Source organism: Rhodoferax sp. GW822-FHT02A01 (genome assembly GCF_038784515.1).
In the GTDB taxonomy this organism is placed as follows: domain Bacteria; phylum Pseudomonadota; class Gammaproteobacteria; order Burkholderiales; family Burkholderiaceae_C; genus Allorhodoferax.
This window is the reverse complement of record NZ_CP152376.1, coordinates 3,592,919-4,043,293: the sequence shown is the minus strand read 5'-3', so window position 1 is coordinate 4,043,293 and position 450,375 is coordinate 3,592,919. Positions and strand designations below refer to the sequence as shown.

472 protein-coding genes, 6 tRNA genes, 2 other RNA genes and 2 riboswitches (2 of these 482 only partly in view) are annotated in these 450,375 nt (G+C 59.0%); of the genes, 197 read left to right on the top strand and 283 right to left on the bottom strand.

Annotated elements, in window-relative coordinates; translation table 11 throughout:
- The 3 genes from AAGF34_RS19240 to uvrB form a co-directional block, all read right to left on the bottom strand.
- On the bottom strand, positions 1 to 87 hold the beginning of the coding sequence (locus tag AAGF34_RS19240; RefSeq protein WP_342617316.1) for an IscS subfamily cysteine desulfurase. It extends 1,134 nt beyond the left edge of the window; 87 of the gene's 1,221 nt are visible here — the first part of the coding sequence; it begins with the start codon at positions 85 to 87; its stop codon lies beyond the left edge, outside the window.
- 50 nt (positions 88 to 137) lie between these two features.
- Positions 138 to 674: a Fe-S cluster assembly transcriptional regulator IscR gene (gene iscR / locus AAGF34_RS19235; protein ID WP_342617315.1), complete on the bottom strand. Its 537-nt coding sequence runs from the start codon at positions 672 to 674 to the stop codon at positions 138 to 140.
- Between the two features lie 100 nt (positions 675 to 774).
- Positions 775 to 2,910, bottom strand: coding sequence for an excinuclease ABC subunit UvrB (uvrB, locus tag AAGF34_RS19230; protein WP_342617314.1), 2,136 nt, complete (start codon positions 2,908 to 2,910; stop codon positions 775 to 777).
- A 130-nt stretch (positions 2,911 to 3,040) separates the two neighbouring features.
- Between uvrB and AAGF34_RS19225 the strand changes: the two genes are divergently transcribed.
- The 4 genes from AAGF34_RS19225 to rsxB are packed head-to-tail and all read left to right on the top strand — an operon-like array spanning position 3,041 to position 7,732.
- Positions 3,041 to 4,237 (top strand): amino acid aminotransferase, encoded by a 1,197-nt coding sequence (locus AAGF34_RS19225; protein ID WP_342617313.1) that lies wholly within the window; start codon positions 3,041 to 3,043, stop codon positions 4,235 to 4,237.
- A gap of 10 nt (positions 4,238 to 4,247) precedes the next feature.
- On the top strand, positions 4,248 to 5,591 hold the full coding sequence (locus tag AAGF34_RS19220) for a hypothetical protein (protein ID WP_342617312.1): 1,344 nt from the start codon (positions 4,248 to 4,250) through the stop codon (positions 5,589 to 5,591).
- Positions 5,592 to 5,643: 52 nt separating this feature from the next.
- Positions 5,644 to 7,059 (top strand): polyhydroxyalkanoate depolymerase, encoded by a 1,416-nt coding sequence (gene phaZ / locus AAGF34_RS19215; RefSeq protein WP_342617311.1) that lies wholly within the window; start codon positions 5,644 to 5,646, stop codon positions 7,057 to 7,059.
- Between the two features lie 13 nt (positions 7,060 to 7,072).
- On the top strand, positions 7,073 to 7,732 hold the full coding sequence (gene rsxB / locus AAGF34_RS19210; RefSeq protein WP_342617310.1) for an electron transport complex subunit RsxB: 660 nt from the start codon (positions 7,073 to 7,075) through the stop codon (positions 7,730 to 7,732).
- Here the strand turns inward: rsxB and AAGF34_RS19205 are convergent.
- From AAGF34_RS19205 to scpA, 5 genes are all read right to left on the bottom strand, one after another.
- Entirely contained in the window at positions 7,729 to 8,217 is a 489-nt protein-coding gene (locus tag AAGF34_RS19205) for a VOC family protein (RefSeq protein WP_342617309.1), read from the bottom strand. The genes rsxB and AAGF34_RS19205 overlap by 4 nt on opposite strands.
- Positions 8,218 to 10,266, bottom strand: coding sequence for an acetyl/propionyl/methylcrotonyl-CoA carboxylase subunit alpha (locus AAGF34_RS19200; RefSeq protein ID WP_342617308.1), 2,049 nt, complete (start codon positions 10,264 to 10,266; stop codon positions 8,218 to 8,220). It lies immediately after the preceding gene.
- Between the two features lie 179 nt (positions 10,267 to 10,445).
- A complete protein-coding gene (locus AAGF34_RS19195) occupies positions 10,446 to 11,978 on the bottom strand; it encodes an acyl-CoA carboxylase subunit beta (protein WP_342617307.1) in 1,533 nt (510 codons plus the stop codon).
- Between the two features lie 24 nt (positions 11,979 to 12,002).
- Positions 12,003 to 13,058, bottom strand: coding sequence for a methylmalonyl Co-A mutase-associated GTPase MeaB (gene meaB / locus AAGF34_RS19190; RefSeq protein ID WP_342617306.1), 1,056 nt, complete (start codon positions 13,056 to 13,058; stop codon positions 12,003 to 12,005).
- Positions 13,059 to 13,081: 23 nt separating this feature from the next.
- On the bottom strand, positions 13,082 to 15,259 hold the full coding sequence (gene scpA, locus AAGF34_RS19185) for a methylmalonyl-CoA mutase (RefSeq protein ID WP_342617305.1): 2,178 nt from the start codon (positions 15,257 to 15,259) through the stop codon (positions 13,082 to 13,084).
- Positions 15,260 to 15,386: 127 nt separating this feature from the next.
- Between scpA and AAGF34_RS19180 the strand changes: the two genes are divergently transcribed.
- From AAGF34_RS19180 to AAGF34_RS19165, 4 genes are all read left to right on the top strand, one after another.
- Entirely contained in the window at positions 15,387 to 16,058 is a 672-nt protein-coding gene (locus tag AAGF34_RS19180; RefSeq protein ID WP_342617304.1) for a GntR family transcriptional regulator, read from the top strand.
- A 618-nt stretch (positions 16,059 to 16,676) separates the two neighbouring features.
- Positions 16,677 to 17,282 (top strand): TetR/AcrR family transcriptional regulator, encoded by a 606-nt coding sequence (locus AAGF34_RS19175; protein ID WP_342617303.1) that lies wholly within the window; start codon positions 16,677 to 16,679, stop codon positions 17,280 to 17,282.
- Between the two features lie 107 nt (positions 17,283 to 17,389).
- A complete protein-coding gene (locus AAGF34_RS19170; protein ID WP_342617302.1) occupies positions 17,390 to 18,247 on the top strand; it encodes an oxidoreductase in 858 nt (285 codons plus the stop codon).
- On the top strand, positions 18,244 to 19,245 hold the full coding sequence (locus AAGF34_RS19165) for an NADP-dependent oxidoreductase (RefSeq protein WP_342617301.1): 1,002 nt from the start codon (positions 18,244 to 18,246) through the stop codon (positions 19,243 to 19,245). The genes AAGF34_RS19170 and AAGF34_RS19165 overlap by 4 nt, the downstream gene beginning before the upstream one ends.
- Before the next feature lie 13 nt (positions 19,246 to 19,258).
- Here AAGF34_RS19165 and AAGF34_RS19160 read toward each other — a convergent pair whose 3' ends face one another.
- The 4 genes from AAGF34_RS19160 to hemN form a co-directional block, all read right to left on the bottom strand.
- Positions 19,259 to 19,429, bottom strand: a complete 171-nt coding sequence (locus AAGF34_RS19160; RefSeq protein ID WP_342617300.1) for a hypothetical protein — start codon at positions 19,427 to 19,429, stop codon at positions 19,259 to 19,261.
- Positions 19,430 to 19,513: 84 nt separating this feature from the next.
- A complete protein-coding gene (gene dusA, locus AAGF34_RS19155) occupies positions 19,514 to 20,518 on the bottom strand; it encodes a tRNA dihydrouridine(20/20a) synthase DusA (protein ID WP_342617299.1) in 1,005 nt (334 codons plus the stop codon).
- A gap of 91 nt (positions 20,519 to 20,609) precedes the next feature.
- Positions 20,610 to 21,299, bottom strand: coding sequence for a sulfite exporter TauE/SafE family protein (locus tag AAGF34_RS19150; RefSeq protein ID WP_342617298.1), 690 nt, complete (start codon positions 21,297 to 21,299; stop codon positions 20,610 to 20,612).
- 9 nt (positions 21,300 to 21,308) lie between these two features.
- Complete coding sequence (gene hemN / locus AAGF34_RS19145) at positions 21,309 to 22,703, bottom strand: oxygen-independent coproporphyrinogen III oxidase (protein ID WP_342617297.1); 1,395 nt, start codon at positions 22,701 to 22,703, stop codon at positions 21,309 to 21,311.
- A gap of 208 nt (positions 22,704 to 22,911) precedes the next feature.
- Here hemN and fnr point away from each other — a divergent pair, with 208 nt between their 5' ends.
- Complete coding sequence (fnr, locus tag AAGF34_RS19140) at positions 22,912 to 23,631, top strand: fumarate/nitrate reduction transcriptional regulator Fnr (RefSeq protein WP_342621140.1); 720 nt, start codon at positions 22,912 to 22,914, stop codon at positions 23,629 to 23,631.
- A 7-nt stretch (positions 23,632 to 23,638) separates the two neighbouring features.
- Here the strand turns inward: fnr and AAGF34_RS19135 are convergent, their stop codons facing one another.
- The 15 genes from AAGF34_RS19135 to AAGF34_RS19065 form a co-directional block, all read right to left on the bottom strand.
- The gene (locus AAGF34_RS19135; RefSeq protein ID WP_342617296.1) at positions 23,639 to 23,914 is read right to left on the bottom strand and encodes a FixH family protein; all 276 of its coding nucleotides are present in this window, start codon (positions 23,912 to 23,914) and stop codon (positions 23,639 to 23,641) included.
- Positions 23,915 to 24,013: 99 nt separating this feature from the next.
- Positions 24,014 to 24,928, bottom strand: coding sequence for a cytochrome-c oxidase, cbb3-type subunit III (gene ccoP / locus AAGF34_RS19130; RefSeq protein ID WP_342617295.1), 915 nt, complete (start codon positions 24,926 to 24,928; stop codon positions 24,014 to 24,016).
- Between the two features lie 21 nt (positions 24,929 to 24,949).
- Positions 24,950 to 25,093, bottom strand: coding sequence for a cbb3-type cytochrome c oxidase subunit 3 (locus tag AAGF34_RS19125; protein ID WP_342617294.1), 144 nt, complete (start codon positions 25,091 to 25,093; stop codon positions 24,950 to 24,952).
- A 17-nt stretch (positions 25,094 to 25,110) separates the two neighbouring features.
- Positions 25,111 to 25,731 (bottom strand): cytochrome-c oxidase, cbb3-type subunit II, encoded by a 621-nt coding sequence (gene ccoO / locus AAGF34_RS19120; RefSeq protein ID WP_342617293.1) that lies wholly within the window; start codon positions 25,729 to 25,731, stop codon positions 25,111 to 25,113.
- Positions 25,732 to 25,744: 13 nt separating this feature from the next.
- Positions 25,745 to 27,181, bottom strand: a complete 1,437-nt coding sequence (gene ccoN / locus AAGF34_RS19115) for a cytochrome-c oxidase, cbb3-type subunit I (RefSeq protein WP_342617292.1) — start codon at positions 27,179 to 27,181, stop codon at positions 25,745 to 25,747.
- A 130-nt stretch (positions 27,182 to 27,311) separates the two neighbouring features.
- Positions 27,312 to 27,449 (bottom strand): cbb3-type cytochrome oxidase assembly protein CcoS, encoded by a 138-nt coding sequence (gene ccoS / locus AAGF34_RS19110; protein WP_342617291.1) that lies wholly within the window; start codon positions 27,447 to 27,449, stop codon positions 27,312 to 27,314.
- Complete coding sequence (locus tag AAGF34_RS19105; RefSeq protein ID WP_342617290.1) at positions 27,449 to 29,812, bottom strand: cation-translocating P-type ATPase; 2,364 nt, start codon at positions 29,810 to 29,812, stop codon at positions 27,449 to 27,451. Before AAGF34_RS19105 ends, ccoS begins: the two co-directional genes overlap by 1 nt.
- Positions 29,813 to 29,888: 76 nt before the next feature.
- Complete coding sequence (locus AAGF34_RS19100) at positions 29,889 to 30,947, bottom strand: HD domain-containing phosphohydrolase (protein WP_342617289.1); 1,059 nt, start codon at positions 30,945 to 30,947, stop codon at positions 29,889 to 29,891.
- Positions 30,948 to 31,012: 65 nt separating this feature from the next.
- Complete coding sequence (locus AAGF34_RS19095) at positions 31,013 to 34,132, bottom strand: PAS domain-containing protein (RefSeq protein WP_342617288.1); 3,120 nt, start codon at positions 34,130 to 34,132, stop codon at positions 31,013 to 31,015.
- Between the two features lie 19 nt (positions 34,133 to 34,151).
- Complete coding sequence (locus tag AAGF34_RS19090) at positions 34,152 to 35,291, bottom strand: FIST N-terminal domain-containing protein (RefSeq protein WP_342617287.1); 1,140 nt, start codon at positions 35,289 to 35,291, stop codon at positions 34,152 to 34,154.
- Positions 35,292 to 35,413: 122 nt separating this feature from the next.
- On the bottom strand, positions 35,414 to 36,958 hold the full coding sequence (locus AAGF34_RS19085) for a malonyl-CoA synthase (protein ID WP_342617286.1): 1,545 nt from the start codon (positions 36,956 to 36,958) through the stop codon (positions 35,414 to 35,416).
- Positions 36,959 to 36,979: 21 nt separating this feature from the next.
- A complete protein-coding gene (locus tag AAGF34_RS19080; protein WP_342617285.1) occupies positions 36,980 to 37,735 on the bottom strand; it encodes an enoyl-CoA hydratase/isomerase family protein in 756 nt (251 codons plus the stop codon).
- A gap of 9 nt (positions 37,736 to 37,744) precedes the next feature.
- Positions 37,745 to 38,557, bottom strand: a complete 813-nt coding sequence (gene lgt / locus AAGF34_RS19075) for a prolipoprotein diacylglyceryl transferase (protein ID WP_342617284.1) — start codon at positions 38,555 to 38,557, stop codon at positions 37,745 to 37,747.
- 75 nt (positions 38,558 to 38,632) lie between these two features.
- Entirely contained in the window at positions 38,633 to 39,982 is a 1,350-nt protein-coding gene (locus AAGF34_RS19070) for a murein transglycosylase domain-containing protein (protein ID WP_342617283.1), read from the bottom strand.
- Between the two features lie 90 nt (positions 39,983 to 40,072).
- Positions 40,073 to 40,321, bottom strand: coding sequence for a TIGR04438 family Trp-rich protein (locus tag AAGF34_RS19065; protein WP_342617282.1), 249 nt, complete (start codon positions 40,319 to 40,321; stop codon positions 40,073 to 40,075).
- 100 nt (positions 40,322 to 40,421) lie between these two features.
- Between AAGF34_RS19065 and AAGF34_RS19060 the strand changes: the two genes are divergently transcribed.
- Positions 40,422 to 40,733, top strand: coding sequence for a c-type cytochrome (locus AAGF34_RS19060; protein ID WP_342617281.1), 312 nt, complete (start codon positions 40,422 to 40,424; stop codon positions 40,731 to 40,733).
- 68 nt (positions 40,734 to 40,801) lie between these two features.
- Here AAGF34_RS19060 and acs read toward each other — a convergent pair whose 3' ends face one another.
- The gene (acs, locus tag AAGF34_RS19055) at positions 40,802 to 42,703 is read right to left on the bottom strand and encodes an acetate--CoA ligase (RefSeq protein WP_342621139.1); all 1,902 of its coding nucleotides are present in this window, start codon (positions 42,701 to 42,703) and stop codon (positions 40,802 to 40,804) included.
- Between the two features lie 246 nt (positions 42,704 to 42,949).
- Here acs and AAGF34_RS19050 point away from each other — a divergent pair, with 246 nt between their 5' ends.
- Together AAGF34_RS19050 and murI are read left to right on the top strand one after the other, a co-directional pair.
- Entirely contained in the window at positions 42,950 to 44,503 is a 1,554-nt protein-coding gene (locus AAGF34_RS19050) for a fumarate hydratase (protein WP_342617280.1), read from the top strand.
- Positions 44,504 to 44,520: 17 nt separating this feature from the next.
- A complete protein-coding gene (murI, locus tag AAGF34_RS19045) occupies positions 44,521 to 45,354 on the top strand; it encodes a glutamate racemase (RefSeq protein WP_342621138.1) in 834 nt (277 codons plus the stop codon).
- A 39-nt stretch (positions 45,355 to 45,393) separates the two neighbouring features.
- On the opposite strand, the gene AAGF34_RS19040 is transcribed toward murI, so the two are convergent.
- From AAGF34_RS19040 to AAGF34_RS19010, 7 genes are all read right to left on the bottom strand, one after another.
- Positions 45,394 to 46,617 carry a winged helix-turn-helix domain-containing protein gene (locus AAGF34_RS19040; RefSeq protein WP_342617279.1) on the bottom strand — a complete coding sequence of 408 codons (1,224 nt, stop codon included), beginning with the start codon at positions 46,615 to 46,617 and terminating at the stop codon, positions 45,394 to 45,396.
- A 478-nt stretch (positions 46,618 to 47,095) separates the two neighbouring features.
- Positions 47,096 to 48,610: an IS66 family transposase gene (locus AAGF34_RS19035; RefSeq protein ID WP_342621033.1), complete on the bottom strand. Its 1,515-nt coding sequence runs from the start codon at positions 48,608 to 48,610 to the stop codon at positions 47,096 to 47,098.
- Between the two features lie 81 nt (positions 48,611 to 48,691).
- Positions 48,692 to 49,024, bottom strand: a complete 333-nt coding sequence (gene tnpB / locus AAGF34_RS19030; RefSeq protein WP_342616766.1) for an IS66 family insertion sequence element accessory protein TnpB — start codon at positions 49,022 to 49,024, stop codon at positions 48,692 to 48,694.
- Positions 49,021 to 49,428: a transposase gene (locus tag AAGF34_RS19025; RefSeq protein ID WP_342616765.1), complete on the bottom strand. Its 408-nt coding sequence runs from the start codon at positions 49,426 to 49,428 to the stop codon at positions 49,021 to 49,023. The genes tnpB and AAGF34_RS19025 overlap by 4 nt, the downstream gene beginning before the upstream one ends.
- Positions 49,429 to 49,614: 186 nt before the next feature.
- Positions 49,615 to 49,691: transfer RNA gene (locus AAGF34_RS19020), tRNA-Arg, on the bottom strand.
- Between the two features lie 85 nt (positions 49,692 to 49,776).
- Positions 49,777 to 51,012, bottom strand: coding sequence for a hypothetical protein (locus AAGF34_RS19015; protein ID WP_342617278.1), 1,236 nt, complete (start codon positions 51,010 to 51,012; stop codon positions 49,777 to 49,779).
- Between the two features lie 382 nt (positions 51,013 to 51,394).
- Positions 51,395 to 51,471: transfer RNA gene (locus AAGF34_RS19010), tRNA-Pro, on the bottom strand.
- Between the two features lie 82 nt (positions 51,472 to 51,553).
- Between AAGF34_RS19010 and aat the strand changes: the two genes are divergently transcribed.
- Genes aat through AAGF34_RS18995 form a run of 3 tightly spaced genes read left to right on the top strand, consistent with a single transcriptional unit; the run spans position 51,554 to position 53,867 of the window.
- Entirely contained in the window at positions 51,554 to 52,300 is a 747-nt protein-coding gene (aat, locus tag AAGF34_RS19005; RefSeq protein ID WP_342617277.1) for a leucyl/phenylalanyl-tRNA--protein transferase, read from the top strand.
- Between the two features lie 10 nt (positions 52,301 to 52,310).
- Positions 52,311 to 53,069, top strand: a complete 759-nt coding sequence (locus AAGF34_RS19000) for an arginyltransferase (RefSeq protein ID WP_342617276.1) — start codon at positions 52,311 to 52,313, stop codon at positions 53,067 to 53,069.
- A gap of 9 nt (positions 53,070 to 53,078) precedes the next feature.
- Positions 53,079 to 53,867, top strand: a complete 789-nt coding sequence (locus AAGF34_RS18995; protein WP_342617275.1) for an IclR family transcriptional regulator — start codon at positions 53,079 to 53,081, stop codon at positions 53,865 to 53,867.
- A 27-nt stretch (positions 53,868 to 53,894) separates the two neighbouring features.
- Here AAGF34_RS18995 and AAGF34_RS18990 read toward each other — a convergent pair whose 3' ends face one another.
- The 6 genes from AAGF34_RS18990 to AAGF34_RS18965 form a co-directional block, all read right to left on the bottom strand.
- On the bottom strand, positions 53,895 to 54,857 hold the full coding sequence (locus tag AAGF34_RS18990) for a serine hydrolase (RefSeq protein WP_342621137.1): 963 nt from the start codon (positions 54,855 to 54,857) through the stop codon (positions 53,895 to 53,897).
- 191 nt (positions 54,858 to 55,048) lie between these two features.
- Positions 55,049 to 56,587 (bottom strand): 2-isopropylmalate synthase, encoded by a 1,539-nt coding sequence (locus AAGF34_RS18985; RefSeq protein WP_342617274.1) that lies wholly within the window; start codon positions 56,585 to 56,587, stop codon positions 55,049 to 55,051.
- A gap of 25 nt (positions 56,588 to 56,612) precedes the next feature.
- Positions 56,613 to 57,425, bottom strand: a complete 813-nt coding sequence (pssA, locus tag AAGF34_RS18980) for a CDP-diacylglycerol--serine O-phosphatidyltransferase (RefSeq protein ID WP_342617273.1) — start codon at positions 57,423 to 57,425, stop codon at positions 56,613 to 56,615.
- Between the two features lie 161 nt (positions 57,426 to 57,586).
- Positions 57,587 to 58,603, bottom strand: a complete 1,017-nt coding sequence (ilvC, locus tag AAGF34_RS18975) for a ketol-acid reductoisomerase (RefSeq protein WP_342617272.1) — start codon at positions 58,601 to 58,603, stop codon at positions 57,587 to 57,589.
- 22 nt (positions 58,604 to 58,625) lie between these two features.
- Entirely contained in the window at positions 58,626 to 59,117 is a 492-nt protein-coding gene (gene ilvN / locus AAGF34_RS18970) for an acetolactate synthase small subunit (protein ID WP_342617271.1), read from the bottom strand.
- Positions 59,118 to 59,216: 99 nt separating this feature from the next.
- A complete protein-coding gene (locus tag AAGF34_RS18965) occupies positions 59,217 to 60,998 on the bottom strand; it encodes an acetolactate synthase 3 catalytic subunit (RefSeq protein WP_342617270.1) in 1,782 nt (593 codons plus the stop codon).
- A gap of 245 nt (positions 60,999 to 61,243) precedes the next feature.
- On the opposite strand from AAGF34_RS18965, the gene AAGF34_RS18960 reads away from it, so the two are divergent.
- From AAGF34_RS18960 to AAGF34_RS18935, 6 genes are read left to right on the top strand one after another with little or no spacing between them, the layout of a single operon-like run.
- Positions 61,244 to 61,810, top strand: coding sequence for an RNA polymerase sigma factor (locus AAGF34_RS18960; protein ID WP_342617269.1), 567 nt, complete (start codon positions 61,244 to 61,246; stop codon positions 61,808 to 61,810).
- Positions 61,807 to 62,241 (top strand): DUF3619 family protein, encoded by a 435-nt coding sequence (locus AAGF34_RS18955; RefSeq protein WP_342617268.1) that lies wholly within the window; start codon positions 61,807 to 61,809, stop codon positions 62,239 to 62,241. The genes AAGF34_RS18960 and AAGF34_RS18955 overlap by 4 nt, the downstream gene beginning before the upstream one ends.
- Positions 62,222 to 62,947, top strand: coding sequence for a DUF3106 domain-containing protein (locus AAGF34_RS18950; protein WP_342617267.1), 726 nt, complete (start codon positions 62,222 to 62,224; stop codon positions 62,945 to 62,947). The genes AAGF34_RS18955 and AAGF34_RS18950 overlap by 20 nt, the downstream gene beginning before the upstream one ends.
- A 23-nt stretch (positions 62,948 to 62,970) precedes the next feature.
- Positions 62,971 to 63,426, top strand: coding sequence for an RDD family protein (locus tag AAGF34_RS18945; protein ID WP_342621136.1), 456 nt, complete (start codon positions 62,971 to 62,973; stop codon positions 63,424 to 63,426).
- A 13-nt stretch (positions 63,427 to 63,439) separates the two neighbouring features.
- Positions 63,440 to 63,835 (top strand): diacylglycerol kinase, encoded by a 396-nt coding sequence (locus AAGF34_RS18940; RefSeq protein WP_342617266.1) that lies wholly within the window; start codon positions 63,440 to 63,442, stop codon positions 63,833 to 63,835.
- Positions 63,832 to 64,419 (top strand): TIGR00730 family Rossman fold protein, encoded by a 588-nt coding sequence (locus tag AAGF34_RS18935; RefSeq protein ID WP_342617265.1) that lies wholly within the window; start codon positions 63,832 to 63,834, stop codon positions 64,417 to 64,419. The genes AAGF34_RS18940 and AAGF34_RS18935 overlap by 4 nt, the downstream gene beginning before the upstream one ends.
- 27 nt (positions 64,420 to 64,446) lie before the next feature.
- Here the strand turns inward: AAGF34_RS18935 and AAGF34_RS18930 are convergent, their stop codons facing one another.
- Together AAGF34_RS18930 and AAGF34_RS18925 are read right to left on the bottom strand one after the other, a co-directional pair.
- Positions 64,447 to 64,785: a P-II family nitrogen regulator gene (locus tag AAGF34_RS18930; protein WP_342617264.1), complete on the bottom strand. Its 339-nt coding sequence runs from the start codon at positions 64,783 to 64,785 to the stop codon at positions 64,447 to 64,449.
- Positions 64,786 to 64,807: 22 nt separating this feature from the next.
- Entirely contained in the window at positions 64,808 to 66,484 is a 1,677-nt protein-coding gene (locus tag AAGF34_RS18925; RefSeq protein ID WP_342617263.1) for an NAD+ synthase, read from the bottom strand.
- A 62-nt stretch (positions 66,485 to 66,546) separates the two neighbouring features.
- Between AAGF34_RS18925 and AAGF34_RS18920 the strand changes: the two genes are divergently transcribed.
- Complete coding sequence (locus tag AAGF34_RS18920) at positions 66,547 to 67,728, top strand: GNAT family N-acetyltransferase (RefSeq protein WP_342617262.1); 1,182 nt, start codon at positions 66,547 to 66,549, stop codon at positions 67,726 to 67,728.
- 30 nt (positions 67,729 to 67,758) lie between these two features.
- Here the strand turns inward: AAGF34_RS18920 and ppa are convergent, their stop codons facing one another.
- Together ppa and AAGF34_RS18910 are read right to left on the bottom strand one after the other, a co-directional pair.
- Positions 67,759 to 68,295: an inorganic diphosphatase gene (gene ppa, locus AAGF34_RS18915; protein ID WP_342617261.1), complete on the bottom strand. Its 537-nt coding sequence runs from the start codon at positions 68,293 to 68,295 to the stop codon at positions 67,759 to 67,761.
- Positions 68,296 to 68,335: 40 nt separating this feature from the next.
- Entirely contained in the window at positions 68,336 to 68,605 is a 270-nt protein-coding gene (locus AAGF34_RS18910) for a helix-turn-helix transcriptional regulator (RefSeq protein WP_342617260.1), read from the bottom strand.
- A gap of 224 nt (positions 68,606 to 68,829) precedes the next feature.
- On the opposite strand from AAGF34_RS18910, the gene istA reads away from it, so the two are divergent.
- The 3 genes from istA to bamE all read left to right on the top strand — a co-directional run bounded on the left by istA (position 68,830) and on the right by bamE (position 71,749).
- Entirely contained in the window at positions 68,830 to 70,353 is a 1,524-nt protein-coding gene (gene istA, locus AAGF34_RS18905; RefSeq protein ID WP_342617259.1) for an IS21 family transposase, read from the top strand.
- Positions 70,346 to 71,161 carry an IS21-like element helper ATPase IstB gene (gene istB / locus AAGF34_RS18900; protein WP_342617258.1) on the top strand — a complete coding sequence of 272 codons (816 nt, stop codon included), beginning with the start codon at positions 70,346 to 70,348 and terminating at the stop codon, positions 71,159 to 71,161. The genes istA and istB overlap by 8 nt, the downstream gene beginning before the upstream one ends.
- A 213-nt stretch (positions 71,162 to 71,374) precedes the next feature.
- Positions 71,375 to 71,749 (top strand): outer membrane protein assembly factor BamE, encoded by a 375-nt coding sequence (gene bamE / locus AAGF34_RS18895; protein ID WP_342617257.1) that lies wholly within the window; start codon positions 71,375 to 71,377, stop codon positions 71,747 to 71,749.
- A 416-nt stretch (positions 71,750 to 72,165) separates the two neighbouring features.
- On the opposite strand, the gene AAGF34_RS18890 is transcribed toward bamE, so the two are convergent.
- From AAGF34_RS18890 to AAGF34_RS18880, 3 genes are all read right to left on the bottom strand, one after another.
- Positions 72,166 to 72,939, bottom strand: a complete 774-nt coding sequence (locus AAGF34_RS18890; protein WP_342617256.1) for a potassium channel family protein — start codon at positions 72,937 to 72,939, stop codon at positions 72,166 to 72,168.
- 392 nt (positions 72,940 to 73,331) lie between these two features.
- The gene (locus AAGF34_RS18885) at positions 73,332 to 74,396 is read right to left on the bottom strand and encodes a hypothetical protein (protein ID WP_342617255.1); all 1,065 of its coding nucleotides are present in this window, start codon (positions 74,394 to 74,396) and stop codon (positions 73,332 to 73,334) included.
- A 508-nt stretch (positions 74,397 to 74,904) separates the two neighbouring features.
- Complete coding sequence (locus tag AAGF34_RS18880) at positions 74,905 to 75,099, bottom strand: efflux RND transporter permease subunit (protein ID WP_342617254.1); 195 nt, start codon at positions 75,097 to 75,099, stop codon at positions 74,905 to 74,907.
- Between the two features lie 939 nt (positions 75,100 to 76,038).
- Here AAGF34_RS18880 and AAGF34_RS18875 point away from each other — a divergent pair.
- The 5 genes from AAGF34_RS18875 (at position 76,039) to glp (ending at position 82,042) form a co-directional block, all read left to right on the top strand.
- Positions 76,039 to 78,102, top strand: a complete 2,064-nt coding sequence (locus AAGF34_RS18875) for a sodium-translocating pyrophosphatase (RefSeq protein ID WP_342617253.1) — start codon at positions 76,039 to 76,041, stop codon at positions 78,100 to 78,102.
- Between the two features lie 142 nt (positions 78,103 to 78,244).
- The gene (locus tag AAGF34_RS18870) at positions 78,245 to 78,880 is read left to right on the top strand and encodes a response regulator transcription factor (protein ID WP_342617252.1); all 636 of its coding nucleotides are present in this window, start codon (positions 78,245 to 78,247) and stop codon (positions 78,878 to 78,880) included.
- Between the two features lie 70 nt (positions 78,881 to 78,950).
- On the top strand, positions 78,951 to 80,114 hold the full coding sequence (gene moaA / locus AAGF34_RS18865) for a GTP 3',8-cyclase MoaA (protein ID WP_342617251.1): 1,164 nt from the start codon (positions 78,951 to 78,953) through the stop codon (positions 80,112 to 80,114).
- Between the two features lie 3 nt (positions 80,115 to 80,117).
- On the top strand, positions 80,118 to 80,768 hold the full coding sequence (mobA, locus tag AAGF34_RS18860; protein WP_342617250.1) for a molybdenum cofactor guanylyltransferase MobA: 651 nt from the start codon (positions 80,118 to 80,120) through the stop codon (positions 80,766 to 80,768).
- The gene (gene glp, locus AAGF34_RS18855; RefSeq protein WP_342617249.1) at positions 80,765 to 82,042 is read left to right on the top strand and encodes a gephyrin-like molybdotransferase Glp; all 1,278 of its coding nucleotides are present in this window, start codon (positions 80,765 to 80,767) and stop codon (positions 82,040 to 82,042) included. The genes mobA and glp overlap by 4 nt, the downstream gene beginning before the upstream one ends.
- Before the next feature lie 17 nt (positions 82,043 to 82,059).
- On the opposite strand, the gene rnhA is transcribed toward glp, so the two are convergent.
- Positions 82,060 to 82,512 (bottom strand): ribonuclease HI, encoded by a 453-nt coding sequence (rnhA, locus tag AAGF34_RS18850; RefSeq protein WP_342617248.1) that lies wholly within the window; start codon positions 82,510 to 82,512, stop codon positions 82,060 to 82,062.
- The gene (locus AAGF34_RS18845; protein WP_342621135.1) at positions 82,509 to 83,279 is read right to left on the bottom strand and encodes a methyltransferase domain-containing protein; all 771 of its coding nucleotides are present in this window, start codon (positions 83,277 to 83,279) and stop codon (positions 82,509 to 82,511) included. Before AAGF34_RS18845 ends, rnhA begins: the two co-directional genes overlap by 4 nt.
- Before the next feature lie 177 nt (positions 83,280 to 83,456).
- On the opposite strand from AAGF34_RS18845, the gene AAGF34_RS18840 reads away from it, so the two are divergent.
- The gene (locus AAGF34_RS18840; RefSeq protein WP_342617247.1) at positions 83,457 to 84,497 is read left to right on the top strand and encodes a site-specific integrase; all 1,041 of its coding nucleotides are present in this window, start codon (positions 83,457 to 83,459) and stop codon (positions 84,495 to 84,497) included.
- A 507-nt stretch (positions 84,498 to 85,004) separates the two neighbouring features.
- Entirely contained in the window at positions 85,005 to 86,012 is a 1,008-nt protein-coding gene (locus tag AAGF34_RS18835; RefSeq protein WP_342617246.1) for a P63C domain-containing protein, read from the top strand.
- Between the two features lie 89 nt (positions 86,013 to 86,101).
- On the opposite strand, the gene AAGF34_RS18830 is transcribed toward AAGF34_RS18835, so the two are convergent.
- From AAGF34_RS18830 to AAGF34_RS18575, 52 genes are all read right to left on the bottom strand, one after another.
- Positions 86,102 to 86,608 (bottom strand): hypothetical protein, encoded by a 507-nt coding sequence (locus tag AAGF34_RS18830; protein WP_342617245.1) that lies wholly within the window; start codon positions 86,606 to 86,608, stop codon positions 86,102 to 86,104.
- Positions 86,605 to 86,865, bottom strand: coding sequence for a hypothetical protein (locus AAGF34_RS18825; protein ID WP_342617244.1), 261 nt, complete (start codon positions 86,863 to 86,865; stop codon positions 86,605 to 86,607). The genes AAGF34_RS18830 and AAGF34_RS18825 overlap by 4 nt, the downstream gene beginning before the upstream one ends.
- Positions 86,862 to 87,245, bottom strand: a complete 384-nt coding sequence (locus AAGF34_RS18820) for a DUF6527 family protein (RefSeq protein ID WP_342617243.1) — start codon at positions 87,243 to 87,245, stop codon at positions 86,862 to 86,864. The genes AAGF34_RS18825 and AAGF34_RS18820 overlap by 4 nt, the downstream gene beginning before the upstream one ends.
- Positions 87,242 to 87,670: a glycoside hydrolase family 104 protein gene (locus AAGF34_RS18815; RefSeq protein WP_342621134.1), complete on the bottom strand. Its 429-nt coding sequence runs from the start codon at positions 87,668 to 87,670 to the stop codon at positions 87,242 to 87,244. The genes AAGF34_RS18820 and AAGF34_RS18815 overlap by 4 nt, the downstream gene beginning before the upstream one ends.
- Before the next feature lie 26 nt (positions 87,671 to 87,696).
- On the bottom strand, positions 87,697 to 87,966 hold the full coding sequence (locus AAGF34_RS18810) for a hypothetical protein (RefSeq protein WP_342617242.1): 270 nt from the start codon (positions 87,964 to 87,966) through the stop codon (positions 87,697 to 87,699).
- Between the two features lie 3 nt (positions 87,967 to 87,969).
- The gene (locus AAGF34_RS18805) at positions 87,970 to 88,332 is read right to left on the bottom strand and encodes a hypothetical protein (RefSeq protein ID WP_342617241.1); all 363 of its coding nucleotides are present in this window, start codon (positions 88,330 to 88,332) and stop codon (positions 87,970 to 87,972) included.
- Entirely contained in the window at positions 88,329 to 89,438 is a 1,110-nt protein-coding gene (locus AAGF34_RS18800; RefSeq protein WP_342617240.1) for a hypothetical protein, read from the bottom strand. Before AAGF34_RS18800 ends, AAGF34_RS18805 begins: the two co-directional genes overlap by 4 nt.
- A gap of 3 nt (positions 89,439 to 89,441) precedes the next feature.
- Positions 89,442 to 92,270: a hypothetical protein gene (locus AAGF34_RS18795; RefSeq protein ID WP_342617239.1), complete on the bottom strand. Its 2,829-nt coding sequence runs from the start codon at positions 92,268 to 92,270 to the stop codon at positions 89,442 to 89,444.
- Entirely contained in the window at positions 92,258 to 92,668 is a 411-nt protein-coding gene (locus AAGF34_RS18790) for a hypothetical protein (protein WP_342617238.1), read from the bottom strand. The genes AAGF34_RS18795 and AAGF34_RS18790 overlap by 13 nt, the downstream gene beginning before the upstream one ends.
- The gene (locus tag AAGF34_RS18785; protein WP_342617237.1) at positions 92,665 to 93,252 is read right to left on the bottom strand and encodes a hypothetical protein; all 588 of its coding nucleotides are present in this window, start codon (positions 93,250 to 93,252) and stop codon (positions 92,665 to 92,667) included. The genes AAGF34_RS18790 and AAGF34_RS18785 overlap by 4 nt, the downstream gene beginning before the upstream one ends.
- Before the next feature lie 3 nt (positions 93,253 to 93,255).
- Complete coding sequence (locus tag AAGF34_RS18780; protein WP_342617236.1) at positions 93,256 to 93,870, bottom strand: hypothetical protein; 615 nt, start codon at positions 93,868 to 93,870, stop codon at positions 93,256 to 93,258.
- Entirely contained in the window at positions 93,867 to 96,053 is a 2,187-nt protein-coding gene (locus AAGF34_RS18775) for a phage tail tape measure C-terminal domain-containing protein (RefSeq protein WP_342617235.1), read from the bottom strand. The genes AAGF34_RS18780 and AAGF34_RS18775 overlap by 4 nt, the downstream gene beginning before the upstream one ends.
- The gene (locus AAGF34_RS18770) at positions 96,050 to 96,283 is read right to left on the bottom strand and encodes a hypothetical protein (RefSeq protein ID WP_342617234.1); all 234 of its coding nucleotides are present in this window, start codon (positions 96,281 to 96,283) and stop codon (positions 96,050 to 96,052) included. Before AAGF34_RS18770 ends, AAGF34_RS18775 begins: the two co-directional genes overlap by 4 nt.
- Positions 96,284 to 96,390: 107 nt before the next feature.
- On the bottom strand, positions 96,391 to 96,786 hold the full coding sequence (locus AAGF34_RS18765; RefSeq protein WP_342617233.1) for a hypothetical protein: 396 nt from the start codon (positions 96,784 to 96,786) through the stop codon (positions 96,391 to 96,393).
- A gap of 93 nt (positions 96,787 to 96,879) precedes the next feature.
- A complete protein-coding gene (locus AAGF34_RS18760) occupies positions 96,880 to 98,094 on the bottom strand; it encodes a phage tail tube protein (protein WP_342617232.1) in 1,215 nt (404 codons plus the stop codon).
- Positions 98,095 to 98,168: 74 nt separating this feature from the next.
- On the bottom strand, positions 98,169 to 98,570 hold the full coding sequence (locus tag AAGF34_RS18755) for a DUF3168 domain-containing protein (protein WP_342617231.1): 402 nt from the start codon (positions 98,568 to 98,570) through the stop codon (positions 98,169 to 98,171).
- A complete protein-coding gene (locus AAGF34_RS18750) occupies positions 98,567 to 99,118 on the bottom strand; it encodes an HK97-gp10 family putative phage morphogenesis protein (protein WP_342617230.1) in 552 nt (183 codons plus the stop codon). The genes AAGF34_RS18755 and AAGF34_RS18750 overlap by 4 nt, the downstream gene beginning before the upstream one ends.
- On the bottom strand, positions 99,108 to 99,467 hold the full coding sequence (locus AAGF34_RS18745) for a phage head closure protein (protein WP_342617229.1): 360 nt from the start codon (positions 99,465 to 99,467) through the stop codon (positions 99,108 to 99,110). Before AAGF34_RS18745 ends, AAGF34_RS18750 begins: the two co-directional genes overlap by 11 nt.
- A 3-nt stretch (positions 99,468 to 99,470) precedes the next feature.
- Positions 99,471 to 99,779, bottom strand: coding sequence for a hypothetical protein (locus tag AAGF34_RS18740; RefSeq protein ID WP_342617228.1), 309 nt, complete (start codon positions 99,777 to 99,779; stop codon positions 99,471 to 99,473).
- The gene (locus AAGF34_RS18735; RefSeq protein ID WP_342617227.1) at positions 99,754 to 101,355 is read right to left on the bottom strand and encodes a LamG-like jellyroll fold domain-containing protein; all 1,602 of its coding nucleotides are present in this window, start codon (positions 101,353 to 101,355) and stop codon (positions 99,754 to 99,756) included. Before AAGF34_RS18735 ends, AAGF34_RS18740 begins: the two co-directional genes overlap by 26 nt.
- Positions 101,356 to 101,358: 3 nt before the next feature.
- Positions 101,359 to 101,883, bottom strand: a complete 525-nt coding sequence (locus tag AAGF34_RS18730) for a hypothetical protein (RefSeq protein ID WP_342617226.1) — start codon at positions 101,881 to 101,883, stop codon at positions 101,359 to 101,361.
- The gene (locus AAGF34_RS18725) at positions 101,884 to 102,291 is read right to left on the bottom strand and encodes a hypothetical protein (RefSeq protein ID WP_342617225.1); all 408 of its coding nucleotides are present in this window, start codon (positions 102,289 to 102,291) and stop codon (positions 101,884 to 101,886) included. It abuts the gene before it with no gap.
- Positions 102,288 to 102,707 carry a hypothetical protein gene (locus tag AAGF34_RS18720; RefSeq protein ID WP_342617224.1) on the bottom strand — a complete coding sequence of 140 codons (420 nt, stop codon included), beginning with the start codon at positions 102,705 to 102,707 and terminating at the stop codon, positions 102,288 to 102,290. The genes AAGF34_RS18725 and AAGF34_RS18720 overlap by 4 nt, the downstream gene beginning before the upstream one ends.
- A 77-nt stretch (positions 102,708 to 102,784) precedes the next feature.
- Positions 102,785 to 102,982: a hypothetical protein gene (locus tag AAGF34_RS18715; protein WP_342617223.1), complete on the bottom strand. Its 198-nt coding sequence runs from the start codon at positions 102,980 to 102,982 to the stop codon at positions 102,785 to 102,787.
- Between the two features lie 11 nt (positions 102,983 to 102,993).
- The gene (locus AAGF34_RS18710) at positions 102,994 to 103,962 is read right to left on the bottom strand and encodes a hypothetical protein (protein ID WP_342617222.1); all 969 of its coding nucleotides are present in this window, start codon (positions 103,960 to 103,962) and stop codon (positions 102,994 to 102,996) included.
- Positions 103,963 to 103,970: 8 nt separating this feature from the next.
- Positions 103,971 to 104,600, bottom strand: coding sequence for a head-tail connector protein (locus tag AAGF34_RS18705; RefSeq protein WP_342617221.1), 630 nt, complete (start codon positions 104,598 to 104,600; stop codon positions 103,971 to 103,973).
- A 3-nt stretch (positions 104,601 to 104,603) separates the two neighbouring features.
- Positions 104,604 to 105,017, bottom strand: coding sequence for a hypothetical protein (locus AAGF34_RS18700; protein ID WP_342617219.1), 414 nt, complete (start codon positions 105,015 to 105,017; stop codon positions 104,604 to 104,606).
- 24 nt (positions 105,018 to 105,041) lie between these two features.
- Positions 105,042 to 105,371: a hypothetical protein gene (locus AAGF34_RS18695; protein ID WP_342617218.1), complete on the bottom strand. Its 330-nt coding sequence runs from the start codon at positions 105,369 to 105,371 to the stop codon at positions 105,042 to 105,044.
- A 63-nt stretch (positions 105,372 to 105,434) separates the two neighbouring features.
- Positions 105,435 to 105,893, bottom strand: a complete 459-nt coding sequence (locus AAGF34_RS18690; RefSeq protein ID WP_342617217.1) for a hypothetical protein — start codon at positions 105,891 to 105,893, stop codon at positions 105,435 to 105,437.
- An 88-nt stretch (positions 105,894 to 105,981) separates the two neighbouring features.
- Positions 105,982 to 107,286 (bottom strand): phage major capsid protein, encoded by a 1,305-nt coding sequence (locus AAGF34_RS18685; protein WP_342617216.1) that lies wholly within the window; start codon positions 107,284 to 107,286, stop codon positions 105,982 to 105,984.
- A 143-nt stretch (positions 107,287 to 107,429) separates the two neighbouring features.
- Entirely contained in the window at positions 107,430 to 108,467 is a 1,038-nt protein-coding gene (locus AAGF34_RS18680) for a S49 family peptidase (protein ID WP_342617215.1), read from the bottom strand.
- Positions 108,464 to 110,053, bottom strand: a complete 1,590-nt coding sequence (locus AAGF34_RS18675) for a phage portal protein (RefSeq protein ID WP_342617214.1) — start codon at positions 110,051 to 110,053, stop codon at positions 108,464 to 108,466. The genes AAGF34_RS18680 and AAGF34_RS18675 overlap by 4 nt, the downstream gene beginning before the upstream one ends.
- The gene (locus tag AAGF34_RS18670) at positions 110,053 to 110,217 is read right to left on the bottom strand and encodes a hypothetical protein (RefSeq protein WP_342617213.1); all 165 of its coding nucleotides are present in this window, start codon (positions 110,215 to 110,217) and stop codon (positions 110,053 to 110,055) included. Before AAGF34_RS18670 ends, AAGF34_RS18675 begins: the two co-directional genes overlap by 1 nt.
- A 4-nt stretch (positions 110,218 to 110,221) precedes the next feature.
- Positions 110,222 to 111,895 carry a terminase large subunit gene (locus AAGF34_RS18665; protein WP_342617212.1) on the bottom strand — a complete coding sequence of 558 codons (1,674 nt, stop codon included), beginning with the start codon at positions 111,893 to 111,895 and terminating at the stop codon, positions 110,222 to 110,224.
- On the bottom strand, positions 111,895 to 112,296 hold the full coding sequence (locus AAGF34_RS18660) for a hypothetical protein (protein WP_342617211.1): 402 nt from the start codon (positions 112,294 to 112,296) through the stop codon (positions 111,895 to 111,897). Before AAGF34_RS18660 ends, AAGF34_RS18665 begins: the two co-directional genes overlap by 1 nt.
- A 57-nt stretch (positions 112,297 to 112,353) precedes the next feature.
- Positions 112,354 to 112,740, bottom strand: a complete 387-nt coding sequence (locus tag AAGF34_RS18655; RefSeq protein ID WP_342617210.1) for an HNH endonuclease signature motif containing protein — start codon at positions 112,738 to 112,740, stop codon at positions 112,354 to 112,356.
- Positions 112,737 to 112,895, bottom strand: coding sequence for a hypothetical protein (locus tag AAGF34_RS18650; protein WP_342617209.1), 159 nt, complete (start codon positions 112,893 to 112,895; stop codon positions 112,737 to 112,739). The genes AAGF34_RS18655 and AAGF34_RS18650 overlap by 4 nt, the downstream gene beginning before the upstream one ends.
- A 330-nt stretch (positions 112,896 to 113,225) precedes the next feature.
- A tRNA-Met gene (locus AAGF34_RS18645) sits at positions 113,226 to 113,302 on the bottom strand.
- Positions 113,303 to 113,506: 204 nt separating this feature from the next.
- Positions 113,507 to 113,649, bottom strand: a tRNA-OTHER gene (locus AAGF34_RS18640).
- A 348-nt stretch (positions 113,650 to 113,997) separates the two neighbouring features.
- A complete protein-coding gene (locus AAGF34_RS18635; RefSeq protein ID WP_342617208.1) occupies positions 113,998 to 114,366 on the bottom strand; it encodes a hypothetical protein in 369 nt (122 codons plus the stop codon).
- A gap of 2 nt (positions 114,367 to 114,368) precedes the next feature.
- The gene (locus tag AAGF34_RS18630; RefSeq protein WP_342617207.1) at positions 114,369 to 114,572 is read right to left on the bottom strand and encodes a hypothetical protein; all 204 of its coding nucleotides are present in this window, start codon (positions 114,570 to 114,572) and stop codon (positions 114,369 to 114,371) included.
- Entirely contained in the window at positions 114,562 to 114,834 is a 273-nt protein-coding gene (locus AAGF34_RS18625) for a hypothetical protein (RefSeq protein ID WP_342617206.1), read from the bottom strand. The genes AAGF34_RS18630 and AAGF34_RS18625 overlap by 11 nt, the downstream gene beginning before the upstream one ends.
- Positions 114,835 to 115,606: 772 nt before the next feature.
- Entirely contained in the window at positions 115,607 to 115,981 is a 375-nt protein-coding gene (locus AAGF34_RS18620; RefSeq protein ID WP_342617205.1) for a hypothetical protein, read from the bottom strand.
- Positions 115,978 to 116,520, bottom strand: coding sequence for a hypothetical protein (locus AAGF34_RS18615; protein ID WP_342617204.1), 543 nt, complete (start codon positions 116,518 to 116,520; stop codon positions 115,978 to 115,980). The genes AAGF34_RS18620 and AAGF34_RS18615 overlap by 4 nt, the downstream gene beginning before the upstream one ends.
- Positions 116,517 to 116,936, bottom strand: coding sequence for a hypothetical protein (locus AAGF34_RS18610; RefSeq protein ID WP_342617203.1), 420 nt, complete (start codon positions 116,934 to 116,936; stop codon positions 116,517 to 116,519). Before AAGF34_RS18610 ends, AAGF34_RS18615 begins: the two co-directional genes overlap by 4 nt.
- 259 nt (positions 116,937 to 117,195) lie before the next feature.
- Complete coding sequence (locus AAGF34_RS18605) at positions 117,196 to 117,837, bottom strand: DUF6475 domain-containing protein (RefSeq protein ID WP_342617202.1); 642 nt, start codon at positions 117,835 to 117,837, stop codon at positions 117,196 to 117,198.
- On the bottom strand, positions 117,824 to 118,756 hold the full coding sequence (locus AAGF34_RS18600; protein ID WP_342617201.1) for a DUF1376 domain-containing protein: 933 nt from the start codon (positions 118,754 to 118,756) through the stop codon (positions 117,824 to 117,826). Before AAGF34_RS18600 ends, AAGF34_RS18605 begins: the two co-directional genes overlap by 14 nt.
- Positions 118,753 to 119,088: a hypothetical protein gene (locus AAGF34_RS18595; protein WP_342617200.1), complete on the bottom strand. Its 336-nt coding sequence runs from the start codon at positions 119,086 to 119,088 to the stop codon at positions 118,753 to 118,755. Before AAGF34_RS18595 ends, AAGF34_RS18600 begins: the two co-directional genes overlap by 4 nt.
- On the bottom strand, positions 119,085 to 119,630 hold the full coding sequence (locus AAGF34_RS18590; RefSeq protein ID WP_342617199.1) for an HNH endonuclease: 546 nt from the start codon (positions 119,628 to 119,630) through the stop codon (positions 119,085 to 119,087). The genes AAGF34_RS18595 and AAGF34_RS18590 overlap by 4 nt, the downstream gene beginning before the upstream one ends.
- On the bottom strand, positions 119,627 to 120,391 hold the full coding sequence (locus AAGF34_RS18585) for a hypothetical protein (RefSeq protein WP_342617198.1): 765 nt from the start codon (positions 120,389 to 120,391) through the stop codon (positions 119,627 to 119,629). Before AAGF34_RS18585 ends, AAGF34_RS18590 begins: the two co-directional genes overlap by 4 nt.
- Positions 120,392 to 120,470: 79 nt before the next feature.
- Entirely contained in the window at positions 120,471 to 120,818 is a 348-nt protein-coding gene (locus AAGF34_RS18580; RefSeq protein WP_342617197.1) for a hypothetical protein, read from the bottom strand.
- A 234-nt stretch (positions 120,819 to 121,052) separates the two neighbouring features.
- Positions 121,053 to 121,223 (bottom strand): hypothetical protein, encoded by a 171-nt coding sequence (locus AAGF34_RS18575; RefSeq protein WP_342617196.1) that lies wholly within the window; start codon positions 121,221 to 121,223, stop codon positions 121,053 to 121,055.
- Between the two features lie 88 nt (positions 121,224 to 121,311).
- On the opposite strand from AAGF34_RS18575, the gene AAGF34_RS18570 reads away from it, so the two are divergent.
- Positions 121,312 to 121,635 (top strand): hypothetical protein, encoded by a 324-nt coding sequence (locus AAGF34_RS18570; protein ID WP_342617195.1) that lies wholly within the window; start codon positions 121,312 to 121,314, stop codon positions 121,633 to 121,635.
- A 149-nt stretch (positions 121,636 to 121,784) separates the two neighbouring features.
- On the opposite strand, the gene AAGF34_RS18565 is transcribed toward AAGF34_RS18570, so the two are convergent.
- Positions 121,785 to 122,027, bottom strand: coding sequence for a hypothetical protein (locus AAGF34_RS18565; protein WP_342617194.1), 243 nt, complete (start codon positions 122,025 to 122,027; stop codon positions 121,785 to 121,787).
- A 73-nt stretch (positions 122,028 to 122,100) separates the two neighbouring features.
- Here AAGF34_RS18565 and AAGF34_RS18560 point away from each other — a divergent pair, with 73 nt between their 5' ends.
- The 36 genes from AAGF34_RS18560 (at position 122,101) to AAGF34_RS18385 (ending at position 141,760) form a co-directional block, all read left to right on the top strand.
- Complete coding sequence (locus AAGF34_RS18560; RefSeq protein ID WP_342617193.1) at positions 122,101 to 122,511, top strand: helix-turn-helix transcriptional regulator; 411 nt, start codon at positions 122,101 to 122,103, stop codon at positions 122,509 to 122,511.
- Between the two features lie 88 nt (positions 122,512 to 122,599).
- Complete coding sequence (locus AAGF34_RS18555; RefSeq protein WP_342617192.1) at positions 122,600 to 123,217, top strand: hypothetical protein; 618 nt, start codon at positions 122,600 to 122,602, stop codon at positions 123,215 to 123,217.
- A 57-nt stretch (positions 123,218 to 123,274) separates the two neighbouring features.
- The gene (locus tag AAGF34_RS18550) at positions 123,275 to 123,511 is read left to right on the top strand and encodes a hypothetical protein (protein ID WP_342617191.1); all 237 of its coding nucleotides are present in this window, start codon (positions 123,275 to 123,277) and stop codon (positions 123,509 to 123,511) included.
- On the top strand, positions 123,508 to 123,924 hold the full coding sequence (locus AAGF34_RS18545) for a hypothetical protein (RefSeq protein WP_342617190.1): 417 nt from the start codon (positions 123,508 to 123,510) through the stop codon (positions 123,922 to 123,924). The genes AAGF34_RS18550 and AAGF34_RS18545 overlap by 4 nt, the downstream gene beginning before the upstream one ends.
- A gap of 498 nt (positions 123,925 to 124,422) precedes the next feature.
- A complete protein-coding gene (locus AAGF34_RS18540) occupies positions 124,423 to 124,821 on the top strand; it encodes a hypothetical protein (protein WP_342617189.1) in 399 nt (132 codons plus the stop codon).
- Positions 124,818 to 125,105, top strand: coding sequence for a hypothetical protein (locus AAGF34_RS18535; protein ID WP_342617188.1), 288 nt, complete (start codon positions 124,818 to 124,820; stop codon positions 125,103 to 125,105). The genes AAGF34_RS18540 and AAGF34_RS18535 overlap by 4 nt, the downstream gene beginning before the upstream one ends.
- Positions 125,102 to 125,302 (top strand): hypothetical protein, encoded by a 201-nt coding sequence (locus AAGF34_RS18530; protein ID WP_342617187.1) that lies wholly within the window; start codon positions 125,102 to 125,104, stop codon positions 125,300 to 125,302. Before AAGF34_RS18535 ends, AAGF34_RS18530 begins: the two co-directional genes overlap by 4 nt.
- Positions 125,299 to 125,751 carry a hypothetical protein gene (locus tag AAGF34_RS18525; protein ID WP_342617186.1) on the top strand — a complete coding sequence of 151 codons (453 nt, stop codon included), beginning with the start codon at positions 125,299 to 125,301 and terminating at the stop codon, positions 125,749 to 125,751. Before AAGF34_RS18530 ends, AAGF34_RS18525 begins: the two co-directional genes overlap by 4 nt.
- Positions 125,748 to 126,089 (top strand): hypothetical protein, encoded by a 342-nt coding sequence (locus tag AAGF34_RS18520; protein WP_342617185.1) that lies wholly within the window; start codon positions 125,748 to 125,750, stop codon positions 126,087 to 126,089. Before AAGF34_RS18525 ends, AAGF34_RS18520 begins: the two co-directional genes overlap by 4 nt.
- 20 nt (positions 126,090 to 126,109) lie before the next feature.
- Positions 126,110 to 126,913, top strand: coding sequence for a hypothetical protein (locus AAGF34_RS18515; RefSeq protein WP_342617184.1), 804 nt, complete (start codon positions 126,110 to 126,112; stop codon positions 126,911 to 126,913).
- Entirely contained in the window at positions 126,906 to 127,736 is an 831-nt protein-coding gene (locus tag AAGF34_RS18510; protein WP_342617183.1) for a hypothetical protein, read from the top strand. The genes AAGF34_RS18515 and AAGF34_RS18510 overlap by 8 nt, the downstream gene beginning before the upstream one ends.
- Positions 127,737 to 127,745: 9 nt before the next feature.
- On the top strand, positions 127,746 to 128,306 hold the full coding sequence (locus tag AAGF34_RS18505) for a hypothetical protein (protein WP_342617182.1): 561 nt from the start codon (positions 127,746 to 127,748) through the stop codon (positions 128,304 to 128,306).
- A gap of 156 nt (positions 128,307 to 128,462) precedes the next feature.
- Positions 128,463 to 128,819: a KTSC domain-containing protein gene (locus tag AAGF34_RS18500; RefSeq protein WP_342617181.1), complete on the top strand. Its 357-nt coding sequence runs from the start codon at positions 128,463 to 128,465 to the stop codon at positions 128,817 to 128,819.
- Positions 128,820 to 128,846: 27 nt separating this feature from the next.
- Positions 128,847 to 129,272 (top strand): hypothetical protein, encoded by a 426-nt coding sequence (locus AAGF34_RS18495; RefSeq protein WP_342617180.1) that lies wholly within the window; start codon positions 128,847 to 128,849, stop codon positions 129,270 to 129,272.
- A gap of 108 nt (positions 129,273 to 129,380) precedes the next feature.
- On the top strand, positions 129,381 to 129,767 hold the full coding sequence (locus tag AAGF34_RS18490) for a hypothetical protein (RefSeq protein ID WP_342617179.1): 387 nt from the start codon (positions 129,381 to 129,383) through the stop codon (positions 129,765 to 129,767).
- A 32-nt stretch (positions 129,768 to 129,799) separates the two neighbouring features.
- Positions 129,800 to 130,246, top strand: coding sequence for a hypothetical protein (locus AAGF34_RS18485; protein ID WP_342617178.1), 447 nt, complete (start codon positions 129,800 to 129,802; stop codon positions 130,244 to 130,246).
- A 41-nt stretch (positions 130,247 to 130,287) separates the two neighbouring features.
- Positions 130,288 to 130,650 (top strand): four helix bundle protein, encoded by a 363-nt coding sequence (locus tag AAGF34_RS18480; RefSeq protein WP_342617177.1) that lies wholly within the window; start codon positions 130,288 to 130,290, stop codon positions 130,648 to 130,650.
- 444 nt (positions 130,651 to 131,094) lie between these two features.
- Entirely contained in the window at positions 131,095 to 131,556 is a 462-nt protein-coding gene (locus tag AAGF34_RS18475; protein ID WP_342617176.1) for a hypothetical protein, read from the top strand.
- Positions 131,557 to 131,698: 142 nt separating this feature from the next.
- Positions 131,699 to 132,850: a recombination-associated protein RdgC gene (gene rdgC, locus AAGF34_RS18470; RefSeq protein WP_342617175.1), complete on the top strand. Its 1,152-nt coding sequence runs from the start codon at positions 131,699 to 131,701 to the stop codon at positions 132,848 to 132,850.
- Entirely contained in the window at positions 132,847 to 133,755 is a 909-nt protein-coding gene (locus tag AAGF34_RS18465; RefSeq protein ID WP_342617174.1) for a DNA cytosine methyltransferase, read from the top strand. The genes rdgC and AAGF34_RS18465 overlap by 4 nt, the downstream gene beginning before the upstream one ends.
- On the top strand, positions 133,752 to 133,988 hold the full coding sequence (locus AAGF34_RS18460) for a hypothetical protein (RefSeq protein ID WP_342617173.1): 237 nt from the start codon (positions 133,752 to 133,754) through the stop codon (positions 133,986 to 133,988). Before AAGF34_RS18465 ends, AAGF34_RS18460 begins: the two co-directional genes overlap by 4 nt.
- Complete coding sequence (locus AAGF34_RS18455) at positions 133,985 to 134,227, top strand: hypothetical protein (protein WP_342617172.1); 243 nt, start codon at positions 133,985 to 133,987, stop codon at positions 134,225 to 134,227. Before AAGF34_RS18460 ends, AAGF34_RS18455 begins: the two co-directional genes overlap by 4 nt.
- Positions 134,203 to 134,691 (top strand): hypothetical protein, encoded by a 489-nt coding sequence (locus tag AAGF34_RS18450; protein WP_342617171.1) that lies wholly within the window; start codon positions 134,203 to 134,205, stop codon positions 134,689 to 134,691. Before AAGF34_RS18455 ends, AAGF34_RS18450 begins: the two co-directional genes overlap by 25 nt.
- A 133-nt stretch (positions 134,692 to 134,824) precedes the next feature.
- Complete coding sequence (locus AAGF34_RS18445; RefSeq protein WP_342617170.1) at positions 134,825 to 135,046, top strand: hypothetical protein; 222 nt, start codon at positions 134,825 to 134,827, stop codon at positions 135,044 to 135,046.
- Positions 135,047 to 135,185: 139 nt separating this feature from the next.
- Positions 135,186 to 135,785 carry a hypothetical protein gene (locus tag AAGF34_RS18440; protein WP_342617169.1) on the top strand — a complete coding sequence of 200 codons (600 nt, stop codon included), beginning with the start codon at positions 135,186 to 135,188 and terminating at the stop codon, positions 135,783 to 135,785.
- Positions 135,775 to 136,038 carry a hypothetical protein gene (locus AAGF34_RS18435; RefSeq protein ID WP_342617168.1) on the top strand — a complete coding sequence of 88 codons (264 nt, stop codon included), beginning with the start codon at positions 135,775 to 135,777 and terminating at the stop codon, positions 136,036 to 136,038. The genes AAGF34_RS18440 and AAGF34_RS18435 overlap by 11 nt, the downstream gene beginning before the upstream one ends.
- Positions 136,035 to 136,403, top strand: coding sequence for a hypothetical protein (locus tag AAGF34_RS18430; protein WP_342617167.1), 369 nt, complete (start codon positions 136,035 to 136,037; stop codon positions 136,401 to 136,403). Before AAGF34_RS18435 ends, AAGF34_RS18430 begins: the two co-directional genes overlap by 4 nt.
- Positions 136,403 to 136,600, top strand: coding sequence for a hypothetical protein (locus AAGF34_RS18425; RefSeq protein ID WP_342617166.1), 198 nt, complete (start codon positions 136,403 to 136,405; stop codon positions 136,598 to 136,600). Before AAGF34_RS18430 ends, AAGF34_RS18425 begins: the two co-directional genes overlap by 1 nt.
- Entirely contained in the window at positions 136,597 to 136,965 is a 369-nt protein-coding gene (locus AAGF34_RS18420) for a hypothetical protein (RefSeq protein WP_342617165.1), read from the top strand. The genes AAGF34_RS18425 and AAGF34_RS18420 overlap by 4 nt, the downstream gene beginning before the upstream one ends.
- Positions 136,958 to 137,473: a hypothetical protein gene (locus AAGF34_RS18415; protein ID WP_342617164.1), complete on the top strand. Its 516-nt coding sequence runs from the start codon at positions 136,958 to 136,960 to the stop codon at positions 137,471 to 137,473. The genes AAGF34_RS18420 and AAGF34_RS18415 overlap by 8 nt, the downstream gene beginning before the upstream one ends.
- Before the next feature lies 1 nt (position 137,474).
- Complete coding sequence (locus AAGF34_RS18410) at positions 137,475 to 138,158, top strand: hypothetical protein (RefSeq protein WP_342617163.1); 684 nt, start codon at positions 137,475 to 137,477, stop codon at positions 138,156 to 138,158.
- Between the two features lie 127 nt (positions 138,159 to 138,285).
- Complete coding sequence (locus AAGF34_RS18405; protein ID WP_342617162.1) at positions 138,286 to 138,918, top strand: DUF551 domain-containing protein; 633 nt, start codon at positions 138,286 to 138,288, stop codon at positions 138,916 to 138,918.
- On the top strand, positions 138,915 to 139,115 hold the full coding sequence (locus AAGF34_RS18400; protein ID WP_342617161.1) for a hypothetical protein: 201 nt from the start codon (positions 138,915 to 138,917) through the stop codon (positions 139,113 to 139,115). Before AAGF34_RS18405 ends, AAGF34_RS18400 begins: the two co-directional genes overlap by 4 nt.
- The gene (locus AAGF34_RS18395) at positions 139,108 to 139,338 is read left to right on the top strand and encodes a hypothetical protein (RefSeq protein WP_342617160.1); all 231 of its coding nucleotides are present in this window, start codon (positions 139,108 to 139,110) and stop codon (positions 139,336 to 139,338) included. The genes AAGF34_RS18400 and AAGF34_RS18395 overlap by 8 nt, the downstream gene beginning before the upstream one ends.
- Positions 139,339 to 139,400: 62 nt before the next feature.
- Positions 139,401 to 140,171 carry a hydroxyacylglutathione hydrolase gene (gene gloB / locus AAGF34_RS18390; RefSeq protein WP_342621133.1) on the top strand — a complete coding sequence of 257 codons (771 nt, stop codon included), beginning with the start codon at positions 139,401 to 139,403 and terminating at the stop codon, positions 140,169 to 140,171.
- A complete protein-coding gene (locus AAGF34_RS18385; protein WP_342617159.1) occupies positions 140,168 to 141,760 on the top strand; it encodes a transglycosylase SLT domain-containing protein in 1,593 nt (530 codons plus the stop codon). Before gloB ends, AAGF34_RS18385 begins: the two co-directional genes overlap by 4 nt.
- 14 nt (positions 141,761 to 141,774) lie before the next feature.
- On the opposite strand, the gene recR is transcribed toward AAGF34_RS18385, so the two are convergent.
- From recR to dnaX, 3 genes are read right to left on the bottom strand one after another with little or no spacing between them, the layout of a single operon-like run.
- Entirely contained in the window at positions 141,775 to 142,365 is a 591-nt protein-coding gene (gene recR, locus AAGF34_RS18380; protein WP_342617158.1) for a recombination mediator RecR, read from the bottom strand.
- An 18-nt stretch (positions 142,366 to 142,383) separates the two neighbouring features.
- On the bottom strand, positions 142,384 to 142,716 hold the full coding sequence (locus tag AAGF34_RS18375) for a YbaB/EbfC family nucleoid-associated protein (protein WP_342617157.1): 333 nt from the start codon (positions 142,714 to 142,716) through the stop codon (positions 142,384 to 142,386).
- Between the two features lie 25 nt (positions 142,717 to 142,741).
- On the bottom strand, positions 142,742 to 144,724 hold the full coding sequence (gene dnaX, locus AAGF34_RS18370) for a DNA polymerase III subunit gamma/tau (RefSeq protein WP_342617156.1): 1,983 nt from the start codon (positions 144,722 to 144,724) through the stop codon (positions 142,742 to 142,744).
- A 65-nt stretch (positions 144,725 to 144,789) separates the two neighbouring features.
- Between dnaX and ffs the strand changes: the two genes are divergently transcribed.
- The 5 genes from ffs to AAGF34_RS18345 all read left to right on the top strand — a co-directional run bounded on the left by ffs (position 144,790) and on the right by AAGF34_RS18345 (position 148,622).
- An RNA gene (gene ffs / locus AAGF34_RS18365) (signal recognition particle sRNA small type) lies at positions 144,790 to 144,885 on the top strand.
- 112 nt (positions 144,886 to 144,997) lie between these two features.
- Positions 144,998 to 145,225 carry a hypothetical protein gene (locus AAGF34_RS18360; RefSeq protein WP_342617155.1) on the top strand — a complete coding sequence of 76 codons (228 nt, stop codon included), beginning with the start codon at positions 144,998 to 145,000 and terminating at the stop codon, positions 145,223 to 145,225.
- Positions 145,226 to 145,236: 11 nt separating this feature from the next.
- Complete coding sequence (locus AAGF34_RS18355; protein WP_342617154.1) at positions 145,237 to 145,830, top strand: flavin reductase family protein; 594 nt, start codon at positions 145,237 to 145,239, stop codon at positions 145,828 to 145,830.
- A gap of 72 nt (positions 145,831 to 145,902) precedes the next feature.
- Positions 145,903 to 146,730 carry a phosphate/phosphite/phosphonate ABC transporter substrate-binding protein gene (locus AAGF34_RS18350; protein WP_342617152.1) on the top strand — a complete coding sequence of 276 codons (828 nt, stop codon included), beginning with the start codon at positions 145,903 to 145,905 and terminating at the stop codon, positions 146,728 to 146,730.
- Complete coding sequence (locus tag AAGF34_RS18345) at positions 146,727 to 148,622, top strand: ATP-binding protein (RefSeq protein WP_342617151.1); 1,896 nt, start codon at positions 146,727 to 146,729, stop codon at positions 148,620 to 148,622. The genes AAGF34_RS18350 and AAGF34_RS18345 overlap by 4 nt, the downstream gene beginning before the upstream one ends.
- Here AAGF34_RS18345 and AAGF34_RS18340 read toward each other — a convergent pair.
- Genes AAGF34_RS18340 through AAGF34_RS18330 form a run of 3 tightly spaced genes read right to left on the bottom strand, consistent with a single transcriptional unit; the run spans position 148,619 to position 155,786 of the window.
- Positions 148,619 to 149,872, bottom strand: coding sequence for a TIGR03862 family flavoprotein (locus AAGF34_RS18340; RefSeq protein WP_342617150.1), 1,254 nt, complete (start codon positions 149,870 to 149,872; stop codon positions 148,619 to 148,621). The two genes, AAGF34_RS18345 and AAGF34_RS18340, sit on opposite strands and share 4 nt — an antisense overlap.
- Positions 149,869 to 153,171, bottom strand: coding sequence for a UvrD-helicase domain-containing protein (locus tag AAGF34_RS18335; protein WP_342617149.1), 3,303 nt, complete (start codon positions 153,169 to 153,171; stop codon positions 149,869 to 149,871). The genes AAGF34_RS18340 and AAGF34_RS18335 overlap by 4 nt, the downstream gene beginning before the upstream one ends.
- A gap of 5 nt (positions 153,172 to 153,176) precedes the next feature.
- A complete protein-coding gene (locus AAGF34_RS18330; RefSeq protein WP_342617148.1) occupies positions 153,177 to 155,786 on the bottom strand; it encodes a PD-(D/E)XK nuclease family protein in 2,610 nt (869 codons plus the stop codon).
- 84 nt (positions 155,787 to 155,870) lie between these two features.
- Here AAGF34_RS18330 and trxA point away from each other — a divergent pair, with 84 nt between their 5' ends.
- The 4 genes from trxA to AAGF34_RS18310 all read left to right on the top strand — a co-directional run bounded on the left by trxA (position 155,871) and on the right by AAGF34_RS18310 (position 159,925).
- The gene (gene trxA, locus AAGF34_RS18325; RefSeq protein ID WP_342617147.1) at positions 155,871 to 156,203 is read left to right on the top strand and encodes a thioredoxin TrxA; all 333 of its coding nucleotides are present in this window, start codon (positions 155,871 to 155,873) and stop codon (positions 156,201 to 156,203) included.
- 218 nt (positions 156,204 to 156,421) lie between these two features.
- A complete protein-coding gene (gene rho, locus AAGF34_RS18320) occupies positions 156,422 to 157,684 on the top strand; it encodes a transcription termination factor Rho (RefSeq protein ID WP_342617146.1) in 1,263 nt (420 codons plus the stop codon).
- Positions 157,685 to 157,867: 183 nt separating this feature from the next.
- Positions 157,868 to 158,125 (top strand): type B 50S ribosomal protein L31, encoded by a 258-nt coding sequence (locus AAGF34_RS18315; RefSeq protein ID WP_138516054.1) that lies wholly within the window; start codon positions 157,868 to 157,870, stop codon positions 158,123 to 158,125.
- Between the two features lie 96 nt (positions 158,126 to 158,221).
- The gene (locus AAGF34_RS18310; RefSeq protein WP_342617145.1) at positions 158,222 to 159,925 is read left to right on the top strand and encodes a hypothetical protein; all 1,704 of its coding nucleotides are present in this window, start codon (positions 158,222 to 158,224) and stop codon (positions 159,923 to 159,925) included.
- An 11-nt stretch (positions 159,926 to 159,936) separates the two neighbouring features.
- Here the strand turns inward: AAGF34_RS18310 and phoR are convergent, their stop codons facing one another.
- The 7 genes from phoR to pstS all read right to left on the bottom strand — a co-directional run bounded on the left by phoR (position 159,937) and on the right by pstS (position 166,526).
- The gene (gene phoR / locus AAGF34_RS18305) at positions 159,937 to 161,277 is read right to left on the bottom strand and encodes a phosphate regulon sensor histidine kinase PhoR (protein WP_342617144.1); all 1,341 of its coding nucleotides are present in this window, start codon (positions 161,275 to 161,277) and stop codon (positions 159,937 to 159,939) included.
- A 17-nt stretch (positions 161,278 to 161,294) separates the two neighbouring features.
- On the bottom strand, positions 161,295 to 162,020 hold the full coding sequence (gene phoB / locus AAGF34_RS18300) for a phosphate regulon transcriptional regulator PhoB (protein ID WP_342617143.1): 726 nt from the start codon (positions 162,018 to 162,020) through the stop codon (positions 161,295 to 161,297).
- Positions 162,017 to 162,718 carry a phosphate signaling complex protein PhoU gene (gene phoU, locus AAGF34_RS18295; RefSeq protein WP_342617142.1) on the bottom strand — a complete coding sequence of 234 codons (702 nt, stop codon included), beginning with the start codon at positions 162,716 to 162,718 and terminating at the stop codon, positions 162,017 to 162,019. Before phoU ends, phoB begins: the two co-directional genes overlap by 4 nt.
- 26 nt (positions 162,719 to 162,744) lie before the next feature.
- Positions 162,745 to 163,524, bottom strand: coding sequence for a phosphate ABC transporter ATP-binding protein PstB (pstB, locus tag AAGF34_RS18290; protein WP_342617141.1), 780 nt, complete (start codon positions 163,522 to 163,524; stop codon positions 162,745 to 162,747).
- Between the two features lie 45 nt (positions 163,525 to 163,569).
- A complete protein-coding gene (gene pstA / locus AAGF34_RS18285) occupies positions 163,570 to 164,430 on the bottom strand; it encodes a phosphate ABC transporter permease PstA (protein WP_342621132.1) in 861 nt (286 codons plus the stop codon).
- Entirely contained in the window at positions 164,430 to 165,395 is a 966-nt protein-coding gene (gene pstC / locus AAGF34_RS18280) for a phosphate ABC transporter permease subunit PstC (RefSeq protein WP_342621131.1), read from the bottom strand. Before pstC ends, pstA begins: the two co-directional genes overlap by 1 nt.
- 87 nt (positions 165,396 to 165,482) lie before the next feature.
- Complete coding sequence (gene pstS / locus AAGF34_RS18275; RefSeq protein ID WP_342617140.1) at positions 165,483 to 166,526, bottom strand: phosphate ABC transporter substrate-binding protein PstS; 1,044 nt, start codon at positions 166,524 to 166,526, stop codon at positions 165,483 to 165,485.
- 189 nt (positions 166,527 to 166,715) lie between these two features.
- Here pstS and AAGF34_RS18270 point away from each other — a divergent pair, with 189 nt between their 5' ends.
- The 5 genes from AAGF34_RS18270 to AAGF34_RS18250 all read left to right on the top strand — a co-directional run bounded on the left by AAGF34_RS18270 (position 166,716) and on the right by AAGF34_RS18250 (position 172,277).
- Entirely contained in the window at positions 166,716 to 167,216 is a 501-nt protein-coding gene (locus AAGF34_RS18270) for a fasciclin domain-containing protein (RefSeq protein WP_342617139.1), read from the top strand.
- A gap of 174 nt (positions 167,217 to 167,390) precedes the next feature.
- Positions 167,391 to 168,899, top strand: a complete 1,509-nt coding sequence (locus AAGF34_RS18265; protein WP_342617138.1) for a Ppx/GppA phosphatase family protein — start codon at positions 167,391 to 167,393, stop codon at positions 168,897 to 168,899.
- 116 nt (positions 168,900 to 169,015) lie between these two features.
- A complete protein-coding gene (locus AAGF34_RS18260) occupies positions 169,016 to 169,594 on the top strand; it encodes a hypothetical protein (protein ID WP_342617137.1) in 579 nt (192 codons plus the stop codon).
- Between the two features lie 40 nt (positions 169,595 to 169,634).
- Positions 169,635 to 171,671: an alkaline phosphatase gene (locus tag AAGF34_RS18255; RefSeq protein WP_342617136.1), complete on the top strand. Its 2,037-nt coding sequence runs from the start codon at positions 169,635 to 169,637 to the stop codon at positions 171,669 to 171,671.
- A gap of 117 nt (positions 171,672 to 171,788) precedes the next feature.
- Positions 171,789 to 172,277: a hypothetical protein gene (locus AAGF34_RS18250; protein WP_342617135.1), complete on the top strand. Its 489-nt coding sequence runs from the start codon at positions 171,789 to 171,791 to the stop codon at positions 172,275 to 172,277.
- 20 nt (positions 172,278 to 172,297) lie between these two features.
- Here the strand turns inward: AAGF34_RS18250 and AAGF34_RS18245 are convergent, their stop codons facing one another.
- Positions 172,298 to 173,044 (bottom strand): alpha/beta hydrolase, encoded by a 747-nt coding sequence (locus AAGF34_RS18245; RefSeq protein ID WP_342617134.1) that lies wholly within the window; start codon positions 173,042 to 173,044, stop codon positions 172,298 to 172,300.
- Between the two features lie 2 nt (positions 173,045 to 173,046).
- Positions 173,047 to 174,081 (bottom strand): M14 family zinc carboxypeptidase, encoded by a 1,035-nt coding sequence (locus AAGF34_RS18240; protein ID WP_342617133.1) that lies wholly within the window; start codon positions 174,079 to 174,081, stop codon positions 173,047 to 173,049.
- A gap of 321 nt (positions 174,082 to 174,402) precedes the next feature.
- On the opposite strand from AAGF34_RS18240, the gene AAGF34_RS18235 reads away from it, so the two are divergent.
- Positions 174,403 to 174,525 carry a hypothetical protein gene (locus tag AAGF34_RS18235; RefSeq protein ID WP_342617132.1) on the top strand — a complete coding sequence of 41 codons (123 nt, stop codon included), beginning with the start codon at positions 174,403 to 174,405 and terminating at the stop codon, positions 174,523 to 174,525.
- Between the two features lie 24 nt (positions 174,526 to 174,549).
- On the top strand, positions 174,550 to 176,163 hold the full coding sequence (locus AAGF34_RS18230; RefSeq protein ID WP_342617131.1) for a methyl-accepting chemotaxis protein: 1,614 nt from the start codon (positions 174,550 to 174,552) through the stop codon (positions 176,161 to 176,163).
- Here AAGF34_RS18230 and AAGF34_RS18225 read toward each other — a convergent pair.
- The 4 genes from AAGF34_RS18225 to AAGF34_RS18210 all read right to left on the bottom strand — a co-directional run bounded on the left by AAGF34_RS18225 (position 176,135) and on the right by AAGF34_RS18210 (position 180,509).
- Positions 176,135 to 176,596 (bottom strand): histidine phosphatase family protein, encoded by a 462-nt coding sequence (locus tag AAGF34_RS18225; RefSeq protein ID WP_342617130.1) that lies wholly within the window; start codon positions 176,594 to 176,596, stop codon positions 176,135 to 176,137. The genes AAGF34_RS18230 and AAGF34_RS18225 overlap by 29 nt on opposite strands.
- Positions 176,597 to 176,611: 15 nt before the next feature.
- Positions 176,612 to 178,708: a polyphosphate kinase 1 gene (gene ppk1, locus AAGF34_RS18220; RefSeq protein WP_342617129.1), complete on the bottom strand. Its 2,097-nt coding sequence runs from the start codon at positions 178,706 to 178,708 to the stop codon at positions 176,612 to 176,614.
- A 115-nt stretch (positions 178,709 to 178,823) separates the two neighbouring features.
- Positions 178,824 to 179,690: a UDP-2,3-diacylglucosamine diphosphatase gene (locus AAGF34_RS18215; protein ID WP_342617128.1), complete on the bottom strand. Its 867-nt coding sequence runs from the start codon at positions 179,688 to 179,690 to the stop codon at positions 178,824 to 178,826.
- A complete protein-coding gene (locus tag AAGF34_RS18210; RefSeq protein WP_342617127.1) occupies positions 179,691 to 180,509 on the bottom strand; it encodes a GNAT family N-acyltransferase in 819 nt (272 codons plus the stop codon).
- A 153-nt stretch (positions 180,510 to 180,662) separates the two neighbouring features.
- On the opposite strand from AAGF34_RS18210, the gene AAGF34_RS18205 reads away from it, so the two are divergent.
- The 3 genes from AAGF34_RS18205 (at position 180,663) to AAGF34_RS18195 (ending at position 183,303) form a co-directional block, all read left to right on the top strand.
- Positions 180,663 to 181,040, top strand: coding sequence for a hypothetical protein (locus AAGF34_RS18205; RefSeq protein ID WP_342617126.1), 378 nt, complete (start codon positions 180,663 to 180,665; stop codon positions 181,038 to 181,040).
- 70 nt (positions 181,041 to 181,110) lie between these two features.
- The gene (locus AAGF34_RS18200) at positions 181,111 to 182,577 is read left to right on the top strand and encodes a CHAD domain-containing protein (protein WP_342617125.1); all 1,467 of its coding nucleotides are present in this window, start codon (positions 181,111 to 181,113) and stop codon (positions 182,575 to 182,577) included.
- A 123-nt stretch (positions 182,578 to 182,700) separates the two neighbouring features.
- Positions 182,701 to 183,303 (top strand): hypothetical protein, encoded by a 603-nt coding sequence (locus tag AAGF34_RS18195; protein WP_342617124.1) that lies wholly within the window; start codon positions 182,701 to 182,703, stop codon positions 183,301 to 183,303.
- Between the two features lie 343 nt (positions 183,304 to 183,646).
- Here the strand turns inward: AAGF34_RS18195 and AAGF34_RS18190 are convergent, their stop codons facing one another.
- The gene (locus AAGF34_RS18190) at positions 183,647 to 184,741 is read right to left on the bottom strand and encodes a 2-aminoethylphosphonate--pyruvate transaminase (protein ID WP_342617123.1); all 1,095 of its coding nucleotides are present in this window, start codon (positions 184,739 to 184,741) and stop codon (positions 183,647 to 183,649) included.
- Positions 184,742 to 184,840: 99 nt separating this feature from the next.
- On the opposite strand from AAGF34_RS18190, the gene phnA reads away from it, so the two are divergent.
- The 6 genes from phnA (at position 184,841) to AAGF34_RS18160 (ending at position 192,382) form a co-directional block, all read left to right on the top strand.
- Positions 184,841 to 186,085: a phosphonoacetate hydrolase gene (gene phnA, locus AAGF34_RS18185; RefSeq protein ID WP_342617122.1), complete on the top strand. Its 1,245-nt coding sequence runs from the start codon at positions 184,841 to 184,843 to the stop codon at positions 186,083 to 186,085.
- A 79-nt stretch (positions 186,086 to 186,164) separates the two neighbouring features.
- Positions 186,165 to 188,159, top strand: a complete 1,995-nt coding sequence (locus AAGF34_RS18180) for an ATP-binding protein (protein WP_342617121.1) — start codon at positions 186,165 to 186,167, stop codon at positions 188,157 to 188,159.
- A gap of 81 nt (positions 188,160 to 188,240) precedes the next feature.
- Positions 188,241 to 188,456 (top strand): hypothetical protein, encoded by a 216-nt coding sequence (locus tag AAGF34_RS18175; protein WP_342617120.1) that lies wholly within the window; start codon positions 188,241 to 188,243, stop codon positions 188,454 to 188,456.
- 189 nt (positions 188,457 to 188,645) lie between these two features.
- The gene (locus tag AAGF34_RS18170) at positions 188,646 to 189,509 is read left to right on the top strand and encodes a TRAP transporter TatT component family protein (RefSeq protein ID WP_342617119.1); all 864 of its coding nucleotides are present in this window, start codon (positions 188,646 to 188,648) and stop codon (positions 189,507 to 189,509) included.
- Between the two features lie 24 nt (positions 189,510 to 189,533).
- Entirely contained in the window at positions 189,534 to 190,544 is a 1,011-nt protein-coding gene (gene dctP, locus AAGF34_RS18165) for a TRAP transporter substrate-binding protein DctP (protein ID WP_342617118.1), read from the top strand.
- On the top strand, positions 190,541 to 192,382 hold the full coding sequence (locus tag AAGF34_RS18160) for a TRAP transporter large permease subunit (protein ID WP_342617117.1): 1,842 nt from the start codon (positions 190,541 to 190,543) through the stop codon (positions 192,380 to 192,382). Before dctP ends, AAGF34_RS18160 begins: the two co-directional genes overlap by 4 nt.
- On the opposite strand, the gene AAGF34_RS18155 is transcribed toward AAGF34_RS18160, so the two are convergent.
- Complete coding sequence (locus AAGF34_RS18155) at positions 192,365 to 193,228, bottom strand: DUF4743 domain-containing protein (protein WP_342617116.1); 864 nt, start codon at positions 193,226 to 193,228, stop codon at positions 192,365 to 192,367. The two genes, AAGF34_RS18160 and AAGF34_RS18155, sit on opposite strands and share 18 nt — an antisense overlap.
- A gap of 129 nt (positions 193,229 to 193,357) precedes the next feature.
- Between AAGF34_RS18155 and AAGF34_RS18150 the strand changes: the two genes are divergently transcribed.
- The gene (locus AAGF34_RS18150) at positions 193,358 to 194,023 is read left to right on the top strand and encodes a response regulator transcription factor (protein ID WP_342617115.1); all 666 of its coding nucleotides are present in this window, start codon (positions 193,358 to 193,360) and stop codon (positions 194,021 to 194,023) included.
- 456 nt (positions 194,024 to 194,479) lie between these two features.
- Here the strand turns inward: AAGF34_RS18150 and AAGF34_RS18145 are convergent, their stop codons facing one another.
- From AAGF34_RS18145 to AAGF34_RS18135, 3 genes are all read right to left on the bottom strand, one after another.
- A complete protein-coding gene (locus AAGF34_RS18145) occupies positions 194,480 to 195,052 on the bottom strand; it encodes a TonB-dependent receptor plug domain-containing protein (RefSeq protein WP_342617114.1) in 573 nt (190 codons plus the stop codon).
- Between the two features lie 326 nt (positions 195,053 to 195,378).
- Entirely contained in the window at positions 195,379 to 198,378 is a 3,000-nt protein-coding gene (locus AAGF34_RS18140) for a DUF6701 domain-containing protein (RefSeq protein ID WP_342617113.1), read from the bottom strand.
- Between the two features lie 164 nt (positions 198,379 to 198,542).
- Positions 198,543 to 199,451: a LysR family transcriptional regulator gene (locus tag AAGF34_RS18135; protein ID WP_342617112.1), complete on the bottom strand. Its 909-nt coding sequence runs from the start codon at positions 199,449 to 199,451 to the stop codon at positions 198,543 to 198,545.
- A 135-nt stretch (positions 199,452 to 199,586) separates the two neighbouring features.
- On the opposite strand from AAGF34_RS18135, the gene AAGF34_RS18130 reads away from it, so the two are divergent.
- The 3 genes from AAGF34_RS18130 to AAGF34_RS18120 all read left to right on the top strand — a co-directional run bounded on the left by AAGF34_RS18130 (position 199,587) and on the right by AAGF34_RS18120 (position 202,497).
- Positions 199,587 to 200,336: an SDR family oxidoreductase gene (locus AAGF34_RS18130; protein ID WP_342617111.1), complete on the top strand. Its 750-nt coding sequence runs from the start codon at positions 199,587 to 199,589 to the stop codon at positions 200,334 to 200,336.
- A 403-nt stretch (positions 200,337 to 200,739) separates the two neighbouring features.
- Complete coding sequence (locus AAGF34_RS18125; RefSeq protein WP_342617110.1) at positions 200,740 to 202,182, top strand: beta-propeller fold lactonase family protein; 1,443 nt, start codon at positions 200,740 to 200,742, stop codon at positions 202,180 to 202,182.
- A 132-nt stretch (positions 202,183 to 202,314) separates the two neighbouring features.
- Positions 202,315 to 202,497, top strand: a complete 183-nt coding sequence (locus AAGF34_RS18120) for a hypothetical protein (protein WP_342617109.1) — start codon at positions 202,315 to 202,317, stop codon at positions 202,495 to 202,497.
- Between the two features lie 170 nt (positions 202,498 to 202,667).
- On the opposite strand, the gene AAGF34_RS18115 is transcribed toward AAGF34_RS18120, so the two are convergent.
- The 7 genes from AAGF34_RS18115 to AAGF34_RS18085 all read right to left on the bottom strand — a co-directional run bounded on the left by AAGF34_RS18115 (position 202,668) and on the right by AAGF34_RS18085 (position 206,871).
- Complete coding sequence (locus AAGF34_RS18115) at positions 202,668 to 203,093, bottom strand: hypothetical protein (protein WP_342617108.1); 426 nt, start codon at positions 203,091 to 203,093, stop codon at positions 202,668 to 202,670.
- Between the two features lie 78 nt (positions 203,094 to 203,171).
- A complete protein-coding gene (locus AAGF34_RS18110) occupies positions 203,172 to 203,510 on the bottom strand; it encodes a hypothetical protein (RefSeq protein WP_342617093.1) in 339 nt (112 codons plus the stop codon).
- A gap of 40 nt (positions 203,511 to 203,550) precedes the next feature.
- A complete protein-coding gene (locus AAGF34_RS18105) occupies positions 203,551 to 203,796 on the bottom strand; it encodes a hypothetical protein (protein WP_342617107.1) in 246 nt (81 codons plus the stop codon).
- Positions 203,797 to 203,975: 179 nt separating this feature from the next.
- On the bottom strand, positions 203,976 to 204,347 hold the full coding sequence (locus AAGF34_RS18100) for a hypothetical protein (RefSeq protein ID WP_342617106.1): 372 nt from the start codon (positions 204,345 to 204,347) through the stop codon (positions 203,976 to 203,978).
- 889 nt (positions 204,348 to 205,236) lie between these two features.
- Complete coding sequence (locus AAGF34_RS18095) at positions 205,237 to 205,614, bottom strand: hypothetical protein (RefSeq protein ID WP_342617105.1); 378 nt, start codon at positions 205,612 to 205,614, stop codon at positions 205,237 to 205,239.
- Positions 205,615 to 205,729: 115 nt separating this feature from the next.
- Positions 205,730 to 206,302: a hypothetical protein gene (locus AAGF34_RS18090; protein ID WP_342617104.1), complete on the bottom strand. Its 573-nt coding sequence runs from the start codon at positions 206,300 to 206,302 to the stop codon at positions 205,730 to 205,732.
- Between the two features lie 5 nt (positions 206,303 to 206,307).
- On the bottom strand, positions 206,308 to 206,871 hold the full coding sequence (locus tag AAGF34_RS18085) for a hypothetical protein (RefSeq protein ID WP_342617103.1): 564 nt from the start codon (positions 206,869 to 206,871) through the stop codon (positions 206,308 to 206,310).
- Between the two features lie 918 nt (positions 206,872 to 207,789).
- Here AAGF34_RS18085 and AAGF34_RS18080 point away from each other — a divergent pair.
- Positions 207,790 to 208,065 carry a hypothetical protein gene (locus AAGF34_RS18080; RefSeq protein ID WP_342617102.1) on the top strand — a complete coding sequence of 92 codons (276 nt, stop codon included), beginning with the start codon at positions 207,790 to 207,792 and terminating at the stop codon, positions 208,063 to 208,065.
- Between the two features lie 364 nt (positions 208,066 to 208,429).
- Here AAGF34_RS18080 and AAGF34_RS18075 read toward each other — a convergent pair whose 3' ends face one another.
- The 12 genes from AAGF34_RS18075 to AAGF34_RS18020 all read right to left on the bottom strand — a co-directional run bounded on the left by AAGF34_RS18075 (position 208,430) and on the right by AAGF34_RS18020 (position 217,365).
- Positions 208,430 to 209,152, bottom strand: coding sequence for a hypothetical protein (locus AAGF34_RS18075; protein ID WP_342617101.1), 723 nt, complete (start codon positions 209,150 to 209,152; stop codon positions 208,430 to 208,432).
- 162 nt (positions 209,153 to 209,314) lie between these two features.
- Positions 209,315 to 209,761, bottom strand: coding sequence for a hypothetical protein (locus AAGF34_RS18070; RefSeq protein ID WP_342617100.1), 447 nt, complete (start codon positions 209,759 to 209,761; stop codon positions 209,315 to 209,317).
- Positions 209,762 to 210,002: 241 nt separating this feature from the next.
- Positions 210,003 to 210,464 carry a hypothetical protein gene (locus AAGF34_RS18065; RefSeq protein ID WP_342617099.1) on the bottom strand — a complete coding sequence of 154 codons (462 nt, stop codon included), beginning with the start codon at positions 210,462 to 210,464 and terminating at the stop codon, positions 210,003 to 210,005.
- A 64-nt stretch (positions 210,465 to 210,528) separates the two neighbouring features.
- On the bottom strand, positions 210,529 to 210,834 hold the full coding sequence (locus tag AAGF34_RS18060; RefSeq protein ID WP_342617098.1) for a hypothetical protein: 306 nt from the start codon (positions 210,832 to 210,834) through the stop codon (positions 210,529 to 210,531).
- 729 nt (positions 210,835 to 211,563) lie between these two features.
- Complete coding sequence (locus tag AAGF34_RS18055) at positions 211,564 to 211,848, bottom strand: Imm27 family immunity protein (RefSeq protein ID WP_342617097.1); 285 nt, start codon at positions 211,846 to 211,848, stop codon at positions 211,564 to 211,566.
- 84 nt (positions 211,849 to 211,932) lie between these two features.
- A complete protein-coding gene (locus tag AAGF34_RS18050) occupies positions 211,933 to 212,787 on the bottom strand; it encodes a hypothetical protein (RefSeq protein ID WP_342617096.1) in 855 nt (284 codons plus the stop codon).
- 451 nt (positions 212,788 to 213,238) lie between these two features.
- Entirely contained in the window at positions 213,239 to 213,601 is a 363-nt protein-coding gene (locus AAGF34_RS18045; protein WP_342617095.1) for a hypothetical protein, read from the bottom strand.
- 353 nt (positions 213,602 to 213,954) lie between these two features.
- Positions 213,955 to 214,488, bottom strand: coding sequence for a hypothetical protein (locus AAGF34_RS18040; RefSeq protein WP_342617094.1), 534 nt, complete (start codon positions 214,486 to 214,488; stop codon positions 213,955 to 213,957).
- Between the two features lie 533 nt (positions 214,489 to 215,021).
- Positions 215,022 to 215,360 carry a hypothetical protein gene (locus AAGF34_RS18035; protein ID WP_342617093.1) on the bottom strand — a complete coding sequence of 113 codons (339 nt, stop codon included), beginning with the start codon at positions 215,358 to 215,360 and terminating at the stop codon, positions 215,022 to 215,024.
- Positions 215,361 to 215,436: 76 nt separating this feature from the next.
- Positions 215,437 to 215,883 (bottom strand): hypothetical protein, encoded by a 447-nt coding sequence (locus tag AAGF34_RS18030; protein WP_342617092.1) that lies wholly within the window; start codon positions 215,881 to 215,883, stop codon positions 215,437 to 215,439.
- A gap of 307 nt (positions 215,884 to 216,190) precedes the next feature.
- Positions 216,191 to 216,601 (bottom strand): hypothetical protein, encoded by a 411-nt coding sequence (locus AAGF34_RS18025; protein ID WP_342617091.1) that lies wholly within the window; start codon positions 216,599 to 216,601, stop codon positions 216,191 to 216,193.
- 173 nt (positions 216,602 to 216,774) lie between these two features.
- Positions 216,775 to 217,365: a hypothetical protein gene (locus AAGF34_RS18020; protein WP_342617090.1), complete on the bottom strand. Its 591-nt coding sequence runs from the start codon at positions 217,363 to 217,365 to the stop codon at positions 216,775 to 216,777.
- A 525-nt stretch (positions 217,366 to 217,890) separates the two neighbouring features.
- Here AAGF34_RS18020 and AAGF34_RS18015 point away from each other — a divergent pair.
- Positions 217,891 to 218,580: a hypothetical protein gene (locus tag AAGF34_RS18015; RefSeq protein ID WP_342617089.1), complete on the top strand. Its 690-nt coding sequence runs from the start codon at positions 217,891 to 217,893 to the stop codon at positions 218,578 to 218,580.
- A gap of 375 nt (positions 218,581 to 218,955) precedes the next feature.
- On the opposite strand, the gene AAGF34_RS18010 is transcribed toward AAGF34_RS18015, so the two are convergent.
- Positions 218,956 to 219,819, bottom strand: a complete 864-nt coding sequence (locus AAGF34_RS18010; RefSeq protein WP_342617088.1) for a methyltransferase domain-containing protein — start codon at positions 219,817 to 219,819, stop codon at positions 218,956 to 218,958.
- Between the two features lie 343 nt (positions 219,820 to 220,162).
- Here AAGF34_RS18010 and AAGF34_RS18005 point away from each other — a divergent pair, with 343 nt between their 5' ends.
- Entirely contained in the window at positions 220,163 to 220,642 is a 480-nt protein-coding gene (locus AAGF34_RS18005) for a VOC family protein (protein WP_342617087.1), read from the top strand.
- A 39-nt stretch (positions 220,643 to 220,681) separates the two neighbouring features.
- On the opposite strand, the gene phnX is transcribed toward AAGF34_RS18005, so the two are convergent.
- From phnX to phnC, 6 genes are read right to left on the bottom strand one after another with little or no spacing between them, the layout of a single operon-like run.
- Entirely contained in the window at positions 220,682 to 221,488 is an 807-nt protein-coding gene (gene phnX / locus AAGF34_RS18000; protein ID WP_342617086.1) for a phosphonoacetaldehyde hydrolase, read from the bottom strand.
- The gene (locus tag AAGF34_RS17995) at positions 221,485 to 222,627 is read right to left on the bottom strand and encodes a TIGR03364 family FAD-dependent oxidoreductase (protein WP_342617085.1); all 1,143 of its coding nucleotides are present in this window, start codon (positions 222,625 to 222,627) and stop codon (positions 221,485 to 221,487) included. The genes phnX and AAGF34_RS17995 overlap by 4 nt, the downstream gene beginning before the upstream one ends.
- The gene (locus AAGF34_RS17990) at positions 222,614 to 223,702 is read right to left on the bottom strand and encodes an iron-containing alcohol dehydrogenase (RefSeq protein ID WP_342617084.1); all 1,089 of its coding nucleotides are present in this window, start codon (positions 223,700 to 223,702) and stop codon (positions 222,614 to 222,616) included. The genes AAGF34_RS17995 and AAGF34_RS17990 overlap by 14 nt, the downstream gene beginning before the upstream one ends.
- On the bottom strand, positions 223,678 to 224,493 hold the full coding sequence (phnE, locus tag AAGF34_RS17985; RefSeq protein WP_342617083.1) for a phosphonate ABC transporter, permease protein PhnE: 816 nt from the start codon (positions 224,491 to 224,493) through the stop codon (positions 223,678 to 223,680). Before phnE ends, AAGF34_RS17990 begins: the two co-directional genes overlap by 25 nt.
- Before the next feature lie 23 nt (positions 224,494 to 224,516).
- Positions 224,517 to 225,464, bottom strand: a complete 948-nt coding sequence (phnD, locus tag AAGF34_RS17980; protein ID WP_342617082.1) for a phosphonate ABC transporter substrate-binding protein — start codon at positions 225,462 to 225,464, stop codon at positions 224,517 to 224,519.
- Positions 225,465 to 225,496: 32 nt separating this feature from the next.
- Complete coding sequence (gene phnC / locus AAGF34_RS17975; protein WP_342617081.1) at positions 225,497 to 226,348, bottom strand: phosphonate ABC transporter ATP-binding protein; 852 nt, start codon at positions 226,346 to 226,348, stop codon at positions 225,497 to 225,499.
- Between the two features lie 128 nt (positions 226,349 to 226,476).
- On the opposite strand from phnC, the gene AAGF34_RS17970 reads away from it, so the two are divergent.
- Positions 226,477 to 227,058, top strand: a complete 582-nt coding sequence (locus AAGF34_RS17970; protein WP_342617080.1) for a phosphohydrolase — start codon at positions 226,477 to 226,479, stop codon at positions 227,056 to 227,058.
- On the opposite strand, the gene AAGF34_RS17965 is transcribed toward AAGF34_RS17970, so the two are convergent.
- Both AAGF34_RS17965 and AAGF34_RS17960 read right to left on the bottom strand, forming a co-directional pair.
- Positions 227,044 to 229,737 (bottom strand): EAL domain-containing protein, encoded by a 2,694-nt coding sequence (locus tag AAGF34_RS17965; RefSeq protein WP_342617079.1) that lies wholly within the window; start codon positions 229,735 to 229,737, stop codon positions 227,044 to 227,046. The genes AAGF34_RS17970 and AAGF34_RS17965 overlap by 15 nt on opposite strands.
- 19 nt (positions 229,738 to 229,756) lie before the next feature.
- The gene (locus AAGF34_RS17960; protein WP_342617078.1) at positions 229,757 to 230,779 is read right to left on the bottom strand and encodes an ABC transporter substrate-binding protein; all 1,023 of its coding nucleotides are present in this window, start codon (positions 230,777 to 230,779) and stop codon (positions 229,757 to 229,759) included.
- Positions 230,780 to 231,000: 221 nt separating this feature from the next.
- On the opposite strand from AAGF34_RS17960, the gene ppk2 reads away from it, so the two are divergent.
- Together ppk2 and AAGF34_RS17950 are read left to right on the top strand one after the other, a co-directional pair.
- Complete coding sequence (gene ppk2, locus AAGF34_RS17955) at positions 231,001 to 231,924, top strand: polyphosphate kinase 2 (RefSeq protein ID WP_342617077.1); 924 nt, start codon at positions 231,001 to 231,003, stop codon at positions 231,922 to 231,924.
- Positions 231,925 to 232,035: 111 nt separating this feature from the next.
- Entirely contained in the window at positions 232,036 to 232,647 is a 612-nt protein-coding gene (locus AAGF34_RS17950; RefSeq protein WP_342617076.1) for a hypothetical protein, read from the top strand.
- Between the two features lie 351 nt (positions 232,648 to 232,998).
- Here AAGF34_RS17950 and AAGF34_RS17945 read toward each other — a convergent pair whose 3' ends face one another.
- On the bottom strand, positions 232,999 to 234,666 hold the full coding sequence (locus tag AAGF34_RS17945) for an aminotransferase class III-fold pyridoxal phosphate-dependent enzyme (protein ID WP_342617075.1): 1,668 nt from the start codon (positions 234,664 to 234,666) through the stop codon (positions 232,999 to 233,001).
- 44 nt (positions 234,667 to 234,710) lie between these two features.
- Here AAGF34_RS17945 and asd (AAGF34_RS17940) point away from each other — a divergent pair, with 44 nt between their 5' ends.
- Positions 234,711 to 235,592, top strand: a complete 882-nt coding sequence (gene asd / locus AAGF34_RS17940) for an archaetidylserine decarboxylase (RefSeq protein WP_342617074.1) — start codon at positions 234,711 to 234,713, stop codon at positions 235,590 to 235,592.
- On the opposite strand, the gene AAGF34_RS17935 is transcribed toward asd (AAGF34_RS17940), so the two are convergent.
- Entirely contained in the window at positions 235,536 to 236,762 is a 1,227-nt protein-coding gene (locus tag AAGF34_RS17935) for a glycosyltransferase family 1 protein (RefSeq protein ID WP_342617073.1), read from the bottom strand. The genes asd (AAGF34_RS17940) and AAGF34_RS17935 overlap by 57 nt on opposite strands.
- A gap of 222 nt (positions 236,763 to 236,984) precedes the next feature.
- On the opposite strand from AAGF34_RS17935, the gene AAGF34_RS17930 reads away from it, so the two are divergent.
- From AAGF34_RS17930 to AAGF34_RS17920, 3 genes are all read left to right on the top strand, one after another.
- The gene (locus AAGF34_RS17930; RefSeq protein WP_342617072.1) at positions 236,985 to 239,525 is read left to right on the top strand and encodes a cation-translocating P-type ATPase; all 2,541 of its coding nucleotides are present in this window, start codon (positions 236,985 to 236,987) and stop codon (positions 239,523 to 239,525) included.
- A 123-nt stretch (positions 239,526 to 239,648) separates the two neighbouring features.
- On the top strand, positions 239,649 to 241,994 hold the full coding sequence (locus AAGF34_RS17925; protein ID WP_342617071.1) for a bifunctional metallophosphatase/5'-nucleotidase: 2,346 nt from the start codon (positions 239,649 to 239,651) through the stop codon (positions 241,992 to 241,994).
- A gap of 67 nt (positions 241,995 to 242,061) precedes the next feature.
- On the top strand, positions 242,062 to 242,553 hold the full coding sequence (locus AAGF34_RS17920) for a hypothetical protein (protein WP_342617070.1): 492 nt from the start codon (positions 242,062 to 242,064) through the stop codon (positions 242,551 to 242,553).
- Between the two features lie 11 nt (positions 242,554 to 242,564).
- Here AAGF34_RS17920 and lplT read toward each other — a convergent pair whose 3' ends face one another.
- A complete protein-coding gene (lplT, locus tag AAGF34_RS17915; protein WP_342617069.1) occupies positions 242,565 to 243,812 on the bottom strand; it encodes a lysophospholipid transporter LplT in 1,248 nt (415 codons plus the stop codon).
- Between the two features lie 105 nt (positions 243,813 to 243,917).
- Here lplT and AAGF34_RS17910 point away from each other — a divergent pair, with 105 nt between their 5' ends.
- On the top strand, positions 243,918 to 244,604 hold the full coding sequence (locus AAGF34_RS17910; protein ID WP_342617068.1) for a glutathione S-transferase: 687 nt from the start codon (positions 243,918 to 243,920) through the stop codon (positions 244,602 to 244,604).
- A gap of 7 nt (positions 244,605 to 244,611) precedes the next feature.
- On the opposite strand, the gene AAGF34_RS17905 is transcribed toward AAGF34_RS17910, so the two are convergent.
- The 6 genes from AAGF34_RS17905 to AAGF34_RS17880 form a co-directional block, all read right to left on the bottom strand.
- The gene (locus tag AAGF34_RS17905; protein ID WP_342617067.1) at positions 244,612 to 245,631 is read right to left on the bottom strand and encodes a transporter; all 1,020 of its coding nucleotides are present in this window, start codon (positions 245,629 to 245,631) and stop codon (positions 244,612 to 244,614) included.
- A 56-nt stretch (positions 245,632 to 245,687) separates the two neighbouring features.
- Positions 245,688 to 246,188, bottom strand: a complete 501-nt coding sequence (locus tag AAGF34_RS17900) for a GNAT family N-acetyltransferase (protein WP_342617066.1) — start codon at positions 246,186 to 246,188, stop codon at positions 245,688 to 245,690.
- A gap of 2 nt (positions 246,189 to 246,190) precedes the next feature.
- The gene (gene glmM / locus AAGF34_RS17895) at positions 246,191 to 247,522 is read right to left on the bottom strand and encodes a phosphoglucosamine mutase (RefSeq protein ID WP_342617065.1); all 1,332 of its coding nucleotides are present in this window, start codon (positions 247,520 to 247,522) and stop codon (positions 246,191 to 246,193) included.
- A gap of 64 nt (positions 247,523 to 247,586) precedes the next feature.
- The gene (folP, locus tag AAGF34_RS17890; protein WP_342617064.1) at positions 247,587 to 248,459 is read right to left on the bottom strand and encodes a dihydropteroate synthase; all 873 of its coding nucleotides are present in this window, start codon (positions 248,457 to 248,459) and stop codon (positions 247,587 to 247,589) included.
- An 87-nt stretch (positions 248,460 to 248,546) separates the two neighbouring features.
- A complete protein-coding gene (ftsH, locus tag AAGF34_RS17885; protein ID WP_342621130.1) occupies positions 248,547 to 250,463 on the bottom strand; it encodes an ATP-dependent zinc metalloprotease FtsH in 1,917 nt (638 codons plus the stop codon).
- A gap of 138 nt (positions 250,464 to 250,601) precedes the next feature.
- Positions 250,602 to 251,255 carry an RlmE family RNA methyltransferase gene (locus AAGF34_RS17880; protein ID WP_342617063.1) on the bottom strand — a complete coding sequence of 218 codons (654 nt, stop codon included), beginning with the start codon at positions 251,253 to 251,255 and terminating at the stop codon, positions 250,602 to 250,604.
- A gap of 64 nt (positions 251,256 to 251,319) precedes the next feature.
- On the opposite strand from AAGF34_RS17880, the gene yhbY reads away from it, so the two are divergent.
- Complete coding sequence (gene yhbY, locus AAGF34_RS17875; RefSeq protein ID WP_342617062.1) at positions 251,320 to 251,796, top strand: ribosome assembly RNA-binding protein YhbY; 477 nt, start codon at positions 251,320 to 251,322, stop codon at positions 251,794 to 251,796.
- Here the strand turns inward: yhbY and AAGF34_RS17870 are convergent.
- The 21 genes from AAGF34_RS17870 to rpsB form a co-directional block, all read right to left on the bottom strand.
- Positions 251,787 to 252,188: a DUF4149 domain-containing protein gene (locus AAGF34_RS17870; RefSeq protein WP_342621129.1), complete on the bottom strand. Its 402-nt coding sequence runs from the start codon at positions 252,186 to 252,188 to the stop codon at positions 251,787 to 251,789. The genes yhbY and AAGF34_RS17870 overlap by 10 nt on opposite strands.
- A gap of 56 nt (positions 252,189 to 252,244) precedes the next feature.
- Positions 252,245 to 252,721: a transcription elongation factor GreA gene (greA, locus tag AAGF34_RS17865; RefSeq protein WP_342617061.1), complete on the bottom strand. Its 477-nt coding sequence runs from the start codon at positions 252,719 to 252,721 to the stop codon at positions 252,245 to 252,247.
- Between the two features lie 36 nt (positions 252,722 to 252,757).
- Positions 252,758 to 256,012 carry a carbamoyl-phosphate synthase large subunit gene (carB, locus tag AAGF34_RS17860; protein ID WP_342617060.1) on the bottom strand — a complete coding sequence of 1,085 codons (3,255 nt, stop codon included), beginning with the start codon at positions 256,010 to 256,012 and terminating at the stop codon, positions 252,758 to 252,760.
- Positions 256,013 to 256,030: 18 nt separating this feature from the next.
- A complete protein-coding gene (gene leuE / locus AAGF34_RS17855; RefSeq protein ID WP_342617059.1) occupies positions 256,031 to 256,687 on the bottom strand; it encodes a leucine efflux protein LeuE in 657 nt (218 codons plus the stop codon).
- Positions 256,684 to 257,850, bottom strand: coding sequence for a glutamine-hydrolyzing carbamoyl-phosphate synthase small subunit (gene carA, locus AAGF34_RS17850; protein WP_342617058.1), 1,167 nt, complete (start codon positions 257,848 to 257,850; stop codon positions 256,684 to 256,686). Before carA ends, leuE begins: the two co-directional genes overlap by 4 nt.
- A gap of 272 nt (positions 257,851 to 258,122) precedes the next feature.
- Entirely contained in the window at positions 258,123 to 258,893 is a 771-nt protein-coding gene (locus AAGF34_RS17845; protein ID WP_342617057.1) for an RNA methyltransferase, read from the bottom strand.
- A 7-nt stretch (positions 258,894 to 258,900) separates the two neighbouring features.
- Positions 258,901 to 259,497, bottom strand: coding sequence for a ribonuclease HII (rnhB, locus tag AAGF34_RS17840; protein WP_342617056.1), 597 nt, complete (start codon positions 259,495 to 259,497; stop codon positions 258,901 to 258,903).
- Positions 259,498 to 259,504: 7 nt separating this feature from the next.
- Positions 259,505 to 260,680, bottom strand: coding sequence for a lipid-A-disaccharide synthase (gene lpxB / locus AAGF34_RS17835; protein ID WP_342617055.1), 1,176 nt, complete (start codon positions 260,678 to 260,680; stop codon positions 259,505 to 259,507).
- A gap of 8 nt (positions 260,681 to 260,688) precedes the next feature.
- Complete coding sequence (gene lpxA / locus AAGF34_RS17830) at positions 260,689 to 261,483, bottom strand: acyl-ACP--UDP-N-acetylglucosamine O-acyltransferase (RefSeq protein ID WP_342617054.1); 795 nt, start codon at positions 261,481 to 261,483, stop codon at positions 260,689 to 260,691.
- Between the two features lie 10 nt (positions 261,484 to 261,493).
- The gene (gene fabZ / locus AAGF34_RS17825) at positions 261,494 to 261,934 is read right to left on the bottom strand and encodes a 3-hydroxyacyl-ACP dehydratase FabZ (protein WP_342617053.1); all 441 of its coding nucleotides are present in this window, start codon (positions 261,932 to 261,934) and stop codon (positions 261,494 to 261,496) included.
- The gene (lpxD, locus tag AAGF34_RS17820; protein WP_342617052.1) at positions 261,931 to 262,905 is read right to left on the bottom strand and encodes a UDP-3-O-(3-hydroxymyristoyl)glucosamine N-acyltransferase; all 975 of its coding nucleotides are present in this window, start codon (positions 262,903 to 262,905) and stop codon (positions 261,931 to 261,933) included. The genes fabZ and lpxD overlap by 4 nt, the downstream gene beginning before the upstream one ends.
- A 25-nt stretch (positions 262,906 to 262,930) precedes the next feature.
- The gene (locus AAGF34_RS17815; RefSeq protein WP_342617051.1) at positions 262,931 to 263,440 is read right to left on the bottom strand and encodes an OmpH family outer membrane protein; all 510 of its coding nucleotides are present in this window, start codon (positions 263,438 to 263,440) and stop codon (positions 262,931 to 262,933) included.
- Entirely contained in the window at positions 263,440 to 265,776 is a 2,337-nt protein-coding gene (gene bamA / locus AAGF34_RS17810) for an outer membrane protein assembly factor BamA (RefSeq protein WP_342617050.1), read from the bottom strand. The genes AAGF34_RS17815 and bamA overlap by 1 nt, the downstream gene beginning before the upstream one ends.
- Positions 265,777 to 265,808: 32 nt before the next feature.
- Positions 265,809 to 267,170: an RIP metalloprotease RseP gene (gene rseP, locus AAGF34_RS17805; protein WP_342617049.1), complete on the bottom strand. Its 1,362-nt coding sequence runs from the start codon at positions 267,168 to 267,170 to the stop codon at positions 265,809 to 265,811.
- A gap of 15 nt (positions 267,171 to 267,185) precedes the next feature.
- Entirely contained in the window at positions 267,186 to 268,376 is a 1,191-nt protein-coding gene (gene dxr / locus AAGF34_RS17800; RefSeq protein ID WP_342617048.1) for a 1-deoxy-D-xylulose-5-phosphate reductoisomerase, read from the bottom strand.
- On the bottom strand, positions 268,373 to 269,227 hold the full coding sequence (locus AAGF34_RS17795; RefSeq protein WP_342617047.1) for a CDP-archaeol synthase: 855 nt from the start codon (positions 269,225 to 269,227) through the stop codon (positions 268,373 to 268,375). The genes dxr and AAGF34_RS17795 overlap by 4 nt, the downstream gene beginning before the upstream one ends.
- Before the next feature lie 11 nt (positions 269,228 to 269,238).
- Entirely contained in the window at positions 269,239 to 269,967 is a 729-nt protein-coding gene (uppS, locus tag AAGF34_RS17790) for a polyprenyl diphosphate synthase (protein ID WP_342617046.1), read from the bottom strand.
- 29 nt (positions 269,968 to 269,996) lie between these two features.
- Complete coding sequence (gene frr / locus AAGF34_RS17785) at positions 269,997 to 270,557, bottom strand: ribosome recycling factor (protein WP_342617045.1); 561 nt, start codon at positions 270,555 to 270,557, stop codon at positions 269,997 to 269,999.
- 46 nt (positions 270,558 to 270,603) lie between these two features.
- Entirely contained in the window at positions 270,604 to 271,326 is a 723-nt protein-coding gene (pyrH, locus tag AAGF34_RS17780) for a UMP kinase (protein WP_342617044.1), read from the bottom strand.
- A 41-nt stretch (positions 271,327 to 271,367) separates the two neighbouring features.
- Positions 271,368 to 272,291, bottom strand: a complete 924-nt coding sequence (gene tsf, locus AAGF34_RS17775; RefSeq protein ID WP_342617042.1) for a translation elongation factor Ts — start codon at positions 272,289 to 272,291, stop codon at positions 271,368 to 271,370.
- Positions 272,292 to 272,376: 85 nt separating this feature from the next.
- A complete protein-coding gene (gene rpsB, locus AAGF34_RS17770) occupies positions 272,377 to 273,123 on the bottom strand; it encodes a 30S ribosomal protein S2 (RefSeq protein WP_342617041.1) in 747 nt (248 codons plus the stop codon).
- Positions 273,124 to 273,348: 225 nt separating this feature from the next.
- Between rpsB and AAGF34_RS17765 the strand changes: the two genes are divergently transcribed.
- The 4 genes from AAGF34_RS17765 to AAGF34_RS17750 are packed head-to-tail and all read left to right on the top strand — an operon-like array spanning position 273,349 to position 277,831.
- Positions 273,349 to 274,593: an FAD-dependent oxidoreductase gene (locus AAGF34_RS17765; protein WP_342617040.1), complete on the top strand. Its 1,245-nt coding sequence runs from the start codon at positions 273,349 to 273,351 to the stop codon at positions 274,591 to 274,593.
- 59 nt (positions 274,594 to 274,652) lie between these two features.
- Positions 274,653 to 275,495, top strand: a complete 843-nt coding sequence (locus tag AAGF34_RS17760) for an HDOD domain-containing protein (RefSeq protein ID WP_342617039.1) — start codon at positions 274,653 to 274,655, stop codon at positions 275,493 to 275,495.
- Between the two features lie 10 nt (positions 275,496 to 275,505).
- Positions 275,506 to 276,393, top strand: a complete 888-nt coding sequence (locus tag AAGF34_RS17755) for an MBL fold metallo-hydrolase (protein WP_342617038.1) — start codon at positions 275,506 to 275,508, stop codon at positions 276,391 to 276,393.
- Positions 276,329 to 277,831, top strand: coding sequence for an NAD(P)H-hydrate dehydratase (locus AAGF34_RS17750; protein WP_342617037.1), 1,503 nt, complete (start codon positions 276,329 to 276,331; stop codon positions 277,829 to 277,831). The genes AAGF34_RS17755 and AAGF34_RS17750 overlap by 65 nt, the downstream gene beginning before the upstream one ends.
- Positions 277,832 to 277,844: 13 nt before the next feature.
- Here the strand turns inward: AAGF34_RS17750 and rnr are convergent, their stop codons facing one another.
- Entirely contained in the window at positions 277,845 to 280,121 is a 2,277-nt protein-coding gene (gene rnr, locus AAGF34_RS17745) for a ribonuclease R (protein ID WP_342621128.1), read from the bottom strand.
- 50 nt (positions 280,122 to 280,171) lie between these two features.
- On the opposite strand from rnr, the gene AAGF34_RS17740 reads away from it, so the two are divergent.
- A tRNA-Leu gene (locus AAGF34_RS17740) sits at positions 280,172 to 280,256 on the top strand.
- A gap of 82 nt (positions 280,257 to 280,338) precedes the next feature.
- Here AAGF34_RS17740 and rimO read toward each other — a convergent pair.
- Entirely contained in the window at positions 280,339 to 281,742 is a 1,404-nt protein-coding gene (gene rimO / locus AAGF34_RS17735; protein WP_342617036.1) for a 30S ribosomal protein S12 methylthiotransferase RimO, read from the bottom strand.
- Positions 281,743 to 281,791: 49 nt separating this feature from the next.
- Positions 281,792 to 282,238, bottom strand: coding sequence for a polyhydroxyalkanoate synthesis repressor PhaR (phaR, locus tag AAGF34_RS17730; RefSeq protein WP_342621127.1), 447 nt, complete (start codon positions 282,236 to 282,238; stop codon positions 281,792 to 281,794).
- Positions 282,239 to 282,396: 158 nt separating this feature from the next.
- Between phaR and AAGF34_RS17725 the strand changes: the two genes are divergently transcribed.
- The 3 genes from AAGF34_RS17725 to AAGF34_RS17715 all read left to right on the top strand — a co-directional run bounded on the left by AAGF34_RS17725 (position 282,397) and on the right by AAGF34_RS17715 (position 284,610).
- Positions 282,397 to 282,813 carry a GFA family protein gene (locus AAGF34_RS17725; RefSeq protein WP_342617034.1) on the top strand — a complete coding sequence of 139 codons (417 nt, stop codon included), beginning with the start codon at positions 282,397 to 282,399 and terminating at the stop codon, positions 282,811 to 282,813.
- 130 nt (positions 282,814 to 282,943) lie between these two features.
- Positions 282,944 to 283,783 (top strand): shikimate dehydrogenase, encoded by an 840-nt coding sequence (locus AAGF34_RS17720; RefSeq protein WP_342617032.1) that lies wholly within the window; start codon positions 282,944 to 282,946, stop codon positions 283,781 to 283,783.
- Between the two features lie 2 nt (positions 283,784 to 283,785).
- Entirely contained in the window at positions 283,786 to 284,610 is an 825-nt protein-coding gene (locus tag AAGF34_RS17715; RefSeq protein ID WP_342617031.1) for an amidohydrolase family protein, read from the top strand.
- A gap of 432 nt (positions 284,611 to 285,042) precedes the next feature.
- On the opposite strand, the gene AAGF34_RS17710 is transcribed toward AAGF34_RS17715, so the two are convergent.
- Positions 285,043 to 285,119, bottom strand: a tRNA-Val gene (locus tag AAGF34_RS17710).
- Between the two features lie 124 nt (positions 285,120 to 285,243).
- Here AAGF34_RS17710 and AAGF34_RS17705 point away from each other — a divergent pair.
- Positions 285,244 to 286,002, top strand: a complete 759-nt coding sequence (locus AAGF34_RS17705) for a 3-hydroxyacyl-CoA dehydrogenase (RefSeq protein WP_342617030.1) — start codon at positions 285,244 to 285,246, stop codon at positions 286,000 to 286,002.
- A 3-nt stretch (positions 286,003 to 286,005) separates the two neighbouring features.
- Here the strand turns inward: AAGF34_RS17705 and AAGF34_RS17700 are convergent, their stop codons facing one another.
- Positions 286,006 to 286,788 carry an SDR family oxidoreductase gene (locus tag AAGF34_RS17700; protein ID WP_342617029.1) on the bottom strand — a complete coding sequence of 261 codons (783 nt, stop codon included), beginning with the start codon at positions 286,786 to 286,788 and terminating at the stop codon, positions 286,006 to 286,008.
- A gap of 102 nt (positions 286,789 to 286,890) precedes the next feature.
- Between AAGF34_RS17700 and AAGF34_RS17695 the strand changes: the two genes are divergently transcribed.
- Positions 286,891 to 288,582: an electron transfer flavoprotein-ubiquinone oxidoreductase gene (locus AAGF34_RS17695; RefSeq protein WP_342617028.1), complete on the top strand. Its 1,692-nt coding sequence runs from the start codon at positions 286,891 to 286,893 to the stop codon at positions 288,580 to 288,582.
- A 44-nt stretch (positions 288,583 to 288,626) separates the two neighbouring features.
- Here the strand turns inward: AAGF34_RS17695 and AAGF34_RS17690 are convergent, their stop codons facing one another.
- Entirely contained in the window at positions 288,627 to 289,091 is a 465-nt protein-coding gene (locus AAGF34_RS17690; RefSeq protein ID WP_342621126.1) for a GNAT family N-acetyltransferase, read from the bottom strand.
- Between the two features lie 2 nt (positions 289,092 to 289,093).
- Entirely contained in the window at positions 289,094 to 289,594 is a 501-nt protein-coding gene (locus tag AAGF34_RS17685; RefSeq protein ID WP_342617027.1) for a carboxymuconolactone decarboxylase family protein, read from the bottom strand.
- Positions 289,595 to 289,673: 79 nt separating this feature from the next.
- Here AAGF34_RS17685 and AAGF34_RS17680 point away from each other — a divergent pair, with 79 nt between their 5' ends.
- From AAGF34_RS17680 to AAGF34_RS17660, 5 genes are all read left to right on the top strand, one after another.
- Positions 289,674 to 290,159 (top strand): MarR family transcriptional regulator, encoded by a 486-nt coding sequence (locus tag AAGF34_RS17680; protein ID WP_342617026.1) that lies wholly within the window; start codon positions 289,674 to 289,676, stop codon positions 290,157 to 290,159.
- 83 nt (positions 290,160 to 290,242) lie between these two features.
- Positions 290,243 to 290,346, top strand: a riboswitch (glycine riboswitch).
- An 18-nt stretch (positions 290,347 to 290,364) separates the two neighbouring features.
- A riboswitch (glycine riboswitch) is annotated at positions 290,365 to 290,477 on the top strand.
- A 49-nt stretch (positions 290,478 to 290,526) separates the two neighbouring features.
- Positions 290,527 to 291,681, top strand: a complete 1,155-nt coding sequence (gene gcvT, locus AAGF34_RS17675) for a glycine cleavage system aminomethyltransferase GcvT (protein ID WP_342617025.1) — start codon at positions 290,527 to 290,529, stop codon at positions 291,679 to 291,681.
- 64 nt (positions 291,682 to 291,745) lie between these two features.
- Complete coding sequence (gcvH, locus tag AAGF34_RS17670; RefSeq protein ID WP_342617024.1) at positions 291,746 to 292,117, top strand: glycine cleavage system protein GcvH; 372 nt, start codon at positions 291,746 to 291,748, stop codon at positions 292,115 to 292,117.
- 20 nt (positions 292,118 to 292,137) lie between these two features.
- Complete coding sequence (gene gcvP, locus AAGF34_RS17665) at positions 292,138 to 295,056, top strand: aminomethyl-transferring glycine dehydrogenase (protein ID WP_342617023.1); 2,919 nt, start codon at positions 292,138 to 292,140, stop codon at positions 295,054 to 295,056.
- Positions 295,057 to 295,112: 56 nt separating this feature from the next.
- The gene (locus AAGF34_RS17660) at positions 295,113 to 297,389 is read left to right on the top strand and encodes a patatin-like phospholipase family protein (protein WP_342617022.1); all 2,277 of its coding nucleotides are present in this window, start codon (positions 295,113 to 295,115) and stop codon (positions 297,387 to 297,389) included.
- A gap of 12 nt (positions 297,390 to 297,401) precedes the next feature.
- On the opposite strand, the gene AAGF34_RS17655 is transcribed toward AAGF34_RS17660, so the two are convergent.
- From AAGF34_RS17655 to AAGF34_RS17625, 7 genes are all read right to left on the bottom strand, one after another.
- Positions 297,402 to 298,331: an AraC family transcriptional regulator gene (locus AAGF34_RS17655; RefSeq protein WP_342621125.1), complete on the bottom strand. Its 930-nt coding sequence runs from the start codon at positions 298,329 to 298,331 to the stop codon at positions 297,402 to 297,404.
- A 27-nt stretch (positions 298,332 to 298,358) separates the two neighbouring features.
- Entirely contained in the window at positions 298,359 to 299,144 is a 786-nt protein-coding gene (locus tag AAGF34_RS17650) for an L-iditol 2-dehydrogenase (RefSeq protein ID WP_342617021.1), read from the bottom strand.
- Complete coding sequence (gene dalD / locus AAGF34_RS17645; protein ID WP_342617020.1) at positions 299,141 to 300,556, bottom strand: D-arabinitol 4-dehydrogenase; 1,416 nt, start codon at positions 300,554 to 300,556, stop codon at positions 299,141 to 299,143. The genes AAGF34_RS17650 and dalD overlap by 4 nt, the downstream gene beginning before the upstream one ends.
- A gap of 2 nt (positions 300,557 to 300,558) precedes the next feature.
- On the bottom strand, positions 300,559 to 301,620 hold the full coding sequence (locus tag AAGF34_RS17640; RefSeq protein WP_342617019.1) for an ABC transporter ATP-binding protein: 1,062 nt from the start codon (positions 301,618 to 301,620) through the stop codon (positions 300,559 to 300,561).
- A 155-nt stretch (positions 301,621 to 301,775) separates the two neighbouring features.
- The gene (locus AAGF34_RS17635) at positions 301,776 to 302,606 is read right to left on the bottom strand and encodes a carbohydrate ABC transporter permease (protein WP_342617018.1); all 831 of its coding nucleotides are present in this window, start codon (positions 302,604 to 302,606) and stop codon (positions 301,776 to 301,778) included.
- A gap of 1 nt (position 302,607) precedes the next feature.
- A complete protein-coding gene (locus AAGF34_RS17630) occupies positions 302,608 to 303,468 on the bottom strand; it encodes a sugar ABC transporter permease (protein ID WP_342617017.1) in 861 nt (286 codons plus the stop codon).
- A gap of 184 nt (positions 303,469 to 303,652) precedes the next feature.
- Positions 303,653 to 304,966, bottom strand: a complete 1,314-nt coding sequence (locus AAGF34_RS17625) for a sugar ABC transporter substrate-binding protein (protein WP_342617015.1) — start codon at positions 304,964 to 304,966, stop codon at positions 303,653 to 303,655.
- A 229-nt stretch (positions 304,967 to 305,195) separates the two neighbouring features.
- Here AAGF34_RS17625 and AAGF34_RS17620 point away from each other — a divergent pair, with 229 nt between their 5' ends.
- Positions 305,196 to 305,447 carry a hypothetical protein gene (locus AAGF34_RS17620; protein ID WP_342617014.1) on the top strand — a complete coding sequence of 84 codons (252 nt, stop codon included), beginning with the start codon at positions 305,196 to 305,198 and terminating at the stop codon, positions 305,445 to 305,447.
- Here AAGF34_RS17620 and aroC read toward each other — a convergent pair.
- Both aroC and AAGF34_RS17610 read right to left on the bottom strand, forming a co-directional pair.
- Positions 305,444 to 306,538 (bottom strand): chorismate synthase, encoded by a 1,095-nt coding sequence (gene aroC / locus AAGF34_RS17615; protein ID WP_342617013.1) that lies wholly within the window; start codon positions 306,536 to 306,538, stop codon positions 305,444 to 305,446. The genes AAGF34_RS17620 and aroC overlap by 4 nt on opposite strands.
- A 48-nt stretch (positions 306,539 to 306,586) precedes the next feature.
- Positions 306,587 to 307,045 (bottom strand): CBS domain-containing protein, encoded by a 459-nt coding sequence (locus AAGF34_RS17610; RefSeq protein WP_342617012.1) that lies wholly within the window; start codon positions 307,043 to 307,045, stop codon positions 306,587 to 306,589.
- Between the two features lie 104 nt (positions 307,046 to 307,149).
- Here AAGF34_RS17610 and AAGF34_RS17605 point away from each other — a divergent pair, with 104 nt between their 5' ends.
- Together AAGF34_RS17605 and AAGF34_RS17600 are read left to right on the top strand one after the other, a co-directional pair.
- On the top strand, positions 307,150 to 308,448 hold the full coding sequence (locus AAGF34_RS17605; protein ID WP_342617011.1) for an O-acetylhomoserine aminocarboxypropyltransferase: 1,299 nt from the start codon (positions 307,150 to 307,152) through the stop codon (positions 308,446 to 308,448).
- A gap of 1 nt (position 308,449) precedes the next feature.
- Positions 308,450 to 309,262, top strand: a complete 813-nt coding sequence (locus AAGF34_RS17600; RefSeq protein WP_342617010.1) for an alpha/beta hydrolase — start codon at positions 308,450 to 308,452, stop codon at positions 309,260 to 309,262.
- Positions 309,263 to 309,271: 9 nt separating this feature from the next.
- Here the strand turns inward: AAGF34_RS17600 and AAGF34_RS17595 are convergent, their stop codons facing one another.
- A complete protein-coding gene (locus tag AAGF34_RS17595) occupies positions 309,272 to 310,489 on the bottom strand; it encodes a YhjD/YihY/BrkB family envelope integrity protein (RefSeq protein ID WP_342617009.1) in 1,218 nt (405 codons plus the stop codon).
- 20 nt (positions 310,490 to 310,509) lie between these two features.
- Here AAGF34_RS17595 and AAGF34_RS17590 point away from each other — a divergent pair, with 20 nt between their 5' ends.
- The 5 genes from AAGF34_RS17590 (at position 310,510) to AAGF34_RS17570 (ending at position 314,498) form a co-directional block, all read left to right on the top strand.
- On the top strand, positions 310,510 to 310,938 hold the full coding sequence (locus tag AAGF34_RS17590; protein WP_342617008.1) for a DUF2069 domain-containing protein: 429 nt from the start codon (positions 310,510 to 310,512) through the stop codon (positions 310,936 to 310,938).
- 14 nt (positions 310,939 to 310,952) lie between these two features.
- A complete protein-coding gene (locus AAGF34_RS17585; RefSeq protein ID WP_342617007.1) occupies positions 310,953 to 312,380 on the top strand; it encodes an FAD-binding oxidoreductase in 1,428 nt (475 codons plus the stop codon).
- Positions 312,381 to 312,555: 175 nt separating this feature from the next.
- Entirely contained in the window at positions 312,556 to 313,401 is an 846-nt protein-coding gene (locus AAGF34_RS17580) for a thymidylate synthase (protein ID WP_342617006.1), read from the top strand.
- Between the two features lie 5 nt (positions 313,402 to 313,406).
- Positions 313,407 to 313,901: a dihydrofolate reductase gene (locus AAGF34_RS17575; RefSeq protein ID WP_342617005.1), complete on the top strand. Its 495-nt coding sequence runs from the start codon at positions 313,407 to 313,409 to the stop codon at positions 313,899 to 313,901.
- Between the two features lie 3 nt (positions 313,902 to 313,904).
- Entirely contained in the window at positions 313,905 to 314,498 is a 594-nt protein-coding gene (locus tag AAGF34_RS17570; protein WP_342617004.1) for a DUF4337 domain-containing protein, read from the top strand.
- Between the two features lie 3 nt (positions 314,499 to 314,501).
- Here AAGF34_RS17570 and AAGF34_RS17565 read toward each other — a convergent pair whose 3' ends face one another.
- A complete protein-coding gene (locus AAGF34_RS17565; protein ID WP_342617003.1) occupies positions 314,502 to 316,346 on the bottom strand; it encodes a bifunctional metallophosphatase/5'-nucleotidase in 1,845 nt (614 codons plus the stop codon).
- An 86-nt stretch (positions 316,347 to 316,432) separates the two neighbouring features.
- Between AAGF34_RS17565 and xth the strand changes: the two genes are divergently transcribed.
- Positions 316,433 to 317,215, top strand: a complete 783-nt coding sequence (xth, locus tag AAGF34_RS17560) for an exodeoxyribonuclease III (RefSeq protein ID WP_342617002.1) — start codon at positions 316,433 to 316,435, stop codon at positions 317,213 to 317,215.
- Here xth and ntrC read toward each other — a convergent pair.
- The 8 genes from ntrC to AAGF34_RS17520 form a co-directional block, all read right to left on the bottom strand.
- On the bottom strand, positions 317,207 to 318,724 hold the full coding sequence (ntrC, locus tag AAGF34_RS17555; RefSeq protein ID WP_342617001.1) for a nitrogen regulation protein NR(I): 1,518 nt from the start codon (positions 318,722 to 318,724) through the stop codon (positions 317,207 to 317,209). The genes xth and ntrC overlap by 9 nt on opposite strands.
- A gap of 26 nt (positions 318,725 to 318,750) precedes the next feature.
- Complete coding sequence (glnL, locus tag AAGF34_RS17550) at positions 318,751 to 319,800, bottom strand: nitrogen regulation protein NR(II) (RefSeq protein ID WP_342617000.1); 1,050 nt, start codon at positions 319,798 to 319,800, stop codon at positions 318,751 to 318,753.
- A gap of 56 nt (positions 319,801 to 319,856) precedes the next feature.
- Positions 319,857 to 320,357: a hypothetical protein gene (locus tag AAGF34_RS17545; RefSeq protein WP_342616999.1), complete on the bottom strand. Its 501-nt coding sequence runs from the start codon at positions 320,355 to 320,357 to the stop codon at positions 319,857 to 319,859.
- A gap of 188 nt (positions 320,358 to 320,545) precedes the next feature.
- Positions 320,546 to 321,961: a type I glutamate--ammonia ligase gene (gene glnA / locus AAGF34_RS17540; RefSeq protein ID WP_342616998.1), complete on the bottom strand. Its 1,416-nt coding sequence runs from the start codon at positions 321,959 to 321,961 to the stop codon at positions 320,546 to 320,548.
- Positions 321,962 to 322,171: 210 nt separating this feature from the next.
- Complete coding sequence (locus tag AAGF34_RS17535; RefSeq protein ID WP_342616997.1) at positions 322,172 to 322,981, bottom strand: molybdopterin-binding protein; 810 nt, start codon at positions 322,979 to 322,981, stop codon at positions 322,172 to 322,174.
- Positions 322,982 to 322,992: 11 nt separating this feature from the next.
- Positions 322,993 to 323,889, bottom strand: coding sequence for an EI24 domain-containing protein (locus tag AAGF34_RS17530; protein WP_342616996.1), 897 nt, complete (start codon positions 323,887 to 323,889; stop codon positions 322,993 to 322,995).
- Between the two features lie 32 nt (positions 323,890 to 323,921).
- Positions 323,922 to 324,713, bottom strand: coding sequence for a polysaccharide deacetylase family protein (locus tag AAGF34_RS17525; RefSeq protein ID WP_342616995.1), 792 nt, complete (start codon positions 324,711 to 324,713; stop codon positions 323,922 to 323,924).
- A complete protein-coding gene (locus AAGF34_RS17520; protein ID WP_342616994.1) occupies positions 324,710 to 325,456 on the bottom strand; it encodes a 16S rRNA pseudouridine(516) synthase in 747 nt (248 codons plus the stop codon). Before AAGF34_RS17520 ends, AAGF34_RS17525 begins: the two co-directional genes overlap by 4 nt.
- On the opposite strand from AAGF34_RS17520, the gene AAGF34_RS17515 reads away from it, so the two are divergent.
- The gene (locus AAGF34_RS17515) at positions 325,440 to 325,775 is read left to right on the top strand and encodes a ferredoxin family protein (RefSeq protein ID WP_342616993.1); all 336 of its coding nucleotides are present in this window, start codon (positions 325,440 to 325,442) and stop codon (positions 325,773 to 325,775) included. The genes AAGF34_RS17520 and AAGF34_RS17515 overlap by 17 nt on opposite strands.
- Here the strand turns inward: AAGF34_RS17515 and AAGF34_RS17510 are convergent.
- On the bottom strand, positions 325,758 to 326,510 hold the full coding sequence (locus AAGF34_RS17510; protein ID WP_342616992.1) for a FliA/WhiG family RNA polymerase sigma factor: 753 nt from the start codon (positions 326,508 to 326,510) through the stop codon (positions 325,758 to 325,760). The genes AAGF34_RS17515 and AAGF34_RS17510 overlap by 18 nt on opposite strands.
- Before the next feature lie 68 nt (positions 326,511 to 326,578).
- Between AAGF34_RS17510 and AAGF34_RS17505 the strand changes: the two genes are divergently transcribed.
- The 5 genes from AAGF34_RS17505 (at position 326,579) to AAGF34_RS17485 (ending at position 330,511) form a co-directional block, all read left to right on the top strand.
- The gene (locus AAGF34_RS17505) at positions 326,579 to 327,181 is read left to right on the top strand and encodes a lytic transglycosylase domain-containing protein (protein WP_342616991.1); all 603 of its coding nucleotides are present in this window, start codon (positions 326,579 to 326,581) and stop codon (positions 327,179 to 327,181) included.
- A 141-nt stretch (positions 327,182 to 327,322) separates the two neighbouring features.
- Positions 327,323 to 327,601, top strand: a complete 279-nt coding sequence (locus tag AAGF34_RS17500) for a hypothetical protein (RefSeq protein ID WP_342616990.1) — start codon at positions 327,323 to 327,325, stop codon at positions 327,599 to 327,601.
- A 102-nt stretch (positions 327,602 to 327,703) separates the two neighbouring features.
- Entirely contained in the window at positions 327,704 to 328,036 is a 333-nt protein-coding gene (locus AAGF34_RS17495) for a hypothetical protein (protein ID WP_342616989.1), read from the top strand.
- 451 nt (positions 328,037 to 328,487) lie between these two features.
- A complete protein-coding gene (locus AAGF34_RS17490) occupies positions 328,488 to 329,189 on the top strand; it encodes a hypothetical protein (RefSeq protein WP_342616988.1) in 702 nt (233 codons plus the stop codon).
- A 230-nt stretch (positions 329,190 to 329,419) separates the two neighbouring features.
- Complete coding sequence (locus AAGF34_RS17485; RefSeq protein WP_342616987.1) at positions 329,420 to 330,511, top strand: DUF2806 domain-containing protein; 1,092 nt, start codon at positions 329,420 to 329,422, stop codon at positions 330,509 to 330,511.
- Between the two features lie 548 nt (positions 330,512 to 331,059).
- On the opposite strand, the gene AAGF34_RS17480 is transcribed toward AAGF34_RS17485, so the two are convergent.
- Positions 331,060 to 331,332 (bottom strand): hypothetical protein, encoded by a 273-nt coding sequence (locus AAGF34_RS17480; RefSeq protein ID WP_342616986.1) that lies wholly within the window; start codon positions 331,330 to 331,332, stop codon positions 331,060 to 331,062.
- The gene (locus AAGF34_RS17475; protein WP_342616985.1) at positions 331,329 to 331,646 is read right to left on the bottom strand and encodes a hypothetical protein; all 318 of its coding nucleotides are present in this window, start codon (positions 331,644 to 331,646) and stop codon (positions 331,329 to 331,331) included. The genes AAGF34_RS17480 and AAGF34_RS17475 overlap by 4 nt, the downstream gene beginning before the upstream one ends.
- 129 nt (positions 331,647 to 331,775) lie before the next feature.
- On the opposite strand from AAGF34_RS17475, the gene AAGF34_RS17470 reads away from it, so the two are divergent.
- Complete coding sequence (locus tag AAGF34_RS17470) at positions 331,776 to 332,585, top strand: recombinase family protein (RefSeq protein ID WP_342616984.1); 810 nt, start codon at positions 331,776 to 331,778, stop codon at positions 332,583 to 332,585.
- Between the two features lie 5 nt (positions 332,586 to 332,590).
- On the opposite strand, the gene AAGF34_RS17465 is transcribed toward AAGF34_RS17470, so the two are convergent.
- Both AAGF34_RS17465 and AAGF34_RS17460 read right to left on the bottom strand, forming a co-directional pair.
- Complete coding sequence (locus AAGF34_RS17465; RefSeq protein ID WP_342616983.1) at positions 332,591 to 334,186, bottom strand: site-specific integrase; 1,596 nt, start codon at positions 334,184 to 334,186, stop codon at positions 332,591 to 332,593.
- Between the two features lie 505 nt (positions 334,187 to 334,691).
- Positions 334,692 to 335,201, bottom strand: coding sequence for an RDD family protein (locus tag AAGF34_RS17460; protein ID WP_342616982.1), 510 nt, complete (start codon positions 335,199 to 335,201; stop codon positions 334,692 to 334,694).
- A 110-nt stretch (positions 335,202 to 335,311) separates the two neighbouring features.
- Between AAGF34_RS17460 and AAGF34_RS17455 the strand changes: the two genes are divergently transcribed.
- Positions 335,312 to 335,512: a hypothetical protein gene (locus AAGF34_RS17455; protein WP_342616981.1), complete on the top strand. Its 201-nt coding sequence runs from the start codon at positions 335,312 to 335,314 to the stop codon at positions 335,510 to 335,512.
- 14 nt (positions 335,513 to 335,526) lie between these two features.
- Here AAGF34_RS17455 and AAGF34_RS17450 read toward each other — a convergent pair whose 3' ends face one another.
- The 20 genes from AAGF34_RS17450 to AAGF34_RS17355 form a co-directional block, all read right to left on the bottom strand.
- Positions 335,527 to 336,120 carry a hypothetical protein gene (locus tag AAGF34_RS17450; RefSeq protein ID WP_342616980.1) on the bottom strand — a complete coding sequence of 198 codons (594 nt, stop codon included), beginning with the start codon at positions 336,118 to 336,120 and terminating at the stop codon, positions 335,527 to 335,529.
- Between the two features lie 1,095 nt (positions 336,121 to 337,215).
- Positions 337,216 to 337,611: a hypothetical protein gene (locus AAGF34_RS17445; RefSeq protein ID WP_342616979.1), complete on the bottom strand. Its 396-nt coding sequence runs from the start codon at positions 337,609 to 337,611 to the stop codon at positions 337,216 to 337,218.
- A 563-nt stretch (positions 337,612 to 338,174) separates the two neighbouring features.
- Entirely contained in the window at positions 338,175 to 338,408 is a 234-nt protein-coding gene (locus tag AAGF34_RS17440) for a hypothetical protein (RefSeq protein ID WP_342616978.1), read from the bottom strand.
- A 122-nt stretch (positions 338,409 to 338,530) separates the two neighbouring features.
- A complete protein-coding gene (locus AAGF34_RS17435; protein ID WP_342616977.1) occupies positions 338,531 to 339,493 on the bottom strand; it encodes a hypothetical protein in 963 nt (320 codons plus the stop codon).
- Between the two features lie 2 nt (positions 339,494 to 339,495).
- Entirely contained in the window at positions 339,496 to 339,768 is a 273-nt protein-coding gene (locus AAGF34_RS17430) for a hypothetical protein (RefSeq protein WP_342616976.1), read from the bottom strand.
- A complete protein-coding gene (locus AAGF34_RS17425; protein ID WP_342616975.1) occupies positions 339,765 to 340,325 on the bottom strand; it encodes a phage baseplate assembly protein in 561 nt (186 codons plus the stop codon). The genes AAGF34_RS17430 and AAGF34_RS17425 overlap by 4 nt, the downstream gene beginning before the upstream one ends.
- A complete protein-coding gene (locus AAGF34_RS17420; protein ID WP_342616974.1) occupies positions 340,322 to 341,437 on the bottom strand; it encodes a phage baseplate assembly protein in 1,116 nt (371 codons plus the stop codon). The genes AAGF34_RS17425 and AAGF34_RS17420 overlap by 4 nt, the downstream gene beginning before the upstream one ends.
- A complete protein-coding gene (locus tag AAGF34_RS17415; RefSeq protein ID WP_342616973.1) occupies positions 341,434 to 343,074 on the bottom strand; it encodes a hypothetical protein in 1,641 nt (546 codons plus the stop codon). Before AAGF34_RS17415 ends, AAGF34_RS17420 begins: the two co-directional genes overlap by 4 nt.
- Before the next feature lie 20 nt (positions 343,075 to 343,094).
- On the bottom strand, positions 343,095 to 343,358 hold the full coding sequence (locus AAGF34_RS17410) for a phage tail assembly protein (protein WP_342616972.1): 264 nt from the start codon (positions 343,356 to 343,358) through the stop codon (positions 343,095 to 343,097).
- A gap of 37 nt (positions 343,359 to 343,395) precedes the next feature.
- Positions 343,396 to 343,719, bottom strand: a complete 324-nt coding sequence (locus AAGF34_RS17405) for a hypothetical protein (protein WP_342616971.1) — start codon at positions 343,717 to 343,719, stop codon at positions 343,396 to 343,398.
- Entirely contained in the window at positions 343,716 to 345,206 is a 1,491-nt protein-coding gene (locus tag AAGF34_RS17400) for a replicative DNA helicase (RefSeq protein ID WP_342616970.1), read from the bottom strand. The genes AAGF34_RS17405 and AAGF34_RS17400 overlap by 4 nt, the downstream gene beginning before the upstream one ends.
- Positions 345,203 to 345,661: a CHC2 zinc finger domain-containing protein gene (locus tag AAGF34_RS17395; RefSeq protein WP_342616969.1), complete on the bottom strand. Its 459-nt coding sequence runs from the start codon at positions 345,659 to 345,661 to the stop codon at positions 345,203 to 345,205. Before AAGF34_RS17395 ends, AAGF34_RS17400 begins: the two co-directional genes overlap by 4 nt.
- Positions 345,658 to 346,401: a hypothetical protein gene (locus AAGF34_RS17390; protein ID WP_342616968.1), complete on the bottom strand. Its 744-nt coding sequence runs from the start codon at positions 346,399 to 346,401 to the stop codon at positions 345,658 to 345,660. Before AAGF34_RS17390 ends, AAGF34_RS17395 begins: the two co-directional genes overlap by 4 nt.
- Positions 346,401 to 346,730, bottom strand: a complete 330-nt coding sequence (locus tag AAGF34_RS17385) for a hypothetical protein (RefSeq protein WP_342616967.1) — start codon at positions 346,728 to 346,730, stop codon at positions 346,401 to 346,403. The genes AAGF34_RS17390 and AAGF34_RS17385 overlap by 1 nt, the downstream gene beginning before the upstream one ends.
- Before the next feature lie 12 nt (positions 346,731 to 346,742).
- Positions 346,743 to 347,054 carry an AlpA family phage regulatory protein gene (locus AAGF34_RS17380; protein WP_342616966.1) on the bottom strand — a complete coding sequence of 104 codons (312 nt, stop codon included), beginning with the start codon at positions 347,052 to 347,054 and terminating at the stop codon, positions 346,743 to 346,745.
- A 119-nt stretch (positions 347,055 to 347,173) separates the two neighbouring features.
- Positions 347,174 to 348,616, bottom strand: coding sequence for a hypothetical protein (locus tag AAGF34_RS17375; RefSeq protein ID WP_342616965.1), 1,443 nt, complete (start codon positions 348,614 to 348,616; stop codon positions 347,174 to 347,176).
- A gap of 117 nt (positions 348,617 to 348,733) precedes the next feature.
- Complete coding sequence (locus AAGF34_RS17370) at positions 348,734 to 349,474, bottom strand: hypothetical protein (RefSeq protein WP_342616964.1); 741 nt, start codon at positions 349,472 to 349,474, stop codon at positions 348,734 to 348,736.
- Positions 349,467 to 350,036: a hypothetical protein gene (locus AAGF34_RS17365; protein WP_342616963.1), complete on the bottom strand. Its 570-nt coding sequence runs from the start codon at positions 350,034 to 350,036 to the stop codon at positions 349,467 to 349,469. Before AAGF34_RS17365 ends, AAGF34_RS17370 begins: the two co-directional genes overlap by 8 nt.
- Before the next feature lie 3 nt (positions 350,037 to 350,039).
- The gene (locus AAGF34_RS17360; RefSeq protein WP_342616962.1) at positions 350,040 to 350,330 is read right to left on the bottom strand and encodes a hypothetical protein; all 291 of its coding nucleotides are present in this window, start codon (positions 350,328 to 350,330) and stop codon (positions 350,040 to 350,042) included.
- A 3-nt stretch (positions 350,331 to 350,333) separates the two neighbouring features.
- Positions 350,334 to 350,609, bottom strand: a complete 276-nt coding sequence (locus AAGF34_RS17355; protein WP_342616961.1) for a hypothetical protein — start codon at positions 350,607 to 350,609, stop codon at positions 350,334 to 350,336.
- Between the two features lie 361 nt (positions 350,610 to 350,970).
- Between AAGF34_RS17355 and AAGF34_RS17350 the strand changes: the two genes are divergently transcribed.
- Together AAGF34_RS17350 and AAGF34_RS17345 are read left to right on the top strand one after the other, a co-directional pair.
- A complete protein-coding gene (locus AAGF34_RS17350; RefSeq protein WP_342616960.1) occupies positions 350,971 to 351,714 on the top strand; it encodes a hypothetical protein in 744 nt (247 codons plus the stop codon).
- A 78-nt stretch (positions 351,715 to 351,792) separates the two neighbouring features.
- Entirely contained in the window at positions 351,793 to 352,605 is an 813-nt protein-coding gene (locus tag AAGF34_RS17345; RefSeq protein ID WP_342616959.1) for a hypothetical protein, read from the top strand.
- Between the two features lie 130 nt (positions 352,606 to 352,735).
- Here the strand turns inward: AAGF34_RS17345 and AAGF34_RS17340 are convergent, their stop codons facing one another.
- Positions 352,736 to 353,056, bottom strand: a complete 321-nt coding sequence (locus tag AAGF34_RS17340; RefSeq protein WP_342616958.1) for a YnfA family protein — start codon at positions 353,054 to 353,056, stop codon at positions 352,736 to 352,738.
- 106 nt (positions 353,057 to 353,162) lie between these two features.
- On the opposite strand from AAGF34_RS17340, the gene AAGF34_RS17335 reads away from it, so the two are divergent.
- Positions 353,163 to 353,333, top strand: a complete 171-nt coding sequence (locus tag AAGF34_RS17335) for a hypothetical protein (protein WP_342616957.1) — start codon at positions 353,163 to 353,165, stop codon at positions 353,331 to 353,333.
- A 66-nt stretch (positions 353,334 to 353,399) separates the two neighbouring features.
- Here AAGF34_RS17335 and AAGF34_RS17330 read toward each other — a convergent pair whose 3' ends face one another.
- The 6 genes from AAGF34_RS17330 to ompA all read right to left on the bottom strand — a co-directional run bounded on the left by AAGF34_RS17330 (position 353,400) and on the right by ompA (position 357,636).
- Entirely contained in the window at positions 353,400 to 353,546 is a 147-nt protein-coding gene (locus tag AAGF34_RS17330; RefSeq protein WP_342616956.1) for a hypothetical protein, read from the bottom strand.
- A 127-nt stretch (positions 353,547 to 353,673) separates the two neighbouring features.
- Complete coding sequence (locus tag AAGF34_RS17325) at positions 353,674 to 354,927, bottom strand: integrase arm-type DNA-binding domain-containing protein (RefSeq protein ID WP_342616955.1); 1,254 nt, start codon at positions 354,925 to 354,927, stop codon at positions 353,674 to 353,676.
- A gap of 204 nt (positions 354,928 to 355,131) precedes the next feature.
- Positions 355,132 to 355,508, bottom strand: a transfer-messenger RNA (tmRNA) gene (gene ssrA, locus AAGF34_RS17320).
- A gap of 12 nt (positions 355,509 to 355,520) precedes the next feature.
- The gene (gph, locus tag AAGF34_RS17315; RefSeq protein WP_342616954.1) at positions 355,521 to 356,189 is read right to left on the bottom strand and encodes a phosphoglycolate phosphatase; all 669 of its coding nucleotides are present in this window, start codon (positions 356,187 to 356,189) and stop codon (positions 355,521 to 355,523) included.
- 5 nt (positions 356,190 to 356,194) lie between these two features.
- Complete coding sequence (gene ubiG, locus AAGF34_RS17310; RefSeq protein WP_342616953.1) at positions 356,195 to 356,908, bottom strand: bifunctional 2-polyprenyl-6-hydroxyphenol methylase/3-demethylubiquinol 3-O-methyltransferase UbiG; 714 nt, start codon at positions 356,906 to 356,908, stop codon at positions 356,195 to 356,197.
- 71 nt (positions 356,909 to 356,979) lie between these two features.
- Positions 356,980 to 357,636 carry an outer membrane protein OmpA gene (gene ompA, locus AAGF34_RS17305; RefSeq protein WP_342616952.1) on the bottom strand — a complete coding sequence of 219 codons (657 nt, stop codon included), beginning with the start codon at positions 357,634 to 357,636 and terminating at the stop codon, positions 356,980 to 356,982.
- Between the two features lie 242 nt (positions 357,637 to 357,878).
- Between ompA and gyrA the strand changes: the two genes are divergently transcribed.
- The 13 genes from gyrA (at position 357,879) to crcB (ending at position 372,023) form a co-directional block, all read left to right on the top strand.
- Positions 357,879 to 360,506 (top strand): DNA gyrase subunit A, encoded by a 2,628-nt coding sequence (gyrA, locus tag AAGF34_RS17300; RefSeq protein WP_342616951.1) that lies wholly within the window; start codon positions 357,879 to 357,881, stop codon positions 360,504 to 360,506.
- Positions 360,507 to 360,520: 14 nt separating this feature from the next.
- The gene (gene serC, locus AAGF34_RS17295; RefSeq protein ID WP_342616950.1) at positions 360,521 to 361,648 is read left to right on the top strand and encodes a 3-phosphoserine/phosphohydroxythreonine transaminase; all 1,128 of its coding nucleotides are present in this window, start codon (positions 360,521 to 360,523) and stop codon (positions 361,646 to 361,648) included.
- 6 nt (positions 361,649 to 361,654) lie between these two features.
- Positions 361,655 to 362,737 carry a prephenate dehydratase gene (pheA, locus tag AAGF34_RS17290; RefSeq protein ID WP_342616949.1) on the top strand — a complete coding sequence of 361 codons (1,083 nt, stop codon included), beginning with the start codon at positions 361,655 to 361,657 and terminating at the stop codon, positions 362,735 to 362,737.
- A 17-nt stretch (positions 362,738 to 362,754) separates the two neighbouring features.
- Entirely contained in the window at positions 362,755 to 363,630 is an 876-nt protein-coding gene (locus tag AAGF34_RS17285) for a prephenate dehydrogenase/arogenate dehydrogenase family protein (protein WP_342616948.1), read from the top strand.
- Complete coding sequence (locus AAGF34_RS17280) at positions 363,630 to 365,648, top strand: bifunctional 3-phosphoshikimate 1-carboxyvinyltransferase/cytidylate kinase (RefSeq protein ID WP_342616947.1); 2,019 nt, start codon at positions 363,630 to 363,632, stop codon at positions 365,646 to 365,648. Before AAGF34_RS17285 ends, AAGF34_RS17280 begins: the two co-directional genes overlap by 1 nt.
- Before the next feature lie 121 nt (positions 365,649 to 365,769).
- A complete protein-coding gene (gene rpsA, locus AAGF34_RS17275; protein WP_342616946.1) occupies positions 365,770 to 367,449 on the top strand; it encodes a 30S ribosomal protein S1 in 1,680 nt (559 codons plus the stop codon).
- Positions 367,450 to 367,531: 82 nt separating this feature from the next.
- Positions 367,532 to 367,855 (top strand): integration host factor subunit beta, encoded by a 324-nt coding sequence (locus AAGF34_RS17270; protein ID WP_342616945.1) that lies wholly within the window; start codon positions 367,532 to 367,534, stop codon positions 367,853 to 367,855.
- Positions 367,856 to 367,894: 39 nt separating this feature from the next.
- Positions 367,895 to 368,221: a LapA family protein gene (locus AAGF34_RS17265; protein ID WP_342616944.1), complete on the top strand. Its 327-nt coding sequence runs from the start codon at positions 367,895 to 367,897 to the stop codon at positions 368,219 to 368,221.
- Positions 368,211 to 369,368: a lipopolysaccharide assembly protein LapB gene (lapB, locus tag AAGF34_RS17260; RefSeq protein ID WP_342616943.1), complete on the top strand. Its 1,158-nt coding sequence runs from the start codon at positions 368,211 to 368,213 to the stop codon at positions 369,366 to 369,368. Before AAGF34_RS17265 ends, lapB begins: the two co-directional genes overlap by 11 nt.
- An 18-nt stretch (positions 369,369 to 369,386) precedes the next feature.
- Complete coding sequence (rfaE1, locus tag AAGF34_RS17255; RefSeq protein ID WP_342616942.1) at positions 369,387 to 370,316, top strand: D-glycero-beta-D-manno-heptose-7-phosphate kinase; 930 nt, start codon at positions 369,387 to 369,389, stop codon at positions 370,314 to 370,316.
- Entirely contained in the window at positions 370,313 to 371,329 is a 1,017-nt protein-coding gene (gene rfaD / locus AAGF34_RS17250) for an ADP-glyceromanno-heptose 6-epimerase (RefSeq protein ID WP_342616941.1), read from the top strand. The genes rfaE1 and rfaD overlap by 4 nt, the downstream gene beginning before the upstream one ends.
- Positions 371,330 to 371,334: 5 nt before the next feature.
- Positions 371,335 to 371,625, top strand: a complete 291-nt coding sequence (locus AAGF34_RS17245) for a helix-hairpin-helix domain-containing protein (protein WP_342616940.1) — start codon at positions 371,335 to 371,337, stop codon at positions 371,623 to 371,625.
- Positions 371,625 to 372,023, top strand: coding sequence for a fluoride efflux transporter CrcB (crcB, locus tag AAGF34_RS17240; protein ID WP_342621124.1), 399 nt, complete (start codon positions 371,625 to 371,627; stop codon positions 372,021 to 372,023). Before AAGF34_RS17245 ends, crcB begins: the two co-directional genes overlap by 1 nt.
- Before the next feature lie 55 nt (positions 372,024 to 372,078).
- Here the strand turns inward: crcB and dxs are convergent, their stop codons facing one another.
- From dxs to AAGF34_RS17225, 3 genes are read right to left on the bottom strand one after another with little or no spacing between them, the layout of a single operon-like run.
- Complete coding sequence (gene dxs, locus AAGF34_RS17235) at positions 372,079 to 373,965, bottom strand: 1-deoxy-D-xylulose-5-phosphate synthase (RefSeq protein WP_342616939.1); 1,887 nt, start codon at positions 373,963 to 373,965, stop codon at positions 372,079 to 372,081.
- 34 nt (positions 373,966 to 373,999) lie between these two features.
- Positions 374,000 to 374,941 (bottom strand): polyprenyl synthetase family protein, encoded by a 942-nt coding sequence (locus AAGF34_RS17230; RefSeq protein WP_342621123.1) that lies wholly within the window; start codon positions 374,939 to 374,941, stop codon positions 374,000 to 374,002.
- A gap of 11 nt (positions 374,942 to 374,952) precedes the next feature.
- Positions 374,953 to 375,228, bottom strand: coding sequence for an exodeoxyribonuclease VII small subunit (locus AAGF34_RS17225; protein WP_342616938.1), 276 nt, complete (start codon positions 375,226 to 375,228; stop codon positions 374,953 to 374,955).
- A gap of 172 nt (positions 375,229 to 375,400) precedes the next feature.
- Here AAGF34_RS17225 and AAGF34_RS17220 point away from each other — a divergent pair, with 172 nt between their 5' ends.
- From AAGF34_RS17220 to AAGF34_RS17205, 4 genes are all read left to right on the top strand, one after another.
- On the top strand, positions 375,401 to 376,324 hold the full coding sequence (locus tag AAGF34_RS17220) for an HDOD domain-containing protein (protein ID WP_342616937.1): 924 nt from the start codon (positions 375,401 to 375,403) through the stop codon (positions 376,322 to 376,324).
- 195 nt (positions 376,325 to 376,519) lie between these two features.
- On the top strand, positions 376,520 to 377,671 hold the full coding sequence (locus AAGF34_RS17215) for an aromatic ring-hydroxylating dioxygenase subunit alpha (protein WP_342621122.1): 1,152 nt from the start codon (positions 376,520 to 376,522) through the stop codon (positions 377,669 to 377,671).
- Entirely contained in the window at positions 377,671 to 378,558 is an 888-nt protein-coding gene (locus AAGF34_RS17210) for a DMT family transporter (RefSeq protein ID WP_342616936.1), read from the top strand. The genes AAGF34_RS17215 and AAGF34_RS17210 overlap by 1 nt, the downstream gene beginning before the upstream one ends.
- A 31-nt stretch (positions 378,559 to 378,589) precedes the next feature.
- Positions 378,590 to 379,465, top strand: coding sequence for a sulfurtransferase (locus AAGF34_RS17205; RefSeq protein WP_342616935.1), 876 nt, complete (start codon positions 378,590 to 378,592; stop codon positions 379,463 to 379,465).
- Here the strand turns inward: AAGF34_RS17205 and lysA are convergent.
- Entirely contained in the window at positions 379,462 to 380,712 is a 1,251-nt protein-coding gene (gene lysA / locus AAGF34_RS17200; RefSeq protein ID WP_342616934.1) for a diaminopimelate decarboxylase, read from the bottom strand. The genes AAGF34_RS17205 and lysA overlap by 4 nt on opposite strands.
- A gap of 132 nt (positions 380,713 to 380,844) precedes the next feature.
- Between lysA and AAGF34_RS17195 the strand changes: the two genes are divergently transcribed.
- Positions 380,845 to 381,753 carry a LysR family transcriptional regulator gene (locus AAGF34_RS17195; RefSeq protein ID WP_342616933.1) on the top strand — a complete coding sequence of 303 codons (909 nt, stop codon included), beginning with the start codon at positions 380,845 to 380,847 and terminating at the stop codon, positions 381,751 to 381,753.
- 30 nt (positions 381,754 to 381,783) lie between these two features.
- Here the strand turns inward: AAGF34_RS17195 and AAGF34_RS17190 are convergent, their stop codons facing one another.
- Both AAGF34_RS17190 and polA read right to left on the bottom strand, forming a co-directional pair.
- Positions 381,784 to 382,599, bottom strand: a complete 816-nt coding sequence (locus AAGF34_RS17190) for a ZIP family metal transporter (protein ID WP_342616932.1) — start codon at positions 382,597 to 382,599, stop codon at positions 381,784 to 381,786.
- Between the two features lie 25 nt (positions 382,600 to 382,624).
- Positions 382,625 to 385,447, bottom strand: coding sequence for a DNA polymerase I (gene polA, locus AAGF34_RS17185; protein WP_342616931.1), 2,823 nt, complete (start codon positions 385,445 to 385,447; stop codon positions 382,625 to 382,627).
- 67 nt (positions 385,448 to 385,514) lie between these two features.
- On the opposite strand from polA, the gene AAGF34_RS17180 reads away from it, so the two are divergent.
- The 3 genes from AAGF34_RS17180 to AAGF34_RS17170 are packed head-to-tail and all read left to right on the top strand — an operon-like array spanning position 385,515 to position 388,059.
- The gene (locus tag AAGF34_RS17180) at positions 385,515 to 386,519 is read left to right on the top strand and encodes a homoserine kinase (protein ID WP_342616930.1); all 1,005 of its coding nucleotides are present in this window, start codon (positions 385,515 to 385,517) and stop codon (positions 386,517 to 386,519) included.
- Positions 386,516 to 387,295 carry a BPSS1780 family membrane protein gene (locus AAGF34_RS17175; protein WP_342616929.1) on the top strand — a complete coding sequence of 260 codons (780 nt, stop codon included), beginning with the start codon at positions 386,516 to 386,518 and terminating at the stop codon, positions 387,293 to 387,295. Before AAGF34_RS17180 ends, AAGF34_RS17175 begins: the two co-directional genes overlap by 4 nt.
- Entirely contained in the window at positions 387,292 to 388,059 is a 768-nt protein-coding gene (locus AAGF34_RS17170; RefSeq protein WP_342616928.1) for an iron dicitrate transport regulator FecR, read from the top strand. Before AAGF34_RS17175 ends, AAGF34_RS17170 begins: the two co-directional genes overlap by 4 nt.
- 1 nt (position 388,060) lies before the next feature.
- Here the strand turns inward: AAGF34_RS17170 and AAGF34_RS17165 are convergent, their stop codons facing one another.
- On the bottom strand, positions 388,061 to 390,487 hold the full coding sequence (locus tag AAGF34_RS17165; protein ID WP_342616927.1) for a UvrD-helicase domain-containing protein: 2,427 nt from the start codon (positions 390,485 to 390,487) through the stop codon (positions 388,061 to 388,063).
- A 532-nt stretch (positions 390,488 to 391,019) separates the two neighbouring features.
- Here AAGF34_RS17165 and AAGF34_RS17160 point away from each other — a divergent pair.
- The gene (locus AAGF34_RS17160; RefSeq protein ID WP_342616926.1) at positions 391,020 to 391,997 is read left to right on the top strand and encodes a GMP reductase; all 978 of its coding nucleotides are present in this window, start codon (positions 391,020 to 391,022) and stop codon (positions 391,995 to 391,997) included.
- Between the two features lie 3 nt (positions 391,998 to 392,000).
- On the top strand, positions 392,001 to 392,870 hold the full coding sequence (locus AAGF34_RS17155) for an NAD(P)-dependent oxidoreductase (RefSeq protein ID WP_342616925.1): 870 nt from the start codon (positions 392,001 to 392,003) through the stop codon (positions 392,868 to 392,870).
- 83 nt (positions 392,871 to 392,953) lie between these two features.
- On the opposite strand, the gene AAGF34_RS17150 is transcribed toward AAGF34_RS17155, so the two are convergent.
- Together AAGF34_RS17150 and orn are read right to left on the bottom strand one after the other, a co-directional pair.
- The gene (locus AAGF34_RS17150) at positions 392,954 to 394,840 is read right to left on the bottom strand and encodes a DEAD/DEAH box helicase (protein ID WP_342616924.1); all 1,887 of its coding nucleotides are present in this window, start codon (positions 394,838 to 394,840) and stop codon (positions 392,954 to 392,956) included.
- 252 nt (positions 394,841 to 395,092) lie between these two features.
- Positions 395,093 to 395,659: an oligoribonuclease gene (orn, locus tag AAGF34_RS17145; protein WP_342616923.1), complete on the bottom strand. Its 567-nt coding sequence runs from the start codon at positions 395,657 to 395,659 to the stop codon at positions 395,093 to 395,095.
- A 35-nt stretch (positions 395,660 to 395,694) separates the two neighbouring features.
- On the opposite strand from orn, the gene AAGF34_RS17140 reads away from it, so the two are divergent.
- Genes AAGF34_RS17140 through rsgA form a run of 3 tightly spaced genes read left to right on the top strand, consistent with a single transcriptional unit; the run spans position 395,695 to position 398,256 of the window.
- Complete coding sequence (locus tag AAGF34_RS17140) at positions 395,695 to 396,987, top strand: M48 family metallopeptidase (RefSeq protein ID WP_342616922.1); 1,293 nt, start codon at positions 395,695 to 395,697, stop codon at positions 396,985 to 396,987.
- Between the two features lie 4 nt (positions 396,988 to 396,991).
- Positions 396,992 to 397,324 (top strand): 4a-hydroxytetrahydrobiopterin dehydratase, encoded by a 333-nt coding sequence (locus AAGF34_RS17135; RefSeq protein WP_342616921.1) that lies wholly within the window; start codon positions 396,992 to 396,994, stop codon positions 397,322 to 397,324.
- 14 nt (positions 397,325 to 397,338) lie between these two features.
- The gene (gene rsgA, locus AAGF34_RS17130) at positions 397,339 to 398,256 is read left to right on the top strand and encodes a ribosome small subunit-dependent GTPase A (protein WP_342616920.1); all 918 of its coding nucleotides are present in this window, start codon (positions 397,339 to 397,341) and stop codon (positions 398,254 to 398,256) included.
- Between the two features lie 12 nt (positions 398,257 to 398,268).
- On the opposite strand, the gene AAGF34_RS17125 is transcribed toward rsgA, so the two are convergent.
- From AAGF34_RS17125 to rpsP, 6 genes are all read right to left on the bottom strand, one after another.
- Positions 398,269 to 399,192 carry a CobD/CbiB family protein gene (locus AAGF34_RS17125; protein ID WP_342616919.1) on the bottom strand — a complete coding sequence of 308 codons (924 nt, stop codon included), beginning with the start codon at positions 399,190 to 399,192 and terminating at the stop codon, positions 398,269 to 398,271.
- 18 nt (positions 399,193 to 399,210) lie between these two features.
- The gene (locus AAGF34_RS17120) at positions 399,211 to 399,885 is read right to left on the bottom strand and encodes a CoA pyrophosphatase (protein WP_342616918.1); all 675 of its coding nucleotides are present in this window, start codon (positions 399,883 to 399,885) and stop codon (positions 399,211 to 399,213) included.
- A 90-nt stretch (positions 399,886 to 399,975) separates the two neighbouring features.
- Entirely contained in the window at positions 399,976 to 400,350 is a 375-nt protein-coding gene (rplS, locus tag AAGF34_RS17115; RefSeq protein ID WP_342621121.1) for a 50S ribosomal protein L19, read from the bottom strand.
- A 104-nt stretch (positions 400,351 to 400,454) separates the two neighbouring features.
- Positions 400,455 to 401,213, bottom strand: coding sequence for a tRNA (guanosine(37)-N1)-methyltransferase TrmD (trmD, locus tag AAGF34_RS17110; protein WP_342616917.1), 759 nt, complete (start codon positions 401,211 to 401,213; stop codon positions 400,455 to 400,457).
- Between the two features lie 10 nt (positions 401,214 to 401,223).
- Complete coding sequence (gene rimM, locus AAGF34_RS17105) at positions 401,224 to 401,787, bottom strand: ribosome maturation factor RimM (protein WP_342616916.1); 564 nt, start codon at positions 401,785 to 401,787, stop codon at positions 401,224 to 401,226.
- A 58-nt stretch (positions 401,788 to 401,845) separates the two neighbouring features.
- Positions 401,846 to 402,097: a 30S ribosomal protein S16 gene (gene rpsP / locus AAGF34_RS17100; RefSeq protein ID WP_342616915.1), complete on the bottom strand. Its 252-nt coding sequence runs from the start codon at positions 402,095 to 402,097 to the stop codon at positions 401,846 to 401,848.
- 122 nt (positions 402,098 to 402,219) lie between these two features.
- Here rpsP and AAGF34_RS17095 point away from each other — a divergent pair, with 122 nt between their 5' ends.
- Together AAGF34_RS17095 and AAGF34_RS17090 are read left to right on the top strand one after the other, a co-directional pair.
- Positions 402,220 to 402,744, top strand: a complete 525-nt coding sequence (locus AAGF34_RS17095; RefSeq protein WP_342616914.1) for an N-acetyltransferase family protein — start codon at positions 402,220 to 402,222, stop codon at positions 402,742 to 402,744.
- Positions 402,741 to 403,214, top strand: a complete 474-nt coding sequence (locus AAGF34_RS17090) for a hypothetical protein (protein ID WP_342616913.1) — start codon at positions 402,741 to 402,743, stop codon at positions 403,212 to 403,214. Before AAGF34_RS17095 ends, AAGF34_RS17090 begins: the two co-directional genes overlap by 4 nt.
- Here AAGF34_RS17090 and AAGF34_RS17085 read toward each other — a convergent pair.
- The 6 genes from AAGF34_RS17085 to AAGF34_RS17060 all read right to left on the bottom strand — a co-directional run bounded on the left by AAGF34_RS17085 (position 403,195) and on the right by AAGF34_RS17060 (position 410,214).
- Positions 403,195 to 404,205: an inorganic phosphate transporter gene (locus AAGF34_RS17085; RefSeq protein WP_342616912.1), complete on the bottom strand. Its 1,011-nt coding sequence runs from the start codon at positions 404,203 to 404,205 to the stop codon at positions 403,195 to 403,197. The two genes, AAGF34_RS17090 and AAGF34_RS17085, sit on opposite strands and share 20 nt — an antisense overlap.
- A gap of 22 nt (positions 404,206 to 404,227) precedes the next feature.
- The gene (locus tag AAGF34_RS17080) at positions 404,228 to 404,875 is read right to left on the bottom strand and encodes a DUF47 domain-containing protein (protein ID WP_342616911.1); all 648 of its coding nucleotides are present in this window, start codon (positions 404,873 to 404,875) and stop codon (positions 404,228 to 404,230) included.
- 92 nt (positions 404,876 to 404,967) lie between these two features.
- Positions 404,968 to 405,336, bottom strand: a complete 369-nt coding sequence (locus AAGF34_RS17075) for a DMT family protein (RefSeq protein WP_342616910.1) — start codon at positions 405,334 to 405,336, stop codon at positions 404,968 to 404,970.
- 80 nt (positions 405,337 to 405,416) lie between these two features.
- The gene (gene acnB / locus AAGF34_RS17070; RefSeq protein ID WP_342616909.1) at positions 405,417 to 408,014 is read right to left on the bottom strand and encodes a bifunctional aconitate hydratase 2/2-methylisocitrate dehydratase; all 2,598 of its coding nucleotides are present in this window, start codon (positions 408,012 to 408,014) and stop codon (positions 405,417 to 405,419) included.
- 56 nt (positions 408,015 to 408,070) lie between these two features.
- Positions 408,071 to 409,138, bottom strand: coding sequence for an aldolase/citrate lyase family protein (locus tag AAGF34_RS17065; protein ID WP_342621120.1), 1,068 nt, complete (start codon positions 409,136 to 409,138; stop codon positions 408,071 to 408,073).
- Positions 409,139 to 409,227: 89 nt separating this feature from the next.
- Positions 409,228 to 410,214 carry a malate dehydrogenase gene (locus tag AAGF34_RS17060; RefSeq protein WP_342616908.1) on the bottom strand — a complete coding sequence of 329 codons (987 nt, stop codon included), beginning with the start codon at positions 410,212 to 410,214 and terminating at the stop codon, positions 409,228 to 409,230.
- 265 nt (positions 410,215 to 410,479) lie between these two features.
- On the opposite strand from AAGF34_RS17060, the gene AAGF34_RS17055 reads away from it, so the two are divergent.
- The 7 genes from AAGF34_RS17055 (at position 410,480) to gltA (ending at position 416,352) form a co-directional block, all read left to right on the top strand.
- On the top strand, positions 410,480 to 411,220 hold the full coding sequence (locus tag AAGF34_RS17055; RefSeq protein ID WP_342621119.1) for a GntR family transcriptional regulator: 741 nt from the start codon (positions 410,480 to 410,482) through the stop codon (positions 411,218 to 411,220).
- A gap of 105 nt (positions 411,221 to 411,325) precedes the next feature.
- The gene (gene sdhC, locus AAGF34_RS17050) at positions 411,326 to 411,772 is read left to right on the top strand and encodes a succinate dehydrogenase, cytochrome b556 subunit (RefSeq protein ID WP_342616907.1); all 447 of its coding nucleotides are present in this window, start codon (positions 411,326 to 411,328) and stop codon (positions 411,770 to 411,772) included.
- 30 nt (positions 411,773 to 411,802) lie between these two features.
- Positions 411,803 to 412,168, top strand: coding sequence for a succinate dehydrogenase, hydrophobic membrane anchor protein (gene sdhD / locus AAGF34_RS17045; RefSeq protein WP_342616906.1), 366 nt, complete (start codon positions 411,803 to 411,805; stop codon positions 412,166 to 412,168).
- A 51-nt stretch (positions 412,169 to 412,219) separates the two neighbouring features.
- Positions 412,220 to 414,010: a succinate dehydrogenase flavoprotein subunit gene (gene sdhA, locus AAGF34_RS17040; protein WP_342616905.1), complete on the top strand. Its 1,791-nt coding sequence runs from the start codon at positions 412,220 to 412,222 to the stop codon at positions 414,008 to 414,010.
- A 26-nt stretch (positions 414,011 to 414,036) separates the two neighbouring features.
- A complete protein-coding gene (locus AAGF34_RS17035) occupies positions 414,037 to 414,741 on the top strand; it encodes a succinate dehydrogenase iron-sulfur subunit (RefSeq protein WP_342616904.1) in 705 nt (234 codons plus the stop codon).
- A gap of 8 nt (positions 414,742 to 414,749) precedes the next feature.
- The gene (locus AAGF34_RS17030) at positions 414,750 to 415,031 is read left to right on the top strand and encodes a succinate dehydrogenase assembly factor 2 (protein ID WP_342616903.1); all 282 of its coding nucleotides are present in this window, start codon (positions 414,750 to 414,752) and stop codon (positions 415,029 to 415,031) included.
- A gap of 10 nt (positions 415,032 to 415,041) precedes the next feature.
- A complete protein-coding gene (gene gltA, locus AAGF34_RS17025) occupies positions 415,042 to 416,352 on the top strand; it encodes a citrate synthase (protein ID WP_342616902.1) in 1,311 nt (436 codons plus the stop codon).
- Positions 416,353 to 416,420: 68 nt separating this feature from the next.
- Here the strand turns inward: gltA and AAGF34_RS17020 are convergent, their stop codons facing one another.
- On the bottom strand, positions 416,421 to 417,200 hold the full coding sequence (locus tag AAGF34_RS17020; RefSeq protein ID WP_342616901.1) for a helix-turn-helix transcriptional regulator: 780 nt from the start codon (positions 417,198 to 417,200) through the stop codon (positions 416,421 to 416,423).
- Between the two features lie 91 nt (positions 417,201 to 417,291).
- Here AAGF34_RS17020 and leuC point away from each other — a divergent pair, with 91 nt between their 5' ends.
- The 12 genes from leuC (at position 417,292) to accD (ending at position 429,801) form a co-directional block, all read left to right on the top strand.
- Positions 417,292 to 418,740 carry a 3-isopropylmalate dehydratase large subunit gene (gene leuC / locus AAGF34_RS17015; protein ID WP_342616900.1) on the top strand — a complete coding sequence of 483 codons (1,449 nt, stop codon included), beginning with the start codon at positions 417,292 to 417,294 and terminating at the stop codon, positions 418,738 to 418,740.
- 9 nt (positions 418,741 to 418,749) lie between these two features.
- Entirely contained in the window at positions 418,750 to 418,878 is a 129-nt protein-coding gene (locus AAGF34_RS17010; protein WP_342616899.1) for an entericidin A/B family lipoprotein, read from the top strand.
- Positions 418,875 to 419,525: a 3-isopropylmalate dehydratase small subunit gene (gene leuD, locus AAGF34_RS17005; RefSeq protein ID WP_342616898.1), complete on the top strand. Its 651-nt coding sequence runs from the start codon at positions 418,875 to 418,877 to the stop codon at positions 419,523 to 419,525. The genes AAGF34_RS17010 and leuD overlap by 4 nt, the downstream gene beginning before the upstream one ends.
- Before the next feature lie 5 nt (positions 419,526 to 419,530).
- Positions 419,531 to 419,863, top strand: a complete 333-nt coding sequence (locus AAGF34_RS17000; RefSeq protein ID WP_342616897.1) for an antibiotic biosynthesis monooxygenase — start codon at positions 419,531 to 419,533, stop codon at positions 419,861 to 419,863.
- A 12-nt stretch (positions 419,864 to 419,875) separates the two neighbouring features.
- A complete protein-coding gene (gene leuB, locus AAGF34_RS16995; protein WP_342616896.1) occupies positions 419,876 to 420,946 on the top strand; it encodes a 3-isopropylmalate dehydrogenase in 1,071 nt (356 codons plus the stop codon).
- A 286-nt stretch (positions 420,947 to 421,232) separates the two neighbouring features.
- Positions 421,233 to 422,363 (top strand): aspartate-semialdehyde dehydrogenase, encoded by a 1,131-nt coding sequence (gene asd, locus AAGF34_RS16990; protein WP_342616895.1) that lies wholly within the window; start codon positions 421,233 to 421,235, stop codon positions 422,361 to 422,363.
- A gap of 290 nt (positions 422,364 to 422,653) precedes the next feature.
- Positions 422,654 to 425,167, top strand: a complete 2,514-nt coding sequence (locus tag AAGF34_RS16985; RefSeq protein ID WP_342616894.1) for a FimV/HubP family polar landmark protein — start codon at positions 422,654 to 422,656, stop codon at positions 425,165 to 425,167.
- A 47-nt stretch (positions 425,168 to 425,214) separates the two neighbouring features.
- Entirely contained in the window at positions 425,215 to 426,000 is a 786-nt protein-coding gene (gene truA, locus AAGF34_RS16980) for a tRNA pseudouridine(38-40) synthase TruA (RefSeq protein WP_342616893.1), read from the top strand.
- A complete protein-coding gene (locus AAGF34_RS16975; protein WP_342616892.1) occupies positions 425,997 to 426,743 on the top strand; it encodes a phosphoribosylanthranilate isomerase in 747 nt (248 codons plus the stop codon). Before truA ends, AAGF34_RS16975 begins: the two co-directional genes overlap by 4 nt.
- A complete protein-coding gene (trpB, locus tag AAGF34_RS16970) occupies positions 426,744 to 428,051 on the top strand; it encodes a tryptophan synthase subunit beta (protein ID WP_342616891.1) in 1,308 nt (435 codons plus the stop codon).
- The gene (trpA, locus tag AAGF34_RS16965; RefSeq protein WP_342616890.1) at positions 428,048 to 428,881 is read left to right on the top strand and encodes a tryptophan synthase subunit alpha; all 834 of its coding nucleotides are present in this window, start codon (positions 428,048 to 428,050) and stop codon (positions 428,879 to 428,881) included. The genes trpB and trpA overlap by 4 nt, the downstream gene beginning before the upstream one ends.
- 47 nt (positions 428,882 to 428,928) lie before the next feature.
- Positions 428,929 to 429,801, top strand: a complete 873-nt coding sequence (accD, locus tag AAGF34_RS16960) for an acetyl-CoA carboxylase, carboxyltransferase subunit beta (protein WP_342616889.1) — start codon at positions 428,929 to 428,931, stop codon at positions 429,799 to 429,801.
- On the opposite strand, the gene AAGF34_RS16955 is transcribed toward accD, so the two are convergent.
- Positions 429,798 to 430,367, bottom strand: coding sequence for a YggT family protein (locus AAGF34_RS16955; protein ID WP_342616888.1), 570 nt, complete (start codon positions 430,365 to 430,367; stop codon positions 429,798 to 429,800). The genes accD and AAGF34_RS16955 overlap by 4 nt on opposite strands.
- A gap of 90 nt (positions 430,368 to 430,457) precedes the next feature.
- Here AAGF34_RS16955 and lysS point away from each other — a divergent pair, with 90 nt between their 5' ends.
- The 5 genes from lysS to AAGF34_RS16930 are packed head-to-tail and all read left to right on the top strand — an operon-like array spanning position 430,458 to position 435,121.
- Positions 430,458 to 432,005, top strand: a complete 1,548-nt coding sequence (gene lysS, locus AAGF34_RS16950) for a lysine--tRNA ligase (RefSeq protein ID WP_342616887.1) — start codon at positions 430,458 to 430,460, stop codon at positions 432,003 to 432,005.
- A 16-nt stretch (positions 432,006 to 432,021) separates the two neighbouring features.
- Positions 432,022 to 433,416: a tetratricopeptide repeat protein gene (locus AAGF34_RS16945; protein ID WP_342616886.1), complete on the top strand. Its 1,395-nt coding sequence runs from the start codon at positions 432,022 to 432,024 to the stop codon at positions 433,414 to 433,416.
- Between the two features lie 36 nt (positions 433,417 to 433,452).
- Positions 433,453 to 434,361: a DMT family transporter gene (locus AAGF34_RS16940; protein WP_342616885.1), complete on the top strand. Its 909-nt coding sequence runs from the start codon at positions 433,453 to 433,455 to the stop codon at positions 434,359 to 434,361.
- A complete protein-coding gene (locus AAGF34_RS16935; RefSeq protein WP_342616884.1) occupies positions 434,358 to 434,864 on the top strand; it encodes a YgjP-like metallopeptidase domain-containing protein in 507 nt (168 codons plus the stop codon). Before AAGF34_RS16940 ends, AAGF34_RS16935 begins: the two co-directional genes overlap by 4 nt.
- 35 nt (positions 434,865 to 434,899) lie before the next feature.
- Positions 434,900 to 435,121 (top strand): hypothetical protein, encoded by a 222-nt coding sequence (locus AAGF34_RS16930; protein ID WP_342616883.1) that lies wholly within the window; start codon positions 434,900 to 434,902, stop codon positions 435,119 to 435,121.
- A 68-nt stretch (positions 435,122 to 435,189) separates the two neighbouring features.
- On the opposite strand, the gene AAGF34_RS16925 is transcribed toward AAGF34_RS16930, so the two are convergent.
- The 17 genes from AAGF34_RS16925 to plsX form a co-directional block, all read right to left on the bottom strand.
- On the bottom strand, positions 435,190 to 435,366 hold the full coding sequence (locus AAGF34_RS16925) for a hypothetical protein (RefSeq protein WP_342616882.1): 177 nt from the start codon (positions 435,364 to 435,366) through the stop codon (positions 435,190 to 435,192).
- Between the two features lie 58 nt (positions 435,367 to 435,424).
- Positions 435,425 to 436,519 carry a beta-N-acetylhexosaminidase gene (nagZ, locus tag AAGF34_RS16920; protein WP_342616881.1) on the bottom strand — a complete coding sequence of 365 codons (1,095 nt, stop codon included), beginning with the start codon at positions 436,517 to 436,519 and terminating at the stop codon, positions 435,425 to 435,427.
- 41 nt (positions 436,520 to 436,560) lie between these two features.
- Positions 436,561 to 436,953 carry a holo-ACP synthase gene (gene acpS, locus AAGF34_RS16915; protein WP_342616880.1) on the bottom strand — a complete coding sequence of 131 codons (393 nt, stop codon included), beginning with the start codon at positions 436,951 to 436,953 and terminating at the stop codon, positions 436,561 to 436,563.
- Positions 436,950 to 437,708, bottom strand: a complete 759-nt coding sequence (locus tag AAGF34_RS16910) for a pyridoxine 5'-phosphate synthase (protein ID WP_342616879.1) — start codon at positions 437,706 to 437,708, stop codon at positions 436,950 to 436,952. The genes acpS and AAGF34_RS16910 overlap by 4 nt, the downstream gene beginning before the upstream one ends.
- On the bottom strand, positions 437,705 to 438,457 hold the full coding sequence (gene recO, locus AAGF34_RS16905; protein ID WP_342616878.1) for a DNA repair protein RecO: 753 nt from the start codon (positions 438,455 to 438,457) through the stop codon (positions 437,705 to 437,707). Before recO ends, AAGF34_RS16910 begins: the two co-directional genes overlap by 4 nt.
- Positions 438,444 to 439,403 carry a GTPase Era gene (gene era, locus AAGF34_RS16900; protein WP_342621118.1) on the bottom strand — a complete coding sequence of 320 codons (960 nt, stop codon included), beginning with the start codon at positions 439,401 to 439,403 and terminating at the stop codon, positions 438,444 to 438,446. The genes recO and era overlap by 14 nt, the downstream gene beginning before the upstream one ends.
- 107 nt (positions 439,404 to 439,510) lie before the next feature.
- A complete protein-coding gene (gene rnc / locus AAGF34_RS16895) occupies positions 439,511 to 440,197 on the bottom strand; it encodes a ribonuclease III (protein ID WP_342616877.1) in 687 nt (228 codons plus the stop codon).
- 1 nt (position 440,198) lies between these two features.
- Positions 440,199 to 440,555 (bottom strand): DUF4845 domain-containing protein, encoded by a 357-nt coding sequence (locus AAGF34_RS16890; RefSeq protein WP_342616876.1) that lies wholly within the window; start codon positions 440,553 to 440,555, stop codon positions 440,199 to 440,201.
- Positions 440,556 to 440,573: 18 nt separating this feature from the next.
- The gene (gene lepB, locus AAGF34_RS16885) at positions 440,574 to 441,539 is read right to left on the bottom strand and encodes a signal peptidase I (protein WP_342616875.1); all 966 of its coding nucleotides are present in this window, start codon (positions 441,537 to 441,539) and stop codon (positions 440,574 to 440,576) included.
- Complete coding sequence (gene lepA / locus AAGF34_RS16880) at positions 441,539 to 443,350, bottom strand: translation elongation factor 4 (protein WP_342616874.1); 1,812 nt, start codon at positions 443,348 to 443,350, stop codon at positions 441,539 to 441,541. Before lepA ends, lepB begins: the two co-directional genes overlap by 1 nt.
- Positions 443,351 to 443,839: 489 nt before the next feature.
- The gene (locus AAGF34_RS16875; RefSeq protein ID WP_342616873.1) at positions 443,840 to 445,312 is read right to left on the bottom strand and encodes a DegQ family serine endoprotease; all 1,473 of its coding nucleotides are present in this window, start codon (positions 445,310 to 445,312) and stop codon (positions 443,840 to 443,842) included.
- 565 nt (positions 445,313 to 445,877) lie between these two features.
- On the bottom strand, positions 445,878 to 447,122 hold the full coding sequence (gene fabF / locus AAGF34_RS16870) for a beta-ketoacyl-ACP synthase II (RefSeq protein WP_342616872.1): 1,245 nt from the start codon (positions 447,120 to 447,122) through the stop codon (positions 445,878 to 445,880).
- A 135-nt stretch (positions 447,123 to 447,257) separates the two neighbouring features.
- A complete protein-coding gene (acpP, locus tag AAGF34_RS16865; protein WP_087496857.1) occupies positions 447,258 to 447,497 on the bottom strand; it encodes an acyl carrier protein in 240 nt (79 codons plus the stop codon).
- Between the two features lie 99 nt (positions 447,498 to 447,596).
- Positions 447,597 to 448,343 (bottom strand): 3-oxoacyl-ACP reductase FabG, encoded by a 747-nt coding sequence (gene fabG, locus AAGF34_RS16860; RefSeq protein WP_342616871.1) that lies wholly within the window; start codon positions 448,341 to 448,343, stop codon positions 447,597 to 447,599.
- Complete coding sequence (gene fabD, locus AAGF34_RS16855) at positions 448,340 to 449,290, bottom strand: ACP S-malonyltransferase (RefSeq protein ID WP_342616870.1); 951 nt, start codon at positions 449,288 to 449,290, stop codon at positions 448,340 to 448,342. The genes fabG and fabD overlap by 4 nt, the downstream gene beginning before the upstream one ends.
- Before the next feature lie 50 nt (positions 449,291 to 449,340).
- A complete protein-coding gene (locus AAGF34_RS16850; RefSeq protein ID WP_342616869.1) occupies positions 449,341 to 450,318 on the bottom strand; it encodes a beta-ketoacyl-ACP synthase III in 978 nt (325 codons plus the stop codon).
- A 27-nt stretch (positions 450,319 to 450,345) separates the two neighbouring features.
- On the bottom strand, positions 450,346 to 450,375 hold the 3' portion of the coding sequence (gene plsX, locus AAGF34_RS16845; protein WP_342616868.1) for a phosphate acyltransferase PlsX. The gene runs 996 nt beyond the window's last position; the window shows 30 of its 1,026 coding nt (coding positions 997-1,026); its start codon lies off the right edge, out of view — the gene reads right to left on this strand; the stop codon is at positions 450,346 to 450,348.

Sequence of the window (450,375 nt, the reverse complement as noted above, 5' to 3'; positions counted from 1 at the left end):
GGGAATCATGGCGTCCACCACCCGCTGGTCGCAGGGATTGGTAGCGCTGTAGTCCATGTAAATCGGAAAGTGGGGTGTGGTATCCATGACTCGCTCGATGCAATCTAAAAATAAAGTACTGACTACTCTGTGGCCAATCAGCTCTTGGAAAAGGCATTGCCCAGTGCAAACACCGAATTCGGTGCATTCACCCGGATAGGTTTGACTGCTGGCATGGCCGAGATGGCGCGCTTGACGCTGGGCTTGTCTTCGATCTGCAGGCCCTTGGCCAACTGGTCATCCACCAGTTTTTGCAGAGTGACCGAATCCAGAAACTCCACCATGCGCGTATTGAGGGAGGCCCACAAATCATGCGTCATGCAGCGGTTGCCTTCACCCAGGCAGTTTTCCTTGCCACCGCACTGGGTTGCGTCAATCGGCTCGTCCACAGAGACGATAATGTCGGCGACGGTAATGTCGCTGGCCTTACGGGCGAGCGTGTAACCGCCACCCGGTCCCCGGGTAGACTCCACCAGTTCATGGCGGCGCAGCTTGCCGAACAGTTGCTCCAGATAGGACAGCGAAATCTGCTGGCGCTGGCTGATGGCGGCCAGAGTGACCGGGCCGCTGGCTTGACGCAGGCCCAGATCGATCATTGCGGTGACCGCAAAGCGGCCTTTGGTTGTGAGACGCATGGCGAACTCCTTCTGTCCATTTGGTTGACTAACGGGCTCAAGTATAGCAAGAAACCAAGCGTTCTGCTCGGGTACCTAGACTGAGCAGTCGCAAACCCGACTATTTCGAAGGGATTGGCAATACGGCGATGTTGTCCATCCCCGGTGCGCCGAAGGCCTGCTGCTTGAGGATATGCAACTGGTCGCGCACCCGGGCAGCCTTTTCGAACTCCAGGTTGCGGGCGTGCTCCATCATCAACTTTTCCAGTCGCTTGATTTCCCGTGACACGTCCTTCTCGCTCATCTCCTCCACCTGGGCACGCGCCAGGGCATCCCGCTCCAGGCGCTCGGCCTCCTTGCCCGCCTTTTCACTGTAGACGCCGTCGATCAGATCGCGCACCTTCTTGACAATGGCCTTGGGCGTGATGCCCCGCTCCAGGTTATGGGCAATCTGCTTCTTGCGGCGGCGTTCCGTCTCACCAATCGCGCGCTCCATGGAGTCGGTGATCTTGTCTGCGTAGAGGATGGCCTTGCCTTCCAGGTTGCGCGCAGCACGGCCGATGGTCTGGATCAACGAGCGCTCGGAGCGCAGGAAGCCTTCCTTGTCCGCATCCAGAATCGCCACCAGCGATACCTCGGGAATGTCCAGCCCTTCGCGCAACAGGTTGATGCCCACCAGCACATCAAAGGTGCCCAGGCGCAGATCGCGCAAGATTTCCACCCGCTCCACGGTATCCACGTCGCTGTGCAGATAGCGCACCTTCACGCCGTTGTCGGTCAGGTAGTCGGTGAGCTGCTCGGCCATGCGCTTGGTCAGTGTGGTGATCAGCACGCGCTCGTTCTTCTCCACCCGGATGCGGATTTCCTGCAGCACGTCGTCCACCTGGGTGGTGGCCGGACGCACCTCCACTTCGGGATCGATCAGCCCGGTAGGCCGCACCACCTGCTCCACCACCTGGCCCGCGTGGTCTTTCTCCCATTGCGCCGGCGTTGCCGACACGAAGATGGCCTGGCGCATGCGCGCCTCGAACTCTTCAAACTTGAGCGGCCGGTTATCCAGCGCACTGGGCAACCGAAAGCCGTATTCCACCAACGTGGTCTTGCGTGCCCGGTCGCCGTTGTACATGCCACCAAACTGGCCGATCAACACGTGGCTCTCGTCCAGGAACATCACCGCATCCTTGGGCAGGTAATCGGTCAAGGTGGCAGGCGGCTCCCCGGGCGCAGAACCACTCAGGTGGCGTGAGTAGTTTTCAATGCCCTTGCAGTGCCCCACTTCGCTGAGCATTTCCAGATCAAACCGGGTGCGCTGCTCCAGCCGCTGCGCCTCCACCAGCTTGCCCATGGACAGAAATTCCTTGAGTCGCTGCGCCAGTTCGATCTTGATAGTTTCCACAGCGCCCAGCACCTGCTCGCGCGGGGTGACGTAGTGGCTGCTGGGGTACACGGTAAAGCGCGGGATCTTTTGCCGGATGCGCCCGGTGAGCGGGTCAAACAGTTGGAGCGACTCGATTTCGTCGTCGAACAGTTCCACGCGGATGGCCATTTCGCTGTGCTCGGCCGGGAAGATGTCAATCGTGTCGCCGCGCACCCGAAAGGCTCCGCGCGAAAAATCGATGTCGTTGCGCTGGTACTGCATGCGCACCAACTGGCTGATCATGTCGCGCTGCCCCATCTTGTCGCCGGTGCGCAGGGTCATGATCATCTGGTGGTAAGACTCGGGCGCGCCAATACCATAAATGGCCGAAACCGTTGCCACGATCACTACATCACGCCGTTCCAGAACGCTCTTGGTGCACGACAGGCGCATCTGCTCGATGTGTTCGTTGATGGCCGAGTCCTTCTCGATGAACAGATCGCGCTGGGGTACATAGGCCTCGGGCTGGTAGTAGTCGTAATAGCTCACGAAGTACTCCACCGCATTCTTGGGAAAGAACTCGCGGAACTCGCTGTACAGCTGCGCCGCCAGGGTCTTGTTGGGCGCAAACACGATGGCCGGGCGCCCCAGCTGCGCGATGACGTTGGCCATGGTGAAAGTCTTACCCGATCCCGTTACGCCAAGCAGCGTCTGGAACACCTCACCATCGTTCACACCTTCCACCAGCTGGCGTATCGCCTCGGGCTGGTCACCCGCTGGAGGATAGGGCTGGTACAACTCAAAAGGCGAATCCGGGAAGTGGACAAAAGTGCCTGTGCGCCCCGACTCCGGAGCATCGACGGCAGCAATCACGGGCGCAACGGGTTTGGGGACGGACATAGGTGCAATTTCCACTGAAGCAAACCATCAACTGTATTCCAGCTCGCCCTCTGTTTGCTACCGGTTCCGGCACGACCCTAAACCACCGGTAAAATCTGGGGTTTTCCCCACCCCCTTTCAGGATCCGTTCATGTCACTTTTCTCTGCCGTCGAAATGGCCCCCCGCGACCCCATCCTGGGTTTGAACGAACAGTTCAACGCCGATACCAACCCCAAAAAGGTCAATCTGGGCGTGGGCGTGTATTTCGGCGACGACGGCAAGCTCCCCCTGTTGCAATGCGTGCAGGCCGCAGAAAAAACCATGATGGAAAAGCCCACCGCGCGCGGCTATTTGCCCATTGACGGTATTGCCGCCTATGACGCGGCAGTCAAGAGCTTGGTGTTCGGCGCCGACAGCGAACCTGTAACTTCTGGCCGCGTGGCTACCGTGCAGGCCATTGGTGGAACCGGCGGTCTGAAGATCGGCGCGGACTTTCTCAAGCATGTCAGTCCCAACGCCAAGGTGCTGATTTCCGACCCCAGCTGGGAAAACCACCGTGCCCTCTTCACCAATGCCGGCTTCACCGTGGAAACCTATGCCTACTACGATGCGGCCAAGCGTGGCGTTAATTTTGAAGGAATGCTCGCCAGCCTGAACGCTGCGGCTCCCGGCACCATCATCGTGCTGCATGCCTGCTGCCACAACCCGACCGGCTACGACATCACCGCTGACCAATGGGATCAGGTGATTGCCGTGGTCAAGGCCAAGCAACTCACTCCGTTCCTGGACATGGCCTATCAGGGCTTTGGCCACGGCATCAAGGAAGACGGCGCCGTCATCGGCAAGTTTGTCGCAGCCGGCCTGAACTTCTTTGTGTCCACATCCTTCTCCAAGAGCTTCAGCCTGTACGGCGAACGCGTAGGCGGCCTGTCTGTTCTGTGCTCGGACAAGGAAGAAGCCAGCCGCGTGCTGAGCCAGCTCAAGATCGTGATCCGCACCAACTACTCCAACCCGCCCACCCATGGTGGTGCCGTGGTAGCCGCCGTGCTGAACAATCCCGAGCTGCGCGCCCTGTGGGAAAAGGAGCTGGGCGAAATGCGCGTGCGCATCAAGGCCATGCGCCAAAAGCTGGTGGATGGCTTCAAGGCGGCCGGCGTGAAGCAGGATATGAGCTTCATCACCACCCAGATCGGGATGTTCAGCTATTCGGGGCTTTCCAAGGACCAGATGGTGCGCCTGCGTACTGAGTTCGGCATCTACGGCACCGACACCGGCCGCATGTGTGTGGCGGCTCTCAACAGCAAGAACATCGACTACGTCTGTGAGTCCATTGCCAAGGTGATCTGACCGGCACCCCATGCGCTTTTTCCGTTCCACGGTACTGCTGCTGATCGCACTTGCTGCGACGCAGGCCATGGCGTGGGGCAGCCATACATTGGCCACCTACCGGGCATTCGAGAAGATGCCCGAGGTGGTGAATGCCTCCGTCGTGACCGTGGAGCCCCTGGAAGCTTTTCTGCGGCTGGAAGAAAACACGATTGAAGCGCTGCTGGCCAGCGAAGAGGCCTGGGCCCGGTCCAATCTGGACAAGTACCCCGCGCGGCCGGCACCTTTGGCATTTGTGGCAGATCCGGCGCGTAGCGACGAAAGCAGGCGCACCGCGTTTCTGATGGCGTTGCGCGTGGCGCCCAATGCCAAGTTCGCGTTGTACTACCAGCCGGACCCGTGGAACCCCACCACCGGCAGCCCGCTGCCGCTGAGTGCGGTAAGCACTCTACCGGAAAGCGGCAACGGTACGCCCAAATTCATTTCGCTCAAGGTGGGAGAAGCCATTCCGGTGCTTTCCGTTTTGGCGTCAGCCGCAGAAGAGCCTGACTTCGGTCTGGACATCAACTTGTGGGAAGACAGCCCATCTGACTGGGGAAAGCAATACGGCTTTGGCACTCAGCCCTTTGGCAACCCGTCCCTGCCCTATGCCACGCAGGCGCCGTTCCATATGGGGTTCATGCACGAAAGCCGCATCCTGTATGTGGCTGCTCCGTTCATCAAGCGCACCTACCCTATGCTGCGCTTCCACCAGTTCTCCACACTGGCGTCCCTGGCGTTCCGTACCGACCACGCCTACTGGGGCTGGCGCTTTGCCGGTATGGCCCTGCACTATCTGCAAGACCTGACCCAACCCTACCACGCAACCCTGGCACCGGGCGAGCCCGCCTCCCGCCTGTTGCTCATCAACGCGCTGGCGATGGCTGGCATGAGCGGCATGAAGGATGAGATGACTGTGCTGCTTTCCAACCGCCATCTGGTGCTGGAAAAGTACCAAAGCGAGCTGCTGGAACGCGCGGCCTCAGCCCGCCAGGAAGGAATGCTGGAAAAGGCGCTGCACAACCCGGACAAGGACCGGACCTATCCGGAATGGAGCGATCGCTACCTGCGCGATGTGGTGAGCCTGCAGGCCAACCACGCCGCCGCAAGCCTAGTGACAACATTGTTGGCTACCATGCCGGCAAATTACGTTTCCAATCCGGGGTTTGACTTTGGCGTGAAGGAATCCGGCATCAACTTGCTCAGCGAATTGGCCAAACAGGACGCATCGGACCGCAACCGACTGGAAACCATGGTCGCCGAATTGATGGGCAATTTCGGCTCACACAGCAGAAATGCCATACGCGGGATACTTAGGGCAAGCTCTCCACCGTGATAGAGACAAAACTGCTATATTGCACTGCACCATTTTTATAAGAGAGTGATCCATGCTGTACCAGCTTTACGAAACACAACGCTCCCTGATGGAACCTTTCGCGGATCTGGCCAACGCCGCTGCCAAGGTTTACTCCAATCCGCTTTCGTTCGCCGGGCAAAACCCGTTTGCGCAACGCATTTCGGCCACATACGACTTGTTGCACCGCCTAGGCAAGGACTACGAAAAGCCAGAATTCGGCATTCGCACGATTGAAGTGGACGGTGTGGACGTTGCCATCCACGAACGCGTGGAAATCAACAAGCCGTTTTGCGAGCTGCGCCGCTTCAAGCGCTTCAGCGACGACACCCATATCCTGGCCAAGATCAAGAACCAGCCTGCGGTCTTGATCGTTGCGCCCCTGTCGGGCCACTACGCCACCTTGCTGCGCGACACCGTCAAGAGCATGCTGCGTGACCACAAGGTCTACATCACCGATTGGAAGAACGCACGCTTGGTTCCCTTGAGCGAGGGTGAGTTTCACCTGGACGACTACGTCAACTACGTGCAGGAGTTCATCCGCCACTTGCAAAAACAGTACGGCAACTGCCACGTCATGAGCGTTTGCCAGCCCACCGTTCCGGTGCTGGCAGCGGTATCGCTGATGGCCAGCCGCGGAGAGAAGACGCCCTTGAGCATGACCATGATGGGCGGACCGATTGACGCCCGCAAATCGCCCACGGCGGTCAACAACCTGGCGATGAACAAGAGCCACACCTGGTTTGAGCACAACGTGATTTACCGCGTGCCCAGCAGCTTTCCCGGCGTAGGACGTCGCGTCTACCCTGGCTTCCTGCAGCACTCGGGTTTTGTGGCCATGAATCCGGACCACCACGCCAAGAGCCACTACGACTACTTCAAGGACCTGATCAAAGGGGACGACGCCAGTACCGAAGCCCACCGAAAGTTCTACGACGAATACAACGCCGTGTTGGACATGGACGCCGATTACTACCTGGAAACCATACGTGTGGTCTTCCAGGATTTCTGCCTGGTCAACGGGACCTGGGACGTCAAGAGTCCCGAAGGCAAGATTGAGCGGGTACACCCTGACGACATCAAGACCACTGCGTTGCTGTCCATTGAAGGTGAACTCGACGACATTTCGGGCTCTGGCCAAACGCAGGCCGTACACGAGATCTGCGGTGGTGTGCCCAAAGAAATGCAACGCCACTTCGAGGCCAAGGGCGCTGGCCACTATGGCATTTTCTCGGGTCGCCGCTGGCGCGAGCATGTGTATCCGGTGGTCAAGTCCTTCATTCTGGACCACAACACCCAGCCTGCGGCCAAGGAAACCCCACCCGTGGTGAAGGCCGTTGCAAAGGCTCCGGCAAAGGCCGCCGTGAAGACCCCCGCGAAAACCGTGGCTACCGCCGCCAAGAAGGCCGCCCCCAAGCCTGTGGCAAAACGCGCTGCGGCAAAAAAATGAAGCGATGGACGGCATGAACAACCCGCTGTGCGGGCGCATCCATGACGTCCTTCCGCAAACCCAGTGCAAGCGCTGCGGCTACCCCGATTGCCTGGGTTACGCGCAGGCAGTTGCTTCTGGTGAGGCAGATATCAATCAATGTCCGCCCGGTGGCAGCGAGGGCGTACTACGTCTGTCCACCCTGACTGGTCGTCCAGTCAAGCCGATTGACCCTGACTTCGGTGCGGAGGGGCCACGCACCGTGGCCTTCATTGACGAAGACTGGTGCATAGGCTGCACGCTGTGCATAGACGCCTGCCCGGTGGATGCCATTGTGGGTACGAACAAGCGCATGCATACGGTGATCGAGCCAGTGTGCACGGGTTGCGAACTATGCCTTCCGGTGTGCCCCGTAGATTGCATCCTGCTGGAAAACGTAAGCGGTGAAGCTACGGGCTGGGAGGCCTGGTCCGCGCCTCAGGCGCAAGCAGCGCGCCAGCTTTACGAAGCCAGAACCTCGCGCCTGCAACGCGAGGCCGAAGAGCACCAGCAACGGCTGGTGGCCAAGGCGGAACTCAAGCTGTCGGACTTGGCTGCGCACTCCCAGCACACCGACCCCGCGGTGCTCGACAAGAAGCGCGCCATCATTGAGGCAGCGTTGGCGCGCGCCCGCGCCAAACGCCAGCAAGGCTAGACGCTGGGGCCTGGAAAGGCCAGTTGCGAGAAGGCCTTAACGACCTCGGGCGGTGCCTGTACCAGCTCGATCAACACGCCCTCGCCAGCAATCGGAAACTCCTCGCTGGCCTTGGGGTGCAGAAAGCAGATGTCAAAGCCGGCAGCGCCCTTGCGGATGCCCCCCGGCGCGAAGCGCACGCCGTGTGCCGTAAGCCATTCCACGGCGGTAGGCAGGTCGTCAATCCACAGGCCGATGTGGTTGAGTGGCGTTGCATGGACCGCGGGTTTTTTGTCCAGGTCCATGGGTTGCATCAAGTCCACTTCCACCTTGAAAGGTCCGGCGCCGATAGCGCAGATGTCTTCATCCACGTTCTCTTTTTCGCTCTGGAACGTGCCGGTCACTTGCAGGCCCAGCATGTCCACCCAAAGCTTTTGCAGCCGCTTCTTGTCCGGCCCACCAATGGCAATCTGCTGGACCCCCAGCACTTGAAAAGGGCGTTTCATTTAGACGAACTCCACAATGGCCTGGTCGACCGACAGGCTCTCTCCCTTGCCAGCGAGAACCTTGCCAACAACGCCGTCTGCCGCAGCAAACAGCACGTTTTCCATCTTCATGGCTTCGATCACGGCCACGCGCTCACCGGCCTGCACCTTCTGGCCAGGCACCACGGCCACATCCACCAGCAAGCCGGGCATGGGCGAGAGCACAAAGCGGCTCATGTCCGGTGGTGCCTTGAACGGCATCAGCGCATGCAGCTCGGCCCAGCGTGGTGCCATCACCATCACATCGACACGGGTACCGTTGTGCTGTACGCGCAGGGCCAGTGGGTTATTGGGTGTGCCGCGCTCCACTTGCGCCGTAAACGGAACACCGTTGACGGTGCCTTCCACGCGGATTTCGTTGATGCGCGTGTGGCTCTGAATGGCGTAGGAGTCGCTGCCAACGCGCAGACGGGCAGAACCTGTTTCCCCGTCGTAGCCCTCCACGTGCACCGGGGTGTATGTGGATTTGCCGTCGGTAGACAGTGTGACCACGGTGTAGCTCTTGCCTTCGCTCACCGCATAGCCCGGCAACTGACCGCTCATGGAAGCAGCGCGCTCCCGTGATTTGCGGCGCACGAACGCAGCCAGGGCCAGCAGGAAGTTGGAGTCATCGTGCGGCACGTCTTCCGCAAAGAATCCTTTGCTGTAGTGCTCTGCAATGAAGCCGGTATTGAAGTCGCCGGTAACAAACTTGGGGTGGGCCAACAAGGCCGACTGGAACGGGATGTTGCTGGACACGCCGCGAATCACGAAGCCGTTGAGCGCTTCACGCATCTTGGCAATCGCCTCTTTGCGGTCCTTGCCGTGCACGATCAGCTTGGCGATCATGGAGTCGTAGTACATGGGGATCTCGCCACCATCCTGCACGCCGGTATCCACACGCACGCCCAGCAAATGCTCGATGTCACCCTGGAACATGGTCTGCTCAGGTGGCAAGAAGCGCACCAGACGGCCAGTGGAAGGCAGGAAGTTGCGGAACGGGTCTTCGGCGTTGATGCGGCACTCGATGGCCCAGCCGTTGCGCTTGACGTCAGCCTGCGTCAGCGGCAGCTTCTCGCCGGCTGCCACACGGATCATCAGCTCCACCAGGTCCAGGCCGGTGATGGCTTCGGTCACCGGGTGCTCCACCTGCAGGCGGGTGTTCATCTCCAGGAAGTAGAAGCTCTGGTCCTTGCCGACCACGAACTCCACGGTGCCGGCGCTTTGGTACTTCACTGCCTTGGCCAGTGCCACGGCCTGCTCGCCCATGGCCTTGCGGGTGGCGTCGCTGATGAAAGGCGATGGCGCCTCTTCAATCACCTTCTGGTGGCGGCGCTGGATGGAGCATTCCCGCTCGTTAAGGTACAGCACGTTGCCATGCGCATCGCCAATCAACTGGATTTCGATGTGGCGCGGCTCTTCCACAAACTTCTCGATGAACACGCGGTCATCGCCAAAACTGTTGCGTGCCTCGTTGCGGCAGCTGGTAAAGCCCTCCAGCGCCTCCTTGTCATTCCAGGCCACACGCAGACCCTTGCCCCCGCCACCGGCGCTGGCCTTGATCATGACCGGGTAGCCAATGCCCTTGGCAATTTCCACCGCCTTCTCGGGCGACTCGATGGCATCGTTCACACCGGGGATGCAGTTCACACCGGCTGCGCCAGCCAGCTTCTTGGATTCGATCTTGTCGCCCATGGCGGCAATCGAATAATGCTTGGGGCCGATGAAGGCAATGCCCTCCTCTTCCACACGCTTGGAGAACTCGGCGTTCTCACTCAGGAAGCCGTAACCTGGGTGCACCGCCTGCGCACCGGTCTGCTTGCAGGCGGCAATGATCTTTTCGGCCTGTAGATAGCTCTCACGGCTAGGTGCCGGACCAATGTGCACGGCCTCGTCAGCCAGCAGCACATGGCGGGCGTCGCGGTCCGCATCGGAATACACCGCCACGGTTTTGATGCCCATCTTGCGGGCGGTGGCGATGACGCGGCAAGCGATTTCGCCGCGGTTTGCAATCAATATCTTGGTAAACACTTGGTGTCTCCTAACAATGTGTATCTGGCGTCTGTCTTAGTTTGGGCGAGCCCCTACCAACCGGATCGGGCTGCCCGAACGTTTTGCGTAGGTAAAGGAGGAGCCCGAAAGGCGGGGGACACGGAGCAAAATGCTCGGGTAGCCCAATCCTGCGAGAGAAGAGTGCGTTTCCATACAACTCACAATGGAATATTGCCGTGCTTGCGCCACGGGTTTTCCAGTTTCTTGTCCTTGAGCATCACCAGCGAGCGGCAGATGCGTTTGCGCGTCTCGTGCGGCAGGATCACGTCGTCGATGAAGCCGCGCGCGCCCGCCACAAACGGGTTGGCAAAGCGGGCCTTGTATTCGGCTTCCTTGGCAGCGAGCTTCTCGGGGTCGCCCTTGTCTTCACGGAAGATGATTTCCACTGCGCCCTTGGCACCCATCACCGCGATTTCGGCGTTGGGCCAAGCAAAGTTCACGTCACCGCGCAAATGCTTGGAGCTCATCACGTCGTAGGCGCCGCCGTAGGCCTTGCGGGTGATGACAGTGATCTTGGGCACCGTGCATTCGGCATAGGCGTAAAGCAGCTTGGCGCCGTGCTTGATGATGCCGCCGTACTCCTGCGTGGTGCCGGGCATGAAGCCGGGCACGTCCACGAAGGTAATCACGGGAATGTTGAACGCATCGCAGAAGCGCACAAAGCGTGCGGCCTTGATAGAGCTCTTGATGTCAAGGCAACCCGCCAGCACCAGCGGCTGGTTGGCGACGATGCCCACAGTCTGGCCATCCATGCGGGCAAAGCCGATCAGGATATTCTTGGCGTACTCGGGCTGGATCTCGAAGAAGTCGCCATCGTCCACGGTCTTGACGATGAGTTCCTTCATGTCATAGGCCTTGTTGGGATTGTCCGGCACCAGGGTGTCCAAGCTCTTGTCCTGGCGGTCGCTGGGGTCACCGCTCTTGCGCACGGGCGGCTTCTCGCGGTTGGACAAGGGCAGGTAGTTGTAGAGGCGGCGCAGCATCAGCAGCGCTTCCACATCATTCTCAAACGCCAGATCGGCCACACCGCTCTTGGTGGTGTGGGTCACGGCGCCGCCCAGTTCCTCGGCCGTCACCTCTTCGTGCGTCACGGTCTTCACCACTTCGGGGCCGGTCACGAACATGTAGGAGCTGTCCTTGACCATGAAGATGAAGTCAGTCATGGCGGGCGAATACACCGCGCCACCTGCGGACGGACCCATGATCATGCTGATTTGCGGAATGACGCCGCTGGCCATCACATTGCGCTGGAACACATCGGCGTAGCCGCCCAGAGACGCCACGCCTTCCTGGATACGTGCGCCACCCGAGTCGTTGAGGCCGATCACCGGTGCGCCGACCTTCATGGCCTGGTCCATCACCTTGCAAATCTTTTCCGCATGGGATTCGCTCAGTGCACCACCAAACACGGTGAAGTCCTGGCTGAACACAAACACGAGGCGGCCATTGATCATGCCGTAGCCGGTCACCACGCCGTCGCCGGGAATCTTGTTGTCGGCCATGCCGAAGTCCACACAGCGGTGTTCCACAAACATGTCCCATTCCTCAAAAGTGCCTTCGTCCAGCAGCACTTCGATGCGCTCACGCGCCGTGAGCTTTCCCTTCTTGTGCTGTGCGTCGATGCGCTTTTGGCCACCGCCCAGGCGCGCGAGCTCGCGCTTGGCTTCGAGTTGTTCCAGGATATCGTGCATGGTTTCCTTCTTTCTGGTCTCTGTCTAAAGGGTTGCTGGCGGCGTGCTGGTGGCAAGCGCGGCCAGTAGATTGCGGGCTGCCGTGCTGGCGGCCATCTGACCGGACTGCACTGCAGCGGTAAATGCGGGCAGTTGCGCACGCACTGCCGGGTTGTTCTTGAATGACTGCTTGAGGCCCGCATCGATGCGCTCCCACATCCACGCCAGCGCCTGGTGCTGGCGGCGGCTGGCGAATTGGCCATTGGCGGTTTGGAGGCGCTGGAAAGAGCTGACCGCTTCCCAAAAGGCGTCCAGCCCCTGCCCCTGCAGCGCGCTGAGGCGGATCACCTGCGGGTGCCAATACTTGTCACTGTGCGGGTCGTGCGGATTGCCGTTGAGGCCCAGCAAACGCAGGCTGGATGTGATTTGCGCTTGCGCCCGCATGGCAGCGTCAGCGTCAATGTCGGCCTTGTTGATCACCACTAGGTCGGCCAGCTCCATCACGCCCTTCTTGATGGCCTGCAGATCGTCACCCGCATTGGGCAACTGCATCAGCACAAACATGTCGGTCATGCCTTGCACCGCAGTCTCGCTCTGGCCCACGCCCACGGTTTCCACAATCACGATGTCAAAGCCCGCGGCCTCACACACCAGCATGGCTTCACGGGTCTTCTCGGCCACGCCACCCAGTGTGCCGCTGGATGGGCTGGGCCGGATGTAGGCGCGCTCGTGCATGGAAAGCTTCTCCATGCGCGTCTTGTCCCCCAGGATGGAGCCGCCGGACAACGAGCTGCTCGGGTCCACCGCCAGCACCGCCACACGATGGCCTTTGTCTATCAGGTACAAGCCCAGCGCTTCGATGAAGGTGCTCTTGCCCACACCGGGCACGCCACTGATGCCCAGACGCAGCGACCTGCCGCTGTGGGGTAGCAACTCGGTCAGCAAGGCATCCGCCTGCGCACGATGGTCCGCACGGGTGGATTCCAGCAAGGTGATGGCCTTGGCAATGGCGCGGCGCTGCAGCGCACCCGTTGCCTGCACCACTTCGCCGGCCCGCAACGCTGCACGCGCGTCAGGAGCGGTCACAGAATCAGCAGCCATCCACATTGCCTCGGGTTCGCCGCTCAGGCGGTTGCCAAGGCCTTCTTGATGTTGTCGAGCACGTCACGTGCGCTGGCAGGGATGGGCGTACCTGGGCCATAGATGCCCTTGACGCCGGCTTGGTACAGGAAGTCGTAGTCCTGGCGCGGAATCACACCGCCTACAAACACGATGATGTCATCCGCGCCCTGTTTCTTGAGTTCGGCAATGATGGCCGGCACCAGCGTCTTGTGGCCCGCTGCCAGCGTGGAGACGCCAACCGCATGTACATCGTTCTCGATGGCCTGGCGTGCGCATTCTTCGGGCGTCTGAAACAGCGGGCCCATGTCCACATCAAAGCCCAGGTCGGCAAAGGCGGTAGCCACCACCTTGGCGCCGCGGTCGTGACCGTCCTGACCCAGCTTGCTGATCATCACGCGGGGACGACGGCCCTGCTCTTCTGCGAAGGCGGCAATGTCGGTCTTGAGTTGGTCCCAGAATTCCATGGTGTCCCCTTGGGTGCTATCGTACGCCGCTGCATACACCCCCGTCACCTTTTGCGTGTCGGCGCGGTGGCGGCCAAAGGCTTTTTCCAGCGCATCGCTCACCTCACCAACGGTGGCCCGCAGGCGAATGGCCTGGATGGAGAGGTCGAGCAGATTGCCGGTATTGCTCTCCGCGGCTTGCGTCAACGCGGCCAGTGCTTGCTGCACCTTGGCGCTGTCGCGGCTGGCGCGGATGCTTTGCAGGCGAGCAATCTGGCCATCGCGCACTGCCACGTTGTCGATGTCGCGCGCCTCGATGGTGTCTTCGGTCTTGAGTTTGTACTTGTTCACGCCCACGATCACGTCGCGGCCGGAGTCAATGCGCGCCTGCTTGTCGGCAGCAGCGGCTTCGATCTTGAGCTTGGCCCAGCCGGAGTCCACGGCCTTGGTCATGCCGCCCATGGCCTCCACTTCTTCGATGATCTTCCACGCGGCATCGGCCATGTCCTGGGTCAGCTTCTCCATCATGTAGCTGCCGGCCCAGGGGTCGATCACATTGGTGATGTGGGTCTCTTCCTGGATGATGAGCTGGGTGTTGCGGGCAATGCGCGCGCTGAACTCGGTGGGCAGCGCGATGGCTTCGTCAAAGCTGTTGGTATGCAGGGATTGGGTTCCGCCAAACACCGCTGCCATGGCTTCGATGGTGGTACGCACCACGTTGTTGTAGGGGTCCTGCTCGGTGAGCGACCAACCGGATGTCTGGCAGTGCGTGCGTAGCATCAGGCTCTTGGGGTTCTTGGCATCGAAACCCTTCATGATGCGGCACCACAGCAGGCGGGCTGCGCGCATCTTGGCCACTTCCAGATAGAAGTTCATGCCAATGGCCCAGAAGAAGGACAAACGCCCTGCAAACTCATCCACATCCAGACCGGACGCGATAGCCGTCTTCACATATTCCTTGCCGTCGGCCAGGGTGAATGCCAGTTCCAACGCCTGGTTGGCACCGGCTTCCTGCATGTGGTAACCCGAAATGGAAATCGAGTTGAACTTGGGCATGTTCTTGGCGGTGTAGCCAATGATGTCGCCGATGATGCGCATGCTCGGTGCCGGCGGGTAGATGTAGGTGTTGCGCACCATGAACTCTTTCAGAATGTCGTTCTGAATCGTTCCGGAAAGCTTGTCCTGCGAGACGCCTTGCTCTTCAGCGGCTACCACATAGCCGGCCAGCACCGGCAACACGGCGCCGTTCATGGTCATGGAGACCGATACCTTGTCCAACGGAATTTCGTTGAACAGGATCTTCATGTCTTCTACCGAGTCGATCGCCACACCGGCCTTGCCGACGTCACCGGTCACGCGCGGATGGTCCGAGTCATAGCCACGATGGGTGGCCAGGTCGAAAGCCACGCTCACGCCCTGACCACCTGCCGCCAGTGCCTTTCTGTAGAAGGCATTGCTCTCCTCGGCCGTCGAAAAACCTGCGTACTGGCGGATGGTCCAGGGCCGCACCGCGTACATGGTGGCCTGCGGTCCACGCAAATAAGGCTCAAAACCGGGCAGCGTGTCGGCGTGCTTCAAGTCCGCCGTGTCAGCCGCTGTGTACAAGGGCTTGACCGCAATCCCGTCGGGCGTGATCCAGTTCAAAGCGTCCACATTGCCGCCGGGCGCGGACTTGGCGGCGGCTTTGGCCCAGGCGTCCAGCGTGGCGGTCTTGAATTCGGGGTTTTTGTCAGTCATGGCGGTCATCGTGGTCAATGGGTCAGGCCGCCAGGACAAATCCTGGGTGGCCCGGAGGGCTGCTGGGAGTTTACATTATTCATAATTATAAATTCAAAATATGTGTTTTGGCTTACAATCCACGCCCATGCCAGCCGCCTCCTCTGCCTCCCTCGCCAACAAATCGCTCGCGCCCCGCCCGCTGTATGAAGAAGTGGCCGAGCTGCTTCGCCAGCGCATTTTCAAACGCGAGCTGGAGCCTGGCAACTGGATTGATGAACTAAAAATCGCCGACGAATACGGCATCAGCCGTACCCCGCTGCGCGAGGCGCTGAAAGTATTGGCCGCAGAAGGCCTGGTGACCATGAAGGTGCGCCGCGGCGCCTATGTGACCGAAGTTTCCAAGAACGACCTCGCCGACGTCTACCACCTGCTCAGCCTGCTGGAGAGCGACGCGGCGGGCGTGGTTGCCACCAAAGCCACCGACGCCGAGCTGGCCGAACTGCAAAAGCTGCACAAGGCGCTGGAAGCTGCCGCCAAACCCGGCAAGGCCAACACCGACCAGTTCTTCGCACTGAACGAACAGTTTCACATGCGCCTGCTGGCCATCGCCAACAACCGCTGGCGCGACCAGATGGTGGCCGACCTGCGCAAGGTCATGAAGCTCAACCGCCACAACTCCCTGCTCAAGACCGGCCGCATCGCCGAGTCACTGGCCGAACACCAAGCCATCGTGGCCGCGCTGCTGGCGCGGGACGCAACCCTCACGCAGCAGCGGATGCGGGAGCATTTTGCCAATGGGTTGGAGGCGGCGGAGTAATTCGGTAAGCGCCAATTTCTCCCCCTCTTGCAAAGTTGTGTATTCCGGTAGAACTGCTCATCAGCGGCGGTACTGATTGACAATTTGGAGTCTCGGTACTTGCGATCTTTGACCGCAGGTGTGATTAACGCTTTAGACAGAAATTCGACCCACACCGCTCTCCAAAACTGGGCTCGAACGAGAAGACTGCCTTGTTAGGGCGTACCGGCATGATCGGCAGTATCCTCTGCCTCGCTCTTTTGTTTCTTTGTCGGCACCACCCGCCGTTCACTGCACTTCACCAGCGCAGTTCCGCCAACAGCCTCATCCATCATTTCGTCACCCACCAAAGCATTCCTCGCATTCATCCTTGAGACCCCTCCGATCACCAGCCAGAGGAGCCGTCATGACCATCACCTGTTTCAATTCGCTACGAAATCGACCCGCTCAAGAAAGACCAGTTCACGGCCTATGCTGAAAAATGGGCCATCATCATTCCCCGCCGGGTTGGGCATTTGCTGGGGCGCAAACACCTAGCGGGCCTGCTGCCTTCGGTTAACGCGCTTTGATCTGCAAAGGCATTTCGCGGGTGTAAGAGCATTCCCCAACTCACTCGGTTGCACGAACTCAATTTCTTGTATGATACAGATCATGCGAAATAGAAATCCCAACACCAGAGCAGCAGCCAAGGAAGCCTCCCACGAGCGCATCGTGTCGGTGGCCGCGCGGGCGATACGCCGAAGCGGCTATGACGGTACGGGTGTTGCCGACATCATGAAAGAAGCGGGCCTGACGCATGGCGCCTTTTATGCCCACTTTGCGTCCCGCGAAGCCATGCTGGCCGAGGCTGCAGGGCGGGCGTGTGCAGAGTCTGCGGCCGCCTCTGCGGATGCAGTGGCGAATGTGCCGCCCAAAAAGGCGCTGGAAACCATTCTGAACGTCTACCTCTCCAAAGCGCACCTGGACAATGCAGAGATAGGCTGTCCGCTGGCGGCCGTGGGTTCTGAAACGGCGCGTCAGGTGCCCGAAGTGCGCAGGGTCGCAACGCGGCATATCAAGGAAATGGTTGACCTGCTCGCCCGCCAGTCGCCAGACTGGGGGCAGCCTGGCGCCCACGAACGGGCCCTTGTCACGATCTCCACCATGGTCGGCGCCCTGCTGTTGGCGCGCGCAGTCGATGAGCCGGATCTGGCTGAAAGCCTGCTTGACGCCTCACGCAAGCACCTGACCCACATCGCTCACTAAACCCACTTTTGAATGTCGCACGTACATCCTGCCTATTCGTTCGAATTTTAATATTACGACTGTCATACGAAACTACTGATTCCACCCACCACTGAAGGAGAAACATGATGAACACAAACAGCAACGAGCAAAGGAATGGGGGCAAGATTGCCCTCGTAACGGGTGCCTCATCGGGCATCGGACAGGCCACTGCAGAGCTGCTGGCGAAGGCTGGCTATAAGGTCTATGGCACGAGCCGCCGCGGCGGCAAAGTTGCCGGGAAGACGTTCGAGATGCTGTCGCTCGACGTGACCAGCGATGAGTCCGTCGAAGCCGCCGTGCAGACGCTGATACAGCGAGAGGGACGCATCGATTTGCTCGTCAACAACGCGGGCTTCGGAGTTGCGCCTGCGGGCGCAGAGGAAAGCTCTATTGCGCAAACCAAGTCAATTTTTGACACGAATTTTTTCGGGATCGTGCGGATGACGCGCGCTGTGCTGCCGCATATGCGCGCGCAGGGCGCGGGACGCATCATCAACATCGGCTCGGTCCTGGGTTTTCTGCCAATGCCTTACGGCGCACTGTATGCCGCAACAAAGCATGCGATCGAAGGCTATTCCGAGTCGCTGGACCATGAGCTGCGCACGCGGGGCATCCGGGTCTCGGTGATCGAGCCTGCGTACACCAAGACGCCCTTCGATGCGAACTTCCTGGAACCCGATGCCAAGCTCGACGCATACGGCGAAGTTCGCGCCGCCGTGGGCGAGCGCGTGAAGGAAGTAATGGCCACGGCGGATCTTCCGGGTGTCGTGGCCGAGGTAGTTCTGAAGGCAGCCAATGCCGCTCACCCGAAGCTCCGCTACACCGCAGGCGGGCTCGCAAGCCGCTTGCGGCTGCTGCGCAGATTTGCACCTGCGGGCATGGTGGATGCCGGAATTCGGAAAGATTTGCGGCTCGACGTCGCACATGCGGGGCAAACACCATGAAAGCATTCACCGTTGATCGCTATGGAAAAAAGGGGGCGTTGCGCCTGGCGGATTTGCCAATACCGGAGCTGCGCGATGACGAGGTCCTGGTTGAGGTACATGCCGCTGGTGTGAATCTGTTGGACAGCAAGATCAAGAGCGGTGAGTTCAAGCTCATCCTGCCCTATCGCCTGCCGCTGGTCCTTGGCCACGACGTGGCAGGAGTGGTTGTGCAGGTCGGTCCGCGCGTGCAACAGTTCAAATTGGGCGACGAAGTGTATGCGCGGACGGATGATTTTCGGATCGGCACGTTTGCGGAATTTGTGCCCGTCAAAGAGACGTCCCTGGCGTTGAAACCCAAGGGCCTGACGATGGAGGAAGCCGCTTCCATCCCCCTGGTGGGTCTGACGGCCTGGCAGGCACTGGTGGAAAAAGCCAAGCTAAAGAAGGGGCAGAAGGTCTTTATCCAGGCAGGCTCAGGTGGCGTGGGGACTTTTGCCATCCAGTTGGCCAAGCATCTGGGCGCCACGGTTGCGACCACGACGAGCACGGGCAATGTCGCCCTCGTCAAGGGTCTGGGCGCAGACGTCGCGGTCGACTACAAGACTCAAGACTTTGAGGATGCCCTGCGTGACTACGACGTGGTGCTGAACAGTCAGGACAACAAGACGCTGCTGAAGTCTCTGCGTGTGCTCAAGCCCGGTGGAAAACTCATCTCCATATCCGGGCCGCCTGATCCCGCATTCGGCCAGGAAATCAAAGCCCCCGGGTTCGTCCGATTGGTCTTGCGGATGCTGAGTTCGGGCGTCCGGCGCAAAGCGAAGAGCCTCGGTATCGACTACGCGTTCCTCTTCATGAAGGCAAACGGAAGCCAACTACGTGAGATCACCCGAATCATCGAGGCTGGGGCCATACGCCCGGTTGTGGATCGGTTGTTCCCTTTCGCAGAAACCAATGCCGCCGTGGCCTACGTCGAGGCAGGCCGCGCAAAGGGCAAGGTTGTCATCAAGCTCAGGTAAATCCGGTTCAGCATCAGGATAGGACTGTTGGCGCCACAATGTTTTTTTCAAGGCTGGGCCCGGCACGATGCGAATGCCAGCCGACAAACAGCAGATTCGGTTCGCGCGGGTCTTCTGTAGGCAGCGCCACCGGCGTGCCCTTCTTTAAAAGTTGGCGCACTTTTTCCAACGGCAGCCAACCCACGCCCAGGCCTTCCACCTGGGCTGCGATCTTCGCGCCATGCTACTCGCGGGGCACCGACAAATTCAGATGCTGTCGCTTATGCAGCTAAGCGGCAGCATCTTCCGTCAGGTCAGCGCGCACGCCCTGCCGGGCAATTTTCAGAACTTCCCGCGCAGACAGACCCTTGTGGCGATGGTCACTCCAGGCCTGCCGCCATTTGCGAGCACCGGGTAAGCCGTGGCGCAGGCCCAGCATGTGGCGGGCGATGGTGTACCAGGAGGTGCCATGTTGCGCGGCTTCGCGCTCCATGTAGGCCACCATGTGTTCTTCGACCTCTCCCCGCGTCAAGCCGGATTGAGGATCACCAAAAAAGGCGTGATCCCAACTCGCGAGCCACCAGGGGTTGTGATAGGCCTCACGGCCCAGCATGACGCCGTCCACATGTGCGAGTTGTTCCGCAACCTGTGTGGTGATTTGAATACCGCCATTGATGGAAATGGTGAGCGCCGGGAAGTCTTTCTTGAGTTGGTACACCACGTCGTAACGCAAAGGCGGAACCTCCCGGTTTTCCTTCGGGGACAGGCCCTTGAGCCAGGCGTTGCGCGCGTGCACGATGAACACCTTGCAACCGGCATCCGAAAGCGTACCCACAAAGTCCCGCACAAAGTCATAGCTCTCCGTGCGATCGATGCCGATGCGGTGCTTGACGGTCACCGGCACGTCCACCACGTCTTGCATGGCCTTGACGCAGTCGGCCACCAGGGATGCTTCGTTCATCAGACAGGCACCAAAGGCACCGCGCTGCACCCGCTCCGATGGGCAGCCGCAATTCAGATTGATTTCGTCATAGCCCCACTGCTCGCCCAATTTGGCGCAAGCTGCCAAATCTGCGGCATCGCTGCCCCCCAGTTGCAAGGCGACAGAATGCTCTTCCGCGTTGTAGTCCAGATGGCGCGGCACATCGCCATGCAGCAAGGCGCCGGTGGTCACCATCTCGGTGTACAGGCGGGCGTGGCGGGTCATGAGCCGGTGAAAGTAGCGGCAATGCTTGTCCGTCCAGTCGAGCATGGGTGCAACGCTGAGACGATGAGGGGAATAGGCGGTTTTCAATTCAAAACCAGAAAAATGGGGGTGGTGCCAAGGGGCTAAATTAGACCATGGCTGGCATTTCCGGCCTCGGCTAAGGGCTCGGCACCGGCGATCAGGGGTTGACGCACCAGGGCGCCGTGTTATGCATCAGGCCCATCCACAAGGCCCAACCGGAACTGACCGCCAAAGCCAATCCAGCCAACCGAACGCCCCAAGCACCACTGCTGCCCCCCATTCGACCGCTGCCACGCAGCTTGAGCCAGAGCCAAGGTGCGGCAGTCATGGTGACACTGGTACCCAATGCAAACAGCGCCATGACCAGAGCGCCATCCAACGGACCGCCAGCCATGGCGGCAACCAGCAAGGCGGAATACAGCAACCCGCAGGGCAACAAGGCCCACAACGTTCCCAGCAGCAGCGGTGCACCGCCCGCTCCGGCGCCCAAAGCCTTGGCGCGCGCCCAGATGCGCCGCCCAGCAGACTCCAGCCAGATGGGTTGTTGGGCGCGGATCAGCAGCACCAGTCCAAGCAACATGGCGGCCACATGGAACATGCTCCAGACCGGTCGCAGAGCCGCGGATTGGATGGTCATCCAGCCCAGCCCCTGCATGCTGGCGGCAGCCAAGGCACCCAAAGCGGAGTAACCCACGATGCGCCCGAGTTGAAAGCTCAATATTGCCGGGTTCTTGCGGGCTCCGGCCGCCTGACCAATGCCGGCGCAGGCGGCGCCACACATGGCGACGCAATGGGGGCCGCCGGCAAGCCCCATCAACAGCGCCGTGGCGCCCAAGGAAAATTGCATTCTTCGATGCTAAATGATCTTGGAGAACTTGGCGCGGGTACGGTCAGTTTGCAGGTAGCGGTCAAACACCATGGCCACGGCACGCACGAAGAACCAGCCCTTGGCGGTGACCTGGATCGCACTTTCCTCCAGCACCACCAAACCTTGGTCCACCAGCGTACGCAGGACTTCCAACTCCTTGGCAAAGTAGCTGTTGAACTCGATCAGGTAGGCCAGCTCAATCGATTCATATTGAACCTGCCCCTGGCACATAAGCGCCATGATGACGGCTCGACGCACCAGATCGTCCCGGGTCAAGGCCAACCCGCGGACAATGGGAAAGCGCCCCTGGTCCAGGGCGTCGTAATACTCTTCCAGCGTCTTGGCATTCTGGCTGTAGGTAGCGCCGATTCGCCCAATGCTCGAAACACCCAGGGCGATCAGATCGCAATCGGGCTGCGTGCTGTAGCCCTGGAAGTTGCGATGCAAACGTCCCTGGCGCTTAGCCACGGCCAGCGCGTCGTCCGGCAAGGCGAAATGGTCCATGCCCACATAGACGTAGCCGGCCTCCATCAGTGCGGCCATGGAACGTGACAGCATGGAAATCTTGGAGCCGCCGCTCGGTATCTCGGCAATGTTGATGCGGCGCTGCGGTTTGAAGCGTTCCGGCAGATGGGCGTAGGCGTACAAAGCGATGCGATCCGGACGCAGCTCGATGATCTGGGCAATGGTCCGCTCAATCGACTCAGGGCTTTGCTTGGGCAGGCCGTAGATGAGATCTACATTGATGGATTCAAACCCACGGCTGCGCGCATCTGCCACCAAGGAGAAGACCTGCTCGGCTGGCTGCACACGGTGCACGGCCTTCTGGACCGCCGGGTCAAAATCCTGCACGCCGAAGCTCAGGCGGTTGAAGCCCAGCTCGGCCAGGGTATCCAGCCGCTCGGCATCGATGGTGCGGGGATCTATTTCAATGGAGTATTCCCCACCAGGGACAAAGGTGAAATTGCGCTTGAGCATCGCCATGACGGCACGAAGCTCATCGTCGCTCAGAAAGGTGGGGCTGCCTCCGCCCAGGTGCAACTGGCTTACGGACTGTGCAGTTCCAATCAGCTGGGTATGCAAAGCCACCTCTTTTTCCAGGTAAGTCAGGTATTCGGCAGCCTTTTCGTGGTGCTTGGTGATGATCTTGTTGCATGCGCAGTAGTAGCACAGCGACTCGCAGAATGGGATATGTATGTAAAGCGAAAGCGGCAATGCCAAAGCAGCAGGCCCGCTGCGGCGTTGTGTCAGTGCCTGAGAATAATCTTCTGCATTGAAGGCCTCAACGAAGCGGTCGGCGGTAGGATACGAGGTGTAGCGCGGGCCGGAAACGTCGTATTGGCGCAGCAAGTCTTCGGTGACGGGGGATACGACAGAATTCATAGGTACTCCAGGACATATCCCCGACAATGTGCCTGAAGATGCAAACAGATAGTTTGATGTGAATCAAGGTCTCGAATACATGACATTTCGAAATTTAGGTTCATAATTGATTTGGATCAGGTGAGATAAGGAAGAACACATGAACGCATATCTACCGGATGAAGCCCATCCCGCGATTTCCATCAGGCCGGCGGGCAACGTGGTTGAAATGAGTGCCCACGGCATCAAGGTCGCTTGTTCCAACTGCAATCTGCGTGAACTGTGTATGCCCCTGGGGCTGACCCCTTCCGAATTGGAGCGTATTGACGAAGTGGTGGGCAGTCGCCGCAAAGTCAAGCGCGGCGCCACACTGTTTCGCAATGGCGAGAGATTCACCAGCCTGTATGCGATCCGCACAGGTTTCTTCAAGACCTGCGTTGCCTCCGAAGATGGCCGCGACCAAGTGACGGGTTTTCAGATGGCAGGCGAAATTGTTGGCCTGGACGGCATCGTCCAGGAGCACCACACCTGCGACGCCGTAGCACTGGAAGACGCAGAAGTGTGCGTCATGCCTTTTGAAAAGATTGAAGAGCTGTCGCGCGAGGTTTCAGCGCTGCAGCGCCACGTGCACAAAATTTTGAGCCGGGAAATCGTGCGCGAAAATGGCGTGATGCTTCTGCTCGGAAGCATGCGCGCTGAAGAACGCCTGGCGGCGTTCCTGCTCAACCTGGTGCAGCGTCTGCACGCTCGCGGATTCTCTCAATCGGAGCTGGTCCTGCGCATGACGCGTGAAGAAATTGGCAGCTACCTGGGCCTCAAGCTGGAGACGGTCAGCCGCACCTTCTCCAAGTTCGTCGAAGAAAACATCGTCGAGGTCAAACAACGCCACGTCCGCATTCTGAACACGGACGCGCTGCGTGAAATCGTCAACCCGAAGGTTTGCAGCTAAGTAGCGTTCAGGGGGCGTCCACAGGCTTGGGGACGCCAGTAGCTGCGTGATTCCTTGCAGCCATCGCAGGTGCGGCACTGGACGGTGTACCACCTAGCGTCTTGTTGATTTCCAGTCCCTTCTGGTAGTAGTTTTCATCCGTTACAGGATCTGGTCGGCTGATGGCCAGGTACAGCGTGATAAAACTTGCCACAACAACGATGGCAGGACCTGCCACAACCATCCATACGTGACCGAACTTCCACCATGGTTTGGCTTCTGGTGCATTGGCGAGCTGACTCATATCGGTTCCTTGCATTCAATACTTGAAAGAGAAAACCCCGGCAGGACTTCGAGTCAGGACTCGAAACACTGCCAGGGTAGAAGCTGCTACTGAGTCGACTTACTGCTGAGCAGTGCCCAGGTTGGACAGACCCCAGACATAAGAAGCCACAACATGGATCTGCTCAGGACTGAGCTTATTTTCCTGAGCGGGCATGATGTTGGTCTTGCCGTTGGTGATCATGTTGATGATGGCCTGCTCACCAAAACCGTGCAACCAGATGTTGTCGGTCAGGTTGGCAGAGCCCACCGCTTGCATACCCTTACCGTCTGGGCCGTGGCATGCAGCGCACACACCGAACTTTTCCTTGCCCAGGTTGGCACGCACGGAGTCGTGCGGGCTGCCAGACAGGCTCAGCACATAGTTGGCAACATTCTTGACGTCGTCAGAAGTGCCCACTGCGGCTGCCATCGAAGGCATGTTGCCAACACGGCCCTTGGTGATGGTTTCCACGATTTTCTCGGGTGTGCCACCATGGAGCCAGTCATTGTCAGTCAGGTTGGGGAAGCCCTTGCCGCCACGCGCATCGGAGCCATGGCACTGCGAGCAGTTGTTCATGAACAGACGTTCACCAATGGCATGTGCCTGGGGATCCTTGGCAACGTCCTCCACCTTCATGGCCATGAACTTGGCGTAGATAGGCGCCACTTCGGCATTGCCCTTGGCAACCTCGGCGTCATACTGTCCATGCGACGTCCAGCCGGAGCTGCCAGGAGAGCTGCCCAGACCGGGGTACAGAGAAAGGTACACGGCTGCAAAGATGATGGTGATGACGAACAGGCCCACCCACCAGCGTGGCAGGGGGTTGTTCATTTCACGCAGGTCGCCGTCCCACACGTGTCCGGTGGTGTTGTCGTGGGAGGTCATTGCCTTGGCTTTACCACTGAACCACAGCAGCAACACGCAGGCCGCTATGGAAAAAATAGTAATGCCAGCCACATACACGGACCAAAAATTACTTACAAAGTCACTCATGATGAATCCTATTGGGGTAGATCAGTCTTGCTGAAAGGGCAAATTGGCTGCTTCAGAAAAGTCGTTGGAGCGACGCTTGGACCAAGCCCACCACACAATTCCAATGAACGTGACAAAGCTGACCAGAGTTGCCAAGGCACGCAGGGTGTTGATATCAAAATCCATGTCGGTCTCCAGCGTTTTCAGCGCAGCGCCAGTCCCAGGGACTGCAGATAGGCAATCACGGCTTCCAGCTCGGTCTTGCCCTTGACTTCCTCAACCGACTTGGCAATTTGCTCATCGGTATAAGGCACACCAACCTTGCGCAAACCAGCCATGTGCGCAGGCATCACTTCAGCATCTACCAGGTTCTTGGCCAGCCAGGGGTAGGCAGGCATGTTGGACTCGGGAACCACGTCGCGCGGATTGGTCAGGTGAATGCGATGCCATTCATCGCTGTACTTGGCACCTACGCGAGCCAGGTCAGGACCAGTGCGCTTGCTACCCCATTGGAAGGGGTGGTCGTACACCGACTCGCCGGCCACCGAGTAGTGTCCGTAGCGCAGGGTTTCTGCGCGGAAGGGACGAATCATCTGCGAGTGGCAGTTGTAGCAACCTTCACGGGTGTAAATGTCGCGGCCAGCCAGTTGCAGTGCGGTGTAGGGCTGAACGCCCTTGAGCGGCTCTGTCGTCGACTTCTGGAAGAACAGGGGAACAATTTCCACAAGACCACCAAACAGCAGAACGATCAGGATCAGCACGATCATCAAAAAGTTGCTTGTCTCGATCTTTTCGTGAGACAGGCCGGAAGTGTTATTGGACATGTTTCTATTTCCTTCAAGCGTGAGCCACAGCGGTAGGCACTTCAACGCTCACGGCGCGGCCCTTGGTAGCAGTCATCAGGGTGTTCCACAGCATGATCACCATACCGGTCAGGTACAGCAGACCACCCAGCAGACGCAGAACGTAGAAGGGATAGGTTGCCTTCACAGCTTCCACGAAGGTGTAGGTCAGGGTGCCGTCGGGGTTGATGGCACGCCACATCAGACCTTGCATCACACCGGCAATCCACATCGCAGCGATGTAGATCACGATACCGATGGTGGCAGTCCAGAAGTGCACTTCAACAGCCTTGGCGCTGTACATCTGCTTCTGACCGAACAGCTTCGGAATCAGGTAGTACATGGAACCCATGGTCACCAGACCCACCCAGCCCAGAGCACCGGAGTGCACGTGGCCCACGGTCCAGTCGGTGTAGTGGCTCAGGGCGTTGACGGTCTTGATGGACATCATCGGACCTTCGAAGGTCGACATGCCGTAGAAGGACAGGGACACGATCAGGAAGCGCAGGATCGGGTCGTCACGCAGTTTGTGCCATGCGCCGGACAAAGTCATGATGCCGTTGATCATGCCGCCCCAGCTGGGAGCCAGCAGAATCAGAGAGAACACCATACCGACGGACTGGGTCCAGTCAGGCAGAGCGGTGTAGTGCAGGTGGTGAGGACCCGCCCACATGTACGTGAAGATCAGCGCCCAGAAGTGGACGATGGACAGACGGTAAGAGTAGACCGGACGACCAGCTTGCTTGGGAATGAAGTAGTACATCATGCCCAGGAAGCCTGCTGTCAGGAAGAAGCCCACCGCATTGTGGCCGTACCACCATTGCACCATGGCGTCCTGCACACCGGCATAGGCCGAGTAGGACTTCATGGGGCCGACCGGGATTTCCGCACTGTTGACCAAGTGCAGAATCGCCACAGCCAGAATGAAGGCACCGTAGAACCAGTTGGCCACGTAGATATGGCGCACCTTGCGGGTACCCACCGTGCCGAAGAAGACTACGGCAAACGCCACCCAGACCACGGTGATCAGGATGTCGATGGGCCACTCCAGCTCGGCGTATTCCTTGCCGGCGGTGTAGCCAAGCGGCAAAGAGATGGCGGCCAGCAGAATGACCAGTTGCCATCCCCAGAAAGTGAAAGCGGCCAGTTTGTCGCTGAAGATACGAACCTGGCAAGTGCGCTGCACCACGTAGTAGCAGGTTGCGAAAAGACCGCAACCGCCAAAAGCGAAAATCACCGCATTGGTGTGCAACGGACGCAGCCGCCCATACGTGAGCCAGGGGATCCCCAGATTGAGCTCGGGCCATGCCAGTTGGGCGGCGATGATGACGCCAACCAGCATACCCACGACCCCCCAAACCACCGTCATGACGGCGAACTGCCTTACAACTGTATCGTTGTATAGCTCGGCTTTCTGATTTGCAAATGCCATAGTTACCTCTTCTATAAAAACGCTGTGCCGAGTTTCTTGTTAAGGGACGTAAAGGGGGTTGACCAAAATCAAAGCCCTACAAGAAACATTGCTAATTTCTGAGAATACCTGTGAAACGACCTGGATACTTTCACGAATCTTTCAGGATCCGCTCACCTTCGCGCTCGATGTCTTCAAACTGGCCGCGATCAATCGCCCACCAGAGCCCCCCCAGGATGAAAAACACCAGCACCACTGAGAGCGGGATCAATAAATAAAGAATGTCCATTAGATTCCTTTGTGCAGACTCTCCACACGGGAGAGTCGCAATGCATTGGCAACGACTACCAAAGAGCTGCACGCCATGCCCAGACCGGCAAGCCAGGCTGGAAGCAAACCGGCAATGGCCAAGGGTACGCAGGCCGCGTTGTATAGCAGTGCCCAAATCAGGTTCTGACGCACCACCGACAATGTCTTGCGCGCCAGCAGGACCGAATGCACTACCGACATCAGCTGATCCCCCAGAACGACAAAGTCCGATTGTGCCTGCGCCAGCGGCACTGCCTTGCCAAATGCAAATGACACGTGCGCACCTGCCAACACGGGGCCATCATTCAGACCGTCACCCACCATCAGCACGTGGTGACCTTCAGACTGCATGGCACGCAATGCTGCCAACTTGTCTGCTGGCGAACAGCCGCCCCGTGCGTGCGCGATACCAACTTCGGACGCCACACTGCGCACCGAGTCTTCCGAGTCACCGGACAGCAAATGGACCTGCAAACCTGCCGAGTGCAATGCGGCAATGGCTGCAGCCGCTTCACCGCGCAACTCCTCGCGGACCTCGAATGTTGCCAGCCAGCCCCGTTGATCAGCCAAATAAACGCGCGGCGAGTCTGCCGCTTCGGAAGCGACGCCGCAAAATGCGGCAGACCCCAGACGCAGGCTCAGAGGCTCGACGGCATTGCCCGAAACCAGGGTCGCGATTCCTTCCACGCCCTGCCCAGCCCGCTCGGTAACACCTTCGCTGGACCAGCCTGTCGCGCTATAGACGTCCCGCAGACTGGCCTCCACAAGCGCCCTGGAAACCGGGTGCAATGAATGCTTCGCAAGCGCAGAGGCCATTTGAACCGCCTGAGCGGTGGAAACTCCTGCGCGGGTCTGTACATATGCCAAGGCCAAGGTATCCCGTGTCAACGTGCCCGTCTTGTCGAAGACCACGGTGTCCACTTCGGAAAGCGCCTCCAACGCCTGCAAGTTGCGCACGAGCACGCCGCTCCTGGCCATATTGCCGGCTGCGGCCAACATGGCAGCCGGCGTCGCCAGCGACAGTGCGCAGGGGCAAGTCACCACCAGCACCGACACAGCCACCATGAGGGCGCGTTCGGGGTCGGTCTGCCACCACCACAGACAGGCCAGTACAGCAGCCAGCAGCACACCGACGAGAAAAGGCTTGGCCATGCGGTCGGCCAGTTGAGCGGTACGCGGTTTGGTGGTTGACGCACTTTGCATCAAGTCCACAATCTGACCAAACCGGGTGTCCTGACCCAGCGCCTGCACCCGCACCTGCACCGTACTGCTCAGGTTGTGGCTTCCGGCGACCACCTGCGATCCCGGACCGCGCTGCAATGCATGCGATTCACCCGTCAGCAAGGCTTCATCCACCAGGGTTTCACCCTGCTCCACCACTCCATCGGCCGCAAAGGCTTCACCTGGGTGCACGCGCACTAGGTCGCCCACCAGCAATCGGCGTACGGCCACACGCTCAAAAGCGCCCTGCGCATTCAAGCGCTCCAGGCTTTCCGGCAAGCGATTCATCAGCGCTTCCAGCGACCCGGCCGTCTTGTCCCTCAGCCGCAATTCAAGCCAGCGACCGGTAAGCAGAAAGAACACAAACATGGTCAGCGAGTCGAAATACACTTCGCGACCGAACACGCTTGCAGGCTCGAAGGTGCCGAAGGTGCTGACTGCAAACGTGATGGCAATGCCCAACGCCACGGGAAGATCCATGCTGATGCTGCCGCGACGCAAGTCACGCAGGGCATTGCCGAAGAACGGCCCGCAGGAGAACAGCATGACCGGCAGAGAGAGAACCCAGGAAGCCCAGCGCAACAACTGCTCCATCTCGCCGGACAGATCTCCGGGATGGGCGGTGTAGGCCGGATAGGCGTACATCATCACCTGCATCATGCACAGGCCTGCCACCAGCCAACGCCACAGGGCTTTGCGCGTTTCCACGCGTCGCCTCTCGCTTGCAAATACATCGTTGCCCGGCATTGCGCGATAGCCACGCCCCTGCACCGCCTGCATCCAGGCAGAGGGCTTGACGTCCTGTGGCGACCACAGCACCTTGGCACGGTGACTGGCCGCACTGACCTGCACCTGCACTACACCAGGCACCGCTGCGATTGCATCTTCCACGGTGAAACTGCAGGCTGCGCAATGCATGCCTTCAATTACGACGTTGGACTCCCAGCACCCGGGAAATTTGGCAGATGGTCTGCTGAATGCACTCCACTCCTGCGGCTCATCCAGCAGGTGCAGAGACTCTTGGCTGTGGGGCTCCAGTGGAACCAGAGGCGCAGAACTACCCACCGGCGTACGCGGGTCGGGTGACAAGGCTGCAATCGGTTCCAACGTAGCACTGGGCATGGTGCATAGTGTGCCGTTCGCGGAGGATAGTAGCTTGATTCAAATCAAGATGAAAGCAATGAACCTGCTTTCGACACTACAAATCCAGAGAAATGAGCTGATCTTCCCGATATTTGCTGCGCACCTTCTCCACTTCGTCCCAGGCGCGCAAAAAGGCATCTACGCACGCCGGATCGAAATGGGTCCCTCTTCCCTTCTTGAGGAAATCGACGGCCACCGGCACTTCCCACGCCTTTTTGTACGGGCGCTCGGAGGTCAGTGCATCGAACACATCGGCCACCGCAACGATGCGGCTGAAAATAGGGATTTGTTCACCCTTGAGGCCATACGGATAGCCTGAGCCATCAAATTTCTCATGGTGACCGCGGGCAATGTCGGCGCCCGCTTGCAGGAGTTTGGAACTGCTGCCGCTGAGCAACTCATAGCCAAACACGGCGTGTTGCTTCATGACCTCAAACTCCTGCTCATTCAGACGTGCCGGCTTGAGCAGGATCTTGTCCGGGATACCCACCTTGCCAATGTCATGCATGGGAGCCGCCTCCAGCAGCAACTGCTGGTCTTCCTCCGAGAGACCCAGCTCCCGCGCAATCAACATCGAAAAGTGCGCCATGCGCAGAATGTGTGCCCCGGTTTCAGGGTCACGATACTCCGCTGCCTTGGACAGGCGAAAGACGGTTTCCCGCTCCCGGGCCATGATCTCCTTGGTGGCTTTGCGCACTTCGCCTGCCAGCCAGGACGCATGGTCCGCCATGTGCTTACGTGCCTGGTTCAAACTCAGCATGTTGCGGGTACGCGCCAGAAACTCCACCTTGTCAATTGGCTTGGTGAGGAAATCGTTGGCCCCCAGGTCCAGCGCGCGGTAGCGGATCGGCTTCTGGTCGTTTGCCGTAATCATGAGGATGGGCACCAGCTTGCGCCCCGGCATCTCGCGTACCAGGCGAATGAAATCCAGCCCGTCGAGCTCCGGCATCATGTAGTCCACAATGATCAGGTCAGGAACATTGTCCTGCGTCCAAGCCAGCGCCTGCCGGGAGTTCGCAAACACATGCGCTTCGCAGTCGTCGAGCTTCTTAACCAGTGCACTGAACAGAATCAGGTTGATTTCTGTGTCATCGACAATTAAAACGTGTTGCACTGCAGCTTTTCAGTAGGTGTATCTGGTTGAGGGCATCTTAGCCCGAATCACGACGCCGTATTGCCTCATTGCCCCAAGCTGCTGCGCAATGCTGCCTGCAGCAACGCCACTTCGCCTTCAAATGGCTCCACCAGCGCCTGAACGCCAATCCGGTCACCCTGGCGTGCCATGGACTCCATGCGGGCGGCCAGCTCGCTCGCCGGTAGCGCTTCGAACATAGCCAGGGTGGCCTTGAGGGCGTGCGCCGTGTGATGTACCGGGTCCATCGCCCCGGAACTCAGACCAGCGTGAATCTTTGCCAGATCATCGGGCCATTGGTCGAGAAAGGCCTGCGCGACGATTTCCAGTATTTCCTGATCCATGGAGCGCAGCCCGGATGCGTAATCAAACGCCTGGCTTTCCCGGAAAGCTGAGGCCGCCATACCGGAAGCCGCTGTCATGCCTTGCAGCAATTCCTGCAATTCAGACGCCTTGATGGGCTTGGAAATGTAGTCATTCATGCCAGCGGCAATACACCGCTCCCGGTCCGACTCCATGGCATTGGCGGTCATGGCAATGATGGGCACCTGGGCGGCAGGCCCAGGCAGCGCCCGAATAAGACCTGTAGCCTCCAATCCGTCCATCACGGGCATCAGCATGTCCATCAGCACCACATCGAAGGGGTGCGCCTGGATCATCTCCACAGCCACCTTGCCGTTGTTGGCAACCTGCACGTGGTGGCCCCAGCGCTCCAGCAACGCAACGGCAAGCCTCTGGTTGATCGCGTTGTCCTCCACCAGCAGGACCTGAAGCGCCCGACTGCCAGTCAGGTGGGCCTGCGCACCTGCAAGCACCGCCGGAGCAGTAGGTATCGCGCCTTGAACGCGGTCACGATCGACACCTACGCGAATGGTGAAGTGGAATACGCTGCCACGCCCGCTCTCGCTCTCCACCCAGATCTGTCCGTGCAACGCCTGCACCAGTCGGGCCGAAATGGTAAGACCCAAACCAGTTCCACCAAAGCGTCGCGTTGTGGAACTGTCTTCCTGGGAGAAGGCTTCGAAAATACTCTTGAGTTTGTCTGAAGCGATGCCAATGCCGGAGTCACTCACCGAGAAATGCAGCATCAACCCGGCTGGGTCTTCACCGGCCATCTCCACACGCGTGACGACCTCCCCCTCGGCAGTGAATTTGATTGCGTTGCCTAGCAGATTCATGAGGATCTGGCGCAACCGTCCCGGGTCGCCCACGACAAGCCTTGGCAATTCCGGCGCAATGTCGCAGCGCATCTGCAAGCCTTTGTCACGCGCCCGCAGGGCAACCGCCTTCATGGTTTCGTCCAGCGTCTGCGTCAGATTGAAAGGAATGCTTTCAATCTGCAGCTTGCCCGCCTCGATCTTGGAGAAGTCCAGAATATCGTTGATGACCCGCAGCAGGGCATCCGCAGAGCTCTTGATGATGCCCACATACTCGCCTTGCTCCGCATCCAGCACCGTGTCCTGCAACAGCTCAGCCATGCCCAGCACACCGTTCATGGGCGTGCGGATCTCATGGCTCATGTTCGCCAGGAAGTCCGATTTGGCACGGCTGGCGGCCACGGCCTGATCCTTGGCGCGCTGCAGTTCCACTGCAATTTCCTTGGATGCCGTCACGTCGGTCAGGTACCCGTTCCAAACCCAGGCACCGTGTGGCAACTGCCCTGGGTGCGCCTCCCCGTGCACCCAAACCACTGCATTCGTTTGCAGATGCACCAGACGAAAGTCGAAGTGCTGCACCATCGCCTGCGCACTGGCAGGCCCGAGGCTGGCCTCGAAGGAGACGCGATCGTCCGGATGCACTTGCTGCAACAGCAGACGACTGTCTTGCATGACGTCTTCCGCACGCAATCCGCAGATCGCGCTGATGGCCTGGCTCATGAACGGCACCACATAAAAGCCCCTGGGGCCGAGGTAGTACTGGAATATGGCCACGGGCACCTTCTCGGTCACTTCGCGCAAACGCGCATCGGCCTCCTTGCGCTCGGTAACGTCCTGCCAGATGCCGGTAAACAAGGCAGCACCGTCGGGTGTGCGCTCGGGGTCCGGATTGATTTCGGAGCGCATCCATCGCACCGAGCCATCCGGCAGGCGCACCCGGTATTCGCCTCTCCACGGCGCCGTGTTGCGCACGGCATCTATCAGGCCTTCGCGAATGGCGGGACGGTCTTCCTCCAGTACCTGCTGCATGATCAACGTCGCGTCCTCCCTGAGGGCCTTGACGTCCAGCCCCAGCACTTGCTTCACGCGCGGACTGACAAAGGTGAACCGGTCGTAGTCCAGGCCGGCCTGCCACTGAAACACGACGCCGGGCACCGTGTTGGTGATGCGGCGCAGCCGGGCTTCGGCAGCCTTGATGTTGGACTCCATCTGCTTGCGTTCGGTAATGTCCGTGCGAATGGCAATGAAGAAGGTGGGCTTGCCGGCGTCATCCCTGAGCGGCACAAGCGTCGCGTTCACCCAGTACAGACTGCCGGACTTGGCCCGGTTGCAGATCTCGCCGTGCCAGACCTTGCCCGCCAAGATGGTGGCCCACATGCTGGCATAAAAGGAAGCGTGGTGCGTCCCGGAATTGATCAGGCGGTGCGTCTGGCCCAATATTTCCTGCCGCGAATAGCCGCTGATCTGGCAGAACTTGTCATTGGCGTAGGTGATCACGCCATTGACGTCCGTGATGCTCACGATGGCATGCTGGTCCAGGGCGAACTTCTGGTGCGCCAGATCCGTCAGCGCGGCGTGCAAATCCTTCTGACTTTCCTCCTTCTGCCGCACCAGTTCACTCATCAAAGCCGAGAGGCTTTCCAGGTTGTCGTCCACGAAGGCTGCGTCATCCAGATCGACGAACTCCATCAATCCGAGCGCTGTGGTGCGCAGGGAATCCATCGCACGGGTGCGGCTGGCAAGCTCTTCGCGCAGCTTTGCGTTGGACTGCGTCAGCTCGGCAGAGCTCAACTCCAGGCTGCGCGTCTTGAGCTCCAGATCCCGGTCGTTCTGGGCATAGGTTTCATCGACCAGGAGCAGCAACGGCGCCAATCCACGCAATATGGCGCTGGCCTCGGGAGACAGGCCGCCGCTGGAGGCCAGCCCCACCAGTTCCCCTTGAACGGACTCCCACTGCGCCTGCCCGACTCCCAGGGCCCGCCGGATTTGCCGCTCTAACAGCCTGTGCATAGTTCCTCTCGCATCATCGTCAGACCGCTTCCGAAAAGTAGGTGATCGTCATGGTCTGGTTGTGCAGTTTGCAATCCATTTCTTTGTTGAAAGGGCTGATTTCTCCGTAGGAGTAAAAGCCACTGAGCGTGGTCTGCGGCCCCAGCACGTCGGCCACGGCCTCCACCTCTTCCTCCACCCTCCCTCCCATCACCAGTTTGCGCCCCACGCAACTCACCAGCACGGCAAGGCCAGGGCGTGCGGGGGGTGAATCCGGTAGCGCCGCCACCGCTGCAGCCACGGCGCCGTCCACCAGTCCGTCCGTGCTGGCATGCATCAACTTAAGGTAACCGTCCGGGTCAATGTCACCAGCCAGGGTCAGGCTTCCTTCGCTTTCATTGACGCCCAGAATCGTGCGGATCAAGCCCAGCACACTGTGGTCCTTGCCAAGCATGGCAAAAGGAAACAATAGGCCGGATGCCGGAAGTGCTTTGGCATGTTCTCCCAGATAGCGCTTGTAGACCTCCAAAGCCGACTCGCCATCCAGCGCATACAGGACATTGCCGTCACTGCGGGTGACCTTGCGCGCCGGGCCAAACGTGGACCACCCGCCAAACGAGCCATGCGATATGCGCAATGCCGAGCCGTAGAACCCCAGACACACAAGGCGGTCACAACTCACTCCCTGATCGTCCAGTACCCAGGTCTCTTTGAAATCCCCGCCATCGCCAGCCAGGCCGCCCGTGATGAGAACCTGCGGCCCGACCACCTGAGCGATGCCGGCCAACAGCGCACTGCCATTGATCTGCACGCCTTGTCCAAGCAACAACATGGCGCGCAATCCTTCCGCAGGCAATCCACTGGCCAGTCTTTGTCCTGCAGCGAAGGAGTCCTGCATTCCAACCAACACGGTGCTGGCCTGCTCCACATGGCAATTGTCAAATGCCAGTGCCGTCAGCACCAGGCTTGCGTCGCTGACGCCTCGCTGAGAAATTTCACCAGCCGTGGAGCAGCCGGCAATATGGGCTTGTGCAAATACCTGGCGCAAAACACTGGCGCTGTCGCGCAGCGTGGCAACACTGCCAAACGCCAGAACAACCTGTGGCTGAATCGACGCCAGTGGCGACAGTACAGCCGGCTCGGGGCACGAATGGGTGAGAACTAGCTGAGATACACGCACGGCCGCTCTCCCAATACGATTGTTTTTGAATCTTATGGCTCCCGGGAGAATAATACGCCCGAAAACACGGCACTCCGACCGACAAAAGCGCAAGCTGTTGCCATGCCGCAAGGGCCGGTGATTCAAGCCGCAGCGTATTGCTGACGCAGCAGGTTCTTCTGAACCTTGCCCATGGCATTGCGGGGCAATTCAGCAACCAGCACGCAGCGCTTGGGAATCTTGAAATTGGCCAATGAGGCCTTGAGCTCCGCCAGAATCGCCGACGGCAATACCTGTGCTCCAGGCTTGGGAATGACAACTGCCACACCCACCTCGCCGAAGTCTGCATCCGGAACGCCTACCACGGCGCTCTCGGCCACGCCGGGCATGGCGTTGATATAGCCTTCGATCTCGGCCGGATAGACGTTGTAGCCGCCGCTGATGATCAGGTCCTTGCTGCGCCCGACGATGGTGACGTAGCCGTTTGCATCGATACGCCCCACGTCGCCGGTCTTGAAGAATCCGTCGGCCGTGAATTCCTCCGCGGTCTTCTCTGGCATGTTCCAGTAACCTTTGAAGACACTGGGGCCCTTGACCTGGATATGGCCTACTTCACCTGCAGGCAAGGCCGTACCGTCATCAGCCACCACGCGCAGATTCACGCCGGGCAGAGCCGGTCCCACAGTGCCGCCAATGCGCTCACCATCGTGGGGGAAATAAGGGTTGGAAGTCAGCATGACCGTCTCACTCATGCCGTAGCGCTCCAAAATGGTGTGGCCGGTACGGGCCTGCCAATCGGTAAAGGTTTCAATCAGCAGCGGCGCCGAACCCGAGATGAACAACCGCATGTTGCGCACGGCCTCGCGTTGCAGCCCGGGCTCACCCAACAAACGCACGTATAGCGTTGGAACACCCATGAACACCGTCGCCCGAGGAAAGTATTGCAGCGCCACACGGGGCTCAAACCGGGACAGCCAGATCATCTTGCTGCCATTGAGCAGTGCACCGTGTATGGCCACGAACAGACCATGCACATGGAAGATGGGCAAGGCGTGGATCAGCACATCACCGCCCTGGTCAGCGCTTCTCCAGCCCCAGACCTTTTGCAGCACACGCGCATTGCTCAGCAGGTTGCCGTGCGACAGCATGGCGCCCTTGCTGCGCCCGGTGGTGCCACTGGTGTAGATGATGGCAGCAAGGTCGTCCGCATGACACTGTGCCACCGCATGCTCACGCCCAAACTGTGCCGAGCGATCCAACAGCGAGCCGGTGCGGTCATCGTTGAGCGTAAAGACGTAACGTGTGCCCGCCTGAAAAGCCATCTTGCTGATCCAGCCGAAATTGCGGCCAGTGCATACCACCACCGCCGGCTTGGCGTCCCCGATGAAGTAGGCCATTTCCGCACTTTGGTACGCGGTATTGAGCGGCAGGTAGATCAAACCAGCACGCAAGGTCGCCAGGTACAGGATCAGGGCTTCCACCGACTTGTCAACCTGTGCGGCAATTCGTGCGCCAGCTGGCAAGTCCAGCGACTCCAACATATTGGCCACCATGGCCGTGGCCTCTTCCAGGTCTTGCCATGAATAGAGCAGACCGCTGTCCGTCTCAATGGCCACAGACTGCAGATCCGCAGGAACCCCCTGACGCAGGGCGGCAAACAAATTGGCGTTGGGTGAAGGTGTGCTCATAGCCATGTCGGGTGAAGATGTCTAGAAAAGCGGTTTGCGTTTGGCAATGAATGCGTCAATGCCTTCCCTGTGCTCGGCGCTTGGGGCATAACTGTAGGCATTGGATACCGGAGCGCCGGAGCGTAGTGCACGCAGCGTCTGTTTGTTCAGGCGGGCTGCTTGCGGTGCCAGACCTGCTACGCGCTGTAGCAGAGATTCGCAGGCTGCGTCCAGTTCATGCATCGGCAGCACATGGGTAAGGAACCCCTGTGCAGCCATGTGCGCCGCCGGAAAGACCTCGGCGGCAAGCAGCATCGCCCGTGCTGTCATTTCGCCTACTGCGGCGCTCACCAAGGCGGCTTCACGCGGTGCCATGGGAAAGCCCAAACGGGCAATCGGCGCGCCGAACTTGGCATCGTCTGCTGCCAGCCGCAGGTCACAGGCACTGGCGATCTCGACGCCAGCCCCCATGCAAACCCCGCTGATCCGGGCGACGACAGGCACGTCGCAAGCGAGCATGGCCGACAGGGCGCCCCACACGTCGTCTTCGTGAAAGGTCTGCAAGAGGGCTTCATCGAAGCGGAAGTCTGGATATTCGGCGATGTCCCCACCAGCACAAAAATGGCTGCCCGCTCCGCGAACCAGCACACAGCGCACGTCCGCATCCGCTTGCAAGATCTCGAACGCCTGCTTCAGTTCACGCCACATCGCGCGCGACATGGCATTGAGCTTGTCAGGGCTGTTGAGAATGACGGTGGCGATGGAGCCCTGACGCTCCAGACGGATACCAGATTGCATCAGGGTCACTCAGCGCGCGCTGGCCTTTCTGCCAAAGAAGACCCATAGGCCAGCGCCCACCGCAATCATGGGTACGCACAACCACTGGCCCATACTCATTCCGAAGGATAGAAGACCGAGGAAGGCATCCGGCTCCCGGAAGAACTCCGCAATGAAACGAAACACGCCGTAGCCGAAAAGAAAGGCCGCCGCCACACGGCCTTGCTGGGGCGCGGTACGGGCGTACCACCAGAGCAGCACGAACAGCAACAGCCCTTCCATCAGGAACTGGTAGATCTGCGAAGGGTGGCGCGGCATGTCACCGGCGCCCCGGAACACCATGCCCCACGGCAAAGACGGGTCAGCCACACGCCCCCACAATTCGCCGTTGATGAAATTGCCCACCCGGCCCGAGGCCAGACCGGTTGGCACACAAGGCGCCACAAAGTCCGCCACCTGCCAGAAGGGCTTTGCGCGCGAATGCGCAAACCAGACCATGGAGGCAACCACGCCCAGCATGCCGCCGTGAAAACTCATGCCGCCCTGCCACACGGCAAACACTTCCAATGGATGGCTGGCGTAATAGCCCGGTTTGTAGAACAGGCAGTAGCCAATACGGCCGCCGAGCACCACGCCCATCACACCGATGAAGAGAAAGTCCTCGATGTCCTTGCGGCTCCATGCAGCCGAGCCCGTCATGCTGGCATAGGGTTCGTGCCTGAGGCGTCTGCCCGCCAGGAACATGAAAAGGCCAAAGGCAACCAGATAGGTCAAGCCGTACCAATGCACGGCCAGCGGACCTATTTGAAGGGCTACGGGATCAATTTGTGGGTGTATCAACATGCACCGGATTGTGCACAAGCCGCAGCCGGGCTTTCCAGAAGTGTCGCCACGCGCTGCGTAAAACCGCAGTAAAGCTCAGTTCGAGGCATAAAACATCTGCTGATAATGCCTTCTGGCTGCAGACACGCGTAGCAGATAGTCCCGGGTTTCGGCGTACGGAAGGTTGGCACGCAGGTAGTCAAACAACTCATCGGGCTCCATGCCATTGGCCTTGGCCTGGGCTTCACCCAATTTGCTGGTGCTGCCAGTAAAGGCGCGGGACACATTGCCCGGCCCGGTGTTGTAGCCCGAGATCGCGCAGTACTCGCGTGACGGCATGTTGTTGACCCCCTTGGTCCAGTAGTCAAACAGCAGCATGCCCAGGTAGGTGGCGCCCAGCTCGATGTTGTTTTCGGGGTCCATCAGGTATTCCTTGGTCGGCTTGACCGATTCGCCCTTGGCCTTGCGGAAGGCCTCGACGCCACCACTCTTGGGAACCAGCTGCATCATGCCGTAGGCGTCTGCGGACGAAACCGCATTGGGATTGAACCGACTCTCCTGGTAGATGATGCCGAAGATGAGCGCAGGATCAACACCGGTCTTTTGCGCGTAGCGGTTCACCGCATCCAGAAACTTGGGGGCGATCCGGTCCGCAGTCGCGTAGTTGTTGGGGTCGGAGCGGTCACCGGCGCGTGCATCCGGACGCATGTCAGCCGGTTGGCCGGGCTTGACTGGCCCTTTGGGCGGCTTGCGGTTGAGCTTGGCTTCTGCCAGACGATCTGCCTCGGAGCCAATCATGTCGATCTGCACGTAGACCACATCCACCGGATTGCCACCCACCGAGATGCGACGGTTCTGCAGCTTGTTTGCCAACAGGTAATCGGCAAATCGTTCCACGTCTTCGCGGGTCTGCATGACCTTGCGGTTCTGGTCCAGCACAAGGCTTTGCAGGAAAGGCTGTCCATCCAGAATCACGTCGCTGTCCGAAAACACGTCTGCGGACTTGGGATCTTCGGGGGTGAGCAACGCAACCACGACCGCATTGCGGACTTTGAATGCAGCCCGTGGTTCCTGGATGTGCTCGATGCGGATGGTGGATTTTTCATAGTCCACCACGATGCGGTTCTTGTACTGCTCGGTGTACTTCACGTACTTCTTGGGACTGGGCAAGGTTTGCGCTTCCTCGCTGCCCCACTGCTTCTCGCTCTCCTCCCGGACGTTGCCAAACAGCTTGGCCAATTCCTGGCGCAACCGGTCGAAATCAGCCAACAACTGCCTGGGGTCCCGCTTGTAGGAGTCGACCTTGTTTTCAGCCATGCTGGTCAGCATGGCCTTGGGGTCTTTTGACAGGGCCAGATTGATCGCGTGCTGTGTGAGCTGCTCTGTAGAGCATGCTGCCAGTACCAAGCTGGCACCGACCACGGCCAGCCACGCTTTGTTTTTCATGCCTCTCCCCCTGATGACAACCACCCTCCCTAAGGTGGAAGCCTTGACTTTATCTTGAGCCGTCCGAATGCACCAGCCAGGCGGCTTTGCCTATTTGCGCTTGCGGCTTTTGCTCAGGGTGCCTATGTTTTCCCGGTTCGCATCAATGCGATCATTCTTGCGTTTGATCTCTTTTTCCATCGCCCGCTTCTTGGTATAGCCGGACGAGTCTGCCCAACTCCACCACGCTACGGCCAACGCAAAAGGCGACAGCACCCACCACCAGGAGAGATTGGCCACCGGGCCGAACTCCATGTATTTCATGACCAACAACACCAGTCCTAAGCCGACAAAATACATGGGGTCCTCCTAATCTTTCCATTCGACCGACAACACAGCAGGCAGCCGTTTGCGTCTCTACAATGCGATGGACTGACTGTAATGCAATCCAAGGGAAAACATGAAACGCTTTGGCACCCAAATGTTACTTGCCGCCGCTTGTGTGCTGCCAGCTGCGCCCGCGCTGGCAGACCTTGCCTTGGCCACGTCCAAGAATTGCATGAGCTGCCACAACATTGACAAAAAGGTGGTTGGCCCCGCCTACAAGGACGTCGCAGCCAAGTACAAGGGTGACAAGGCGGCTGCGGCGCGCCTCGCTACCAAAATCATGGAGGGCGGTGGCGGCGTTTGGGGTGTGGTGAAGATGCCGTCCAATCCCCAGGTCAATGAAGCCGAAGCCAAGAAGCTGGCCGCCTGGGTGCTGAGCCAGTAGCCTTCACCGCTTCCAGCACAAACAAAAAAGCCGCCCGAGGGTGGCTTTTTCATTGCCTTTGCACGCGATCAGTAGGTTTGTCCCAGCTGATCCAGAATGGCCGGATTTTCCAGCGTGGAAGTATCTTGCGTGATGGCTTCGCCCTTGGCGATGGAGCGCAGCAGGCGACGCATGATCTTGCCGGAACGGGTCTTGGGCAGGTTTTCACCAAAACGGATGTCCTTGGGCTTGGCGATCGGGCCGATTTCCTTGCCCACATGGTCGCGCAGTTGCTTGGCGATGGCCTTGGCCTCGTCGCCCATGGGCAGCGGACGCTTGAGCACCACGAAGGCGCAGACGGCCTCACCAGTCGTGTCATCAGGACGGCCGACCACAGCCGCTTCGGCCACCAGCTCGGTGCAGCTCACCAAGGCGGATTCAATTTCCATGGTACCCATGCGGTGGCCAGAGACGTTCAACACGTCGTCAATGCGACCGGTGATGGTGAAGTAGCCTGTCTTTTCATCGCGAATGGCGCCATCGCCAGCCAGGTAATACTTGCCCTTGAAATCGTCCGGGTAGTAGCTCTTCTTGAACCGCTCCGGGTCACCCCAGATAGTGCGGATCATGGAGGGCCAAGGCTTCTTGACGACCAGAATGCCACCCTGACCATTGGGCACGTCCTTGCCGGTCTCGTCCACGATGGCGGCCTGGATGCCGGGGAATGGCAGCGTGCATGAGCCAGGAACCATGGGGGTGGCACCGGGCATAGGGGTGATCATGTGGCCACCGGTTTCGGTCTGCCAGAAGGTATCCACGATGGGGCACTTGCTGCCGCCCACGTGCTTGTAGTACCACTCCCAGGCGGCCGGGTTGATGGGTTCGCCGACAGAGCCGAGCAGGCGCAGGCTGGACAAGTCGTAGCTCTTGGGGTGCACAGAGTCCTTGGCTTCTGCCGCCTTGATCAGGGAACGAATGGCAGTCGGCGCGGTGTAGAACACGGTGCACTTGTGGTCCTGGATCATCTTCCAGAAGCGGCCTGCGTCCGGATAGGTGGGCACGCCTTCAAACACGATTTCCGTACCGCCAAGTGCCAATGGGCCATAGGTGATGTAGGTATGGCCGGTAACCCAGCCGATATCGGCGGTACACCAGAACACGTCGTCGGCCTTCAGGTCAAACGTCCACTTGGTGGTGAGCGCTGCGTGCAGCAGGTAGCCGCCGGTGCTGTGCTGAACGCCCTTGGGCTTACCGGTGGAGCCGGATGTGTAAAGCAGGAACAGCGGATGCTCGGCTTCGACCCATTCCGGTTCACAGGTGGTGGACTGCCCCTTGATCACGTCATCCAGCCATTGGTCACGGCCGGCGGTCATGGCGATTTCTGAGCCGCTACGCTTGACCACAACGACGTTCTTGACGGAATCGCAGCCACCCAGGGTCAATGCCTCGTCCACGATGGACTTCAGGGGAAGCTGCTTGCCACCGCGCACCTGATGGTCCGCCGTAATGATGGCCACCGCGCCGGTGTCTTCCACGCGGTCACGCAGGGACTGGGCCGAGAAGCCGCCAAACACCACGGAGTGGGTCGCACCGATACGGGCGCAAGCCTGCATGGCCGCTACGCCCTCGATGGACATGGAGATGTAGATGACCACGCGGTCACCCTTCTTGATGCCCAGGGACTTCAGGCCATTGGCAATCTGGCTGGTCTTGTCCAGCAGTTGCTTGTAGGTGATCTTGGTGACTTCGCCACCGTCGGCTTCGAAGATGATGGCAGTCTTGTCGCCCAGGCCCTTTTCCACATTGCGGTCCAGGCAGTTATACGAGGCGTTGAGCTTGCCGTCGGCAAACCACTTGAAGAACGGCGCATTGCTTTCGTCCAGCACTTGGGTGAAAGGCACCTTCCAGCTCAGCAACTCCTTGGCCAGGCGGCTCCAATAGCCCTCGTAGTCAGTCTCCGCCTCCTTGCACAGGGCGTCATAGGCCGCCATGCTGGGAATGGCGGCGTTCTTGACGAATTCCGCGTTGGGCAAGTAGACGGGCAATACGCTTGCGCCTTCGGTTGTTGTGCTCATTTGGGTTGTCTCCTCGGTTGATTCAAAACTGGGCGGATGTTGGTGCCAAGCACTTACAAATCACTGACTCCATGCACTGCAATGACCTGCGTCAGCCAGCAGTGAGGTGGATTGGCTAAACTTGCAGGCTGATTGCAACTCCCCCTCTACGGTATTTCTACCATGACCACCTCCATCCGCCAAGCTGACCTGATCGAATCCGTCTCTGCTGCACTGCAGTACATCAGCTACTACCACCCGGCCGACTACATTGCTCACCTCGCCCGCGCCTACGATCGCGAACAGAGCCCGGCTGCCAAGGATGCCATCGCGCAGATTCTCACCAACAGCAAGATGAGCGCCACCGGACACCGCCCCATCTGCCAGGACACCGGCATCGTTAACGTGTTCCTCAAGGTGGGTATGGACGTGCGCTGGGAGGGCTTTACGGGCAGCCTGGATGACGCCATCAATGAAGGGGTACGCCGTGGCTACAACCATCCCGATAACACTTTGCGCGCCAGCGTGGTCGCCGACCCTGAATTCCTGCGCAAGAACACCAAGGACAATACGCCTGCGGTGATCTTTACCGAAATCGTCCCCGGCAACACCGTAGAAGTAACCGTGGCTGCCAAGGGGGGTGGCTCGGAAAACAAGAGCAAGATGATCATGCTCAACCCAGGTGACTCGGTGGTGGACTGGGTACTGAAGACAGTGCCGACCATGGGTGCCGGCTGGTGCCCGCCCGGCATGCTGGGCATCGGCATTGGGGGCACCGCTGAAAAGGCCGTTCTGATGGCCAAGGAAAGCCTGATGGACGATCTGGACATGTACGAGCTGCAGGCCAAGTCTTCCAGCGGCGCCGCTTTGACCCAGACCGAAGCGTTGCGTCTGGAACTGTTTGAGAAAGTCAATGCACTGGGCATTGGTGCGCAAGGCCTGGGCGGCCTGACCACGGTGCTGGATGTCAAGATCAAGATGTACCCGACACACGCCGCCAGCAAGCCCGTGGCCATGATCCCCAACTGCGCGGCTACCCGCCACGCCCACTTTGTGCTCGACGGATCCGGCCCCGTCTACATCGATCCGCCCAGCCTGGACCTGTGGCCCAACGTCAACTGGACGCCTGACTACGTCAAGAGCAAGAAGGTGGACCTCAACACCCTGACCAAGGCGGAGGTCGCCAGTTGGAAGCCGGGCGACACACTGTTGCTGAACGGCAAGATGCTTACTGGTCGCGATGCCGCGCACAAACGCATCCAGGGCATGCTGGCCAAGGGCGAGAAATTGCCGGTGGACTTTACCAACCGTGTCATTTATTACGTGGGACCGGTCGATCCTGTTGCCGGAGAGGCCGTAGGCCCCGCCGGCCCCACCACCGCTACCCGTATGGACGGCTTCACCGAAATGATGCTGGCACAAACTGGCCTGATTGCCATGGTCGGCAAGGCCGAGCGCGGTCCTGTCGCCATCGAAGCCATCAAGAAGCACCAAAGTGCCTATCTGATGGCTGTGGGCGGAGCTGCATATCTGGTCAGCAAAGCCATCAAGCATGCAAGGGTTGTAGGTTTTGAAGACCTGGGCATGGAAGCCATCTACGAATTCGACGTGGTGGACATGCCGGTCACTGTGGCAGTGGATGCCGGCGGCACCAGCGCCCACATCACCGGACCAGCCGAGTGGCAAAAGAAGATCGCCACCGGAGAGTTCAAGAGCATTCCGGTAACTTCTGCCTGAGACCTTTGGAACGCAACGTGGTTGACCGTCGCCCCATCGGCGTCTTCGACAGTGGCGTAGGTGGTCTGAGCGTACTGCGCGCGCTTCAGGCCGAAATGCCTCAGGAAAACTATGTGTACGTGGCAGACAACGGCCATGCACCTTACGGCGAACGCGATGATGAGCATGTGTTGAAGCGTTCACATGCCATCACCGACTACCTTATCGCCCAGCACGATATCAAGGCTCTGGTCGTCGCCTGCAATACAGCGACGGCTGCTGCAATTCACTTGATTCGTGCAGCCTACACGCAGATCCCCATCGTGGGCATCGAGCCTGCACTCAAACCTGCTGCCGCCCAGAGCAAGACCGGATTGGTCGGTGTCATGGCGACACGCAGCACCCTCAACAGTGAGAAATTCCACAAGCTGCTGGAGAGTTTGCACGGTGCAGCAACCTTTGTGCTGCAACCGTGCGACGGGCTCGCCATATCGATTGAGCGATCTGATACGCAACGGATCAAGGCGCTCTGCAAGGAGTACACGGCTGCCATGGGGGCGTTTGGATGTGCAACAGGTGAAATAGATACGCTGGTGTTGGGTTGTACCCATTTCACCTTTGCGTCTCAGGAGTTGATCGCTTTGATTGGGCCGGATGTCACCTTGCTGGAAGGCGGCGCTCCAGTCGCTCGGCAAACCCGGCGTCTGCTAGAAAAGCCATTGCAAGCCGCCGACATTTCGTCATCTGGCAACGAAATATCAAACAACCCTACGATCCAGTTCTATTCCACCGGAGACACCCTTCTTATGGACTCCGCGGTACGGCGCTGGCTTGGCAGCGAAAGCAAGACACAACCGCTCTCTGTCGGCTAATGCACTGTGCACGGCCCTCTCCGGTTGCCGTGAAATTGGTCAAGCAGCCAGACTATCGACCATTTGGCGCGGCCAGATGCGCGCCCACAAGCGCTCAACCTCCGAATTACCCCGCAAGGCGGCTAGGCGCGGATCATCCCTTGACCATGCGAACTGGGGAACGCCGCGCTCGCATGCATCTTGCAACAATGCAATGGCCTTCTCCGGCTCACCCAGGGCGAGGTAAACAGGTGCAATGGACGCTGAGGGTTGCGGCAGGTTGGATTTTTCAATGGCACCCAGTACATCCCAGGCCTCTTCGTGACGCCCCGCGTATGCCAGCGCGTACGCTAGCGGCGTATGCATCAGCGGTGTGTGGGGGGCCAGTTCCATCGCCCGCCAGCCAAAGGAGACAGCCTCATCGTGCATCCCGTTTACGGATGCCAGAATGGACGCAATGCCCTGTGAGTTGTCAACCGTCGGAAAACGTTTAGCCAGATCGAGTGCCACTTGCAAGGCTTCCGCATTGTTTCCTGAAAACATGAGATAGAGCGCCAAAATCGAATTCACCGCATGGCTCACTGAATTGAGCTCCAGCGCGCGGCGCATCATCGTTACTGATTCCTCATGCCGCCCGGCTGCCTGCAGTACCCAGCCCCTGAACATATTGCTCACCCAGAAATCCGGATCAATGGCCATGGCGCGGTCCAGATCCTCCATTCCACGCTCACAGTCGCGATCTATCATCACCCGTACCCATCCCTGAATCGCCAAAGCAGACGTGGACTGGGGATCAATATTCAACGCGGTCTTGGTGGCCTCTTTGGCCAGCCAACCCGCTTCGCGTGGAGGGCGCAGGGAGCGCAAGGCCTGCACAATGCGGATTTCAGCCAAGGTGGCCCATGCCGCCGCAAAGGACGGATCCAGGTTGATGGCCAAGCGTACGGCATTGGCTGCGGCATCAATATCTTCCACCGATTGCCGGGCCAGAAACTCCCGCGCACTCATGAGCGCAGTGATTGCGCCAGGGCGGGCCGAATGTGTCAGTGCGTTCAGTGAAGAAGACTCTTTCATTGTTGTCTCACGGATGGCTGCAGTGATCCGAAATCCCGAGTTGTATATGGTCTCAACCACCTCGGGCCCACCCGAGGACTGCATGGCCACCCTTAACCGGTAGACGGTGCGGGAAACACTTTCATCAGATGTCTCATTGGTACCCCACACCTTGATCATCACCTCTTCCTTGCGTACGATTTTTCCGCGTGCCTCCAACAGGGTATGCAACAGGCCCTTTTCCTTGGGGGGAAGATGGATCGGTTGTCCGTCGCAGACCAACCCGGCATGCAGGTCGAATGTGTAATTTGCGAATTTGTACAAAATGGTCATAGTTCCGCAAAGCGCTGTCGCTTCCCCGCTTGTGAATTGTCTGAAGTGCAGAACCGGTAAGGCGCGACACCTGTCTCGGTTCTTCGGTTCGGAACTATCGCGCGCCTTGGTTGTTTTGGGAGGCTTCTTTGTACTGACGCGAACAATTGCGGCAATTTCTGTACAAACGACGTCAGATTCTTCGACGAATTACCACTGTCAATGATTCATATTGATTCAGCGTCGGGGGCTTTTTCGGCACATTTGATCGACTCTCCAGCGCCAAACCAGTCAATTTCTGAAAATTTGATGAGTGGACTGAAAATGCTACAGCGAACCTTCTGTGTAAGCGCGCGGCCAACCCATGTTGACCGCTGAGAGCTGCCGCGGTAGTCCGTCAGGTGGTAGTGGATTGCCAGCGATGCGGCAATAGCTCGCCGATCTGGCTGGCCCGTTGTGTAGGCAGCCGGGTGAGCACATCTTTCAGGTACGCATAGGGATCATGCCCATTCATGCGTGCTGACTGGATCAGGCTCATGACTGCCGCAGCCCGTTGGCCTGCGCGCAGACTCCCGGCAAACAACCAGTTGTTGCGGCCAATGGCAATGGGGCGGATTTGGTTCTCGATCCAGTTGTTATCCGCGGGAAGCCGTCCGTCATCGACGAACCGGGTGAGCGCCTCCCATCGCCGCAAGCTGTAGTCCAATGCTTTGGCGGTGGCTGAACTGGCGTGCACCTTCTGGCGCTGCAAGCCCATCCATTCATGCAAGGCATCGAGCACGGGCTTGGCCTTTTGTTGGCGGATGCGCTGGCGTTCCATTGCATCCAATTCCTTGACCTCGCGCTCGATCTCGTAGACCAGTGCAAACTGTGCCAGCGCAAACTCGGCGATATAGCTCTTGCTGGCGGCGTGCAGATCGAAGAACTTGCGCCGCGCATGGGCCAGACACCCCACCTCCGTCACACCGCTGGCGATCAGTGCTTTGTAGCCGCTGAAATCATCGCAGGTGAGACTTCCGCGCCAGTCCTCCAGGAACTTGCGTGCATGCTCGCCAGCCCTGGACTCGCAGAAGTCATACACCACGGCCCTCATGTCCTCGAAGGCTCCGGGCGCATAAGCCCATAGGTAGGCGCGATGCGTCTTGCCATCGCCTGGCTTGAGCATCGACACTGGCGTTTCATCAGCATGCAGTACACGATGTTGCAGCATCTCAGCCTTCAGTGCATCGACCAGGGGCTGCAGGCGCACGCCACAAGTTCCCACCCATTGCGCCAGAGTGGAGCGCGGGATGGCCAAACCGGCCCGACCGAAGATGCTCTCTTGGCGGTACAGCGGCAGATGGTCCGCGTACTTGGCCACCAGCACCTTGGCCAGCAGTCCGGCGGTGGGGATACCCTTGTCGATAACGTGCGCTTCGATCGGCGCCTGGGTGATGGTCTCGCACTTGGCACATGCCCACTTGCCGCGCACATGACGCTCCACGGTAAAGACGCCGGGCACATAGTCCAGCTTCTCCGCTACGTCCTCGCCAATGCGCTTGAGCTGGCAGCCACATTGACACGTGGTGGAGTCGGGTTCATGGCGAATCTCCCGGCGTGGCAGGTTGACCGGCAACGGTTGGCGTTTGGCCTGCCGCTTGTCCTGCGCAGGAGATACCGGCAGGCTTAGCTGCTCAATCTCTGCGGCCACGGCTGCCAGGTCCGCATCGATCTCGTCTTCGAGCAGGCTGCGCTGATCGGCGCTGAAGCGTTCAGACTGGGCGGCGAATTTCATGCGCTTGAGCAGCGCGTTCTCGTAGGTGAGTTTTTCGTTGAGGGCCTGGCTGTGGCGCAGTTCCGTGAGCAGTCGGGCTGTCATCGCGCGCAACTGCTCGGCGTTCAGGTTCTCCAGGGATTGCGGCTCCACCACCATGACCACGACTGTGCCAGAGTCGCTGTGTGCAGGCCATTGGCGCATGCCCCAATTGGCAGGTAGGGCCTATGCCGCCCGCGATCACACCACGGTAATGGCGCCGGCCTGTCCCACGCGTTTCCAGGGTAGGCCCAGCACCAAGGCATCGAGCTGGACTCGGTCCAGACTGCAGTGGGTGTCGCAGTCAGATGCCCATATGAACTTGCCCTGGTGTAGCCGGCGTGCAGCCAGCCAGATGCCAATGCCGTCATGCACCAGGATCTTGAGCCGGGTGGCGCGCTTGTTGGCGAACACATAGGCATGGTGAGGCTGTGCGGCACCGAAGACAGCGATCACGCGGGCCAGCGCTGTATCGGTTCCAGCGCGCATGTCCAGCGGTGCAGTCGCCAGCCAGACTGAGTCGATGCGGATCAACGCAGCAACTCACGCAGCACTTGTGCACATTGCGCAGCGCCCGTAAGTGGCCAGCGCACGCTCACGGTGGCACCGCCGCGCTGGATTTCAATGTGGATGGTCTCACCGGTGTGAGCAGGCTGCGGTGCCTCTGGTAGGTGCTTCATCGCTATGGCATCCGCATTGCCTGCCCCTGAAAGCTGCAGCGGCACGAAGGTTGCTGCCGTCTGTTGCAGCTCGGTCAGCACCCTGCGTTGGCGCTCCTCGCGTATCCAGCGGTGCACCATGTTCGGGTTGATGCCATGGCCCAGCGCAATGCCCGCCAGGGATGCGCCTGGCTGGCGACACTGCTCCAACACCGATGCCTTGAATTCCACGCTGTACTCGCGCCGCTTGAGGCGCTGCACTGTCGACACTTGATCCATAGTCTCCACGATCTCCTTCGTGGGGACGATGCCTGATCACCAAGGTCGATTCAATATGGGATGGCCGGACGCTTACCCTTCTGTGGCTATATGCGGTGCTGAATGGGGAGATTTGTGCCCGTAGATCCAACGCCTGGCGTTTGCAGTACACATTGGGAGGTGACAGAGAGCATAGGCAGTAGCCAATGGCCAGCCCGACTGGACTCGAACCAGTTACCCCGAACTTAGAAGGTTCGTGCTCTATCCTGATGAGCTACGGGCTGTTTGGCTCGGGATTTTACGCGGAGTTCACGCAATACAAGTCTTGAGAAGAGCGTCAAACAAAAGCGCCAACTAGACTCTAATCGGTTAAGACCGAACAAAAGTCGAGTGTTTTATAAACTTGGGAGCCACCACGCGGGTTCGTATAGCGATTTCTACGGCGTTGGCGAGCCGCCATACCACAGGCACATTAATGAGTGCCTGTGTCACCCAAAATACTGGTCGCAACGCAGCGCTTAAACGTAAGGAAGCACTAACGGCTGCTGCAACGTCATCACGACCAAGCTCCCTGGCGGCGGCCAAGATTTCCAAATACTCGGAACGTACGCCCTTAGTCATCGCCAGAATCCTAGAAACTTTATCAAGAGAATACTCTGACCAATCGAAGGCAGCCCCCATAATGTCGCGTCGACCCAATGCATCAATGGTGACCATAGTTCTGAAGCATTTCTCACAGTTAGAGCAGTTATGCTTTGCTTCGGCTTGACAAACATGAAGGGAAGCAATGCCCTGAGGCAAACGAGTTACAAATTCGGTTTTCTGCACGCGGTTGAATGCGGCACCGTCGTGAACCATAGTCGTAGTTGATGTGCTGAACAACGAATCAACCATTGGATGCGACCCCCAGGGAAAGAGCTGACCATAAGGATTGGTCGATCCCCACACCGCCGAAGAGTAGCGCTTCTCCAATAGCAAGCTGATAAATGCCAATCCGCAAGCATGTGTTAGTGGTCCCCAGCGTCGGCGCCAAGCAGTATTGTGTTCTCGCAAGTTGGTTCGTACCACGTAATGAGGCAGCCCAACATCGGCCGCGGCACTAGTCAACATGGTTCGTAGCGGCTCAATACCGGCCAAGTCATACACTCCTACGTCAAACCCCCATACTGTCAATAGCTCATCCGTACGTCCAACATCAGGCATATCAGGCAACCCAAGTCGGCGGCCGATGTTGAAGTAGCTATCGACACCGCCCGAGAAAAAGGAAGCCGTCTTATTGCCGTTGGGCTTTTCAGTCAGGCGCGGCGCCGTAATCCGGACCGGCTTCAAATCCGTAAACCACTGGCACCAAGTTGCCAGTACTCCGGCCAAGTTCTCGCGCAACAGATCATCTACTGGCAAATCGAGTTCAATGTCCTCACCAATACAGGCAGCTATCGGCAGCATCACCAGTAACCATGGATTCCCGGACGTGGACAAGCTGGATTCCAAAGTGGTTGGAACTTCCGCCCATATTTCCATCTGCTGACCGCTAGTGGACACAATCGTGGACGAGATTCTGATCACGCCGCCCCCGGTTTGGCGCTTGACTTCTGTGAGTTTCATGACGCCATTAGGCAGCGCCGCTCGATCTTTGTAAATCCAAATTGTTATACCCAAACGACACAAGCGCGTCACGTTTCGTGACTAATACCTGTAGTATTCGCTGCTTTTTGTTCGAAAACTCCAAGCAGACATGGATTGCGACGAAGACTTACGCGCATTCACCGAAAACTGCAATCTCAGATTTGGCTCGCCCGATCATTTAGTGAGTAGATGCCTGTCCAGTGGAAACTGGACACGCACACACGAGATTTGAGGGTTTCATTAGGCGAAACCAATCACAATTCTCCATGACGACGTATCGCCCTGTAACCCTGGAAAACAAAAAAGCGACTGTCTGAACACGCAGACAATCGCTTAGTTGTTGAAATACAAGAGGAAATAATGGTCGGGGCGGCGGGATTCGAACTCGCGACCCTCTGCTCCCAAAGCAGATGCGCTACCAGGCTGCGCTACGCCCCGACAGCTGGTATTCTAACCTGAGCCCAGCTGCTGTCCTTTGCAGAACGTATTATTTTTCACTACCTCACCACCGTTCTATCCCATGCCCCTGCATCCCCGACTCCCTTGGCTCGAAGAAAGCGACGCGTTTCCCGTAGTCGAACGGGCTTGGTCCGCAAACACTGAAGCCCCGGGCCTGCTGGCAGCGGGTGGGCAGCTCAGTGTTCCCAATTTGCTTGCTGCCTACTCGAACGGCATATTTCCCTGGTACAGCGAAGGTCAGCCGACGCTTTGGTGGAGTCCTGATCCGCGCATGGTGCTGCAAACCGGCCAGTTTCGGCTGCACCGATCGCTCAAGAGAACCATCAAAAAGTTTCAGGCCTCCACAGGCTGCGAAATCCGCTTCGATTCCGCATTCAATCAAGTCATCAGCAACTGTGCTTTGGCAAGCAGACGAGGCCAAAACGGCACCTGGATACTCCCCGAAATGGTGGATGCATACCAAACTCTGCACATGCACGGCTACGCGCACAGCGTTGAAACTTGGATTGAAGGCCAGTTGGCGGGCGGCCTTTACTGTGTGGCCATAGGCCAAGCCGTTTTTGGCGAGTCCATGTTTGCCCATCGCAATGACGCCTCCAAAATGGCGTTGGCGGCGCTGGTTGGTTTTTGCCTTCAAAATGGGGTGGAGTCGATTGACTGTCAGCAAAATACCGGACATTTGGCGTCACTTGGCGCTGCGGAAATTCCGCGCTCCCAATTTGTGGCAAAGGTCCAGGAGGCCACACGGCACCCAGCACTTGAGTGGAAGTTTGACGCCCTATACTGGCAGCATATTCTGGACACCTGATGATGACGCTGTGACCGATCTCAAGGACCTTCCGCTTCAGACGCTGCAGTTCTATGCCACCGCGCCTTATGAGTGCAGCTACCTGCCTGCACGGATGGCCCGGTCTCAGGTTGCCACGCCCAGTCATCTGATCAACAACTCAACCTATTCTGAATTGGTGGGGCGCGGCTTCCGTCGCAGTGGTGTGTTCACTTACAGGCCCTATTGCGACGGGTGCCGTGCCTGCACACCGCTTCGCGTGCCGGTGCACGGATTCAAGCCCAATCGAAGCCAAAGAAGGGCCTTGAATCAGCATGGGGGACTGGCGGTGCGCGTCATGAAGCTAGTGTTCGATGATGAACATTACGCTTTGTACTTGCGCTACCAAAACAGCCGCCATGCGGGTGGTGGCATGGACGAGGACAGTGTGGATCAATATGCGCAGTTCCTTCTGCAAAGCCGGGTGAACTCGCGATTGGTCGAATTTCGTGACGTGCGCCCTGACGGCACGCTGGGTACGCTGAAGATGGTCTCCATTCTTGACGTCCTCGACGATGGTCTGTCTGCGGTCTACACCTTTTACGAGCCAGAAGAAAGAGGCAGTTTCGGTACTTACAATGTCCTATGGCAGATCCAGCAGGCCAGGGACCTCGGTCTGGAGCATGTTTACCTGGGATATTGGATTCAGAACAGCGCCAAAATGGATTACAAGGCACGCTTTGCGCCCTGCGAAATTCTGATCGACGGAAAATGGCAGGTACTGAACCAGACCACGCGCGAATTGGCCTGATACTTGAGCATGGCAAAAAAAGACCCCGACCTACCCAGCGCCCCGACAGTGCAAGTCATTGAGCGAATGTTTACGCTGATTGACGTACTGGCTTCCCGGGAAGAACCTGTATCTCTCAAGGAGATCAGTGAGAAGGCCGGTTTGCACCCATCTACTGCGCACCGAATTCTCAATGATCTGGCAACAGGTCGTTTTGTGGACAGACCGCAACCGGGCAGCTACCGCCTTGGCATGCGCCTGCTGGAGCTAGGCAATCTGGTCAAGGGCAGACTCAATGTTCGTGATGCCGCCCTTGCGCCGATGCGGGAACTGCACAAGCAGATCCAGCAGCCCGTCAATCTGAGCATGCGCCAGGGCGATGAGATTGTGTACGTGGAGCGCGCTTACAGCGAACGCTCGGGGATGCAGGTCGTCCGCGCCATTGGAGGGCATGCGCCTCTGCACCTGACTTCGGTCGGCAAGCTCTTCCTCGCCGCTGATGACCCGCAGCGCATACGTGCCTACGCCGCCAGAACAGGACTGCACGGAAACACCAAGAACAGCATTACCAACCTGGAAGCACTCGAGCGTGAGCTCAGCAAAGTTCGCCAATATGGGCAGGCCAGCGACAACGAAGAACTGGAGCTGGGTGTGCGTTGCATGGCAGCCGGAATTTACGACGATCAGAACAAGCTGATAGCCGGCCTATCGATTTCGGCACCTTCTGGTCGCCTGGAAGATGAATGGTTACCCAAGCTGAAGGAAACTGCACGCCTCATTTCGGAGGCATTGGGCAACAAGCCTGGCGGCACGCACTAGGGGCTTGGAATAAACCAAGCCTTGAGATTAATTTGAAATTACCCTTTGGTCAGCCACACGAGCGGCCAAGGGGGAGCTTTTACGACTCAGTATTGGACTGTTTTCTACCCAATGTCTGACGCGCTCAGCATCAGCAATACGACTCAGCTTTCCTGCGGAGTCCAGGAAAACCATGATGAGCTTGCGTCCGGCAATCTTTGCCTGCATCACAAGGCACTGTCCCGCTTCATTGATGAAACCGGTCTTCTGGATGCCTATGTCCCAGGCAGGATTCTTCACCAAACGATTGGTGTTGTTGAACTGCAGCGTGCGACGCCCCACTTCCACTTGGTAGCCAGTTGACGTGGAGAGCTCACGCAATGTCGGATCGCCGTACGCAAAATTGACCAAAGTGGCCAAGTCCCGGGCACTGGATTGGTTCTTGCTGGACAGACCCGTAGGTTCCGCATAGCTGGTGTCTTGCATGCCCAGGCTCTTCGCCCTGGCATTCATCAGCTCGACAAAATGAGCCAAACCGCCGGGATAGGTCCGGCCCAGTGCGTGGGCGGCGCGGTTCTCGCTGGACATCAGCGCCAGATGCAGCAATTCACCACGGCTCAACTCAGTGCCAACAGCCAATCTGGAACGACTACCTTTTTCCGTGTCGACATCAGCCTGTGTAATCGTGATGGACTCATCCATGGGCAAATGCGCCTCGCTGATCAACAGACCCGTCATCAGCTTGGTAATGGACGCGATTGGCAAAACCGCCTGCTCATTCTTGCTGAACAACACCTCCTTGGTGTCCTGATCAACAACAAGGGCGACACTGGATTTGAGCGCCAGTGGGTCGCGCTCACCGTGCAATCCTGCGAGCTGACCAAACGATGGCTGACTTGGGACGACATCTACCGCTTTACGAGCAACCTGGCGCGCCGCATGCTTCTTGACCGGACGTTTCACACTGTCGGAGGCCTGAACGGCATTGGCTGCCAACGGCATTACTGCCATCCATCCAACCAAAGCCAACAGAGCAATCTTCAATTTATTTTGATTCACAGTGGATTCCAATCGTTCAGCGGGGCAAATCAGGGCACAAAGTCGGCATCACGCGCACTGGTGATGACAAGTGTAATCAAGAAACTTATGCAAGATCAAGTACTTGCACGACAAACTTCAAGAAAAACAGGGCCAGAAGATGTTTACCCTTGCGCTGCAACCCGGTCCGACTTGCTCTGAAGCTTGTTCAACGCGCTCAGATAGGCTTTCGCCGACGCCACCACGATATCGGGGTCGGCGCCCACGCCGTTGACCACTCGACCACTGTTTTGCAGGCGCACCGTGACTTCGCCCTGACTTTCGGTTGAACCACTGATGGCATTCACCGAATACAGGATCATTTCCGCGCCGCTTTGGACATGCGACTCGATCGCCTTGAGGGATGCGTCGACCGGCCCATTGCCATCCGATTCGCCTTTGACCTCCTTGCCGTCCACGGTGAATACGATGCTGGCGTGGGGGCGCTCACCAGTCTCGCTGTGCTGCGACAACGACACAAACACGTACTTTTCCTTGTCGTGCAGAACGTTTTCCTCGCTGATCAAGGCAAGAATGTCTTCATCGAATATTTCGCTCTTGCGGTCGGCAAGTTCCTTGAAGCGCGCAAATGCCGCATTGACTTCGGCCTCGCTCTCCATCTGCACCCCCAGCTCCTGCAACCGCTGCTTGAAGGCGTTGCGGCCGCTGAGCTTGCCCAGAATGATTTTGTTGGCGGTCCAGCCCACATCCTCTGCACGCATGATCTCGTAGGTATCACGTGCCTTGAGGACGCCATCCTGGTGAATACCGGACGCGTGCGCAAAGGCGTTTGCCCCCACCACGGCCTTGTTCGGTTGGACTACGAACCCGGTTGTCTGGCTGACCATCCGGCTGGCCGCCAGGATATGGCGGGTATCTATGCCCAACTCCAGACCGAAGTAGTCCCTGCGTGTCTTCACGGCCATCACAATTTCTTCCAGGCTGCAGTTGCCGGCACGCTCGCCCAAACCATTGATGGTGCATTCCACTTGCCGGGCACCACCAATCTTCACGCCAGCCAACGAGTTCGCCACGGCCATGCCCAGGTCGTTGTGGCAATGCACCGACCAGATGGCTTTGTCCGAATTGGGGATGCGCTCGCGCAGATTCTTGATGAAGTTGCCATACAGCTCAGGAATGGCGTAGCCGACTGTGTCCGGCACGTTGATGGTCGTGGCACCTTCATCAATCACCGCTTCCAGCACGCGACACAAGAAGTCCGGATCACTGCGGTACCCGTCCTCGGGACTGAATTCGATGTCAGCGACCAGATTGCGGGCAAAGCGTACCGCTTGCTTGGCCTGCTCCAACACCTGCTCCGGTGTCATACGCAGCTTCTTCTCCATGTGGAGCGCAGATGTCGCAATAAAGGTGTGGATGCGAGCCTGCTTGGCGCCCTTCAGGGCTTCTGCCGCACGCGAGATGTCCCTATCGTTGGCACGTGACAAGGAGCACACTGTGGAGTCCTGAATGGTATTGGCAATCAATTGCACGGCTTCAAAATCGCCGTTGGAACTGGCTGCAAAGCCCGCTTCGATCACATCCACCTTCAGACGCTCCAATTGGCGCGCAATGCGCAGCTTTTCGTCCCGTGTCATGGATGCGCCAGGAGATTGCTCTCCGTCGCGCAAGGTGGTGTCGAAAATAATCAGTTTGTCGGCCATATTTTTGTTCTCCTCAATTCTTCAGTTAATGTAAGCCGCGCTCATCCGGCTCATCCGTTGACGTGCTGATCACGCTGGTCTGCAAACCACGCGCCTTGCGCACACCGTACACCACATATCCGCTCAGGCCGTACAACACAAACAACCCGAATATCACCTTGGGCGGATCCAGGTTCACAACGGCAATGACCAAGGCCACGGCAACAATCACCGCAAACGGCACGCTGCGTTTCATGCTGAGGTCCTTGAAACTGTAAAAGGGAACATTGGTGACCATGGTGAGTCCGGCATACAGAGCCACAAAGAAGGTGGGCCACATCAGCTCTTCGCCTTTGATTCCCAGATCCGTGGTCAACCAGATGAAGCCCGCCACGAGTGCTGCTGCGGCCGGTGATGGCAGGCCTTGAAAGTAGCGCTTGTCTACGACCCCTGTGTTCACATTGAAACGTGCCAGGCGTAAAGCGGCACAGGCGCAATAAACAAATGCGGCGAACCAGCCCCAGCGACCCAGCCCGCGCAGAGCCCATTCGTAGGAAATCAGCGCTGGTGCAGCCCCGAAAGACACCATGTCCGACAGGGAGTCCATCTGTTCACCGAATGCGCTTTGGGTATTGGTCATGCGCGCCACGCGGCCATCCAGACTGTCCAACACCATGGCGCAAAAGACACCCACTGCGGCCATGTTATAGCGAGCATTCATGGCCATCACGATGGCGTAGAAGCCACCGAACAAAGCCGCCAGCGTAAATAAATTGGGAAGAATATAGATGCCCTTGCGGGGCTTGCGAACAGGCGCGGCTTCGCCGTCCTGGTTGGCGGAATCGCTTCCATCTTGCATATAAATTCCTGACCTTTTTTCAACAACCATCGAGAGTCGACGCACAGCACACAGCGGCTGTGCCAGCACGCCAGTGTAAGCGCAGAGTGCATTGTCGCAGGCCGCGCATGCACCATGGAAAAAGGCCACCGAAGTGGCCTTTTTTGCTGTTGATGCAAAGATCAGTTGCGGGTCTGGTCGACCAGCTTGTTCTTGGCAATCCAGGGCATCATGGCGCGCAGCTTGGAGCCCACCACTTCGATCTGGTGTTCCGCAGTCAGGCGGCGGCGAGCGGTCATGCTGGGATAGCCGGTGCGGCCTTCCAGAATGAACATCTTGGCGTACTCACCCGTCTGGATGCGCTTGAGCGCGTTGCGCATGGCTTCACGGCTTTGGGCGTTGATGACTTCGGGGCCTGTCACGTACTCACCATACTCCGCATTGTTGGAGATGGAGTAGTTCATGTTGGCGATGCCGCCTTCATAGATCAGGTCCACGATCAGCTTGAGTTCGTGCAGGCACTCAAAGTAGGCCATTTCAGGCGCATATCCAGCTTCCACCAGGGTCTCGTAACCCATCTTCACCAGTTCCACGGCACCGCCACACAGAACAGCCTGCTCACCGAACAGATCGGTCTCGGTCTCTTCCTTGAAGTTGGTTTCGATGATGCCAGCCTTGCCGCCACCGTTGGCCATGGCATAGCTCAGAGCGAGGTCACGGGCCTTGCCAGACTTATCCTGATGCACAGCCACCAGGTGTGGCACGCCGCCACCTTGGGTGTAGGTATTGCGCACAGTGTGGCCAGGGGCCTTGGGAGCCACCATCCACACGTCCAGATCAGCACGGGGCACGACCTGGTTGTAGTGCACGTTAAAGCCGTGGGCAAAAGCCAACGAGGCGCCTTGCTTGATGTTAGGTGCAACGTTGTTGTTGTAAACCTCGGCGATCTGCTCGTCGGGCAACAAAATCATGACCACGTCAGCAGCTTTGACTGCGTCGTTGACTTCCAGCACGTTCAGACCGGCTTTGCCAACCTTGTCCCAGGAAGCTCCGCCTTTACGCAGACCAACCACGACCTTCACGCCGCTGTCGTTCAAGTTCTGCGCGTGCGCGTGACCTTGGCTGCCGTATCCAATAATGGCAACCGTCTTGCCCTTGATGAGGCTCAGATCACAATCCTTGTCGTAAAAAACCTTCATTTCTTCTCTCCGTTGTAAAAATTTAAACGCGCAAAATGCGCTCACCGCGACCCACTCCGCTGGAGCCAGTACGCACGGTTTCCAGAATGGCTGAACGCTCAATCGCGTCCAGGAACGCATCGTTCTTGGCCTGATCGCCCGTCAGTTCGATGGTGTAGCTTTTTTCGGTGACGTCAATGATGCGCCCCCGGAAAATGTCCGCCATGCGCTTCATTTCCTCACGCTCCTTGCCCACAGCGCGCACTTTGACCATCATAAGCTCGCGCTCGATGTAGGCACCCTCTGTCAGATCGACCACTTTGACTACCTCGATCAAGCGATTCAAGTGTTTAGTGATCTGCTCAATGACGTCTTCAGAACCCGCGGTTTGAATCGTCATACGGGACAGACTGGGATCCTCGGTCGGCGCAACGGTCAGCGACTCGATGTTGTAGCCCCGTGCGGAAAAAAGTCCGACGACGCGGGAGAGCGCACCGGGCTCGTTCTCCAGCAAAACTGCAATGATGTGTTTCATAAGATGCAGACTCCTCTTTTCGCCGCCCTCCCCCTGCCGCGGTAACGTCAGGGCTTGGCGGGCAATAGATTCGTCAAAGTTAGGTTGATACGAGTTGGCTTAGAGATCTTCCGAACCGAGCAGCATTTCAGTAATGCCCTTGCCGGCTTGCACCATGGGGAATACGTTTTCGGTGGGATCAGTACGGAAGTCCATGAACACGGTGCGGTCCTTGAGCCTGCGGGCTTCCCGCAACGCAGGTTCCACATCTTCAGGGCGCTCAATCAGCATGCCCACGTGTCCATAGGCTTCTGCCAGCTTCACAAAGTTAGGCAAGGCGTCCATGTAGCTATGGCTGTAGCGACCTTCGTACTCCACCTCCTGCCACTGACGCACCATCCCGAGGTAACGGTTATTGAGGGCGCAAATCTTGATCGGGGTGTTGTACTGCAAGCAGGTCGAAAGCTCCTGGATGCACATCTGCACCGAGCCTTCGCCGGTAATGCAGAACACTTCACTGTCCGGCTTGGCCAACTTGATGCCCATGGCATAAGGAATGCCCACGCCCATGGTGCCCAGACCACCCGAGTTGATCCAGCGGCGTGGCTCATCAAAACGGTAGTACTGTGCAGCCCACATCTGATGCTGCCCCACATCGGAGGTGATGTAGGTATCAGCGTCTTTGGTCATATTCCAAAGCGTTTCCACCACGTACTGGGGTTTGATGACATCGCCTTTGCCATGGTCATACTTCAGGCAATCGCGCTTGCGCCAGCCTTCAATGGTGTCCCACCAAGCGGCCAAAGCGCCGGAATCCGGCTTGGTTGTGCTTTCCTTGATCATGGCGATCATCTCACCAAGAACGTCTTTCACATCACCAACGATTGGAATATCCACCCGGACCCGCTTGGAGATACTGGAGGGATCGATATCGATATGGATGATCTTGCGCTCGTTTTGCGCGAAGTGTTTGGGATTGCCGATAACCCGGTCATCAAATCGCGCGCCAACCGCCAGCAACACGTCGCAGTTCTGCATGGCGTTATTGGCTTCCACCGTGCCGTGCATTCCCAGCATGCCAAGGAACTTGCGGTCACTGGCCGGATAGGCTCCCAACCCCATCAGTGTATTGGTGCAGGGATAGCCGAGCATGTCGACCAGAGTGCGCAACTCAGCGGATGCGTTGCTGAGCAACACACCGCCGCCGGTATAGATATAGGGACGCTTGGCCGACAACAGCAGCTGCAGCGCCTTGCGGATCTGTCCGCCGTGTCCCTTGCGTACCGGGTTGTACGAACGCATCTCGATGCTGGTCGGGTAACCGGAGTACGGCACCTTTTTGAAGGAGACATCCTTCGGGATGTCCACAACCACCGGGCCAGGTCGGCCGCTACGTGCGATGTGGAACGCCTTCTTCAGCGTCTCTGCAAGATCCTTGGCATCCTTGACCAGGAAGTTGTGTTTGACGACCGGACGTGTGATGCCCACGGTGTCACACTCCTGAAATGCGTCCAGACCAATGGCGTGCGTTGGCACTTGACCACTGATGATCACCATCGGAATACTGTCCATGTACGCAGTTGCGATGCCAGTCACCGCGTTGGTAACACCGGGTCCAGATGTGACCAGTGCTACGCCTACATCGCCCGTGGCACGGGCATAACCGTCGGCCGCATGGACTGCCGCCTGTTCATGCCGCACCAAAACGTGCTGAATGGTGTCCTGCTTGTAAAAAGCGTCATAAATGTGCAGAACGGCTCCACCGGGGTAACCCCAGACGAACTTGACGTTTTCGGCCTGCAATGCCTTGACCAGAATCTCCGCACCGCGAAGTTCAGGAGTTGAACCGGATTTTTGAGCGGCATTGGCCGCAGAAGCGATTTCAGCTTTGGAAATTTCCATGATGAACCTTTGTGAATTTCTCTAACGAAAAACCTTGGGTGCCCCTTCACAAACACTTTTGGCGTCGCGTTGGGACTTAAGGACCAAGCCATGGGCGCAGTGAATAACGCGCCGGACCGGGACCCGTTTGCCTTTTGATGAGCAAGGCGCATTATCACACCGTCGCGACCTAATTTGAAGCGCCATCGGAAATTTTCTGCGCCGGGAATGAGATAATTCTTCCTTTTTCCTGCGGATTTTTCGTCTTGGCATCTGAATCCGAACTCACCGAATTTTTGAAAAGCGTAGAAAAGCGCGCATTCAAACGGTCTGTCTATCACGTACGCAACGAAGAGTCAGCCTTGGACATTGTTCAGGAAAGCATGATGAAGCTGGCGGAACACTACGGGCATAAACCGGTAGACGAACTGCCCATGCTGTTTCAGCGCATCCTCTCTAATTGCACCCTCGATTGGTTCAGACGGCAAAAGGTCCAGAATGCACTTTTTTCCAATTTGAGCGATTTCGAGTCATCCGGAGACGACGATGACTTCAACTTGCTGGAAACTCTGGACGCATCCTCGGGGAACGACCTGGGAGAGAGTGCAGAGAGCCTTACAGACCGGGCACAGACCTTGCGTAGCATAGAAACAGAAATACAACAGCTCCCAGGCCGTCAACGAGAAGCCTTTCTGATGCGTTACTGGGAGGAAATGGACGTCGCAGAAACTGCAGCTGCGATGGGTTGCTCACAAGGCAGCGTCAAAACACATTGTTCCAGGGCGGTTGCAGCGCTTGGCAAGGCTTTGAAGGCAAAGGGGATCAGACTATGAATACACAGGAAAATCGACATACCCATGCCGGTACGGATGCTTTGGGCAAGGCGATTGCGGCACGCTTGACCGAAGGCACGGATTCCCTTCCCCACGATATAACGGAGCGACTCAGGGCCGCCCGAATGCAGGCTGTTGCCAAACGCAGATTGATCGGAAGCCAGGCTTCTGCAGTGGAGGTTCTTGTCTCCGGCGGAGAGGCCGTTTTGCAGCTTGGTGGCGGCGAAGGCAGTTGGTGGGACCGGGTTGCAGCCTTGTTGCCGCTGTTGGCTCTGGTTGTTGGCTTGGTTTCCATTGCCGTCATGCAAGATGAGTTGCGTGCACGTGAAGTTGCCGAGGTCGATACCGAATTGCTGACGGACGTTCTACCACCAGCAGCCTACACGGACCCCGGATTTGCGCAATTTTTGCGTGCGCAGCAAAACAATTAGTCAATTCTTCATGCATTTCAGGGAAAAATACACGCTTAATTCATGCAAATGGTCACAGTTGGCCATCGCCACGTGCGGCATGCTGTTGGCCTTGATTGGGACTTCTTTGCATGCCCAAACGACCGCTACAGGGTCCGTTGCTACCACATTGAAAGTTGCCCCCACCGTCAACGCTCCGCCTACTTGGGAGTCACTGGACAAGAACCAGCGGATTGCGCTCGCCCCTTTGGAGAAATCCTGGCCAGGCCTGAGCGAGGGTCAAAAGCGCAAATGGCTGGCAATTGTCAAGACCTATGCAAGCCTTGGCACGCAGGAGCAGGAAAAGATGCACAGCCGCATGGTGGAGTGGGCAGCACTGTCCCCAAGGGATCGTGAGCTTGCGCGACTGAATTTCGCGCACAGCAAGGTTATCAATCAATCGGACCGTGCGGCAAATTGGGAGGCTTACCAAGCCTTGAGTCCTAGCGAGCGACAGAAGCTGGCCGAAGGTGCCAAGATCAAACCAGTGGGTGCTGCGGTAGCCGTAAAGCCCGTGGAACACGAAAAGCTGACCCCCGTTCCGGTAACTCGCCACACTCCGGAACAGGAGCGTGCTGCAGTGGCGGCCCAACGGCCCTTGAACCGCAATACGCTTTTGCCCGAGCCACTGCCTCGCCCTCGCGACTCGGCAACAGCTACTGAAGCCAACTCTCCCAGCAAACCCTGATGGCACCGGATTTGTGGCGCCGCATGGCATGTTGGGTGTATGAAGGCATTCTGCTCTTCGGCGTGGTCTTCATTTCGGGCTACCTATTCAGTACATTGAGTCAGACACGCAATGCCATGGACAACAGAAATGCCCTGCAAGCCTTTCTGTTTGTCATATTTGGTATCTACTTCGTCTGGTTCTGGGCCAAAGGTCAGACATTGGCAATGAAGACCTGGAATATCCGGGTCGTCGATCTGAACGGAAAAGCCATAACCCAAAAGCGGGCGCTCTTGCGATATGTGCTTAGCTGGGTCTGGTTTCTCCCCCCGCTGATGGCGGTAGCCCCCTTTCAACTCAATGGAGCGGAGGTCGGGGTCATAGCAGTGGGATGGATTGCGGTTTGGGCCTTGCTCAGCAGGTTCCAATCCCAGGGGCAGTTCTGGCATGACGTATGGGCGGGTACGAGGCTGATAAGCTCGCAACCACTCAGCCGTTAATTCCAAACTCCAGATGTCCTCTCAAGAATCCTCGCCCGTAAATCCGCAAAAAGACCGCCGAGGGCTCAACCGCGTCTGGCACGCAACTGGGTATTCCATGGCGGGTCTGCGTGCTGGCTGGGGGGAGACCGCCTTCCGGCAGGAGGTGCTGGCGGCTTTCATCTTGCTGCCACTGGCCTTTTGGCTGGGACAAAGCTGGATCGAGGTGGCTGCATTGGCAGGCAGTGTGATTGCAGTCATGGTCGTTGAACTGCTGAACACCGCAGTGGAGACCGCAATTGACCGCATTGGCCCAGAATGGCATGACCTGTCCAAACGCGCCAAAGACATGGGCAGTGCTGCCGTCCTCCTCAGCTTGCTGCTTTGCATTGGCATATGGTCTGCAGCATTTATCCATCACATCACATGACCCGTCCAACATTTTCACTGTGCGTCTACTGCGGCTCCAGGCCGGGAACCGATTCGGCCTATGAACAGGCCGCCATAGCCGTTGGCCAGTGGATCGCCCGACAAGGCGGACAACTGGTTTATGGCGGAGGCAGTGGCGGGCTGATGGGTACTGTAGCCAATGCTGCGCTGGAAGCCGGTGCACGGGTAGTCGGGATCATTCCCAAGGCCCTGGTGGAAAAAGAGTGGGCCCACCGCGGCTGCACCGAACTGCACATCGTGGACAACATGCATGATCGCAAGCGCATGATGGCTGAACGCGCCGACGCATTCCTGGCGCTTCCGGGGGGAATTGGCACCTTCGAGGAACTCTTCGAGGTCTGGACCTGGCGTCAACTGGGTTACCACGACAAGCCGATTGGCCTGCTCAATACCGCAGGCTATTACGATGGACTGCTCAAGTTCCTGCAGACCGCCGTCAAGAACCAATTCATGGGAGATTGGCAAATGGGACTGATCCGGCATGGCAGCAACCTCTCGGAGCTCCTGGCTGAGCTGATACGCCATGCTGGCACATCCGCCACGAACAACATGGACCAGATCTAGGCTGCCCGCAAGGCAGCTACACAGGCGTCAAACCGCTGCGTCGTCCTGCTCACCGGTACGGATACGAACCACGCGCTCCACGGATGTCACAAAAATCTTTCCGTCGCCGATCTTGCCGGTACGTGCTGCCTTGACGATGGCTTCTACGCAACGATCCACGTCTTCAGTTTTTACTACAACTTCCACTTTCACCTTGGGCAGGAAGTCCACCACATATTCGGCACCACGGTACAACTCGGTGTGACCCTTCTGGCGGCCAAAGCCCTTCACTTCCGTGACGGTCAAGCCGGTTACGCCACAGCCGGCAAGAGCCTCGCGCACTTCTTCCAACTTAAACGGTTTTACAACGGCAGTAATCTGTTTCATCTCGATTCCCTATTAATTCAATTCAAGCCCGAAAACGGTTGGTAATAGGATAACGCCAATCCTTGCCAAAACTGCGGTGTGTAACCCGAATACCCACAGGCGCTTGTCGGCGCTTGTATTCGTTGATCTTGATGAGCCGGGTAACTTTCTCCACATCTTCCTTGGCAAACCCATCGGCGATGATGGATTCCATGCTCTGGTCATTCTCCATGTATCGTTCCAGAATGGCGTCCAGCACCTCGTAGGGAGGAAGGCTATCCTGATCCGTTTGGTCCGGCCGCAATTCCGCACTGGGAGGCCGCATGATGATCCGCTCAGGAATCGGGTTGCTGCAAGTCCCATAGGGGTCATGCGCATTGCGCCAGCGCGCCAGCTTGAAGACTTGCGTCTTTGCTAGATCCTTGATTACCGCAAAACCGCCGGCCATGTCACCGTACAAAGTGCAATAACCAGTTGCCATCTCCGATTTGTTGCCCGTTGTCAGCACGATGCTGCCAAATTTGTTGCTCAAGGCCATCAGCAAAGTGCCACGGATTCGTGCCTGGATATTCTCTTCAGTAGCGTCGAGCGCCAGCCCCGCAAATTCGGTGGCCAGCGAAGCCTTGAAGGCTTCAAACTCAGGGACGATGGATATCTCGTCGTAGCGCACTCCCATGCGCTTTGCCATCTCACGCGCATCCAGCCAGCTGATGTCAGCCGTATAAGGCGACGGCATCATGATGGAGCGAACCTTGGAGGCTCCCAACGCATCTACCGCTACGGCAAGAACCAGCGCAGAATCAATGCCACCGGACAGCCCCAGCAGCACACCAGGAAAACCATTCTTGCCGACGTAGTCGCGAACGCCCAGAACCAAGGCGTCCCACAGATCTTCTTCAGGGCCACGCACCGGCTCCACCCTTGCGGAAAGCAAAAGACCGGTCGAACCGCGGAGCACGTCCAATTCAAACAGCTCCTCCCGGAAACTGGACGCCCTGCCGGCAAGAGAAGCATCAGCATTGAGTGCAAACGAGTGCCCCTCAAAGACCACTTCATCCTGACCTCCAACCAGGTGGGCATACACCAGTGGCAACCCGGTCGACCGTACGCGCTGCGCCATCACGGCCTCGCGCTCATAGCCCTTGCCCACATGAAATGGAGACGCATTGACCGTGGCCAGCAACTGCGCACCAGCTTCCTTGGCCAGACGCGCCGGCTCTTCAAACCATGCATCTTCACAAATCAGCAGACCCACGCGTACCGTGTCGCTGCCCTCTCCTGCCTCAAATACGCAAACACCATCGCCGGGGCTGAAGTATCGGCGCTCGTCAAAAACCTGGTAATTCGGCAGCTCGCGCTTGTTGTAGCTGGCGATCACCGTCCCGTCGCGCAAAACGCTGGCCGTATTGAAGCGATGCTGGGTGGCTAGCGAACGCGTACGCACATCGTCTCCAGTCGGATGTCCAACCACCACGGCCATGCCTTTTAACCCAGCCAGACGCGAGGCCAACGTCAACAGGGCATGATCACACGCTTGAATGAATGCAGGACGCAGAAAAAGGTCTTCCGCAGCGTAGCCACACAGTGACAATTCAGGGGTCAACAACAACCGGGCGCCCTGCGCGTAGGCCTGCTCTGCAGCATCCACAATTTTCTGCACGTTACCGTCCAGATCACCTACGAAAAAGTTCAGTTGCGCTATGCACAGTTTGAGAGTCATGAAGCTGCAGTACGTTGATAAGTGCCACCCAGGAAATGCGCCAACAGCGCCGGGAGCGCGGTATGGATGATTATGTCATTCAGGTAGTTACTTCGCCTCTGGATGTGGACGCAACCACATGGGACGCACTGCTGGATTCGCAGCCATTCGCCACTCCCTTCATGCGGCACACCTATCTGAGTGCCTTGCACACCAGCGGCAGTGCCTGCGCCCGCACCGGTTGGGACCCTCGGTTTATTCTGCTCTCAGACGAGCAGGGGCTTGCAGCCGCAACTGTGCTGTACATCAAAGACCATTCCATGGGCGAGTACGTGTTCGATTGGGCCTGGGCCCGGGCATACCAGCAGCACGGTGTGCCCTACTACCCCAAAGGAGTGGTGGCAGTGCCTTTCACACCGGTCCCCGGCAGTCGTCTTCTCGCCCGTGACAGCACAGCGCGTGCAGCCCTGGCAAAAGCCTTGGTGGGACTCGCCGAACAGTGGGAGTTGTCGTCCTTGCATCTGCTGTTTGGCACTGAAGACGACTTCGAGGCCTGCCTAAACGCGCAGATGCAACTGCGCCATACCGTGCAATTCCATTGGGAGAATTCGGCGGAGGGTTACCTGGACTTCGACGCATTCCTGGCCTCCTTGTCGCAGGAGAAACGCAAGAAGATCCGCCAGGAGCGCCGAAAGGTGCAAGAAGCGGGAGTGCAATTTCGCCATGCAGCGGGTGCCGAAATCAGCGCGGAGGACTGGGCGTTCTTCTATCGTTGCTACGAGCGAACCTACCTGGAGCATGGCAACCCGCCCTATCTCAAACCGGAGTTCTTCAGGCAAATGGCCCAAGTCATGCCGGAAAACTGGCTGCTATTCATTGCCGAGCGAGACGGCCGGTCCATTGCCAGCAGCTTGATCGGTCTGGGTCAACAAGGCAATGTGCCAGACGGCGATCAACCTCTCGCCAAAGTGGCTTATGGCCGTTACTGGGGAGCGCTTGAACGCGTGGATTGCCTGCATTTTGAGGCCTGCTACTACCAACCGCTGCAATGGTGTATTACACAGGGATACCAGCGCTTTGAAGGTGGGGCGCAGGGAGAGCACAAGATGGCCCGCGCACTGTTGCCGGTAAAGACCAGCAGCACACACTGGATTGCGCATCCGGAATTCAGCAATGCCATAGCCAATTACCTGGAACGTGAGGGCCAGGGAATCGAAAACTACATGGAAGAATTGGAAACGCGCAACCCGTTCCGCAAGAGCTAAAGGGCGCGTCGCACGCGCCCTTTAGTTCAATCAGGCTTGCAGCTTGTTGTAGTTAGCAATGCCATCCGCAATTTCCTGGCGCGCAGACTCAGGGCCTTCCCAACCCAGGATCTTGACCCACTTGCCTTCTTCCAGGTCTTTGTAGTGTTCAAAGAAATGGGCGATTGTCTTCAGACGCAAAGGCTGCAGATCTTCAGGCTTTTCCCAACGGCTGTACAGCGACAGTATCTTGTTGGTGGGAACAGCCAGCACCTTGCCGTCCTGACCGGCCTCATCTTCCATCTTCAGGATACCAATAGCGCGGCAGGTCACCACCACGCCAGGGATCAGGGGTACCGGAGTAATCACCAGCACGTCCACCGGATCACCGTCTCCGGAGATGGTGCGAGGTACGTAGCCGTAATTGGTCGGGTAGTGCATGGCCGTGCTCATGAAACGGTCCACAAAAATCGCTCCGGTAGCCTTGTCGACCTCGTACTTCACGGGATCGGCGTTCATCGGGATTTCGATAACCACATTGAACTCTTCAGGCGCTTTCTTACCGGGGGTGACGTTGTCCAGGGACATGGGTGCTCTCTCTAATGATGAAAATCAAAAACTGTCGGGATTAACCCTGATTTTGGCGTAGCTGTCTTACAGCTCGCTTCCAGAGTTCAGCCAGTTCGGGGCGCTGTTGCGCCTCAATTTCGGCAATTGTTTCAAAAACCGATAGCTGCGCCTTCTCTGCTAGATAGGCGATTTCGCTAGGGCTTGGCTTGTATTCGCCCTTCTTCCACGCGGTGAACGTGGAAGGGGTTACGTGTAACTCTTCGGCCATCTGGTTGTATTTGAGGCCGCTGGTTTTCTTTGCCGCAGTAATTAGCTCAGGTATTAACATTTTTCAGAACTCCTGAATTTTGGTGTACATTTCAGAAAACCTGAATTTCAGGTGATCTGAAAACAAGTGTACCGCATAGGGGCTACTGATGCATCAAAGCAACCCAGGACTGTTGCCGCTGACCGAAAATTGACAGTCTGAAGCCGAGAGTGCCGATCCAAAATTGACAGGGGTGTTCCACTGCTCTGCTGAAACTTTCAGCAGGGATGTAAAAGGTGATCACCATGGACATGATTGGCAAGGTGCGGCGCATGAAGTTGCGCGACCAACTCTCTGACGGAGAGATTTGCAGAAGGACGGGACTGGCCAGAAACACGGTCAAGAAGTGGCTCAAAGCCCCCGGCGATACAACGCCGAAGTACCAACGCAAGCAGGCGGATGGCAAGCTCACGCCGTTTGAGCCGGTGCTGGTGCAAGCGCTGCGTACGGATGCGCATAGGGCCAAGCACGCACGGCGCAGCGGCAAGGCGCTGTTTGCGCAGATTCAGGCTCAGGGATACCGAGGCGGCTACAGCGCAGTTACTGCCTTCATTCGTGCTTGGCGAGAGGAAAGTGTCAAGGATCCCACCAGGGCTTTTGTTCCACTGAGCTTCGAGCTCGGCGAGGCATTCCAGTTCGATTGGAGTGAGGAGGGGCTGCTGGTTGGTGGGGTGTTTTACAAGATGCAGGTGGCCCATCTGAAGCTATGTGCCAGTCGTGCCTTCTGGCTGGTGGCATACCCTGGCCAGGGTCACGAGATGCTGTTCGACGCGCACACCCGATTATTCCATGCGTTGGGTGGTATTGCCAGGCGTGGCATCTACGACAACATGAAGACGGCGGTTGACAAGGTCAAGAAGGGCAAGGGCCGCATCGTCAACGCACGCTTCTCTGCCATGTGCAGTCATTACCTGTTTGATCCGGACTTCTGCAATGTGGCATCAGGCTGGGAGAAGGGCGTGGTGGAGAAGAACGTTCAGGACAGCCGCAGGCGGATCTGGATTGAGGCTGGCACCAGACGCTTTGGGTCATTCGCTGAACTCAACGCCTGGCTCGGAGAACGATGCCACTCCATCTGGGCGGATACGGTGCATCCCATCCACAAGCAATTCACCGTGGCAGAAATGCTGGAGCTCGAGCGCCCCCATCTCATGTCTATGCCAGTGCTCTTTGATGGCTATGTGGAGAAGCCTGCTCGGGTCAGCAGCACCTGCTTGGTCGCGGTGGCACGCAACCGTTACTCCGTGCCATGCGAATGGGCGGGGCACTTGGTGAGCACCCGGCTGTATCCGAACCGGGTGGATGTTGCCTGCGCGGAAACTATCATCGCCAGTCATGCCCGAACACCTGGCAGCGGTCAGACGACATACGACTGGCAGCACTACATCGAATTGGTGCAACGCAAGCCCGGCGCATTGAGAAACGGGGCACCGTTTCTGGATCTTCCTGCGTCATTACAGCGGTTGCGCAAATCGCTGCTGCGACACCCCGGCGGTGACCGCACGATGGCACAGGTGCTGGCCACCGTTCCACAAGCCGGATTAGACGCGGTTCTGGTGGCGGTGGATCTGGTGCTTGAAGGGGCCACACCCAACGGAAGCGTCAGTGCCGAGCACGTACGCAATGTGCTGGCGCGGCTGAATGCACCACCGGTGCCGGAGCATGCACAGACTGCTCTGCAATTGACCCACCTTCCTATAGCCGATACCGCACGCTACGACCGCCTGCGCCCAACTCATAACGATGATCAAGGAGTCTTCCATGCATGATTCAGAACGAAACGTTCAGAGCGAACTCAAGGCCCTGAGGTTGAATGGTATGGCCACTGCCTGGGCCGATCTCATGGAACAAGATGGTGGCTCAGCAATTCAGAGCTCACGCTGGCTGGTCGAGCATTTGCTCCAGGCAGAGGATGTGGACCGGCATATGCGCTCCATTGCCCACCAGATGAAGTCTGCACGCTTCCCGATTCATCGGGACCTCGCGGGCTTCGACTTCGACGTATCGCAAGTCGACAAGGCGCTCATCAAGAAGCTGGCAGACCTGACCTTCACAGAGGACGCGCAGAACGTTGTATTGATTGGTGGACCCGGCACCGGGAAGACTCACCTCGCAACCGCACTGGGAATCTCTGGCTTGACCCACCACTCAAAGCGTGTGCGGTTCTACTCGACAGTGGATCTGGTCAATGCGTTGGAGCATGAAAAAGCCAAGGGCATTCCGGGACGCATAGCCATGAGTTTGATGCGAATGGACTTGGTCATTCTGGATGAGTTAGGGTACTTGCCATTCAGCCAAGCGGGCGGCGCCTTGCTGTTCCATCTGCTGTCCAAGCTCTATGAACACACCAGCGTTCTGATCACCACCAACCTGACGTTTGCGGAATGGTCTGCCGTGTTCGGGGATGCAAAGATGACTACCGCATTGCTTGATAGGCTTACCCATCACTGCCACATCGTCGAGACAGGCAATGAGTCATACCGCTTCCGACACAGCTCTAAAGAAGCCAAGGGCAAGATCAAATCAAGGGAACAGTCCCGCAGATCTGATACCAGTCAGGAGGTGACAAACCTGTAAAGGGCTATAGTTATCCACAGTCAGCAGACTAACTGTGGACTACAAGCCCCCTATCAAAATTGGATTGGCACTCACTGTCAAGATTCAATCGGCGTCAACAGACATTGCGTTCGAGCGCGGCAAGACCCGCCAAGCCGACAGGGTTATCGCAAGATACGCACAATGGTGTGGGGGGTTCAAATCAACTTTTGTCATTTCCATTGGGTACTCAATATGTCTTCATTGATTCGTCCACTTCGCACCACTTCAGCCTTGCTTTTATTCGCCGTCGCCGCTGCCGGTTCGGCATGGTCAGCTGATGGTTTTGTCACCACGCGGGCCAAAGCCACCAAGGTCCACGCTTCCATGAGCGCAGACGAAGTACTTTCGGTGCTGGGTTCGCCGCAAAGAAAATATAATTTTCGCAACATGCCAGGGGCCACATGGGTGTACGGGCTGACGGACCTGGACTCCTATTCAGACAATTACAGTACGGTGGTGGACGTGGATTTTGACGAAACTGGTCACGTCGCCACGGTTACTGAACGCGTTATCCACGCGCACGAAAGCAACGACAAGACCCGCTCCGACGTCATCCCAATCCCATAGCGACCGCACAGCGCAAGGCCCTCATCGAGTCTGGATGGGATTGCGCGCCCAGTCCGGCGGAAGTTGTCCATTTGGGATTTTCGTAGTTCCCCACCGATGAATAGAGCCGTAACGTTGACAGCCTCGTAGGAAGCAGTATCACGTGACACCAGAATACCCCCCCGCGAGACTGCGATCGCCGCAATGCAGTCGCCTGCGTTGGGCTGCAAGCGGTCAGATGCTCCGCTCCATACCGGTCGCTCAAAATATAACTCAACGCCAAAATTGAAGGAGCGCTATTACAAGAATTGCAGCCCCACTCGAACTTACGGTTGAGTCGTTCGATGTTGCCAGTGCCGCTGACTGCTTTGAATCAGTTTTGACATTTATTGTTCCCCCAAATAGGGCAAAGTCTACAAAACTTCATCTTACCGTTGTCACTCATTGCTTTTTAATTCGCCCCAAGAAAACACGCCGTTTTCGGCCTTTGATTGTGAGTTCAATGAAGCAACTTGAGCAATGATGATTACAACAAAGTACAGGCCAGCAAGAAGCTCCGAGATGACAATTGCTTTGCCAAGCTTGGTGGCCGGAGCCAGACTGCCATAGCCCACGGTCAATATAGTCCCGAAGCTGTAATACACGGCTTCGTCCGTGCTGAACGGGACGTTATCCTTTATTCCAATGATCTCAAATGTGTGCAGTACGCTGTAGAAGTATGCATAGCAGAGAGCAAGCTGAAGATAGGCAGCTACTGAAAAGACAACACTGCGCAACGGACTTTGGAAAAATCTCGTAGTGAAATTGATGGATGTGTTGCTGAGGAACAGATCTGCAAAACGCCAAACTATGAGCGTGCCGAACGCGAAGCGAGAGACTGTAAGCGGGCGCGCGGTCAGTCCAATGTCTTCTAGCACCAATGCAAGAGCCAAAACAATGAAACAAATCAGTATGAAGTGACCGGCAGAGATGTGGTTGAATATTTTACGGATTACCGCAAATGGGGAGTATTGTGTCTGCCAGCGAAGCAATCGCGCTTCTTGTCGAAGCCACCACGACGATGTCTCGCCCGCTGCGATTATTTGAGCGAGATGACCTTCGCCGCATTCGATTCGGTACCCGAAGTAGTCAGGGTTCGCGGCGCCAAACTCTTTATGACACGTGCCGCAGTAACCTCGAACTAAAACAGGAAGCTTTCCGCCTTTTTGCATAGTGTGTTTTTTTCTCTTTAGATCAAGGCCTGCTCTTTGAGGGTTTTACCCCAGAAGCTTGGTGAAATCGCACTCGTTACTCGTACGGTGTAGTTTTTCTGTATTTGAAGGCCCAATCTGATTGACCGCTTTCGCAGCATAGCGTACTGAATCAAAAGCTTTGGATAAATTTGAAAGCACCCATGAATGCTACTGCGGTAGCCGCAATTACTTCCACCCAGAAAAAGAACGGCGATTCACCACGGGTAGTGCCTTCATCAAATTTCCAAACAATTTAGAAGAGATGACTTGAACACGCCTAAAGCTGAATCTGACGAACCTGAACACCTAGAATGCATAAGGCCGCATCTCGGAATTCACCGAGATACGGCCTTTCCTATTGAGAGATCCCTTTATTTGCCGTAGGTTAGAACACGGTAAGTGTTTGGAAAGATCGTATTGATGTAATAAGGCGAGACAGCGGTCAATATCTTCTTCGATGCATCGGAAGCGCCACTTGCGGTCTGCGCGTAAAGCCGGCCTGTTGAATGATCCATAGCCATTGTGCGCACCCAAGCTTCCGTTCCGAGATGTTCCACTACCTTGTAGTTATTGGCATCCACTTGTTCAATAACACTCAGATTGGCATGGACACCGTTTGCACTATACAGGCGTTTGGTAGGCGCATCATAGATAAGACTGTCCGTTCCTCCACCGATTTCCACGGAATACACTTTGGCTCCATTGGTGGAATCCAGCACCACAAAAGAAGGCTTTACGGGTTCACGTCCACGGCACGAAACGAACACTCGGTGGTTAACCGCATCGGTTGCGACTCCAGTGGGCTTACCGCAAAATGCAGCGAGATTCCAGGTATTTAGCAACTTCAATCCCTTCGTGTCTAGCACGTACATCTCGTCGCGGTCTTGTCCGACGATATAGTAGGCTCCTGCCCCGTCCGCCTCAGCTCCTTCAGCCTTCTTGGATGGCACCAGAATTTCACCAACGAGTTTTTGGGTCGCCGCATCCATCACAAGCAGATGAGTCCCTTTCTCGTCAGGCTCAGTATTGAACACAAAGCGCTTGGTTGCAGTATCGTAATGGCTAGTGTCGACGCCTTCGGCAATCTTTATAGATGCACCCGCTTCCAAGGTGGACAACTTGAATGGTGTGTAAGTTCCGTCTTCATTGTTGGATATTCCCAGATCAAACTCGGGAGCGATGGCCGCTCCATTTGCGCTATGGGTGGCCGTATCACCTACAACCTTGATGATCTTTTGCGTTGCGGGGTCATACACCTGCAATCCGTCCTTGCGGTGGCCGAGAAACACGTGCTTGTTGACTGCATCAAAAGACACATAGTCCCAAGCGGCATTGGAACTTGGAAAGGTGACACTGGATATCAGATGCAGGCCGTCGTAGGCCATTGCGGTGGCGGCACTGAGTGCAGTAGCCAGGACCAATGTAAGTTTTTTCATGAAACGAGTCTCCAATTCAATTTAATAGATTTATCACATTCGCTAGTCAATCAGACAAGTCACGTCTGTTGCGATCCAGGGTGCTGAATTCGCCGGTTCCAGATGCTTCCACAATGAAAGGGCACTTGGTCCGGATGCTTCACGGAGTTTCTTCTGTGGAATTCACCGCGACTAAGTCAAAGTAAGTGGCAACTACCAACTTTCTGTCGTCTCCTAGAGTTGAGTGGAGCGCAGTGTGCGACTCTGATATTTCTGTGCCTAGTGTGGTTTTCCACATGTGTATGCTGCAATGCAGCATGGACTACTCGTTCTATCGGTAGTGATTGCCTACGCAGGTATGCGGTTGCGGACTCTTTGCAAAATGAATTGGTGCTTCGGTCTCGCGTGTGCTCCCACGAATAAACCGAAGTCGCGCGGGGACTAATTTCATGATCTTGCAAGGGCGCCTTGATTGATTGAACGCAGCGCATACAGACGTCGTCAAAACAGCCCAATATTGAGGCAATTCCTAGGGGGACTGACGGTTTAGCTTACGATTGGTGACCTGATCCAGATAGGTGTAGATAACAAGCGTGGTTAACAACGTCAATACCTGTGAAATCAACAAGCCGCCTACTAGCGCAATACCGACCGGAGCTCTGAGTTCAGCACCTGCGCCACTTCCTATTGCCAGTGGGAGTGAACCTAAGATATGGTTGGTCATGTGGGTATCGTACTGAACACGGTTACTCAAAGTCAGCTATCGCGGCATTGTCGCCGACTCTAGGGGACTGATGAATGCCATTAATTTGACGGGCACGAGAGGTTTATCAGTCGCTCTTCGCGGAACGTAGCGACTATCAGTTCCGCAGAGTCCTTGCCAGCTTCCCATCTTGCGCCTTCAGCAAAGACTTCATCAGGATTGCCAAGCTGGAAATACACCTCTGCACGACCATCGCCGAGCTTGAGTCGCGAGCATCGCGCCGAGGGGTATGCCCACTTCCCGCAGTCGCCTAACTTGAAGCATAAGCGTGTTGTGCAGGCGCTGGTAACTGAGCCACCCCACTTCCCATCTACGGCGTCACAGAGTTTTTGCGGCCCAACAATGAGGACAGACGTTACCGCAAGCATGGGCAGTGCGGTGGATGTGCCGACAGCGATAAGGATGTTTCTTCGGTGCATAAAAAGGTCGAGATTTACCCTTCACAAGCCAAAATTTGAACGTAACTGAGAATGTCCGCTATCGCGGCTTTACGGAAGTAGGCTAACACTGTATTTTTGCCCACAGGGAAAAAGTCTTTGTCCCACCTACGCGAATGATTTTCGGCTCAAACTGGTTTGATTTTCACCTGTACCTAACGGGCGTTATGGAAGTCATCATCCGCGACTATGGCGAAGTTTGGATGTTCAGTTATTGCCGAACTGCAATGAAAAACGGCCCGCTGAGGGCCGCTAGTTTGTGAAAAATCAACTTTAATTGGGATAAACCCTGATTTTACTGACTCAGCCCTTGCAGCCTTAAAGACTGTCTTTTTTTGGCGTTACATTCTGCGAGTTGGCCAATCTTCTCCTCGGCACATGGTGACCGGGAGCAATGAGGAAGCAACGCAGCGGAGTGACGCTAGCGTTGCTCCTATTTTGCGAATCAACAAGGAGATTTCATATGACTGGCAACTCGGCGCTGACTCTGGCGCTCGTTTGTGGCTTTATCGCCGTGGTTTACGGCGTTTGGGCACGCAGTTGGATACTTTCTCAGGACGCTGGCAATGCGCGCATGCAAGAAATTGCTGCCGCCATCCAGACCGGCGCAGCAGCCTACCTCTCACGCCAATACCGGACCATTGCTATGGTCGGCGTGGTGCTGGCCATTCTGATCGCCGTATTTCTGGATCCCATGAGTGCAGTGGGCTTTGTGCTGGGCGCCGTCCTCTCCGGCGCCTGCGGCTTCATTGGTATGAACGTGTCGGTGCGTGCCAACGTGCGTACCGCACAGGCCGCGACCAAGGGTATTGGACCGGCACTGGACGTCGCCTTCCGCGGCGGTGCCATTACCGGCATGCTGGTGGTCGGACTGGGTCTGCTGGGCGTGACCGGGTTCTACTGGTTTTTGGTGCCCGATGGTGCCGTCACTGCAGCCAGGCTGAACCCGCTGGTGGGCTTCGCCTTTGGCTCCTCGCTGATTTCCATCTTCGCCCGTCTGGGTGGTGGCATCTTTACCAAAGGTGCTGACGTCGGCGCCGATCTGGTGGGCAAGGTCGAGGCCGGCATTCCCGAAGACGACCCGCGCAACCCTGCGGTGATTGCCGACAACGTGGGCGACAACGTGGGCGACTGCGCCGGTATGGCAGCCGACTTGTTTGAAACCTATGCCGTGACACTGATTGCCACCATGGTGCTGGGCGCCTTGCTGCTGGGCGCAGGCGGCCCCAACGCTGTGCTCTACCCCTTGGGCCTGGGCGCGGTATCCATCGTGGCATCCATCATCGGCTGTTTCTTCGTCAAGGCTTCGCCCGGCATGAAGAACGTGATGCCAGCGTTGTACAAGGGCCTGACCGTGGCGGGCGTGCTGTCTCTGATCGCGTTTTACTTTGTGACGCAAAGCCTGTTTCCGGCAGCATTGACACTGGCGGATGGCCGCATCATCACATCCAGCGCCCTGTTCGGCGCCTGCGCCGTCGGCCTGATACTGACGGGTGCCCTGGTCTGGATTACCGAGTACTACACCGGCACCCAATACGCGCCGGTGCGTCACATCGCCCAGGCATCCACCACCGGACACGGCACCAACATCATTGCCGGCCTGGGTGTTTCCATGCGCTCCACCGCCTGGCCCGTGCTGTTTGTCTGTGTGGCCATTTACACCGCATACGCACTGGCCGGCCTGTACGGCATCGCCATTGCAGCCACTTCCATGCTCAGCATGGCCGGCATCGTGGTGGCGCTGGACGCGTACGGCCCCATCACCGACAACGCCGGTGGTATCGCCGAAATGTCCGAGCTGCCAGCCAGCGTGCGTGACATCACCGATCCGCTGGACGCCGTGGGCAACACCACCAAGGCTGTGACCAAGGGCTACGCCATTGGCTCGGCTGGCCTGGCCGCGCTGGTTCTGTTTGCCGACTACACCCACAAGCTCGAAGGCTACGGCCAACACATCACCTTTGACCTGAGCAACCCCATGGTGATCATCGGCCTCTTCATCGGCGGCTTGATTCCCTACCTGTTTGGCGCCATGGCCATGGAAGCCGTGGGCCGGGCAGCGGGTTCGGTGGTGGTGGAAGTGCGCCGTCAGTTCCGCGACATCAAGGGCATCATGGATGGCTCCGGCAAGCCGGAATACGACACTGCCGTAGACATGCTGACGAGCGCTGCCATCAAGGAAATGATGATTCCCAGCCTGTTGCCAGTCGTGGCTCCCATTTTGGTGGGTCTGGTCCTGGGACCGGCCGCGCTGGGCGGCCTGCTGATGGGCACCATCGTGACTGGCTTGTTTGTGGCCATCTCCATGTGCACGGGCGGCGGTGCCTGGGACAATGCCAAGAAGTACATCGAAGATGGCAATTTTGGCGGCAAGGGCTCCGAAACCCACAAGGCGGCGGTCACCGGTGATACCGTGGGCGACCCCTACAAGGACACCGCCGGCCCGGCCGTGAACCCGCTGATCAAAATCATCAACATCGTGGCCTTGCTGATCGTGCCGCTGATGATGAAAATCCACGCCGGTTAACCTAATCTCTTGATCCAGGACAAGGCCCGCCTTTTGGCGGGCCTTCTAATTTGGGGTAACCCAAGGTCTTCACTTACCAGCAGTAGGGAAATACTCTACGATGGGGGCCTGGATAAGCCGTACAAAATTAAAAGAGCATCGAGTGAAAATTCTTGTCGTTGATGACCATGCGTTGGTGCGCGAAGGGTTGCGTCAGGTTTTAAAGGGCCTGGAAGACCACTTGGACGTGTTGCAGGCCGGGACCTGCGAGCAGGCCTTTTCCGTTGCACAAGCCCACGGTGATCTGGATCTGGTGCTGTTGGACTATCACCTGCCGGACATGAACGGCCTGGAGGCACTGTCGGTCTTTGGCGACCGGCACCCCGAACTTCCCGTTGTACTGCTTTCGGGCTCGGCCAATGTACAGATCATGCGCCAGGTACTGCAGGCCGGTGCCGCCGGTTTTGTCACCAAGGCCTGTGTCAGCGACGAATTGTTGCGCGCGGTGCGCAGCGTACTCAATGGCGACATCTATCTGCCGCAGGAACTCCACACGCCCAATCCTTCTGACACGCACACCTCCCCGTCAAAGCAGATGCTGACCCAACGCCAGGAGCTGGTGCTGAGTTGCCTGCTCGATGGACTGTCGAACCGTGAAATTGCAGATCAACTGCACGTGTCTGAAGAAACCATCAAAACCCATGTGGCCGCCATACTGCGGCACTTCGACGTGCAGAATCGCACACAGGCGGTGGTTGCGGCAACCCGTATCGGCTACCGCCCCCTCAGCACCCAATAGCCCCTTTTGGCAAACTATCCATTCTTCAGCCGCTCGCTCCGCGGGTGCCGAGAGGATGGACAATAGGACCATGGCAGAACAACCAAGCAAGCGCATCATCCCCGTCACGGACCAACGGTCCGGATCACTGGGCGTCCCCGCTACAGCCCTGAATGCCCAGGCCCTGCTACCGGCCAGCGGACTTCTGCAGGATGCAAGGGGGCGTGTCCTGCGCGACCTGCGCATCAGCGTCACGGACCGATGCAACTTCCGCTGCAGTTACTGCATGCCCAAGGATGTCTTCACCAAGGACTACCCTTACCTGCCCCACAGCTCCCTGCTGACCTTTGAAGAAATCACCCGGATCGCACGGCAGTTTGTGGCCCATGGGGTGACCAAGATACGGCTCACCGGTGGCGAACCCCTGCTGCGCAAGAACCTCGAAATCCTGATCGAGCAGCTGTCCGCACTGCGCACTCCGGACGGAAACGCGCTGGACCTGACGCTGACAACCAACGGCTCCCTGCTGACACGCAAGGCAGAAGCACTGCGCGCGGCCGGCCTCAAGCGCCTGACGGTCAGTCTGGATGGTCTGGACGATGCCGTGTTCCGCGCCATGAACGATGTGGACTTTCCGGTCCGAGATGTGCTCGACGGCATCGAGGCGGCACAAACGGCGGGTCTTGGCCCGATCAAAGTGAACATGGTGGTCAAGCGTGGCACCAATGACCAGCAAATCCTGCCCATGGCGCGGCACTTCAAGGGCAGCGGCATCGTATTGCGCTTCATCGAGTACATGGACGTGGGCGCCACCAATGGCTGGCGCATGGACGATGTGCTTCCCTCCGCCGACGTGATTCGTCTCTTGCAGCAGGAGCTGCCGCTCATACCGCTGGAGGCCTCGCAGCCGGGCGAAACCGCCCAGCGCTGGGGCTATGCCGATGCCAGCGGCCAACATGACAAGGCCGCCGGCGAAATCGGTGTGATCAGCAGCGTCACGCAAGCCTTCTGCTCCGACTGCAACCGCGCCCGCATGTCTACCGAAGGCCAGCTCTATCTGTGCCTGTTCGCGAGCCAAGGCTACAACCTGCGCGACCTGGTGCGCGGCGACCACTCCGACGAAGAAATTGCATCTGCCATCGCCCATATCTGGCAGGGCCGCAAGGACCGCTATTCCGAGCTGCGCAGCGCCGAAGGGCCTGCGCCCGCCGGAAGTGGCAAGCGCAGGGTCGAAATGAGCTACATAGGCGGCTAGGCCATGCAGCCAACTGCGCTGGACACTCGCTCCGTGTGCGCCGTGGTGCTGGCTGGTGGTCGGGCAACCCGCATGGGCGGGCTGGACAAGGGTTTGCAGCCGTTTCAGGGGCAGCCGCTGGCTGCGCTCGCCCTGGATCGCCTGTGCCGCCAAAGCGCAGGAACACCTGGTCTGCTTGCCATCAATGCCAATCGCAACCTTTCCGAGTACCAGGCTTTGGGTGTGCCCGTCTGGACCGACACCGTACCCGACTTTGCCGGACCGCTGGCTGGATTTCTGGCCGCCATGCGCCAGTGCGAGAGCCAGTTCCCCTATCTGCTGACCGTACCTTGTGATTCACCCCGGTTTCCGTTGGATCTGCTACAGCGCCTGGGCGAAGCGCTTTTGCAGCAGCAAGTGCCCATCGCCATGGCCATGGCGCCCGATGCACAGGAGGCCGACGGCATCTTGCACGCCCAGCCGGTCTTTTGTCTGCTGCGCACCGCACTGGCTGACAAGCTGCAAGCATTTCTGGAAAGCGGAGGCCGCAAAATCGGCGCCTGGACCGCGAGCCAGGGACAGGCAAAAGTGCCTTTCAACGCTCCCGGCGACGACCCTCGGGCTTTTGCCAACGCCAATACCCTGGACGATCTACACCAATTGGAGACTCGATGAAGACCCTGGAACAAGTCGCTGCCAGCCTGCAGGGCTACGACCCGCAAGCCTTGCGTGCCGACAAGGCCGTGCAGTTCCTGCAGACGCTGGTCACACCCGTGGCGCAGACCGAGCTTGTGGCTCTCATGTCCGCCCTGGGCCGCGTGCTGGCCGCTGACGTCATCTCGCCCATCGATGTACCCGCCCATGACAACTCTGCCATGGATGGCTTTGCCCTGCGCGGCGCGTTGCTGCAACCCGGCCAGCCGCTCAAACTGCAGATTGCTGGCACCGCTTTGGCAGGCAAGGCCTGGACCGGAGAGCTGACAGCGCATCAATGCCTGAAGATCATGACCGGCGCGGTCATGCCCGCGGGTCTGGACACGGTCGTGCCGCAGGAGCTGGTGCAGGTGGATGGCGATCACATCACCATTCCTGCCAACGCATTGCAGCCAGGCGACAACCGCCGCTTCAAAGGAGAAGACCTGTGCAAGGGCAAGCCCGCACTGTTGGCGGGCAGCACCATTGGCCCCGCGGCACTGGGCCTGCTGGCCAGCTTGGGGCTTCCCACCGTCGAGGTGCGCCGCAAGCTGCGCGTGGCCTTCTTCTCCACCGGGGATGAAGTTCTCAGCCTGGGTGATGTGCCGCGTGCAGGAGCGGTGTATGACAGCAACCGCTATACCCTGTTCGGTCTGCTCACGCGCATGGGCGTCGAGGTTTTGGACATGGGTGTGGTGCGGGACGACCCCGCCGCATTGGAAGCAGCCTTCGCTCAAGCAGCTGCGCAGGCAGACGCCATCATCACCAGTGGGGGAGTGAGCGTTGGCGAGGCCGACCACACCAAAGCCGTGATGCGCAAGATGGCCGGCGGCGAAGGCGGTGTTGCCTTCTGGAAAATTGCCATGCGCCCTGGTCGCCCGATGGCGGTGGGGCGCATCGGCCCGGCCATCCTGTTTGGCCTGCCCGGCAACCCGGTGGCCGTGATGGTGACCTTCTTGGCCTTTGTTCGCCCTGCGCTGCTGCAGATGATGGGTGCACAGGTCGAAGCCCCCCTTCCGCTGAAGGCACGCAGCGCAGAGGCGATTCGCAAAAAGCCCGGACGCACCGAATACCAGCGCGCCATAGTCCAGACCGCTCCGGACGGCAGCCTGCAAGTGAAGACCACGGGCCAGCAAGGCTCAGGTGTCTTGAGCTCTATGGTAGTGGCCAACGGCCTGCTGGTCCTGCACCACGACCAGGGCAATGTGGCCGTGGGCGAAGAGGTGGATGTCCTGATGTTTGACGGGCTGATCTAGGACATCGGGGACGTGGCCTAGCGCTGTGCCAGCGCTTTTTCCACGCCTTTGTTGGCCAAGGCGTCGGCCCGCTCGTTGCCGGGGTCTCCGGCATGCCCCTTGACCCAGCGCCAGTCAATCGTGTGACCGCTGGTGGACACCAGCGCGTCCAGACGCTGCCAGAGGTCCACATTTTTCACCGGCTGCTTGGCGGCGGTCTTCCAGCCTTTGGCTTTCCAGCCGGCAAGCCATTCGGTAATGCCCTTGAGCACATACTGGCTGTCCAGATGCAAGACCACTGCGCAGGGCCGCTTGAGGGCGGCCAGCGCCTCAATCACGGCGGTCATTTCCATGCGGTTGTTGGTGGTACCCAACTCACCGCCAAACAACTCCTTTTCGGAACCATCGGGCGAACGCAACAACACGCCCCAGCCGCCAGGGCCGGGGTTACCCTTGCAGGCCCCGTCGGTATAAATCACAACATCAGTCAATCCAGTTTCTCCACTTTGGAATAGTCGCTCAGGCTGCGGGCAGCCGATACAGGTTTGGCAGCGCGTGCCGGTTGTGCTTTCCAAGCCGGGCCCAGCAAACGCATGCCACGCACGCGTTTGACGGCAACCAGAAAATACGCGGCCCCGAGTATGGGCCACCAGCGAGCGCCAGCGCGGTCCATCCACTCAAAACGATTCAGCCATTTCTCGCTGCGAAAGGCTGGCCGGTAACAACCGAACTCACCCTGCTCCACTTCAAAACTCAGCAGCCGCAGCCAGTCACGCAGGCGCCAATAGCCAATGAACTCTCCGTCCTTCGGCAAAAACAGGCTGCCGCCACCCAGCCTTCTGCAGATGTGACCACGCGTCTGCTTGAAGCCCCACAGGCTGAAGGGATTCATGCCGAAGATCACCACACGTCCCTCGGGCACCAGCACGCGCTCCACTTCACGCAGTGTGGCGTGTGGCTCTGCGCTGAATTCCAGCGTATGGGGCAATACCACCAGGTCCAGGCTGCTGGACGGAAAGGGCAAAGCCGAAAAATCCGTGCGCAATGCCACCGGGCGTGTTGCCCCCTCGTGCAATCGGCTCAAAGAGTCGAGTGCAAGCCACTGATGCGGCATGCGGTTAGTATGCAGTCCATCGAGTTGCGGCAGGCCAAGCTGCAATGCGTGGTAGCCAAAAATGTCGGCGACAGCAGCGTTCACCTGTGCCCTTTCCCACGCCAGCAGGTACTGCCCAGCTGGAGTCTGCAACCAGTCAACCAAACTTATAATCTGTTCCATACTGTATAAGCATTCAGCACGTTTTGCGCTGATTTACCATTCCATGCGGGCTGCAGTGCATTTTTCTGCTTTCATTGGGTTGCACTCGACACCTTTAAGCATCACTCCAGTGTGACAAAACGGTGTGACAATAATTCCTGTCACACCGCAGGAGTTCACATGCCCACCATCCGACGTAGAGGTAAACGTTACCAGGCACAGGTACGCATCAAAAGGGATGGGGCCATTGTGTACGAAAACTCGGCTACCTTTGACACCGAGCGTCAAGCCAGGATGTGGGGAGACAAGCTGGAGGATGATTTCCAGAAGGGGAAGATCAAGCCGGACGAGCCAGTGCTCACGGTATCACAGGCTATTGAGCACCACCGGGAATCGATGCTCAAGGATGGGCGCGACATTCGGGGGGTTACCCATACCCTCGACTGCCTAAAAGACCATGGGCTGGGCGAGAAGGACCTTCTCAAGATACAGGCTGGTGATATCGTGGAGTGGGCCAAGGAGTATGCGATTGGAGGAAAGTCAGGAAGAAGCCCCGCCACAGTGCGCCATGCTCTAATGAATCTGCGGACGGTCTACTCTACCGCACGGGTAGAACTCAAGGTCAAGGTTGACGTACAGGAGGTCGCGGATGCCGTGGAACACCTCACTAAGCGCGGTCTGTGCGCAAACTCCATGCAACGAGACCGGCGCGTGACCGATGACGAAGTGGACGCCATCTGCAAATGGCATGAAGGGCTGGGCGGGACAATGATTCCGCTGCGGCTGATCATGAACCTGTTGATCGCCCTACCCCGCCGCCGAGGTGAAGTCATCAGCGGGATGCTCTGGGAGAACTACGACCGCGAGACGGTCAAGCTGCTGGACACCAAAGACCCTACCCAAATCAGGAATGAGATTGTTCCCATTCCCCCAGAGGCCAGAGCCATCATCTCCAAGCTGCCAAGGGCCAAGGCCGGTTACATACTGCCCTACACCCCAAATTCTGTCAGTTCGGCAATGGCCAGGGCTGCCGACATGCTGGGGATTGAGGACTTGCATTTGCACGACTTGCGCCACGAGGGCATCAGCCGTTTGTTTGAGAAGGGCTTGGACATTCCCCAGGTCGCCATGATTTCGGGGCACAAGTCGTGGGCAACACTCAAGCGATACACCCACCTCAAGCCCACGGACGTGGTTAAGCGGATGGTCGAGCTGGCGTAGGCAATTGGAGCATGATTACTGTATGCTTACACAGTGTTTTTCACCGTCTACACCCTCAAACGCAAAGGCGCCCGGCTGTCCAAGCAGGATGCCATGGCCACTGCGCGAGTGGGGCGGCTAATCTACAGGCTCAAGCGACCATTTGGGATGCCTGTGCAGGAGGCAGTGCTTCTAGATGAGCGTGGAATTGAACAGGAGAAGCTGAGCACAGCAGAGCTGCGGAAGATGGACGCCGACGGGATATTGCTGCGCGGGTATGTATCAGACCACTCCCAGGCCGAGCAACGGTCAACTGAGGTGTGGTGGTGCGTGTATAGGCCAGAAGGTCCGCTGGTGCCCTGCCAGGGGCCGCAGCATGAGCACATTCCGGCGGATGACCCGAGGGCGCCGGAGGATCTTGCATAGTCTTTTCTCCACCACGGTTTTTGCAAGTAAATATTAGTTTTTTGCTTGCATTATTAGATATTGCAAGTAACATTGAGGCTTCTAAACTGCTGGAGCATCAAATTGCCCACCACCAAGCCAAATAGGAAAGCCGCAGGGGGAATTGCCCGCGCTTCTAAACTTTCACCGGAACGCAGAAAAGAAATTTCTGAAAACGCAATTAAGGCGAAGAAGGAGCAAGCATCTTTGCTCAAAGCCACTCATGGCTCGGCAGAAAAGCCATTGCGGCTTGGGGATATTGAAATCCCCTGCTACGTTCTTGAAGATGAGACGCGCGTACTTTCCCAGCGAGGGCTGCTTTCCGGGCTTGGGATGGCGAAAGGCTCAACGACGTCAGGAGACGACCAACTCACGGTGCTTGCAAATACTCTATTGGCGTCTGACTTGCTCGATCCAGAAAAAGCATTGCTCTTAAAAAAGCCAATCGAATTCAAACCTAAGCATGGTGGACGCGCGGCCCACGGCTATCCAGCAACGGTGCTCGCAGATCTTTGCGAAGCCGTGCTGGAGTCAAGATCAAAGGGGACACTTCCAGCCAAATTGCATGGATTGGCCAAACAGTGTGAAATCTTGATTCGCGGCTTTGCTCGAGTCGGCATCATCGCATTGGTTGACGAGGCGACTGGATACCAAAAGGATCGGGCACGTGATAGTCTGGCAAAAATCCTTGAGACTTGGGTCGCCAAGGAGTTGCAGCCGTATGTACGCACCTTTCCGCCTGAGTTTTATGAGGAGATGTTTCGTCTGCGTGGGTTGCCGTATCCACCCGAAAACCCCAAGTTCAGGCCTCAGTATTTCGGTGTTTTGACGAATGATATTGTCTATGAACGCCTGGCCCCGGGCCTGCTTGAGGAACTGAAAAAGCAATCAGCCAAGGATGAAAAGAAGGCCCATTTGCATCGTCGGCTTACTCTTGAAGTTGGCCACCCTAGACTTAAAGAGCATCTTGCTTCCGTGACTACGGCAATGAAGTTGTCTTCGGATTACCAAGACTTCATCGGGAAGTTAAATCGCATCCATCCGCGATTCGGTCAAACCTACTTCTTGGACTTGGAGCAATCGGATCGATAACGGCCGCACCAAAAGCAAAAAAGCCCCCACCCCCGAAGGGATGAGGGCTTGAGGGCGCGAGTGATCTCAGCGCGGGAGACAACTGCTGGTTACGGGGAGCGGTCAGCTATTCCTTGGGCGCGACAGCTTGCGTAGGCATCGTTGATGGTGTCGGCTTCGGACTGGAGCCGCTGAAGTAGTCCAGTAAGCTGCGTTGAAAGTAGCCCGCCGGCTTCGGCTCCGTCTGCTGGACTATCGTTGGAAGGGCTGGCAACTTGACCCGTGGCGCTATCACCACCTGCCCCACATCCGGTGGCGTTTGGGTCGCGCAGCCGGCCAGAAGGCCCAGCAGCACGGCGAAGTTGATCATGCAGATCAGCGACAGTTTTTTCATGGTCAGCATCCTTGAGGTTTTGGGCGTTGGTAAAGGCCTGCAGCGCCTGCTCAGCGTTGCGAGTTTTCTGGGTTTCGACGGCCAGCTTCGATGCGGCTTCTGTCTTGATGGTCTGGATTTCCAGTGCATCAGTGGTGTGTGCCCGCTTCTGACCGTCGTACTCACCGGCACCAAATAGGCCGATGGCCACCAGGATGGCGGCAATGATTGCGTAGGGGTTCATGGTGGCGGTTCCTTGATCGGCGGTGGGTTGCGGTTGTCAAAGTAGAACTTCACGCATGCAGCCTGCAGCAATGAATAGGGAGCGGTCACCGCGGCGATCACGGCGCCCACATCAATGCCGGACTTTTCGGGGTGCGCGGCTGCGAACGCCATGGCCCACTCAGTGATCTTGACCGTGCCCCAGAACACACCTGCGCTCAGGACGTGCTTGTCAATCTCGCGGGAGTCGATCCAGTCCCAGAATCGGGTGAAAGTCATCGGGGGACCTCCAGCATGTCAACGGTCTGGCTGCGCAGTTCGTGCGTGCAGTCATCCAGGAATTGGGCTTGGCCTTCGTTCACCCAGGTATGGCAGCGATAAGGTCTAGGCTTCACATACTTGCCAGACATGAGCTCTTCGTACTCACCATCTGTGATACGCCAAACGCCTTCTGTCAAAACGCTGGGTCGCAGCGTTGGCTTCTCGGTGTCGCCGTTCCATGTCCAGCAGTGGGTGCCATCGCGCGTACCACGCAATATCACCGGAAGCCACAGGCGCCCGACAGGACCCGGGAAATTCAGTTCGACGTGCGTGGCCTCTTCGATAGAGCAATCAAAATAGCCCTCACCGTAGACCAGCTTTACAGGCTTTGCTTTCATGCCAGTGTCCCGCCCGCATCGGTGTATGCCTGCTGCAAAGCGGCCAGTTTGTTTTCATGCTGGCCATACCCGGCACCTGGCAAGCTGGCCCAGATATGTGCGCACAGGTGCACCGCCTGCTCGAACTGGCCAGCGTTGATCTCGTCCAACGCATGGCACTCGCGGATCTGCTGCAGGGCCACCGCATCCTGGGAGTCTGGCCCGAAGTCGGGGAGCTTGAGCAGATCCCGATATGGAGGCCACCAACGGTGCAGGAGTTGGTAGCGCCCGGCGGCCGTGGAGTTGCAGTCCTTGTTCAGGATGTTTGGATGATCCGCGTAGCTGTCGAAGAGCAGTGGCGCTTCTGCCGTTGCCCCCACCAGGACGTTGTAGCCGTTGTCGCTCACGGCGAGCAGGCCGGCGCCAATTTCGCTGTGGGCGATCATGTCAAGAAATGCTTTTTCGTTAGGGGTCACTTTCCGCTCCTTTCAATCAATCGGTCCAGCTTTGAGTCAAGCCGCTGGTACTGCTCTTGCATCAGCCGCAGAGCCTCTTTCATTTGGTCTTCGTGCATGGCATCCCTGGCATGCAGGGAGCCCGCGTCTTGCTTGAGTAGTTCGACATCCTTCTTCAAGTCGGCATAGGCAAGTAGGGCCACAGCGAACTGAAACAGGATGGCGGCTATCAAAGAGATGGGGACTTTCTTGTCCAGATGCCACGAATTGCTGGTTTGCTCTGCCATGCGTTATCTCCCTGCGTTTTTGATGTGAGGTTTACCGGGCGGTGCTATCCGGTTGAGTAGAAGTGCGACCTGCAGCGCAGTGCGGCCCTGCCATGTCGTGGTGTCCAGGCAAAGCCGCTCCAGCCTGGTGCTGAAGGTCCATTCGCGGCGATCGTGGATTTGAGGCAACTCCCAAAGGTAGATTGAGAGCACCGTCATGTTGGCAATGAAGTCGATGATCAACGCCAGGCAGACAATCACCTCGAAAACGAACCGAAGCCACGCTGGCAAAGTCTCGCTCTCGTACTGGATGCCCACTGCGTAGCCAATGAACAGCGCCAGCGGCTGCCCAATGAAAAACAGCAGGAGGTAATGCCACCAAGTCATGGAATCTGGCACTGAGCCAACCATTGAACGGAATACATGCGACCAGCAGTTAGCAGCGAACTGGAGTTGTACAGAGTTGCGCCAGTGGTCGAATTTGTTAGTACAGCCGGAACCCCAATATCGCCAACCGCTGTTTCATCTCTAAACAAATTTGGATTGCCAGTAGCTGGCGACCAGAAACTGAAAGCTACTGGCGCTCTTTTGTTAACTTTGAAATTTATGCCAGAGCTGTTGTAGAAATCGGCTCCACTGAATGCAACTCCTCGGAAGGCACCGCCCTGCGATGCAGAGCCAGGGGCAACGCCGTCGCCGTAGGATTTCTCGCAATATCGTTGGCATCGAATCAACTCCTGAGCCGAATCAGGAACTTCGAAGTAAGTCGGACTAACAGAACCTGGCCTGAAGTCTTCCCGCCCAATCGTCCAAGTCCCGGAAATCTGTGCGCCAACAGTCAAGACTATTTCAACACCTGTAGTCGCACCAGCAGGCAAAGCAATCTGTATGCTGTATTTGGTAACCGTGGAATTGACAGTGAATGTGCCTGTTGCAATTTGTGTCTTAGTCGGCGTTCCGATTGTGCCGAATGCGTCTGCTGTGGATGCGTAATATGCTGTCCAAGTGACCGAGGTCAGCAGGCTATTTGCCAGTTCCACGGAGTAAGTACAAGTCTGACCGGCCATGTGTGCTGACTCTGCGGCATCCAGGCGGTAACCGTGACCGATGGCAGTAACCGATGCGGCCCCGGTGAATTGATCGCGCTTGTGGGTCGCGTCCGATCCTGCCACTTGAGCCAACGTGACATTAGCACCAGTGCAATAGGCGTAGAACATGTCGGTTGTGTAGTACCCAGTGCTTGCCGTGGGCACTGCAGTTCCTGCTGTCACAGTGGCAGATGTGCCGCGCTGCGCTACCAGCTTGTTGCCGTTCTTCAGCCGACTGCCCGCAAGGGGGCCGCCGTTGATAGATGTAATTGCGGTTGGTGCCCCGCCAGTTGAACCCAATATTTCATTGAGATAGTCGCGAAGTTGACCCATTGCCGTCTTCATTGCTGAAGTCGTAGGCAGGCCCGTGCCGTCGAATATCGACCGTGCTGGTAAAGCTGTCATGGTTTAGTACCCTTGAGGTAGTGCGTCGATGGTTGCGGCTACGCTGGTGCCGCCAGAATCTCTTGCCGTGATGAGAGGGCCAAGGGCCGCTGACTTGTCGTTGATTTCCAACTTCACAGCAGTGCTTCCGCCCTGCAGCGTGAGCTGGATGTTTTGAATCACATTGAAGTAGCCAATGGCCCCGGTCAGGCGAGTTCCGCCGGGTGCTATGGCTACGTTGTTGAGCTTCAAACTCTTGTCGGGAACATCCACGGAGACCACGAAGGCCGTCAGTTGCCCGCCCACTGTTCCAGCAGTCGTAGTGACTTGGAACTGATATTCCTGGTTTTCCGCGCTGATGCTTCCCGGCCATGTCTGCCAGTCGCTCGCTCCCGAATAGAAAGGCGCAGCGTCATCGCTGTAGAAGTAGCTGGCGTCATTCCCGAAGAAAGGCAGTGGGCCCGTCTTGCGGTACAGCACCGCATAAGAATTTCCCGTAATTCCCCAGGCAATCGTCATGTTGCTGCCGACAGCGGCAAGCGATGGCGTGTAACCAGTGCTGATCCAGGTCAGTGCGTCATAGTTGGTGTTGTAGAAAGTTGCCGCATCCTGACCGTAGAAGTTGCCGGCATCTGCACCAAAGAAAGGATCACTCTGAGTGGCCGTCAGGTTTCCGCCAACTACTGCGGCATTGGTGTAGGTTCCCGGCCATCCCATGGCGTCAAAGTCGAACGTCTCCAATACGTTGGCGACAAGCGCGTTACCCAGGTTGGTTATCACATAGGCAGCAGTGGCAGATTCATTGCCGCTGGTGTCGACCGCCTTTGCCATGATGATCACGCTACCCGTAGGGATTACCGCTGGTGTGTAGGGCGAATCAGTGATCAAGCCCGTGTGCATTTGGCTTGCAGTGCCCCAGTCCAAGTTTGTGCCGTACTGAAATTTGATCCTGTAGCCATCCAGATCAATGTCAGTCACTGCTGGCCAGCTCAGTGTCTTGCCGGCTATATTCAAGGATGAAACATTGGTTGGCAAATCCGTCTTGCCGAGTACCGAATGAGTAATCGTTACCCAGTCTCCATAGGCACCTACACCTGTGATGTAACGCACCTTAATGGTGATATTGGAACCATCTTTCGGGCCAATCAGAATTGCGCTACTGGAATCGGGGGAGAGATCGGTGTCGGAATAGTTGGCATCCGGGTCACCAGTCACCTTCCACTGGATCTGCGCATAACCACCTTGAAGGACAGCGCGCTGGGTTGTTGCGCTCCATGTGCAGTAGACGCGTGTTTGAATGGTTCCATCGCCCAACTTGACTAAGTAACCGGTACCGCTGTTGGCTGTCAAAATTGCAGGAGCTGCAGGCCGAGCGTATGGGTTGGACAGGTTGCTGGTGGCCGCCAGCGGGTCAGCAATCGAGAACGTGCCAGTATACATGCTAGCCACGTCTTCGGTGAGCACCAAACCCAGCGGCGCATTGTTGATGTGCGTCCAGTCCACTACCCGAAAGGTCTTTGCGGCAAAGCCCAGCTCGTTATTGGTGACGTACACACGGTCACCTGGTTGTAGCTTCCAGGCCGTCAAGTGGGCCGGGTAGTTGATGGTCAACCCCGCGCGGCTACGCTCCACCGCAATGGCTGAAAGCTTTTGGCATTCACTGTTGGTGCCCGTGAATCCATAGCTGACATCAAGCCATTGATTTGGACCATCGGCCGTGACGTAGCTGGACACGACATAGGGCGTGAAGTCCACCGTCACGCCGAGTTGCGCCGCTGGAATGTATTTCCCGCGCACACTGTTGTAGCGACTTGCGCGTGGGTTTCCGGCTTGAGTCACCTCAATAGGCGCTGCCAGGTAGGCATCGGTCAGCGTCATCACAGGAGTGCTCCAGATGCCGGCCATAATGCGCCACACGCCACCGCTCCAGTGCGTACGACCCGCCATGCTGTCTTCCAGCGCGTGCAGCGTGGCTTCCCGACTCGCATCAGTGCTCAGAGCACCATTGCAATTGAATCCTTGAGCGTCGCACGCGTTGGCAGCTGCAATTGCGGCTGCGTTGTCGATCTGGCCAGAAGTGGTGCTGTAGCCATACACGGAGGTCAAGAAGTCAGCCACGCACAGTGCAGGGTTGGTGCTGTAGCCGGTGGTCGCCGTGCGGTAGTCGTAGACCTTTTTTCCGCGCAGTTTTGCCGTGATGTTTGGCGGTCCGCCCTGGAAGCGGCTCATGTTCAGATCAATCGTCAGAACAATGTAGGTGTAGCCGCTGAGCTTGTGCGCACTGGTCCACTTGTCAGGGACAGCCGCCATCAAGAACGCATCAGCAGTGTCAGCCCCACCGGGTGAAAAATGCTTTTGGCAATTCACTCGGGCTGCGCCTGAATCCATGAACGCTCCACCTGTGACCCAGCCATTGCCGTCCAGCGCGCCGAGCGGGTCGCCCTCGATGTAGATTTCATCGATGCTCGCGCATTCGTGTGCAGCGAACACCACCACCAGGTGCTTAAATTGGTCTTTATCGCCGCTTGAAAAAATGGCAACTAGAGTGCCACCAACTGGAGCCGGGCTGCCGTAGACGACTTGCCAGGGCGAGTCGTTGCGCAAAACTGTGACGTTTCGATCCTGAAGGCTGGCGTTATAGGATGCCAATACGGCATCTGCAGATGCACTGGCCTTGCGACGCGCTTCGGAATTTGAGATTACTCCGGCCACCAATAGCGAGCCAGCGGCCAGCCACGTGCCTGGATTAACAAATGCAACGGCAATGAGAGCCGTCTCAACAATCTTTCCCGGGTCAGCCCATGCCGGCACCAGAGTACATGCCAGAAGCAAGAAAACAATCAGACGCGCCATGCCGCCTCCGCGTTTGTTATGGGCAGCATGACCAACCCGTTTTCGGCCGGAATGCACAGCCAAGCGCCCAAGCAAAGCGCCATCGCCTTTACGCCGCTTTCCAGTGTCACCATGACAACATCACCTGCCTGCGCCATCGGGCCGGCAATGTGGTCGCCCATGCGGGAATCAACGGCGGCAAGCATCCCGCCCAGATCATCCAGCTTGCGGTGTGCGGCCAATGCGGAATCCAGGCCGCGCAGATCCTGCATGGGGTCCGTTCCGGTGGCCAGGGTCACCCAGTCCGCGGCAAACGTGCAGCAGTCCTGGACCCCCCAAGCAAACGGCGTGTCCTGGCGCGACTGGACGTAGCTATCCAGAGCGGCCCACCACTCATCGGTATTGCGCTGCAATGTCATTTGGTCTGGAAGCGTTTGGAGAGCCACAACTGAGGTTGGGCAATCAGGGATGCGATGTAGGTAAAGCCCAGCTCCCCGGGCTGCCTGCTCTGGTGCTGGGTGTCGTTCATGCGCAAGCCCGTTGGTGTGCGGCGCACGTCATAACCGCCGATGCTGCATTCCAGCGTGATCTGGCCCACGTTCTGACCGGCGCGCTTGATGGATATCTTGTCCATGAAGCCGCTGAAACGAAGCACTGGGCTACCCTGAATCACCAGGTTGGCATCAGTCAGAGCCAACTTGACCCGTGCACCGCGACCTTGGTAGGTGCTGACATTGCCCAATGCCAGTGCCAGATAGGAGCTGTTGACTTGGCTGAGCACGAGCTGCATGGTTTGCGTGAGACCGTCTTCACTTTCCTTGATCTCACCCACCGAGCCGACAGCGCCAATGCCGGTATAGGTCTGGGCGCCAATCGTCACATCCACCGGCCAGGTGGTCAGGTATAGCGTTCCACTGGTGAAATCCAGTTCGATCAATTCCAGCACGCCCACGGCCGGAGCTGCGGCTGCGGTATCGAAGCCGGTATTGGTAGTGACCGTCATGCCTCAGGGCTCCCAGGACTCGACCAAATTCACCGTGAAATTGCCTTCGGCATCTGCACTGGCCGCCCAGCTTGTTGAACTGTCGGATCGGCGCATCAGGCATGTCGGTTGACTCCATACGACTGCGCTACCAGATGACTGCGCATACCGGCTTGGAGGCTCGACAGTCACCGACATGGCACCCCCTGCGCTTGCCGTGGCACTTGTCACAACTTGAAACATTTGGCGAGACTGCCCGGTGCCGAGTTGGAACCAGTCGCCTTGCAATAAAGTTGCCAGCGCCGCTGTGGTGATATTGATCACTGTGTCACCAACAGCAACTGCGCTGGTGAGCGTTGGCGACCCGGCCATGGTTCCCTTGGGCGTTGGGTTCTTCAGGTCGTACACAGCCAACTGGTTGGTTTTTCCGCGAAGTTGGAGCAGAAACGCACGCCACGTCGCGGCCGGCACTGGCCCTAGAGTCTGGTTTGCGCTCATGGTGCATGTCCACCGGGCGGGCGCCAAGATACGGGACTGGGTAGCCCCCGTGTCACCGTTCTGAAAGGTCAGGCTGAAGTCCTGCTGGCCCATACTGAAGGTGTGCACCTGCAAGCCTGTTGGTAGTGCGATCACGCTCATTGCAACACCCCCTGCTGGCGCAACATTTGGGCGAAGGCTTCATTGTTCTTTTGCAGGGCGCTTTGAACATTGGCATAGACCTCCGCCTGGTCCGTGCGTGCGTCAATGTGGATCACTGGTGCATAGTTGATGGACTGACCGCCGCCGAGCGCATGGTTTGGAACGATGGTTCCGGGCGTGTTGGGAATGAAGAGCTCGGGGCCACGCTCTCCCACGATGGACGGCACACCAACAGGAGGTTGGCCACCATTGGCAAAGCCGAATAGCTTCAGAGCCGAATCGAGGAATCCGCCGTTGGAAACCTCAACGCCGCCGCTGCTGCCACCCAATGCCTTCGCCAATGGCCCCGTGATGCTCTGCTGGACCTGAATGCGTACTAGATCACTGATGATTGAATCGGCCAGAGTAGAGAAATCGAGCTTCCCAGTCTTGACGAAGTTGACCAGAGCGTCTTCCATACCCTTGAAGGCATTGGTGAACAAGTTCTGCGTACTGGCGGCAATATTGGCGACATTCTTCTGGTAGGCGTCCAATGCGTTCTTGGCCCCGTATTGCCAGGATCCGTTCAGGGCTTCCTGCTTGGCCTTCATGGCGTCCAAAGCATCGGACATTCCACCCTTCATGGTGGCAGCGAGCTTTTCCAGCTCTTGACGCGTTTCCACCGTGGCGCCTACCATGGCCTTCTTCATCAACGCATCGACTTGCAGCATGGCGTTGTGGCGCGTGAGTTCGTCGCTGTCCAGGCCAAGGGCATCTGTCTGGGCGATGATGGCCGCGCGCGCATCGTTGCCAGCCGTCACATAGTCTTCCAAAATCTTGTTCTGCGCAGCCTGCTTGTTGGCCTGCTCGACGTCATAGGCGATCAGATCCTTCTTGGACTTCTGCGCCTCGGTCTCTTTCTGGATGGCCAGGGCCAAGTCCAGTATTTCCTTGCGGCGCGCATCGCTCACCGGATTCTTGAATGCGTCGACCTGGCGCAGCACCTGGGCGTATTCGCTCACCGAACCCGTCAGCTGCTCGTATTTGGTCTTGAGCGAGTTCAGAAGCTGGATGCCCTCGTCTATCTCTTTTGTGCCTCTGCCATCACCGGCAAGGCCAGTGATTTGCATCTTTCCGCCGTCGGTACCGAGCGAGCGTGGATCCGTGAAGGCATTTCCACCGCGCCCCGCACCGGCCTTCGAGTTGGTCAGGCCCAACAGGCTGGAGCTAAGTTTGTCGACCTCTTCTCGCGCCTTTTTGGCATCGTCCTTCATGGCATCGCCAATGACGCCAGCACCATGGAAGTCCAAGTGCGCGAACGCCACTAACTGAGCCGCTATACCCCCGGTTTCATTGGCGATCTGCTTAAAGACGTAGACGATGTTGACGCCCAGGACTGCCACTGTTTGCAGTACTGCCTTGAAGCCTTCGCCCAGGGTGCTGCCAACGTCGGCGGTGGACTTCTTGATGTCCAGCATCGCCTCGGTTATGTCAACCAGCGTCGGCAGCAACTCCAGAGCCAGCGACTTCTTCCATGCATCACCTCGAGTCTTCAACACGCCCAGCTCGACTTCGAACTGGTGCGCGGCTTCAGCCTGCTCCGTTGTGACCTTCGCATGCAGTTCGCCCGTCTGGGCAAGGTCTTTCAGGAACGGCAGCATCTCCGCGCCGCTCTTTCCGAATAGAAACATGGCTGCCGCTGACTTCTGGGCACCATCTTGGAAACCATCCAGCGCCACAGCCACCTTCTGGATGCGCTCATCCGGGGACATGTGCTGGAACTCATCGAAGCTGAGCCCCAGCGCTTTCAGTGCGGTAGCTGCACCCTTGCTGTCTTCATTGGCGCTGGCCAGAGCTTTGGAGAGCTTGTTGCTGGCAGCAGCAATCGTGTCTGCACCGGTACCGGTTGCCTTTCCGACGGCAGCCAGGCCGCTCAACGCTTCCACCGTAATACCTGCCTGGGTGGAGAGTTCATGGAGTTTGGCCACGGACTCAATGGAGCCCATGATGATTTCCTTGAACTTGTCAGCCGAGGCAATGCCGGTGAATGCAGCCGTGAGCTTGAAGATGGCGTCCTGGGCGTAGCTGACTTGCTCCTTGATCTGCTTCATGGAGTCGGTCACCACGCTCTTGGCGTCGCTCATGTCCTTTTGCAGGCGGGCGACGTTGGCAGCCATCTCGATCGTTAAGGTGCCGATATTCATGGTTTCTTCTCGTTCATGGACTTCATCGCCACCTGATCCAAGGCGGTCAACGTGTCGATTTCCCAGGGGGTGAGAACTACGCCGCGAACTTCCTGCCAGGCCGATAAGTCGCGCCAGGTGATTGGCGACGGGCCCATGCCGGCGCCACGTGCGTTGTGCAGTTCAATGAAGGTTTCCCAGATATGCCAGCAGCCGTTCTTTGGCGGTGGAATGTGCAGTTCTGGGACCACCTCGCCAGCGCGCTCTGCGGCCAGTAGGTGGTCCCGTTGGGTGAGCCCGTCCGGGGTTTTCTTGGCTAAGTCAAATTGGGCCTGAGCGTAGGCAATCAGCTCTGCTCTCAGGCCTTGATAAAACGCTCGCGCTCGCCCATGGCGGCGGTGAGCTGGTCACGCAACCAGCCCAAGCCCTCGGTTGCATAGAGCTTTTCCGCAGCGGAGCGCGAGAACTCGATGACGTTGCCGTCGTCATCGGTTATGCCATCCCAGCCCAGCGTGCAGGCGGTCAGCTTCTCGATTTGGTCCAACTCGTCATCCGCTGGGTCGCCAAGTTCCAATTTGCCAGTCTTCTGGACGGATGCGCGCAGCTTGCGCTGTTTGGCAAACTCAATTGCCTTACGGGCCGGGTGCTCGGGTCCGGCCAGGGTGATAGATGCGCCCAGGTCTTCTTTGGTAACGGGGTGCTTGATCTTGACGACAGCAAACAGAGCGTCAGTGATGGAGGTGATTTTGAACATAGTGAGGTTCTCGCAGGTTGAAAATGCCCTTGCCCCAGCCAGCCTCCACCTGCGAGATGGAGAGCCAGCCAGGGTAGGTGCAGGGGGTACCGCTTAAGCGGCAGAGTCTTGGATCAGAATGGTTGTTTGCTCGGTGCTCTGACCGGTGCCGCCATTGACATTCAGCAGGGCCTGGAAGGGGAACGTCTGCACAATGCCGCCTGTACCGTCGTTCTTCTGCTGGCCGCCCAGCTTGATGCGCGGAAGCACAAAGGTCACGAAGTCAGCGCTTGCCGTGTTGTTCGTGGTAAGTGCCACGATCAGGCTGGACTCGGTTTCGTTCACGAACAGATCACGCAGGGTGTTGTCGGTGAAGTAGGCGGTGAACTGGCCGGTAACATTCACGGGACCCGCAAACTGGTTGGGGATCACGTTCGCGCCCACCACCGGATCACCGCTGAATGTGGGGTCGATCACGATAGACAGACCGGTCACAACCGCTTGGGCCACGCCGTTGACCACCAGAACACCATTGACCGCAGCAACCACGCCGGTGCTGGTGATGGCAGTGGGCGACGTGAAGTAGCGCGTCTGAGCGGTCGTTATGTTCTGGCCGATCACGTCAAACTGAGCCGTGGCCATGCCAGTGGGCGGCAGGTTGATAGTGCCTTTGTCGAACTTGATGCCGCTGAACACTTCACTTTGCGTGGTGTCGTTGTACCAATGCTCCAGCGAGTAGCTGTTGTCAGTTTGTCCGGATGTCGGAATCCAGGTCTTTTTACCCTTGACCGCCACCGTGCAGGCAGACGCCGAAGATGTCTCGGCCGTGAGCGAGGATGCGTTGAGAACGATGCAAGTCGCAACTGTTGCTGTGAGCGCGTAAATCAGCAGGTTGTTTGCGTTGTTGCCGGCATTGGTGCAACCGGCCAAGGTCACCACGTCGCCGATCTTGAAGCCGTCTGTCAGGTAGGAGCCAGCAGAGCGCGTAACGGTCCAGGCGCCAGCCGAGCCGCCGATGGTCAGGGTCAGCGAGGCAACGGATACACCAGCAGTGAAGTCCCGCTTGAGCATGGACGACAGGATGTCGCTGTAGGTCTTGGGGGACAGCTCGCCCTGCAGTGAACCCTTGACACGGCGCACGCCATGCCGGAAGTCGGCAATCTGCATATCCGGGCGGATTTCGTTGGACGAATACGTGTCTTTGGACAGGTCCACCGTGCTCTGCACCCGGCGCAGCAATTGCGCAGATGCGGCAACGGGAATGGTGCCGTAGGTAACTTCGCGCTTGATCGCTACCTGTTTAAAGATGCCTGTTGCTTGGGTTGCCATAGGGGTCTCCAGAAATAAGAAAACCCGCCGAAGCGGGTTGCTGTGGGCGGGTTGAAATGGGGGTGAGAGCCTTGCTAGGTCTCGTAATGCATGACCATGAAGTCAATGGACTGGATGTAGATCGACAGATCGTCATCGCGCAGGTCGGGACCCACGGTGTCGCGGGTGATGGAGAGCACCTGGTAGCCGCCAATTACGCCGCTTTGGTACAAACAGGCCTTGCGCACGGCCTCAAGTGCGGCCTTGACTTCCAAATAGTTCTTGGCCATGGCCGTCACCTGAATGCGCGTGCGCATCACCTGGTAGCCGGCCTGGGCGTCAATGGGTGTCAGCTCGTTGCCGCTGATCGTCTGGTAGACAAGCGCCGGCATGGTCGTGTTCTGCGGCATCCGCGCCGGGTAGATCCTGTTTCCAACCACGCCACTCACCAGCGTGCTGCCAGAAAGCAATGTGTAAATGACGTGCTCGGCTCTCATGGCTTTTCGTCCCGGGTGTCTTGCTCGTCAGGCAGACTGGCAATTTCTTTGTCGATCCGAGTGCGCAGGTAGGTGACCACGGCCTGCAGCTCTTCGCTGTTCTGATTTGCTTCGACGTCGAACACTGGGCGCACGAAAGGGTGTGCCTTGGCGCCCGGGTGCATGAGGAATGAATAGTCCCTGCCGCCGAAGGTCAGCGCCCTGCCCTTCTTTGCCATGATCAAGTGGGCGGCGGTACCGAACTCGACCATGTGGGCGTAGTAGGCAACCTTATCGCCGACCGTGACCTTGGAAACCACTTTGCCGTTGCGTGCACGGGTGCTCACTCGCACGCTCGCCTTCAAAGAGCCAAACTTTGCGCCATACAGACGTGCGTTCACATCATTGGGCGGAGCTTCTGGCGCCTTATCCCTGATCTTGCTGGCGGCCACCATCTGCCCGGCCTTCAAGGCACCGCGGAGGACTTTTGCCTCCAACTGTGGCGCGAACTGGTCCAGTTGAGCCTGCAGTTCCGCAAGGCCACTGATGACGATGTCGTTACTGTCCATCGTTCAGGCCTTCGCTGCAGAGAAGCGTCACCATCCGGTTGCGCTCGGCATCGTTGAGGGTGGCCCCAATATCAAAATAGCGGGTTGAGCCATAGGTCGTGTACACCGCACGGTATGAGCCCACCTTCTTCATGTCTGCAAACAGCTTCTGAAAGCGCGTGATGATGTGGTGCGTCGTCATGTTGTAGATCGACTGGCTGCGCGCCAACTGCGCACCACTCACCACTTCAATATCCGCCCAAATCGTCGTCAGGTTCACCCAAATGAGAGACTGCTGCCCAAACGTACCTTCAACAGTAGATGCGCGCTGCTGAATGAGCACGCGCTTACGCAGGTTTCCGCCTTGCATGGATTACCTCACCGGCAGAATTGCCTGGTCTTCCAGGATGCGGCCCAAGCTGGTGGTGACTTTGCAAGAGAGTAGGTAGTCAATGATCGGGAGTCCGCCTGCGAAGTTCTGCAATATCAGTCCACTGCCAGTGTTTACTGACGCCGCTCCGCTGATCATGGAAGAGGCTGAAGCATCCACGCCGATATAGGTCGTCACGGCGATCGTGTAAGTATTCGTGATGGATTCACCCTGCACCAATGCCTGCGAGAAGTCGAACGTGAATGTCAGGTTCTCATTTGGCGTCTTAGGGTCCAGTCTCTGAGGGGTCATAAGGTGCCACCGTTGTATTTGCGGGCTTGATAACTGCCAGCACGCGTGAAGGGGTTGCAACAACGAACGTGCGACCACTTAAGGTCACGGTGCGTTTGAAGGACTGATGCAGGGCTGACGGGTTAAAGCAGGATGTGGAATCCACTGCATACCCAGCTTCGACCACTGCTGCATATATCGTCGTGAGCTGCGATACAAGATCGCCACCAGCCATCGTTTCGGCGACTGCCAGTGAAATCCCGTTGAATATCGTCTGGACATCAGTAGCCGAACCGCTTTCAGAAACCGCTACCAGGTACACGGCACCCTGGGACACCAAATCAACTGCAGTTGCCGCTTCAGAAACTGCCACGGCCATCGTGGCGCCAGCGCTTTGAGCATCTACCGCAAAGGCTGCCTCACTCATGCTGAGCGCCATCAAAGCCGACAGGCTCTGCATATCAGTCGCAGTCCCGGACTCGGTGACGCTCACACCATACGTTGCCGCTGTAGTCTGAAAGTCCGTCGCGCTACCAGCCTCTGCCACGGTCAGCGCTGCATTCATGGCAGCCAATGGGGCATCAACTGCGGCCCCAGCCTCCCCCACTGTCTTCGGCATGGTGGTTGACGAACTCTGCAAATCGGTTGACGAACCGGCTTCTGCAATTGACACCGCGGCGCCCAGGGCTGACGTTTGCACGTCTGATCCGGATGCAGCTTCAGCTATCGCCAGGCTAGCCAGCATTGCAGCGCTCAGGGCGTCACCCGCAGTACCTGATTCTGTGAGCGACAGCGCTGCGGTCAGTGCGAGCGTGGAAACATCGGCCAGCGAGGCCGCCTCGCTCATGGTCAGGTTGTAGGTGGTTGTGCCGCCAGCACTGGGCAAAAAAATCAGCGGAGCATCAGGCAGAAAGAGCTGCCAAGGATTGGCGCTGATGGCCGCTATCTCAGCAGCAGTAAGAACGCGCTCCCAGGCAAAGTGAGCAAAGATGCTGCCGTCATAGTAGGAGCTTGATGCCCCACTACTCCCTAGAACCGCCCCGGTAGCCGAACCGGCCCCTGTACCGTTACCTACCGTGCTGGAGGCGACTTGAAGGCCGTTTTTATAAACAGTAACAGGATCGCCGTTAAATTGCCCTTTGGAGGCGACAGCTAAACAGCAATATTCGTTTGCCGAAACGATACCTGTGGCACTCGTATAGACAACAGCACTGCCCGTGTTAACAAGTGAAACTGCTCCGCCACTGGCAATGCGCCAAAAATTTCCGCCATTCCCATTTCCGGCGAAACCCGCGTTCCCTGCGGCTGCTCCAATTTTTGTAAGAACAAGCCTTGTGCCGAATGGTGTGGTCGAGTCACTTCCAACCATCGCATCAGCGGGAAGCGCTACTTGCGTCGATGTGCCATTGCCAGCACCACCAACTCCATACGGGGAGGCCGTTGGCGAACCATACGGTGCGCTGACTATTCCCCGCCTTGTGACCACCCAACTGCCAACCCATGCATGCATCAGCCCGCTTACATACGGGTTTGCCTTATCAAGCTGGGTTGGCGCTTGCGGCTGGGTGCGGCGCGTGAAGCGAAACGGGCCGCGCATGGTTTAAACGCCCTGTGACTGGATGCGCTCGTAAGTGAGGGCGTGATTTCCGCCTGTGGAGTCCAGGGCAACTGCGGTACGGTTGAGAACAAACGCACCCCAGAATGGAGGAAGCACGTAACCATAGAAGGAGGCGACGGAAATGGGGGCAATCGGGTATACATTGCCGGTCGTAGCATCAACTACCAGCGTTGCGGCCAACCTCAAGCCATATTGCAAAATATTCCGACTGGTGAACGTCTTGGCAGCATCGGTGCCGGTCACGCTGTCGGGGTACGTTGGCGTTCCAGACGCAATGCTTACGGGGGCATATAGCCATATTTCAATCGTGCGGCCCGCAGTTGGGGAAGTTCCTGTCTTGATGTAGCCAGACAGCAGCGCGTCCTGATCAAGGTTTGTGGTGTTGTCAACTGCTGTCGATGTGCGACCGGCGATGCCGTTGGTATTGTCATCGGCCAGGGATGCAAGGCTGATAGTCAGCGCAACTGTTGAAGTTGATGGGTAGAATATTTTGTTTGTCGTTGCCATTTACACCACCCAATTTCCATCGTAGTCCTGGCATACAAGCCGAACGTCTTGCGCAGTGATCGGGTCTGCAATCTCTGCGACGGCCTTGAGGGCAGAAGCCTGAGTCTTGTCCGTAACCAGCGCGTCAATCATTCCGCGACCGGCAACAGACCCAAAGTCAAAGTCCCCACGGTTGATCAGCACCATTCCCCACTTCACAGCGGAGTTTGTAGTCGCCAACGTAGTGAGACTGTCCAGCAGCGCAGCGCCTGCTGTGGGGCCAAGTGCTTCCATGACGGTACCAATGCCGCCAAGTACGGAAATAACCCTCACCCGGCCCGTGCTTACAGCCGTGGCAATCGCTTGGGTGTCATGGGAAGCCAGAACGTCTGCTGGGCACTTGGCTTTGATTTCTTCAAGGAGTGTCATAGAACAACCCAACTTTCCATCGGGCTCACGCCCATCTTTTCATCACGCCAGCGCTTGCGGCCACCGGCAACCAGCGCGGCCTCTGCCAGCTCAGAGCAATACCAGCGGTTCGGGTTTTGCCAGTGGGCACGCCACGGGGCACCAAGGCAGCCGAGCCAGTCGTATTTCTTCCCCACCTGGTCCAGGGCGAACTGCTCTGCCGCTTCTGGGTCTGGGCACTCGACTTGCACAAAGGCAAATGCCGGGTATTTCCAGTCATTGATCGGTGTGGTCACCACGCCGCGCGTCAGGGCCTCGACCACCACATCACCCACAACCACACCGCAGTGCGACCAGAGCGCTCCACCGGTGAAGAACCGGATCACCTCGCTGGCAAAGTCGAAGCGGCGGCAGTAGGCAATGGTCAGGTGCGGCATGTCAGATGCCAAACCAGACGTGCAGGCCGACGGCTATAAAAAGGAAGTAGCCAGCCCAGAACAGGCCAAAGGCCGGGTTACTCGGCTGCGGGAGCATCTTCGACCGCCTTCAGCTGGTCTTCGCGGAAGTGCTGGGCATGAATGCTGCCGTCAGCATCAGGCCACTCGACGCGGACCTGCACAGCGCCAGTCTCTTGGTCAACGTCAAAGCCTGCTACTGACCCTTCAATGGGGGCGGGCAGGACTTGGACAACCTTGTCACCTTTTTTGAACATGATTTGTGCCCTCAGAGTGATGCGCTGTAGGACACAGTCACAACATTTCCGGCAATGACGCCTTGAGCTGTCGCGAATGCTCCTGCACTGAATAGGGTTCCTGCAGTGCTGCCGTTTGTGGTGACAGCGCCTGAGCCGAGAACGATAAAAGCCCCCTGGATGGTCCCGGGTCCACTCATCGTGAAGCTCACCGAACTCGATGTTGACTTGGAGCCGCCGGAAGCGGAGCTCCATGCCATGCTGCCGCGCGCCCCGGATGCGGGAGTGCTCCAAGTAGGAGCATTGGCGGATCCGGCTTCAGTCCAGTTGGCGTGTGACGCCATGGTGTCACTCAGGCGCGTGCCGCTGGCGGTCGTGACGTTGCCACCAGTAACTGTGGTGATCGTCAGGCCAGTGCCGACATAGATGACCAAGGTCGATCCAGTGGTGCCAGCCTGCGGGGTAAAGGTGCCATTGAGCGCGCTGATGTTCGCGCCAGTACCTGCAGCACTGGCAATCGTCACCGGCGTGTCATTGGGGCTCAACCCGTGGGCTGCTGCGGTCGCCAGTGTGGCAAGGCCAGTGGTGGAGCTGTACGAGGTCAGCGAGGACAGCGTAGTCGCCAGATTCGTCCACGATACCGAGCTGATCAGCCCCATGTATGGGCCGGTCTGGGTGAAGGCCGATCCAGCAAGGAAGTTGTCCAGCATGGAGTTCTTCCCTGCTGTCGTCACCACGTTGCAGACAACGGGTTCACGCCACACCTCGCGCATCGGGAAGGCGTGCAGCTCCTGCTCTATTGCTGCTGCATCAGTGGCACCAGCAGCAATGGCGGCCATGTAACGCTGAAAGACAACGTCATATTCAGCCTTGCGTTCGGGTACCACCTCTTTACAGACGAAGCTATAAACGCCCTCAGCATGCGACGCTTCTCCAACGCCGCTTGGCAGGCAAACCTGAGCGACTGCAGCCGCAACTGCGTTCAATTTTTCTGATTGCATGATTTCCCCTAGGGTCGGTCGATTCGGTACGGGTCGAGCAAGCTGTCCACAAATGGAAGCTCGGCAACGGTGACGCTGCGACCAGTCAGAAACTCTTCGCGGTTCTCGTACAGCGCGCCAATGCGCAACTTGATCCACGACTTGATGCCTTCGGGCACTGCGCTGGCAGCCCCGTATCCGGCAGTGAATGTGATGCTCGCGCTGGCGATCTGCGGCATGGTGATGGGCCAAATCTTGCCGAAGACTGGCGTCACCCGGGCAAGCGGTCCGGTAAGGTCCACCACATAGTCGGTGCTGGGCATCGTCTGCTGGGCACCGCCCATGTCCATGTAGTTGATGCCGGTGATTCCGGTGATGGGGCCTTTTTCCAGAAGCACGGCATTGCCTGGCTGGCTGTACTCAGCACCCCACGGAACAGACGTCAGATACCGGCCCGGGAAGCTGTCCATGACGTACTTCCAGGTCTGCGTCATGAAGCTGCTCATGGTCTTCTGCTCGGCGTATTGCCGTGCGGCCGTGATCAGGGCTGCAATCAGCGTGTCGTCGTCGGTCATCCCGATTTCAACGCGCAGATGCAGCTTTGCTTCTGCCAGACTGACTGGATCGCCAGTCGGCCCCGTGATGAGCTGGTATCCCACAGATTACTCGGCTGTTTCAGAGTTTGGCGCAGGTGTGGCAGGCCGCTGGAACAGATTCGACTCTGGGGCAGAAGCCGCGCGCTCGGCATCGGCACGCTCGGCGGCTGCTTTAGCTTCTGCAGCCTCTTCCTCTTCGGCCAAGCGGGCGGTTTCCTTCGCTTGCTCAGCAAGAGCAGCAGCAGCTTCTGCCTCTTGAGCCTTCTGCACTGCCTTGTCCGCAAGTTGCCGCGCCCGCGCCGCTTTGTCAGCAGCCGTCACTGGGTCATCATCGACTTCCGCCTCCACGGCATGACCTTGGGCGATGTGCCCGGCAGTCTCATCGGTCAACGGATATGGTTTGCCCTTGGCGTACTTCACGATGCTGTTACCAGCACCATCGGTGTCGTTCCAGTCAGCAGAATAGATAGCGACTTTCATTGCAGATTCCTTGAAATTCTGGGATCAGGACCCGACCGCGATGTCGGTGACGAGGGCCGCGCCAGTGCCGGAGATGGCTGTGCAGTTGATCCGGTATTGCGCAAAGGCAAACTGCACGCGCGTAAAAGCGGCAGTCTGAGGCGATGCTCCAGACGAAAACACTTGGTCAGCGCCAACGGCATACCAGTCGGTACCGTTGTTCGACCCCTCGAGGCGGGCGGTGGCAGAGCAGTTGCCGCTTGTACAGGTCAGCTTGGCCGTTACCGTGATGATCACGCCAAGGTCGGGAGCCTGACGGGCCACGCCAACTGCAATAGCGGTTAATGTGTCGTTCCAAATTGGGCGTTGGGGCATGTGAGGCTCCTGCTATGCAGTGTTGGGGTGCGAGCACCCGAAGGCGCTCGCACGAAGTGGCGATTAGCCGACTACTTGAACCACGCCGGCTTGGTTGAACGTAGCGGCAGGGGCCAGGCGCGGTCCAAAGCCGAGGACGGCAGCGGACACAAGCGATGCGGCGGTGCCGTCGGTCAGCGACAGACGCACGAAACGGAAACCGCCTTCCGTGTCCAAGTCGGCGACCTTCATCTGCAACAGCGCTTGCTTGTTGTCACCTGTTGCCTTCACGATCTGGGTAATCGCCTTGCCGGTGATGTCCTTGGCGCCGGTGCCCGAGCTGTCGGTGGCTTGCTGCAGCTTGGCATCCAAGGTCGCCGAAGCGCCCATGACACCCGTCTGGATCAGGGCCAAGATGAAGAAGAACGTCGACACGTCGACCCAGCCAGTTGTGACGGTGGATGCCGCCAGAGAAACCGGGTCATAGGTGGCCAGGAGAGCAACGCTTTCGCTGGGCTTTTGGTTCAGTGTGATACCGCTCATGATGAGCTCCTAAAAGTGAATGAGATGCAGGGAAATGGAGGTCAGCGCAGCCCGGGGTAAGTGGGCCGCGCCTGCGTCAGCCGCCTGGTTAACGGTTCTGCAGTTGGAGGAACGGCGACAGCGTGGTGCTGCCCTTGGCCGGGCTGATAGCGGAGGCGATCTTCGGGCCACCGTCAATGCGGAACACGGCGCGCAAAGCCAGTGCATCTGCATCGAAGTACAGATGCAGCGACTGGGCCATCTGTACGCCACCGGGCTTGGTGATGGTGCGGTAGTAGCTCATATCGTGCAGTTGCACATCGCCCAAGCTGGACAAAGTTGCGGCGTGGTGGCTGATGAGGCACGGACGGCCCAAGATGGTGCCGAAGTACGGCGTCATTGTCATTGCGCCAGATGCGGGAGGTGCGGCAGGCAGGAACACCGGAATATTGCCGAGCACCAGCGTTGCCAGGACCGGTATCACCGTGGGGTGAATCAGCCACACAGCGCGCTGGTAACTGCCTGGAGGCATACGAGAAACCATGTTGAACAGGTTGGTCGCGCTCAGCGTGTTGGCAGCTTGGCCAGAATCCTTGGGAACCATGACCGACGGGCCCGTGGACAGCAGCGCGCCCATGGGTTGGCCGTTTCCGTTGCCATTGAGGATCGCCTCGTTGGTCTTCCAGCGAATGCTGTCGCCGATGAGGCGCGGCACCAGGCTATCCAGTGCGTTGGTGTCGGCCACCAGTTCATCGGACAGCGGAACCAGCGTCATCAGCTTGTGCATACGCATGGCCTGCACGCCCAGCACAGGCTTAGTTGCTGTCGCAGTGGCTGCTTCGGCCTGCCAGTAGGCACGTACACCGTTGGAGCCCCAGGGTGTCTGCTCGGTTTTCGGGAAAACCATGCTATTGCCGCTGATTTCCGTGTTGTCCGTCATCGGGATGAAGGCGTCTTCACCGAGCGACAGGGCGAACACTTCAGAGCTGTATTGCGGGGGCACCACAAAACCGCCGTCGGCACCGGCTGCTTCGTTGCCGAAGGTAGTCGGAGCAGCTGCTCGCAGACGATCATCCATGCCTCGGCCACCGCCGACATGCGACTGGATCACGGCGCTCGCAAACTCACCGAAAGACTTGAAGCCGCCAGTGGCATCGGCATTGCGATTGTCCTCGGTGGCAATATGTGCGTTGTCGGGAATGACCACGCCGGAGCTCTTTTCGAGAGCGATCAGATCCTGTTCGCGCTCGATGGCGGCTTCGATGTTTGCGGCTTCAGCGCGCAGCGATTTGAACTTCTCGTTCTCTTCGGCTGTGGGCTCACGGCTTTCCGCGCTGGCCTTGTCGGTGATCGCGCGCATGGCGGTCACAGTGGACGATTTGCGGGCTTGCAGCTCGCGAAGTTTCTTGCTCATATTGGGCTCCAGAAATGGAAAAGCCCGCGTGAAGCGGGCCTTGGGACTTACAGACGTGGGGTTTGCACCGGGAGCGGTCGTAGGACCGCACGCCAGCCGTCAATGGACGGTCAGCGAATGGGCTGGTGCGAAGCCCGAATTGCTTAGATGGAGAGGATTTCCAGCTCTCGCTGCATTGCGCTCAGGCGGGATGGCACTTGAGATTCGCTTTGAGAAAGAGGCGATGAGTCCAAAAGCGTCGTTATTGCCGCCTCAGATTCCGCCTCGGACAGGATGCGGCCGGGTTCAATTTCCGCGCTTGCACCCTTGCTGCCTTTGGCTGCGCGCTGCATCTTCTTGACCACCTCGTCAAAGGTGGCGATGCCATCGATCATGTTTTCAGCCAGAGCTGCAGGAGCACCAAGCACGCGGCCTTGCCCCATACCGTTGCGCACGGCATCAACACCAACACCGCGGCCTTTGGCCACAGCCTTTGCAAACGGGTCGTAATACTCATCGGTGCGCAACTGCATGAAGGCGCGCGCTTCGTCACCCAGGGGCTCGTAGGGGTTGCCCTCGACTTTGAACTTGCCGGCGCTGATGAGTGAAATTTTCACGCCGGCTTCTTCCAGGGCCTGGCTCATGTCTTCATGGGCTTGCCACACACCGATGGAACCCACTTCGCCACCTGGTGTGCAGTAAAGCTCGGTGCACTGCGCAGCCAGCCAGTAACCGGCGCTGGCGCACATGCTGTTGCTGATGCCGATGATGGGTTTGCTGGCCTTGATGCGGTTGATTTCTGCAGCCGCCTCCTGAATGCCATAGACACTGCCGCCCGGGGTGCTGAAGTTCAGCAGGATCTGGCCGATGGTGTCGTCAACTTCGGCGCTGCGCAATTGGGCGACTAGCTGCTCAGTGCTGCAGCTGCCGCCACCGCTGATCTCGTCCATCATGTTGCCGCGCTGGGTCAGCACGCCGAACACGTTGATCACGGCGATGGATCCGCCGCCGGCGCGGGCTTGTGCCTGGGCGCGGGCAGCTTGTCGGGCTTCCATGTCGGCATGCACGGCTGCCAGGGTTTCCGGGCTGGCTTCCACACCGGCCTGCCAGCGCGCGACTACGCTGGCCATGGACTGCATGTACTCGGGCATCAGGGCCCAGGGCTGCGCCAGCATTGCGGCTACAAGAAGGTTCTTTTTCATAGGGAGCCTTTCAAGGCTAGGACGGTCAATTTCTCAAAGGCGGCGTTGTATACGTCCTGCTCTTCATGACCCCTGCGAATGGGGTCCTTTAGTCTTGACTCAACATAAGCAGTTGCGCATTCGGCATCAACGCTCAAAGCCAGCGCTACAAAGTCGGCATGCTTTGCCATGGCCGAATGGATTTGCTCGAACGACGCCGGAAGAGCGACGACAAGCGGCAGAAGGGTTGCTGTCTCCTTACGTGCCACACGCTCGGCTGCAGCAGTTGCGAGAGCCAGGGCGCGGCCTGCATCGTTCTTTGGCTTCTTTGGGGATGGCTCATCACCACCTGCAGGGGTAGCTGGTGCACCTTGGGGGGCCTCCGGCGGCTCAGGCACTTCGTCTCCATCGGGCTCTTCACCCACCGCAACCATGTTCAGCGGCATCAACGGCTTGTCCAAACCATCCAGGGGGTTGCGGCCTTCGCTGATTCGAGCCTCATTGCGGGTCAAGCTGCCATTATTGATATTGGCCGTGTAGTACGCGGAGCGCGCCACCATGTCACCACGCAGCAACTTGGTGAAGTCGAAATCAATCTCAATGTCGCTCTCGTCTTCCAGCAGGTGTGTCTCGATGGACGATTCCCAGCGCTCAGTCCATGGCAGCAGACCGTCGTTGATGAAGTCCAGCGACTGCTGCTCGATGTTGCTGAAGGTCGCCCGGTCCAGGTCGCCGATCTTGTGGGGCGGCACGCGGAATAGGCCCGCGATCTCGCTGCGGTTGTACTTGCGGGACTCCAGAAACTGGGCGTCAGCGTTGTTCAGCTCCAGTTGGTGGTACTTCATCCCCTTTTCGAGGATGGCCGTGCGGCCACGGTTCTTGCCACCTTGGACGTTTTGCCAGCCTTCGCGAAATGACGCCTTGGCGTCCGAATCCCGGAACTTGCCATCGAACTCAATCCAACCGCCAGGGCTTGCATCGTTGGCAAAGAAGCGAGCACCAAAGCTTTGGGCAGAAATGCCCATGCCGATCACCTCGGCTGCCAGCTCCATGGGGTTGTAGCCCACAACTCCGTCACCAGACAGGCCACGGATATGCCAGACCTCACCCTTGGCCATGGTGATCGTGGTTCCATCCAACTGCGATACGACGTAATTGAAGGATCCGTTGTCCAGCAACTGCACCTTGATGCGGTCCGGATGGATGGGCACCAGGTCGGTGATCTGCCCCTTGGCGTTGGACACGATCTGATTGAAGGCATTCCCGCGCAAGCACAGGTGCCCCATCATCATCTCTTTCCACTCGAATGGTGTCTGCCAGTCGTTGGGCCGCTTGGTCATCAGCTTGACCAGCCAATGATCTGTTACTGGGTCGCGTCCACCGTCGGTGCGCTTCCTGTACATGCGAAACGGCAGGATGGCAAACGACTCCGCCAGCACGCGCACGCAGCTATACACCGCACCCAGGCGCATGGCAGCAGCGCCGGTAACGCGCATGCCGGAACTGGTGCGCATACCGATGGGCTCAAACCAGAAAGACCCCCACGGGGAGCGGTCTTGCCCCTCCCCGGCAGCCATCTGCCGAGGCTTGAAGCTGGTGAGAAACATCAGGCAACGCCCTTACCGGACAGGTACACGCCTGCAAAGGTCAGAGCAATGAGCAATCCACCGGCAGCAATCAGTCCGACGGCTACGCCAAACTGCATACCAGCGCCGACGCTTATCAAAGCGGTGCCCATCAGCAGAGCGCCGTTGTATGTGAGTTTGTTCATAGATTCAGACGAAGAAGACTTCGCCGCTTGAAATGTTTTCTGCGGCCGGGTTGAGGGCCATCAGTGACACGGCGTTGAACGTGGCCATGAGCGGGTCAATCTTTGCCGTCCCGGCCACCTGCTTTGTGATCGCTATCGCGTTGCCCTTGGCCTCAGTCTTGGCATTGCTCACGCACCAGGCCATCATTGGGCTGCCCGAGTGGAGCAATTCACCACCGGCCACCTTGCGCTCTGTTGTCTTGATGGCGCCATTCATGCGCCAGCCCTGCGAGATACCGATGATTTGTTCCATCGATATGTCGCGCTCCGGGCTTGTGAGCTCATCGATGATGTCGCCGATGCCGGCAGAGTCCACGCCGATCGACACCTTCTCTGGCAGCAGCCCGCTATCGCGTACCCGGCAAACAATGTCTGCAACGGAAATGACGTCTTCACCCGGGGTATCAACAATCGTCAGATCGCCGTCGTTTGCAAAGTCCAGCAGCCGGGGGGCGATCTCTTGCCGGCGCTTGAGCACTATGGAGTGGGCCCAGGCATGGGTCCAAAGCAGCCACTTACGGGTGTCGTATTCGCGCCCCAGGACGGCCAAGCCCAGCAAGTCATCCAAACCGCCGCCGTCAATACCCACAACCACCACCTCGCACCGGGCGAAGATATCGTCCAGCGTCAATACAGTTGCACAGGATTCCCAATAGTCAGCACCGGCCCAGCGGTCAGTGCGCAGATTCAGGCCGATTTCGACATTCAGGTGCTTGGCCAGGAACTGCTGGAACGCGCCGTCCCGCTTGGCCATCATCTTCTTGAGCTGGTCTCCCAGCCATTCGGCGCTCACCGAGCGGCCAATATTGGGGTTGGTGATGTAGAAGTTGGAAGGCTTCAAGTACTCCTTGGAGTCAATCATCTTCTGGGGAAACTCGAAGATCACACCCAGAGATTTCTTGTCCTCGATCTTGCCGTCGCGCACGTCGCGGTAGTAGCCCAGCTTTTCCTTGAACACGCCGGCCGGTGGCTCTTCACTCTGCGTTGACAGGAAGATCACCCAGCCTTCTTCGCGTGACACTTGGCCGCCGGTTGCTTCCATGAACATGGATTCGGCATTCGCCCGCTTGCCGAACAGCCAGTGCTCATCGACCAGCACGCGGCCTGACTTCTTGCCGGACACCGTATCGGTATCGGCTGCAACCACCTTCAGGGACGCCCGATTCACCCGGTGGGTAATAGTGCGCACGTGGTCCTGAATGTGGAAGAGCGCCATCAGCTCGTCATCGGCCCGGACCATGCCCGCGGCTGGCTTGAAACTGTTGTCGGCCACTTCCTTTGTCGGCGCAAGGATCAGGTGCTCTTCGTCTTCGCGCCAGCACAGAATCAAGGCGGTCAGCATGATGCCCGCCGCTATCGTGCTCTTGGTGTTCTTTTTGCTGATCAGCAGGAAGAACTCGCGGATCAACTGCTTTCCGGTCTCCGAATCGTAGGCCCCAAAGATGGCGGCTACAAAGTCAAAGACCCATTGTTCACTGCACTCGCCAAAGGTTGGCTTACCGGGCAGATCGACCACCCGTAGCTCTTTGAATATGGCCAGCGCCTGCTCGGCGGCATCCGGATATATCGGCGCCGGGATGATTGAGCGCCCTTCGATCAGCCTGCTTTCCCAGTCAAGACAGGCGGTTGTCCAGTCCATTATGGGATCTTCTTACCGCCGGTTGCCACCAGCTTGGGAGGTGCAGACGGTGCGAACCGGCCAGCCGCTTTGGTCTTGGCATTGGCGTTGGCCTCATCCTTCTTGCCGCCGTCCCCGCGCTTGGTGTGCGTATATTGCACAGCAGCAATGGCCGCACGGACCTGCAGGGACGTCGCCTTGACCTTGCCGAGTGCCACGCTCTGCAGCATCTCCAGCATGTTCAGGCTGCCCAGGTCCACAGGTTGCTCAGACGTCCGCTTGAGCGCGCCACCATGCGGTTGCGGCTCCAGTTCAACGGAAACTGCCGCAGCCTTCTGGTTTGATTTCGAATCCGCCTTGGCTTTTGGCTTACGCCCAGCACCAGGGCGAGCACCGCCGCTTCGTCCTTTTGTGCCTGCCATTTGATTTCTCCGATTTCAAAAAGGGGAATTTTTTCTGCGCGTGGGAAAGGCAGCGGTCTAGCGTTTTGGCACTGCCAGAGATTCGACCCGCCCTCCCCCATTTGGTGCATACCCCTGCGCTTCATGCTCTTCACGCTGCTTCTGTGACGAGTGGTGATGGGTGCACAGCGACTGCCAGTTGCGCTCGTCCCAGAACAGCTTCTGGTCGCCCCTGTGGGGTTCTTTGTGGTCAACGATGGACGCTGCCGTGATCTGGCCTTCGTCCTGGCACATCTTGCAAAGGGGGTTGGCGTATAGGAAGGCCTCGCGTGCCTTTTGCCATTTGTAGCCATAGCCACGTTGGGCGCTGGATTGATTGGGGGTGCGCCATGCTCCTGCCTGCATGGTCTGGAGCCTGCCGGTCGCCTGCTCTACACGCGGGCGCAGGTTGGTGACGCGGCTCATCGGATGACCAGCTTGATGCCACGTAGGATAGTGGCCTCCACCTTGCCGAAGTCTGGCGTCAATCCAGTCAGGCGGCATGTCAGCACTACACCCACCAGATACCAGCGAACCCACCAAGCCACCTTGAAGCTGACTTCTATCGTGGTCTGGGCCATGGGTTGCTCTCTATATAGAAGCGCATTGGATTTACGCCTGCACGGGTTGGCTGGCGCTGCGTTCACCATGACGCACCTCTGCCGATGACGCGAGTGGTGCAAGCGCGGGAAGTTCCAACACTTTGCCCGGTGCTGGCCGATTCGGCTTCTCGGTGAATGCGGGTCTCGAAATGGATTGGCCAACGCACTACCCAGTAGCCCATGGAGGTAAAGAAGGGCAGTCGGTCTGGGTAGCGGTTGGCGGCTAGCGGATTGCCCTACGCTAGCTAGGGTCCTGCGGGCCTTCACATGGCATTGCGCCAATGTGTCAGTTATTTACAGGGTTTGTGATGGTTGCCATGGCCTGAATCGAACAGGCGACCTTCGGGTTATGGGACCGACGAGCTTCCAATCTGATCTACATGGCGGTAAGGTTGGCTGATCGGGACTCAAACCCGACAAACCCAGTGCGCATTCGTTATTTCCACCCTAGTTGCCCGGTGATGCTGCCGGATTGTTGGGTGCGCAGTGGGAATCAGCCCAAACGAAAAGCCCGCTGAGACGCGGGCGTGGGTAATTTGATGGCGGCCCGCAGAACCTCGGGCCAAGCTCTCTTACGAGTTCACCATTACATCAGCGGACAGGATTCGAACCTGTGGGCACGGTACCGCATTGCTGCGTGGACCACGCCGGGCGTATAGGGCTCTTTAACTCCCGTCCCTGCCTTAGACCAGTGGGTTGCCCCGTTCATCTTGCGATTCTCAGCCACCGCTGGTGTGATGGAATTTGGTGCCGGGAGCCTTTCACCCGACTGGCTTGTGCCTCTTCCTGCCCCGGGAAGTACTCGCTAAGGGCTTGCGCCCAGTAGTGGGATCGAACCACTTCCTTCACCAGATCTCGGCCAGCGAGTTGGAATCGAACCAACCTGCCTCTTAGCGCTTGCGCGCAATGAAAAAAAGCCACCGCAGTGGGTGGCTTTTGGAATCGGTGGCCTTCCACGCTGGAGGGCTCTGACTCTGAGCTACCGGCACCGCCGCCTCCAAAATGGACGGGCGACTCTTATGCCATAGCTCAGTCGTTGGAGCGCACGATATCTGAATTCTTCGCACCTGTCAACAGTGTTTCAAACCTGTCGATTGATTAGCATTTGTCGGCCATCACGCAATAGCAGCGCAAGACCGGCCATGGTCGTACCCAGCGCTCGGCAGGCTTTTACTGGTGCTGTTGGCTTCACATAGGCCCAATTCACAGCAGCACGGTGCGGCGGAGGCAACACTGCCACAGCCTTGGCGATCTTGCAGGCGTCCGCGGAATCGACGGATAGCGGCTTTTCATCAGCCCGCACACGCGGCGGCGGTGGAACCATCCGAAACATGGGAGAGACTGCCGGCGCATTGCCGCCGTTGCACCACTTGCCCCAGTTTTGCAGGCGCTTATCAATGTCACGCTGGTGCGGCTCTACTTGGTGGAAGTCAATCTGTTCCTTCGTCATTTCTAGCCTTTCTTGATTTCGAATAGTTGGCAGCGTTTGCCGTATGTCCTGTTTCTGCAATCGCAGCCATGCAGAACCTCTCCCTTGAACTCAATAGTTCGGTGGTGGACGCATTGACCGCAGGCGCGCAGCTGGCGGGCAAGGTGCTCTTGCTTGCGCTCCAGGATGGTCTCCGGATTGCCGTAGAGGTAAGCATCAAGCGCCATGCACGGTCCTCCCCACGGTTTTATTGATCGCCTTCAGCTCGGTCATCTTGCGAAGGCTCCAGCGCAACCGGGTTCCATGCCAGCCCTCTGGACCGCGGTGGCAGGCATAGCAGAGCGCAATGGACGCAAACCACAATCCCTGCTCGGGCTCGTGCACCTCACTGGGTGCCGGCGCGTCACATACGGCGCAAGGCTGTTCCGCCACGCTGGCGGCATGTGCCGCTTCCGCCTTTGTCTGCGCGGGCTTATTCTTGGATCGCATCAGGCCGTCCTTGGGCGCAATGCGACTTCGACAGGATGCTTTCCCAAAGCTTCCAACAGCGTGGACTTACTGATACCCAAGTGCTTTGCCCACTGGGTGACAGTCATCCGCTTACCGCAGAACTCAATCCATCGCACATTGCGACGGTTTTCGTTCTGAGTCTGGCTGGTAGCCCATCGGCAGTTTCCCGGCTCATATCCGCGCTCGTTTTCAATTCGATCAATAGACATTCCGGCCGGAGGCTCACCCATATCAGCAAGGAAATTGGCAAAGGTGTGCCACCGCTGACACACCTGTACTCCTGCGCCCCCATACTGCGCATAGCCGGTGGCCGACTTGATCTCGCACCGCGCGAGCATTCCCGACCAGATACCATAGGCGCGCGACCGATTCCCGCGCCTAGCATTTCCGTGAACGGTCATTTGCGCGGCTGCTGACTGCCTGCGTAGACAACCACAACTCTGAGTAGCTCCACGCTTCAAAGCTGGGTGACCAACGGTGATTTCAGCACCGCAGGAACACCGGCATAGCCAGTGTCTGTGCGCCTTGTCAGTTTCGGCCTCACGCAGAACGGTCAACCGGCCAAATTGTTGACCGCTTAAATCCTCACGCCATGCTCTTGTCATTCGCCAAACCCTTTCAATATCGTTTCGAGCATTTCAGACCGACGCGCATCCGAAAGGTGTCTCCAAAGAGTTTTTTGAGCATGGTCAGTGCGCAGAAACTCAATCGCTGCCTCATGAAATTCGCGCATTTCGTCGTCCTCCATGCTTTAATAGCTGATCGACTTGGGCACGGGGAAAACACCGCCTTTAGGTCCGGGAAACCATTCGCAATGACCGGCGCCAACCTTCAACCAATCCCTGAAGCCTTTGTCAAAGTTGTCAAAACGTTCTTGAGATTCATAGATGGCCTGTTCTATTGCCATGTGGCGGCGGTGGAACGGGCCGCTTCGCGCCTTGTGGGTTTTGATTTCCACCATCTCGCCCGGCTCCAGGCGCAGCAGGCCATTGATGAACCGGCGCCACTGCTTGCGGCCACGGTCGCCCAGGCCGTCCACGATCCCGAACAGCACGCGGCGCGCGGCGTCGGCATCAGCCTGAGTAATGTCGGCGGGTACCTGCTTGACGAGGGTGATGTCCGTCATGCTGGGACCGCCTGCGCCTTGCGGGCGTCTTCTTCGCGCTTGTAGGCTTCCCACATCCGCAGGTTGGCCAGCCGTGCGATGTCCATGACTTCCTCGGGCTTCAGACGGTAGGCGTCCTTGGCTGGTGTTGCGCGGCGCTCGCATGACACGATGACCGGTGGCTGCGGCCAGCCACCCTGGCGCAGTAACAGCACGCCGCTGGAAGTACTTGGGAGACAGTCGAGCAACTCTGGCTTCCAGATTTCGGCGGGCAGTGCGTAGTAGTGCTTCCAGACCTTTCGAGGATGGGTCACTGGCCGTGGTGGACCATCAACCCATCCATAAGAAACCCGATGCCACCACTTATCCTTTTTGGCATCTGCCTTCAGGTCGCTGCGGCTGATCTTCACTTCGACATCGATGATGCGCAGGTCGGTTGTCACCCCCAGAACGTCGCATTCGTGGCCGGTCCAGTTGCAGTTGTCGACCAGCACCACGCACTTGCGCGCCAGCGTCTGCAGGCTGATGGCCCGTGCGATCATGCCTTCGTTCCAGATCATGCCGCCCTCCGGTATGGCCACGCTACAGTCGCTGCATCGCGGGTGTGTTCGTTGCTGGCCGCCAGCCAGCCGGTCATGCGCGCGAAGGCCTTGGCATCCAACTTGGTACCCTTCCCTGCCGGGCTGATGCCGTGGGCTGGAATTCCCAGATCGCCGCAGGTCAACACGATGAGCTGACACCAGGCATCCACCTGTCCGACGTTGCGCGCCATCTTCAATGCGGCCGGGCGGCTCTTGACTGTGGTGAATACGAAGCTGGTCAGGCGGCTGTCTTCAAACACTACGCGTCCGGCGCCTGATTTACGGATGAAGGCCGGGATTTGGTGCGGGGCAATCGTTTGTAGGGACTCCAGGCGGCCACAGCTGAAAGTCGCAACGCCAGTGTTCTGACCCGGATCAATACCCAGCACGATCATGGTCGCGCCTCACCTTCTGCCGGTACGCCACCGCGGAAGCCGGGGCCGGGCCAACCTTGGATTCCAACGCTGCCCACATCCCGGCGTACAGCTCCTGATCGTCCAACCTCATGGCTCGAAGCCATACATGCTCCACCCAGCCCGGGTGTGCGTGAAGCCGGACTAGCCAATTGAGGGCGCTCTGAAAGTGGTCCATGGAATTCCATCAGGAAGCGGGCGGCGGCTTGATGTTCGTCGCGGATGTATGTACAGATGCGGCTCATGCGGCCTCCATATTTCGAGGAATAGCCAGCACATCCAGCGGCTGGAAACTGATCGCGTTGGACCCATCTCCACCGCCCTGTAAAACCAGAGCCGCACGGCCCCTGTCGCCAACGATGGCTGGTGCTGGCGCGGGCAGCCCGCGGCGCGCATATTCGCTATCTGGCGAACGATCTCCGCCCAAAACACGGGGATAGTCAAACGAACCACGCTCGGTATAGGCCTTGTGCGCCTGGCAGAACCGGTGCTGCAGGTAGCTCAGCTCCTTGAGGTCGGTTCGGCACAACTTCACCCAGCCGCCCACGTCGTGGACCGCCGCATGAATTGCCGGATCGTCAAACACCACGTCCTGATACGCCCCAACCCCGGTCGTTGCCTCCAGCACCTTGCCCCAGGCGAGAAGCGAGCGGTCAGTGTGGGTGCCCTGCAGGATCCGCACGATGTCGGCGACCTTGGGAGCGAACTGCCCGCGCTCGGGGTCTTTGGCGTGGGTGTTCATGGCCTTGGCCAACTGCTCAACGCTCAGACCCTCGCAGGCCTGCCACCACAGGTCCAGCAAAAAGGTGCTCACGTCCTGGCGGTAGTACGCCATGAGGCCGGTCAACAGCCGGGCGAATTCGGGTTTGTCACTGGGTTGCATGGCTGTCTCCGTTGGCCCACGAGTCGCCGACCTGCTGGTTTCGGTCTTCGAGGGCGGTCTGCCGGTTTGCGGTAGCGCGTGTGCCCTTGATCCGCATGCATGTGGCTTTGAGGTATTCCGCAGGGTCAGCAGGCTGCGCGACGCATGTCGCCCGCACCGCCTCAATCACGATGTCGTCGCCGTAGTCCTTGCACAACTTGCCAACGAAGGAGCCGCACTGGGCCATGGGCATGCCGGACTCGTTCAGCAGCGACTTACCAACGCGCCAGAGTTCGACCTTGGTCATGTCGGCCGGCGTCTTGACGGCCCCGCCGTCCGTTACGTAAGTAACGGTATTAATCTCTGTTCCCTCTCCCTCTCTGTTCCCTCTAAGAGCGTTTTCCGCATCGTTTCCGGTGGAAGAATGAGCGTTTTCCGTCGGAATTTGCTCAACTACTGGCGGAATTCCGTGGGGGTAGGCGCCGGATTTCCACTGCTCTTGCGTTGGAATTCCGAATTCGGGCTTGCTCTCTTTGGCGCGCTTGACGTTCTCTTTGCGCATGCGTTCAAGAAACTTCCCGTAGGCATAACGCTCTTTGGAAGCGTGGGCTGCCAAGGCCTTTTCAGCAATGACAGCGTGGTACAGGCGACCGTCACTGCATTTCACAAAACCGGCCAGTGCTTCTGTTCGCACCTTTTTCCACTCCCTGACGACGCGACCGAACCCGGCAAGGTTTGACAGTTCCACGTCGTCGTCTGGAAGAGATGCCGCAGGCACCTGATGCCATGCCGCGCACCAAAGCAGAACGCCAGCACGAAATGCCTCGCCATTTGGCTGCGCAGCGAAATGGGAATCTCGCAGGCGTCGAACGTCGAGCTCCATGTACTGGAAGTCGCTGAGATCGCAATCTGGCGGGGTGAGCGGGCCCGGAAGTGTCAAAGTGCCCCCTCGGTCTGGTGTGTATGCACCCTCGACCGCCAAAGCGTGGCCACCATGCGCCCACCCTGAACTTTGATATTCCCAATGGCCTCAATGAGTCCAGCATTTCGGGCGCGGATGGCGATGGAGCCCCACGCCTTATCGGTGGGCGCCTTGATCGTGGAAAACTCCTTGCGCACATCCTCTACCGTGAACTGCTGGTGACTCTTGGCGAAGGTGCGCAGCGCTTCCATGGCCACTGCCTGCCACTCTGCGCCGGCGCGGTCAGCGGCTTGGTGGGCCTTTGCATGGCCGATATCGCGGCCAGAAAAATCGAGGGCTGCCTGGTTCATGCTGCAAGCCCCTGCCAAATGTTGCCACCCAACTCGCGCCAAGACCGACCTTGACGCATATCTGCAACCATGGTCGGGTGGACGCCGGTGACCTTTGCAATGTCATATACGCGCATGCGGCCGGCAGACAGCGAGCGAATCTCGCGGGCTTTGTCCATGGTGTTCTTGACGTTGGCGCGGCGGCGTGCACCCAGAGTCAGGGCAATGCGTGCAGTGGGGCTGTGCTTCGTCACGCCGGCCTTTTTCCGAGCCTTTGCCCAGTCCTTGCGGGTGCCGCAGGCCAGATGGCCATCAAGCACGCAGGCGTTGTTGCAGCAGGTCTTGTAGACCAAATGACCGGCAGGTATGGGGCCATGCTTGGCTTCCCACAGTAGCCGCACAACTGGTGCGTTATCTGTGCGGTGCTTTTCCAGGTTGTGCCATGGAACGACTGGCGTCACACCCTTGCAGGCGAACTTCCCTTGCCATTCAAGGCAGTCACCAACCTCGACGGCTGCGGCCATGCCAGCCGCGAGCTTTTTAGCGATGGATTTGGCTTTCATGCCATGCGCCCTTTTTGCGATTCATTGAAATAGGCAGCCCTACCCCTGCGCTGGGCAGCGATCCACGCGTCAACGTCTACGGGTTCGATATGCGCCAGGTCATCAAGGCTGGGGCCATGGGTGCAATCCGGCTCTTGCGGCAACCATGCGCGGGTGGTGTTGGTGTTGCTATGCACCCACTGGTGGCAGGCCTGGCACAAGAGCACCAAGATTGCCGGGTTGGCGCGCAGGGCCGCAATCTGGAAGCTCCAGACGTGATGGATGTGAAAGGTCGGCTCGACCGCCCGGTCTACCGTTCGCCAGTCCTTGCCGCAGTTGCGGCAGCAGGCGTCGTCACGCGCCCATACGGAACGCACGCATGCCTTCCATTCATCGGATCGATAAAACTCTTGGCGCAGGGGTGTCGCTCCACCCGCCCATCGCGGGTTGGCTTCCGGTGGCGCGTCCTTCAGCCAATGCTTTCCGTCGCGCAGGTAAGGCACCCGACCATCGGCGACGGTCGCGGCGCGGATCTTCTCCAGGCTTTCTGGGCGGTGTTTTCTTCCAGCGAAGGCGCTACGCTCACCGGCCTTGAAGTGCACGCCAGTATTACTGCCACGCGGCCTGGTAGCGATGTTTGCCTGCCTTAGCCAGTACGGCACGGTCTTTGTGTCACGCTCATAAAGCCAGCCGATGTCGGGGCAACCCAAACCCAGAGTCACGTAGAGGTGTTCGAGATGTTCCGGCGTCGGGCGCGTGTATGGGGATTTAGTAGCGCTCATGACCGACGCTCCATCGGCACATCGAACCCGGTGAAGCTGGCCAGCTTGATCTTCTGGCGAAGAAAGTCTTCGTAAGAGGTCATGCCACAGCCCTCATCACCAACTGCATTTCCTCTGCGCAAGTGAGCTGGACATTCATGTTGTGCCACTGCGCAATCGCGGTATTGCCGCATGTGTATTGAAATCCCATCGCCTTGTCTCCGGGCAGGTCGCGCTGGTGCTTTCCATCGTGGAGATAACCTGATACGTGAGGCGCGTACAAACCGGCCTCGGCGGCCAGTTGGGCCTGCGTCATGTACTTGACCCGGCGAAGCCTCCAGCACAGCTTCACAGCATCTCTGTATGTCTTGCATTGCCTGACAAGTTGAGGGTCAACTACGCTGGGGGCGTCGAGCCTCCCAAGGAGCGGGAGCTCTTTCTGTTTCATGGGTGCCTCCATGGGGTGAATACAAAAATGCAATGGGATTACCAGTTGCATTACCGGTTGACGCGGGTCAAAACTAAGTTCATGTTCAAACCCGAAATCAAAGCCTTTTTGGTGTGCCCGTTCTGCCTTGATGCCGCAGGAGGCACCCCGCGACAGTGCGCGGCATTGGGACACACCAAGAAAGCCACGACGGGCTCGGAGGGAGCGCGCGCGATGGCGCAGCGTGGAAGTCATTTAGGCGACGGCCTCAAGCTCTTTGACCCAAGCCCAATACGCACGCTCGAAGGCAGCGTGTGCCGCGCTCATGGGTGGATATGGGTTGGCGACGTGGACGTTTTGGCCGAGCTCAGCCGCCGTGCGGGCTTGTTCGAAGATGGTGTCTTTGCTGACGATGGGGCCGTCCATGGGTCAGACCTCCCGGAAGTTGGTGGGCAGCCCGCAGTCAATGGAGAATGGAGTTCTCACACAACCACGTCCATTGAAAGGGGCACCCATGGAAAAGAAGAATTTCTTGATGCTGCTGTCGCTGACTGCAAGCAATGCAGCAGTAGGCAAAGCCGTGATTGGCCGGCTCAAGGAGAAGGTCGATCCGGCGGCATCACCGCTTTGGATAGATTCGCGCGGAGTAGGCGTGTTCATCACGACCGATCTCCCCGTGTACAGGATTTGGTACGAGGCGTTTCCGGACAATATTGCTCGGGAAGATCAGATGACGATGAAGAACGTGGTGCTTGTGCAGATTGGTCCGGACTGGTACGCAGGGGACAATCAGACGACGTATGGGGCGTGGCTGAATTCACGTTTCCCAAAGAACTGACGCGCCAGGGCAGCACATCGCGCAATTGCACGGGATTGCCTGCAAACTCTTCTTTCAGGAACACATGGTTCACGCGGGCGTGCCAGTCAGCCGCCCAGGTGATGAGGCTGGAATTGGCCATCGCCATGAAGAGCTTGGTCATTCGCACCTCAAGCCCCCTGCACTGCTGAAGCGCCTTCGGGGTCTTTGAGCTCGGGCACAGTGAATGCCGCAATGTGCGGAAAGAACAACCGAACGGTCTCGATGCCAGGGTTCGAGGTTGTTCCATCTCTGATCTTCCAGAGGGTGGTAAAGGGCACGCCAGAAGCAATGGCGAGTTGCTGCACCTGGGCGTGCGACAAGCCTGCCAGTTGGGTGCGAATACCGGATATGGCGGGAATTTGTATGTCCATAGGCCCTGAAGATACCGCATTCGGTATTTCAAGTCAACCGAATTCGGTAGGGCTATTGCGTTACGTTCCCGCGATGAAGAAAAAAGACGTGAAAAAGGTGCTCTGGGAGAACATCGAACGCTTGATGCGCCACCACTATGGCAAGAAGAACATCACAAAGCTCGCCAGTGAAAGCGAAGTTGGAAACGGCACAATTCAGCGGATTGAAGAGCAGAACACGAGCGTCGGTGTCGACAATCTGGAAAAGATCGCCGATGCGCTGAAGGTGGAGATTTGGCAATTGCTGGTACCCGGTATTGACCCGGCCAACCTTCCTTCCATCGGTGATTCGGGTGGCGGATGGGATCTGCCAATGGTCAACAAAAACAGATACGAATCCCTACCCCTCGAAAATCGCGTCTTTGTGCAGGGATACTTGCAGCGCGTTATTGAAGAGCAAGAGGCCGCCGTCCAACACAAAGCAAACGGCTCCACAAACAGTTAGCCTTATTTACTAAACCATACCTAATCTGGGAAAATCCTACCATCCCCCAAAATGGTGAAATTGACATACCCAATCCATAATCAAAGAGATGCATAAGATTATTTATATCGTGCTGATGGCATTGGCTCCTTCGATTGGGAATGCTGCCTTGTCACGCGAGGCCTGCGCAATGACCCTTGGGTCATCCCAATTTATGGAGGTTGATCAATCTGCAGTAGACGCTTGTGTAACGGAATCGGAGCAAAAAGACAAAGAAGAATCTGCCAATAGGCAAAAATTAATTAATTCGAGAATTGCCTCTAAAAGTAAAAAGGTATTTTTGCAAAACTTCAGTATCGGATATATGGATTCACTGGGCGGCGTAAGAGTGGATGCCATAATTTCCAATCCGAACAAAACCTCTGCAATTAAATACCTGCAAATTAAAGCCACCCCGTTTAATGCAGTTGGCGATAAGGTAAGGTCTGACATAAACGGGGTCTCGACTACCGACCTTTTATTTACCGGCCCATTGAAATTTGAAGCAGAAGACTTCGAAGAATCATGGAGTCGCGTCTGGTACAGCCCTTCAATAACATGCATTCACGTGGAGCGTATCGTGGTGGAGTTCATGAATGGACGGGTAATGACAATGGCGGGAAAAACGCTGAATGATGCCCTTGGTGGGAAAATCGCTAAAGACTGTCGCGCTAAAGAGGCAGGCTAGAAAAGAACAAATTAACCGCGCCCACGCGGATCGTGGGAAGCTGGTAGGAATTAAGTCATGATAAAAATAGTCCCCACTTGTCGTTATGACCATGGGCCACTTGATAAGGTCAATGGGAAATTCAGCATGGGAGAAATCATTTACGAGAAGCCTACGGGAATGATCGCACAGTTGAACCCAGATTGGAAAATCATGGCAAACCAAACAGGGCAACTCTTCATTACGAACATTTTCCAGTGTCCGAAATGCGGCTATACCGAGCTTCATGATGACCATGAGGTGCCCGAGCTATGACCGTCATTCAAGGACATTCAGGATGGCCAGGAGCCCCTAAAGATGGCCCCGATTTGCCAGTGGGTGGTGAGCCGCCGTATGATGGGGGTATGGAAACACGTGTTGCCAAACTTGAAGACTTCGCCAAAGATACGAGCGAAAAGCTCGTCACCATCGGCGAACGGCTCGTGCGTATCGAAACGCGTTTGGACACTTTTGCCACCAAGACCGACCTTCACGAAATGACGGCTCAAATGGTGAAGTGGATCGTTGGCACCGCTATTGGGCTTGGTGCCGCTGGCATTACGGTGATGACTTTTGTGCTGAATAACGCCTCGCCCAAAGCGTCACCCCAATCCCAGCAAGCCCCTATCATCATCAACGTTCCCGGCGCACCGGCTCCGCAACTCAATCCGCCAACCCCTAAGCGGTAACGGCATTCAACCCCGAAGACCAGCCCTCCCAGCGAGGGCTTTTTTGCGTCTGATGGAAAGATTTTACTTTCAATATACCGAATTCGGTTGACATAAGATACCGTATCCGGTAGACTCAAATCCAATCGCAACCCAAACGCGACAAGAGCTGGCAAGCGGGGAGGCCAGTAAGCCCGAACAAGTGCGGAGGGCGCTCTAGGAACTGTGTTCCGCAGTGGTTTGGATGCGATGGAGAGTGAATTGGTGTGGTGGGCGTATGGTCTGAGCTGGCTTGTTCCAAGCCGCGTCGGATGCCGCCGACAGATGGGCACGAACCCGAAGCTGTGACAGCAGCAAGCGTGGCGTGTCACGGTGCAAAGGCAGCCCGTCCACCACACCAATTCACTCTCCTTGGTGAGAGCGGCTTTGCCCGATCTCCACCATGTGGGAGGCGCCTCGTCATCCCTGTTGGTGGTCTTCCGGCTTTGCAGCTCTCGGTGTCAAACCACTGGAGTGAGCATGGAAAAAGTCACCAAGCGCTGGGCCACCTTCTGGGCTCCTGGTGCATTCGTCGGGGAGAACTGGCAGGTCCCAGTAGAGAGCATGGACCCCTATGCTGTCGTTTGGCCGGATAACGCATACGCCTTTGTGCTGTGCGAGCGCGAAGACATTGTTGATGGCGGAAAGACCTACCAAGGCACCGTCAACAGTGGCGGCACTGAGCCCCAGTGGTACTACCACCCTGACAGCAAGGTGGAGACGCTGGAACAGGTCAAAGCCAACCCGAGCGCTAAGCAGACCCTGATCAGCAACATGGAGTGCAACGGCTGGGACCAGATCATCTGGACACGCTGGGGCACTTGGCCGCAACCCTTCAACCCGGCGCACATGACTGTGCTGGAACGGAGGACGGCATGAACCACATCACCGTAGTGGCCCACGGCGCGCCGGGCAGCTTGGTCCGCAGCATCCAAGAGAACCCCCAGATCGCGCTGGACCTGCAGAACGAGGTGGAGGAAACGATCCTCACCATTCCCGACCCGCTGAATCCTTTGCGCGTTCGGCTGCAGGCTGCCGTCGACCTCTTCAAGTTGGCCCACGTCCCGCGCCGCCCAGCCGCTGACTTTCAGCAACAGGAAGCCGTAGCCATCGCGGCCGGTCTTTCCTCCGATTCGATTGAGTGCAGGGAGATTGCATCGTGACCAACTCCATCCCCCCATCTGTGGCCGCCGCCCTGCTTTCTGCAGTGCCTGCTGGCTCCATCGTGCACAAGATCGTTGGCGACTTCGACTGGCTGCGCGAGCTGACCTACGAGCCTGACCCAAAGGCACGGCAAGAAATGAGCAATGCCATTGGCCGCCAGCAGGACTACCTGCGGGCTACGGGAGAACGGCTGTGAGCACAACCCAGAATCCTCAAATCAAAGCGACTGCGCCGGACAGCCTCTGCATTGGTCAAAAGGTCCGCCACCAGGATGACTACAAAGGCCAGCGCGTCGTGGGCAAGGTGCGCATGCTCTGCATCGAAGACGGCGCGCTCAAGGTAGAAATTGCCCTGGATGAGCCAATCGTCATACCAGAGCGCGATGGTTACCCGGAGGTGCGCATCCATCGCCAGTATGTGCCCGCCCATGAGGTGCATGTCTACGACGAGCGAGACGAAGTTATTGATGGGCTGCTGACCGCGCTGAAAGACCTGCGCCGTGCGTACGTGAACCTGCTGGAGACCGGGCGCGATCGCATTCTGTTCCTGGGCGGCGAATGCGACCCATTGGACAAGATGGTTGAAGGCGATCCGTACCTGCGCGCCGCTGTTGATGCCATCGCCAAGGCTGGAGGCACGCTGTGAACTGCTGCAACGACTACGGCCAATGCACCCAAGGCCACGGCTGCCCGGTGCGCCAAGCCTGCGAACTGCCCGAGATCGACAAGCCCATGCGCAAGTCTTGGATTGCTGTCAACGTCCTTCTGGCCGTCTTCCTGCTGGGTTCGCTGGGCTACATGCTGGACCGCCACGACGAGCAGCGCTCTACCAGCGAAGCGCAGCAGCAAAAGCGCGAATTGAAGCGCGATCTTGCCGCAGCAAAGCTGTGCCGCGAGTCCATGGGAGGCGGCTTCACCTGGAACACCCAGGGCCAGCTTGTCTGCATTCCACGCGTCATCAAACAAGTCGCCTCGAACCTTTAACCCACCACCTGAAAGAAGATATGACACAAGAGCTCGAACTGCTTGAGCAGGTAGCTGGACCTGAAAAGCAGCCATCACAAGCGGGCGCGCTGGTTGCCCAGCAGGGCAGTCCTGCCGCAATCATGATGCAGGCCCTATCCATGGGCACATCGCTGGAACAGGTCGAGAAGATGATGGACCTGCAGGAGCGCTGGGAAAAGCGTGAGGCTGAGAAGTCATTCCGAGACGCATTTGCGGCGTTCCGTGGCGAGAACATCGTGATCCCGAAAACCAAATATGTGGATCGTGGTCGCGGCGGGTCATTCCATCAAGCCGAATATTCAGAGCTTTGCTCGCGCATTTCGCCTGCGCTTTCCAAGCATGGCTTCAGCTTCCGTCATGACCAGAAGTTTGGCTACAAGCGCCGCATGATCGAAGGCGTTGAAAACGATGTTCCATGGGTCTACGTGACTTGCTACCTGGAACATAAAGCAGGCCACGCCGAAACACTGGAGCTTGAAGGGCCACCGGGCGATCTGTCGGTGAACTCACCAACGCAAAACATGCAAGTCACGGCAAGCTACCTCAAGCGCCAATCACTACTGGCAATCACCGGTACAGCCACTGGGGATGAAGACGACGAGAACGGCCAAACCGGTAGCGATGCTGAAGACCCCGATGCAGTGGCGCGCCAGGATGGGCGCAATGCTGCCATGCAAGGATTGAAGGCTTTGACCGCATGGTGGGGAAAGCTGGATGCCAAACAGCGTAGCCGCCTGCAGCAGGACTTCTCTGGCATGCGCAAAGCAGCTCAGGCTGCAGATGCTGGAGGCGCCCGTGCGTGAAATCCTGTTCCGCTGCTCTTCCATTGGCAAGCTCATGACTGAGCCCGTGAGCATTGACCCCAGTCTGGTGACTGATGAAATTGCCGAAATTCAGGCCAAGAAAAAGCGCACTGATGAAGAGAAAGCCATCCTTGCTGATGCCAAGTCGAAGACCCTTTCCGAGGGCGCAAAGACCTACATCCGCGAGCTGGTAGCACAAGAAATATTCGGTGTCGATTTTGAGGTTTCCAGCAAGCCGATGGAAAAGGGCATCCGTTGCGAAGGCGAGTCGATTGCTTTGCTCAACCGTGTGCGCGGCCTGTCCCTCGTCAAGAACACCGAGCGGCGGCAGAACGGGCTCATTACTGGCGAGTGCGATTTGTATAACGCACCCATCAGGTTGGGCCATGACCTCAAGACCTCATGGTCAATCGGCACCTTTCCTATTGTCGTGGCTGATTGCAAAGACTCTATCTACGAATGGCAGATGCGCGGCTACATGCAGCTCTGGGATGCCCAACGATGGTCAGTGGATTACGCCTTGGTCAACACACCTGATGACCTGATCGGATACGAGCCTCCGGCAATGCATTTCGTTGACCATATTCCAGAGCACCACCGTATCACCTCATGGGTGGTCGAGCGCGATATGGAAAAGGAAGCCGCCATGGCCGTCAAGATCGCCGCCGCTCGAATCTATTACGTCCAGGTGCTAGAAGAGTTTGACCGCACTCACCGGATTGGTGCCGCAGTTGCCGCAAGCGCTGCCAGCACGCCCCCGCCAGCCTCCCCCATCCAAGTCCCCGAAGTCCCGGCCATCGCCGTGGAAGAACTCGTCTTTTAAGGAGTCACCATGTCAGAAGTAGTTGAAGAAGTTGAAGTACTGGACCGCGCAGAAATCAGCGGTTCGACGGTCCTGGTGCAATACAGCAAGACCGAAGCCGATCTGGCAGCGCTGCGCAAAAAGCATGCGGGCGTGGTGTTTGATCTGACCACCACCAAGGGCGACAAGGAAGCCCGTGCCGCTCGCCTGGAGTTGGTAACCCTGCGCACCAGCCTTGAGAAGAAGCGCAAGGAATTCAAGGCGCCTGCACTGGAGTTTGGCAAGAAGATCGACAGCGAAGCCGAGCGCATCACCAAGGAAATCGTGGCGCTGGAAACCCACATCGATTTGCAGATCAAGGCCGATGAAAAGCGCCGTGCCGATGAAAAGGCCGAGCGCGAGCGCATCGAAGCTGCCCGTGTGCAGGGCTTGCGCGACAAGATCGCCCTGATCCGCGCATGCCTCACGCGCTGCGAAGGTATCACCGCAGAGCGCATCGCCACTGGCATTGCCATGGTCGAAAAGCTGGACGTGAGCGCTGCCGTGTTTGCAGAACTACCACATCCGAGTCCGCGCTGGGCGTTGCAATGACCGCAAGTTGCTGCGCAAGTGCATCCACGCGCTGGCCGAGAACAGTTGCTCATTCGGATTTCCAACCGAGCGCGACTTCCATGACGAGGGCGTGACCTTGGCCCTCAAAGAAAACCGCCCGATGACTCACTAACCCGCCACCAACAGGAGAAAACCATGCCCCGCGAATTCAAAGCACCTCAAGCCTACAGCGACCGTCCACGCCCACCGATTGCCCTGGTGCCCGTCACCAGCAACAAGGTCGCCGCCATCGGCTACGACGAAGCCACCCAGACGCTGGCCGTCACGTTCCCGCGCGGCGCCGGCGCAATCTATCACTACCCGAACGTGTCGAAAGAAACGCACCAGGCCCTGGTGCAGGCTGAGTCCATCGGCAAGTACTTCGGCGCCCACATCCAGGACCTGCCCTACGAGAAGTTCTATCCCGATCCGGTCGCGGCAGCTGAAGACGGCCCTCAGAGCGCGGTTGCGGCGGCAGCTGGCGGCCTCGCCCAGACGGCTGTTGCGGCCTAACCCACCACCAACCCCACGAGACTCACCATGAACAACCTTCACACACCCCAGCGCCTGGAAGGCGAAACCCGCGACCAATACGTCATCCGTCGCGCCGAGTCCAACCGCTATGCCAAGGCCATTGCCCACGGCGTTCCATTGCAACACCTGTCCCTTGTGTCCAAGAAAATGCGCATGCGCAAGCACCCCGTGCAGGGTGTCGCCAAGCCCGTCAAGGTACGTGTGCGCAAACCCAAGCAGCCCATCAAGGCCACATGGCCGAAGTCCGATGACCAGGTGCTGCAGAGTCGCCCGGTAATCGTCATGCATCCGGTGCGCGCGCTGGCGCTGAAGTTTCTGAGCAGCAATCCGCCCGGAAAAGGCGGTGTGCGCACCCTCACCAGCCGCCAGTCGGCAACAGTGGCGCGGGCGCACTTCGCTCCCAAGCACTTGGTCGACCAGCTCGCGGCCTAACCAGTTTCGGGCCGACAGCTCCCTGCCTACTGAATGCGCCTCCCTCGTTTGGTTTCCACAGTAAGTCGGCCCACCCCTTAACCCATAAGTTAACTCTGAAAGCACCAAATGACCACTGAAACCCTAATCAAGTCCATCCAGTTTGCAGACCTCCCAGCACTTCGCGCCGAGTTTGAAGGCGGCGAATACGCCGGGATCGTCACCCAGAAGGACGGCACCAATGTCGCTGTCATCCGACTGCCCGGTCGTGGCGAAGACCTGGACCACTCTGGTGCTAAGGCCTATGCCGCAGAGCGCGGCGGCAAGCTTCCCAGCAAGGTCGAGGCAGCACTTCTTGCCAGCAATCTGGAACTCGAAGACGACTGGTATTGGATCGACGAAGACTACGACGCTTCGTTTGCCTGGTGCTTCACCTCAGATGGCGACACGAACCTCACCCACAAGAGCGCCGAGGGCGGCGCTCTGGCAGTCCGCTTGATTCAGATCACCGCTTAGTTCTTCAATCCTTTTTTTCACAGGAGCCAACTGTGTCTCTTATCACCATTGAAACCATCGAGGCCAAGCAAACCGAACTTGGCGCACTCATCCAGAAGTTCAAAGAGCAGTCTCAGGTCAAGGTCATCAAGATCGAAGGCCGCACCATTGAGCTGCGCCCCGGCGAATGCTATGCCGGCGCCAAGTTGGATGAGCATGGAAACCACCTGCACGATGTCATCGTCCTGGCTGCGCGCTCAGAAGAAAGCTACACCTTCGACGGTGCCCAGCAGTGGGCAAAGGCTGCAGGTGGCGATGCGCCATCCCCCGAAGAGTGCGCGCTGATCAAAGCCAACTGTCCCGGCCTTATCACTCGCTGGACCTGGACCAACAAGACCCATGAGGAAAACGCATCGTATGCCTGGTGCTTCACCTCAAATGGCACCGCCGGCCGCCCCAAGAGCGCCGAGGGCGGCGCTCTGGCAGTCCGCAGATCTTGATTCTTTGGTCCTTTAATTCTTTGAACTGAGCCGCGCCAACCATGGCCATCCACACCCAACTTCCAATCCACCGAACCGGCATCAAGCTGCTTGATCTGGCTATCAAGGCCCAGGTGCAGATGCCGCGCACAGTAAAGCGTGTGCTGGGCGAGAAGATCATCCAGCACTGCGTGGATATGTTGGACCTGATGGCTCTGGCCAACGCCTCCCAAGGCGATATGCGAACCGACTACATCAAGCAACTGCTCACGCGTGAACGTGCAGCCAGTGTTCTATTCCGTGTCAGCTTCGATGCCAGGCATATCGGACCTGAGCTGTGGGCTGACTCGATAGAGCTGCTGGGTAGCGTCGGCAAACAGGCTGGTGGCTGGCTCAAACGTACGAACAGGGCGCCTGCTGTATGACGGTCAAGGCCCTCATGCCTGTGCGCATAGTGAATCTGGTCGCGCCGCTGGCCCACAAGGTCACCGACATGCACACCACGGATACCGCCGCGCCCGCGCTGGTCTGGTCCGGTGCAGCTCCCCATCTGATCGGCTCCGGCCTTCGGGCGGGTGGCCTCAATAGCGCGAAAGGTACGCATCGTATGCCTGGAATTGCATTTAATGCGCTGGCGATGTATGATTGCGATACCTCGAAAGAGGGCGGGATTGGCGTCCCGGAAGATAGGCGCATAAGCCGCGCCCTCACTCAGGTCTGCGGCTTTTTTCATGCTCGCTTTACGGCGGGCTGTGCGGGGGCATCGAAAGATGCGCCGGTCCTATCCCGGTACGCCAACCCTGCACAGTCTGCCACCCATGATTGGCGTCGTGGTGGGCAGGTTCAAAACCTGTCGATAGGAGTCGCAAATGAGCAACCCATACGGAAACACAAAGCACGGCGGCCATGGAACGCTGACCTATGCCCGATGGAAATCCATGATGCAGCGGTGCAGCCCCACAAATGCACACCTGCACCCCAGCCATGCTGGAAAGGGCATTGTGGTCTGCGAACGATGGCAGGACTTTGCATCATTCCTGACAGACATGGGCGAGTGCCCCAGCAAGGAAATGACACTGGATCGCATCGACTCCAGCAAGGACTACGAGCCAGGGAATTGCCGCTGGGCAACGATGGCGGAGCAAAACCGAAACCGCCCAAGCCATGCGGTCATGCTCACGCACAACGGAGTTACCAAGAGCTTGACGGAGTGGGCGCACGAAACGGGGATCACGCCGAACGCGCTACGCATGCGCATTGCAAAGCTCGGATGGAGTGTCGAAAAAGCACTCACCACAACAAAGCAACCCGGCAAGTTTCAGCCTCGCTGATCCACCAGTCGGGAAATTCTTACTTCGGCCTGCTCCGTCAGGCAACTCACAGCCACGCCGACCGCGCGCTGGTGGCAAACCTGCTGCGCAAACGCGGACACGTCATCAATGGCGACCTTACCAAGACTTTCAGGAAGAAATCATGATCAAAAACGCCTTTATCTATCGGCTGGTCAGCCCAATTGGGACGCCAGTGCATCAGACCTTGGAGGATGCCCTGCAGGTAGCTGCATTCGTGCCGTGCGGAGCCACGCAAGAGAAATCTATAGGCTGGGTGCCGCCACGCGGGCATGAGCACGGCGCGCTGCTGGAGTCAGTAGGCGGTCAGTGGATTCTCAAGCTGATGACGGAAATCAAGTCTGTTCCTGCGGATGTTGTGAAGCGCACTGCACAGGAGCGCTTTGCCCAGGTCGAAGCAGAGACCGGCCGCAAGCCAGGCAAGAAGGAGCGGCGCGAAATAATGGACGACGTGCGCATGGCTCTGCTGCCGATGGCGTTCTCAAAGCAGTTCGCTACTCTGGTCTGGATTGACCCGGTGGAGCGCCTGATGGTGGTCGATGCAGGCAGTCAGGGCAAAGCCGACACGGTTGTCACTGCCCTCGTGCGGTCCATTGAAGGACTGGCGCTGCACCTGATCAGCACGCAGACGTCGCCCGCCGCCGCAATGGCTTGGTGGCTGAGCATGAAGGAAAGCCCCAACAGTTTCACCGTGGACCGCGAGTGCGAACTGAAGGCCTGCGACGAATCTAAGGCGGTGGTCAAGTACGGCCGTCACGCACTGGATATTGACGAAGTGGCCGCCCATATCGCCCAAGGCAAGATGCCGACGCGCCTGGCGCTGACCTACAACGACCGGGTGTCGTTTGTCCTGACTGAGGGTCTGCAGCTCAAGAAGATCACCATTTTGGACGTGGTGTTTGATACGCACCGCAGCATCTCTGGAGAACTTGAAGAGATATTTGATGCCAATGTGGCCATCACGACAGGTGAACTGGGCAAGCTGATACCTGCGCTGATCGACGTGCTTGGCGGGGAGGTTTCCGTAACAGAAGCTGCCGAAAGTGAAACGCATGGGGCGAATAGCGAAACACCTCCGCACACCGGCGATGGACCGGACCCACTCTATGACGATGCAGTCGCCATCGTGCGCGCCCACAACAAGCCCAGCATTTCCATGGTGCAGCGCTATTTGAAGATCGGCTACAACCGCGCAGCCAGGTTGCTTGACGCCATGGAAGCCGCTGGCGTTGTCTCTGCAATGCGTGCAGATGGAAGCCGTGAGGTGCTGGTGTGAAAGCTATCGACCTCTTTGCAGGTGCAGGCGGATTCAGCACTGGAGCCGCCATGGCGGGTGTAAGTGTCATCTGGGCGGCCAACCATTGGCCAGCAGCTGTTCAGGTGCATGCCAACAATCACCCCAACACCTTGCACGTTTGCCAGGACCTGCAGCAGGCCGACTGGACGCAAGTTCCCGCCCATGACCTGCTGATGGCTTCCCCGGCCTGCCAAGGCCATAGCCGGGCGCGCGGCAAGGAAAAGGCGCATCACGACGCGCAGCGTTCTACCGCCTGGGCCGTGGTCGATGCACTGGAGTGCCACCGCCCAAGACTGGGCGTTGTTGAGAACGTCGAAGACTTCGCAAAATGGGTTTTGTTCCCGGCATGGTGCGCCGCAATAACAGCACTGGGTTATGCAGTATCTCCGCACTTGATCGACTCCGCTGATCATGGTGTTCCGCAACATCGGGTTCGGCTCTACATCGTGCTTACTCGTAGCAAGAACCCATTGGAGTTGACTCTTCCGCGCCGACCGCATGCCGCGGCGTCCAGCGTGATTGACTTTGGCGCGGGCAAATGGTCGCTACTGGCCAACCGCGTGCAGAAGACCCGCGCTCGCGCCTGCAACGGTAGGGCGCGGCACGGTGATCGGTTCGTTATGCCCTACTACGGCAAAGGTTCCGGGCTCACCGGTCGCAGCCTGGAGCGGCCCATCGGAACCATCACCACGAAAGCTCGCTGGGGCGTAGTGGACGGCGACCGCATGCGCATGGTCACAGTGGACGAAAACCGCGCCTTCATGGGCTTCCCTGTAGGTTACAAGCTTCCGCCACGCGTCCATGACGCAAACACCATGTTGGGCAATGCCGTGGTGCCCGTAGTTGCATGCGACGTCATCAATGCTCTGAGGGCTGCGGCATGAGTAACTTCTACACCCCATCGGAACAGCGCAAAGCGCGCCAGGCCCACCGCTGCAGCTATTGCGGCGAAACCATCAATAAAGGTGACGCATACGACTACCAGAAAGGGAACTGGGAAGGCCGTTGGTTTGAATCAAAGATGCACCCGGAGTGCTTCACCGACATGTGCGAACAGGGTGATGGCGAATACACGCCGTACAGCAACGAGCGCCCAGAGCAGGGAGTTGCAGCATGATCACACCAGACGCCGCCGAAGTCCTGGCAAACGCCACTATCGCGCAATACGTCAATTCCTGCGACTGCGAGACCCCTGAAGACATTGCCAACGTGCTGATGAAGCTGGCCAGCATGTGCGGCCTTGGCATGTCCGCTGTAGCTGGTCGTGACGAAGCAGTCCAACGCCTGCTGGGCACGGCCCAGTGGGTCCAAAAAACCCAACAAGTGATGCCATGGGCGAAAGGGTTTGTCCAATGAAAACATTCCACCGAAATTCCTCACACGCCAAGCGCCAGCACTTCAACCAGCTGCCAAAGTTCTGGCAGCCCAAGATTGACGAACAACAGCAACTCGATTGCAAGCTGACGCATTGGAACCTTTTCGACCTGATCCGGCTTGGTCAAGCCGACAGTGCCACTCTTTGGGACTGGATTGAAACCGGGTTTACCTACAGCCAGTTCATGCGCCTCATGGCCGCCGATGGCGTGGACTTCACCGACGAAGCGGCGCAGGCGTTGGCCGACCAGCTGAACATTTACGAAGACGTGATTGCCAGGTATCGAAAAACTGGCCGCGTTGGCTTCAATGGCCAGCAGATCAACATCGCACGCGCTGCTTGCTATGTCATGGACGGACTTATCGAAATGGACCGACACGGCATTGCCGTGAAGGCAGCGCTCTGGAGCCTGGAGCAGATGACAAAGATTCGGGGGACGATGTGAACATCCCCACCATGCAACCAGTACGCCCAGGTGCAAACGATGCACTGAAGGTGCCAAGCCTATCAACCCAGAAGCCCTATACACCTCCTAAAGCGTGGTGCGTAGGTGTGAATAAATTTACAGGGAGTGCGAAGTGAGCAAAGTTCAGATTCAATTCAAAGACCCGGATTTGATCTATGAAATCATCCAAGCGCGTCATCCGTTGCCGGAAAACGAAGACGATATTACGCCTCGTATGGAGAAGGAGCGCCAAGATTTTTCGCGCAACTACTTTGAGTTTGGCGACTATGGTGTTTTTGAGGTTGACACCGAAACAATGGCTGGTCGCTTGCTTCTGCGCGAGGAATGGAAATGACCTACTGGCCCCTACCCTTCATCGCGTGGATCGCATTCTGCGCCTGGTTCATTTATAGAGAAAAGCGACGTGTTCTTTTGCCTATGGGAATAGTTTGCGTTATTGGCTGTGTTTTGATGGCTGGTGCGAGGTGGTTGCCGTGACCACCACAACAGAACCCAAACCGGACTTGATGGCGCTGGCGGACATCTTGAATCCTTACCCGGAAGGTTCTCCGCGCTCTGCGTGGAGGGCAGGCTTCCTCGGAACTACCAACTTCGGAGCAAAAGGGAGCGATAACGATCTTCAATGGCGGCAAGGATCAGCGGCAAGAAAGACGCTCACTCCGTTCTTGCCCGCCCTCACCGCCCAATCCCAAGCCCTCGAAGAAGCTCACCATTTGAATACTTGTATTCCTGAGATGCGAGAGGAGATAGTTCATTTGAACGCGAAACTTGCAGATGCGCTGGCAGAGGTGGAGAAACTTAATTGTGTAATAAATCTTCTGACCGATGGTGAGGAAAGAGTTGCATTACTTATTGTCGAGCATGCCGACCTCCGCACCCGCTGCGAAGCGCTGGAGAAGGATGCTGCTCGGTATCGGTGGCTGCGCAATGACACATTGGTAGATGGCGAAGTAAACGAAGAAATTCACGTCGCTTGCGATGGACCTAAATTCCTCAATGCATGGGCGCTTTTTGGCGAGTCATTGGACGCCGCCATCGACGCCGCACTACTGGAGCAAAAGAATGACCAATGAAGCGCGCGAAATAGCCGACCGTATAAACGTTAATAGAACAACGCTTCACCCAAATGATGTTTGGGCAGCTTCAAGGATGCTGCGCACCCAAGCCGCCGAGCTTGAACAACTCCGCACCCGCGCAGAGAAAGCAGAGAAGGACGCTGCGAAGTGGCGAGCCGTGGCAATGCTGTACCCCGGTGGCGCTGATGCTCTGTTTGAACGGATGAAAAAGATAGCCACTGAATTGAGTGCAAAGGAGCAACAGCTATGAGCCAAGAACCAAGCTGCATGACGTGCAAATACTCTGACTCGTTTGGCCTTCCAGATTGCGTACAGCCGCATTCCTGTGGAGATTCCAAGGCGCATTGGGTGCCGCTTAATACACCCATCCAGAAGTCGCCTAAAGACATTGAAATTGAACAACTCCGCACCAAGTTGGCAGCAGCAGAGGCCGAGCGAGACGCAGCGCTTGCGCGTGAGGCGGCTATTCATTCGCAGCCGGTGTGCACAGTCGTTGTAAAGATGAATGGGGATTCCAAATCTATTGATCTTGAGCGACTGGATGAAATGTACGAATTACAAGTTGGGGAATACGAATTGCACCCAAAAATTAAAACTACCCAAGAGGCTATCTAATGAAGATTACTGTTGATAAAGATATCCATGATCAGCTCTTGGAAATAGCAAGGCTTGTTCTTGAGGCCAAGAAAGATCGCAGCTTACAAGATTGGCAAATTATGCACATGGACCTCAGTGAGGCAGCAGAAAAGGCCGAGACTCGCTTCAAGGTTATTCCGCCACTCATCGCCAAGCCAGTGAAAGACGCATCATGAAAGACGGACAACCTTACGGTATTGTGGACCCTGACTATGCGCGCGTCTACACACAAGCCCGCATCATTGCATGGCAGTACGGATACGCCTGCGTCATGCACGGATCGTTTACCCGCGACCTTGATTTGTTATTGGTGCCTTGGGACGAGAAGGCTCGCGGCAATGGCGAGCAGCTATTGAAGCTGATAGCGCAAAGCTGTGGCTTGCGTTTTGCCGATGGCAAGGAAAATGTTGTTTACTCAACTGTAGACTGGTCCGAGAAACCGCATGGCAGGCAGGCATGTAGCCTGTACTTCCCTGTCTTCAGTGACCGCCGATGGGTTGATATAAGTATTTTTCCAACTAAGGACCAACCCAATGACTGACATCACCAAACTGGAAGCTGTGCGCGAGGCACTGGCACAGATTGAATACGCATTACGGTTTGTTCACAAAAAGAACGAGGCTATTGCGTCAACGTCGTACGCTGCAATGGCAGATGCCGGTATCACAGATAAGTGCCCGTTGGCGCTGCACGAAGATGTTGCGGAGCAAGCAGGCGGGGCCTTAGTCAACGCGTCACGCACCCTAGCCACCCTCGACCGGATCATCAAGGATGCGCGGGAAGCGGAACCGGTGGCACACTTCGGCTCCGCCTATGTCAACGAAAATGGCGTGCACATTACGACCGTTCTTGGGTCTATTGCGATACCGCAAGATGCCAGTCTTTACCTCCACCAAGCACCCCAGCAGCCAGCCAGCGAGGTACAACGAGAACCTGTTGGTGAAATAGTTGCCGAAGACATGGGCAAGCCATTCAACGCAATCCAGATTCGCACGCACTTCTACAAAGAAGTTCCGCCTGTTGGCACCAAGCTGTATACAAAGGATTGATATGACACCCGCACACATTACCCGTTTGTTGACATTCGCGCAACACGGCCAGCCCAAAGACTACGCCGCCAGCGACATGATGCGCTCAGACCTTGAAGCCGTACTGATGGCAACTAAGCAGCCAGCCAGCGCCGCGCCCAAAGCCCCAGCTAACGCTATGGCACCAGCTCAGCGTCACATTCCAACACCTAAGAGTTGGCGTGCCAAATCTGGTGCTCCATTCATTGATCTGCAGACCCATGCAAATCAGGTTCTAGAAGTTCTCAGTAATGGCGGTGTTCCACAACACGATGACCTGGTTGAGCCACTGTTCACTTATGAAGATATGCTGGAGTTTTCTGGTCATAAGCATGTTGAAGAACAGCAGCCAGCCAGCGCATGGGTGGGGCTGACGGATGAGGAAATCAACGCGATGTGGCCGGGTAGCAGCCGCAACTATATACGGGCCGTTCCATTCGCCCGCGCCATCGAATCCGCCCTGCGCTCAAAGAACGCGGCACCCCAGCAAGCACAGGCCAAGGAGGCTCTGGAGGCTGCGAGGGATGCGCTGGATACTGCAAAGACCGGCCTCGACTGGTATCGAGATCGTTGCCCGGAAGCTGTGGATGGCAGTGACGATGAAGCCAATGAGCAGATCGACGCCGCCCTCACCCGCATCAATGAAGTGCTGGAGGCATCCAAATGATTGACACAACAGAACTACGCAAGCTGGCAATCGGTTGCCCTGAGTGTGCATGGGGCAAGGTAGCCGGGTGCTGGCGCTGCGGCTCGCGCATTGGCTTATTCACACTGCTGGGCGCTAAGGAGGCATCATGCAAGTAAGCCGGGAATTGATGGAGCGGGCTGCAGACTCTCTAGAGCTATATTTTGGCGACAACACAGAAGCTACTGCCGTAGCACTCCGCGCCGCGCTTGCACAGCCAGAGACGGAGCCGGTAGACAATTTCCCGGTGAACTGGGCAACCATGCTGCACTACCCAGAGTGCTGGGATACCGCCGCTTACCCACGGTTGCGCGATGCTATCCATGAGGCGCTTGCTTGGAGTGGCTGTTCTGTGTGCAAGCCATCCCCACAGCCAGCACCTGAGCCGACATGGAGGCCGATTGAAAGCGCGCCCTCAAGCACTGAGGAAGTACTATGTTTGAGCCAGTCCGGGCAGATGAAGATCGAGACGGGCCATTACTTGCGGAACATGCTTCACTCCGCAAAAATTGATGGCGAAGAGTGCTTTTACACCCACTGGATGCCACTACCACCAGCACCAGGCACAGCGCCAGTCAAGGAATCATTGAACACATCCAATATGGGGTGCGCCAGTTGCCAACATTTCAAGCAAGGAAACAATCCCACTGTCGGCGTGTACGACATGACCTGCTATGAATGCAGCGAGTACTACGCAAACAAGTTTGAGTTACGCGCCCACGGCATAGGAGAGAAGAAATGACCCGCCGCGAATGGGTAAACGCCTGCGCCAGGCAAATCAATGCTGTGGTCAAGGATTGGCCCCAGGCCCTGAGTATGGCCGGTCAATGCGCTGAAAAGCAGTCATGGGAAAACGGCGCGTCCGGACTGGCCTGGGAAAAGCCCGAGGATGTGGCAGAGCGGGCTGTTGAGGAATACAAGGAGTGTTTAAATGGATGATCTTTTATTGCTTTCGAGCATCTGCGGCGATCTGGGGCTGTCCGAACGCATTGCCCAACGCAAGGCCTCCCTGGGTCTGCTGCCATTCCCTGCCTTTCGGCTTTCTGGCACCCGCAAGGGCCCACTTTACGTGCGCAAAGAAGACTTTGATGCCCATGTAAAGCGCCAGGTTGAAAAGGCCATGAAGCTAAACTCAACCATGCGAGAAGCCGGTTTGGTGTGACACAAAGTGTGACAACGGCACCCCTTCATTGGGAATCGCTCCAACTTATAATCGATTCACTCATGAAGTTAATTCCGCTGCCTGCTTTTGCTGACAACTATATTTGGATGCTGCACGACGGGCGCAAAGCACTGGTGGTGGATCCAGGTGATGCCCAACCGGTGCTTGAGGCCCTTCAGCGCGAAGGCCTGCAACTCGAAACCATTTTAGTCACGCACCACCATGCGGATCACACCGGCGGTGTAGCGCAGTTGCGTGATACCACCAGCGCCCAGGTTTTCGGCCCGGCCGGTGAGGAAATGCCTGAGCCCTTGAAACGTCTGAGCGGCACCGACAGCTGCACAGCCATGGGTTTGACGTTCCGCGTCATCGACGTGCCCGGCCACACCGCAGGGCACATCGCCTATTACTGCGAAGACTGGAACGGCGCTCCGCTATTGTTCTGTGGCGATACGCTGTTCAGCGGTGGTTGCGGCAGGCTCTTTGAAGGCACACCCGCCCAGATGCTGGCATCGCTTGACAGCCTGGCGGCACTGCCCGATACGACGCGCGTCTGCTGCACCCACGAATACACTCTGAGCAACCTAAAATTTGCGCTGGCGGTAGAGCCCGCCAATGTCGACCTGCAGCAATACAACACCCATTGCCAGGAGCTGCGCAGCCGCAACACACCCACCCTGCCCTCTACGATTGCTCTGGAACGCAGAATCAACCCCTTTCTTCGCAGTCGCGTGCCTGCCGTGATGGCCGCCGCCCGCACGCATGATGCTGCGATGACCGAGCAAGCAGGCGCATTTGCAACGTTGCGCCAATGGAAGAACGAATACCGATGAATGGTTTGAAACTGCTCGGCCTGTGTGCACTGGTATGGCTCACAGGTTGCGCGACAGTGGTCGACCCCGTGCCGGCCCCACCCAACACCCTGGAACCGACACCAGGCCAGCAAACAGGAGCTGTACCCCGTACCCAGCCTGCACCGTCCCCAGTGCGCCCCCGCGCGTCCACCCCGGCAGTCACCGGTTCAGTCGCCAACGGGCCGGTTGCCGACTATGGTTTCTCACCGCAGGCTGACCAACGCAGCTCACGTGCCGTGGCGTCCATGGAACCGCCCAAGGATCTGTGGGAGCGCATCCGCCGCAGTTACGCCATGCCGGACCTGGACAACGATCTGGTACACGACCGCGAGCAGTGGTACGCAACCCGGCCGGACTACATCTTCCGCATGACCGAGCGCTCCAAGAAGTATCTCTTCTACATTGTTGAGGAACTGGAACTGCGCAACATGCCCACCGAGCTGGCCCTGCTGCCTTTTGTGGAGAGCGCCTTCAACCCGCAGGCGGTGTCCAGCGCCAAGGCCGCCGGCATGTGGCAATTCATGCCCGCTACCGGCCGCACTTTTGAGCTCAAGCAAAACGTGTTTCGCGATGACCGGCGCGATGTGCTCGCCTCCACCCGTGCCGCCCTGGATTACCTGCAAAAGCTCTACAACATGTTTGGCGACTGGCACCTGGCGCTGGCGGCCTACAACTGGGGTGAAGGCAGTGTGGGTCGCGCCATCAGCAAGAACCAGCGCGCGGGCCTGGGTACGGGCTACCAGGACCTGACCATGCCCATGGAAACGCGCATGTACGTGCCCAAGCTGCAGGCCATCAAAAACATCGTAGGCCAGCCGGATGCCTTCAACTCCCGCCTGCCCGATATCGGAAACCACCCGTACTTTGATACGGTCACCATCCGCCGCGATATGGACGTGGCCATTGCCGCCAAGCTGGCCGAGGTGCCCATCGACGACTTCAAGGCGCTCAACCCCTCCATCAACAAGCCGGTGATCATGGCTGCGGGCACTCCGCAGATCCTGCTGCCTTGGGACAACGCAAAGGTCTTCCAGACCAATCTGGACGCGTATACCGGCGGCAGGCTGGCCAGCTGGACCGTATGGGTGGCGCCTACCACCATGCGCCCGGTAGATGCTGCCAAAAAGGTTGGCATGGGAGAAGCGGAGTTTCGCAGCGTCAACAACATTCCGCCGCGCATGCTGATCCGTCCCGGCTCCGCACTGCTGGTTCCGCGTGCCGCACACAATGAACAGGAAGTCACCAGCCAGGTGGCCGACGGCGGTCAAGTGTCGCTGGCACCCGAGATCGTGCTGAAGAAGACCATTGTGCACGCGGTCAAGGGGGCGACGGTCGCGTCCGTGGCTGCCAAATACAAAGTCACGGTGGCCAATGTGGCACAGTGGAACAGCGTCAGCGCGTCGGCTAGTTTCAAGGCCAAGCAGCCGGTGATCCTGTTCCTGCCACAAAGCCAGGCCAGCAAGGCTGCATCCTCTGATCGCAGGGCTGCGGAGCCCGCGGTGCGCAAGACCAAGGCCGTCGCGGCGCGCCCCACGGCGCCAGTAAAGAAAGTACGCAAGAAAAAGTAACGGGCGGGACCGGCCTAGCGCCGGTCCACCAGCGCGTGGGCAATGGTGCCCAGATCCACGTATTCCAGTTCGCTCCCCACGGGCACGCCGCGCGCCAGCCGTGTGGGTTTGATGCCGCGGGCCTTGAGCCCTTCGCTGATGACGTGCGCAGTAGCCTCGCCTTCGGCCGTGAAGTTGGTGGCCAAGATGACCTCCTGCACCACACCGTCGCAGGCGCGCTCGAACAGCTTCTTAAGACCCAGCTCATTCGGCCCAATGCCATCGAGCGGGCTAAGCTTGCCCATCAGCACAAAGTACAGCCCCTTGTAGGCGCCGGTGCGCTCCATGGCTGACTGGTCGGCCGGGGTCTCGACCACGCACAGCTTGGTCTGGTCGCGCGCAGCATTCATGCAGGTGTCGCACACCGCGTGCTCGGTAAAGGTGTTGCACAGCTCGCAGTGCCGCGTGAGCTTGCAGGCATCGTCCAATGCACGCGCCAGGTTGTGTGCCGCCGCGCGGTCGTGCTGCAGCAAATGGAACGCCATGCGCTGCGCCGACTTCACGCCCACGCCCGGCAGGCGCTTGAGCGCCTGGATCAGTGCGTCCAGCGAATGGGCATCAGACATGCAATGGAGGGTGCGTGATCAGAACGGGAACTTCATGCCACCGGGCAGACCGGGCATGCCTGCAGTGATCTTGGCCATTTTCTCGGTGGACGTTTCCTCGGCCTTGCGCACTGCGGCGTTGAATGCTGCAGCCACCAGGTCTTCCAGCATGTCCTTGTCTTCAGCCAGCAAGCTGGGGTCAATGATCACGCGCTTGACGTCGTGCTTGCAGGTCATGGTCACCTTGACCAGGCCAGCGCCGGATTCGCCGCTGACTTCGATCAGACCCAGTTCGTCCTGGGCCTTCTTCATATTGTCCTGCATCGCCTGCGCTTGCTTCATCAGTCCGGCGAGTTGTCCTTTGTTGAACATGTTTTTCCTTCGAGGGGTTTAAAAATTACAAGGGCTTGATGGAGCCGGGCACGATTTTCGCGCCAAAGTCCCGCATCATCGTCTGCACAAACGGGTCGTCCAGAATTATCTTTTCGGCAGCGCGCTGCTTTTCCTCGGACGCCGCCGCATTGCGACGGGCCGGGCAATCGGTGATGCGGCCGATCTCCACCGCCAGCCGCACATCAAAACCGGCGCCGCGCAGTGCCGTGGTCAGGCGGTCACGCGAACCGGGCTGGTTGAGCGTTTCGCGCTCCACGCGCAGCAGCCACTGGTCGGTATCCCGCGCCACCAGCTGTGACTGCAAGGCCAGCTCACGCACCAAGGCGTTGATGGCCTCCGCCGCAATCAGCTGCTGCACCGTGGCGTGCCAGAAGTCGCCCTCTTCCGTGGGTATCAGCACGGGTGCCGCCGGGCTCACGCCCAGATCGACGCGCGATTCGGCCTGCTGGCGCACCACCGGCACGGCCAGCACCTTGGCAGGTGTAGCCGGCAACCGCAAATCACTGGTTTGCAAAGAATCGTCTTCGGCCTCGGCATCGCTGCGCGGGTCGCTGTCCATCACAGCCAGACGTTGCCCTGCGGGCAAGCCGTCGTGGGGCTCCACCGGCTGCGGGCCGGGTATGGGCTCCCGAGGCTGTACCGGTACGGCAACCGGTGCCGGAGCTACTGGTTTTGCAACAACGGGCTCAGGCGCAGGTGCATCCTCCCATGGCTGCACCGCGCGCGGGGCCGGTTGTGCCGAAGGCGCTGTCGCTGGTGGCGAAGCAGTTGTGCGTTGGGGGACTTCCGCCACTGGCGCCGCTACGGCCACGCGTTGCGGAGCAGCCGCCGCTGCGGGCGCAGCTGCGGCGCGGGGTTCAGCTTTCGCTAGAGTTTTTTTTTCAGCCGATGGCTTGAAGGCCAGCAGACGCAGCAGCACCATGGTGAGCGCCGCGTACTCGTCCGGGGCCAGCCCCAGATCCGCACGGCCATGCAGACAGATGCTGTAGAGCAACTGGGTTTCGTCCGCGGGCAGCAGATCGGCAAGGCGGGCCAGATCGGCCGCTTCCGGGTCAGACTCGTCCGCATCCGTGGGGCCTGCAGCCTGCAGCACGGCCATGCGCTGCAGGACAGTGGACATTTCTTCCAGCGTGGACGCAGCACTCAGACCATTGAGACGCAAGGTCTCCGAAGTTTCCACCACGGTCTTGCCGTCGCCAGCAGCCAAGGCTTCAATCAGCCGGAACACATAGCCGCGGTCCACGCTGCCCAGCATCTGGCGCACCGTGGCCTCTTGCAGTTGCCCGGAACCAAAGGCAATGGCCTGGTCGGTCAGGCTCAGCGCATCGCGCATGGAGCCACGCGCGGCGCGCGCCAGCAGGCGCAAGGCCTGCGGCTCCGCTTCCACATTTTCGAGCTGCAGCACCTGCTGCAGATGCTCGCGCACGGTCTCGGGTGCCATCGGCCGCAGATTGAACTGCAGGCAGCGCGACAGCACCGTGACCGGCACCTTCTGCGGATCGGTGGTGGCCAGCACAAATTTCAGGTATTCGGGCGGCTCTTCCAGCGTCTTCAACATGGCATTGAAAGCCGTGTTGGTGAGCATGTGCACCTCGTCGATCATGAAGACCTTGAAGCGCCCCTGCACCGGCTTGTAAACAGCCTGCTCCAGCAGGGCCTGGACTTCATCCACGCCGCGGTTGGAGGCGGCATCGAGCTCTGTGTAATCAACAAACCGACCACTGTCGATGTCGGTGCACGCCTGGCACACGCCACAAGGGGTAGCGGTAATGCCGCCCTGCCCGTCCGGGCCCTGGCAATTGAGCGATTTGGCCAGGATACGTGACACCGTAGTCTTGCCCACGCCGCGGGTGCCGGTGAACAGGTAGGCATGGTGCAGGCGCTGCGTCGTCAGCGCGTTGGTCAATGCCTGCACCACATGGTCCTGGCCCACCATTTCGGTGAAATTGCGGGGACGGTACTTGCGGGCGAGCACGAGATAAGACATGCCGCGATTCTACGGGCTGGGTTGCGTGCCGGTTTTCACAACGGCGCTCGACTACAATCTCGGTTGACGGGCCCTCCCGCATGGTGAAGCGGCCAACCGGGTCAGGTGGGGAACCAAGCAGCCCTAACTGTGGAGCCAGTGCCGGGTAAGGGCTCGTCAACCTCATTTTGGGATGAACACTTTGGACAGATTGATCAAACACCTGCCCAAGAACGATGGCGCTGACAAGTCCTTGCCGGACCGGGCGCCGTTCATCCACCCTGTGCAATAGCCATGGTTTCGCTAAGGACGCTAGCCTGGCTGAAAACGCGGTTTTCCGCCCGGGAACCCAGCCCCGAGCAGCGTGCCCGTGACCTGATAGCCGCCATTGATGCCGGTGGCGTTCCACTCAATCCGGCGCGCGTCAACGACATCGCCCGCAAACTGGGTCTGGAAGTCTCCAGCAAGGCGTCCATGACCGACACCATTGCGCGCATTCGCGAAGCACTTCAACGACTTTGACTGTATTGCCCATGCCCGTTCCCGCATTCTTTGCATCCGTCCCCCTTGAAAAGGCCTATCGCCTGCTGAACCACGGCCCGACCGTGCTGGTCTCGAGCGCCCACGCGGGCAGCGTCAACATCATGGCCGCCGCCTGGTCCTGCCCACTGGACTTCAGCCCGCCCAAGGTCACCGTGGTGATCGACAAGGCTACGCGCACCCGTGCACTGGTGGAAGCCAGCGGCCAGTTTGTCCTGAACCTGCCCTGCCAGTCCATTGCCGCGCTCACACTCGCCCTGGGGTCTGAGAGCGCGCTGGAATTTCCCGACAAATTGCAGCGCCATGATGCACAGCTTTTCTCTGTGCCCGAAGTTGATGCGCCGCTGGTGCAAGGCTGTGTGGGTTGGCTGGTCTGCAAAGTGGTGCCGGAGCCGCACAACCAGACGACCTATGACCTGTTCATCGGCGAGGTCACGCATGCTTTTGCTGACAGTCGCGTGTTCCAGGATGGGCACTGGAATTTTGACGACCAACCTGATGCACTGCGCACCTTGCACTATGTCGCAGGAGGCCAGTTCTACGTCACAGGTGCTTCACTGAAGATTGATGCGCCGGAATCGCTGTAGCCGTTGACACACAACCGGCTGGCTATCGACAGCGCGCGGGATAATGGGCCATACAACATACAGGTTTAATTTATGCGCACGCCGTTCGTCACCCGCCGATTGTTTCTGGGAGCCGCCTTTTCGCTGGCAGCCTTGAGCGCATCAGCGCAAACCGCAGGCGTATTCCACCTGGGCATTGCGCCACATACCAGTGCCCGCGTGATTCTGGAGATGTACCAGCCACTGCGCGCCCATCTGGAAAAAGCACTGGGCACCCCGGTAGAGGTGGTCACCGCGCCGGACTTCACTGAATTTGCCAAACGCATGTTGCATCAAGACTACGATCTGGTGGTCACTACCGGACACCAGGCCCGGCTTGCGCAGACCGATGCGGACTACATCCCGCTGCTCACTTACAGCGCCGATTTCCGCGCAGTGGCACTGGTAGCGGGCAGCAGCAAGGCCAAGACGGCAAAAGACCTGCTGGGCAAACCGGTCCTGGGCCTGTCGCCCACATCCCTGGTCACGCTCTGGGGACAGCACTGGCTGAAGCAGAACGGCAACAGCGAAACCCTCAAGTACGTGAGCGCCTCCGACAGCGTTGCGCGACTGGTGCTCTCCGGCGAGGCAGCAGCAGGCTTTACATCACTGGCCAACTACCAGAGCCTGAGCCGCGACCTGCAGGCGCAAATGCGCTTTCTGGTCATCAGCGACCCGATGGCGGGCCGCGTCTACATGCTCAACAAACGACAGTCTGCACGCAAGGAACAGATCGACGCCGCTCTGACGACCTTTGCCGCCAGCCCCGAGGGCAAGGCCTATTTTGAGAAATACAAGCTGGAAGGCTACCGCAAGCTCAAACCCAAGGAGCTGGAGCAAATGGAGCCCTACGCCAAGGAAGTACGCGCCTCGCTGCAATGAAGCTGAGCCGCTTTCACATGCCGCTGCGCTCGGTACGGGCCCGCTTTCTGCTGGCCGCCGTGGTGGTGGAGGCTTTCATGCTGACGCTGCTGGTGACCAACAGCCTGCGCCTGATGAACGACTACCTGATTGAACAGGTGGAGCGGCAAGCCCAGCAAATCATTCCCGTGCTGTCCGCGGCAACGGTTGCGCCCTTGGCCCAGCGTGACTACGCCACCGTGCAATCGGTGCTGGACGAGAGCCTGAGCAAGAAGGGCGTGCAGTACCTGATCGTGGTGGACAACCAGGGCAACCGGGTGGCGTCCAGCGGCTGGCCCGCGGACAAGGCGCTGCCCAAGCCAGACCAGGGGTTTGAAATCTCGCTGCAATCAGCCACGCCCATGCACCAGGTGCAAACCCCCATCCTGATGTTTGGCCAACCACTGGGCACGCTGTATCTGGGCATGGACCTTTCACACATCCTGGCCGCACGCAAGGCTCTGCTGGCACAGGGCTCATTGATCGCGATAGGCGAACTCGTGCTCTCCGCTGTGCTGCTGATGCTGCTGGGCATTTGGCTGACCCGTCACCTGGTCGACCTCACCCGTGCGAGCAGAGAAGTCACCCAGGGCAACCTCAATCCGGCACCGGTGTTTGAAGGAGACGATGAGCTGGGGCAGCTGGGGACCGCCTTCAACACCATGTCGCGCACCATCAAGCAGCGGGTGCTGGATCTGGAAATGGCCAAGGCCCAGGCCGAGGAGTCCAACCGGGCCAAGAGCGAATTCCTGGCCACCATGAGCCATGAAATTCGCACACCCATGAACGGCATCATCGGCATGACCGATCTGACACTGGACACGCCGTTGACCGAGGAGCAGCGCGAGCATCTGCTGGTGGTCAAATCGTCTGCCGCAGCGCTGCTCAACATCATCAACGAGGTACTCGACTTCTCCAAGATCGAAGCCGGCAAAATCGAACTCGAAACGCTGGAATTCGACCTCGAACAGGTCATGCGCCATTGCCTGGCGCCACTGCGTGTGCGCGCCCAGACCAAGGGCCTGAAACTGGAGACCCTGAGCTCTGGCCCCTTGAATACCTACCTGGTGGGGGACCCCAACCGTTTGCGCCAGGTGCTCACCAACCTGGTGGGCAATGCCATCAAATTCACCGCGCAGGGTCAGGTGACTGTCGGTTGGGAAGGCCCACGCAACGCGGAGCGCAACTTCCGCTTCTGGGTCAAGGACACCGGCATTGGCATTCCACTGGACAAGCAAGAGCGCGTGTTCGAAGCCTTTACCCAGGCCGACAGCTCCACCACGCGCACTTACGGCGGCACCGGTCTGGGACTCACCATCTCCGCTACCCTGGTGCGGTTGATGGGTGGCGATATCCGCGTAGAGTCCATTCCGGGTCAGGGCAGTACCTTCGAATTCAGCTTGCCCCTGGCCATTGGCAGGCCCTTGGAAACTGCGCTGCCGCTCTCCGCAGGCAAGGTCGCCACGCCCCTGCTGCCCGAAAACGGAGTACCACAGAGTCTGAAGGTCTTGCTGGTGGAGGACCACCCCATCAACCAGAAACTGGCCATCAGCCTGATGGAGCGTGCGGGCCATCGGGTGACACTGGCACAGAACGGTGAAGAGGGCTTGCATTTCGCCATGCAAGACCGCTTTGACGTGGCACTCATGGACATGCAGATGCCGGTCATGGACGGACTGGAATGCACCCGCGCCATCCGCGCCTATGAGGCGGCGCAGTCCGGCAAGCGTCTACCCATCATCGCTATGACAGCCAATGCACTGCCCAGCGACCGTCTGGCTTGTGAAGAGGCCGGCATGGACGGCTTTCTCTCCAAGCCCTTCAAGGCCGACGAGCTGCGCCAACTGCTCGCCGGCTACCAGCCCCAACCCTAGGCGCCGCGGCGCAACCAGTCCAGCGCACCCAACCCCGCCGCATGGCCGGTGGCAAAACACGCCTGCAGCAGATAGCCGCCCGTGGGCGCTTCCCAATCCAGCATTTCACCGGCGCAGAACACGCCGGGCAGTTGCTCCAGCATCAGCCCCGGGGTCAGCACCTCGAACAGCACGCCACCGGCACTGCTGATGGCTTCATCAATCGGCCGGGCCGCCTGCAGCGTGATGGGAAGTGCCTTGATGGCAGCAGCCAGTTGCGCCGGATCGTTGAACGCAGCCTTACCCAGCAATTCATGCAGGATGGCCGACTTGATGCCGTCCAGATTCAGGCGGCTTTTGAGATGGCTGGAGAGTGAACGCGATCCACGCGGATGGGCTACCTCCTGCGCCACTTTTTCGGCAGACACGTCGGGCAGCAGATCGAGCGTGAAGGTTGCGCTGCCGTTGCGAATGATCTCATCGCGCAGCGGTGCCGATGCCGCGTACACCAGGCTGCCTTCCACCCCGTGGGCGGTTGCCACAAACTCACCCTTGCGCCGCCACTGCGCGCCCTGCGGCCCTGTCAGCGTGATGGCTACCGATTTGAACGGCTGCCCGGCAAAGCGTGTGGAGAAATGCTCGCTCCAGCCGCCTTTTACGTCGAATCCGCAATTGGACGGCAGCAAGGGCGCCACCGAGACGCCCTGCTGCACCAGCAAGGGCACCCAGGCGCCGTTGGACCCGAGACGCGCCCAGCTGCCACCACCCAGCGCCAGCACCACGGCCTGGGCCTGTACTTCCACCGTGCCCGTTGGCGTTTCAAATTGCAGGGCACGGTCTTCACCCCAGCCCAGCCAGCGGTGGCGCATGTGGAACTGCACACCCACGCCGCCAGGCGGATGGCGCAGACGCTGCAGCCAGGCGCGCAACAGCGGTGCCGCTTTCATGTCCTTGGGGAAGACCCGCCCGGACGTGCCGACAAAGGTATCAATGCCCAGCTCCTGCACCCAGGTGCGCAAGGCGCTGGAGTCGAAGTCCTTGAGCAGACGCTCGATCGCATCGCGCCGCTCGCCGTAACGGCCGGCAAAGGTGTCGGCGCTCTCGGAATGGGTGAGGTTCAGCCCGCCCTTGCCGGCTAGCAGGAATTTGCGTCCGATCGAGGGCATGGCATCAAACAGATGAACGGCAACGCCGGCCTCGGCCAGGCGGTGTGCGGCCATCAGGCCGGCGGGGCCGCCCCCGACGATGGCCACGGGAATGGATAGTTTCATGGTGTATTCAGTTCAATCAGTGCGCCCTGGGGCGTCAAAAAGGCGGCACGCACGGTAGCGGCGCCGTAGGTCTGCGCAATGGATGCGCGGTACCCCAGGAGTTGATCACACAATGCGGCATCGTTTTGGGGCGCCGCGCTGGATTTGTAGTCCAACACCCACCATTCGCCGCTGGAACGCAATTGCACCAGCCGGTCTATGCGCAGCAGGCGTCCGCCGCGACTCAATGGAACTTCGTTGGCATGGAATGACAGCTGCTCCGCATCCCAGGCCCAGGCCGCATCGCCCGTGGCAATGCGCCGGGCCATGTCCACGGCAAGCGTCATGTGCTGCGCATCCAGAGCGAAGGCTTGGGCCGTGTGGACCGTGCGGGATTCCGGCCAAGGCGTCTCTGCCCTGCCATAGCCGCCAGCGCGCACCGGCAGCAGTTCCAGCAGGCGGTGCATGGCCTGGCCGACGCGGGATTCCACGCTGTCGGCCTCGGGCTGGGGTCTGGCACTACCCCCCGCGTTCTCCCCCCAGCGCAGCGCTGTTGGCAGCTCCGGCAAGGTCGGCATGACAAAGCCCACTGCGACCTGATCTGTTCCCGTTGATTCTGTAGAAAGGCCGGACTCCGCTGGCTCCACGTCCACCGATTGCGCGTGAGGTACCAACTGTGCCCACCAGCTTGCGGGATTGGCACTGCGTGGCACCACGCTGGAAATCACCAGCGTCTGTTGGGTGCGGGTCAATGCCACGTAGAGCGCATTGAGCTCCTCGCGGCTGCGCTCGGCCTGCTCCATGTGCAGTGCATCCACCACGCAAGCAGGTGGATTGGATTCGCTGGCCAGAAAGATGAAGCGGCGCGGAAACGCAGCTTCACCGGGCCAGTCCACCAGGGCGCCCATGGTCTCGGCGCGCGCCTCGCGAGCATCGGTGTCCAGCAACAGCACCAGTGGCGCCTCCAGACCCTTGGCGCCGTGGATGGTCAGCAAGCGCATGGCGCCGCTGTCGGAGCGCACCGGCGCCTTGTTGCCGCCCGCGCGCAGGGCGCGTACCAGGCGGTAGGCCGTGATGTAGCGTCCACCGTCCACCGCCAGCGCCGCATGCAGCACGGCTTGCAGGTTGGCCACCACGCCATCGCGCTGGTTGGCTGGCGCGGCTGCCGCAAAGCGGGCCAGCACATCACCGCTTTGGTAGATGGCACTCAGCGCATCATGCGGCGGCATGCTGTCTACCCAGGTTTTCCACAGGGCGAGTTGCCGCGCGGAAGTCTGCAGAATCTGCGGCAGGCTGGCGCCGGATTGCAGCACCTGCATCCAGCTGGTGGTGCTGCCCTTGGGCGTTGCCACTTGCATGGTCTTGCGCTGCAACGCCAGTTGCACCAGGTCCGCATCGCTCACACAAAACAAAGGCGATTTCAGCGCCCGCGCCAGGGACAGGTCATGCTGTGGCGACACCAGCGCATCCAGCAAAGCCACCACGTCCTGCACCTCGGCAAAGTCGATCAAGTCGCTCTTCTCGGGTTGCTGGGCCGGTATGCCCAGTGCTGCCAGCTCAGCTTGCATCAGGCCCAGGCGTTCACGCTTGCGCGCCAGCACCATCACGTCCTTGGGTGCCAAGGTACCGCCCGAGGCCTGCATGCGCGATTGCAGCCACAGCGCGGCCTGGCGGCATTCCAGCACCTTGCGGCTTTCCTCTTCCTCAAAGCGCGGTTGCGTGAGCGAATCACGCCACGCCTGCCGCGCCTCAGTGTCACGCGACTCCATCGGCTCAATGGCGGGCAGTTGCAGCACCTGCCCAGCATCCAAAGATTCACTGGTGTGCTGGCGAAAGCCTTCAAACTCCTGCCGCTCCTGGGCCTCGGCCATGACAGCATTGACCGTGGCAATCACGGCCTGCGCATTGCGCCGTGTGTGGTCACAGCTCAGCAGGTCACCGCCAAGCCCCTCCTGGACAAAAGCCTTGGCGGCACGGAACACCTGGGGTTCGGCGCGGCGAAAGCGGTAAATGCTTTGCTTGGGGTCGCCCACGATGAACACCGACGGTGCGTTGCCGGCACCGGCGTAGCCCGACAGCCACGCGTGCAGCGCCTGCCACTGCAACGGGTTGGTGTCCTGGAACTCGTCGATCAGCAGATGCCGCACCCGCGCATCCAGCCGCTCCTGCACCCAGCCGCTGAGCTCTTCGTCCCGCAACAGCACCAGTGCCGCACGCTCCAGGTCGCCCATATCGATCCAGCCGTGCTCGCGCTTGAGCTGCGCATATTCGTCCAGCAGGATGCGGCTCAGACGCGCCATGCGCTGCTGGTGCAGCCAGGCGGCGTGCTGCAGGCGGGCCTGGTTCAGCCGCAGCAAAAAGTCCTGCGCCTGCTGCACCACTTCGGCCTGTGCAAACTTGTCGCCCAGCTTGCGCGGCTCTCCCTTTTGGGTCAGCAAGGCATCTGCAATGTCCGCATCGCGGCCTTCGGTCAGGGCGCGCTCCAGTGCGCTGGCGGCCTGCTGGCACTTAGCGCCTTTTTGGGCACCAAGGATGCTGGCCACTCGCTGCAGCAGCGCACGGATCTCGTCGCTGCGCAGGGCCGCATCGGGCGTGGCATGGGCGGCAAAGTCCGGGAACTGCCGGGCAAAAGGATCCACCGATTGCTCCACCACACCCTGGGCGTCGGCCAGCGCAAATTCGGTGCGCTTGGAAAGCGCAGACTCCAGCGCCTTGTGTGCATTGAAGCGGCCGTAGGTTTGCACTGCCTGGGCATAGTCCGTTCGCGCCGCTTCCTCTTTGGCGATTCGGGTCTGAAAGCGCCGCCAAACCAATGCTGTGGCCTGCTTGTCATCCTCCAGCAGCTGATAGGCCGAGGGCAGGCCCAGGCTGTGCAGAACGCCCAGGGGTGCGGTGCGCAAGAGTGCGGCAAACCAGCTGTGGAAGGTGCGGATCTGCACCGGCCTGCCACCGTGCAGCAAAGCGGTGTGCAGCCCGCGCAGCGTGTGCAGCTGCTCCGCCGTGGCCGGCTGGGCAAAGCCGCGCATACGCAGTTCGCTTTGCAACTGCGCGTCAGTTGCGCTGGAGAACTGGTGCAGCCATTCCTGCAGGCGCTGGCGCATTTCACCTGCGGCCTTCTTGGTGAATGTGATGGCCAGAATATCCTGCGGTGCCGCGCCTAGCAGAAGGGCCCGCACCATGCGCGAAACCAGCATCCAAGTCTTGCCGGCGCCAGCGCAGGCTTCCACCGCCACACTGCGACGCGGATCACAGGCGATCCGGTAGAAGCGCTCACGCGCCACGGTCGCGCCATTCCACTCGAACGCGGCGGTATCGGGCATGCCGCTCATGTACTACCCCAGAAGTCTTTGCGGCACAGGCCACGAGCGTCACAGTAGTCGCAGGCCTTGCCCTGCCCCAGCGCGGGCAAGGGTGCGCCTTCGGCGATGCGCTGCATGTCGCTCAGCATGCCCTCAATGAGCGCATCGCGCGCCTGCACAATGTCCGCTTGCTCCATGGTGGCGGTTTTCTTTTCAGAGATGTTGACGTAGGCACCACGCAAGGTGTCCTGCGGCAGCAGCGCTGCATAGAAGGCCATTTGCGTGTCCTCCAGCGGGTCGCTGATGCGGGCACGCGTCTTGTCGCTGCTCTCGGTCTTGTAGTCCAGCACCATCACCACACCACCAGCCAGATGGTCTACACGGTCCACGCGGCCACGGATCTGCAAAGGCCCGATCTGCTGCGCGCAGTCGGTCTCACCGCTGGCAAATACGGCCGACTCGGTAGTCTCGTACTGTTGCAACCAGTCCAGGTAGGCCTCGCGCACGGCGGGCCAAGACGCGGCAAAGGGCAGGAATTCGCCCTCGTCCAGACCCATCTTTCGGGTAGCTTCCAGTGCCGCTGCTTCCAACATGTCCTGTCGCTGCGCACGGTTGGCGCTGGCTTGCATGGCCAGCGTGGTGTGGAACTGCTGCAGCACCGCGTGCAGCCAGACGCCAAAGTCCCGCTTGTCGACCTCCTGCTCCAGTTCGTCCACCGACTTCAAACCCAGCTGACGCAGGGCAAAGAAACGGTAGGGGCAGTGGCGCAGGTCGTCGTAGGCGCCCTGGGTCAGGTGCGAAACCGGCAACTGTTCGCCCGTGGGCTGCGGCATGGCCGTGGGATGGGCATCTACCGGACGCGACGCGCGCTGATCCGCAGCGGGTGCGGCGTCATCGCCGGACTCCTGCAGCAATTGCACCAACGGGCTGGGCAACAGGGCCTCGCCGCTTTCATCACTGCTGCGCCAAAACACATCACACACCGGTGTCTGCAAGGCGCTGTGCCAGGCGGCACGCTGGTTGGCCTGCAAGGCGTCACGCGACGGCAGGCCCAATGCTTCGCGCTGGGCCGCGGTCCAGATGCCAGGCGGCTCGGGCGCTGCCAGCAGCCGCACTTCATCGCAGCCTGCCAGCAACACGGCCGCAAAGGGACGGCCCAGCATCTGGCTCATCGGCAGAATCACCACCTGCTCGCGTTCGGGGTATTCGGGTTTGAAGCTTTGCGCCTCCAGCGACTCATTGACCCAGCGGCTGAAGGCGCTCAAATCCATGCGCTGCTGCGACCACAGCGAATCCGATAGCAACGCGTCCACGCTCGGCCCCGCCAACAGGCCCAGGGTCTGCGCCAGCTGCGCACCCGCAGCGTCCGTCTCCAGAACCTGCCACATGCCGCAACTGGTCAGTGCGGAGCGCAACCATCCCAGCCACTGCGCCAGGGTGTGCAGTCCTTTGGCGCCGGATCGCACCAGTTCAATGGCCTGCAGCGTGGCGGCCAAGTCCTCACTGCGGCGCACGCTATCGCTGTTTGCCGCATGGCGCCAGTCGCGCACCTGGTCGCGCCGCAAGGCCACTTCCAACGCGTCGCGCGCTGGCGCAAAGTCCAGCGCGCACCGTTTGAGCCAGTTCAGCATCTGGTCGCTGCTGACGTTCCAGGCGCACGCCTGCAGCAAGGTCATGACGCCGGCGGCTGCGTGGCTGGTGGAGAGCTTCCAACCGTTCTCGTCACGTATGGCCACACCGGACGCATCCAGCAGGGCGCGCACGCGGCGTGTCAACGCCCGGTCCGAAGACACCAGCGCCAGGGGAAATGCGCCCTCTGCAATGCGTGCCAATGCTTGTGCGGCACAGCGCTGCGCCTCGTCCTCGGCATCGTGGCAGGCATGCAGACCGATGCCTGCTTCACGCGAGGGTGCGGCTTCTGCATCCTGCAGTGCCATGACCAGCAGGCGTTCACCCCATACCGGCTTCAGTCCTAGGGCCAGCGGATCGTTGGCAATGCCCTGCACCATCACCAGGCAGTCCACGTCGGGACATTGATCACGTTCAAACAACAGATCGCTGGGGTAGTTGGACAAGGCCGCCCACTCCACCGCAATCCCTGCAACCGCCAGCTCCCATTGCATGGCGCCGGACGCCATGCCCAGGGCCACCGACTGGCGGGCCTGCCGGGCCCATTGCGGACGCTCAGAGGGCGGGCAAGCCGCGGCCAGTGGGGCCAATTGGTGCGCCGTCTGCACCAGCAATCCGGCCAATGCAGTCTGCTGCTCAGCCAGACCGGCCTGGGCCAGCATGGATTGCGCGCTCAAGGTGTCCCAAGTGGCATCCATGCGGATATCGGTAGGCGCCGGACTGAAGGCGCCTACGTCGCTGCTCCAGTTCATAGTGGTCTCGAAGCGGGGCGCAAAGCCATCACCGAACCGTCGCGTCCACAAACGTGCGGCCAATGGCCGCAACTGCGCATAGGGCAGCAGAACCAGTGCGCGCGATGGGTGTACAGAAGCCACCTGCAACGCCGCAGCCAACCTGGACAAAAATCCTTGGGTGGCATGCATCCACATCGCCATGACGGGATGGTCGTCCGGATAAGAGAAGGCAGCCAGCTCGCCGGAACCATCAATTTTCACTATGTCATTCATAGATGCGGGGGCGGGGGGTGGGAGCTTGGTTTCTGTCACAATGCCGCAACTTTAGCTGTATCTGAAACTCCCAAAGGAAAGCCCATGGCCAGCGATCTGATCAAACACGTTACCGACGCCACTTTTGAAGCCGACGTTCTGCAAGCATCCCAACCCACGCTGGTGGATTACTGGGCTGAATGGTGCGGCCCTTGCAAGATGATTGCCCCGATCCTGGACGAGGTGTCCACCAGCTATGCGGGCAAGTTGCAGATTGCCAAGATGAATGTGGACGAAAACCGCGACATTCCCGCCAAGTTCGGCATCCGTGGCATCCCCACCCTGATGCTGTTCAAGGACGGCCAACTGGCCGCCACCAAGGTAGGCGCCATGAGCAAGGCGCAGCTGACCGCATTCATCGACCAGCAACTGGCCTGATCCTACCATTTGCTCCCACGGCCGTGCCACAGCAGCACGGCCGTTTTTTCCTGTCATAATCAGGCCCGTTCACTGATTCCTTTGAAGGACAGGCGCCCACACGGCGTAGAACACTGAGGCCTAGCCACCCCCCTTGCCTCTCCCCTTATTCCCCTGAAACTCGATTTATTCCGGTTTTCTTCCGACATTTCGGTTAACCCTCTAACGGGACCCATTCCATGCACTTAAATGAACTCAAGGCACTGCACGTGTCCGAAGTCTTGAAACAGGCTGAAGAGCTTGAGATCGAAAACACCGGCCGCATGCGCAAGCAGGAGCTGATGTTCGCCATCATCAAGAAGCGCGCCCGTACCGGCGAGCAGATCATTGCCGATGGCGTGCTGGAAATCCTGCCGGACGGTTTTGGTTTTCTGCGTAGCCCGGACACCAGCTACACCGCCAGCACCGACGACATCTACATCAGCCCCAGCCAGGTACGCCGCTTCAATCTGCACACCGGCGACATGATCGAAGGTGAAGTGCGTACGCCTAAGGATGGCGAACGCTACTTTGCACTGAACAAGCTGGACAAGGTCAATGGCGGAGCGCCCGAAGGCAACAAGCACAAGGTCATGTTCGAAAACCTGACGCCGCTGTTCCCCAAGGTGCAGATGAAGCTGGAGCAGGACATCAAGGGCGAGGAAAACATCACCGGTCGCGTGATCGACATCATCGCCCCCATCGGCAAAGGCCAGCGCGCCCTGATCGTGGCCCAGCCCAAGAGCGGCAAGACGGTGATGATGCAGCACATTGCGCACGCCATTTCGGCCAACTACCCCGAGAGCTATCTGATGGTGCTGCTGATCGACGAGCGCCCCGAAGAAGTGACCGAAATGCAGCGCACCGTCAAGGGCGAGGTGATTGCCTCCACCTTCGACGAGCCCGCCGCCCGCCACGTGCACGTGGCCGAAATGGTGATCGAGCGCGCCAAGCGTTTGGTCGAGCTCAAGAAGGACGTGGTGATCCTGCTGGACTCCATCACCCGTCTGGCCCGCGCCTACAACAACGTGGTGCCCTCCTCCGGCAAAGTGCTGACCGGCGGTGTGGACGCCAACGCGCTGCAACGCCCCAAGCGCTTCCTGGGCGCAGCCCGCAATGTGGAAGAAGGCGGCTCGCTCACCATCATCGCCACGGCGCTGGTGGACACTGGCAGCCGCATGGACGAAGTGATCTTTGAAGAATTCAAGGGCACTGGCAACTCCGAAATCCACCTGGACCGCCGCCTGTACGAAAAGCGCGTGTTCCCTTCCATCCAGCTCAACCGCAGCGGTACCCGCCGCGAGGAACTGCTGCTGCAGCCGGAAATCCTGCAAAAGACCCGCATACTGCGCCAGTTCCTCTACAACATGGATGAAGTGGAAGCCATGGAGATGGTGCTCAAGCAGATGCGCGCCACCAAGACCAACAACGAGTTCTTCGACATGATGCGTCGGGGCGGATGAGCGTTACCCCCACAGTCGCCCATTGCATGTGGCTCCCTGCCCCCCGAGGGGGCCGCGTTTCGCCTTGAGGCGGCCCGGCGGCGAAACATTCATTGCAATGGCGAGTTAGGTTATAATTTGAGGCTTTACGCGACAAGTACACCGGAATAGGCTGGTGCGGCTAGCGCAACTGATGGAGAAGATATGAAAGAAGGCATTCACCCCAACTACCGCGAAGTGTGTTTCCAGGACATGTCCAATGGATTCAAGTTCGTGACCCGTTCCTGCGCCAACACCAAGGAAATGATCGACATGGAAGATGGCCGCAAGCTGCCTCTGTTCAAGCTCGATACCACCAGTGAATCGCACCCCTTCTACACCGGCACACAGAAATCCGTGGACAACATGGGTGGTCGCGTTGAGAAGTTCCGCAACCGCTTCGGCAAGACCGCAGCGAAGTAAGCCGTACTCAGGTTTTGGCCTGAACCGCATTGAAAAAGCAGCCCGGGTTTCCGCGCTGCTTTTTTTAATGCCCAAGAAGTACCTTTGCCGTATCACGTGAACTCACCCAATCCCGCCATCGTTGCCCAGGCCGCCGTCAGGCGGCTGCCGCGCGGCTCCCTGCTGCTGCTGTGCCTGGCCTACGTGCTGCCCGGCTTTGTCGGTCGAGATGCCTGGAAGACCGCAGACATCACGGGTCTGGGGTTCATGGCTGAATTGGTTCAGGGCACTGCGTCGTGGCTGCATCCCACTCTGATGGGGCGAGCGCCCGAGAATCCTTCCCTGCTGCCGTATTGGCTAGGTGCCTGGTTCATGCAATGGAGCCCGGGTTGGTTGGATGCAGACTTTGCCGTACGGTTACCGTTCCTCTTGCTGCTGGTGCTGGCACTGGCTTGTACCTGGTATGGCACCTACTACCTGGCACGCAGTCCAAGGGCGCAGCCCGTCGCATTTGCCTTTGGCGGCGAGGCACAACCCAAGGATTACGCCCGTGCCATGGCAGACGGGGGATTGCTGGCGTTCATGGCCTGCCTGGGTCTGGCGCAACTGGGACACGAAACCACACCGGCGCTGGCACAACTGGGATTTGCCAGCCTGCTGTTTTATGCGGTATCGGCGCTGCACTACCACCCCCGTACGGCGTTGCTGTGCGCGATTTCGGGCGTGCTGGGCTTGGCCCTGAGCGGTGCCCCGACACTGGCCCTGCTCTTTCTGGGCGGTGGGGCTGCCATCCATCTGCTGGACCGCAACCATGAAGCGGAGCCCGATGAGCAAGACCCGCGCAAGGGGCTGAGCGCACTGTTGCTCCTGTGTGCCGCCGGGGCCAGTGCGTATCTGAGCCTGCGTCTGGACCTCTGGCGCTGGAAAGTGGAAATACCCAAGGCCACGCTGGCCGAGTTCAACGGCGCCATGCAGTTGCTCACCTGGTTCATCTGGCCGGCCTGGCCCCTGGCGCTCTGGACTATGTGGCGCTGGAGACGGCAATTGTTCAGCCGGGAGATCAGTCGCCATCTGGCATGGCCGCTCTGGTATGTGCTGGTGACGCTGAGCTCCACCCTTACAACGGGCTCACCGGACCGCACACTGCTGCTGGGCTTGCCTGCTTTCGCCGCGCTGGCCGCCTTTGCACTACCCACGCTGAAACGGCAGGTCGCGGCCCTGATCGACTGGTTTACCTTGCTGTTCTTCTGCGGTTGCGGCTTCACCATCTGGGTGGTGTGGATTGCCATGCAGACCGGCTTTCCGAGCCAGCCAGCCGCCAACGTGGCCCGCCTGGCCCCCGGCTTTGAGCCGCATTTCAACGTGCTGGCCTTTGTGCTGGCGCTGGGTGCCACCCTGGTGTGGGCGCGGCTGGTCAAGTGGCGAGTGGGACGGCACCGTGCCGCGATCTGGAAGAGCCTGGCGCTGCCCGCCAGTGGCGCGGCTCTGTGCTGGACGCTGCTGATGACGCTGTGGATGCCCCTGCTGAACTACACGCAAAGCTACAACGCACTCGTAGCCCATACGCTGGAGCGGATTCAGCCGGTAGGCTGTGTCGAGACCCTGGGCTTGGGTGCCAGCAAGATTGCCGCATTCCAGTTCTATGGCAAGCTGCAGTTGCGTCCCATGCAGGCCAAGGCCCAATGCCCCTGGCTGATATCGGAACCCATGGAAGACATGTCACCGCCGCGCTGGGTCGATAGCACGCAGTGGAACCTGCAGGCCCAGTTGCGCCATCCGGCCGACGGCAACGAAACCATTCTGCTTTTCAGGCGCCGATAGCGCCTGTTGACTCAGGCCAGTTCGTGCTCGCGCACGCGCACCCGTTGTGACGGGAAGCTGATGGCGAAGCGCGAGCCCTTACCCGGTGTGCTCTCTATGCTGAGCTCGGCACCATGGCGCTGGGATACGTGCTTGACAATGGCCAGGCCCAGCCCGGTGCCACCGGTCTCTCGGGAACGGCTGCGATCCACCCGGTAGAAGCGCTCCGTCAGTCTGGGAATGTGTTCCGGCGCAATGCCCTGCCCCTGGTCCACCACGCTGAACACTGCACCACCATCCGGCAAGGTTTCCCAGCGCACCTCGATGACCTTGTCATGCGGCGAATAGCGGATGGCGTTGCCGATCAGGTTGGACATGGCGCTGTGCAACTCCAGGCTGGAGCCGGCAATTTCCAGGCTGTCAGTCCCGATAAAGTGCAACTCGTGTGGTGTGCTCCACAGAATCAGCGACAGGTCATGCGCATCTTGTTCGCACTGGGCCATCAACATGCCTACAGACACCCAGTCCGTGGCAGCAGGTGGCGGGCTACCTTCCAGGCGCGAGAGCGTCAGCAGATCATTGACCAGCGTTTGCATGCGTTGTGCCTGCAGAGACATCAAGTCCAGGTAGCGCACGCGCTCTTCCTCGTCCAGTACCAGCGATTGCAGTGTTTCCACAAAACCTGCCAGCACCGTCAACGGGGTGCGGATTTCATGCGACACATTGGCCACGAAGTCGCGCCGCATGGCCTCAGCCTGCTCCAGCGCCGTGATGTCACGCGACAGCAGCAGGCTACGTCCATCGCCGTAGGGGTGGATATGCACCGAAAGCTTGATGGGCTTGGTGGCAGAGCTGTTGCGCCCCGGCATGACCACATCGTGGCTGAAGTCCTTTGCCGCCGCGTAGGCTGCAAAGCCGGGGTCACGCACCAGATTGCCCAGGTGCTGTAGCAGGTCGCGCTTGGCGTCCAGTCCGAAATGGGTCGAGGCCATTTGGTTGAACCACTCAATGCGCCCGTCACGGTCCAGCAACAGCACACCGTTGGGCGAGGCCTGCAGGGCAGCCAGAAATTCCTGCAGGCGCATTTCGCTCTCTGACAGTGTGCGTTCGCGCGCCCGCACCAGCTTGCGGATGCGGTCAAACACTTCACCCCACAAGCCGCTGCCCAATGGAATGTCGGACGTATCGCCCGCACGCAACCATTTGAGCAGCCGCAAGCCGCGCAAGGCGTCCAGCAGCAACCAGATGTAGCAGCCAACCAGTGCGGCCACCAGAACTTCTGCAGTCAGGTACTTGCTGCTGCCATTGAAGAACCAGACAGCCAGCGCGGGAATCGCCTGGCAGACCAAGAATGAAAATACGCGCCAGAGCATGGGCTAATGGTAGCCGCTCAGACGCCGGATTTTTCGGGGGACGCCAACGGTTGTAGCGGTTTCGCTGTGATCCGGTAACCAGCACCGCGCACGGTTTCCACCATGGGACCCGCCACACCCAGCGCCTCGCGCAGGCGTTTGACGTGCACATCCACCGTACGCTCTTCTATGTAGACGTGGTCACCCCACACCTTGTCGAGCAATTGCGCACGGCTGTGCACACGCTCCGCACTGTTCATAAAGAACTGCAGCAGCTTGAACTCCGTGGGCCCCAGCTTGAGCGGCTGGTCCTGGTAGGTCACGCGGTAGGTTGCCGGATCGAGTGACAAGCCGGCGATGGTGATCTTCTCGCCTACCTGCTCCGGCGTCTTGCGACGCAGGACGGCGCGCACGCGCGCCAGCAGTTCCTTGGTGGAAAAAGGTTTGGCAATGTAATCATCCGCGCCGGCATCCAGACCGGCCACGCGGTCAGCCTCGTCGCCACGCGCCGTCAGCATGATGATGGGAACGTCCTTGGTACGGGGATGGGCGCGCCAGCGCTTGGCCAGCACCAGACCGCTCTCCCCGGGCAGCATCCAGTCCAGCAGGATCAGGTCGGGCACAGACGCTTCGATCTCGCGTTCGGCGCTGGCGCTATCCATGGACCAGGTCGTGCGGAAACCGTTGTGCCGCAGGTTGACTGCAATCAGTTCAGCGATGGAGGGTTCGTCCTCCACCACCAGTACGGCGGGCATATTTCTCATCGAACCACCGACTCGATGTTTTCCATGCTGGTGTGGCGTACGTCTTCGCCCTTGACCACATAGATGATGAACTCGGCAATGTTCTTGGAATGGTCGCCGATACGCTCGATGGCCTTGGCCAGGAACAGCAGGTCCAGACAAGGAGAGATGGTGCGCGGATCTTCCATCATGTAGGTCACCAGTTTGCGCACAAAGCCATCGAACTCGGCGTCGATCAGGTCGTCTTCCTTGAGGATGGCCACCGCCGCGTTCACGTCCAGGCGGGCAAAAGCATCCAGTGCCTTGTTCAGCAGGCCAGAGGCCAGATCGGCAGCCACGCGCAACTCCAGCGAGGGCAGCGAGCGGTGGGCTCCGCTCTGAATGATGGAGCGCACCATGCGGGCAATCTTCTCCGCCTCGTCACCCACCCGCTCCAGATTGGCCGTGGTCTTGGAGATGGCGATCAACAGACGCAGGTCACGCGCTGTAGGCTGGCGCCGGGCAATGATGGAAGACAACGCGTGGTCGATTTCCACTTCCATCGCATTGACGCGCGATTCGTTGGCAGACACCTGCTCGGCAGCTTCCATGTTGAACTGAGCCAGCGAGTAAATGGCGTGGCGAATCTGTGACTCGACCAGACCGCCCATCTCCATCACCTGGCTGGATACGGAGGTCAGTTCACTGTCGAACTGGGTGGACAAATGTTTATCAGGCATGGTTGTTTCCTTAGATCCGTCAATGATCAGCCGAAGCGGCCCGTGATGTAGTCTTCCGTTTCCTTGCGGTTGGGCTTGAAGAACATCTGCTCGGTGGCACCAAACTCCACCAGGTCACCCAGGTACATATAGGCGGTGTAGTCGCTGCAACGGGCGGCTTGCTGCATGTTGTGGGTCACGATGACCACGGTGTAGTCTTCCTTGAGTTCGACGATCAGCTCTTCCACCTTGGCCGTGGAAATAGGGTCCAGCGCAGAGCAGGGTTCGTCCAGCAGCAGGACTTCGGGCTTGATGGCAATGCCACGTGCAATGCACAGGCGCTGCTGCTGACCGCCGGACAGACTGCTGCCGCTCTGATGCAGCTTGTCTTTCACTTCGGTCCACAGGGCCGACTTGCGCAAGGCCCACTCCACCCGCTCTTCCATGTCGGTTGCATTGAGGTTCTCGAACAGCTTCACGCCGAACGCAATGTTGTCGTAAATCGACATGGGAAACGGCGTGGGCTTCTGGAACACCATGCCGACCTTGGCGCGCAACAGGGCCACATCTTCCTTGCTGGTCAGCAGGTTCTCGCCGTCCAGCAGGATTTCACCTTCGGCGCGCTGCTCGGGATACAGCTCGAACATGCGATTGAAGATGCGCAACAACGTGGACTTGCCGCAACCGGAGGGTCCGATGAAGGCGGTGACCTTCTTCTCCGGAATGTTCATGTTGATGCCCTTGAGGGCGTGGAACTTGCCGTAGAAGAAGTTCAGATCCTTGACGGCAATCTTGGTATTTTCGGTAACGGTAGGCAGAGCTGGCATGGCGTTATCTTTTCTTAAATGGGTCAATGAATGGCAATGTGCCTGTCAGGATTTGGAGCGCGTCAGTACCCGGGCCATGATGTTGAGCCCCAGCACGGCCAATGTGATCAGGAACACACCGGCCCACGCCAGCTTCTGCCAGTTCTCATAAGGGCTCATGGCGAACTTGAAGATGGTCACCGGCAGACTGGCCATGGGCTGGTTCAGGCTGGAGGTCCAGAACTGGTTGGACAGGGCCGTGAACAGCAAGGGAGCGGTCTCGCCCGAGATACGCGCCACCGCCAGCAAAATGCCGGTGATCACACCGGTGCGGGCTGCCTTAAGGGTGATGCTCAGGATCACCTTCCACTTGGGAGCACCCAGCGCATAGGCCGCTTCGCGCAGACCCGGTGGAACCAGTTGCAGCATGTTTTCAGTGGTGCGAATCACCACCGGGATGACGATGAGGGCCAGAGCAATCACGCCAGCAATAGCGGAGAAGCTATGCACCGGATGCACCACCACCGCGTACACAAACAGGCCAATCACGATACTGGGTGCCGAAAGCAGGATGTCATTCACAAAACGGGTGACATTGGCCAGCCAGCCCTTGGGTTCAAACTCTGCCAGATAGATACCGGCCATGACACCGATCGGCGTGCCCACAAACGTGGCCAGGAACACCATCAGCAGTGAGCCGTAAATGGCGTTGAGCAGGCCACCGTCTTCATTCGGGCCGGGCGTCATCTGCGTCAACGTGGCAAGGCTCAGGCCGCCAATGCCCTGGCGAATGGTTTCCCACAGGATCCAGAACAACCAGAACAGGCCGAAAGCCATGGCGGCCAGCGCCAGGCCGGTGGCAATTTTGTTGACGACATTGCGCTTGGCAAACATGGCCGCACGCGCGGCACGTACCTCAGGTGACATCATGATTTGGCCCCTTCACTCTTGCGCAGTTGAGCCAGCAGCAGCTTGGACAGCGAGAGAATCACAAAGGTAATAAAGAAGAGCACAAGGCCCAGATACATCAAGGCTGCCTGGTGCAGGCCCTCGCCAGCCTCGGCAAACTCGTTGGCCAGAGCGGAAGTAATACTGTTGGCTGCCTGAAACAGACTCACCGAATCCAGCTGGTTGAAATTGCCGATCACGAAGGTGACTGCCATGGTCTCGCCAATCGCTCGGCCCAGGCCCAGCATGATGCCGCCTATGACACCGGTCTTGGTGAAGGGCAGCACAATCTTGTAGACCACTTCCCAGGTGGTTGCTCCCAGTCCGTAGGCGGACTCCTTGAGCATGGGCGGGGTGACTTCAAATACGTCGCGCATCACCGCCGAGATGAACGGGATGATCATGATGGCCAGGATGATGCCGGCCGACAGAATGCCGATACCCACCGGCGGACCGGACACAAAGGCGCCCAGATAGGGCACGCCATTGAGTGCGGCCTGCAGTGGCTGCTGCACATAGGTGGACAGCACCGGGCCGAAAATCAGCAAGCCCCACATGCCATACACGATGGATGGAATGGCCGCCAGCAACTCGATGGCCGTACCCAACGGGCGCTTGAGCCATGCGGGAGACAGTTCGGTCAGGAACAGCGCAATACCGAAACTCACCGGCACTGCGATGACCAGCGCAATGATGGAGGTGGCCAGCGTGCCGTAAATCATCACCAGACCACCGAAGTCTTCTTGCACCGGGTCCCAAGCCTTGCTGGTCAGAAAGCCCAGCCCGTACTTGGAGATGGCAGGCCAGGCGCTGATGGTCAGCGAGGTCAGGATCGCCAGCAACAGGCCCAGCGTGAAAATGGCGGCGCCTTTGGCAAGAAAGCCGAACAAGCGGTCCGCCATCGGACCAGAGCGCGCCCGCTTCGGGCCTTTGGATGAAGTCATGGCGAGCGCCTTTTCTTTTTCTGTCAATCCGGCCGGGGAATCCCCATGCGCAAGGGTAGAAGACATCGGGATTCCTCCGCGGTTCAATTACTTGAACGCAATGGCCTTGCCGCTGCCGTCCTTGATTTCACCCCAGGACTTCTGGATCAGGGCGACCACAGATGCCGGCAGGGGAACATAGTCCAGATCTGCAGCGGTCTTGCCACCGTTGGCATAAGCCCAGTTGAAGAACTTGAGGACTTCGGAACCATTGGCCGGCTTGTCCTGCTTGGCATGCATCAGGATGAAGGTGGCGCCGCTGATGGGCCATGCTTCCTTGCCGGGGTTGTTGGTCAGGATCTGATAGAACGACTTGTTCCAGTCGGCACCGGCGGCGGCGGCCTTGAAAGCGTCGTCTTCGGGCTTGACGAAATTGCCTGCGGCATTTTGCAGAACGGCGTAGTTCATCTTGTTCTGCTTGACGTAGGAGTATTCGACGTAGCCGATGGAATTGGGCAGGCGGTTCACGAAGGCGGAAACACCTTCGTTGCCCTTGCCGCCAGCGCCCACGGGCCAGTTCACGGCTGTGCCTTCACCGACCTTGGACTTCCACTCGGCGTTGACCTTGCTCAAGTAGTTGGTGAAGATGAAGGTGGTGCCGGAACCATCCGCGCGGCGCACCTGGGCAATGGCGGTGTCGGGCAGGGGCAGCGTGGGGTTCAGCGCCTTGATCGCGGGATCATTCCACTTGGTCACCTTGCCCAGGAAGATGTCGCCCAGCAGCTGACCGGTCAGCTTGAGTTGGCCGGGTTCGATGCCCTTGACATTGATCACGGGAACCACGCCGCCGATCACGGTGGGGAACTGCACTTGGCCCTTGGACTTGAGCACGTCATCGGTCTGGGGCATGTCGGAAGCGCCAAAGTCGACGGTCTTGGAGTCAATCTGCTTGATACCACCACCGGAGCCGATGGACTGGTAGTTCACCTTCACGCCAGTGGCCTTGTTGTAGTCGGAAGCCCACTTTGCGTAGATGGGCGCAGGGAAGCTGGCGCCAGCGCCGGTGATTTCCTGGGCGCCTGCAACGCCGGAAAAGCTGAAAGATGCAACTGCGGCAACAGCCAGGAGCGAATGGTTGAACAACGTCTTCATAGTTAACCTTTGAGGTTGTGTTTAAGGAACCTATGAACTCTAAGAAAGATTTATGACACTCATGTGACATTCAACCGCATTTGCCGGATGTTGCAAACAACTCTTTTGTCACCAAAGCATGGCATCAAATGTCATACCTCTGTCACAAAGTCTTCTTACGCTCTGGGCTTTTCTACAGGAGTACCTTCGATGTCGATCTCTTTCTCTCGCCGTAGCCTGGTTGCTTGTGCTGCTGCAGGATTTGCTGCTCTGATGACTGGTTGCGCCAGCGTGCCAGCTCCTGTCAGCCTGACCGAAACCATTGCCAAGACCCCTTCCCTTAGCACCTTGAGCGGCCTGATCGGCAGCGCCGGACTGGCTGACACACTGAACGGAACCGGCCCCTTCACGGTCTTCGCCCCCAGCAATGAAGCATTCAAGGCCGTTCCGGCCAAGACCATGGACGATCTGGCCAAGCACCCCGAAAAACTCAAGGATGTGCTGCGCTACCACGTGGTTGCTGGCAAATCCGTGGCAGCCGACATCAAGAATTCCAAGGTCAAGAGCCTGCAAGGTTCCGAGCTGGAGCTTTCCAAGGCGGGTGAGTTCGTGACCGTGGAAAGCGCAGCCGTGACCACCGCCGACATCGCCGCAACCAATGGCGTCGTGCACATCATCGACACCGTGCTGATTCCCCCAGCCAAGAAGTAAGCCGCACTCCTCTGCCCTGCGTTTGCGGACCTGGAATGGGCTGCATAGAGCACCGGGGTCCGTTGCCCAGCGCAGCGGACCCCGTTTTGCCCTTTTCGGCCAGCCCCGGCCAGGTGCCCTTCTTCTTGCGGGTGCTATGCTCCGCCGAGCAAAACAAAGCTACCAACACACTTCATGCAATCTGGAAACCGCCTCGCCGCTGTGGACCTGGGCTCCAACAGCTTCCGCCTGGAAATCGGTCGCATTGACCACGGTGAATTTCTCCGAGCCGAGTACCTGAAAGAAACCGTGCGTCAGGGCGGCGGCCTGGATGAAAGCCGCAACCTCACACCCCAGGCCATGCAGGCCGGCTGGGATTGTCTGGCCCGCTTTGGCGAGCGCCTGGCAGGCTTCAAACCCTCCGAGGTTCGTGCCGTAGCCACCCAAACCCTGCGCGAAGCGCGCAACCGCGACGAATTTCTGGAGCGTGCCAACCAGATTCTGGGCTTCCCGATCGACGTGATCTCCGGAAGGGAAGAAGCGCGGCTGATCTACCAGGGCGTGGCCCAGATGCTGCCGGTTTCCGAAGAACGCCGCCTGGTCATCGACATTGGTGGCCGCTCCACCGAACTGATTCTGGGCCAGGGCCGCAAGCCCAGGGTCATGGAGTCCTTCCGGGTCGGCAGCATTGCCTGGTCCAAGCGCTTCTTTCCCGATGGGCAGTTCACCCACAAGGCATTCGAACTGGCGGAAGTTGCCGCCACCGCCGTGCTCGACGAGGCATTCGAGGCTTACCACCCCGACCACTGGGACACCGCCTACGGTTCGGCCGGCACCGTCGGTGCCGTGGGCGACGTGCTGATCGCAGCGGGTTGGCCCAGCGGTCACATCAGCAAGGAAGGGCTGGACTGGCTGCTGGACAAGCTGGTCACAGCCCAATCGGTGGACCGCCTGCGCATGCCCGGCATGCGCGAAGACCGCAAGGCCATCATTGGCGGCGGCTTGAGCGTGATGCGCGCCATCTTCACCCTGCTCAACATCGAGAGCATGGAAATGGCCACTGGCGGCCTGCGCCACGGTCTGATCTGCGACCTGCTGGGCAATACCGGCTACAGCGGCGATCTGCGCGTCAACAGTGTGAACCGCCTGGCGCTGAAGTTCGGCGTCGATACGGTGCATGGCAAGCGCGTTGGCAAGGTGGCCAGCCAGCTGCATTCGCAGCTGACAGGCGGTTCCAGAAAGCAGAGTGACACCGAAGTCGAGCGCTCCCTGCGCAAGCTGCTGTGGGCCGCTGAACTGCATGAAATCGGTAGCCATATTTCCCACAGCGACTACCACAAGCACGGTGCCTACATCCTGGACAACGCAGATGCCATGGGCTTTTCCCTGTCCGAAATGCACCGGCTCAGCCTGCTGGTGCTGGGCCACCGGGGCAAGCTGCGCAAACTTGAAAACGCCCTCACCGACACCGAGCTGGTGTGCCAGCTGGTGTGCCTGCGTCTAGCGGTCATCCTGTGCCACGCGCGACGCGACCCCGATCTGGACGGATTGAACCTCAAGCGCATGGACGCCAACGGCACCACCATTCGCCTGGTGTGCCGGGAAGGGTGGGCAGAAAGCTATCCGCAATCCGCACACCTGCTGCGTGAAGAGTGTCTGGCCTGGGAAAAGACGCCCTGGAAACTGGACGTCAAAGGCGTCTAGACCCAACGCGGCATCCCAGGGAAGGGGCAGCCTTTTCTGTCCCGTTGCAGCACAGCGCGCCGCTGACCGGCGGACAGCGTCACACATCTGAAATATTGGTTTCGTAATCTCGAAGGATGACGAAGCTTTTTCTGCGCCTGCCCCTTGGTACGGGCCATCGCAAACCATGGGCGGCCGTGCTTCTCACGGCCATTGCCGCCACCCTCTGGTGCTCTGGCACGGTGCTGGCCCAATCCGTACCGCCGTCCGATCCTGCAGACATTGCCGAACTGCGCTTTGCCGACTTCTTTCAGTCTCCCCTGGGCCCCAAAGGCGCGCAAACCACGCCCGCGCTGTTGCAGGCCGACGGCAAGACCGTGCGCCTGGTTGGCTACATGGTGCAGCAGGAGCGCCCCTCGCTGGGCCGCTTCATGCTAACGCCGCGGCCCGTGCGCATGAGCGAGCATGCCGACGGCGACGCCGACGATCTGCCCATCGCCTGGGCCATGGTCTATTTGGACCCCAGCCAGTCGGACTTTGTCGTGCCCTATGTGCGCGGCCGCATTGAGGTGCAAGGCACGGTCAGCGTAGGCCGCTTCGAGGAACAGGATGGCCGCGTGTCCTGGGTACGCCTGCAGCTCGCTCCGGAAGCCACGCGCGGCATGAATTTCTTCGAGGTGGCCAACTACCTGCACACCTTGCAGCACATCCATTGAGCCGATTTTCAACCATCGTTTTCCGTCACCCAACCTGCATATGAACAAACACCCTCTTCACCTGATTGCGTCGGCTGTCCTGGCCTGCATGGCCGTGCACATGAACGCCCAGGCGGCGCCCACGGTGAGCCGCCTGACACCTCCGAGCGAACTCTTTGCCAGTGGCAACGCAGCACCCGTGATTGCCCGTTTTCTGCCCGGGCAACGCTTTGACTTGCAAGCCACGGTGCGTCCCGACGAGGCAGGCAAAACCATTACCGCCGCGCAATTTGCCATCGACGGCAAACCCGTGGATGCCAACGTGGCGCTGCGCAGCTGCAGCAGCGGCTGCCTTGGGGCAGTACCCACCAATGCCACTATTGCCACGGTGCGTGCGGTATCGGCCACCAAGCCCGGTATCCACACACTGCAGGTCACTGCGACCCAAAGCGACGGCCAGACCGTGACAGCTACCGGCAATTTCGAAATCATTCCCCTGGTAGCGGGCGGCCAGAAGGTCAAGAACATCATCATCATGCTGGGTGACGGCATGGGTGCCGCACAGCGCACCGGCGCACGTATCGTCGCCGGTGGCTATGCGCAGGGCAAGACCATCACCCCGCTGGCCATGGACACATTCCCCGTCACCGGCATGGTGAAGACGGCTTCGCTGAACTCGGTGGTGACCGATTCTTCGCCCGGCATGACCTCCCACGTCTCCGGCAACAAGAACAACAACAATGAAGAAGGCGTGTTCCCCGACGACACGGTGGACCCGTTTGACAATCCGCGCATCGAGTACCTGAGCGAATATCTGCACCGCACGCAAGGCAAGGCCCTGGGCTTGGTCACCACTGCCGACGTGTTTGATGCCACACCGGCCGGCAATGCCATCCACACCAGCAACCGGGGTGCCGGCACCGGCATCGTTGACCAGTTCCTGGATGACCGCAAACTCACTGGCCTGACCGTGCTCATGGGCGGCGGCCGCAAATGGTTCGTGCTCTCCGCCACGCCCGGCTCTGCCCGCGGCGACAAGACCGACTACGCCTTCTCCGCCACCGACGCCCATACCGCCGACATCGTCAAGCGCTGGGGTGCTTCTGCGGGGCAGATGGACAAGGACCGCGACCTGCTGGCCGACTTCCAGGCCGCAGGCTTCAGCTACGCACCTGACAAAACCACGCTGGACGGCCTGAGCCCCGCCAAGACCGACAAGCTGCTGGGCCTGTTTGCCCACTCCAACATGAACGTGGCACTGGACAAGATCGACGGCCGTCGCAACAAGGCGCGTGGCATCACCGGCCGCGTGGTGGATGACTACGGCCTGCCCGACCAGCCCATGCTGGACGAAATGACCGACAAGGCCCTGGCCGTGCTGGAGCGCCAGAAGAATGGCTTTGTGCTGATGGTCGAGGGTGCCTCCATCGACAAGCAGGCGCACAACATGGACACCGAGCGCTGGCTGCTCGACACCATCGAGTTCGACCGTGCCATCAAGCGTGTGCAGGAATTTGCCCGCACCCATGGCGACACCCTGGTCATCGTCACGGCCGACCATGAGTGCTCGGGTGCTGCGCTGATCGGCGGCTCGCGTGTGACCGATGCACGCTTGCAGGAACTGGTGCGCGAAGGCGGTGCCGCCAACATCCGCGACAAGGTGGTTGGCATCTACGAGCAAGCAGGCTTTCCCAAGTACAAGATTGCAGCCGACGGCTATCCGGAAACCACCGACATCGACTACCGCCTGCTGGTGGGTTATGGCGCCAACTCCGACCGCTATGAAGACTTCCGCACCAATGACCGCCCGCTGCAGGACAGCCAGCAGCCGTTCGTGAAAAAGGAACCTCTGTCGGTCTACCCGGCCAATCCAGCGGTGCGTGATGTCGATGGCAAATTCCTGGTGACCGGTCAGGTTCCCGGCGAAAGCGCCGTGCACACCGCTACCGACATTCCGCTGTCGGCCTATGGCCCGGGTGCATGGAACTTCACCGGTGTACAGGACAACACCGATGTGTTCTTCAAGCTGGCCCAGGCGGCCAACGGCGTGGTGATTCCCGCCGACCTCATGCCGACAAGACGCGTAGCAAAGAAATAACCGTCACTTCTGGCAGCGCAAGGCCGTTGGTTTTATAGCCATCGGCCTTTTTCTTTGGTTGCTCGTCATTTGTGAACCGTATAAACTATATACATCGTTTATCAAGTTGGAGTGTTTATGCAAGCAAACAAGGCAGCCGCCGAAGCCACCACCTCTGCAGCCCCTGTCGCGCCCGCCGCAGCCCCTAGCGCCCCCGTTGCCAAACCGGCCGCGAAGGCTTCTGCAAAGCCCGCCAAGCCAGCCAAGAAGGTGGCTGCCAAGCCCGCCGCGAAACCCGCTGCAAAGAAGCCCGTAGCCAAGGTGGCAAAGCCAGCTGCCAAGCCCGAAGCCAAAGCTGCCCCCAAGGCCACCAAGCCCGCAGAAGACAAGGCCCCCAAAGAGAAGAAGATCAAGATGGTGCGCGACAGCATCTCCATCCCCAAGAACGAATACGTGGTGCTGGACGCACTCAAGCTGCGCGCTGGCAAATTGGCCGCCCCGGCCAAGAAGACCGAACTGATCCGTGCCGGCATCAAGGCCCTGGCCGCCATGTCGGACTCCGCTTTCGTGGCCGCTGTACGCGCCGTACCCAGCCTCAAGACTGGACGCCCGGCCAAGGCTGCCTAGGTCCACTCAAGCAACTTTGCTCACGGCCTGGCGCTTTCGCGCCAGCGCCGTATTTCTTCGATGACCCAAGACGGGTCATCCAGTGTCAGGTCGTGACCGGCTGTGGGATGCACTCTCAGCACACTTCCCCATTGCTGTGCGAGTGCCCGTGAGCACGCCATATTCACCAAACGATCCCGTTCACCTGCCAAAACCAGTGTGGGTACCGGCGCAACCAGCGGTGCACGGTACCGTGCAGCCGCCAGCAATTGACGCCACGCGTTGGCTTTGGTGACGGGACGCAGCACGCGTTCGAAACGCCAGTCCTGCAGCACGGCTTTCTGCGGGTGATTGGCAGTGCGGCGCAGAATAGCCGACTCCCAGGCATTGGCGCCACCGCGCACCAGCAAGGGTTTAAGCAAGTCCGCCATGGCAGTTGGTCGCATGCGTTGCCAGACCGGATTGAAGGGTCTTGAGCTGGTATTGATGAGCACCAGCTCCCGCACCTCCTGCGGCCACTGCGCAGCCCATTGCGCTGCCACCATACCCCCCAGCGACATGGCCAGAATGCTGACCGGTTCTGTGACGCCCAACGCACGCAGGGCATTGCGGCAATGGCTTGCCATGTCTTGCACGGTCGAAGGACTGCGCCGCGAGAAGAGCAAGCCGTTGCCCGGCATATCCAGCGTGATCACCCGAACCGACAGCGCGTTTTTCAGCTCGGCGTCAAAGCCGGCCCAATGCGCACTGGAGCGCGTCAAACCACGTAGCAGGACCCAGGTTTCCATCGTCAGTACCAATCCTGCAAGGCCATGGCGTGCTGCTGCACGCGGGCATCCGCCTTGGGCAACCAGCGGTCATGGTCGCTGGCGGCGCGCGACAGAAAGTCCAGCAGCATCTGATGCTGGCGCAGCACCCGCTGCTGCCGGTGCTCGATCAGGGGATTGAAGATGCCGTGCCGGAAAAACAGCTGGCGCGGGTTCTTCTTCACCCAAAGCCAGGAGCCCATCTCCAGCGTCAGCGGCAAGAAGATGCGATCTGCATCGCGGCAGGCCAGCTGATAGAGGTGGTCCCACAAGTCACCATGCGCCAAATACTGCGCGCTCTGCGGCTCCACCGTGTACCGGTGGTAGCTGTTGGACTGGCTGAAGATGCTTTTGAGCGCATGCATCTCGGCCAGATGGGCAATCGGTGCGCGGGTATGCGCAAAAGGAAACCACAAACGGTCCGACACGCCAAAGCCGGAGTGGCAATCCAGTGCCAAGCTGAAGGGGCGGTTCAGCAGCTCGCTCTGTACCACCTCACACAAAGCCTGGCTCTCGGCCTCCATGGCTCCGTTGGCCGCGCCACGGTACCAGGGCAGGCGCGCACTGACGCGCTGCCCGCCGACCATGAATGGCACCGGGTCCAGCGCAGTCACCGGTGCGTTGCGCATCAGGTCCACACCGCGTGGATTGGCCCGCGTCCCCAGGTGCATGCCGCCGGGATTGACAATGGGCATGAAGACCAGCCGCACAGTTTCCAGTTGCCGGTGCAGCGTGCTGTCCCACTGCAGGCGCATCACCAGACTGTGCAGATAGGCAATCACCACCTCGGCACCGATGCGCTCCAGTCCGTGCACGCCACCAAAGTAGCCCACGGCCGGCACCGCCGGATCGGATTTGCCCAGCGTAATGGCATGCACCGGATAGCTGCCACCGGGCACTGCCACGTTGCAGACCACACGGCATTGCAGGTGCGCAGCACCCAGCTCGACGATGCGGTTGAGTGCAGCTAGTTCGGGAAGTTCGGGAGGCAACACCATCACAGCATAGCCGCGTGACATGACAGGAATAGTGACAGCCCTGTGACCACGGCGCTACGCAGGGGATACACCACATTTCACAAAGATGTCACAACCTGGCGTTACCGTCAGCCCGACACTCCCGGGAACTGCCCATGCCATACAAAACTGTCTTGATCCGCGTCGCCATCGTCCTGGTGTGTCTGCTCGGGGGCGTGGTGGAATTCATCGCTCTGCAGAGGGCACACAGGCGCCTGCGCAGCACCTCCAGTTGACAGGACGAACTGTCACATTTCTGTCTTTGTGCCGTCATACCAAGACACTATCGTTACGGCTACCGAACCAAACTTAAAGGTAACGCCGATGTTCTGGAAATTCTTCAGTTTGCAGAAAATGCTGGACGCACTGTTTGATGAAGCCTGGGTCAATCTGGGCTTGCCCGACGCTCTGGATTGCCAGGACGCTATTCCTGCGGATAGCTTGTAAATCAGAGATACCCCATCGGCCCTCATGAAAATTTCCACACGGCTGCTGATTCTGGTCGGCGGCCTCACAGCTGCCATGGTGTTGATGGCCCTGCTCGGCTTGTACGGGATTGACCGGTCAAACAGTTCCCTGGAGACCGTTTATGAATACCGCACCACCCCCGCAGTGCAGCTGGGACAGATCCAGACGCTGACAACGGCCAACCGCATGCATGTGGCCCAGGCTCTGGCCAACCCCACGCCTGAGACCATCTCCGTCAGCCTCCAGTCCGTGCAGGCCAATCGCACAGAGATTGCTTCGCTCTGGTCCGCCTTCTCGCAACTGCCGCACGATGCCGAAGAAGCCCAGATGGCTCAGAACTTCGCCAGGGACCTTGCTGCATTTGAAACCCAGGGCCTGGTACCCGCCCTGAAAGCGCTGCAGGAAAACGACATCACTGAGGCGCAAAGTGCCCTGGTCGACAAGATGACGCCATTGGCCAGGCAGATGAAAAAAGGCATGGACGCCCTACTGCAGCGACAGGTGGATGGAGCAAAAACGCAGTACCAGGAGGCCAGTACCCGCTTTGCCTGGATACGGACCGCCTCGCTGCTGTCCATCGTTGTGGGGACCGCCTTGGCGCTGGGACTGGGCCTGGCCATGCAAAAGGCCATCGTGGGGCAACTGGGTGGCGAGCCGGCAGAGGCCAATGCCATTGCAGAACGGGTGGGTGCTGGCGATCTGGCAGTGCCGCTCAGCCAGTCCTCCAAGGACAGCAACAGCCTGCTGGCCCGGCTGCATGCCATGCAGCGCCGTCTGGCGGCCGTGGTTCAGCAAGTGCGCCATGCTGCCCAAGGCGTGGCCAATGCCAGTGCGGAAATTGCCCAGGGCAATCAGAACCTGTCGCGGCGCACCGAGCAGCAATCCAGCGCATTGCAGCAAACGGCCTCTTCCATGGAGGAACTGGGTGCCGCCATACATGGCAATGCACAGCGCGCCACCCAGGCATACCAGCTTGCGCAAGGCGCCACAGGCGTGGCGCAACGCTGCGGTGACGCGGTCACGCAGGTCGTGCACACCATGAAGGACATCGACGCCAGCTCACGCCGTATTGCGGACATCATCTCCGTGATCGACGGAATCGCGTTTCAGACCAATATCCTGGCGCTCAACGCGGCCGTGGAAGCGGCGCGTGCCGGTGATCAGGGCCGCGGCTTTGCGGTGGTGGCCTCGGAGGTCCGCGCCCTGGCCGGGCGTTCGGCGCAGGCAGCCAAGGAAATCAAGGACCTGATCGGTCACAGCGTGGGTCGCGTGCAGACCGGCAACGCACAGGTCTGTGCTGCCGGTTCGGCCATGAAGGAAGTCCTCGACGTCATAGGCCAACTGCAACGCATCATGGGTGAAATAAGCGCTGCCAGCATGGAGCAGAGCACCGGCATTGGTGAGGTCAACTCGGCCATCAGCCTGGTGGACCAGGGCACCCAGCAGAATGCTGCACTGGTTGAGGAGATGGCGGCCGCCGCGTCGGGCTTGAGCCAGCAGTCGGAAGAGCTGTTGCAGTCGGTCCTGCAGTTCAAGCTGCCGGACCCGACAGAGCCGGCAGTTGCAACCGCGTCGCTCGTGAATGGGGCTAGAGCACTTCGGGCGATTGCACGGTAACCACCACGGTCTGGCCCACGCCATCGCGCTCGCGGTAACGCAGCCACCACAAGGCGCCTTTCTTCAGGGCACATTCGCTGTCATGCAGCCCCAGCAACTGGGCAATCACCTTACCCAAGGTCGGCTGGTGGCCCACCACCAGCACACAACCCTTGCCATGCGGCCACTGCACCAGTTCCAGCAGCTGCTCCGGTGTGGCCAGGGGCGCCAGCGCCGCGCTGATCTTGAATTTGCGGCCCAGTGCGCTGGCTGTCTGTTCGGCCCGCACCGCCGGACTCACCAGCACCTTGGCGCCATCGGGCATCTGCCGGTCCAGCCAATCGGCCACACGGCGGGCCTGCTTGTCGCCACGTGGCGTGAGGTAGCGCATCATGTCGTCACCGACCAGATCCAGGTCAACCGCCTCGGCATGACGCCACAAAATCAAATCCATGCTTCGCTCCCTGTTTCACTTGCCCTGGATGTTGCGTCCGTAACGTGTCATGAGTGTGGCCTGAGCGCCTTTGGCCTTGCCGCGTGAGGCAGGTTTGCAACGCTCGTAAGTGCCATCCGGGCCCAGCTCCCAGGCGTCCACCTGGTCTTGCATGTAAAGGCGCAGACATTCATCCAGAATGCGCAGGCGCTGCACCGGGTCCGTCACCGGCCAGGCAATTTCCACGCGGCGCACCATGTTGCGGTTCATCCAGTCGGCGCTGGAAAGATACATATCCTCCCGCTCACCTTCGCAGAAGTAGAACACGCGGGAATGCTCCAGAAAGCGCCCTATCACCGAGCGCACGCGGATGTTGTCGGTATGGCCCGCAACCCGGGCCGGCAGCATGCAGGCGCCGCGCACGATCAGGTCGATCTGCACGCCCTGCTTGCCGGCGCGCATCAGGCTGTAGATCAGCGCCTCATCGGTGAGCGCATTCATCTTGGCAATGATGCGGCAGGCCACGCCGGTGGCGGCTGCCTTGCCCAGCGCATCGATCTTGGCAATCAGGTTGCGCTGCAGCTGAAACGGTGCCATCCACAGCTTCTTGAGCGGCGCCAAACGGCTTTGGCTGGCCAGGTGCACGAACACGTGCTCCATATCCAGCGTCAACGCAGAGTCGGCCGTGAGCTGGCTGATGTCGGTGTACAGCCGGGCCGTGCGCGGGTTGTAGTTGCCGGTGGACAAGTGTCCGTAGCGCTTGAGGGTGCGGCCTTCACGGCGGGTGATGAGCATCATCTTGGCGTGGGTCTTGAGGCCCACCACGCCGTACAGCACCTGGGCACCTATGGACTCCAGCATCTCGGCCCAGTTGATATTGGCCTCTTCGTCAAAGCGGGCCTTGAGCTCCACCACCACCGTGACTTCCTTGCCACGGCGCACGCCTTCGCGCAGCAGGTCCATCAGTTCGGATTCCGGGCCGGTGCGGTAAATGGTCTGCTTGATGGCCAGCACGTTCTCGTCGTGCACCGCCTCGCGCAAGAAGGCCAGCACGCCGTCAAAACTCTCGAAAGGCTGGTGGATCAGGATGTCACCCGCCTTGAGCTGCTCAAAGATGGACTGGCCCGGCTTGATCTGGCGCGGGTAGGAGCCGCGATACGGCGCAAAGCACAGGTCCGGCCGGTTCACCAGATCGATGGCCTGGGTCAGGCGCACCAGGTTCACCGGGCCCGGCACGCGGTACAGGGACTTCTGCGGCAGCTCGAACTGGTCCAGCAACATGTCAGCCAGATAGTCCGAACAACCTGCAGAAACTTCCAGCCGCACCGCCTGACCGTAGTGGCGATGAACCAGCCCCTGGCGCAGGGCGGTCCGCAGATTCTTCACGTCGTCTTCGTCCACCGCCAGGTCCGAGTGGCGGGTGACACGGAACTGCGAAAACTGCTCCACGCTGCGACCGGGAAACAGGTCCGTCAGGTGGGCGCGGATGACGCTGGACAGCGACACCAGCAAATCCTTGTTGCCGGAGTCCTTGGCGGGCATGCGGATCATGCGCGGCAGCACGCGCGGCACTTTCACAATGGCAATTTCGTTGGAGCGGCCAAACGCGTCCTTGCCACCCAGCCGCACGATGAAGTTCAGCGACTTGTTGGCCACCTGCGGGAACGGATGTGATGGGTCCAGGCCCACTGGGATGAGCAGCGGCTTGACCTCGCGGTTGAAGTACTGCCGCACCCAGGCACGCTGTGCTGCGTTGCGTTCGCCGTGGGAAATGATCTTGATGTTCTGCTTTTCAATCGCTGGCAAGAGCTTTTCGTTGTACAGCGTGTACTGGCGCTCCACCAGCGCATGCAGGGCGGCCGCCAGACGATCAAAGGTGCCCACGGTATACAGGCCCTTGCTGTCACTGGCCTGATTGGCAATCAGGTGGGGCTCGGCCCGCACCTCAAAAAACTCATCCAGGTTGGAGGACACGATGCACAGGTAGCGCAGGCGCTCCAGCAGGGGCACGTCTTCCCGCTCGGCCCAGTTGAGCACCCGCTCGTTGAAGGCCAGGATGCTGTGGTCACGGTCCAGCAGAGCGGCAAAGGGTGCGGGCGTAGGGTTTTTTGGCGAAACGGCAGAGCGCGACATGAAGCACTATCCTGACTGTGACAAAACAATGAACTATTGTTGACGCCTTAAATGTCATTTTTATGACAACCCCATGTCGGTGCAGCAGACCACCAACGGGCAGGCGTGATGAAGACTACCCCAACGCCAGTTCGGCGGCTTTGACTTCGCTCTGCGAAGCCAGCAGCAAAGCATCCCAGAAGACGATTTCCAGCGTGCCATCCATGTGCTCCACCAGGGCACTGCGACTTTCCACCCAGTCGCCGTCGTTGCAGTACAGGGTGCCGTTGATGTCGCGCATTTCGGCGCGGTGGATGTGCCCGCACACCACCCCGGCGTGACCGCGGTGCCGGGCTTCATGGGCAACCGCCACCTCGAAGTCGGTAACGTAGTTGAGCGCGGTCTTGACCTTGCCCTTGAGGTATTGGGACAGGGACCAGTATGGCAACCCCATGCGCGCGCGCAGGCTATTGAGGCTGCGGTTCAGGCGCAAGGTGAGCTCGTAGGCGTTGTCGCCCAGATAGGCCAGCCACTTGGCACACTGGATGACTCCGTCAAAGTAGTCGCCGTGCGTGACCCACAGGGACACACCCTTGGCCGTGGTGTGTACCGTGTCGCGCTGCACCGTGATGTCGCCAAACTTGTGGCCCACAAAGCCCCGGGCAAACTCATCGTGGTTACCCGGTATGAACACCACATGGCAACCCTTGCGTGCCCGGCGCAGCAGCTTTTGCACCACGTCGTTGTGGGCCTGCGGCCAGAACCAGCGGCGGCGCAGCTGCCAGCCATCCACGATGTCACCCACCAGATAGAGGTACTCGCTGGAGTGGTGCTTCAGGAAATCCAGCAAGGCGTCGGCTTGGCAACCCGCCGTGCCCAGGTGGATATCGGAGATGAACACCGCGCGGTAGCGGCGTTTGGGCGGATCGTCTTCATGGTCGGAGTCCTGCTCGGCGGCAACTCCCTGCCAGCCACTTGCCATAGATTCAACCATGGCTCGCATTCAGGCCCCCAGAAAGTGCTTGCGATAGCGCGAAGGCAGGTCGGCGATGCGCATCAGCATGGGCAGGTCGGCGGTATTGAAGTCCGGGTCCCAGGCCGGCGCGCCCAGCACCTTGGCGCCCAAACGCAGATAACCCTTGATCAGCGCCGGCGGCTCCACGTCCAGGGAGGCGTCGAGCCGCTCCACCGGCAGTGCCAGGCGTGGCCGCACGTGGTATTCAATGGGTGCTAGGTGCGTGGCCTGCAACTGGCGCCAGATGCTGGCTGCCACATCGCCACTGACCACACCGTTGTGCAGCATGGGGATGCTGGCGCAGCCGATCATGGTGTCGAGCTGGTTGCGCAACATGAATTCGGCCAATGCGCCCCACAAGGCCATGATCACGCCACCGTGACGATGGTCGGGGTGCACGCAACTGCGGCCCAGCTCCACCATGCGGTCCCGCAACAGGCGCAGGCGCGTCAAATCGAATTCGGTATCGCTGTAGGTGCTGCCCACGCGCTTGGCCTGCACCGGCGTCAATACGCGGTAAGTGCCAATCACCTGACCAGTGGCCTGGTCGCGCACCAGCAGGTGCTCACAATAGTTGTCAAACAGATCCACGTCGTGTCCGGGCAGCGGCGTGCTCAGACGCGCGCCCATCTCTCCGGCAAAGACATCAAAGCGCAATTTCTGCGCTGCCCGGACTTCGTCCAGGTGTTTGGCCCAGGACACGGCAATGCCCTGTGACGGGTTGGCTGCATGCTGCGGAGCGGCAACTGCGGCCTGCGCGACAACGCTGTCGCGCACGATAATGGTTGGGTCGTTCAAGGTGTTCATGACTGAAATTGTCCAAACGCGCCATGACCCATTCATGGCAGAGATATGAAGAATTCATGACATTGCGCAAGCTGCGCCGAGGAGACTGGGGCTTGAATTCGTCGTAGACTTAACCACCGGAACATGCCACCTGGCGCCTCACGTACGGGAAAAATGCCTTACTCACTTATCTGGGAGCCCCAAGGGGTCTACAAACACTTCACCGGCCTCGTCACGGGTGCCGAGTTGCTGCAGTCGGTCCAGGAAATCGCCAGCGACGCGCGTTTTTTCAATTTGCGCTACGAGGTATCCGACTACCTGCCAGCAGAGCGCACCGACTTTTCCCAGGACTTCCTCAACGAGGTGCGCGCCGTGCGCATTGGCTCGTTCATGAACAACCCGCGCATCAAGGTGGCCATCATCACGCGCGACCCGGAAATCCAGCAGCGCATGGCCTCCACCATTGCCGCGCGCCTCACCATGCACCAGACGCGGGTGTTTGCGCAATTGACGGACGCCAACGACTGGTTGGGCCGCGCGTCACCGGACTGACATACTTCTGGCACATCATCGTGCCCCCCTTCATCGCCACAGCGAGGCACGTGCGCACGCATCACACCCCATGGAGCTAGAACTCAAATTTGCACTGCCTGCGCTGGACCGGCTGCTACTACAAAAGCAGTTGGCCCGCTGCGCCCTGATCGGGCGGCGCCACCCACACCAGGAACGGCTGCACAACGTGTACTACGACACGCCCGACCATGTACTCAAAGCCAGCGGCATGGCCTTGCGGGTACGCCAGCTCGGGGACACGGCTCAGCCACGCTGGGTACAGACACTCAAGATTGGCGGCGCCGCGGCTTCGGCACTGAGCCAACGCGGCGAATGGGAGCTGCCGCTCGCTGCCGACCAGCTGGACGCAGACCTGCTGAGCGGAACGCCTTGGACCACATTCGACCCGCAGGGGAAGGTGTTTGCGGCACTGACGCCGGTGTTCAGCACCACCTTTGACCGCATGAGCTGGGTGGTGCAACAGGGCAAGACGCGTGCAGAAATTGCGCTGGACCTGGGCGAGGTGCTGATGGATGGCCACACCACGCCCCTGTGCGAGCTGGAGATAGAGCTGCTCGAAGGCACGCCCGACGCGCTGTTTGAGATAGCCTCCAGCATCGCCCGGCATCTGTCGCTGATGCCGCTGCACATGAGCAAGGCCGAGCGTGCCTACCGCCTGGCGCAGGGAACGCTGGACGCCCCCTTGCGGGCCAAACCGCCGGCGCTGGATGACAGCATGGACTTCGCCCATATTGCACAGTCGGTACTGCGCGAATGCTTTTTGCAATTCACGGCCAACCTCAATGCCCTGCGCAACAGTGACGCACCCGAACTGTTGCACCAGGCACGCATCGGCTGGCGTCGCTTCAAGAGCGCGCTCAAGCTGCTGCGCCAAACCGGCGAAGGCAGTCAGCTCCCGGCGAGGGAGCGCCTGCAGCCATTGCTCGCGGCCATGACAGCGCTGCGGGACCTGGATGTGGCCGCTACCGAGGTGTTCCCGCTCTACGCCAGCGCATACCAGGCGGAAGAAGCAGAGCGCACCCGCAACTGGCAGGCGCTGGAAGCCTCCCTGGCACGCGAGCGCAACAACCAACGTGAAGAACTGCGCCGCACCCTGTCCGACCCAGCCGTGGGCCAGGTGCTGGTGCAGATCACGCGTTGGCTGGAAATCCAGCCGATGCTGGTTCCGCGCGAACTGCAGTCCGACAAGAAAGCCACGGTGGGCAAATGGCTCAAGAAACGAGTGGCACAACTGGCCGATCAGCTGGACGAGATGCCGTCACACAGCACGGACCCGGCGCAACTGCATGCGCTGCGCATACTCAGCAAACGGCTGCGCTACAGCGTCGAATGCCTGCGGCCTCTGCTGCCAGCCAGGCGTGCCGAACGCTGGTACCAGCACGCAACGCAACAGCAAACCCAGATCGGCGTCGCGCGTGACCATCAGCAGGCTTTGCGCATTGCGCAGAAGCTGGGCGCACCCGAGGGCATCGTGGAATTTCTGCGTGGCGCGTCCTTTGGAAGCCTGCGCGTTTGATCTAACGCAAAAGTCATTGCAGTGTCATCTGCGTTTTCACAGATCTGTCATTCGCGATTTCTACATTGCCCCGTGTGTGCTGCGGCACGCACCCTTTATGTGGAAACCAAGGAGCAGATTCACATGCGCAATTTTTGGAAACAGATTCAACAGCTGCAGTGGGACGACCACCGCTACTACCACCAGTGCCGTATCAACCAGACGCTGCATCTCATCAGTGCGATCAGCTTTCTGGTGGCCTACTGTCTGCTGTTTGTAGACCCGGCAGCTGCCGGCCTGGTGGGTTGGCTGGTGGGCATGGTCACGCGCCAGTCCGGTCACATCTTCTTCGAGCCGCGCGGCTTTGACACCATCCACAACACCACCTATGACTTCAAGGAGTCCATCAAGGTGGGCTTCAACATGCGGCGCAAGGCGATTCTGATTTCGGTGTGGCTGTCGCTGCCGTTGCTGTTGGCACTGTCACCCAGTCTGTTCGGTCTGATCAAGCCAGCCAGCGGTTTTGCAGGCTATGCCCATGACGTGGGCCTGATGTGGCTGGCTCTGGGCGCAGGCGGGTTGCTGTTCCGCACGGTGCATCTGTTCTTCTTGCGCGGCCCGTCCTGGGGTCTGGCCTGGGCCTGCAAGATTTTGCTGGACCCGGTTCACAATGTGCTGGAGTACTGGGCCTCTCCTCTGGCACTGATGCGTGGTCAGCGTCTGGATCCGTTGACACAACACCATTGAAGTTTGTGAGTAATCCCCGAAGCACCTCGGGGGACTCAGGACGGCGTGGCACTCTGCGCCGTCCGTGTCCCCCGGCCTTCGGCCTCCTCCTTTACCTACCGGCGCAGAGTGCCACGCCGTCCTGAGTCTGCAAAAACGGTTGGCATGCGAATGTATTCAGACACCGCGTGCCAACGGTGTTGGCGGCCGATGACACTGGGGCGGATGGTGCAGTGTGGACTTGGGGTTTTGCCAAGTAAAGGAGGAGAACCGGGTGAAGCCCGGTTCGGGGAACACGAACGGAACCATCTGCCCCGGTGGCATCGGCTACCCCAATCGTCCGACAGAGTCTGCAGCCAGACACTCAGCCCATCGCACGCAAAGCCAACCCAATGGCATGCACAGCCTGCTGCATTTCGTGCGAACCAATCGCACCTATGCACCCCACGCGGAATGTCTCTATCTGTGTGAGCTTACCCGGATACAGCAGAAAACCGCGCTCGCGCACAGCGGCATAAAAGTCCTTGAACACATAGCCTGGCACTTTCGGCGCATGGAAGGTGACGATGATGGGCGCCTGCACAGCGGGCTCCAGAAACGGCTGAAATCCCAGCGCCTGCATGCCCTGCACCAAGGTCTGACAGTTGCTGGTGTAGCGTGCCAGCCGCGCGGGCTGGCCGCCCTCCTCTTCGAACTGCGCAATTGCCTCGGCCAGTGCCGCCACCACATGGGTAGGTGGTGTAAAGCGCCACTGACCGGTCTTTTCCATGTAGACGTATTGGTCGTACAGGTCCATCGCCAGGGACTGGCTCTGTCCTTCACAAGCGGCCAGGACCTGCTTGCGGATGAATACAAAACCCATGCCGGGCACGCCTTCCAGGCATTTGCCGCTGGCGGCGATCAACGCGTCGAAGCGTGTCTTGCGCGCGTCAATCTCCAGGGCGGCGAACGAGCTCATGGCGTCCACGATCAAGCCGACACCGCGGCGTTCGCACACGTCTGCCACCGCCTGCAACGGGTTGAGCACACCGACGCCCGTCTCGCAATGGATCAGCACCACGTGGGTGATGGAGTCGTCCTTTTGCAAATAGGCGTCCAACGCGTCGGGGTCGACCGACTCCGCCTCATCAAACGCAAGGCTGGTGGCCTCGCGACCCATGAGGGTGGTGAGCTTGGCGGCGCGTTTGCAATAGGCGCCGTTGTCCAGCACCAGCACATGGCCGTCGCGCGGCACCAGTGTGGCGATGGCCGCCTCCACACTGAAGGTACCGCTGCCTTGCAGCGGCACGACCACGTGGGAATCCGCACCGTGGATGATGTCCAGCAAACTGGAGCGCACGCGCGCGGTGACGGCATTGAAGTCGGCGTCCCAGGAGCCCCAGTCCTTGAGCATGGCCAGCTTGGTCCGTAGTGTCGTGGTCAACGGCCCGGGGGTCAGCAATATCTTGTCTCTGTCCATGCGGTGCTTTCGATGGTTTGGCAAACGGTGGGGAGCAAAAAGCATAGCCATCGTCTGTTTCACGCAAGTGACATGGTTTCGAAACACGGGGTGCCTACCATGTCAGCGATGCAAGCATCCGCCCCCGCCTTTCTGCGCGTCAACGCACGCGATTACCAACGCCCCTCCTATCCCACCGTGGTGGTGTGCGTGGATGGTTGTGAACCCGACTACCTGGCACAAGCCGTTGCGGCGGGACGCATGCCGTGGCTGCAACACACCCTGACCCAAGGCATGGCATGGCGCGCCGAGAGCGCCCTGCCCAGCTTCACCAACCCCAACAACCTGTCCATCATGACGGGCGTGCCGCCCAGCGTGCACGGCATCTGCGGCAACTACTTTCTGGACAGTGCCAGCGGCGAAGCCGTCATGATGAACGACCCCAAGTGGCTGCGCTGCCCCACCCTGCCGGCTCAGGCGTCGCAGGCCGGGCTCTCGGTCGCCGTGGTCACGGCCAAAGACAAGCTGCGAAACCTGCTGGGCCACGAGCTGCAGGGCATCTGCTTTTCGGCGGAGCGTGCCGACGCGGCGACAGTGGCCACCCACGGCATAGACCATGTGTTGGAATTGGTTGGAAGGCCACTGCCATCGGTCTACAGCGCCGACTTGTCGGAATTCGTCTTCGCGGCAGGCGTGCGCCTGATGCAGACCCGCAAGCCGGATCTGATGTATCTCTCCACCACCGACTACGTGCAGCACAAGCATGCCCCGGGCACGCCTGCGGCCAACGACTTCTACGCCATGCTGGACGGCTACATGCAGCAGCTCGAAGACCTGGGCTGCGTCATTGCCATCACGGCGGACCATGGCATGCATGCCAAGACGCGCATGGATGGATCGCCCCAGGTCATCTACCTCAGTGATTGGTTGCAGGGCTTTCTGGGCCGCGATGATGCACGTGTCATTCTGCCGATCACGGACCCTTACGTGGTCCACCACGGCGCGCTGGGCGCGTTTGCAAGCATCTACCTGCCGGGCGATTGTTCGGCGCAGGCTGTCTGCGCAGCGCTGGGCCAAGTGCAGGGGATAGATAAGGCACTAACCCGCTTGGACGCCGCACATGCCTTGGAAATCCCGGCGGACCGCATCGGCGACGTGGTCGTGATGGCGGACCGCTTCACCGCGTTGGGCAGCACGGCGGCCCAGCACGACCTGTCAGGACTGGACGCCCCCTTGCGCTCCCACGGCGGCCGGGGCGAGCAGACGGTGCCGCTGATCGTCAACCGGCTGGCCCGTTTGCCCGACCCCAGCCGCAGGCTGCGCAACTTCGACGCCTTTGATATTGCGCTGAATTACGCGCAATAGCGCCTGCGCGGTTTTTTTTGTCATACTGGGGTTCGTGTGCCGCACGCGCGGTGCCGTTGGGCGGTACTACGGACAGGACATGAAAAAACCAAACATCTCGGTCGCCTTCATTGTCATCATGGCACTGGTGGCAGTCATCACCATCTTCCTGGGTGCCTTCGGCTTCATCAATTACCGGATGCAAAAGCTCAGCCAGTACGAGCAGCTGCAGCAAGAGCTCACGTACAGCGCAGAGCAGCTCTCCTCGGCGGTGGCGCTGCCACTCTGGAATTTCGACGAAGAGCAGATCGAGTCCCTGCTCACCAGCGCCATGAAGTTCGAATCCGTCTACGGCATCACGCTCACGCTGGGCGAAGCGCCCGCCAAACCGCGCTACATCAAGATCCGTGGCAATGATTGGGAAGTGATGAATGGCAAGGCGCCCTTTGACACACAGGGGTTGCTGGAGGTGGCGCGCACCGTGCACACGACGGAAAAGGCCGTGGGAAGCATACGCATGTTCGCAACCACCCGCTTCATCGAGGAGCGTCTGCACATCGTGCTGGTGCAGACGCTGCTCTACATCGCGGTCATCGACTTCCTGCTGGTGATATCGCTGTACTACGTCCTGTGGCGCACCATATTGAAGCCGCTCAAGCGCATTGAAGCCTATGCTGTTCTGGCCGGTATCCGCGACGAGCTTCCGCGCATGGATGCAGGCCGCTTCCATGGTGAGCTGGAGAGCTTGCGCAGTGCCATCGTGCGTATGACCGCGCTGCTGGCGTCCCGCCTGACCGACATGCGGGAACAGTCCGAAGTGATTTCGGCCAAGGAACAGAGCGCGCGCCTGAACGAGCTGCGGGTGTCCCAGATCCTGACCGCCAGCCCGCTTCCCATCACCGTCGGCAACTTCCACACCGGTGTCTACGTGCGCGTCAACCCGGCCTGGGAGCGCGTGTTCCAGTATGAGGAAGCGCAAATTCTCGGCAAGACGTCGGTTGACCTGGGCTTCTGGAAGGACGCGCGGGAGCGCCAGGGTTGGCTGGACCGCTTCAATGTCGATGGACGCGTCAGCGGCTACGAAGTGACCTTCCGCATGCGCGACGGCTCCTCCAAGATATTCATGCTGTCTTCCGAACGCTTTCTGTACGGCGACGAAGAGTGCGTGCTGACCATGTCGATTGACGTGACTGAGCGCAAGGCCATGGAGTCCGAGCTGATGCAGCTCAACGCCTACCTGGAGCAACGCGTGGTGGAGCGCACACGCGATCTGAATCGCTCCAACGAAGAGCTGCTGGTCACCATGCAGACGCTGCAGCGCACCCAGCATGAGCTGATCCAGGCGGACAAGCTGGCTTCGCTGGGCAGCCTGGTCGCGGGTGTGGCGCATGAGCTCAACACGCCCATTGGCAACGCCCTGGTGGCCGCCAGCAGCGTGTCCGAAGATGTGGCCGTCATCCGGCGGGCGGTGGCCGCTGGCGAGATGAAGCGCTCCACCTTTGACAACTTCCTGAGCCGCGTGTCGGAAGGCGCCGGGCTGACCTTGCGCTCGCTGCAACGCGCGGTTGCCCTGATCACCAGCTTCAAGCAGGTGGCGGTGGACCAGGCTTCCGAGCGCCGCCGCGCATTCGATCTGGCGCAGGTGCTGGGCGAAGTGATTGACACGCTCAAGCCCAACCTGCGGCACGTCAGCGTGCGGCTGGAGTTGGACCTGCAAGTGGGCATTGCCATGCAAAGCTACCCGGGGCCGCTGGGCCAGGTCATCATCAACCTGTTCACCAATGCCATGGCCCACGCCTTTGAGGGACGGACGTCCGGGCTGATTACGGTCTGTGCACACCAGCTGGATGCGGCAACCGTGCAGGTGCTGGTGAGTGACGATGGCGTTGGCATCCCGCCGGAAAACCTGGGGCAGATATTCGACCCCTTCTTCACCACCAAGCTGGGGCGCGGCGGCTCCGGTCTGGGCTTGTCGGTTTCGCACCGCATAGTGACCAAGGTCCTGGGCGGGCAGATTGCCATACGCTCCAAGCCCGGCGAAGGTGCCACGTTCGAACTGACGCTGCCCACCATGGCGCCCGACGTGATCGCCTGAACCCGGAGGCGAACCGCCCGCAAAGGGTCTTGGCATGAGGCTGTCAGACTTATGCCTTAGTATGGGTCGCACATGCACACCGTGAAAGTTGAATTGCCGATGTCTTCTACGCGCTCCTTCACCTGGCCCACTGTTGAGACCGGTGCATCCCCCGAAGTCCTGCGAGGCTCCTCCCAGTTCCGCTTCTGCTCTGGCCGATGCCAGGAAGAACGTCCACCCGAAGGTGGCGTCGAACTGGCACCCGGAAAATGGCGCTGCGGCGCCTGCTGGATCGAGATGGCCCGCAAGCGCCAATAGCGCCGACGCGCGTGTCCCCGTGACGCGCCGGTGACGTGTCACCGAACCTTCATACAGCCCGGCTAAATTCGTTACATGAATGCGGCATGCCTGCGCGCATGCTGTCCATTGACCTTAGCGGGTCTTATCTTCATGTCACTTCTGTTTGCATCTCCCGGTATTCGCGCAAGGCTCCGTTCATGCGTTCACTTGCTAGGCACCAGCTGCCTGCTTCTGGGACTTGCCGCCTGTTCTCCCAAACACCTGATCGTGCAAGGCATCGCCGACGAACTGGCCACGCAGGGTCAGGCACCGGAAGACGATCTGGTACTGGCACGCGAGGCCAGTGCCTTCTACCTCAAGCTGTCGGAAGGCCTGCTGCGCGAAGTGCCAGACAACGCCAAGCTGGCCGAGTCGTTGGCAACCGGCTTCACCCAATACGCCTACGCCTTCGTAGCCTTTGATGCAGAGCGTTTGGAAGCCCGCGACGCCAAGGCGGCACAGGCCCTGCGCGAGCGCGCCGCCCGACTGTATGGGCGCGCCCACCGCCACGCCATGGCGGCGCTGGAACGCATGAACCCCGGTTTTCGCAAGGCGCTGCAGAGCAACCAGCCCGCTGACTGGCCGCAACTCCGGGCGGACCAGATCGGTCTGGCGTACTGGGCAGCGGCGTCCTGGGGTGGATTGATTTCGCTCTCCAAGGACCAGCCCGATACCGTGGCCGACTTGCCACTGGCCATGCGCCTGGCCCGCCTGGCCTATGACAAGGAACCCGGTTATGGCAATGGATCGCTGGCTGGCCTGATGGGCAGCTTCGAGGTCGCACGCCCCGGCGGCTCAAGTGCACAGGCCTTGCAGTACTTCGACAGCGCCATTGCCCTGAGCGCGCAGCGCAGCGCGGGCCCGCTGGTGGCCAAGGCCGAGAGCATTGCGCTACCCGCGGGCAACCGCCCCGAATTTGAAGCACTGCTGCAGCAGGCCCTGGCGGTAAGCGCTGCCCACCCGGACCTGCAAAACACGGTCATGCGCGAACGCGCGCTGTGGCTGCTGGGCACTGCCGATGACCTGTTCTAACGCATCTCCAACTCCGCCTCCTCCATGAAAAAACTGTCAGCCATCTTGCTGCTCGCCCTGAGCTTTCTGAATGCACCCATAGCGCGTGCTGCCGACATGCAATTGCGCATAGGCACGCTGGCACCCAAGAACTCGCTCTACCACCGCCAGCTGATGAAAATGGGTGAGGCCTGGCGCAATGCGCAGGGCGGCGCATCCAAGTACATCGTGTACCCGGATGGAAGCCAGGGTGGCGAAGCCGAGATGGCGCGGCGCATGCGCATAGGCCAGTTGCAGTCGGCACTGCTGTCGGTGGTGGGCTTGCGTGAAATCGAGCCGTCCATTGCCGCGCTGCAAAACCTGCCGCTGCTCTTTCGCAGTTGGGAAGAGCTGGACTACGTGCGCGAAAAAATGCGCCCGGCCATGGAGAAAAAATTCCTGGACAAGGGCTTTGTGGTGCTGGCCTGGGGCGATGCCGGCTGGGTGCGCTTTTTCTCCAAGGAAGCTGCGGTGCGTCCGGATGACTACAAGCGCATGAAGTTCTTCGCCTGGGGCTCCGAGCAGGAACAGCAGTCCATCATGAAGAGCCTGGGCTACACGCCGGTGCCATTGGAGACCGCCGACATCCTGCCCTCCATTCAGACCGGCATGATCAACGTGGTGCCCTCCACACCTTACTTTGCGCTGGCCAGCCAGATCTACAACACCGCACCCCACATGCTGGAGATCAACTGGGCACCCATCGTGGGTGCGATGGTGGTCACCACCAAAGCCTGGGACGCCATGACGCCTGCCGCACAGGAGGCCTTGCGCTCTGCGGGCGAGAAGGCTGGCGCACAGATGCGTGCACAGGCCCGGCGCGAGGTGGACGAGGCCGTGGATGCCATGAAAAAGCGCGGCCTGATCGTGCACAAGCCCAATGCGCAAGAGATGCAGGAGTGGAACGAACTGGCCGACAAGCTCTACCCACGCATACGCGGCACCATGGTGCCCGCCGATACCTTTGACGAAGTGTTCCGCCACGTCAAAGCCTACCGGGCCACGCAGGGTAAATGAGCCCGGCACGTTCCCTGCCCGCCCTGTTGCGCATCGACGAGGGGCTGGCATCCTTCGCACTGGTGCTGATGGCACTGATTCCGCTGGTGGAAATCCTGGTGCGACCGCTGGCGGGCAGCGGTATTGAAAACGCGCCGGTGCTGGTACAGCACCTGGGCCTGATGATGGCCATGTTTGGTTCGGTGGCAGCCTTGCGCAACGGGCACCTGAGCACCTTTGGCAGTGGCGTTATGCCAGCCCACTATCCGCGCCTGCTGGCATTCAGCAAGGCGTTTGGCAAGTTGTTTGCCGCAGGGGTCTGCGGCATTCTGTGCATGGCCAGTTGGCGTCTGGTGGACAGCGAGCGGCAGGTGGCACAGCTGCTGGCCTATGGCATTCCCGTGTGGTGGTTTCAGGCCACCATGCCGCTGGGGTTTCTGCTGCTGGGTCTGCAATTGGGAGCGCAGAGTGCGTCAGGCCTGTGGCTGCGTCTGCTAGGTGCCGCGCTGCCCATGGCGGCCGGTATGGCGCTAGGCTGGCAATTGGATGGCACGGCGGTGCCGCTCTGGCCCTGCGTCATTGTGCTGGTGTGCGCCCTGCTGTGTGGAGCGCCCATCTTCACCGTGCTGGGCGCGTTGGCACTGGCGCTGTTCTGGCAGGACGCCCTGCCCCTGGCCTCCATACCGCTGTCGCACTACCAGATCACCGTCAACCCTTCGCTGCCGGCGTTGCCGCTGTTCACGCTGGCGGGCTTGGTGTTTGCACGCACTGGCGCGGCGCAGCGTCTGGGTACTGTCTTCGTGGCGCTCTTCGGTGGTGGTGCTACCGGCACCGTGGTGGCCAGCGCGGTGCTGTGCTCTGCCTTTACGGCATTCACCGGAGGTAGCGGCGTCACCATCCTGGCGCTGGGTGGCTTGCTGCTGCCCTTGCTGCGCAACGCCGGATTCCCGGAGCGACGCGGCATCAGCTTGGTCACCAGTGCCAGTGCGCTGGGCGTGCTGCTGGCGCCTTCGGTGCCATTGATCATGTACGCCATCATTGCGCGTGTGCCCATCAACACCATGTTTCTGGCGGGCCTGCTGCCCGCCTGCATCATGGTGGTGTTCTTGCTGGCGTTTGGCGGTTACCTGCGGCGCCAGCGCCCCTCTGCTGCCGAACCGGCCACAACGGTAGCAACAGCCGCACTGCCCTCTGTGACTGCAGCCCTGTGGGCCGCCAAGTGGGAAATCCTGGCACCGGTAGTCGCCATTGGTGCCCTGGTCAGCGGCCTGGCCACGCCTACCGAAAGCGCGGCCATCGCAGCCGCCTATGCCATCCTCACGCAGGTGCTTGCGCACAGCGAGCTGGGCTGGCGCAAACTGGGCGCTGCGCTCGGCGACTGCACCCAGATCATTGGCGGCGTCATGCTGATCCTGGGCATGGCGCTGGGCCTGACCAACTACCTGATCGACGCGGGCATTCCCGATGCGGCCATTGAGTGGGTGCAAGGCGTGATACCCAACAAGTGGGTCTTCCTGCTGGTGCTCAATGTGTTCCTGTTCATCGCGGGCGCGCTGATGGAGATCTTTGCGGCCATCGTGGTGCTGGTGCCCTTGCTGCTGCCAGTGGCACTGAGCTACGGCATAGACCCGGTGCACTTTGGCATCATCTTTCTGGCCAATATGGAACTGGGCTTTCTGTGCCCGCCTGCCGGCATGAACATCTACTTTGCCTCGGCCATGTTCGACAAGCCGGTGCGCTACGTGGCCGCTGCGGTGTTGCCCGCGTTGCTGGCGATCTTTCTGGGTACGCTGGCCATTGCCTGGGTCCCGGCAACCGCAACCTACCTACCCAGCTTGCTGTTACACAACGTGCGCTGAGTTTGCCCGCAGACCCTGGATCAGCGTCTGCACCGCGTCCACAGTGAATTCCCCGGCCTCTGTTCTGGCCAACACTTCGCCTGGGCGCAGACATATGAATTCGGCTACCTCACCATCCTGGTTGTGTGGCGCAAAGCCATTCCGCAAAGTGAGGTTGAACACATGCAGGATCTCGTCATGCCAGCCCTCGCGCTCCAGGCGCGATGTGCGCACCTGTCCGGCGGCCTGCAGCGCGTGCCCCTGCAAGCTGAACAGACCGGCCTCTTCCGCCAGCTCACGCTGCAGGCAGTCCTGTACCCTCTCGCCACTGGGCAGGCCGCCTGCTGTGACGTTGTCCAGCATGCCCGGGTCCGTCGCCTTGGTCAGCGCGCGCCGGGCGCACCATAACCTGCCATCGGGCAAGAAGCCATTCACATGCACCGCATGGCTGAGCATGCCCAGGAAACGGAAACCCGAACGCTCCACATCCAGCAAAGCCGGCACGTTCAAGTCCGGCGTCATGCAGTCGGCATGCCAGAAGCTGAATCGCTCATTACGCCAGCCCGGCAGCAAGCCCTGGGCACGCGCCTGCAGCAAGGCGTTCTGTAACTGCGCGCTGCGCTGTTCACGTGTTGCGCACTCAACCTCCCACACCAGGCCACCCGGTGTGAACCTGCATGGCGCAAGCTGCTGCGCCAGCCAGTGGGCCCGCTCGGGCGAAAGCAGGCCCAACGGACGGTCGGCACAGTACCAGCGCTGGAAGTCGCTGGGTGCGGGTGCAACGGCCTGCGAAGACAGCGCAAACAGGCGGTGTTGCCCTGGGTCACTCAGAGCGTTCAGAAAGGCGATGGGGCCAAGGCTTTGCATGCGCGGCATCTTAGCGGAGGGCTAGGATTTCCCCAATGGTAGAAAGACGGCATATGCCGCATCATTGAGAGGTGCGCGACACCGATCTCATCTCAATAGTCGCCCCCTTGGAGAGAATGGAATACAGGAATGAAGGTACTCATAGTAGAAGATCAATTGCGACTGGGGCGGCTTCTGCAACAAGGCATTCAGGAGTGTTTCTACACCGCAACACTGGTTGGAAGTTGCCGCGCGGCGCGCGATGCGCTCTGCGAAACCGGGTATGACGCCGTCGTACTCGATTTGGGGTTGCCCGATGGTGACGGCCTGGATTTGCTGCAGGAGTGGCGCAGAAACGGTTTCACCGAGCCGGTGCTGATTCTGAGTGCGCGCGATACGGTCGTCGACCGTATCAAGGGGCTTGACATTGGCGCCGACGACTACTTGCCCAAGCCTTTCAGCCTCGAAGAGCTGCTGGCCAGAATCCGTTCACTGTTGAGGAGGCATTCAGCCGTCAAGGAGACCGTGCTTGAATACAAGGGAATCCGGCTGGATCTACTGGGCCATACCGTGCAGATTGATGGCAAGCCGCTGGACCTGACCAGCAGGGAATATGCGCTGCTGGAGATCTTCATGCAAAACGTCGGCCGCATATTGCCGCGCACACTCATTTCCGAAAAGATATGGGATGCACACTACGATGTGGACACCAATTTGCTGGATGTGTACATGAGCCGTTTGCGTACCAAGCTGGATGCGTTCTCCGGCCAACCATTCTTCAAGACGGTGCGCGGTGTCGGCTATCAACTTATCTGACCAGAGCGCCAACGCTGGAGGCATTCTTGCGCTGGAGCCAACGTCGCCCGCGCCCAAGTGGCGACTCCAGCTGCCAAAGTCCATTGGCACGCGTCTGACCCTCTGGTACACATTGGCAGTCACGGTGACGCTGACATGCGTGTTTGTGACGGGCTATGTCCTGCTGCAAAACCACCTGATCCAGGGCCTGGACGTTCAAAACAGCTCCCAGCTCAAAGTCATCAAGATCCATGTATTCCGTGAATTTGATCCCAATGACCCTCAACTGCTGGAGAAGCGATTGCGCGTGTCATCGGACCGCACTGCCGCACTCTTCTATATTGACATTCGTGATACCGAGAAGGGAACCGTCTTTCAGTCCCGCAATCTGGACGGAAGAAACATTCCGGGTGCGAACGGCGAGCGCCCCTTTAACCTGACCATGGATGGAATCGGTGAACTTCGCGTAGCCGAGTTCTATGTCAAGCCCTTTGCCATCAAGATCGGCACGCCGCTGTCCGATGCGTTCACCCGCAGTCCGAACTGCTTCTCTTCCCCAAACTTGCGGCTGATGTCCGCCGAGGCACCGAGTTGCCCGAATCCGTTGCCGGACATGGAGACAGACGAAATGTCTTTGTCTGCGGGGCGTTTGGTCAGCAAATTGATGATGCCCGCGGGACTGGCCAGTCCAAACATCAGCGCATTCGCGCCTTTGAGTGCTTCGATCTTTTCCTTGTCTTCGGTGGGAATCGTGATGACGTTTGTGATGGCCAGACCACCATTGAGACGGTAGTTCGTATACAGGCCAAGCTGGATGCCGCGGAACTTCACGCTGGCGTTGGCGCTCCCAGCGCCGTTGTTGCTTGCCACACCGGCCACGTTCTTGACAGCGTCGCTATACCCTTCCTGCTGATCCCCTGCTTCGATCTGTTCACGGGACACGACCACCTTGGTCTGTGTCGATGCTTCAATCTCACCAACCGCATGCGAGGCGGAAGTTCCACCCTCCTCCACAGTGGCAGCCGGAGGTGCTACAGAGTCAGCCGCCATTGCAACTCCGATGGGGAACCCTGTGCCAACCACGCCCAAGGTCAGGCAAAGTATTTTTGAAAAGTGAAGTTGTTTCGCATTCATGTTCTAGTGTCTCCGGTAAATATATTGTTTCTAGTATTGAATTCCGTATCGCCCGCGGTGATGGGTCACAAGCCCTGTTGATGACCCACAAGGCAGCGCATATTGCTTGCCGAACCTGTAGGCAACCTGAAGGATTTCTTAACTTTTATTCAGGATTCAGGCGCATCGCGCTTGAGGAATGCCTGCCATGTATCTGGCGCAGCAGTTCGCAGGGTGCATTGCGCAGCCCCGCTTTTCGCCGTTCAGTAATTTTCCCGGCGATAAATCAGTTTACTTTTGTAGACGCCGAACATGGCCTGCGCAAAAGGGTTGGTCGCGGATGCGCCATTCCACGGATATTTGAGCCAGGGCGCGGCTGCAGAGGTTGGGCCCGGCCCGGCTGCACCCGTGGAAACACACTGGTTTCCGGCCGCTGAACCATCCAGATTGAGCGTGACGCACAAGCTGCCGGTGGCAGTGGCTTTGGAAAGCGCCCCGGTCCAGGGCGCCTTGTAGGGGCCGCTTCCAGAGGCACTCAGGGCGACAGAAGAAGTGCAGGAGGAGATGGCGGCACTGCAGGCTGGCGCCGACGTGGTAAAGGCAAAGTTGGAGGCAGCAAGTGTGGTGCAGGTGTCGGGGTAGCTGCTGTCACTGTTCTTCCAGACGGAAGCATCGTAGTACTGCGCCTGCACCGCAAGCGCCAAAGGCAACTGCTCGGATCCATACACATTGAGCATCCGCAGTCGCCCGCTCACAATGGTGGCTGTTGCTTCCGTGGCGGTGGCAGAGGTCCCGTCGCTGCCTGTGGCGGAGGTGACGCCGTCGGTATCTGTGACTCTGAGCTTGACGGGGGAAGGAGCCGTAGCCCGGTTGCTGAAGGTGTAAGTCGCGAGGGACGATGTGTAGACGCCCGCATTGAAAGTGGATAGCGCTGTGGTCGCAAACGCGCCTGCCGCTCCGTTGGGGTCGGTCAGCGCCACGGTGTTGGACAGGCCAGCATTGGCATAGCGTGTCAGCGTGCTGCCCGAAGCATCCTTGGCCGTCACGGTCATGGTGAAGGGCTGGCCCGAATAGGTGAACGTGTTGCAGCCCTGGCTGGTGATCACGGTATCAAAATGGTCGGGCACGAAACGCCCTACCGAAACTGCACTGGATACGATGGTCCGCTCCGCCGTGGTGGAGTCTGCGGCATCGACCGCCGAAAAGCTCGCGTCCTGAAGCACCAGAGCAAAGGAGCCAATGTCGTTGTAGCTGGCATTGTTGGAAGACAGCACCCCCGATGCAAACGTGCCACCCAGCGTCAGGCTGCCTTGCGACGCGGTGCAGGCAGCGCCCGAACATTGCGATAGCACTACGCTTGGCGTGCCAGCATAGTTGGTGGTGGTGGAGCCCGATGCGTTGGTGGCCGCTGCGCTAAGGCGGAATGGCCTGCCAGCCTTGTGAATCGGGGTTGCCGCCGTGGGCGGTGTTGTCCACGACGTTGTCCCTAACGTGTTGACCGCGCCCGCCGTGGACGATGTTCCGTCGGTTGCAGTGACCGCGGTGAAGGCCGATGGCCGGATCGCAAAATTGTCGCTGGAGCAGCTCTGCGAGGTGGCGGCGCCGCTCGCAGGGTAGCTGATGCGGATGCGTGCGTTGGCATAGGCGTTGGCAACCGCAGGCAGGGTGACTTGTGTTTCTCCGCTGGCGTTGAGCGTGAGCGAGGACGACACCGTAGCGATGAGCGGGTAGCTTGCGCAGGCACCTGCAGACGCATCGACGACCTCCACCTTCACCGGGCCGGTGAAAGACGTTTGCAACGCCGTCTTGCCTCCATCAAACGCTCCCACAGTGAGAGCACAGGCTCCGCCATAGACGCAGATGCCCGTATTGCTTGCCACGTGCGTCTTGATCCGGGCAGCGCCCGCAATGGCCTGCGCAGCGGTGTATGAGGTCTCGTAGGCATCAAACGAAGCACCGCAGGACGGCGTGGCAAAGCTCATCTCGATGCCATTGGCGCTGCCACCCGAACTGCTGCCACTGGCGCGGTAGTAGTAGGTGGTTCCGCAACTCAGCCCAGAGACGCTGCAGGAAAACGCCTGCGTGCTGCTGCCGTTAAACGAATTGCTGGCTGGCGTACAAGCCGTCGTGTAGCTGCCGGTAAATCCGCTGTAGCCAAATGTGACTGTGGTCGCCACGTTGTTGGGATTGACTGTGCCATTCAGCACCGCACTGGTTGCGGTAACCGACGTGGCGGCACTGGTGCTGACGATGGGTGCCGTATTCGATACGGTGACGCTGGCACTGGCGGTCGGCGTACCGGACGTGTTGGCAGTGATGGTATTGGTCTTGGTTCCGATACCTGTGGAGTACACCGTCAGGAGGGCGGACCGCGTGGAGTTGGCGTACAGGGGATTGACCGAGGTCGCCGCAGTCCAGGTCACGGTACCCGCGCTATTGGTGCAGGTGTCCGGCGCGGTAACCGCACAGCTCACAAAGGTCAGCCCTGCTGTGGTCAGGTTGTCGGTCACCACCACGTTGGACTGCGTGGTGCCGGTCAGGGGGTTTTGCGCGTACAGCGTGAAGGTGAAGTTGGTATTGGTGTTGACCGTCGCCGTGTTGGCCACTTTGGTCAGCCCGACCTGTGCGGGCTGTGTTGCATCGTTGCTGCCGCAGATGGAGTTGGCACTGTTGGCAGTCTGTGCGCCCGTCCAGGCGCCGGTTCCGTCCGGGGAGCGGAACCAGTCCTTGTTGCCGTTGCCGGCCCAGGTGCGGCTGTATTTGGCTCCGTAGGCTGATTCGATGGTGGGGCAACTGGCGTAATTGGTGCCCGCCCCATAGAACGAGTTGGCATTGCCCAGCCGAAGCACGTCGATGATCTGGTTGGTGCCGGATGACGTGTCATACAGCACGAAATTCAGGTCTGAGTTGGGATTGGCGTTGTTGATGAATGAGCCAATCGAGGCATCGGGAATCTGTATCCAAGGGGAGCTTTGGCCACAGGTGTTTTTGGTCGTATCGGTGAAGACCGTCTTCAGGCTGGTCACCTTGCTGGCGGACGCCGTCAATGCGCCACTACTGGCCTTGTAGACGGCTATGTTCCAGCCTGCAAAATTGTTGGTCGCGGCAACCACCGTGGGGTCCAGCACCCGCAGCTCCAGGTAGGTTGTGCCGCTGGCTGGATTCTGGACTTCGTTGAACACCACGGAGCCCAGATAGGGGGAACAGGCGGCCCAGAGGTTTGCGCTGAGCCAGAGCCCGACGCAAAGGATTGCGCAACGCATCGATCTAGTGGCGCGCATGGCTGGCCGTGAACGCAAAGGGCACCGAACTTTAAATGTGATTTATTTACATTTAGTATACCGACTACCTTCCCGCTCTGCGCAGTGCGCTTCAAGCTCACCACCACCCCAGCCTCCGGTGGCCTCTTGATATTTGAATCGGGAGATCAGTAGTTCAGGTGAAGCAACGCGGGCACCAGGCGCGGATCACGCAGCTTCTTCGCCCACCACTGCAATGCGGGCCCGGCACGGTGCGAGTGCCAGCCCACAAACAGCAGATTCGGTTCACGCGGGTCTTGCGTCTCCAGCGCGACCAGCGTGCCTTGCGCCAGGTGCTGGCGCACTTTCTCCAACGGTAGCCAACCCACGCCCAGGCCTGCCACCTGGGCGGCAATCTTGGCGCGCATGCTGGGCATGGCCAGCCGCTCCTGGTGCGTCTGCACACCGTAGCTGCGGGCCATGGCCAGGCGCGAGGTGTCGGCTACTACCACCGAACGGTGCGCAGATATTGCCTCCATCGACAGCGGCTGCTCTTCCTGCGCCAACGGGTGCCGCGGTGACACAGCAAACACCCATTCCAGTTGCGTCAGCTCAAACCACTGCAGATGCGCCATCGCCGGCGGTTCGTTGGTGGCGGCCACTACCAGGTCCGCACGCTGGTCCAGCAGAGCCTCCCAGGTACCTCCCAGCACTTCGTGCGCGAAGCGCAGGCGCACCCCGCTGTTGAGCGCATCAAAGTCGGCTACCAGGGGCAACAAGGCTTCGATGTTTGCCAGCTCATCGGTAGCAATGCGCAATTCGGACTCCCAACCGCGTGCCACCTGTTTGACACGCTCCGTGAGGTGCCGCGCCTGGGCATGCAGCTGCGCACCTTGCTCGACGAGCAGCTGCCCTGCAGGCGTCAACGCGATGCGATAGCCCGCCCGGTCAAACAGAAGCGCGTCCATTCGTTCTTCAAGTTGGCGTGCTGCATACGACACAGTGGATGCAGCCTTGCCTAAACGCTCGGCCGCACGCGACAGACTGCCAGTAGCGCGCACCGCTTCCAGCAGTTGCAAGTCTTCAAGGCTCAACATATTCGATTGTTTCGTACAAGTTTATCGAGATTATGGCGTCTGTAGCTCAAGCAATTGCAAGAAACTTCATTCCATCAACTCGGAATGAGTTGAGAAACCCTGAAATACATCAACGAAACAACCGAAGGAATTATCATGAACCGCTTTGAAGGAAAGAACATCTTGGTCACCGGTGGCAGCAGTGGCATAGGCGCTGCTGCCGCCATCGCCTTTGCACGTGAAGGCGCCCGCGTGGCCATTACCGGACGCGACGCCGAAGGCCTGGCCCGGGTGAAAGCCGAACTCGGCCCGAACGCGCTGGCCCTGGTCAGCGAGGCCGGCGACGTGTCGGCACAGACCGCGTTGGTAGCCGAGCTGCAAGCGCAGATGGGTGTGATTGACGGCGTATTCATCAACGCCGGCACAGCCAAGTTCGGCCCACTGGCACAGATCGACGAGGCGCTGTGGGACAGCAGCTTTGACACCAATGTCAAAGGCCCCTACTTCCTGATCCAGCGCCTGGCTGCGCTGATGCCCCGCGGTGGCGCCATCGTGCTGAACGGCTCCATCAACGCCCACATCGGTATGCCGAACTCCAGCGTCTACGCCGCCAGCAAGGCCGCGCTGATCTCGCTGGCCAAGACCCTGTCTGCCGAGCTGCTACCTCAAGGTGTGCGCGTCAATGTGGTGAGCCCCGGCCCGGTGACCACCCCGCTGTACGGCAAGCTGGGCCTGTCACCCGACCAACTGCAGACCATGGCCACCAGCATCCAGACACAGGTGCCACTGGGCCGCTTCGGCACCCCGGAAGAAATCGCCGCCACGGTCCTGCACCTGGTGTCCAAGGAGTCCGCCTTCATCGTCGGCACAGAGATCATCGCTGACGGCGGCATGAGCCAGATGTGAGACTGCTACTCGGCGGTGACTGCGACGGGGCTTGGCGTTGGACCGTGGACTAACAAAAGCCATGGGCTGACGCCGAGTGGGTCTGGGAGCTGGCGACGACGCAAGTTATTGAGGACGCCAGCACCTTGAAAGCGGCTTTTGTTCGGGGCTGGGATGCTGCTGATCTACTTCCGCTTAGGGCTGCCTGCGGTCTTTGCTGTTAGCATTTACCCTCCTCTTGGCAGCCCCAGCGTACACGAGGGCATGTGCTTTGCACGGGCTTGTTCCATTAAAAGCTACTACGCGGTTTGTCTCGAAGTGGGGAAATGACACAAAGTATGAGGTAGAAACTGCTTTGTTCGATGGCGAACGCAGTCGTTTTATCGCTTGTTTTAATAATTAGAGTTCTCAGGGATGGATACCAATGCAATTCAGTAAGCTAGTTTGGAGCACCAAGCTCCGCGCAGTGGCGTGTTTTATTTTCGCTGTGGCTTTGATTGGCTGTGGCGGCGGCGGCGGAGCCAGTAGCAGTAGCAGTGGTGGCGGCGCTTCTACACAGGGACCAAGCAAACAATATGGCTTTTCTGGAACTTTGACTGGACTGACAGCCAATCAAAAAGTCGTCATAACGAACACTAACGCGGTTAGCGGCGGAGTGACTTCAACGATATTGACATCAAGCTCACCATCCTCCCAAAATTTTGTTCTGCCTTCCACAGATTTACCAGGAACACCATATAACTTTACTGTTAGCCCACAGTCATATGGATCCACTTGTTCTATTTCAAATGGCAGTGGAATAATGACGGCTAATGATGTAACCAATATTGCGATAAACTGCTCTCAAACACAGCCGAGCAAGTTCGAATATGTTGCAAATTTCGGCGACAATACAATTTCCGCATATTCCATTAACACTGGCAATGGCGCCCTCACTGCAGTATCTGGCAGTCCTTTTACCGCGGGCACCAATCCAGTTTCTATGGTGATTGACAATTCAAATAAATTTGTCTTTGTTGCAAATTCAACCAGCAACAATGTTACGGCATATAAAATTGATAGCAGCACCGGCGCATTAACACAGGTTACAGGGAGTCCGTTTGCAGCAGGCGCAAACCCCATATCGATTGCAATTAACCCAACTGGCCAGTATGTGTATGTCGCAAATAGAGGGGGAAGCGGAAGTGTGACTGCTTATTCTATAAATAGCACAACGGGAGTTTTGACACCAATCACCGGCAGTCCCTACACCGCAGCAGCCAACCCACAATCATTGATTGTGGATCCGGCTGGGAATTATTTATATGTCGCTAATGCTGTATCCTCAGTTTCTGTTTTTTCAATTAATAGTAGCAATGGCACTCTTTCCGAAATATCGGGAAGCCCATTTGCCGCCACGTCCATATTAAGTCATATTACCATTGATCCAACCGGTGCCTTTTTGTATGCAGCGACTACGAACAGCCCTACCAGCAGCATAACAGGGTACAGCATTGACAACATCACGGGGAAGTTGACGCTAGTATCATCTGGCCCCTTTGCTTCCGGCAACTGGACTATGGGTTTAACAATTGACCCTAGTGGAAATTATATGTATGCGGCAGACTTTGGCAACAATAGTATTTCTGCCTTTTCAATTAACAGAACATCAGGACTATTGACCTCAATTGCATCGAGTCCGTTTCTTACAGCGGGTGGCTCAGGGCCGGAATCAATAGCTTTTGATGTTTCAAGTAATTTCGTCTATATAACCGATATCTCGGGAGGAGTCCTGTTGTATTCCTATAACTCTGCTACTGGAGCGTTGACATCTGTTTCCAGATATGCAGCAGGCAATAGCCCCGCCTTTATAGCAATCACTCACTAGCAGATAAATTTCTGAAGATTACGATAATTATTTTTTTGCAATTCAATAGCACTTATATTGGCGGTGAACAATAATTGATTGATTTTTATAAATTACAATTTTTATAGCACCTGACGCAAAAGGGCCCTTACCGTGGGCGAGAAGCTGGGGCTTGGGGATGCGGTGCTGCGTCGAATTCTGAACCACACTGCTCCCAAAACCGACGTTTTGCACCGTCACTATGTTGGGCTGAATGAGGGGGATGTGGCTGGGGCGCTGAAGTTGATTCAAGAAGCGCTGTGCGGGTTGTTGGTACATGCCCGCCAAGATGTCTAGGCAGCGCTTTGGCGGTGCCGTAACGAGGGCTTAAGAGGTTGCGGCCCGAATTAATCGGATGGCTCTGGCGTCACTGGCCTTACGAATTGCTTAAAAAGTCTGCAATTTGACTGCTTCGGGCTGGTAGTTGACATTCCCGGCGCTCCAAAGCTGTCATTTCTTAACCGGGCTCAGCCTTCGCCATCGGGTTGTCCTCGCCTAGAGCGCAAGAAAATGGCCTTCATTACGTAGTACCCGCTCGGAGTACGACTGCGAGGTGGGTCCGCAAGGACACCATCCATATCTATCAGGCCGTTTGATAGATACTTTATCGAACGAAATTTTGCTGGCCAAATGCTGAAGAGCACAACCGAAGCACCAACAGTCATAGCTTGGGCAATTGCCTCTTGGTGTACGCCGAGGTTTCCTTTTGTTGCAAATTCAGAAAACCCAATAGTTTCGAATCCTTGCCTGCGCCACTCTTCAGCATCTTCGGAAAGATTTTTGCTCATTAGCACCTGAATATCAGGACACTCAACCGACCGGGTTGCATCGGGAAGACTATCGCCAATAGGTCGGAAATGTTCGGCAAAGAGAGTGTGCGAAATGATGTTCACGGCTCAGTTTCGATTAAACCTTCTGTCAGCTATCGCGGCATAAGAGTACCCCAGATTGCCCACCGTGTTCATTCCGATTCAACCCAAAAGTGCTTCGTCAAACCATACGTCCTGATGGCCGCTGTCGTCGATGAGGAATCGGTAGCCAGGTGGAAGCACAAGATATTCACGAACTTGCGGGAGGTGCCTATCGATATGCTCAACGTGAAGTGGGGAATAAAAGTCTTCAGCCTTTGATGGCTCTCCGCCACACCAAAGATACCAGCCATTTGTATTCCCTTCCGCAGGAATCCGTAGGCCATTAATTGGCATCTGGCCAAGCGTACTAAATGCAATACCCAGCTTAGTCCACCCTTCGGGAACGAGTAGCGTGTGGCCGTTGAGTTTGCAGATTTCTTGAATGGAAGTAAGGGACATATCGTTCTAGAGATTGATACTCAAAGACCGCTATCGCGGCTTACTTGCCTTCAATTCGAATGTCCTTGTGGGTGTGGTCCTTATCGCGAGCCTCCTTTGGCATGTTGTCTTTGCGATAACCGTACCAAATTGTTGCGACACCGTACGCAAACCCGGCGGCCTGCCAACCCCAACGGGAGAAAGGGTGCATATCATCGGAAAAGAACAACCACAAGTTGAACGCAATCAGCAGCGGACCCAATACGTACGGCGGCAACTTTTCCCACGGTAATAGTGCAAGTCCCATTCCTTACTCCCAAACAATTGGCATCTTGAGTCGTGTCGCCATCGATTACACATCAAATCAGAGTGGAATATCGAAGGGCTGTTTTCGCGGCGAACCGGCGGTACGCCTTCATTGACATTCTGCCACCAGCAACGGGCTGGAAGCCGACTTCAAATTTTCTCTAAAGCCGACATACGAAGTCAGTTTTCCCTGCGGTTGAGAAGTCCGGCAATTGCGGCGATTATCACCAGTGGCAGTGCCGCAATTGGGATGGAAAGGTAGATTGCCATGCCCATTGATTCATGAGTTTGTGCTGTTCCTAGATAGACCAGTATGGAGATGAATGCAAGTGACAACGCCATTACCGCGTGAACTCGAATACCTTTCTCTGAATTTTCTGAAATCTTTAGGGACGCCAAAAGCATCAGCCATGGGCTTGTTGTCCATAGCAAAAATCCAAATGATGCAAGACTGAGATTAGGTGACACCCAAACCATCAAGGCAGCATTGAACGCAATTCCAACATAAGAGGTTCGAGCCGTAAGTTTTTGGATGGAACTAATGTTTAGCATTAATTGTTATTCACTCATAGGGAATGGCTAATTTCGTGGCAAAGTGACGCCTCATCAAAGTCCCTCTTTGAGGTACTTCTCATAAGGTACAAAAATTTGCTCAATCATGTCTGTACCCGGAATAAGAATCCATCCAGCAACTGTCAAAATTACCTTCACGAACAAGGGAAATTGGTCCCAATACCGAACTCCAGCCACAGCTGCCGCAATCCATGCAACCAAGATGATTAATAACCTAATTCGAAAATGCATGTACTGAGAGCGTGACATTTTCGCGGGGCATGCTCCCTTGGGATTAAAAATGTTCATAGAGAAGGTTTGGCGAGTTGACTGAGTCCGCATCCGAGGTATTGTGACCGTCAGGGCATGGCCTGAACATCCCTTAAACGGGTGAACTTCTCGGAAGTCCGCCTTCTCGGCAATGTTGAATTCAGACTTCCGCTATAAAACCTCTGGCGACTCGCACCAATACGCAAGCTCGTCAACTCTCCAATCTCCCAAAAGTCCGAATCTAAATCGCAGTTTGATGTCAAACATCTTTTCGCGATGGTTTTTAGCCGTGAAGGAGATGGTAGGATTTTGCCTATGCATTTCAAAGTTTGAAGTTGCCCAGTCCGTGACTTGAAGCCCTCGCTCAGTGAGCCAGGAAGATGCACAGGAAATAGCCTTTGAACGCCAGTAGCAGTGACTTGCATATGCGACCCCAACAAGAAAGAAGAGCCCGAGCAAATTGTCAATAGACATTTGGAATTCAAATTCCCAAAAACGACATTTTCATGGAACTATGCACATTCTGATGCATTAAGCCGTGGATAGTCGCCCCAATTGTGCAGCTCAGGGGATGTCCGCTTCCGCGGCTTTCCAGAAGTCTCGGTAAGTACGGGCTTCTTTAAATGCAATCGCCATTGGCACATGCAACAAAGAGCCATAAAACAAGTCCAAAAATGGACACGATTGGCAAGGCGATGCACATTGAAACAACCGCGACAAAAACCTTCGTTCGTCGCCTAAGCAGCATCAAGGAAAAGCCAATTGAAAATACGCTTAGACCAACGATGCCTGGCATCCAAGTCCCTTTTAGCATCCTAACTGGCCCCCAAACATATGTCGAGTAAACAAGCACGCCGAGCACAGCGAACGCCAAGCACACCGATACTGCAAAATCGGCAAGCAAAACGCGGTTATGCGGGGCTACCCCAAAGCCCTTTTTTGTCAGCAAGGCCGCGACCCCAACTACGAACAGAAACAAAAACAATAGTTCAAGCATGGTGCATCCCAATTGAGCACGTTTGGCAATGCCAATTTTGGCTCTGATGTTGAGTGTCTGCTATCGTGGCTTTCGCGACATTTCTGCTAAAGCCCAAAGCACTTCCAGCCCATTTTCACAGTTCCTTCGCAGCAGACCAGACAAAATCTTTGCCGATTGCTTGGTACCAGCTTCTGAACAACTTACGATCGGTTTCGAAGGGTTCTGCCAATGTATCGCGAGGGTCTTCACTCAATGAATAGGCCATGCCTTCTACAAACCAAGACGGTTTGAGCAACAGTGGAATGACACCAATCTGTTCGCCTTGAAGGACATGAATCATTTCATGGCGGACGTAATAGTTCTTCCATGCTCTAGGACCAACTACTGTACCAAAGCGTGCGACAGTCACTGCTGAGCGTGCGCCTAGTCCAAACGTCTCAGCGCAAGTGATGGTCGAGCAAAAAATCACTTTGGGTGTTGACCGCAGCGGCATCAATTTGGACGCTACGAACGCTGTTCCTTCGATGTACAGGGAAATAGCCTCTTGGTACCTAGTCATGTCATCCACACAGACGTTTTCTTGTGGGCAGGAGATGCCGACAAGACCGGGGGCGACAACCCGGACAGGCTTTACCAGAAACCATGCTGTCAATGGAACAATGACAAAGATGAGTACTACCAGTCGTTTGAGTGACAGGGATTTCATTTAACTTAATTTTCCCTGCATGGCATTGGCAGGACGCTTTTGGGTAGGCCACTGCATTTCCAAATCAGCTTTCCCTGCTCAACGTGCGGCGTTAAAAAGACAACCGCAACTGGGTCCTCACTTGCTAAGACAATGGTTCCATCGGATGTCACCATTCCGCTACGAACGCGCTGGGTAAGTTCAACCTGTATTCCTTTGCCTATGTTTTCAAGCGTCTTTTGCGACTCAAAGCGCTCGTCCATTTGGGTGCGGTAGGAAGAACCAGAAAGCATTAGCTCGGCGACTTTGTTACGAGGGGTATAGCACTCAGTTTGCAATACAGAAAATGGAATGCTTGCCAATACGACCAGTACAGATAGCGAAAACAAGTCATAGATTGCGAATCCAACCAATCTGAGCACATCTCTTGCCCGTTGGACTGGGGCTATTGCAAGATGATTTACCCACAAAACAATGCATACGGTTATCGCCAAATACGCTGTAGACCAATACCTAGGTTCGGTTGAGCAGCCACCAATGCCAATGCTAAAGAGCAAAGCCAACCAGAGTCCTATGAGAATCGTGGTCAACTTCCAGTTGAACTCCTTTAGGGGGCGTCGCAATGCCTTCGATCGCTTGAAATTCACCTAGAACTCCCTAATTCATGCACTCTGCTCTGCGTCATGGCGAATTCTAAGGGTCGAGGACTTCACAATTGGGCAGTGGTTGTAAATGGCAGCTATCGCGGCTTATGCGTCTTCCATTTGAACTGGTCCAAATTGCCCGGTCAGTGCTTCGATAAACATCCCAAGGAATTTGAAATAGTTCCCGCTTCTATCTGACAAGAGTCCAGTGGGCAAAATCTCACAATCAAACGCAAACGCCTCACCATTGCGCGGTGTGAAAACAAAGAAATCTTCTTTGTCCTCCACACCCACAAGTTCGCTGAAGCTTCGTAAAAATATCCGTACGTCCGATGCCTCAGCGTACTGGAACCTAAAGTGTTGTCGTAGCCCCATTCTGCGTTCCTATCTCTGTCCGGAATAGCCGTAATTGGAGGGTAATCGAAAATGTCGGCTTTCGCGGCAATGTTGAATTCAGACTTCCGTTACAAAACCTCTGACGACTCGCACCAATACGCAACCTCGTCAATTCTCCAATCTCCCAAAAGTCCGAATCTAAATCGCAGTTTGATGTCAAACATCTTTTCGCGATGGTTTTTAGCCGTGAAGGAGATGGTAGGATTTTGCCTATGCATTTCAAAGTTTGAAGTTGCCCAGTCCGTGACTTGAAGCCCTCGCTCAGTGAGCCAGGAAGATGCACAGGAAATAGCCTTTGAACGCCAGTAGCGGTGACTTGCATATGCGACCCCAACAAGAAAGAAGAGCCCGAGCAGATTGTCAATAGACATTTGGAATTCAAATCCCCCTAAACCACATTTTCATGGAACTATGCACACTCTGATGCATTAGGCCGTGGATAGTAGCCCCAATTATGCAGGTCAGGGGATGTCCGCTTCCGCGGCAGACTTGAACATCAGTCTACAACGCATCGCTAGTCTTCCTTATCTCAACGCCATTGAAGCGACCTTGCCCATCAAACGTGTAAAAAGCCTCTACATCCGTTCGAAATGGCATCCAATAGTGGCCAAGCAGAACAGTGGCGAAACTCTCACCGCCAGTCGCCGTGGGCGGATATTCACTGTTTGGCTGAACATGGACGTGATTCACTGTGATTCGACCTCCTCGATGCTCGACATTCAGCCGTACCGCTGCGTCCGTTGAACCTAGTGGGGTCTCACGAAGGATGGACCATCGTATTACGCTGCCTGGAAAGAACAAGATTCCACTTGGAGTAACGGCGACAGCAATAACGCCAGCCAACAGCACAACGGCAATGAAAAAGCCCAACTTGTTGGTGTTAATTTTCATCCAGGCCTTTCCCCCTTATGTCGGCTTTCGCGGCATAGACGCATTCTGATGCCGATGGCTATGGTGCACAAGGGCTGAAACCGGTCCCCTACGGAAGTACAGCCAATTCACACAATCAACCCAAAGTAGAAGTATTCGCATAGAGGAACCGGACCATCGTCGCACGACTTGCCGACCAATACCATATATCGCGGTTTAATCTCTCTGCCCTTCGAAATCATGGATTAGCTGGCGTGGACCCATATTCATCACTCCATAACTGATCGAGGGCTTTGGCTTTGGCGCAAACATCTTCATCGCTCGTGCGTTTCAGAATGACCATGGCTTTTTGCGCGATTGCTTGCTTAGCCACATTAGGAGCGTCTGAGAAAGCCATGGTATAGGCAAATAACTTCGCCTTACAATTCTGCGTCCCTAGAGACTGCTCACCGGATGGCTTCTCATCGACTTTAATTTGTAACCGCCTAACCGTTGCGTTATCAGCGTTCGCTTCGTCAGTTAACCCTAAATGAAGAAAGGAATTGCTGCGCATGCGATAGGCTTCAATATAGTCAGGCTTGAGACGGATAGCTTCGTTAAAAGCTGCAATTGCTTCCACATCCCTATGCAGTTGAGATAATCGGACCCCGCGGTTACGGTAGAGGTAGGATTTGTCAGAAATTGTTCCTTCTCTTTTATATGCTTCGATAGCCTGTCCCCACGCTTCGAAGGCGTAATCGAGGTCTTCTCTTTTCGCCGCATTGTCAGCAGCCTTCGCCCACTCTATTCCAGTTTTTGGCTCGTTGGCAGTAGCAACCGGACGCAAGTCCGCCTTTGCAGGTTGCTGCGCTCCCGATGAAACAGGGTCGGCAGGTCCCGCCATAGGCACTGCAGGTAGTGATAAAAATGGAAGTATTGCGAAGATTTCTTTATGGCGAATCAAAAGGTCACCGATTTTCATAAGATGTTTTGGCAATGAGATTCAGATAGCAGGTTGACTTGGCTTTCCCCCGATTGGGAGATTCGATGTCTGCTTTTTGGCAGAATTTTGGAAGACCGCTGCTGGCACTGTCCCGTCGCTTGCTTCCTCCTTGCAAAGGTCTGCTTTCGCGGCATTTCTGCCTTAGCGAGGACTTGAAAGTTCTGCCATAACTGCCGCATCGTCTGTGACATAGAAGACTGGCTCCAACTTTCGATGCTCAATAATTTCGGTGATTCCACCGACAGTGACAATTTCATATTCCGGATAACCTTCTGGGTGACCGGACAACTTTGCTTTTCGCTGGAGCGGTATAGACCCTGTTAGATTACCCGTCACCTTTGAGACAACTGCTCCACTTCCATCTCGCATAGTAAATGTGGCAGTTCTGCCAGAAGAGTTTATCTGGTAGTCCATCGTCACTGAGACATTCGTGCGCTCTAGGTTGGGTGAAAGATTGAACCACTTTGGGAGTCTTGATTCGCTCGCAAGCGCAAACGATGATTCCGGTTGGCGTCCGCAGCTACCAAGCGCTAGGAACGCAAGGGCAATCATTCCAGCTGTATGAAGTCTAAAAAAACGGTTTGACATGGGAGTTGACTGAGTAGTATTCCCAGAAATTTATGATGATATGAAGATTCCGATAATCCCCGCCGTCAGCTGCAGTCAATATTGACGGTTCAATCTGGCCTCGTCTATCCGCTAATTGGGGGAGCCCGTTCAATGACTGCAATCGCGGCAATTTTGACTTTCATATTTTGGAGTGTCCATCCCATTAATGGGTGAGCCAAGTCACTACCATTACATGCAGACTGTGAACTCCCATACCCTTTTAATGCTTTATGCAATTCACGGCGCTTTGTGACTTAAGCGTGGATATAGGAATGCTGACCGCACTCCAGTCTGCTCGCGCACCACACAGGTCGCGACTGCCTTGAAATTTTATAAGTCCATCTTTGGCTGAAAACGTAAGGTCTGGGGTGGCCTTTGTCCCGTCACCAATGTATACATACTGACCATCCACACGGTCGGCATAGCCAGTTGCAGTGCAATAGTGATAGTTTGCCTGAACCGCCTCTACGCTGAACCAGTAGCGATTGCCTTTCACATTTTTGATTGAGAAGCAATCATAGGTATCAAGGCAGGACGGCCATTCATTGGTTTTCGGGTCTGGAACTCCACTACTCGTGCAATATGGACTCGGGACTTTGTAGGTGCCCTTGAGCATCTGCTCCGCTGCACTGACCTGAATCGATGCGCACACTGCAAGGAACAAAATGATATTTTTGTACATCTGGTATTTCAATGGTAGCCAACTGAAGCTCTCACTATTATGACCGCTTCCGCGGGCTTAGGCGTCACGTGCTCGCCACCGGCAAAGTGCACATCACTGCCAATGTCCAGACCAAAAACGGGATAATTAAGCCCAAGACTACCGCATGAAAATATGTTATCTGTCTTTTTTGATAAGGTCGAGAGGCAATGTGTGACGACCAAAAGAAAAGGGGCATCGCTACAAAGATAAAGAACAAGTTCAGATGCCCTGCTTTTTCCGCGATGCGGCTACCAAATAGAAGAACCAACGGAAGCACCCAGGCAAAAAGAAAATTCCGCCAGTGTTTGCGAACTGCATCGGAAAGTGAACCGGCTCTTTGTTCACTCATAGTTTGAAGTCGGAGTGTGTGGAAGATTTAAATCCAATTCTGACGTCCAATTTGAATGGCTGCTTTCGGCAATTTCGATGTAACGGCTACCGACAGTCCCGTGGCGACAGCGAACGGTCACGAAACCTGGCCCAGGGTCCGCTTTCGCGGCACTACTGACGTACCTGGGTCCTATGTATGTCATCGGTGTTTCTTCCCTATTCCTGAATTAGGCGGTATATAGACGTACTTGTCATTTCCGCGGCTTCTGGTATTCCAGGGAATATCGCAACTTCCGAAACTGGAGGCTAGGTCGCATCCGCAAGATAAGCAACCAACATCTATCGGCAAATCACAGTGTCCACGCTGGTAGCGAAAAAAGAGCGATGGCTTTTTGCTGAGGAATCGTTGATGAGCCACTCCGCATAAGTTCATCCGCATCCGAAGCACTCCAAATCCAGTTCTTAAACCGTATCGACGAATTGCTCTGAAGCCGATTTCCGAGCAACTGCATCTTCCTGTGTGCATGCGATATGCACAGACGAATCCTTTTAAAGGCGAGACGTACCGCTGGTACACACGTATTGCCCACAATGTGGCTCGACAGGTGGCGCTGTTCAAATCTGTGTGCACGTAATGAAAAGGAAATGGGAAGACCTACATTCTGCCCTTGCACAGTGCCAGCAGGAATCCCCCGAACGGGTGAGTCGAGGTGAAAGTCCGGTTTCGCGGCGAACCGGCGGTACACCGTCAATGGCATTCTGCCACCAGCAAAGGGCTGGTAGTTGACATTCCCGCCGCTCCAAAGCGGTCACTCAAAGATTCAATTCTGCGAAGCCAAAAATGCAGCGACCGTAGTGCGCTTAAGATGCGCAGCCCCCCGCCGTGTTGATATGAATCCGGATAGTAAAGAAGCCAATACTCCCCTGACCGTTCATCTCGCAAGTAAGTATCCCAGCCCGACGCGTCCGTGCCAAGCTTGGTCAATTGACTGGCTTTGACATACGCTTCATCTCCGACGTATTCGTCAATCATTTATTAAATTCCGCTATCGCGGTGATGTCGACGTTTTCTGATTTGTCGCGTGGAATATTGCACAAATTAAAAACACGTAGAGACCTATTCCGCGGAGGCTATTTCGTTGACCTGTGGGTCACTAATTATTGATTTGTTCCACTTCACTCGCATAAACCAAAATGCAATAGCCCCAATGGGAAGACCGACCGTAAGTACCCAGGGCGCATATTCCCCAGCTGCAAATGCGCCGGCGCCGAACAATTGATACTGAACTACTTGAAATCCGAAATCGCCCGTTGTCCAATTAACACTAATCGTACCAATGCCCCCGAGGATAAATAGAATCCACAGCCACTTTCGTTTTGGTATCGGCGTTCTAATGGATGTTATTAGTGTTACGAGGATAAATAGTGGAGTGAGAATTACAAAGGCAAATACCGAATATTGCAATGGAGATTTGCCAGCTAGCGAAAATTTATTTATTTCCTTCTGTGACGCTTGGGTCTGATATACGTGAAATCCCATGACCAAGAGCTTGCCGTTCACACGCGTCAAAACCACATTCGATACGACCCACCCGTGTTCGAAGTGATACTCGAAAGTGAAGTTCCCTTGCCAATTGGAATTTACTACATTGACTTGAGACCCAATTAGCTCCGTCGACAATAAGTTTCCCGAGGGAAAGTAGCCTGCAATCTCAATCAATTTCTCGTCTGGAACCTGACTTGCTAATGCAGGGTCAATTTGACTTTTCACTGATTCAAAGTCCTTGGATTGAATCTTTTGGAAGAACTCCTTTGCAAAGGTCGATTCCTCCTTGGGTACAAATGAACTTCCCATCAAATCAGCCAAAGAAAGCATTGAGGCAGTCAGTAGTCCCAGAGAAACAATCAAATTGCGCATCATTGGGACTAAATTGTTCAAAGAAAGTCCAACTTTTGCTAATGTGAGGAGCATGGAAAGTATGTGAATTGGCATTTCAGATGATTGACGGCTTTATTCTCTTCGTCTTCTAGCCGCCTGACCATCCCCCATTAGGGGGATATCTGCGAATGGCAGCTTCCGCGGTAAACCGGCGGCGGTGGCGGGCTGGGGATTCGGCCATGGAAGACTGAGTCGAAATCAAACGTCGATGGCTTCAATCGCAATCAGTCCGTTCTCACTATCCGTGAAATTATGCGTTTCGCATCGAACTTTGGTATTGGGCAAAAACTGCCAAGACTCCCCATTAGGCACATTTCCTTGCAGTAGGTAGACGTCATCTGCGACGTGTTTTGCCCGAACTGAACGCCAAACCGGGGTCCCTTCATCAAGTAGTGCCACAAAGACTTCATGTAACGTTGTCATCGCTCAAGTATCACCCGGCAGAAGTATTGCCTGAGATGTCCTCTCTCGCGGCGTAGTGGCATTAGTTCGCATATGAAATGAGCCAGCGGGCAATGGTCGCTGCCCCAACGATGGCACACACCGCCACTGCAAGAAGGAGCAAGGGAGGCATGTTTCTGCGTGCCTGGATACCATTTCCTTTGATTGGCTGACCAACGTCTAAATGGAAGGTAAGTTGAAAGCCATCGACGTCTTTATACGGGCCATTGGTTCCAGGCTTTGCAACCAACGGTGGAAATTCACTTGAACTGTGACGTGAAGTTGCATCAACCGCCAAGAGCTGTTTTCCCAGTGCCTTTAGAGCATCTTCGTCACCAACGACCATGAGACCATTTTCACGCCCAGAATAGGCATGCAGCTGTAGGTTTGGGACGGGACTGTTCATTTCTGGTTATCGTACTGGACTCTGGTATTGAAAGACCGCTTCCGCGGCCAAGCTGCTAACCAAAACGATGACCGAACCAAATTACCAGCGCGGCAACCATCAGGTACAGCAACCAAAAAAATGCCTTGACTAAGGTCTTCTTACTTTTAAATTCCATTATTCAATTTTGGACCATTCAAGCATTAGAACTGCTTTTGTAACAGCTGAACAGCCCCCAAACGGGTTAGCCCCCGCAAAGTCCGGTTTCGCGGCATTGTGACCTTTGCGTTGAAGACATACAAGGGCTGATACCCGACACTCTAGACGCACCAAAACGGTCGTTCAAACGCGCTGAGAATTTCATTCTTGAAAATTTAGTCTTCAACGTGGTCCGGGTAAATCGTTGTCACTATTTGTGAACGATATATGTGCGGACCGTTGCTAGGCATGTTCGTCGGACGGCGCTCAGGAGATACCAAATACACATATAGCTGAGAACCCTTGATCATCAAATAGATCTCATGATCCTCCATGTTTTTAGGTAAACGATTGCGTAGATCGACAGTATCCTCATAGACTGTTTTGGTCTCGGTATCACGCCATTTGACATACAGTAAGCCACCGGCCTCCATTGGGCCAGTAACGCCTTCAAACAACAAGGTCTTACCCTCCTTGACCAAATCTTCTTCAGCATGAAGCCGCCAGTTAGTTCTTGATTTTCCGTACCAATAATCCAGAATCTCAGCGTGCTGTTTGTCATACCGGAGATCAAATCCAAAGGAATAAGTGGGACGGCTATCCCAACCAGTACGACTGGCACATGATGCTGTCATAAGCAAGATGCCGAGTGACGAAACGAAGACAAAGATAAAAAATAACCGTCTACTGAGTTTCATCCGTTCTTTCATATTGTTACCGTGTCTCAGTTTTTAAGCTGCTCGCCTTGACCCACTGCTTTCGCGGCATGGCTGAAGTCCCACCATTTGAGGCGTAAAACACCGATTACGTTTATTCGTTGGAGGCCCATACTTTATCTGATGGAAAGCCACATGACCGGCACTTGGTCCCGAGGCGTTTGGGCCAAACAATTAGTCCTCTCATCTCGTAAAAATATGGCGTTTGACATGATGGACACGAAAATTGCATTCGCCAAATGCCATAACAAAGAACGGTCATGAAGATAGGTGCAACCGGCCACATCCACAGTGTCAGTAGCATCAACCCTCCCCAAATGCCAATGGAGCAAAAGACCAAGCCAATCGCACGGCGGTGGCGATATTTTGCTGACTTAACAATAAAAGCGTGAGTACTCATTCCCTACTCCATCTCGCAAGGATAGCCGCATAGTAGTCAGATGCCCTCAACGCGCGAATGTGCCTTAGGCAATGTCCGCTTCCGCGGCATAAGAGTACCCCAGATTGCCCACCGTGTTCATTCCGATTCAACCCAAAAGTGCTTCGTCAAACCATACGTCCTGATGGCCGCTGTCGTCGATGAGGAATCGGTAGCCAGGTGGAAGCACAAGATATTCACGAACTTGCGGGAGGTGCCTATCGATATGCTCAACGTGAAGTGGGGAATAAAAGTCTTCAGCCTTTGATGGCTCTCCGCCACACCAAAGATACCAGCCATTTGTATTCCCTTCCGCAGGAATCCGTAGGCCATTAATTGGCATCTGGCCAAGCGTACTAAATGCAATACCCAGCTTAGTCCACCCTTCGGGAACGAGTAGCGTGTGGCCGTTGAGTTTGCAGATTTCTTGAATGGAAGTAAGGGACATATCGTTCTAGAGATTGACACTCAAAGACCGCTATCGCGGCCAAGCAGAATCCTGATACTGGCTGGAGGTCGACTCCTCAGTTGCCATGTGACAACTCGCCAATCGCCTTTAGGTCCATATATTTTCCAAATTCATTGAATCCGGCTGCAACCGCAGGATGGTTCATCAAAGAGGCAACAGCAACCTGGCCCAATAGTTGAAAGCTTGACTGCATTGCAGCCGGTCCTTCGTAACGAATGGCCTCGCTGCTCTCTTTTTTACAGTCAACAGTAAGTAGTTTATTGAACAACTGGCCCGCCAGTTTATTTAACTCATTCCGCTGTGCAGGTGTCACGACCGTCATGCTTACGATAGCTGGGTGTAGGGCCATTTCCGAGAACATCCATTTGACCAGAACCGCTTTATCTTGATCGGTAGTCGAGCTAACTAAGCACTTCCCCATTGTGTCTGAATAAACTCCCGCGACAGTTGATGTTGCGACCAATGATGAAACGAAAAATGCAAATATCAAACGAAAACTCATGGGATTCATCCTCAACGGGAAAACAGAAAGGTTGGCTTTAGATGTCGATTCCAGGTCATTGTGACCGTCGGGCTTGGGCTGAACATCCCCCAAACGGGTGAACTCATCGGAATACCGCTTTCGCGGCAAACCCGTGATACACCTCCTTTGCCATTCTGCCACCAGCAACGGGCTGGAAGTCGACAGCCAAATTTCCAGACAACAGTCAGTCAACGTTTAATGCACCAGCCTGCGCTGTGTATCGCGAAGGCCCAGCGCAATGATAGGTCGGGCCTTGCACCCGGCAACAGTGCCAATGCAGCCGCCGTTACATGAGGCCAAGCGCACGCTTTGTTTCATCTGGGAAGGTGTCGAATCTACGGTGCAATTCGTCATGCTTTGGCGCACCGGAATCTATGGTTTTGGATTTTGGGTCGAAAGTAACCGAGCCGTGTGGGCCTCGTTGTTTACCTTCGTATGCGTCGAACTCAAGCGTGTTCTTTTGTGCATCGAAGGTTGCGATAATCTTGACTCCGATTGGCGGCGGGCCGCCAACGATAGCGCCAACACCATCCGCGCCGAGATACATTGCTTGGCCTTCGAATAGCAGTTGACCGTTCAGGACAGCGCCGTCGACCGCCCAGACACCGACCAATTCCGGTGGAATTTGGTCAACGGCAAAGGCTGCGCTTGCACAAGTAAAGAGTGCAACTCTAAGCGCGGTACGGGTAAAGGACATTGGATTTCCTGTGGTTATTACCAAATTCGTATCAAGCTGGAGGGTAACGTCGTAAGACCGGTTTCGCGGCCATTCTGACACTTACGTCGTACATTGACCATCACCCAAACGGGGGACCCGGGAGTGCTGGAAGCGGTCTTTGCCGGTGCTCCGAAGCGGACATTCAAATGACGCTACGGGTCCATCTTTGCAACCTGTTGAACCAGTTTTAGTTCATCGTTGTGCCACACGTAGTATGAGATTCCCCTACGCTTCATATCCTCTTCGGGCGCTCCTACGAGCACCAGTAATTCACTGTTTGATTGAAAGTGAACTGAGCCCTCACCGTACCAGCTTCTGCCGCCTACAAGCATATCGTCATGGACGTTCACTGCTACGTTGGACCTTATACCTTCAGGGTGGAACACTTTTCCACTCTTGGCGTCGATAAGCATGATTTGTACGCAACCTGTTCCGCAACCCCAAGTAGCCAGGATGTAATGTCCGGCGAAGTTAACTTTTTTTGTTGACCATTCACGAAGGCGCGTTCTGTATCGTTGAGCTTCCAAATCACTTTTGATTTTCAGTTTCGCATTGGGCCCCGCGAATACCTTTGCCGGATAGGCTGCAAACTTTGGCGCATTAGTTGGAATGTCTGAGACGCGAATGGTGTCTTCGTCGTAGCCATCATTGTCGACAGCCGCATGCATTACAAGGGGCATTGCAATGGCAAAAAGAAACGCAATTGGACTACGTAACTGCATATTAGCTAGCGAATCGTTCACAGGTTAGGTTCAGTTACGGTGAGTATTTGAATGTCGGCAATCGCGGCACAACCGAAGTCTCTCGAACTCTAATCGCTGTTTCCAAGCTCCAAGTTCCATAGAACGTCACACGACCGACAATGCGCTGACCAGTAGTCAGGCAAGTCCTTTCGAAAGGATTTGGTGACGGTGCTCCCGTGACAGAGTGGGCAGCGCACGAAAAAGGTCATTACGCCTAACCCGACAAGTAGAGACAGATTCGATATAAATACAAACCAGATGGCAATGTTGCCAAATTCGGGCGTATCGTATCGCGCAATTGTAAGGTCGTTGTGTAAGACCGGCTTCGCAGCTCAGCTGACCATTTGTGCCGATCTAGGAACACAAACAATGCAAGGATAACGGGAATTGCCTTGCGAATTTTGGCGCGCAATTTCAACCCTTGATTCGATGGGAAGGAACAAGTAGAAAACGTGCCAAGTCGGTCTACGAACACGCCAAGAATACGGCAAAATCTGGGCTCAAAACAATTGGGAGGTCAAATACATGTTCGGAAGATTCATCTCAGTATCACTCTTTGCGATTCTCGTGATGCTCACTGGCTGTGCAACACGGACTAAGATGGCGTTTGAAAGTGATGATGGCAAGTTGACTGAGAAAAGTAAGCCAGTTTTTCTAATGACCGCCACCATTAAAAATACCTACAAGACCTCTTGGCAGCCCAAATTAAAGGTGGTCAATGTCGAGAAGGCGAACGCAAAGGATGCAACTGATCGACTGAACTTTACGATGGACGAAAAGGCCAAAGCTGAGTCGGACGATCCTGCGATTGGCAGCAACTACTTCCTCCGACTTGAACTCGACCCTGGGAATTATGAGATTGTGGGGATGAGTAGCCTTGCTTCCACCTTTCCCATAAATGCTTTCTTTTTCGCTCCGTTGCACGCTGGCATCACCGTGGGAGAGCCGGGGGTGTACTACTTGGGCCACGTGAACGCCACGGTGCGCGAACGTCAGGGTGACGAGTTCAAGGCAGGACCAAGTATTCCGTTGATCGATCAGGCAATAGCTGGGGCGTCAGGAGGCACTTTCGAAATCGAAGTTATTGACGATTTCGTCAAGGATGAGGCCTTGTTCAGGTCAAAGTTCAACGCGCTTGCTGGAGTAAAGATTACGAAAGCGCTACTGCCGACGTTTGACCGCGCGAAAGCCCAAGCCTGGTGGCAAGCCCACTAAGGTGTCATTGCCGACGGCTGTCGGCCGATCACAACACAAACTTCTGCCATTGGGGTTGAGCGCCAATCGCTTTTGCGCGATGGCAGCTTTCGCGACGAACCGGCGGTACACCTTCATTGACATTCTGTCACCAGCAACGGGCTGGAGGCGGATGCTCTGGTTAAGTGCCTGCTTGCTCCAGTGCGGTCAATGGCAATCGGGGGATGACGGCAGCTTGGTCGCGCACCTTCGTCAGAACAATATCCTGCACCGGCCTTTGTCCTCCCGATTGCTCGCAGCAACTAGCTCCACGACGGGTTTTGCCGTCTGCAAAACCGACCTAGCCCTGAACCTGATCGGATTGACTGCAACGAGTGGCGCGACTGTTGCGCACGTTCACTTGGCGGCTGAAGCTACATGACACTCACCCGGCACCTCAAACCCTGTTGACGATTCGAATCTGTGCATGGAGTTTTCTACTTCGTTCCAAACGGACTCGCGCTCTTCAAGGGATAGATTTGCCATCATGGCATTAAATCCACCGAAGGCCTCTCGGGCGACCCGCACATAATCTGCCGCACTTGCCGCTCTATGAGGCACTTGAACGGTGCGAACCTGGGGATTGGCAAATCCGGCCTGACGAAATAGTTCCTCAAGTACACCGACACCTCCCAAACTGAACGGGCCAGGCTGACCAGGAACAGGGGGCGGGAGTTGCGCCCGCTGGCGGATGATGGAGGCAGGCAGAGCACCCCAGCCGTTTCTTTCAGGCATGGAAAAGACAGCGACTGCAGCCCACCCACCCGGTTTTAACGCTCGGCGCCATTCACTTAGGGCATTCACCGGGTGCGGCATGTACATAAGACCAAATCGGCACAACACTGCATCAAATGAAGCATCAGGGAGGTCCAGCTTTTCTCCGTCCATGGCGCGGGTCTCAATCTGATGGAGGCCACGTTCGCAGGCGACCTGGCGTGCAAGTTCAACAATCCCCTCCGAAATGTCAGTGGCCAGTACGTAGCCACTTGGGCCAACACGTTCTGCGGCGCTGACGGACGGTTCGCCTGCCCCAGCCGCGACATCGAGTATGCGCTGGCCGGATTGAACGTGGGCCGCGGCAAGCATCTGGCGGGTGACATCTCCATACCAAAGCTCAAGAGTAGGAGTCCAGCGCCGCCAAGCGGAACCGTCCTTGTTCCATTGCTCTCGCTGGGTATTTTTGTACTTCGCAGCGTCAAATAGGGGTTGCTGTTCAGCCATAGGAGAGCCTCCTTTTGGGTAACGCCACACAAAAGCGCGTTGAAAGTATGCCACTTATGGTTTCAAAATGGTGCTGCTCCAGGCTACCTGAAAGCTCACGGTGGCAACGGAGTGATTTCGCGGCTTAGCAGTCAAGCCGAGCCGGCGACCGCTTTAGCTACTCCATAGCTGGCAGGGACTGCGGCTACCTATTGTTCAAGTACACGCAGGCATTCAACGACCTCCGCCGATAAAACGGATACCCAGCAGACATTTGTCGTTGAATCGGGCATATTTCAGGCAACTGCCGGCGTGAGATGAACGTCGGTTTCCGTGGACAAACCTAACACTGAGGAGAATCCAGATGACCAGCAAAAACACAATCTGCCTGATGTATGACGGCACCGCATTGGAAGCCGCGCAGTTTTACGCCAAGACCTTTCCGGACAGCAGCGTCGGGAATGTGTACCACGCGCCTGGGGACTACCCATCTGGCAAACAGGGCGATGTCTTGACGGTTGAGTTCACTGTCATGGGCATTGCCTGCCTGGGTGTGAACGGTGGGCCGGGTTTCAAGCACAGCGAAGCTTTTTCCTTTCAGGTCGCGACGGACAACCAGGCTGAAACCGATCAGCTCTGGAATGCAATCGTCCAGAACGGTGGGCAGGAGAGCGTGTGCGGTTGGTGCAAGGACAAGTGGGGCCTGTCGTGGCAGATCACGCCGCGGGCACTGACACAGGCCATGGCCGATCCTGACCGGGCTGCTGCCAAGCGTGTCTTTCTGGCCATGATGCAAATGAAGAAGATAGACATCGCTGCGATCGAGAAGGCGCGCCGCGGCTGACCGCTCCACTTGAAGAGCCGATCAGCAAATCACTCAAGATCAGGTAGGCCGTTCACCGCGCGCTATGCGTGTCTCGATGGCAGCCAGCGCCTCGTGCAGGTCCGCCACGCTGTGGATCACCTCGTGGGCGCCTGCCTCGCGCAGCGTGCGGTAGGAGTCCAACAGCGCGAAATCGCGTTCATCTTCGCTGGCCTGCACCCACTCCTCCCAACTCCAGCCCAGCGCGTTGCCGCTGGCAGCCACGCCCACGGTCCAGCAACCGGCGTTCAGGCCTTCCTGCAGACCGGGCACCGTGTCATCCACCTTGATCACACTGGCGCCCTGCCCCACCAGATCCAGGGTCTGCATGCACTCCTGCATGCCTAGCGGACTGGGGCGGCTTTGTGCCACGTCGTCGCAGCAGATCACGCGTGCTGGCAGAAACCCGGCGCGCGCTGCCTTGTCGATCAACAGCGTCACGATCTTGCGCGTATAGCCGGTGGTGGTAGCCACAGCAATGCCGCGCTCCTTGAGCATCGCATAGGTGTCCAGAAAGCCAGGGATGAAGTCGCTGTGCTCCATGGCACTGGCTGCGCTCATGGGTTCGAACTCCTGCAACAACGCCGCGGCGTCCTGCGCGGTAAAGGCGTGGCCCTTGGCCTGCTGCCACTGCTCCGCAATCTCGGGCATGGCGCCCAGCGCCTCGATGTGGGCCAGCTTGGGCAAGCCCATGGGCACACGCGCCTGCGCGATGCTGATGGTCACACCATGGTTGGCAAATAGGCGCACAAAGGCGCCCATGGGTGCCAGGCTGCCAAAGTCCACAATCGTTCCGGCCCAATCAAAGACCACTGCCTGTATCGTCATACCGCCATCCTTTCGCCTTGAAGGCATTCTTCTGCCAGCGCAAACGCCGTGCTCATGCCGGTGCCGCTGGTCACACTCAGAACCTGCACGCCGGGCAACACGGTTTCTACAAATGCGTCCTGCGCGCCACTTGGGTAGACACCGGTCCAGCGCCCTTCCACCCGGTAGTGGCCCAGGCACAGCAGGCGCTGCATCTCAAACAAAATCAGTTCCTCAGCTTCGGCTGGCGCAAAGGGCGGCAGTGACATGCCGTACTGGTGCGAGTCGCCCACCACCAGGCTACCATCGGCACTTTGCACCACGATGAGGTGAATGCCATGGTGCAGGGTCTGCGGCATCTCCTGCTGCAGCCGGTCCGCCAGGCGCTGGGCTCCGGGCAGCTCGCTGTAGCCGCGGTAGCGCCCCAGGCTCAGATCACTCATCACACCAGCTCCCAGTCGATAGCCCTCAGGCGGCCGTATGCGCAGCATCTGCAGCTGGCACAGCTGGGTTTGGTGGCGGGCAAAAGCCTGCGGAAACAGGGTGCGGATATCCGGGCCTGGGCAGACCACGATGCGCTCGCCCCGCAGCTCGTCTTCGTTCAAAAGCACACGCCCGGATTCCACCTGCCGCACTGCCTGCCCCATATGGAAACGTACGCCTTTTGACGCCAGATACAGCCGCAGCTTCTCCACCGCCACACGTGGCTCGATGCGCAGTTCGTGCGGGCTATAGAGTGCGCCGCGCATATGGGCGTGTGCCAGGTGGGGGGCACGTTGGCGCAAGGTGTCAGGCGCCAACCATTCCAGCGCAATGCCTTCCGGCGTCTGCAGCAGCTCCTGCAACACGCCCTCTGCTTCCGCACGCTGCGCCAGCACGTACAGCCCGGCATGCTCCACATGGATGCCCGCCTGTTGCGCCACATGGGCCCAGATATCGCGGGAGCGGCGGGCGCGTTGCCAGGTAGCGCCTATGGCCTGGCCGGTCACCGTGACAAAGCCGAAGTTGCGAATGGACGCACCGGTGCACACCGGTTCACGGTCTACCACCTGCACCTGCAGCCCCTGCTCCACAGCGACCAAAGCGCAGGCCAGTCCCACAATGCCGGCACCCACAACGACCAGATCAGACGCGTTGTCCGAGACTTCAGTTGCTTGCAATGAAATTCCTTCCGCGGGCGGACCGCATTTCTGTGTTCAGCACGGCAAGACCAGAGGCACTTTCGCGCAGGTCACGCGGCTGCACCTCCAGGCTCTGCAGCCAGCGATGCAATTGCGCGGCTCCGTCCTGCGCTGCACCGCCCCACACGCGTCCCAAGGCCACATCGCATTGCGGTGTGCAATGCAGCGCCAGTTCCCACACCATGGGCAGCCAGATGGCGCAGGCCTCGCCATGCGGCATGCCTTCCTGCAGTGTCAATTCGTAAGACAGCGCATGCGCCAGCGCTGTCTGGGTTTGCGACATGGCCATGCCGGCCAGCAGGCTGGCGCGCGCCATGGCCGTGCGCGCATCCAGGTCACGCGGCTGCGCCAGAAGCGTGGGCAAGGTGTGCAGCACCAGCTGAGCCGCGTCCACCGCCAACGCTTCGCTCAGCGGTGTGGCGTGGCGATTCCAGAGCGACTCCAGCGCATGGGCCAGGGTATCGAGCGCGCAGTCGCGCGTCTGGCGCACCGGGCAGCTCAGCGTCAGGGCCGGGTCCACATAGGCATGCTCGGCAAATCCGTCGGCCGGGGACCATGACAGCTTGGCGGGCTCCGGCACCTCGGTATCCCATACCGTGGCCCAGCGGGTCACTTCGCTGCCGGTGCCAGCCGTGGTGGTCACCAGCACCAACGGATGGCGCACAACATCTTCGGGCACGCGGTTGGCCCGCCAGCATTGCGCAGCGTCTGCCACGTTGCGCATGCGAAAGCGCAACACCTTGGCCAGGTCCAGCGTGGAGCCGCCGCCTATGGCGACCACGGTAGCTTCGAGGTATTCGGTCATCACTGGCCAGAGCGACTCGCACAGCGCCTGCGCCTGCGCCACAGAAGCCAGTCCGCCCATGAACCAGCTCCAGCCCTTGCAGTGCGCGCCCAGGCGCTCGACCAGCAGGGTCTCGTTCTCATAGCTGAGCGCCGCGCGGTCAGCCAGCACTACCACCGGGCCGCTGGCCTGCAGCGTCTGAAAACAGTCCACGCCCCAGTGCACGCGCACGGGGTTGTACCAGCCTAGATGAAACGGTTGCGCAGCCATGCGGAGAACACGTCGATCAGTGTCACCGTGACCACCAGCATCAGCAGCACGGCGCAGGTCTGCGCGTACTGGAAGCTGCGGATCACCTCATACAGCACCACGCCAATGCCACCCGCCCCCACCATGCCGACCACGGAAGCCGAACGCACATTGGACTCGAAGCGGTACAGCGAATACGACAGCCACAGCGGCATCACCTGCGGGATGACACCGTAGGCCAGCTCGGCCAGCTTATGCGCGCCGGTGGCGCGTATGCCTTCCACAGGGCGCGGGTCTATGGCCTCCACCGCCTCGGAAAACAGCTTGCCCAACGTACCTGCCGTGTGTACGAACAGCGCCAGCACACCCGCAAATGGCCCCAGGCCCACGGCCACGATGAAGAGCATGGCAAACACCATTTCGTTGATGGCTCGGCACGCGTCCATGATGCGGCGCACGGGCTGGTACACCCAGGGCGGCGACACGTTGTGCGCGCTCAGCAGGCCCAATGGCACGGCCGCGATGATGGCCAGCACGGTTCCCCACACGGCAATGTGCAGGGTAACCAGCATCTCTTGCAGATAGATGCGCCAGTCGTGGAAATTGGGTGGGAAGAACTCCCGCGCAAAGGTGCCCATGTTGCCCGCGTCGCGCAGCAGGTCCAGCGGGCGCATTTCGGCGCCACGCCAGGACCACACCAGCACGGCCAGCACCACCAGCCAGCCCAGTTGGGTCTGCCAGCCCGAACGGCTGGACGCGGCCTGGTTCAGCAGCGTCTGGAGTTTGGGAGAAGCAGCTGTGGAAGCAGTCATGAGCTAGGCGAAGGCAACCCGTCTTACTTGCCCAGCGCGGCCAGCTTCTTGTCGATCTCGGCCAAGAGCTTGGTCTTTTCTTCGGCGCTGTACTGCGCGTCGTTTTCCACCTTGGTGCGGTCCTTGAACAGCTCCAGTTGGCGGATGGGAACCAGTTGCTCGTTGGTCGATTCCTTGAAGCCGCTGTAGTTGTAGATGTTCTTCAGCACGGCCTTGTCGGCGTCGGTCTTGCCATAGCTCAGCAGAAAGCCCTTGACCTTGGCCTTGACGCCTGCGTCCAGGTCCTTGCGCCATACCAGCGGGTCATTGGGGATCAGCGGGCTCTTCCAGATGATCTTGAGTTCCTTGGCCACTTCAGGCTTGGTGGCTTCGAGCTTTTCAATTTCTTCTGTGTTGTTGGTAGCCACGTCCAGCTGCTTGGCCAGCACGGCCTGGATGTTGGCGCCGTGGCTGGCGTTGCGGATGGTCTTGAAGGCGGTGCGCGGATCTACCTTGTTCTGTGCAAACACGTAGTAGCTGGGCACCAGGAAGCCGGAGGTGGAGCCCGGATCGCCAATGCCGAAGTTGATGGACTTGCCGTTCTTCAGCACGTCATTCAGGTTGTTGTAGGGGCTGTCCTTTTGCGTGATCAGCAGCGAGGAGTAACCGAGCGAGCCGTCGGCCTTGAGCACTTGCGCAAACACCTCACCGCTGGAGCGGTCCACCGCGTCAATGGCGGCCTTGTTGCCGTACCAGGCGATCTGCACCTTGTTGAAGCGCATGGCTTCCACCACACCGGCGTAGTCGGGGGCGTAGAAGGCCTTCACCGTCAGGCCGGTCTTCTTTTCCATGTCGCGGAACAGCGGTTCCCAGCGCTCACGCTCCACGCTGGCAGCGTCAGTGGCGATGATGCCGAAGTTGATTTCCTGCGCGGTGGCAGCCACGCTGGCCAGCGCCAGCAACGAGACGGACAAAAGACGTACAGACTTCATAGAGTTTCTCCGGATGAACAAAAAAAGGAAATTCAGGCCGCAAGCGCTACAGGTACTTGCCTAAGGGGCAATGGCGGGGAGTCGAGCGGGTCGTGCTCCATCAGCAGCTCTTCGGTGCTTGCGCCATACAGATGGCGCAAGCGGATGTCGTCCAGCTCCATGGGCGAACCATCGAACACCAGCTCACCTGCCCGCAGCGCGATGATGCGGTCGCAGTAGCGCCGCGCCATGGCCACGTTGTGCAGGCTCACCACCAGCGTCATGCCCTGGCTGCGGTTGAGGTGGTGCAGCAGGTCCATCACGCGGCGCGCGGACTCCGGGTCAAGTGCCGACACCGGTTCATCGGCCAGCAGAATGCGTGCGCCTTGCAACAAGGCCCGCGCCACGGCGGCACGCTGCTGCTGGCCGCCCGACAAGGTGGAGGCGCGCTGGAATGCATAGTCGGCCAGGCCCACGGACTCCAGCGCCTGCAAGGCCTGCAGCTGTTCGTCCCGGCTGAAGCGCGCAGTCAGGCTGCGCCACAGGGGCATGCGCGGCAGCAGGCCGGTCAGCACATTGGAGAGCACGTCCATGCGCCCCACCAAGTTGAACTGCTGGAAGATGATGCCGGTCTGGCGGCGCAGGTCACGAATGTCGCTGCTCAGGGCACCCGCCGATTGCAGGGGCCGCCCGAACAGCTCCACCAGACTATCCTTACCATCCAGCCGCTCCAGGCCGCAAATGCTACGCAGCAAAGTGGACTTGCCCGAGCCCGATGCACCCAGCAACCCGACACACTCCCCTTGCTGAATGGTGGCGTTCACATCATCCAGGGCTTTGGCGCGGCGATTGAACGACTTGCTGGCATGGGCGATGCGGATAGCGGAAACGATGGGCGAACTCATGCGCGCAATCTTCACGATGCGGCATGAAAGAGTGATGACAACGTGATGAAGGTTCCGTGCATGGCACGCGTAGTGCGGCACCTTGCGGGTGTCATCACATCTTCATGCAGGCAACCGATCATCCGGCCATGCATTCACCACTGGACCTGTTGGAACTCTACGTATTCAAAGGCAACCTGGCCTATGACGGCGAGGGCATCAGCCAAATCGAACATGCCTGGCAATGCGGTCAGCTGGCATTGCAGGCGGGTGCCACGCCGGAATTGCAGCTGGCCAGTTGGCTGCACGACGTCGGGCACCTGATGACCGATCTGCATGGCACCCCCACGCTGCGCGGCATTGACGACCAGCATGAGAACGTCGGCGCCCAGACATTGCTGGCGCTGTGGGGCCCCGCGGTGGCAGAGCCGGTGCGGCTGCACGTGCATGCCAAGCGCTACCTGGTGGCCACACACCCGGGCTACGTGCAGACCCTGTCACCGGATTCCGTGCGCAGCCTGGCATTGCAGGGCGGCCCCATGGGTGAGCAGGAATGCGCGGAGTTCAGGGCCAACGCCTTTGCCCTGGCTGCCCAGCAGCTGCGCAGTTGGGACGATAACGGCAAGCGCGTTGGCTGGTTTGCGCCCGACGTGCAGCAAGCCCACTCCGAGCTGCAGGCGCTGATGCAGCGCGTTTCCGCCCGGCTTGGTTCAGGCCTAGCGCTGCTGTAGCAAAAATTCCTCAAAGTGCTCAGGCGCCATGGGCCGGGCAAAGTGATAACCCTGCAGTGCGTTGACACCCAGCGCATGCAAAGCCGCCGCTGTGCGTTCATCTTCCACGCCCTCGGCGACAGTCTGCAGATTGAAGGCCGACGCGATCTTGACGATGGCCTGGATCAGTTGGGCACCCTGGGGAATATGCACGCGCCGGACAAAGGAAATATCGATCTTGACCTTGGTTGCCGGCATGTCGTGCAGCTGCGATAGCGACGAATAACCGGTCCCAAAATCGTCGATGGCAATGCCAAAGCCGCAGGCCGTGAGTTCGGCCAGCCGCTTGGTGGTGTGTTCCGCGTCCTCCATGGCTACGCTCTCGGTGATCTCCAGGTCGATCACACTCGGAGACAGATCCAGCCGTGTCAGATCATCCAGCAGATCGGTGGTGAAGCTGGGGATGAAGAGCTGACGGCGCGACACGTTCACCGCCATGCGCAGCTCCATGCCCAGGCGCTTCCAGCGGCTCATGTTCTCCACGGTTTTGGCCCACACCTGCTGCCCCACCTCGCGTATCAGCCCAAGGTTCTCGGCCATGGGAATGAAGGTGGCGGGCGATACCCAGCCGTAGGTCTCGTCATGCCAGCGTGCCAGCGCTTCGCAACCAATGGTGCGGCGGGTGGAGGCATCCACAATCGGCTGGAACCACACCTGCAGCTTGTGTTGCTTGATGGCCTTGGCCAGCATGTTCTGGATATAAAGCGAGCGGCGCTCCTGGTCGCGGTCGGCGATGTCGGACACAAAGCGGATGGTGTTGCGCCCCTGCTCCTTGGCAAAGAACATGGCGCGGTCGGCCTGCGACAGCATGGCCTCCGTTGTTTCGGCATCGTCCGGGAATATCGCCACACCCATGCTGCAGGTGACGTTGAACTGGTTGCCGTCGATCTGTATGGGCCGCTCGCAACTGGCTGCGAACTTGGCCATGACCTCGCGCCCGTCTTGCGCGCTCGACAAATCGGTCAGCAGCACGACGAACTCGTCGCCGCCCCAGCGGGCCAGCGTGTCGCCCGCGCGCAGGGAGGCCCTGAGCGTCTGCGCCAGCGCCACCAGCATCTGGTCGCCGACCTTGTGACCGTGCTGGTCGTTCACATTCTTGAAGTGGTCCAGATCCACAAAGCCAACGGCCACTTTGGTGCCTTTGCGTTGCGCGGTGCGCAGGGCCACGGCGGCGCGGTCCTCAAACAGGATGCGGTTGGGCAACTCGGTGAGTGCGTCGTGCAGAGCCATGTGGGAGATGTGTTTTTCCAGCAGGTAGCTCTGCGTGATGTCACGCAACACACCGCGCACACTGGTCGGGAGCTTGCCTTTCTCATCACCGGTGATGAAGCGGTACTCCACCCACAACTCCTTTTTGTCCCCCTGATGCAGACGGATACGGCCCACCAGACTGCTTTTCTCACCGGTGAAAAGCTGGTCCAGCTGCTTGTGAAAGTCCGGTGCTTCTTCCGGATGCAGCGCGTCAAAGATCGTGTCGCTGCGGGTCACCACCTCGCGTCCTATCAGGCGCGACCAGCCGGGACTCGCCCGCAGGTACACGCCCTGGTTGTCCAGCTCGACCACACCCTCCTCCAGGATTTCCAGCGTCTGCAGATAGGCAAACTGTTCGTGGTCAAAGGTCTCTATGCTCTGCATCAGATCGTGTGCGGACTGCGCCACCCTGGCAATCTCGTCCGGGCGTGATCCGGCCTGGTGCAGCAGGCGTTTCAGCGGCTCGCTCATGTGGCGCGAACCCGCAAACTGAGCGGTGGCCTGGCTGAGGTATTCGATCCGCCGGGTCACCCGCGTGGACCAGCGGCCTATCGCCACCCACAACACCACGGTGAACAGTGCCAGCAGTGCCAGAGCCGAGCAGAAGATGAGCTGCCGGGAAAGTGGCTCGCGCACCGCATACTGCACCAGCAGTTGAGGTGCCGCGAGATCGTTGTCGAACCACTGCAAGGGACGTTGCTCGGCGTCCATGGCGTCATAGCTGACGGTGCCGCTGAAGCCCATGTTGACTGCCACATCGTCGTCCACCGAACCGCGCGAACTGCCGATGGTGCGGTTATTGAGCACCAGCAGCAGACGCACATCCTGCGGTGCCAGCGTTGCCAGCACGCTGCTGTCCAGCGCCTGCAGGAAGACGATCTGCCCGTTGCCCAGATCGCCCAGCCACAGCGGCGCCTGGATCAGGGCAAAGGCGGTGCGCCGTTGTGCGCTGTAGTACCAGACCGGGATGTGGGCATTGCCATCGATCTGTTTGCCAAAGTCCTCCCCATCCGGACCAAACGCAAACAGGACCTTGCCTTGCGAACTGGTCACCACGCCCGAAGGGAAGCGCCCCACTTGCCCCTCCAGCCGGCTGAAGTACGCCTGCAGCTTGAGCCAGCTGCCTTCGTTGCTCTTGCCGAATATCCGCATGAAATCGATTTGCGACTTCACCTCCAGTGCGTTCTTCTGCCAGTTGCCCTTGAGCTGCGTGATGCTGTGCTTCACATACTGCACGGACTCTTCCACCGCCGCCTGGGCCGTGCGCTGCAGCAACATCTGGTAAGCCAGCAACAACGCAACGCCGCCAAACAATGCCACCAACACGAAGGCGGAAAAAAGCCGCCAATACACCTGATGCCGCAGGCTGCCACCGGTGTTGCGCTTCATAGGCCGTATCGCATTTGCATCAGGCGCCCTGCCCCGCCCATCGGCTGTTGACGATGCTGCTCAAATCCAGGGCAGCAACCGCGTCGCTGGTTTCCACGGCATGCAGAAAGCGGTTGGTGGTGTTGATCTCATCCGGCACGAACTTGCCGTCGGGTGAGTAGATGTTCTTGTGATCGGCAAGCACATCCAGCCAGGCCCTGCGCTCCGGTCCATCCTCCAGCGTCAGGGCGCCGACGATGTCCTGGGCCGAATGGGCGTGAATCCACACCAGCGTGCGCGTGACCGTGCGCACCACTTTGCCGACCAGATCGGGCTTGCTGGCAATGAAATCATCGCGCGTGGCGAGATGCCCGTTCAGGAAAAGCCCGCCCATGAGCTTGCGGGTTTGACCCAAGTCATGGAAATCCGCCAGGGCAAAAGCCACTTTTTCCTTGATGAGCCGGGTCGCAAAGGGTTCATCCCCCATGATGGCGTCGACCGTGCCACTGGCCAACGCCGCGTGCTGGCTGTCGAAGGACTGCCCCACCGCCACAAAGTTGACCTTGTCAGGCGCCACGCCAGCCTGGCGCAACACGAATTCGGTGATCAGCTGTGTTGTCGAGCGCCCACCCGGCACATGGCCCTTGACTCCCAGTACCTGACCGCTCAGATCCCGGATATTTTTGATGGTGCGTTCAAACTGCTTGCGAACCAGCAGCGTATAGGCTGGCACGCGGGTAATGGGTGCCACGCAGACCACCGGGTTGCCGCTGGCCTTCTGCAGCCCCAGAGCGGGCAGGCCTCCGACCGAGAAGTCGGTATTGCGGTCCAGCATTTGCTGGAAAGCCTGCGGGCCTCCGCCCACATAACGGATATCCAGCTGAATACCCTGGGCCACATCGGCCCCCGTCCTGAGCGCCAGCGCCAAAGGCAGAAAATGCAAATTGCCGGGACCGGGGACGGCGATGGCAACTCTCTGCAGACCAGCCGCCAAGACCCATGGCGCAACGCCCGCAGCCGCTGTGGGAGCGCCCAGGTACCTGAGTAGTTGTCTTCGTTGCATTTGCTGTCCCCCTAACTATTCTTCTGGATGGTGGCATCCAGCGTGTTCCGCACTGCAGGGTCTGCGCCCTGTTGTGTGCCAAACTAGCAGTGAGCATCATAGACCTGTAACAGCTTGTTGCCGATTCGAGTTTACGGCGTACTACGGACCTGTCATACGAATGAAATGAATTTGTTACATGCTGTGTGCCTTTTTCCTCCACATATCCGAACGGTGAATCCATGAGCCTTGACAGCACTGCACAAGAAGAGATGATGCGCCGCCTGCGCGAAGATCTGCTCGACAGCTACGACGAGGAGCTGGAGATGGAGCTCGAAGAGCGCAACATGGAAGAGCTGCAGGCCTACGGCCAACCGCGCTCCGCCGACGAAAAGGTGGCACGCCGCACCTACTTCCAGGAGCTCTTTCGCCTGCAGGGTGAGTTGGTGAAATTGCAGGACTGGGTGGTGGCCAGCCGCCACAAGGTGGTGATCTTGTTTGAAGGCCGCGACGCTGCCGGCAAGGGTGGCGTGATCAAGCGCATCACCCAGCGCCTGAACCCGCGCGTGGCACGCGTGGCCGCCCTGCCCGCACCCAATGACCGTGAACGCACCCAGTGGTATTTCCAGCGCTATGTGTCGCACCTGCCGGCTGCCGGTGAGATGGTGCTGTTCGACCGCAGCTGGTACAACCGCGCCGGTGTGGAGCGCGTCATGGGCTTTTGCACCGATGACGAATACGAAGAGTTCTTCCGCACCGTGCCTGAGTTCGAGAAGATGCTGGCGCGCAGCGGCATCCAGCTCATCAAGTACTGGTTCTCCATCACCGACGACGAGCAGCACTCGCGCTTTCTGGGACGCATCCACGATCCGCTCAAGCAATGGAAGCTCAGCCCCATGGACCTGGAGTCGCGCGTGCGCTGGGAGGAATACACCAAGGCCAAAGAAACCATGCTGGAGCGCACCCACATCCCGGAAGCACCCTGGTGGATCGTGCAGGCGGTGGACAAGAAGAAGGCGCGCCTGAACTGCATAGACCACTTGCTGAGCCTGATCCCCTATACCGAGATCGAGCACGACACTGTGGTGCTGCCAGCCCGCGTGCGCAACGACGACTACATCCGCCACCCGGTGCCGCCCGAGATGTACGTACCCGAGCGCTACTGATAACCGTGAGGTGGTGGCCCGGTTGCAATTAACCAAACCGTCACACAAGCTGTCACGCGCCTGCAATCTTCCCTCCCTACGATTGCTCCATCTCAACTGGAGGTTTATCGGATGAACGAATTTTTCAGGCAACTCAAGATTCAGCGTTGGGACGACCACCGCTATTACCACCACAGCCGCATCAACCAGACGCTGCACCTCATCAGTGCCATCAGCTTCCTGGTGGCTTATGCGCTGTTGTTCGTCGACCCGGCCGTTGCGGCCCTGGTGGCCTGGCTGGTATCCATGACTACGCGCCAATCCGGCCACTTCTTCTTCGAGCCGCTGGGCTACGACGAAGTCAACCAGGCCACGCAAGAACACAAGGAAGAGATCAAGGTGGGCTACAACCTGCGCCGCAAGATGGTGCTGCTGGCCATCTGGGCCGGTGCTCCCATCGCGCTGTGGATTGATCCCGGCTTCATGGGCCTGCTGGAGCCTGCCGCCTCGTGGCAGGGCTTTGCACGCAATACCGGCATGCTGTGGCTGTTCATCGGTGTGGGCGGCCTGCTGTTCCGCACGGTGCACCTGTTTTTCATCAAGGGCGTGCTCGATGGTCTGGTATGGATGACCAAGATCCTGACCGATCCCTTCCACGACATCTACCTCTACCACAAGGCTCCGTTGGCGCTGATGCGTGGTGAGTTGATTGAGGAACGTGGGCACCTGGGGCCTGTGGCCTGATACCTTGCCTTTGCGTTCAAGGCACCTCGTGGGACTCAGTGCGGCGTGGCACTCTGCGCCGTCCGTGTCCCCCGGCCTTCGGCCTCCTCCTTTACCTACCGGCGCAGAATGCCACGCCGCCCTGAGTCAACCAACGCTGTTGGCACGCGAAGGGTTTTCAGTCGTTGCGTGCCAACACTGCTGGTTGCCGATGACGCTGGGGTAGATGGTGCAGTGAGGTAAAGGAGGAGGCCGAAGGCCGGGGGACACGAACGGAACCATCTACCCCAGTGGCATCGGCCGCCACAAGCAGCCCCTAACGTGCATTCCAACCAAAAACAGGGCAACAACCAGTCACCCTGCTTTAGGCAATCAACCAAACTTGGTAGCCAACATCTCCCGCAACAACCGACGCTTGATGGTCTTGTTGGTAGTCACCCCGTCCGTCCACCACCAGCCATCCGCCTTCATCGCCAGACCCGCTTGGACAAACCGTTGCACCACCTCTTCGAAATCGGCATCCGTGAAATTCAGACTCCAGATGATGCGCCCCGTACCGACCCAGCTCAGGGCGATTCCCTCCAGGCGCAAATAGTGTTGGAACAACCAGTTATAGCTTGCGGGCTGTGTGTACAGCACGGTCCATACCGTGGACATGCCCTCCACGCGGACCGGCACGCCGGCATCGTGCAGACGCTTGTTGAGCAACGCTGCGCGGTGGTTCCAGGTTTCTTCCAAGCCCTGGTACAGGGCGCTGATACTGGCATCGTCCAGACGGCGCAGGAACACGTTCATGGCGCCCATCACATACGGGTGGGAGTTGAAGGTGCCGCGGGCAAAGCAGATGTCGGCGGGAGAGTCGTCACGGAAGCGCCGCATCCATTCGCGTTTGCCGCACACCACGCCAATGGGCAAGCCGCCGCCCAGGGTCTTGCCGTAGGTCACCAGATCGGCACGCACGCCGAAGTACTCCTGCGCGCCACCCTTGGCCAGACGGAAACCCATGAACACCTCGTCAAAGATCAGCGCGATGCCACGGTCATCGCAGATGCGGCGCAGCTCCTGCAGCCAGGCGGTGTAGGCGGCCTTGTCGAAATGGGCCTTGCGCGAGCTGTCGAGCAGCGAGCCATCGCTGGGTGCGGCCACGTTGGGGTGCAGGGCCTGCAGCGGGTTGATCAGGATGCAGGCGATGTCCTTGCGCGTACGCAATACGCGCAAAGTGCCCTCGCCCATTTCGGTGAGGGTGAAGGTATCGCGCGCGGGCACCGGGTTGCCGATGCCGGGCTGCACATCGCCCCACCAGCCGTGGTAAGAGCCGCAGAAGCGCACCAGCTTGCTGCGCCCCGTGTGGTAGCGCGCCAGGCGCACGGCCTGCATCACCGCCTCGGTGCCAGACATATGAAAGCTCACCTCGTCCATGCCGCTGATCTGCTTGATGCGCCGCACGTTGTCCAGCATCACCGGGTGGTAGGCGCCCAGCACTGGGCCCAGGTCACGCACCAGGGCAATGCCGTCGTCCATGCACTGCTTGTAGAAGTCATTGCCGAACAGGTTGACGCCATACGAGCCGGTGAGGTCGTAGAAGGTGTTGCCATCCAGGTCGGTCACGGTCACGCCTGCGGTGCTCTGCACAAAGGAGCCCACCTTGAGACCCTTGGCCGCCAGATCACGGAACTGGAAGGGCACGCGGTAGGCGCTGATGAACTGCAGGTCCGACAGGCTTTGCGCAGCTTCTGCACTGGCCGCAAGGCTCTTGGGGTAACGCTGCTGGCAGCGTGCCACCAGACTTGCGAACGCCGCCTTGCGTTGGGCCACCACGTTGGGCGGCGCGCCGTCCACGGCAAAGGCCTGGTCTTCGCTGTAGCGGTAGCCGGGCAGCAAGGCCGCCACACGGCGCGCCGTGCGCGGGTGACCGGCCAACGAGCGGTGCTTGGCCATCGACAACTCCAGGCGCGTCTTGGCCTTGGTCAGTGCCAACACCAGCGCTGCACTGCCTACGGTGTAAAGGGCCAGGGTATTCATACCAAACGATTCATTCACGGGTTATTGCCTTCCTAGCAAAACGATTACAGAGAACTATCAACATGACTTTGAAAAAACAGATTCACAACTTATTGGCCAACGAAGACCTGAACTTCCTGCTGACCAACCGCCTGCCGCGACGTTGGCTGACCCAGTTCATGGGGCGCTTCAGCAAGATCGAAAATCCGCTGGTGCGCAGTGCTTCCATCGGCATCTGGAAGTTCTTCAGCGACCTGGACCTGAGCGAGGCGAAAAAGCAGCACTTCAAAAGCATGCATGACTGCTTCACCCGCGAGCTCAAGGACGGTGCACGCACGATCGACACCGACGCCAACGTGATGAGCAGCCCGGTGGACGGCATCATCGGTGCCTGCGGCCCCATAGCCGGCACGCAGGTGTTCCAGGCCAAGGGCTTCCCCTACACGCTGGAAGACCTGCTGGGCACCGAAGAAGACCTGAGCGCCTGGCGCAACGGCACCTTTGTTACCTTGCGCCTGACCAGCAGCATGTACCACCGCTTCCACGCACCCTACAACTGCACGGTGGACAAGGTGCGCTACTTTTCTGGCGACACCTGGAACGTCAATCCGATCGCGCTCAAGCGCGTGGAAAAGCTGTTCTGCAAGAACGAGCGTGCCTTCATCAGCACGCGCCTGAACGGCACCGGTTCCATCAACGGGCAGCGCGTTGCGCTGGTGCCGGTGGCGGCCATTCTGGTGGCCAGCATCCGGTTGCACTTTCTGGATGTGCTGCTGCACATGGGATACAAGGGCGCCAAGACGATGGCCTGCAACGCCAGCTTCGGCAAGGGTCAAGAGATGGGTTGGTTCCAGCATGGGTCTACGGTGATCGTTCTGGCACCCGCCGGGTTTGCCCTGTGCGAAGGACTAGAGCAAGGGACTCACGTGCGGATGGGTCAGGCGCTCCTTCGCTGGAGCCATTGATCCGGGCAGGTGGATGCCATCCACCATGCCAAATTGCTGCTCATGCCGCGCGAGCACATCGCGCAGCACTTCCTCAAAACTCTCGCACACCGCGCCCCAGGCCAGATAGGCCACGCTGCGCGGGCTGACCTCGCGCATCTGCTGTTGCCGGGCTCGGTCCATGGCCAATTCCACTGACGCATTCACAAAGGCCAGCTCATCGCCATTGGGCACCAGAATGCCGTTGTGGTTCTGGATGATGAGTTCCTGCGCGGCGGCGTTGGCATACGACACCACGGCCAAACCACTGGCCAGCGCCTCGGGCACCACGTTGCCAAACGTCTCGGTGAGGCTGGGGAACAGGAACAGATCACCCGATGCGTAGTGCGCCGCCAGCTCCTCGCCCTTGCGGATGCCGGCAAAGTGTGCGTCCGGGCACATCTCTTCCAGCGTCTTGCGCAAGGGGCCATCGCCCACAAACACCAGCTTGGCACGCGGCTGCTTGGCCTGGATGGCACGGAAGGCCGAAACCACCAGACCCACATTCTTTTCCTTGGCAAGGCGCCCCACCAGAATCACCACCGGGTCGTCCGGCAGCACGCCCCAGGTTGCGCGCAGGGCTTCGGAGCGGCGGCTGGGCTTGAAGAGTTCAATGGCCACGCCGCGCGACACCAGGGTGACATTGTCGTAGCCACGGCCTTTTAGTTCCTGCAGCATGGCACGTGTGGGCACCATGGTGGCTTGGGTGCGGTTGTGCAGCTTGCGCAGATAGCTCTCGATGGGCGACTTCAGGATGCCCATGCCGTAGTGCTGCGAGTAGCTATGGAAATTGGTATGAAACGAGCTGGTCAGCGGCAGGTGCAGCTTGCGTGCTGCGGCCACGGCGGACCAGCCCAGCGGGCCCTCGGTCACCACATGCACGATGTCCGGCCTGCGCTCGCCCCACAGCTTGGCCAGACGGCTCTTGGAGGGCAGACCAAAGCGCAACTCGCCATAGGTGGGCAGCGGTATGCCTTTGGAGAGCACCTGGTCCAGGCCTTCGCGCATATCGTTGGCTTCGCGTGCCTGGCGCGGCCGCACAACCTGAATGGCATGGCCACGGTTCAGCAGTCCCTCCACAATGCGCCCCAGCGTCATGGCGACGCCGTTGACTTCTGGTGGAAAGGTTTCCGTCACGACGGCAATACGCATACTCGACTGCCGCGCCGCGAAGGACTCAATGAGGAGGTCGTCTGTGGTTTTCACACCGCTAGACTAAAGATCAATCACTGCAATTTGGTGATGCTTTTTTGACAGTTTGAAGTCTTTGGCGGCCACACAACGACCATTGAATTGCCTAAAGTCAATGAAGGTCGACCGAAACAGGATATGGAGCCCAACCGTCTGCCTATGATGGTCCGCAGGAGCAGGAATATGCAACAACAACCGCAGTCAGACCCAATGACGGACGCACCCCGCCTGGACGGACTCAGTCCGGAGGAAGCGCGTCGCCGCCTGGAGGCTGACGGCCCCAACCTGCTGCCGGGCAATCTGCCCAAGTCGACATGGGCGATTGTGCGTGACGTGGTGACCGAACCCATGTTCCTGATGTTGCTCGCGGGCGGCGCCATCTATCTGGCGCTGGGTGACAAGGCCGAAGCCATCTTCCTGCTGAGTTTTGTGCTGGTGGTGATTGGCATCACTCTGGCACAGGAACGCAAGACCCAACGGGCGCTGGAGTCCCTGCGCGAACTATCGGCACCGCGTGCCCTGGTGATCCGCAGTGGACAGGAACAACGCATTGCCGGGCGCGATGTGGTGTGCGGTGATCTGCTGGTGCTGCGCGAGGGCGATCGGGTTGCGGCGGACGCCAGGTTGTTGAAAGGCTCGGTGGAAGTCGATGAATCGCTGCTGACCGGTGAGTCCGTGCCGATTGCCAAACTGCCGGACGACAGCACCAATCTGTTTGCCAGCACCGTGGTTACGCGCGGCATGGCCTGGGCTGAAGTCACGGCCCTCGCGCAGCAGACATCGGTGGGGCGCATCGGTGCCGACCTGGCGGCCACGGTGGAACCGGTATCTGCGCTGCAGCAAAGCTCGCGCACCTTGGTCACCCGGCTGGGCTGGGGCGCGTTCGGTCTGGCAGTGACGCAGATTGGCCTGAACTGGCTATGGGACGGCCACACCCTGCTGGAGAGTCTGCTCACGGGCATCGCGCTGGCCATGGCCATCGTGCCGGAAGAAATACCGGTCATCCTCACCGTCTTTCTCGCCCTGGGTGCCTGGCGCATCGCACAGCAGAAAGTGCTGACGCGACGTGTCAGTGCGGTAGAGGCACTGGGCGCCATCACTGTGCTGGCCGTGGACAAGACGGGCACGCTCACCCAGAACCGTATGGCCGTTGCCGAACTGACCCTGGAGGATCAGCACTTCACGCCTGAGGGCGCCCAGGAGATGCCCGAACTGTTTCACCGGCTGACTGAATTCGCCATGCTGGCCACACCGGGCGACCCGTTTGACCCCATGGAAAAGGCCATACAACAGTTCGGCCACCAGTGGCTGGAAGGCACCGAGCATGTGCACGACGGCCACGTGCCGGAAGTGGAATACCCACTGTCCCAGGACATCCTGGCCATGACGCGGGTGTTCACCAACGCAGACCCGCAACAGCATCTGCTGGCCACCAAAGGCGCACCCGAGGCCGTGGCCGACTTGTGCCATCTGGAGCCGGCGCGGCGCGATGCAATACGCCTGCAGGTGGAGGCCATGGCGCAGCGCGGACTGCGGGTGCTGGGCGTGGCCTGTGGCCGCTGGGACAGTGCCACACCGGACCATGCGCACCCGACCAGCCAGCATGATTTCGACTTCGAGTTTCTGGGCCTCATTGGCCTGGCCGATCCACCGCGCCCCGAAGTCGCTGCCGCGTTGGGCGAGTGCAGGCAAGCCGGCATCCGCGTCATCATGATGACCGGAGACCATCCTGCCACGGCACTGGCCATAGCCAGATTGGTTGGGCTGTCGCAACGGCCGGAAGTCATCACCGGCACGGAGATCGAGAGCCTGCAGGACGAGGCCCTGAAAGCGCGTCTGCAGCAGGTGGACATCTGCGCCCGGCTTGCGCCCCACCACAAGTTGCGCTTGGTCAGCTTGCTGCGCCAGGGTGACGCGGTGGTTGCCATGACCGGCGATGGTGTGAATGATGCCCCCGCCCTCAAGGCCGCCGACGTGGGCATTGCCATGGGCCAGCGCGGCACCGATGTGGCGCGCGAGTCCGCAGCCCTGGTGCTGCTGGACGACAGCTTTGCGCGCATCGTGGCCGCCATACGCCAGGGGCGGCGCATCGATGACAACATCCGCAAGGCCACCCGTTTTGTATTCGCGGTGCATATCCCCATCATTGCGCTGGCGCTGGTGCCCTCCCTGTTGAACTGGCCCATTCTGCTATTGCCGGTGCATATCGTTTTGCTGGAGCTGTTGATAGACCCGGCCTGCTCCATCGTGTTTGAGGCAGAACCTGAAAGCGAAGACGTGATGACGCGGCCTCCGCGCGCAGTGGGCGACTCGCCTTTTGCTGCGACCTATCTGCTGCACGCCACCATGCAGGGCACGGGCCTGGCAGCGGTGCTGCTGCTCGGGCAGGCATGGCTGACTGCCACGCTGAGCAGCAGCGACCAGGCACGCACGCTGGTCTTCTGCGCCTTGCTGGTGGGCGTACTGTTGCTGATTGCCGCCAACCGCAACCAGACGCTGCCAGTCTGGAAAAACTTCCGCGGCGGCAACCCCTGGTTGTCACGTATGGGTGCCGCCGTAGGAGCCATGCTGACCCTGGTATTGGCCGTCCCCTGGTTGCGCAACCTCATGGGCTTGTCCATGCCGCCGTGGCAAAGCTGGTGGATGCTGCTGCCCATGCTGCTCGCGTGCGTAGTCTGGCTGGAGGCCATGTGCCGCAGGACCCATCCCCTCTCTGGAATTTGAACAACCGCTGCGGTGCAAGCCGCGCCTCTGCGTCTGCAACATAGGCCGGCACAGCCTTTGTCATCAGCTTTACATGCTAGACACATAGCATGGCGCCGTTATTGTTCAACCTGGGATTTCATAATGAAAACTATTGACTCCATTACGCAACGCAAGGGGCTCGTGCTGTCCTTGTGTATTGCCTCCGCTGCGGGTGTCGTCTTGTTGGGCTGCGGTGGCAGCGGCGGCGAACCGGCGGTCAGCGTGAATGGCGTGGCCGCTACCGGCGCAGCCATGAGTGGGGCATCCATTTCGGTAATTTGCGCGGGAGGCTCCGTTGCCAGCACCAAGTCTGCGGCGGATGGAAGCTACGCTGCCACCGCCATAGGCAAGCTTCCTTGCCTGATCGAAGCAGATGATGGCTCACGCAAACTGCATTCCGTAGCCTACGGTACTGGCAACTCGGGCACTGCTAACGTCACGCCGCTTACCGAACAATTGGTTGCGTCCCTGTCATCGGACACCGTGGATACAGCGGCTTTCTTCAGTGCATTTGACGCGAGCATGGCAGCCTTGCTGGACCCGACCAAGCTGGCCGCTGCGCAGACCCTGGTGCTCAATGATCTGAAGGCCAAAGGTTTCAACGTTGACAGTCTCAAAGACCTCATCACGGACAAGCTGGTAGCGAAGACGGGCAGCCAATCCGGCAACGGCTATGACGCATTGCTGGATGCTGTTGCTGCTAAACCCGTCAACGTACGACTGATTGCCATGAACGACTTTCACGGCAACTTCGCTCCCCCTTCCGCCAGCAACGGCGGGACCATGGTGCTCCCCAACGGCGGTGCCGGTCAAAGCGTGACCGTGGGCGGAGCGGCTTACCTCGCCACGCTGGTGAAGAACCTCAAGGCCCAAAACACTAACAGCATCGTAGTGGGCGCGGGCGACTCCATCAGCGCTTCGCCGTTCGAGTCCATGATCACCCACGACGAGGCCACGGTGGACATCCTCAACAACATCGGCCTGGAAGTCACATCGGTAGGCAACCACGAATTTGACCGCGGCAGTGCGGAATTGCTGCGCATTCAGAATGGTGGCTGCTATCCGGCATCAGGCACACAGGGTGTTGTCGGTGCGGACACCTGTCTGGTCAATGGCATCTACCCGGGTGCCAAGTTCAAGTATTTGGCGGCCAATGTCAACGTCACAGCAACCGGAAAGACGCTGCTGCCTGCCACCTACATCAAGCGCTTCGGAACGGTAAGCGTGGGCTTCATCGGCCTGACCTTCCAGGGAACTCCCACCGCCGTGGCCGCCAGCGGTATCGCAGGATTGGAATTCAAGGAAGAGTCTGCAGTCATCAACCAGTACGCGGCCAAACTCAAGGCCAACGGTGTCAACGCCGTGGTCGTCCTGATTCACCAGGGTGGCCAGACCACGGCCACCACCATCAACGACAAGACCTGCCCCGGCTTTGCTGGTGACATCACCACCATCGTGGACAAGCTGTCTGCGGACGTGGACATGGTGGTGAGCGGCCATACCCACCAGGAATATGTCTGCAACTATCCTGCCAAGGCAGCCAAGAAAAACATGCTGCTGACCTCCACCGGCTATTACGGTGGCGCAGTCACCGCAGTGGACATGGTGCTGCAGCCCAACAAGGGTATGGTTTCGGCTAGCGCCAATACGGAGCCGGTAATCCGAGCAGATGTGGCCGGCAATGCGACTCTGCCTTCTGGCTTCACCTCCGTGGCCAAGGACGCAACCATTGACGGCTTGGTGACCAAGTACAAGAGCCTCTCCAGCACGCTTGCCGCGCAAAGTGTGGGAACCATCACCTCCAGCATCAACCGGGCACTCATGACGGTAGCCGGTGTGACCGGGCGGGATGAAACTGCCGAAGGTGCCATGGGTGACGTGATTGCCGACTCCTATCTGCTGGGTGTTCCTGGCGGTGCTGACATTGCATTTACCAATCCGGGCGGCGTGCGTGCGGACCTGAGCTATGTGGCGCCGGGCAATGTGACCTATGCGGCACTCAATACGGTGGAGCCATTCGGAAACACGCTGTCCACCTTGAACCTGACCGGCGCACAGTTGCTGCGGCTGCTGGAACAGCAATGGGAGGCCCCCAACAACACCGCGAAGACCAATGCTGCAACCGGCGCAGTAGGACGTCTGCTGCAACCGTCTTCTGGCCTGACCTACACCTATGACAACAACCAGCCTGCAGGGCGCCCTGTTGGACAGGGTAACCGCATCGTACCGGGAAGCCTGAAGCTCAAAGGCGTGGCCATTGACCCAGCCAAGAGCTACAAGATCGTGACCAACAGCTTCCTGGCCAGCGGCGGAGACAACTTCACCGTGATGGCAACTGGCTCCAACATCACCGACACCAAGATGCTGGATCTGACCGCGCTGATTGCCTACTTCAAGGCGAACTCTCCCGTGAGCCCGCCCGCACCGCGTGTGACCCGTCTAAACTGATGGCAAGCTGCACTACAGCCCTCCCGCTCGCGGGAGGGCTTTTTCCATTGGGAACGGTAAATCCCGCATGACGTTCAACCGATTGAAGTGGATAGCCGTGCCGGTTCTGCTGGCGTGGGCCACACAGGCAGCATGGGCCGCATCCGATGCACGCCAACAAGCCATCGCCGAAGCGGCCGCCCTGGCGCAGGCACAGTGCTACCCGCACATGTACCGCGACACCAATGCCTACTCGCAATGCATACGTGATATGCGCAACGACCCCAAGCTATCGACGCCTAAGAAACTCGGTGTGGAATATTTTGGGTTTGTGGGCGCACTGAGCTATGCGCGCGTGGGCCATCTGCATGCGAGGCAGATTGCGGCTGAATTTCTGCAGGATTTCCGCCAGACCCAGAAGCAGCTTGGCGTTGGCGACAAAGCCCTGTGCAGCACGATACCGGGCGACTGCACCGTGCGTATCGCGCAAACCCGGGAGATGGAGGCCGCACCACCCAAGGCCACCGGCATGCGGGTGCAGTGCGTGGGGAAAATCTGCAACTTGGTACCCGCGGAATAGGTGACTGAAAACTAACGCGTCATGGGCCGAGAGGGCAACCGGTGCAGTGACCTGTTCCGACCCCACCAGATCAGCACCATTCCGCCGGTCACCATCACGGCAAACCCCCATACCAACGCATGCAGGGGCACCTCCACCGCAATGGCAACCGCGTAGACGCCCAGCATCAGCAACATACCCGCGTTCTCGTTGAAACCCTGCACCGCGATGCTGCGCCCCGCCGTGAGCAGCGTGCAGCCGCGGTGCTGCAACAGCGCATTCATGGGCACCACGAAAAAGCCCGCCAATGCGCCCACCAGCACCAGCAGCAACGCCGCCGTCCAGGCGCTGTGCACGCACAGCAGCAGCGGCACCAGCATACCCATGACAATGCCCACCGGCAGCAGCCGCTCCGCCTGGGTGAGCTCGACCCAGCGGCTGGCCAATATGGCGCCAGCCACCACACCCAGCGCGGTGATGCCCTGCAGGTAAGCCGCCTGTGCCAGAGGCAGGCCCAACGCCTCATGCGCCCAGCGCAGCACCATCAGCTGGAGGGTGGCACCCACGCCCCACAGCAAGGTGGTGACCGACATTGACAAGCCACCCAAGGCATCGCGCCACAGCACACGGTTCTCGGCCACAAAACGCTTGATGAGCTGGGCCGGATGGATGGAGTGCGGGTCGTAGCGCGCGCCGCTGTCCACCACGGCGGCGCTCAGCAACATGGCCACCGCATTCATCACCAGCAGCACCAGCATACCGGCCACCAGCGCCGTGGGTTGCACAAGTAGGGTCAGCGACGGAAACGGCATGGCCAGGCGCGGCATCAACGGACTGACCAATAGCCCTCCCAGCACGGTACCAAAGATCACCGCGCAGACGGTAACGCTTTCAAAAAAGCCATTGGCGCGCACCAGGTCGCGCGCGGGCAGCAGCTCGGTGATCAGGCCGTATTTGGCAGGCGCATAGATAGCCGATCCCAGGCCGGCGAGCCCGATGGCCAGCACCGGATTGCCGCCGCACAGCAGCCACACCATGGCCACCACCTTGAGCGCGTTGGCCAGCAACATCACACGCCCTTTGGGAAAGGCGTCCGCCAAGGGCCCCACAAAGGGCGCCAGCACCACATAGAACAGAGTGAAACTGATCTTGAGCAGCGGTATCAGCCAACCCGGCCCCGAGAGCTCCAGCACGCGGGCGATGGCGACAATCAGAAAGGCGTTGTCGGCCAGTGTGGAGAGGAACTGCACTCCCAAAACCAGATAGAAGGCGCGGGGCATGGGTGTATGTCGCAATGGTGAATGCATGAAGTCAGCATCGTGACGCAGCCGTGTGAAAGGCCCATGACACAGCAGCAAGTCGCGCAGCACCACATAATCAGCCGCATGATTACCGTACATCACCTGGAGACGTCCCGCTCCCAACGCGTCCTGTGGCTGCTGGAAGAATTGGGCGTCCCCTACGACATCAAACGCTACCAGCGCGATCCCAGGACGCGGCTGGCGCCCCCGGAACTCAGGGCCATTCACCCCTTGGGCAAGTCCCCCGTCATCACCGACGGGAACGAGGTCGTTGCCGAGTCGGGTGCCATACTGGAATATCTGGTGGAAAAATTTGGTGAGTGGGCTCCACCTGAACTGGCCGCGCTGCAACCGGCCACAGGTACCTGGGCGCATCGGCAGTGCCGCTTCTGGATGCATTTTGCCGAGGGCTCGCTGATGAACTGGCTGGTGATGAAGCTGGTGTTCATGTCGATCCCGAAGCAACCCATGCCCTTCTTCGTGCGCCCCATTGCCAAACAACTCTGCGCCCAAGTGCAAGCCATTCTGATCGACCCCAATCTGCGCACAGCCCTGGAGTTCATCGATGCGCATCTGGGAAAGCACAGCTGGTTTGCGGGAGACCAGATCAGCATGGCCGATTTCCAGATGAGTTTCGCCATCGAGGCCGCTCTCTCGCGTAGCGAAGGCGCAAGCCGCTATCCGAACATAAAGGCCTACCGGGATCGCATGGTGGCCCGCCCCGCCTACCAGCGCGCCGTCGCCAAGGGTGGCCCGGTTGTGATGGTCTGAGTCCGCGCTAATCGCGCGGCTTGCGAAACGCCAGCCACGCCGCAATGGCGGTGAAGGTCACGATGATGGCCACCACGATCCAGAAACCATAGGGATGCTCGTTGAAGGGGATGCCGCCCACGTTCATGCCCAGCAAACCGGCAATGATGTTGATGGGCAGCGCCAGCACCGTCACGACCGTCAACACGAACAAGGTGCGATTGCTGGCCTCGGCCACGCGTCCGGCGATCTCTTCCTGCAGCAATTTGATGCGCTCCTGCAGCGCCGCCATGTCACTCAACGCTACGTTGAACTCTTCGGTGGATTGGCGCAGTTCCTGCAAATCGTCTTCCACGATCCACCGGGGTGGTTTGGTCAACAGACGAAAGAGTGCGGCGGGCTCCGGTGCCAGCAGACGTTGCAGCCGTACCAGCAACCGGCGCAGCGACCCCAGATCGGCGCGCTTCTTCTCCAGCCGGCCCGCCAGCAGGTTGTCTTCAATCTCGTCCACGCGCTGGGTGGTGCCGCGAACAATGCTGACCAATACATCTCCCTGGTCGTGCATCAGATGGACCAGCAGCTCCACCGACGAGCCCATGGCCGCCCCCCGTTTGACCGCATCCCGCAACCGGTCTATGGAACGCAATGGCTGCAGGCGCGCAGTGACCACCAGACGTGGGCCCACCGAGAGCCACAGGGTGGATATATCGGAGGGTTCAAAGGCAAAGTCGTAGTGCACGTCATTGACCACAGCCACCAACATGTCGTCGTCCAGCTCAACGCGGGTGGAACGGGAGCCATCCCGCAAGGACTCGTAGAACTGGTCGGACAGCGTGAGGTGTTCGCGCATCCACTTTTCCGCAGCACTGTGCGCCAGGTTGAAATGCAGCCACACAAAGCCTGAGTGCTGGTCGGCACCTGTCTGGCTCAGCCACTGCAGCGCAAGCTGCGCATCAACCGGAGCGCCCTGCCCCGTTGCACCGAACTGAAAGCCGCAGATCAGGCCCGAAGGGTCGGCGCCGTAAGGGGTAGTTGGGGTAGTGCTCATTGCGCGATCCCGTTGCACAGGCAAAGGTGCGCAGCATAACCGCGAAATATGTCAGTTCAGCCCAGCCACTTCTGCATGAAGCTGGCTTCGCCCGCTGCCGGATCCAATGCATAGCGGGCGAACCCCACGCGGGCGTACAGGCGCATGGCACCGGCGTTGCCGGACAGCACTTCCAGCGTGAGTTTGCAGGCACCGCGTTCGCGCGCCACTGCTTCAACCAAGCCGAACATGCGTTCGGCAATGCCACGGCCCCTGTAGGCGGAAAGGACTGCCACATCGTGCACATTGATCAGAGGCTTGCAGGCAAAGGTGGAAAAGCCCTGCATGCAGTTCACCAGCCCCACGGGAATGGTGTCCGCTTCGCCATCAAATGCCAGCACGCTGAAGGCGCCCGGCACACGCGCCAACTCCGCCACCAAGTGGGCCTTGGCAAATGCGCTCAGACCTTCGCCTCCGCCCATGGGATCACGCGCATAGGCGTCCAGCATCTCCACCAGAGCCTTGCCATGCAATGGATTGGCATAGTCGGCCAGGCAGACACGGATGGTGTCGGTCATGCTCAGACTTTCAGGGTATCTGCAATGCGCTGGGCAGACTGCTGCGCCTGTTTGGCGTCGCGGGCCTCCACCATGACGCGCACCAAGGGTTCGGTGCCGCTGGCTCGTATCAGCACACGACCGCTGTTGCCCAGCTCGGCCTCCACCGCCTGGGTGGCACTGTGCAGGGCCGCATTGGCCTTCCAGTCCTGGCCCGGGGTCAGCCGTACATTGATCAGGGTCTGTGGGAACAGCTCCACGCCTTGCAGCAATTGCGCCATAGAGCGGCCCGAACGCACGCAAGCCTGCAGGATCTGCAGCGATGAAATCAGGCCATCACCGGTAGTGTGCTTGTCCAATGCCAGCAAGTGGCCGGAGCCTTCGCCACCCAGAATCCAGCGCTTCTTTTCCAGCTCTTCGAGCACGTAGCGGTCACCCACCTTGGCACGCACGAACTGCACGCCACGCGACTGGAGTGCGACCTCCACCGCCATGTTGGTCATGAGCGTTCCGACCACGCCCGGAACGGCCTCACCGCGGCCCAGCCGGTCATCGGCCATCAGATACAGCAACTCGTCCCCGTTGAACAAGCGCCCCGTGTTGTCCACCAATTGCAAGCGGTCCGCGTCTCCGTCCAGCGCAATGCCGAAATCCGCATGGTGCTCCTTCACCGCCTGCACCAGTGCCTGAGGATGCGTGGCACCCACGTCCTTGTTGATATTGAGCCCGTCGGGCGAACAACCGATGGCAATCACTTCGGCGCCCAGCTCATGGAACACCTTGGGGGCGATGTGGTAGGCAGCGCCGTGTGCCGCGTCGACCACAATCTTCAGACCCTTCAGAGTCAGGTCGTTGGAGAAGGTGCTCTTGCAGAACTCGATGTAGCGACCCGCCGCATCTTCCAGGCGACGGGATTTGCCCAGGTGCGCAGACTCCGCCCACACCGGCGCCTGCTGCAGCGCGGCTTCTACGGCTTCTTCCCAGGCATCGGACAGCTTGGTTCCCTGTGCGCTGAAGAACTTGATGCCGTTGTCCGCAAACGGATTGTGGCTGGCACTGATGACCACGCCCAGGGAGGCCCGCTGCGCGCGTGTCAAGTAGGCCACGCCGGGCGTGGGCAAGGGCCCCAGCAGCACCACATCCACGCCAGCTGAGTTAAAGCCGCTCTCCAGCGCACTCTCCAGCATGTAGCCCGAAATGCGGGTGTCCTTGCCGATCAGCACGGTGGGGCGCGCCTCGGTCTTCTTGAGCACCTGTCCGACGGCATGGGCCAGGCGCAGCACAAAGTCCGGGGTGATGGGCGACTGCCCCACGGTACCGCGAATGCCATCGGTTCCAAAATACTGACGTCCCATTTTTACTCCTGTGTTTGTTTCTATTGGATCAAATACCGGTAGGGGCCTGAACCCTCCCCTGCCCCTACCGGGCCGCCTGACAGGCAGCCCATACCTTGAGCGACTGCACGGTCTGCTTGACGTCGTGCACCCGCACCACCGTCGCACCGTTTTGCACAGCAATCAATGCAGCCGCCACGCTGGGCACCATGCGCTCCTGCGCATCCATGGTGGCAACACTGCCCAAAGAGGTTTGCGTCACGGCGGCCAGCGATGATTTGCGCGACCAACCGGCAAGCACCGGGTAGCCCAAAGGCAACAATTCGGCCTGGCGCGCCAGCAAGGCAAAGTTCTGCTGCACCGTCTTGCCAAAGCCAATGCCGGGATCCAGGCAGATGCGTTTGGCATCCACTCCCAACTCCTGCAATTGCAAGGCCGCCTGCTGCAAGAAGAAATAGACCTGCGGCAACACGTCACCTTCCATGGGCGCCATCTGCATGGTCTGCGGTTCGCGGTGCATATGCATCAGGCACACGCCGCACGATGCGTGGGCACTTGCCACCTGCTGTCCAGTCAAGCCGTGGGCATCACCTTGCCAGCGCAAGGCCCAGATGTCGTTGATGATGTCGGCCCCCAGATCCAGCACTGCCTGCATGACGGCAGGCTTGTAGGTATCCACCGAAACCGGCACACCCAGCGTCACCGCATGGCGCACCACTGGCAGCACGCGCGCCAGCTCTTCATCCAAAGGTACTGCAGGTGCCCCGGGCCGCGTGGATTCACCACCGATATCCAGGATGTCCGCGCCGTCCTTGAGCAACTGGTCGCAGTGGGCAATTGCCGCGTCGCGCGATGCGAACTGCCCGCCGTCGGAAAAGGAATCGGGCGTGACGTTCACGATGCCCATGACCTTGGGGCTTGAGAGGTCAATGGTGAAGCGGGAGGTTTGCCAAAACATGCTGAAGGCCTTGTGTGCTGCTCTTGGAGCTACCATGACAAACGGGGCTTTCGCCCCGTTTCCTGACTGCTGGCAGCCTCTGAAGAATCAGGCAACCGTTGGTGCGGGATCGACCGATACCGCAGGTGCGCCACCGTCGCTACCGCCGCCGGAGTTGGGCGTACGGGGTGTCCAGTCCTTGGGCGGGCGGGGTTCCTTGCCTGCCATGATGTCGTCGAGCTGGTCACTGTCGATGGTTTCCCATTCCAGCAGGGCCTTGGCCATGGCGTGCATCTTGTCCTGGTTGTCTTCGATCAGCTTGCGCGCAAGGGCGTACTGCTGGTCGATGATGCGGCGCACTTCGGAGTCCACCTTCTGCATGGTCTGCTCACTCATGGTGGTGGTCTTGGTAACGGAACGTCCCAGGAACACTTCACCTTCGTTTTCAGCGTACACCATGGGGCCCAGTGCATCGGTCATGCCGTAACGGGTAACCATGTCACGGGCAATGTGGGTGGCACGCTCGAAGTCGTTGCTGGCGCCGGTGGTCATCTGCTTCATGAACACCTCTTCCGCAATGCGGCCACCAAACAGCATGCTGATCTGGTTGAGCATGTATTCGCTGTCATAGCTGTAGCGGTCTTGTGCCGGCAGGCTCATGGTCACTCCCAGGGCGCGGCCACGGGGAATGATGGTGACCTTGTGCACCGGATCACACTTGGGCAGCAGCTTGCCGATCAGCGCATGTCCGGACTCGTGGTAGGCCGTATTGCGGCGCTCTTCCTCGGGCATGACCATGCTCTTGCGTTCCGGACCCATCAGGATCTTGTCCTTGGCCTTCTCAAAATCCTGCATCTCGACCAGACGCGCATTGCGGCGCGCAGCCATCAGGGCCGCTTCGTTGCACAGGTTGGCCAAATCAGCACCGCTCATGCCGGGTGTGCCACGCGCAATCACACCGGGGCTCACATCCTGGCCCAAAGGAACCTTGCGCATGTGCACGTTCAGGATCTGCTCTCGGCCACGGATATCGGGCAGCGTGACATAGACCTGGCGGTCAAAACGTCCCGGGCGCAACAAGGCGGCATCCAGAATGTCGGGGCGGTTGGTGGCAGCCACCACGATCACGCCAACATTGGTCTCGAATCCGTCCATCTCCACCAGCATCTGGTTGAGGGTCTGTTCACGCTCGTCATTGCCGCCACCCAGGCCGGCGCCACGCTGGCGGCCCACGGCGTCGATTTCGTCGATGAAGATGATGCAAGGTGCATTCTTCTTGGCGTTGTCGAACATGTCACGGACACGGGATGCGCCCACGCCCACAAACATTTCCACAAAGTCGGAACCGGAAATGCTGAAGAACGGTACCTTGGCTTCCCCAGCGATGGACTTGGCCAGCAGGGTCTTGCCGGTGCCGGGAGGGCCAACCAACAGCAAGCCGCGCGGAATGCGACCGCCCAGCTTCTGGAATTTGGCAGGGTCCTTGAGGAAGTCCACGACTTCCTTCACTTCTTCCTTGGCTTCGTCGCAACCTGCGACGTCGGCGAAGGTGACGGTATTGGTGGTTTCGTCCAGCAGGCGCGCCTTGCTTTTGCCAAAGCTGAATGCTCCGCCCTTTCCACCGCCCTGCATCTGACGCATGAAATAGATCCAGACGCCGATCAACAGCAGCATGGGCCCCCAGCTGACCAGCAACGTCATCAGCAACGAGCCTTCTTCACGTGCCTTGACGTCGAATTTGACCCCGTTGTTGATCAGGTCGCCCACCAGCCCGCGGTCCAGATAGGTGGCCGTGGTCTTGACGCGACGGTCATCGGTGGTGACCGCAACAATCTCGGTTCCGCCTTGACCTTCTTGAATGACGGCACTCTTGATGTGCTTGTTGCGCACTTCTTCCAGGAAGTCGGAGTAGCCCAGCGTGCCTACTCCGCTGGTGCCACGGGCATCAAACTGTTTGAACACGGTGAACAGCACCAGGGCGATCACCAACCAAACTGCAATTTTCGAAAACCACTGATTATTCAAACGAAGCTCCAGATAGGGCGCAAAAGAAGGTAGACGCATCCCTGCAACGCCTACGTGGTACCCATTTTAGGCGTTTCAAGGTGAAAGACACGGTATTTTCGCTATCGCGGCCATATAAATGGCATGGTTTTGATCCAACTACTTCAGGCCCAAGCCCACCAGAAAGGTCTCGGAAGAACGGTCGCGTGAAGCCTTGGGTTTGAAGGGCTTGACCTGCGTAAAGGCATCCTTGAAGCGCTGCACCACCGCGTTGTAGCTGCCACCGTGAAACACCTTGGCCACCAGTGCGCCCTGCGGTTTCATGTGGTTTTGGGCAAACTCAATGGCCAATTCGATCAGGTATTCGACCCGGGCCGCGTCAGCCGATGCAATTCCGGACAGGTTGGGCGCCATGTCGGACACCACAATATCGGCCTGGCGCCCAGCCAGCGCGGCTTCCAGTTGCTGGAGCACCTCGGCCTCACGAAAGTCGCCCTGGATAAAGGTCACACCCTCGATGGGCTCCATGGGCAGCAGATCCAGCCCGATGATGGTGCCATTCAGGTCGCCCACTGCCGCGCCCTGCAGCGACATGCGGCGGCGCAGGTATTGACTCCAGGCCCCGGGCGTACAGCCCAAATCCACCACCAGTTGCCCGGGTTTGATCAAGTGCAGGGCCTCGTCAATCTCCTTGAGCTTGTAAGCCGCACGCGCCCGGTATCCCTCTTTGGTCGCCAATTTGACGTAGGGGTCGTTGATATGGTCGTGCAACCAGGCCTTGTTGACCTTTTTGCTACTGGTTTTGGTTTTCATACACTTTCATCCTATTGGCAAGCGAGCTGAGCCGCTTGCGCCGGGCCGGAGACATAATACCCACATGCCCCAAATTCAACTGACTCCCGCCCAACGCAAGGTTCACCGCGCCGAGGCTCACCATCTTGATCCCGTCGTCCTGGTCGGCGGCGATGGTCTGACCGCCAACGTCATCAAGGAGGTCGATGCCGCCCTCAACGCCCACGGCCTGATCAAGGTGCGGGTGTTTTCCGACGACCGGACGGCGCGCGAAGCCATGTTCCAACAACTCAGCACCGATCTGAACGCGGCCCCCATCCAGCACATTGGCAAACTGCTGGTGCTGTGGCGCCCGCAGCCCGAAAAAGAAAAGGTCATTGACGAAGACCGCATGCCCGGCCCGCGCGATTTCAAGGTCCTGAAATACAGCAAGCGCGCCGGTCAACGCCCCGAAGTCAAGACCCTGCGGGTGCTCGGTAACCAGCGCTTGACAGCCGGTGGCAACGTACGCCGCGCCAAACCCAAGCCCAAGGTCAGCGTCAAAAAACGCAGTCAGACCTGATTACCGGCGTCTGCCTGCGGTGCCACGACGGCAAGTGCCAGCTTGCCAAACACCGCCAGGGCGCACAGCCATTGCGCAAAATACATGGCACTGCCTACGCCGTGCCAAAGCCTGAGGTTGTCACGCGCAACAATGTGCGGTGACACACCAAACTCCACCAGCAACGCCAACAGCGCCCCTGCCAGAGCCAGCATGGTGATGGTTGGTACCACGGCCGTTGGCATGGCATGTTTGTCCGACCTTAGCAGCACCACCAGCAACAACGCACAAACCGCCGATATTGCGGTTTGTGTACTGAACAGCTTGGCTGCCATGCCACCGGCCATGGCCGGCGTGGGCAAATTGGCAAACAGCATGGGAACGACAAAGAAGCCCAGCACCGTCAGGCTCATGGCCCAGGCTGCCGCCAGCCACAGTGGCGCGGTGTGCAAGAGATGTTGCAGGCGCTTCAAATGTAGTGAACCGCGACGACTTCGTAGGAACGCTCGCCGCCTGGCGCCTGCACCACGGCGGTATCACCTTCTTCCTTGCCGATCAGCGCGCGTGCAATCGGTGAACTGATGTTGATCAGGCCCAGCTTGAGGTCGGCCTCGTCTTCCCCCACGATCTGGTAGCGGACACGGTCACCCGTGTCCTCGTCTTCCAGATCCACGGTGGAGCCGAACACCACGCGACCGCCGGCGTCCAGCGAAGCCGGGTCGATGATCTGCGCAGCCGATAGCTTGCCTTCGATTTCCTGGATACGGCCTTCCACAAAGCCCTGGCGCTCCTTGGCCGATTCGTATTCCGCGTTTTCACTCAGGTCGCCCTGGGCACGGGCTTCGGAAATCGCGTTGATCACCGAAGGACGCTCTACAGTCTTGAGTTTGTGCAGCTCGGCCTTGAGGATCTCTGCGCCGCGCTTGGTAATGGGAATGGTTGCCATGGATGTATTTGAAAAGGAAGGCCGGATTATGACAACTTAAGCCGTCAGTTGCGCATGCATTTCCTGCACGGAAATCACGCTGAGGTTGTCCAGGTATTTCATGCCTTCCACGGCAGCCTCGGCGCCCGCAATGGTGGTGTACGTGGTGACCCGCGCCAGCAGTGCCGACGTACGGATGTGGCGGGAATCGACGATGGCGTTGCGACGCTCTTCCACTGTGTTGACGACCATGGCGATCTCGTTGTTCTTGATCATGTCCACAATGTGGGGGCGGCCCTCGGTCACCTTGTTGACCACGCCGCAGGCCACGCCGGCAGCGTTGATGGTGGCAGCAGTTCCCTTGGTAGCAACCACTTCAAAGCCCAGTGCTACCAATTCACGCGCCACTTCCACGGCACGCGGCTTGTCGCTTTGCTTGACCGAGATAAAGGCCTTGCCACCGCGCGGCAGCTTGGCGCCCGCACCCAGTTGGGACTTCACAAAGGCTTCGCCAAAAGTCTTGCCCACGCCCATGACCTCCCCGGTGGACTTCATTTCCGGTCCGAGAATGGTGTCAACGCCCGGGAACTTCACGAAGGGGAAAACGGCCTCTTTCACACTGAAATACGGTGGCGTGACTTCCTTGCCAATGCCCTGGCTGGCCAGGGTCTGTCCGGCCATGCAGCGCGCTGCGACCTTGGCCAACTGGATGCCGGTAGCCTTGGAAACAAAGGGCACGGTACGGCTGGCACGCGGGTTCACTTCCAGCACGTAGATAACGTCCTTGCCGTCCACGTTCTGGATGGCAAATTGCACGTTCATCAGGCCGACCACATTGAGTGCGCCGGCCATAGCGGCCGACTGGCGCTTGATTTCGTTGACAGTGTCAGCTGACAGGGAGTACGGCGGCAGCGAACAGGCGGAGTCCCCGCTGTGCACGCCGGCTTGTTCGATGTGTTCCATCACGCCGCCGATGAAGGTGGCGCCAGTGGAGTCTCGCACGCAGTCCACATCGCACTCGATCGCATCGTTCAGAAAGCGATCCAGCAGCACGGGCGAGTCGTGGCTGACCTTGACGGCCTCGCGCATGTAGCGCTCTAGGTCGCGCTGCTCGTGCACGATTTCCATGGCGCGGCCGCCCAGCACGTAGCTGGGACGCACCACCAAGGGATAACCCAGAGCAGATGCTTTTTCCAGCGCTTCCGGCTCGGTACGGGCCGTGGCGTTCGGGGGTTGGCGCAGCTTGAGTTCGTGCAGCAATTTCTGGAAACGCTCGCGGTCTTCCGCCGCGTCGATCATGTCGGGCGAGGTGCCGATGATGGGCACGCCGTTGGCTTCCAGATCTAGTGCCAGCTTCAGCGGCGTCTGGCCGCCGTATTGCACGATCACGCCCAGCGGCTTTTCCTTGTCGACGATTTCCAGCACGTCTTCCAACGTCAGCGGCTCGAAGTACAGGCGGTCCGAAGTGTCATAGTCGGTGGACACGGTTTCGGGGTTGCAGTTGACCATGATGGTTTCATAGCCATCTTCGCGCATGGCCAAGGCGGCATGCACGCAGCAATAGTCGAACTCGATACCCTGGCCGATGCGGTTGGGGCCACCACCCAGCACCATGATCTTTTTCTTGTCGGTAGGCGCGGCTTCGCACTCGGAGCCATCGGCTTCATAGGTGGAATAGAGATAAGCCGTATTGGTGGAAAACTCAGCCGCGCAGGTGTCCACGCGCTTGTAGACAGGGCGCACCCCCAGGGCGCGGCGCTTTTCACGCACGGCCTTGTCGGTGGTCTTGAACTGGCGCGCCAGGCGGCGGTCCGAGAAGCCCTTCTGCTTGAGCGAGCGCAAGGTGGCCGCATCGATCTTGTCCAGCACCGAGCCGCTGGCCGGTTGCGGCAGGCGTTCGATTTCCAGTTCGATCTTCACGATCTGTTCGATCTGCACCAGGAACCAGGGGTCGATCTTGGTCAGTGCAAACACCTCGTCCACGCTCATGCCCTGGGCAAATGCGTCGCCCACGTACCAGATGCGCTCGGGGCCGGGCTCGCCCAGTTCCTTTTCCAGGACTTCGCGGTCCTGGGTCTTTTCGTTCATGCCATCCACGCCAACTTCCAGGCCACGCAAGGCTTTCTGGAACGATTCCTGGAAGGTGCGACCCATGGCCATCACCTCGCCCACCGACTTCATCTGGGTGGTCAGGCGGCTGTCGGCGGCGGGGAATTTTTCGAAGGCGAAACGCGGGATCTTGGTGACCACGTAATCGATGCTGGGTTCAAACGACGCGGGGGTTGCGCCACCGGTAATGTCGTTGCGCAGCTCGTCCAGTGTGAAGCCTACCGCCAGCTTGGCGGCCACCTTGGCAATCGGGAAACCGGTGGCCTTGGAGGCCAGCGCGGAAGAGCGCGACACACGCGGATTCATCTCGATCACCACCATGCGCCCGTCCTTGGGGTTGATGGAGAACTGCACGTTGGAGCCACCGGTGTCCACGCCGATTTCGCGCAGCACGGCCAGGGAGGCATTGCGCAGAATCTGGTATTCCTTGTCGGTCAGGGTCTGGGCTGGCGCCACGGTGATGGAGTCGCCGGTGTGCACGCCCATGGGGTCCAGGTTTTCGATGGAGCAGACGATGATGCAGTTGTCCGCCTTGTCGCGCACCACTTCCATCTCGTACTCTTTCCAGCCGAGCAGCGACTCTTCGATCAGCAGCTCGTTGGTGGGCGAGGCTTCCAGACCGCGCTTGCAAATGGTCTCGAACTCCTCCGAGTTGTAGGCAATGCCGCCGCCGGTGCCGCCCAGGGTAAAGCTGGGGCGAATGACGGTGGGAAAGCCCACCACCTTCTGCACATCCCAGGCTTCCTGCATGCTGTGTGCAATGCCTGAGCGCGCGGAGCCCAGACCGATCTTGGTCATGGCGTCCTTGAACTTCAGGCGGTCTTCGGCTTTGTCGATGGCCTCGGGTGTGGCGCCAATCAGTTCGACCTTGTATTTCTCCAGCACGCCGTTGTGCCAGAGGTCCAGCGCACAGTTCAGTGCGGTCTGGCCGCCCATGGTCGGCAGGATGGCATCGGGACGCTCCTTGGCGATGATCTTCTCGACCGTCTGCCAGGTGATGGGCTCGATGTAGGTAACGTCCGCCGTGGCCGGGTCCGTCATGATGGTGGCGGGGTTGCTGTTGATCAGGATGACCTTGTAGCCCTCTTCTCGCAAGGCCTTGCAGGCTTGCACGCCGGAGTAGTCGAACTCGCAGGCCTGGCCGATGATGATGGGGCCGGCGCCGATGATGAGGATGCTTTTGATATCAGTACGTTTTGGCATTTTTTACCTGGCTTCTAACTAGTTCAGACTCGCGGTGGCCAGCTTGGTTCCAAACCAGAGGAACAAGCCGCCCACGCTGCTGGAGAGACTGGCGGACAGGCGTTTGCGGGCGCGAAACGCCTGGGCCATACGGGCCCCGAGGAAGATGAGAGCGGAGAGATACAGGGCACTGAACACCATGATGATGGAGCTCAGGATCAGGAACGGAACGGCAGGTGTTTCGTAGGTAGGGTCAATGAACTGCACGAAGAAAGACAGCAGGAACAGGATCGCCTTGGGATTCAGCAGGCTGATGACCAGTGCCTTCTTGAACGGGTGCTGCATATTGATGGGCGCCTGCACTGCGGTGGCGGCTTCTGTCGCCTTGTTGCGCCACTTCTGCCATGCCGACCAGATCAGGTTCACGCCCACCCAGGACAGGTAGGCCGCGCCCAGGTACTTCACCAGGACAAACAGTGCGGGATTGGAACGCAACAGGCTGGCTGCGCCCATGGCGGTCAGCAGCAGGAGAATCGTGTCGCCCAGAAAGACGCCGAATGCGCCCTGGTAGCCCGCCTTGACGCCACGCGCCGTGGCGACCGAGAGCACATAGAGCGAGTTTGGCCCGGGCAGCAGGATGATGCCGAAGGCGCCCAGCACGTAGGTCCAGAGATCAGTGACCCCGTAAAAACTCATGCACGTTGCTCCATCAATCCAACGAAACGGTCAAACAGATAGCCGATGTCCTGTGGGCCGGGTGACGCTTCGGGGTGCCCCTGGAAGCAGAACGCCGGCTTGTCGGTACGTTCCAGCCCTTGCAGCGTGTTGTCGAACAGGCTGATGTGGGTGGGGCGCATGTTGGCAGGCAGGGTCTTCTCGTCAACCGCAAAACCATGGTTCTGGCTGGTGATGGATACACGGCCACTGTCCAGGTCCTTGACCGGATGGTTGGCACCGTGGTGGCCGAACTTCATCTTGAAGGTGCTCGCGCCCGAGGCCAGGGCCATGATCTGGTGACCCAGACAAATGCCAAATACCGGAATGCCGGTCTCAATCAATTCCCTGGTGGCAGCAATGGCGTAATCGCACGGCTCCGGGTCGCCAGGGCCATTGCTCAGGAAGACGCCATCGGGCTTGTACTTGAGCACGTCTGCAGCGGGAGTCTGCGCGGGCACCACGGTGACTTTGCAGCCGCGCTCCGCCAGCATGCGCAGAATGTTCTTCTTGACGCCAAAGTCGTAGGCCACCACATGGAATTTGGAGGCGGTCTGTTCACCATAGCCGGTGCCCAGTTGCCATTCAGTCTGTGTCCAATCGTAGGCGAAGGGACTGGTGACCACCTTGGCCAGATCCAAGCCGGACATATTGGGCGCAGCCTTGGCCGCAGCGACGGCGCGCTCCACGACGGCGCTGGTCACCTTCTCGCCCATGGCCAAGGCCATGATGCAACCATTTTGCGCGCCGTGGGTGCGCAGCTGGCGTGTGAGCTGGCGGGTATCGATATTGGCGATGGCCACGGTCTTTTCAGCGATGAGATACGCGCTCAGGTCCTGGGACTTGCGGAAATTGGAGGCAATCTGCGGCAGGTCCTTGATGATGAGACCGGCGGCCTGGACCTTGTCGGACTCGATATCTTCGGCATTGACGCCATAGTTACCGATGTGGGGATAAGTGAGCGTGACGATCTGCTGGCAGTAGCTGGGGTCGGTGAGGATTTCCTGGTAGCCGGTCATGGCCGTGTTGAACACGACCTCTCCGACGGTGGAGCCAGCGGCTCCGATGGAATTGCCAACATAGACCGTGCCGTCTGCGAGCGCCAGGATGGCGGGTGGGAAGGTTCCCTTGAGTGACAAAAGCACTGGTGACTCCGAATGGGTTACGGTTAGGCCCAAACGCGCTCAGAGTGGCTCTTGAGCGGATGCTTGTGAGAGGGGAAGTTTCAGAGTTGCGCTTGGGACAGCTGTTTTCTGGAAAGCCACTGATTATAGCGGAAGGGAGGTTCATGCCTGCCCCTCAAGGCTTCGAATTGCCCGTTTGGGGTGCGCTGCCTCCCGCAAGACCGAGTTATTGGCGCACAAACGATTTGGAACTACGCTCACCACCCGCGCAACGGAACCAAAAGCGGGGAAACTCAGCTCACACCCAATGAGCTGGCATGCAGGCATATCGCAGCGGCGGCGGCGACGTTCAAAGACTCCTCACCGCCTGGCTGACCGATACGCGCAAACACGGTGGCCCGTGCCATCAGCTCCTTCCCCACGCCCTGCCCTTCATGCCCCATGACCCAGGCACAAGGACGCGGAATGCGCAGATCCTGAATCAGCTCCCCCTGATGCGAACTGGTCACCACCAAAGGCACTTGCAAGCCCTGCAGATCGGAAAGCTCCAAGCCCTCGACCAAGTGCAAGCCAAAATGCGCGCCCATGCCGGCACGCAACACTTTCGGACTCCACAAGGCAGCGGTGCCCTTGAGCGCCAGTACCTGGCGGAAGCCAAAAGCACCGGCACTGCGCAGGATGGAGCCCACGTTTCCAGCATCCTGCACCCGGTCCAAGATGACCGTCGCAGCGTTTCCATCGACATGCAGTTCAGCAGGCAAGTTCAGTACAAAGCCCACGCTGGCGGGTGATTCCAAGGCGCTGATATCACGGAACAAGGCATCCGACACCACCACCTGCTTGCCACCCACCTCGGCAATCGGGCCACGCACAGTTGCCCAGAAGGACTCGGCATACACGGAGACTGCCGGTTGCACGCCCCGCTGGAGTGCCGCGCTGCACAGGTGGTCGCCTTCAACCCAGAATCGCCCGGCCTTGCGGTAGGCAGTGTTCTCATGCGCAAGCTTGCGTAGCTCCTTGAGCAGCGGGTTCTCGCGGGAGGTAATGAATACGGGTTCGCTCATGGATGCCTCAAACCAGGACCTGCGCCACCGGCGCGAAGGTCTTGCGGTGTTCCGGACAAGCGCCGTGCGCGCGCAACGCCGCCAGATGTTCGGCCGTGCCATAGCCCTTGTGGCCGGCAAAGCCATATTGCGGATAGCGCAGATCCAGCTCTGCGCACCAACGGTCGCGCGTGACCTTGGCCAGGATGGAGGCCGCTGATATGGCGGGCACGGTGGCATCACCTTTGACAATGGCCTCGGCCAGCACGTCCAACACCGGCAGGCGGTTGCCGTCCACCAGAACCTTGGCGGGCTTCAGGCGCAAGCCTTCCACCGCGCGGCGCATGGCCAACAAGGTTGCCTGCAGGATATTGAGCTGGTCTATTTCCTCCACACTGGCCTGCGCCACCGAGCAGCACAGCGCCTTGGCGCGAATTTCGTCATACAACCTGTCACGCTGCAAAGCACTGAGTTTCTTGGAATCGTTGAGGCCTTTGATCGGGTGCAAATCGTCCAGGATCACGGCGGCAGCAACCACCGGGCCCGCCAGAGGGCCACGCCCCGCCTCATCAACGCCGGCAATCAGCCCGGTAATGTCCCAGCACAATTCGGCCTGGCGGGCCATGGTGGGTTCAGTTCTGGAGGATTTTCTGGATCGCATCGGTGGCTATTGTCGCGGTGTCGCGCTGCAGTGCACGGTGCAAGGCCTCAAATTTTGCGTTCAATGTCTGCAAGCGCGCCGGATCGCGGTCCGCGGCATCCAGCCAGGAGATCACCTCGAAGGCCAGTGCATTGGGAGTCGCCGCGTCCTGCAGCAACTCGGGCACGACAAATTCTTCGCACAGAATGTTGGGTAACCCCACCCACGGCTGCAAGCGCTTGCGCCGCATGATTTCCCAGGACAGCCAGCTCTGGTGATAGGCAATCACCATGGGCCGCTTGAACAAGGCCGCCTCCAGCGTGGCCGTACCGCTGGCGATCAGCGTCACATCGCAGGCAGCCAAGGCGGCATGGGACTGGCCAGCCAGTACCTGCACGCAGCCCGTCAAACCCGTCTGCTGCACCAGTACTTCAATGGTGTCCTTGAAACCAGGCACGGCAGGCAGCACAAACTTCACTTGCGGCTTATCCGCCTTGATCAGTGCCGCGGCCTGCAGAAAGCGCTTTGCCAGATGGGCAATTTCCGAGCGGCGGCTACCGGGAAGGATGGCGACAACCAAAGCGTCGCTCGAAAGCCCCAAAGCTTGCCGAGCCGCAGCCTTGTCCGCCTGCATGGGAATGACGCTGGCCAGCGGATGCCCGACATAGGTCGCGGCAATGCCGTTACGCTCCAGCAATGCTGGCTCAAACGGAAAAATGCACAGCACATGATCGGCGCTACGGCGGATCTTTTCCATGCGCTCAGGGCGCCAGGCCCAGACCGACGGACAGACAAAATGGACAGTCTTGATTCCAGCGCGACGTAGATCAGCCTCCAGCTGGAAGTTGAAATCCGGTGCGTCCGTGCCTATGAAAATATCGGGGCGCTTGTCCAGCAGACGGGTGCGCAATTGGTCCCGGATACCGACGATTTCTCGGTAGCGACGCAGCAGCTCCCAGTTGAAGCCGTGAACGGCCAGCTTGGAATGGGGCCACCAGGCCTCAAAGCCCTGGCGCTGCATGTGAGGCCCACCGATACCGAAACTGGTCAAGTCCGGCCAGCGCGCTTTCATGCCACCCAGCAACAGCCCAGCCAATAGATCCCCGGAAACTTCTCCGGCCACCATGGCAATGGCCGGCGCCTGAGGCTGGCTTGACGGATCCGCCATGACTGCCTTTAGCGAACGATGCCGCGCTGCGGAGACGTTTGCTCCAGAAAGGCCAGCATCATGTCCACGTCCGGCGCGGCTTCTGGGGTGTCGTCGGTCAGCTCGCTGATACGAAGCTGCGCCTGCTCCAGCGTCAGATCATCGCGGTAGAGCGCCTTGTGCATGGCCTTCACGGCCGCTATGCGCTCGGGACTGAAGCCGCGACGGCGCAATCCTTCAAAGTTCATGGAGCGCGCGGATGCCGGCTGTCCCTGGCACATCACAAAGGGGGGCAGATCGGCAAACAGCAAGGCACACATGGCAGTCATGCTGTGGGCGCCGATGCGCACAAATTGATGCACGACGGTAAAGCCGCCCAAGATGACCCAGTCGCCCACCTGCACATGCCCGGCCAACTGCGAGTTGTTGGCAAAGATGGTGTGGTTGCCGACCTGGCAGTCGTGCGCCAAATGCACATAGGCCATGATCCAGTTGTCGTCACCCACCCTGGTCACGCCAGCGTCACCTGGTGAGCCGATATTGAAGGTGCAGAACTCGCGGATCGTATTGCGGTCACCGATGATCAACTCGCAGGGCTCGCCCGCGTATTTCTTGTCCTGCGGAATAGCGCCCAGGGAGTTGAACTGGAAAATGCGGTTGTCCCGGCCGATGGTGGTGTGGCCTTCGATGACGCAGTGCGGGCCCACCGTAGTGCCCGCACCAATGCGGACATCGGGACCGATCACGGTATAAGGGCCAACCGTGACGGAACTGTCCAGTTCGGCCTTGGGATCGATGACGGCAGTGGCGTGGATGGCAGTCACGGCAACGGCCTCAGGCAATCGCACGCATGGCGCAGGTCAACTCGGCTTCGACCGCGAGTTCGCCGCCCACCTTGGCTTGTGCCTTGAACTTGAAGATGCCGGCCTTCATGCGTAGCATTTCGACTTCCAGAATGAGCTGGTCGCCAGGCTCCACCGGGCGCTTGAAACGGGCGCCGTCAATGCCGGCAAAGTAGTAAACCATCTCGTCGCTGGGCGATGTTCCCAGCGCGTCAAATGCCAACAACGCCGCAGCCTGCGCCAGCGCTTCCAGCATCAGGACGCCAGGCATGACGGGACGATGGGGAAAGTGGCCTTCGAAGAAGGGCTCGTTGATCGTGACATTCTTCAATGCCTTGATGGTCTTGCCTTTGTCAAGCTCCAGCACCCGATCCACCAGCAGGAAGGGGTAGCGGTGTGGAAGCTGCTTGAGAATTTTGTGGATGTCCATCATGGTTTATTTTCTTTCTCCAAAATTTTGATGCGGTCACGCAAGGCGTGCAATTGCTTCAGCGTTGCAGCGTTGCGCTCCCACGTAGCGTTTTCATCCAGGGGGAACACGCCAGTGTATTGCCCTGGTTTGGTGATGGATTTCGTCACCACAGTGGCTGCAGAAATATGCACACCTTCAGCAAGGGTCAGATGCCCCAGCACCACTGCTCCGCCGCCAATGGTGCAATTGGGACCAATGGTGGCACTACCCGCCACACCAACACAGCCCGCCATGGCGGTGTTGCGCCCCACCCTTACGTTATGGCCGATCTGAATCAAATTGTCCAGTTTGACGCCGTCTTCAATGACGGTGTCTTGCAGAGCACCACGGTCTATGCAAGTGTTGGCGCCAATTTCCACATCGTCACCGATGCGTACTGCACCAAGCTGCTCGATCTTTTCCCATTGCGAACCGTTGGGTGCGAAGCCGAACCCATCGGCACCAATCACCACGCCAGAATGCAGGATGCAGCGGGACCCCACATGGCAGTCCTCTCCCACGGTCACACGCGACTTGAGGACCGTGTCTGCACCAATACGGGCGCCTCGCTCCACCACGCACAGGGGGCCAACGTAGGCACTCTCATGCACTTGCGCCAGAGGGTCTACCACGGCACTGGGGTGTACGCCCGACAACTTGCCCCCGCTGATCTGCTTGCGCCACAGTTGCGTCAACCGCGCGTAATACAGATAGGGGTTGTCGGTGAGGATAAGACGCACATCCTCTGCCGCGCTCCCCCGCATGGAGGGGGCCACGATCACGCACCCCGCACGGGTGGTGCGAAGTTGCGACTGGTAGCGTGGATTGCTGAGAAACCCGATGTGCCCAGGCTGGGCGGACTCTAGCGGGGCGAGCCCCTGGATGTCGAGATCGGGGTCCCCTACGAGCTCCCCCCCCAGTGCCTCAATGATGGATGCCAGCGACAAAGGCATGGCTCAGCACGCTCTTGCAGAGCGTTTACTTGACACCAGCGTTCAGTATCTTGATGACCTTGTCAGTGATGTCAATCTTGGGATTGAAATACACCGCTTCTTGGACAACCAAGTCGTACTTCTCTGATTCAGCCAGCTGTTTGATGGCCTTGGTCGCCTTGTCATATACCTGCTGCAGCTCTTCGTTGCGACGGCCATTGAGGTCCTCGTCAAACTCGCGCTTTTTGCGCTGGAAGTCGCGGTTCTGTTCCACGAACTCCTTCTGCTTGGCCGCACGCTGGCTCTCGGTCATGGTGGGCGCATCGCGGTCGAATTTTTCGCTGAAAGACTTCAGCGAATTCTGCAAATCAGCCAAATCCTTTTGGCGCTTGGAAAACTCCGCTTCCAGCTTGGCAGTAGCAGCCTTGGCAGGTCCGGACTCACTGGTAATGCGCTGCGAGTTGATGAACGCAATACGGGATTCCTGCGCCTGAGCACCAGCTGCCAGAAACATGCCCAGCAGGCCAGAAACCAAAATCGTCTTAAGTGTCTTCATTAGAAAGAAGTTCCAATCTGAAATGCCAAGGTCTGTATTTTATCCCCATCAAGCTGCCGCACTGGCTTGGCCCACGCCAATCGCAAAGGCCCGACTGGCGAAATCCAGCTGACACCAATACCTACAGACGCGCGCATGCTATCGACTTGAATGCTCTCATTTGCGTCATATACGCCGCCGGCATCAAAGAAACCGAACCAGCGCAATGTTCTATCGTTGCCGCCTCCGGGGAAGGGCGAAAGGACCTCTGCGTTGAAGGTCACGCGCTTGGCTCCCCCGGTAGCTGTTGTACTGGTCGAGGAGCCAGCAGCCAAGGCAGCCAGCCTTTGCGACGTAGTAGTCAAACTTCCAGATTCGAAGCCACGCACCGTGCCCAAGCCGCGATTGCCCAGACCTCCCGAGGTGTAGTTCTTGAACACCGGGTAACTCAGACCGTCAGTGCCCGACCCAAGGGAAATCTCGCCATTCAAGGCCAGCGTGGTGCGCTTGGACAAAGGAAAGTACTGCTGCAACTGTGCCGTTCCACGCACATAGCGCAGGTCACCCGCCACACTCCACTCTGCATTCAAACTACTTATCCGCCCGGTACTGGGTGCCAGGCCACTATCGGTCGTATTGCGAGACCAACCTGCAGTCAGTGGCAAGGCAGTGGTGGTGTAACCAAACTCATTGGCGAAATCCTGGTATACCGTGGGAAGATAGGTCCCCGGAATAATGTCCGTTTGATCTACGCCGCCCCCTAAGAAAACCGTGTCGACATCAGTAAATGGCACTCCGAATACCACACTTGCTCCAGTCGTTCGGATAGCGTAACTGTCGACGTCCGTGTAGGGTTTGCTGGTGCGCTGTGCCAGATTGATCGAACGGGATACTCCGTCTTCAGTGAAATACGGATTTGTGGTGCTAAGAACCAGAGTGCGGTTGTACTGGCTGGTATTGAGAGAAAGACCCAATGAGTTACCAGAGCCAAAGGCATTGTCCTGATTGAACCCGAAGGTCAGGCCCAGACCTTCGGAACTGGATATGCCCGCGCCCAGGCTGATACTGCCAGTGGGTTTTTCCACCACATTGATGGTCAAGTCCACTTCATCTTGCGTCCCCGGGACTTCCTGAGTGTCCATGCTGATCTCTTTGAAGTAACCAAGACGGTCCACACGGTTGCGGGATTGCCGGATCTTTTCGCCGTCGTACCAGGACGCTTCCAACTGACGGAATTCACGGCGAATCACTTCGTCGCGGGTTCTGTCGTTGCCCGCCACGTTGATGCGGCGCACATAGGCGCGGCGCGCCGGATCACCCACCAAGGTGATTTCCACACGATTGGTCGTACGGTCTATGTCGGTCTTGGCTTCAACCCGACCGAAGGCAAAACCAAAATTGCCGTAGTAGTCACTGAAGGCCTTTGTGGTCTGCGCCACCTGATCGGCGTTATATGCCTCGCCCGCCTTGATGGTGATCAGTGACCGGAACTCATCGTCCTTGCCCAGGTAATTGCCGGCCATCTTGATCTTGGAGACCACGAAGCGATCGCCCTCGGTCACGTTGATGGTGATGCTCATGCCCTGCTTGTCCGGCGAAATGGCTACTTGAGTGGAGTCCACCTTGAACTCCAGATAGCCCTGGTTCAGGTAGAAGGAGCGCAGCGATTCGATGTCCGCATTGAGTTTGGTCCGCGAATACCGGTTGGACTTGGTGTACCAGCTGAGCCAACCGCCGGTGTCCTGATCAAACAGATCCAGCAGCTTGGACTCGGAGAACGCGCTGGCGCCCACGATGTGAATTTCCTTGATCTTGGCCGTATCGCCCTCGGTAACGGCAAAGCTCAAATTGACGCGATTGCGGTCAACCGGCGTAACAGTGGTAACCACTTCGGTGGCGTACATACTCTTGCTGATGTATTGGCGCTTGAGCTCCTGCTCGGCCCGGTCCACCAGCGCCTTGTCATACGGACGCCCATCGGCAAGCCCCACATCCCGCAGCGCCTTCTTGAGAACATCCTTGTCGAATTCCTTGGTTCCCGAAAAATCGACATTGGCAATCGTTGGACGTTCTTCCACGATGACAATCAGCACGCCATCCTTGGCGTCTATGCGAACGTCCTTGAATAGCCCCAAGGCAAACAGGGCGCGAATGGAGGCCACTGCCTTTTCATCGGTGTAGGTGTCTCCCACCCGAACGGGAATGGAAGCAAACACAGTACCTGCTTCCACACGCTGCAATCCTTCCACTCGAATGTCGCGCACTGGAAAAGGATCCAACGCAAAGGCAGCTTGCGCAACGATGCCAGCGACCACCGCAGCAACCGCACGCAAAACAAAAATTGAATTCAAACGCATGTTAAGAATATTCGGGTAGAGAGACAAACAGATCAGGTCAACAGCCTGGAGAGATCGTTAAACATGGCGATGGACATCATCACCAGCAATATGGCAAAGCCAACGCGCTGGAGCCGAGCCAGCCACACTTCAGAAACGGCGTGCCCGGTAAGACCTTCCCAACCATAATACATCAGGTGCCCACCATCGAGGACAGGCAGCGGAAGCAGGTTGAGAACCCCCAAACTGATGCTGATAAGCGCCAGGAAAACCATGAATTGCTCCAACCCCATGGCAGCGGATTGCCCAGCGTAATCGGCGATGGTGATAGGGCCACTGAGATTTTTTACCGATGACGCACCTGTCACGATCTGCCCCATCATGCGCAAGGTCAAGGCAGAGACTTCCCATGTCTTTACTGCAGCTTTGCGCCCACCATTTACAAATCCGTGACGAATCTTTACCGTCGCAGGCGCTTCACCAATCATCGCGCCCACGCGTCCAATTGTGCGATTGGCCTCGTGTTCCTGGCGTGGAGTGATCGCCAGTTCCACGCGGACACCATCGCGTTGCAGCAACCAGTGCTGAACGCGCGGGACTTCGTTGGCTCCGGATTCACGTATGTACTCGCGCAATTGCGCTGAATCCGCGATGCGCCTTCCGTCCACCTGCAGCACCAGGTCGCCATGACGCAAGCCTGCTGCTGCAGCGGCACTGCCCGGTGCCACATCACCGATGCGAGCGTTGGATAGTGGCGAGATAAAGCCGATGCTGCGAAACATGGTGGCATCTGCATGGCTTGCGTCCAATCCGTCCAAAGCCAGCACGGTGGACTGCCGCACCGTACTGTCTGGTGTGAGGTACTCCACTTGAAGGTTCGCTGAACCCAGAGCAGCGCGTGTCAACCACCAACGGAAATCTTCAAAAGACTGCACGTCAGTGAGGGGTTCACCCACAAACCCGACAGCCAGAATGCGCTCGCCTCCTGCGAACCCGGCCTTTTCCGCAAATGACTCCGCGGGTGGGCGAGATACCAGGGGCGCCGGTTCGGTAACTCCCATCCAATTGACGCAGGAGTAGAGAATCAACGCGAGGCACAGATTGGCCAACGGCCCAGCAGCCACAATGGCGGCGCGGCTGCGCAAAGGCTTGCGGTTGAAGGCAAGTGCCAACTCGGATGGGTCTACCGGGGCCTCTCGCTCGTCGAGCATCCTGACGAAACCACCCAGAGGCAATACGCTCAAGCGGTATTCGGTGCCAGAGCGGCGTGAAGTCCATCCCGCCAGACGCGGGCCGAATCCGATGGAGAACTGCAATACCTTGACGCCACAGGCGCGCGCCATGGCAAAGTGCCCCCACTCGTGCACGGCAACCAACAACGCAATGGCAAAGAGAAAGGCTACTACGGTTAGCATGAAGGCTCTACAGGCCTACGCGCAGAGCTGTTGCACCGCATGCCGCGCGACGGTGCGCGACTGCAAATCGAGTTCGAGCAAGGCTTCCAGCGAATCGGGCCGGGAAAAATGAACCTGGGCCAAGGTTTCCAGATTGACATGGTGAATCTGGTCAAAGCGGATGCGACCATTCAGGAATGCGTCCACGCCCACCTCATTGGCTGCGTTCAGTACGGCAGCGGAGCTGGCTGGCCCTTCCAGAACTTGCCAAGCCAATTGAAGACCAGGGTAGCGACGCTGGTGTTCGGCAGATGAAAAGGGCTCAAATGTCAGGGCGGCCATCTGCGTGAAGTCCAAGGCTGAAGCACCGTTCCGGATGCGCCGGGGCCAGGAAAGCCCGTAGGCAATCGGCCCGCGCATATCGGGTGTTCCCAACTGGGCGACGACCGAGTTGTCAACGAACTGCACCATGGAATGGATCACACTTTGAGGATGAATCACCACTTCTATGGCGCGTGGCTCCATGCCAAACAGGAACTTGGCCTCGATGACCTCCAGCGCCTTGTTCATCATCGTTGCAGAGTCCACTGATATCTTGCGCCCCATGACCCAGTTGGGATGGGCACAGGCCTCTTGCGGGGTTACCGTATGCAGCGTCTCTGGTGCGCGCGTACGAAACGGCCCACCGGATGCGGTAAGAATGATTTTGTCCACCAGACTCTTCCAGGTGGAAGGGTCGTCCGGCAGGGACTGGAAGACGGCGGAATGTTCGCTATCGATAGGCAAAAGAGTTGCTCCACCGGCATGCACCGCGTCCATGAACAAATGCCCGCCAACGACCAACGCTTCCTTGTTGGCCAACAGCAGACGCTTGCCCGTACGCGCCGCAGCCATGCATGGAGCAAGACCTGCTGCACCCACAATGGCAGCCATGACCGTATCCACTTCGGGATGGGAGACAACGTCGACCAATGCCTGGGGGCCTGAAAGAACCTGGACCAACAATCCATGGGCGGCGCAACGATCCTTCAATACGCGCGCGCTGGCAGCATCCGCCATCACGGCATAGGTTGGCAAGAAGTCACAACACTGTTTGAAAAGCGTGTCCACACTGGTGGAGGCGGTCAGGGCGAACACCGCGTATTGATCCGGATGCATTCCCATCACGTCCAGCGTGTTGACACCAATGGAGCCAGTGGATCCCAATATGACGACACGTTGCTTCATTGCAGACCTCCGCTCACCAGCATCATGGCCAATGGCAATGTCGGCAGCAACGCATCCACACGATCCAGAACCCCACCATGGCCAGGCAACAGCTTACTACTGTCCTTCACCCCGGCCGCACGCTTGAACAGTGACTCCACCAGGTCTCCTACGACGCTCATGGCCACGAGAAAAACCAGTCCGACCGACAACAGGGGGGTCCCCATCATCCACAGACGGGTATAAATGCTGACGGATTGCCTATCCACATGCGACTCCAGCGCCATCCAGAGCAACGCCACCAGGAAGACGGCAACCATTCCACCCATCACACCTTCCCAGGTCTTGCCCGGGCTGATGCTAGGGGCCAGCTTGTTGGGGAAAATCCGTCCGCCAAACGCACGTCCGGAGAAATAGGCACCAATGTCGGCAGCCCACACCAGCACCAGAACCGACAAAAGAAAATTGACACCGATTACGCGAGCCTGCATGACGGCCAGCCATGCCGCCCACAGCAACAAGACTCCGCCTGTCAATCGCAGCACGCGTGGGAAACCCTGCCATGCAGCAACTCCAGAGCGCAACGCCCACGCACCAGCAATTACCCAAAAGGCACCAACCAACATCCACAAGTTGCCCAGCCTCACATAGGGCATGCCCAAGTACCAGGCGCCAGCGCACAGCAAGGCACAGACCAGCCCGGTGAGAAGTGCAGCCATGCGCTCAAATCCGTTGAGATTGGCCCACTCCCACGCCGCGCACGTCAGTAGAACAAGCGTCACAACTCCGAACGGCGTGGCATTTGAGTAGAAGGTGGCAGGCAGCAATATCGCCAGCAACACCAGGGCTGTCAGGATTCTTTGCTTGAGCATAGAGAGTCCGCTTAAGCGGATGCGTTTTTGGAGGCCGGCAATTGCTCGGTCGTCATGCCGAAGCGACGTTCACGCGAAGCAAAAGCCTGAATGGCGGCTTCCAGGGCTGCTTCATCAAAGTCTGGCCACAGTACTTCGGAGAAATAAAGCTCACTGTACGCAGCTTGCCACAGCAAGAAGTTGCTCAGGCGCATTTCACCGCCCGTTCGGATGATCAGATCGGGGTCACCGCAGGTGCTGGTCGACAATTTTGCAGATAGGCTTTCCTCGGTGATCTCCTCACCAGCAGACGCCAATAGTTGTGCAGCATGCACTACGTCCCAACGTCCGCCATAGTTGAAGCAGACATTGAGCGTGATCACCTTGTTGTCCGCTGTTTCACGCTCCGCCGTATCCAGGCTTTGGCGCACACGCTCAGACAGGCCTTGACGTGAGCCTATGAATTGCAGCCTGACGCCGTCTTTTTTGAGTTGGTTCAGTTCGCGGGACAGGGCCACCACCAGAATATCCATCAGAGCGGATACCTCGTCGGCCGGACGTCTCCAATTTTCGGAGGAAAAAGCGAATACCGTCAGAACCTTGACACCGTGCAACGCACAGCTTCGCACCGTGCGCTTGAGTACATCAACGCCCTGTTTGTGGCCCGCAATTCGCGGCAAGAAACGCTTGGACGCCCAGCGCCCATTGCCATCCATCACGATAGCAATGTGGCCTGGGACAGACACCGGTGCAACGGCCATTGGTGATCGAGAGAGCAAGTAAACTGGCCTTAGACAGCCATGATGTCCTGCTCTTTGGACGCCACGAGGCGATCCACTTCGGCAATATGTTTGTCCGTGATCTTCTGAATGTCTGCTTCAGAGCGCTTTTGGTCATCTTCGGATGCCAGCTTGTCCTTGACCAGCTTCTTGACAGCATCGTTGGCATCGCGACGGATATTGCGAATGGCCACCTTGGCGCCTTCGCCTTCGCTGCGCACTACCTTGGTCAACTCGCGGCGACGCTCTTCCGTCATGGCGGGCATGGGTACGCGGATCAACTCGCCCATGCTGGATGGGTTCAGGCCAAGGTCGCTGTCGCGAATGGCCTTTTCGATCTTGGCAGCCATGTTCTTTTCCCAGGGCTGAATACCAATGGTGCGCGCGTCGATCAGCGACAGATTGGCAACCTGGCTGATGGGGAGCATGGACCCGTAGTAATCCACGTGCACCGTATCCAGCAAGGCGGGATTGGCACGGCCTGTACGTATCTTGGTGAGGTTGTGTTTGAAAGACTCGATGGAGTGGTCCATCTTGCCTTCGAGCGTCTTTTTGATTTCGGCAATAGCCATTTTCTTATCCTCCGACCATCAAACTGCCAATGGGCAAAATCACAATTTACACGTGAACCAACGTGCCTTCATCTTCCCCCATCACCACGCGCTTGAGTGCACCGTGCTTGAAGATGGAGAAAACCTTGATGGGCAGCTTCTGGTCGCGGCACAACGCGAACGCCGTGGCATCCATGATGCCCAGGTTCTTCGACATGGCTTCATCGAACGTAATCTTGGAATAGCGCTTGGCGTCCGGGTCTTTCTTGGGGTCGGCCGAATACACGCCATCCACCTTGGTTGCCTTCAGAACAATCTGCGCTCCAATTTCCGCGCCACGCAATGCAGCGGCTGTATCGGTGGTAAAGAAAGGATTGCCCGTGCCGGCAGCAAAGATGACGACCTTGCCTTCTTCCAGATACTGCAATGCCTTGGGACGCACATAGGGCTCGACAACCTGCTCAATGGCAATGGCTGACATCACACGCGCAGTCAGTCCGGCCTTGTTCATGGTGTCACCCAAGGCCAAGGAGTTCATCACAGTTGCCAGCATGCCCATGTAGTCGGCAGTGGCACGGTCCATTCCCACAGAACCGCCGGCCACGCCACGGAAGATGTTGCCGCCGCCGATCACCACGGCAACCTCGACCCCCAGGCGCGTAACCTCGGCCACTTCTTCAACCATGCGCACAATGGTGTCGCGGTTGATGCCGAATTGGTCGTCCCCCATCAGCGCCTCACCAGACAATTTCAACAAAATTCTCTTGAAAGCGGGCTTTTCTTGCTGCATGGGGTACGTCCTGTCGGGCCTGGTTGGTGGGTTGAACGGAATTAGGCAGCCTGCTTGGCAGCGGCCACTTGAGCAGCCACTTCTGCAGCGAAGTCGTCCACCTTCTTCTCAATGCCCTCACCCACCACATAAAGGGTGAAACCCTTGACGGTGGTGTTGGCGGCCTTGAGCATCTGCTCAACCGTTTGCTTGTCGTTCTTCACGAATGCCTGGTTGAACAGGGACACTTCCTTCAGGTACTTCTGCACGCCACCTTCGATGCGCTTGGCAACGATTTCAGCAGACTGCACGGGCTTGCCGGCCGCTGTGGCGATTGCCGCATCTTCTGCGGCCTTGGCCGATGCCACCGAACGCTCACGCTCCACCAACTCGGCAGGCACTTCAGCGCTGGACAGAGCCACAGGCTTCATCGCAGCCACGTGCATGGCAACGTCCTTGGCTGCCACTTCGTCACCGTCAAACTCAACGACCACACCAATGCGGGTGCCGTGCAGATAGGTAGCCAGCTTGGCGCCGCTTGCAAAACGCTTGAAGCGGCGGAACGTCATGTTCTCGCCAATCTTGCCGATCAGGCCTTTGCGCACATCTTCGAGCGTGGGACCAAAGCCATCCTGGCTGTAGGAAAGCGCACCCAGCGCTGCCACATCAGCGGGGTTGTGCTTGGCGATCAGTTCGGCAGCAGCCTTGGCCAATGCCAGGAAGCTGTCATTCTTGGTAACAAAGTCGGTTTCGCAGTTCACTTCGATCAGCGCGCCCACAGCGCCTTCCACAAAGCTTGCCACCACGCCTTCGGCAGTGATGCGTGCGGCGGCCTTGCCGGCCTTGCTGCCCAGCTTGACGCGCAGCAGCTCTTCCGCTTTTTCCATGTTGCCTTCAGCTTCGGTCAAAGCCTTCTTGCATTCCATCATGGGGGCGTCGGTCTTGCCACGCAGTTCAGCAACCATACTCGCAGTAATTGCAGCCATTTTCAGTTCTCCGTAATCAGTTCAAATTCAATAACAGCTTAAAAAAAAGGGGCAACAAAGCCCCCTTTTCTTGGCGGGCAATGCTTTAGGCAGCCTCGTTGACCTCAACAAACTCGTCTTCGGTTTCGGCCACAGCCTTGACCACGTCGTCCACGGCGTTGGCACGGCCTTCCAGAACGGCGTCAGCGATGCCACGGGCGTACAGGGTGACAGCCTTGGAGGAGTCATCGTTACCGGGGATCACGTAATCAATACCTTCAGGAGAGTGGTTGGAGTCCACCACACCAATCAGGGGAATGCCCAGCTTGCGGGCTTCGGCGATGGCGATCTTGTGGTAGCCCACGTCGATCACGAAAATCGCGTCCGGCAAGGTGTTCATGTCCTGAATGCCGCCGATGTCCTTTTCCAGCTTTTCCAGCTCGCGAGCAAACATCAGCTGCTCTTTCTTGCTCATGGATTCCAGACCGGCTTCTTGCTGGACCTTCATGTCCTTGAGGCGCTTGATGGAAGTCTTGACCGTCTTGAAGTTGGTCAGCATACCGCCCAACCAACGCTGATCAACGTAAGGCACACCTGCGCGCTGCGCTTCGGTGGCCACGATTTCTCGGGCTTGGCGCTTGGTACCCACCATCAAGATGGTGCCGCGCTTGGCGGAGAGTTGACGCACAAACTTGGCGGCGTCCTGGAACATCGGGAGCGACTTTTCCAGGTTGATGATGTGAATCTTGTTGCGATGACCGAAGATGAACGGGGCCATCTTGGGGTTCCAGAAGCGTGTTTGGTGACCAAAGTGGACGCCTGCTTCCAACATTTCGCGCATTGTGACTGCCATGTAATTTCTCCAAAGGTTAGGTCTTAAATCCGGCCCGTCAATTGCATTCAGTGAAGATAAAATTCTTCAAAAACACAACACCTTGTCAGAACCGGTTTGCGATTTATTGTGGGTGGTATCAAACGCACCACCTGCACAACCCGCAGATTTTAGCATGGAAGTACGGGTTTGCCCCCAGTTCCTCCCTGCCTCGTGTCCGACTCCTGAATGCAGAAATAGGTTTTCATGAAAATTGCGGTAATTGGCGCCGGGATCGTCGGCATGTGTACGGCATTCGAGCTGGCGCAGGATGGACACGAAGTCAGCATATTTGAACGCAATTCGTCAGTGGCACAAGAGGCCAGCTTTGCCTGTGCCGGCCACCTGTCGCCCAGCTTGTCACACCCGTTAGCACTTCCGGCGTGGCCACATGGCGCTTGGTTGCGCGCCGTCTCTGCCCGGTCCCCTCTTTCAGTTGGCAAGGGCTTTGGTCTGAGCGACCTGAAATGGCTGCTGGGCTGGAAGACACCTGGCCGCGATTTTCCGGCAAACCTGGCGGCCGCCTTTGCCTTGGCGGCATACAGCCTGGAGCAATTGCACAAACGCGCCACACAAGCCGCCTTGGCATTTGAGCAATCCCAGGGCAACCTGCTGCTGTGGCAGTCCGAGGCCGAGCTGGCGCAACACCAGGAACGCCTCAAGATTCTCAAGGAAGCGGGGCTGGTCTCGCAGGTGCTGACCGCCGCCGAAGCCCGCGCGCTGGAGCCAGCTTTGCAATCGGACTACGCCTTTGCCGCGGCCAGCTATTTTCCGGGGGATGAAATCGGCAACTGCAGGCAATTTGCCCATCTGCTCAAGGACAAGCTGACGCAATCCGGCGCACAGTTGCATTTCGGTACGCCAGTAAGCGGGATATCCTCCACGTCCGGCATCCAGATTCGTACAGCGGACGGCGTCACGCACGACGTCGACCAGGTTGTCATCTGCGCCGGCACCGGCAGTGCCGCTCTGGGATTGCCGGGCTTGCAGTCCTTGCCGCTGACCACGGTTTGGAGCTATTCGCTGAGCGCCCCCATTCGTGAGCCCCTGAACGCACCGCGCAGCGCCGTTCAGGATTGCCGCAACCACGTCACGATAAGCCGCATCGGCGCCCGCGTGCGCGTGGCTGGCGGTGCGGAAATAGGTTCGCACAACCAGGGCAACGATGAGAAGACCGTCAAGCAGCTATACCGCAGCCTCAACACCCTGTTTCCCGGTGCTGCGGACTTCAGCCGCAATGCGCAACTCTGGAAGGGTGCGAGCCAATTCACGCCAGACGGCGTGCCCCTGATCGGCCCCGGCAGCGGCCCCGGCATTTGGCTCAACCTGGGCCATGGTCAAAACGGCTGGACCATGGCCGCCGGTTCGGCCCGCATCATCGCTGACCTGGTGAGCGGCAGACAGACCGAACTGGATATCAGCAGACTACACCCCGGGCGCTTTCAAAGGTGAAATCGCTTTGCTCCCGTGCCACTAGCTGACACAATGGACAAAACATAAAAAGCCACGCTATGAGCCCTGAACTTTCCCAACGACTGACTGCCGCCGTTGACGGTATGCCTGCCTTTCCCAAGAGCGTGCAACGCATTCTGGAACTCACCCGTGACGTAAACAGCACGCCCAAGGATCTGGTGGACGTGATCGACAAGGATCCGGTGGTCACGGTCAAGATCCTCAAGGTGGTGAATTCGGCCTACTACAGTCTTCCCAAGCAGATCACATCTATCGGCCATTCAGTGGTGTACCTAGGCTTCAACACCATCAAGAACCTGGCACTCAGCATTGCGGCCATCGGCATGCTGCCAAAGGACAACGCCTCGGGTTTTGACGTGCAGCAATATCTTTTGCATTCCCTGGCGACGGCCGGATTGGCCAAGCAACTGGCTCACAAGGTGGATGACGCCGACCCGATGGATTGCTTTATTGCCGGACTGCTGCACGACTTTGGGAAAGTGGTGTTTGCCCAATTCATGTCCAACGAATTCAAAGCGGCGCTGGAAGAAAGCCAGGCCACCCAAACCCCTCTGCACAAGGCTTTGCAAAAGCACATCGGCGTTGATCACTTCGTGGTGGGTGCCATGCTGGCTGAAAAATGGCGTTTTGCGCCCGCCCTGATAGAAACCATTGGCCGCCAGAACCCGGACAATCTGAAAGATACGGACATGATTGCATGCGTATTCGCGGCCAATCAGATCAGCAAGAAGCTGCAGTTTGGGTTCGGAGGCAATCCATGTTTTGATGAGCTTCCGCCCGCAGTACAAAAGCGCCTGGGCGGAACCCTGGACGAAGTCATCGCCTCGATGGGCGACCTGAACGCCCTCTTCGAAGAGGCCAAAATTTTCGCGAAACTATGAGGCGAGCACGATGAAGGTCAAATTCTGGGGCGTACGCGGATCCATAGCCTGCCCGGGCCCCAAGACTGTTCGTTATGGCGGCAACACCACCTGCATCGAGATTCGCACCGACAACAATGAACTCATCATTCTGGATGCAGGCACGGGCATCTTCCCGCTCTCGCAAGCCCTGCTGGCGGAGTTGCCGGTCACGGCCAACGTACTGATTACGCATTCGCATTGGGACCACATCCAGGGCCTGCCCCTGTTCATTCCCAACTTCATTCCGGGCAACACGCTGCGCCTGCATGGTGGCTTCGACCCGGTCTCAGGCAAAGGCATTGAACAGGTGATGTCGGTACAGCTGCAGTACAGCTATTTCCCTGTTCGAGAAGCCGAAATGAAGGCACGGATTGAATACGTCACCTTAACGCCGAATGAGACCGTGCAAGTGGGCTCCGCCAAAGTGACTCCTTGTCTGCTCAATCATCCGGTCATTGACTTTGGTTACCGCGTAGAGTGCAACGGTAAATCGGTTTTCTTTACGGGCGACCATGAGCCGCCTTACAACATCTACGAGCCTGGTGAGGAAGGGTATGACGAATACCAAGTGTTCGTGGACGAGAAGAACCAATCCATCTACGACGCCATACGAAACGTGGATGTGCTGATTGCCGACAGCTCTTATACCGATGCGGAATACGCCAGCAAAAAGGGCTGGGGACATGGCACCTACGGTAGCAGCATAGGCATCGCCAAGGCCGCCGGTGCCAAGGTGCTGTTCTGCACCCACCATGAACCCACTCGCAGCGACGATGCGCTGGAAACCGTCTTTGCGGCGGCACTGCAAGACCATGCACACAATGCCCAAGGTCTGGATGTCCGCCTGGCGCGTGAAGGCGATGTCTACGAATTCTGAACGCATAGTCCGCGCAAATAGCGCGTACTCACAACGTGCCTGGCCATTGCACACTGTGGAGCATGCCCGCAAGCTGGAAAGCTTGTACGCCAGCCAATCTGGCGCCATCCCGCTGATGCAAACTGCAGGCCTGGCACTTGCCCGGCTCACCCTGGCACTAGCGCCCCACGCAAAAGTCATTTGGATTGCATGCGGCCCAGGCAACAATGGCGGGGATGGGATGGAAGCCGCCGTGCATCTTCTGCAGTGGGGCAAGCAACCGGTTGTCAGCTTGGTGCATGACCCGCTCAAGGGACCTGCAGATGCACGCCGAGCCTGGGAGACCGCGCGGCAAGCGGGTGTCACCATGCAGTCCTCGGTGCCACCCCAGTTTGATGTCTGCCTGGACGCACTATTTGGAATTGGCGCGCAACGGCCCATTGCAGCTCCTTACGCGGATTGGGTGGAGTACATGAACGCGTCGGCATCACCCACCATCGCTGTCGATATCCCCAGCGGCCTGCACGCGGATCACGGATCCACACAGGACGTGCATGTGGTCGCGGACTTCACCTTGAGCTTGCTCACACTCAAGCTCGGTCTGTTCACCGCATCCGGGCGGGATGCGTGCGGCGAGATCTGGTTCAATGACCTCGGGGTTGCAGAGGTTGCTTCACCACAAGCTGTCTTGTCCGGCCCGCCACCCGTCATTCACCGCCCCCATGCCAGCAACAAGGGGAGCTATGGCGATGTGGCTGTAGTCGGGGGCGCGCAAGGTATGACCGGAGCGGCACTGCTGGCCGCGCGCAGCGCCTTGCATGGTGGCGCAGGCCGCATATATGTATGTATGTTGGACGAGCAAGCGGCTGCACTGGACGTTCATTTTCCTGAACTGATGTTTCGTCCATTGGGCAGCCTTGACTGGTCGGACGTTACGGTCGTCGCAGGCTGTGGCGGCGGCAGCACTATCTCTGCGCAACTTCCCCAGCTAGTGCGCGAAGCGTGCGCACTGGTGCTGGATGCCGATGCGCTCAACCAGATCGCCCAAAGCCCCGACTTGCAGGTGCAGGTCCATCGGCGCAAGCCAAACTGCACCGTGATGACGCCCCATCCGCTGGAGGCCGCTCGGTTGCTAGGCACGAGCACCTACGCCGTTCAATCCGACCGACTGGGTGCAGCTAGCCAACTGGCTGAACGCTTCCAATGTGTAGTGGTACTCAAGGGCTCGGGGACCATCATCGCCGCACCCCATTCAATGCCGCACATCAACCCGACCGGAAACGCCAAACTGGCCACGGCCGGCACGGGAGATGTGCTTGCGGGCTTGACGGGCGCCTATCTGGCGCAGGGACATGGGGCTCAGGAGGCTGCACGCGCAGCGGTATACCGCCACGGCCTGGCCGCGGACCACTGGCAGGGTCCGGTGCTCCACGCCTCCGAACTCTGCCAGCGCCTCTGACGTCGCGCCTGACCTAGCGCTTGCGGGTGGACTTTTTGGAGGCAGTCGACGACCGCCCCGCCGATTTGCCGGTCGCTGATTTTTCGGAGCGGCCGGATTTAGCGGCACCACGTTTGCGCGACTCCACCTTGAAGGCCGGTGCGCGGCCACCAGGTTCCGGCTCAAAACGGTCCGCAAAGGGCGCACGCACCTTGCTTTCCCGCATACCGGGCTTATCGCCGGAGGATCGACCGGTCAAACCGTCGTTCTCATTCACCAGGCGGAAGTCGATCTTGCGTCCGTCCAGGTCCACGCGGCTCACCTGGATGCGCACGCGTGTGCCGATGGCGTAACGGGTGCCCGTACGTTCTCCACGCAGTTCCTGACGCGCTTCATCAAACCGGAAGTACTCACCGCCTAGTTCGGTGATGTGCACCAAGCCCTCTACATACATGGCGTCCAACGTGACGAACAGGCCGAAGCTGGTGGCAGAAGTCACCACGCCGCCGTACTCTTCGCCCAAATGCTCACGCATGTACTTGCACTTGAGCCAGGCTTCCACGTCGCGGCTAGCTTCATCCGCGCGGCGCTCATTGGCGCTGCAATGCAGGCCCGCGGCCTGCCATGCCAAGCCTTCGGCGCTGGCCTTGCGCGGTTTTTCGGTTGGATCCTTGACTTTGGAAGCCAGACCTTTTTCCAGGCGCCGGGACAATTTGGCATGCGCCTCGCCCGGCATGGGCAAGGTTGGCAATTGATAACGCGTGCCCGACAGGATGGACTTGATCACCCGATGCACCAGCAGGTCCGGATAGCGACGGATCGGACTGGTGAAGTGGGTGTAGGCGTCAAACGACAGACCGAAGTGACCACTGTTGATGGGCGTGTAGATAGCCTGCTGCATGGAGCGCAACAACATGGAGTGAATCTGCTGTGCATCCGGCCTGTCCTTGGTGGCCACCGCAATGGCCTGGAATTCGCCGGGAGACGGATCATCACTGATGGTCATACCCAGGCCGATGGCCTTGAGGTAATTGCGCAGGATTTCCTTCTTCTCGGGCGTGGGCCCTTCATGCACGCGGAACAGGCCCGGATGCTTGCTTTGCGCAATGAAATCCGCACTGCACACGTTGGCAGCCAGCATGGCCTCTTCGATCACGCGATGCGCCACATTGCGAGTACGCGGAACGATTTTTTCGATGCGACCATTGTCATCGCAGACGATTTGCGTCTCGGTGGTTTCAAAGTCCACCGCACCACGCCTCTGCCGTGACTTCAGCAGGGCCTGGAATACGCCATGCAGATTCAGCAAATCGTTCACCCGGTCCTTGCGCTTGACGGCTTCCGGCCCCTTGGTATTGCCCAATATCGCCGCCACTTCGGTGTAGGTGAAACGCGCGTGGCTCCACATCACCGCGGGGTAGAACTGGTAGGCCGAGACCTCGCCGTCTTCAGTCACGAACATGTCGCAGACCATGCACAGGCGTTCCACCTCCGGATTCAATGAACACAGGCCATTGGAGAGTTTTTCCGGGAGCATGGGAATCACGCGCCGCGGAAAATACACACTGGTGGCGCGGTCATAGGCATCCACGTCGATTGCGCTGCCGGTTTCCACATAGTGGCTCACATCGGCAATTGCCACCAGCAGGCGCCAGCCTTTGACGGCATTGCGTCCGCGGCCCTTGGAGAAAGGTTCGCAATACACGGCATCGTCAAAATCGCGCGCATCTTCACCGTCAATGGTGACCAACGGAATATCGGTCAGGTCAACTCGGTTAGCACGGTCACCTGGACGCACGCTGTCCGGCAACGTTCTGGCCAATGCCACACAAGCCTGGGAAAACTCATGCGGAACGCTGTACTTGCGAACCGCAATTTCGATTTCCATGCCCGGGTCATCCACTTCGCCCAACACTTCCTTGATGCGCCCCACAGGCTGACCAAACAGTGCCGGAGGTTCCACCAATTCAACCACCACGACCTGCCCCGGCTTGGCCACACTGGTTGCGCCCTTGGGAATCAGAATGTCTTGGCCGTAGCGCTTGTCTTCGGGTGCGACCAGCCAGACACCACTTTCCTGCAACAGACGACCAATGATGGGCTGCGTGGAACGCTCCACGATTTCCACCACACGTCCTTCGGGACGGCCCTTGCGGTCGCTGCGGACAATACGTACCTTGACACGGTCCTTGTGCAGTACTGCGCGCATCTCGTTGGGGGGTAAATAGATGTCGGGAGCACCGTCATCTCGGGACACGAAACCATGTCCATCACGATGTCCCTGAACAATTCCTTCAATTTCTTCCAGCAGAGTGCTGGGTTGGCTAAAATTTTTGATACAATACCTTTCTTTCCTGAGATGCCCAGATGGCGGAATTGGTAGACGCACTAGTTTCAGGTACTAGCGAGTAACTTCGTGGAGGTTCGAGTCCTCTTCTGGGCACCAACAATGGTAATGCAGATAAACAAAAAGCCGCTCCAAAAGAGCGGCTTTTTTGTTGCCTGCGTGCGTTGCAACAACGCAGCCTTCAAATGGGCTGCGCCACCAGATCGTGGCCTTGCGCGCTGACGATGCGTGCCTTGGTGAACTCCCCCACTTTCATGGTCTTGCTGATTTTCTCCGGCGGCAGCAAACGCACCACACCGTCGATCTCGGGAGCGTCCGCGTAACTGCGGCCCACACCACCTTTTTTGCCCAACCCAGGCGCCGAGTCCACCAGCACCTGCATGGTTGCACCCACACGGCGCTGGAGCCGCGCAGCAGATACGCGTTCTGCCACTTCCATGAAGCGGGCGCGTCGCTCTTCGCGCAGTTCCGCGGGCAACATGCCAGGCAAGGAGTTGGCAGCAGCGCCATCCACCGGGCTATAGGCAAAGCACCCTGCGCGATCAATCTGTGCCTCTTCCAGAAACTCCAGCAGGTGCTCAAATTCGGCTTCGGTTTCTCCTGGGAACCCAGCAATGAAAGTGCTGCGTACCACCAGCTCCGGGCACACCGCACGCCATTGCTGAATACGCTCCAGATTCTTCTCGCCACTGGCCGGACGCTTCATGCGACGCAACACGTCCGGGTGACTGTGCTGCAAAGGCACATCCAGATAAGGCAAAACCAAACCGCTGGCCATTAGAGGCAGTACTTCATCCACACTGGGGTAAGGGTACACATAGTGCAAGCGCACCCAGGCGCCGTAAGGTTGCGCCAACTCACCCAAGGTCTGCACCAGCTCCAGCATGCGCGTCTTGACCGGTTTGCCATCCCAAAACCCTGTGCGGTATTTCACGTCCACACCATAGGCAGACGTATCCTGGCTGATCACCAGCAACTCCTTCACTCCACCTTCAAACAGGGCACGGGCCTCAGTCAGCACATCACCGATGGGGCGTGATACCAGATCGCCTCGCATGCTGGGAATGATGCAGAAGGTACAGCGGTGGTTGCAGCCTTCGCTGATCTTGAGATACGCATAGTGACGCGGCGTGAGCTTGATGCCGGCCACGCCGAACGCATTGGGCACCAGGTCCACAAACGGGTCGTGCGGTTTGGGCAGGTGGGTGTGCACCGCGTCCATGACTTCCTGCGTGGCATGCGGGCCGGTGACGGCCAGAACCTTGGGGTGCATTTCGCGCACCAGATTGCCGCCACCATGACCTGCCTTGGCGCCCAGGCAGCCGGTCACAATCACGCGGCCATTTTCTGCAAGCGCCTCGCCGATGGTGTCCAGGCTTTCCTGCACGGCCTCGTCGATGAAGCCGCAGGTGTTGACGATGACCAAGTCAGCGCCTTGGAATGTCTTGGAAGTCTGGTAACCCTCAGCGCTCAGCTGCGTGAGGATCAGTTCGGAGTCGGTCAGCGCCTTGGGGCAGCCCAGGCTGACAAACCCGACTTGGGGCGCTTTGGTTGTGGGGACGGTAGTTGGTAATGCTTCGCTCATACCCCGATTGTCCCAGCATTTGCACGCCGGGGGTGCTCAGCGGGGATTGTCAGGCCGAAGGCTTGATGCCAAAGGTGCCCAGGAACTGTTCCGTCTGCTTTTGCATCTGCTCCTGCATCTGGGTAAACACATTGGCTCCCATCACACCCTTGACCATGGGCGCCTGCATGTCCATAAGCGCCTGCATGTTCTTTTCCAGGTAGCCGCCCATGAATCCCTGCATGGCATGGCCGTAGAAGCGGATGATGTTGGCCAGAACCGGTGCAGTGAACATGGGTGATCCGTGCGCCTCTTCTTCCAGAATGATTTGCAACAAGATGCTACGGGTCAGATCATCCCCAGTCTTGGCATCGCGAACCACAAATGGCTCGCTGTCCATCACCAGTTGCTTGATCTCGGCCAAGGTGATGTAGCTGGAGGTATCGGTGTCGTACAGCCGGCGATTGGGGTACTTCTTGATGACGCGTTCAGTGGATGATGTTTCTTTGGAGTCCATCTTTGTCATGTCGTGTCGTGCTTCCTCTGCGAAGCAGCCAATGTACAGCAGAGCGACGCATTCTAGGGAATCAATATGCGGCTGCGGTCGCAGGAATACCCTAGTATTTGCCCTTTTCGAGCCGAAATTCCGGCTACCGGCACCAGCGGGAGATACCCATGACATCAACCATTTCCGGAGGCTGCCTCTGCGGCGGCGTTCGCTATACCGTCAACGGCCCGTTGCGCGACGTCATAGCCTGCCACTGCGAACAATGCCGCCGTACCAGCGGGCACTTTGTTGCTGCTACCGCCTGCCGCAGGAAGTACTTCAGCCTGGAACAGCAAAAGAGCCTGCGCTGGTTCAGTGCTGTACCCGGATTCCGGCGGGGCTTTTGCAATGTGTGCGGCTCCAGCTTGTTTTTTGAGGAAATTGGCAAGGAAAGGATTTCCATCGCCGCCGGGAGCCTGGATAAGCCTCAGGGATTGCACATCGCGGCGCACCTCTTTACCTCGGAGGCCGGCGACTACTACACCATAGACCCGCAGACTCCGGCTTCCCCGGTGGGCGAGCACCATGTCGTTCTGCCGGAGTGAGTGCCTCGAAAAATCAGATAGATCACCACATGAAATACATATTTGTTATAGCTACTATGGCGACCTGCGTGCGCATCACAGAGCCGATGTTCGGATAATGGCGCCAGCAAAACATAAGGAGTCAGGTCTGATGGCACACAACAAATTCGTAATGGCGGGCGTCATGGGCTGGCCCGTGGCGCATTCGCGCTCTCCGGTCATCCACAACCATTGGATTCGCCAATACGGCTTGCAAGGCGCGTACGGCCTATTTCCGGTTCAACCGGGCAAGCTCGAAGACGCCATTCGCGGCCTGCCCGCATTGGGCTTGGCAGGATGCAACGTCACCATTCCGCACAAGGTCGACGCCATGAAGCTCATGGACGCTGTGGACCCGCTGGCGCGCCGAATGGGCGCCATCAATACCATCGTGGTCAGCCCGGAGGGAGCGCTGCATGGATTCAACAACGACGGATTCGGCTACATCCAGTGTCTGCGCGATGCCAAACCCGACTGGCAGGCCAACGCTGGCCCGGCCACGGTCCTGGGCGCTGGCGGGGCTGCGCGCGCCGTGGTGCTGAGTCTGTTGGACGAGGGTGCCACTGAGGTTCGTCTGATCAACCGCACACGTGCCAAAGCGCAGGCGTTGGCCGATGAATTCGGTTCCGGCGTGCAGGTATATGACTGGGATGAGCGTCATGAAGCCCTGAGCGGCATTGCGCTGTTGGTCAACACCACCAACCAAGGCATGCACGGCCAACCCGATCTGGATATCCAGCTGGACCGCCTGCCACAAACCGCACTGGTGTCGGACGCCATCTACATCCCGCTGGAAACACCGCTTCTCAAGGCAGCACGCTTGCGCGGCAACGCGACCGTCAACGGACTGGGCATGTTGCTCAACCAGGCGCGCCCCGCCTTCAAGGCCTGGTTTGGCGTCATGCCCGAAATCACCGACGAGCTGCGCCAGGCGATCATGGCCACGTTCTGAGCGTGGACTTCTTCGCCGAGCCCAAGATTGACGGGCACTGCCACATTCTGGACCCGGTTCGCTTTCCCTACGCGCCCGACGTGTTGTACCGACCGCAGGGTCAGGAAATTGGCGACCAGAACAGCCTGGAGCAGGTCATGGCCTGCTACGGTGTGCGCCATGCCCTTCTGGTAGGCCCCAACTCTGGCTATAACCTGGACAACCGCTGCATGCTGCACGCCATTGCCACTGGAGCAGGACGCTTCAAAGGCGTGGCGGTCGTTCCAAATGACGTCTCCGCCGAATCGCTGCAGGCATTCAAGGACCAGGGCGTCGTGGGTATTGCCTTCAACATTGCGCTCAACGGCCTGCCCTACTATGCGACGGATCTGAAAACGCTGCTGCAGAAGTTGGAGAAGCTGGACCTGTGGGCGCAGTTTCAGGTGGAAGCGGACCAGTTGCTGGACTTGCTTCCGTACCTACAGGGTTCACAGATACGCATGGTGTTTGACCATTGCGGCAGACCCGTTGGAGCCAAGGGTACCGAGCAAGCTGGCTTTCAGGCGCTGCTGGCAATGGGCCGTGAAGGCCGGGCGGTGGTCAAGCTCTCAGGAGAGGCCAAGTTTTCCGCGCAGGGTTTTCCGTTTGATGACGCACGCAGCTACTGGGACGCGTTGATACAGGCTTTTGGTCTGCAAAACTGCGTGTGGGCTTCCGACTGGCCCTACCTGAAGGCACCATTCCGGCTGGACTACGGCCCCATGCTCAAGCGCTGGGAAAACTACCTCACTGCCCAAGAGCGCAGACAACTCATGTGGGACAACCCCAAACGCATGTTCGGTTTCTAGTCCATCGACGCACGCATTGCCCGCTGCGCTTCTTTGATTTATCGCAAAGAAAACCGGCCGCCTGTGCCTATTATTTGGTTAGGCGAAAGCCTGATGACCAGAACCCCGATTCTGGCAGTCCCTGCGAGCAGGGACAAAAACCCGGCCCCTATGAGGCCGGGTTTTCATTTGAAGGCTACACCGCACCTGGAAGCCCCCCCGCCCAAGCGAAGAACTCGCGCAAATTGTTACCGAACGCACAGACTTGTCTGCGGCATAAGCCTATCTTGGGGCTGCGGCGAATTGACGCCCACCTGCGTTACCTCCCTGGCAGGCCATCACGAGATGGTTCAAACCCAGCCCTTCAAACGGCTGGGTTTTCTTTTTCCCCGGCAACAGGCAACAAAAAAGCACTTGGCGTTTCCGCGAAGTGCTTTTGTTCATTACCAAATTTGGTAGGCGCAATTGGACTCGAACCAACGACCCCCACCATGTCAAGGTGGTGCTCTAACCAGCTGAGCTATGCGCCTGAGCCTTTGATTATAGCAGCAACTATTGCACCTTCCGACCAAACCCCGCGCGATCCACTCAAGATGTTCCCGCCATGCGCCATAATTGACGTTTACGTAAACGTCAGCCATAGCAGGAGAAACCATGGAAATTGCAGGCAAGGTCTACATCGTCACGGGCGGTGCATCAGGATTGGGTGAAGGCACGGCGCGCATGCTGGCAGCCGCTGGCGGCAAGGTCGTCATCGCTGACATGCAGGTCGAAAAAGGTGAGGCTGTGGCCCGTGACATTGGCGGCGCCTTTGTGAAGTGCGACGTCAGCAGCGAGGCCGATGGCCAAGCCGTGGTAGCCAAGGCAGTTTCCTTGGGCAAACTCATGGGCCTGGTCAATTGCGCGGGCATTGCCCCCGGTGAAAAGACGGTTGGCAAGACCGGTGCACATGCCCTGTCCACATTCACCAAATGCATTACCGTCAACTTGGTGGGCAGCTTCAACATGATCCGCCTGGCAGCAGAAGCCATGAGCAAGAATGAACCGGAAGCCACCGGCGAACGCGGCGTGTTGATCTCCACCGCATCGGTGGCCGCGTACGACGGACAAATGGGACAAGCCGCCTACAGCGCGTCCAAGGGCGGCGTGGTTGGTATGACGCTGCCCATTGCCCGCGACCTGGCACGCAACGGCATCCGCAACATGACGATTGCTCCTGGCATCTTTGGCACCCCGATGATGTTTGGCATGCCTCAGGAAGTGCAAGACTCGTTGGCCGCAGCCGTGCCCTTCCCTTCCCGCCTGGGTACTCCGCAAGACTATGCCAAGCTGGTACGCCACATCTTCGAGAACGACATGCTCAATGGCGAAGTGATACGCCTCGACGGCGCCATCCGCCTGGCACCGCGCTAAAGGTTAGAGGCCAAAGCCATCGTCAGCGGAAATCACCGCTCCATTGATGAAATGGCTTTGGTCCGAGCACAGCGTCACCAGCATGGCATCCAAGTCCTTGGGCTGGCCCAGCCGTTTGCGCGGAAACATGTTCACCAGCTTCTGCCCTGCCTCGGTCTTCCAGTGGTGATGGTTGATTTCGGTATCGATGTAGCCTGGGCACAGCGCATTGACATTGATGCCGTGCTTGCCCCACTCCAACGCCATGGCCTTGGTCATCTGGATGACGGCGGCCTTGCTCATGCAATAGGTACCGATCTGTGGCAACACTCGCAGCCCGGCAACCGATGCCACGTTCACAATGCGCCCACCGGTGTAATTGCCCGGTGCCGCCCCCACTGCACGGGCCAGCATGCGTTTGCCCACCTCCTGTGCGACAAAGAATGCACCCTTTACATTGACGTCGAATATGAAATCAAAGTCTTCCGGCTCCACGTCCTGCAAGCGCTGGGTGGTGCTCACACCCGAGTTGTTGACCAGGATGTCGATGGAGCCCACTTCGGTTTCCGCGTGCGCCACGGCAGACTTGATGGAGTCGTGATCGGTCACGTCCAGCTCGATCACATGGGCGTCACCGCCCTGGCCATCAATGAAAGCGCGCAACTCCTTGAGCTTGTCCACGCGACGGCTGGCAAGTACGACCGCCGCACCCGCCGCCGCCAGTGTCTTGGCAAACTGCGCACCCAGGCCACTGCTGGCCCCGGTGATGAATGCGATGCGGCCCGAAAGGTCGATGTTGTATGCCATGGGCACTCCCTTGTTTGCACGGTTTGCGGTCATGAGCAGTGTCTGCCCTAACCGCGAATAAAATCTGCCTCAATTCCATTCCATTATCCAGCGAGACCCTCCATGACCCCTCAGGAAATTCTGTCCCAGTTCGGCCCACGTGAATCCATGGAGTACGACGTGGTCGTCGTGGGTGCGGGGCCAGCCGGCCTTTCTGCTGCCATCCGCCTCAAGCAACGCGCCGCCGAGACCGGCAAGGAGGTGTCTGTCGTTGTGTTGGAAAAGGGCTCCGAGCCTGGTGCACACATTCTGTCGGGCGCCATCATGGATCCCATCGCGCTGAATGAACTGATTCCCGACTGGAAGGCAAAGGGTGCCCCGCTCAACCAGCCCGTCACCGACGATGCCGTGAGTTTCCTGACCGAGACTTCCGCTTTCCGTACCCCCAACTTCTTCCTGCCCGAATGCGTGCAAAACCATGGCTGCTACATCATCAGCCTGGCCGAAGTCACCCGCTGGCTGGCCGCGCAAGCCGAAAGCCTGGGCGTGGAAATTTTCCCCGGTTTCACCGCGGCCGAAGTGCTCTACAACGAAGACGGTTCGGTCAAAGGTGTGGCCACCGGCAACATGGGCATCGGCAAGGACGGCAACCCCACCGACAACTTCCAGATCGGCATGGAGCTGCTGGGCAAGTACACCATTTTTGCCGAAGGCGCACGCGGTCACCTGGGCAAGCAGATCATTGCCAAATACAAGCTCGATGTCGGCACCGACCCACAAACCTATGGCATCGGCATCAAGGAAGTCTGGGAGATCGATCCCAGCCGCCACCAGCCCGGCTTCGCCTTCCACACCGCCGGCTGGCCGATGGACAACGACACCTATGGCGGCGCCTTCATGTACCACATGGCAGACAACAAGGTGGCGCTGGGCTTCGTCACAGGCCTGAACTACAGCAACCCCTACCTCAGCCCGTTCGAGGAATTCCAGCGCTGGAAGACCCATCCCAACGTGCGTTACTACTTTGAGAACGACAAGGGTGAGGTTACCGGCAAGCGCCTGGCCTACGGCGCCCGCGCCATCACTGCCGGCGGCTTGATGTCATTGCCCAAGACCGTGTTCCCCGGTGGCGCACTGGTGGGTTGCGACGCAGGCTTTTTAAACACCAGCCGCATCAAGGGTAGCCACGCGGCTATCAAGACCGGCATGCTGGCTGCGGAAGCTGCATTTGACGCACTGCAGGCGGGTCGTCAGCACGATGAGCTGAGCGCTTACCCGGAAGCGTTCGAGAAAAGCTGGCTATTCACCGAACTCAACAAAGCGCGCAACTTCAAGAGCTGGTTCAAGAAGGGACTGGCCGTGGCGACCATCATGAACGGCATTGAGCAGTTCGCCCTGCGCGGCCACTTCCCCTGGACGCTGCGGCGCGACAAGCCTGACCACCTGTATCTCAAGCCCGCGGCAGAGTGCACGCCCATCGTCTACCCCAAGCCCGACGGCAAGCTCACCTTCGACCGCAACTCCAGCGTCTTCCTGGGCAATGTGAACCATGAGGAAAACCAGCCGGCCCACTTGACGCTCAAGGATGCGTCGGTACCGGTCAGCATCAATCTGGCCAAGTACGCAGGACCCGAGGCGCGTTACTGCCCCGCTGGTGTGTACGAGTTCGTCAAGAACGATGACGGCTCCGACCGCCTTCAGATCAATGCGCAGAACTGTGTGCACTGCAAGACCTGCGACATCAAGGACCCCACACAGAACATCGTCTGGGTCACGCCCGAAGGCGGTGGCGGTCCCAACTACGCAGACATGTAATTCACGCTCTTCAAATTCCCAAGCCCATCACCCGATGGGCTTTTTTATTGCCGTGCCACCGCAGATGCAATGGGTTCTACAAAACGCAGCGAGGTCGCCAACAGACCGCATCGGAAATAGAAGCGGTGGCCCAACTGATTGCTCAGTGGCGTGTCGAGCACCAACTTGTTGCATCCCAGGCGCTCGGCTTCGGCGCGAAGAAATCCGACCAATGCCTCACCATGTCCCTGCCCTCGCGCGCCGACATCGGTTACCAGATCGTCCAGGTACATGAACTGCCCGTGCACAAGATTCTCCTGAATGCGGTAGCCAGCCAGGGCCTTCAGTTCGTCCTCCACATACAACCCGGCCAAGCGATAGCCCCGCTCTGATTGGCGTTGCCAATAAGATACCCAAGCGGCCGCGTCGGCAAGTTCCGGACGCAACTGGGCCATCAAAGGGAAGCTACTTCGAACGACAGCCGCATCATTGACGGTCCGGATGGTGAGTGCAGCAGCACATTGATCCATCGTCATGCCGTGCGCTCCGGCTTGGTTGTCATCCCGGGCGGCTCAAATCGCAACGATCCTGCAATGCGGTTCCAGGCATTGATGGCAGCAATGGACGTAGTCAACGCGGCAAGCTCGACTTCAGAGAATTGCAAGGACGCGCGCTCGTGGGTTGCATCTTCAATGTGATGCGATGCCATACCGGTCAGGGCTTCCGCCCAGTCCAGTGCCGCCTGCGCGCGCCTGTCAAAACAATCCACGTCACGCCAGGTCGCCAGCAAGTCCAGCTGAACGGCTGGTACACCAGCCTGCCGCGCCCAATCCAGATGCAGCTTGAGACAAAAGGCGCAGCCGTTGATCTGCGAAACACGCACCTTGACCAGCTCGATCAGGCGCTTGTCCAGCCCGGTGCCATCGACAGCCTGGCCCAGACTGCGCAGAGCGGCCACAGCGCCCGGGACGGATTTGTCAAACGTAGCCCAACCCATGCGAGGCGATAGAACGGGAAATGCGGAAGTAGTCATGGTCATGAAAGAAGTTTGGAATTAATATCAGGGTTCTGATAACAAATGATATTCGAACTCTGACATCATGCGCAAGCCAGTGAACACCCAACCAAACGCCGTACCCGATGTGGGCCGGGGCAAACGGGGCGTCGATGGCCATATTGGCTATCTGTTGCGACAAGCCCACTCCGCGCACCGCGCCCGCATGGAAAGGGCTTTGGCCGCCGATGGCGTGACGCTGCCCCAGTTCTCCGTGCTTGTCATGTTGGCCGCCTACCCGGGTGCCTCGGGCGCGGAACTGGCACGGCTGTCCATGCTGACACCCCAGACCATGAACGTGATCCTGTCCAACCTGGAGCGTGACGGTGCCATTGCACGCCGTGCGCATGCTGAGCATGGGCGCATCCAAGTCAACGAAATCACATCTGCAGGTCGCAACCTGTTGTCGCGCTGCAAGCGGGCTGTCAAGGTGGTAGAGGAGCGGCTGCTGGCAGGCCTGAGCCCACTGGAGGAGCAAGCCGTACGCAAGTGGCTGGTGATGGCTGCGCAGGAACCGGCAAGTGACGGCTTGGAGCGGAATTGATCCTCCACTCCTGGAAAAAATAGGGAATCAATTTGCATCTGACGCAAACAAATTCAAAAAGGTCGCTTCCAGAGCATGTAGAATCGCTCGGGTCAGGAGAGAGCTTCTCACCGAAGAAGCCGCCGAAGGCGCAGGACCGCTGATTGCAGCAGTCTGAACGCTCAGGCAAAAGGACTGACAAGCGTTGTGTGGCAAGTCCACGCAGCGACACCCCACTGGAGAGAGGCTGCCTAAACGGCAGTCCACCGAAGGAGCAAATCACTGGCGGCTCGCTGCCCAGTGGCCAATCTCTCAGGTAAAGCGGACAGCGGGGGCAGAGCACGGCATGTTTTCAAGAGCAGGTCGTGGATACCCAATTTGCCCCCAGATGGAGAGTCTCTTGTCCGATTCCGCAACCCCCTTGCTTACTACGCCGCTGAACGCCCTGCATATCGAGCTGGGCGCACGCATGGTGCCTTTTGCCGGCTACTCGATGCCGGTGCAGTATCCCGCCGGGCTGATGGCCGAGCACCACCACACCCGCAACGCCGCCGGCCTGTTTGACGTGTCCCACATGGGCCAGTTGCGCCTGGTGGGTGCGGATGCCGCAGCAGCGTTCGAGAGCCTGATGCCGGTGGACGTGATCGATCTGCCCGTGGGCAAGCAACGCTATGGCCTGCTGCTCAATGAAGAGGGCGGCATCCTCGACGACCTGATGTTCATACGCCGCGAGGCTGACATCTTTGTGGTGGTCAACGGTGCCTGCAAGGCGGCCGACATCGCCCATATCCAGGCCCGCATTGGCAGCCGTTGCGAAGTCATTCCTATGCCGGAGATGGCCTTGCTTGCGCTGCAAGGCCCGCAGGCGGTGACCGCCTTGTCGCGGCTGGCTCCCGGCGTGGAGAAGCTGGTGTTCATGACTGGTGGCCATTTCACGGTGCACACCGGCGCGCAGGACATAGCCGTGTTTCTCACCCGCAGCGGTTATACGGGTGAAGACGGCTTTGAAATCTCGGTGCACAGCCGCGATGCAGATGCCTTGGCGCGTGCCCTGCTGGCGCAGCCGGAAGTCAAACCCATCGGTCTGGGGGCCCGCAATTCGCTGCGCCTGGAGGCCGGACTGTGCCTGTACGGCAATGACATCGATACCACCACCAACCCGGTAGAAGCCAATCTGCTGTGGGCCATGCAAAAGGTACGTCGTGCAGGGGGCGCACGCGAAGGCGGCTTCCCCGGTGCAGCAAAGATTTTGGCGGCGCTGGCACACCCTGACGCCAACGCACGCAAGCGCGTGGGCCTGGTGGCACTGGAGCGCGTTCCCGTGCGCGACCACACGCCCCTGCAGGACCTGAACGGACAAACTATCGGCGAAGTCACCAGCGGTCTGCTGGGCCCCACGGTCGACAAACCGATTGCCATAGGCTATGTGCCCGCATCCATGGCTGCACTGGGCACCCGCGTGAACGCCATCGTGCGCGGCAAGCCCGTGCTGATGGAAATAACTTCCATGCCCTTCACGCCCAACCGCTATTACCGTGGATAACATGCCCCTGCGGTTCACTGAAATACATCTGTCACAACACACCCTCTACTGAAAGGAATCCAATATGACCATCAAATTCACCCCCGACCACGAGTGGCTCAAGCTCGACAACGGCCAGGCCGTAGTGGGCATTACCGTCCATGCGCAAGACGCATTAGGCGACGTGGTGTTCGTGGAACTGCCCGAGGTAGGCAAGACCTACGCCAAGGGCGATGTGGCCGGCGTGGTCGAGTCGGTCAAGGCCGCTGCCGACGTCTACATGCCCGTGGACGGTACTGTCACTGAAGTCAATGAAGAGCTGCGTGCAGACCCCGCGCTGGCCAACAGTGACCCACTGGGCGCCGGCTGGTTCTTCAAGATCACCGTGGCCGATCAAAGCCAGTTCGACGCGCTGATGGACGACACCGCCTACACCAAGTTCTCCGAAGCCGCCTAAACCCACCGCACCGCCTTGCCATGACAGTGAACGCACCCTCCCCCACCCTTGCAGAACTTGAAAACAGCAGCGAGTTCATCGCCCGCCACATTGGCATCACCGAAGCCGACGAGCAGCACATGCTGCGCGTCATCGGTGAGTCCAGCCGTACGGCGCTGATCGACAGCATCGTGCCGCGCAGCATTGCGCGTGCCGACAAGATGAACATCCCGCCTGCGGTGACGGAGGCTGCGGCACTGACCGAAATCAAGGCCATGGCCGGCAAAAACAAGCTGTTCAAGAACTTCATTGGCCAGGGCTACTACGGCACCCACACGCCCGGCGTGATCCTGCGCAACATCCTGGAGAACCCGGCCTGGTACACCGCTTACACGCCCTACCAGGCAGAGATTTCCCAGGGGCGCATGGAAGCACTGGTGAATTTCCAGACCATGGTCTGCGACCTCACTGCCATGCCGATTGCCAACGCCTCCATGCTGGATGAGGCCACTGCCGCCGCCGAGGCCATGACGCTGGCCAAACGCAGCGTCAAGAGCAAGAGCAACGTCTTCGTGGTGGCCGGTGACTGCCATGCCCAGACCATCGAGGTGCTGCAGACACGTGCCGCGCCGCTGGGTCTGGAAATCAAGGTGGCGAATTCCGCCACCGAATGGTCTGCCTTGCTGGAAGGCGATTACTTTGCCGTGCTGGCGCAGTACCCATCCACTAGCGGCCGCATCGACGACTGGGCACCTGAAGTGGCCAAGGTGCACGCCAAGCAGGCCGCCTTCATCGTGGCAGCCGATCTGCTGGCCCTGACGCTGCTCACGCCCCCGGGCGAATGGGATGCCGACATCGTGGTGGGCACCACCCAGCGCTTTGGTATGCCTTTGTGCAACGGCGGCCCACACGCCGCCTATATGGCCTGCCGCGACGAATACAAGCGCTCCCTGCCAGGTCGGCTGGTGGGCGTGAGTGTGGACGTGCATGGCAATCCGGCATACCGCCTGGCCCTGCAAACACGCGAGCAGCACATCCGCCGCGAAAAAGCCACCTCCAACATCTGCACCGCGCAGGTGCTGCCGGCTGTGATCGCCAGCATGTACGCGGTCTACCACGGCCCGGCCGGACTCAAGCGCATTGCCCAGCGCGTGGCCACCTACGCGTCCATCCTGTCGCAAGGCGTTGCGGCACTGGGTTACACGCTCACCAGCAACACCGCGTTTGACACCATCACCGTGCGCTGTGCATCGGCCAGCGATGCACAGGCCCTGCTCGCCAAGGCTCTGGAATCGCAAGTCAATCTGCGCCTGTCCTGGGACGAATACATCAGCGTCTCGCTGGACGAAACCACCACCCGTGACGATCTGGCACTGCTTTGGTCCCTCTTCGCCAAGCCAGGCCAGGCATTGCCCAAAGTCGAAGCCTTTGCCGACCAGGCGCAACCGCTGATTCCCGCTGCGCTGCTGCGCACCAGCAGCTACCTGGGCCATGCAGTATTCAACAGCTACCACTCCGAGACCGGCATGCTGCGCTATATCCGCATGCTGAGTGACAAGGACCTGGCGCTGGACCGCAGCATGATCCCGCTGGGCAGCTGCACCATGAAGCTCAACGCCACTAGCGAGATGATTCCCATCACCTGGCCCGAGTTTGCCAACATCCACCCCTTCTGCCCCGCCGAACAGCGCGCAGGCTATGCCGAGCTGGATCGGCAACTGCGTGCCTGGCTGTGCGCCGCCACCGGCTATGCCGACATCAGCCTGCAGCCCAACGCCGGCAGCCAGGGCGAATACGCAGGCCTGCTGGCCATTCGCGGCTGGCATGCCTCGCGCGGCGAGTCGCATCGCAACATCTGCCTGATCCCCAGCAGCGCGCACGGCACCAACCCCGCCAGCGCTGCCATGGCCGGCATGAGAGTGGTGGTTACCGCCTGCGACGCGCAAGGCAATGTAGACATGACCGACCTGCGCGCCCACTGCGAGAAACACAGCGCCAACCTGGCCGCTGTGATGATCACCTACCCCAGCACGCACGGCGTGTTTGAAACCCAGGTGAAAGAGCTGTGCGCCCTGGTGCACCAGCATGGCGGCCGCGTCTATGTGGACGGCGCCAACATGAACGCCCTGGTCGGCACCGCTGCGCCCGGCGCATTCGGCGGCGACGTCAGTCACCTGAACCTGCACAAGACCTTCTGCATCCCCCACGGTGGCGGCGGACCCGGCGTGGGCCCGGTATGCGTGGTGGAAGACCTGGTGCCCTTCCTGCCCGGTCACAAGACAGGCGGCGTGCAGGGCCAAGGTGGCGCGGTGTCCGCGGCGCCCCTGGGCAATGCGGCTGTGCTGCCCATCAGCTGGATGTACATCCGCATGATGGGTGCCGAAGGACTGAAGCACGCTACGGAGGCAGCCATCCTGGCGGCCAACTACATCAGCGCCGCCCTGGCGGATGCCTACCCTACGCTCTATGCCAGTACATCCCTGAACGGCAAGCCCGGCCATGTGGCGCACGAATGCATTTTGGACCTGCGCCACTTCAAGGAATCCTGCGGCGTGATGGCAGAGGACGTGGCCAAGCGGCTGATGGACTATGGCTTTCATGCGCCCACACTGTCCTTCCCGGTGCCCAACACCCTGATGGTGGAGCCTACCGAAAGCGAAACCCTGGCCGAGCTGGACCGCTTCATCCACGCCATGCTGTCCATTCGCGCAGAGATTGCCGAGGTGGAACAAGGCCACTGGCCGCAGGACAACAACCCGCTCAAGCATGCGCCGCACACGGCCGCTGCCGTGGTAGGCACCGACTGGGACCGCCCCTATGCGCGCGAGCTGGGCGCCTTCCCGCTGGCCAGCCTCAAGGCCAACAAGTATTGGCCCACCGTGGGGCGGGTGGACAACGTCTACGGTGACCGCAACCTGTTCTGCAGCTGCATACCCACCGCGGAACTGGAAAGCACCTGACCGTCGTCATTCAGGCAGTCCCTGCGGGACGGGAGTCAAGCTGCCGATAATCGGTCATGCGCAAAATCTCCCGTTCCCTTGCCGCACTGATGCTGGCAACCCTGGCTTGCCTTGCCGCACCGGCGGGTGCTGAAGAGCCCCCCCCACCCAAAGTCACCGTCGTGCTGGCGGGTGGCGGTGCCAAGGGGTTTGCCCACATCGCCCTATTGCGGCGCCTGGAAGAAGACCATGTCCCCATTACCAAGATCATTGGCACCAGCATGGGCGCGGTCATCGGTAGCCTGTACGCCAGTGGCATGTCAACGCAGGACATTGAAAAGGTCATCGGCAGCCTGGACCCGGGCCGCGTTGCGCTGGACCAATTGAGCCGCACCGAACTGCCCCACCGCACGCGGGACTACCAGCAGCGCTACCCGGTCGATCTGGAGCTGGGCGTCAAGAACGGCCAGCTCACCTTTGCGCGGGGCGTCAGTGACGGCCAGCGCTTTCTCACCCTGATGCAGGAGCTGACTGCCAGAGTGCCACCAGGTACCGACTTTGACCACCTCAAGATTCCTTTCCGGGCCGTGGCCACGCGCTACCGCGACGGAGAGCTGGTTTCCTTCGACCATGGCTCGCTGGCTCTGGTGGTGCGCGCCAGCATGGCGGCGCCCGGGGTGTTTGCCCCGGTCGAAATCGATGGCGAGACCTATGTGGACGGTGGACTGGTCGCCAACCTGCCGGTGGAAGTTGCTCTGAAGGAAGGCGCAGACATCATCGTGGCTTCCTATCTGGGCGATACCGACAAGGTGGGCGACAACCTGGACACCGGCAATGCACTGAGCGTGGCCACCCGCATGCTGGATATCCTGATGCGGCAAAACGAGCGCCGCAACATTGCACTGCTGCGTCCACAGGACATTCTGGTGCGGCCCCAGTTGCAGAACTACACGGCTGGCAGTTTTGACCAACCTGCCGAGATCATCCAGGTGGGCCAAATCGCGGTACAGGCGCAGGATGCGCGCTTCCGCGAGCTGGCGCGCATCACAAATGCGCAAGTGACAGTGCCGGTGCCAGCCCAAGCGGCATCCGAGTTTGTGCCGGAGAGCGTTCTGGTCAGCCGCATCCGCGTGACCGGCAACCGGGACGTCTCTACCGCCTTCATCGAACAAGAGTTTCAACCGCTGCTGGACAAGCCCTACCAGCCCCATCTGGTCAGCCAGAAGATTGACGAGCTCTACACCAGCGGCAATTTTGAGCGCCTGAGCTACCAGATCAGTCCCATGCTCAACGGCAAATATGAGCTGGTAGTGGACGTGAACGAAAAGACGTATGGCCCCAACTTTCTCAAGACCAACCTGGGCTTCTATACCGAAAGCAGCGGAACCAACCGGTTCTCTCTGGGCGCAGGATTTCGTCGTCCGTGGCTGACGCCCGATGGCCTGGAACTGCAGGTGGACTTGCGTGCGGGTTCCCAGAGCGAGTTAGCGGCAAGCCTGTTTCAGCCCCTCTCAGGGGGGTGGGGACTGAATGCCTACGGAACCTACAACAGCAATGAGTTATCGGTCTATCGGCCAGACGTTGCGACGGCCGTGAAAATGGGCGCAGCCACCCTGCGTCGCCAGGAGTTGGGGCTCAACCTGTCATACGACTTGAGCAAGAAGGCTACCGCCAAGATCGGTCTGGTAACCAACCAGACCCAGGTCACCATAGACACTGCCAAGACTGTGAGCTTTCCGTCGGATAGCGGTGGCGCAGTCACCTACGTGATGCAGGACGGCCAGTGGGATTTCACCGGCATGAATGCACAGTTCACTGCCGACCTGCTGGACTCGCCCTCTTTCCCGACCCGGGGCTACTTCATCAATGTAGCCGCGGCACAAGGTGTGACCGGAACCAACCAGTACACGAGTTACCGCGCCAATGCGCTATGGGCCAGAAGTTTTGGCGCCCACGTGGTCAACCTGGGGCTGGATCTGGGTGCCGACCATATCCTTGATTGCAACGGCTGTACGCGCGTGACATCCCTCTCACCACTGTACCTGGGGGGCTTCCAGTCCATGGGTGCTTATCAGATGGGTCAGCTCAGCGGCGACCGGCTGCTGCACGCCCAAGCGACGTACATGTACCGTCTCTCGGACGGCGGTATCCTGCACCAGCCCACCTTTGTCGGTTTTGTGGCCGAAGTGGGCGACTCCTGGGTCAGCAACAGGGACTACGACCCGAAATACAGCGGCACCGCATTCATCGGTGTGGACAGCAAGATCGGCGACGTCTTTTTTGGCGCAGCGTCCGGCAGCAGCGGCAACCGCAACATCTTCCTGCAGTTGGGAAGGCGCTTCAGCCTGTGGTGATCGACGGACGCTTCAGGCCTTGACGCCAAAGCGGTTGGCCACCTGGCGACGGAACTCGCGTGGCGTCATGCCTTTGATGTCCAGAAAGCGTCGGTTGAAATTGGCGATGTTGTTGAATCCGACCTCATAGGCAATGCTGGTGATCTGCCGGTCCGACTCCATCAGGAACTGACAAGCGCGGTTGATGCGCACATGGTTTACAAAATCGGTGAAAGTATTGCCGGTGGCACGACGGAAGAAACGCGAGAAGCGGCTCTCGGTCATGTCCAGCTCCTCGGCCAGCGAAGCGGCAGACAAAGGTTCGGTGAGCTTGTCGGTGATGCGGCTGAGAATGGCGTTGATCTGCTCGAGCTGTGCGTCGTTGTCCACACTCTGGATCTGCGCATTGGACAGCAGGCGGTAGTCGTTGCACTGCGCCAGCTCATTGAGAAACGTGCAAAACGCGCCGAAGCGGGCCAGCCCCTGTGAATTCTTGACCTTGTGCCAATGCTCCAAGGCCTGCGGATACAGGTCGAAGAATTCGATGCCATGCTTGGCGCGCTCCAGCAGTGGCAATATGGCGCGCATTTCCGGCACGTGACGACTGGCCTCCTCGATGGGCGCATGTGGAAACTGGATCACCAGATCGCGCTCGGCCACACCACCGTCGGGCAAGTCCATGCTGACCCAGTTGTGCGGCAGGCGCGGGCCGGTGAGCACCAAATGACCGGGCTGGAACTGGCCTATCCAGTCGCCCACAAAGGCCTTGCCCGAGGTACTGGTGATCAGGTGCAGCTCGTACTCGTCGTGGTAGTGCCAGCGTGCCAGCGGCGTGGGAAAGCCGTGCGACAGGCAGCGGATGATGCCCACTTCCTCCGGGCGCTCATAGCCTAGCTCCGGAGAGCGCGTATAGGCATGCTCCAGTTCGGGTTTGAGTTGACGCGGCTTATTGGACACGGGAATTCACTCAGGAATTTTGCGCACTGTAGCTCAAGACATGACGTTGCCGCCATCCACGTTGAGCGTCTGCGCCGTGATGTAGGAGGCTTCGTCACTGGCCAGGAAAACCGCTGCACCGCAGATGTCGTTGGGGTCGCCCATGTAACCCAGTGGAACAGCCTCACCCACCCGCTTCTTCTTTTCGCCGATGGGCAGGTTCTCGTATTTGGCAAACAGTGCGTCCACATGGGCCCACATGGGTGTGGCGATCACGCCGGGCGCAATGCCGTTGACCCGGATCTTGTGCGGTGCCATTGCCAGTGCGGCGCTCTGGGTGTAGCTGATGACCGCTGCCTTGCTGGCGCAGTAATGCGACACCAGTGCCTCACCCCGGCGACCCGCCTGTGATGCCATATTGATGACCGAGCCACCTTGCACCTGGTGGGCCACCATGTGCGCGAGCGTCTTTTGCATGATGAAGAAGGCACCCTTGACGTTGACCGCGAAGATTTTGTCGTACATCGCCTCATCGCTCTCCAGCAGCGGCGCCATGTCAAAGATGGCCGCATTGTTGTAGAGCGTGGTGATGGCACCGAAGCGGGATTCGGCAGTAGCGATCAGCGCATCGATATCGGCCGCACGGGTGACGTCCGTAGGCACATACTGGACCGCGTCCGGAAACCGCGCCATCAGATCGGAAACGGACACGGATGGGGTCTTGCCGATGTCCGCAATCGTGCACTTGGCTCCTTCGCGCACATAGGCCTGGGCCACGGCGAATCCAATACCGCCGGCGGCGCCGGTGAGCAATGCGTGCTTGCCTTGTAAACGGGTCATGCTGACTTCCTCTGAATAAATGTCTGAACGCGGGCATAGGCGCCACGCAGTGCTGCAACCAGACGCTGGTCTTGTGCCTGCGGGCCCCACAAGGTGGCATCCGCACAGAAGGCGGCTATCGGATCGGCGGCGTCGCAGATGGCATGTGCCACAGCCGGCTCCATGGCCTGGTCCTGGTAGGTGTAGTGGATCTGGCCGGCGTGCCAACGCTGCAGATACGCCAGAAACAGCGCGGGCAAGATGGCCACGCTGTCTATGGACTCGCCACGCGCCAGACGCTCGCGGATGGTTGGAGCGATGAAGCCCGGAATCTTGGAAAAACCGTCCATGGCCACACGCTGGTTGGTGTCTGCTATGGCGGGGTTGCCAAAGCGATCCAACACCACGTCGCGGTACTGCGCCAAGTTGATGGGGCACGGGTGCTCGGGCGTGTCCAGCACCGGGATCACATCGTCCGTCACATAGTCGTAGGCGAACTTGCGGATGTCGGCATCATGCGTGCCTTCGTGGATGTAGGTGTAGCCGATCAGAGTGCCAGCCCAGGCAATGCAGCTGTGCGTGGCATTGAGCAGGCGGATCTTGGCCTCTTCATAGGCCTGCACCGACTGCACCATTTCCACGCCTACGGTCTCCCACTCAGGGCGGCCAGCGATGAAGTTGTCCTCAATCACCCACTGGATGAAGCTCTCACCCATGAGGGCGGCTGCATCATCCACACCGGTGGCGGCTTTCACGCGCGCACGCACTTCCGCTGTGGGGCGCGGCGTGATGCGGTCCACCATGGCGTTGGGGCTGCTGGTGTGGGCTTTCACCCAGTCCAGCAGTTCGGTGTCCCCCAGCAGTTCCAGAAACTGCAGCAATCCGCTGCGTGAGCGGTCACCGTTGTGCCGCAGGTTGTCGCAGTTGAGTAGCGTCACCGCTCCTGCCTTGGCCTGCATGCGCGCCTTGAGGATGGCGGTGAGTGCGCCATAGATGGTGCTGCCGGCCCTGCCAGCGCGGATGGCATCCAGGTCCGCCTGCAGATCGGCAAAGCCCAGGTCCAGACGGTCCTTGGCATCCAGGTAATAGCCCGCTTCCGTCACGGTAAACGAGATGATGCGTGTCTGCGGGTCTGCACCCAGGCGGATCAGTCCCGAGAGCATGGGGTCGTGACGCACCACGGTATGGATGGATGTGATGCGTGTGTAAGTGCGCTCGCCTTGCGGCGTGACCGTCTCCAGCGTGTAAGCGCCGTCCTGCGCAATCAGCGCCTCAATCGTCTCAGCCATGTCAGGGCGAATATTGCCGCCAGCCAAGGACCAGCGCGTGTCGCCACTTTGCTGCAACTGGTGCAGGTACACCGCCTGGTGTGCGCGGTGGAAGGAACCCAGCCCCAGATGGAGCATGACCAAGGGTTTGGATGTGTCTTGCATGTCTAGTGAACCCGTGTTTCCCGGGCTTTGCCCGTACGCGTGATGCGGCCTTGCGCGTCAAACAGATGCGCAGCATCCACATCGATCTGCATGCCCACGGAACGGCCCGGCGTCAGCTCGGTGCGCTCGTTCTGGCGGGACACCAGTTGCACGCCGGTGTCGGTGGACACATAGACCAATGTCTCTGCGCCCAAGGCCTCCACCAGCTCGACCTTGCCCGTGAGCTGCCCCTGTGCAGGCGCGCACAGGGTGATGTTTTCCGGACGCAAGCCGATGAAGCCGTCGGGCTGCACCGGCAGCGCTGTGCTCTGCACCAGTGCCTGCACATCCTTGGCTGCCACCACATTCATCTGCGGTGTGCCTATGAACTGCGCCACGAACTGGTTGGCCGGGCGATCGTAGAGCTCCAGCGGCGTACCCACCTGCTCGATCTTGCCGTCACGCAACACCACGACGCGGTCCGCCAGGGTCATGGCTTCCACCTGGTCATGGGTCACGTAGATGGTGGTGGCGCCCAGGTCGCGGTGCAACTTGGCTATCTCGATGCGTGTCTGGCCGCGCAGCGCTGCATCCAGATTGGAGAGTGGCTCGTCGAACAAGAACACCTTGGGCGCACGCACAATGGCCCGGCCGATGGCAACGCGTTGGCGCTGGCCGCCGGACAGCTCTTTGGGTGTGCGCTCCAGGTAGTTGGTGAGGTTGAGAATGGCTGCCGCACGCCCTACCTTTTCCTTGATGACGGCTTCATCCACCTTGGCAAGCTTGAGCGCAAAGCTCATGTTTTCATACACGCTCATGTGCGGATACAGCGCATAGCTCTGGAACACCATGGCCAGGTCGCGTTTGCTCGAAGGCTGATCGGTGATGTCCCGCCCATCGAGCATCAGCTTGCCACCCGTGGTTTCTTCCAGTCCCGCAATCAGACGCAGCAAGGTGGACTTGCCGCAACCTGACGGGCCGACAAAGACGATGAACTCGCCCTGGTTGATCTGCAGGTCAATGCCGCGTATCACGCGCACATTGCCAAACTCTTTTTCTATGCCTTGCAACTGAAGGTACGCCATTGGATTTCTCCTAATACTTGTTATGAATTGAGACCGCCGAGCGCCATGGGTGCCACCCAAGGGTGCGGCGGAACCGGCTTCGCCGGGCCGCTCGCACCGCCCCCTGCAAGGGGGGAAGCGGCTACGCGCAGCGAGCAAGCCGGGGGGTGTTCCATCTACTTCACCGCTCCGAAGGTGAGCCCCTGCACCAGCTGCTTCTGGCTGAACCAGCCAAACACCACGATGGGCGCAATCGCCATGAGCGAGGCAGCAGACAGCTTGGCCCAGAACAACCCTTCCGGACTGGAGTAGCTGGCAATCAGCGTGGCCAGCGTGCCGGCCTTGGCCGAGCTGAGGTTCAGGCTCCAGAAGGCTTCGTTCCACGACAGCACCAGGCACAGCAGCCCGGTGGATGCCAGGCCACCCACGGCCAGCGGCAACAACACGCGGCGGAATTCCTGCCACAGCGTGGCGCCATCCATGCGGGCCGCTTCCAGGATTTCGTGCGGTATGTCCTTGAAATGGGAATACAGCATCCACACCATGATGGGCAGGTTGGACAGCGTGAAGATGATCACCAGCGCCAGTTGCGTGTCCAGCAGACCCGCACTTTGCGCCAGTACGTAAATGGGGACCAGCGCACCCACGGCCGGCATCATCTTGGTGGAGAGCATCCACATCAGGATGTCCTTGGTCCGCTTGCTGCGGAAGAAGGCCATGGAATAGGCCGCCGGAGCAGCGATCGCCAGGCCCAGCAAGGTGGACATGACACTGGTCACCACCGAGTTCTTGGCATAGAGCAGATAGTCGCTACGCTCCTGCACTTCCACGAAGTTGGCAAACGTCGGTTTGAAGAACAGCAGCGGCGGCACCGAGATGGCTTGCAACTCGGTCTTGAAGGCGGTGAGCACCAGCCATCCCAGAGGGAAGAACAGCAGCAGCGTGACTGCCCAGGCGCACAGCGTGCGCACGATGAGTGCCGGAGGGTATTTGGAGCGTCGTGCCATGTTATTTGTCCAGGTTCTTGCCGACCATGCGGATCAGGAATGCGGCTGCAATATTGGCCAGCACCACTGCAAACAAGGCACCGGCAGAGGCCACGCCAGCGTCAAAATTCAGCAGCGCCTGCTTGAAGATCAGGAAGGCCACATTGGTGCTCGCATCACCGGGGCCGCCACCCGTGGTGGTGTAGATCTCGGCGAAGACACTGAGCAGAAAGATCATCTCGATCATTACCACCACTGCCATGGAGCGGCCTAGATGCGGGATGTAGAGGTAGCGCAGTTGCTGCAGGTAGGTCGCACCATCCATGCGCGCCGCTTCCAGCTGCTCGCGGTTCATGCTCTGCAGCGCCGTCATGAAAATCAGCGCTGCAAACGGCAGCCATTGCCAGGACACCATGATGATCACCGAGCCCAACGGGAAGTCGGTGAGCCAGTCAATCGGCGTGGCGCCAAAGAACTTCCAGACCTGTGCCAGCACCCCGTAAATCGGGTTCATCATCATGTGCTTCCACAGCAGGGCATTGACCGTGGGCATGACGAAGAATGGCGAGATCAGCAACAACCGCACTGCGCCACGGCCAGGAAAAGGATCATCGATCAGCAGTGCGATGCCAATGCCGAACAGCACCGTCACCACGATCACGCTACCCAGCAGCAGCAGCGTATTCATCACCGCCACGGAAAAGGACGGATCGGTCAGGAAGTATTGGAAATTCTCCAGTCCGGCAAAACCTGTGACCTCGGGCTGCATCAGGTTGTAGCGGATGAAAGCAAAGTAGATGCTCATCACCAACGGGACGATCATCCACAGCAGTAAGGACGCCACTGCAGGAGTGAGCAGCAGGCGTGGCAATAGTCGTTTCATAGGGCGCAGTTCATCGTTGTTGTAGGTTTGGAATGCGTGAAATCGGATGCCCTGAAAAGGGTCATCAAATAAGGTTCAGTGGGCGTAGCGAGCGGCTTGAGGTGGCGCGCGGGGCGCACAGCCGTACTCTCGTACGGCGAGCACCACGCGCGTCAGATCAGGCCGCGCAGTAGCCCAATGATCCTTATTTGTAGTAGCCGCCCTTGGTCATTTCGCGCTCCGCCGCAGCCTGCGATGCCTTCAGCGCCGCATCCACCGTGGTCTTGCCAGCCAGAGCCGCGCTCATCTGCTGACCCACGGCGATACCAATCGCCTGGAACTCGGGGATGGCCGCAAACTGCACGCCCACGTACGGAGACTTGGGCAGCGTGCTGTCGTTGGGGTTGGCAGAGTCAATGGCTGCTTTTTCAGCCGCTGCAAACACGGCAGCCTTCTGGAATTCCGCATTGGCATAGGTGGACTTGCGGGTACCTGTGGGTACGTGGGCCCAACCATTGGTCTTGCCCACCAGGTTGATGTAGTCCTTGGAGGTTGCCCAGCTGATGAACTTCTGTGCAGCGTCCGCGTTCTTGGTGCCGGCCGGAATGGCCAGTGCCCATGCCCACAGCCAGTTGGCGCCCTTTTGCGTCACGCTGTAGGGACCTTGTGCGAACGCCACCTTGTCAGCCACTTTGGACTGCTTGGGGTCAGTGATGAAGGATGCTGCGATGGTGGCGTCAATCCACATGCCGCACTTGCCTTCGTTGTACAGGGCCAGGATTTCATTGAAGCTATTGGCAGAGGATCCGGGCGGGCCGTACTTGGTCAGCAAATCCACGTAGAACGTGACTGCATCCTTCCAGGGCTTGGACTCGAGCTGGGGCTTCCACTTCATGTCAAACCACTGGGCGCCAAAGCTGTTGGCCATGGTCGACAGGAAGGCCATGTTGTCACCCCAGCCCGGCTTGCCGCGCAAGCAGATGCCGTACACGCCGTTCTTGGGGTCATTGATCTTGGCAGCAGCATCACGCACCTGGTCCCAGGTGGGGCGGCCTTCGAACTTGATGCCGGCCTTGTCGGTCAGATCCTTGCGGTACATGAGCATGGAGCTCTCGCCGTAGAAGGGAGCGGCAAACAGCTTGCCATCCACGGACAGGCCGTCGCGCATGGCGGGTAGCAGGTCATCGACGTCATAGGCTGCGTCGGTCTTTAGTTCCTTGAGCCAGCCCTTCTTGCCCCAGATTGGGGTTTCGTACATGCCGATGGTCATGACGTCGAACTGACCGCCCTTGGTTGCGATGTCGGTCGTCACGCGCTGACGCAGCACGCCTTCTTCCAGCGTGACCCATTTGAGCTTGATGTCCGGATTGGCTTGCTCAAAGTTCTTTCCGAGCTTTTGCATCTCGATCATGTGACCGTTGTTGACGGTGGCAATCACCAGTTCGGTGGCCGATGCAGACAGCCCGCACAGGGATACCAGTAATGCTGCAGCCGTAGCTACGCGGGATTTGAGTTTCATGTTGTTGTCTCCAGAGTGATGAGAAGAGGTCTGTGCTCAATGCCTGAGTGCAACCAGCACTGACAGGTGAAAGATACCGACTCACAGATGCAGTAACGATACTTGCAATACCAGTTGAAATACTTATTTGCACCAGATACCTAGTATTTACACCTATGTCTGCAAAGATAGTACGCATTTCAATCAACCAATGCATACTTGCTTGGAACGTGCTGCCGCCTGGAAGACAATGCAATCCACACCACAGGCCCTGCCTGTATCCGAGGTCTATCGCATGAAAAAAGATGACGACGATGAGCCCAGCGTCTGGGTCACAGTACTCAAGCTGGTCGTGGGCGCCATCATCCTGATCGGCGGGACCGGTCTGGCGCTTTGGTATGTGGATCAGGTGCAGGAAAACGCCAAGCCGGGCCTGGGCTCCGGCGTGGGCCCACCCGACTGGGGAATAGTGGGCGACAACCCACTCAAGAATCGACGTTAAATGCGGGCCGGAATCGGCTTGAGCGTGTGCTGCACGTCAGCGCACTGGGCGCGGTGGCGCAGTGCATGGTCCATCACCACCAGGGCCAGCATGGCCTCGGCAATGGGGGTTGCGCGTATGCCCACACAGGGGTCGTGACGTCCCTTGGTGATGACCTGGGTCGGGTTGCCGGACGAGTCAATCGAATCGCGCGGCGTGGTGATGGAGCTGGTCGGCTTGATGGCAATGCTCACTTCCAGGTCCTGACCAGTGGTGATTCCACCCAGGACGCCGCCCGCGTTGTTGCTGGCAAAGCCCTGGGGCGTGAGCGAATCACCATGTATGGTGCCGCGTTGTGACACGCTGGCAAAACCGGCACCGATTTCCACACCCTTGACGGCATTGATGCCCATCATGGCGTAGGCAATGTCGGCATCCATCTTGTCAAACAGCGGCTCTCCCAGGCCCACCGGCACGTTGCTGGCCACCACGCGAATGCGCGCACCGCAGGAGTCTCCCGCCTTGCGCAGGGCATCCATGTAGTCTTCCAGGGCAGAGACGTCGGCCACCGGGGCAAAGAAAGGGTTGCGCGGCACATGGTCCCATGATTCGAAGCCAATCGGTAGTTCACCAATCTGCGTCATGCAACCACGGAATTCGGTACCGAACTTTTCCTTCAGCCACTTCTTGGCAACGGCGCCCGCCGCCACCATGGGCGCGGTCAGGCGCGCACTGGAGCGGCCACCACCACGGGGGTCGCGGATCCCGTATTTCTGGAAATAGGCGTAGTCAGCATGGCCGGGGCGGAAAGTTTCCAGCAGGTTGCCGTAATCCTTGCTGCGCTGGTCGGTGTTCTGGATCAGCAGGGCGATCGGTGTGCCCGTCGTCTTGCCCTGGTAGACACCGCTCAAGATCTGCACCGCATCGGGCTCGTTGCGCTGGGTCACGTGGCGGCTGGTGCCGGGGCGACGGCGGTCCAGATCAAACTGGATGTCCGCCTCGGTGAGCGCCATGCCGGGGGGGCAGCCGTCAATCACACAGCCAATGGCCGGGCCGTGGGATTCACCAAAGTTGGTGACTGCGAAGAGTTGTCCAAAAGTATTGCCGCTCATAGAAGGCGGATTATCCCAGAGCGCGCGGCCTGCTGGCCGCCCGGCACATCAGTTGGGCGCTGCGGGCGCTTCGCCCTCGGGCCAGTCGCGGATATAGGCCTTGAGCATCTGGTTCTCGAAATTCTGGCTGTCCACCACGGCGCGTGCCACGTCGTAGAAGCTGATCACGCCCATGAGCATGCGCATGTCCATCACCGGCATGTAGCGGGCATGGCGGTCCAGCATCATGCGGCGCACTTCGTCCATATCGGTTTCCATGGTGCAGGTCAGGGGCGCGTCGTCCATGGCGGTGCGTACGATGGTGGTGCCAATGACGCCGCCATTCTTGACGAGGGTCTGGATCACTTCGCGGAAAGTCAGCATGCCCACCAGGTCGCCGTGCTCCATGACCACCAGCGAACCGATATCCTTTTCCGCCATCAGGTCCAATGCGCGGGACAGGGGTTCATCGGGATGGGCGGTGAAAAGCGTGCCGCCTTTGACGCGCAGGATGTCGCTGACTTTCATGGTGTTTCCTCAAGGCACTAGGTATGGGTATCCAGAACTTGAATATAGCCCACAATGTGTGGCTTTCCAGCCCATTTTGACAACACTTCGCAACGGAGACGACCATGGCAGGTTATGCCGACCCCGGTTTCGACACGCTCGCACTGCATGCCGGTGCCACCATTGATGCCACCGGCGCGCGCGCCGTGCCAATCCACCTCACCACGTCCTTCGTTTTCGAGTCCAGCGACCACGCCGCCTCGCTGTTCAACATGGAGCGTGCCGGCCATGTGTATTCGCGCATCAGCAATCCCACCAATGCGGTGCTGGAGCAGCGCATCAGCGCGCTGGAAGGCGGTGTGGGCGCCATCTCGGTGGCCAGCGGACAGGCTGCCCTGCACCTGTGTATTGCCACCCTGATGGGTGCGGGCAGCCACATCGTGGCCTCCACCGCGCTCTATGGGGGCTCGCAAAACCTGTTGCACTACACGCTGCGCCGCTTCGGCATAGAGACCACCTTCGTCAAACCAGGTGACCTTGATGGCTGGCGTGCTGCGGTGCGGCCCAATACCAAGCTGTTCTTTGGCGAAACCGTGGGCAACCCCGGGCTGGACGTGCTCAATACCCCCGAGGTGGCCGCCATTGCCCACGAAGCCGGAGTGCCGCTGCTGGTGGACTCCACCCTCACCTCGCCCTGGCTGGTGCAACCTTTCACGCAAGGTGCCGATCTGGTCTATCACTCGGCCACCAAGTTCCTGAGCGGGCACGGCACGGTGATTGGCGGTCTGGTGGTGGACGGCGGCAGCTTTGACTGGGACGCCTCGGGCAAGTTCCCGGAACTCTCGGCACCCTATGAGGGCTTTCACAACATGGTGTTCACTGAGGAGGCATCGGTGGGTGCATTCTTGCTGCGCGCCCGGCGCGAAGGGTTGCGCGACTTTGGCGCCGCGCTGAGCCCGCACTCGGCCTGGCTGATCCTGCAGGGCATAGAGACGCTGTCGCTGCGCATGGAGCGCCATATGCGCAACACCCAGCGCGTGGTGGAGTTCCTGGCCCAGCATCCCCTGGTTTCGCGCGTGGGCCACCCGATGCTGGAGACACACCCAGACCATGCCCTTGCGCAGAAGCTGCTGCCGCGCGGCGCTGGCTCGGTGTTCAGCTTTGACATCAAAGGCTCACGTGCCCAGGGCAAGGCCTTTGTGGAAGCCCTCAAGGTGTTCAGCCACTTGGCGAACGTGGGCGACTGCCGCAGCCTGGTGATACACCCGGCCAGCACCACCCACTTTCGCATGGACGATGAGGCGCTCGCCAAGGGCGGCATCAGCCAGGGCACGATACGCCTGTCCATTGGGCTCGAAGAGGCGGACGATCTGCTCGACGACCTCAAGCGCGCCCTGCGCGCTGCCGAGAAAGCGGGAGCCTGACATGCACATCCAGGTCCACAACGCCTCCATTTACTGCTACACCGCCGGCAAGTCTTTGGACCCTGCCAAACCCACCGTGGTGTTCATCCACGGCGTGCTCAACGACCACAGCGTCTGGATTCTGCAGAGCCGCTACTTTGCCAACCACGGCTGGAACGTGCTGGCGCTGGACCTGCCCGGCCATTGCCGCAGCACGGGTGCACCGGCCACCACCGTGCAAGAGGCCGCCGACTGGGTTCTGGCCTTGCTGGATGCAGCGGGCGTGGCCAAGGCCGCCCTGGTGGGCCACAGCTTTGGCTCCCTGGTAGCTCTGGAAGCTGCCGGGTGCGCGCCCGAACGTGTCAGCCAGTTGGTGCTGGTAGGCATTGCCTACCCCATGCAGGTATCGCCAGCACTGATCGACGCTTCCTTGAACAGCCCGCAAAAGGCGCTGGACATGGTGAATGTGTTCTCGCGCAGCACCCTGGCGCCTCCCCCTTCAGCCCTGGGGCCGGGCACCTGGATTTATGGCGCCTCCATGGCACTGGGCAAAAAAGTGCTGGCCAGCAACACGACGGTCAATCTGTTTCACATCGGCTTTGTTGCCTGTGACAGCTACCGCAACGGCGAAGCCGCGATTGCGCAGGTTTCCTGCCCCACCCTGTTCGTGCTGGGAGAGCAGGACCAGATGACGCCGCCCAAGGCGGCCAAGGCATTGATTGCCAAGGCGCGCAACGCCAGCGTGGTGATGCTGCCCGGCGGCCACCACCAGATGACCGAAACGCCGGAGCACATGCTCAAGGCTTTGACAGGCTTCCTCAAGGCCGGCGCCTGAGCGCCAGTGCTAGATGACCTCACGCAGCGTGATGGTGGGCCAGTGCGCGTGCTGCCAGAGCTTTTCGGTGGCCGCCACGCGCGGCAGCAGTAAGGCATGCATCAAGGGCTCCAGGGTCACCACTTCTGGGCGCGCCAGCAGCACATAGCGTGCAGCCGAGCCATAGGCGTCTGACTCATTGAGCTGGCCGACCCAGTCCATGGCAATCAGCGCTTCCATCACGGGCTCCATGCGCTGGGCATCGGTCGCCAGTATCTGGCACAGCTGCGCCAGGGTCCGGCCCTTGTCCTCCTGGCCCGCCGCGCGATCCAGCTCACCCAACACTTCCAGCGCCAGTTGGAACTGCCAGCCGACGCCGCTGCGCTTGCGCGGGATGCCAGCGATCAGGCTGGGCACATAGGCCGTCAGTGCCGCCCCCAGAAGCACGATGACCCACGCCATGTAGATCCACACCAGCAAAATCGGCAAGGTGGCAAAGGCACCGTAGACCGCCGAGTAGGTTGGCACCTTGCTGATGTAGATGGCCAGTAACCTCTTTGCCACTTCCATGCAGGCGGAAACAAACAGGCCGCCCATCCAGGCATGCCCCCAGCGCACAAAGGTATTGGGCACGTAATGGAACATGGCCGCCATGCCACCCGCAACCAACAGGAACTGCAGCACATCGAGCAGGAATCCCAGCCCTCCCGGCATGGCACCCACCAGCCCCTTGGAGGCGGATAGCGCGTAAGAGGTCATGGTCAGGCTGGCGCCCAGTACCACCGGCCCCAGGGTCATGGCGGACCAGTAGATCAGCACGCGCTGGCCCAGCGGCCGCTTGGCGCGCACGCGCCAGATGCTGTTGAGCGTGCGGTCAATCGTGAAGATGAGCGCCAGTGCGCTGGCAGCCAATGCCGCCAGACCCGCAAAACCCAGTTTGCTGGCCTTGCCGGCAAACTGGTTGAGGTAGCCCAGCACCTGGCGGGCGATGTTGTCGGGCACCAGGCTTTCGATCAGCCACTTCTGCAACACGTCCTGGAACTTGGAGAACATGGGAAAGGCCGTCAGCACCGCCAGCGCCACCGTGATCAGCGGAACCAAGGCAATGGTGGTGGTGAAAGTCAGGCTACTGGCGGTCAGGCCCAGCCGGTCCTCGCGGAAGCGCTCACGCAGCATATGGGCAGCGTCACGCCAGCGCACGCTGGACACTTCGGACAGCCAGACAAGAAAACGTTCAAACAATTGCATCCCGCTATGATGCCACTGCCATGTTCATTGCCCCCTCTTCCCCTCCCCTCGTTCCCAGTACCACCGCCACCGTGAGTGCCAGCCGCTGGCTTGCCTTGGGCAGTCTGCTCGGTCTGGTGGTGCTGGGCTTGCTCTGGGAGCTGTGGCTCAGCCCCTTGCGCCCCGGCGGCAGCTGGTTGGCACTCAAGGTGTTGCCCCTGTGCATACCCATTGCCGGGATTCTGAAAAACCGCATGTACACCTACCGTTGGGTCAGCCTGATGGTGTGGCTGTATTTCATCGAAGGCGTGGTGCGCGCCTGGGGCGACAAGGCCCCGGGCAACTACCTTGCCATGCTGGAAACCGCCTTGTGCCTGGTGCTGTTCGTGGCCTGCACCCTGCACGTGCGCGCACGCCAGCGCAATGCCAAATTTGCCACCGCACAGACTGCGGACCAGCAGCCTGCCTGAGAGTTCCTTACAGCATGCCCCCTATTGCACAAGACACCTTTTTGCACACCCTGCGCGCCATCGTGGGCGATGCCCACGTCCTCACCGAAGGTGATCTGAGCGCCTGGGAACTGGACTGGCGCAAGCGACAGCGGGGCAAGGCCCTGGCCGTGGTGCGGCCTGCCACTACAGAGGAAGTGGCTGCCGTGATCAAGGCCTGTGTCGCATCCGGCATCAGCGTGGTGCCGCAAGGCGGCAACACCGGCATGGTCGTGGGGTCGACGCCGGACGCCAGCGGCACCCAGCTCGTACTGAGCCTGACCCGCATGAACAAGATACGTACCCTGGACGCCGCCAATCTGACGGTGACCGTGGAAGCTGGCTGTGTGTTGCAGACTTTGCAGCAGGCCTGTGAAGCCCAAGGTTTCCTGTTCCCCTTGAGCCTGGCGGCTGAGGGCAGCTGCACCATAGGCGGCAATCTGGGCACCAATGCGGGAGGCACCCAGGTCGTGCGCTACGGCAATACGCGCGAACTCTGCCTGGGCCTGGAAGTGGTGACGGCGCAGGGCGAGATCTGGAGCGGCCTCACCGGTTTGCGCAAGGACAACACCGGCTACGACTTGCGCCACCTGTTCATTGGCTCGGAAGGCACGCTGGGCGTGATCACCGCAGCCACCATGAAGATGGTGCCCATGCCGGCGGCCATGCTCACCGCTTTTGCTTCGGTGCCTTCGCTGGATGCGGCGGTCGAGCTGCTGGGTCTGGCCCACAAGACGCTGAGCGCTGGCTTGACCGGTTTTGAAGTCATGGGCGACTTTGCACTCAGCCTGGTGCGCAAACACTTCCCGCAGCAGCACATTCCCTTTGACGGCGAAGACCCGTATTGCGTGGTGCTGGAGGTGTCCGACCACGACTCCGAAGCCCACGCGCGCACCCTGCTGGAAACCCTGCTGGAGGAAGCCCTGCAAGACGGCTGCGTGCTGGATGCCGTGGTGGCCGAAAGCCTGGCCCAGGCCCGTGCGCTCTGGCATATCCGCGAAAGTATTCCCCTGGCCCAGGCCCAGGAAGGACTGAACATCAAGCACGACATCTCCATCGCGGTGTCGCGCATTCCCGACTTTGTGCGCGAGACCGATGCGCAGATCGCGCAGGCCTTTCCTGGCGCGCGCATGGTGGCCTATGGCCACCTGGGGGACGGCAATCTGCACTACAACGTGCAAGCCCCCGAAGGCAGCGATGCCGAGGCCTTCCTGCGCGACCAGGAAAAGCCCATGAATGCCCTGGTCTATGACCAGGTGGACCGCTACAATGGCTCCATCTCCGCCGAACACGGCATCGGCAGCCTCAAGCGCGAAAAACTCGCAGAGCACAAATCCCCCGTAGCCCTGGGCCTGATGCGCAGCATCAAGCAGGCACTGGACCCACAGAACCTGATGAACCCCGGCCGCATGCTCAAACCCTGACCAGGAAAGGCGTCAGAAACGGCCCCGAGGCCCGAAGGAGTCCGGGCGTCAGAGCGGTATGCGCAGGTAAAGGAGGAGCCCGCGCAGCGGGCGGGGGACACGGAGCATACCGCTCTGACACCCGGACTCCGCACCAGCGACAATAGGGGCCAACACCACCATGTTCCAAAGTGTCATGACAAACCCGCAAACCCAGCGCCCCGTGCGCTCCCAATACGAAGATTTCATGCGCCACGTGTACACCACGGGCGTCCAGAAGACCGACCGCACCGGTACCGGTACGCGCAGCGTGTTTGGCTACCAGATGCGCTTTGACCTAAATGAAGGCTTTCCCCTGGTCACCACCAAGAAGGTGCACCTGCGCTCCATCATCCAGGAGCTGCTTTGGTTCCTGACCGGCTCCAGCAACAACAACTGGCTCAAGGAACGCGGCGTATCCATCTGGGACGAGTGGGCCAAGCCGGATGGCGACTTGGGCCCGGTGTACGGCGTGCAGTGGCGCAGCTGGCCCACACCGGACGGTGGCCACATCGACCAGATCAGCGAGCTGGTCAAGACGCTCAAGACCAACCCCGATTCGCGCCGCATGATTGTGAGCGCCTGGAACGTGGCTGACCTCTCCAAGATGGCGCTCATGCCCTGCCATGCGTTCTTCCAGTTCTATGTGGCACCCGGCGAAAATCCCGGCGACAAAGGGCGCCTGAGCTGCCAGCTCTACCAGCGCAGCGCCGATATCCTGCTGGGCGTGCCTTTCAACATCGCCAGCTATGCGCTGCTGACCCATATGCTGGCCCAGCAATGTGACTTGGAGGTGGGCGACTTCATCTGGACCGGTGGCGACTGCCACATCTACAGCAACCACCATGAACAGGTAGAAGAACAGCTCAGCCGCGCGCCATTCCCCTACCCCACACTGCACATCAAGCGCAAACCCGACTCGATCTTTGACTACGCCTACGAGGACTTTGAAGTGCTGGACTACCAGAGCCACGCCGCCATCAAGGCGCCTGTGGCCGTGTGAGCACGATGAAGCTGCACCTCATCTTCGCCCGCAGCCGCAACGGCGTCATCGGCAAGGACAACGCCTTGCCCTGGCATCTGCCGGAAGACATGGCGCATTTCAAGCGCACCACCCTGGGCTGCCCGGTCATCATGGGCCGCAAGACCTGGGATTCGCTACCACCCCGTTTCCGCCCCCTGCCCGGCCGCGCCAATGTGGTGGTGACGCGCCAAGCCGACTGGCAAGAGGCAGGCGCATTGCGCGCCGATTCATTGCAAGCCGCCTTAGCCTTGTGCGGCATCGCCGAAAACGCCTGGGTCATAGGCGGCGCGCAAATGTATGCACTGGCACTGCCCCTGGCCGCCTCGGCGGTGATTACCGAGATCGATGTGGATGTTGAAGGCGACGCATTTGCCCCTACATTCGATGCGACATGGCGGGAGACTGCCCGCGAAGAACACGTGGCAGCCAACGGGCTGTCATATCGTTTGATTACCCTAGAACACAACACAGGAGTTTGAAGAATGTCTGAAGGTGGATTTCACGTGCATGGCCCCCACGACCATGAGCTGGAGCATGCGGTGCAAGGCGGCCATGGCGACCATGGCAAAGGCGGCGGCATGATCAACCAGATCGCGATGTTCACTGCCATCATCGCCACGGTGGGTGCCATCTTTTCCTACATGGGCGGCGCAACCCAGGCCAACGCGGGACTGTTCAAGAACAACGCGGCGCTCAAGAAAGCCGAAGCCTCCAATCAGTGGAACTACTTCCAGGCCAAGAGCACCAAGCAGTCCCTGGCCGAGCTAGCGCGCGATCTGGCCCCGGAAGCCAAGCAGCCCACCTACCAGGCCAAGATAGACCGTTACGAAAAAGAGAAAGCCGAGATCAAGGTTGCTGCGGAAAAGCTCGAGGGCGAAGCCACCGAGTGGGACCACCAGAGCGATGAGCAGATGCACCAGCACCACCGCTGGGCACAAGCCACCACGGTGCTCCAGGTGGCTATTGCGCTGGCTGCCATTGCCCTGCTGACCAAGAAGAAATGGCTGGAGTACGCCATGTTTGGCGTGGGCGGATTGGGTGTGATCGTGGGTGGCCTGGCTGCGATGCACCTGTAGTAATCAGTTCAGCCGCTGGATGCGCCCCATCACCGGCGGTTGGACAAGGCCCTTGACGCGCAGGTAGAGCTTGGTCACGGCCAGGTCATTGTCACCTTCCTGCACATTGCGGCCGCTCTTGAACACATTGAAGGCGTCACCGCCACTGGCCATGAAGCTGTTGACCGTGACGCGGTAGAGCTTGTCCATCTCCATGGGCTCACCGTTCAGGCGCATGGAGCCGGGCACCACGCGGTGGCCGGTCCCCGGTGCGGCCCCTTCGGGCTTGCTGGCATCCCACACATAGCTGAAACCCTGCGACACGGGCAGAACGCGCCCACCTGCGGGTTGGGGCCGCTCCCATTGCTGCTCCAGCAAACGCAGGATTTGTGCGCCCGTCAGATCCATGGTAACCAGGGTGTTGTTGAAGGGCAGCACATTGAACAGCTGTCCGAAAGTGACGGTGAGACTGCTGGTGAGATCGCTGCGCAGTCCACCTGGATTGGTAAAGGCGATCTGTGCAGGCTTGTCGCCGTAGCTGCTGTCGGACGTTCCCGCCAGAAAGGCATCGGCAATCAGCGCACCCAGGGTGCTTTCGCCCGCTGCATTGGTGCGGCGTTCCAGCGGCGCGGTCAGGCGCCCCACTTCCATCTCGGACAGCGGTGCGGTCAGGTCACCGTAACGTCGCACAATGGCCTCCACCTGCGGGTCGGGCTCCAGCGCCTTGGCGCCTTGGGGCAATGGCAGCGGATTGCCATTGATGTCCTTGACCACCGCCCCATTGAGCACGACGAAGTTGTTGGCGTCCTTGGCCACCACCTTGCGGGCCATGGCGTCGATCTGCAAGTCGATACGTGTGAGCAGGCGGCCATAGAAGCCGGTCTGCGTGACCAGCTTTCCGTCCGGCCGGGTGCACACGTATTCCTGATGGGTATGGCCGCTGACCACCACATCCACGGCTGAGTCAAACCCGTCGGCCAGATCGAGAATAGGGCCGCTGAAATCCGGACAGGTCTTGTCTTGGACCGTGCGCGCACCGGTTTGCCCGCCCTGGTGAATCAGCACCACGACTGCAGCTGCGCCTTGCGCCTTCAACTGGGGTGCCAGCTTGTTGACCGTTGCCACCTCGCTCACAAAACGCAGGCCCACCACACCTGCGGGTGTCACCACCGACGGCGTAGCGCGCAACGTCAGGCCGATGAAACCAATCTTCACGCCGCCAACTTCGCGCAAGGCGGTGGCGGGCAGCAGCGTCTGCTCGGTGCGGGTGTCTACCACATTGGCCGCCAAGTATTGGAACCGGGCACCCGGAAAGCCACCTGCGTTCATGCAGGTGTCCTTGCCCACGATCCCGGTGCTGCCATCCTCGGCGCGGGGATAGCAGCCACCATTTTGCAAGCGAAGCAACTCCTTGCGCCCCTTGTCGAATTCGTGGTTGCCCACGCTGGAGATGTCCAGCCCGATCTGGTTGAGCACCTCGATGGTGGGTTCGTCATGGAACAGGCCGGAGGCCAGCGGCGTGGCCCCCACCAGGTCCCCCGCCCCCACCACCAGCGTGCGCCCGGGGTTTTGCGCGCGCAGTTCTCGCACCAGACTGGCCAGATAGGCAGCGCCTCCTGCAGCCACGCGTGTGCCGCTGGCATTGGCAGCGTCAGGCATCAGCACGCTGCCTGCGGGCGGCAGGATATTGCCGTGGAAATCATTGATGGCGATCAGCGACACATGCACCGGCTCGTCGGCCCGAGCAGCAGGCACCAGAGTGGCGCAGAGCAACGTGACCAGTGCCGCAAGCGCCATGGAAATGCGCACAGCGCGCAAGGCTGCCATGGGAGAGTAAACAGACTGGTCTGCAGGCGCGCACTTCTTCATCAACAGCTCCGGCGAGTTGGCACAATGCACCAACTATAGTGCCGCAGCATGACCCTTCAACAACCCTATTCGCAATGAGCAAATCCATGAAATACGCCACCTGGAACGTGAACTCCCTGAGCGTGCGGCTGCCGCAAGTGCTGGACTGGCTGGCCACCAACCCGGTGGATGTGCTGGTGCTGCAGGAACTCAAGATGACCGACGACAAGTTCCCGTTCGAGTCGTTTGCCCAGGCTGGCTATGAGGCGCATTGCTTTGGCCAAAAGACCTACAACGGTGTGGCCTTGCTGTCGCGCTCGCCGGTCAGCGATGTGGTGAAAAACATCCCTGGCTTTGACGACGACATGGCCCGTGTGATCACCGGCACCGTGGGCGAGGGTGTGCAGGCCGTGCGGGTCGTGGGCGCGTATTTCCCGAACGGCCAAGCACCGGGCACCGACAAGTTCGAATACAAGATGGAATGGCTCAAGGGCCTGCGCAACTGGCTCAAGGCGGAACTGGTGACGCACCCTCGTCTGCTGCTCATGGGTGACTACAACATCACGTTTGACGACCTGGATGTGTGGGACCCGGTAGGCATGCGCGACCAGATCCATTGCACCGAGGAAGAACGCTACCAGCTGCGCGCACTGATCGCACTGGGATTGACCGACAGCCTGCGCCTGTTCGAGCAACCGCCCAAGAGCTACAGCTGGTGGGACTACCGCGACATGGCGTTCCGGCGCAACCGCGGTCTGCGCATCGACCATATCCTGGTGAGCAATGCGCTCAAACCGCAGGTGACGGCCTGCACGATTGACAAGACGCCGCGCAAGAATGAGCGCCCCAGCGACCACGCTCCCGTGATCGTGGAGATCAACTCACTCTAGGCCCAGCTCCTGGATCTTGCGGGTGATGGTGTTGCGGCCAATGCCCAGCTTGTGGGCGGCCTCGATGCGCCGCCCCTTGGTACTGGCCAGCGCAGCCAGGATCAGGCGTGACTCAAAGCGTTTGGTCAGCTCATCCCACACGTCCAATCGGCCCGAGCTCAGCAGGGCTATGGCCTCACCTTCCAGACCCGTTTCCCAGCCCTGAACCACCTCGGTCTGGACCGGCGCTACGAGTGCGACAGCGGACGTTGCAGCCATGGGGGCATCCCCTGCAGGAATGGTTGCCACCACAGGCGCAATCCCGGCACCGGGCGCTACAGGCACTTTGGGCGACTGATCGGTCCGGGCCACACCTACCTCCGGTGGCAAGTCCTTGGGTTCAATCAGCTGCGCCGGCGCCATCACTGTCAGCCAATGGCACAGATTCTCCAACTGGCGCACGTTGCCGGGAAAGGCAAAGCCTTCCAGCCAGGTCAGTGCGGCCTCAGAAATGCGCTTGGGCTCCACACCCAGTTGCTTGGCGCTCTGCTGCAGGAAGTGGCGGGTCAGCATGGCCACGTCCTCCTTGCGCTCGCGCAAGGCAGGCAGGCGCAGGCGAATCACGTTGAGGCGGTGGAACAAGTCTTCGCGGAATACACCTTCCTTGACACGCTGCTCCAGATCCTGGTGCGTAGCGGCAATGACGCGCACATTCGTCTTGACGGCGCTGTGGCCGCCCACGCGGTAGAAATGTCCGTCGGACAGCACGCGCAACAGACGCGTCTGCAACTCGAACGGCATGTCGCCAATTTCGTCCAGAAACAGCGTGCCGCCGTCAGCCTGTTCGAAACGCCCACGGCGCATGGTCTGAGCACCGGTGAAGGCACCTCGCTCATGGCCAAACAGCTCGCTTTCCAGCAAGTCCTTAGGAATGGCTGCGGTGTTGATGGCAACAAACGGACCGCTGGCACGCGGTGAATGCTTGTGCAGTGCACGCGCCACCAGTTCCTTGCCGGAGCCTGACTCGCCAGTGATGAGCACCGTGACGTTGCTCTGCGACAGGCGTCCAATGGCACGGAACACGTCCTGCATGGCGGGAGCCTGCCCCAGCATCTCGGGCGTTTCGGCCATGCGCTCTTCACTGACCTCTTCGCGCTGGCTTTCTTCCACGGCGCGGCGAATCAGTTCGACGGCTTTGGTCAAATCAAATGGCTTGGGCAGGTACTCGAAGGCACCGCCCTGAAAAGCGCTGACAGCGCTGTCCAGATCGGAGAACGCAGTCATGATGATCACCGGCAAGCCGGGATACTTGGCCTTGACCTTTTCCAGCAATTCCAGGCCAGAGCCACCCGGCATGCGGATGTCACTCACCAGAATCTGCGGGCCTTCGTCTTCGGCCGCGGTCGATAGCGCCGCCAGAACGTCACGTGTATTGGAAAAACTGCGCGTGGGCAAATGCTCTCTTAGCAGTGCTTTCTCAAGCACGAAGCGTATGGATTGGTCATCATCAACGATCCAAATCGGCTTCATGGTTATCTTGTCCCTTGTGTCTGGCATTACGGTAACGGAATCAGAATCTTGAAGTCCGTACGGCCGGGCACGCTATCAACTTCGATCGAACCATGGTGCTGTTGAACAAAGGTTTGCGCCAATGTCAGTCCCAGGCCAGAACCGCCTTCTCTGCCCGACACCAGCGGATAGAAAATGCGGTCCTTGATCGAATCTGGCACGCCAGGTCCGTTGTCGATGACATGCAATTCCAATGCCAACCGGTAGCGCTGCTTACCAAATGTTATTTGCCTTACAACACGCGTGATGAATGTCAGCTCTGCATCACCGTCGGCAATGCGTTCACTGAGTGCTTGCGCAGCGTTGTGCGCGATGTTGAGCACTGTTTGTATCAATTGCTCACGGTCCCCGCGGAACTCGGGAATGGAGGTGTCATAGTCGCGTAACACACGCAGACCTTTGGGGAACTCAGCCAGTATGAGAGAGCGCACACGCTCGCACACTTCGTGGATGTTCACGTCACCTACCAGATGGGGTCTGCGGTGCGGAGCCAGCAAGCGGTCCACCAGACTCTGCAGACGATCGGCCTCGTGAATGATGACCTGCGTGTATTCGGTGAGTTCCGGTGAATCGATCTCAAGCTCCAGCAACTGTGCCGCACCGCGGATTCCGCCCAGCGGGTTCTTGATTTCGTGTGCCAGATTGCGGATGAGTTCCTTGTTGGTCTGCGCCTGCTCCATCAGCCGCTCTTCACGGTCTTGCCTTGCCTGCTGCTCCAGCGGCACCATCTCCACCACGATTTCGTCACCCAGGTCGGTACGGGTGACGATGACATGCACGGGCATTGCCTCGTAACCCACGCGCTTGAGCCAGGCGTCGTAGCGTAGAGCGGCGAATTCATTCTCGCTGGCACCCTCCAGCGCGTTCTGCAACTGGCTGGGCTCAGTGAAGGCATCGGCAAAGACGGAACCAACAATGGATCTGCGCGATATGCCCAGCACATCCTCCAGTGCCGCGTTGGAGAACAGGACCAAACCATCCCTGTCAACCACCGTGACCAGGGTAGCCAGCAAGTCAAACGACTGGTAGACAGACACGGACGTGTTCTGTGGACTTTCAGATTCAGGAGTTAAGTCAGTCTTGTTCAAGCGAACTATTTCCCATTGGAATTGGACGCGCCGGAGGAAGACGATCCCCCCTGTTGCGCAACACGCGCCAGTTCCCGCTTGATACCTGCGATATCGGCTTCGCCCCGGGCAATGGCAGCCTTGAGGTCAGCCACACGATCCAGATACTTCTGGTAGTTGCGGGTTTCCGGCCCCAGTTTTTCGGGCTCTCCGTTGTTGTATTCCTTGAGCAATTCGGCCTGTCTGGCTTCGGCCTTCTTGAGTTCACCTTCCAGGATCAGTCGGGCATCGGAATCCTTGGCACGCTGGTCTGCTGAATCACCGCGCGGTGCGCTGGACTTGCCAGGGGGCGGCTTGACCGCCTGAATGACCGTGACATTGCCGCCGGAAATCAGTTTGCAATTCTTGGCCTGAGCCTCCGAAACCGTATTGGTGTATTCGTTGCCACACCGATAGATGCGGTCATCGGCAGCCCAAGCCACCGAGAGTGCCGAAACCAGAAGACATACGGAAAAAACAAATTTCATTATCAGTCCACCCATTGCGAAGGTCGGGGCAAGCTAGCAGTATGCGCCAAAAACAGCAGCGTACTGAATGTACCCAAAGCCGCCTTGGATCTTTACCATTTGGGCAGCAGATCCGCCAACGAAAAAGGACTGCTTGCGCAGTCCTTCCCGTGAGCATCCCCGCAAGGAGACGCTTCGCACACACCTGATTACAGGGAGTAGTACATGTCGTATTCCACCGGATGGGGTGCCATACGGAAGCGGGTCACTTCCTGCATCTTCAGATCGATGTAGGCATCCAGCATGGAATCGGTGAACACGCCACCCTTGGTCAGGAACGCACGGTCCTTGTCCAGGTAGTCCAGCGCCTGATCGAGGCTGTGGCACACGGTTGGCACCAGTGCATCTTCCTCGGGAGGCAGATGGTACAGGTCCTTGGTGGCAGCTTCGCCGGGGTGAATCTTGTTTTCCACGCCGTCCAGACCCGCCATCATCAGTGCAGAGAAGCACAGGTAGGGGTTGGCAGAAGGATCGGGGAAGCGGGCTTCCACGCGACGGCCCTTGGGGTTCGCCACAAACGGGATACGGATGGAGGCAGAACGGTTCTTGGCAGAGTAAGCCAGCTTCACTGGGGCTTCGAATCCAGGAACCAAGCGCTTGTAGCTGTTGGTGCCAGGGTTGGTGATGCCGTTCAGGGCGCGGGCGTGCTTGATGATGCCGCCGATGTAGTACAGCGCGAAGTCCGACAGACCGGCATAGCCGTCACCAGCAAACAGGTTCTTGCCGTCTTTCCAGATGGACTGGTGCACGTGCATGCCGGAGCCGTTGTCGCCAGCGTAGGGCTTGGGCATGAAGGTGGCGGTCTTGCCGTAGGCATTTGCCACGTTCCAGACCACGTACTTCAGGACTTGGGTCCAGTCGGCACGCTCAACCAGGGTGCTGAACTTGGTACCGATTTCGTTTTGGCCAGCGCCAGCCACTTCGTGGTGGAACACTTCAACTGGAATGCCCAGGGATTCGAGGATCAGGGACATTTCAGCGCGCATGTCTTGCGTGCTGTCCACCGGGGGAACGGGGAAGTAGCCGCCCTTAACCGTGGGACGGTGACCGCGGTTGCCACCTTCGAGCTTGGCGCCGCTGTTCCAGGGAGCTTCGTACTCTTCGATTTCGAAGAACACCTTGCCGGGTTCGTTGGTCCAACGCACGCCGTCAAAAATGAAGAATTCGGGTTCCGGACCAAAGTAGGCCGTGTCGCCCAGGCCGGAAGCCTTGAGGTAGGCTTCAGCGCGCTTGGCGATGGAGCGGGGGTCACGGTCATAGGCCTTGCCGTCGCTGGGCTCAACCACGTCACACTGCAGGAACAGCGTGGTTTCTTCAAAGAAAGGGTCGATGTTGGCGGTGTTGGCGTCGGGCATGAGCTGCATGTCCGATGCTTCAATGCCCTTCCAGCCGGCGACGGAAGAACCGTCAAAAGCATGGCCGGAAACAAATTTGTCTTCGTTAAAGGCGGAGATTGGCACAGTGACGTGCTGCTCCTTGCCACGGGTATCGGTAAAACGGAAGTCAACAAACTTGACTTCGCTTTCTTTTACCATCTTCATCACGTCTGCGACGGTCTTGGCCATCAATAACTCCTGTTGCACGGTTAAAAAAGGATTGCCGAATTCTCAATGCAGCTTTTGTGCCAGAACCTTCCGGCAAACCATTCTGAGAACACAGGCCATTTTGCCCTGAGATTCAGGGATTTCTCAGCCCATCAGGTTACGACAGGCAAACAAGCACCATCTTGACGCCCCATTTTGGGGCTACCACGAATTGCCCTTATATGGTGCGTTTTATTTGCGCACCATTTCGGGACCCAGTGGGACATCCATTGCCTTCAGCGCTGCGACCATTTCCCGATATGCGGCCTCTGCTGCCCCGGGAAGTCCCTTGACGCCCAGCTCAATATGACGACCGTATTCCGGATGGTCCACGCTAGGCAAACTAAAAACCTTCACCGGATGTGCCTGCTCAATGTGCTCCATCAGGGGCGTCAAGGTAGCCTCCATGGCACCAAATACGATCAGCGAATTCTCCTGCCATGCATCCTGGCGGAAGTGGGCTGCATAGTAGGTGTCTAGCACCCATTCCACCATGGGGTGTGCCATCACGGGAAAGCCGGGCACGAAGTGCACCGCACCTTCTGCGGCGCCTGTGCAGCTAAAGCCGGGTATTTTGTTGTACGGGTTAGGGATGATCTGGGCGCCTTCGGGAAACACGCCCATGTTCAACCGGTGCTTGTTGTCATCCCGCTCAGGTTCGTAGGGAACGCCCTTCTCCAGCGCCAAAGCGCGCATGCGTTCCTGGATCAGCAGTTTGGCTTCCGGATGCAAGAGCAAGGGCCGTTGCAAGGCTGCTGCCGCACACTGGCGCGTATGGTCATCCGGCGTTGCACCTATACCTCCAAATGAAAAGACCACATCGCCGGAGGCAAATGCACGCTGGAGCGTGGCCGTGATGCGATCGGGTGAATCTCCGACGTAATCGGCATATGCCAAAGGCAATCCGCGCGCGCCCAAGAGTTCAATGGCCTTTGACAAGTGCTTGTCTTCACGGCGCCCGGACAGTATTTCGTCGCCAATGATGATGATTCCAAAATGCATAAACGGACTTTCTAAGGCGAAGGTTGCGTCTGAGATGAGGGGCCGCCAACGAGCGGCACAGGGGTCACCTCCTGTGCGGCAGGTGCGGAAGCAGGCACTTCGGCTTGGGCGTTGGTCTGTTGACGCAGTGCATGCAAAGCACCCAGGCAATAGTGGGTAAACCAAAGCGAAGCAAAGGCAAAAACCAGGGTGTAAATCCAGATGGCCATGGGCACCAGGAACACGAAGGCCGGCGCAAAACCTGCGCCCATGGCCCACACCACGCTGGGGGATGCACCCAGGTAGCCACAGATCACGCCCATCAACAGCAGCCAGGTTCCGTGTCGCTTGAACAGCAATCGGCGCTCTTCCTTGCTGGCATGTTTGGCCAGCGCATCGAACGCCATCACACGGTAGGTTAGCCAACCCCATATCAAAGGGGGGATCAGCAAAACCAGCGGAGGCAACAACCACAGGGGAACCGAAACCAAAAGAGCCAGAGCCGCCAGCAGAGTGGAGAACAACGACCACGCCAGACTGGAGGCAAGACCGCCTCCTTGCCGGACTTCCAGACCGGCAAAACGATTCGCCGCGACCAGATTGACCAAGGCAGGCGTCATCATCAGCGCAACCGTCAGCATGGAGATCACAACGATCAGGGGGGTCACGGCAAACACCACCAGCAACGGGGCCAGTACGGCCTTGAGCTTGCCGGCACCTACGCTCTCCAGCCATTGCCAGACTTGATCGAGATAGGGAAACGAATCTATCCACACGCGCACCTGATCCAGTGCCATGTCCCAGAAGAAGTAGCCTGTAACCATGGTGAGCAGAACGATCAGCACCAACGGCAGGACAGAGAGCGCAATCACGCGCGGGCGCACACAGTACACCGCAGCGCGCCAGAAAGAATCCAAAAACAGGTTCATACGCTGAGCATACCGTGTACCCGAAACATGCATCAGCCGCCGTGGTTTGCGATCCAGTCCTTGAAAACGGGATGCTTGCGCAGGCTTTCAAAACACAGACCACGCTCCTTGAGCCCGACGATCAGAGCCTCCAGGTTATCCACGGCCCAGGGTTTGGCCGACGCCGAAGTCTCCAGATCCACGAGCAACACGTCACCGGCACGGATATCTGCGGCAGCCGACCGAACTGACAGGCTGCCCACCAAGTGCCCAGCCCCGGTCGCTCCGACATACGCGTAGCCACACGCACTGGCGGCCGCCAGCAGCTTGGATGACACCTTTCCCGCCGGGGCATGAAAGAGTGGCAAGGGTTTCTTTCCGGTGTAATAGGCAATGCGGTCCGCGGCATGCCCGATCTGTTCGCAATACTTGGGCGGATCAAAAGTGAACTCACGCCCTGCAAAGGCTCCAGATTCCGGCTTCATGCGAAAGGCCGGTTTATAGCCTGCCACATCGCCCCGCCAGACGACGTGATCATAGGTCTGTGACGCGAACTCATGCCCTTGCTGGGCGATCACTTTCCACCAACTGCCCCATTGCTCCCCCAGACTTCCGCCACCATTTCGGGTGCTCAGGTTGGAGGCAAAAAAGGTCGCCGTCACCTGCTGCCTGCGCAATATATCGGCGACCTGCGGGGCAAACTCCATGTGCCCGGGGGCTACCGTCAGGTACACCGGTTGCGCGCACGCCTGCGGACTTCCAGCCTCTGCAGAATGCGCTGGCTGAACCAGGGCGCACATCATGAGCAGCCCGATTGCACGAGGGAGAGTCGCGGTGTTTTTCATGCTCCCGCTATCAACGCCAGATCATCAGATGAGAGCCAGCGCCACTGGCCGGGCGCCAAATCCGCAGGCAATTTCAAGCCGCCAATTTGCGATCGGTGCAGCCCCTCCACCCGGTTGCTCACAGCAGCCAGCATGCGCTTGACTTGGTGGTACTTGCCTTCCGTCAGGGTCAGGCGCAGATCAAACTCGCCGGTCGCTTCGCATGCGGCTGCACGCACGGGCTTGGGGTCATCTTCCAGCACCACGCCTTCCAGCAGCTTATTGATCTGGCGTTCATCCAGGGGATGCTTCACCCGCACCTCGTAAACTTTGGGCACATGGTGGCGCGGCGAGCTCATGCGGTGGATGAACTTGCCATCGTCGGTCAACAGCAGCATGCCAGTGGTGTCCTGGTCCAGCCGCCCAACGGCCTGGACACCTTGGACAGCGCCTTTTTGCGGTCGCATGCGCAGCGGCGAAGGCAGCAGCGTATATATGCTGGGATAGGTCGAAGGCTTTTGCGAGCACTCGGTAGCCGTGGGCTTGTTCAGCACCAGATAAGCCTTTTCCGCATATGGCCAGACAACGCCCTGTACCTTGAAGCGCAGCCCCTCGGTATCGAACTCTGCTGAAGCGTCGGTACAAGTCTGTGATAGCTCCGCTCCTCCGGAACCGAATACTTGTACATGGCCCTGCTGAATCAGTCCGGCACAGACGCGGCGCGTGCCAAAGCCTTGGGAATAGAGAATGTCCTGCAATTGCATGGCGCGTAGTATGGCAGTGCCGCGCCGCAATTGGCCGAAATTGCCGTTGATCGCTACACTTTCCGACATGCCTCGTGCGCCGCAGATTCCTTTGATTGATCCTACCCGTTGCACCGGCTGCGGTCGGTGCATCGCGGCCTGCCCCTTGCCATTGATCGCGTTCCGGACAATCGAATGGCGCAAATTCGCGGTATTACAGGATGAGGCCAACTGCACAGGATGCCGCCGTTGCGAGGCGCGTTGCCCGGTTGGCGCCATAACAATGACGACCGGTGACATTGCAATGCCCAGCCAGCCGGCGCTAGCGAACGCGGGGTGAACGCCTGGGCTTGAGTACCGGAATCAGTCCGGAACCATCCAGCAATCTGGCCCGCAATTCAGCTATGGCTTGGGCATGAACCTGACTGACCCGCGCTTCACTGACCTGGAGTAGCTTGCCGATTTCAACCATCGTGAGGTCTTCCACATAGTAAAGGCGCAAGATTGCGCTGCTCTGCTTCGATAGAGCCAACAGGGCTGACGCCAGACTATCTTTCAAAGCCGAGCGCTCCAGAACCTTCAATGGGTCGGAGTCCACATTGGCCAAAGGATCCTTTGCGCGCCCGTCAGACTCCATGATGTCGTCCAGGGAAATCAGGGCATAGTCCGACGCATCCTGCAGCATGCGTTGGTATTTCTTGAGCGTCATGCCCAATTCCGTCGCCACTTCATGCTCCAGTGGCATACGGCCCAATTGATGCCCCAGCCTCTGGATCGCCAGCTCCACGCCACGCATGCCTCTGCGCAACTGGCGCGAACCGTGGTCCAGCTCGCGCAATCCGTCCAGCATGGCGCCATGTACGCGCATCGCCAAATAATTCTTGAAATGTGCCGTCGTCAGCTTTTTGGATGTCGACAGGATGGAATTGATCAGCGCAACATGCCCGTCTTGCACCAGATCATCCGCTTCTACGTTCGATGGAAGCTTGCGCGCGAGGCTTCTTGCCAACGCCTCTACAAGAGGCGTGTGCTCCTTGACCTGCCGCTGAAGTTCCTGTGTCGATATATTTTGCATGGTGGCCGCAAGCTGCGTAGCGCGTTCTGCATTGCCTTTCAAAGCTTATATCGTGCGATTCGGGCTCCATGTTGAGGTTTTTCGCAACGTTGCTGCCCAAAGTGCCAAAAAGAAAATGCGGGGAAAGTCCCCTTTCTCCGCCCATTGCCAACAAGCACTTGACAAGACAATGCCAGCAACTTACCCATGCCGAAAACCACCGCTATCTGGCAATGAACTTCAAATTTGCAATTTTCTTATTGACGGCATTGCTGTCTTGGACTGCTTCGGCTGGCAGCACAAACCTATGCAGCTGGGAAGGCGCCGCCCAGCGGTATGGGGTGAACTCACAGGTTCTCTACGCCATTGCAGCCCAAGAATCCGGTTTGAACCCGAACGCAGTGCATGTGAATGCGGATGGTAGCCAGGACGTTGGCCTGACGCAAATCAACACGAAATGGCTGCCGCACCTGAGCAAGTTCGGCATTACGTCAGAGAACCTGCTCAACCCTTGTATCAATATGCATGTGGGAGCCTACATCCTGTCACTGCACATGATTCGGCACGGAAACACTTGGCAAGCCGTAGGTGCCTTCCATTCCAACACTCCCTGGCGTCGAGATCAATACGCGCAGTCCATCTATCAGCGCATCCAGTTTCAGGTCAAGCCAGGCAGCGCCCATGGAAGTTGAAATGGGGATGCAACTAGCCCTTGAGGAGGCACACTGCAAGCTGAAAAATGAGCGGAAAAAGAAACGCTCATCAACGCTCTGGCATTTCGCGAGTGAGTAACACTGGATCTGTAATGGGAATCCGTCCACTTTCTATTGATCATGAGCGCTTTGCAAGATAACTACCAGCTCGTTCTGGAGGCCTATCCGGAAATAGCAAGAAAGATCAAATTTTTCTGGGGCAACCAGGAATTTACGGACCTGATGAACGAGCTACTGACCAACACGCGTGGTCACCAGCGCGAAGGATTTCCCCTCCGAGTGGTTGCATCGTTTATCACACTACAGCAGCTTCACGACCAAGTCTTCCCTGCCTTTTCAGAAAGGTCCTACGCCCCCAAAGTCCTGAGCTACCGGCCCTCGGCCTTCGGCGATCTTTGATTCCTTGCTGGCAAGAAAAAGGCCGCCAAGTGCATCACTTCGGCGGCCTGTAAATCGGGAGTCTGTAGGCGGACGTTCTGCTATCCGGGTTGGAGCAAAAACTTGGCGAGTCACTTCCTGTTACAAGGCGGCCGCCATGGCATGGGATTGCCGACGCATCAGCTGTGCGCCTTTGCGATCTTCATCACAGGTCAACACAAACTCCCCTCGAACGCCCCAGCTGGTCACATGCGGCGCCAACAGTCCGGCCGGGAACTGGACCGTGCGACCATCAACACATTGGGCTACGACCTTATCGACGCTGCCGCGGTAATACTGCAAGTACTCCTGCGTAGTCAGATTCAAGCTGAAAACAAATTGCTTCATGATGTGAAAGTTATGAGTACCAAACGTCTTCATTTTCTTGATGAAGTCAATGCACAATTGATCAATTAGCGGCACTTTCACTGTGCAATTCAAAACTTATCTGCAAGCAGGCAATTTGCAATGAAAAAGGCCGCCAAGCGGTTAATCTTGGCGGCCTTTGTCTAGGGGTATGGTGGAGCTGGGGGGATACGAACCCGGCCAATGTATTCCATATGAATCAATGACTTAGCGGCATTGTTGATGAACAATGGCACACCGAAATGGCACACCTAGCCGGATGATAGCGGGTATGAAGTCCGCATTTCTCACTTGAACCGGCGTCCGCAAACTCCCACACCGGCACGTTTGTTGCGCCTTGGTGAGTTGGGGTTGGGCATTTTTTACCAGGCGCAGGTTTTCACTTAACCTTTACCAGGACTAAATTTGCGTTTTGGGGATGCTGTTTGCGCCTCTCTCTTCTCGACTCATGCATGTCATGAATACTTGATTCAATGCTGCAAAGAAGCAAAGGGGAGGAATAATGAACTTCATGACCATGATGCTGCTGGCATCGAGTTTGGGTACCGTAGGTAGCGCAGAAGCGTTGACTATATGTGCCGGAAACAGCTGCGGCCCTGCCGTCGAAGCCCCTCCAGTTCTCTCGGTCGGTGGTACTGCACCAGTAGCCTTGGCTCAACCTATCGGGCCTGTTAGTCCATTTTTTGTGGAGCTAATTCCCTTTCAGGACTTTAGTGGATGGCATTACGACTTTGAAGGAGAGGGTGGCGGTGTGACCACCATGGAAGCGCCCTTCTATGGTGGTTGGTCACCAATACAAGACTCCATCCCAAATAGCCCTGTGCCCGTACTAGCCCTGAACGCGGGTGTCTCAGACTTTTCGGTCCTCTGGACCGACAAAAATGGCCTTTCAAGAGCCGGGGCAAGTTTCATATCAGCATTTGCCCCGGCCATTGCAAATCTGACTATGACAAAAGACGATGGCACAGCCTTCAACATCGTTCTATACATTCCTTTTACGCCCGCTGCAGAGGCCGCAGGCTACCTGCCCGTTATTGCAGCCTCAGTGCCGGAGCCTTCCATTGCGATGATGGGCTTGCTGGGCCTGTTGGTGATTTCGTATATTCTGGTGGTTGGAAGACAGGATTCAGTTCCGGGAATTAGTAGTTCGATTGAAGGCAGTCACAGCGACGAAGGGCCGGTTTTCTTACTTACCCGATCCTGAGACGATCTGGCCGATCTCCTTCACAGTGCCGGAGCCATCAGTAGCAGAGCTGGGCTTGGCGGGGCTGCTAATGCTGATCTTCCTCATGCCTGCTGGTTGGCAGCGTCGCCGCCTGAAAATGGGCGAAGTGACTGATGCGTCTTGAGGCGTTGGAGTAGCGCAATTTTGCCAAGTGCGGATTTCGGCTTAACCTTTGCAGCACTAAATTTGCGTTTTGGTAATGCATTGTTATGCCTGCCACGCTGTGCAAACCCTATTTAGGTGCTTTGCGTCTAATCACTGCATTTCGTGGATACTTATTGATTCTTGATGTCTCAAATGCTGATCTAAGCGTACTGGATATGACGATGGAAATCACTGATCTCGCAGGGCTAAGCCAACCGCTAACTAAATTATTGGATGTCGTGTCCTCTGCGATTGGGTGCTATTACCGCCCCAAAGCCATCAAAAATGAAGCAGACGCTCGCGCATACGAGATTAAAGCAATTGCGAAAGCTCATGCCGAGGCGGGCGTTGAAGCTAACAGCATACAGATATCGGCCGCAAATGCACAGATTCAGCAAGCATTCAAAGATCACCCAGAACTGGCTGAACGCGCTCGACAGCGTCTGTTGACGCGTGAAATTGAGGGGCAATTGAACGTTGAATCCATTGTGGACTTCGCTGTTGCAGCGCTCCCCGCCCACGTGTCGTCGGAAAGCGTCGGAGCAGATTGGCGAAGGAAATTTTTCGTTGAAGCAGAAAACGTTTGCGATACCGACCTTCAATTCCTATGGGGTAAGGTTTTAGCCGGAGAGGTTACGCAGCCGGGGGCATACAGCATGCGGACTTTAGATGCTCTTCGTCAGCTATCTAAGGCGGAAGCAGAGCTTTTTCGGAAGGCTTGCGCTCTTGCCATGAACGACGGATGGATCGCGGTACCTTACGGAATGCTAAGCACTTCGTTGGCTCCCTTTGGTCTGAAATTCGGAGATATTCTGTCTTTACGGGACGCGGGATTGGTTTTTGATGGAGAAAATTTGCAAATGGAGTTTGGGTTTTCCCAACAAAATCCCACGGCAAAGGTAGAACCAAGTGTGGCGTTCAACAACGGCGTCACAATTCAATTGTCCAGCCCTGTTGGCGCACCTTTCCGAATACCAGCCCTACCATTTACGCGCGCGGGTAAGGAACTGCAACGACTTATTGAACACAATGAAACACCGGAGTACCTTTCCGTTCTTGGAGTTTCCCTGCGTCAAAACGGCCTCGTGGTGAAGCGAGGAACGCCGGTACCTCAAAGTGAAGGAGTGTCTCTCATTGTCTTTGAGAAAGACCTTTAAAAGCATATTTTTCTCTAAGCCTCACGCATCCGGGAATACGCTGTTCGATTGAAGACAGCAACGGCACCAAAGATGCTCGTTTGCTTATAGAGAGAATGCCCTGGAGCTACCCCGTCCTAATAAGTGTTTGCATCCTGCGTTGTTGAGTGTTCTCGACGAGTAAGCAGATGCCGCGTTCCTTTGCCAGACGTTGATGAATAGACCACCGCGAAAAGGTACCTCTGCCATCTAGCGCCAAGTGAATCGCCCACAGCAAGAGCGAATCGCCGGTTACCGCGATCCGTGTGACAAGCGTTTGCGTGTCGGTGCTGGACAGCGCCAGCACCTTTGCCTTGAACAGTTTTTTGTCAGTGCTTAGCCGCTTGTCTGCGACGAGCCTTGCAATTGATAGGATGCCACCAGCCCCAGCCACGGGGATGGGGAGCGCCCAGGTCTTTGTCCTGGTTACAGGCCATGCGTCGATGTCGAAGGCGTCCGGCACTGCCGGACGCTCTGGGGGCCTTTCAATGCCACCGGCATAGACCGCATCCCGCCAAGTTATTGGCTTGTCAGGCACCGACGGCTTTGTCGGCAAAGTCATCGTTTGCCGCCTCACGGAGCATGTTTAGAGCCTGCGTGTGGACGCTGCCATTTTCGTCGTCGATGCACTCGCCAATGGTTATTGACTCGCCGTCGAGACCGTACACAACCAGCAGAATGTTGCGCCCCCCAGTCTGCAAAACATGGGTCACGTTTGCGCCTGAACCTTCAAGCCGCTGCAGTTCTGTCGCTGACTCCAAGATATTCGCGGTTTCGTCGAAGGTGTGAAAAGTGATGTTCATTTTGCTTCTTTCAGGGTTGCGGCGAAAAGTTCGCCTTCGGTTTGGTAACTGGGGTCAATTTTGCGAATGCCTTCTCTCAAGGGTTCAGGCCCATAAGACAGCAATAGATTGGGCGCCAACGACCGGAGCTTGCTGGGGCCAGGTGGTAGCTGTTTGAACCAAGTCACATAGTCCCAAAGGTCCTCAAGGTGCGAGGGCCAAAGTTTTGCCACCGTTTGTGCAGGAGACAGCCCTGCGATGAGCTCTACCTCTCTCAAAAGCGCGATGCTGTCCTCGTCAAGGGTAACTGTTAGTCGATTTGGATGAATTGCCATAGGGTGTCCGTTTTGAACGTGAAGCATCAACTATACATCATATTTATGTACTTTTACATCACTTTGCATTTTTGCATTAGAATTGTCAACACTAAACGGTCGTTTAGAGATGACACACATGGAGAATTTATGAAGCAAGCCATCCTCTACAAACGGGTTTCCACTAGCGAACAGGGCAAGTCTGGCTTGGGCTTGGACGCCCAAGCGTTGGCGCTCGCGCGTTTCTGCGCCGCTGAAGGTTACTGGGTCGTCGAGACCTTTGAAGAGATAAGCAGCGGGAAGCTGGACATTGAAGCCCGCCCCGAACTAAAAGCGGCACTGGCAAAAGCCGCGCGCTTGAAATGCTGCGTCATTGTCAGCAAACTCGACCGCCTGAGCCGGGACGTGGCATTCATTTCCGGATTGATGACAAACAGGGTGCCGTTCGTGGTTGCCGAACTTGGCGCCGACGCTGACCCGTTCATATTGCATTTATATGCCGCCCTCGCACAAAAGGAGCGCCAGCTAATCTCGCAGCGAACTAAAGACGCGCTAGCCCCCATGGTGGGCACCGGCAAGCTCGGCAACAGGACAACTGATCCAAAGAAAATGAACCTTTCCGACGCTCAGGCCAAAGGGCATGCCGGAAACATTGCCGCATCGACCGCTTTTGCTGCCCGCGTCATGCCTCTACTGGAAAGCCTGCGCGCCGGTGGTCTTAGCCTGAATTCCGTTGCTGCACGTTTGAACGAAACCAACATGCCGACAATGCGCGGTGGGCGTTGGACGGCTAAGACACACAGAGGAAAGGCCAGTCTGGGGCGACCATTCAAAGGTGACGCCGCCGCCGTCTCGGCTTGGAAGTCGGAACACACCGCCAGCATCGCGAAGACCGCTGAGCACTTCGGACTGAGCATTGCCACCGTCAAGCGCTACGCCAGCGTCAGCAAGGCTACTTAGGCAGACTATCTGCGTTCGACTCGCTGGGCAACTTTCGGACCACCAGGGGCGACGAACTTGATGTCTTCAATTGAGGGCATGAGGGCCAGCACCTCTTTGGGCAGAACGAAGGCGGCAACAGTAGGCGCTCGCTTGGTTGCGTCTTTGGTATTCCAGTAGATTTTTCCGGTAATTAACTCGCCCTCGTGCCCAACAATTGGGGCGACCATATGCGGAGTCACATCGGCATCAAGCAAGTTCGTGATGAACCCATGCCGGAAACTGTGAAATACCGTTTCCTGCTTAGTTATGATGCCCACCCGCGCACGAAACCGCTGAAACCAGTTTGATGCAGCTTGTGCAGGGCCGTCGCGTCGAGTCCGGCTCAGCTCCGGGAACAGGTGCGCCTGGTTTCTTTCACGCAAAGTCTGCACGTACCGCAGCAGGCCCAAGCGAATCAGCTCCTGGTGAATGGGCACAAGTCGCTTTGCGCTTCGGGTCTTGACCCGCTTTTTCCGGCCACCGTCTTCAACTGCCTCTGTTGCCTCAATATCGTTGATATCGACACACTCGATACCCTCGACAGTCACAAAATCCTTCACGTCCAATTGACACAGCTCGCCAAGACGCGCTCCCGTGAAGATGGCCAACAATATCAACCAAAATGAATAGGCTGAAGTGAACGTTCGGGTGACGTAGCTTGGGTGCATTAGCAGCGCCCGGAGCTCGTAATGGGTGAAGGGCCGGCGCTTTGTTGCGTTGTCACCTGCCTGGCCAAAGCCCACGAATGAGTTCGAATCAATGCCCCACTTGCGCTTCTCCAGCAGTGCCCACTTAAACATGCCGCTTGGGCGCTCCAATTTCTTACTGGCGTTGTACTCGCTTTGCGGTGGGTCACCCAGCCCCAAAACCTCCGGGATGCTCAGCCCGCGGTATTTGGCAAGTCGGCTGATATTGGGAGGGAGCTGGCTCAAGACGCTGAAATACTGGCCTGTAACTTCACGGTCAATTGAACCGATGCGCATATCTCCCATAACTTTGACAAAGAATTCAATGTCCACCCGATAGCCTTCAAGCGTCTTTGCGCCAGGGGGCTTTCTGACTCCACCCTTCGGGCGGTATGTAAAGCTCTTGAGGTAGGCCGCCAGCAGCTCGGAAAACAGCGCTGTGCGCTCTGCAGGCCACGGGAATACCAGAGCCGCCTCAAGCTCTTTCTTGCCTTTGAGCTGGCCCTGCATGTGGGCTTGCACTGCCACCCCTTTTGCCTGGCTGCGTGGAACCATTCCGGCAAGTTGGAACTCCTGCTCTTGGATGGTTTCCTTGAGAATGGCAATTTCAGCCCGGAGCCCGGCATTCTTGATTATTTCGACCTGCCACTTTTTGAAGAAGTCAGGCGGCGCGATTTGGTCGTTTTCAGCCATGCGTTGGAGCGAACCAACCAGGCGGGGCAGGTCGGCAATTAGTGTCAAAGCGGTGATTATGGCGGCCCGGCGTTGCTCATTGCCCAGGCTGAAACGTACCTCAGCCCGCCCGGCAGTGGCCTGGAGGTGCCGGGGCACGATGTACCGGAAATAGAAGGTGCCGGAACGGCGGTAGAGATGGGACGGGACGCGAATAGACAAGGCAGCTCCCTGCTCTGGCACACCAAAATGGCACACCCGAGCGGAAAACCGCAAAGTCAAAATGAAAAATCCTCAATAAAATCAAGGACTTACACAACATATGGTGGAGCTGGGGTCTATTGAAAGAAGCCTTAAAACCCGCATGAAGTAAAGGTTTCTTGTCATTTCCTTTATTCTTGTACCCCCGCCTGTACCCCCACTTTTCTACAGTAGTCCTCGCCGAGCGAAAAACTGCGCCGCACCATGGGCGGATGGCAGGCCAAGACCGGCGCATCCCTGTTGGTTATCGGGAAATCGCTCAACCACAAGGACCACAAGGCCACGGCCATCTATGCAAAGGCTGGATATGGACCCGGAACTGGAGTCGATGACGACGGCGGCCTCGGCGATGTTCGAAGCTGCTGGGCTCAAGTCGAATGCGGAAGAAGTGACGCTCAAGAAGACCGGCTGACCTCAGCATCCACCATTGTGCAGGTCAAAAATCAGGCGGTGGGGGGTGGCGCCGTCAAAGGGTGGGCTCTGTCGGGCCACGCGACTGGTCAGATCCCCGCCTCCAATCTCCATCGCTTTTAAATTTGACCTTTTCTGCACCTGCAGGCCGAACTACAACGGAGTTTGCAATCTTGTCGTGCCAACCCTGTTTTCGGCGGTCAAACGCCACCCAAAGAAATCCGACGCCGAATGGGATCATGGACAAGAAATAGCCCAGATATCGAATGGCAGAACGGCCGGTGGTGAGGGGCGCGCCGCTGTCGGCGTCTACGATCCTGGCCGACATGGCCATCTTTCCCGGTGTTGCCCCCCAGCGTACCCAGAGCCAAATCACCAAGGCTGCCGGCAACAAGAAATTGATCAGGAAATCTGCCCCACCCATGAACTGCAGGCCAGGTGACGAGAATCGACCATATACCGCATAGGTCAATGGCGCCGCAATGGCTAGCTGCAAAAGTACGTCAATTACCGTTGCCCCGACTCGAGGCAAAAAGCCGACATATTCCAAGTCATTTGCATTCATGATTTAGGCTGCTTGCAGGTATCCTGCGACGGTGGCGATTGTGCACGTATTCACCCACCCGAGGCCGTCGGTCAGCCATAGAATGACCTGAAACAGGCGGGAGGTTCGATATGCACCTGAAGGTCACCGAAGCAGCCAAGGCGGCGCTCCGCTCCATGGCTGAGCAAGGAAGCTCCTACTCGCCCGGTCCAAATGCCGCCAGCGAACTGGTTGCCCTGGGCTTCGCCGAGTCCAATGGCCAGGGTGGCGTGCGCATCACCGCCGACGGCCGCAAGTTCCTGCGCGACATTGATGCTGGCGTGCAGTTCTGAACGCCGAGGCCATCCTACGGCTCGCCTGGGCCATAAAGCTCTTCACTAGATGGTTTAGGCGCTGCCAGCTGCGAAGCATTCACACACTCACGCAAAGCTACTCTCAATAGCTCTTGCGCATGGCTCAAATTCGCGTGAACTTTATCGAGCAAATTCTTTCTCGCAACTGGGCTTCTTCCGCCGGACACAAACAACTCAGTATTGAGGTCAGCCAGATAGAGCAGCACCAAATCAACGGAATCGAACGCACTTGCAATGCGATTGGCACAATTCCCTCCAAGTGCGATCAAGCCTTGAAGGGTATCGATGTCTGGGCGGAAAATTCCGGCCCGAAGGGTTATGGAGATATGGATCAGAGCTTGTCGATTGGACTCATCATCCGATAGATCAAGATTCTTGAATTCGCAGTGAATCAAACAATTGGTAATTACGTCTTCGGTGTGAGAAAGCCTAGTTGCAACACTTGCGGCGTAGAGCTTGGCGCGGCCTCTTGCGTCGGAAGTATTCCTCCAGTTTGCATTTATCCCGAGACCTAGCGCAACGATCGCTGCCGTTATGGACCCAATTGCCGCCCCAAGGTTAATCCAATCGCTGTTTGTAAATTCCATGTCAATGCCCCCACGAAGATCGCAGTATGAACGACCATCGAATGAGCTGCCTGAACTCGCGTTGCCAGGAAATGCTTGCCGAATTAAGTAAGGGCAGCTTTCTGCCCTTTGCATGAGCATCGATGCATCGGGTCTCCGTAAAATTGCGGACACCCCAACCGCCTGAAAATTCAGGGCGTTGAATGCCGGTGCTGCTCAAAGTGCCGGGCCGCGTTTCAAACGTCACCCCTCGCTTCAAAGGGTCGAATTTGAAATCCGACCCTTTCACCGCTTGGTTCCACCCAGCCACACGGATTTCATATCCACATGGGCCCAGCTCCACGAGTCTGACGCCACCCTGGCGCCGATTCACCATCCGCGTTTCAAACATGAGATGGCGCAAGCCCACGCAGGATCCGACGATATTTGCCACTTCCAACCGTATTGTGGGGTAGGGGCAAACCTCCCCTTTTCTCGGCCAACTGGTTGTTTCCATTGGGTTTTTGGGTAGGGGGAGGACTGCGCACAATTGTGCCGCCATTGCCTGACTGCTCAACGCCTGCCGCGCTTACCGGAATTTGTCGTTTTGAAAACGACAACACATCGGGCGCCCCTGGGGGCCTCTGTGCGGCGGACGCAAGGATCAAAGGTACCCGCACTTTGAGGGGTACCTTTGCCGATGGGTGGATCAATTTGGTCATCCTTCTTTTCATGGGAATGGTCACCATCGCCCGGTGTTCGAGCGGGTCCTTCCCAGACCATCCTGTAATGCGGGCATTGCGCACCGCGTTGTTTTCCCAGCGCTGAAGTTTGAAATTTGGTTAACACATGACGACATGCACGCTCACTGACTTTGCGAAGCGCCACGGTGTATCGAAGCCAGCGGTGACCAAATGGAAGGCGCGCGGCTGGGTAGTCTTCATTGGAGAAGTGGTTGATATTGAGGCTTCTGATGCAATGCTGCAGAGGTATCGAAAGCAGCCATCCGCAAAGCAAGAAAGGGCTGTTAACCGAGTCGTTAACCAAGTGCCAGTTAACAGTCTGGTTAACACGCCGGTTAACACTAGCCAGTTAACTGTTGAAAAGGGGGCGCGTTAAGGAAAGTGCGCTCGACCGCTATTTCCGTACCGACCGCACAGCAGCGAATGCCCGGTCCCATCCCCCAGCCTCGGAGCGTTGCACCGGCTTGCTACGCTGCCCTGCGGCGGTGTCGGCCAGCACCGCCATGGCCTCGGCCCGGGTCATGCGGGTCTTGAATGCCAGGTTGGCCGCCAGGACCATGTTCGATGCCGCGGCATCGTGGCCAATGATTGCCGCACACCGGGCCCGCTCACGGCGGCGCGCGACGGCTATAGGCGATGAGCCGCGCATTTCCTCCGGCGGGTCCTCTACAGGGACCGTTCTGGCAGCCTGGGACGCCCTGGCCTTGGGCGCCTTAGCTTGCAGCTTGGCGGAAATACCCGCAAAGTGTGCAAACGTCATCACGCCAAGATTCTTCACTGGTTTCGTCATATTTGCCTTTCTGTGGCCACCCGGGCCGACTTTGATTGCACCAACCGGAGCGATACCCAAATCCTGGGTATCGGTGATTTCCCCTCGGGGCTAGCCCAAGGTCTTGAGCTGCTTCTGCACGTAGCCCACCAGCACGTCGGCCACGCGATACGGGGGTGAGGACATCGCTGTGGACGCTGAGGACATTCGTGAGGACATCACTGCGGACTTTCTTGATGTCCTCACCCCCAGGTGTCCGCACTTGCCGCTGACCTGGTGCCGCTTATCTGCGGCTGTCCGCGCGCGGCTTTCTCCACCCGCTGCCAACCTGCGCCGAACCAAGTTTTCCCTCTGAGTCGGCCGTCAACAGGCCACGTGTGAGGACCCGCCGAACTTGCTTTTCATCACAACTTTCCAGCCGTGCGAATTTACGGTGCGTAACGCCTGAAGTCATGGTGAGGACACCTAAGGTGAGGACATTGTTTTAAACCTGCGCAGGGTCGAAAGTCGCGGTGCGCAACGACCCTCGATGTAGTTCCCCTAGGAAGGACCCGTTGGTTTTCCGTGGTGCACCCATGCCGCCCTCATGCCGGCGCCCGGCAGCCGCACCGCATTGCATTGACGACCTCGCGCGCCAGTTGCTGCTGGCCAGGTGTGGGCGGTCCATTGCGATCGCTGTGCGCATTGAAGTACCCGTGCCAATAGGCTTGGTCCTGGCGCGTGTGGTTCGGTGTGCCGTGAAGGCCATGCAGGTACCCTTCGACGATAGCGTCCTGGTCAAGCGCATTGAGCTGGGCCAGCGTGGTGACTTCTTCCATTCCGCATTCCTTTCATTAGGTGCCCCCATAGCGCAGGGGGCTGAGCGGTCAAGCCCGGCCGGAAGGTCAAAACCTACTTGACTGCCGGTGTTACAGGCCACCGCCGGCCGGGCCGAGCAAGGTCATTGCTGTATCGATGTTTGGTTGGTGCCGTCACGCATGAGGTTCTTAACCAGCTTGTGGCCCATTTCGATGTCCAGGTCTTCCATGGAAAGTTTCTTTGCCGGCGTGGCGGCCGGTTCAGGCGCGGTATCAGTCTTGGACGCCTGACCAAACGGCGTTTCATCTGCAGCCTGGCCACGCATCGTGTAACCCTTTTTCACGTAGGGCTTGGGTCGCTTATCAAGGGGCACATATTCAGCATGCTTCATATTCAACTGCTGATAGATGGGCGCCACGGCCGCGACGATTGCATCAGCATGCGCACGCTGAGCATCGTCAGGAGAACCATCCAGAAGATTGCGACCTATGTTGTATGCATACGCACCATTGGCCGCTCGCAGGAAGCTCTTGGGATCAGCTGGTACCCATGCGGCATTCAAAAAGTCAGACAAGAATCCATTGAACCGACCGAATGCCTTTGCCTTTGCCATGACTCCAATCAGGGGGCGAACAGCAGCCTCCAGTTCATCCCGTATGGCGTCAATGATGACCTCACTCCAGATGTGCCTCTCGATACCGAGAATTTGCTGCGCGTCAACGACGGCTGCGTCCACCTCCGGAGCCTTGACCTCCAGGGCTTCGATCAGGTTCCTTGTGCGATTCAATTCGCGAGACTTAGCGTCGACCTTGTCTATCAGCTTCTTGATTTCTGCATCAAGTGCCTTGACCTGGTCATCGTCGGCAAGGGCACGATCCGCTTGCTTTTCGGATAGTTCTCGCGTCAGGCGATCCAGCTCAGCATTCTGGGTAACGATGTCAGCGGCGCTTTCATCGACACGCTGACGGAGCTTCTCCGCTTGCTTGCGCGCCACGATCACAGCATCCTTTGCAGCGATCAGCTCAGGTGTTGGCAGGTACACCGAATTTGCTTCAGCGACTACTTCAGGGGTTGGTACGCGTACCGAATCGGTTGTGTTGGTCATATTCATCCTTTGTGATCTGGGGTGGTTAACTTGGCGGTGGCGTCCGCGACGATGGTCTGCTGGCCACCGGCAATGAGTTTTTCCATGGCAATGAGTACGGTCAGTCTGACGTTTTCGGCATCACGTTCGGTCAGCTTTGCTGTCGCATCCTCCATGCTGCGCCTACCTTCTGAAGTAAGTGTTTCAACTCTTGCCTTGCTGGCCCTGACCTTGGCCTGCACGTCTTGCAGGCAGCCCAGAAACGTGGCCTCGACGGGGTTGATGGTTGCGCTCATATTGGGCCGCCTGTATTGGCACCGCCATTGCCATTGCTATGGACGTGTGTGTTTCCGTGGTGCGAGCCGAATTGAACGTCGGTGGTGCCCACCACGTTCGGCGCGGTGATGGTCGAGTCACCGGTGATCGGGCCCGTCGCATGCAGAGTGCCGTTGATGGTGACGTTGCCGTTCACCGTGATCGGCAGACCTCCACCATTTACCACGATGCCTGCACGAGTCAGGTATACCGACTGGCCCTGATCATCGAAGATTGCCACTTCCCCGGGCTGCAGGTTCTTCATGCGAGCCGTGGGGTCGTTCGTGCCGATGACAACTCCGCCGGACTGATCTCCACCCACGCAGATGAGAACGGCATGGCAGCCGACCTTTGGCATGGATGTGAAGCCGTACTCTGCCACCCTGGGCGTTTCGTCGATAGTCTCCTGGTCGCTGATCTTGACCTGCAGCAGCTGCACTACATCCGAGTCGGCGGCGAAAGTCACGTCGCCGATACCTGAGAGCATGCGTATGCGGCGAAGCACACTGTTCAAAGCATTGGTTGTTGGGTCGCTCATGGATTCGATACCTTCTGACCTTTGGCTTGCGCCTGCTGTTTCTCTTTGGCCGCCCTCAACGCTTCGGCCAGATCGCTCCTGAAAGGCCAGGCGTAGGGCTCTGGCAGGAAGGACCGGCGATCCATCAGCGTGAGCTGCGCGCGCGTGCCCTGTGCATCACGGAGGAATACGACCTCACTGATCAACCAGGTCACGTCATCAAGCCCCAGGCTTGGCAATGACACCGGCGCCAACGTGTTTGGGGCCCACAGAGCCCCCATGCTGTCGCGCCAGCTGTCGCAGGTCAGGTGCACGGATGCCGAGCGCCCCTTGCGGCGGGCCATCTCCCAGGCAGCGCGCCGTGCGGCAACGTCACCGCCGGCGTCGTACGTTTCCGCAACGATGAACTTTGTCCTGCGCCTTGGCACATCGAAATCGTTCACCGTGGCAATGAGGTTGCTTTCTTTTCCGGTGTCCAGGAGCTTGGCCACCGTCTTGCGACGGTATGCCGAGTAAGACCTGTACCGGCCATCCATCGCATAGGTCATGCTCGCCGACTGAACGTTCTCACCACTCTTGAAGCCGCTGGCCGCCTTGTCCGTTCCTACGCTTGAGAGCACCAAGTTCCCTGCAACATCGTCATAGATCAGGAGGCCGCGAAGACGGGCCAGCGGCTCGATGACTTCGAATGGTGTTTCACCGATGTTGAGGTTCCTCCGTGGCACCACAGGGCCAACATCTGCGAGTGTTACTACACTTACTCCAAACGGGGTGCACAGATTCTCAGAAATCGTCTTCACGGTGCCATTCATGAGCTGGGAGCCTTCCCAGACTGCTGAGCAATCGACGATGTCCTGGGTTTTGCTCCGACCCGACACCGTGATGGAGTGCTGCCGCGACGAGAAGGCCGGCGTGTACCGGTCGATGTAGCCAGTCAGCACCAGGTCGTTGCCAATGAACACTTGACAGGCATCACCAGGAACTATTGGATACCTCCACTGACCTGGGTTCAGGTCTGTGATGGCGAAATCGAAGTCGCTGACCACGCGTTCAACGCTGCGCGTGACGCGCACCGACGTCCATTCCGAAATCGGGATGCCCCCCACCAGAATAGTAGTGGTGTCGTCGCTCAAAACGCACCTCCATCAGCAAGCACCATTCCGGTGGTGACCTGACCCGAGCCAGTCTGCTTGATGGACATGCCGGGCGGCATTCCCTCCACCTTCAGGTTGATCGCCTGGCCAGACATGCCCTCCTTGACTGCCTTAGCCACGGCATCAGCAATAAGCTGGGGGTCATAGGGATTTTGGCCGTTCTCATGGGTCACCATGCTGGACAGCAGTGGCGCCAACACCTTGGGATCGCTCAGATCCAGGGACTGATTCGCGCCAAACCCTGTGCGCTTGGATACGTCGCTGATGTAACCGGGAACGTTGTTGCCGTCGCCAGCGGGGGCCCAGCGGTTGATGATTCCTTCGATTGTTCCTATGCCATAGCGACTCTGGTAGCCCATCAGATTCTTGGCCGCGGCGGTCAGGCCATCCAACGGAGTCGGAAACTTTGCGAAGCCGCCACTGGAATCTGCACCGACCCAAGATCGCAGATTGCCGGGGTTGTTGTTACGGATTCCAATCGGCTGGCCGCCAAGGGTTGAAGGCAAGACACTATCCGGGTAGGAGACCTTTCCGGATACATCGCGTGAGCCAACCTTTGCATCTGGGCCATTGGGCTGACCGAGGGAGAAGATGCGCCACAAAGGGAACGCACTCCCGAGCATGGACGACATTATCTTGCTTCCGGTGGAGTCGGGTTTGGCATCCGAGCTCGCCCACTTGTTGACTGTGCCTGCGATGCGATCAATGCCCGACGCCATGGCATCAATGTGCGCATACTTGCCAACCAGGTTGCCCACCGATGTGCCGACGCCATCAATTGAGGCCTTCAGGTTGTTCCAGGACTGCGCCTCCTTGGCATTGCGCCCCACCTGCTCATCGGATTGGATTTGCCCCTTCTGCCGTGCTTCGATGAAGTATTCCTCGATTGCGCGCCGGCCTTGGCGCAGCAGCTGAACCTGGTCGCTAACACCCAGGTAATCTGCAAATATCTTCTGCTGGTTTGGGTTGTCCATCTTGGACATGACGTCCGCAATGTCCATCAAGGCTTTCGAGACATCGACCGCACCGTTCTTCATGAACTTGAGTTCGATGCCAGCGTCATGCAATGCGGTATCAGCGTCGCGATCAAAGCCTGCTGCACTGTCCACCAGGTGCTGGGACAAGGACTTGAGGCTCTGGTCCATGGACTCACTGGAGCCACCAGCACGCTCGGCCGCGGCGCGCCACTCCTGCAGGCTGCCGGTGGACATGCCCAGGCCCTTGGAGAAGTTGTCAACGTTTTGGCCCGACTGCGCCATCTTCACACCGATACCGAACACGGCGCCACCAGCAACTACCGCACCGCCAGCGACCATGCCCAACGGGCCACCCATCTGCAAGAGGCGTGCGCCAATGCTTGCGGTGCTGGCCAAGACAGAGTTCTCGGCAATTCCGAAGCTGGTGCCAATTTGGCTGATGGATTGGCCGATCGATTCCAGGCCAGCACTGGAGCGTTTGACCAGTTCATTGTTTCCAATGGCCTTGAAGAAGCCACCAGCTGACTGTTTGGCCTTGTCGTACGGCTCGAATATTTTCGCCGTCGACTTGTTGATCTTGTTGATAACCTTCGTGGCATTATCTGAAGCAGTGATTTTGATATTGAAGATGCTGGACATTCAAATTTCTCCGCGAGAGCCTATTGCTGGGCCGATTCCACGTCGTCGAAAGACTCCAAGAATTTGGAGGCTTCTTTGAAGTCGCGCTGGCACAAGCCCTCCACCATCTTTCGAGGCACCACAGCCACAGCAGAGATCAGGTTGATAACGGCGCCAACGCTCGACTGCGAACCTGTCGACGCCTTCTCGATCTGGCCAGCCGTTGGCTCTTGCAGCTTGAGCTCGGAATAGGTGATGTCTCCAATGGAGACGGGCTTGCGCAAAGTGATGGTGAGTTCGTCCATATCGGTTCCTTGTTGATAGATTGAGGAGTTCATGGAATTAATTGGATTCCTTTCGCGTCCCAAAATCCGGGATTTCCTGGGACAGTTCTTTGGCTTTTGTGATGATTCGATATGCCTCTGTCCTGGAGACGGAATAATTGCTTTTTAGGCGGTCACGAATTTCCGTTCGCGTCTTCTTTGCGTTGAGCTGATTGCTGGCGAACTCAAGTTGATCAACCTTGTCAAACCCGGCAAAACCGTGTTTGTTCCAGACAATACGCAAGAGGCGTTTCAACTTCTCAGAGAGCTTGTAATCGAGCTGCATCAGATCGATCTGATGGCAAACCTCGATGATGGCGGCGGTCGTCTGGAACTTGCTCACGATGTGAACTCCCGCTTTGGACGGCGCGCCACGTTGCCGACTGACTGACGCCACTGCTGCGTTTTGCCGTGGAGGGACAGTGCAAGTCGACCACGCCGGCCCTGGCGATTCTTGGGTATCTTTGCCAACACCAGAAGACCACCGTCAGACTCGTTACCCATTGGGTGCAGCATGATCACCACGTCGGCGTCTTCTTCGATGGCGCCGGATTCCTTGAGGTGCACGAGCTCGGGTTCATCCTTGTCACTTTCACGATTCAGCTGGGACAAGACCATGACGCAGATGCCGAGCTCCTTGGCCAGGGTCTTCATGCCACGGCTGATTTCCTCGATCTGGTGGTGACGCTTGTCAAACTTGCCAGGACTTGAGCAAAGCTGCAGGTAGTCCACAACCAGCAAGACCAGCCCATCACGCTGCTGCACCTGCCTCGCCTTTGCACGAATATCCAGCAGCGTAAGTGCAGGCTGATCATCGACATAGAACGGGATCTTGGAAGCCGCTTCGGCCGCTTCGGTGACGTGTGACCAGTCTTCGTTTTCAAAATTCCCAGTTGTCAGATGGTCAAGGTTGACCGCCCCCAGGTTGGCAACAGCGCGATCGACGAGGTCACCAGCTGGCATTTCCTGGGACAGCATCAGCACCGTGTGTCCCTGACTCGCCACGGACAGGCTGATTTGGCCGGCGAGCGACGTCTTACCGACTGATGGGCGGGCAGCCAGCACAATCACTTTGCCCGGTTTGATTCCACCGCCCAAGGCATCGTCGAGCGACGCAAGCCCTGTTGGAACACCGGGCAACGTGTCGCCTGCGGCCAGGGATTGCCAGTGGTCCAGGCGGTTCACAACCAGTTCACCCAGGCGCACCGGTGAAGACGCTGAGCGAGAGCGCTTAATCGTTGCAAAGAGCGATGCAACCTTGTCGAGCGCCGCACCGGCTTCACCGGGCTCCCATGCGATGGTCAACGCCTTGTCTGCTGCGTTGATGATGCTCCTGTGCAGCGCCTTCTCGATGACGATGTCAGCATACGCACCGACGCGGGACGCACTGGGTACGCTGCTCGCCACATCGTCAAGGTATTGGATTCCACCGCAGTCATCGCCCTTACCTTGTGCGCTCAGGTGCGCAAACACTGTCACGACGTCCACGGGTTTGCGTTGGGCAGCCAGTTCGAAGATCGCTGACATGGCGCAGCGGTGGCGCAGGTCAAAGAAATGCTGCGCAACGAGCTGTCGCTCCACAACACGCGAAATCGCATCAGGGTCGATCAGCAGGGAGCCGATCACGGATTGTTCGGCCTCGACACTCCACGGAAGTGATCTTGACTGCGTGAGAGGTTGAGACCGGACAACTCGCTCCTGATGCGGGTCTTCCGGCAGAGGGACATACCCTTGGGCCTGACTGTCACGCGCCACAGTCTGAGCCTTGCCATCGTGAAAATAGTCATCCAACTTGGCGGCTGCAGCCAGATATTTTGTGTTGTCGTTCATGGGTAAATTTCGCGAATTTGGTTGATGCGGCCGGCAGCCAGCAGGACGCGGTCCAGGTCTTCTTGCGTCAGCACGACGCCGTTCCCCACGTTGCCGGCGGCCACGGCCACCAGGTGCGCTTCAAAGGCCAAGAGGTGCAGGGCATCTCCGGCCGGTAGCGGCTTGGGCTTGTGAGGTATCTGCGGCTTGCCGTCCTCAACCCATGCGCCGAGTGCTTTGGCCGCGTCAATGAAGTCCATGCCGTGGAAGGCCATGTGGTACGCCAGCACGTCGCCGCCTTTCTCACCGCATGACATGCAGCACCAGGCACCGGTATCACCGCGAATCCGCATGGAGTCACTGCCGCCGTGAAAGCTGCAGGATGTCGTGCGCCATTTGCCGCGGGAGGTGAGGACCAACCCCTCAGACTCGAAGTAGCTCAGCGGCTCAGGAAGTTGCTCGCGAACGAAGGTCATGCGTTACCCCCGAACAGCTCGTCGGACTCAAGCCCATTGCGCGCCGTCCCATTGAGGCCGACACTGAGCTTTGCCCAGTCACCACGTATGGCATTCATAAGCGCCTCGTCCCAATCCGCGTAGGTGTAGCCGTTGGCAATGGCCTTGCCAACGAAGTGCTCGAGGTGCTGATCGAGCTGCGTATGGCCATGCTTCTCGGCCCAGACCTTCACCCTGTCGCTGACGGCAAAATCTGCGGGGATTGCAGTCTTCCTCGGCTTTTTATCGGACGAGGGCCGAGCCTTCGGCGAGGGTGCTATCTCCCCTCCACTCCTATCCACTCCACTCCTATCGACTCCGGGGGGTGGCGCTCGACTAGCATTCGACGAATCCTCGACGAATGGTATTAGAGGCTTATCCGAATTTTCAGCAGTTTCGGGGGCCGGATACTTGTACGATGGCTTGTCAATTTTCTGGTGTTTTCCCCAGCCAGTGACGTGCCAATAGCTGGCGTCAGCATGCTCAAACTCGGCAACCAAGCCGACTGCGATCAGCTCGTTCACCCACTCAGCGATGGCGATGGACGTCACGTCGTCCATCGGGAAAAGTTCAGCCTTCAGCGTTTTCGGTTTTGCCGGGTGAACACCACGGTCGTCGCAGAAGTTCCACATTCCGATGAACGTTAGCCGAGCATTCGGCGAGCACTCGGCGACTTGTTCAGAAACCCAGAATTCGGGCTTGATACTACGGATCCGGGCCATCAGCAGGACACTCCCATCACCTGGACCAGCCACTGCTGAACCTCATCAAGAGTTGCCAGTTGGCGTGTCAGGGCCCAGCGCGTGACCACGTATGCAGGGCGGTCGTGATCGTCAGTGGTCTCATAGAGGAGCACGCCGGCCAGGGCGCATTGAGCCGTCAGCGTGGCCAGGCGCTTCGCATGATCCAGTTGCGCAGTCGTGCCAGATTGCGTAGGATTCGCTTCTTGGTTTACGTTATCCCTGAGAGCCGCATCGCCGCGAACGATGTGGCTCTCTTCATTTTTGGACGTGACTAGCCCAGCCTGCGCGGCACCGGTAGAAGGTCGCATGGCGCCCACCTCTTATGCCGAGACACGTGATTGAAGCCATTCGCGCACTTGGCCCGCGCGCCATGCAGTGATGCGTCCAGTCAATTTGATTGGGGCCGGGAACTCGCCAGCCTTGACCATGCGCCAGAGCGTCGGGCCACTGATGGGCAGCAGCGCTGGGACGCCTGGGCGTTTGGGGCTGGGGACAAGCTGAGACTCACGCAGTAATGCGCTGTCTGGCAGATCGTCGAAGTTAGGCGGCGCGCGGTGCGCTGTCTTTGCCTGCACAGCGGGATTGCCGGCGGCATTGGCGCTGATTTGCGCCTCGGGGGTGTTTGAGGTCATTTGCCATCCTTTGAAAGAATGGCGAGAGTTTCAGACCCTCAAAATAGGTATTGCAAGATAGGTAAATGGGTAGTTTATACCCATTTGGAAATACCTATTTCGATAAGAGGCAAGAACTGCTATGGGATCAAAATTCCTGGGGCTGAATTCGCACTTGCGGGCGCTCCTTTTGCCGCGGTATTGCGCTCCTTGTTGGCTTTCTGGAGGTCCTTCCATGCGGCTTCGAAATTTGACTCGGTCATATCCGGTCCGACGCATTGATTGCGAGCCGCATCCTTTTCCGGCGAAGACTCGCCGCGTCCTCTAACCGGTAGATTGTCGGGGTCATAGTCAAGTTTCTTCAGTGCAGACTTCAAATTATTTAGATGAACAACACTGCGGGAAATGTAATTAGATTTAGCTTCGGCTTTGTTTGAAACTCCCAAAACCGCCTCTCGCTGAGCTATTAACTCATTTAGGAATTTCACCAGTAATGCATTTCCCTCCGACCTAGCAATGTCGCGCACCAAATAGATTGATACCTGACCGCCAGATCCAGGTACTGTAAATCCACGACAGTGCTCACCGTCTGGTCGTTTTCCAACGCCATGGAGTTCATCAAGCTTGGCACCAATTAACCGGACCCCACCGATATACGCACTGAGCGCGACCGCACTGTCACTGCTTTTTTTAGGGAAACTGGTAAGCCATTCAGCCGCTTCAGCAGTGCTCACAAACGCATCTTTTGCGGTCATCACCGATTGGGCAATAACGTCTTGCATATTCGCTCCCTCCTGAGCCTGCATCGTCGCGGTAATTGCCGCGTTTGCTGTGGTCGATTCTGAATTGTCAGACTCAGAAATCTGTTCAAGGAATTTCGTGATATTTTCATTGCGAACAACGAAAACCGAACCCCTTTCTAGTCTGCCCGCCGGGTAATACCTTCTTGGATCGTTGGATTTCCGTTCGGCTAAGAACTTCGCTCGATTCACATCATGCTGATAGGTTGCCACTGCAATATCTGCTTCACTAAATTTCCCACTACTCAAAATACTCTTTATTTGTTCACCTTGAGCATAAGAGCCCTCTTGATATTCATTGTCGTCAAAGTCTTCAAGAACTCGAACAATCACCTCACCCCCAGCACTCAAGAAGACACCATCAATATTTGTTAACGAAACGCGTTGTTCACCAACCAGTTCAAAATATTGATTTTTGACTTCGATCCTTTCCCCACCAATCATGGGGAGGTCATATATACCTTGCAGACGCACAACCTCTTCTTCGAATTCAAGTATGTGTGACTCTATGCCGTCGGTCTCAACACGAACACCACCATAAATCCGAACTGGCGGCTGGCCCTCCCACATCTCAACATCTTCGAACTCAGCATCTTCAATTGGAATCAGCTTCCCGCGCTGTCCTTTTTCACTGGTTATAAGGTTCACTGACAAGATCAGATGCCCCTCAAGCGCGAGCTGCAGCACGTCAGCCTGCGTCACGTCTTCGCCCAGCTTGGACGCCAGATACTTCGCCGTTTCGCTCAGCGTGAACCATTCTTTGAGCTCGAATAGCTTGCTCACATCGTCCCCTGCCACGCCCCGATAGAAAGCCAGCGCCGCCGGGTCAGGGAGTCCCGGTTTTCACCACGGTCAATTACTCCGTGGCTAGGCGTGGCTAAAACATTTTCCGTCAGCCGTTCACACCGGCAATCGGAACGTCGCGTCGCGCATGGGTGGGTTTGCGTTCGTGATGATGCGCCAGCCTGCGGGAATTGCTCTCCGTGGTTGAAGTTCTACTGGCCGGAGCTGAGGCCCCGTTAACTTCTCTCGGGAGCGTCGAACGGCCAACCTAGCGGCGTCCCTATCGAGCTGTCGCTGCCTCAACAAAATCTCTCTGCGAACAACCTCGTCTTCCGCCACACTCATCCGGATCTGATACCGATTCTTGCCCATCCGGTTGACGACCATTTCCCCATTCATGCACTCTAGCCGATAGGTACATTGCAACTTGCCGCGCCCCGGTCGGCCTGGTAGCTTTTCATCAACGATCAGGCCGCCAGCAACCAGCGCTTCTGCGGTGCCACGATATATGTTACAGCCATACAAGCAACGTCTAAGCGTTACACCGTCAAACGGTTGCAAACACCCATCATCCTCATAGAGATATGCGTCGTCTTCTTTATCTTCTATGAATCGGCATGTCGCAAAAAACACGCCGCAAGGTAGGCTCCTATCCTTGCTATCAATCTTCACTCTCAGGCCACGCAAATCCACAACATCGACACTCTTCGCAACTCCAGGTTCTCCGGGAAATGCGGCTCCAAGGCCTATGCCTGTGGCCTGCAGCTGCGTTTTTGTTCCGCGCCACCATTCGCACCATTCATATACCCCCTGCTCAAATTTCCACATGGAGGCATCAAGCTCTTTTGAATTATTCATGCGCCACCCCCACTTCTTGAGCGCGTGCCATACGCCGGGCGTCCTGACGGCGGCGCTCAGCCTCATCCACATAATTGCAACCAACCTGCTCGGCTTCCCAGTTGATGGAATTTTGGATTTCGTCTGCCTTGCCCCAGATGGACTCTAAGGCGCGGACGACATTGTCTAAGTGACGATGGCCCTCCGGGGTTTCCAGACTTATGAGAGCAAGCTTGGCGATGGACGATATTTCTGAAAACCCACCTTGTGAAAGGCAATCCATGAGGTTGACTGTTGCATGCAACTTCTGGATTTCTTCTGGTGTAGTGAGGGGCGCTTTAGCCACCTCCGACATTTCTTCAGTTGTACGTGCATCGTCATCACCCTTGACCGACACGATGACGCCGTTCAATGCGTGAATTTTTTGTAGGGCGAAGCGTGTGAAAGTTTCCAGTTCAACACTGTCTTCATTGCTGTTGATTTCTCTTAGCAAAACATTGGTCAGTGCCTCAATACCGCAAGCGGCATGGATGATCAGAGCCTCGCGTTCCGCTTGCTCTTCGATTGAAAATTCAGTAGCCATCACTCAAACCTTTCCGTTTAAAGTTGAAGAATCGACCGACGACTGCACTTGCAGCGGGCCGAACTTGCGCTGCACGACGTGCGAGCCCTGGTGCGTCCACAGTGCCGGGTGCTGGTTCGACACAAAGCGACGGATGATTTCGCGCCCCACGTGCTCGGCAAGCTGACAGGCAGCAGGGTCGCCGTACGGAGCCGGGTTGGCCTGGCAGATATGCCAGAGCTGGGTGATGTACTGATCATTGAAGCTCTGCAGGGCGTCGGGGTCTACCTCAAATTGAATGCTGATCTTGGCCATTGCTCAAGCCCTCCCTGCATCATTTGCGGCTTCGCGCTGGGTGATGCCTTGGCTGGCATGCTTCAGCAGCGTAAGAGCCCGGTTTGCCTTGGCGGTGGCTGCCCACAGATTGGCACGCTCACGGCCGGGCTGGCGCACGAAGTACAGCGCCATGGACAGCGCGTTCTCAATTGCGGCCTGCTGGGCCACAGGATCCGCGGGTAGTGCAGGTTTGGGAAGTGCGGATTGCCGCACCAGGGTGCCCGCGCGCAGGCGGGTGACGGTGATGACCTCGGTCATGGTTTCATGCTCCTTATCGAGACTTGGAAACCACCTTTTGCGTTTCTACGCGCAACAGGTGGACGTGGTGGTTAGAAACATGGGATAAGCCATGCGCCAGGCATTACCGCTTTGGCCCACCACGTCCGAAACCAATGCACCCATGACCGGGCAGACAAATTTCAGGCATGACAAAAGGCTCCTATCGGGGAACCTTGCACCGCTTATCCAAAGGTGTTTCTACGCACCGGGCCTTTCGGCTTGGGAGCATCATACCTTGCGCAATTCCACTGTCAATAGAAACTAACGACCCGCCGAACCAGCGCAACCAAAGCAAAATGACGGCGGGCAAGAACTACGTCAAATGTCTCTGGAATCACCCATGGCCACAATATTTCTACTGATTAAAGTGTTTGATAAGGAGGAATACGCCGATGCATTTATTCAGACGGGAGAGATGTTCTGCAAGACAATTGGACAATTCAAGCGCATAGAAGGCGACGTTGCGCGAGGCGACAAATTCGAGGCTCTCTCAGATTGGCATCAACCCGATCGTGTATCCCTTACGCTGTCATTTAAGTCACCAAATGGAGAGGAAAAATCGTTTCCAATTGGGCTCGCCGGCCCATTAGCGATCCAGAGTAACGCACACGATCATTTGAACGCTTTCTGCATGTACGCTGTTTCGGTCCCGGACTTTGAAGGCTCCTATGAAACAGAAGAAGAGCGACTGCACTTAGTTAAAAAGTTCAATTCCATGCTCAAGGTAAGCGCAACGCTTGGAGATGAAATGCTCGCGCTTGGAGAACATGCCGTTCTCATATATAACGTTGCCGAATTCATCGACAGAGTAATCAAAGCTGCCAAGTCGGAAGGCTATTCTTCTTGGAAAGGCCTTGTTGAGTATTTTGACCCTGATATCTTTCACGGTAGCTTCGAAGGTGTCGAATCCGTTTTCAGAAAACGAAGCGTGTACTCCTATCAGAGGGAGTTCAGATTCGTTTTCACATCAGACAGGCCCGACGGCGAGAAGACCCTGCACGCCGGCCCTCTGGAAGGCATGGCTCTTAAGCTAAAAACCGGTGAAATCAACGGGAAACTTGAACTGAAGCTTGCCGAGGGATAAACGTCAATTGCCACTCGCCCGACTATGGAAACGAAATTGGACTTGTCTTCGTTGCAGTAAGTCATAAAGTACTGTTCCATGAAGCGATTCGTCATTGATGCAAGCTACTCCTCCAATCCGAAGTTGGATCACTGGCTCAGCCAAAGCCAATCGAACATCGCGTTAGTCACAACGAACTTTGCAATTGAGACCTATCGTCGCAAGCAAATCCGTGGAATCCGGGAGGCTTATGCGACCTTCGGACGTCATCCAAAGCAATTGCGAGTGATCAGGAATCAGGAATTCCTTTGCCGCCTACATACGAAGGCCAAAGGCATGACCTCACGCATGATTGATGACTCAGGCACGGCGGACCTTGTTGATCTCTGCCAGAAGATGAACAGATACTCAGATGCCGACCTGGAGCGAGCGTTTGCGGACCATTTCGCACAAGCAGACGAGCAAGTTGCCAAGCTCCGAAATGACTCCGAAGGTCTTGGCAAGGAGATGGCTGAACGTCTGGGCGCACTGCCTGCAGTCGATTTGTACAGCCTGAGAACGGGCAAGCCCTATACGGACGAGCTCATAAAGGACTTGCTGCAGCAGGTCATCAGTACTGCGGTTGACATCATGCAGGCAATACCTGACTGCTACATCCCTTCAACGGCAGACGAACTCATCAATTGCTACTACGTCAGATCCACACTGAGCGCAGCTCTCGCACTGCGCAGGAGATCAATGTCCAGTGACCTGTCTAAGGTCAATCATGACAAGCTTCGAAATGACTTGCTCGACTCCGATTACATTGCCACAGCTACGTACTTTGATGGGCTATGGTCAAACGATGAAGCGATGCTGGGTGTTCACCGAGAGGTAAAACAAATTCTGGCGCACATATCAAGCAAATATTGACTGAAGCAATCGATAGAATCTTGGCGTTGCCGGCGTCGGAACACCTTCCGACCCCATACCTTCGGGTGTGATGAAGGCTAGCGGTGGTGGGTCCACCGCGCTGGCAGCCAGATTGCAAACGTGGACGGGTTCAGCGTATCGGCTGGAACATGATGATTCCCATGCCTAGCAAGGCAACAGCTCCACCGACCACATCCCACGCCGTTGGGCGCACTTGGTCCACCGCCCAGAGCCATCCAAGTGCCACACAGATGTAGACGCCACCGTAGGCCGCATACACACGCCCAGCGGCCGTCTCGTGCAAGGTCAGCAACCAGGCAAACAGGGCCAGGCTCGTGGCGCCGGGCAACATGAGCCACACCGACTTCCCCTGCTTGAGCCACAGGTACGGCAGGTAGCATCCAGCAATTTCCGCGAGCGCGGTGGCAATGAATAGCAGCAGGGTTCTCATGCCGCCATTGTGACGATGCTTACGGACAGCTTAAGCTTTACATGCCCGCACTTTCGCAAGGCGAGTTACCTGCCGATAGTGGAGTTTCCACAACCAAGGAAATTTCATGTCCATCTCCCCTGTAAGCGGCCAGACACCTGCAGCACCAGTCGAAAAAGTTGGCACCGACGCCGATGGCGACAACGACGGCGGCAAAAAGGCAACACCTGCAGCCCCCACACCGCAAGTCTCCAAGCCCACCGAGACCATGGGCAACAACGTGAACACCTACGCTTAGACAGCCATTGCTGTAGTGCCCGCCCAGTCTAGTCCGCTGGGTTTGTTGTCAGGGTCCTTGGCGCGATCAATCGTCAACAGAAGCACTTACCAGCACAATTGCAGCGTTGATCTCACTGGTCTCCTGCGCGGCAGGATCCTCGCGTAACTGGTTGATCAAAGTGAGTGCACCGAACAAAGCGATTGCCAAGGTGGAAGCGTAGACGGCCTTCATGGTGCGTACTCCAAAACGATGCAGACAATTTCCGGTGAATACGCAAAGAGCATGCCCATTCAGTGGCTCTACGTCCAATTCGCCCCACCACGTTGCAAACACGGCATCTGACGTCGCACACCATTGCTCAAGATCCCACCGCCCCAGCCTTAATCGGGATCACATCCGCGCCCCTGGCCAGCCTATCCAGGTAGTCAGCCCACTGTTGCACCAGCTCAAACCGTTGTTTCAGATACTGTGTGCGGTTGTAGCTGCGACCATTCGCATCTTTCACGGCGTGGGCCAGGTTCGCCTCGATGGCCAGTGGATCAAGATTCAATTCGTCCACCAGCATGGTGCGCGCGCTCGCCCGAAAACCGTGCCAGGTCTGCTCCTTGCCAAACCCCAGCGCGTACAGGCCGCTGCGCACGGAGTTGTCTGAAATGGGCCGGTCGTGGCTACGTTCGCCGGGGAACACGTACACACCGTGCCCCGTCAATGGCTGGATTGCACGAAGCAACGCAACGGCCTGAGTGGGCAGTGGCACCGTGTGAGCCTCGCCCTGCTCTTTCTCCAGCTTCGTGCGCTTCATCATCATGCTGGGGATGGTCCAGAGGCCTGCGTCCAGATCGAGCTCTGCCCACTCCATCATGCGTAGGTTGCCAGGCCTTTGGTAGAGCATGGGCGCAAGCTGCAAAGCCGTGCGAACGATCGGGCCGCCTTTGTAGGTCTGGATTGCCCGCAACAGCTCCCCAAAACGCTTGGGTTCGACGATTGCCGCAAAGCTGTTGCCGCGGTATGGAGTCAGGCGCTTTTTCAAACCTTCCGTGATGTTGCGCTGCTGCACGTCGGCCGTGGGGAGCCAGTAGTCCCAAACCTGCCTGGCGAGCATCAAAGCCCGGTCTGCCGTCTCCAGGGCTCCCCGGTCTTCGACTTTCTGCAGCACGGCCAGTAGTTCCATCGCGTGAATTTCCACAATCGGCCGCTCACCTATCCACGGGAACAGGTCACGCTCCAACTGCCGGAGCATGCGGTCAGCATGGCTTGGGCTCCATTGAGGCGCCTGTTTGCCATACCACTCCAGTGCGATCGCCTTGAACGTGTCGCCGCCGGTGCGGGTAGCTTTCAGCTTTTCGATCTTGCGAACCTGCACCGGATCGCTGCCGGATGCTTTTTGCAGCTTTGCCGCGTCCCTTGCATTGCGAGCTTCCTTCAGGCTGGTGTCGGGGTAGCTACCCAAGGCCAATTGCTTTTCTTTCCCGCTTGCCCGGTATTTCAGAAACCAGCGCTTCGACCCCGCCGGGCTCACCTGAAGGTACATCCCACCGGAATCGGAAAAGCGGGCCTGTTTCTTGTCAGGCGGGCAAACAGCATTCCTACAGTCGGCATCGGTCAGTGGCATGGGGGTACGGTTCTTGGTGGGGGTATGGCTTTGGGGGTACAGCATCGAAATTCGACTAATTTCGCCTTTTCTCCCCCCGTTTGTACCCCCAACATGGTTTGGCAGTCAATAGCGGTCTTTGGTGCCTACTAGAGCGTAAGTGACTGATTTTCCAAAGAAAAAGGCCGCCAAGCGGTTAATCTTGGCGGCCTTTGTCAGGGGGTATGGTGGAGCTGGGGGGATTTGAACCCCCGTCCGCAAACCTTCTTCGAACAGTTCTACATGTGTAGCCGTCTGATTTGGATCTCGCCCCTCATATCGCGCAGTGGCACGCTATACAAGACGCCAGCAACCTATTTTCTCGACCCGCCCTAAGTTACCCAGAACGGACCCAGCCGAATGAAATTACCCCACAGCCTGGACGGCTTGCGCCGCCCTTGCCCAGCCTATCGGCTTGCTGTTGTGAGGCTCACGTGCAATTAAGCAGCGAGTGCGAAACGTTCGTCGTTTGCAGTTAGTTTGTTTGAATCTGTTTTACGAGCGCATTCAGCTCGACATGCCCTGCTGCGCGTCCGAATCCACGTCGAAACCAGTGCAGCCCCTCAGACCTTATTTTAGGCCGCTTGCAGCCATTGCAAGAGCTCCATTGGAGAATTAATCCGGATATCTGCCCCCCAGGATGCCGTATCAGACTTCTCCCCCAAGTATCCGTAGTCTGCGGCCACAGTCCCCATGCCCGCGGCACGACCGGCCACAATATCCCTTTCATCGTCTCCCACATAGACGCAACGCCCAGGAATCACCCCCAAACGGCGCGCCGCTTCCAGCAAGGGCTCTGGATGAGGTTTGGAGTACGGAGTTGTGTCTCCGCTGATCACCGTACTGGCTGTTGCAAATAAAGGCATTGCGCGCGTCAAGGGATCAGTAAAGCGTGCGGACTTGTTAGTCACCACGCCCCAAAGCAGCCCGCGTCGTCTCAAATCGTCGAGCATGTCGGCAATTCCCTCAAACACATAAGTGCGCTGAGTCATGCAGGCTTCGTAATTGCTGAAGAACTCCTCCCGGAGCGCCTCGAATTCGGCATCCTTTGGTGTCAATCCAAAGGCCACAGACAGCATCCCTCGAGCACCTGCGCCGGCCATGTGGCGATATGCCTCCAGTGGCAAAGATGGCAGACCGCGGCTTACCCGCATCTGATCTGCCGCTGCGCCCAAATCAGGGGCGCTGTCTATCAAAGTGCCGTCCAGATCAAACAGCACGGCGGTCACGTTCTCAAAACGCATGGGGGTTACGCCATTGGCCTTTGCGTGGCGATCAGGTAGTTCACACTGGTATCACTATTGAGCCAGTAGCGCTTGGTCAAAGGGTTGTAAGACATACCCTTTGTGTGGCGCAAATCCAACTCCGCTCCTCGACAATAGGACGCCAACTCGTTGGGACGCACCATTTTTGCGTATTCATGCGTACCTCTGGGCAGCATATTGAGCACATATTCGGCACCCACAATGGCCAGCAGGAAGGATTTTGCACTGCGATTGAGCGTTGAAAAGAAGACCCAGCCGCCCGGCTTCACCAAAGTCGCGCAGGCCTTGACGATAGACGCCGGGTCTGGAACGTGCTCCAACATCTCCATGCAGGTAACCATGTCAAATTGGGCAGGAGCCTCTTCAGCCAGCGCCTCGGCACTTACCTCGCGGTAGCTGACGTTCGGCGTCTGGGCTTCCATGGCATGCAGTTGTGCGACCCTCAATGCCTTGGTAGACAAATCGATGCCCAAAGCCTGCGCCCCTTTACGTGCAAGGGAGTCGGTCAATATGCCGCCGCCGCAACCGACGTCCACTGTCTTCAATCCCTGAACCGGACAAATGCCGTTGATCCATTCCAGGCGCAGGGGGTTGATCTGATGCAAGGGCCGGAATTCACTCTCCCGGTCCCACCAGCGGTGGGCGAGATCCGAGAATTTGGCCAATTCGGCCGGGTCAGCGTTGACGTGTGTGTTCATGCGTGCATTATCCATCGGCCATGAAAAAAGCCCGCCGAAGCGGGCTCTTTCACTAAGTGGACTAAGCCAGATTAGTTGGCACGTGTTCCAACCACTTCGATTTCAACGCGGCGGTTCTTGGCGCGTCCTTCAGAAGTCTTGTTGTCAGCAACGGGGTTCTTCTCGCCCTTGCCTTCGGTGTACACGCGGTTCTTTTCGATGCCCTTGGACACCAGGTAAGCCTTGACAGCTTCAGAACGTGCAACCGACAGCTTCTGGTTGTATGCGTCGGTACCAACAGAGTCGGTGTGACCCACTGCAATGATCACTTCCAGGTTGATGGCCTTGACCTTGCTCACCAGATCGTCCAACTTGGCCTTGCCTTCGGGCTTGAGCACGGACTTGTCAAAGTCGAAGAAAGCTTCAGCAGCGTAAGTGACCTTGGCGGGAGCTGCAACTACGGGAGCAGGTGCTGGTGCAGCAGCCTTGGGAGCTGGCGCGGGAGCAGCTGCCGGAGCGGGTGCAGGTGCAGGAGCGGGAGCTGGTTCGGCAGCCTTGGGAGCAATCGCGCCATCACAATCGGGAGCAGCAGTTGCGGGAGTCCAGCTTCCATCGCGCCAGCATTCACCAGCAGCGTCTTTCCAGACATCGCCAGCGCCGCTTTTCCAGTTATGGATTTCTTGAGCGCCCGCCACGGAAGCAAGTGCTGCGGTAGCGATGACAATTGCCACTTTATTGATTAGTTTCATGACTTTCCTTTGTACTGAGCAAACTGCAGCGGGGCTGCGATTAAATTGAAAACGTCCTGATTGGCTTCCTCAGCCCCAGAGCGTTAGCCACCATTGTGCCACAGTCGCAGCAATTTTCCTAAGCATATGCCCGGGAAACCATATGCAAAAAACACCTTATTACAGGTTGAGGCACCGGGCAAACCACGCCAGAAGGTGGAACGTACAATGTCGGGTTGTCCCAGACATAGCCACAATCCTCCATGACCCAGTTCGCCAAAGAAACCCTGCCCATCAGCCTCGAAGAGGAAATGCGGCGCAGTTACCTAGACTACGCCATGAGCGTGATTGTGGGTCGCGCTTTGCCCGACGCACGGGATGGCCTCAAGCCGGTGCACAGACGTGTGTTGTTTGCCATGCACGAACTCAACAACGACTGGAATAGGGCCTACAAAAAGTCGGCCCGTATCGTCGGTGACGTGATCGGTAAATACCACCCGCACGGCGACCAATCCGTGTATGACACCATTGTGCGGATGGCCCAGGATTTTTCCATGCGCCATATGCTGGTCGATGGCCAGGGCAATTTCGGCTCGGTAGATGGCGACAACGCGGCGGCCATGCGGTACACCGAAATCCGGCTGGCCAAGATCGCACACGAGTTGCTGGCCGATCTGGACAAGGAAACGGTGGACTTCGGGCCGAACTATGACGGTTCAGAAAAAGAGCCGCTGGTGTTGCCGACCCGCATCCCCAACCTGCTGGTCAATGGCTCCGGCGGTATCGCCGTGGGTATGGCCACCAACATCCCGCCCCACAATCTGAATGAAGTCGTTGATGCCTGCCTGCACATGCTTCGCAACCCCGAAGCCAGCATTGATGACTTGATGGACATTATTCCGGCGCCAGACTTCCCAACCGCCGGCATTATTTACGGCATCAATGGGGTCAAGGAAGGCTATCGCACCGGTCGTGGCCGCGTGGTGATGCGAGCCCGTTGCCATTTTGAAGACATTGACAAAGGTCAACGCCAAGCCATCATCGTGGATGAGCTGCCCTACCAGGTCAACAAGAAGACGCTGCAGGAACGTATGGCCGAACTGGTGCACGAAAAGAAGATCGAAGGCATCAGCCACATCCAAGACGAGTCCGACAAATCTGGCATGCGGTTGGTGATCGAGCTCAAGCGCGGTGAAGTGCCGGAAGTTGTGCTGAACAACCTCTATAAACAGACCCAGCTGCAAGACACCTTCGGCATCAACATGGTGGCCCTGGTCAACGGCCAGCCCAAGCTGTGCAATCTGAAAGACCTGATCGAGGTCTTCCTGAATCACCGGCGCGAAGTGGTGACACGCCGCACAGTGTTCAACTTGCGCAAGGCGCGTGAACGCGGACATGTGCTGGAAGGCCTGGCCGTGGCGCTGGCCAACATCGATGAATTCATCCGCATCATCCGCGAATCACCCACACCGCCGGTGGCCAAGGTCGAGTTGATGAACCGCCCTTGGGACAGCCAGTTGGTGCGCGAGATGCTCACCCGCACCCGTGCGGACGGAGGCGTGGTGAATGCCGATGACTACCGGCCAGACGGTCTGGAAAAGCAGTACGGTATGGGCTCCGACGGCCTGTATCGCCTGTCTGACACGCAAGCCCAGGAAATTCTGCAGATGCGTCTGCAACGCCTGACTGGGCTGGAGCAGGACAAGATCGTGGCCGAGTACAAGGAAGTCATGGCCGAGATCGAAGACCTGCTGGACATTCTGGCCAAGCCTGAGCGCGTCTCCACCATCATTGGTGAAGAGCTGGGCCACGTCAAACAGGAATTCGGCCAGACCAAGCTGGGCGCGCGTCGCAGTCTGGTCGAGCACTCCTCTTTTGACCTATCCACCGAAGATCTGATCACCCCCACCGACATGGTGGTGACCATGAGCCACAGTGGCTATATCAAGAGCCAGCCATTGGGCGAATACCGGGCGCAAAAGCGTGGTGGCCGTGGCAAGCAGGCCACCGCCACCAAGGAAGACGATTGGGTCGACCAGCTCTTCGTGGCCAACACCCACGACTACATCCTGTGCTTCTCCAACCGGGGCCGCCTGTACTGGCTCAAGGTCTGGGAAGTTCCGCAGGGATCGCGCGGATCGCGCGGCCGCCCTATCGTCAACATGTTCCCGCTGCAGGACGGTGAAAAGATCACGGTGGTACTTCCGCTTACCGGAGAGAAGCGCAGCTTCCCTGCCGACCAGTATGTGTTCATGGCCACCAGCATGGGCACGGTCAAGAAGACCGCGCTTGATGAATTCAGCAACCCGCGCAAGGCCGGCATCATTGCCGTGGACCTGGACGAAGGTGACTACCTGATTGGTGCGGCACTGACCGACGGCAAGCACGACGTGATGCTGTTCAGCGATGGTGGCAAGGCAGTGCGCTTTGATGAAAACGATGTGCGCCCCATGGGCCGCAATGCCCGTGGCGTGCGCGGCATGATGCTCGAAGACGGCCAGGGCGTGATCGCTATGCTGGTTGCCGAAGACGAAGAGCAAAGCGTTCTGACCGCCACCGAAAACGGTTATGGCAAACGCACCAGCATCACCGAGTACACCCGCCATGGACGCGGCACCAAGGGGATGATTGCCATCCAGCAATCCGAGCGCAACGGCAAGGTCGTTGCAGCCACCTTGGTGCATGTGGATGACGAGATCATGCTCATCACCGACAAGGGCGTGCTGGTTCGTACCCGCGTCGCAGAAATCCGTGAACTGGGTCGCGCGACTCAGGGTGTCACTCTTATTGGTCTGGACGAAGGCTCCAAGCTGAGCGGTCTGCAGCGCATCGTGGAAAACGATGCCCAGGCGGCAGATGCGGACGAGGGCCCTGCAGACGAAACCGCATAACAGAGGCGGGACGAATGCAACGCCCATACAACTTTTCCGCCGGACCTGCGACCCTGCCGCAGGAAGTCCTGACCCAGGCCGCTGACGAGATGCTCAACTGGCCGGATGCCAGCGGCAAGCGCTGCGGCATGGGCGTGATGGAAATGAGCCACCGTGGCAAGGAATTCATTTCCATCTACACGCAGGCGGAGGCCGATCTGCGTGAGCTGCTTGCGGTGCCAGCCAACTTCCAAATTCTGTTCATGCAAGGCGGCGGACTGGCCGAAAACGCCATCGTCCCGCTGAACCTCAGCACTCTGAGGTCAGGCGCTTCGCAAACCGGCGGTGCCGACTTTGTGCTGACCGGCAGCTGGAGCGAGAAGTCTTTTACGGAAGCTGGCAAGTACTGCAACGCACACATTGCCGCAAGTGGCAAGTCTGAAGGCTTTACCCACATCCCGGCACCACAGACCTGGGAGCTCAGCGAGAGCGCCAGCTATGTGCACATCTGCTCCAACGAGACTATCAACGGTATCGAATTCCATACGCTGCCCGATCTGAAAGCGCTGGGCTCCAAGGCCGAATTGGTCATCGACTTCTCCTCCCATGTCGCTTCGCGCGGCGTGGACTGGAGCCGCGTGGGATTGGCTTTTGGCGGCGCCCAGAAGAATCTGGGCCCGGCGGGACTGACATTGGTGGTGGTACGTGAAGATCTGCTGGGCCATGCAATGGCCATCTGCCCCAGCGCGTTCAACTACCAGACCGTCGCCAAGAACCAGTCGATGTACAACACGCCGCCTACCTACGCCATCTACATGGCGGGGCTGATTTTCCAATGGCTCAAACGCCAGGGTGGTGTGGTGGCCATGGAAGCAGCCAACAAGGCCAAGGCAGAGTTGTTGTACCGCACCATTGATGCGTCTGGACTGTATTTCAATAGGGTGCAGAAGGAATGCCGCTCACATATGAACGTGCCTTTCTTCTTGCGCGACGAGTCGTTGAACGAGGCCTTTCTCATCGGCGCCAAGGACGCTGGCCTGCTCCAGCTCAAGGGGCACAAGTCAGTTGGCGGCATGCGCGCCAGCATCTACAACGCCATGCCGCTCGAAGGTGTGCAGGCGCTGGTTTCCTATATGCAAGAGTTTGAACGGACCCACGGTTAGAGCACTATGGCCAAAACGCTTTCCGAATTGCGCGTCCTGATCGACGCTGTAGACCAGGAGCTGTTAGCAGCCCTCAACCGCCGCGCCTCCTTGGCCAACGAAGTGGGTGAAATCAAGCGCGCCGAAGGTTCTGCCGTCTTCCGTCCTGAGCGCGAAGCCCAGGTCATCCATGGTGTGCAGAGTGCCAACAAGGGCCCCATCAAGGACTCCAGTCTGGCGCTGATCTGGCGCGAAATCATGTCTGCCTGCCGCGCGCTGGAAGCACCCCAGCGCGTGGCCTACCTGGGCCCCAAGGGCACGTATAGCGAAGAAGCAGCCCTGCGCTTCTTTGGCTCCAGCATCCAGCACGTGCCCTGTGCCAATTTTGACGAAGTGTTCCATGCTGCGTCCTCGGGCGCAGCGGAGTTCGGCGTCATCCCGGTGGAGAACAGTACCGAAGGCGTGGTGACGCGCTCGCTTGATCTGCTGCTGAACTCACCGCTGCACATCGTCGGCGAAATCAGCCTGCTGGTGCGTCACCATTTGCTGCGCACCCAGGCTTCGCTGGAGAACATCGAAGTCGTGCTGGCCCATCCGCAGGCCCTGGCGCAGTGCCAGCAGTGGCTCAGCACGCACCTGCCCAATGCCGAGCGCAGGGCCGTATCCAGCAATGCTGAAGGCGCGCGCCTGGCAGCCGCCAACCCGGCCTGGGCCGCCATTGCCAGTGAGCGTGCCGGAGCCGAGTTCGGTCTGCACACGGCAGCACAAGCCATTCAGGACGAGGCCTTCAACCGTACACGTTTTGTCATGGTCTGCCTGCCTGCCGTCATGCCGGCACCCGAGGCCTCCGGCAAGGACTGCACCAGCCTGGTTGTGTCTGTGCCCAACCGTCCCGGTGCGGTGCACGACATGCTGGTGCCGCTCAAGGAGCATGGCGTATCCATGACCCGCTTTGAATCCCGCCCGGCCCGCTCCGGCCAGTGGGAGTACTTTTTCTACATTGATCTGCAAGGCCATCCGTCCGAGCCCAATGTCGCTGCCGCCTTGCAGGACCTGCGTGGTATTTGTGCTTTCTACAAAGTGCTGGGCACCTACCCACTTGCCGACTAGCCGACACAGGAACGCACATGTTTGAACAGCTTGGATTGATCGGATGCGGCCTGATGGGCGGATCTTTCGCCCTGGCGCTGAAGAATGCCGGGTTGGTCAAACGCGTGGTGGGATACAGCAAATCGCCCAGCACCACCGAGCGCGCCCGCAAGATGGGCATCATCGATATCGAAGCGCCCTCTGCGCTGCTGGCAGTCTCTGGAGCAGACATTGTCTTGATTGCCGTGCCGGTGGCAGCCACAGAAGCCAGCTTCAAGGCCATCAAGCACTTGGTCACGCCCGACATGCTGATCATGGACGTGGGATCGACCAAACGCGATGTGGTGGATGCCGCCCGGCGCGCCCTGCGTGAGCACGTGGATTTGTTTGTGCCAGCCCATCCGATTGCAGGCAAGGAAGTTTCCGGTGTGGAACACTCCGATCCCGACCTGTACGTCGGCAAGCAGGTCATCCTCACTCCCACTGAACGCACTGCGGCGCCGCAGCTGCAAAAGGCCATCGAGGTCTGGAGCCGCCTGGGTTGCAACGTGCAGACCATGTCACCGGAGCAACACGACGCTGCCTTCGCGTCAGTCAGCCACCTGCCGCATCTGATTGCCTTTGCGCTCATGAACGCCATATCCGGCCAACCCCAAGGCAAGGAATACCTGTCCCTGGCCGGCCCCGGCTTTCGGGACTTCACCCGCATTGCGGCCAGCGAGCCCAAAGTCTGGCGCGACATCTTGCTGTCCAACCGGGAAGAGTTGCTGGCGCAAAGCCAGCTTTTTCAACGCAGCCTGCAGGCGCTGGAAGCCATGATTTCCAGCAGCGATGCCCAAGGTCTGGAAAGTCTGATTGAACAGGCCAGCCTGACCCGCGCCCAATGGAGCATGAACTCCAGAAACAAATCCTGATGTTTTCCACCGCCTTTCTCGACCTCCCCCCGCTACGCGGAGCTTCCGGCACCGTCACCCTGCCCGGCTCCAAGAGCATCTCCAACCGGGTGTTGCTACTGGCCGCCCTGTGCGAGGGCAAGACCGCCATCCACGATCTGCTGGACAGTGACGACACCCGCGTGATGCTGGTGGCACTCCGGACACTGGGGTGCCAGATCAACCAAAGCGGCAGCACGGTGGAGATCGCCGGTTTGGGCGGCAAGCTGCTCAATGCCCAAGCCAAGCTGTTCCTGGGCAACGCCGGCACAGCAATGCGCCCGCTCACGGCGGCTTTGGCTGTACTGGGTGGCGACTTTGAACTGGGTGGCATTCCGCGCATGCATGAGCGCCCCATTGGTGATCTGGTGGATGCACTGCGTCAACTTGGATGCCACATCGATTACCTGGGTCAGGATGGCTTTCCGCCGCTTCACATCGGCCAGCCCACTCTGTGTCTGGATCAGCCCATTCGGGTACGCGGCGATGTATCCAGCCAGTTCCTGACGGCGCTGCTGATGGCGCTGCCCCTGGTGGCGCAAAAAGACATCGTCATCGAGGTCTTAGGTGAACTGATCTCGCGGCCCTACATCGAGATCACGCTTAACCTGTTGTCCCAATTCGGTGTACAGGTGCAGCGCGATGGTTGGCAGCGCTTCACTATTCCGGCTGGCTGCAAGTTGCGCTCACCCGGTGACCTGCACGTGGAAGCAGACGCGTCCAGCGCCAGCTATTTCATCGCCCTTGGCGCCATAGCCTCGGGTGCGCCGGGCAACAACGGCATTCGCGTGCAAGGTGTGGGTGCCGACTCCATTCAAGGTGACATCCGCTTCATGGAAGCCGCCCAGAAGATGGGTGCACTGATTGAAAGCGGCCCCAACTGGCTGAATATCCGCCGCGGTTCCTGGCCTCTGAAGGCCATTGACCTGGATTGCAACCACATCCCGGATGCCGCCATGACACTGGCGGTCATGGCCTTGTACGCCCGAGGCACCACCACTCTGCGCAATATCGCCAGCTGGCGCGTCAAGGAAACGGATCGCATCGCGGCCATGGCAACCGAGTTGCGCAAGTTGGGGGCCACGGTGGAAGAAGGTTCCGACTTCATCCGCGTGACACCGCCAGCAGATGCAGGTCATTGGAAGGCCGGAACCATTCACACCTATGACGACCACCGCGTTGCCATGTGTTTTTCACTGGCCGCCTTCAACCCGGCCGGATTGCCCGTACGCATTGAAGACCCCAAGTGTGTGGCCAAGACCTTTCCCGACTACTTCGAAACGCTGTTTTCCGTGGCGCACGCAGACACGCAGCGCATCCCCGTGCTGTGCATGGATGGCCCGACCGCTTCCGGCAAAGGAACCCTGGCAGCAGAGCTGGCGCGAATCCTGGGTTACCACTTCCTGGACTCCGGCTCCCTCTACCGCATCACCGGACTGGTTGCGATGCGCGCTGGAATTTCGTTGGAAGTCGCCAACCAGGAGCGCATTGCAGCCATCGTGCGCGCCCTGCCTATCCGCTTTGAGGGCAGCCGCATCCTGCTGCAATCCTCTGACGGCAGCGAAGACGTGAGCGATGCCATCCGTACCGAAGAAGCGGGCATGAATGCGTCCAAGGTCTCCGCTTTTCCCATGGTGCGAGAGGCCCTGGTCGACTTCCAGCGTAATTTCCGCAAGTTGCCCGGCCTGGTTGCCGATGGGCGCGACATGGGAACCGTCATTTTCCCGACTGCCCCGCTCAAGGTGTTTCTCACCGCCAGCGCCGCATGCCGCGCGGAACGCAGATATAAGCAGTTGATTTCAAAGGGAATTTCAGCTACACTGCAAGACCTTCGTGCCGACTTGGAAGCGCGCGATGCGCGGGACACAACCCGCAGCGTTGCACCTTTGAAGCCGGCTGAGGATGCCAAGCTGCTCGACAACTCGGATCTGACGGTCGGAAAATCCGTCGAAATCGTGTTGGAGTGGTGGCAAGGCAAGCAGCCTTTCAGGTCCGCCTGAAGGGTTGAACCGGAAAAGCAAAGGCTCACGCCTTTGCGTGGCCCCCAAGGCTCACCTCGCGCGGCAGCGCACTGGCCAAGGGGATCGATAACTTAACCCCGTGGTGCAAACCACAAACTACATGTCTGAATCTTTCGCAGCCCTATTTGAAGAATCCCTGCAACGCTCCGAGATGCGTACAGGTGAAGTGATCACCGCTGAAGTCGTTCGTATCGAGCACAGCTTCGTCGTTGTCAACGCCGGACTCAAGTCCGAAGCCTACGTGCCAATCGAAGAGTTCAAGAGTGACAAGGGCGAAATCGAAGTCCAGGTTGGCGACTTCGTGTCCGTGGCCATCGACTCCGTTGAAAACGGCTATGGCGACACCATCCTCTCCCGCGACAAGGCCAAGCGTCTGGCTTCCTGGATGAGCCTGGAAAAGGCCCTGGAATCCGGCGAATTCGTCACCGGCACCACCTCTGGCAAGGTCAAGGGCGGCCTGACCGTTCTGGTCAATGGCATCCGCGCTTTCCTGCCCGGCTCCCTCGTCGACACACGTCCTACTAAGGATCTGTCTCCGTACGAAAACAAGACCATGGAATTCAAGGTCATCAAGCTGGATCGCAAGCGCAACAACGTGGTGCTGAGCCGCCGCGCTGTGGTGGAAGCATCCATGGGCGAAGAGCGCGCCAAGCTGATGCACACCCTGAAAGAAGGTTCTGTGGTGCAAGGCGTGGTCAAGAACATCACCGAATACGGTGCGTTCGTGGACCTGGGCGGCATCGACGGCCTGCTGCACATCACTGACATGGCATGGCGCCGTGTCCGTCACCCCTCTGAAGTGGTGCAAGCCGGTCAGGAAATCACCGCCAAGATCCTCAAGTTCGATACCGAAAAGAACCGCGTGTCCCTGGGCCTCAAGCAAATGGGCGACGATCCCTGGATGGGCGTCAACCGCCGCTACCCCCAAGGTACCCGCATGTTCGGCAAGATCACCAACATCGCCGACTACGGCGCGTTTGTGGAACTCGAACCCGGTATCGAAGGTCTGGTGCACGTGTCCGAAATGGACTGGACCAACAAGAACGTTGCGCCTTCCAAGATCGTTGCCCTGGGTGACGAAGTCGAAGTCATGGTTCTGGAAATCGACGAAGACAAGCGTCGCATCTCCCTGGGCATGAAGCAATGCAAGGCCAACCCCTGGCAAGAATTTGCCCAGAACACCAAGCGCGGCGACCGCGTCAAGGGCCCGATCAAGTCGATCACCGACTTCGGCGTGTTCGTGGGTCTGGCTGCCGGTATCGACGGCCTGGTGCACCTGTCCGACCTGTCCTGGAACGAGCCCGGCGAAACCGCCGTGCGCGAATACAAGAAGGGCCAGGAAGTGGAAGCTCTGGTGCTGGCCGTGGACGTGGACCGCGAACGCATCTCCCTGGGCATCAAGCAACTCGACTCCGATCCTTTCACCACCTTCGTGTCGATCAATGACAAGGGCCAGACCGTTACCGGTAAGGTCAAGACCGTTGACGCCAAGGGCGCTGAGATCGACCTGGGTGACGACATCATCGGTTACCTGCGCGCCTCCGAAATCAGCCGCGACCGCGTGGAAGACGCTCGCAACGTGCTGAAGGAAGGCGACGAAGTGACCGCTGTGGTGGTGAATGTGGATCGCAAGACCCGCAACATCCAGTTGTCCATCAAGGCTAAGGACATGGCTGACCAGAACGAAGCCATGCAATCCCTGAGCCAACAGTCGGCTCGCGAAAATGCTGGTACGACCAGCCTGGGCGCTTTGCTGCGCGCCAAGCTGGACAATAACTAATCTTTAGCTGTTGACCGATTGAACGGCCGGTGCGGTATTTGCACCGGTCGTTTTTTCTTACCCCTACCTATTGCACCCACAGATGACCCGCTCCGACCTCGTTGAAGAACTGGCCAATCGTTTCGGTCAACTGACCCACCGCGACGCCGAGTTTGCTGTCAAGGCCATTCTGGACGCCATGAACGACGCGCTGGTACGTGGACACCGCATAGAAATCCGTGGCTTTGGCAGCTTCTCCATCAACCGCCGCCCTCCCCGCATCGGACGCAATCCGCGCAGCGGCGAAAGTGTGGCCATTCCTGAAAAGCGGGTGCCGCATTTCAAACCCGGCAAGGCTCTGCGTGAGGCAGTGGACCAACGCACCGCCGAAATGGAACTGGTGCTGGAAACCAGGCGCAAGGCTTGACCCCCGGCTAGTAGAATCACCTCAGCCCCGAGGAGATCAATGAAACCAATTGCATGGCTCTTTAAGTGGACACTTAAAGCAGCCATTTTTTTTACCCTGTTCGCATTCGCACTCAATAACCAGGGCGACGTGACGGTGCGCTTCTTCTTCGGACAGAAGTGGACCGCGCCCATGGTGCTCGTCGTCTTGGGCGCTTTCGCGCTCGGTGTGCTGATCGGGGTACTGGGCATGGCTCCGCGCTGGTGGCGCCAGCACCGCAGCACCCAGGCCGTCGTACAACCGCCTGCCGAAGCGCCGGCAAAGAAGCCTGTTGCAGCAGCCTCCGCAGTCTCGGACTACAGCGACTCGAACCTCCATGGAGTTTGATTTCAGCTTGCTGCTGCTGGCATTACCAGTAGTGTTTCTGTTAGGGTGGCTGGCCTCTCGCCTGGATCTGCGCCAGTTGCGCCTGGAAAGCCACCAGGCGCCAAAGGCCTATTTCAAGGGTCTGAATTTTCTGCTCAATGAGCAGCAGGACCAGGCCATTGACGCCTTCATCGAGGCGGTACAAAGTGATCCGGACACCTCCGAATTGCACTTCGCGTTGGGCAACCTGTTTCGCCGCCGCGGCGAGTACGAGCGCGCGGTGCGTGTGCACCAGCATCTGCTATCGCGCGGCGACTTGGTTGCAGACGACCGCCACCGCGCCCAGCACGCGCTGGCCCTGGATTACCTCAAGGCCGGCCTGCTCGATCGGGCCGAAGAGGCCTTGCTCAAGCTCGAGGGCACGCGATTTGAGGCCCAGGCACGACTGGCTCTGCTGGCCAATTACGAGCGCTCTCGCGACTGGGAGCATGCTGCAGGCATTGCCAGCAAGCTCGAAGCGGCAGGTCAAGGCAGTTTTGCCGGCCGACAGGCGCATTACCTATGCGAACAGGCAGCTGCACGGGTAACGGGACAGCAGCCCGCCGAGGCCATGTCCTTGCTGCGCCAGGCCATGGAAACCGCGCCCCAGGCGCCCCGTCCGCGCATGGATCTGGCCACCCTGCAACGCGCTCAGGGAAACCACGAAGCCGCCCTGGCCACGCTGACCGAGGCCATGCTGCAATCACCGGCTGCAACGCCCCTGATCGCGCCCCTGTTGGCAGACGCAGCCATTGCCGCGCACGCCATTGCTCCGGCGCTGGCACTGCTCAAGACACGTTACGAACAAAGCGCCTGCATCGACGTGCTGGATGCCATCGTCAACCTGGAGGCGGCCAATGGTGACAACGCGGTCACCGCGCGCCAGTGGTACGCACGTCACCTCGAAAAAGAGCCCTCGCTGGTGGCCGCAGCCAAGTGGATTGCTGGCGAAAAGCTGGAGCACGAACAGTTTCACCCCCAGGTGCAGCGCGCGCTGGACCATGCCGTCAAACCCCTTACCCGCTATCGCTGTGCGGCCTGCGGCTTTGAAGCCAAACGGCACTTCTGGCAATGCCCGGGATGCCAGGCGTGGGACAGCTATCCGGCTTTGCGAGTGGAAGAACTTTAGACAAGACTGGCGTCGTTGATGACCATTACAAAAGAACAAATTGCCAAGGCCCGCGTACTCGTGGTGGGCGACGTGATGCTGGACCGCTATTGGTACGGTGCGGTGGACCGCATCAGCCCTGAGGCACCGGTGCCCGTGGTGCGCGTCACCCGCGAAGAGGAGCGCGCCGGCGGTGCCGCCAACGTGGCCTACAACGCCGTGAGTCTGGGCGCGCATGCCAGCCTGTTGACTGTGGTCGGTGACGATGACGCCAGTCACCACCTGGAAGACCTGGTCGCCAACACCGGCATCGAAACCTATTTCGGCCGCGATGCCGACCTCAAGACCACCGTCAAGCTCCGCGTCATCGGCAGGCAGCAGCAGCTCATCCGCCTGGACTTCGAGAACACGCCCAAGAATGAAATCCTGGCCGGGCAAACCGCGACCTTTGAAAACATATTGCCTGCGCACAACGCCGTCCTGTTCTCCGACTACGGCAAGGGTGGTCTGGCCCATGTGGTGGACATGATTTCGCGCGCCCGCGCCTTGGGCAAGCCGATACTGGTAGATCCCAAGGGCAGCGACTATGCGCGCTACCAGAACGCCACGGTCATCACGCCCAACCGTGCCGAGCTGCAGCAGGTCATCGGGCATTGGACTGACGAAGCCGATCTACGCACCAAGGCACATAATCTGCGCACACAACTGCATCTGGATGCCGTCTTGCTCACGCGCAGCGAAGAAGGCATGACCCTGTTTGATGCCAACGGCGAACTCCACGTGAGCGCACAGGCCCGCGAAGTGTTCGACGTCACAGGTGCCGGTGACACCGTCATCGCCACCATGGCCGTGCTGGTGGGCGCTGGCATGAGCCTGCGCGAAGCCATGCCCCTGGCCAACCGTGCCGGTGGTATCGTGGTGGGCAAATTTGGAACGGCTACCGTGTCTTACGAGGAACTATTTGCATGACCCGCATCGTTGTAACCGGAGCTGCCGGGTTCATTGGCAGCAACATCATCAAAGGTCTGAATGCACGCGGCATCGACGACGTCATTGCCGTGGACGACCTCACCCAGGGCGACAAGTTCCGCAACATTGCCGACCTGAAAATCTCCGACTATGTGGACACCGATGACTTCTACAGCGCCTACGCCGGTGGACATTTCGGCCAGGTGGAAGCCGTCTTCCACGAAGGGGCCTGTAGTGACACCATGGAGCAGGATGGCAAGTACATGATGGGTAACAACTACACCCTGTCATGGAACCTGTTCCAGGCCTGCCAGAAGCGCGGCGCCCGGCTGCTGTATGCCTCGTCCGCCGCCACCTACGGCGGCTCCGACACCTTCCGCGAAGACCCCGCCTTTGAAGCGCCGCTGAACGTGTATGGCTACTCCAAGTTGCTGTTTGACCAGCGCATGCGCCGCGAATGCGGTGTGCATTTTGAGCGCACCAAGGCGGGCCGCACGCACCAGGTGGTGGGTTTTCGCTACTTCAACGTCTACGGTCCGCGGGAGCAGCACAAGGCACGCATGGCCAGTGTGGCCTTTCACCAGTTCAACCAGTTCAAGGCCGAGGGACGGGTCAAGCTGTTTGGGGAATACGGCGGCTATGCGCCTGGTGGCCAGATGCGCGACTTCGTCTTCATCGATGACGTGGTGGCGGTCAACCTCTGGTTCTTTGACCATCCCGAGCAATGTGGCATCTTCAATCTGGGCTCTGGCCGCGCACAACCTTTCAACGACGTGGCCAGCTCCGTGGTCAACACCCTGCGCGCCAGCCGTGGTGAAAGTGCGTTGTCGCTGGAGGCCATGGTGCAGCAGGGGTTGCTGGAATACATCGCCTTTCCCGATGCGCTGCGCGGCAAATACCAGTGCTACACCCAGGCTGACCTGAGCGCACTGCGCGCCACCGGCTGCGACCACCAGTTTGTGAATGTGCAGACCGGCGTGGCCAAATACGTGGAATGGCTGTCCCGGAGCTGAGACCCATGTTGAAGTACTTGATGGCCTGCTGGTGCTGTGCGCTGTGCGTATCGGCCATGGCGGTAGAGATCAACAGCGCCAATGAGGCTGAACTCGACAGCGTGAAAGGCCTGGGCCCCAGCAGCACCGCCCGCATTCTGAAAGCGCGCGAGGCGGGTCCGTTCAAAGACTGGGCCGACCTGATGAAACGCGTCAAAGGCATTAAACCCGCCAGTGCCGAGAAGCTGTCTGCCGGAGGCCTCACCGTCAACCAGCAGCCCTATGACTCCAACGGTGCAGAAAGCAAGACGCCATGATGCCTTCCATACTTGCCATATGCGTGGGCGCCAGCCTGGGCGCGCTGGCCCGTTGGCAATTGAGCCTGCTGTTCCTGCCGACATCCATGACCATTCCCGGCACCGTCATCCCGCTGGGCACATTGGCGGCCAATTTGATTGGTGGCTATCTGGTGGGCGTGTGTGTGGCTATTTTTCAGGCACTACCCCAACTGGATCCAGTATGGCGTCTGCTGCTGATCACCGGCTTTCTGGGCGGGCTGACCACCTTCTCCAGCTTCTCTGCGGAAGTGGTTCTCATGTTGATGCAGCAACGTTTCGTGCTGGCAATCGGCACCGTGTGCGTGCACTTGCTGGGCTCTCTCATGCTCACGGTACTTGGGATCAAAACGGTTTCCCTGTTCTTGCCAACGCACTGAAGCGTCAGCATGCTCCATAGGTGACGCCTACGCAGGGTGCACCTACCAGTTAGGTTCAGGCTGCCAGCGCAGCAACCGGCAGCAAATGGCCAAAGCGGGCACGAATGGATGCCTCGATTCCTGCAGCGTCCAGCCCTTGCAAGGCCAGTAGCTTGGCTGGATCCCCGTGTTCGATGAAGCGGTCTTCCAGTCCCAGCTGCAGCACCGGCAGCACGAGATTTGCCGCCTGCAAGGCCTCCAGCACCGCGCTACCGGCACCGCCCATCAGCGCGCCTTCTTCGACGGTCACCAGCGCCTGGTGAGACTGGGCCACGGAAACCAGCAACTCCACATCCAAGGGCTTGACCCAACGCATGTTCACCACCGTGATGCCCAGAGCTTCGGCCACCTTGAGTGCCGGGTACAACAATGTACCAAAGGCCAGGATGGCAATCTTCTGGCCCTGCTTGCGCACAACCCCCATGCCCAGCGCAAGCCCCTCAAGCGAAGGCTGCACAGCCACACCGGCACCAGATCCGCGCGGATAGCGCACCGCCACGGGGTGGTTCTGTGCATAAGCCGTATTGAGCAGCTGGCGGCACTCGTTCTCGTCGGCCGGACAGGCAATGCTCATGTTGGGGATGCAGCGCATGAAAGCGATGTCATAGGCGCCGGCGTGGGTGGCGCCATCCGCTCCGACCAATCCCGCACGGTCGAGCGCAAACACCACGGGCAGGTTCTGGATTGCCACGTCGTGAATCAGTTGGTCGTATGCGCGTTGCAAAAAGGTGGAGTAGATCGCCACCACGGGCTTGAGCCCTTCCGTAGCCAGACCTGCGGCAAAGGTCACAGCGTGTTGTTCCGCAATGCCCACATCGAAGTAGCGTTTGGGAAAGCGCTTCTCAAATTCCACCATGCCGGAGCCCTCGCGCATGGCGGGCGTGATGCCCACCAGTCGATCATCGGCCGCGGCCACATCACATAACCACTGGCCGAAAACCTGGGTAAAGGTCATGGGCGCAGGTACTGTGGCCTTGACCAGGCCCACTGCAGGATCGAACTTTCCAGGACCGTGGTAGGCCACGGGATCGGCCTCGGCCAGCTTGTAGCCCTGGCCCTTCTTGGTCACCACGTGGAGGAACTGCGGGCCCTTGAGGTGCTTGATGTTTTCCAGCGTGGGAATCAGCGAATCCAAGTCATGCCCGTCTATGGGGCCTATGTAGTTAAAGCCGAATTTCTCGAACAGGGTGGCTGGCACCACCATGCCCTTGGCATGCTCTTCAAAGCGCTTGGCCAATTCGAACAGGGGAGGCGCGCCCTTGAGCACAGTCTTGCCCACACTCTTGGCTGCCGCATAGAACTGGCCGCTAAGCAATTGCGCCAGATAGCGGTTCAAGGCCCCGACCGGCGGGCTGATGCTCATGTCGTTGTCGTTGAGGATGACCAGCAAATTGCAGTCCGCAACGCCACCGTTGTTCAATGCTTCAAAGGCCATGCCTGCGGTCATGGCACCGTCGCCAATGATGGCAATGGCGCGCCGGTCCTCGCCCTTGATCTTTGCAGCCAGCGCCATACCCAGTGCCGCCGATATGGATGTGCTGGAATGCGCCGTTCCGAAGGTATCGAACTCGCTCTCGGAGCGCTGCGGGAAGCCACTTAAGCCTCCCAACTGGCGCAGCGTGGGCATGCGATCACGCCGCCCAGTGAGAATCTTGTGCGGATAGGTCTGATGCCCCACATCCCACACCACACGGTCGTGCGGTGTGTTGAACACATAGTGCAAGGCAACCGTCAACTCCACCGTGCCCAGGTTGGAACTCAGGTGTCCGCCCGTGGTAGCCACACTGTTGAGCAAGAACTCCCGCAACTCTTCAGCCAGTGTGTGCAGCTCTGCCCGTGGCAACTTGCGCAGTTCAGCCGGATCGTTGATGGTCTCAAGCAGGGGATAGGATGGGTTCGGCATGTGATTTCTTCTTTTCTACTGCGCGTTCTACGCTCTAGTGTGCGCGATTCACCACCATATCGGCAAGCGCAGCGAGCGCCCGGGTATTGGTCAGGCCACTCTGTTGCAAGGCATGCAAGGCCTGCACCAGCAGTTCCTGCGCATAGGTCTTGCTGCGCTCCAGCCCCATCAGGGACACATAGGTAGGCTTGTCATTGTCTGCATCTTTGCCCGCCGTCTTGCCCAAGGTGGCGGAATCGGCTGTGACATCCAGAATATCGTCCACCACCTGAAACGCCAGTCCGACGGCTGCGCCATAGTCCTGCAGCGCCGCCAATGCGACCGGCGAGGGTGCGCCACAGTATGCGCCCATCACCACACTTCCCTGCAGCAGGGCGCCTGTCTTGAGCTGGTGCATTTCACGCAGCTCGGTTTCATTCAGATGGTGCCCGACACTTGCCAAATCAATCGCCTGACCGCCAGCCATGCCGCCACTGCCGGCGGCACGCGCCAGCAGAGCGCACAAGCGCGCCTGGGTCACGCAGTCCACACCACCTTCAGACGGTGTCAACAGCTCAAACGCCAGCGCCTGCAAGGCGTCTCCTGCCAGCAGGGCACTGGCCTCACCAAATTGCACATGCACCGTGGGCTTGCCACGGCGCAGCACGTCGTTGTCCATGCACGGCATGTCGTCATGCACCAAAGAGTAGGCATGGATCAGCTCTACGGCGCAGGCTGCACGCAACGCGGCTTCGGCACCCTGGGTTGAATCTGCCGCAACGGCTTCATGCGCCGCCATCACCAGGAGCGGACGCAGGCGTTTGCCACCATCCAGAACGGCGTAGCGCATGGCTTCCACCAAAGCAGCAGGCGCTGCATGTCCCACCCCTTTGGGCTCATCCGCATTGATCCAACGGTCCAGCGCGCGTTCCACCTGTTCCAGGCGCGAACGCATCCAGGGTTCCAGGGCAAACACCGGGGCTTGGGATACGGCCATGGTCGCAACCGTCATGACTGAGCCTTCCATGCCTTGAGCGAGCCGTCGTCCAGCACCTTGATCTGGTCTTCTACCGCGGCAAGCTTGTCTCGGCAAAACTGCAGCAGTGCCGCACCGCGCTGATACCCGCTGAGCAACTGGTCCAGGGGCATTTCACCCGACTCCAGGCGACGTACCAGCACTTCAAGCTCTTGCATGGCATCTTCATAGCTTTCAGGCAGTGGCAGGGTTTCTGGCGGCGCGGGTGACGCGGATGCGGTTGTTTGTGGTGCACTGGCCTTGGGCATGGTCTTGAATATTTGGAGTCACGGCAAATCCGCGAGTATCGATTTTAGGCGCTAGCCTTCCAAACAGGACGCCCCTGACGAATTTCAATGGCTGTGGAGCTGGTCAGTAACCTATTGCTACACTGCTCTTCACCATGTCCCACCCGGCAAGCACCACTCTCTTCGTCTTTCCATGAACTGGTTTTCCTGGATTCGCCCGGTCAAGAAAAAGCAGGAAATTGCCCCCGCTGCTGCTGCCCAGCCCATGGAACCTCGAAACGAGATACCTTCCTTGCCAGAGGATGTGCCGGACTTCCTCCCCTGGCTGCTGGATGTCGAACCTTTGCAGGAGATCGAATCGTCCTTTCAGGAGCTTCGCGCATTGGAGGCCGTCAAGAAGACGCTGGCGTTGCCCACCATCCCCCAGAATCTTCTACCGCGGGCCAACGCCCTGGTACCCCAGCTGATCGCTCTGATGCGGGAAAGCGCGTTGCCAAAGAGAGCGGTTGCCGAAAGGGTGTCCAAGGACGCCAAGCTCACTGCAGAGGTTATGCGCCTGGCCAACAGCCCGTATTACCGCTCCCAGGAAGAAGTTGCCACCCTGATGCAGGCCATCACGCTCATTGGTTCAACGGGTCTGCAGACTGCCATCGCACGCGTGGTGCTCAAACCCATTCTGCAAACGACTTCCAACCCCAAGCTGGCAGACATGGAGGAGCGGCTGTGGGAACACTCCGAGTTGGTGGCGCAGCACGCGGCGGCACTGTCACCCTCGGCCGGGCTGCAAAGCATTGAAGGCTACATTGCCGGACTTTTGTACAACACTGGCTGGAAGGTCGCGCTGCGCAGTCTGGATCAGGCCGGTATTGCGCTGGAGTCCCCTCTGTCGGCGTCCTTTTCCATCGCCATGACCGAGATGGCACACCAGCTGTTCGGACTGACTACTTCCGAATGGGAAGTCACGCCGGGTTTCACCAGCTTCAGCGTGGATGCCCGCGAATTCGGGCTGCGTCGGAGCAAACACCCCATGACCCGGGTTTTGCAGTCGGCTCAGGCCATCGCCATGGGCGAGATTGTGTCAGGCATGAGCCAGACCATGCCCGCACCTTTACTCTGAGTGCACAATTTTTCCGGCCAAATCCCGCACGGCAGGGTAAAATCGCGGGCCCGGCAGCTCTCGAGGTAGCTGCCTTTAACTTTGAAACCCCAACACTCTGGGGTTTTTTTGCGTAAAGAAAGACCGAGAATTGTGCAAAACCTGTACAAAGGCGACGCGCCCCAAGGCGTGAAACATCCCGCAAACGTAGTATCCATGCGGGTTCCGGCAAAACCGGAAAAATATCTGACTCAGCTGCCTGTTTCGAGCTATTTCGATTCCGAGCTCTATGCCCGGGAGATGCAAACCATCTTCCAGAATGGCCCGCGCTACGTGGGCCATGCGCTCAGCGTGCCCAACCAGGGGGATTACTACGCCCTGCCGCAGGAAGGCGAAGGCCGGGCGCTGGTGCGCAACGCTTCGGGAATCGAACTGATTTCCAACGTGTGCCGTCACCGCCAGGCAGTGATGCTCAAGGGTCGCGGCTCACTCACCCACGACGCCAAGGGTGCGGCCAACGGCAACATCGTCTGCCCCCTGCACCGCTGGACCTACAGCGGCGCGCACAGTGGCAACGGTATGTCACCGGCAGGCACACTGCTGGGTGCGCCCCACTTCACCCACGACCCCTGCCTGAACCTCAACAACTACAAGCTGCAGGAGTGGAACGGCCTGCTGTTCGAACAGAACGGCGTCGATGTCAACGCGCAACTGACCAACATGGGCCCGCGTGCCGAGCTCAGCTTTGACGGCTACGTGCTGGACCGCGTAGAGATGCACGAGTGCAACTACAACTGGAAGACCTTCATTGAGGTCTATCTGGAGGACTACCACGTGGGACCGTTCCATCCCGGTCTGGGCAAGTTTGTCACCTGTGACGACCTGCGCTGGGAATTCAAGGACAACTACTCGGTGCAGACCGTGGGCGTGGCCGATGCCCTGCGCAAATCCGGCAGCCCAGTGTACGAGCGCTGGCACAAGGCCTTGCTGAACTACCGCAACAACGTGCCACCGGAATACGGCGCCATCTGGCTCACCTACTACCCGCACATCATGGTGGAGTGGTACCCGCATGTACTCACCGTCTCCACGTTGCACCCCATGGGCGTGAACAAGACCATGAACATGGTGGAGTTCTACTACCCCGAGGAAATTGCCGCATTCGAACGCGAGTTCGTCGAAGCCCAGCAGGCCGCCTACATGGAAACCTGCATCGAGGACGACGAGATCGGCGAACGCATGGATGCCGGGCGCGCAGCCCTTCTGGCGCGTGGCGACAATGAAGTCGGCCCCTACCAAAGCCCCATGGAAGACGGCATGCAGCATTTCCACGCCTGGTACCGCAACACCATGGGAACTATCGCCTAGTGCAGGCCCTATGGATGATCGCGGCGTCGTTCTTCTTCGCCTCAATGGCGGTGGGAATCAAGTTCGCATCGCACAGCTTCGGAACGCCCGAGGTCATCTTCTACCGGGGATTGGTCAGCATGGTCTTCATGGCCGTGGTGGTGCGCGCGCGCGGCGCCAGTCTGCGCACCGCGGTACCCATGATGCATGTGACGCGCAGCACGGTAGGCGTCATCTCCATGGGCTCATGGTTTTATGGCATTGCCCACCTTCCCCTGGCTACCGCCATGACGCTGAATTACATGAGCGGTGTATGGATTGCTGCGTTCATCGTGGGCGGCTCACTGCTGTACGGCAAGGCTGAAAAGCAAGGCCCCTTGCTGGTCACCGTGCTGGCGGGCTTCGGTGGCGTTGTGCTGACGCTGCGACCCACCATAGACCACGACCAGCTATTTGCCGGCGTTGTGGGTCTGCTTTCCGGTATTGGCTCTGCGCTGGCGTACATGCAAGTAACAGCCCTGGGCAAAGCGGGCGAGACCGAAGAGCGCACCGTGTTCTACTTTTCCGTCGGCACAACCCTGGTCGGTGCTGTCGGCATGCTGCTCACACCGACCACACCATGGTCCGAAGTGCGCTGGCAAGACGCTGCCTGGGTGATACCCATTGGCGTGCTGGCGTCGCTGGGCCAATGGAGCATGACCCGCGCCTACAGCCAGGGCTCCACGCTGGTGGTGGCCAGCATGCAGTACTCGGGCATCGTGTTTGCCTCCATCTTCAGCCTGACCTTGTTCGGCGACCATATAGCGCCCATGGGCTGGTTGGGTATTGCAGTGATCGTGGCCAGCGGCGTTGCGGCCACCGCACTGCGCGCCCGCACCTTGCCCGATACTCCGGCCGAAGACCATTAGCCCCCCACTCTCTGGAACAGGAGCGTTTGCGATGCCCACCACCTTCAACACATTGATTTCCGCCGCAGAACTGCAGCATCTGATGTCCAGTGGCCAGCCGTACATGGTGTTCGACTGCAGCGGTGACCTGATGAATCCCGAAAACGGCCCGGCCATATACCGCGAGGCCCATATCCCCGGCGCCGTGTACGCCCACCTAGATTCAGCCCTCAGTGCCAAGGGGGAGCGTAGCGTGACGGGAGCGCAATCGGGCGGGCGCCATCCCTTGCCCGCGCGCGCAATCTTTGCCCAGTGGCTGGGCAGCGTGGGCTTTGCCAACGGCATGCAGGCCGTGGTCTACGACCGCCAGGGTGCCAACTACTGCGGCCGCCTGTGGTGGATGCTCAAGTGGCTGGGCCATGACAATGTTGCGGTGCTGGACGGTGGCCTGCAGGCCTGGCAAGCGGCGGGCGGCGCCGTATCCAGCGGAACCGAGCCCCTTGCCCCAAGCACCACATTCCAGATACACGACGCGCTGGTGGCATTGGTGGACGCGGATACCGTGGTGAAGAACCTGGGGCAACCCGGGCAACACATTGTGGATGCCCGGGGCACGCCGCGCTTCAAAGGCGAGACCGAACCGATCGACCCGGTGGCCGGGCACATCCCCGGCGCACTGAACCGCCCGTTCAACCTCAACATCGGTCCCGATGGCAAGTTCAAGGACGCAGCCACGCTGCGCGCCGAGTTCACCGCCTTGCTGGGTCAGCGCGACCCGGCTGCGGTTGTGCACCACTGCGGCAGCGGTGTCAGCGCCGTGCCCAACATCCTGGCCATGGAAATTGCCGGGCTGGGCCGCACCGCCCTCTTTGCGGGAAGCTGGAGCGAGTGGTGCAGTGACCGGTCGCGCCCGGTCGCCAAAGGCTAGACAGACTCCAGCGCCAGCAGCTCGGCCACGGTCTGGCGGCGACGAATCAGCCGGGCCTTGCCGCCTTCGACCAGCACCTCGGCAATCAGGGGACGGGTGTTGTAGTTGGAAGACATGGACGCGCCATAAGCGCCCGTGTCATGCACCACCAACAAGTCGCCCACCTGCGCCTGCGCCAGCTCGCGATACAGCACCACGCCACCCTCACCCTGGGTGAACACGTCGCCCGACTCGCACAGCGGACCAGCGACCACGGTGGCCAGGGTTGCACCGCCGGGCTTGCCGCCATCGGCATGGATGATCTCCATGCCGTGGTGGCTGCCATACATGGCCGGGCGCATCAGGTCGCTGAAACCGGCATCCACCAGCACAAAGTTCTGGCTGCCCTGCATCTTGCTGGCGCGCACTTCACACACCAGCACGCCGGACTCGGCTACCAGGTAGCGGCCGGGCTCGATTTCCAGCGCTACGGCATGGCCCAGCAGCGACTGGATGGTCTTGCGCGCGGCATCCCACAAGTCAAAGTAGTGCGCGGTATCGATCACAGGCTCGCCGGCCCGGTAGGGAATGGACAGGCCGCCACCAGCGGAGATGGCCTGCAAGTCCAGCCCCTGCGCCTGCACCGTCTTCACCAATTCCACCATGGCGCCGCAGACTTCCTGCAGGTGACCATAATCCACGCCCGAGCCAATGTGCATGTGCAGACCTTGCAGCTGCAGGCCCAGCGAACGGATCTGCGTGCAGGCACGCACCAGCTCACCATGCCAGATGCCATGCTTGCTGTGTTCGCCGCCGGTATTGGTCTTGTTGCTGTGGCCATGGCCGAAGCCGGGGTTGATGCGCAACCACACCGGATGGCCGGGGCTGACCGCTGCCAATTGGCCCAGCATGTCGATGGAGCCGCAGTTCACCGGAATGCCCAGCTCGGCCACACGCGCCAACGTCGCATGGTCCAGCAGATCGGCCGTGAATACGATTTCGGCATGGCCGTCGTGCAGGCCGGGCTGAAAACCCGCTGCGAGTGCCCGTTCGATCTCCCCCAGAGACACCGCATCCACCGCCACGCCTTGCGCACGCATCAAACGCAGCAGATGGGTGTTGGAATTGGCTTTCTGGGCAAAACGAATCGTGTCGAACTGCTTCAGCGCCGCGACGCGTTCAAGGATGGTGTTGGCGTCATACACCCACAAAGGGGTGCCATGCTGGTGGGCCAGATCGGCCAGGAGGGAGGGAGCAAAAGGATTCATGGCCACCATCATGGCGCCAACCATCTATAACAGCAATACCATTTTTTTGAACTATGCATTCAAAATGGATATATTTTGTGCATGCCCACCCGTCCCGCGCCTCCCTCACCGCCTTCCCAAGCAGGTGCTCCAATGTTGACGCACCGCCAGCTCAGCATGTTTCGCACCGTGATGCTGCACGGCAATCTGAGCCGCGCCGCCGAGGCCACCAACTCCAGCCAACCGACGCTCAGCCGAGAACTGGCACGCCTGGAGCAGTTGCTGGGTTTTTCCCTTTTTGACAGGGTGCGCGGTCGCCTGCGCCCCACGGCCCGGGCGCTGGCTCTGATGCAGGAAGTGGAGCGCTCCTTTGTGGGCCTGGATCAGATTGCCCAACGTGCACGCGAGCTGCGCAGCTTCAGCAGCACCCGGCTGCGGCTGGCCTGCCTGCCGGCTCTGGCCCACGCGCTGGTTCCCCATGCTTTGCAGGTGCTGTCGCAAACGGCCCCCGAGGCGCTGGTCAGCGTGCACCCCATGGAGTCCCCCTGGCTGGAACAGGCCCTGTCCGAGCAGCGCTTTGACCTGGGGCTGAGTGAGTCCGACGAAGCACCGGCAGGGGTGATCGTTTCGACCTTGTTGCAGGCCAATGAAGTGGCGGTGCTGCCCAGCGCCCACGCGCTATGCAGAAAAAGGCGGCTGCAACTGCAGGACTTTGAAGGCGAGCGGTTCATCAGCCTGGCGGCCAACGATCCCTATCGCCGCGCGATAGATAGCATGTTTGCCGAGCATGGCGTGCAGCGCGCGCTCTACCTGGAGACCGAAAGCGCCGCCGCCGTGTGTGCCATGGTGCGCCAGGGTCTGGGTGTGGCCATCGTCAACCCACTGACCGCGCTGGAGTGCGCCGGCAACGGGCTGGAAGTCCGTCCCCTGGGCGCCAGCATCGCTTTCCAGATTCGTCTGCTGCTGCCGGAGATTGCTGCACCGCATCCGCTGCGCGATGGGCTGGTGCAGGCCCTGCAACAGGCTTGCAAGTCGCTGGGCTCCCGCCTGCACGCCAACTGACTGCCTGCAGCGCGCCGCGGCGACAAGCCCCTAGTGCGCGTGCTCGCCCACGCTGCTCAAGACAGCAACCAGCACAATGCCCAGGGCCAGCCAGGCAATCTGTGCTGCCGTCTGGCGGGCGGACAAATGTTTTTGCAGTTGCGGAATCAGATCCGCCAGCGCCACGTAGATAAAGCTGCTGCTGGCCAGCACCAGAAAGTACGGCAGGTAAGCGTGCAGCTGGTCCACCAGCCAGTACCCCACGACGCCCCCCAGGGCGGTGACAGCTCCGGCCAGCGAGACCTTGATGAGCGCTGCACGCTTGTTGGAAGTGCCGCCACGCAGCACCATCAAGTCTCCCATATGGTGGGGCACCTCGTGCGCCAGCACGGCCAGCGAGGCAATCGCGCCCAGGCGCAAGTCGGCGATGAAGGCCGACGCGATCAGCATGCCGTCACCAAAGCAATGCACGCTGTCACCGGCCAGCACAGCCCAGCTCCCACCGGTTGGGCCTGCATGCGCATGGTGGGCGTGGTCATGATCGTGGTGGGCATGATCGGAATGGTCTTCCTCTGTCTGCGGGCCGTGGTGGTGCTCATGGCCGTGGTGCCACAGCTCGGCCTTGTCCAGCAGGAAGAAGAAAACCAGCCCCACCAGCAGGATCAGGAACAGGTCATGCGGCTCCAAGCCACTCTCGAACGCCTCCGGCAGCAAATGCATGAAAGCGGTGGCCATCAGCGCCCCTGCAGCAAGACTCAACATGTGCTGGGTGTAGCGTGCCAGTGCGCCAAAACTCAGCAAAGCCGCTAGCCAGACGCTGCCGATACCGGCAGCCAGCGTGCCCAGCAAGATGGATAGGAAAGTCAAAAAATACCTCTCAAAGCAAACGCGCTCAGTGCGCCTTGTCCCAATTGGGGCCTACGCCCACTTCCGCAAGCAGCGGCACTTTGAGTTCGGCCACGCCCGCCATCAGGCGCGGGATTTCCACCTTGAGCCAGTCGACCTCGGCTTCGGGCACTTCGAACACCAGTTCATCGTGCACCTGCATGATCATCAGCGTGCCGCGCTGCTCTGCATCCAGCACCTGTTGCACCTTGACCATGCTGAGTTTGATAAGGTCGGCGGCAGTCCCTTGCATGGGCGCGTTGATGGCGGCGCGCTCGGCACCGGCACGGCGCTGGCCATTGGGGGAGCCGATCTCGGGCAGGTACAGGCGCCGCCCGAACACGGTCTGCACATAGCCCTTGGCCTTGGCCTCTTCGCGGGTGCGGTCCATGTAATCCTTGACGCCGGGATAGCGCTCGAAATAGCGCGTGATGTAGTTCTTGGCAGCAGTGTTGTCTATGCCCAGGTTGCGCGCCAGACCGTAAGCGCTCATGCCATAGATCAGGCCGAAGTTGATCACCTTGGCGTAGCGGCGCTGCTCGCTGCTGACCTGCTCCACCGGCACCGAGAACACTTCTGCCGCCGTGGCGCGGTGCACGTCCAGCCCGTCCCGGAAGGCGCGCAACAAGGCTTCATCGCCACTGATGTGGGCCATGATGCGCAGCTCGATCTGGCTGTAATCAGCACTGGCAATGACCTTGCCCGGACCGGCCACAAAGGCCTCGCGCACGCGGCGGCCTTCGGGTGTGCGGATGGGAATGTTCTGCAGGTTGGGGTCGTTGCTGGACAGGCGCCCGGTCACGGCCACCGCCTGCGCGTAGTGGGTGTGCACGCGGCCGGTACGCGGCAGCGCCAATTGGGCCAGTTTGTCGGTGTAGGTGCCCTTGAGCTTCGCCAGGCCGCGGTGCTCGAGCAGCTTAGCCGGTAGCGGAAAGTCTTCCGCCAGTTTTTCCAGCACCTCTTCATCGGTGCTGCGTGCACCGGTGGCCGTCTTCTTGACCACGGGCATGCCCAGCTTGTCGAAGAAGATTTCTGCCAGCTGCTTGGGGCTGCTGAGATTGAAGGGCTGGCCGGCGATGGCATAGGCCTCGGTTTCCAGTTGCAGGATGCGCTGGCCCAGGGCATGGCTTTGCGCGGCCAGTGTGGGCGCGTCAATCAGCACGCCGTTGCGTTCGATGCGGTAGAGCGCCTCGCTGCTGTCGATTTCGAGCTGGTAGATGAAGGAGAGTCCCGCATCGGCCTGCAGCTGTGGCCACAGCACGCCATGCACATCCAGCGTCATCTCGGCATCTTCACAGGCGTATTCAGACGCCCTGGCCACGTCCACCTGGTTCATGGTGATCTGGTTCACGCCTTTGCCGCACAGCTCCTCGAAGCTGATGCCGCTACGGCCCAAAAAGCGTTCACCCAGGCTACTGAGTCCGTGCGGCTTGTGCACTTCGAGCACATAGCTCTGCAGCATGGTGTCGTGCGCATAGCCCTGCACCTCGATGCCGTGGTTAGCAAACACGTGGCGGTCGTACTTGATGTGCTGACCCAGCTTGCGCGCGGCAGGGCTTTCCAGCCAGGGCTTGAGCCGCGCCAGCACCTCGTCACGCGGCAATTGCGCGGGTGCGTCGGGATAGTTATGCGCCAACGGAATGTAGGCCGCTTCACCGGACTTGATGCTGAAGCTGATGCCCACGATTTCCGCGCGCATTTCATCCAGGGAATTGGTTTCGGTATCCAGCGCCGTGAGTTCGGCGGCGTTGATTTTGGCCAGCAAGGCCTCGAAGGCGTCCCAGGCCAGAATGGTCTCGTAGATCGTCGATCCATCCCGGGTGCGCGCAACCGCGGCAGGCGCAGGCTGAGGCTCATCAAAAAGGCCCGGATTGGCATTCGGCGCAGTGCTGCCGGACGGTTTGCCGGCTGCGGAGCCATTCTGCGCATCAGCGGATGCCGCCACGCCCAGCGACTTGGCCAGGCCCTTGAAGCCGTACTTGTCGCAAAACGCCAGCAGCGCGGTGGAGTCCTGCTGCCCGACCACCAGCGAATCCAGCGCCGGCAAGGAGGGAATGACGTCCTGCAGTTCACAGTCGGTCTTGATGGTCAGCAGCGTGCGCCCGGTGGGCAGCCAGCCCAGCGCATTGCGCAGGTTCTCGCCCACCACGCCCTTGATGTGGGCAGCGTTTTCCACCACGGCCTGCAGCGAGCCATATTCCTGCAGCCACTTGACCGCGGTCTTGGGGCCCACCTTGGGCACGCCGGGCACGTTATCCACGGTATCGCCGATCAGCGTCTGGTAGTCCAGCATCAGGCGCGCGGGTACGCCGAACTCGGCTTCCACGCCGGCCAGATCCCGGCGTTTGCCGTTCATGGTGTCGATGATGGTGATGTGTTCATTGACCAGTTGGGCCAGGTCCTTGTCACCGCTGCTCACCACCACTTCAATGCCCTGGTTGGCCGCGGTGACGGCTAGGGTGCCAATCACGTCGTCGGCCTCCACGCCCGGCACATCCAGCACCGTCCAGCCCAGCAGGCGCACCACCTCGTGGATGGGGGCGATCTGGCTGCGCAGCTCATCAGGCATGGGGTCGCGATGCGCCTTGTACTCGGGGTAGATGGCGTCGCGGAAGGTCGGGCCCTTGGCATCGAATACGCAGGCCACATACTCGGCGTGCACTTCCTTGCGCAGCGACTGCATCATGTTGATCATGATGCGGATGGCACCGGTCTTTTGCACGCTGCCGTCGGGCAGGGTGATCTTCATATCCCCGCCTCCGGCAAAGAAGGCACGGTACAGGTAGCTGGAACCGTCCACCAGCAGCAGGGTTTTCTTGGATTCGCTCATGGCAGCATTTTGCCTGTGCTGTGCCCAAGCCGTCCGGGGTCTTCGGGGCGGGCCCTACAATTCACGCATGGCGGTATACACAGAGGTCTCCTTCGACGAGGCCAGCACTTTTCTTCAGTCTCTTGGCTTGGGCACACTTCAGAACATGGAGGGCTGTGCCGGCGGCATTGAGAACACCAATTACTTTGTCACCACGGACCAGGCGCCTTACGTGCTGACACTATTCGAGCGGCTGACGGCAGAGCAATTGCCCTTCTACCTGCGCCTGATGAAGCATCTTGCCGTGCATGGCATTCCGGTGCCCGACCCCGCAGCCAACCGCGACGGAGACGTGCTGCATGCGCTCAATGGCAAGCCGGCTGCCGTGGTCAATCTGCTCCAGGGCAAAAGCGAACTCAACCCCACTGCCGCCCATTGCACCGCACTGGGTGAAGTGTTGGCACGTATGCATCTGGCCGGCAAGTCGTTTGAAATGAAACAGCCCAATCTGCGCGGGCTGGACTGGTGGAACGAGACCGTGCCTGTGGTGCTTCCGTTTCTGGACGAGGCACAGTCCACCCTGATCCGCAGCGAGTTGGCCTACCAGAACCATGTCGCGGCGCAATCGACCTACAACGCACTGCCGCGTGGCCCTATCCATGCCGACCTGTTCCGCGACAACGCCATGTTTGCCCAGGACCTGCCGGCAGGTCAAAGCCCGCAGCTGACCGGCATTTTTGATTTCTATTTTGCCGGCGTGGACACCTGGTTGTTTGACATTGCTGTGTGCCTGAACGACTGGTGCGTGGACATTGCCACGGGCCGCGCCGACCTGGATCGCAGCCGCGCCCTGATACAGGCCTATGAAACGGTGCGCCCCCTGACGGCGCAGGAACGCGAGCTGCTGCCCGCACTGACCCGTGCCGGCGCCCTGCGCTTCTGGCTCTCACGCCTGTGGGATCTGCATCTGCCACGTGAAGCCGCCATGCTCAAACCCCATGACCCGGCGCAATTCGAGCGCGTGCTGCGCGAGCGCATTGCCGCGCCTCTGAATCTGGCCTCTCTGTTCGCCGTGGAGCAGGTTGCTGCATGAAGCTCAATATCGTTCCGGCCAAGACGGGCGTGCAGTGGTTCAAGCTGGGCATACGCACCTTCTTCAAGAAGCCCATTGCCCTGCTGGGACTGTTCTTCATGTTCATGGCGGCCATGTCGGTGTTGAGCCTGGTGCCCGTGCTGGGCAATGTGCTGGCGCTGGCCTTGCTGCCGGGCGCCACGCTGGGCCTGATGGCCGCCACCCGTGAAGCCAGCCAGAGCAAGTTCCCCATGCCCAAGGTGCTTCTGAGCGGCTTCAGCGCCGGACGCCAGCAACTCAAGGCCATGCTGGTGCTGGGCCTGTTGTACGCGGCCGGTTTTCTGCTGGTGCTGGCCATTTCCGCAACCGTGGATGGTGGCAAGTTTGCCCACCTCTATCTGTTTGGCGGCAGCATGACCACGGACACCGTGCTCGCCGGTGATTTCCAGGGCGCCGTCATGCTGGCCATGGTGCTGTACATGCCGCTCTCCCTGCTGTTCTGGCACGCGCCGGCGCTGGTGCACTGGCATGGTGTGTCGCCGGTCAAGAGCCTGTTCTTCAGCATGGTCGCCTGCGTGCGCAATTTCTGGGCCTTCACGGTGTACAGCCTGGTGTGGCTGGGAGCGTTTCTGGCGATGGGCATGGTGGTGGCCATCATTGCTGGGCTGACCGGCAGCCCCGAGCTGGTGTCCGGCTTCATCTTCCCGGCAGCCATGGTGATGGCAGCCATGTTCTTCACCTCGATCTACTTCACCTTCCAGGACTGTTTTCTGGACGACACCGGAGAAGCCGCATGACGCAACACCAGCTTTCGGGACGGACAGACACTGAACTGCTCTGGTTTCAACGGCGCGGCTTTCTGCAGGCGGCTGCGGCGTGGACTGCCCTGGGGGGCCCGCTTGCGGCACAGGCCCAATCCCGCAGCAACATCGTGGAGCTGCGCGGTGATGCCATGCTCAATGGCGAGCGGCTGACTCCCGCCCACACCATACAGACCGGTGACACCATTGCCACCGGCCCCGGCTCCACGGTGATTTTTATGCTGGGCAATTCCGCCTTCCATGTGCGGCAGAACAGCATGCTGACCATGGAGCGGGGAGCCTCCTTGCTGGCCGTAAGTGTGCTGCGCCTGCTGACCGGCGCCGTGGTGAGCGTATGGGGCAAGGGCAATCGGCGCCTGATCGTCACCCCGACGATTACGGCCGGAATCCGTGGTACTGGCACCTATACCGAAATATTCGCCGAGCAGAACGGCCGCAGTTACCTGTGCAACTGCTACGGCGAAGTGGATGTGAAGGCAGGCGATGACCAGTTGATCAGCCGCTCCAGCTACCACCAGTCCTTCTGGGGTGAGGTCTCGCCCAAGGGCGGACACATGTTGACGGCGGCCGGCGCCTTCAACCATACCGATGAAGAACTGGAATACCTGGCCCGCCTGGCTGGCCAGCAGACGGCCTGGCAGATTGCCGGCTTCAAGGGCGTGAAGGACGGCAAGGGCTATATGGAAGACAAGCCGGGACAGATGAACCCGGCCGACATGCTCGGCAAGTCCGGTACCTGAGTCAGGGCACCGGCGTCAGCTTGGCCACGCTGAGTGCCAGCCACTTGGTGCCGTGGCGCGGAAAGTTGATCTGTGCGCGGGCATCATCGCCACTTCCTTCCAACGTCAGCACCGTGCCCTCGCCAAACTTGGCGTGAAACACCTTTTGCTTGACCTTCAAGCCGTGGGCCGGCTCTTCCTTGCGCACGATTTCGCTCTCCACCCGTACGCTGCCACCCGCCGGATAGCGGGTTGAGTCAAAGCCCTGGTGCGTGTAAGCAGAGGCACCTTGCCAGCCTCTGCTGCCTCCACCGGAGGAACCGGGAATGACCGCTTGGTGCTTGGGCGTGAGCCACTTGAGTGCTTCCTCGGGCAGTTCATCAAAGAAGCGGCTTTTCAGGTTGTAGCGAGTCTGGCCGTGCAGCATGCGCGTCTGCGAATGGCTGAGGTACAGCCGCTTGCGCGCACGCGTGATGGCCACGTACATCAGGCGACGTTCCTCTTCCAGCCCATCGCGGTCACTCATGGAGTTCTCGTGCGGAAACAGCCCCTCTTCCATGCCGGTGATGAACACACAGTCGAACTCCAGCCCTTTGGCCGAATGCACGGTCATCAACTGGATCGCGTCCTGTCCGGCTTGGGCCATGTTGTCCCCCGCCTCCAGCGCAGCGTGGGTGAGGAAGGCGGCCAGTGGGGATAGCGTTTCGCCGGTATCGCCAAACTCTGGTTCTTCAGGTGCTGTTGCGGCAAGCGCTTCGTCACCGTCCAGCCCCTGGCTGGCCGGGCTTTGGCTGAGCAGGCTGCCGCTCATGCCGGGCTTGCGGGTCAGGCCCAGCGCATCGCGGCCAAAGCCTTCCTGCATCACAAAGCTCTCAGCGGCATTGACCAGTTCCTCCAAGTTCTCCACCCGGTCGGCGCCTTCGCGCTCGGCCCGGTAATGCGCCAGCAGGCCGCTGTCTTCGAGCATGACGGAGATGATGTCGCGCAGGTTCATGCCGCTGGTCTGCTCACGCAGCACATCGATCTTGGCCACAAAGCCGGCAATCGCCGCACCGGCGCGCCCGGTCAGCGTGCTCACTGCATCGTGCAGCGAGCAGCCAGTGGCCTTGGCAATGTCCTGCAACTGCTCGATGCTGCGCGCGCCAATGCCACGGGCCGGAAAGTTCACCACGCGCATGAAGCTGGTGTCGTCGTTGGGGTTCTCCAGCAAGCGCAGGTAGGCCAGCGCATGCTTGATTTCCGCCCGCTCGAAAAAGCGCAATCCGCCGTACACGCGGTAGGGCATGCCGCTGTTGAACAGCGCAGTTTCAATCACCCGGCTTTGCGCATTGGAGCGGTAGAGCACTGCAATCTCCTTGCGCTCATAGTCGTCACGGATGAGTTGCTTCATCTCGTCGACCATCCACTGCGCCTCGGCAAAGTCCGTGGGCGCCTCGTACACCCGTACCGGCTCACCAGGGCCCTGCTCGGTGCGCAGGTTCTTGCCCAGGCGGTTGCCGTTGTTGCTGATCAGCGCGTTGGCTGAGTCCAGGATGTTGCTGTAACTGCGGTAGTTCTGCTCCAGCTTGATCTGGTGCTGCACGTTGAACTCACGCACAAAGTCCGCCATGTTGCCCACGCGCGCACCGCGAAAGGCATAGATGCTCTGGTCGTCATCGCCCACCGCCAGCACGGCGCCGCCGGGCGTATCGGGCGAGCCGTCGGCGCCCTGCCCGGCCAGCATCTTGATCCACGCGTATTGCAGGCGGTTGGTGTCCTGGAACTCATCGATCAGGATGTGGCGAAAGCGACGCTGGTAGTGCTCGCGGATGGGGTCGTTGTCGCGCAGCAGCTCGTACGAACGCAGCATGAGTTCGCCAAAGTCCACCACGCCCTCGCGCTGGCACTGCTCTTCGTAGAGCTGGTAGATCTCCACCTTGCGCCGGGTGTCCTCGTCGCGCACTTCCACATTGGCCGGACGCAAACCGTCTTCCTTGCAGCCCGATATGAACCACTGCAACTGCTTGGGCGGAAAGCGCTCGTCGTCGATGTTGTACTGCTTGCACAGCCGCTTGATGGCCGAGAGCTGGTCCTGCGTGTCCAGGATCTGGAAGGTCTGCGGCAGGTTGGCCATCTTGAAGTGCGAGCGCAGAAAGCGGTTGCACAGGCCGTGGAAGGTGCCTATCCACATGCCATGCACATTGATGGGCAGCATGCTGGTCAGACGCGTCATCATTTCCTTGGCGGCCTTGTTGGTAAAGGTCACGGCCATGATGCCGCCGGGCGACACGTAGCCGTTTTGCAGCAGCCAGGCGATGCGCGTGGTGAGCACCCGCGTCTTGCCGGAGCCCGCCCCGGCCAGGATCAGGGCGTGCTCGGCAGGCAGGGTGACGGCGGCACGTTGTTCCGGGTTGAGGGTGTTGAGCAGCGGGGATTGGCTGGGGTCGGCGTGTTGTGTGAACAGGGACATGGGGTGATTGTAGGAAGTGGCTGCTTGTGTCTCATCGTTGGCTGTGTTTTTGGTTGGCACTGCGGTTTACGGCGACGGTGGTTGGCTGGCAGGGCAAGGGGGTATGGGGCGGCCTCATACGGCGGGTACGCCCAAATCGGCCGCCCCATACCCCCTTGCCCTGCGAGGTGCGTGGTGGTTGTCAGAAGAAGTAATTTCCAAGTTTGGTATTCGGCTGTTTCCGTCTCCGAACCGGTCCGCCTCTATTCGCCGGGGGTGGGTATGCCGGGGGCCGATTTGGGCGTACCCGCCGTATGAGGCCCCCGGCATACCCCCCCCCCGGCGAGCCACCCGTTACTTGAGGCGAAGCAAACCCACCCAACTTAAGAAAAACCCAATAAACAGCAGAACGCCCCCGTTATGACGCCACAGACAAGCAAAGGGTAGAATCAAGCACCGGGCCCAAGCAATTGGGAGCCGGTATTTTTTTGCCTGCTCCGTTCCAAGCGCCCATCGTTTGAAACTTGAATGTCTTTTGACAGGAGCTTGGACAATGGAAATTTTTGACTACGACCACATCCTTCTGCTGCCACGCAAATGCCGCGTGGAAAGCCGATCCGAATGCGATGCCAGTGTCGAGCTGGGTGGACGCAAATTCCGCCTGCCGGTCGTGCCAGCCAACATGAAGACCGTGATCGACGAATCCATTTGCGAATGGATGGCGCAAAACGGTTACTTCTACGTGATGCACCGGTTTGACCTGGACAATGTGATCTTCACCTCCAACATGCATTCCAAGGGGCTGTATGCATCCATCTCGCTGGGTGTCAAACAACCCGATTACCACACGGTGGACCAGCTGGTCGCCAAGGGCCTGGCGCCCGAGTACATCACCATCGACATCGCCCATGGCCATGCCGACAGCGTGAAGAACATGATTGCTTACCTGAAGCAAAAGCTGCCCACCAGTTTCATCATCGCGGGCAATGTGGCCACGCCGGAAGCCGTGATCGATCTGGAAAACTGGGGCGCCGACGCCACCAAGGTGGGTGTGGGCCCCGGCAAGGTGTGCATCACCAAGCTCAAGACCGGTTTTGGTACCGGCGGCTGGCAGCTCAGCGCGCTCAAGTGGTGTGCCCGAGTGGCCACCAAACCGATCGTGGCGGACGGCGGCATTCGCAGCCACGGTGACATTGCCAAGAGCATCCGCTTTGGCGCGTCCATGGTGATGATCGGCTCGCTGTTTGCCGGACACGAAGAGTCGCCGGGCAAGACGGTGGAAGTGGACGGCGAGCTGTTCAAGGAATATTACGGCTCGGCATCCGACTTCAACAAGGGTGAGTACAAGCACGTGGAAGGCAAGCGCATTCTGGAGCCCATCAAGGGCAAGCTGGCCGACACGCTCATCGAGATGGAGCAGGACGTGCAGAGTTCCATCAGCTACGCCGGTGGCGTCAAGCTGATGGACATCCGCAAGGTCAACTACGTCACGCTGGGCGGCGACAACGCCGGCGAACATCTGTTGATGTAGGCCATGCGCATCACCTTTCTGGGAATCGGGCTCATGGGTTTCCCCATGGCCCGCCGGCTGTGCGAAGCGGGACACAGCGTACGCGTGTGGAATCGCAGCATCGCCAAGGCGCAGCGCCTGCTGCCCTTCGGGGCCACCGTGTGCGCCAGCGCGCCTGAGGCGGTGCAAGACGCCGAATACGTCGTCACCATGCTGGACAACGGCCCGGTGGTCGGCCAGGTTCTGTTTGATGCAGGTACGGCCTCTGCCATGCAACCGGGCGCCTTGGTGGTCGACATGTCCTCCATCAAACCGGCCGAAGCGCGCGACCATGCGCAGCGTCTGCTGGCCATGGGCCTGCGCCATCTGGATGCGCCCGTCTCCGGCGGCACCATCGGTGCCGAGCAAGGCACGCTGGCCATCATGGCCGGCGGCAATCTGCAAGACTTTGAGGCAGCTAGGGAATTGCTGACCGTGCTGGGTCGCCCCACGCTGGTTGGCCCGCATGGATGTGGGCAACTCGCCAAACTGGCGAACCAGATGATTGTGGGCATCACCATTGGTGCCGTTGCCGAAGCACTGCTGTTGTGTGAAAAAGGTGGTGCCGACATGGCCCAGGTCAAGGCGGCCATCACCGGTGGCTTTGCCGATAGCCGGATTCTGCAGGTGCATGGTCAACGCATGGTGGAGCGGGATTTCACCGCCCGCGCACGCCTGACGGTGCAGCTCAAGGACATGCGCAATGCGCTGGGCACGGCGTCCGAACTGGGCTTCGACGCGCCCATCACCGCAGCGCTGGAACAGCTCTATGCCGACGGCGTTGCGCATGGCGACGCCGACCTGGATCAATCCGCCTTGTTCGTGGAACTGGCGCGGCGCAACACCATGCAATAAGGCCTTGGACAGAACGCTTTCGCGTTCCGCACAAGGCCTTGGTTTTCTCAGCGCCCGCAGCAGGTGCAGGCCTTTATCCGAGATCAGTCGAAGTTGCGGCTGGGGCGCTTCTTGGCGTCGCGGGGAACGAACACCTTGCCACCATTGCCGGGCTTGGCAAAGCCAGGCTTGCGGTCACCGCGTGGTGCACCGAAGTCACCACGGGGAGCGCCAAAGTCCTTGCGGGGACCAAAGTCGCCGCGGGGTGCTGCGTCGCCACGCGGCGCGAAATCACCACGGGGAGCGAAGTCACCGCGAGGTGCCCCTTGTCCGCCAGCAAAGCGGTCGTTGAAACCACCCTTGCGCTCGTAGCTGAAGCCTTCACGGGCTGCACCGCTGTAGTCGCGCTTGCCTGCGCCGCCCTTGTCGGCAAAGCCACCGCCCTGTCCGCCACCAAATCCACCGCGGTTGCCACCGCCGAAGCCGCCTTCACGCGGGCCGCCGAACTTGCGTTCGCGCGGCTGGAAGTCACCGCCACGACCACGGCCACCGAAGGCAGGGCGCTCTTGCGGCATGCGTTGCTGGGGTTCCAGGCCGGGCACCACTTCCGCCTTGATGGGCTGGCGGGTGTAAGCCTCTATGTCAAAAATCTTGCGGCGGTCACGCATTTCGGCAAAGGTGATGGCCAAGCCGTCACGACCGGCACGGCCGGTACGACCGATGCGGTGGGTGTAGTCCTCTGCCTTCATGGGCAGGCCGAAGTTGAACACGTGGCTGATAGTGGGCACGTCGATACCGCGAGCGGCCACGTCGGTTGCCACCAGGATTTGCACCTGGCCTTGGCGCAGTGCCATCAGGCGGCGGTTGCGCAGGCCCTGGCTGAGCGCACCGTGCAGTGCAACGGCGGAGAAGCCGTCCTGTTGCAGGTCGTTGGCCAAGCCGTCGCACTCTATCTGGGTGCTGGCAAACACGATGGCCTGGTTGATGCTGGTGTCGCGCAGCCAGTGGTCCAGCAGCTTGCGCTTGTGCTGTGCATTGTCAGCCCAGAAGATGGACTGCTTGATGTTGACGTGCTTCTCTTGCGGGTTGTCGATGGTCACGCGCTGGGGTTCGCGCATCACGCGGGTGGCCAGCTGCTGGATGCGCGGCGCAAAGGTGGCGCTGAACATCATGGTCTGCTTGCGCTGGATGGTGAGCTGGTTGATTTCGGCCAGATCATCGGAGAAGCCCAGATCCAGCATGCGGTCGGCCTCGTCCACCACCAGGAACTGCACTTGGTCGAGCTTGATTTGCATGGAGCGTTGCAGGTCCAGCAAACGGCCCGGCGTGGCCACTACCAAGTCGGCGTTTTGCAGCTTGGCAATTTGCAACTGGTAGGGCATGCCGCCCACGATGTTGGCAATGCGCAGGCCGCGGCAATGCTTGACCAGATCGATGGCGTCATGCGCCACCTGCTGGGCCAGTTCACGGGTCGGGCATACGACCAGGGCGCCGGGTGTGGCGGCCTTGAAATTGCGTGGGTTGGTGGGGTCCTTGCGCTTGGCGCGCTTCGGGGGAGCTTCGCCCTTGGCCACGGCTTCGGCGCAAGCAGCTTCGTATTCGGCGCGCTCGGCGGCCTCGGCGGCGGCTTGCTGGGCCAGCAAGGTGTGCAGCACGGGCAACAGGAAGGCGGCGGTCTTGCCGCTACCAGTCTGGCTGGAAACCATCAGGTCGACATAGCCGTCCTTCTGGCCTGCCTTGGTGGTCGGCAGTGCCAGGGGGATGGCCTTGATCTGCACCGTGGTGGGCTGGGTGTAGCCCAGGTCCTTCACAGCCATCACGAGTTCACGGGCCAGGCCCAGCTCGACAAAGCCGTTGGGAGCTTCGGGTGCATCGGCCTGCACGGCAGCGGAGGTTTCAGCTGCGGATGTGGCTTCAACAGCGGTATCCAGGGAGTTGGAAAAATTTTCGGCAGGCGCGAATTCGCCTGTCACTTCAAAAGCGTCAGTCATGGTTTTCTCTCACGCGAGCGCCGCAGGATATGCGGCTGCCCCGTCAATGGTTAAAAAACATCAACCATCAAACGGAACCTGCTCTGACCCGCAACGGGGTTCTCAGTGCTTGGGCCCCAAGTTATCTGGGGCCGGTGAATGAAGGGAGATGTGCAAAAGGCTACTGTTTGTAGCGCAGCCTGCGATTATGACATGAATTCGGGTTTCTACCTAATCAACCCCGTAGCCAGCATCATGGGCTGCGCATGCCAATCAGATCTTGAGGAAGTGCTCGCGGTAATGCACGAGCTCATCGATGGACTCGTGCACATCGGCCAGCGCGGTGTGGCGCTGTTGCTTCTTGAACGATGCATAGACCTCAGGCTTCCAGCGCTTGGCCAATTCCTTGAGGGTGCTCACATCCAGGTTGCGGTAGTGGAAGAACGCGTCCAGCTTGGGCATGTACTTGACCAGAAAACGCCGGTCCTGGCTGATGGTGTTGCCACACATAGGTGATCCATTGGCCGGCACATACTGGCTCACAAACGCCAACAATGCTGCCTCAGCCTCGGCCTCTGTCGTGGTGGATGCCTTGACCTTGTCGATCAGCCCGCTCTTGCCGTGGGTGCCCTTGTTCCAGGCGTCCATCAGGTCGAGCTGGGCGTCGCTCTGGTGTATGACGTACACCGGCGCCTCCACGCGCACCGCCAGGTCCGGACTGGTGACGATCACGGCGATTTCAATGATGCGGTCGTGGTCTGGCTCCAGGCCGGTCATCTCGCAGTCGAGCCAGATCAGGTTCTTGTCGGATTTGCTTAAAGGGGTGTTGGTATCAGCCATGACTCCATTGTCGCCGATGACCTAAACTCAACCGCATGACAGATGACTCCTTATTTGCCCAGCTTTCCCTGGGGATGACCATTGCCTTTGCCGTTGCCCTGGTGGCGGGCTTGCTGCTCAAATTCTGGCTGGCCAGCCGGCAGATTCGCCATGTGGCCCAACACCGGGGAGCAGTACCCGCGCTATTTGCCGACCGCATCAGTCTGCAAGCCCACCAAAAAGCCGCCGACTACACCCTGGCTCAGACCCGTTTCGGCTTGCTGGAACTGGCCTGGGGCGCCGTGGTGACGCTGGTGTGGACGCTGCTGGGCGGGCTTTCCTGGTTGAACCATCTCTTGCTGGGTGTGATGCAGCCCGGGCTGGCGCAGCAAGTAGCCTTGCTGGGGGCCTTTGCCGCAGCAGGCTTTGTGATCGACCTGCCCTTTTCCCTCTACAAGACCTTTGTGCTGGAGCAGCGCTTCGGCTTCAACAAGGTCACGCCTGCGCTGTGGCTGCAGGACGCGCTGAAGTCCATCCTGATTGGTGTCGTGCTGGGCGCGCCGCTTGCGACGCTGGTGCTGTGGATGATGGGGGCGACCGGCACCTTCTGGTGGCTGTGGACCTGGGGCGTGTGGATGGGGTTCAACCTGCTGATGCTGCTGCTCTACCCCACCCTGATCGCCCCCTGGTTCAATAAATTCCAGCCTCTGGACAACGCGGAGCTCAAAGACCGGGTCACGCGGCTGATGGCGCGCTGCGGATTCACTTCCAAGGGCTTTTACGTCATGGATGGCAGCCGGCGCAGCGCCCATGCCAATGCCTACTTCACCGGCTTTGGCGCGTCCAAACGCGTGGTGTTCTATGACACGCTGCTGGCCCAGCTCACGCCGGATGAAGTGGACGCGGTGCTGGCACACGAGCTGGGGCACTTCAAGCACCGCCACATCATCAAGCGCATTGTTTCCATGTTTGCGCTGAGCTTGCTGGGGTTTGCCCTGCTGGGCTGGCTGAGCAGCCAGACCTGGTTTTATACCGGTCTGGGCGTGATCCCCAATCTGCGCGGTGCCAACGACGCTTTGGCGCTGATCCTGTTCATGATGGTGCTGCCCTTGTTCAGCACGTTTGTGTCCCCGCTGTTTGCGCAGCTCTCGCGCAAGCATGAGTTCGAAGCCGACGCTTACGCCATGGCACAGACCAGCGGAGCAGATCTGTCCTCGGCACTGCTCAAGCTCTACCAGGACAACGCCTCCACGCTGACCCCCGACCCGGTGTATGTGAAGTTCTACTACTCGCATCCTCCAGCCACCGAACGCCTGGGGCGCATGCAAACACCCTTTGCCAATGCCTGAGCCCATGAGCACATCAACGCCCACCACGCCACGCCGCACCGTATTGAGTGCCACGCAAGTCATCGCCGGTCTGGCCAAGCTGGACGGCTGGAAGTTGCATGGCGATGGCAGCGACGTCGCCATTGAAAAGACATTCCATTTCAAGAACTTCCTCCGCACCATGGCCTTTGTGAATGCAGTGGCGTACCTGGCCGAACAGCAAAACCACCACCCGGAATTGCTGGTGGCCTACAGCAGCTGCAGCGTGCGCTTCCATACGCATGACGTACAGGGCATTACCCAGTCCGACTTTGCCTGTGCTGCACTGGTGGACGCGCTGATTCCACCTGCGACCTGACGGGCTGAAGACACTTGGCCTCCCCCTCTCTTGAACCCGGCCTGGTCGTTGCCGGACATGGCCGCCACGTGCTGGTGGAAACGCCCGACGGCAGGCGGCTGATATGCCACCCGCGCGGCAAGAAAAGCCAGACCGTCGTCGGCGACCGCGTGCTGTGGCAGGCCACGCAAGATGAAGGCACGATAGAAAAGGTGCTGGAGCGGCGCAACCTGTTCTACCGCCAGGACGAGATTCGCACCAAGTCGTTCGCCGCCAACCTGGACCAGGTGCTGGTGTTGATTGCGGCAGAACCCGAGTTTTCCGAGAGCCAGCTTTCGCGTGCACTGATCGCCGCCGAGGCGGAAAAAATCCAACCCATCATCGCTCTCAACAAAAGCGATTTGACCGAACCGTTTGGCCGCGCCTGGGAGCGCATGGCGGTATACCGCGCCATGGGCTACCAGGTTCTGCCACTGGCATTGAAGCCCAAGGCAGGAGACACGACAGCCACCGAGCTTGCCGACTTGATGCCCCTGCTGCAGGGCAAAACCACATTGATTCTGGGCCCCTCCGGCTCTGGCAAAAGCACCTTCATCAACCGCCTACTGCCCGATGCCCAGGTGTTGACGCAGGAAATCTCCAGCGCTCTGAATTCGGGCAAGCACACCACCACCAGCACCAGCCTGTATTGGGTAGGATCAGACAAGACCACCGCAGTGATCGACTCTCCGGGCTTTCAGGAATTCGGGCTGCATCACATCGAGCCCATGCATCTGGCCAGCCTGATGCCCGACATCAAGGCGCATGCGGGGGAATGCAAGTTCTACAACTGCAGCCATTTGCACGAGCCGGGCTGCGGGGTGCGCGATGCTTTGGCGCGGCAGCACATCAGCCCGAATCGCTACAAGATTTACGGCGACTTGTTCGCCGAGCTGTCACAGACGCGGTACTAAGGCGTTTGGTGCTCAGCCCAGCAGGCGGGCCAGAGAGAGCAGCACCAGAATCACCATCCACATCACCACGGTACGCCACACCAGGCCGACAAATGCACGCAGGTGCACCGACTGAGGTACTTGCTGGTCACCGCCTATTTCTTCCGGCTCACCCAACTGCACATTGATGGCTCCGGCAGTCGCCGCCAGGATGACGCCGTCGTTGTCTTCCGGGTAGCGCGCCGCATATTGGCGCCAGCTGTCCACCGCTTCCTCAAAACTACCCACGAACGCAAAGCCCAGCGCAGTGAGCCGCACAGGCACCCAGTCGGCCAGATACCAGGCCCGGTTGGCGCTACCCTGAAAGGACGGGCTTACCGACAGATCGGTGGGCAGCAAAGAGCGGTTGACATAGCGGCCAACGTACTCGGCGATGCGGTAGAACACCGCGCCCGCAGGGCCCAGCCCTATGGCGGCCAGCACCGAATACCACGCCAGCACGCCGAACACGTGGCGGTGCGCCGATATGGCCGAATACTCGATGACATGCCGCACGATTTCGCTGCGCGGCAGCTCGCTGGCGTCTATGCGCATCCACTCCGCCAGCTTCTGGCGTGCTTGTGCTTCATCGCCCGAATAAAGCGCATCGCGGATCAAAGTGAAGTGGTGGCTGAATTGACGAAAACCCAACGTCACATACAACACGGCGATGTTCCAGACTACGGCAGCGACCCAACCCAGCGTCCATACCAGCAGCCAATAGATGCCGCAGGCCAGCAGAGCCGGAAAGACTACAGCCAGCGACCAGGTCAGCCAGCCATGATGTGCCTTGCCCGTGTCGAAGTTGCGCATCACCCAACGCACCCAGCCACGGTTGGCGTTGTGCACGGGATTCATCTGCCCCAAAGGCCGTGCCTGTTCCAGTAACAGCGCAAAAAGAATAGAGATAAAACTCATGGAATCATCATACCCAGCTCAGTCCAGCACAAAGCGGTAAAAGTTGCGCAACATGCCGGCTGTTGCGCCCCAGATGAAACGTTCCGCGCTGCCATCCTTGAAGGGCATGGACAGCCAGCGCCGCGTTACCCCGTCCAGGTCAATGACGTGATGCCGGTGATGGGCCGGATTCATCAAGAAGTCCAGCGGCACCTCGAATACGTCGGCGACTTCTGCCGCATTGGGGCGCAGCTCGAACGTGGGCTCCACAAGGGCCACTACCGGCGTCACGATGAAACCGCTGCCGGTGGTGTAGATCGGCATGGTGCCAATGACTTCCACGAACTGCGGCTCCAGACCTACCTCTTCCCGTGCTTCACGCAAGGCGGTGGCAATGGCGTCCTTGTCTTCTGGGTCCGCCTTTCCGCCAGGAAACGCAATTTGCCCGGAATGGCTGTTCATATGGACGGGGCGAAGCGTCAAAAGAACATGCAATCGCTCGCGCTTCACCAGCGGAATAAGTACCGAAGCATGTGTGGGTTCACGCTCCACAAATTTGGCTTCCTTGCGCACCTCAGGCGTCCACACGTGCTGCGAGGCAAAGCGCTCTCTCAAGGCCTGAGGCTCCAAATGCGTCGGCAACGGGGCAGGCAAATGGCTGTCCACCGAGTGCACAGGTACGTCTTGCGGCTTGAAAGGGGGAATATGGGCCAAGTGAACGGATGGGTTGTTAGAGGTGCCGGTCGTAAAAAAACCGCCGCAGCGTTGAGCCGGGGCGGTTTACCAAAAGACAGCGTCGCAGATTTATGCGGCAGTCTTCTTGGCTGGCAGCTTTTCCTTGATACGTGCAGACTTGCCGCTACGGTCACGGAGGTAGTACAGCTTGGCGCGGCGCACGTCACCACGGCGTTTGACTTCGATGCTGGCAATCAGCGGGCTGTAGGTTTGGAACGTACGCTCCACGCCTTCGCCGCTGGAGATCTTGCGGACGATAAAGCCGCTGTTCAGACCGCGGTTGCGCTTGGCAATCACGACGCCTTCATAGGCCTGGACGCGCTTGCGGTTGCCTTCAACCACGTTGACGTTAACGACTACGGTGTCACCGGGAGCAAAGTCGGGGATGGTTTTTCCGAGACGGGCGATTTCTTCCTGCTCGAGTGCTTGAATGATGTTGGCCATGGTTTCCTTCAGGATCTTGGACGCGCCGTCATCGGGATTGATGACAATCATGGCTTTCCTTATGAAAGCATGCCTGGCCGGCCAGAGGATCGGTTAGCCTGCCATTATAGCAAGCTTGGTGACACCTTGGAAAGGTATTGCTCGTCCTGCGGTGTGAGGCGACCCTCCGAGCGGGCCCGCACCAGGAGATCGGGACGATTGCGCGCTGTCAGGGCAAGACGCTTTTCACGGCGCCAACGCTCGATGTTGACATGGTGGCCAGACAGCAGAATTTCAGGAACCGCTACACCACCCCAGACTTCAGGGCGGGTGTAATGGGGACAATCCAGCAACCCGTCCAGCGCGGGGTTGAAGCTGTCCTGGTGATGGCTCATGGGGTCGCCCAAGACTCCTGGCTGCAGCCGGGCAACGGCATCCAGGAGTGCCATGGCCGCAATTTCACCGCCCGACAGCACAAAGTCACCCAGACTTACCTGCATGTCCACATGGGCATCGATGAACCGTTGGTCCAGCCCTTCGTAGCGGCCACACAGCAGAATGGCGCCTTCTCCGGTAGCAAACTCGGACACCAGCGCGTGGTCCAGAACCTTGCCAATAGGTGAAAAAAGGACCACCGGAGCCTGGGTCTGGCGTTGCTCGCGAATGTGAGACAGGGTTTGTGCAAGCGGCTCGGCCATCATGACCATGCCAGGCCCGCCACCAAAGGGGCGGTCATCGACACGCCGATAGGCGCCTTCTGCAAAATCCCGGGGATTGGTCAGCTGTACATCCACTTGCCCAGACTCAAAGGCGCGACGTGTGATGCCTGTGGTCAGTAAGGGCGCGAACAGTTCGGGAAAGAGCGTGATGACGTCAAAGCGCATGGGCTGAACGTCAGTAGTCAGTCTGCCAGTCGACACGGATGCGCCGTGCTGACAGATCCACATCATCTACATAGGCCGACACAAAGGGAATCATGCGTTCCTTGGGTTTGCCTTCTTCCAGGTATTCCAGCACCAGCACGGTTTGTGGTCCGGTCGACAACAGTTCGCGCACGGTTCCCAGTGGCTCATCCTGGCGATTGACGACATCCAGACCCAGCAAATCTACCCAGTAATACTCATCGGCAGCTGCCGTGGGGAAACTGGCGCGGGGAACAAATATGCGTGCGCCACGCAAGGCCTCCGCAGCGGTGCGGTCCGGCACATCCTGCGCCGACGCTACGACGGAGTCCGAGTGCTCCTTGGCTTCTTTGATGACCAAGCGTACGCACCCCTCAAAGGTTTTGGCACCTTTTTCTGTGGGCAACAAAAACCAACGCTTGGAGGAGAACAGCGCTTCCGGGTCTGCGCTATAGGGCAATACCTTGAACCAGCCCTTGATACCCCACGCATCCGCAATTCTTCCCACCTCGATGGCATCTGCTGGCATTTCAGCAGATTCGAGTCCGGCAAGCATGGGGCGTGGAGGAGTGGAAAACGAGGGCATCAAACGACACCCCCATTCTCAGGCGACATCAAGCTGCTTTTTTGGCAGCTTGGAGGATCAGGCGTTCCACCGTAGGGGAAGCTTGCGCACCCACACCGCGCCAGTAGGTCAGGCGATCCTGCGCAATGCGGATGCTTTCCTCGTTGGCAGTGGCGATCGGGTTGTAAAAACCGATGCGCTCGATGAAGCGTCCGTCACGACGGGTGCGCTTGTCTGCCACAACAATGTTGAAGAATGGGCGTGCTTTTGCACCACCGCGAGAGAGTCGAATGACGACCATGGTTTATCCTTTGGGTGACCGACAAAAATATCCGGCCAATAAATTCAAAGTTTGAGACACGCAACTGGCCACCCGGCCAGTGACACTTCGAATAGCCTTCCATTATATCTTTTTCTGTGTTCATGACCACCATTCGACCCGCTACCGAGAACGACATACCTGTCATCACGGCCATTTACCGCCATCACGTGCTGAATGGAACCGGCACTTTCGAGACCACACCCCCTGAAGAAAAGGAAATGGCAGGACGCCGGGCCGATGTCCTCGCCAGGAATCTGCCCTATCTGGTTTTGGAAGAAAACTCCATCGTTCGGGGCTTTGCCTATTGCAACTGGTTCAAGCCGCGCCCGGCCTATCGCTTCTCTGCGGAAGACTCCATTTACCTAGCCCCGGACGCCGCAGGCAAGGGCTACGGGCGTTTGCTGCTGACCGAACTGATGGCGCAGGCAGAGCGTGCGGGTGTACGCAAAATGCTGGCGGTCATTGGTGACTCACAAAATTTGGGCTCCATTGGCGTGCACCGCAATTGCGGTTTCACCCACATAGGCGTGATGCGCAGTTGTGGCTGGAAATTTGATCGCTGGCTGGATGTGGTTCTGATGGAGCGCAGCCTGGGATTGGGCGACAGCACGGCGCCCGCGCCATGAGAAACAAAACCATTGCAGTCTGGCTCACCTTGGTTGCCGGTCCCTTGGGCCTGCACAGACTTTATACCGCAGGGCGTTTCGATCGCCTGTCCTGGACGTTGTTGCTGCCCACGCTGGTTGGTGGCTATGGCGTCATGCGCGCCCGTGAACTGGGACTAGACGACCACCTGAGCTGGCTATTGATACCCTGGATTGGGTTGAGCGTCGCGGTCACGTCCCTGACCGCCATCATGTACGGCCTGATGGAGTCGGAAAAGTGGAATACGCGCTTCAACCCGGGATTGGAAACCACTGACCCGGCTGGTCAATCCGGCTGGCTCACGGTTGCCGGCGTAATTGTGGCATTGCTGCTGGGAGCCACAGTGTTGCTGTCGAGCATTGCCTTCAGCTTCCAGCGCTACTTTGAATACCAGGCAGAGGATGCTGGAAAGACAGCCTCCTCAGCCAGCTTCAGAATACCTGCAGGCTGATCCAGTAAGCAATCGCTGCCACAAATGCGCTGGCGGGAATGGTGAGCACCCAGGCCCACACGATGTTGCCAGCCACACCCCAACGCACGGCGCTGGCACGCTGGGTGGAGCCCACACCAACAATGGCTCCAGTGATGGTGTGGGTGGTGGACACCGGCACGCCAATGGCGGTGGCCAGGAACAATGTCAGCGCCCCACCGGTTTCGGCGCAGAAGCCGCCTACCGGTTTGAGTTTGGTGATCTTCTGACCCATGGTCTTGACGATGCGCCATCCACCGAACATGGTGCCGGCACCAATGGCCATGTAGCAGCACACAATGGCCCAAGTGGGAGGCGAGGTATCGGTGGCTGAAACATAACCAGTTGCGATCAGCAGCATCCAGATAATGCCAATGGTCTTCTGTGCATCGTTGCCGCCGTGGCCCAGGCTATAGGCACCAGCCGAAATCAGCTGCAACCGGCGGAACCACTTGTCGATTTTCGAAGGCCGCATGCGCCTGAAGGTCCAGGCCACTATGACCATCATCAACGAGCCCAGAACAAATCCCAGCAGGGGCGACACAAAAATGAACACCACGGTCTTCCAGATGCCGGCTGCCACCAGAGAACCAGCACCCGATTTTCCAATCACTGCTCCCACAATGCCGCCGATCAGCGCATGTGAAGAACTGCTGGGAATTCCGTAATACCAAGTGATGACATTCCAACTGATGGCGCCCACCAATGCGCCGAACACCACATGGGTATCCACCACACCGGGTTGCACAATGCCTTTACCCACTGTGGCCGCCACACTCAGGTGGAATACGAAAATCGCCACAAAGTTGAAGAAGGCCGCAAACAGAATGGCCTGACCCGGCTTCAAAACACCGGTGGAAACGACGGTAGCAATGGAGTTGGCCGCATCGTGAAAACCGTTCATGAAGTCGAAAATAAACGCCAGCGCAACCAGCAGCATCACCACCCAAAGGGCTGTCTGTACATGTTCCATGACCTGAAATCCGCTTGGAGGGTCAGGAGTTTTCGAGGATGATGCCCTCGATCACATTGGCCACGTCTTCACATTTGTCGGTGATGGTTTCCAGCAGCTCGTAGATGGCCTTGAGCTTTATGACTTCTCGCACATCGGGCTCTTCGCGAAACAGTTTGCTCATGGCCGTGCGCATGACACGGTCGGCATCAGACTCCAGGCGGTCGATTTCTTCACAGGTCTTCAGTGCCGCCTCGGCCGTGGACTGATCGGCAATATGCTCCAACAACTTGACCACGTCGCGCAGGCGTTCGCAGCACTTCACGCTCAAATCGGTAAGACGTACGATTTCTTCCGTCATGTGGCGCACGTCGTACAAAGCCATGGTTTCAGCGGAGTCCTGGATCAGATCCGCCACGTCATCCATGGTGTTGATCAGCGAGTGGATCTGCTCGCGGTCAATCGGCGTGATGAAGGTCACGTGAATGGCCTTGTTGCATTCATGCGTGACGCGGTCGGCGGCGCGCTCGGCGTTATCCACCTCCTGGTTGTACTTGTCCCGCAGACTCAGGTCACTGTAGTTCGCAACCAGCTTGGAGAAAGCCTGGGCTGCCTCAACAATGCGATCTGCATGCTGATTGAACATTTCAAAAAAATTGCCCTCACGGGGCAAAAGCTTTCCAAACAGCATCAATAACTCCTGACAGAAAAATATGTCAAATATTTGACAATATTGCTACAGACAGGAGTTTAACCGCCCCAGGGAAGCCTGCGCTTGCGATCTCAATGGCCCCTGAAGATAAAGTAAACGGCGCCGACCATGCACAGACCAGCCCAGAGAAAGTCCAGCTTGAAAGGTTGTTTGAGGTACACCATGGCAAACGGCACGAAGACCGCCAATGTGATGACCTCCTGGATGATCTTGAGCTGAGCCACCTGAAAGCCGGCCTGCTGAAATCCAATTCGGTTGGCCGGTACCTGCAGCAGGTACTCGAAAAGCGCTATTCCCCAGCTGACCAGGGCGGCCATGTACCAGGGCGCATTGGCCATATTCTTCAAATGCCCGTACCAGGCAAACGTCATGAAAACATTGCTGGCAACCAGCAGAAGAATGGCCTGTACGGAAAGGGGGATGGAGCTGATGAGGTTCATGCGTAATTATCCAACGCAGCCTCCACCATGAAAAAAGCCCTGTGGCAAAACCACAGGGCTTCATCCGGAATGTGACGCTATCAGGCGGTCACACTATCCTTCACAGTAGCAGCAGAGTCAGTGTAGTCACTGATCTTGTCAAAGTTCAGGTACTGGTACACCTTGTCGCTCGCAGCAGTCAGCACCCCCATGTCGGTCAGGTACTCTTCCTTGGTCGGAATGCGTCCCAGCTTGGAGCAGATGGCAGCCAGTTCGGCGGAGCCCAGATACACGTTGCTGTTCTTGCCCAGACGGTTGGGGAAGTTACGGGTGGAGGTTGAGAACACGGTAGCGCCCTCCTTCACCTGCGCCTGGTTGCCCATACACAGGCTGCAGCCCGGCATTTCCATGCGGGCGCCAGCTCCACCCAGAACGCCGTAATGGCCTTCGTCGCTGAGCTGCTTGGCATCCATCTTGGTGGGCGGTGCAATCCACAGCTTGACAGGGATGTCGCGCTTGCCTTCCATCAGCTTGGACGCTGCACGGAAGTGGCCGATATTGGTCATGCAGGAGCCGATGAACACTTCGTCGATCTTGGCGCCGGCAACTTCCGACAATGTCTTCACATCATCGGGATCGTTGGGGCATGCCACGATAGGTTCATGGATATCGGCCAGATCGATTTCAATGACGGCCGCGTAGTCGGCATCGTCGTCGCCCTTGAGCAATTCGGGGTTCTTCAGCCAGGCTTCCTGTGCCGCGATGCGGCGAGCCAAGGTACGGGCGTCGGAGTAGCCATTGGCAATCATCCACTTCATCATGGTGATGTTGCTGTTGATGTACTCGATGATCGGCTCCTTGTTCAGGTGCACGGTACAGCCTGCGGCAGAGCGCTCTGCGGATGCATCGGACAATTCAAATGCCTGTTCCACCTTCAGATCGGGCAGGCCTTCGATTTCCAGAATACGGCCGGAGAAGATGTTCTTCTTGCCCTTCTTCTCAACCGTCAGCAAACCAGACTTGATGGCGTACAGAGGAATCGCATTGACCAGATCGCGCAGGGTAACGCCGGGCTGCATCTTGCCCTTGAAACGCACCAGCACAGACTCCGGCATATCCAGTGGCATCACGCCGGTGGCTGCAGCAAAAGCCACCAGACCGGAGCCGGCCGGGAAGCTGATTCCGATGGGGAAACGGGTGTGGCTGTCGCCACCGGTGCCCACGGTATCGGGCAGCAGCAGGCGGTTGAGCCAGCTGTGGATCACGCCGTCACCAGGACGCAGGGAAATACCACCACGTGTGCTGATGAACTCAGGCAGTTCGTGGTGCATCTTCACGTCCACCGGCTTGGGGTACGCCGCCGTGTGGCAGAAGGACTGCATCACCAGGTCTGCGCTGAAGCCCAGGCACGCCAGGTCTTTGAGCTCATCGCGGGTCATCGGACCGGTCGTGTCCTGAGAGCCCACCGATGTCATCTTGGGTTCGCAATAGGTACCGGGGCGCACGCCTTGGCCTTCGGGCAGACCGCAGGCACGGCCAACCATCTTCTGGGCCAGGCTGAAGCCTTTCTTGGTATCTACAGGATTCTGTGGCAGACGGAACAGCGTGGATGGCTTCAGGCCCAGGGCTTCACGCGCCTTGGCGGTCAGACCCCGACCAATGATCAGGGGGATACGGCCGCCAGCACGCACTTCGTCAAACAGCACTTCACTCTTGACCTGGAAAGAAGCGATTTCCTTGCCATCCTTGAAAGCCTTGCCTTCGTACGGACGCAGCTCGACCACGTCACCCATGTTCATCTGGCTCACATCCAGCTCGATAGGCAGCGCGCCCGCATCTTCCATGGTGTTGTAGAAAATGGGAGCGATTTTGGTACCCAGGCAAACGCCGCCGAAGCGCTTGTTGGGCACAAAAGGAATGTCTTCGCCAGTGAACCAAAGCACCGAGTTGGTTGCGGACTTGCGGGAAGAGCCGGTACCGACCACATCACCCACGTAGGCCACCAGGTTGCCACGGGCGCGCAGGTCTTCAATGAACTTGATGGGGCCGCGCTTGCCGTCTTCTTCTGGCGTAATCCCGTCGCGCTTGTTCTTCAACATGGCCAGAGCGTGCAACGGAATGTCGGGGCGGCTCCAGGCGTCGGGGGCGGGAGACAGATCATCGGTGTTGGTCTCACCGGTGACCTTGAAGATGGACACGGTGATGGTCTTGGGCACTTCAGGACGGCTGGTAAACCATTCAGCATCAGCCCAGCTTTGCAGCACGGCCTTGGCGAAGGTATTGCCCTTGTCCGCCTTTTCCTTGACGTCGTGGAACTGGTCAAACATCAGCAGAGTCTTCTTGAGGCCTTCGGTAGCCTGGGGAGCAACTGCTGCGTCATCCAGCAGGTCTACCAACGGGCTGATGTTGTAGCCGCCCAGCATGGTGCCCAGCAACTCGGTGGCGCGTTCACGGCTGATGAGCGAACACTTTTCGGTGCCGTGGGCCACGGCAGCCAGATAGCTGGCCTTGACCTTGGCAGCGTCATCCACACCGGCGGGAACGCGATGCGTGATCAGTTCCACCAATGTGGCTTCTTCGCCGGCCGGCGGAGCCTTCAGGAGTTCTATCAATTCGCCCGTTTGCTTGGCCGACAGCGGCAGCGGGGGAATACCCAGTGCGGCACGTTCTGCCACATGTTCACGGTAAGACTTCAACATACTCGACACTCCTTCATTGGTAACTAAATGGGTTTCTAACGTGGCCTGCCATCCACTCAGCTGGCAAGCGACAAATCGGTCGAAAAATAGGCATGCATCTCGTCTGGCAGAGTACACCCCGTCTGGTTTGCTCGCTCTAGCAACTGCCAGAAGTACCTATAGCTGGCGCGGTCATGCAACTTTCCTGCCATGGAGATCGGCGCCCATTCCTGACGCGCGGCTTCCAGAACGATGTTGCATGCCAGTTCCACTTCTGCTTCAGTCGGCGAAAAGGCCTTGAGAATCGGTCGGATCTGGTCGGGATGAATGCTCCACATGCGCGTATAGCCAAAAGCGTTCGCCGCCACGCGCGCCGCCTGTTCCAACGCCCTGCGGTCGCGAAACTCGGTCACCACGCAGTGCGACGGAACCTTTCCAGAGGCATGGCACGCCGAGGCGATTTCCAGCTTGGCACGCACCACCAAAGGGTGATGGAACTGGTCCAGCGTCACCGCGTCCTGATCGCTGCGCACGCCCATTGCCGTGGATGGAATCGCACCACCATGCGCAGAGACAAAGTCCATGAGGCCAAAACTGACCGACTCCACCCGGGCGTGGGCCGCGATTTCAAATGCGCGCTGCACCGCTGCAGGGGACTCAATCAGCACATGCAGTGGTAACGGGGACTGGCGTTTGTCGCCTACCGCAGCATCGATTGCCGCAACCGCAATATCCACGTCCGCAACCGACTCCACTTTGGGGATCATGACGTAGGCCAGCGACGCTGCAGCACCTGCAGCCACAATGGCGACATCCGAATCAAAAGACGGGTGGTCCACCGCATGCAGACGCGCCCCAACCCGATTCCTCACATGTTGCGAACGCGATCCGGCCAACGCAGCGTTGGCCAAGACCACGACGCAGTGGGCTTGCTCGACTTCAGCGCCTGCAGGGGCGCCGTCTTCGCAGTCCAGCGTAACGTCAAACATGCAGGCACCGAACTCCTCCGACATCTCAGCCTGCAGCTGCAGGCTTTTCTTCATCCGCGCTTCCACGCCGCTGTAGTGGTCGCACACCGGCAGGAAGCCGCTGGCACCCTGTGCACCCAACAGCACTTCGCGCGGATGAAGAGAGGGCTTGGTCAGCCCGACACCGCTCACGGAAACACCTTCGCACGTCGCACTACGGTGCGAGCTAGCTTGGGTTGGTCCGGCGCAGTGCTCACAAGCGGCTCTTACAGCAGGTGCTTAACGCCGTCTTGCTCGCCGATCAGTTCGGCCAGCGTCTTGTCGATGCACTTCTGGCTGAACTCGTCGATCGCCAGACCATCAACCACCTTGTATTCACCACCTTCGCAGGTAACGGGGAAGCCGAACATCACATCCTTGGGGATGCCATATTGGCCGTCAGACGGAATACCCATGGTGACCCACTTGCCGTTGGTGCCCAGGGCCCAGTCACGCATGTGGTCGATGGCGGCGTTGGCCGCAGACGCTGCAGAAGACAGACCGCGCGCTTCGATGATGGCAGCACCGCGCTTGCCCACGGTGGGCAGGAAGGTGTTGGCATTCCACTCTTGGTCATTGATCATGGCGGCAACGCTTTCACCATTGATGGTGGCGAAACGGTAGTCGGCGTACATGGTGGGAGAGTGGTTGCCCCACACCGTCAGTTTTTCGATATCGGCCACGGCCTTGCCGGTCTTGGCTGCGATCTGGCTGGCCGCACGGTTGTGGTCCAGGCGCAGCATGGCGGTGAAGTTCTTGCGTGGCAGGTCAGGAGCGCTCTTCATGGCAATGTAGGCATTGGTATTGGCGGGGTTGCCGACCACCAGCACCTTCACATTGCGGCTGGCCACTGCATTGAGTGCCTTGCCTTGTGCCGTGAAGATGGCGCCATTCACCGCCAGCAATTCGGCACGTTCCATGCCGGGACCGCGGGGACGCGAGCCAACCAGCAGAGCGTAGTCGGCATCCTTGAATGCGGTCATGGGATCGCTGTGCGCAGTCATGCCCACCAACAGGGGGAAAGCGCAATCGTCCAGCTCCATCATCACGCCCTTGAGCGCCTTTTGTGGGCCTTCAACCGGCACTTCCAGCAATTGCAGAATGACGGGTTGGTCCTTGCCCAGCATTTCGCCGGAAGCGATGCGGAACAAGAGGGCATATCCGATTTGGCCAGCGGCCCCGGTGACGGCTACGCGAACAGGCTTTTTGCTCATGGTGGTACTCCAGGAAGGTTATTAAACAGAAACTGTCCAGAACCCAAGCAACACGGTTTGAGCCCTGCAGATTGCCTGCGAGTGTACCCCTGAACACAGGTTTTCGTCAATTTGTCTTATGTCTTATATAAGATATGATTGGGGAAATTTCCAGGCTGACTCGAGACTGACATCGAACCCCGTTTTACGCGATCTTTTGATGACCACCGCAGACCATTCCAGCGATAGCGAAGCTCTGAGCAGCCTCACCGAAGGCGTCGCTGCGATGCCCGCTGTTTCCACGCCTGCTTTCAGTCCGCTGTACCAGCAAATCAAGACATTGATCCTGCAAAGCCTGCAGGCCGGCGAGTGGAAACCCAGCGCTGCGATTCCCAGCGAAATGGACCTGGCAGTGCGCTACAAGGTCAGCCAGGGCACGGTCCGCAAAGCCATCGATGAACTGGCAGCGGAAAACCTGCTGGTGCGCCGTCAGGGCAAAGGTACATTTGTCGCAACGCACGCCGAGCAGCAGGTGCGCTACCGATTCCTGCGCCTGATACCCAACAGCGGAAACATGCAAAGCGAAGGCCCGGCACAGCGCCAGATCGTGGACTGCAAGCGTGTACGCGCGACGGCCGAGGTCGCCAAGGCGCTGGCCATCCGCCAGGGAGAGTCGGTACTGCAAGTGCGCAGGGTCCTTTCCTTTGCGTCGGTACCCACCATTCTGGAGGACCTGTGGTTGCCGGGAGCAACGTTCAAAGGATTGACGGCAGACCGTCTGCGCGCGCACCAAGGGCCGATGTACGCTTTGTTCGAGACCGAGTTTGGTGTTCGCATGGTGCGTGCAGACGAAAAAATCCGCGCAGTCCTGCCAGATGTTGAGCAATGCACTTTGCTAAAGATTAGCGCGCAAACTCCGCTGCTCAGCGTTGAACGAATTGCCTACACCTACAACGATGTTGCAATGGAATTGCGTCGCGGTCTGTACCTGACCGATACGCACTACTACCAAAACACATTGAATTGAGTGCAGGCATGCAAGTCCAATGTCAGAATGATGCGGTGCAATAGAATTTTGCTTCTTCGCGTCATAATTACACAGCCGTTACATCCCCCTAAAAGAAAGCAATTCATGACTGACCTCGCATCGTCCGGCCGCACGCAACGACCTGAATTTCGCAACATCAACGCCCTCACTGATCTCCCCTCCTACAAACTCCCTCCTGCAGGCATTGTTTCCATTCTGCACCGTGTCAGTGGTGCCATTCTGTTTGTGCTGATGCCTTTCATCATCTGGATGTTTGATGCGTCTGTGTCGTCCGAATTTTCCTTTGCGCGCTTCACCCACGTGTTCGCCGCAGGTGTCGGTTTTCTTCCCGGTTGGTTCATCAAGTTGGTTGCTCTGGCCATCATCTGGTCCTACCTGCATCACTTCGCCGCCGGCATTCGCCACTTGTTCATGGACATCAACCACGACGCCGTGACCAAGCAATTCGGCCGCTCTTCTGCCCTGACGGTTCTGGCCGTATCCCTGCTGTTGACCGCAGTACTGGGAGCCAAGCTGTTCGGTCTGTACTGATCTCCCGCAAAATCAAACAAGGAAACACAAATGGCAGTTAACTACGGTTCCAAACGCCTCGCCGTCGGCGCACATTACGGTCTGCGCGACTGGCTGGCCCAACGTGTCACCGCAACCCTGATGGCCCTGTTCACCTTGATCCTGCTGGAACAGGTGATCTTCAACAAGGGCCCCATGGGCTACGACAAATGGGCTGGCATTTTTTCCGGCCAGTGCATGAAGTTCCTGACCTTTGTGGTCATCATCGCCCTGCTCTACCACGCCTGGGTTGGCATCCGCGACATCTGGATGGATTACGTGAAACCTGTGGCCGTGCGACTGACCTTGCAGGTTCTGTCCATTGTCTGGCTGGTCGGCTGTGCCGGCTGGGCCATCCAGGTCCTGTGGCGCGTTTGATCGCCCACGCCATCCGCACCTTACAAGCCCCACACACTTAGGCACTCACTCATGGCTTACCAAGTTACCAAAAGAAAATTTGACGTCGTTATCGTCGGCGCAGGCGGCTCCGGCATGCGCGCATCGTTGCAACTGGCCCGCGCAGGTCTGAACGTTGCTGTTCTGTCCAAGGTATTCCCCACCCGTTCGCACACGGTTGCCGCCCAAGGTGGTATTGGTGCATCGTTGGGCAACATGAACGACGACAACTGGCACTACCACTTCTACGACACCGTCAAGGGTTCCGATTGGCTGGGCGACCAGGACGCCATCGAATTCATGTGCCGCGAAGCGCCCAAGGTCGTGTATGACCTGGAACACATGGGCATGCCGTTCGACCGCAATCCTGACGGCACGATCTACCAGCGTCCGTTTGGTGGCCACACCGCCAACTACGGCGAAAAGGCCGTGGAGCGTGCGTGTGCAGCCGCTGACCGTACCGGTCACGCCATGCTGCATACCCTGTACCAGCAAAACGTTGCGGCCAAGACCAGCTTCTTTGTCGAGTGGATGGCACTGGACCTGATCCGCGACTCTGAGGGCGACGTGGTGGGCGTGACGGCACTGGAAATGGAAACCGGTGACGTACACATTCTGCAAGCCAAGACCACCTTGCTGGCTACCGGTGGCGCAGGCCGCATCTTTGCCGCATCTACCAACGCCTTCATCAACACCGGTGACGGCCTGGGCATGGCCGCTCGTGCTGGCATCCCGCTGGAAGACATGGAGTTCTGGCAGTTCCACCCCACCGGCGTGGCCGGTGCTGGCGTGCTGCTGACCGAAGGCTGCCGTGGCGAAGGCGCCATTCTGCTCAACAGCAATGGTGAACGCTTCATGGAACGTTATGCACCTACGCTGAAGGATCTGGCTCCGCGCGACTTCGTGTCCCGCTCCATGGACCAGGAAATCAAGGAAGGCCGCGGCTGTGGCCCGAACAAGGATCACGTGCTCCTGAAGCTCGACCATCTGGGTGCCGAGACCATCATGAAGCGCCTGCCCTCTGTGTTCGAAATCGGTCACAACTTCGCCAATGTGGACATCACCAAGGAGCCGATCCCTGTGGTGCCCACCATCCACTACCAGATGGGCGGCATCCCCACCAATGTCAATGGCCAGGTGGTCGTGCAAAAGGGCGATGTGAATAGCCATGTGGTCAACGGTCTGTACGCCGTGGGCGAATGCTCCTGCGTGTCGGTGCATGGCGCCAACCGCCTGGGCACCAACTCCCTGCTCGACCTGTTGGTGTTTGGCCGAGCTGCGGGCAACCACATTGTTGAATTCAACAAGACCAGCAAGGAACACAAGGACCTGCCCAAGGATGCGGCAGACCGCACGCTGGAACGCCTCTCGCGTCTGGACAATGCGTCCAGCGGCGAATACGCCCAGGATGTGGCCAACGACATCCGCGCCTCCATGCAGCAGCACGCTGGCGTGTTCCGTACCCAAAAGAGCATGGATGAAGGCGTGGTCAAGGTGGCCGAACTGCGCAAGCGCGTGGGTGCCATCAACCTCAAGGACAAGTCCAAGGTGTTCAACACGGCTCGCATTGAAGCGCTGGAAGTCGACAACCTGATCGAAGCCGCACAGGCCACCATCGTGTCTGCCGCTGCCCGTCATGAAAGCCGTGGCGCCCACACTGTGGACGACTACGCCGACTCCGCCGAATTCCCCAATGGTCGCAACGACAAGGAATGGCACAAGCACACGCTGTGGTACAGCGAAGGCAACCGCCTGTCCTACAAACCCGTCCAGATGAAGCCTTTGACTGTGGACTCCGTGCCACTCAAAGTCCGCACGTTCTAAAGCGCCACTGAAGCGAGATCACGAATATGACCAAACGCATTTTCTCCATTTACCGTTACGACCCGGACAAGGATGCCAAGCCTTACATGCAGGACATCGAGGTGGAACTCGACGGCCACGAGCGCATGCTGCTTGACGCCCTCATGAAGCTCAAGGCGATTGACCCCAGCATCTCCTTCCGCCGCTCCTGCCGCGAAGGCGTCTGCGGTTCGGACGCCATGAACATCAATGGCAAAAACGGTCTGGCCTGCCTGACCAACATGCGCACGCTACCTGGCAAGATTGTCTTGAAGCCCCTGCCCGGCCTGCCCGTGATCCGCGACCTGATCGTGGACATGACGCAGTTCTTCAAGCAGTACAACTCGATCAAGCCCTACCTGATCAACGGCACCATTCCGCCTGAAAAGGAACGCCTGCAAAGCCCCGAAGAGCGTGAAGAGCTCAACGGCCTGTACGAGTGCATTCTGTGCGCCAGCTGCTCCACCAGCTGCCCGAGCTTCTGGTGGAACCCAGACAAGTTCGTCGGCCCAGCCGGTCTGCTGCAAGCCTACCGCTTTCTGGCCGACAGCCGTGACGAAGGCACGGCTGAACGGCTGGACAACCTGGAAGACCCATACCGTCTGTTCCGCTGCCACACCATCATGAACTGTGTCGAAGTCTGCCCCAAGGGTCTGAACCCCACCAAGGCCATCGGCAAGATCAAGGAAATGATGGTCCAGCGTACCGTCTAAGGATTGCAGTGACCCAAGCAACCCTCATTGATGAACGGGCTCTTAGCAAGCTGCAATGGCGCTGCCGCCGTGGCTTGCTGGAAAACGACCTGTTCATCGAACGCTTCTTTAAGCGGTTCGGTGCCACGCTCACCGTCCGCCAGGCGGATGCGCTGGGTGCACTGATGGAATTGAGCGACAACGATTTGTTGGATGTGCATTTGGCACGGAAATCGCTGTCGCAGGTGGACGCCCAACTCGACACCGAAGATGTGCGTGAAGTTTTAAAAATGTTGAGAGAACCTCTCTGAAAGGCGAAAGATGAAACTAGCTGACAACAAAGCCACGATGTCGTTCAGTAACGGCGCCCCCAGCGTGGACTTGCCGGTCTATCAAGGATCGGTGGGACCGGATGTGATCGACATCCGCAAGCTGTATGCCCAGACCGGCATGTTCACTTACGATCCGGGCTTTCTGTCCACGGCATCGTGTCAGTCCGCCATCACGTACATCGACGGTGACAAGGGTGAGCTGCTGTACCGCGGCTACCCCATCGAACAATTGGCCGTGAATTGTGACTTCATGGAAACCTGCCACCTGCTGCTGTACGGAAACCTGCCCAACGCAGCCGGCAAGGCCGACTTCACCCGCCGCGTGACCCAGCACACCATGGTCAATGAGCAGATGCAGTTCTTCCTGCGCGGCTTCCGTCGTGACGCGCACCCCATGGCCATCATGACCGGCTTGGTCGGCGCCCTGTCTGCGTTCTACCATGACAGCACCGACATCAACAATCCAGAGCACCGCGAAATCTCGGCCATCCGTCTGATTGCCAAGATGCCGACCCTGGTTGCCATGGCCTACAAGTACAGCGCAGGTCAGCCCTACATGTACCCCAAGAATTCGCTGAGCTACGCTGGCAACTTCATGCACATGATGTTTGCCACGCCCTGCGAAGACTACGAGGTCAACCCCGTGATCGAACGCGCCCTGGACCGCATCTTCATCCTGCACGCGGACCACGAGCAAAACGCCTCCACCTCCACCGTGCGCCTGTGCGGTTCTTCCGGCACCAACCCGTTTGCTGCCATTGCAGCCGGCGTGGCATGCCTGTGGGGCCCTGCCCACGGTGGCGCCAACGAAGCCTGCCTGAACATGCTGGAAGACATCCAGCGCATGGGCGGCGTGGCCAAGGTCGGCGAGTTCATGAACCAGGTCAAGGACAAGAGCTCCAACGTCAAGCTCATGGGCTTTGGTCACCGCGTGTACAAGAACTACGATCCGCGCGCAAAGCTGATGCAAGAGACTTGCAAGGAAGTGCTGACGGCTCTGGGTCTGGAAAACGATCCTCTGTTCAAGCTGGCTATGGCGCTGGAAAAGATTGCCCTGGAAGACGACTACTTCGTGCAGCGCAAGCTCTACCCGAACGTGGACTTCTACTCTGGCATCGTGCAGCGCGCCATCGGCATCCCTGTGAGCCTGTTCACCGCCATCTTTGCACTGGCCCGTACCGTGGGCTGGATCGCCCAGCTCAACGAAATGATCGGTGACCCCGAGTACAAGATCGGTCGTCCCCGTCAGCTGTTCACCGGCTCTGCACGTCGCGACGTGCTGCCCATCGGCCAACGCTGATCAGCCTGCCCCTGAAGCCCGCCGCACGGCAACGTCGGCGGGCTTTTTCATGGGCGTTCCCATTGGATTTACGTTGGCGCCACGGGCACCAGACACACCAGCTTGCATTCGGTCTGAGACGCCACCAATAGCGTAGTCTGTTGATACAGGATGCGCCTACCGTCAGCGGCCATGAATCCACGCTCTCCCCCTTCCCGGTGCAGCACCGCCTGCTCACGCCACATCCTGGTGAACAGCGGGCTATTGGAGGACAGTTCATCAATCAGCGCCTGCATCGCAGCGTCCCGCGGGCGCCGGCTGAAATCGGATCGGAACTCGGCCACCAGACGTTGTGCCCGCTCCGCCCAATCGGCTATCAGTGTCTGGGCCTCAGGTGAAAGAAACACAAAGCGCAACAGATTTCTGTCCCGCCCATCGTCGAGCCAGCCGATGAACAACTGGGATGCAGCCGCGTTCCAGGCCCGCGCAGTCCACAGATGATCCAACAAGTAAGCGGGCACCTGGAACAGACCGGGCAAGGTCAATACCTCCGCGGGCAATTCAGTATGCGGTTGCATTGGCTCCGTCGGGTCGCGCCGTCCCGCCAGATCAAACAAGGAGGCGCGCTCTGCCGGGTTCAGATGCAATGCGTCGGACAGCCGGGCCAGGGCCGCAGGCGATGCAGACACGTCCCGCCCCTGCTCCAACCAGGTGATCCAGGTCACGCCCACTCCGGTGGCCTCGGCCAACTCCTCCCGTCGCCAGCCCGGTGTGCGCCTGCGCCCAGCCACCTTGGCGGGAACCGGCAGACGTTCACGGTGTGCACGAATGAAGGCGCCTAGCAAAGCACGGGGGTCAGATCGGGTCATGGTGAAATTTATACCAGGATAAATAGACTTCTTGTACCAGTTTAAAAACAGGTGCACGATAGCACCTTTGCACCCATTCAAAGGACAACGCATGAGTCGAACGCTGTACGACAAACTCTGGGACGAGCATGTCGTCCACACCGAGGACGATGGCACTTCCATCCTGTACATAGATCGCCATCTGGTGCACGAAGTCACCAGCCCCCAGGCCTTTGAAGGCCTGCGCGAGGCCGGCCGCAAGGTATGGCGCGTCAGCTCCATCGTCGCTACGGCCGACCACAACACGCCCACCACCGGATGGGAGCGCGGCTATGACGGCATCACCGACCCCACCAGCAAAGAACAGGTCACCACACTGGACCACAACATCCAGGAATTTGGATCTGCGGCGTACTTCCCTTTCCTGTCCAAACGCCAGGGCATCGTGCACGTCATCGGTCCGGAAAACGGCGCGACCCTGCCTGGCATGACCGTGGTGTGCGGTGACTCCCACACCTCCACCCATGGTGCCTTTGGCGCTCTGGCGCACGGCATTGGCACCAGCGAAGTGGAGCACGTCATGGCCACCCAGACGCTGTTGGCCAAGAAGGCCAAGAACATGCTGGTCAAGGTGGAAGGCGCGTTACCCAAGGGCTGTACCGCCAAGGACATCGTGCTGGCCATCATCGGCAAGATAGGCACTGCCGGCGGCACCGGCTACACCATCGAATTCGGAGGCTCTGCCATCCGTGCCCTCAGCATGGAAGGCCGAATGACCGTCTGCAACATGGCGATTGAAGCCGGTGCACGTGCCGGTCTGGTTGCAGTGGATGAAAAGACCATCGACTACATCAAGGGGCGTCCTTTGGCTCCCGGAGCCAATGCCGCCAATGAAGCTGCAGCGGCTGTCGAGTGGGACCAGGCCGTTGCCTACTGGAAGACGCTGCATACCGATGCGGGTGCCCATTTTGATTCGGTGGTGGAACTCGACGCGTCGCGTATCGTTCCTCAGGTCACCTGGGGCACTTCGCCTGAAATGGTGCTGGGTATTGATGGCAGCGTGCCCGACCCCGACAAGGAGAAAGACGTCAACAAGCGCGGGGCCATCGAGCGCGCACTGACCTACATGGGCTTGGAACCCGGCAAACCGCTCAACGACATCTTTGTCGACAAGGTGTTCATCGGCTCCTGCACCAACAGCCGCATCGAAGACATGCGCGAAGCCGCCGCGGTGGTCAAGAGCCTGGGCCAAAAAGTGGCCAAAAACATCAAGCTGGCCATGGTCGTGCCAGGCTCCGGTCTGGTGAAGGAGCAGGCTGAACGCGAAGGTCTGCACGAGATATTCAAGGCGGCAGGTTTTGAATGGCGCGAGCCCGGTTGCTCCATGTGCCTAGCCATGAATGCCGATCGGCTCGAACCCGGTGAGCGCTGCGCTTCTACCAGCAACCGCAACTTCGAAGGGCGCCAGGGCGCCGGTGGCCGCACGCATCTGGTCAGTCCGGCCATGGCGGCCGCAGCTGCCATTCACGGCCATTTCGTCGATGTGCGCAAGTTCAGCTAAGGAGCATCCATGAAACGATTCCTCTCACTCTACATGGTGGCCGGATTGCTGCTCGTCTCCGGCTGCAACACCGTCAAAGGCATGGGCCAGGACCTGAAGAAGGTTGGCGAAAAAATTGAAGGCGCTGCACAAAAATGAAAAACTTCACCGTACACAAAGGCCTGGTGGCCCCTATGGACCGCGAAAACGTGGATACCGACGCCATCATCCCCAAGCAGTTTCTCAAGTCCATCCGCAAGACCGGCTTTGGTCAGAATCTGTTTGACGAATGGCGTTACCTGGATGCTGGTTACCCCGGCCAGGACCCTGCCAGCCGCAAGCCCAACCCGGACTTTGTGCTGAACCAGCCGCGCTACCAGGGTGCCTCGATTCTGTTGGCCCGCAAGAACTTTGGTTGCGGCTCCTCGCGCGAACACGCGCCTTGGGCGCTGGACCAGTTTGGCTTTCGGGCCATCATTGCGCCCAGCTACGCCGATATCTTCTTCAACAACAGTTTCAAGAACGGCCTGCTGCCCATCGTGCTGACAGAAGCCCAGGTGGACCAGTTGTTCCATGAAGCGCTGGCATTTCCCGGCTACCAGCTGACCATTGATCTGGAGCGTCAGGTCATCGTCAAGCCGCAAGGCGACGAAATTCCGTTCGAAGTGCAGGCCTTTCGCAAGTACTGCCTGCTCAACGGTTTTGACGACATTGGCTTGACCCTGCGCCATGCCGACAAGATCAAGGCCTTTGAAAACCAGCGTCTGGCAACCAAACCCTGGCTGGCCCGCAGCATGGTGAGCTGAACGGCATGAGCTCCTCCAGTTTTGCCAAGCTGCCCAAGCCACCCTATTACGCGGTGATTTTTTCGTCCCTGCGTACTCCGGGTGATCACGGCTATGACGCGATGAGCGAACGGATGGTGGAGCTGGCCATGGGCCAGCCCGGCTTTCTGGGCGCGGAAAGTGCACGGGACGCGCAAGGCTTTGGCATCACGGTGTCCTACTGGCAGGACGAGGCCAGCATTCGCGCATGGAAGAGCCACGCAGAGCACCGCATTGCGCAGGAAACCGGACGCCAACGCTGGTATGAACATTACGAAACGCGCGTCGCCAAAGTGGAACGCGCCTACTCTCTTACATAAACAGGAATACGCATGAAGATTGCAATACTGCCAGGCGATGGCATTGGCACCGAAATCGTGGCTGAGGCCGTCAAGGTCCTCAACGCCCTGGACCTTTCCTTTGAAATGGAAACCGCCCTGGTGGGTGGTGCCGCATACGAGGCGCATGGCCATCCCCTGCCCGAGTCCACGCTCAAGTTGGCCAAGGAGGCCGATGCCGTGTTGTTCGGCGCCGTGGGTGACTGGAAATACGACAAGCTCGACCGCCCCTTGCGCCCCGAGCAAGCCATTCTGGGCCTGCGCAAAAACCTGGGCTTGTTTGCCAATTTCCGCCCGGCCATCTGCTACGAGCAACTGGTGGGCGCCTCCAGCCTCAAGCCCGAGTTGATTGCCGGCCTGGACATCCTCATCATCCGTGAGCTGACCGGCGATATCTACTTCGGCCAACCACGTGGCCGCCGTGTCGCCACCGACGGCCATTTCCCAGGCGCGGAAGAAGCCTTTGACACCATGCGCTACAGCCGCCCCGAGATCGAACGCATTGCCCACGTCGCCTTCCAGGCTGCCCAGAAACGCAGCAAGCGCGTCACCAGTGTCGACAAGAACAACGTGCTGGAAACCTCCCAGCTCTGGAAGGATGTGATGGTCGAAATCGGCAAACAATACCCGGATGTGGAACTCGACCACATGCTGGTGGACAACGCCGCCATGCAGTTGGTCAAGGCGCCCAAGAAGTTTGACGTGCTGGTTACCGGAAACATGTTCGGCGACATCCTCAGTGATGAAGCCTCCATGCTCACCGGCTCCATCGGCATGCTGCCCTCGGCCAGCCTCAACAGCAAGAACCAGGGGCTGTACGAACCCAGCCACGGCAGCGCTCCGGACATCGCTGGCAAGGGTATTGCCAACCCGCTAGCAACTATTCTGAGCGCGGCCATGATGCTGCGTTTTAGCCTGAACCAGGAAGCGGCTGCCCTGCGCATTGAGGCGGCTGTGCAGAAGGTCCTGCAGCGAGGCCTGCGCACGGCCGACATCTACAGCGCAGGTACCACCAAGGTCAGCACGCGCGAGATGGGCGAAGCTGTCGTCAAGGCGCTTGACTGAGGCAGTTGACACTGAATTCGGGCAGCTTGCTGTGGGCTGCCCGAAATGTAAGCTGGCAACACAACGGTATCCGGTACAATTGCAACCCATGTTTCACGCCCTCGCGTTCATCCTGAACTCCACGCCCGCCGCCAAGGCTGGTGTCGCCGTGCGTGCAACTTCCACCAAAACCACGACCATTAAGGGCTGATCCAGCTCCGGTATCGTCGTGCGCCCCCCCGGCCAGACGAGCCGGGGCAAACAGTCTGGTCTGGCACTGTTTTTGATTTTTTGAAAGGGCGATGAAATGAGCAAGTTGGTAGGTTTGGTCGGCTGGCGCGGCATGGTCGGCTCTGTGTTGATGGATCGCATGCAGGCTGAAGACGACTTCGCCCTGATCGAGCCAGTGTTCTTCTCCACATCCAACTCGGGCGGCAAGGCACCTGCACAAGCCAAGAACGAGACCACGCTGCAGGACGCATTCAACATCGAAGCGCTCAAGCGTTGCGAAATCATCATCAGTGCACAGGGTGGCGACTACACCACCGAAGTCTTCCCCAAGCTGCGGGATGCGGGCTGGAACGGGCACTGGATTGACGCCGCCTCCACCCTGCGCATGGAAAAGGATGCCGTCATCATCCTGGACCCGGTCAACATGCCAGTCATCAAGAATGCCCTGGCCCATGGTGGCAAGAACTGGATTGGCGGCAACTGCACCGTCAGCTGCATGCTGATGGGCGTGGGCGCACTCTACAAGGCCGGTCTGGTCGAATGGATGTCCACCCAAACCTACCAGGCAGCCTCAGGCGGCGGTGCGCAGCACATGCGCGAACTGCTGACCCAGTACGGCACCCTGAACGCCGAGGTCAAGGCGCTGCTGGACGATCCCAAGAGTGCCATTCTGGAAATCGACCGCAAGGTCATCGCCAAGCAGCGTGCGCTGACCGCTGCCGAAACAGCCAACTTCGGCGTGCCACTGGGTGGCTCCCTGATTCCCTGGATCGACAAGGATCTGGGCAACGGCATGTCCAAGGAAGAATGGAAAGGCCAAGCCGAGACCAACAAGATCCTGGGCCAAGGTGCCAACTTCGGTACGGCTGAAACACCGGTGGACGGCTTCTGCGTACGCGTAGGTGCCATGCGCTGCCACAGCCAGGCACTGACCTTCAAGCTGAAGAAGGATGTGCCCGTGGCCGACATCGAGGCCATGATTGCTGCCGACAACCAATGGGTCAAGGTGGTTCCCAACACCCGCGAAGCTACCATCCAGGATCTGACCCCCGTGGCCGTGACCGGCACCATGACCATTCCCGTGGGTCGCATCCGCAAAATGGCGATGGGACCGGAATACCTGGGCGCGTTCACCATCGGTGACCAGTTGCTGTGGGGCGCCGCCGAGCCGCTGCGCCGTATGCTGCGAATCCTGCTGGAAGCCTGATCCGAATCCAGGCAGCGACCCACCCGGACGTTTGCCCGGGTCGTTGCCAACGGACAACAACCCAGGCAGTGCCAGATGCATACAATCTGGCACTGCAAACTTAAAAGCAACCTTAGCTTGTCAGTCTAAGACATTGATGCTATGGTACTTTTTAGTTTTTTAGAGTCAGGCATTTGCGTCGCGGTGAAGGCGCATGCAAGCGGCTAGCCTGATCACCGGAGGCTCATAAATTGATCGAAAAGTCACATCGTTGGCAGAGAACAGTAGTCGCTGCGGCGGCCATCACACTCATGGGGTTCTCTGCAACGCAGGCATGGGCACTCTCTTTGGGCCGCATCAGCGTCCAGTCCGCACTGGGTGAACCGTTGCGGGCAGAGATTGATGTCCCCAACATCAGCGCAGAAGAAGCCGCATCCCTCAAGGCCACGGTTGCAACGCCGGCCGCGTTTGTTGCTGCCGGGCTGGAATACAACGCTGCCATGTCGGAGCTGCAAGCGACCCTGTCGCGCCGGGCCGACGGTCGGGCCTACCTGAAGTTAAGCACGACCCGCCCCATCAATGATCCCTTTGTGGACATGATTCTGGAGGCCAGTTGGTCGTCGGGCCGGATTGTGCGCGACTTCACCATGCTGTTTGACCCACCGTCGCTCAAGCAGGCTGCGACGGTTGCCCCCACGTTGCCGCAAACCTCCAGTGTTCCCGCAACACCTGCGGTGTCAGCACCGGTGAAGCCACCCGTGGTCGCTCCTGCCCCGGTTGAGCCTGTTGCGCGCTCCACTGCAGGCAGCAAGTCAACAACGCCTGCCGCGCAAAAACCGGTACCACCCGCAGCCACGCCCAAGCCGGAGCGTGCCCCAGGCCAGCAAGTCACGGTCAAACCGGGCGACTCAGCCAGCAAGATCGCCATCAACAGCAAGGCCAGCGACGTGTCACTGGATCAAATGCTGGTGGCCTTGTTGCGCGCCAATCCTGATGCCTTCACAAAAGGCAATTTGAACCGCTTGCGCGCCGGTGCGGTGCTGGACCTGCCCAGCGCGGATCAGGCAAAGTCCATCTCTGCAGCCGAAGCTGCACAAACTGTCGTCGCCCAGAGCAAGGACTTCAACGAATTCCGCCGCAATCTGGCCGCAGGCGCTCCCAAGGCAGCAGTGGAAACCCCGAACCGCAAGGCTACGGGCAGCGTGGAGGCCAAGGTCGACGACAAGAAGCCAGCCAGCACTGCAGCGGACAAGCTCACCTTGTCCAAGGGTGCCTTGAAATCCAAGGCTGACGAAGAGGCAAAGGTTGCCAAGGAGCGCGCCGACGCGGACGCCAAGGCTCGCGCGGCGGAACTTGCCAAGAATATCGAAGACCTCAAGAAACTCAGCTCGGCCAGCGGCGCTGCACCTGCCGGAGCGGCCTCTCAGGCTGTACCGGCCTTGGCCGTGCCCGCCAGCAAGCCGACCGCATCGGAACCCGCTTTGCCGGCCTCGGCTGCTGCAAACGCGCCAGTGGCAAAGCCCGCCGCATCCGCTCCCGCCAAACCCGCGAGTCCACCGCCTGCACCTGCGGCCGAACCCGGACTGATAGACCAGTTGATGGAGGATCCCACATTGCCCCTGGCAGGTGGTGGCCTGGTGGCTCTGCTGGGCGGATTTGCCCTGTATCGCCGGCTCAAGAAAAAGAAGCAGGAGCCGCATGTTGACAGCTCCTTCCTCGAAAGCCGTTTGCAGCCGGACTCATTCTTTGGCACCAGCGGTGGTCAGCAGGTGGATACGGCACAGGACGCAGCAACGTCCGGCGGCTCTTCTTCCATGGGCTTCAGCAACAGCCAGATGTCGTCCCCGGACGACGTGGATCCGGTCGCCGAGGCAGACGTCTATCTGGCATATGGCCGCGACATGCAGGCGGAAGAAATCCTCAAGTCGGCATTGGCCGTCAGCCCCGAGCGTCTGGCGATCCATACCAAGCTGCTGGAAATCTATGCCAAACGTCGGGATACCGCCAGCTTCCAGACCGGAGCCAACAATGTCTTCAAATTGGTGGGAGCCGACAGCCCAGAGTGGACCCGCATCTGCGAGCTGGGCCTGAGCATTGACCCAGAGAATCCGCTGTACCAACCGGGTGGAGCCAGCAATACCGCCTTCGCCTCGCTGGAACAAAAGGCCATTGAGCAAGGGCAGGCCACAGCTGCGATCGACGCACAGACTCCGGCTACCACCGACCTGGATCTTGATCTGGACCTGGACTTCTCTGCCGATGAAGTTGCACCGGCAGAGACTGGCACGCCAGACTTTGAAATCCCCGATGCCAATGCAACGGTTGGCTTGGAAACTGCCGAACCCGAGATTTCAAATAGCCTGGACTTCGATATGTCCGGGGTCGCCGAGCTGGATAGCCCCTCGTCCGAGCCTTCGGCCGAACCGGAAGCCGCTGGCCCGGATATTTCTCTGTCGCTTGACGACATCAATCTGGACCTGCCGGCGCCCGCTGCTGAGCCAGCCGCGGTGGAACTGCCGTCCTTCGAACTGCCCGAACCTGCTCCAGCACCTGCCGCTGAGGCACCAGCAGAAAGCAAGTCCGACGATGGCATGCTGGAGTTCGACCTTGGCTCCCTGTCACTGGATCTGGGACCCAGCGCCGATTCGCCCGAGTCAGCCGGCGCTACGGCAGACAACTCGCTGGAGACCAAGTTGGCTTTGGCCGAAGAGTTCGTCTCCATCGGCGACAACGATGGTGCCCGCGCGCTGATTGAAGAGGTGGTGGCAGAAGCTACCGGTGAGCTGCGTGAGCGGGCTCAACGCGCGCTGTCCAATCTGAGATAGGCGTTGCCCATCCTGTGCACAGCTGCGCAGACGGCTGAAGAATTGTTGTGAGAGTTGCTTTAGGCGTCAGTTACAACGGCCAGGGATACCAGGGCTGGCAAAGCCAGCCCTCGGGCCAGACCATTCAGGACAAGCTGGAAAAAGCCCTGTCGACCTTTGTGGCGCGGGACCGCGTCTCCACCCTGTGCGCCGGACGCACCGATGCGGGTGTACACGCGCTCATGCAGGTGGTGCACTTCGATACCGACTGCGAGCGCACGCCCTACGCATGGGTACGCGGCACCAACGCCAATCTGCCCCGCGACATCGCCGTGCAGTGGGCCGTACCTACCACCGCTGAATTCCATTGCCGAGCGTCCGCCATCTCGCGCCGCTACGCCTATGTGTTGCTGGAATCACCGATTCGCCCCAGCGTGGAAGCGGGTCGCGTGGGGTGGAGTTTTCGTCCGCTCGACTTGGCCGCCATGCGGCAGGCCGCCGACATGCTGCTGGGCGAGCACGACTTCACATCCTTCAGAGCATCCCAATGCCAGGCACTGACACCCGTCAAAACCCTGCTGGACATCGGCCTGCACAAGCACGGCGCCTATTGGCGCATGGAATTTGAGGCCAATGCGTTCCTGCACCACATGATCCGCAACATCATGGGTTGCCTGGTACAGATTGGCCAGGGAGCCAAACCACCGCAATGGATGGCGGAGGTGCTGGCGGCGCGTGACCGGCGTGCCGCCGCACCCACCTTTTCGCCGGACGGGCTGTATTTCCTGGGGCCGCGCTACGACGCCAAATGGGGCATGCCGGATCGCACACCTGCGTATGATGGCTTGCCATGACGCAGCAGACCCCCAACCCATCCCAAGTCCCCCTTCTCCCTACCCAGCGCACCCGCATCAAGATCTGCGGTCTGACGCGGGAACAGGACCTGGACGCGGCGGTCGTGGCCGGCGCTGACGCCATCGGTTTCGTGTTGTATGCCAAAAGCCCGCGCGCGGTGACTGCAGAGCGGGCAGCCCAATTGGCCAGGCGCCTGCCAGCATTTGTGACCCCGGTGCTGCTATTCGTCAACGCCACGCCCGAAGAAATCAAAACAGCTTGCAGCCTGATCCCCGGCGCCCTGCTGCAGTTTCATGGTGACGAAACACCCGCCGATTGCGAGGCTGCCGCACGCCTGACCGGCTCTGCCTACCTACGCGCCGCCCGTATTCCCCTGGGAGATGGTGCGGCCCGGTTCGACCTCGTAAAATACGCCAACGATTTTTCTCACGCCAAAGCCATTCTGTTGGACGCCCATGTCGACGGATACGGCGGCGGTGGCAAGGTATTCAATTGGTCACTTCTTCCTCCAAGCGTCAGCGCTCACCTCGTCTTGAGTGGTGGACTCAATGCTGCAAACGTGGGCGACGGTATTGCCCAACTGCGGCCACGCTGTAACAGCCTGGCCGTCGATATCAGCTCAGGCGTCGAAGCAGTAGACGCCCAAGGCATTGCCCAAAAAGGCATCAAAGGCCCGGAAAAGATCAACCAGTTTGTCGCCGCCGTGCGCGCCGCCGACCAACGCTTTGCAGGAACACGCTAAATGTACGAATACGCCCAACCCGACCTCAGCGGTCACTTTGGAAAGTACGGGGGCAGTTTTGTCTCCGAGACGCTGACCCACGCCATCAACGAGCTCAAGGACGCCTACGCCAAGTACCAGCACGATCCGGCGTTCATTGCCGAATTCAAATCCGAGCTGGCCCACTTTGTAGGCCGCCCCTCCCCCGTCTACCACGCGGCCCGCATGAGCCGGGAAATGGGCGGCGCACAGATCTTCCTCAAACGCGAAGACCTCAACCACACCGGTGCCCACAAGATCAACAACACCATTGGCCAAGCCATGCTTGCCAAACGCATGGGCAAACCGCGCATCATTGCCGAGACCGGCGCTGGCCAGCACGGCGTGGCCACTGCCACCATCTGCGCCCGCTATGGTCTGGAATGCGTGGTCTACATGGGCAGTGAGGACGTCAAGCGCCAAAGCCCCAACGTTTACCGCATGAAGCTGCTTGGCGCCACCGTGGTGCCGGTGGAATCGGGCAGCAAGACCCTGAAAGATGCGCTCAATGAAGCCATGCGCGATTGGGTCGCCAACGTGGACAACACCTTCTACATCATTGGCACCGTCGCCGGCCCCCACCCCTACCCGATGATGGTGCGGGACTTCCAGAGCGTCATTGGCGAAGAGTGCCTGGTGCAGATGCCCGAGATGCTGGCCGCTGCTGGCTGCAAGAAATCCCAGCCGGATGCCGTAGTTGCCTGCGTGGGTGGAGGCTCCAATGCCATGGGCATCTTCTACCCCTACATCAAGGAAGAAGGTACCCGCCTCATCGGCGTGGAAGCGGCTGGCGAGGGCATGGACAGCGGCAAACATTCCGCCAGCATCCAGCGCGGCAGCCCTGGCGTGCTGCACGGCAACCGCACCTATGTGCTGCAGGACGACAACGGTCAAGTGACCGAAACGCACAGCATCAGCGCCGGTCTGGACTATCCCGGCGTGGGCCCGGAGCATGCCTTCCTGAACGATATCGGCCGCGCCGAGTACGTGGGCATTACCGACAGCGAGGCGCTGGAGGCATTCCACTACCTGTGCCGCACCGAGGGCATCATCCCTGCACTGGAATCCAGCCATGCGGTGGCTTATGCCATGAAGCTGGCCAAGACTATGCGGCCCGACCAGTCCATTCTGGTGAATCTGTCGGGGCGCGGCGACAAGGACATCGGCACGGTGGCCGACCTGAGCAACGCCGATTTCTATTGCCGCCCCAGTTGCAAGGGCCAATCGGTCAAAGGAGGTGGCATGGCGCAGGAGCAAGTCGTGTCCGTGGTGAAAGGAGCCTCGAAATGAGCCGTATCACCCCTACCCTGTCCGCCCTGCAAGCGCAGAACCGCAAGGCCCTGATCCCCTTCGTCACCGCAGGCTACCCGTATGCGGATGTCACGCCCGAACTGATGCACGCCATGGTGGCCGGTGGTGCCGACATCATTGAACTGGGCGTCCCGTTCTCCGACCCCAGCGCCGACGGCCCGGTCATCCAAAAGGCTGGCGACAAGGCGCTCGCCTTCGGCATTGGCCTGACACAGGTGCTGGAGATGGTGCGCGTGTTCCGCAAGGACGACAACAAGACCCCGGTGGTACTGATGGGCTACGCCAACCCGGTGGAGCGCTACGACCAGAAGCATGCCGCGAGCATGCCCGCAGACTCCACCGCCAGCGCCTTTGTGCGCGACGCTGCAGCCGCTGGCGTGGATGGCGTGCTGATCGTGGACTATCCGCCAGAGGAATGCGAGGCCTTTGCCGCCGACTTGCGAGCGCACGACCTGGACTTGATCTTCCTGCTGGCGCCCACCAGCACGGACGAGCGCATGCAGCAGGTGGCCCGCGTGGCCAGCGGCTATGTGTACTACGTGTCGCTCAAGGGCGTCACCGGTTCCGGCGCGCTGGATACCGACGCCGTGGAGGCCATGCTGCCGCGCATCCGCTCGCATATCAGCGTGCCGGTTGGCGTGGGTTTTGGCATCCGTGATGCCGCGACGGCCCGTACCATTTCGCGCGTGGCCGACGCCGTAGTGATCGGCAGCAAGATCATCCAGCTGCTGGAAGACCAGCCCCGCGAGAAGGTGGGCGCTACCGCCCAAACTTTCCTGACGGAGATCCGTCAGGCTTTGGATTCATAATTACGCCCAATCGGACACCCGTTGGATACCGCACAGGAGAACTGCCCATGAGCTGGCTTGAGAAACTATTGCCCCCGAAGATTCAGCACACCGACCCGACCGAGCGTCGCAGTGTGCCCGAAGGCCTGTGGATCAAATGCCCCAGCTGTGAGGCAGTCCTTTACAAGACCGACCTGGAGCAAAACCAGAACGTCTGCCCCGGTTGCGGTCACCACCACCGCATCGGAGCCCGTGCCCGCCTCAACACCTTCCTGGACAACGAAGGCCGCTTCGAGATCGGCCAGGAAGTGCTGCCGGTGGACGCGCTCAAGTTCAAGGACAGCCGCAAGTACCCCGAACGCCTCAAGGAAGCCCTGGAAAACACCGGCGAGACCGATGCCCTGGTGGTCATGGGCGGCGCCGTGCACGGCGTGAGCCTGGTGGCTGCTTGCTTCGAATTCGAATTCATGGGCGGCAGCATGGGCTCAGTGGTCGGCGAGCGCTTTGTGCGTGGCGTGGAAACCGCCATTGAACAAAAAGTGCCCTTTGTCTGCTTTACCGCGACCGGTGGTGCCCGCATGCAAGAAGGCTTGCTCAGCCTGATGCAGATGGCCAAGACCAATGCGTCCCTCACCCGCCTGGCCAAGAAAGGCCTGCCCTACATCAGCGTGCTGACAGACCCGACCATGGGCGGCGTAAGTGCCGGATTTGCCTTCCTGGGTGACGTGGTGATTGCCGAACCCAAGGCGTTGATCGGCTTTGCCGGCCCGCGCGTGATCGAGTCCACCGTGCGCGTGACGCTGCCAGAAGGCTTTCAGCGCGCCGAATTCCTGCAGACCAAAGGCGCCATCGATTTCATCTGTGACCGCCGCGAACTGCGCAAGACCATCGCCGAGACGCTGGCCATGCTGCAGCGCCAGCCGGCCGATGCGGTGATCTAAAGCGCCATTCCCAGCACGCTGGCCTGCAGCGTGCCCAATACGATGGCTGCAATCTGCAGCAGTACCAGCAAGGCCAGCGGCGACAAGTCCACGCCGCCTACCAGCGGAATGATGCGGCGTATGGGCGTGAGCGCTGGGGCGACCAGGCGCTCCATCAGATCCGATAGGTACGACTGAGTCTGCACCCAGGAAAGCACCGCGTAGACGATCACCAGCCCGGTGAGCGACGAGATGGCCATGCGGGCTACACCGAACAGCGCCAGCACCAGCACGCCGATCCAGCCGGCACCGCCACCCAGCATCAGCCACTGCGCGCCAAACAGCGCCAGTTGCGCCAGGAAGGCGGCCACCAGACTGGCTGTATCCCAACGCCCCAACGCAGGCAGCACGCGGCGCAGCGGCAGCACCAGCCAGTCGGTTACGGCAAAGATGAACGGGCCAATCGGGTTGCCGGAACGCGCCGACATGGGAATGCGCTGGTGCTGCATATAGAGGCGCAGCAGGCACACACCGGTCAAGAGTCCGGCAACGACTTCCAGCAAAAGCGAAACGATTTGGTACAGCATGGCGGGTGGGAGTTTGGTACCAGGGAATCATAGCCCGAGCCACCCTCTTAGAATCGAGGGTTACGCTCCCTACCAACAAGCAAGCCATCCATGTCCGAACAAAATACCGCCGCACCCGCTCCCCAAGACGAAAACCAGCTGATCCTGGAGCGCCGTGAAAAACTCAAGGCCCTGCGCCTGGCGCAGCAAGATGGCAAGGGCGTGGCCTTCCCCAACGACTTTCAGCCCACCCACAAGGCCGAACAGCTGTTTGCAGAGTTCGACCCGCACTCCACCGAAATTCTGGCTGGCATGAATGTGCAGGCCAAGGTGGCTGGTCGCATGATGCTCAAGCGCGTCATGGGCAAGGCCAGCTTCTGCACCTTGCAGGATGCTTCGTTTGGCCCCAGTGGTGGCCGCATCCAGATTTACGTCAAGGGCGAAGATGTGGGTGCCGACCTGTACGCCGCGTTCAAGCACTGGGACCTGGGTGACATCGTGGCTGCCGAAGGCACCGTGTTCAAGACCCGTACCGGTGAACTCTCCATCCACGCCTCCAGCGTGCGTCTCTTGACCAAGAGCCTGCGCCCCATGCCCGACAAGTTCCACGGCATCAACGACCAGGAAGTGAAGTACCGCCAGCGCTATGTGGACCTGATGACCGATGAGGAATCGCGCAAGCGCTTTGTGGCGCGCAGCAAGGCGGTGAGCGGCATCCGCGAGTTCATGGTGCAACATGGCTTTCTAGAAGTGGAAACACCCATGCTGCACCCCATTCCCGGTGGGGCCAATGCCAAGCCTTTTGTTACCCACCACAATGCCCTGGACCAGCAGATGTTCCTGCGCATTGCGCCCGAGCTGTACCTCAAGCGCCTGATCGTGGGCGGCTTTGATCGCGTGTTTGAGATCAACCGCAACTTCCGCAACGAAGGCATCTCGGTGCGCCACAACCCCGAGTTCACCATGATGGAGTTCTATGCAGCGTACTGGAACTACCAGGACCTGATGGGCTTCGTCGAGCAGCTGGTGCGTGACGCCGCCATCAAGGCCGGTGACTCGCTGCACCTGACCTACGGTGGCAAGCCGGTGGACCTGTCGCAACCGTTCGAACGTCTGACCATTGTGGAGGCCATCCAGAAATACACCGAAGCTAGTGAGAACGTGTTTGACACGCAATGGCTGATCAATGCACTGCGCAAGTTGGGACACACCGAAGCCAAGCACCACCTCTCCACACGCAGCCTGGCCAGCCTGCAGGTGATGTATTTCGAAGAGACGGTGGAAGACAAGCTCTGGAATCCGACCTTCATCTGCGAGCACCCGGTGGAAATCTCCCCGCTGGCGCGCGAGAGTGATACCAAACCCGGCGTGACCGAGCGGTTTGAGCTCTACATCACTGGCCGCGAATTCGGCAACGGTTTCAGCGAACTTAACGACGCCGAAGACCAGGCCGCACGCTTTCACGCACAAGTTGCCGCCAAGGAAGCCGGTGACGATGAAGCCATGTACTTTGACCATGACTTTGTGCGGGCGCTGGAGTACGGCATGCCCCCGACCGGCGGCTGCGGTATCGGCATTGACCGCCTGATGATGCTGCTCACCGACAGCGCCAGCATCCGCGACATCATCCTGTTCCCTGCCCTGCGTCGCGAAGCCTGAGGCGCTTTGGCAGCCCATGGAGGAAAGCGTCGAAGCCCAGGCCGCGGCGCTGTTCCAGCAGGGCCTGCAGTTGCAGCAAACCGGCCATTGGGGCGACGCAGAGCGTTGCTACCGGCAAGCCATCGCCCTGGCTGATTCGTTTGCCGAGGCACATGGCAACCTGGGCTTTGTGCTGGACCAGCAAGGTGACAAGGAACAGGCCGAGGCTTGCTACCGCGCGTCCATCGTGCGCAACCCCACCATTGCCACCATCCATCTGAATCTGGGCGCGTTGCTGGCCCGGCAAAAGCGGCACGGTGAAGCCGAAGCAAGCTACGCTGCGGCCTTGGCGCTGGAGCCTGAATCCAGCGCGGTCTGGTCCAACCTGGGCGCGCTCAACCTCAGCCTGCAGCGTGAGGAAACCGCGGAAGCCTGTCTGCGCCACGCCATCACCCTCTCTGCCGAGAATGCCAACGCCCGCTTCAACCTGGCCTATTTGCAACTGCGCCGTGGTAGCTGGGAAGAAGGCTGGCAACTGTTCGAATCGCGTGACTGGTACCGGGCTCTGGCGCAACGCCTGCCTTTTTCCCGCTGGCAAGGGCAGGACCTGGCAGGTAAGACGCTGTTGGCATGCTATGAGGCCGGGCATGGAGACATGATCCACCTGGTGCGCTACATCCCCTTGCTCAAAGCGCGCGGCGCGCATCGGGTGGAGCTTCTTTGTCACCCTGCCCTCACCACACTGCTGCAGACCGTGGAAGGCGTGGATGCCGTTCACCCATTCGATGGCGCATTACCGCAAGCAACGTTCGACTTTTGGATGCCTTTGCTGAGTGCGCCCTTGCACTTCCATACGCGTCCGGACAACGTTCCGGCACCCGCGCGCTACCTGCAGACCGACCCCGACAAACGTGCAAATTGGGCGGGGCATTTGCCTCCACCAGCCGGGCGCCGCGTAGGCCTAGTCTGGAAAGGCAACCCGAAGTTCGAGAATGACCGCGACCGGTCATTGGCGCACCTGGGCATGCTGAGCCCACTGTGGGACGTACCCGGCGTGCAGTACGTGAGCCTGCAAAAAGGCATGGGCGAAGACGAGGTACCAGCCTGCGCTTCCGAGCTGCCCCTGGTTCACCTGGGCAGCGCCATGCAGGACTTCGCCGACGCCGCTGCGATCATCGACCAGCTGGATCTGGTGATTGCGGTGGACACCGCAATGGCACACCTGGCTGGCGCCCTGGGCAAGCCATGCTGGCTGCTGCTGCCCTGGTACATGACGGACTGGCGCTGGGGCGCAGAAGGAAACACCTCCGTCTGGTATCCGCAATCCATGCGACTGTTCCGCCAAAGCAGCGACGGTGATTGGGAAACTGTAATCGCCAATGTGGCGCAGGCTTTGCGAGACTCATTTCCGTTTGCCCGTGTTCCGCTCTAGCCCTGTCTCTACCCAACCGTCCGCAATCAACACCCCATGCAAAACCAATCAACCCGCGGCATTTTGTACCTGTGCCTCGGCGTGCTGGTCTTCTCCTTGCAGGACGCCATCATCAAGCAGGTCAGCGGTGGCTACGCGCTCACGCAGGTGGTGTGCATGCGCTCTCTGGTCGGGCTGCCCATTCTCTGGTTTCTGATGCGCAAGGAAGTCGGCTGGGCCACCCTGTTGCAAGTGCACTGGCTGCCTTTGGCTGCGCGCGGTTTGATCATGCTGGGAGCCTATACCGCCTACTACATGGCGTTTCCGGCGCTGCCGCTGGCCGATGCCGTGGCGCTGTATTTCACGGTGCCCTTGTTTGTGACCGGGCTGGCTGGGCCCGTGCTGGGCGAACACATAGGCTGGAAGGTGTGGGCGGCCGTCACGCTGGGCTTTGGTGGCGTGCTGGTGATGCTTCAACCGGGCTCCGGCCTGTTTGAGCCTGCCGCGCTGCTGTCGCTGCTATCGGCCGCGCTGTACGGGAGCGCGATGCTGATGGCCCGCAAATTCGGCAACCAATTGCCCACCTCGGTGATGGCGTTCTACCAGAACGGTTTTTTTCTTCTGGGTTCTGCCCTGGGTGCGGCCTTGCTCTCGGTTGCGGGGCTGGAGCATGCCACCCATCCCAGCCTGGTGTTTCTGGTGCGCCCGTGGGTAATGCCCACTCTGGGTGATGCATTGCTGATCAGCGTGTGCGGCGTCGTGGCGGCAGCTGGCACGCTGTTCCTGACCACGGCTTACCGGGTCGCCAAAAGCAGCACGGTGACACCCTTTGAATACACCGGAATTCTGTGGGCGCCTTTGTGGGGCTTTTTGTTCTTTGGCGAAGTGCCCAAGTTCACGACCTTTGTGGGCGCCATGGTGATCGGCATTGCGGGATTGATTGCCATGCGTCTGTCCCGGAAATGAGCAGCCCGTATTTGCGCGGTTATCCCGCAGAAACCGTGGCCCAGGTGGAAGGCCTGTTGCAGGCCGGCAAGCTGGGCTCCTGGCTGCAGAAGAAGTACCCCGGCGCACACGGCATGCGCGATGACCGCTCGCTGTTTGCCTATGTGCAGGAGCTCAAGCAGGAATATCTGCGCGGCGCGCATATGGTGAGCAAGGTGCTGTACGACAACAAGCTCCAACTGGTGCAGAACGCCTTGGGCACGCACACCAACATCGCGCGCGTGCAGGGTTCACAGCTCAAGGCCAAGCGCGAGATCCGCATTGCCTCGCTGTTCAAGGACACACCGCTGGAGTTCCTACGCATGATTGCCGTGCACGAACTGGCCCACTTGCGCGAGCGCGACCACGACAAGAATTTCTACAAGCTGTGCTGCTACATGGAGCCCGCCTATCACCAGCTGGAGTTCGAGGTGCGTGTGTACCTGACCTATCTGGATACCGATGCCGGACCGCTCTGGTCATAATGGCACATCTGCCACTGCCTGCCATTGCACACACCATGACCCGCCAAAACCCTTGGGCCACCAAAGTCGCCAGCCTGATCCAGGGCGGCAACGAAGCCGCAGCGCTCGCGCAAATCAAAGTGGCGCCCAGCGTGAAAGACCTGCAGCAACTGCGCAAGCTCCTGGGCGCAGCGCTGGCGCGGCACCCCAACGTAGACGACGCCACCAGTGACATGATCGTGACCCTGTCGTCTCCACGCTTGCACCGCTCGCCTTGAGTCGCTGGCTACAAAGAGACGAAAAAAAGGCCTCGCATGAGGCCTTGTTCATGTGCGCAGACCTGGGCTTACTGGGCTGCAGCCGCCTTCTTGTGCTTGACCTTGTGGTGTTTGGCCTTGACATGCTTCTTCACCACATGTGCCTTTTTGTGGGCCGGCTTCTTGGCTGGCTCGGCGGTCTGTGCCATGGTGGCACCGGCAAAGGCGAGCATCATCGCGGCAACAATCAGGGACTTCAATTTCATCGTTCGCTCCAAATATTGAAAAGGGCCTAAAAAACCCAGGGGCATCCTAGCATGGGCATCAGGCAATCCAGTCCAGTGCATGCATGTAAGCCGGGTGAACCATCAGTTCATCCCATTCGACTGCACCCTGGCGTGGTAACAATGACACACGGCGCTCTTCGCTGGCCTCACGGGGCTCCCAGACACCTTTGACATGGGCCTCGGTCAATCCATCGATCAGCTCGTCAACCGCCTTGCCGCCGCCCTCACTGTCCGGCACGGACTGGTTGCACAACAGCACCATGTCGCAGCCTGCCTGCAGTGCGGCTACAGCAGCCTCGGTATAGCTCAGTTGCTGGCCGTCCAGCACACGGGCGCCGGCCATGGACAGGTCATCACTGAAGATGGCGCCGGTAAAGCCCATCTGGCCGCGCAGAATTTCGCCCAGCCATTTCTCCGAGAATCCGGCCGGGCGGCTGTCCACCTTGGGGTAGATGACGTGAGCGGGCATGACGCTGTTCATGCTGGTGCTGAGCCAGCGGTACGGCGCTGCATCATCGGCCAGAATGGCCTTGAGGCTGCGGCGGTCCACCGGCACATCGGTATGGGAATCCGCCTTGACAAATCCATGGCCCGGAAAGTGTTTGCCGCAGTTGGCCATGCCGCTTTGCAACAGTCCCTGCATCACGCTTTTGGCCAGCAGACTGACCACACGTGGATCGCGTGCAAAGGCACGGTCGCCGATCACGCCGCTGGAGCCATAGTCCAGGTCCAGCACCGGGGTGAAGCTCATGTCCACACCGCAGGCACGCAGCTCGGCACCCAGCACATAGCCGCAGGCCGTAGCGGCGTTGGTGGCATCCAGTGGGCCCGCTTTGCTCTGACCTTTGGGCTCGGCCATCCACATCTCGCCCAAGGCCCGCATGGGTGGCAAATGGGTAAAGCCGTCGGTCTTGAAGCGTTGCACCCGGCCACCCTCATGGTCCACACAAATCAGCAGATCGGGACGAATCTTCTTGATGCTGCGGCACAGCGCGGTCAATTGGGCGCGATCTTTCCAGTTGCGGGCGAACAGGATCATGCCGCCCACCAGCGGATGCTGAAGGCGTTCGCGGTCCACCTTGGAGAGTGTCAAACCGGCAATATCGATGATGAGGGGTGCGTGAGGTGTCATTTCGGTCGGGGAAGTTGGGTGGGTAGGTTCGGGTGGGACGCTCAGGCTGTCTCCACCACGCAAAAGCTGGCGGCGTAATCCGATTCATCGGTCACGCTGACATGGGCGCGCAGACCCTGGGAATCAAACCATTCTTTCAGTTCGCCATGCAACACGATGACCGGCTTGCCACTGAGCTCCTTGCCAATTTCGCACAAGCGCCAGGTCATGGGCATGCGCATGCCGAGGCCGACGGCCTTGCTGAAGGCCTCCTTGGCACTGAATCGGGTTGCCAGGTAGCGCACACCGCGCTCCGGCCAGCGCGCGCTGCGCGCCTTCCAGGTCTTGAATTCCAGGTCGCTCAGGATCTTGAGTGCAAAACGGTCACCATGGCGCTCCAGGCTGGCGCGGATGCGGCGTACATCGCAGATGTCCGTGCCGATGCCGTAAATCATGCTTGCAGGCAACGCAGATAGGCCTGGATGGTGGCCTCGTAGCCCAGCTCCAGGGCATCGGAAATCAGGGCGTGTCCGATGGAGACTTCCTGCACGCCGGGTACCTTCTGCACAAAAGCGGCCAGATTGTGGAGGTTGAGATCGTGTCCGGCGTTCACCCCAAGCCCGACATCCAGAGCGGCCTGGGCAGCTGCGGCAAAGCGCTGCAATTGCGCGCCCTGCTCCTGGGTTCCCCAGGCTGCAGCAAAAGGCTCGGTATACAGCTCAACCCGGTCAGCACCCGCGGCCTTTGCCGCGGCCATTGCGGCAGGGTCGGCATCCATGAACAGGCTCACACGCAGACCCAAAGCATGGGCCTGTGCGATCACCGGGCGCAACCGGTCGGCATCCGCAGGGAAGTTCCAGCCGTGGTCGCTGGTGAACTGGCCTTCGCTGTCTGGCACAAAGGTCACCTGATGCACCGGCAGATGGCGCGCGCGCAAATCGGCCACGCAGTCCATCAGGTTGTGAAACGGGTTGCCTTCCACATTGAACTCACGGTCCGGCCATGCCTGCAGCAACGCGGCCAGGTCTGTCACATCCTCTGCACGGATGTGGCGGGCGTCGGGCCGGGGGTGCACGGTGATGCCCGAGGCGCCTGCCTGCAGGCACAGCGTGGCGGCACGGGTCACGCTGGGAATACCCAGATGGCGTGTGTTGCGCACAAGAGCCACTTTGTTGAGGTTGACGGAAAGAGCGGTGGTAGGGGATTTCATAGGGCTTGTATGTCCATCATCATTTGCCGGGTGCGCAGTGTCCTGACCCCGCAATGGTAGTGCAGCAGTTGACGCAGCTGCGGCTTGAGTTCGGCCATCAATTCTGCGCAGGCACGCAGCGTGGTGGTAAAGGGTGCATCGTCCTGCAATGCAGCCTGCACGCGTTTCCATTGCACCCCGGTGAGCGCTCCGCGCTCCTCCGCATGTGCCTGGCGCAGACCGCCTTCGGGAACCAGGGTGTAGCGGGTTTCGTCTTCCAGTGTGCCCAAGGTCATGGTCTGCAGATCGAGCTGCGGCAACAGGCCGATTTCACGCAACAGCAGCAACTCCCAGGTGCGTAGGGCCGCCTGAAGCACTTCGCCATGCTCGCTGGCAATGATCTGCACCACACGGGCGTAGATATCAAACAGCTGGGGATGCGGATCGTCCCGCGCCAGCAGCGTCAGCAACAACTCATTGAGGTAATAGCCCGACAGCAAGGCGTCGCCCGTGGGCATGACATGACCACCCTGCCACTCGGCGCTCTTGAGCGTACGGATCTCCGCGTCGCCGCCATAGGCCACGTGCAGAGGCTGCAAGGGCATGAGAATGGGGCGAAAACTGGAAGTGGGTCGCTTGGCGCCTTTGGCCACCAAGGCAATGCGCCCGTGGTTGCGGGTGAATACTTCCAGGATCAGACTGGACTCGCTCCAGTCGTAGCGATGCAGCACAAAGGCTGGCTCATCAGAAATACGCTTATTCGTAGCCAAAACTGCGCACCCGCGCTTCGTCATCGGCCCAGCCAGAGCGCACCTTCACCCACAGCTCCAGAAACACCTTGGCGTCCGCCAGCTTCTCCAGCTCCACCCGGGTTTCCATGCCGATGCGTTTGATGCGCTCGCCCTTGTCACCGATCACCATGGCCTTGTGACCATCGCGTTCCACCACAATGGTGGCAGCGATGCGCAACAGTCGCTTCTGGCCCTTGCGCTGCGGCGGCTCTTCTTCGAACTTGTCGATGACGACGGTGGAGGTGTAAGGCAACTCGTCACCCGTCAGGCGAAAGAGTTTTTCACGCACCAGTTCGCTGGCCAGAAACTTTTCACTGCGGTCGGTCAGTTCGTCTTCGCCGTACCACCAGGCCTGCTCGGGCAGAAATCCTTCGCAAATGCCAAGCAGGCGTTCCACGTCCTTGGGGTTCTTAGCCGACATGGGAACGAACTCAGCAAACGCATGCTTCTTTTGCATCTCCTGCAGCCAGGGAGCGATGTCGCCACGGCGGTGCACGTTGTCGAGCTTATTGGCAACCAGAATGGTTGGAACGTCTTTGCCCAGCAAGGACAGCACGCGGGCATCCGCCGGAGTGAAGCTGCCTGCCTCCACCACCAGCAGGATCAGATCCACGTCCGAGACCGCGCCTTGAACCGTCTTGTTGAGCGACTTGTTCAACGCGTTGCCATGCAGGGTCTGAAAGCCGGGCGTATCCACAAACACAAACTGGGTCTGGCCCTGCGTACGCATGCCGGTGATGCGATGCCGCGTGGTCTGTGCCTTGCGCGAAGTGATGCTGATCTTTTGCCCTACCAGGGCGTTGAGCAGGGTGGACTTGCCCACGTTGGGCTTGCCGACGATGGCCACCAGACCGCAGCGCTGCCCACCACCGTCTGTTCCGGGTTCGGCCAGCTTGGGCGTGCTTTTCAGCAGGCCCTGCAGCATGGCATCCAGATCAGGCTGGTCCACCTCTTCGATGGCGGGCGCCTCGCTGACAGCTGCCTTTGCTGGTGCTTTGGTGGCGGACTTGGCGGATGGTTTTTTGGGAGCGTTCATGTTGGGTATTTGGTTTGAAGTGTTTGCAACATGGCTGTGGCAGCAGCCTGCTCCCCGGCACGGCGTGAGCCACCAATGCCGCGTTCGGACAGTCGGAGTTCAGGTATTTCACACTCCACGTCAAAGGTTTGCTTATGCGCGGCACCCAAGGTACCTACGACCTTGTAAACCGGCAGTTTCATCTTGCGCCCTTGCAACCATTCCTGCAAGGCTGTCTTGGCATCCTTGCCAATGGCATCCATCTGCGGGTTGATTTCCACCGCGTTGAAGAGGCGATAGACCAGTTCCTGCGCCTTGCCATAACCGGCATCGAGATAGACCGCGCCGATGATGGCTTCCAGTGCATCCGCGAGGATGGAGGGGCGCTTCTGCCCACCGGAACGGACCTCGCCTTCCCCCAGGCGCAGCAGGTCGGGAAGCCCCAACTCTACGGCCAGTTGATGCAAGGTCTCTTGCTTGACCAGATTGGCACGCACGCGGGACAAGTCACCCTCTGCAAGCTTGTCCAGACGGGAATACAGCAGGGCCGAAATCGCCAGCCCCAGGACCGAGTCGCCCAGGAACTCCAGACGCTCATAGTGATCGGACGAAAAGCTGCGGTGCGTCAGCGCACGGGAAAGCAGGGACGGATTCGCAAATTGATGTTGCAAGCGCCGCTGCAACTCCTGAAGACTATCAGCCACCTTATTTGGATTGACCTTCGTACTTCATGGTCAGAAAGGCCGGCCCAACCAGATGAATCTCCCGTTGGTAGCTGAACGCCACCACGACCTTGTCGCCTTGTTTGCTGATGTCCAGATCCTTGCCGCGGATGGACTTGATGTCGTTGATATCGGCATTCTTGTCGAAAATCATGCGGATTTCGGCAGGCGTGGAGCCGTCCGTCGCGGCCTTCTGCGCCGCTTTCTGCACATTCATGTATTCAATGGCCGTAGGGAATACCTGCGCAATGACCACGCCGGCCATTGCCAGTACCGCAGCTACAAAGAGCAGACCGATGAAGGAAATACCACGTTGCTTGGACGGAAGCTGTTCAGACATTTATCTTTCCCCGCAATATCAATTGAAGAAACCAATCCGCTTGGGATGGCTGAAGTTCATCCATATGAATATGGCCTTACCCACAATATTTTCATCGGGTACAAACCCCCAATAGCGCGAATCCATGGAATTGTCGCGATTGTCGCCCATCATGAAGTACTGTCCCGGTGGCACCTTGCAGGTCACGCCCTCAATGGTATAGCTGCACCCCTCACGTCCTGCAAACTGATCTGCACCCGGAACAAACGCGGGCCGGTCGTCGTCGTTGAGGATGCGGTGTTTTACACCCCCCAGCACTTCCTCGTAGTGCTTGAAGTACCGCATGGAGTCTTCGTCGAAGAACTCGGGGACCGCAGCGGTGGGTTGCACCACACCGTTGATGGTGAGCCGCTTGTTCAGATAGGCCACCGTGTCGCCCGGAACGCCCACCACCCGCTTGATGTAATCCAGACTGGGCTTTGGCGGATAGCGAAACACCATGACATCACCGCGTTGTGGCTTGTTGCCCTCGGTGATCTTCTTGTTGAGTACCGGCAGGCGCAGACCATAGGTGAACTTGTTCACCAGAATCAGGTCACCCACCAGCAGGGTCGGAATCATGGAACCCGAAGGAATCTTGAATGGCTCAAACAGGAAAGAGCGCAACAGGAACACCGTGATGATCACCGGGAACAGTCCTGCCGTCCAATCCAGCCACCAGGGCTGCATCAGCAAACGCACTTTGGCTTCCGACACATCGCCATCCACCTGGGCAATGCCCATCTTGGCGAGCTCGGCCCGACGCTGTGCATCATTGGCCTCCAAAGCTGCCACTGCGGCTTTGCGACGGGGCAGGAAATAGAAGCGCTCGGCCAGCCAGTAGGCTCCGGTTACCAGCGATGCAAGAAATAGGAGCAGCGCAAAGTTGCCGTCAACAAGGCCGAAGTACCAGGATGCGGCATACAGCACAAAGGCGCCCAGAATGGCGGAGGTCAAGGCTTGCATCAATCTTCCACCTGCAGAATGGCCAGGAACGCTTCCTGGGGAACTTCAACCGAACCAATTTGCTTCATGCGTTTCTTGCCTGCTTTTTGTTTTTCAAGGAGCTTGCGCTTGCGGGAAATGTCGCCGCCATAGCACTTGGCGAGCACATTCTTGCGCAACGCCTTGATTGTCTCACGGGCAATGATGTTGGCACCAATGGCCGCCTGGATGGCGACATCGTACATCTGACGCGAAATGATCTCGCGCATCTTGGCCACCACCGCGCGGCCGCGATACTGCGACTGCGAACGGTGCACGATGATGGACAGGGCATCCACCTTGTCGCCGTTGAGCAGGATGTCGACCTTGACCACATCAGACGCGCGGTACTCCTTGAACTCGTAGTCCATGGACGCGTAACCGCGGCTGACTGATTTGAGCTTGTCAAAGAAGTCCAGCACGATTTCACCCAAGGGCATCTCATAGGTGAGCACCACCTGACGGCCCTTGTAGGCCATGTTCAGCTGCACTCCGCGCTTCTGGTTGGCCAGCGTCATCACCACGCCCACATACTCCTGCGGCATGTACAAGTGCACGGTCACAATGGGTTCGCGGATTTCAGCCGTCTTGCCGACATCGGGCATCTTGGACGGGTTCTCCACCATGATGACTTCGCCGTCACTCTTCACGACCTGGTACACCACGCTGGGGGCGGTGGTGATCAGGTCCTGATCAAACTCGCGCTCCAGACGTTCCTGCACGATCTCCATGTGCAAGAGCCCGAGGAAGCCGCAGCGGAATCCAAAACCCAAGGCCTGTGACACTTCCGGCTCGTAGTGCAGGGATGCATCGTTGAGCTTGAGCTTTTCCAGGGCATCACGCAGCGAGTCGTATTCACTGGCCTCCGTCGGATACAGACCGGCAAACACCTGCGGCTGAATTTCCTTGAAGCCGGGCAGTGGTTCAGTAGCGGTAAACGCCGCACCACCGGTACCCCCCTTGATCAAGGTGACGGTATCGCCCACCTTGGCAGCTTGCAGTTCCTTGATGCCGGCAATGATGTAACCCACCTCGCCCGCCTCCAGCGATTCGCGTGGTTGGTTGGCGGGAGTGAACACGCCCAGGTTATCCGCGTTGTAGGTCGCTCCGGAGGCCATCATCTTGATGCGCTCGCCCTTGGCCAGACGTCCATCGACCACCCGCACCAGCATCACCACACCCACGTAGCTGTCGAACCAGCTATCGATGATCATGGCGCGCAAGGGACCGTCCGGATTTCCGCGGGGTGCAGGGATCTTGGCAACGATGGCTTCAAGAATTTCATCCACACCCATCCCGCTTTTTGCGGAGCATGGAATTGCCTCACTGGCATCGATGCCGATCACGTCTTCGATCTCGGACTTCGCTGCCTCCGGATCTGCCTGCGGCAAATCCATCTTGTTCAACACCGGCAGCACTTCCACACCCAGGTCGAGTGCGGTGTAGCAGTTTGCAACGGTCTGCGCCTCCACACCCTGGCTTGCATCGACGACCAGTAGTGCACCTTCGCATGCAGACAGTGAGCGACTCACTTCATACGAGAAGTCCACATGTCCCGGCGTGTCGATCAGATTGAGGTTGTAGACCTTGCCATCACGTGCCTTGTATTTAAGCGCTGCTGTCTGCGCCTTGATGGTTATCCCACGCTCTTTTTCGATATCCATCGAGTCCAGAACCTGGGCTTCCATTTGCCGATCTTCAAGTCCACCACAACGCTGTATCAAGCGGTCTGCCAACGTGGATTTGCCGTGATCAATATGCGCAATGATCGAGAAATTTCTGATGTGATTCATCAAGGGAGAGCTTCAAGTGATTGAATTAAAACGGTCAGACAAGAAAAAAGGGCGCGTCCGGTTTGGACGCGCCCTGAACCAACAATCTTTTGGCAACTGCGAAAGTTGGAACTTCATTGTAGGCAAAAAGTCCGGGATTCACAGCCAAAAAATTCGAAGAAAAACAGAGTTGTGAGTCCACAACATAAATCTTATGCACAAGTTATTCACAAAACAGGACGATGCTTAAAGGACAACATGTGGGCGAACTGTGGATCGCCTGTGGGATCCTGAAAAACATCCCATATCATGGACTTTCAGGTCCTCTTTATAGCCAAACCATCCTTGTTTAGTGCTCCATTCTAACCAAAACGGGCTAACCACCTTGTTAAGTTAGCGTTTGCCTACATAGCTGATGGCGGCAGGCCCCGCGTAAAAATTCTGTTCCTGGGACAAAAAAACAACCCCATACCCCGCTTGGGCATGGGGTCGTGTCACCGTGACGTCACCTTATTTGACAGCCTTCAAGATCGCATATTGCGTCCAGTCACCACGACGGAACAGGATGCTCAAGGGCTTGGATTTGTCGAACTTGGAGATCACCGCATCAAAGTCCTTGACGCTCAATACCTCCACATTGGCAGCAGCAAGAATGACATCTCCTTCACGCAATCCTGCGCGGGCTGCAGCGTCGGAAACGGAGTCCACCCGCACTCCACCCTTGACGGAGAGCTCCTTCTTTTGCGCATCGGTCAGTTCCACGACGGTCAAGCCAAAGGACTGCGCCGCGGTGGAGGCCTTGGGTTTTTCTTCCTTGCCAGGCAACGCCTTGGCAATCGGCTTGTCTGCTTCCACTTCAGCAACCACAACACTCAGATCGCGCGTGGCACCGCGGCGAAATACCGTGACGGTGCTCCTGGAGCCTGGCTTGGTGCCGCCAACGATACGCGGCAGGTCACTGGATTTGTCGATCTGCTTGCCATCAAACTTGGTGATGATGTCGCCAGCCTCGATACCACCTTTGTCTGCCGGAGCGCCGGGCTCTACGCTACGCACCAGAGCACCAATGGGCTTGCCAAGACCGATGGACTCGGCAACCTCTTTGCTGACCTGATCGATCTGAACGCCAATACGGCCACGGGACACCCGCCCGGTCGCGCGCAGTTGATCGCTCACGCGAATGGCTTCATCCATGGGGATGGCGAAGGAAATGCCCATAAAGCCGCCAGAGCGCGAATAGATCTGGCTATTGATGCCAATCACTTCACCGCGCATGTTGATCAGGGGACCGCCCGAATTGCCAGGATTGATGGCGACATCGGTCTGGATGAAAGGCAGGTAGTCGCCCGTATCACGCGACTTGGCACTCACAATGCCCGCGGTCACGGTGTTCTCCAGCCCGAACGGAGAGCCAATGGCCATCACCCACTCCCCTACCCGCAAACGGCCCACGTCGCCTACCTTCACGGCGGGCAAGCCGGTCGCCTCGATTTTCACCAAGGCCACATCGGAGCGCGCATCGGCACCGATGATCTTGGCCTTGAACTCACGCTTGTCAGTCAACGTAACCAGCACCTCATCGGCCCCATCCACCACGTGGGCATTGGTCATGATCAGGCCGTCCGTTGAGAGAATGAAGCCCGAACCAACGCCCTTGGGCTGATCCTCTTCCTGAGGCTGTTGCGGCTGGCTCTTTTTTGGCGCCTGTTTGGGAATGTTGGGAACGGGGAGACCGAAGCGACGGAAGAATTCCAGCATCTCCTCCTCACCCGGGGCACCTTGCTGTGAGCGAATGGCTACCTTTTCCGTGGTTCTGATATTCACCACGGACGGGCCGACCTGCTCCACCAGGTCCGTGAAGTCTGGCAGGGTGCGCGACTGCGCCTGGGCCGACTGCACCGGAAGTACCATAACCGAGAATGAAGCAGCAATACCCATTGCCGCCAAGACTGTTCGCAACGTGCCCAAAATCCGAATGTTCATTGTGTATTTCCAATCTTGAGAAAAAAGGCGAATGCTCGCAAATACAGCCTTATGTAGGGTTGCATGGATTGTCTGCAAGAGCCTTTACAAAACGATTACCGAAGTGATTCAGCGGCGTCCTGACCTCTACCAGACCTGTCGCAGACAACAGCTCTTCGAAACGCAAGCCAACGAGAATCCATCGCCTGCGACTGTAGCCACAACCAGTGGACTTTACCGGTCGTGTCTTGCATACGCAGCAATACCCGACGCTGCAAATCCAGCACGCAGGTCACGTGCCTAACCTTCTGGTCTTCAAAACCGGACCAATACCAATGCTCACCGTCCCAGCGCAGCACGCCAGATCTGCCTTTGCGTTGGACCACAACGGCATACAGCACACTTCCCAGAAAGACCAGCATTAAGGTCGCAGCGCGAATGCCCCAAGGCTGCAATACGAGATAAAGGGTCACCACAAGCCCGCCGCACGCGATCCAAAGGACCAGAAAATACAAACGCCAGGCCGCGGGCCCGACGTTCCAACTGACAGCAGGAGCCCGATGCATGGGCCTTGCGCAATAGTGATCTAGATGCGCTTGAAGACCAGGGAACCGTTGGTTCCGCCAAAGCCGAAGTTGTTCTTCAGTGCCACGTCGATACGCATGTCCCGCGCTGTATTGGCGCAGTAGTCCAGGTCGCACTCAGGGTCCTGATTGAACAGGTTGATCGTTGGCGGGCTCTTCTGATGGTAGATGGACAGGATCGTCACGACTGACTCCAGTCCGCCGGCACCACCCAGCAAGTGGCCTGTCATGGACTTCGTGGAGTTCACCACGACCTTCTTGGCCGCATCACCCAAAGCGGCCTTGATGGCGTTGCTCTCGTTGATGTCGCCCAACGGCGTGGAAGTTCCATGGGCATTGAGATAGTCGATCTGGTCGCCGTTCACGCCAGCATTGCGCATGGCGTTGACCATCGCGCGGCGCGGACCATCCATATTGGGAGCCGTCATGTGGCCGGCATCCGCACTCATGCCGAAGCCTGCCAATTCTGCGTAGATGCGCGCGCCACGTGCCTTGGCATGCTCGTACTCTTCCAGAACCACAACGCCACCGCCTTCACCCAGGACAAAACCATCACGGTCCTTGTCCCAGGGACGCGAAGCAGTGGCCGGATCATCGTTGCGGGTGCTGAGTGCGCGCATGGATGCGAAGCCGCCCACTCCCAGAGGAGACACCGTGGCTTCGGAACCGCCTGCAATCATCACATCGGCGTCACCATACTCAATCATCCGACCAGCTTCACCAATGCAGTGCAGGCCGGTGGTGCAAGCGGTGACGATGGCAATGTTGGGTCCCTTGAAGCCGAAACGCATCGATACATGACCGGAGGTCATGTTGATGATGGAGGCAGGAACAAAGAAGGGGGAAATACGGCGAGGTCCACGTGCCGTGTATTCGGCATGCGTGCTCTCGATAAGAGGCAAGCCACCGATGCCGGAGCCAATCACACAACCGATTCGGGTTGCCTCTTCTTCGCCCAGAGCGTCGCCAGTGGGCAAGCCCGCATCGTTAACGGCCTGAACGGCGGCGGCGATACCGTAATGGATAAAGGTATCCATCGTTCGCGCCTCCTTGGAGTTCATGTACGAGTCCAAGTCGAAGTTACGCACCTCGCCAGCGATCTGGCAGGAAAAGGCAGATGCATCGAACTTGGAAATCGTGCCAATGCCGGACTTGCCAGCAAGCAGATTGGCCCAGGCCTCAGGAACCGTATTACCTACGGGACTGATGCATCCCAAACCAGTGACAACAACGCGACGACGGGCCATAGAAATCAGGTTTCAGCAGTTTGTCAAAGAAACTCCGCCTGACGGCGGGCAAAGGTGCAAAAGAAATGGGCCCGACCGTCTGATGGTTTCACCAGATCTTCAGGCCCATGCGCTAACGCCGCAGCAAGAGACCTATCAGGCCTTCTTGTGCGTATTGGCGTAGTCGATGGCGTTTTGCACGGTCGTGATTTTTTCAGCGTCTTCGTCGGGAATTTCAATTCCGAACTCGTCTTCCAAAGCCATCACCAGTTCCACTGTGTCCAGAGAATCGGCACCCAGATCGGCCACGAATGCCTTTTCGTTGGTGACTTGAGATTCTTCAACACCGAGTTGCTCGGCAATGATTTTTTTGACGCGTACTTCGATATCGCTCATGTGTTCCCTCTGAGGGTTGTAAAAGAATCCGAGATTTTACCCCGTCGGGGATGGTTCCCCAACCGGGCTGCCGAACGGACTAATCGGCTTATGAAAATACTACATATACATGCCGCCGTTAACGTGCAATTCCTGCCCGGTAACGTAAGCGGCTTCAGGCGAAGCAAGGTAACACACTGCATGGGCAATGTCGGAAGGTTTACCCAGATGCCCAACAGCAATCTGGGTCAGCAAGGCCTTGTGCTGTTCTTCGCCCAGACCTGCCGTCATATCGGTTTCAATGAAGCCAGGCGCCACACAGTTAACCGTGATGTTGCGTGAACCCAGCTCCTTGGCCAATGCACGGGTCATCCCGGCTACACCCGCCTTGGCAGCAGCGTAATTGGCTTGCCCCGCGTTTCCGGAAGCCCCCACCACCGAGGTGATGTTGACGATGCGCCCGTAGCGCTGCTTCATCATGGTGCGCATCACGGCGCGACTCATGCGGAACACGCCCTTGAGATTGGTGTCCAGCACCGCATCCCAGTCTTCGTCCTTCATGCGCATGGCCAGCGTGTCTCGGGTGATGCCGGCGTTGTTCACCAGCACGTGCAGACCGCCCAGCTCCTTCGCCACGGCATCCACCAGCGCGTCGCCTGCGGCACCATCCGTCACATTCAGCGTGCGGCCATCGCATCCCGCAAATCCGGACAAGGCCTCACGAATGGCGGCAGCGCCTGCATCGGTCGTCGCGGTACCAACGACCTTGAATCCCTTGCGTGCCAGTTCCAGCGCTATTGCAGCACCAATGCCTCGGGACGCACCCGTCACCAGCGCAACTTGCGCTCCTACTTGGGCATCGCTCATGCCAAGACTCCTTTTGCTTCTTCCAAGGTTGCCGGATCAAACAGCGCTGCACCGGTCATTTCCGCGTCGATACGCTTGACCATGCCTGCCAGCACCTTGCCGGGCCCACATTCCACCACATGGCTGATGCCACGCGCCTTGATAGCCTGAACACATTCCACCCACCGTACCGGACCAAAGGCCTGGCGGTACAGTGCGTCACGGATTGCATCCGGCTGGGTTTGCACTGCAACGTCAATGTTGTTGATCAGCGCGATTTTCGGCTCGAGGATTTCGATTTCTGCCAGACGGACGCGCAATTTTTCTGCGGCTGGCTTCATCAGGCTGGAGTGAAAAGGGGCAGACACCGGCAGCGGCAAAGCGCGCTTGGCGCCGTTGGCCTTGAGCACTTCACAAGCCTTTTCCACGGCAGCCTTGCTGCCAGCAATCACGGTTTGTGCCGGATCATTGAAATTCACCGCCTGTACAACTTCGGCAGAGCCCGCTCCAAAGGACGCGGTAACTTCGGCGCAACCGGATGCAACACGCGCAGCATCCATACCCAGGATGGCCGCCATGGCGCCGGTGCCTACCGGCACGGCATCCTGCATGGCTTGGGCACGCAGGCGCACCAGAGGGGCGGCCTGCGACAGGGTCAGAGAACCTGCCGCAACCAAAGCCGAATACTCGCCCAGCGAATGTCCAGCCACCACATCGGGCTGCACTCCGATTTCGGTCATCCATACGCGGTACGCCGCCACCGCCGCGACCAGCATCACCGGCTGGGTGTTGGTGGTGAGTGCCAGCGCCTCCTTGGGACCTTCGTGGATTAGCTTGGGCACATCTTCTCCCAGCGCATCTGAGGCCTCCTGCAATGTGCTTGCAACCACAGGATGGTCACCCCATCCATCGAGCATGCCCACCGACTGCGAACCTTGACCGGGAAAAACAAATGCAAATTTCTTCATGGCAATTCAAAAATGATGGCCCGGTCAGCGCCGGGCATTGACGAAGAAGCTCAGAACTTCAGAACCACAGCGCCCCAGGTGAAGCCGCCTCCAACGCCTTCCAGCAGAAGGGTTTGACCAGGCTTGACCTGACCCGAACGTACCGCGCTGTCCAAAGCCAGCGGGATGGACGCAGCCGATGTGTTGCCATGCTGGTCCACAGTCACAACCACTTTGTCCAAAGGCACCCTGAGCTTGCGGGCGGTACTTTGCATGATGCGGATATTGGCCTGATGGGGAATCAGCCAGTCGACATCGGCTCCCGATAGCTCCGCCTTGGCCAAAGCGGCGCGCGCTGTGTCTTCCAGCACGCCGACGGCCAATTTGAAAACCGCCTGACCGTCCATCTTCAGCAGAGGGTCACCCAGGATATGGCCACCAGAAACGTGCCCGGGGACACACAGAATGCCGACGTGCTTGCCATCAGCATGCAGGTCGCTGGCCAAGATGCCTGGCGTGTCTGAAGCTTCGAGAACCACAGCACCAGCGCCATCGCCAAACAGCACACAGGTCGTGCGGTCGGTGAAATCCAGAATGCGGGAGAACACTTCCGCACCAATGACCAATGCCTTGGTGGCAGCACCTGTGCGAATCATGGAGTCGGCCACGCTCAGGGCGTACACAAATCCACAGCACACGGCCTGCAGATCAAACGCTGCACCACCTGCCGCACCCAGCTTGTTCTGCAATATGCAAGCCGTGGAGGGAAACACCATATCCGGCGTGCTGGTAGCCACGATGATCAGATCGATCTCCTGGGCGGTTCGGCCCGCCGCGGCCAAGGCGCTCTTGGCAGCTTCCAAAGCCAGATCGCTGCTGAACACGCCGTCCGCCGCAAAATGGCGTGCCCGAATTCCGGTGCGCTCGACAATCCATTCATCCGAGGACTCAACGCCCTTGGCGGCCAATTCGGCCACCAGATCCGCATTGGTCAGTCGGCGGGGAGGCAGATAGCTGCCGGTGCCTGTAATTCGCGAATATCGTGTCATGGGTATGTGGAAAGACTTCCGTTCAAATCACGATGTGGCCACGGGCGCCGTCAAAAG

Coding starts and splice junctions, on each gene's coding strand:
- carB (WP_342617060.1), bottom strand. CDS start 256,012: ATGCCAAAACGTACTGATATCAAAAGCATCCTCATCATCGGCGCCGGC.
- AAGF34_RS18105 (WP_342617107.1), bottom strand. CDS start 203,796: ATGGGACTTGCACTATTACCGTGGGAAAAGTTGCCGCCGTACGTATTG.
- AAGF34_RS17605 (WP_342617011.1), top strand. CDS start 307,150: ATGGCAGGTTATGCCGACCCCGGTTTCGACACGCTCGCACTGCATGCC.
- AAGF34_RS17970 (WP_342617080.1), top strand. CDS start 226,477: ATGCATTCACCACTGGACCTGTTGGAACTCTACGTATTCAAAGGCAAC.
- AAGF34_RS19015 (WP_342617278.1), bottom strand. CDS start 51,012: ATGAAACTCACAGAAGTCAAGCGCCAAACCGGGGGCGGCGTGATCAGA.
- AAGF34_RS17390 (WP_342616968.1), bottom strand. CDS start 346,401: ATGGCCCGGATCCGTAGTATCAAGCCCGAATTCTGGGTTTCTGAACAA.
- phoB (WP_342617143.1), bottom strand. CDS start 162,020: ATGAGAAATATGCCCGCCGTACTGGTGGTGGAGGACGAACCCTCCATC.
- istA (WP_342617259.1), top strand. CDS start 68,830: ATGGACATGATTGGCAAGGTGCGGCGCATGAAGTTGCGCGACCAACTC.
- dctP (WP_342617118.1), top strand. CDS start 189,534: ATGAAAAAACTGTCAGCCATCTTGCTGCTCGCCCTGAGCTTTCTGAAT.
- AAGF34_RS17565 (WP_342617003.1), bottom strand. CDS start 316,346: ATGAAGAAGTGCGCGCCTGCAGACCAGTCTGTTTACTCTCCCATGGCA.
- moaA (WP_342617251.1), top strand. CDS start 78,951: ATGGCAGAACAACCAAGCAAGCGCATCATCCCCGTCACGGACCAACGG.
- yhbY (WP_342617062.1), top strand. CDS start 251,320: ATGCCCCAAATTCAACTGACTCCCGCCCAACGCAAGGTTCACCGCGCC.
- AAGF34_RS17620 (WP_342617014.1), top strand. CDS start 305,196: ATGCAATCCACACCACAGGCCCTGCCTGTATCCGAGGTCTATCGCATG.
- AAGF34_RS18410 (WP_342617163.1), top strand. CDS start 137,475: ATGACACCCGCACACATTACCCGTTTGTTGACATTCGCGCAACACGGC.
- AAGF34_RS18605 (WP_342617202.1), bottom strand. CDS start 117,837: ATGCAACCCAGTGACAAACCCGAATTCGCCCGGCTGTTGACCGGCCTC.
- AAGF34_RS18255 (WP_342617136.1), top strand. CDS start 169,635: ATGAACAAACACCCTCTTCACCTGATTGCGTCGGCTGTCCTGGCCTGC.
- AAGF34_RS18395 (WP_342617160.1), top strand. CDS start 139,108: ATGGATGATCTTTTATTGCTTTCGAGCATCTGCGGCGATCTGGGGCTG.
- AAGF34_RS17950 (WP_342617076.1), top strand. CDS start 232,036: ATGAACGAATTTTTCAGGCAACTCAAGATTCAGCGTTGGGACGACCAC.
- AAGF34_RS18615 (WP_342617204.1), bottom strand. CDS start 116,520: ATGATCTGGAACGAAGGCATGATCGCACGGGCCATCAGCCTGCAGACG.
- AAGF34_RS18660 (WP_342617211.1), bottom strand. CDS start 112,296: ATGGCAGGCACAAAAGGACGAAGCGGCGGTGCTCGCCCTGGTGCTGGG.
- AAGF34_RS18150 (WP_342617115.1), top strand. CDS start 193,358: ATGAAGGTACTCATAGTAGAAGATCAATTGCGACTGGGGCGGCTTCTG.
- leuC (WP_342616900.1), top strand. CDS start 417,292: ATGAGTCGAACGCTGTACGACAAACTCTGGGACGAGCATGTCGTCCAC.
- rnhB (WP_342617056.1), bottom strand. CDS start 259,497: ATGGCCCGCCAGGCCGAATTGTGCTGGGACATTACCGGGCTGATTGCC.
- phoR (WP_342617144.1), bottom strand. CDS start 161,277: ATGCTCTGGCGCGTATTTTCATTCTTGGTCTGCCAGGCGATTCCCGCG.
- AAGF34_RS18010 (WP_342617088.1), bottom strand. CDS start 219,819: ATGGCTGAACAGCAACCCCTATTTGACGCTGCGAAGTACAAAAATACC.
- AAGF34_RS17410 (WP_342616972.1), bottom strand. CDS start 343,358: ATGGACGAACTCACCATCACTTTGCGCAAGCCCGTCTCCATTGGAGAC.
- AAGF34_RS17525 (WP_342616995.1), bottom strand. CDS start 324,713: ATGAAAAACACCGCGACTCTCCCTCGTGCAATCGGGCTGCTCATGATG.
- AAGF34_RS18695 (WP_342617218.1), bottom strand. CDS start 105,371: ATGCCCCAACGCCCAATTTGGAACGACACATTAACCGCTATTGCAGTT.
- AAGF34_RS18355 (WP_342617154.1), top strand. CDS start 145,237: ATGCCCGTTCCCGCATTCTTTGCATCCGTCCCCCTTGAAAAGGCCTAT.
- phnD (WP_342617082.1), bottom strand. CDS start 225,464: ATGAAGTCTGTACGTCTTTTGTCCGTCTCGTTGCTGGCGCTGGCCAGC.
- AAGF34_RS16940 (WP_342616885.1), top strand. CDS start 433,453: ATGCAAAACCAATCAACCCGCGGCATTTTGTACCTGTGCCTCGGCGTG.
- AAGF34_RS18575 (WP_342617196.1), bottom strand. CDS start 121,223: ATGGACGGCCCCATCGTCAGCAAAGACACCATCTTCGAACAAGCCCGC.
- phoU (WP_342617142.1), bottom strand. CDS start 162,718: ATGCCTGATAAACATTTGTCCACCCAGTTCGACAGTGAACTGACCTCC.
- trpA (WP_342616890.1), top strand. CDS start 428,048: ATGAGCCGTATCACCCCTACCCTGTCCGCCCTGCAAGCGCAGAACCGC.
- rpsA (WP_342616946.1), top strand. CDS start 365,770: ATGTCTGAATCTTTCGCAGCCCTATTTGAAGAATCCCTGCAACGCTCC.
- AAGF34_RS17815 (WP_342617051.1), bottom strand. CDS start 263,440: ATGAAGACACTTAAGACGATTTTGGTTTCTGGCCTGCTGGGCATGTTT.
- ilvC (WP_342617272.1), bottom strand. CDS start 58,603: ATGAAGGTTTTTTACGACAAGGATTGTGATCTGAGCCTCATCAAGGGC.
- AAGF34_RS19205 (WP_342617309.1), bottom strand. CDS start 8,217: ATGAAACGCCCTTTTCAAGTGCTGGGGGTCCAGCAGATTGCCATTGGT.
- AAGF34_RS17535 (WP_342616997.1), bottom strand. CDS start 322,981: ATGCATTTTGGAATCATCATCATTGGCGACGAAATACTGTCCGGGCGC.
- AAGF34_RS18340 (WP_342617150.1), bottom strand. CDS start 149,872: ATGAAACTATCCATTCCCGTGGCCATCGTCGGGGGCGGCCCCGCCGGC.
- AAGF34_RS18670 (WP_342617213.1), bottom strand. CDS start 110,217: ATGAACAAACTCACATACAACGGCGCTCTGCTGATGGGCACCGCTTTG.
- AAGF34_RS17095 (WP_342616914.1), top strand. CDS start 402,220: ATGACCACCATTCGACCCGCTACCGAGAACGACATACCTGTCATCACG.
- sdhC (WP_342616907.1), top strand. CDS start 411,326: ATGACTGACCTCGCATCGTCCGGCCGCACGCAACGACCTGAATTTCGC.
- acpS (WP_342616880.1), bottom strand. CDS start 436,953: ATGATTTACGGCATCGGCACGGACATCTGCGATGTACGCCGCATCCGC.
- phnE (WP_342617083.1), bottom strand. CDS start 224,493: ATGACTGCTTCCACAGCTGCTTCTCCCAAACTCCAGACGCTGCTGAAC.
- AAGF34_RS17695 (WP_342617028.1), top strand. CDS start 286,891: ATGACCCCTCAGGAAATTCTGTCCCAGTTCGGCCCACGTGAATCCATG.
- AAGF34_RS18935 (WP_342617265.1), top strand. CDS start 63,832: ATGACCCGTCCAACATTTTCACTGTGCGTCTACTGCGGCTCCAGGCCG.
- AAGF34_RS17330 (WP_342616956.1), bottom strand. CDS start 353,546: ATGAAGGCCGTCTACGCTTCCACCTTGGCAATCGCTTTGTTCGGTGCA.
- AAGF34_RS17480 (WP_342616986.1), bottom strand. CDS start 331,332: ATGAACATCACTTTTCACACCTTCGACGAAACCGCGAATATCTTGGAG.
- AAGF34_RS18540 (WP_342617189.1), top strand. CDS start 124,423: ATGGAAAAAGTCACCAAGCGCTGGGCCACCTTCTGGGCTCCTGGTGCA.
- AAGF34_RS18665 (WP_342617212.1), bottom strand. CDS start 111,895: ATGGACTGGACAACCGCCTGTCTTGACTGGGAAAGCAGGCTGATCGAA.
- AAGF34_RS18190 (WP_342617123.1), bottom strand. CDS start 184,741: ATGGACAGAGACAAGATATTGCTGACCCCCGGGCCGTTGACCACGACA.
- AAGF34_RS17385 (WP_342616967.1), bottom strand. CDS start 346,730: ATGCGACCTTCTACCGGTGCCGCGCAGGCTGGGCTAGTCACGTCCAAA.
- AAGF34_RS18035 (WP_342617093.1), bottom strand. CDS start 215,360: ATGTCCCTTACTTCCATTCAAGAAATCTGCAAACTCAACGGCCACACG.
- greA (WP_342617061.1), bottom strand. CDS start 252,721: ATGGCAACCATTCCCATTACCAAGCGCGGCGCAGAGATCCTCAAGGCC.
- AAGF34_RS17270 (WP_342616945.1), top strand. CDS start 367,532: ATGACCCGCTCCGACCTCGTTGAAGAACTGGCCAATCGTTTCGGTCAA.
- AAGF34_RS17765 (WP_342617040.1), top strand. CDS start 273,349: ATGAAAATTGCGGTAATTGGCGCCGGGATCGTCGGCATGTGTACGGCA.
- AAGF34_RS17755 (WP_342617038.1), top strand. CDS start 275,506: ATGAAGGTCAAATTCTGGGGCGTACGCGGATCCATAGCCTGCCCGGGC.
- leuD (WP_342616898.1), top strand. CDS start 418,875: ATGAAAAACTTCACCGTACACAAAGGCCTGGTGGCCCCTATGGACCGC.
- AAGF34_RS17475 (WP_342616985.1), bottom strand. CDS start 331,646: ATGGCAATTCATCCAAATCGACTAACAGTTACCCTTGACGAGGACAGC.
- AAGF34_RS17690 (WP_342621126.1), bottom strand. CDS start 289,091: ATGGATCAATGTGCTGCTGCACTCACCATCCGGACCGTCAATGATGCG.
- AAGF34_RS18025 (WP_342617091.1), bottom strand. CDS start 216,601: ATGTCCTTTACCCGTACCGCGCTTAGAGTTGCACTCTTTACTTGTGCA.
- AAGF34_RS17225 (WP_342616938.1), bottom strand. CDS start 375,228: ATGCCCAAGGCCAGTGCACCACAAACAACCGCATCCGCGTCACCCGCG.
- fabF (WP_342616872.1), bottom strand. CDS start 447,122: ATGGCCCGTCGTCGCGTTGTTGTCACTGGTTTGGGATGCATCAGTCCC.
- AAGF34_RS19180 (WP_342617304.1), top strand. CDS start 15,387: ATGCCAGCCGCCTCCTCTGCCTCCCTCGCCAACAAATCGCTCGCGCCC.
- AAGF34_RS18360 (WP_342617155.1), top strand. CDS start 144,998: ATGGTTTCGCTAAGGACGCTAGCCTGGCTGAAAACGCGGTTTTCCGCC.
- AAGF34_RS18145 (WP_342617114.1), bottom strand. CDS start 195,052: ATGGCGGCTGACTCTGTAGCACCTCCGGCTGCCACTGTGGAGGAGGGT.
- AAGF34_RS16910 (WP_342616879.1), bottom strand. CDS start 437,708: ATGAAATCCCCTACCACCGCTCTTTCCGTCAACCTCAACAAAGTGGCT.
- AAGF34_RS17595 (WP_342617009.1), bottom strand. CDS start 310,489: ATGCAATTGTTTGAACGTTTTCTTGTCTGGCTGTCCGAAGTGTCCAGC.
- AAGF34_RS18965 (WP_342617270.1), bottom strand. CDS start 60,998: ATGGAAATTTCCAAAGCTGAAATCGCTTCTGCGGCCAATGCCGCTCAA.
- AAGF34_RS18070 (WP_342617100.1), bottom strand. CDS start 209,761: ATGTCAAACCGTTTTTTTAGACTTCATACAGCTGGAATGATTGCCCTT.
- AAGF34_RS17000 (WP_342616897.1), top strand. CDS start 419,531: ATGAGCTCCTCCAGTTTTGCCAAGCTGCCCAAGCCACCCTATTACGCG.
- AAGF34_RS18780 (WP_342617236.1), bottom strand. CDS start 93,870: ATGAGCGTGATCGCACTACCAACAGGCTTGCAGGTGCACACCTTCAGT.
- AAGF34_RS17445 (WP_342616979.1), bottom strand. CDS start 337,611: ATGACGAAACCAGTGAAGAATCTTGGCGTGATGACGTTTGCACACTTT.
- AAGF34_RS18700 (WP_342617219.1), bottom strand. CDS start 105,017: ATGAAAGTCGCTATCTATTCTGCTGACTGGAACGACACCGATGGTGCT.
- AAGF34_RS18230 (WP_342617131.1), top strand. CDS start 174,550: ATGAAAATTTCCACACGGCTGCTGATTCTGGTCGGCGGCCTCACAGCT.
- AAGF34_RS17610 (WP_342617012.1), bottom strand. CDS start 307,045: ATGAAAGTCAGCGACATCCTGCGCGTCAAAGGCGGCACGCTTTTCACC.
- rimM (WP_342616916.1), bottom strand. CDS start 401,787: ATGCTTGCCGGACTCGAATCTGCTGAAATGCCAGCAGATGCCATCGAG.
- AAGF34_RS18155 (WP_342617116.1), bottom strand. CDS start 193,228: ATGCAAAGCCTTGGCCCCATCGCCTTTCTGAACGCTCTGAGTGACCCA.
- AAGF34_RS19165 (WP_342617301.1), top strand. CDS start 18,244: ATGAAAGCATTCACCGTTGATCGCTATGGAAAAAAGGGGGCGTTGCGC.
- AAGF34_RS18460 (WP_342617173.1), top strand. CDS start 133,752: ATGAGTAACTTCTACACCCCATCGGAACAGCGCAAAGCGCGCCAGGCC.
- AAGF34_RS17925 (WP_342617071.1), top strand. CDS start 239,649: ATGAAAACTATTGACTCCATTACGCAACGCAAGGGGCTCGTGCTGTCC.
- AAGF34_RS17415 (WP_342616973.1), bottom strand. CDS start 343,074: ATGTCCAGCATCTTCAATATCAAAATCACTGCTTCAGATAATGCCACG.
- AAGF34_RS18135 (WP_342617112.1), bottom strand. CDS start 199,451: ATGTTGAGCCTTGAAGACTTGCAACTGCTGGAAGCGGTGCGCGCTACT.
- AAGF34_RS18710 (WP_342617222.1), bottom strand. CDS start 103,962: ATGCAATCAGAAAAATTGAACGCAGTTGCGGCTGCAGTCGCTCAGGTT.
- AAGF34_RS18995 (WP_342617275.1), top strand. CDS start 53,079: ATGGCAAAAAAAGACCCCGACCTACCCAGCGCCCCGACAGTGCAAGTC.
- AAGF34_RS18650 (WP_342617209.1), bottom strand. CDS start 112,895: ATGGCCCAGACCACGATAGAAGTCAGCTTCAAGGTGGCTTGGTGGGTT.
- AAGF34_RS19175 (WP_342617303.1), top strand. CDS start 16,677: ATGATACAGATCATGCGAAATAGAAATCCCAACACCAGAGCAGCAGCC.
- ntrC (WP_342617001.1), bottom strand. CDS start 318,724: ATGAAGCCGATTTGGATCGTTGATGATGACCAATCCATACGCTTCGTG.
- trmD (WP_342616917.1), bottom strand. CDS start 401,213: ATGCGCTTTGACGTCATCACGCTCTTTCCCGAACTGTTCGCGCCCTTA.
- AAGF34_RS17360 (WP_342616962.1), bottom strand. CDS start 350,330: ATGGCCAAGATCAGCATTCAATTTGAGGTAGACCCCGACGCCCTGCAG.
- AAGF34_RS17155 (WP_342616925.1), top strand. CDS start 392,001: ATGCGCATCACCTTTCTGGGAATCGGGCTCATGGGTTTCCCCATGGCC.
- AAGF34_RS18330 (WP_342617148.1), bottom strand. CDS start 155,786: ATGAATGACATAGTGAAAATTGATGGTTCCGGCGAGCTGGCTGCCTTC.
- sdhD (WP_342616906.1), top strand. CDS start 411,803: ATGGCAGTTAACTACGGTTCCAAACGCCTCGCCGTCGGCGCACATTAC.
- AAGF34_RS18270 (WP_342617139.1), top strand. CDS start 166,716: ATGTCGATCTCTTTCTCTCGCCGTAGCCTGGTTGCTTGTGCTGCTGCA.
- ppa (WP_342617261.1), bottom strand. CDS start 68,295: ATGTCCCTGGACAACGTCACCCCCGGTAAGAAAGCGCCTGAAGAGTTC.
- leuE (WP_342617059.1), bottom strand. CDS start 256,687: ATGAGTTTTTACGGGGTCACTGATCTCTGGACCTACGTGCTGGGCGCC.
- AAGF34_RS18815 (WP_342621134.1), bottom strand. CDS start 87,670: ATGATCGCCCACAGCGAAATTGGCGCCGGCCTGCTCGCCGTGAGCGAC.
- AAGF34_RS18400 (WP_342617161.1), top strand. CDS start 138,915: ATGACCCGCCGCGAATGGGTAAACGCCTGCGCCAGGCAAATCAATGCT.
- AAGF34_RS17600 (WP_342617010.1), top strand. CDS start 308,450: ATGCACATCCAGGTCCACAACGCCTCCATTTACTGCTACACCGCCGGC.
- AAGF34_RS17125 (WP_342616919.1), bottom strand. CDS start 399,192: ATGAGTTTTATCTCTATTCTTTTTGCGCTGTTACTGGAACAGGCACGG.
- AAGF34_RS17055 (WP_342621119.1), top strand. CDS start 410,480: ATGCCCGCTGTTTCCACGCCTGCTTTCAGTCCGCTGTACCAGCAAATC.
- AAGF34_RS16875 (WP_342616873.1), bottom strand. CDS start 445,312: ATGAACATTCGGATTTTGGGCACGTTGCGAACAGTCTTGGCGGCAATG.
- ccoO (WP_342617293.1), bottom strand. CDS start 25,731: ATGTCCAATAACACTTCCGGCCTGTCTCACGAAAAGATCGAGACAAGC.
- dnaX (WP_342617156.1), bottom strand. CDS start 144,724: ATGTCTTATCTCGTGCTCGCCCGCAAGTACCGTCCCCGCAATTTCACC.
- xth (WP_342617002.1), top strand. CDS start 316,433: ATGAAATACGCCACCTGGAACGTGAACTCCCTGAGCGTGCGGCTGCCG.
- gloB (WP_342621133.1), top strand. CDS start 139,401: ATGAAGTTAATTCCGCTGCCTGCTTTTGCTGACAACTATATTTGGATG.
- AAGF34_RS18630 (WP_342617207.1), bottom strand. CDS start 114,572: ATGGCGCTTGATGCTTACCTCTACGGCAATCCGGAGACCATCCTGGAG.
- AAGF34_RS18500 (WP_342617181.1), top strand. CDS start 128,463: ATGCCCCGCGAATTCAAAGCACCTCAAGCCTACAGCGACCGTCCACGC.
- AAGF34_RS18100 (WP_342617106.1), bottom strand. CDS start 204,347: ATGCTAAACATTAGTTCCATCCAAAAACTTACGGCTCGAACCTCTTAT.
- AAGF34_RS16945 (WP_342616886.1), top strand. CDS start 432,022: ATGGAGGAAAGCGTCGAAGCCCAGGCCGCGGCGCTGTTCCAGCAGGGC.
- AAGF34_RS18675 (WP_342617214.1), bottom strand. CDS start 110,053: ATGTTTCTCACCAGCTTCAAGCCTCGGCAGATGGCTGCCGGGGAGGGG.
- ccoN (WP_342617292.1), bottom strand. CDS start 27,181: ATGGCATTTGCAAATCAGAAAGCCGAGCTATACAACGATACAGTTGTA.
- era (WP_342621118.1), bottom strand. CDS start 439,403: ATGCTGCAGGGCCTGCTGAAAAGCACGCCCAAGCTGGCCGAACCCGGA.
- AAGF34_RS17570 (WP_342617004.1), top strand. CDS start 313,905: ATGTCTGAAGGTGGATTTCACGTGCATGGCCCCCACGACCATGAGCTG.
- AAGF34_RS18480 (WP_342617177.1), top strand. CDS start 130,288: ATGGCCATCCACACCCAACTTCCAATCCACCGAACCGGCATCAAGCTG.
- AAGF34_RS18195 (WP_342617124.1), top strand. CDS start 182,701: ATGCGCAATTTTTGGAAACAGATTCAACAGCTGCAGTGGGACGACCAC.
- AAGF34_RS18315 (WP_138516054.1), top strand. CDS start 157,868: ATGAAAGAAGGCATTCACCCCAACTACCGCGAAGTGTGTTTCCAGGAC.
- gltA (WP_342616902.1), top strand. CDS start 415,042: ATGAAACTAGCTGACAACAAAGCCACGATGTCGTTCAGTAACGGCGCC.
- AAGF34_RS18090 (WP_342617104.1), bottom strand. CDS start 206,302: ATGAAATCCCTGTCACTCAAACGACTGGTAGTACTCATCTTTGTCATT.
- AAGF34_RS18040 (WP_342617094.1), bottom strand. CDS start 214,488: ATGAAAGAACGGATGAAACTCAGTAGACGGTTATTTTTTATCTTTGTC.
- AAGF34_RS16925 (WP_342616882.1), bottom strand. CDS start 435,366: ATGAAATTGAAGTCCCTGATTGTTGCCGCGATGATGCTCGCCTTTGCC.
- AAGF34_RS18080 (WP_342617102.1), top strand. CDS start 207,790: ATGTCCGCTTCCGCGGCAGACTTGAACATCAGTCTACAACGCATCGCT.
- AAGF34_RS18840 (WP_342617247.1), top strand. CDS start 83,457: ATGCCCACCATCCGACGTAGAGGTAAACGTTACCAGGCACAGGTACGC.
- AAGF34_RS17335 (WP_342616957.1), top strand. CDS start 353,163: ATGTCCATCTCCCCTGTAAGCGGCCAGACACCTGCAGCACCAGTCGAA.
- orn (WP_342616923.1), bottom strand. CDS start 395,659: ATGGCTGATACCAACACCCCTTTAAGCAAATCCGACAAGAACCTGATC.
- AAGF34_RS18560 (WP_342617193.1), top strand. CDS start 122,101: ATGAAGAAAAAAGACGTGAAAAAGGTGCTCTGGGAGAACATCGAACGC.
- AAGF34_RS18750 (WP_342617230.1), bottom strand. CDS start 99,118: ATGGACAGTAACGACATCGTCATCAGTGGCCTTGCGGAACTGCAGGCT.
- AAGF34_RS18030 (WP_342617092.1), bottom strand. CDS start 215,883: ATGAGTTTTCGTTTGATATTTGCATTTTTCGTTTCATCATTGGTCGCA.
- AAGF34_RS18740 (WP_342617228.1), bottom strand. CDS start 99,779: ATGACCCCTCAGAGACTGGACCCTAAGACGCCAAATGAGAACCTGACA.
- phnC (WP_342617081.1), bottom strand. CDS start 226,348: ATGAGTTCGCCCATCGTTTCCGCTATCCGCATCGCCCATGCCAGCAAG.
- aroC (WP_342617013.1), bottom strand. CDS start 306,538: ATGAGCGGCAATACTTTTGGACAACTCTTCGCAGTCACCAACTTTGGT.
- AAGF34_RS17930 (WP_342617072.1), top strand. CDS start 236,985: ATGCAACAACAACCGCAGTCAGACCCAATGACGGACGCACCCCGCCTG.
- AAGF34_RS17585 (WP_342617007.1), top strand. CDS start 310,953: ATGCCCCCTATTGCACAAGACACCTTTTTGCACACCCTGCGCGCCATC.
- rseP (WP_342617049.1), bottom strand. CDS start 267,170: ATGCTAACCGTAGTAGCCTTTCTCTTTGCCATTGCGTTGTTGGTTGCC.
- AAGF34_RS18200 (WP_342617125.1), top strand. CDS start 181,111: ATGGAGCTAGAACTCAAATTTGCACTGCCTGCGCTGGACCGGCTGCTA.
- AAGF34_RS18790 (WP_342617238.1), bottom strand. CDS start 92,668: ATGACATTGCAGCGCAATACCGATGAGTGGTGGGCCGCTCTGGATAGC.
- AAGF34_RS18880 (WP_342617254.1), bottom strand. CDS start 75,099: ATGACCAACCATATCTTAGGTTCACTCCCACTGGCAATAGGAAGTGGC.
- AAGF34_RS18490 (WP_342617179.1), top strand. CDS start 129,381: ATGACCACTGAAACCCTAATCAAGTCCATCCAGTTTGCAGACCTCCCA.
- AAGF34_RS17020 (WP_342616901.1), bottom strand. CDS start 417,200: ATGACCCGATCTGACCCCCGTGCTTTGCTAGGCGCCTTCATTCGTGCA.
- fabZ (WP_342617053.1), bottom strand. CDS start 261,934: ATGATGGACATCCACAAAATTCTCAAGCAGCTTCCACACCGCTACCCC.
- glp (WP_342617249.1), top strand. CDS start 80,765: ATGAAGACCCTGGAACAAGTCGCTGCCAGCCTGCAGGGCTACGACCCG.
- AAGF34_RS17685 (WP_342617027.1), bottom strand. CDS start 289,594: ATGACTACTTCCGCATTTCCCGTTCTATCGCCTCGCATGGGTTGGGCT.
- tsf (WP_342617042.1), bottom strand. CDS start 272,291: ATGGCTGCAATTACTGCGAGTATGGTTGCTGAACTGCGTGGCAAGACC.
- AAGF34_RS17700 (WP_342617029.1), bottom strand. CDS start 286,788: ATGGCATACAACATCGACCTTTCGGGCCGCATCGCATTCATCACCGGG.
- AAGF34_RS18045 (WP_342617095.1), bottom strand. CDS start 213,601: ATGAACAGTCCCGTCCCAAACCTACAGCTGCATGCCTATTCTGGGCGT.
- AAGF34_RS18765 (WP_342617233.1), bottom strand. CDS start 96,786: ATGTTCAAAATCACCTCCATCACTGACGCTCTGTTTGCTGTCGTCAAG.
- AAGF34_RS19125 (WP_342617294.1), bottom strand. CDS start 25,093: ATGGATTTTGATATCAACACCCTGCGTGCCTTGGCAACTCTGGTCAGC.
- AAGF34_RS17165 (WP_342616927.1), bottom strand. CDS start 390,487: ATGTCCCTGTTCACACAACACGCCGACCCCAGCCAATCCCCGCTGCTC.
- gcvP (WP_342617023.1), top strand. CDS start 292,138: ATGACAGTGAACGCACCCTCCCCCACCCTTGCAGAACTTGAAAACAGC.
- trxA (WP_342617147.1), top strand. CDS start 155,871: ATGGCCAGCGATCTGATCAAACACGTTACCGACGCCACTTTTGAAGCC.
- lgt (WP_342617284.1), bottom strand. CDS start 38,557: ATGTTGATACACCCACAAATTGATCCCGTAGCCCTTCAAATAGGTCCG.
- AAGF34_RS18545 (WP_342617190.1), top strand. CDS start 123,508: ATGACCGTCATTCAAGGACATTCAGGATGGCCAGGAGCCCCTAAAGAT.
- AAGF34_RS16955 (WP_342616888.1), bottom strand. CDS start 430,367: ATGCTGTACCAAATCGTTTCGCTTTTGCTGGAAGTCGTTGCCGGACTC.
- AAGF34_RS18825 (WP_342617244.1), bottom strand. CDS start 86,865: ATGACTTTCACCCGATTCTGGGACTGGATCGACTCCCGCGAGATTGAC.
- AAGF34_RS18720 (WP_342617224.1), bottom strand. CDS start 102,707: ATGCCGCACCTGACCATTGCCTACTGCCGCCGCTTCGACTTTGCCAGC.
- AAGF34_RS17215 (WP_342621122.1), top strand. CDS start 376,520: ATGCGGGTTCCGGCAAAACCGGAAAAATATCTGACTCAGCTGCCTGTT.
- AAGF34_RS17880 (WP_342617063.1), bottom strand. CDS start 251,255: ATGAAAACCAAAACCAGTAGCAAAAAGGTCAACAAGGCCTGGTTGCAC.
- serC (WP_342616950.1), top strand. CDS start 360,521: ATGCAACGCCCATACAACTTTTCCGCCGGACCTGCGACCCTGCCGCAG.
- AAGF34_RS19225 (WP_342617313.1), top strand. CDS start 3,041: ATGTCACTTTTCTCTGCCGTCGAAATGGCCCCCCGCGACCCCATCCTG.
- AAGF34_RS18775 (WP_342617235.1), bottom strand. CDS start 96,053: ATGAATATCGGCACCTTAACGATCGAGATGGCTGCCAACGTCGCCCGC.
- rplS (WP_342621121.1), bottom strand. CDS start 400,350: ATGGCCAACATCATTCAAGCACTCGAGCAGGAAGAAATCGCCCGTCTC.
- AAGF34_RS18535 (WP_342617188.1), top strand. CDS start 124,818: ATGAACCACATCACCGTAGTGGCCCACGGCGCGCCGGGCAGCTTGGTC.
- AAGF34_RS17530 (WP_342616996.1), bottom strand. CDS start 323,889: ATGAACCTGTTTTTGGATTCTTTCTGGCGCGCTGCGGTGTACTGTGTG.
- AAGF34_RS17370 (WP_342616964.1), bottom strand. CDS start 349,474: ATGAATAATTCAAAAGAGCTTGATGCCTCCATGTGGAAATTTGAGCAG.
- iscR (WP_342617315.1), bottom strand. CDS start 674: ATGCGTCTCACAACCAAAGGCCGCTTTGCGGTCACCGCAATGATCGAT.
- AAGF34_RS17325 (WP_342616955.1), bottom strand. CDS start 354,927: ATGCCACTGACCGATGCCGACTGTAGGAATGCTGTTTGCCCGCCTGAC.
- pstC (WP_342621131.1), bottom strand. CDS start 165,395: ATGACTTCATCCAAAGGCCCGAAGCGGGCGCGCTCTGGTCCGATGGCG.
- AAGF34_RS18250 (WP_342617135.1), top strand. CDS start 171,789: ATGCAAGCAAACAAGGCAGCCGCCGAAGCCACCACCTCTGCAGCCCCT.
- AAGF34_RS19035 (WP_342621033.1), bottom strand. CDS start 48,610: ATGGTGGTGGAGCCGCAATCCCTGGAGAACCTGAACGCCGAGCAGTTG.
- uppS (WP_342617046.1), bottom strand. CDS start 269,967: ATGGCCGTTGCACCGGTGTCTGTCCCAGGCCACATTGCTATCGTGATG.
- fabD (WP_342616870.1), bottom strand. CDS start 449,290: ATGAAGAAATTTGCATTTGTTTTTCCCGGTCAAGGTTCGCAGTCGGTG.
- AAGF34_RS17725 (WP_342617034.1), top strand. CDS start 282,397: ATGACATCAACCATTTCCGGAGGCTGCCTCTGCGGCGGCGTTCGCTAT.
- rpsP (WP_342616915.1), bottom strand. CDS start 402,097: ATGGTCGTCATTCGACTCTCTCGCGGTGGTGCAAAAGCACGCCCATTC.
- AAGF34_RS18755 (WP_342617231.1), bottom strand. CDS start 98,570: ATGAGAGCCGAGCACGTCATTTACACATTGCTTTCTGGCAGCACGCTG.
- AAGF34_RS18515 (WP_342617184.1), top strand. CDS start 126,110: ATGACACAAGAGCTCGAACTGCTTGAGCAGGTAGCTGGACCTGAAAAG.
- AAGF34_RS18585 (WP_342617198.1), bottom strand. CDS start 120,391: ATGAGCGCTACTAAATCCCCATACACGCGCCCGACGCCGGAACATCTC.
- aat (WP_342617277.1), top strand. CDS start 51,554: ATGCCCCTGCATCCCCGACTCCCTTGGCTCGAAGAAAGCGACGCGTTT.
- AAGF34_RS18075 (WP_342617101.1), bottom strand. CDS start 209,152: ATGAAAATCGGTGACCTTTTGATTCGCCATAAAGAAATCTTCGCAATA.
- bamA (WP_342617050.1), bottom strand. CDS start 265,776: ATGCGTTTGAATTCAATTTTTGTTTTGCGTGCGGTTGCTGCGGTGGTC.
- AAGF34_RS18590 (WP_342617199.1), bottom strand. CDS start 119,630: ATGAAAGCCAAATCCATCGCTAAAAAGCTCGCGGCTGGCATGGCCGCA.
- AAGF34_RS17265 (WP_342616944.1), top strand. CDS start 367,895: ATGAAACCAATTGCATGGCTCTTTAAGTGGACACTTAAAGCAGCCATT.
- AAGF34_RS17515 (WP_342616993.1), top strand. CDS start 325,440: ATGTCCTGCAATTGCATGGCGCGTAGTATGGCAGTGCCGCGCCGCAAT.
- AAGF34_RS17075 (WP_342616910.1), bottom strand. CDS start 405,336: ATGAACCTCATCAGCTCCATCCCCCTTTCCGTACAGGCCATTCTTCTG.
- ubiG (WP_342616953.1), bottom strand. CDS start 356,908: ATGAACACACACGTCAACGCTGACCCGGCCGAATTGGCCAAATTCTCG.
- AAGF34_RS17580 (WP_342617006.1), top strand. CDS start 312,556: ATGACAAACCCGCAAACCCAGCGCCCCGTGCGCTCCCAATACGAAGAT.
- rdgC (WP_342617175.1), top strand. CDS start 131,699: ATGATCAAAAACGCCTTTATCTATCGGCTGGTCAGCCCAATTGGGACG.
- AAGF34_RS17575 (WP_342617005.1), top strand. CDS start 313,407: ATGAAGCTGCACCTCATCTTCGCCCGCAGCCGCAACGGCGTCATCGGC.
- AAGF34_RS17175 (WP_342616929.1), top strand. CDS start 386,516: ATGAAGCTCAATATCGTTCCGGCCAAGACGGGCGTGCAGTGGTTCAAG.
- AAGF34_RS17010 (WP_342616899.1), top strand. CDS start 418,750: ATGAAACGATTCCTCTCACTCTACATGGTGGCCGGATTGCTGCTCGTC.
- AAGF34_RS18265 (WP_342617138.1), top strand. CDS start 167,391: ATGCAATCTGGAAACCGCCTCGCCGCTGTGGACCTGGGCTCCAACAGC.
- ompA (WP_342616952.1), bottom strand. CDS start 357,636: ATGAAACTAATCAATAAAGTGGCAATTGTCATCGCTACCGCAGCACTT.
- AAGF34_RS17350 (WP_342616960.1), top strand. CDS start 350,971: ATGGCCACAATATTTCTACTGATTAAAGTGTTTGATAAGGAGGAATAC.
- gcvH (WP_342617024.1), top strand. CDS start 291,746: ATGACCATCAAATTCACCCCCGACCACGAGTGGCTCAAGCTCGACAAC.
- AAGF34_RS18405 (WP_342617162.1), top strand. CDS start 138,286: ATGCAAGTAAGCCGGGAATTGATGGAGCGGGCTGCAGACTCTCTAGAG.
- AAGF34_RS17470 (WP_342616984.1), top strand. CDS start 331,776: ATGAAGCAAGCCATCCTCTACAAACGGGTTTCCACTAGCGAACAGGGC.
- acpP (WP_087496857.1), bottom strand. CDS start 447,497: ATGAGCGATATCGAAGTACGCGTCAAAAAAATCATTGCCGAGCAACTC.
- AAGF34_RS17935 (WP_342617073.1), bottom strand. CDS start 236,762: ATGCGTATTGCCGTCGTGACGGAAACCTTTCCACCAGAAGTCAACGGC.
- AAGF34_RS18345 (WP_342617151.1), top strand. CDS start 146,727: ATGAAGCTGAGCCGCTTTCACATGCCGCTGCGCTCGGTACGGGCCCGC.
- AAGF34_RS17035 (WP_342616904.1), top strand. CDS start 414,037: ATGACCAAACGCATTTTCTCCATTTACCGTTACGACCCGGACAAGGAT.
- AAGF34_RS19070 (WP_342617283.1), bottom strand. CDS start 39,982: ATGAAAAACAAAGCGTGGCTGGCCGTGGTCGGTGCCAGCTTGGTACTG.
- AAGF34_RS17965 (WP_342617079.1), bottom strand. CDS start 229,737: ATGAAGCGCAACACCGGTGGCAGCCTGCGGCATCAGGTGTATTGGCGG.
- AAGF34_RS18580 (WP_342617197.1), bottom strand. CDS start 120,818: ATGAAACAGAAAGAGCTCCCGCTCCTTGGGAGGCTCGACGCCCCCAGC.
- AAGF34_RS16985 (WP_342616894.1), top strand. CDS start 422,654: ATGGGGTTCTCTGCAACGCAGGCATGGGCACTCTCTTTGGGCCGCATC.
- folP (WP_342617064.1), bottom strand. CDS start 248,459: ATGTTTTGGCAAACCTCCCGCTTCACCATTGACCTCTCAAGCCCCAAG.
- scpA (WP_342617305.1), bottom strand. CDS start 15,259: ATGACTGACAAAAACCCCGAATTCAAGACCGCCACGCTGGACGCCTGG.
- AAGF34_RS18925 (WP_342617263.1), bottom strand. CDS start 66,484: ATGACTCTCAAACTGTGCATAGCGCAACTGAACTTTTTCGTAGGTGAT.
- lplT (WP_342617069.1), bottom strand. CDS start 243,812: ATGCCCCGCGCCTTCTATCTGGTTTTGGGAGTGCAGTTCCTCTCCACA.
- rsxB (WP_342617310.1), top strand. CDS start 7,073: ATGAACAACCCGCTGTGCGGGCGCATCCATGACGTCCTTCCGCAAACC.
- acnB (WP_342616909.1), bottom strand. CDS start 408,014: ATGTTGAAGTCTTACCGTGAACATGTGGCAGAACGTGCCGCACTGGGT.
- AAGF34_RS17365 (WP_342616963.1), bottom strand. CDS start 350,036: ATGGCTACTGAATTTTCAATCGAAGAGCAAGCGGAACGCGAGGCTCTG.
- AAGF34_RS18130 (WP_342617111.1), top strand. CDS start 199,587: ATGAACCGCTTTGAAGGAAAGAACATCTTGGTCACCGGTGGCAGCAGT.
- AAGF34_RS18940 (WP_342617266.1), top strand. CDS start 63,440: ATGTCCTCTCAAGAATCCTCGCCCGTAAATCCGCAAAAAGACCGCCGA.
- AAGF34_RS16935 (WP_342616884.1), top strand. CDS start 434,358: ATGAGCAGCCCGTATTTGCGCGGTTATCCCGCAGAAACCGTGGCCCAG.
- meaB (WP_342617306.1), bottom strand. CDS start 13,058: ATGGCTGCTGATTCTGTGACCGCTCCTGACGCGCGTGCAGCGTTGCGG.
- AAGF34_RS18690 (WP_342617217.1), bottom strand. CDS start 105,893: ATGAGCGGTATCACACTGAACCAAAAGCCCAGCGAAAGCGTTGCTCTC.
- rfaE1 (WP_342616942.1), top strand. CDS start 369,387: ATGACCATTACAAAAGAACAAATTGCCAAGGCCCGCGTACTCGTGGTG.
- AAGF34_RS18745 (WP_342617229.1), bottom strand. CDS start 99,467: ATGCAAGGCGGAAACCTGCGTAAGCGCGTGCTCATTCAGCAGCGCGCA.
- ppk1 (WP_342617129.1), bottom strand. CDS start 178,708: ATGTCGCGCTCTGCCGTTTCGCCAAAAAACCCTACGCCCGCACCCTTT.
- AAGF34_RS17455 (WP_342616981.1), top strand. CDS start 335,312: ATGCACCTGAAGGTCACCGAAGCAGCCAAGGCGGCGCTCCGCTCCATG.
- AAGF34_RS18595 (WP_342617200.1), bottom strand. CDS start 119,088: ATGAACCAGGCAGCCCTCGATTTTTCTGGCCGCGATATCGGCCATGCA.
- uvrB (WP_342617314.1), bottom strand. CDS start 2,910: ATGTCCGTCCCCAAACCCGTTGCGCCCGTGATTGCTGCCGTCGATGCT.
- asd (WP_342617074.1), top strand. CDS start 234,711: ATGACTTTGAAAAAACAGATTCACAACTTATTGGCCAACGAAGACCTG.
- AAGF34_RS17920 (WP_342617070.1), top strand. CDS start 242,062: ATGACGTTCAACCGATTGAAGTGGATAGCCGTGCCGGTTCTGCTGGCG.
- AAGF34_RS18890 (WP_342617256.1), bottom strand. CDS start 72,939: ATGCAAAAAGGCGGAAAGCTTCCTGTTTTAGTTCGAGGTTACTGCGGC.
- AAGF34_RS17340 (WP_342616958.1), bottom strand. CDS start 353,056: ATGAGAACCCTGCTGCTATTCATTGCCACCGCGCTCGCGGAAATTGCT.
- AAGF34_RS18885 (WP_342617255.1), bottom strand. CDS start 74,396: ATGAAAAAACTTACATTGGTCCTGGCTACTGCACTCAGTGCCGCCACC.
- AAGF34_RS17170 (WP_342616928.1), top strand. CDS start 387,292: ATGACGCAACACCAGCTTTCGGGACGGACAGACACTGAACTGCTCTGG.
- AAGF34_RS18245 (WP_342617134.1), bottom strand. CDS start 173,044: ATGGAAACCTGGGTCCTGCTACGTGGTTTGACGCGCTCCAGTGCGCAT.
- AAGF34_RS18260 (WP_342617137.1), top strand. CDS start 169,016: ATGACGAAGCTTTTTCTGCGCCTGCCCCTTGGTACGGGCCATCGCAAA.
- AAGF34_RS17905 (WP_342617067.1), bottom strand. CDS start 245,631: ATGAGCACTACCCCAACTACCCCTTACGGCGCCGACCCTTCGGGCCTG.
- AAGF34_RS18505 (WP_342617182.1), top strand. CDS start 127,746: ATGTCAGAAGTAGTTGAAGAAGTTGAAGTACTGGACCGCGCAGAAATC.
- AAGF34_RS17435 (WP_342616977.1), bottom strand. CDS start 339,493: ATGACCAACACAACCGATTCGGTACGCGTACCAACCCCTGAAGTAGTC.
- AAGF34_RS17060 (WP_342616908.1), bottom strand. CDS start 410,214: ATGAGCAAAAAGCCTGTTCGCGTAGCCGTCACCGGGGCCGCTGGCCAA.
- AAGF34_RS16850 (WP_342616869.1), bottom strand. CDS start 450,318: ATGACACGATATTCGCGAATTACAGGCACCGGCAGCTATCTGCCTCCC.
- acs (WP_342621139.1), bottom strand. CDS start 42,703: ATGGCGGCCTATGACGCCCTGTGCAAGGAGGCGGAGACTGACTACGAG.
- AAGF34_RS17640 (WP_342617019.1), bottom strand. CDS start 301,620: ATGGCGTACCTTCAGTTGCAAGGCATAGAAAAAGAGTTTGGCAATGTG.
- fabG (WP_342616871.1), bottom strand. CDS start 448,343: ATGAGCGATGCCCAAGTAGGAGCGCAAGTTGCGCTGGTGACGGGTGCG.
- AAGF34_RS18215 (WP_342617128.1), bottom strand. CDS start 179,690: ATGCGAGCCATGGTTGAATCTATGGCAAGTGGCTGGCAGGGAGTTGCC.
- AAGF34_RS17510 (WP_342616992.1), bottom strand. CDS start 326,510: ATGCAAAATATATCGACACAGGAACTTCAGCGGCAGGTCAAGGAGCAC.
- pheA (WP_342616949.1), top strand. CDS start 361,655: ATGGCCAAAACGCTTTCCGAATTGCGCGTCCTGATCGACGCTGTAGAC.
- AAGF34_RS19050 (WP_342617280.1), top strand. CDS start 42,950: ATGACCACCTCCATCCGCCAAGCTGACCTGATCGAATCCGTCTCTGCT.
- AAGF34_RS18715 (WP_342617223.1), bottom strand. CDS start 102,982: ATGTTCAAAAAAGGTGACAAGGTTGTCCAAGTCCTGCCCGCCCCCATT.
- AAGF34_RS18240 (WP_342617133.1), bottom strand. CDS start 174,081: ATGTCACGCGGCTATGCTGTGATGGTGTTGCCTCCCGAACTTCCCGAA.
- AAGF34_RS17080 (WP_342616911.1), bottom strand. CDS start 404,875: ATGCTGTTTGGAAAGCTTTTGCCCCGTGAGGGCAATTTTTTTGAAATG.
- asd (WP_342616895.1), top strand. CDS start 421,233: ATGAGCAAGTTGGTAGGTTTGGTCGGCTGGCGCGGCATGGTCGGCTCT.
- ilvN (WP_342617271.1), bottom strand. CDS start 59,117: ATGAAACACATCATTGCAGTTTTGCTGGAGAACGAGCCCGGTGCGCTC.
- AAGF34_RS17150 (WP_342616924.1), bottom strand. CDS start 394,840: ATGACTGACGCTTTTGAAGTGACAGGCGAATTCGCGCCTGCCGAAAAT.
- AAGF34_RS17230 (WP_342621123.1), bottom strand. CDS start 374,941: ATGGCCGTATCCCAAGCCCCGGTGTTTGCCCTGGAACCCTGGATGCGT.
- AAGF34_RS18655 (WP_342617210.1), bottom strand. CDS start 112,740: ATGAGCCGCGTCACCAACCTGCGCCCGCGTGTAGAGCAGGCGACCGGC.
- pssA (WP_342617273.1), bottom strand. CDS start 57,425: ATGCAAGATGGAAGCGATTCCGCCAACCAGGACGGCGAAGCCGCGCCT.
- AAGF34_RS19085 (WP_342617286.1), bottom strand. CDS start 36,958: ATGAGCACACCTTCACCCAACGCCAATTTGTTTGCCGCCCTGCGTCAG.
- AAGF34_RS18420 (WP_342617165.1), top strand. CDS start 136,597: ATGAAAGACGGACAACCTTACGGTATTGTGGACCCTGACTATGCGCGC.
- lysS (WP_342616887.1), top strand. CDS start 430,458: ATGTCCGAACAAAATACCGCCGCACCCGCTCCCCAAGACGAAAACCAG.
- AAGF34_RS18225 (WP_342617130.1), bottom strand. CDS start 176,596: ATGGATTTGATTTTGTGGCGTCATGCCGAGGCGGTTGACCTGGATCTG.
- AAGF34_RS19195 (WP_342617307.1), bottom strand. CDS start 11,978: ATGCACGATATCCTGGAACAACTCGAAGCCAAGCGCGAGCTCGCGCGC.
- AAGF34_RS18375 (WP_342617157.1), bottom strand. CDS start 142,716: ATGTTCAACAAAGGACAACTCGCCGGACTGATGAAGCAAGCGCAGGCG.
- polA (WP_342616931.1), bottom strand. CDS start 385,447: ATGAGCGAATCCAAGAAAACCCTGCTGCTGGTGGACGGTTCCAGCTAC.
- leuB (WP_342616896.1), top strand. CDS start 419,876: ATGAAGATTGCAATACTGCCAGGCGATGGCATTGGCACCGAAATCGTG.
- lepA (WP_342616874.1), bottom strand. CDS start 443,350: ATGAATCACATCAGAAATTTCTCGATCATTGCGCATATTGATCACGGC.
- AAGF34_RS17135 (WP_342616921.1), top strand. CDS start 396,992: ATGAGCACATCAACGCCCACCACGCCACGCCGCACCGTATTGAGTGCC.
- AAGF34_RS18450 (WP_342617171.1), top strand. CDS start 134,203: ATGGGCGAAAGGGTTTGTCCAATGAAAACATTCCACCGAAATTCCTCA.
- sdhA (WP_342616905.1), top strand. CDS start 412,220: ATGGCTTACCAAGTTACCAAAAGAAAATTTGACGTCGTTATCGTCGGC.
- AAGF34_RS18570 (WP_342617195.1), top strand. CDS start 121,312: ATGGAAAAGAAGAATTTCTTGATGCTGCTGTCGCTGACTGCAAGCAAT.
- AAGF34_RS19220 (WP_342617312.1), top strand. CDS start 4,248: ATGCGCTTTTTCCGTTCCACGGTACTGCTGCTGATCGCACTTGCTGCG.
- lpxB (WP_342617055.1), bottom strand. CDS start 260,680: ATGGCGGATCCGTCAAGCCAGCCTCAGGCGCCGGCCATTGCCATGGTG.
- AAGF34_RS18140 (WP_342617113.1), bottom strand. CDS start 198,378: ATGCGTTGCGCAATCCTTTGCGTCGGGCTCTGGCTCAGCGCAAACCTC.
- AAGF34_RS18680 (WP_342617215.1), bottom strand. CDS start 108,467: ATGAAAAAGAACCTTCTTGTAGCCGCAATGCTGGCGCAGCCCTGGGCC.
- AAGF34_RS18055 (WP_342617097.1), bottom strand. CDS start 211,848: ATGATTGACGAATACGTCGGAGATGAAGCGTATGTCAAAGCCAGTCAA.
- AAGF34_RS19105 (WP_342617290.1), bottom strand. CDS start 29,812: ATGCCCAGTGCTACGTTGGAACCGATTGCAGCCTTGTCACCCGACCCG.
- AAGF34_RS19080 (WP_342617285.1), bottom strand. CDS start 37,735: ATGCAATCTGGTATCCGTCTGGAGCGTCAGGGCTCCATCGCCACCGTC.
- AAGF34_RS19135 (WP_342617296.1), bottom strand. CDS start 23,914: ATGAGTCAGCTCGCCAATGCACCAGAAGCCAAACCATGGTGGAAGTTC.
- phnA (WP_342617122.1), top strand. CDS start 184,841: ATGTCAGCGATGCAAGCATCCGCCCCCGCCTTTCTGCGCGTCAACGCA.
- fnr (WP_342621140.1), top strand. CDS start 22,912: ATGAGTGCCCACGGCATCAAGGTCGCTTGTTCCAACTGCAATCTGCGT.
- istB (WP_342617258.1), top strand. CDS start 70,346: ATGCATGATTCAGAACGAAACGTTCAGAGCGAACTCAAGGCCCTGAGG.
- crcB (WP_342621124.1), top strand. CDS start 371,625: ATGCCTTCCATACTTGCCATATGCGTGGGCGCCAGCCTGGGCGCGCTG.
- AAGF34_RS18110 (WP_342617093.1), bottom strand. CDS start 203,510: ATGTCCCTTACTTCCATTCAAGAAATCTGCAAACTCAACGGCCACACG.
- AAGF34_RS17380 (WP_342616966.1), bottom strand. CDS start 347,054: ATGACCTCAAACACCCCCGAGGCGCAAATCAGCGCCAATGCCGCCGGC.
- AAGF34_RS17990 (WP_342617084.1), bottom strand. CDS start 223,702: ATGGCTGCGCAACCGTTTCATCTAGGCTGGTACAACCCCGTGCGCGTG.
- pstB (WP_342617141.1), bottom strand. CDS start 163,524: ATGCCAGCTCTGCCTACCGTTACCGAAAATACCAAGATTGCCGTCAAG.
- AAGF34_RS18685 (WP_342617216.1), bottom strand. CDS start 107,286: ATGAGCAAGAAACTTCGCGAGCTGCAAGCCCGCAAATCGTCCACTGTG.
- glmM (WP_342617065.1), bottom strand. CDS start 247,522: ATGGGACGTCAGTATTTTGGAACCGATGGCATTCGCGGTACCGTGGGG.
- AAGF34_RS17795 (WP_342617047.1), bottom strand. CDS start 269,227: ATGCTCAAGCAAAGAATCCTGACAGCCCTGGTGTTGCTGGCGATATTG.
- AAGF34_RS18455 (WP_342617172.1), top strand. CDS start 133,985: ATGATCACACCAGACGCCGCCGAAGTCCTGGCAAACGCCACTATCGCG.
- AAGF34_RS18625 (WP_342617206.1), bottom strand. CDS start 114,834: ATGCGATCCAAGAATAAGCCCGCGCAGACAAAGGCGGAAGCGGCACAT.
- ccoS (WP_342617291.1), bottom strand. CDS start 27,449: ATGGACATTCTTTATTTATTGATCCCGCTCTCAGTGGTGCTGGTGTTT.
- AAGF34_RS18610 (WP_342617203.1), bottom strand. CDS start 116,936: ATGATCGTGCTGGGTATTGATCCGGGTCAGAACACTGGCGTTGCGACT.
- hemN (WP_342617297.1), bottom strand. CDS start 22,703: ATGAATTCTGTCGTATCCCCCGTCACCGAAGACTTGCTGCGCCAATAC.
- AAGF34_RS18985 (WP_342617274.1), bottom strand. CDS start 56,587: ATGGCCGACAAACTGATTATTTTCGACACCACCTTGCGCGACGGAGAG.
- mobA (WP_342617250.1), top strand. CDS start 80,118: ATGCAGCCAACTGCGCTGGACACTCGCTCCGTGTGCGCCGTGGTGCTG.
- AAGF34_RS18795 (WP_342617239.1), bottom strand. CDS start 92,270: ATGGCGCGTCTGATTGTTTTCTTGCTTCTGGCATGTACTCTGGTGCCG.
- AAGF34_RS18095 (WP_342617105.1), bottom strand. CDS start 205,614: ATGCTTGAACTATTGTTTTTGTTTCTGTTCGTAGTTGGGGTCGCGGCC.
- AAGF34_RS17705 (WP_342617030.1), top strand. CDS start 285,244: ATGGAAATTGCAGGCAAGGTCTACATCGTCACGGGCGGTGCATCAGGA.
- AAGF34_RS17280 (WP_342616947.1), top strand. CDS start 363,630: ATGTTTTCCACCGCCTTTCTCGACCTCCCCCCGCTACGCGGAGCTTCC.
- AAGF34_RS18555 (WP_342617192.1), top strand. CDS start 122,600: ATGCATAAGATTATTTATATCGTGCTGATGGCATTGGCTCCTTCGATT.
- AAGF34_RS18205 (WP_342617126.1), top strand. CDS start 180,663: ATGCCTTACTCACTTATCTGGGAGCCCCAAGGGGTCTACAAACACTTC.
- gcvT (WP_342617025.1), top strand. CDS start 290,527: ATGGAGAGTCTCTTGTCCGATTCCGCAACCCCCTTGCTTACTACGCCG.
- gph (WP_342616954.1), bottom strand. CDS start 356,189: ATGCGTTTTGAGAACGTGACCGCCGTGCTGTTTGATCTGGACGGCACT.
- pstS (WP_342617140.1), bottom strand. CDS start 166,526: ATGAAGACGTTGTTCAACCATTCGCTCCTGGCTGTTGCCGCAGTTGCA.
- AAGF34_RS18730 (WP_342617226.1), bottom strand. CDS start 101,883: ATGGCAACGACAAACAAAATATTCTACCCATCAACTTCAACAGTTGCG.
- AAGF34_RS17460 (WP_342616982.1), bottom strand. CDS start 335,201: ATGAATGCAAATGACTTGGAATATGTCGGCTTTTTGCCTCGAGTCGGG.
- lapB (WP_342616943.1), top strand. CDS start 368,211: ATGGAGTTTGATTTCAGCTTGCTGCTGCTGGCATTACCAGTAGTGTTT.
- AAGF34_RS18875 (WP_342617253.1), top strand. CDS start 76,039: ATGACTGGCAACTCGGCGCTGACTCTGGCGCTCGTTTGTGGCTTTATC.
- AAGF34_RS18735 (WP_342617227.1), bottom strand. CDS start 101,355: ATGCGCGGCCCGTTTCGCTTCACGCGCCGCACCCAGCCGCAAGCGCCA.
- lepB (WP_342616875.1), bottom strand. CDS start 441,539: ATGCAAGCCTTGACCTCCGCCATTCTGGGCGCCTTTGTGCTGTATGCC.
- AAGF34_RS18065 (WP_342617099.1), bottom strand. CDS start 210,464: ATGTACAAAAATATCATTTTGTTCCTTGCAGTGTGCGCATCGATTCAG.
- phaR (WP_342621127.1), bottom strand. CDS start 282,238: ATGGACTCCAAAGAAACATCATCCACTGAACGCGTCATCAAGAAGTAC.
- AAGF34_RS18015 (WP_342617089.1), top strand. CDS start 217,891: ATGTTCGGAAGATTCATCTCAGTATCACTCTTTGCGATTCTCGTGATG.
- AAGF34_RS18830 (WP_342617245.1), bottom strand. CDS start 86,608: ATGAACCCCTACGCAATCATTGCCGCCATCCTGGTGGCCATCGGCCTA.
- AAGF34_RS19095 (WP_342617288.1), bottom strand. CDS start 34,132: ATGCACAGGCTGTTAGAGCGGCAAATCCGGCGGGCCCTGGGAGTCGGG.
- AAGF34_RS17650 (WP_342617021.1), bottom strand. CDS start 299,144: ATGACCCGTTTACAAGGCAAGCACGCATTGCTCACCGGCGCCGCCGGC.
- AAGF34_RS18820 (WP_342617243.1), bottom strand. CDS start 87,245: ATGAAAGCAAAGCCTGTAAAGCTGGTCTACGGTGAGGGCTATTTTGAT.
- dalD (WP_342617020.1), bottom strand. CDS start 300,556: ATGCAAGACACATCCAAACCCTTGGTCATGCTCCATCTGGGGCTGGGT.
- AAGF34_RS18920 (WP_342617262.1), top strand. CDS start 66,547: ATGGATGATTATGTCATTCAGGTAGTTACTTCGCCTCTGGATGTGGAC.
- AAGF34_RS17450 (WP_342616980.1), bottom strand. CDS start 336,120: ATGGAATTTACAAACAGCGATTGGATTAACCTTGGGGCGGCAATTGGG.
- pstA (WP_342621132.1), bottom strand. CDS start 164,430: ATGTCACCTGAGGTACGTGCCGCGCGTGCGGCCATGTTTGCCAAGCGC.
- lysA (WP_342616934.1), bottom strand. CDS start 380,712: ATGAATCCTTTTGCTCCCTCCCTCCTGGCCGATCTGGCCCACCAGCAT.
- dxr (WP_342617048.1), bottom strand. CDS start 268,376: ATGAAGCAACGTGTCGTCATATTGGGATCCACTGGCTCCATTGGTGTC.
- AAGF34_RS17520 (WP_342616994.1), bottom strand. CDS start 325,456: ATGCAATTGCAGGACATTCTCTATTCCCAAGGCTTTGGCACGCGCCGC.
- AAGF34_RS17430 (WP_342616976.1), bottom strand. CDS start 339,768: ATGAGCGCAACCATCAACCCCGTCGAGGCCACGTTTCTGGGCTGCCTG.
- AAGF34_RS17720 (WP_342617032.1), top strand. CDS start 282,944: ATGGCACACAACAAATTCGTAATGGCGGGCGTCATGGGCTGGCCCGTG.
- AAGF34_RS17590 (WP_342617008.1), top strand. CDS start 310,510: ATGTTCATTGCCCCCTCTTCCCCTCCCCTCGTTCCCAGTACCACCGCC.
- AAGF34_RS17285 (WP_342616948.1), top strand. CDS start 362,755: ATGTTTGAACAGCTTGGATTGATCGGATGCGGCCTGATGGGCGGATCT.
- AAGF34_RS18495 (WP_342617180.1), top strand. CDS start 128,847: ATGAACAACCTTCACACACCCCAGCGCCTGGAAGGCGAAACCCGCGAC.
- AAGF34_RS17440 (WP_342616978.1), bottom strand. CDS start 338,408: ATGGAAGAAGTCACCACGCTGGCCCAGCTCAATGCGCTTGACCAGGAC.
- AAGF34_RS18990 (WP_342621137.1), bottom strand. CDS start 54,857: ATGGCAGTAATGCCGTTGGCAGCCAATGCCGTTCAGGCCTCCGACAGT.
- AAGF34_RS18415 (WP_342617164.1), top strand. CDS start 136,958: ATGACTGACATCACCAAACTGGAAGCTGTGCGCGAGGCACTGGCACAG.
- AAGF34_RS17090 (WP_342616913.1), top strand. CDS start 402,741: ATGAGAAACAAAACCATTGCAGTCTGGCTCACCTTGGTTGCCGGTCCC.
- AAGF34_RS17660 (WP_342617022.1), top strand. CDS start 295,113: ATGCGCAAAATCTCCCGTTCCCTTGCCGCACTGATGCTGGCAACCCTG.
- AAGF34_RS17960 (WP_342617078.1), bottom strand. CDS start 230,779: ATGCAACGAAGACAACTACTCAGGTACCTGGGCGCTCCCACAGCGGCT.
- AAGF34_RS18955 (WP_342617268.1), top strand. CDS start 61,807: ATGAATACACAGGAAAATCGACATACCCATGCCGGTACGGATGCTTTG.
- AAGF34_RS17345 (WP_342616959.1), top strand. CDS start 351,793: ATGAAGCGATTCGTCATTGATGCAAGCTACTCCTCCAATCCGAAGTTG.
- AAGF34_RS17505 (WP_342616991.1), top strand. CDS start 326,579: ATGTTGAGGTTTTTCGCAACGTTGCTGCCCAAAGTGCCAAAAAGAAAA.
- glnA (WP_342616998.1), bottom strand. CDS start 321,961: ATGGCCAAGACCGTCGCAGACGTGATGAAGATGGTAAAAGAAAGCGAA.
- AAGF34_RS18725 (WP_342617225.1), bottom strand. CDS start 102,291: ATGACACTCCTTGAAGAAATCAAAGCCAAGTGCCCAGCAGACGTTCTG.
- AAGF34_RS17485 (WP_342616987.1), top strand. CDS start 329,420: ATGCCTGCCACGCTGTGCAAACCCTATTTAGGTGCTTTGCGTCTAATC.
- AAGF34_RS18005 (WP_342617087.1), top strand. CDS start 220,163: ATGACCAGCAAAAACACAATCTGCCTGATGTATGACGGCACCGCATTG.
- AAGF34_RS18550 (WP_342617191.1), top strand. CDS start 123,275: ATGATAAAAATAGTCCCCACTTGTCGTTATGACCATGGGCCACTTGAT.
- AAGF34_RS17220 (WP_342616937.1), top strand. CDS start 375,401: ATGAACTGGTTTTCCTGGATTCGCCCGGTCAAGAAAAAGCAGGAAATT.
- AAGF34_RS17845 (WP_342617057.1), bottom strand. CDS start 258,893: ATGAGCGAACCCGTATTCATTACCTCCCGCGAGAACCCGCTGCTCAAG.
- AAGF34_RS17140 (WP_342616922.1), top strand. CDS start 395,695: ATGACAGATGACTCCTTATTTGCCCAGCTTTCCCTGGGGATGACCATT.
- AAGF34_RS18930 (WP_342617264.1), bottom strand. CDS start 64,785: ATGAAACAGATTACTGCCGTTGTAAAACCGTTTAAGTTGGAAGAAGTG.
- AAGF34_RS18160 (WP_342617117.1), top strand. CDS start 190,541: ATGAGCCCGGCACGTTCCCTGCCCGCCCTGTTGCGCATCGACGAGGGG.
- AAGF34_RS16890 (WP_342616876.1), bottom strand. CDS start 440,555: ATGTCTGAACAGCTTCCGTCCAAGCAACGTGGTATTTCCTTCATCGGT.
- phaZ (WP_342617311.1), top strand. CDS start 5,644: ATGCTGTACCAGCTTTACGAAACACAACGCTCCCTGATGGAACCTTTC.
- AAGF34_RS17910 (WP_342617068.1), top strand. CDS start 243,918: ATGATTACCGTACATCACCTGGAGACGTCCCGCTCCCAACGCGTCCTG.
- AAGF34_RS18210 (WP_342617127.1), bottom strand. CDS start 180,509: ATGAACACCTTGAACGACCCAACCATTATCGTGCGCGACAGCGTTGTC.
- AAGF34_RS17355 (WP_342616961.1), bottom strand. CDS start 350,609: ATGACCGAGGTCATCACCGTCACCCGCCTGCGCGCGGGCACCCTGGTG.
- recR (WP_342617158.1), bottom strand. CDS start 142,365: ATGTCTGATGCCCATTCGCTGGACGCACTGATCCAGGCGCTCAAGCGC.
- AAGF34_RS18435 (WP_342617168.1), top strand. CDS start 135,775: ATGACCAATGAAGCGCGCGAAATAGCCGACCGTATAAACGTTAATAGA.
- AAGF34_RS17195 (WP_342616933.1), top strand. CDS start 380,845: ATGTTGACGCACCGCCAGCTCAGCATGTTTCGCACCGTGATGCTGCAC.
- bamE (WP_342617257.1), top strand. CDS start 71,375: ATGTCTTCATTGATTCGTCCACTTCGCACCACTTCAGCCTTGCTTTTA.
- AAGF34_RS18425 (WP_342617166.1), top strand. CDS start 136,403: ATGAAGATTACTGTTGATAAAGATATCCATGATCAGCTCTTGGAAATA.
- AAGF34_RS19025 (WP_342616765.1), bottom strand. CDS start 49,428: ATGGATCAAGTGTCGACAGTGCAGCGCCTCAAGCGGCGCGAGTACAGC.
- AAGF34_RS18945 (WP_342621136.1), top strand. CDS start 62,971: ATGGCATGTTGGGTGTATGAAGGCATTCTGCTCTTCGGCGTGGTCTTC.
- rho (WP_342617146.1), top strand. CDS start 156,422: ATGCACTTAAATGAACTCAAGGCACTGCACGTGTCCGAAGTCTTGAAA.
- ccoP (WP_342617295.1), bottom strand. CDS start 24,928: ATGAGTGACTTTGTAAGTAATTTTTGGTCCGTGTATGTGGCTGGCATT.
- AAGF34_RS17900 (WP_342617066.1), bottom strand. CDS start 246,188: ATGACCGACACCATCCGTGTCTGCCTGGCCGACTATGCCAATCCATTG.
- AAGF34_RS17180 (WP_342616930.1), top strand. CDS start 385,515: ATGGCGGTATACACAGAGGTCTCCTTCGACGAGGCCAGCACTTTTCTT.
- AAGF34_RS16975 (WP_342616892.1), top strand. CDS start 425,997: ATGACGCAGCAGACCCCCAACCCATCCCAAGTCCCCCTTCTCCCTACC.
- AAGF34_RS17500 (WP_342616990.1), top strand. CDS start 327,323: ATGAGCGCTTTGCAAGATAACTACCAGCTCGTTCTGGAGGCCTATCCG.
- AAGF34_RS17545 (WP_342616999.1), bottom strand. CDS start 320,357: ATGAAATTTGTTTTTTCCGTATGTCTTCTGGTTTCGGCACTCTCGGTG.
- AAGF34_RS17425 (WP_342616975.1), bottom strand. CDS start 340,325: ATGAGCGACCCAACAACCAATGCTTTGAACAGTGTGCTTCGCCGCATA.
- AAGF34_RS18565 (WP_342617194.1), bottom strand. CDS start 122,027: ATGGACATACAAATTCCCGCCATATCCGGTATTCGCACCCAACTGGCA.
- rfaD (WP_342616941.1), top strand. CDS start 370,313: ATGACCCGCATCGTTGTAACCGGAGCTGCCGGGTTCATTGGCAGCAAC.
- AAGF34_RS18760 (WP_342617232.1), bottom strand. CDS start 98,094: ATGGCAACCCAAGCAACAGGCATCTTTAAACAGGTAGCGATCAAGCGC.
- AAGF34_RS17160 (WP_342616926.1), top strand. CDS start 391,020: ATGGAAATTTTTGACTACGACCACATCCTTCTGCTGCCACGCAAATGC.
- AAGF34_RS18620 (WP_342617205.1), bottom strand. CDS start 115,981: ATGACGGACATCACCCTCGTCAAGCAGGTACCCGCCGACATTACTCAG.
- AAGF34_RS18910 (WP_342617260.1), bottom strand. CDS start 68,605: ATGTTAATACCTGAGCTAATTACTGCGGCAAAGAAAACCAGCGGCCTC.
- accD (WP_342616889.1), top strand. CDS start 428,929: ATGAGCTGGCTTGAGAAACTATTGCCCCCGAAGATTCAGCACACCGAC.
- AAGF34_RS18350 (WP_342617152.1), top strand. CDS start 145,903: ATGCGCACGCCGTTCGTCACCCGCCGATTGTTTCTGGGAGCCGCCTTT.
- AAGF34_RS17870 (WP_342621129.1), bottom strand. CDS start 252,188: ATGAGCCTGACGGTGCTGGGCTTCTTTGTCGTTCCCATGCTGTTTGCC.
- trpB (WP_342616891.1), top strand. CDS start 426,744: ATGTACGAATACGCCCAACCCGACCTCAGCGGTCACTTTGGAAAGTAC.
- AAGF34_RS18785 (WP_342617237.1), bottom strand. CDS start 93,252: ATGACGGTCACTACCAATACCGGCTTCGATACCGCAGCCGCAGCTCCG.
- AAGF34_RS18810 (WP_342617242.1), bottom strand. CDS start 87,966: ATGGCAGAGCAAACCAGCAATTCGTGGCATCTGGACAAGAAAGTCCCC.
- AAGF34_RS17205 (WP_342616935.1), top strand. CDS start 378,590: ATGCCCACCACCTTCAACACATTGATTTCCGCCGCAGAACTGCAGCAT.
- AAGF34_RS17400 (WP_342616970.1), bottom strand. CDS start 345,206: ATGAACGACAACACAAAATATCTGGCTGCAGCCGCCAAGTTGGATGAC.
- AAGF34_RS18635 (WP_342617208.1), bottom strand. CDS start 114,366: ATGACGAAGGAACAGATTGACTTCCACCAAGTAGAGCCGCACCAGCGT.
- AAGF34_RS19150 (WP_342617298.1), bottom strand. CDS start 21,299: ATGCAATTTTCCTTGGGCGCCACGGCGCTGTTGATGGGGCTTGCCGGC.
- AAGF34_RS17630 (WP_342617017.1), bottom strand. CDS start 303,468: ATGAAACGACTATTGCCACGCCTGCTGCTCACTCCTGCAGTGGCGTCC.
- AAGF34_RS17750 (WP_342617037.1), top strand. CDS start 276,329: ATGCACACAATGCCCAAGGTCTGGATGTCCGCCTGGCGCGTGAAGGCG.
- AAGF34_RS18050 (WP_342617096.1), bottom strand. CDS start 212,787: ATGCTCCTCACATTAGCAAAAGTTGGACTTTCTTTGAACAATTTAGTC.
- AAGF34_RS18125 (WP_342617110.1), top strand. CDS start 200,740: ATGCAATTCAGTAAGCTAGTTTGGAGCACCAAGCTCCGCGCAGTGGCG.
- dxs (WP_342616939.1), bottom strand. CDS start 373,965: ATGCCGAACCCATCCTATCCCCTGCTTGAGACCATCAACGATCCGGCT.
- AAGF34_RS18335 (WP_342617149.1), bottom strand. CDS start 153,171: ATGCCCGATACCGCCGCGTTCGAGTGGAATGGCGCGACCGTGGCGCGT.
- AAGF34_RS17625 (WP_342617015.1), bottom strand. CDS start 304,966: ATGAAACTCAAATCCCGCGTAGCTACGGCTGCAGCATTACTGGTATCC.
- AAGF34_RS17490 (WP_342616988.1), top strand. CDS start 328,488: ATGAACTTCATGACCATGATGCTGCTGGCATCGAGTTTGGGTACCGTA.
- AAGF34_RS16930 (WP_342616883.1), top strand. CDS start 434,900: ATGACCCGCCAAAACCCTTGGGCCACCAAAGTCGCCAGCCTGATCCAG.
- AAGF34_RS17085 (WP_342616912.1), bottom strand. CDS start 404,205: ATGGAACATGTACAGACAGCCCTTTGGGTGGTGATGCTGCTGGTTGCG.
- AAGF34_RS17395 (WP_342616969.1), bottom strand. CDS start 345,661: ATGACCTTCGTTCGCGAGCAACTTCCTGAGCCGCTGAGCTACTTCGAG.
- ppk2 (WP_342617077.1), top strand. CDS start 231,001: ATGAGCCTTGACAGCACTGCACAAGAAGAGATGATGCGCCGCCTGCGC.
- AAGF34_RS18805 (WP_342617241.1), bottom strand. CDS start 88,332: ATGACTTGGTGGCATTACCTCCTGCTGTTTTTCATTGGGCAGCCGCTG.
- rpsB (WP_342617041.1), bottom strand. CDS start 273,123: ATGGCAGTCACAATGCGCGAAATGTTGGAAGCAGGCGTCCACTTTGGT.
- phnX (WP_342617086.1), bottom strand. CDS start 221,488: ATGACGATACAGGCAGTGGTCTTTGATTGGGCCGGAACGATTGTGGAC.
- AAGF34_RS18800 (WP_342617240.1), bottom strand. CDS start 89,438: ATGACAGCTTTACCAGCACGGTCGATATTCGACGGCACGGGCCTGCCT.
- AAGF34_RS19060 (WP_342617281.1), top strand. CDS start 40,422: ATGAAACGCTTTGGCACCCAAATGTTACTTGCCGCCGCTTGTGTGCTG.
- AAGF34_RS18180 (WP_342617121.1), top strand. CDS start 186,165: ATGAAAAAACCAAACATCTCGGTCGCCTTCATTGTCATCATGGCACTG.
- frr (WP_342617045.1), bottom strand. CDS start 270,557: ATGGCTATTGCCGAAATCAAAAAGACGCTCGAAGGCAAGATGGACCAC.
- AAGF34_RS19065 (WP_342617282.1), bottom strand. CDS start 40,321: ATGTATTTTGTCGGCTTAGGACTGGTGTTGTTGGTCATGAAATACATG.
- lpxD (WP_342617052.1), bottom strand. CDS start 262,905: ATGCCTTTGTCGCTGGCATCCATCATTGAGGCACTGGGGGGGGAGCTC.
- AAGF34_RS17245 (WP_342616940.1), top strand. CDS start 371,335: ATGTTGAAGTACTTGATGGCCTGCTGGTGCTGTGCGCTGTGCGTATCG.
- AAGF34_RS18430 (WP_342617167.1), top strand. CDS start 136,035: ATGAGCCAAGAACCAAGCTGCATGACGTGCAAATACTCTGACTCGTTT.
- AAGF34_RS18475 (WP_342617176.1), top strand. CDS start 131,095: ATGAGCAACCCATACGGAAACACAAAGCACGGCGGCCATGGAACGCTG.
- gyrA (WP_342616951.1), top strand. CDS start 357,879: ATGACCCAGTTCGCCAAAGAAACCCTGCCCATCAGCCTCGAAGAGGAA.
- rimO (WP_342617036.1), bottom strand. CDS start 281,742: ATGAGCGAAGCATTACCAACTACCGTCCCCACAACCAAAGCGCCCCAA.
- pyrH (WP_342617044.1), bottom strand. CDS start 271,326: ATGCAGCAAGAAAAGCCCGCTTTCAAGAGAATTTTGTTGAAATTGTCT.
- AAGF34_RS18060 (WP_342617098.1), bottom strand. CDS start 210,834: ATGAGTGAACAAAGAGCCGGTTCACTTTCCGATGCAGTTCGCAAACAC.
- AAGF34_RS17635 (WP_342617018.1), bottom strand. CDS start 302,606: ATGGCACGACGCTCCAAATACCCTCCGGCACTCATCGTGCGCACGCTG.
- AAGF34_RS19170 (WP_342617302.1), top strand. CDS start 17,390: ATGAACACAAACAGCAACGAGCAAAGGAATGGGGGCAAGATTGCCCTC.
- AAGF34_RS18235 (WP_342617132.1), top strand. CDS start 174,403: ATGTTCTGGAAATTCTTCAGTTTGCAGAAAATGCTGGACGCACTGTTT.
- AAGF34_RS18385 (WP_342617159.1), top strand. CDS start 140,168: ATGAATGGTTTGAAACTGCTCGGCCTGTGTGCACTGGTATGGCTCACA.
- AAGF34_RS17760 (WP_342617039.1), top strand. CDS start 274,653: ATGAGCCCTGAACTTTCCCAACGACTGACTGCCGCCGTTGACGGTATG.
- nagZ (WP_342616881.1), bottom strand. CDS start 436,519: ATGACACCTCACGCACCCCTCATCATCGATATTGCCGGTTTGACACTC.